The 440,056-nt window shown below is 64.5% G+C and carries 423 protein-coding genes, 2 tRNA genes, 34 pseudogenes and 1 riboswitch (2 of these 460 running past the window's edge); of the genes and pseudogenes, 213 read left to right on the top strand and 246 right to left on the bottom strand.

The window, feature by feature from the left end:
- From mutL to msrA (ACPFMJ_RS15730), 3 genes are all read left to right on the top strand, one after another.
- On the top strand, positions 1 to 165 hold the 3' end of the coding sequence (gene mutL / locus ACPFMJ_RS15740; protein WP_424360894.1) for a DNA mismatch repair endonuclease MutL. 1,623 nt of this gene lie to the left of the window's left edge; 165 of the gene's 1,788 nt are visible here — the last part of the coding sequence; its start codon lies beyond the left edge, outside the window; its stop codon occupies positions 163 to 165.
- Positions 166 to 390: 225 nt separating this feature from the next.
- Positions 391 to 915 (top strand): peptide-methionine (R)-S-oxide reductase MsrB, encoded by a 525-nt coding sequence (gene msrB / locus ACPFMJ_RS15735; RefSeq protein ID WP_424360893.1) that lies wholly within the window; start codon positions 391 to 393, stop codon positions 913 to 915.
- 11 nt (positions 916 to 926) lie between these two features.
- A complete protein-coding gene (msrA, locus tag ACPFMJ_RS15730; RefSeq protein ID WP_424360892.1) occupies positions 927 to 1,607 on the top strand; it encodes a peptide-methionine (S)-S-oxide reductase MsrA in 681 nt (226 codons plus the stop codon).
- Positions 1,608 to 1,624: 17 nt separating this feature from the next.
- Here the strand turns inward: msrA (ACPFMJ_RS15730) and ACPFMJ_RS15725 are convergent, their stop codons facing one another.
- On the bottom strand, positions 1,625 to 3,655 hold the full coding sequence (locus ACPFMJ_RS15725; RefSeq protein ID WP_424360891.1) for a hypothetical protein: 2,031 nt from the start codon (positions 3,653 to 3,655) through the stop codon (positions 1,625 to 1,627).
- Between the two features lie 158 nt (positions 3,656 to 3,813).
- Positions 3,814 to 3,901, top strand: a riboswitch (glycine riboswitch).
- A 169-nt stretch (positions 3,902 to 4,070) separates the two neighbouring features.
- Here ACPFMJ_RS15725 and gcvT point away from each other — a divergent pair.
- Genes gcvT through gcvPB form a run of 4 tightly spaced genes read left to right on the top strand, consistent with a single transcriptional unit; the run spans position 4,071 to position 8,464 of the window.
- On the top strand, positions 4,071 to 5,201 hold the full coding sequence (gene gcvT / locus ACPFMJ_RS15720; RefSeq protein WP_424360890.1) for a glycine cleavage system aminomethyltransferase GcvT: 1,131 nt from the start codon (positions 4,071 to 4,073) through the stop codon (positions 5,199 to 5,201).
- A 10-nt stretch (positions 5,202 to 5,211) separates the two neighbouring features.
- Complete coding sequence (gene gcvH / locus ACPFMJ_RS15715) at positions 5,212 to 5,586, top strand: glycine cleavage system protein GcvH (RefSeq protein WP_424360889.1); 375 nt, start codon at positions 5,212 to 5,214, stop codon at positions 5,584 to 5,586.
- Between the two features lie 20 nt (positions 5,587 to 5,606).
- On the top strand, positions 5,607 to 6,947 hold the full coding sequence (gene gcvPA, locus ACPFMJ_RS15710) for an aminomethyl-transferring glycine dehydrogenase subunit GcvPA (RefSeq protein ID WP_424360888.1): 1,341 nt from the start codon (positions 5,607 to 5,609) through the stop codon (positions 6,945 to 6,947).
- Positions 6,947 to 8,464 carry an aminomethyl-transferring glycine dehydrogenase subunit GcvPB gene (gene gcvPB, locus ACPFMJ_RS15705; protein ID WP_424360887.1) on the top strand — a complete coding sequence of 506 codons (1,518 nt, stop codon included), beginning with the start codon at positions 6,947 to 6,949 and terminating at the stop codon, positions 8,462 to 8,464. The genes gcvPA and gcvPB overlap by 1 nt, the downstream gene beginning before the upstream one ends.
- Before the next feature lie 163 nt (positions 8,465 to 8,627).
- On the opposite strand, the gene ACPFMJ_RS15700 is transcribed toward gcvPB, so the two are convergent.
- Together ACPFMJ_RS15700 and ACPFMJ_RS15695 are read right to left on the bottom strand one after the other, a co-directional pair.
- A complete protein-coding gene (locus tag ACPFMJ_RS15700) occupies positions 8,628 to 9,692 on the bottom strand; it encodes a cytochrome-c peroxidase (RefSeq protein WP_424360886.1) in 1,065 nt (354 codons plus the stop codon).
- A gap of 52 nt (positions 9,693 to 9,744) precedes the next feature.
- Positions 9,745 to 10,386 carry a S24 family peptidase gene (locus ACPFMJ_RS15695; protein ID WP_424360885.1) on the bottom strand — a complete coding sequence of 214 codons (642 nt, stop codon included), beginning with the start codon at positions 10,384 to 10,386 and terminating at the stop codon, positions 9,745 to 9,747.
- Between the two features lie 121 nt (positions 10,387 to 10,507).
- Between ACPFMJ_RS15695 and ACPFMJ_RS15690 the strand changes: the two genes are divergently transcribed.
- The gene (locus ACPFMJ_RS15690; protein ID WP_424360884.1) at positions 10,508 to 11,044 is read left to right on the top strand and encodes a hypothetical protein; all 537 of its coding nucleotides are present in this window, start codon (positions 10,508 to 10,510) and stop codon (positions 11,042 to 11,044) included.
- Between the two features lie 163 nt (positions 11,045 to 11,207).
- On the opposite strand, the gene ACPFMJ_RS15685 is transcribed toward ACPFMJ_RS15690, so the two are convergent.
- On the bottom strand, positions 11,208 to 11,402 hold the full coding sequence (locus ACPFMJ_RS15685; RefSeq protein WP_424360883.1) for a hypothetical protein: 195 nt from the start codon (positions 11,400 to 11,402) through the stop codon (positions 11,208 to 11,210).
- Between ACPFMJ_RS15685 and ACPFMJ_RS15680 the strand changes: the two genes are divergently transcribed.
- Positions 11,401 to 12,216 carry a DUF3800 domain-containing protein gene (locus ACPFMJ_RS15680; protein ID WP_424360882.1) on the top strand — a complete coding sequence of 272 codons (816 nt, stop codon included), beginning with the start codon at positions 11,401 to 11,403 and terminating at the stop codon, positions 12,214 to 12,216. The genes ACPFMJ_RS15685 and ACPFMJ_RS15680 overlap by 2 nt on opposite strands.
- Positions 12,217 to 12,354: 138 nt before the next feature.
- On the opposite strand, the gene ACPFMJ_RS15675 is transcribed toward ACPFMJ_RS15680, so the two are convergent.
- The 4 genes from ACPFMJ_RS15675 to ACPFMJ_RS15660 all read right to left on the bottom strand — a co-directional run bounded on the left by ACPFMJ_RS15675 (position 12,355) and on the right by ACPFMJ_RS15660 (position 17,242).
- Positions 12,355 to 13,287 (bottom strand): IS1595 family transposase, encoded by a 933-nt coding sequence (locus ACPFMJ_RS15675; RefSeq protein WP_424360881.1) that lies wholly within the window; start codon positions 13,285 to 13,287, stop codon positions 12,355 to 12,357.
- Positions 13,288 to 13,454: 167 nt separating this feature from the next.
- Positions 13,455 to 15,308 (bottom strand): cation:proton antiporter, encoded by a 1,854-nt coding sequence (locus ACPFMJ_RS15670; RefSeq protein ID WP_424360880.1) that lies wholly within the window; start codon positions 15,306 to 15,308, stop codon positions 13,455 to 13,457.
- Positions 15,309 to 15,472: 164 nt separating this feature from the next.
- Entirely contained in the window at positions 15,473 to 15,955 is a 483-nt protein-coding gene (locus ACPFMJ_RS15665) for a DUF2147 domain-containing protein (protein ID WP_424360879.1), read from the bottom strand.
- 84 nt (positions 15,956 to 16,039) lie between these two features.
- Positions 16,040 to 17,242: a glycosyltransferase family 4 protein gene (locus ACPFMJ_RS15660; RefSeq protein WP_424363884.1), complete on the bottom strand. Its 1,203-nt coding sequence runs from the start codon at positions 17,240 to 17,242 to the stop codon at positions 16,040 to 16,042.
- 135 nt (positions 17,243 to 17,377) lie between these two features.
- Between ACPFMJ_RS15660 and ACPFMJ_RS15655 the strand changes: the two genes are divergently transcribed.
- The 12 genes from ACPFMJ_RS15655 to ACPFMJ_RS15600 all read left to right on the top strand — a co-directional run bounded on the left by ACPFMJ_RS15655 (position 17,378) and on the right by ACPFMJ_RS15600 (position 32,934).
- A complete protein-coding gene (locus ACPFMJ_RS15655; protein ID WP_424360878.1) occupies positions 17,378 to 18,211 on the top strand; it encodes an alpha/beta hydrolase in 834 nt (277 codons plus the stop codon).
- 243 nt (positions 18,212 to 18,454) lie between these two features.
- The gene (bcsS, locus tag ACPFMJ_RS15650; protein ID WP_424360877.1) at positions 18,455 to 19,153 is read left to right on the top strand and encodes a cellulose biosynthesis protein BcsS; all 699 of its coding nucleotides are present in this window, start codon (positions 18,455 to 18,457) and stop codon (positions 19,151 to 19,153) included.
- A 102-nt stretch (positions 19,154 to 19,255) separates the two neighbouring features.
- Positions 19,256 to 21,541: a UDP-forming cellulose synthase catalytic subunit gene (gene bcsA, locus ACPFMJ_RS15645; protein WP_424360876.1), complete on the top strand. Its 2,286-nt coding sequence runs from the start codon at positions 19,256 to 19,258 to the stop codon at positions 21,539 to 21,541.
- Positions 21,538 to 24,267 carry a cellulose biosynthesis cyclic di-GMP-binding regulatory protein BcsB gene (locus ACPFMJ_RS15640; RefSeq protein WP_424360875.1) on the top strand — a complete coding sequence of 910 codons (2,730 nt, stop codon included), beginning with the start codon at positions 21,538 to 21,540 and terminating at the stop codon, positions 24,265 to 24,267. The genes bcsA and ACPFMJ_RS15640 overlap by 4 nt, the downstream gene beginning before the upstream one ends.
- The gene (locus ACPFMJ_RS15635) at positions 24,264 to 25,442 is read left to right on the top strand and encodes a glycosyl hydrolase family 8 (RefSeq protein WP_424360874.1); all 1,179 of its coding nucleotides are present in this window, start codon (positions 24,264 to 24,266) and stop codon (positions 25,440 to 25,442) included. The genes ACPFMJ_RS15640 and ACPFMJ_RS15635 overlap by 4 nt, the downstream gene beginning before the upstream one ends.
- Positions 25,430 to 27,748 carry a hypothetical protein gene (locus ACPFMJ_RS15630; protein WP_424360873.1) on the top strand — a complete coding sequence of 773 codons (2,319 nt, stop codon included), beginning with the start codon at positions 25,430 to 25,432 and terminating at the stop codon, positions 27,746 to 27,748. Before ACPFMJ_RS15635 ends, ACPFMJ_RS15630 begins: the two co-directional genes overlap by 13 nt.
- Position 27,749: 1 nt before the next feature.
- A complete protein-coding gene (gene bcsN / locus ACPFMJ_RS15625; RefSeq protein WP_424360872.1) occupies positions 27,750 to 28,976 on the top strand; it encodes a cellulose biosynthesis protein BcsN in 1,227 nt (408 codons plus the stop codon).
- An 86-nt stretch (positions 28,977 to 29,062) separates the two neighbouring features.
- Positions 29,063 to 30,268 (top strand): homoserine O-acetyltransferase MetX, encoded by a 1,206-nt coding sequence (gene metX / locus ACPFMJ_RS15620; RefSeq protein WP_424360871.1) that lies wholly within the window; start codon positions 29,063 to 29,065, stop codon positions 30,266 to 30,268.
- Positions 30,265 to 30,906: a methionine biosynthesis protein MetW gene (metW, locus tag ACPFMJ_RS15615; RefSeq protein WP_424360870.1), complete on the top strand. Its 642-nt coding sequence runs from the start codon at positions 30,265 to 30,267 to the stop codon at positions 30,904 to 30,906. Before metX ends, metW begins: the two co-directional genes overlap by 4 nt.
- Positions 30,907 to 31,123: 217 nt before the next feature.
- Complete coding sequence (locus ACPFMJ_RS15610) at positions 31,124 to 31,936, top strand: Crp/Fnr family transcriptional regulator (protein ID WP_424360869.1); 813 nt, start codon at positions 31,124 to 31,126, stop codon at positions 31,934 to 31,936.
- Between the two features lie 81 nt (positions 31,937 to 32,017).
- Positions 32,018 to 32,500, top strand: a complete 483-nt coding sequence (locus ACPFMJ_RS15605; protein ID WP_424360868.1) for a hypothetical protein — start codon at positions 32,018 to 32,020, stop codon at positions 32,498 to 32,500.
- 71 nt (positions 32,501 to 32,571) lie between these two features.
- Positions 32,572 to 32,934 (top strand): DUF1636 family protein, encoded by a 363-nt coding sequence (locus ACPFMJ_RS15600; protein ID WP_424360867.1) that lies wholly within the window; start codon positions 32,572 to 32,574, stop codon positions 32,932 to 32,934.
- Between the two features lie 92 nt (positions 32,935 to 33,026).
- Here ACPFMJ_RS15600 and ppa read toward each other — a convergent pair whose 3' ends face one another.
- The 3 genes from ppa to ACPFMJ_RS15585 all read right to left on the bottom strand — a co-directional run bounded on the left by ppa (position 33,027) and on the right by ACPFMJ_RS15585 (position 35,093).
- Entirely contained in the window at positions 33,027 to 33,563 is a 537-nt protein-coding gene (gene ppa, locus ACPFMJ_RS15595) for an inorganic diphosphatase (RefSeq protein ID WP_424360866.1), read from the bottom strand.
- Positions 33,564 to 33,697: 134 nt separating this feature from the next.
- Positions 33,698 to 34,585 carry an anti-sigma factor family protein gene (locus ACPFMJ_RS15590; protein ID WP_424360865.1) on the bottom strand — a complete coding sequence of 296 codons (888 nt, stop codon included), beginning with the start codon at positions 34,583 to 34,585 and terminating at the stop codon, positions 33,698 to 33,700.
- 7 nt (positions 34,586 to 34,592) lie between these two features.
- Entirely contained in the window at positions 34,593 to 35,093 is a 501-nt protein-coding gene (locus tag ACPFMJ_RS15585) for a sigma factor-like helix-turn-helix DNA-binding protein (protein ID WP_424360864.1), read from the bottom strand.
- Positions 35,094 to 35,299: 206 nt separating this feature from the next.
- Here ACPFMJ_RS15585 and fabI (ACPFMJ_RS15580) point away from each other — a divergent pair, with 206 nt between their 5' ends.
- Positions 35,300 to 36,160, top strand: coding sequence for an enoyl-ACP reductase FabI (gene fabI, locus ACPFMJ_RS15580; protein WP_424360863.1), 861 nt, complete (start codon positions 35,300 to 35,302; stop codon positions 36,158 to 36,160).
- On the opposite strand, the gene ACPFMJ_RS15575 is transcribed toward fabI (ACPFMJ_RS15580), so the two are convergent.
- The 7 genes from ACPFMJ_RS15575 to ACPFMJ_RS15545 all read right to left on the bottom strand — a co-directional run bounded on the left by ACPFMJ_RS15575 (position 36,161) and on the right by ACPFMJ_RS15545 (position 41,978).
- Positions 36,161 to 36,586: a type II toxin-antitoxin system VapC family toxin gene (locus ACPFMJ_RS15575; RefSeq protein WP_424360862.1), complete on the bottom strand. Its 426-nt coding sequence runs from the start codon at positions 36,584 to 36,586 to the stop codon at positions 36,161 to 36,163.
- Complete coding sequence (locus tag ACPFMJ_RS15570; RefSeq protein ID WP_424360861.1) at positions 36,583 to 36,879, bottom strand: type II toxin-antitoxin system prevent-host-death family antitoxin; 297 nt, start codon at positions 36,877 to 36,879, stop codon at positions 36,583 to 36,585. Before ACPFMJ_RS15570 ends, ACPFMJ_RS15575 begins: the two co-directional genes overlap by 4 nt.
- Positions 36,880 to 37,050: 171 nt before the next feature.
- Complete coding sequence (locus ACPFMJ_RS15565; protein ID WP_424360860.1) at positions 37,051 to 37,932, bottom strand: exonuclease domain-containing protein; 882 nt, start codon at positions 37,930 to 37,932, stop codon at positions 37,051 to 37,053.
- Positions 37,933 to 38,079: 147 nt separating this feature from the next.
- Positions 38,080 to 39,363: a M16 family metallopeptidase gene (locus tag ACPFMJ_RS15560; RefSeq protein WP_424360859.1), complete on the bottom strand. Its 1,284-nt coding sequence runs from the start codon at positions 39,361 to 39,363 to the stop codon at positions 38,080 to 38,082.
- Between the two features lie 55 nt (positions 39,364 to 39,418).
- Entirely contained in the window at positions 39,419 to 40,762 is a 1,344-nt protein-coding gene (locus ACPFMJ_RS15555) for a M16 family metallopeptidase (RefSeq protein WP_424360858.1), read from the bottom strand.
- A gap of 71 nt (positions 40,763 to 40,833) precedes the next feature.
- Positions 40,834 to 41,541, bottom strand: coding sequence for a hypothetical protein (locus ACPFMJ_RS15550; RefSeq protein WP_424360857.1), 708 nt, complete (start codon positions 41,539 to 41,541; stop codon positions 40,834 to 40,836).
- Positions 41,542 to 41,648: 107 nt separating this feature from the next.
- Positions 41,649 to 41,978 (bottom strand): signal peptidase II, encoded by a 330-nt coding sequence (locus ACPFMJ_RS15545; RefSeq protein WP_424360856.1) that lies wholly within the window; start codon positions 41,976 to 41,978, stop codon positions 41,649 to 41,651.
- Here ACPFMJ_RS15545 and ACPFMJ_RS15540 point away from each other — a divergent pair.
- From ACPFMJ_RS15540 to ACPFMJ_RS15530, 3 genes and pseudogenes are all read left to right on the top strand, one after another.
- Positions 41,941 to 42,255 (top strand): co-chaperone GroES, encoded by a 315-nt coding sequence (locus ACPFMJ_RS15540; RefSeq protein WP_424360855.1) that lies wholly within the window; start codon positions 41,941 to 41,943, stop codon positions 42,253 to 42,255. The two genes, ACPFMJ_RS15545 and ACPFMJ_RS15540, sit on opposite strands and share 38 nt — an antisense overlap.
- Before the next feature lie 40 nt (positions 42,256 to 42,295).
- Positions 42,296 to 43,945, top strand: a pseudogene (gene groL / locus ACPFMJ_RS15535) (chaperonin GroEL); the annotation flags it as partial.
- Entirely contained in the window at positions 43,912 to 45,321 is a 1,410-nt protein-coding gene (locus ACPFMJ_RS15530; protein WP_424360854.1) for an ATP-binding protein, read from the top strand. The pseudogene groL and the gene ACPFMJ_RS15530, both read left to right, overlap by 34 nt.
- A gap of 22 nt (positions 45,322 to 45,343) precedes the next feature.
- Here ACPFMJ_RS15530 and ACPFMJ_RS15525 read toward each other — a convergent pair whose 3' ends face one another.
- Positions 45,344 to 46,504, bottom strand: coding sequence for a JAB domain-containing protein (locus tag ACPFMJ_RS15525; RefSeq protein ID WP_424360853.1), 1,161 nt, complete (start codon positions 46,502 to 46,504; stop codon positions 45,344 to 45,346).
- Between the two features lie 411 nt (positions 46,505 to 46,915).
- On the opposite strand from ACPFMJ_RS15525, the gene ACPFMJ_RS15520 reads away from it, so the two are divergent.
- From ACPFMJ_RS15520 to ACPFMJ_RS15505, 4 genes and pseudogenes are all read left to right on the top strand, one after another.
- Positions 46,916 to 47,062 (top strand): aa3-type cytochrome c oxidase subunit IV, encoded by a 147-nt coding sequence (locus ACPFMJ_RS15520; RefSeq protein WP_424360852.1) that lies wholly within the window; start codon positions 46,916 to 46,918, stop codon positions 47,060 to 47,062.
- 83 nt (positions 47,063 to 47,145) lie between these two features.
- A pseudogene (locus tag ACPFMJ_RS15515) lies at positions 47,146 to 48,271 on the top strand (Re/Si-specific NAD(P)(+) transhydrogenase subunit alpha).
- 40 nt (positions 48,272 to 48,311) lie between these two features.
- A complete protein-coding gene (locus ACPFMJ_RS15510) occupies positions 48,312 to 48,761 on the top strand; it encodes an NAD(P) transhydrogenase subunit alpha (RefSeq protein ID WP_424360851.1) in 450 nt (149 codons plus the stop codon).
- A gap of 5 nt (positions 48,762 to 48,766) precedes the next feature.
- Positions 48,767 to 50,209, top strand: a pseudogene (locus ACPFMJ_RS15505) (NAD(P)(+) transhydrogenase (Re/Si-specific) subunit beta).
- A 170-nt stretch (positions 50,210 to 50,379) separates the two neighbouring features.
- On the opposite strand, the gene ACPFMJ_RS15500 reads toward ACPFMJ_RS15505, so the two are convergent.
- Both ACPFMJ_RS15500 and ACPFMJ_RS15495 read right to left on the bottom strand, forming a co-directional pair.
- Complete coding sequence (locus tag ACPFMJ_RS15500; RefSeq protein WP_424360850.1) at positions 50,380 to 52,986, bottom strand: TonB-dependent receptor; 2,607 nt, start codon at positions 52,984 to 52,986, stop codon at positions 50,380 to 50,382.
- 76 nt (positions 52,987 to 53,062) lie between these two features.
- Positions 53,063 to 53,440, bottom strand: coding sequence for a hypothetical protein (locus ACPFMJ_RS15495; protein WP_424360849.1), 378 nt, complete (start codon positions 53,438 to 53,440; stop codon positions 53,063 to 53,065).
- A gap of 186 nt (positions 53,441 to 53,626) precedes the next feature.
- On the opposite strand from ACPFMJ_RS15495, the gene ACPFMJ_RS15490 reads away from it, so the two are divergent.
- The 8 genes from ACPFMJ_RS15490 (at position 53,627) to ACPFMJ_RS15455 (ending at position 59,675) form a co-directional block, all read left to right on the top strand.
- The gene (locus tag ACPFMJ_RS15490; RefSeq protein ID WP_424360848.1) at positions 53,627 to 54,052 is read left to right on the top strand and encodes a DUF2946 family protein; all 426 of its coding nucleotides are present in this window, start codon (positions 53,627 to 53,629) and stop codon (positions 54,050 to 54,052) included.
- A 161-nt stretch (positions 54,053 to 54,213) separates the two neighbouring features.
- Positions 54,214 to 54,858, top strand: coding sequence for a MotA/TolQ/ExbB proton channel family protein (locus tag ACPFMJ_RS15485; RefSeq protein WP_424360847.1), 645 nt, complete (start codon positions 54,214 to 54,216; stop codon positions 54,856 to 54,858).
- 1 nt (position 54,859) lies between these two features.
- On the top strand, positions 54,860 to 55,339 hold the full coding sequence (locus tag ACPFMJ_RS15480) for an ExbD/TolR family protein (protein ID WP_424360846.1): 480 nt from the start codon (positions 54,860 to 54,862) through the stop codon (positions 55,337 to 55,339).
- On the top strand, positions 55,336 to 56,049 hold the full coding sequence (locus ACPFMJ_RS15475) for an energy transducer TonB (RefSeq protein WP_424360845.1): 714 nt from the start codon (positions 55,336 to 55,338) through the stop codon (positions 56,047 to 56,049). Before ACPFMJ_RS15480 ends, ACPFMJ_RS15475 begins: the two co-directional genes overlap by 4 nt.
- A 55-nt stretch (positions 56,050 to 56,104) precedes the next feature.
- Entirely contained in the window at positions 56,105 to 56,605 is a 501-nt protein-coding gene (locus tag ACPFMJ_RS15470) for an energy transducer TonB (RefSeq protein ID WP_424360844.1), read from the top strand.
- A 37-nt stretch (positions 56,606 to 56,642) separates the two neighbouring features.
- Positions 56,643 to 57,965: a sialidase family protein gene (locus ACPFMJ_RS15465; RefSeq protein WP_424360843.1), complete on the top strand. Its 1,323-nt coding sequence runs from the start codon at positions 56,643 to 56,645 to the stop codon at positions 57,963 to 57,965.
- On the top strand, positions 57,965 to 58,447 hold the full coding sequence (locus tag ACPFMJ_RS15460) for a TlpA family protein disulfide reductase (protein ID WP_424360842.1): 483 nt from the start codon (positions 57,965 to 57,967) through the stop codon (positions 58,445 to 58,447). Before ACPFMJ_RS15465 ends, ACPFMJ_RS15460 begins: the two co-directional genes overlap by 1 nt.
- A 169-nt stretch (positions 58,448 to 58,616) precedes the next feature.
- Positions 58,617 to 59,675 (top strand): hypothetical protein, encoded by a 1,059-nt coding sequence (locus ACPFMJ_RS15455; protein WP_424360841.1) that lies wholly within the window; start codon positions 58,617 to 58,619, stop codon positions 59,673 to 59,675.
- Between the two features lie 6 nt (positions 59,676 to 59,681).
- Here ACPFMJ_RS15455 and ACPFMJ_RS15450 read toward each other — a convergent pair whose 3' ends face one another.
- The 3 genes from ACPFMJ_RS15450 to ACPFMJ_RS15440 form a co-directional block, all read right to left on the bottom strand.
- Positions 59,682 to 60,266 (bottom strand): cob(I)yrinic acid a,c-diamide adenosyltransferase, encoded by a 585-nt coding sequence (locus ACPFMJ_RS15450; RefSeq protein WP_424360840.1) that lies wholly within the window; start codon positions 60,264 to 60,266, stop codon positions 59,682 to 59,684.
- 5 nt (positions 60,267 to 60,271) lie between these two features.
- A complete protein-coding gene (locus tag ACPFMJ_RS15445; RefSeq protein ID WP_424360839.1) occupies positions 60,272 to 60,460 on the bottom strand; it encodes a twin transmembrane helix small protein in 189 nt (62 codons plus the stop codon).
- 61 nt (positions 60,461 to 60,521) lie between these two features.
- Positions 60,522 to 62,978, bottom strand: a complete 2,457-nt coding sequence (locus tag ACPFMJ_RS15440) for a TIGR02302 family protein (RefSeq protein ID WP_424360838.1) — start codon at positions 62,976 to 62,978, stop codon at positions 60,522 to 60,524.
- 128 nt (positions 62,979 to 63,106) lie between these two features.
- Here ACPFMJ_RS15440 and ACPFMJ_RS15435 point away from each other — a divergent pair, with 128 nt between their 5' ends.
- On the top strand, positions 63,107 to 63,616 hold the full coding sequence (locus ACPFMJ_RS15435) for a hypothetical protein (protein ID WP_424360837.1): 510 nt from the start codon (positions 63,107 to 63,109) through the stop codon (positions 63,614 to 63,616).
- On the opposite strand, the gene ACPFMJ_RS15430 is transcribed toward ACPFMJ_RS15435, so the two are convergent.
- On the bottom strand, positions 63,613 to 63,840 hold the full coding sequence (locus tag ACPFMJ_RS15430) for a hypothetical protein (protein WP_424360836.1): 228 nt from the start codon (positions 63,838 to 63,840) through the stop codon (positions 63,613 to 63,615). The genes ACPFMJ_RS15435 and ACPFMJ_RS15430 overlap by 4 nt on opposite strands.
- A gap of 234 nt (positions 63,841 to 64,074) precedes the next feature.
- On the opposite strand from ACPFMJ_RS15430, the gene ACPFMJ_RS15425 reads away from it, so the two are divergent.
- Positions 64,075 to 64,479, top strand: coding sequence for a hypothetical protein (locus ACPFMJ_RS15425; protein ID WP_424360835.1), 405 nt, complete (start codon positions 64,075 to 64,077; stop codon positions 64,477 to 64,479).
- Positions 64,480 to 64,569: 90 nt separating this feature from the next.
- Positions 64,570 to 64,932 (top strand): hypothetical protein, encoded by a 363-nt coding sequence (locus ACPFMJ_RS15420; RefSeq protein WP_424360834.1) that lies wholly within the window; start codon positions 64,570 to 64,572, stop codon positions 64,930 to 64,932.
- Between the two features lie 5 nt (positions 64,933 to 64,937).
- Here ACPFMJ_RS15420 and ACPFMJ_RS15415 read toward each other — a convergent pair whose 3' ends face one another.
- Complete coding sequence (locus ACPFMJ_RS15415) at positions 64,938 to 66,263, bottom strand: dihydroorotase (protein WP_424360833.1); 1,326 nt, start codon at positions 66,261 to 66,263, stop codon at positions 64,938 to 64,940.
- Between the two features lie 89 nt (positions 66,264 to 66,352).
- On the opposite strand from ACPFMJ_RS15415, the gene ACPFMJ_RS15410 reads away from it, so the two are divergent.
- On the top strand, positions 66,353 to 67,177 hold the full coding sequence (locus tag ACPFMJ_RS15410) for a YgfZ/GcvT domain-containing protein (RefSeq protein WP_424360832.1): 825 nt from the start codon (positions 66,353 to 66,355) through the stop codon (positions 67,175 to 67,177).
- 167 nt (positions 67,178 to 67,344) lie between these two features.
- On the opposite strand, the gene ACPFMJ_RS15405 is transcribed toward ACPFMJ_RS15410, so the two are convergent.
- Positions 67,345 to 69,129 (bottom strand): hydrogenase maturation protein, encoded by a 1,785-nt coding sequence (locus ACPFMJ_RS15405; RefSeq protein WP_424360831.1) that lies wholly within the window; start codon positions 69,127 to 69,129, stop codon positions 67,345 to 67,347.
- 21 nt (positions 69,130 to 69,150) lie between these two features.
- Entirely contained in the window at positions 69,151 to 70,110 is a 960-nt protein-coding gene (locus ACPFMJ_RS15400) for a GlxA family transcriptional regulator (RefSeq protein WP_424360830.1), read from the bottom strand.
- A 542-nt stretch (positions 70,111 to 70,652) separates the two neighbouring features.
- On the opposite strand from ACPFMJ_RS15400, the gene ACPFMJ_RS15395 reads away from it, so the two are divergent.
- The gene (locus ACPFMJ_RS15395) at positions 70,653 to 71,144 is read left to right on the top strand and encodes a hypothetical protein (protein WP_424360829.1); all 492 of its coding nucleotides are present in this window, start codon (positions 70,653 to 70,655) and stop codon (positions 71,142 to 71,144) included.
- Between the two features lie 171 nt (positions 71,145 to 71,315).
- Here ACPFMJ_RS15395 and ACPFMJ_RS15390 read toward each other — a convergent pair whose 3' ends face one another.
- On the bottom strand, positions 71,316 to 71,474 hold the full coding sequence (locus tag ACPFMJ_RS15390; RefSeq protein WP_424360828.1) for a hypothetical protein: 159 nt from the start codon (positions 71,472 to 71,474) through the stop codon (positions 71,316 to 71,318).
- A 221-nt stretch (positions 71,475 to 71,695) separates the two neighbouring features.
- On the opposite strand from ACPFMJ_RS15390, the gene mch reads away from it, so the two are divergent.
- The 5 genes from mch to fae (ACPFMJ_RS15365) all read left to right on the top strand — a co-directional run bounded on the left by mch (position 71,696) and on the right by fae (ACPFMJ_RS15365) (position 76,121).
- Complete coding sequence (mch, locus tag ACPFMJ_RS15385; protein WP_424360827.1) at positions 71,696 to 72,673, top strand: methenyltetrahydromethanopterin cyclohydrolase; 978 nt, start codon at positions 71,696 to 71,698, stop codon at positions 72,671 to 72,673.
- Between the two features lie 58 nt (positions 72,674 to 72,731).
- On the top strand, positions 72,732 to 73,715 hold the full coding sequence (locus ACPFMJ_RS15380; protein ID WP_424360826.1) for a RimK family alpha-L-glutamate ligase: 984 nt from the start codon (positions 72,732 to 72,734) through the stop codon (positions 73,713 to 73,715).
- A 57-nt stretch (positions 73,716 to 73,772) separates the two neighbouring features.
- Positions 73,773 to 74,729, top strand: a complete 957-nt coding sequence (locus tag ACPFMJ_RS15375) for a triphosphoribosyl-dephospho-CoA synthase (RefSeq protein ID WP_424360825.1) — start codon at positions 73,773 to 73,775, stop codon at positions 74,727 to 74,729.
- 138 nt (positions 74,730 to 74,867) lie between these two features.
- Complete coding sequence (fae, locus tag ACPFMJ_RS15370) at positions 74,868 to 75,377, top strand: formaldehyde-activating enzyme (RefSeq protein WP_424360824.1); 510 nt, start codon at positions 74,868 to 74,870, stop codon at positions 75,375 to 75,377.
- Between the two features lie 168 nt (positions 75,378 to 75,545).
- On the top strand, positions 75,546 to 76,121 hold the full coding sequence (fae, locus tag ACPFMJ_RS15365) for a formaldehyde-activating enzyme (RefSeq protein ID WP_424360823.1): 576 nt from the start codon (positions 75,546 to 75,548) through the stop codon (positions 76,119 to 76,121).
- 48 nt (positions 76,122 to 76,169) lie between these two features.
- Here fae (ACPFMJ_RS15365) and ACPFMJ_RS15360 read toward each other — a convergent pair whose 3' ends face one another.
- Entirely contained in the window at positions 76,170 to 76,871 is a 702-nt protein-coding gene (locus ACPFMJ_RS15360; protein WP_424360822.1) for a HisA/HisF-related TIM barrel protein, read from the bottom strand.
- Here ACPFMJ_RS15360 and ACPFMJ_RS15355 point away from each other — a divergent pair.
- Complete coding sequence (locus ACPFMJ_RS15355; protein ID WP_424360821.1) at positions 76,870 to 77,511, top strand: hypothetical protein; 642 nt, start codon at positions 76,870 to 76,872, stop codon at positions 77,509 to 77,511. The genes ACPFMJ_RS15360 and ACPFMJ_RS15355 overlap by 2 nt on opposite strands.
- A gap of 98 nt (positions 77,512 to 77,609) precedes the next feature.
- On the opposite strand, the gene ACPFMJ_RS15350 is transcribed toward ACPFMJ_RS15355, so the two are convergent.
- The 3 genes and pseudogenes from ACPFMJ_RS15350 to ACPFMJ_RS15340 form a co-directional block, all read right to left on the bottom strand.
- Entirely contained in the window at positions 77,610 to 78,161 is a 552-nt protein-coding gene (locus ACPFMJ_RS15350; RefSeq protein ID WP_424360820.1) for a PQQ-dependent catabolism-associated CXXCW motif protein, read from the bottom strand.
- On the bottom strand, positions 78,158 to 78,964 hold the full coding sequence (locus ACPFMJ_RS15345) for a substrate-binding domain-containing protein (RefSeq protein ID WP_424363883.1): 807 nt from the start codon (positions 78,962 to 78,964) through the stop codon (positions 78,158 to 78,160). The genes ACPFMJ_RS15350 and ACPFMJ_RS15345 overlap by 4 nt, the downstream gene beginning before the upstream one ends.
- 86 nt (positions 78,965 to 79,050) lie before the next feature.
- Positions 79,051 to 80,692: pseudogene (locus ACPFMJ_RS15340) on the bottom strand (PQQ-dependent dehydrogenase, methanol/ethanol family); the annotation flags it as partial.
- A gap of 1 nt (position 80,693) precedes the next feature.
- On the opposite strand from ACPFMJ_RS15340, the pseudogene ACPFMJ_RS15335 reads away from it, so the two are divergent.
- Positions 80,694 to 81,500, top strand: a pseudogene (locus ACPFMJ_RS15335) (quinoprotein relay system zinc metallohydrolase 2); the annotation flags it as partial.
- A gap of 13 nt (positions 81,501 to 81,513) precedes the next feature.
- On the opposite strand, the gene ACPFMJ_RS15330 reads toward ACPFMJ_RS15335, so the two are convergent.
- The gene (locus tag ACPFMJ_RS15330; RefSeq protein ID WP_424360819.1) at positions 81,514 to 81,810 is read right to left on the bottom strand and encodes a cytochrome c; all 297 of its coding nucleotides are present in this window, start codon (positions 81,808 to 81,810) and stop codon (positions 81,514 to 81,516) included.
- An 11-nt stretch (positions 81,811 to 81,821) separates the two neighbouring features.
- On the bottom strand, positions 81,822 to 83,015 hold the full coding sequence (locus ACPFMJ_RS15325; RefSeq protein ID WP_424360818.1) for a molybdopterin-dependent oxidoreductase: 1,194 nt from the start codon (positions 83,013 to 83,015) through the stop codon (positions 81,822 to 81,824).
- Between the two features lie 157 nt (positions 83,016 to 83,172).
- Between ACPFMJ_RS15325 and ACPFMJ_RS15320 the strand changes: the two genes are divergently transcribed.
- A complete protein-coding gene (locus ACPFMJ_RS15320) occupies positions 83,173 to 83,958 on the top strand; it encodes a quinoprotein dehydrogenase-associated SoxYZ-like carrier (protein ID WP_424360817.1) in 786 nt (261 codons plus the stop codon).
- Positions 83,959 to 84,027: 69 nt separating this feature from the next.
- Here the strand turns inward: ACPFMJ_RS15320 and ACPFMJ_RS15315 are convergent, their stop codons facing one another.
- The 4 genes from ACPFMJ_RS15315 to ACPFMJ_RS15300 all read right to left on the bottom strand — a co-directional run bounded on the left by ACPFMJ_RS15315 (position 84,028) and on the right by ACPFMJ_RS15300 (position 86,970).
- A complete protein-coding gene (locus ACPFMJ_RS15315) occupies positions 84,028 to 84,192 on the bottom strand; it encodes a hypothetical protein (RefSeq protein WP_424360816.1) in 165 nt (54 codons plus the stop codon).
- 114 nt (positions 84,193 to 84,306) lie between these two features.
- Positions 84,307 to 86,232, bottom strand: coding sequence for a cobaltochelatase subunit CobT (gene cobT, locus ACPFMJ_RS15310; RefSeq protein ID WP_424360815.1), 1,926 nt, complete (start codon positions 86,230 to 86,232; stop codon positions 84,307 to 84,309).
- Positions 86,233 to 86,419: 187 nt separating this feature from the next.
- A complete protein-coding gene (locus ACPFMJ_RS15305; RefSeq protein ID WP_424360814.1) occupies positions 86,420 to 86,650 on the bottom strand; it encodes an FmdB family zinc ribbon protein in 231 nt (76 codons plus the stop codon).
- A 50-nt stretch (positions 86,651 to 86,700) separates the two neighbouring features.
- Positions 86,701 to 86,970 carry a hypothetical protein gene (locus ACPFMJ_RS15300; RefSeq protein ID WP_424360813.1) on the bottom strand — a complete coding sequence of 90 codons (270 nt, stop codon included), beginning with the start codon at positions 86,968 to 86,970 and terminating at the stop codon, positions 86,701 to 86,703.
- A 162-nt stretch (positions 86,971 to 87,132) separates the two neighbouring features.
- On the opposite strand from ACPFMJ_RS15300, the gene glpK reads away from it, so the two are divergent.
- Positions 87,133 to 88,626 carry a glycerol kinase GlpK gene (glpK, locus tag ACPFMJ_RS15295; RefSeq protein WP_424360812.1) on the top strand — a complete coding sequence of 498 codons (1,494 nt, stop codon included), beginning with the start codon at positions 87,133 to 87,135 and terminating at the stop codon, positions 88,624 to 88,626.
- Positions 88,627 to 88,700: 74 nt separating this feature from the next.
- On the opposite strand, the gene ACPFMJ_RS15290 is transcribed toward glpK, so the two are convergent.
- Together ACPFMJ_RS15290 and mutY are read right to left on the bottom strand one after the other, a co-directional pair.
- Entirely contained in the window at positions 88,701 to 88,961 is a 261-nt protein-coding gene (locus ACPFMJ_RS15290; RefSeq protein ID WP_424360811.1) for an Imm74 family immunity protein, read from the bottom strand.
- Between the two features lie 21 nt (positions 88,962 to 88,982).
- Complete coding sequence (gene mutY / locus ACPFMJ_RS15285) at positions 88,983 to 90,044, bottom strand: A/G-specific adenine glycosylase (protein ID WP_424360810.1); 1,062 nt, start codon at positions 90,042 to 90,044, stop codon at positions 88,983 to 88,985.
- A gap of 48 nt (positions 90,045 to 90,092) precedes the next feature.
- On the opposite strand from mutY, the gene ACPFMJ_RS15280 reads away from it, so the two are divergent.
- The 8 genes and pseudogenes from ACPFMJ_RS15280 (at position 90,093) to ACPFMJ_RS15245 (ending at position 94,524) form a co-directional block, all read left to right on the top strand.
- A complete protein-coding gene (locus tag ACPFMJ_RS15280; protein ID WP_424360809.1) occupies positions 90,093 to 90,611 on the top strand; it encodes a DUF721 domain-containing protein in 519 nt (172 codons plus the stop codon).
- Positions 90,612 to 90,710: 99 nt separating this feature from the next.
- A tRNA-His gene (locus ACPFMJ_RS15275) sits at positions 90,711 to 90,787 on the top strand.
- A 223-nt stretch (positions 90,788 to 91,010) separates the two neighbouring features.
- Positions 91,011 to 91,232: pseudogene (locus ACPFMJ_RS15270) on the top strand (integrase); the annotation flags it as partial.
- 65 nt (positions 91,233 to 91,297) lie between these two features.
- Positions 91,298 to 91,594 (top strand): hypothetical protein, encoded by a 297-nt coding sequence (locus ACPFMJ_RS15265; protein WP_424360808.1) that lies wholly within the window; start codon positions 91,298 to 91,300, stop codon positions 91,592 to 91,594.
- 514 nt (positions 91,595 to 92,108) lie between these two features.
- Positions 92,109 to 92,381 (top strand): general stress protein, encoded by a 273-nt coding sequence (locus ACPFMJ_RS15260; protein WP_424360807.1) that lies wholly within the window; start codon positions 92,109 to 92,111, stop codon positions 92,379 to 92,381.
- 216 nt (positions 92,382 to 92,597) lie between these two features.
- Positions 92,598 to 93,029 carry a four-helix bundle copper-binding protein gene (locus ACPFMJ_RS15255; protein ID WP_424360806.1) on the top strand — a complete coding sequence of 144 codons (432 nt, stop codon included), beginning with the start codon at positions 92,598 to 92,600 and terminating at the stop codon, positions 93,027 to 93,029.
- Positions 93,030 to 93,255: 226 nt separating this feature from the next.
- Positions 93,256 to 93,462: a TOBE domain-containing protein gene (locus ACPFMJ_RS15250; protein WP_424360805.1), complete on the top strand. Its 207-nt coding sequence runs from the start codon at positions 93,256 to 93,258 to the stop codon at positions 93,460 to 93,462.
- 870 nt (positions 93,463 to 94,332) lie between these two features.
- Positions 94,333 to 94,524, top strand: coding sequence for a hypothetical protein (locus tag ACPFMJ_RS15245; protein WP_424360804.1), 192 nt, complete (start codon positions 94,333 to 94,335; stop codon positions 94,522 to 94,524).
- Positions 94,525 to 96,124: 1,600 nt separating this feature from the next.
- Here the strand turns inward: ACPFMJ_RS15245 and ACPFMJ_RS15240 are convergent.
- Positions 96,125 to 96,313 carry a hypothetical protein gene (locus ACPFMJ_RS15240; protein ID WP_424360803.1) on the bottom strand — a complete coding sequence of 63 codons (189 nt, stop codon included), beginning with the start codon at positions 96,311 to 96,313 and terminating at the stop codon, positions 96,125 to 96,127.
- 251 nt (positions 96,314 to 96,564) lie between these two features.
- Between ACPFMJ_RS15240 and ACPFMJ_RS15235 the strand changes: the two are divergent.
- Positions 96,565 to 96,660: pseudogene (locus ACPFMJ_RS15235) on the top strand (transcriptional regulator); the annotation flags it as partial.
- 481 nt (positions 96,661 to 97,141) lie between these two features.
- On the opposite strand, the pseudogene ACPFMJ_RS15230 reads toward ACPFMJ_RS15235, so the two are convergent.
- The 3 genes and pseudogenes from ACPFMJ_RS15230 to ACPFMJ_RS15220 all read right to left on the bottom strand — a co-directional run bounded on the left by ACPFMJ_RS15230 (position 97,142) and on the right by ACPFMJ_RS15220 (position 99,118).
- Positions 97,142 to 97,839: pseudogene (locus ACPFMJ_RS15230) on the bottom strand (spermidine synthase).
- A gap of 70 nt (positions 97,840 to 97,909) precedes the next feature.
- Positions 97,910 to 98,119 (bottom strand): cold-shock protein, encoded by a 210-nt coding sequence (locus ACPFMJ_RS15225; RefSeq protein ID WP_424360802.1) that lies wholly within the window; start codon positions 98,117 to 98,119, stop codon positions 97,910 to 97,912.
- Positions 98,120 to 98,878: 759 nt separating this feature from the next.
- Positions 98,879 to 99,118 carry a helix-turn-helix domain-containing protein gene (locus ACPFMJ_RS15220; protein ID WP_424360801.1) on the bottom strand — a complete coding sequence of 80 codons (240 nt, stop codon included), beginning with the start codon at positions 99,116 to 99,118 and terminating at the stop codon, positions 98,879 to 98,881.
- A gap of 212 nt (positions 99,119 to 99,330) precedes the next feature.
- Between ACPFMJ_RS15220 and ACPFMJ_RS15215 the strand changes: the two genes are divergently transcribed.
- Together ACPFMJ_RS15215 and ACPFMJ_RS15210 are read left to right on the top strand one after the other, a co-directional pair.
- Positions 99,331 to 100,710, top strand: a complete 1,380-nt coding sequence (locus ACPFMJ_RS15215; RefSeq protein ID WP_424360777.1) for an IS1182 family transposase — start codon at positions 99,331 to 99,333, stop codon at positions 100,708 to 100,710.
- Positions 100,711 to 100,956: 246 nt separating this feature from the next.
- Positions 100,957 to 101,196 carry a helix-turn-helix domain-containing protein gene (locus ACPFMJ_RS15210; protein ID WP_424360800.1) on the top strand — a complete coding sequence of 80 codons (240 nt, stop codon included), beginning with the start codon at positions 100,957 to 100,959 and terminating at the stop codon, positions 101,194 to 101,196.
- A 322-nt stretch (positions 101,197 to 101,518) separates the two neighbouring features.
- Here the strand turns inward: ACPFMJ_RS15210 and ACPFMJ_RS15205 are convergent, their stop codons facing one another.
- The 6 genes from ACPFMJ_RS15205 to ACPFMJ_RS15180 all read right to left on the bottom strand — a co-directional run bounded on the left by ACPFMJ_RS15205 (position 101,519) and on the right by ACPFMJ_RS15180 (position 107,362).
- Positions 101,519 to 101,767: a hypothetical protein gene (locus ACPFMJ_RS15205; RefSeq protein WP_424360799.1), complete on the bottom strand. Its 249-nt coding sequence runs from the start codon at positions 101,765 to 101,767 to the stop codon at positions 101,519 to 101,521.
- Positions 101,768 to 102,194: 427 nt separating this feature from the next.
- Complete coding sequence (locus ACPFMJ_RS15200; RefSeq protein WP_424360798.1) at positions 102,195 to 102,446, bottom strand: hypothetical protein; 252 nt, start codon at positions 102,444 to 102,446, stop codon at positions 102,195 to 102,197.
- Between the two features lie 26 nt (positions 102,447 to 102,472).
- Positions 102,473 to 103,507, bottom strand: coding sequence for a sulfate ABC transporter substrate-binding protein (locus tag ACPFMJ_RS15195; RefSeq protein WP_424360797.1), 1,035 nt, complete (start codon positions 103,505 to 103,507; stop codon positions 102,473 to 102,475).
- A 51-nt stretch (positions 103,508 to 103,558) separates the two neighbouring features.
- A complete protein-coding gene (locus ACPFMJ_RS15190) occupies positions 103,559 to 104,011 on the bottom strand; it encodes an RrF2 family transcriptional regulator (RefSeq protein ID WP_424360796.1) in 453 nt (150 codons plus the stop codon).
- 86 nt (positions 104,012 to 104,097) lie between these two features.
- Positions 104,098 to 106,347: a family 2A encapsulin nanocompartment cargo protein cysteine desulfurase gene (locus ACPFMJ_RS15185; RefSeq protein ID WP_424360795.1), complete on the bottom strand. Its 2,250-nt coding sequence runs from the start codon at positions 106,345 to 106,347 to the stop codon at positions 104,098 to 104,100.
- Positions 106,348 to 106,414: 67 nt separating this feature from the next.
- Positions 106,415 to 107,362: a family 2A encapsulin nanocompartment shell protein gene (locus ACPFMJ_RS15180; RefSeq protein WP_424360794.1), complete on the bottom strand. Its 948-nt coding sequence runs from the start codon at positions 107,360 to 107,362 to the stop codon at positions 106,415 to 106,417.
- A gap of 346 nt (positions 107,363 to 107,708) precedes the next feature.
- Here ACPFMJ_RS15180 and epsC point away from each other — a divergent pair, with 346 nt between their 5' ends.
- From epsC to ACPFMJ_RS15165, 3 genes are all read left to right on the top strand, one after another.
- Entirely contained in the window at positions 107,709 to 108,647 is a 939-nt protein-coding gene (gene epsC, locus ACPFMJ_RS15175) for a serine O-acetyltransferase EpsC (RefSeq protein ID WP_424360793.1), read from the top strand.
- A gap of 39 nt (positions 108,648 to 108,686) precedes the next feature.
- Entirely contained in the window at positions 108,687 to 109,670 is a 984-nt protein-coding gene (cysK, locus tag ACPFMJ_RS15170) for a cysteine synthase A (protein ID WP_424360792.1), read from the top strand.
- 520 nt (positions 109,671 to 110,190) lie between these two features.
- The gene (locus ACPFMJ_RS15165; protein WP_424360791.1) at positions 110,191 to 110,526 is read left to right on the top strand and encodes a bifunctional DNA primase/polymerase; all 336 of its coding nucleotides are present in this window, start codon (positions 110,191 to 110,193) and stop codon (positions 110,524 to 110,526) included.
- Between the two features lie 336 nt (positions 110,527 to 110,862).
- Here ACPFMJ_RS15165 and ACPFMJ_RS15160 read toward each other — a convergent pair whose 3' ends face one another.
- The 4 genes from ACPFMJ_RS15160 to ACPFMJ_RS15145 form a co-directional block, all read right to left on the bottom strand.
- Positions 110,863 to 112,257 carry a DUF1254 domain-containing protein gene (locus ACPFMJ_RS15160; RefSeq protein WP_424360790.1) on the bottom strand — a complete coding sequence of 465 codons (1,395 nt, stop codon included), beginning with the start codon at positions 112,255 to 112,257 and terminating at the stop codon, positions 110,863 to 110,865.
- A 74-nt stretch (positions 112,258 to 112,331) separates the two neighbouring features.
- Complete coding sequence (locus tag ACPFMJ_RS15155) at positions 112,332 to 113,759, bottom strand: DUF1254 domain-containing protein (protein ID WP_424360789.1); 1,428 nt, start codon at positions 113,757 to 113,759, stop codon at positions 112,332 to 112,334.
- A gap of 66 nt (positions 113,760 to 113,825) precedes the next feature.
- Positions 113,826 to 114,464, bottom strand: coding sequence for a hydrolase (locus ACPFMJ_RS15150; RefSeq protein WP_424360788.1), 639 nt, complete (start codon positions 114,462 to 114,464; stop codon positions 113,826 to 113,828).
- Positions 114,465 to 114,555: 91 nt separating this feature from the next.
- Positions 114,556 to 115,422, bottom strand: coding sequence for a pirin family protein (locus tag ACPFMJ_RS15145; RefSeq protein ID WP_424360787.1), 867 nt, complete (start codon positions 115,420 to 115,422; stop codon positions 114,556 to 114,558).
- Positions 115,423 to 115,542: 120 nt separating this feature from the next.
- Here ACPFMJ_RS15145 and ACPFMJ_RS15140 point away from each other — a divergent pair, with 120 nt between their 5' ends.
- The 5 genes from ACPFMJ_RS15140 (at position 115,543) to ACPFMJ_RS15120 (ending at position 120,401) form a co-directional block, all read left to right on the top strand.
- Positions 115,543 to 116,496 carry a LysR substrate-binding domain-containing protein gene (locus ACPFMJ_RS15140; RefSeq protein WP_424363882.1) on the top strand — a complete coding sequence of 318 codons (954 nt, stop codon included), beginning with the start codon at positions 115,543 to 115,545 and terminating at the stop codon, positions 116,494 to 116,496.
- 372 nt (positions 116,497 to 116,868) lie between these two features.
- Entirely contained in the window at positions 116,869 to 117,060 is a 192-nt protein-coding gene (locus tag ACPFMJ_RS15135) for an excisionase family DNA-binding protein (RefSeq protein WP_424360786.1), read from the top strand.
- Positions 117,057 to 117,893 (top strand): DNA-primase RepB domain-containing protein, encoded by an 837-nt coding sequence (locus tag ACPFMJ_RS15130; protein WP_424360785.1) that lies wholly within the window; start codon positions 117,057 to 117,059, stop codon positions 117,891 to 117,893. Before ACPFMJ_RS15135 ends, ACPFMJ_RS15130 begins: the two co-directional genes overlap by 4 nt.
- 167 nt (positions 117,894 to 118,060) lie before the next feature.
- Positions 118,061 to 119,212, top strand: coding sequence for a VapE domain-containing protein (locus tag ACPFMJ_RS15125; RefSeq protein ID WP_424360784.1), 1,152 nt, complete (start codon positions 118,061 to 118,063; stop codon positions 119,210 to 119,212).
- 382 nt (positions 119,213 to 119,594) lie between these two features.
- Positions 119,595 to 120,401, top strand: a complete 807-nt coding sequence (locus ACPFMJ_RS15120; RefSeq protein WP_424360783.1) for a hypothetical protein — start codon at positions 119,595 to 119,597, stop codon at positions 120,399 to 120,401.
- On the opposite strand, the gene ACPFMJ_RS15115 is transcribed toward ACPFMJ_RS15120, so the two are convergent.
- The 3 genes from ACPFMJ_RS15115 to ACPFMJ_RS15105 form a co-directional block, all read right to left on the bottom strand.
- Positions 120,389 to 122,413 carry a TonB-dependent receptor gene (locus ACPFMJ_RS15115; RefSeq protein ID WP_424360782.1) on the bottom strand — a complete coding sequence of 675 codons (2,025 nt, stop codon included), beginning with the start codon at positions 122,411 to 122,413 and terminating at the stop codon, positions 120,389 to 120,391. The genes ACPFMJ_RS15120 and ACPFMJ_RS15115 overlap by 13 nt on opposite strands.
- Positions 122,414 to 122,761: 348 nt before the next feature.
- The gene (locus ACPFMJ_RS15110) at positions 122,762 to 124,012 is read right to left on the bottom strand and encodes a PepSY-associated TM helix domain-containing protein (RefSeq protein ID WP_424360781.1); all 1,251 of its coding nucleotides are present in this window, start codon (positions 124,010 to 124,012) and stop codon (positions 122,762 to 122,764) included.
- A gap of 2 nt (positions 124,013 to 124,014) precedes the next feature.
- Positions 124,015 to 126,498 (bottom strand): TonB-dependent siderophore receptor, encoded by a 2,484-nt coding sequence (locus ACPFMJ_RS15105; protein WP_424360780.1) that lies wholly within the window; start codon positions 126,496 to 126,498, stop codon positions 124,015 to 124,017.
- Between the two features lie 119 nt (positions 126,499 to 126,617).
- Here ACPFMJ_RS15105 and ACPFMJ_RS15100 point away from each other — a divergent pair, with 119 nt between their 5' ends.
- Together ACPFMJ_RS15100 and ACPFMJ_RS15095 are read left to right on the top strand one after the other, a co-directional pair.
- Positions 126,618 to 127,295, top strand: a complete 678-nt coding sequence (locus tag ACPFMJ_RS15100) for a response regulator transcription factor (protein WP_424360779.1) — start codon at positions 126,618 to 126,620, stop codon at positions 127,293 to 127,295.
- Positions 127,292 to 128,698, top strand: coding sequence for a sensor histidine kinase (locus ACPFMJ_RS15095; RefSeq protein ID WP_424360778.1), 1,407 nt, complete (start codon positions 127,292 to 127,294; stop codon positions 128,696 to 128,698). Before ACPFMJ_RS15100 ends, ACPFMJ_RS15095 begins: the two co-directional genes overlap by 4 nt.
- A gap of 212 nt (positions 128,699 to 128,910) precedes the next feature.
- On the opposite strand, the gene ACPFMJ_RS15090 is transcribed toward ACPFMJ_RS15095, so the two are convergent.
- The 6 genes from ACPFMJ_RS15090 to ACPFMJ_RS15065 all read right to left on the bottom strand — a co-directional run bounded on the left by ACPFMJ_RS15090 (position 128,911) and on the right by ACPFMJ_RS15065 (position 134,998).
- Entirely contained in the window at positions 128,911 to 130,290 is a 1,380-nt protein-coding gene (locus tag ACPFMJ_RS15090) for an IS1182 family transposase (protein ID WP_424360777.1), read from the bottom strand.
- 152 nt (positions 130,291 to 130,442) lie between these two features.
- Positions 130,443 to 131,594, bottom strand: coding sequence for an acyl-CoA dehydrogenase family protein (locus ACPFMJ_RS15085; protein WP_424360776.1), 1,152 nt, complete (start codon positions 131,592 to 131,594; stop codon positions 130,443 to 130,445).
- Complete coding sequence (locus ACPFMJ_RS15080; RefSeq protein WP_424360775.1) at positions 131,591 to 132,142, bottom strand: OsmC family protein; 552 nt, start codon at positions 132,140 to 132,142, stop codon at positions 131,591 to 131,593. Before ACPFMJ_RS15080 ends, ACPFMJ_RS15085 begins: the two co-directional genes overlap by 4 nt.
- A gap of 22 nt (positions 132,143 to 132,164) precedes the next feature.
- Positions 132,165 to 132,998 carry an ABC transporter permease gene (locus ACPFMJ_RS15075; protein ID WP_424360774.1) on the bottom strand — a complete coding sequence of 278 codons (834 nt, stop codon included), beginning with the start codon at positions 132,996 to 132,998 and terminating at the stop codon, positions 132,165 to 132,167.
- Positions 132,995 to 134,224, bottom strand: coding sequence for an ABC transporter substrate-binding protein (locus ACPFMJ_RS15070; RefSeq protein WP_424360773.1), 1,230 nt, complete (start codon positions 134,222 to 134,224; stop codon positions 132,995 to 132,997). Before ACPFMJ_RS15070 ends, ACPFMJ_RS15075 begins: the two co-directional genes overlap by 4 nt.
- A gap of 15 nt (positions 134,225 to 134,239) precedes the next feature.
- A complete protein-coding gene (locus tag ACPFMJ_RS15065; protein ID WP_424360772.1) occupies positions 134,240 to 134,998 on the bottom strand; it encodes an ABC transporter ATP-binding protein in 759 nt (252 codons plus the stop codon).
- Positions 134,999 to 135,147: 149 nt separating this feature from the next.
- Here ACPFMJ_RS15065 and ACPFMJ_RS15060 point away from each other — a divergent pair, with 149 nt between their 5' ends.
- A complete protein-coding gene (locus ACPFMJ_RS15060; protein WP_424360771.1) occupies positions 135,148 to 135,804 on the top strand; it encodes a TetR/AcrR family transcriptional regulator in 657 nt (218 codons plus the stop codon).
- A 550-nt stretch (positions 135,805 to 136,354) separates the two neighbouring features.
- On the top strand, positions 136,355 to 137,314 hold the full coding sequence (locus ACPFMJ_RS15055) for an alpha-amylase (protein WP_424360770.1): 960 nt from the start codon (positions 136,355 to 136,357) through the stop codon (positions 137,312 to 137,314).
- Positions 137,315 to 137,457: 143 nt separating this feature from the next.
- On the opposite strand, the gene ACPFMJ_RS15050 is transcribed toward ACPFMJ_RS15055, so the two are convergent.
- The 4 genes from ACPFMJ_RS15050 to ACPFMJ_RS15035 form a co-directional block, all read right to left on the bottom strand.
- Positions 137,458 to 137,649, bottom strand: coding sequence for a hypothetical protein (locus ACPFMJ_RS15050; protein WP_424360769.1), 192 nt, complete (start codon positions 137,647 to 137,649; stop codon positions 137,458 to 137,460).
- On the bottom strand, positions 137,646 to 138,059 hold the full coding sequence (locus ACPFMJ_RS15045; protein WP_424360768.1) for a hypothetical protein: 414 nt from the start codon (positions 138,057 to 138,059) through the stop codon (positions 137,646 to 137,648). Before ACPFMJ_RS15045 ends, ACPFMJ_RS15050 begins: the two co-directional genes overlap by 4 nt.
- 30 nt (positions 138,060 to 138,089) lie before the next feature.
- Positions 138,090 to 138,791: a DUF927 domain-containing protein gene (locus ACPFMJ_RS15040; protein ID WP_424363881.1), complete on the bottom strand. Its 702-nt coding sequence runs from the start codon at positions 138,789 to 138,791 to the stop codon at positions 138,090 to 138,092.
- Positions 138,792 to 139,506: 715 nt separating this feature from the next.
- Positions 139,507 to 140,124: a nucleoside deaminase gene (locus tag ACPFMJ_RS15035; RefSeq protein ID WP_424360767.1), complete on the bottom strand. Its 618-nt coding sequence runs from the start codon at positions 140,122 to 140,124 to the stop codon at positions 139,507 to 139,509.
- A 297-nt stretch (positions 140,125 to 140,421) separates the two neighbouring features.
- Between ACPFMJ_RS15035 and ACPFMJ_RS15030 the strand changes: the two are divergent.
- Positions 140,422 to 141,409: pseudogene (locus ACPFMJ_RS15030) on the top strand (heavy metal-binding domain-containing protein); the annotation flags it as partial.
- A 168-nt stretch (positions 141,410 to 141,577) separates the two neighbouring features.
- On the opposite strand, the gene ACPFMJ_RS15025 reads toward ACPFMJ_RS15030, so the two are convergent.
- Complete coding sequence (locus tag ACPFMJ_RS15025; protein WP_424363880.1) at positions 141,578 to 141,838, bottom strand: efflux RND transporter permease subunit; 261 nt, start codon at positions 141,836 to 141,838, stop codon at positions 141,578 to 141,580.
- On the opposite strand from ACPFMJ_RS15025, the gene ACPFMJ_RS15020 reads away from it, so the two are divergent.
- On the top strand, positions 141,807 to 141,941 hold the full coding sequence (locus ACPFMJ_RS15020; RefSeq protein ID WP_424363941.1) for a hypothetical protein: 135 nt from the start codon (positions 141,807 to 141,809) through the stop codon (positions 141,939 to 141,941). The two genes, ACPFMJ_RS15025 and ACPFMJ_RS15020, sit on opposite strands and share 32 nt — an antisense overlap.
- Positions 141,942 to 142,087: 146 nt before the next feature.
- Here ACPFMJ_RS15020 and ACPFMJ_RS15015 read toward each other — a convergent pair whose 3' ends face one another.
- From ACPFMJ_RS15015 to ACPFMJ_RS14915, 21 genes and pseudogenes are all read right to left on the bottom strand, one after another.
- A complete protein-coding gene (locus ACPFMJ_RS15015; protein ID WP_424363879.1) occupies positions 142,088 to 142,519 on the bottom strand; it encodes an efflux RND transporter permease subunit in 432 nt (143 codons plus the stop codon).
- Entirely contained in the window at positions 142,480 to 142,899 is a 420-nt protein-coding gene (locus tag ACPFMJ_RS15010) for a hypothetical protein (protein WP_424360766.1), read from the bottom strand. Before ACPFMJ_RS15010 ends, ACPFMJ_RS15015 begins: the two co-directional genes overlap by 40 nt.
- A gap of 24 nt (positions 142,900 to 142,923) precedes the next feature.
- Positions 142,924 to 144,428 (bottom strand): annotated as a pseudogene (locus ACPFMJ_RS15005) (efflux RND transporter permease subunit).
- Positions 144,362 to 144,790: an efflux RND transporter permease subunit gene (locus ACPFMJ_RS15000; RefSeq protein ID WP_424360765.1), complete on the bottom strand. Its 429-nt coding sequence runs from the start codon at positions 144,788 to 144,790 to the stop codon at positions 144,362 to 144,364. Before ACPFMJ_RS15000 ends, ACPFMJ_RS15005 begins: the two are co-directional and overlap by 67 nt.
- Positions 144,791 to 144,806: 16 nt before the next feature.
- Positions 144,807 to 146,201: an efflux RND transporter periplasmic adaptor subunit gene (locus ACPFMJ_RS14995; protein WP_424360764.1), complete on the bottom strand. Its 1,395-nt coding sequence runs from the start codon at positions 146,199 to 146,201 to the stop codon at positions 144,807 to 144,809.
- Positions 146,198 to 147,433, bottom strand: coding sequence for a TolC family protein (locus ACPFMJ_RS14990; protein WP_424360763.1), 1,236 nt, complete (start codon positions 147,431 to 147,433; stop codon positions 146,198 to 146,200). The genes ACPFMJ_RS14995 and ACPFMJ_RS14990 overlap by 4 nt, the downstream gene beginning before the upstream one ends.
- Entirely contained in the window at positions 147,430 to 147,822 is a 393-nt protein-coding gene (locus ACPFMJ_RS14985) for a FixH family protein (RefSeq protein ID WP_424360762.1), read from the bottom strand. The genes ACPFMJ_RS14990 and ACPFMJ_RS14985 overlap by 4 nt, the downstream gene beginning before the upstream one ends.
- 183 nt (positions 147,823 to 148,005) lie before the next feature.
- Entirely contained in the window at positions 148,006 to 148,329 is a 324-nt protein-coding gene (locus ACPFMJ_RS14980) for a hypothetical protein (RefSeq protein ID WP_424360761.1), read from the bottom strand.
- 572 nt (positions 148,330 to 148,901) lie between these two features.
- Entirely contained in the window at positions 148,902 to 149,042 is a 141-nt protein-coding gene (locus ACPFMJ_RS14975) for a hypothetical protein (RefSeq protein WP_424360760.1), read from the bottom strand.
- 333 nt (positions 149,043 to 149,375) lie between these two features.
- Positions 149,376 to 149,894: a L,D-transpeptidase gene (locus ACPFMJ_RS14970; protein WP_424360759.1), complete on the bottom strand. Its 519-nt coding sequence runs from the start codon at positions 149,892 to 149,894 to the stop codon at positions 149,376 to 149,378.
- A 485-nt stretch (positions 149,895 to 150,379) separates the two neighbouring features.
- Entirely contained in the window at positions 150,380 to 152,017 is a 1,638-nt protein-coding gene (locus ACPFMJ_RS14965; protein ID WP_424360758.1) for an efflux transporter outer membrane subunit, read from the bottom strand.
- Positions 152,017 to 153,141: an ABC transporter permease gene (locus tag ACPFMJ_RS14960; RefSeq protein WP_424360757.1), complete on the bottom strand. Its 1,125-nt coding sequence runs from the start codon at positions 153,139 to 153,141 to the stop codon at positions 152,017 to 152,019. Before ACPFMJ_RS14960 ends, ACPFMJ_RS14965 begins: the two co-directional genes overlap by 1 nt.
- 3 nt (positions 153,142 to 153,144) lie before the next feature.
- Positions 153,145 to 153,930: an ABC transporter permease gene (locus ACPFMJ_RS14955; protein ID WP_424360756.1), complete on the bottom strand. Its 786-nt coding sequence runs from the start codon at positions 153,928 to 153,930 to the stop codon at positions 153,145 to 153,147.
- Positions 153,931 to 153,986: 56 nt separating this feature from the next.
- Positions 153,987 to 154,679, bottom strand: a complete 693-nt coding sequence (locus ACPFMJ_RS14950) for an AAA family ATPase (RefSeq protein WP_424363878.1) — start codon at positions 154,677 to 154,679, stop codon at positions 153,987 to 153,989.
- 103 nt (positions 154,680 to 154,782) lie between these two features.
- Positions 154,783 to 155,202 (bottom strand): annotated as a pseudogene (locus tag ACPFMJ_RS14945) (ATP-binding cassette domain-containing protein); the annotation flags it as partial.
- Between the two features lie 104 nt (positions 155,203 to 155,306).
- Positions 155,307 to 155,785 (bottom strand): annotated as a pseudogene (locus ACPFMJ_RS14940) (ATP-binding cassette domain-containing protein).
- A gap of 169 nt (positions 155,786 to 155,954) precedes the next feature.
- Positions 155,955 to 156,968, bottom strand: a complete 1,014-nt coding sequence (locus ACPFMJ_RS14935; RefSeq protein ID WP_424360755.1) for an HlyD family secretion protein — start codon at positions 156,966 to 156,968, stop codon at positions 155,955 to 155,957.
- 126 nt (positions 156,969 to 157,094) lie between these two features.
- On the bottom strand, positions 157,095 to 158,267 hold the full coding sequence (locus ACPFMJ_RS14930) for an acetate/propionate family kinase (protein ID WP_424360754.1): 1,173 nt from the start codon (positions 158,265 to 158,267) through the stop codon (positions 157,095 to 157,097).
- An 11-nt stretch (positions 158,268 to 158,278) separates the two neighbouring features.
- A complete protein-coding gene (gene fabI / locus ACPFMJ_RS14925) occupies positions 158,279 to 159,058 on the bottom strand; it encodes an enoyl-ACP reductase FabI (protein WP_424360753.1) in 780 nt (259 codons plus the stop codon).
- 8 nt (positions 159,059 to 159,066) lie between these two features.
- Positions 159,067 to 160,020, bottom strand: coding sequence for a phosphate acetyltransferase (locus ACPFMJ_RS14920; protein WP_424363877.1), 954 nt, complete (start codon positions 160,018 to 160,020; stop codon positions 159,067 to 159,069).
- Positions 160,020 to 162,185, bottom strand: a complete 2,166-nt coding sequence (locus tag ACPFMJ_RS14915; RefSeq protein ID WP_424360752.1) for a DUF3141 domain-containing protein — start codon at positions 162,183 to 162,185, stop codon at positions 160,020 to 160,022. Before ACPFMJ_RS14915 ends, ACPFMJ_RS14920 begins: the two co-directional genes overlap by 1 nt.
- 242 nt (positions 162,186 to 162,427) lie before the next feature.
- On the opposite strand from ACPFMJ_RS14915, the gene ppk2 reads away from it, so the two are divergent.
- The 3 genes from ppk2 to ACPFMJ_RS14900 are packed head-to-tail and all read left to right on the top strand — an operon-like array spanning position 162,428 to position 163,848.
- Positions 162,428 to 163,282, top strand: a complete 855-nt coding sequence (gene ppk2 / locus ACPFMJ_RS14910; protein ID WP_424360751.1) for a polyphosphate kinase 2 — start codon at positions 162,428 to 162,430, stop codon at positions 163,280 to 163,282.
- Positions 163,283 to 163,300: 18 nt separating this feature from the next.
- Positions 163,301 to 163,429 carry a YetF domain-containing protein gene (locus ACPFMJ_RS14905; protein WP_424360750.1) on the top strand — a complete coding sequence of 43 codons (129 nt, stop codon included), beginning with the start codon at positions 163,301 to 163,303 and terminating at the stop codon, positions 163,427 to 163,429.
- Positions 163,426 to 163,848 carry a hypothetical protein gene (locus tag ACPFMJ_RS14900; RefSeq protein ID WP_424360749.1) on the top strand — a complete coding sequence of 141 codons (423 nt, stop codon included), beginning with the start codon at positions 163,426 to 163,428 and terminating at the stop codon, positions 163,846 to 163,848. The genes ACPFMJ_RS14905 and ACPFMJ_RS14900 overlap by 4 nt, the downstream gene beginning before the upstream one ends.
- A gap of 21 nt (positions 163,849 to 163,869) precedes the next feature.
- On the opposite strand, the gene ACPFMJ_RS14895 is transcribed toward ACPFMJ_RS14900, so the two are convergent.
- The 6 genes from ACPFMJ_RS14895 to ACPFMJ_RS14870 all read right to left on the bottom strand — a co-directional run bounded on the left by ACPFMJ_RS14895 (position 163,870) and on the right by ACPFMJ_RS14870 (position 170,291).
- The gene (locus ACPFMJ_RS14895) at positions 163,870 to 164,202 is read right to left on the bottom strand and encodes a hypothetical protein (RefSeq protein ID WP_424360748.1); all 333 of its coding nucleotides are present in this window, start codon (positions 164,200 to 164,202) and stop codon (positions 163,870 to 163,872) included.
- A gap of 16 nt (positions 164,203 to 164,218) precedes the next feature.
- Complete coding sequence (gene ctaD, locus ACPFMJ_RS14890; protein ID WP_424363876.1) at positions 164,219 to 166,732, bottom strand: cytochrome c oxidase subunit I; 2,514 nt, start codon at positions 166,730 to 166,732, stop codon at positions 164,219 to 164,221.
- Between the two features lie 94 nt (positions 166,733 to 166,826).
- Positions 166,827 to 167,819, bottom strand: a complete 993-nt coding sequence (gene coxB, locus ACPFMJ_RS14885; protein ID WP_424360747.1) for a cytochrome c oxidase subunit II — start codon at positions 167,817 to 167,819, stop codon at positions 166,827 to 166,829.
- 4 nt (positions 167,820 to 167,823) lie between these two features.
- Entirely contained in the window at positions 167,824 to 168,963 is a 1,140-nt protein-coding gene (locus ACPFMJ_RS14880; protein ID WP_424360746.1) for a c-type cytochrome, read from the bottom strand.
- A gap of 4 nt (positions 168,964 to 168,967) precedes the next feature.
- Positions 168,968 to 169,660, bottom strand: coding sequence for a cytochrome c oxidase assembly protein (locus tag ACPFMJ_RS14875; protein ID WP_424360745.1), 693 nt, complete (start codon positions 169,658 to 169,660; stop codon positions 168,968 to 168,970).
- Between the two features lie 475 nt (positions 169,661 to 170,135).
- Complete coding sequence (locus tag ACPFMJ_RS14870; protein ID WP_424360744.1) at positions 170,136 to 170,291, bottom strand: DNA methyltransferase; 156 nt, start codon at positions 170,289 to 170,291, stop codon at positions 170,136 to 170,138.
- Between the two features lie 412 nt (positions 170,292 to 170,703).
- Between ACPFMJ_RS14870 and ACPFMJ_RS14865 the strand changes: the two genes are divergently transcribed.
- Positions 170,704 to 171,531, top strand: coding sequence for an alpha/beta hydrolase (locus ACPFMJ_RS14865; protein WP_424360743.1), 828 nt, complete (start codon positions 170,704 to 170,706; stop codon positions 171,529 to 171,531).
- Position 171,532: 1 nt separating this feature from the next.
- Here ACPFMJ_RS14865 and ACPFMJ_RS14860 read toward each other — a convergent pair whose 3' ends face one another.
- On the bottom strand, positions 171,533 to 172,468 hold the full coding sequence (locus ACPFMJ_RS14860) for a class I SAM-dependent methyltransferase (RefSeq protein ID WP_424360742.1): 936 nt from the start codon (positions 172,466 to 172,468) through the stop codon (positions 171,533 to 171,535).
- A gap of 514 nt (positions 172,469 to 172,982) precedes the next feature.
- On the opposite strand from ACPFMJ_RS14860, the gene ACPFMJ_RS14855 reads away from it, so the two are divergent.
- A complete protein-coding gene (locus ACPFMJ_RS14855) occupies positions 172,983 to 173,387 on the top strand; it encodes a DUF2177 family protein (protein WP_424360741.1) in 405 nt (134 codons plus the stop codon).
- Positions 173,388 to 173,391: 4 nt separating this feature from the next.
- On the opposite strand, the gene ACPFMJ_RS14850 is transcribed toward ACPFMJ_RS14855, so the two are convergent.
- The 5 genes from ACPFMJ_RS14850 to ACPFMJ_RS14830 are packed head-to-tail and all read right to left on the bottom strand — an operon-like array spanning position 173,392 to position 177,137.
- Positions 173,392 to 173,964 carry a hypothetical protein gene (locus ACPFMJ_RS14850; protein ID WP_424360740.1) on the bottom strand — a complete coding sequence of 191 codons (573 nt, stop codon included), beginning with the start codon at positions 173,962 to 173,964 and terminating at the stop codon, positions 173,392 to 173,394.
- The gene (locus tag ACPFMJ_RS14845) at positions 173,957 to 174,988 is read right to left on the bottom strand and encodes an SAM-dependent methyltransferase (protein ID WP_424360739.1); all 1,032 of its coding nucleotides are present in this window, start codon (positions 174,986 to 174,988) and stop codon (positions 173,957 to 173,959) included. The genes ACPFMJ_RS14850 and ACPFMJ_RS14845 overlap by 8 nt, the downstream gene beginning before the upstream one ends.
- 24 nt (positions 174,989 to 175,012) lie before the next feature.
- Positions 175,013 to 175,816, bottom strand: a complete 804-nt coding sequence (locus ACPFMJ_RS14840; RefSeq protein WP_424360738.1) for a DUF1295 domain-containing protein — start codon at positions 175,814 to 175,816, stop codon at positions 175,013 to 175,015.
- Positions 175,813 to 176,478, bottom strand: coding sequence for a ChrR family anti-sigma-E factor (locus ACPFMJ_RS14835; protein WP_424360737.1), 666 nt, complete (start codon positions 176,476 to 176,478; stop codon positions 175,813 to 175,815). Before ACPFMJ_RS14835 ends, ACPFMJ_RS14840 begins: the two co-directional genes overlap by 4 nt.
- Positions 176,475 to 177,137 carry a sigma-70 family RNA polymerase sigma factor gene (locus tag ACPFMJ_RS14830; RefSeq protein WP_424360736.1) on the bottom strand — a complete coding sequence of 221 codons (663 nt, stop codon included), beginning with the start codon at positions 177,135 to 177,137 and terminating at the stop codon, positions 176,475 to 176,477. Before ACPFMJ_RS14830 ends, ACPFMJ_RS14835 begins: the two co-directional genes overlap by 4 nt.
- A 163-nt stretch (positions 177,138 to 177,300) precedes the next feature.
- Here ACPFMJ_RS14830 and ACPFMJ_RS14825 point away from each other — a divergent pair, with 163 nt between their 5' ends.
- Genes ACPFMJ_RS14825 through ACPFMJ_RS14805 form a run of 5 tightly spaced genes read left to right on the top strand, consistent with a single transcriptional unit; the run spans position 177,301 to position 181,618 of the window.
- Positions 177,301 to 178,623, top strand: coding sequence for an NAD(P)/FAD-dependent oxidoreductase (locus ACPFMJ_RS14825; protein ID WP_424360735.1), 1,323 nt, complete (start codon positions 177,301 to 177,303; stop codon positions 178,621 to 178,623).
- Between the two features lie 9 nt (positions 178,624 to 178,632).
- Positions 178,633 to 179,439 carry a DUF1365 domain-containing protein gene (locus tag ACPFMJ_RS14820; RefSeq protein ID WP_424360734.1) on the top strand — a complete coding sequence of 269 codons (807 nt, stop codon included), beginning with the start codon at positions 178,633 to 178,635 and terminating at the stop codon, positions 179,437 to 179,439.
- Positions 179,427 to 180,665, top strand: coding sequence for a class I SAM-dependent methyltransferase (locus ACPFMJ_RS14815; RefSeq protein WP_424360733.1), 1,239 nt, complete (start codon positions 179,427 to 179,429; stop codon positions 180,663 to 180,665). The genes ACPFMJ_RS14820 and ACPFMJ_RS14815 overlap by 13 nt, the downstream gene beginning before the upstream one ends.
- Positions 180,666 to 180,680: 15 nt before the next feature.
- Positions 180,681 to 181,070: a DUF2147 domain-containing protein gene (locus tag ACPFMJ_RS14810; protein WP_424360732.1), complete on the top strand. Its 390-nt coding sequence runs from the start codon at positions 180,681 to 180,683 to the stop codon at positions 181,068 to 181,070.
- A 23-nt stretch (positions 181,071 to 181,093) separates the two neighbouring features.
- The gene (locus ACPFMJ_RS14805) at positions 181,094 to 181,618 is read left to right on the top strand and encodes a lipocalin family protein (RefSeq protein ID WP_424360731.1); all 525 of its coding nucleotides are present in this window, start codon (positions 181,094 to 181,096) and stop codon (positions 181,616 to 181,618) included.
- A gap of 9 nt (positions 181,619 to 181,627) precedes the next feature.
- Here the strand turns inward: ACPFMJ_RS14805 and ACPFMJ_RS14800 are convergent, their stop codons facing one another.
- Entirely contained in the window at positions 181,628 to 181,756 is a 129-nt protein-coding gene (locus ACPFMJ_RS14800) for a hypothetical protein (RefSeq protein WP_424360730.1), read from the bottom strand.
- 658 nt (positions 181,757 to 182,414) lie between these two features.
- Between ACPFMJ_RS14800 and ACPFMJ_RS14795 the strand changes: the two genes are divergently transcribed.
- The gene (locus tag ACPFMJ_RS14795; RefSeq protein WP_424360729.1) at positions 182,415 to 182,891 is read left to right on the top strand and encodes a M15 family metallopeptidase; all 477 of its coding nucleotides are present in this window, start codon (positions 182,415 to 182,417) and stop codon (positions 182,889 to 182,891) included.
- Positions 182,892 to 183,037: 146 nt separating this feature from the next.
- Here the strand turns inward: ACPFMJ_RS14795 and ACPFMJ_RS14790 are convergent, their stop codons facing one another.
- Positions 183,038 to 183,562: an extensin family protein gene (locus ACPFMJ_RS14790; protein ID WP_424363875.1), complete on the bottom strand. Its 525-nt coding sequence runs from the start codon at positions 183,560 to 183,562 to the stop codon at positions 183,038 to 183,040.
- Between ACPFMJ_RS14790 and ACPFMJ_RS14785 the strand changes: the two genes are divergently transcribed.
- Entirely contained in the window at positions 183,452 to 183,688 is a 237-nt protein-coding gene (locus tag ACPFMJ_RS14785) for a hypothetical protein (protein WP_424363940.1), read from the top strand. The two genes, ACPFMJ_RS14790 and ACPFMJ_RS14785, sit on opposite strands and share 111 nt — an antisense overlap.
- Before the next feature lie 958 nt (positions 183,689 to 184,646).
- Here ACPFMJ_RS14785 and ACPFMJ_RS14780 read toward each other — a convergent pair.
- Positions 184,647 to 185,375 carry a DUF992 domain-containing protein gene (locus tag ACPFMJ_RS14780; protein WP_424360728.1) on the bottom strand — a complete coding sequence of 243 codons (729 nt, stop codon included), beginning with the start codon at positions 185,373 to 185,375 and terminating at the stop codon, positions 184,647 to 184,649.
- Positions 185,376 to 185,524: 149 nt separating this feature from the next.
- Between ACPFMJ_RS14780 and ACPFMJ_RS14775 the strand changes: the two genes are divergently transcribed.
- Positions 185,525 to 186,499 (top strand): DUF4118 domain-containing protein, encoded by a 975-nt coding sequence (locus ACPFMJ_RS14775; protein WP_424360727.1) that lies wholly within the window; start codon positions 185,525 to 185,527, stop codon positions 186,497 to 186,499.
- Between the two features lie 227 nt (positions 186,500 to 186,726).
- Here the strand turns inward: ACPFMJ_RS14775 and ACPFMJ_RS14770 are convergent, their stop codons facing one another.
- Positions 186,727 to 187,401: a hypothetical protein gene (locus ACPFMJ_RS14770; RefSeq protein WP_424360726.1), complete on the bottom strand. Its 675-nt coding sequence runs from the start codon at positions 187,399 to 187,401 to the stop codon at positions 186,727 to 186,729.
- 184 nt (positions 187,402 to 187,585) lie between these two features.
- Positions 187,586 to 188,266 carry a hypothetical protein gene (locus ACPFMJ_RS14765; protein ID WP_424360725.1) on the bottom strand — a complete coding sequence of 227 codons (681 nt, stop codon included), beginning with the start codon at positions 188,264 to 188,266 and terminating at the stop codon, positions 187,586 to 187,588.
- Between the two features lie 430 nt (positions 188,267 to 188,696).
- Between ACPFMJ_RS14765 and ACPFMJ_RS14760 the strand changes: the two genes are divergently transcribed.
- Positions 188,697 to 189,503 carry a hypothetical protein gene (locus ACPFMJ_RS14760; protein WP_424360724.1) on the top strand — a complete coding sequence of 269 codons (807 nt, stop codon included), beginning with the start codon at positions 188,697 to 188,699 and terminating at the stop codon, positions 189,501 to 189,503.
- Between the two features lie 89 nt (positions 189,504 to 189,592).
- Here ACPFMJ_RS14760 and ACPFMJ_RS14755 read toward each other — a convergent pair whose 3' ends face one another.
- The 11 genes from ACPFMJ_RS14755 to ACPFMJ_RS14705 form a co-directional block, all read right to left on the bottom strand.
- The gene (locus tag ACPFMJ_RS14755) at positions 189,593 to 191,656 is read right to left on the bottom strand and encodes an acetate--CoA ligase family protein (protein ID WP_424360723.1); all 2,064 of its coding nucleotides are present in this window, start codon (positions 191,654 to 191,656) and stop codon (positions 189,593 to 189,595) included.
- Positions 191,653 to 192,654 carry a 1-aminocyclopropane-1-carboxylate deaminase/D-cysteine desulfhydrase gene (locus ACPFMJ_RS14750; RefSeq protein ID WP_424360722.1) on the bottom strand — a complete coding sequence of 334 codons (1,002 nt, stop codon included), beginning with the start codon at positions 192,652 to 192,654 and terminating at the stop codon, positions 191,653 to 191,655. The genes ACPFMJ_RS14755 and ACPFMJ_RS14750 overlap by 4 nt, the downstream gene beginning before the upstream one ends.
- Positions 192,651 to 194,012 (bottom strand): class-II fumarase/aspartase family protein, encoded by a 1,362-nt coding sequence (locus ACPFMJ_RS14745; RefSeq protein WP_424360721.1) that lies wholly within the window; start codon positions 194,010 to 194,012, stop codon positions 192,651 to 192,653. Before ACPFMJ_RS14745 ends, ACPFMJ_RS14750 begins: the two co-directional genes overlap by 4 nt.
- Positions 194,009 to 195,520, bottom strand: coding sequence for an argininosuccinate lyase (locus ACPFMJ_RS14740; RefSeq protein WP_424360720.1), 1,512 nt, complete (start codon positions 195,518 to 195,520; stop codon positions 194,009 to 194,011). Before ACPFMJ_RS14740 ends, ACPFMJ_RS14745 begins: the two co-directional genes overlap by 4 nt.
- A complete protein-coding gene (locus tag ACPFMJ_RS14735) occupies positions 195,517 to 196,401 on the bottom strand; it encodes a phosphosulfolactate synthase (protein ID WP_424360719.1) in 885 nt (294 codons plus the stop codon). Before ACPFMJ_RS14735 ends, ACPFMJ_RS14740 begins: the two co-directional genes overlap by 4 nt.
- Positions 196,398 to 197,315 carry a DUF7714 family protein gene (locus ACPFMJ_RS14730; RefSeq protein WP_424360718.1) on the bottom strand — a complete coding sequence of 306 codons (918 nt, stop codon included), beginning with the start codon at positions 197,313 to 197,315 and terminating at the stop codon, positions 196,398 to 196,400. The genes ACPFMJ_RS14735 and ACPFMJ_RS14730 overlap by 4 nt, the downstream gene beginning before the upstream one ends.
- Entirely contained in the window at positions 197,312 to 198,148 is an 837-nt protein-coding gene (locus ACPFMJ_RS14725) for a CoA-transferase subunit beta (protein WP_424360717.1), read from the bottom strand. Before ACPFMJ_RS14725 ends, ACPFMJ_RS14730 begins: the two co-directional genes overlap by 4 nt.
- Before the next feature lie 23 nt (positions 198,149 to 198,171).
- Complete coding sequence (locus ACPFMJ_RS14720; RefSeq protein ID WP_424360716.1) at positions 198,172 to 199,131, bottom strand: CoA transferase subunit A; 960 nt, start codon at positions 199,129 to 199,131, stop codon at positions 198,172 to 198,174.
- The gene (locus ACPFMJ_RS14715; protein ID WP_424360715.1) at positions 199,131 to 200,726 is read right to left on the bottom strand and encodes a GMC family oxidoreductase; all 1,596 of its coding nucleotides are present in this window, start codon (positions 200,724 to 200,726) and stop codon (positions 199,131 to 199,133) included. The genes ACPFMJ_RS14720 and ACPFMJ_RS14715 overlap by 1 nt, the downstream gene beginning before the upstream one ends.
- A 299-nt stretch (positions 200,727 to 201,025) precedes the next feature.
- Entirely contained in the window at positions 201,026 to 202,156 is a 1,131-nt protein-coding gene (locus tag ACPFMJ_RS14710; RefSeq protein ID WP_424360714.1) for a cobalamin-independent methionine synthase II family protein, read from the bottom strand.
- Positions 202,157 to 202,402: 246 nt separating this feature from the next.
- A complete protein-coding gene (locus ACPFMJ_RS14705) occupies positions 202,403 to 203,221 on the bottom strand; it encodes a dienelactone hydrolase family protein (protein ID WP_424360713.1) in 819 nt (272 codons plus the stop codon).
- A gap of 37 nt (positions 203,222 to 203,258) precedes the next feature.
- Here ACPFMJ_RS14705 and ACPFMJ_RS14700 point away from each other — a divergent pair, with 37 nt between their 5' ends.
- Both ACPFMJ_RS14700 and ACPFMJ_RS14695 read left to right on the top strand, forming a co-directional pair.
- Complete coding sequence (locus ACPFMJ_RS14700) at positions 203,259 to 204,440, top strand: helix-turn-helix transcriptional regulator (protein WP_424360712.1); 1,182 nt, start codon at positions 203,259 to 203,261, stop codon at positions 204,438 to 204,440.
- A 142-nt stretch (positions 204,441 to 204,582) separates the two neighbouring features.
- A complete protein-coding gene (locus tag ACPFMJ_RS14695) occupies positions 204,583 to 205,959 on the top strand; it encodes a tryptophanase (protein WP_424360711.1) in 1,377 nt (458 codons plus the stop codon).
- An 828-nt stretch (positions 205,960 to 206,787) separates the two neighbouring features.
- Here the strand turns inward: ACPFMJ_RS14695 and ACPFMJ_RS14690 are convergent.
- From ACPFMJ_RS14690 to ACPFMJ_RS14680, 3 genes are read right to left on the bottom strand one after another with little or no spacing between them, the layout of a single operon-like run.
- On the bottom strand, positions 206,788 to 207,486 hold the full coding sequence (locus ACPFMJ_RS14690) for a spermidine synthase (protein WP_424360710.1): 699 nt from the start codon (positions 207,484 to 207,486) through the stop codon (positions 206,788 to 206,790).
- On the bottom strand, positions 207,483 to 208,142 hold the full coding sequence (locus ACPFMJ_RS14685) for a DUF938 domain-containing protein (protein WP_424360709.1): 660 nt from the start codon (positions 208,140 to 208,142) through the stop codon (positions 207,483 to 207,485). The genes ACPFMJ_RS14690 and ACPFMJ_RS14685 overlap by 4 nt, the downstream gene beginning before the upstream one ends.
- A gap of 4 nt (positions 208,143 to 208,146) precedes the next feature.
- Positions 208,147 to 208,620: a YaiI/YqxD family protein gene (locus tag ACPFMJ_RS14680; RefSeq protein ID WP_424363874.1), complete on the bottom strand. Its 474-nt coding sequence runs from the start codon at positions 208,618 to 208,620 to the stop codon at positions 208,147 to 208,149.
- Between the two features lie 413 nt (positions 208,621 to 209,033).
- Here ACPFMJ_RS14680 and ACPFMJ_RS14675 point away from each other — a divergent pair, with 413 nt between their 5' ends.
- Positions 209,034 to 210,434 (top strand): putative bifunctional diguanylate cyclase/phosphodiesterase, encoded by a 1,401-nt coding sequence (locus tag ACPFMJ_RS14675; protein WP_424360708.1) that lies wholly within the window; start codon positions 209,034 to 209,036, stop codon positions 210,432 to 210,434.
- Between the two features lie 236 nt (positions 210,435 to 210,670).
- On the opposite strand, the gene ACPFMJ_RS14670 is transcribed toward ACPFMJ_RS14675, so the two are convergent.
- Both ACPFMJ_RS14670 and ACPFMJ_RS14665 read right to left on the bottom strand, forming a co-directional pair.
- Complete coding sequence (locus ACPFMJ_RS14670; RefSeq protein WP_424360707.1) at positions 210,671 to 211,042, bottom strand: TIGR02281 family clan AA aspartic protease; 372 nt, start codon at positions 211,040 to 211,042, stop codon at positions 210,671 to 210,673.
- Positions 211,043 to 211,380: 338 nt separating this feature from the next.
- On the bottom strand, positions 211,381 to 211,572 hold the full coding sequence (locus tag ACPFMJ_RS14665; RefSeq protein WP_424360706.1) for a hypothetical protein: 192 nt from the start codon (positions 211,570 to 211,572) through the stop codon (positions 211,381 to 211,383).
- A 436-nt stretch (positions 211,573 to 212,008) separates the two neighbouring features.
- On the opposite strand from ACPFMJ_RS14665, the gene ACPFMJ_RS14660 reads away from it, so the two are divergent.
- Positions 212,009 to 212,431: a universal stress protein gene (locus ACPFMJ_RS14660; RefSeq protein ID WP_424360705.1), complete on the top strand. Its 423-nt coding sequence runs from the start codon at positions 212,009 to 212,011 to the stop codon at positions 212,429 to 212,431.
- 13 nt (positions 212,432 to 212,444) lie between these two features.
- Here ACPFMJ_RS14660 and ACPFMJ_RS14655 read toward each other — a convergent pair whose 3' ends face one another.
- The 6 genes and pseudogenes from ACPFMJ_RS14655 to ACPFMJ_RS14630 form a co-directional block, all read right to left on the bottom strand.
- On the bottom strand, positions 212,445 to 212,831 hold the full coding sequence (locus tag ACPFMJ_RS14655; RefSeq protein WP_424360704.1) for a cytochrome C oxidase subunit IV family protein: 387 nt from the start codon (positions 212,829 to 212,831) through the stop codon (positions 212,445 to 212,447).
- A 12-nt stretch (positions 212,832 to 212,843) separates the two neighbouring features.
- The gene (locus ACPFMJ_RS14650; protein ID WP_424360703.1) at positions 212,844 to 213,569 is read right to left on the bottom strand and encodes a heme-copper oxidase subunit III family protein; all 726 of its coding nucleotides are present in this window, start codon (positions 213,567 to 213,569) and stop codon (positions 212,844 to 212,846) included.
- Positions 213,570 to 213,584: 15 nt separating this feature from the next.
- On the bottom strand, positions 213,585 to 214,283 hold the full coding sequence (locus ACPFMJ_RS14645) for a cytochrome c oxidase subunit 3 (protein ID WP_424360702.1): 699 nt from the start codon (positions 214,281 to 214,283) through the stop codon (positions 213,585 to 213,587).
- Positions 214,280 to 216,042, bottom strand: a pseudogene (locus tag ACPFMJ_RS14640) (cytochrome c oxidase subunit I). The gene ACPFMJ_RS14645 and the pseudogene ACPFMJ_RS14640 overlap by 4 nt, the downstream one beginning before the upstream one ends.
- 18 nt (positions 216,043 to 216,060) lie before the next feature.
- Entirely contained in the window at positions 216,061 to 216,864 is an 804-nt protein-coding gene (locus ACPFMJ_RS14635) for a cytochrome c oxidase subunit II (RefSeq protein ID WP_424360701.1), read from the bottom strand.
- A gap of 93 nt (positions 216,865 to 216,957) precedes the next feature.
- On the bottom strand, positions 216,958 to 217,185 hold the full coding sequence (locus ACPFMJ_RS14630; RefSeq protein ID WP_424360700.1) for a hypothetical protein: 228 nt from the start codon (positions 217,183 to 217,185) through the stop codon (positions 216,958 to 216,960).
- 223 nt (positions 217,186 to 217,408) lie between these two features.
- Between ACPFMJ_RS14630 and ACPFMJ_RS14625 the strand changes: the two genes are divergently transcribed.
- Positions 217,409 to 218,899: a S10 family peptidase gene (locus ACPFMJ_RS14625; protein WP_424360699.1), complete on the top strand. Its 1,491-nt coding sequence runs from the start codon at positions 217,409 to 217,411 to the stop codon at positions 218,897 to 218,899.
- Positions 218,900 to 219,025: 126 nt separating this feature from the next.
- Positions 219,026 to 220,558 carry a helicase HerA domain-containing protein gene (locus tag ACPFMJ_RS14620; protein WP_424360698.1) on the top strand — a complete coding sequence of 511 codons (1,533 nt, stop codon included), beginning with the start codon at positions 219,026 to 219,028 and terminating at the stop codon, positions 220,556 to 220,558.
- Positions 220,559 to 220,567: 9 nt separating this feature from the next.
- On the opposite strand, the gene ACPFMJ_RS14615 is transcribed toward ACPFMJ_RS14620, so the two are convergent.
- Positions 220,568 to 221,809 (bottom strand): patatin-like phospholipase family protein, encoded by a 1,242-nt coding sequence (locus tag ACPFMJ_RS14615; RefSeq protein WP_424360697.1) that lies wholly within the window; start codon positions 221,807 to 221,809, stop codon positions 220,568 to 220,570.
- Between the two features lie 220 nt (positions 221,810 to 222,029).
- Here ACPFMJ_RS14615 and ACPFMJ_RS14610 point away from each other — a divergent pair, with 220 nt between their 5' ends.
- On the top strand, positions 222,030 to 222,236 hold the full coding sequence (locus ACPFMJ_RS14610) for a hypothetical protein (protein WP_424360696.1): 207 nt from the start codon (positions 222,030 to 222,032) through the stop codon (positions 222,234 to 222,236).
- Between the two features lie 28 nt (positions 222,237 to 222,264).
- On the opposite strand, the gene ACPFMJ_RS14605 is transcribed toward ACPFMJ_RS14610, so the two are convergent.
- The 4 genes from ACPFMJ_RS14605 to ACPFMJ_RS14590 form a co-directional block, all read right to left on the bottom strand.
- Entirely contained in the window at positions 222,265 to 223,074 is an 810-nt protein-coding gene (locus ACPFMJ_RS14605) for a DUF4339 domain-containing protein (protein WP_424360695.1), read from the bottom strand.
- A 118-nt stretch (positions 223,075 to 223,192) separates the two neighbouring features.
- Positions 223,193 to 223,891, bottom strand: a complete 699-nt coding sequence (locus ACPFMJ_RS14600) for a hypothetical protein (protein ID WP_424360694.1) — start codon at positions 223,889 to 223,891, stop codon at positions 223,193 to 223,195.
- Between the two features lie 59 nt (positions 223,892 to 223,950).
- Positions 223,951 to 224,082, bottom strand: a complete 132-nt coding sequence (locus ACPFMJ_RS14595) for a hypothetical protein (protein WP_424360693.1) — start codon at positions 224,080 to 224,082, stop codon at positions 223,951 to 223,953.
- Between the two features lie 165 nt (positions 224,083 to 224,247).
- Entirely contained in the window at positions 224,248 to 224,769 is a 522-nt protein-coding gene (locus ACPFMJ_RS14590; protein ID WP_424360692.1) for a hypothetical protein, read from the bottom strand.
- 106 nt (positions 224,770 to 224,875) lie between these two features.
- On the opposite strand from ACPFMJ_RS14590, the gene ACPFMJ_RS14585 reads away from it, so the two are divergent.
- The gene (locus tag ACPFMJ_RS14585) at positions 224,876 to 225,097 is read left to right on the top strand and encodes a hypothetical protein (protein ID WP_424360691.1); all 222 of its coding nucleotides are present in this window, start codon (positions 224,876 to 224,878) and stop codon (positions 225,095 to 225,097) included.
- 8 nt (positions 225,098 to 225,105) lie between these two features.
- Here the strand turns inward: ACPFMJ_RS14585 and ACPFMJ_RS14580 are convergent, their stop codons facing one another.
- The gene (locus ACPFMJ_RS14580; protein ID WP_424360690.1) at positions 225,106 to 225,276 is read right to left on the bottom strand and encodes a hypothetical protein; all 171 of its coding nucleotides are present in this window, start codon (positions 225,274 to 225,276) and stop codon (positions 225,106 to 225,108) included.
- Between the two features lie 84 nt (positions 225,277 to 225,360).
- Between ACPFMJ_RS14580 and ACPFMJ_RS14575 the strand changes: the two genes are divergently transcribed.
- Together ACPFMJ_RS14575 and ACPFMJ_RS14570 are read left to right on the top strand one after the other, a co-directional pair.
- A complete protein-coding gene (locus ACPFMJ_RS14575; RefSeq protein WP_424360689.1) occupies positions 225,361 to 225,516 on the top strand; it encodes a DUF3309 family protein in 156 nt (51 codons plus the stop codon).
- Between the two features lie 151 nt (positions 225,517 to 225,667).
- A complete protein-coding gene (locus tag ACPFMJ_RS14570; protein WP_424360688.1) occupies positions 225,668 to 225,877 on the top strand; it encodes a hypothetical protein in 210 nt (69 codons plus the stop codon).
- A gap of 66 nt (positions 225,878 to 225,943) precedes the next feature.
- Here the strand turns inward: ACPFMJ_RS14570 and ACPFMJ_RS14565 are convergent, their stop codons facing one another.
- The 5 genes from ACPFMJ_RS14565 to ACPFMJ_RS14545 form a co-directional block, all read right to left on the bottom strand.
- Positions 225,944 to 227,674 (bottom strand): adenylate/guanylate cyclase domain-containing protein, encoded by a 1,731-nt coding sequence (locus ACPFMJ_RS14565; protein ID WP_424360687.1) that lies wholly within the window; start codon positions 227,672 to 227,674, stop codon positions 225,944 to 225,946.
- 82 nt (positions 227,675 to 227,756) lie between these two features.
- Positions 227,757 to 227,963, bottom strand: coding sequence for a hypothetical protein (locus ACPFMJ_RS14560; RefSeq protein WP_424360686.1), 207 nt, complete (start codon positions 227,961 to 227,963; stop codon positions 227,757 to 227,759).
- Between the two features lie 135 nt (positions 227,964 to 228,098).
- Complete coding sequence (locus ACPFMJ_RS14555; protein WP_424360685.1) at positions 228,099 to 228,887, bottom strand: hypothetical protein; 789 nt, start codon at positions 228,885 to 228,887, stop codon at positions 228,099 to 228,101.
- A 123-nt stretch (positions 228,888 to 229,010) separates the two neighbouring features.
- Entirely contained in the window at positions 229,011 to 229,547 is a 537-nt protein-coding gene (locus tag ACPFMJ_RS14550) for a Dps family protein (protein WP_424360684.1), read from the bottom strand.
- A gap of 105 nt (positions 229,548 to 229,652) precedes the next feature.
- Entirely contained in the window at positions 229,653 to 230,447 is a 795-nt protein-coding gene (locus ACPFMJ_RS14545; RefSeq protein ID WP_424360683.1) for a response regulator, read from the bottom strand.
- Between the two features lie 217 nt (positions 230,448 to 230,664).
- Between ACPFMJ_RS14545 and ACPFMJ_RS14540 the strand changes: the two genes are divergently transcribed.
- The 3 genes from ACPFMJ_RS14540 (at position 230,665) to ACPFMJ_RS14530 (ending at position 232,949) form a co-directional block, all read left to right on the top strand.
- On the top strand, positions 230,665 to 230,871 hold the full coding sequence (locus ACPFMJ_RS14540; protein ID WP_424360682.1) for a NepR family anti-sigma factor: 207 nt from the start codon (positions 230,665 to 230,667) through the stop codon (positions 230,869 to 230,871).
- Positions 230,868 to 231,422, top strand: coding sequence for a sigma-70 family RNA polymerase sigma factor (locus ACPFMJ_RS14535; protein WP_424360681.1), 555 nt, complete (start codon positions 230,868 to 230,870; stop codon positions 231,420 to 231,422). Before ACPFMJ_RS14540 ends, ACPFMJ_RS14535 begins: the two co-directional genes overlap by 4 nt.
- 150 nt (positions 231,423 to 231,572) lie before the next feature.
- Complete coding sequence (locus ACPFMJ_RS14530) at positions 231,573 to 232,949, top strand: HWE histidine kinase domain-containing protein (RefSeq protein ID WP_424360680.1); 1,377 nt, start codon at positions 231,573 to 231,575, stop codon at positions 232,947 to 232,949.
- Here ACPFMJ_RS14530 and ACPFMJ_RS14525 read toward each other — a convergent pair.
- The 12 genes and pseudogenes from ACPFMJ_RS14525 to ACPFMJ_RS14470 all read right to left on the bottom strand — a co-directional run bounded on the left by ACPFMJ_RS14525 (position 232,946) and on the right by ACPFMJ_RS14470 (position 247,064).
- Positions 232,946 to 234,247 carry an HlyC/CorC family transporter gene (locus tag ACPFMJ_RS14525; RefSeq protein WP_424360679.1) on the bottom strand — a complete coding sequence of 434 codons (1,302 nt, stop codon included), beginning with the start codon at positions 234,245 to 234,247 and terminating at the stop codon, positions 232,946 to 232,948. The genes ACPFMJ_RS14530 and ACPFMJ_RS14525 overlap by 4 nt on opposite strands.
- Before the next feature lie 5 nt (positions 234,248 to 234,252).
- A complete protein-coding gene (aroB, locus tag ACPFMJ_RS14520) occupies positions 234,253 to 236,067 on the bottom strand; it encodes a 3-dehydroquinate synthase (protein WP_424360678.1) in 1,815 nt (604 codons plus the stop codon).
- A 31-nt stretch (positions 236,068 to 236,098) separates the two neighbouring features.
- On the bottom strand, positions 236,099 to 236,815 hold the full coding sequence (locus tag ACPFMJ_RS14515; RefSeq protein ID WP_424363873.1) for an NUDIX hydrolase: 717 nt from the start codon (positions 236,813 to 236,815) through the stop codon (positions 236,099 to 236,101).
- Between the two features lie 2 nt (positions 236,816 to 236,817).
- Positions 236,818 to 237,726 (bottom strand): PhzF family phenazine biosynthesis protein, encoded by a 909-nt coding sequence (locus ACPFMJ_RS14510; protein ID WP_424360677.1) that lies wholly within the window; start codon positions 237,724 to 237,726, stop codon positions 236,818 to 236,820.
- A gap of 9 nt (positions 237,727 to 237,735) precedes the next feature.
- Positions 237,736 to 238,557 (bottom strand): nuclear transport factor 2 family protein, encoded by an 822-nt coding sequence (locus ACPFMJ_RS14505; RefSeq protein ID WP_424360676.1) that lies wholly within the window; start codon positions 238,555 to 238,557, stop codon positions 237,736 to 237,738.
- A 268-nt stretch (positions 238,558 to 238,825) separates the two neighbouring features.
- Entirely contained in the window at positions 238,826 to 239,704 is an 879-nt protein-coding gene (locus ACPFMJ_RS14500; protein ID WP_424360675.1) for a nuclear transport factor 2 family protein, read from the bottom strand.
- A gap of 69 nt (positions 239,705 to 239,773) precedes the next feature.
- Positions 239,774 to 240,793, bottom strand: coding sequence for a ketol-acid reductoisomerase (gene ilvC / locus ACPFMJ_RS14495; RefSeq protein ID WP_424360674.1), 1,020 nt, complete (start codon positions 240,791 to 240,793; stop codon positions 239,774 to 239,776).
- Positions 240,794 to 240,949: 156 nt separating this feature from the next.
- Positions 240,950 to 242,452 carry an outer membrane protein gene (locus ACPFMJ_RS14490; protein WP_424360673.1) on the bottom strand — a complete coding sequence of 501 codons (1,503 nt, stop codon included), beginning with the start codon at positions 242,450 to 242,452 and terminating at the stop codon, positions 240,950 to 240,952.
- 297 nt (positions 242,453 to 242,749) lie between these two features.
- A pseudogene (locus tag ACPFMJ_RS14485) lies at positions 242,750 to 244,514 on the bottom strand (acetolactate synthase 3 large subunit).
- Positions 244,515 to 244,779: 265 nt separating this feature from the next.
- A complete protein-coding gene (locus ACPFMJ_RS14480) occupies positions 244,780 to 245,397 on the bottom strand; it encodes a glutathione S-transferase family protein (protein WP_424360672.1) in 618 nt (205 codons plus the stop codon).
- A 75-nt stretch (positions 245,398 to 245,472) separates the two neighbouring features.
- Positions 245,473 to 246,087 carry a TetR/AcrR family transcriptional regulator gene (locus ACPFMJ_RS14475; protein WP_424360671.1) on the bottom strand — a complete coding sequence of 205 codons (615 nt, stop codon included), beginning with the start codon at positions 246,085 to 246,087 and terminating at the stop codon, positions 245,473 to 245,475.
- Positions 246,088 to 246,317: 230 nt separating this feature from the next.
- Positions 246,318 to 247,064 (bottom strand): YebC/PmpR family DNA-binding transcriptional regulator, encoded by a 747-nt coding sequence (locus ACPFMJ_RS14470; protein ID WP_424360670.1) that lies wholly within the window; start codon positions 247,062 to 247,064, stop codon positions 246,318 to 246,320.
- Between the two features lie 103 nt (positions 247,065 to 247,167).
- On the opposite strand from ACPFMJ_RS14470, the gene ACPFMJ_RS14465 reads away from it, so the two are divergent.
- From ACPFMJ_RS14465 to ACPFMJ_RS14420, 10 genes are all read left to right on the top strand, one after another.
- Positions 247,168 to 248,115 carry a TIGR00730 family Rossman fold protein gene (locus ACPFMJ_RS14465; RefSeq protein ID WP_424360669.1) on the top strand — a complete coding sequence of 316 codons (948 nt, stop codon included), beginning with the start codon at positions 247,168 to 247,170 and terminating at the stop codon, positions 248,113 to 248,115.
- 133 nt (positions 248,116 to 248,248) lie between these two features.
- Positions 248,249 to 248,611, top strand: coding sequence for a YidB family protein (locus ACPFMJ_RS14460; protein WP_424360667.1), 363 nt, complete (start codon positions 248,249 to 248,251; stop codon positions 248,609 to 248,611).
- A gap of 138 nt (positions 248,612 to 248,749) precedes the next feature.
- Positions 248,750 to 249,730, top strand: a complete 981-nt coding sequence (gmd, locus tag ACPFMJ_RS14455; protein WP_424360666.1) for a GDP-mannose 4,6-dehydratase — start codon at positions 248,750 to 248,752, stop codon at positions 249,728 to 249,730.
- A 22-nt stretch (positions 249,731 to 249,752) separates the two neighbouring features.
- Complete coding sequence (locus ACPFMJ_RS14450) at positions 249,753 to 250,736, top strand: NAD-dependent epimerase/dehydratase family protein (RefSeq protein WP_424360665.1); 984 nt, start codon at positions 249,753 to 249,755, stop codon at positions 250,734 to 250,736.
- Positions 250,733 to 252,145 carry a glycosyltransferase family 4 protein gene (locus ACPFMJ_RS14445; protein WP_424360664.1) on the top strand — a complete coding sequence of 471 codons (1,413 nt, stop codon included), beginning with the start codon at positions 250,733 to 250,735 and terminating at the stop codon, positions 252,143 to 252,145. Before ACPFMJ_RS14450 ends, ACPFMJ_RS14445 begins: the two co-directional genes overlap by 4 nt.
- 169 nt (positions 252,146 to 252,314) lie before the next feature.
- A complete protein-coding gene (locus tag ACPFMJ_RS14440; RefSeq protein ID WP_424360663.1) occupies positions 252,315 to 252,845 on the top strand; it encodes a hypothetical protein in 531 nt (176 codons plus the stop codon).
- 183 nt (positions 252,846 to 253,028) lie between these two features.
- Positions 253,029 to 253,886, top strand: coding sequence for an outer membrane protein (locus tag ACPFMJ_RS14435; protein ID WP_424360662.1), 858 nt, complete (start codon positions 253,029 to 253,031; stop codon positions 253,884 to 253,886).
- A 102-nt stretch (positions 253,887 to 253,988) separates the two neighbouring features.
- Positions 253,989 to 254,987 carry an adenosine kinase gene (locus ACPFMJ_RS14430; RefSeq protein ID WP_424360661.1) on the top strand — a complete coding sequence of 333 codons (999 nt, stop codon included), beginning with the start codon at positions 253,989 to 253,991 and terminating at the stop codon, positions 254,985 to 254,987.
- A gap of 31 nt (positions 254,988 to 255,018) precedes the next feature.
- On the top strand, positions 255,019 to 255,462 hold the full coding sequence (locus tag ACPFMJ_RS14425) for an FKBP-type peptidyl-prolyl cis-trans isomerase (RefSeq protein WP_424360660.1): 444 nt from the start codon (positions 255,019 to 255,021) through the stop codon (positions 255,460 to 255,462).
- 168 nt (positions 255,463 to 255,630) lie between these two features.
- The gene (locus tag ACPFMJ_RS14420; protein WP_424360659.1) at positions 255,631 to 256,854 is read left to right on the top strand and encodes a cation:proton antiporter; all 1,224 of its coding nucleotides are present in this window, start codon (positions 255,631 to 255,633) and stop codon (positions 256,852 to 256,854) included.
- A gap of 155 nt (positions 256,855 to 257,009) precedes the next feature.
- Here the strand turns inward: ACPFMJ_RS14420 and ACPFMJ_RS14415 are convergent.
- A tRNA-Gly gene (locus ACPFMJ_RS14415) sits at positions 257,010 to 257,083 on the bottom strand.
- A 174-nt stretch (positions 257,084 to 257,257) separates the two neighbouring features.
- Between ACPFMJ_RS14415 and ACPFMJ_RS14410 the strand changes: the two genes are divergently transcribed.
- A complete protein-coding gene (locus ACPFMJ_RS14410) occupies positions 257,258 to 257,617 on the top strand; it encodes a TIGR02300 family protein (protein WP_424360658.1) in 360 nt (119 codons plus the stop codon).
- Positions 257,618 to 257,729: 112 nt separating this feature from the next.
- Here ACPFMJ_RS14410 and ACPFMJ_RS14405 read toward each other — a convergent pair whose 3' ends face one another.
- Complete coding sequence (locus ACPFMJ_RS14405) at positions 257,730 to 258,137, bottom strand: MucR family transcriptional regulator (RefSeq protein WP_424360657.1); 408 nt, start codon at positions 258,135 to 258,137, stop codon at positions 257,730 to 257,732.
- A 370-nt stretch (positions 258,138 to 258,507) separates the two neighbouring features.
- On the opposite strand from ACPFMJ_RS14405, the gene ACPFMJ_RS14400 reads away from it, so the two are divergent.
- Both ACPFMJ_RS14400 and ACPFMJ_RS14395 read left to right on the top strand, forming a co-directional pair.
- Positions 258,508 to 259,494, top strand: a complete 987-nt coding sequence (locus ACPFMJ_RS14400) for an MDR family oxidoreductase (RefSeq protein WP_424360656.1) — start codon at positions 258,508 to 258,510, stop codon at positions 259,492 to 259,494.
- A 140-nt stretch (positions 259,495 to 259,634) separates the two neighbouring features.
- Positions 259,635 to 260,102 carry a GreA/GreB family elongation factor gene (locus ACPFMJ_RS14395; protein ID WP_424360655.1) on the top strand — a complete coding sequence of 156 codons (468 nt, stop codon included), beginning with the start codon at positions 259,635 to 259,637 and terminating at the stop codon, positions 260,100 to 260,102.
- A 67-nt stretch (positions 260,103 to 260,169) separates the two neighbouring features.
- Here ACPFMJ_RS14395 and ACPFMJ_RS14390 read toward each other — a convergent pair whose 3' ends face one another.
- Positions 260,170 to 260,934 (bottom strand): division plane positioning ATPase MipZ, encoded by a 765-nt coding sequence (locus ACPFMJ_RS14390; RefSeq protein ID WP_424360654.1) that lies wholly within the window; start codon positions 260,932 to 260,934, stop codon positions 260,170 to 260,172.
- A 203-nt stretch (positions 260,935 to 261,137) separates the two neighbouring features.
- Here ACPFMJ_RS14390 and ACPFMJ_RS14385 point away from each other — a divergent pair, with 203 nt between their 5' ends.
- The 6 genes from ACPFMJ_RS14385 (at position 261,138) to ACPFMJ_RS14360 (ending at position 270,176) form a co-directional block, all read left to right on the top strand.
- Positions 261,138 to 262,448 carry a replication-associated recombination protein A gene (locus tag ACPFMJ_RS14385; RefSeq protein ID WP_424360653.1) on the top strand — a complete coding sequence of 437 codons (1,311 nt, stop codon included), beginning with the start codon at positions 261,138 to 261,140 and terminating at the stop codon, positions 262,446 to 262,448.
- 196 nt (positions 262,449 to 262,644) lie between these two features.
- Entirely contained in the window at positions 262,645 to 263,532 is an 888-nt protein-coding gene (locus ACPFMJ_RS14380; RefSeq protein WP_424360652.1) for an outer membrane protein, read from the top strand.
- 251 nt (positions 263,533 to 263,783) lie between these two features.
- Entirely contained in the window at positions 263,784 to 264,974 is a 1,191-nt protein-coding gene (locus tag ACPFMJ_RS14375; protein ID WP_424360651.1) for an efflux RND transporter periplasmic adaptor subunit, read from the top strand.
- Between the two features lie 12 nt (positions 264,975 to 264,986).
- The gene (locus tag ACPFMJ_RS14370) at positions 264,987 to 268,205 is read left to right on the top strand and encodes an efflux RND transporter permease subunit (RefSeq protein WP_424360650.1); all 3,219 of its coding nucleotides are present in this window, start codon (positions 264,987 to 264,989) and stop codon (positions 268,203 to 268,205) included.
- A complete protein-coding gene (locus ACPFMJ_RS14365) occupies positions 268,202 to 269,611 on the top strand; it encodes a TolC family outer membrane protein (protein ID WP_424360649.1) in 1,410 nt (469 codons plus the stop codon). The genes ACPFMJ_RS14370 and ACPFMJ_RS14365 overlap by 4 nt, the downstream gene beginning before the upstream one ends.
- An 82-nt stretch (positions 269,612 to 269,693) precedes the next feature.
- Positions 269,694 to 270,176 carry a hypothetical protein gene (locus ACPFMJ_RS14360; protein WP_424360648.1) on the top strand — a complete coding sequence of 161 codons (483 nt, stop codon included), beginning with the start codon at positions 269,694 to 269,696 and terminating at the stop codon, positions 270,174 to 270,176.
- Between the two features lie 73 nt (positions 270,177 to 270,249).
- Here ACPFMJ_RS14360 and ACPFMJ_RS14355 read toward each other — a convergent pair whose 3' ends face one another.
- The 5 genes and pseudogenes from ACPFMJ_RS14355 to ACPFMJ_RS14335 form a co-directional block, all read right to left on the bottom strand.
- Entirely contained in the window at positions 270,250 to 270,492 is a 243-nt protein-coding gene (locus ACPFMJ_RS14355; protein WP_424360647.1) for a hypothetical protein, read from the bottom strand.
- Positions 270,489 to 273,114: pseudogene (gene acnA, locus ACPFMJ_RS14350) on the bottom strand (aconitate hydratase AcnA). The gene ACPFMJ_RS14355 and the pseudogene acnA overlap by 4 nt, the downstream one beginning before the upstream one ends.
- 28 nt (positions 273,115 to 273,142) lie before the next feature.
- Positions 273,143 to 273,826, bottom strand: a pseudogene (locus ACPFMJ_RS14345) (MFS transporter); the annotation flags it as partial.
- Positions 273,827 to 273,893: 67 nt separating this feature from the next.
- Positions 273,894 to 275,486: a RecQ family ATP-dependent DNA helicase gene (locus ACPFMJ_RS14340; protein ID WP_424360646.1), complete on the bottom strand. Its 1,593-nt coding sequence runs from the start codon at positions 275,484 to 275,486 to the stop codon at positions 273,894 to 273,896.
- 55 nt (positions 275,487 to 275,541) lie between these two features.
- Entirely contained in the window at positions 275,542 to 275,841 is a 300-nt protein-coding gene (locus ACPFMJ_RS14335; RefSeq protein WP_424360645.1) for a hypothetical protein, read from the bottom strand.
- A 95-nt stretch (positions 275,842 to 275,936) separates the two neighbouring features.
- Here ACPFMJ_RS14335 and ACPFMJ_RS14330 point away from each other — a divergent pair, with 95 nt between their 5' ends.
- Positions 275,937 to 276,131, top strand: a complete 195-nt coding sequence (locus ACPFMJ_RS14330) for a DUF1289 domain-containing protein (protein ID WP_424360644.1) — start codon at positions 275,937 to 275,939, stop codon at positions 276,129 to 276,131.
- A 39-nt stretch (positions 276,132 to 276,170) separates the two neighbouring features.
- Here ACPFMJ_RS14330 and ACPFMJ_RS14325 read toward each other — a convergent pair whose 3' ends face one another.
- Entirely contained in the window at positions 276,171 to 276,656 is a 486-nt protein-coding gene (locus tag ACPFMJ_RS14325) for a peroxiredoxin (protein WP_424360643.1), read from the bottom strand.
- Between the two features lie 215 nt (positions 276,657 to 276,871).
- On the opposite strand from ACPFMJ_RS14325, the gene ACPFMJ_RS14320 reads away from it, so the two are divergent.
- Positions 276,872 to 277,318, top strand: a complete 447-nt coding sequence (locus tag ACPFMJ_RS14320) for a hypothetical protein (protein ID WP_424360642.1) — start codon at positions 276,872 to 276,874, stop codon at positions 277,316 to 277,318.
- A 70-nt stretch (positions 277,319 to 277,388) separates the two neighbouring features.
- Here the strand turns inward: ACPFMJ_RS14320 and ACPFMJ_RS14315 are convergent.
- From ACPFMJ_RS14315 to rfbF, 9 genes and pseudogenes are all read right to left on the bottom strand, one after another.
- A pseudogene (locus tag ACPFMJ_RS14315) lies at positions 277,389 to 279,715 on the bottom strand (Tex family protein).
- 96 nt (positions 279,716 to 279,811) lie between these two features.
- Positions 279,812 to 281,413, bottom strand: coding sequence for a hypothetical protein (locus ACPFMJ_RS14310; RefSeq protein WP_424360641.1), 1,602 nt, complete (start codon positions 281,411 to 281,413; stop codon positions 279,812 to 279,814).
- Between the two features lie 15 nt (positions 281,414 to 281,428).
- Positions 281,429 to 282,367: a glycosyltransferase family 2 protein gene (locus ACPFMJ_RS14305; protein ID WP_424360640.1), complete on the bottom strand. Its 939-nt coding sequence runs from the start codon at positions 282,365 to 282,367 to the stop codon at positions 281,429 to 281,431.
- Entirely contained in the window at positions 282,364 to 282,786 is a 423-nt protein-coding gene (locus tag ACPFMJ_RS14300) for a GtrA family protein (protein ID WP_424360639.1), read from the bottom strand. Before ACPFMJ_RS14300 ends, ACPFMJ_RS14305 begins: the two co-directional genes overlap by 4 nt.
- Positions 282,787 to 282,788: 2 nt before the next feature.
- Positions 282,789 to 283,757 carry an FkbM family methyltransferase gene (locus ACPFMJ_RS14295; RefSeq protein ID WP_424360638.1) on the bottom strand — a complete coding sequence of 323 codons (969 nt, stop codon included), beginning with the start codon at positions 283,755 to 283,757 and terminating at the stop codon, positions 282,789 to 282,791.
- Positions 283,754 to 284,872: an NAD-dependent epimerase/dehydratase family protein gene (locus ACPFMJ_RS14290; RefSeq protein WP_424360637.1), complete on the bottom strand. Its 1,119-nt coding sequence runs from the start codon at positions 284,870 to 284,872 to the stop codon at positions 283,754 to 283,756. The genes ACPFMJ_RS14295 and ACPFMJ_RS14290 overlap by 4 nt, the downstream gene beginning before the upstream one ends.
- Entirely contained in the window at positions 284,869 to 286,215 is a 1,347-nt protein-coding gene (gene rfbH, locus ACPFMJ_RS14285; protein ID WP_424360636.1) for a lipopolysaccharide biosynthesis protein RfbH, read from the bottom strand. Before rfbH ends, ACPFMJ_RS14290 begins: the two co-directional genes overlap by 4 nt.
- Positions 286,187 to 287,332, bottom strand: a complete 1,146-nt coding sequence (rfbG, locus tag ACPFMJ_RS14280; RefSeq protein WP_424360635.1) for a CDP-glucose 4,6-dehydratase — start codon at positions 287,330 to 287,332, stop codon at positions 286,187 to 286,189. Before rfbG ends, rfbH begins: the two co-directional genes overlap by 29 nt.
- Positions 287,329 to 288,099: a glucose-1-phosphate cytidylyltransferase gene (gene rfbF, locus ACPFMJ_RS14275; protein ID WP_424360634.1), complete on the bottom strand. Its 771-nt coding sequence runs from the start codon at positions 288,097 to 288,099 to the stop codon at positions 287,329 to 287,331. Before rfbF ends, rfbG begins: the two co-directional genes overlap by 4 nt.
- Before the next feature lie 168 nt (positions 288,100 to 288,267).
- Here rfbF and ACPFMJ_RS14270 point away from each other — a divergent pair, with 168 nt between their 5' ends.
- The 5 genes and pseudogenes from ACPFMJ_RS14270 to trpB all read left to right on the top strand — a co-directional run bounded on the left by ACPFMJ_RS14270 (position 288,268) and on the right by trpB (position 294,580).
- Positions 288,268 to 289,092, top strand: a complete 825-nt coding sequence (locus ACPFMJ_RS14270; RefSeq protein ID WP_424360633.1) for a helicase-related protein — start codon at positions 288,268 to 288,270, stop codon at positions 289,090 to 289,092.
- 97 nt (positions 289,093 to 289,189) lie between these two features.
- A complete protein-coding gene (locus ACPFMJ_RS14265; protein ID WP_424360632.1) occupies positions 289,190 to 291,376 on the top strand; it encodes a hypothetical protein in 2,187 nt (728 codons plus the stop codon).
- A 198-nt stretch (positions 291,377 to 291,574) separates the two neighbouring features.
- Positions 291,575 to 293,008, top strand: a pseudogene (locus ACPFMJ_RS14260) (mannose-1-phosphate guanylyltransferase/mannose-6-phosphate isomerase).
- 49 nt (positions 293,009 to 293,057) lie between these two features.
- Positions 293,058 to 293,147 carry a hypothetical protein gene (locus tag ACPFMJ_RS14255; RefSeq protein ID WP_424360631.1) on the top strand — a complete coding sequence of 30 codons (90 nt, stop codon included), beginning with the start codon at positions 293,058 to 293,060 and terminating at the stop codon, positions 293,145 to 293,147.
- A 195-nt stretch (positions 293,148 to 293,342) separates the two neighbouring features.
- A pseudogene (gene trpB / locus ACPFMJ_RS14250) lies at positions 293,343 to 294,580 on the top strand (tryptophan synthase subunit beta).
- A gap of 65 nt (positions 294,581 to 294,645) precedes the next feature.
- On the opposite strand, the gene ACPFMJ_RS14245 reads toward trpB, so the two are convergent.
- The 7 genes from ACPFMJ_RS14245 to ACPFMJ_RS14215 all read right to left on the bottom strand — a co-directional run bounded on the left by ACPFMJ_RS14245 (position 294,646) and on the right by ACPFMJ_RS14215 (position 303,082).
- Positions 294,646 to 296,430 carry a hypothetical protein gene (locus ACPFMJ_RS14245; RefSeq protein ID WP_424360630.1) on the bottom strand — a complete coding sequence of 595 codons (1,785 nt, stop codon included), beginning with the start codon at positions 296,428 to 296,430 and terminating at the stop codon, positions 294,646 to 294,648.
- 50 nt (positions 296,431 to 296,480) lie between these two features.
- Entirely contained in the window at positions 296,481 to 297,521 is a 1,041-nt protein-coding gene (locus ACPFMJ_RS14240; protein ID WP_424360629.1) for a heparan-alpha-glucosaminide N-acetyltransferase, read from the bottom strand.
- Positions 297,518 to 298,477, bottom strand: a complete 960-nt coding sequence (locus ACPFMJ_RS14235) for a hypothetical protein (RefSeq protein WP_424363872.1) — start codon at positions 298,475 to 298,477, stop codon at positions 297,518 to 297,520. The genes ACPFMJ_RS14240 and ACPFMJ_RS14235 overlap by 4 nt, the downstream gene beginning before the upstream one ends.
- Before the next feature lie 49 nt (positions 298,478 to 298,526).
- Positions 298,527 to 300,299, bottom strand: coding sequence for a hypothetical protein (locus ACPFMJ_RS14230; protein ID WP_424360628.1), 1,773 nt, complete (start codon positions 300,297 to 300,299; stop codon positions 298,527 to 298,529).
- 40 nt (positions 300,300 to 300,339) lie between these two features.
- On the bottom strand, positions 300,340 to 300,792 hold the full coding sequence (locus ACPFMJ_RS14225; RefSeq protein ID WP_424360627.1) for a GtrA family protein: 453 nt from the start codon (positions 300,790 to 300,792) through the stop codon (positions 300,340 to 300,342).
- Between the two features lie 2 nt (positions 300,793 to 300,794).
- Positions 300,795 to 302,285 carry an NAD(P)/FAD-dependent oxidoreductase gene (locus ACPFMJ_RS14220; protein ID WP_424363871.1) on the bottom strand — a complete coding sequence of 497 codons (1,491 nt, stop codon included), beginning with the start codon at positions 302,283 to 302,285 and terminating at the stop codon, positions 300,795 to 300,797.
- Positions 302,286 to 302,497: 212 nt separating this feature from the next.
- Positions 302,498 to 303,082: a L,D-transpeptidase gene (locus ACPFMJ_RS14215; protein WP_424360626.1), complete on the bottom strand. Its 585-nt coding sequence runs from the start codon at positions 303,080 to 303,082 to the stop codon at positions 302,498 to 302,500.
- Positions 303,083 to 303,234: 152 nt separating this feature from the next.
- On the opposite strand from ACPFMJ_RS14215, the gene mepA reads away from it, so the two are divergent.
- The gene (gene mepA / locus ACPFMJ_RS14210) at positions 303,235 to 304,140 is read left to right on the top strand and encodes a penicillin-insensitive murein endopeptidase (RefSeq protein ID WP_424360625.1); all 906 of its coding nucleotides are present in this window, start codon (positions 303,235 to 303,237) and stop codon (positions 304,138 to 304,140) included.
- Between the two features lie 6 nt (positions 304,141 to 304,146).
- On the opposite strand, the gene msrA (ACPFMJ_RS14205) is transcribed toward mepA, so the two are convergent.
- Together msrA (ACPFMJ_RS14205) and ACPFMJ_RS14200 are read right to left on the bottom strand one after the other, a co-directional pair.
- Entirely contained in the window at positions 304,147 to 304,797 is a 651-nt protein-coding gene (msrA, locus tag ACPFMJ_RS14205; RefSeq protein ID WP_424360624.1) for a peptide-methionine (S)-S-oxide reductase MsrA, read from the bottom strand.
- A 21-nt stretch (positions 304,798 to 304,818) separates the two neighbouring features.
- Positions 304,819 to 305,136, bottom strand: a complete 318-nt coding sequence (locus tag ACPFMJ_RS14200) for a hypothetical protein (RefSeq protein WP_424360623.1) — start codon at positions 305,134 to 305,136, stop codon at positions 304,819 to 304,821.
- A gap of 204 nt (positions 305,137 to 305,340) precedes the next feature.
- Here ACPFMJ_RS14200 and ACPFMJ_RS14195 point away from each other — a divergent pair, with 204 nt between their 5' ends.
- From ACPFMJ_RS14195 to ACPFMJ_RS14185, 3 genes are read left to right on the top strand one after another with little or no spacing between them, the layout of a single operon-like run.
- Positions 305,341 to 306,822 carry a peptidoglycan DD-metalloendopeptidase family protein gene (locus tag ACPFMJ_RS14195; protein ID WP_424360621.1) on the top strand — a complete coding sequence of 494 codons (1,482 nt, stop codon included), beginning with the start codon at positions 305,341 to 305,343 and terminating at the stop codon, positions 306,820 to 306,822.
- Between the two features lie 44 nt (positions 306,823 to 306,866).
- A complete protein-coding gene (locus ACPFMJ_RS14190) occupies positions 306,867 to 307,103 on the top strand; it encodes an antitoxin (protein WP_424360620.1) in 237 nt (78 codons plus the stop codon).
- Positions 307,103 to 307,495, top strand: coding sequence for a PIN domain-containing protein (locus tag ACPFMJ_RS14185; RefSeq protein WP_424360619.1), 393 nt, complete (start codon positions 307,103 to 307,105; stop codon positions 307,493 to 307,495). The genes ACPFMJ_RS14190 and ACPFMJ_RS14185 overlap by 1 nt, the downstream gene beginning before the upstream one ends.
- A 4-nt stretch (positions 307,496 to 307,499) precedes the next feature.
- On the opposite strand, the gene ACPFMJ_RS14180 is transcribed toward ACPFMJ_RS14185, so the two are convergent.
- From ACPFMJ_RS14180 to ACPFMJ_RS14160, 5 genes and pseudogenes are all read right to left on the bottom strand, one after another.
- Complete coding sequence (locus ACPFMJ_RS14180; RefSeq protein ID WP_424360618.1) at positions 307,500 to 309,053, bottom strand: hypothetical protein; 1,554 nt, start codon at positions 309,051 to 309,053, stop codon at positions 307,500 to 307,502.
- A gap of 219 nt (positions 309,054 to 309,272) precedes the next feature.
- Positions 309,273 to 310,404 (bottom strand): peptide chain release factor 2 gene (prfB, locus tag ACPFMJ_RS14175; RefSeq protein WP_424360617.1). Its coding sequence is split into 2 segments (ribosomal slippage): positions 309,273 to 310,334 and positions 310,336 to 310,404, totalling 1,131 coding nucleotides; the frame shifts between segments, so codons are not numbered across the junction.
- A 91-nt stretch (positions 310,405 to 310,495) separates the two neighbouring features.
- A complete protein-coding gene (locus tag ACPFMJ_RS14170) occupies positions 310,496 to 310,999 on the bottom strand; it encodes a CorA family divalent cation transporter (protein ID WP_424360616.1) in 504 nt (167 codons plus the stop codon).
- Between the two features lie 521 nt (positions 311,000 to 311,520).
- A pseudogene (locus ACPFMJ_RS14165) lies at positions 311,521 to 312,033 on the bottom strand (AAA family ATPase); the annotation flags it as partial.
- Between the two features lie 49 nt (positions 312,034 to 312,082).
- Complete coding sequence (locus tag ACPFMJ_RS14160; RefSeq protein ID WP_424360615.1) at positions 312,083 to 312,679, bottom strand: J domain-containing protein; 597 nt, start codon at positions 312,677 to 312,679, stop codon at positions 312,083 to 312,085.
- A 135-nt stretch (positions 312,680 to 312,814) separates the two neighbouring features.
- Between ACPFMJ_RS14160 and ACPFMJ_RS14155 the strand changes: the two genes are divergently transcribed.
- Positions 312,815 to 313,114 (top strand): BolA family protein, encoded by a 300-nt coding sequence (locus ACPFMJ_RS14155; RefSeq protein ID WP_424360614.1) that lies wholly within the window; start codon positions 312,815 to 312,817, stop codon positions 313,112 to 313,114.
- An 11-nt stretch (positions 313,115 to 313,125) separates the two neighbouring features.
- Here the strand turns inward: ACPFMJ_RS14155 and ACPFMJ_RS14150 are convergent, their stop codons facing one another.
- Genes ACPFMJ_RS14150 through ACPFMJ_RS14140 form a run of 3 tightly spaced genes read right to left on the bottom strand, consistent with a single transcriptional unit; the run spans position 313,126 to position 314,658 of the window.
- The gene (locus ACPFMJ_RS14150) at positions 313,126 to 314,094 is read right to left on the bottom strand and encodes a YheT family hydrolase (protein ID WP_424360613.1); all 969 of its coding nucleotides are present in this window, start codon (positions 314,092 to 314,094) and stop codon (positions 313,126 to 313,128) included.
- A gap of 5 nt (positions 314,095 to 314,099) precedes the next feature.
- Positions 314,100 to 314,339 carry a hypothetical protein gene (locus ACPFMJ_RS14145; RefSeq protein WP_424360612.1) on the bottom strand — a complete coding sequence of 80 codons (240 nt, stop codon included), beginning with the start codon at positions 314,337 to 314,339 and terminating at the stop codon, positions 314,100 to 314,102.
- A gap of 28 nt (positions 314,340 to 314,367) precedes the next feature.
- Positions 314,368 to 314,658 carry a DUF6156 family protein gene (locus tag ACPFMJ_RS14140; protein ID WP_424360611.1) on the bottom strand — a complete coding sequence of 97 codons (291 nt, stop codon included), beginning with the start codon at positions 314,656 to 314,658 and terminating at the stop codon, positions 314,368 to 314,370.
- 153 nt (positions 314,659 to 314,811) lie between these two features.
- On the opposite strand from ACPFMJ_RS14140, the gene ACPFMJ_RS14135 reads away from it, so the two are divergent.
- Together ACPFMJ_RS14135 and ACPFMJ_RS14130 are read left to right on the top strand one after the other, a co-directional pair.
- On the top strand, positions 314,812 to 315,276 hold the full coding sequence (locus tag ACPFMJ_RS14135; RefSeq protein ID WP_424360610.1) for a hypothetical protein: 465 nt from the start codon (positions 314,812 to 314,814) through the stop codon (positions 315,274 to 315,276).
- Positions 315,277 to 315,358: 82 nt separating this feature from the next.
- The gene (locus ACPFMJ_RS14130) at positions 315,359 to 316,522 is read left to right on the top strand and encodes a phosphoserine transaminase (protein WP_424360609.1); all 1,164 of its coding nucleotides are present in this window, start codon (positions 315,359 to 315,361) and stop codon (positions 316,520 to 316,522) included.
- Here the strand turns inward: ACPFMJ_RS14130 and ACPFMJ_RS14125 are convergent.
- Positions 316,519 to 316,926, bottom strand: coding sequence for a PIN domain-containing protein (locus tag ACPFMJ_RS14125; protein WP_424360608.1), 408 nt, complete (start codon positions 316,924 to 316,926; stop codon positions 316,519 to 316,521). The two genes, ACPFMJ_RS14130 and ACPFMJ_RS14125, sit on opposite strands and share 4 nt — an antisense overlap.
- Before the next feature lie 8 nt (positions 316,927 to 316,934).
- Positions 316,935 to 317,189, bottom strand: a complete 255-nt coding sequence (locus tag ACPFMJ_RS14120; RefSeq protein ID WP_424360607.1) for an antitoxin — start codon at positions 317,187 to 317,189, stop codon at positions 316,935 to 316,937.
- A gap of 365 nt (positions 317,190 to 317,554) precedes the next feature.
- Between ACPFMJ_RS14120 and ACPFMJ_RS14115 the strand changes: the two genes are divergently transcribed.
- The 5 genes and pseudogenes from ACPFMJ_RS14115 to ACPFMJ_RS14095 all read left to right on the top strand — a co-directional run bounded on the left by ACPFMJ_RS14115 (position 317,555) and on the right by ACPFMJ_RS14095 (position 319,265).
- On the top strand, positions 317,555 to 317,764 hold the full coding sequence (locus ACPFMJ_RS14115) for an NAD(P)-dependent oxidoreductase (protein ID WP_424363870.1): 210 nt from the start codon (positions 317,555 to 317,557) through the stop codon (positions 317,762 to 317,764).
- A gap of 2 nt (positions 317,765 to 317,766) precedes the next feature.
- Positions 317,767 to 317,943: pseudogene (locus ACPFMJ_RS14110) on the top strand (phosphoglycerate dehydrogenase); the annotation flags it as partial.
- Positions 317,880 to 318,116 carry an NAD(P)-dependent oxidoreductase gene (locus ACPFMJ_RS14105; RefSeq protein WP_424360606.1) on the top strand — a complete coding sequence of 79 codons (237 nt, stop codon included), beginning with the start codon at positions 317,880 to 317,882 and terminating at the stop codon, positions 318,114 to 318,116. The pseudogene ACPFMJ_RS14110 and the gene ACPFMJ_RS14105, both read left to right, overlap by 64 nt.
- Positions 318,101 to 318,757, top strand: coding sequence for a hypothetical protein (locus ACPFMJ_RS14100; RefSeq protein WP_424360605.1), 657 nt, complete (start codon positions 318,101 to 318,103; stop codon positions 318,755 to 318,757). Before ACPFMJ_RS14105 ends, ACPFMJ_RS14100 begins: the two co-directional genes overlap by 16 nt.
- Positions 318,750 to 319,265 carry a L,D-transpeptidase gene (locus ACPFMJ_RS14095; protein ID WP_424363869.1) on the top strand — a complete coding sequence of 172 codons (516 nt, stop codon included), beginning with the start codon at positions 318,750 to 318,752 and terminating at the stop codon, positions 319,263 to 319,265. Before ACPFMJ_RS14100 ends, ACPFMJ_RS14095 begins: the two co-directional genes overlap by 8 nt.
- A gap of 159 nt (positions 319,266 to 319,424) precedes the next feature.
- Here the strand turns inward: ACPFMJ_RS14095 and ACPFMJ_RS14090 are convergent, their stop codons facing one another.
- Positions 319,425 to 319,799 carry a gamma-butyrobetaine hydroxylase-like domain-containing protein gene (locus tag ACPFMJ_RS14090; protein WP_424360604.1) on the bottom strand — a complete coding sequence of 125 codons (375 nt, stop codon included), beginning with the start codon at positions 319,797 to 319,799 and terminating at the stop codon, positions 319,425 to 319,427.
- 194 nt (positions 319,800 to 319,993) lie between these two features.
- Here ACPFMJ_RS14090 and moaA point away from each other — a divergent pair, with 194 nt between their 5' ends.
- The 8 genes from moaA (at position 319,994) to ACPFMJ_RS14050 (ending at position 328,871) form a co-directional block, all read left to right on the top strand.
- Complete coding sequence (gene moaA / locus ACPFMJ_RS14085) at positions 319,994 to 321,031, top strand: GTP 3',8-cyclase MoaA (protein ID WP_424360603.1); 1,038 nt, start codon at positions 319,994 to 319,996, stop codon at positions 321,029 to 321,031.
- A 3-nt stretch (positions 321,032 to 321,034) separates the two neighbouring features.
- Positions 321,035 to 321,913, top strand: a complete 879-nt coding sequence (locus tag ACPFMJ_RS14080; protein ID WP_424360602.1) for an NAD(P)-dependent oxidoreductase — start codon at positions 321,035 to 321,037, stop codon at positions 321,911 to 321,913.
- A gap of 290 nt (positions 321,914 to 322,203) precedes the next feature.
- Positions 322,204 to 322,518, top strand: coding sequence for a hypothetical protein (locus tag ACPFMJ_RS14075; RefSeq protein ID WP_424360601.1), 315 nt, complete (start codon positions 322,204 to 322,206; stop codon positions 322,516 to 322,518).
- A gap of 188 nt (positions 322,519 to 322,706) precedes the next feature.
- The gene (locus tag ACPFMJ_RS14070; RefSeq protein WP_424360600.1) at positions 322,707 to 324,392 is read left to right on the top strand and encodes a lysine--tRNA ligase; all 1,686 of its coding nucleotides are present in this window, start codon (positions 322,707 to 322,709) and stop codon (positions 324,390 to 324,392) included.
- Complete coding sequence (locus tag ACPFMJ_RS14065) at positions 324,392 to 324,940, top strand: RBBP9/YdeN family alpha/beta hydrolase (RefSeq protein WP_424360599.1); 549 nt, start codon at positions 324,392 to 324,394, stop codon at positions 324,938 to 324,940. The genes ACPFMJ_RS14070 and ACPFMJ_RS14065 overlap by 1 nt, the downstream gene beginning before the upstream one ends.
- 158 nt (positions 324,941 to 325,098) lie before the next feature.
- Positions 325,099 to 326,331 (top strand): putative DNA modification/repair radical SAM protein, encoded by a 1,233-nt coding sequence (locus tag ACPFMJ_RS14060; protein WP_424360598.1) that lies wholly within the window; start codon positions 325,099 to 325,101, stop codon positions 326,329 to 326,331.
- Positions 326,297 to 327,781, top strand: a complete 1,485-nt coding sequence (locus ACPFMJ_RS14055; protein WP_424360597.1) for a UdgX family uracil-DNA binding protein — start codon at positions 326,297 to 326,299, stop codon at positions 327,779 to 327,781. Before ACPFMJ_RS14060 ends, ACPFMJ_RS14055 begins: the two co-directional genes overlap by 35 nt.
- A complete protein-coding gene (locus ACPFMJ_RS14050; protein WP_424360596.1) occupies positions 327,774 to 328,871 on the top strand; it encodes an alpha/beta hydrolase domain-containing protein in 1,098 nt (365 codons plus the stop codon). The genes ACPFMJ_RS14055 and ACPFMJ_RS14050 overlap by 8 nt, the downstream gene beginning before the upstream one ends.
- Before the next feature lie 175 nt (positions 328,872 to 329,046).
- On the opposite strand, the gene ACPFMJ_RS14045 is transcribed toward ACPFMJ_RS14050, so the two are convergent.
- The 6 genes and pseudogenes from ACPFMJ_RS14045 to ACPFMJ_RS14020 all read right to left on the bottom strand — a co-directional run bounded on the left by ACPFMJ_RS14045 (position 329,047) and on the right by ACPFMJ_RS14020 (position 334,275).
- Positions 329,047 to 329,559, bottom strand: coding sequence for a TspO/MBR family protein (locus ACPFMJ_RS14045; RefSeq protein WP_424360595.1), 513 nt, complete (start codon positions 329,557 to 329,559; stop codon positions 329,047 to 329,049).
- Entirely contained in the window at positions 329,556 to 330,590 is a 1,035-nt protein-coding gene (locus ACPFMJ_RS14040) for an AI-2E family transporter (RefSeq protein WP_424360594.1), read from the bottom strand. The genes ACPFMJ_RS14045 and ACPFMJ_RS14040 overlap by 4 nt, the downstream gene beginning before the upstream one ends.
- Before the next feature lie 62 nt (positions 330,591 to 330,652).
- On the bottom strand, positions 330,653 to 331,924 hold the full coding sequence (locus ACPFMJ_RS14035; protein ID WP_424360593.1) for an alpha/beta hydrolase: 1,272 nt from the start codon (positions 331,922 to 331,924) through the stop codon (positions 330,653 to 330,655).
- A gap of 254 nt (positions 331,925 to 332,178) precedes the next feature.
- Positions 332,179 to 333,348: pseudogene (gene fumC / locus ACPFMJ_RS14030) on the bottom strand (class II fumarate hydratase); the annotation flags it as partial.
- 13 nt (positions 333,349 to 333,361) lie between these two features.
- A pseudogene (locus ACPFMJ_RS14025) lies at positions 333,362 to 333,862 on the bottom strand (sigma-70 family RNA polymerase sigma factor); the annotation flags it as partial.
- On the bottom strand, positions 333,859 to 334,275 hold the full coding sequence (locus ACPFMJ_RS14020; RefSeq protein ID WP_424360592.1) for a NepR family anti-sigma factor: 417 nt from the start codon (positions 334,273 to 334,275) through the stop codon (positions 333,859 to 333,861). The gene ACPFMJ_RS14020 and the pseudogene ACPFMJ_RS14025, both read right to left, overlap by 4 nt.
- Positions 334,276 to 334,440: 165 nt before the next feature.
- Here ACPFMJ_RS14020 and ACPFMJ_RS14015 point away from each other — a divergent pair, with 165 nt between their 5' ends.
- Entirely contained in the window at positions 334,441 to 335,238 is a 798-nt protein-coding gene (locus tag ACPFMJ_RS14015) for a response regulator (protein WP_424360591.1), read from the top strand.
- Positions 335,239 to 335,394: 156 nt separating this feature from the next.
- A complete protein-coding gene (locus ACPFMJ_RS14010; RefSeq protein WP_424360590.1) occupies positions 335,395 to 335,670 on the top strand; it encodes a KGG domain-containing protein in 276 nt (91 codons plus the stop codon).
- Between the two features lie 43 nt (positions 335,671 to 335,713).
- Here ACPFMJ_RS14010 and ptsN read toward each other — a convergent pair whose 3' ends face one another.
- From ptsN to ACPFMJ_RS13970, 8 genes are all read right to left on the bottom strand, one after another.
- Positions 335,714 to 336,178 carry a PTS IIA-like nitrogen regulatory protein PtsN gene (gene ptsN, locus ACPFMJ_RS14005; protein ID WP_424360589.1) on the bottom strand — a complete coding sequence of 155 codons (465 nt, stop codon included), beginning with the start codon at positions 336,176 to 336,178 and terminating at the stop codon, positions 335,714 to 335,716.
- Positions 336,179 to 336,328: 150 nt separating this feature from the next.
- Positions 336,329 to 336,895, bottom strand: a complete 567-nt coding sequence (gene hpf / locus ACPFMJ_RS14000; RefSeq protein ID WP_424360588.1) for a ribosome hibernation-promoting factor, HPF/YfiA family — start codon at positions 336,893 to 336,895, stop codon at positions 336,329 to 336,331.
- A 243-nt stretch (positions 336,896 to 337,138) separates the two neighbouring features.
- Positions 337,139 to 338,740: an RNA polymerase factor sigma-54 gene (gene rpoN / locus ACPFMJ_RS13995; protein ID WP_424360587.1), complete on the bottom strand. Its 1,602-nt coding sequence runs from the start codon at positions 338,738 to 338,740 to the stop codon at positions 337,139 to 337,141.
- Positions 338,741 to 338,884: 144 nt separating this feature from the next.
- Entirely contained in the window at positions 338,885 to 339,535 is a 651-nt protein-coding gene (locus ACPFMJ_RS13990; RefSeq protein WP_424360586.1) for an ATP-binding protein, read from the bottom strand.
- Between the two features lie 77 nt (positions 339,536 to 339,612).
- Positions 339,613 to 340,608 (bottom strand): LPS export ABC transporter ATP-binding protein, encoded by a 996-nt coding sequence (lptB, locus tag ACPFMJ_RS13985; RefSeq protein ID WP_424360585.1) that lies wholly within the window; start codon positions 340,606 to 340,608, stop codon positions 339,613 to 339,615.
- 131 nt (positions 340,609 to 340,739) lie between these two features.
- Positions 340,740 to 341,345: a 3-isopropylmalate dehydratase small subunit gene (leuD, locus tag ACPFMJ_RS13980; protein ID WP_424360584.1), complete on the bottom strand. Its 606-nt coding sequence runs from the start codon at positions 341,343 to 341,345 to the stop codon at positions 340,740 to 340,742.
- A 237-nt stretch (positions 341,346 to 341,582) separates the two neighbouring features.
- Complete coding sequence (locus tag ACPFMJ_RS13975; protein ID WP_424360583.1) at positions 341,583 to 342,395, bottom strand: outer membrane protein; 813 nt, start codon at positions 342,393 to 342,395, stop codon at positions 341,583 to 341,585.
- A gap of 151 nt (positions 342,396 to 342,546) precedes the next feature.
- Complete coding sequence (locus ACPFMJ_RS13970) at positions 342,547 to 343,020, bottom strand: DUF2243 domain-containing protein (RefSeq protein ID WP_424360582.1); 474 nt, start codon at positions 343,018 to 343,020, stop codon at positions 342,547 to 342,549.
- Positions 343,021 to 343,139: 119 nt separating this feature from the next.
- On the opposite strand from ACPFMJ_RS13970, the gene ACPFMJ_RS13965 reads away from it, so the two are divergent.
- The 6 genes and pseudogenes from ACPFMJ_RS13965 (at position 343,140) to ACPFMJ_RS13940 (ending at position 348,296) form a co-directional block, all read left to right on the top strand.
- Positions 343,140 to 343,841, top strand: a complete 702-nt coding sequence (locus tag ACPFMJ_RS13965; protein ID WP_424360581.1) for a Crp/Fnr family transcriptional regulator — start codon at positions 343,140 to 343,142, stop codon at positions 343,839 to 343,841.
- Positions 343,838 to 345,714, top strand: a pseudogene (gene acs, locus ACPFMJ_RS13960) (acetate--CoA ligase). Before ACPFMJ_RS13965 ends, acs begins: the two are co-directional and overlap by 4 nt.
- Entirely contained in the window at positions 345,606 to 346,358 is a 753-nt protein-coding gene (locus ACPFMJ_RS13955; RefSeq protein WP_424363939.1) for a hypothetical protein, read from the top strand. Before acs ends, ACPFMJ_RS13955 begins: the two are co-directional and overlap by 109 nt.
- Entirely contained in the window at positions 346,358 to 346,639 is a 282-nt protein-coding gene (locus tag ACPFMJ_RS13950) for a hypothetical protein (RefSeq protein ID WP_424360580.1), read from the top strand. Before ACPFMJ_RS13955 ends, ACPFMJ_RS13950 begins: the two co-directional genes overlap by 1 nt.
- Before the next feature lie 52 nt (positions 346,640 to 346,691).
- A complete protein-coding gene (locus ACPFMJ_RS13945) occupies positions 346,692 to 347,438 on the top strand; it encodes a hypothetical protein (RefSeq protein WP_424360579.1) in 747 nt (248 codons plus the stop codon).
- 207 nt (positions 347,439 to 347,645) lie between these two features.
- A complete protein-coding gene (locus tag ACPFMJ_RS13940; protein WP_424360578.1) occupies positions 347,646 to 348,296 on the top strand; it encodes an SOUL family heme-binding protein in 651 nt (216 codons plus the stop codon).
- Between the two features lie 232 nt (positions 348,297 to 348,528).
- Here ACPFMJ_RS13940 and ACPFMJ_RS13935 read toward each other — a convergent pair whose 3' ends face one another.
- Positions 348,529 to 349,089, bottom strand: coding sequence for a nucleoside deaminase (locus ACPFMJ_RS13935; protein WP_424360577.1), 561 nt, complete (start codon positions 349,087 to 349,089; stop codon positions 348,529 to 348,531).
- A gap of 260 nt (positions 349,090 to 349,349) precedes the next feature.
- On the opposite strand from ACPFMJ_RS13935, the gene chrA reads away from it, so the two are divergent.
- From chrA to fabD, 3 genes are all read left to right on the top strand, one after another.
- Positions 349,350 to 350,717 carry a chromate efflux transporter gene (gene chrA, locus ACPFMJ_RS13930; RefSeq protein WP_424363868.1) on the top strand — a complete coding sequence of 456 codons (1,368 nt, stop codon included), beginning with the start codon at positions 349,350 to 349,352 and terminating at the stop codon, positions 350,715 to 350,717.
- Between the two features lie 17 nt (positions 350,718 to 350,734).
- Positions 350,735 to 351,622 carry a DUF1259 domain-containing protein gene (locus ACPFMJ_RS13925; RefSeq protein ID WP_424360576.1) on the top strand — a complete coding sequence of 296 codons (888 nt, stop codon included), beginning with the start codon at positions 350,735 to 350,737 and terminating at the stop codon, positions 351,620 to 351,622.
- Between the two features lie 121 nt (positions 351,623 to 351,743).
- A complete protein-coding gene (gene fabD / locus ACPFMJ_RS13920) occupies positions 351,744 to 352,688 on the top strand; it encodes an ACP S-malonyltransferase (RefSeq protein ID WP_424360575.1) in 945 nt (314 codons plus the stop codon).
- A gap of 121 nt (positions 352,689 to 352,809) precedes the next feature.
- Here the strand turns inward: fabD and ACPFMJ_RS13915 are convergent, their stop codons facing one another.
- Positions 352,810 to 353,556 (bottom strand): outer membrane protein, encoded by a 747-nt coding sequence (locus tag ACPFMJ_RS13915; protein WP_424360574.1) that lies wholly within the window; start codon positions 353,554 to 353,556, stop codon positions 352,810 to 352,812.
- A gap of 465 nt (positions 353,557 to 354,021) precedes the next feature.
- Here ACPFMJ_RS13915 and fabG point away from each other — a divergent pair, with 465 nt between their 5' ends.
- The 8 genes from fabG to ACPFMJ_RS13875 all read left to right on the top strand — a co-directional run bounded on the left by fabG (position 354,022) and on the right by ACPFMJ_RS13875 (position 362,099).
- Complete coding sequence (fabG, locus tag ACPFMJ_RS13910) at positions 354,022 to 354,759, top strand: 3-oxoacyl-[acyl-carrier-protein] reductase (protein ID WP_424360573.1); 738 nt, start codon at positions 354,022 to 354,024, stop codon at positions 354,757 to 354,759.
- 312 nt (positions 354,760 to 355,071) lie between these two features.
- Positions 355,072 to 355,311, top strand: coding sequence for an acyl carrier protein (locus ACPFMJ_RS13905; protein ID WP_281799750.1), 240 nt, complete (start codon positions 355,072 to 355,074; stop codon positions 355,309 to 355,311).
- A gap of 112 nt (positions 355,312 to 355,423) precedes the next feature.
- Positions 355,424 to 356,686 (top strand): beta-ketoacyl-ACP synthase II, encoded by a 1,263-nt coding sequence (fabF, locus tag ACPFMJ_RS13900; protein ID WP_424360572.1) that lies wholly within the window; start codon positions 355,424 to 355,426, stop codon positions 356,684 to 356,686.
- Positions 356,687 to 356,861: 175 nt separating this feature from the next.
- Positions 356,862 to 359,126 (top strand): endolytic transglycosylase MltG, encoded by a 2,265-nt coding sequence (gene mltG, locus ACPFMJ_RS13895; protein ID WP_424360571.1) that lies wholly within the window; start codon positions 356,862 to 356,864, stop codon positions 359,124 to 359,126.
- 77 nt (positions 359,127 to 359,203) lie between these two features.
- Entirely contained in the window at positions 359,204 to 360,097 is an 894-nt protein-coding gene (locus ACPFMJ_RS13890) for a YicC/YloC family endoribonuclease (RefSeq protein WP_424360570.1), read from the top strand.
- A 66-nt stretch (positions 360,098 to 360,163) separates the two neighbouring features.
- A complete protein-coding gene (gene gmk, locus ACPFMJ_RS13885; RefSeq protein ID WP_424360569.1) occupies positions 360,164 to 360,820 on the top strand; it encodes a guanylate kinase in 657 nt (218 codons plus the stop codon).
- A 31-nt stretch (positions 360,821 to 360,851) separates the two neighbouring features.
- Complete coding sequence (locus ACPFMJ_RS13880) at positions 360,852 to 361,220, top strand: DUF488 domain-containing protein (protein WP_424363867.1); 369 nt, start codon at positions 360,852 to 360,854, stop codon at positions 361,218 to 361,220.
- A gap of 33 nt (positions 361,221 to 361,253) precedes the next feature.
- Positions 361,254 to 362,099, top strand: a complete 846-nt coding sequence (locus ACPFMJ_RS13875; RefSeq protein ID WP_424360568.1) for a sialate O-acetylesterase — start codon at positions 361,254 to 361,256, stop codon at positions 362,097 to 362,099.
- On the opposite strand, the gene rsmA is transcribed toward ACPFMJ_RS13875, so the two are convergent.
- The 9 genes and pseudogenes from rsmA to ACPFMJ_RS13830 all read right to left on the bottom strand — a co-directional run bounded on the left by rsmA (position 362,074) and on the right by ACPFMJ_RS13830 (position 367,610).
- A complete protein-coding gene (rsmA, locus tag ACPFMJ_RS13870; protein WP_424360567.1) occupies positions 362,074 to 362,934 on the bottom strand; it encodes a 16S rRNA (adenine(1518)-N(6)/adenine(1519)-N(6))-dimethyltransferase RsmA in 861 nt (286 codons plus the stop codon). The two genes, ACPFMJ_RS13875 and rsmA, sit on opposite strands and share 26 nt — an antisense overlap.
- Entirely contained in the window at positions 362,931 to 363,926 is a 996-nt protein-coding gene (gene pdxA / locus ACPFMJ_RS13865) for a 4-hydroxythreonine-4-phosphate dehydrogenase PdxA (RefSeq protein ID WP_424360566.1), read from the bottom strand. The genes rsmA and pdxA overlap by 4 nt, the downstream gene beginning before the upstream one ends.
- Positions 363,927 to 364,239: 313 nt before the next feature.
- Positions 364,240 to 364,479 carry a hypothetical protein gene (locus tag ACPFMJ_RS13860; RefSeq protein WP_424360565.1) on the bottom strand — a complete coding sequence of 80 codons (240 nt, stop codon included), beginning with the start codon at positions 364,477 to 364,479 and terminating at the stop codon, positions 364,240 to 364,242.
- Between the two features lie 246 nt (positions 364,480 to 364,725).
- Complete coding sequence (gene grxD / locus ACPFMJ_RS13855; RefSeq protein ID WP_424360564.1) at positions 364,726 to 365,067, bottom strand: Grx4 family monothiol glutaredoxin; 342 nt, start codon at positions 365,065 to 365,067, stop codon at positions 364,726 to 364,728.
- 48 nt (positions 365,068 to 365,115) lie between these two features.
- Positions 365,116 to 365,346, bottom strand: coding sequence for a BolA/IbaG family iron-sulfur metabolism protein (locus ACPFMJ_RS13850; protein ID WP_424360563.1), 231 nt, complete (start codon positions 365,344 to 365,346; stop codon positions 365,116 to 365,118).
- A 19-nt stretch (positions 365,347 to 365,365) separates the two neighbouring features.
- Positions 365,366 to 365,938: an AIR synthase-related protein gene (locus ACPFMJ_RS13845; RefSeq protein WP_424360562.1), complete on the bottom strand. Its 573-nt coding sequence runs from the start codon at positions 365,936 to 365,938 to the stop codon at positions 365,366 to 365,368.
- The gene (locus ACPFMJ_RS13840) at positions 365,935 to 366,438 is read right to left on the bottom strand and encodes an AIR synthase related protein (RefSeq protein WP_424360561.1); all 504 of its coding nucleotides are present in this window, start codon (positions 366,436 to 366,438) and stop codon (positions 365,935 to 365,937) included. Before ACPFMJ_RS13840 ends, ACPFMJ_RS13845 begins: the two co-directional genes overlap by 4 nt.
- Positions 366,439 to 366,459: 21 nt before the next feature.
- Positions 366,460 to 366,693 (bottom strand): AIR synthase-related protein, encoded by a 234-nt coding sequence (locus ACPFMJ_RS13835; RefSeq protein WP_424360560.1) that lies wholly within the window; start codon positions 366,691 to 366,693, stop codon positions 366,460 to 366,462.
- Positions 366,680 to 367,610: pseudogene (locus ACPFMJ_RS13830) on the bottom strand (AIR synthase-related protein). Before ACPFMJ_RS13830 ends, ACPFMJ_RS13835 begins: the two are co-directional and overlap by 14 nt.
- A gap of 291 nt (positions 367,611 to 367,901) precedes the next feature.
- On the opposite strand from ACPFMJ_RS13830, the gene ACPFMJ_RS13825 reads away from it, so the two are divergent.
- The 3 genes from ACPFMJ_RS13825 to ACPFMJ_RS13815 are packed head-to-tail and all read left to right on the top strand — an operon-like array spanning position 367,902 to position 368,775.
- On the top strand, positions 367,902 to 368,291 hold the full coding sequence (locus ACPFMJ_RS13825) for a hypothetical protein (RefSeq protein ID WP_424360559.1): 390 nt from the start codon (positions 367,902 to 367,904) through the stop codon (positions 368,289 to 368,291).
- Positions 368,264 to 368,413 carry a hypothetical protein gene (locus tag ACPFMJ_RS13820; protein ID WP_424360558.1) on the top strand — a complete coding sequence of 50 codons (150 nt, stop codon included), beginning with the start codon at positions 368,264 to 368,266 and terminating at the stop codon, positions 368,411 to 368,413. The genes ACPFMJ_RS13825 and ACPFMJ_RS13820 overlap by 28 nt, the downstream gene beginning before the upstream one ends.
- Positions 368,410 to 368,775 (top strand): OmpW family outer membrane protein, encoded by a 366-nt coding sequence (locus ACPFMJ_RS13815; protein WP_424360557.1) that lies wholly within the window; start codon positions 368,410 to 368,412, stop codon positions 368,773 to 368,775. The genes ACPFMJ_RS13820 and ACPFMJ_RS13815 overlap by 4 nt, the downstream gene beginning before the upstream one ends.
- A gap of 101 nt (positions 368,776 to 368,876) precedes the next feature.
- Here ACPFMJ_RS13815 and ACPFMJ_RS13810 read toward each other — a convergent pair whose 3' ends face one another.
- The 9 genes and pseudogenes from ACPFMJ_RS13810 to hemE all read right to left on the bottom strand — a co-directional run bounded on the left by ACPFMJ_RS13810 (position 368,877) and on the right by hemE (position 378,436).
- Positions 368,877 to 369,767, bottom strand: coding sequence for a ParB/RepB/Spo0J family partition protein (locus ACPFMJ_RS13810; RefSeq protein ID WP_424360556.1), 891 nt, complete (start codon positions 369,765 to 369,767; stop codon positions 368,877 to 368,879).
- A gap of 59 nt (positions 369,768 to 369,826) precedes the next feature.
- Positions 369,827 to 370,648 (bottom strand): ParA family protein, encoded by an 822-nt coding sequence (locus ACPFMJ_RS13805; RefSeq protein ID WP_424360555.1) that lies wholly within the window; start codon positions 370,646 to 370,648, stop codon positions 369,827 to 369,829.
- Positions 370,632 to 371,282 carry a 16S rRNA (guanine(527)-N(7))-methyltransferase RsmG gene (gene rsmG, locus ACPFMJ_RS13800; protein ID WP_424360554.1) on the bottom strand — a complete coding sequence of 217 codons (651 nt, stop codon included), beginning with the start codon at positions 371,280 to 371,282 and terminating at the stop codon, positions 370,632 to 370,634. Before rsmG ends, ACPFMJ_RS13805 begins: the two co-directional genes overlap by 17 nt.
- Entirely contained in the window at positions 371,279 to 373,132 is a 1,854-nt protein-coding gene (gene mnmG, locus ACPFMJ_RS13795; protein WP_424360553.1) for a tRNA uridine-5-carboxymethylaminomethyl(34) synthesis enzyme MnmG, read from the bottom strand. Before mnmG ends, rsmG begins: the two co-directional genes overlap by 4 nt.
- A gap of 14 nt (positions 373,133 to 373,146) precedes the next feature.
- Positions 373,147 to 374,439 carry a tRNA uridine-5-carboxymethylaminomethyl(34) synthesis GTPase MnmE gene (gene mnmE, locus ACPFMJ_RS13790; protein WP_424360552.1) on the bottom strand — a complete coding sequence of 431 codons (1,293 nt, stop codon included), beginning with the start codon at positions 374,437 to 374,439 and terminating at the stop codon, positions 373,147 to 373,149.
- Between the two features lie 2 nt (positions 374,440 to 374,441).
- Positions 374,442 to 375,419, bottom strand: coding sequence for a Rieske 2Fe-2S domain-containing protein (locus ACPFMJ_RS13785; RefSeq protein WP_424360551.1), 978 nt, complete (start codon positions 375,417 to 375,419; stop codon positions 374,442 to 374,444).
- Between the two features lie 118 nt (positions 375,420 to 375,537).
- Positions 375,538 to 376,802 (bottom strand): annotated as a pseudogene (gene rho / locus ACPFMJ_RS13780) (transcription termination factor Rho).
- 156 nt (positions 376,803 to 376,958) lie between these two features.
- The gene (gene hemJ / locus ACPFMJ_RS13775; protein WP_424360550.1) at positions 376,959 to 377,378 is read right to left on the bottom strand and encodes a protoporphyrinogen oxidase HemJ; all 420 of its coding nucleotides are present in this window, start codon (positions 377,376 to 377,378) and stop codon (positions 376,959 to 376,961) included.
- 32 nt (positions 377,379 to 377,410) lie between these two features.
- Positions 377,411 to 378,436, bottom strand: coding sequence for a uroporphyrinogen decarboxylase (gene hemE / locus ACPFMJ_RS13770; protein ID WP_424360549.1), 1,026 nt, complete (start codon positions 378,434 to 378,436; stop codon positions 377,411 to 377,413).
- A gap of 428 nt (positions 378,437 to 378,864) precedes the next feature.
- Between hemE and ACPFMJ_RS13765 the strand changes: the two genes are divergently transcribed.
- The 4 genes from ACPFMJ_RS13765 to dnaQ are packed head-to-tail and all read left to right on the top strand — an operon-like array spanning position 378,865 to position 380,986.
- Positions 378,865 to 379,491, top strand: coding sequence for a Maf family protein (locus tag ACPFMJ_RS13765; RefSeq protein WP_424360548.1), 627 nt, complete (start codon positions 378,865 to 378,867; stop codon positions 379,489 to 379,491).
- Positions 379,492 to 379,496: 5 nt separating this feature from the next.
- The gene (coaE, locus tag ACPFMJ_RS13760; RefSeq protein ID WP_424363866.1) at positions 379,497 to 380,084 is read left to right on the top strand and encodes a dephospho-CoA kinase; all 588 of its coding nucleotides are present in this window, start codon (positions 379,497 to 379,499) and stop codon (positions 380,082 to 380,084) included.
- Complete coding sequence (locus ACPFMJ_RS13755) at positions 380,062 to 380,247, top strand: hypothetical protein (protein ID WP_424360547.1); 186 nt, start codon at positions 380,062 to 380,064, stop codon at positions 380,245 to 380,247. Before coaE ends, ACPFMJ_RS13755 begins: the two co-directional genes overlap by 23 nt.
- 13 nt (positions 380,248 to 380,260) lie before the next feature.
- Positions 380,261 to 380,986: a DNA polymerase III subunit epsilon gene (dnaQ, locus tag ACPFMJ_RS13750; protein WP_424360546.1), complete on the top strand. Its 726-nt coding sequence runs from the start codon at positions 380,261 to 380,263 to the stop codon at positions 380,984 to 380,986.
- A gap of 38 nt (positions 380,987 to 381,024) precedes the next feature.
- Here dnaQ and secB read toward each other — a convergent pair whose 3' ends face one another.
- Both secB and ACPFMJ_RS13740 read right to left on the bottom strand, forming a co-directional pair.
- Entirely contained in the window at positions 381,025 to 381,513 is a 489-nt protein-coding gene (gene secB / locus ACPFMJ_RS13745; RefSeq protein ID WP_424360545.1) for a protein-export chaperone SecB, read from the bottom strand.
- A 109-nt stretch (positions 381,514 to 381,622) separates the two neighbouring features.
- Positions 381,623 to 382,093, bottom strand: coding sequence for an FxsA family protein (locus ACPFMJ_RS13740; protein ID WP_424360544.1), 471 nt, complete (start codon positions 382,091 to 382,093; stop codon positions 381,623 to 381,625).
- Positions 382,094 to 382,220: 127 nt separating this feature from the next.
- Between ACPFMJ_RS13740 and ACPFMJ_RS13735 the strand changes: the two genes are divergently transcribed.
- The 3 genes from ACPFMJ_RS13735 to ACPFMJ_RS13725 are packed head-to-tail and all read left to right on the top strand — an operon-like array spanning position 382,221 to position 384,575.
- Positions 382,221 to 382,910, top strand: a complete 690-nt coding sequence (locus ACPFMJ_RS13735; protein WP_424360543.1) for a Tim44/TimA family putative adaptor protein — start codon at positions 382,221 to 382,223, stop codon at positions 382,908 to 382,910.
- A 22-nt stretch (positions 382,911 to 382,932) separates the two neighbouring features.
- Positions 382,933 to 384,006, top strand: coding sequence for a murein transglycosylase A (locus ACPFMJ_RS13730; RefSeq protein WP_424360542.1), 1,074 nt, complete (start codon positions 382,933 to 382,935; stop codon positions 384,004 to 384,006).
- On the top strand, positions 384,003 to 384,575 hold the full coding sequence (locus ACPFMJ_RS13725; protein ID WP_424360541.1) for a Smr/MutS family protein: 573 nt from the start codon (positions 384,003 to 384,005) through the stop codon (positions 384,573 to 384,575). The genes ACPFMJ_RS13730 and ACPFMJ_RS13725 overlap by 4 nt, the downstream gene beginning before the upstream one ends.
- 46 nt (positions 384,576 to 384,621) lie before the next feature.
- Here the strand turns inward: ACPFMJ_RS13725 and ACPFMJ_RS13720 are convergent, their stop codons facing one another.
- The 3 genes from ACPFMJ_RS13720 to ACPFMJ_RS13710 form a co-directional block, all read right to left on the bottom strand.
- On the bottom strand, positions 384,622 to 386,007 hold the full coding sequence (locus tag ACPFMJ_RS13720) for a heme biosynthesis protein HemY (RefSeq protein WP_424360540.1): 1,386 nt from the start codon (positions 386,005 to 386,007) through the stop codon (positions 384,622 to 384,624).
- 15 nt (positions 386,008 to 386,022) lie between these two features.
- Positions 386,023 to 387,369 (bottom strand): COG4223 family protein, encoded by a 1,347-nt coding sequence (locus ACPFMJ_RS13715; protein WP_424360539.1) that lies wholly within the window; start codon positions 387,367 to 387,369, stop codon positions 386,023 to 386,025.
- Between the two features lie 139 nt (positions 387,370 to 387,508).
- A complete protein-coding gene (locus ACPFMJ_RS13710; protein ID WP_424360538.1) occupies positions 387,509 to 388,378 on the bottom strand; it encodes an HpcH/HpaI aldolase/citrate lyase family protein in 870 nt (289 codons plus the stop codon).
- A gap of 137 nt (positions 388,379 to 388,515) precedes the next feature.
- Here ACPFMJ_RS13710 and ACPFMJ_RS13705 point away from each other — a divergent pair, with 137 nt between their 5' ends.
- The 3 genes from ACPFMJ_RS13705 to ACPFMJ_RS13695 are packed head-to-tail and all read left to right on the top strand — an operon-like array spanning position 388,516 to position 390,661.
- The gene (locus tag ACPFMJ_RS13705) at positions 388,516 to 389,232 is read left to right on the top strand and encodes a carbonic anhydrase (RefSeq protein WP_424360537.1); all 717 of its coding nucleotides are present in this window, start codon (positions 388,516 to 388,518) and stop codon (positions 389,230 to 389,232) included.
- Positions 389,229 to 390,134 carry a TIGR01459 family HAD-type hydrolase gene (locus ACPFMJ_RS13700; protein WP_424360536.1) on the top strand — a complete coding sequence of 302 codons (906 nt, stop codon included), beginning with the start codon at positions 389,229 to 389,231 and terminating at the stop codon, positions 390,132 to 390,134. Before ACPFMJ_RS13705 ends, ACPFMJ_RS13700 begins: the two co-directional genes overlap by 4 nt.
- A gap of 50 nt (positions 390,135 to 390,184) precedes the next feature.
- The gene (locus tag ACPFMJ_RS13695) at positions 390,185 to 390,661 is read left to right on the top strand and encodes a MaoC family dehydratase (RefSeq protein WP_424360535.1); all 477 of its coding nucleotides are present in this window, start codon (positions 390,185 to 390,187) and stop codon (positions 390,659 to 390,661) included.
- 67 nt (positions 390,662 to 390,728) lie between these two features.
- Here the strand turns inward: ACPFMJ_RS13695 and dps are convergent, their stop codons facing one another.
- Positions 390,729 to 391,211 (bottom strand): DNA starvation/stationary phase protection protein Dps, encoded by a 483-nt coding sequence (gene dps / locus ACPFMJ_RS13690; protein WP_424360534.1) that lies wholly within the window; start codon positions 391,209 to 391,211, stop codon positions 390,729 to 390,731.
- Between the two features lie 155 nt (positions 391,212 to 391,366).
- On the opposite strand from dps, the gene ACPFMJ_RS13685 reads away from it, so the two are divergent.
- The 11 genes and pseudogenes from ACPFMJ_RS13685 (at position 391,367) to ACPFMJ_RS13635 (ending at position 404,020) form a co-directional block, all read left to right on the top strand.
- Positions 391,367 to 392,317 carry a bifunctional riboflavin kinase/FAD synthetase gene (locus ACPFMJ_RS13685; protein WP_424360533.1) on the top strand — a complete coding sequence of 317 codons (951 nt, stop codon included), beginning with the start codon at positions 391,367 to 391,369 and terminating at the stop codon, positions 392,315 to 392,317.
- 89 nt (positions 392,318 to 392,406) lie between these two features.
- Positions 392,407 to 393,087, top strand: a complete 681-nt coding sequence (locus ACPFMJ_RS13680) for an arylesterase (RefSeq protein WP_424360532.1) — start codon at positions 392,407 to 392,409, stop codon at positions 393,085 to 393,087.
- Between the two features lie 67 nt (positions 393,088 to 393,154).
- Positions 393,155 to 393,460: a hypothetical protein gene (locus tag ACPFMJ_RS13675; protein ID WP_424360531.1), complete on the top strand. Its 306-nt coding sequence runs from the start codon at positions 393,155 to 393,157 to the stop codon at positions 393,458 to 393,460.
- A 611-nt stretch (positions 393,461 to 394,071) separates the two neighbouring features.
- A pseudogene (gene ileS, locus ACPFMJ_RS13670) lies at positions 394,072 to 397,100 on the top strand (isoleucine--tRNA ligase).
- Positions 397,101 to 397,266: 166 nt separating this feature from the next.
- On the top strand, positions 397,267 to 398,697 hold the full coding sequence (locus ACPFMJ_RS13665) for a lipopolysaccharide biosynthesis protein (protein WP_424360530.1): 1,431 nt from the start codon (positions 397,267 to 397,269) through the stop codon (positions 398,695 to 398,697).
- Positions 398,698 to 398,755: 58 nt separating this feature from the next.
- Positions 398,756 to 399,418 (top strand): rhomboid family intramembrane serine protease, encoded by a 663-nt coding sequence (locus ACPFMJ_RS13660; RefSeq protein ID WP_424360529.1) that lies wholly within the window; start codon positions 398,756 to 398,758, stop codon positions 399,416 to 399,418.
- A 58-nt stretch (positions 399,419 to 399,476) separates the two neighbouring features.
- A pseudogene (locus ACPFMJ_RS13655) lies at positions 399,477 to 400,192 on the top strand (electron transfer flavoprotein subunit beta/FixA family protein).
- Positions 400,193 to 400,228: 36 nt separating this feature from the next.
- Positions 400,229 to 401,122 (top strand): annotated as a pseudogene (locus tag ACPFMJ_RS13650) (electron transfer flavoprotein subunit alpha/FixB family protein); the annotation flags it as partial.
- Positions 401,123 to 401,237: 115 nt separating this feature from the next.
- Positions 401,238 to 402,172, top strand: a pseudogene (locus ACPFMJ_RS13645) (3-hydroxybutyryl-CoA dehydrogenase); the annotation flags it as partial.
- Positions 402,173 to 402,176: 4 nt separating this feature from the next.
- Positions 402,177 to 403,322, top strand: a pseudogene (locus ACPFMJ_RS13640) (M20/M25/M40 family metallo-hydrolase); the annotation flags it as partial.
- Entirely contained in the window at positions 403,319 to 404,020 is a 702-nt protein-coding gene (locus ACPFMJ_RS13635) for a hypothetical protein (protein WP_424360528.1), read from the top strand. The pseudogene ACPFMJ_RS13640 and the gene ACPFMJ_RS13635, both read left to right, overlap by 4 nt.
- A gap of 57 nt (positions 404,021 to 404,077) precedes the next feature.
- On the opposite strand, the gene ACPFMJ_RS13630 is transcribed toward ACPFMJ_RS13635, so the two are convergent.
- A complete protein-coding gene (locus ACPFMJ_RS13630; RefSeq protein ID WP_424360527.1) occupies positions 404,078 to 404,545 on the bottom strand; it encodes a pentapeptide repeat-containing protein in 468 nt (155 codons plus the stop codon).
- A 299-nt stretch (positions 404,546 to 404,844) separates the two neighbouring features.
- On the opposite strand from ACPFMJ_RS13630, the gene hemA reads away from it, so the two are divergent.
- Both hemA and ACPFMJ_RS13620 read left to right on the top strand, forming a co-directional pair.
- Positions 404,845 to 406,131 (top strand): 5-aminolevulinate synthase, encoded by a 1,287-nt coding sequence (gene hemA / locus ACPFMJ_RS13625; protein ID WP_424360526.1) that lies wholly within the window; start codon positions 404,845 to 404,847, stop codon positions 406,129 to 406,131.
- A 597-nt stretch (positions 406,132 to 406,728) separates the two neighbouring features.
- Positions 406,729 to 406,980: a hypothetical protein gene (locus tag ACPFMJ_RS13620; RefSeq protein ID WP_424360525.1), complete on the top strand. Its 252-nt coding sequence runs from the start codon at positions 406,729 to 406,731 to the stop codon at positions 406,978 to 406,980.
- Positions 406,981 to 407,003: 23 nt separating this feature from the next.
- Here the strand turns inward: ACPFMJ_RS13620 and ACPFMJ_RS13615 are convergent.
- Positions 407,004 to 409,276, bottom strand: a pseudogene (locus tag ACPFMJ_RS13615) (NADP-dependent malic enzyme).
- A gap of 327 nt (positions 409,277 to 409,603) precedes the next feature.
- On the opposite strand from ACPFMJ_RS13615, the gene ACPFMJ_RS13610 reads away from it, so the two are divergent.
- Positions 409,604 to 410,530, top strand: a complete 927-nt coding sequence (locus ACPFMJ_RS13610) for a hypothetical protein (RefSeq protein ID WP_424360524.1) — start codon at positions 409,604 to 409,606, stop codon at positions 410,528 to 410,530.
- 191 nt (positions 410,531 to 410,721) lie between these two features.
- Positions 410,722 to 413,367: a DNA mismatch repair protein MutS gene (mutS, locus tag ACPFMJ_RS13605; RefSeq protein WP_424360523.1), complete on the top strand. Its 2,646-nt coding sequence runs from the start codon at positions 410,722 to 410,724 to the stop codon at positions 413,365 to 413,367.
- Between the two features lie 51 nt (positions 413,368 to 413,418).
- Here the strand turns inward: mutS and ACPFMJ_RS13600 are convergent, their stop codons facing one another.
- The 3 genes from ACPFMJ_RS13600 to ACPFMJ_RS13590 form a co-directional block, all read right to left on the bottom strand.
- On the bottom strand, positions 413,419 to 413,727 hold the full coding sequence (locus ACPFMJ_RS13600) for a hypothetical protein (RefSeq protein WP_424360522.1): 309 nt from the start codon (positions 413,725 to 413,727) through the stop codon (positions 413,419 to 413,421).
- A gap of 197 nt (positions 413,728 to 413,924) precedes the next feature.
- Entirely contained in the window at positions 413,925 to 414,482 is a 558-nt protein-coding gene (gene rsmD, locus ACPFMJ_RS13595) for a 16S rRNA (guanine(966)-N(2))-methyltransferase RsmD (RefSeq protein WP_424360521.1), read from the bottom strand.
- Positions 414,483 to 414,485: 3 nt separating this feature from the next.
- Complete coding sequence (locus ACPFMJ_RS13590; RefSeq protein ID WP_424360520.1) at positions 414,486 to 416,402, bottom strand: pseudouridine synthase; 1,917 nt, start codon at positions 416,400 to 416,402, stop codon at positions 414,486 to 414,488.
- Between the two features lie 252 nt (positions 416,403 to 416,654).
- On the opposite strand from ACPFMJ_RS13590, the gene ACPFMJ_RS13585 reads away from it, so the two are divergent.
- Positions 416,655 to 417,101, top strand: a complete 447-nt coding sequence (locus ACPFMJ_RS13585; RefSeq protein WP_424360519.1) for a nucleoside deaminase — start codon at positions 416,655 to 416,657, stop codon at positions 417,099 to 417,101.
- Here the strand turns inward: ACPFMJ_RS13585 and ACPFMJ_RS13580 are convergent.
- Positions 417,086 to 417,955, bottom strand: a complete 870-nt coding sequence (locus tag ACPFMJ_RS13580; RefSeq protein ID WP_424360518.1) for a patatin-like phospholipase family protein — start codon at positions 417,953 to 417,955, stop codon at positions 417,086 to 417,088. The genes ACPFMJ_RS13585 and ACPFMJ_RS13580 overlap by 16 nt on opposite strands.
- Positions 417,955 to 418,839, bottom strand: a complete 885-nt coding sequence (locus ACPFMJ_RS13575; protein WP_424360517.1) for an alpha/beta fold hydrolase — start codon at positions 418,837 to 418,839, stop codon at positions 417,955 to 417,957. Before ACPFMJ_RS13575 ends, ACPFMJ_RS13580 begins: the two co-directional genes overlap by 1 nt.
- 222 nt (positions 418,840 to 419,061) lie before the next feature.
- Between ACPFMJ_RS13575 and ACPFMJ_RS13570 the strand changes: the two genes are divergently transcribed.
- A complete protein-coding gene (locus ACPFMJ_RS13570) occupies positions 419,062 to 419,649 on the top strand; it encodes a carbonic anhydrase (RefSeq protein WP_424360516.1) in 588 nt (195 codons plus the stop codon).
- A 267-nt stretch (positions 419,650 to 419,916) separates the two neighbouring features.
- Here the strand turns inward: ACPFMJ_RS13570 and ACPFMJ_RS13565 are convergent, their stop codons facing one another.
- The 6 genes and pseudogenes from ACPFMJ_RS13565 to ACPFMJ_RS13540 all read right to left on the bottom strand — a co-directional run bounded on the left by ACPFMJ_RS13565 (position 419,917) and on the right by ACPFMJ_RS13540 (position 426,331).
- Positions 419,917 to 420,828, bottom strand: coding sequence for an IS5 family transposase (locus ACPFMJ_RS13565; protein ID WP_424360515.1), 912 nt, complete (start codon positions 420,826 to 420,828; stop codon positions 419,917 to 419,919).
- Positions 420,829 to 420,988: 160 nt separating this feature from the next.
- The gene (locus ACPFMJ_RS13560; protein ID WP_424360514.1) at positions 420,989 to 421,333 is read right to left on the bottom strand and encodes a rhodanese-like domain-containing protein; all 345 of its coding nucleotides are present in this window, start codon (positions 421,331 to 421,333) and stop codon (positions 420,989 to 420,991) included.
- A 21-nt stretch (positions 421,334 to 421,354) separates the two neighbouring features.
- Complete coding sequence (locus tag ACPFMJ_RS13555; protein ID WP_424360513.1) at positions 421,355 to 421,723, bottom strand: carboxymuconolactone decarboxylase family protein; 369 nt, start codon at positions 421,721 to 421,723, stop codon at positions 421,355 to 421,357.
- Positions 421,720 to 424,982, bottom strand: a pseudogene (locus tag ACPFMJ_RS13550) (efflux RND transporter permease subunit). The gene ACPFMJ_RS13555 and the pseudogene ACPFMJ_RS13550 overlap by 4 nt, the downstream one beginning before the upstream one ends.
- On the bottom strand, positions 424,979 to 425,947 hold the full coding sequence (locus tag ACPFMJ_RS13545) for an efflux RND transporter periplasmic adaptor subunit (RefSeq protein WP_424360512.1): 969 nt from the start codon (positions 425,945 to 425,947) through the stop codon (positions 424,979 to 424,981). The pseudogene ACPFMJ_RS13550 and the gene ACPFMJ_RS13545 overlap by 4 nt, the downstream one beginning before the upstream one ends.
- 120 nt (positions 425,948 to 426,067) lie before the next feature.
- Positions 426,068 to 426,331, bottom strand: coding sequence for an iron oxidase (locus tag ACPFMJ_RS13540; protein ID WP_424360511.1), 264 nt, complete (start codon positions 426,329 to 426,331; stop codon positions 426,068 to 426,070).
- A gap of 159 nt (positions 426,332 to 426,490) precedes the next feature.
- Here ACPFMJ_RS13540 and ACPFMJ_RS13535 point away from each other — a divergent pair, with 159 nt between their 5' ends.
- The 13 genes and pseudogenes from ACPFMJ_RS13535 to ACPFMJ_RS13475 all read left to right on the top strand — a co-directional run bounded on the left by ACPFMJ_RS13535 (position 426,491) and on the right by ACPFMJ_RS13475 (position 436,279).
- Positions 426,491 to 426,880 carry an ArsR/SmtB family transcription factor gene (locus ACPFMJ_RS13535; protein ID WP_424360510.1) on the top strand — a complete coding sequence of 130 codons (390 nt, stop codon included), beginning with the start codon at positions 426,491 to 426,493 and terminating at the stop codon, positions 426,878 to 426,880.
- Complete coding sequence (locus tag ACPFMJ_RS13530; RefSeq protein WP_424360509.1) at positions 426,877 to 427,077, top strand: YgaP family membrane protein; 201 nt, start codon at positions 426,877 to 426,879, stop codon at positions 427,075 to 427,077. Before ACPFMJ_RS13535 ends, ACPFMJ_RS13530 begins: the two co-directional genes overlap by 4 nt.
- Before the next feature lie 14 nt (positions 427,078 to 427,091).
- Positions 427,092 to 427,760, top strand: a complete 669-nt coding sequence (locus ACPFMJ_RS13525; protein WP_424360508.1) for a Crp/Fnr family transcriptional regulator — start codon at positions 427,092 to 427,094, stop codon at positions 427,758 to 427,760.
- A gap of 85 nt (positions 427,761 to 427,845) precedes the next feature.
- A complete protein-coding gene (locus ACPFMJ_RS13520) occupies positions 427,846 to 429,129 on the top strand; it encodes an NAD(P)/FAD-dependent oxidoreductase (RefSeq protein ID WP_424360507.1) in 1,284 nt (427 codons plus the stop codon).
- A gap of 63 nt (positions 429,130 to 429,192) precedes the next feature.
- Positions 429,193 to 429,354, top strand: coding sequence for a cytochrome oxidase putative small subunit CydP (gene cydP / locus ACPFMJ_RS13515; RefSeq protein WP_424360506.1), 162 nt, complete (start codon positions 429,193 to 429,195; stop codon positions 429,352 to 429,354).
- Positions 429,355 to 429,430: 76 nt separating this feature from the next.
- Positions 429,431 to 431,008 carry a cytochrome ubiquinol oxidase subunit I gene (locus ACPFMJ_RS13510; protein ID WP_424360505.1) on the top strand — a complete coding sequence of 526 codons (1,578 nt, stop codon included), beginning with the start codon at positions 429,431 to 429,433 and terminating at the stop codon, positions 431,006 to 431,008.
- 10 nt (positions 431,009 to 431,018) lie between these two features.
- Positions 431,019 to 432,155 (top strand): cytochrome d ubiquinol oxidase subunit II, encoded by a 1,137-nt coding sequence (gene cydB, locus ACPFMJ_RS13505; RefSeq protein ID WP_424360504.1) that lies wholly within the window; start codon positions 431,019 to 431,021, stop codon positions 432,153 to 432,155.
- Between the two features lie 15 nt (positions 432,156 to 432,170).
- Positions 432,171 to 432,266: pseudogene (gene cydX, locus ACPFMJ_RS13500) on the top strand (cytochrome bd-I oxidase subunit CydX); the annotation flags it as partial.
- Positions 432,267 to 432,437: 171 nt separating this feature from the next.
- Positions 432,438 to 432,623 (top strand): YgaP family membrane protein, encoded by a 186-nt coding sequence (locus tag ACPFMJ_RS13495; RefSeq protein ID WP_424360503.1) that lies wholly within the window; start codon positions 432,438 to 432,440, stop codon positions 432,621 to 432,623.
- A gap of 31 nt (positions 432,624 to 432,654) precedes the next feature.
- Positions 432,655 to 434,235: a sulfite exporter TauE/SafE family protein gene (locus ACPFMJ_RS13490; protein WP_424360502.1), complete on the top strand. Its 1,581-nt coding sequence runs from the start codon at positions 432,655 to 432,657 to the stop codon at positions 434,233 to 434,235.
- A gap of 68 nt (positions 434,236 to 434,303) precedes the next feature.
- Positions 434,304 to 434,816 (top strand): hypothetical protein, encoded by a 513-nt coding sequence (locus ACPFMJ_RS13485; RefSeq protein WP_424360501.1) that lies wholly within the window; start codon positions 434,304 to 434,306, stop codon positions 434,814 to 434,816.
- Between the two features lie 188 nt (positions 434,817 to 435,004).
- Positions 435,005 to 435,787, top strand: a complete 783-nt coding sequence (xth, locus tag ACPFMJ_RS13480) for an exodeoxyribonuclease III (protein ID WP_424360500.1) — start codon at positions 435,005 to 435,007, stop codon at positions 435,785 to 435,787.
- Positions 435,788 to 435,976: 189 nt separating this feature from the next.
- On the top strand, positions 435,977 to 436,279 hold the full coding sequence (locus ACPFMJ_RS13475) for a hypothetical protein (RefSeq protein ID WP_424360499.1): 303 nt from the start codon (positions 435,977 to 435,979) through the stop codon (positions 436,277 to 436,279).
- A 13-nt stretch (positions 436,280 to 436,292) separates the two neighbouring features.
- Here the strand turns inward: ACPFMJ_RS13475 and ACPFMJ_RS13470 are convergent, their stop codons facing one another.
- The gene (locus tag ACPFMJ_RS13470; RefSeq protein ID WP_424360498.1) at positions 436,293 to 437,093 is read right to left on the bottom strand and encodes a sulfite exporter TauE/SafE family protein; all 801 of its coding nucleotides are present in this window, start codon (positions 437,091 to 437,093) and stop codon (positions 436,293 to 436,295) included.
- 124 nt (positions 437,094 to 437,217) lie between these two features.
- Between ACPFMJ_RS13470 and ACPFMJ_RS13465 the strand changes: the two genes are divergently transcribed.
- The gene (locus ACPFMJ_RS13465; RefSeq protein WP_424360497.1) at positions 437,218 to 438,102 is read left to right on the top strand and encodes an MBL fold metallo-hydrolase; all 885 of its coding nucleotides are present in this window, start codon (positions 437,218 to 437,220) and stop codon (positions 438,100 to 438,102) included.
- 6 nt (positions 438,103 to 438,108) lie between these two features.
- Here the strand turns inward: ACPFMJ_RS13465 and ACPFMJ_RS13460 are convergent, their stop codons facing one another.
- Positions 438,109 to 438,999, bottom strand: a complete 891-nt coding sequence (locus tag ACPFMJ_RS13460; RefSeq protein WP_424360496.1) for a tetratricopeptide repeat protein — start codon at positions 438,997 to 438,999, stop codon at positions 438,109 to 438,111.
- A 464-nt stretch (positions 439,000 to 439,463) separates the two neighbouring features.
- Between ACPFMJ_RS13460 and ACPFMJ_RS13455 the strand changes: the two genes are divergently transcribed.
- The gene (locus ACPFMJ_RS13455; RefSeq protein WP_424360495.1) at positions 439,464 to 439,832 is read left to right on the top strand and encodes a c-type cytochrome; all 369 of its coding nucleotides are present in this window, start codon (positions 439,464 to 439,466) and stop codon (positions 439,830 to 439,832) included.
- Between the two features lie 23 nt (positions 439,833 to 439,855).
- On the opposite strand, the gene ACPFMJ_RS13450 is transcribed toward ACPFMJ_RS13455, so the two are convergent.
- Positions 439,856 to 440,056, bottom strand: partial view of a Rieske 2Fe-2S domain-containing protein gene (locus ACPFMJ_RS13450; RefSeq protein ID WP_424360494.1) — the 3' portion only. The gene runs 132 nt beyond the window's last position; 201 of the gene's 333 nt are visible here — the last part of the coding sequence; its start codon lies beyond the right edge, outside the window — the gene reads right to left on this strand; it ends in the stop codon at positions 439,856 to 439,858.

Below are 440,056 nucleotides of genomic sequence, written 5' to 3'. Positions count from 1 at the left end.
TGCCATCATTCCGTGCGCGCGGGGCGTCGCCTCTCGCCGGCCGAGATGAACGCGCTGCTGCGGGAGATGGAGACGACGCCGGGCGCCGCGCAATGCAATCACGGGCGCCCGACCTATGTGGAGCTGAAGCTTTCCGACATCGAGAAGCTTTTTGGCCGGAAGTGAGCTTGAGCGGGGGATGGCGGAACTTATCTAAGCTGCATGCCCGCCGTCAGGACGAACGAAGCGCCCCCTCCCTGTCCCTCCCCCGCTAGCGGGAGAGGGACGTTCGCGATCAGCGACGTCGGGGAAGGCGGGAATCTGCTCCCTCTCGCGCTTGCGGGGGAGGGTTGGGGAGGGGGCTCCAGATCGCTTCACTCGGCTTGCAATGACGGATTGCAGGAGCGTTTCTTGAACAGACGACAAATCGTGGCGGCCTCCGCGCTCTCCCTCCTCCCCTGGCGCGCCCGCGCCGCGGAGAGCGTCGAGATCGAATCCTTCGACGCCTCGGGAAAAAGCCTCGGCGTCGCGCACGTCGACAAGGTCGTCAAGACCGACGCCGAATGGCGCAAACAGCTCTCGGCGCTGGCCTATGACGTGACGCGCCATGAGGGCACGGAGCGCGCCTTCACCGGGCCCTATTGGGACGCGCATGACGACGGCCTGTTCCGCTGTATCTGCTGCGACACGACGCTGTTCGACTCGAAGACGAAATATGATTCCGGCACCGGCTGGCCGAGCTTCTTCGCGCCGATCTCGAAGACCAATGTCGTCGAGAGCGTGGACAACTCCTATGGAATGCGCCGCGTCGCCGTCTCCTGCAGGCGCTGCGACGCGCATCTCGGCCATGTCTTCACCGACGGGCCGAAGCCGACGGGGCTGCGCTATTGCATGAATGGCGTCGCCTTGCGTTTCGTCCCGCGCGGCGCGGCGTGAGGGCGCCCGAAATGAAGCGCCCTTTTCTGACGCTCGCCGCCCTCGCCTTTCTCGCAGCCCCGCTCGCCGCCGCCGAGCGCGCCGTCAGCCTGCCGCCGCCCGCCTATGACCCGGCGCCGATGGCGAGCGGGCCGCAAAAGCTCGTCGTCGCCGGCGGCTGCTTCTGGGGCGTGCAGGGCGTCTTTCAGCATGTGAAGGGCGTGACGCGCGCCGTCTCCGGCTATGCGGGCGGATCCGAAAAGACCGCGCATTACGATCTCGTCTCGCAGGGCGACACGGGTCACGCAGAGTCGGTCGAGGTCACATACGATCCCAAGGCGGTGAGCCTCGGCAAATTGATGCAGGTCTATTTCTCGGTCGTCCACGATCCGACGCAACTGAACCGCCAGGGGCCGGACGAAGGGACGCAATATCGCTCGGCGATTTTCGTCGCGACGCCGGAGCAGGAAAAGGCCGCGCGCGACTATATCGCGCAGCTTTCATCCGCGAAGACTTTCGAAAAGCCGATCGTCACGAAGCTCGAACTGCTCGCCCGCTTCTATCCGGCGGAGGCCTATCATCAGGACTATCTGATCCAGCATCCGCGCGCGCCTTATATCGTCTATAACGATCTGCCGAAGATCGAGAATTTGAAGAAGCTGTTTCCCGAGATCTACAGAGAGGCGCCCGCATCGACTTCCCTCTCCCCGTAAAACGGGAAGAGGGAGGATCACCCCCGGAACAACCGCTTGAAAAATCCCTTCGGCTTTTCCGGCGGCGGCGGTTCCGTCGCAGGCGGGGGCGCGGCGGCGGCGGCGCTCATCCCGGCGGCGACGCGGGTCTGTTCTTCCTCGCGCTCAACCCCCGCGCGCGCGATGAGGGCCGCAAGCGCGGGGGCGGACGACGCCGCGACCCAGCGGCCCGCGCGGCGCGCGGCGAGATAGTCGGTGAGCGCCGACGCGCTTTCGAGATCGCGGTGACCCTCGAAATGCGCGATGGCGCGCTCGACGCCGGCCGCGTCGAGGAGATGGCGCGCGGCGAGCGCGGCGGCGCGGCGCAGGTTTAAATCGGGCGACAGGCCGATGCGCGCCTCGCGCATAATGCGCGCATCCTCCTCCTGCGACAGCGCGCCCAGCGCGGCGAGCTGGTCCGCGAGGTTGAGCCCCGGCGGCAGCATGCCCTCGGCGCCGCAGGCGGCCGCATAGCGCGCGGCGAGCGAGACGGCCCCGCGCGGCTCCCCGCCAATGCGAGGGTTCTCGACCAAAGGCCCGCCGCGCGAGAGAAGAACCGCGACCGCCGGATCGGCTCCATAGGCCGCATAGCCCCCGGCCTTTTGCAGCGCCTCTCGCGCAGGCGCGCTGGCTTCCGTGACCAGCGCCGCGAAATTCGCCTGCTGCAACGGCTCGAAAACATCCCAGAGGCCCGCCGCCGAAAAGCGTGCGGGGAAGCCGGCGCGGGCCAGCGCGTCATTGGCGCCGGCGACGAGCTTCTCGCGGCGCCCCTTTAGCCCCGCCGCACGCTCGGCGAAGGCTCGCGCGGCGGCGCCGGTGCTGACGCGCGCCGAGGCTGCGGAGGCTCGGCGCATCAATTCGTCGAGCAGCGGATCGTCGTCTGCGAGGCGGCGAGGGACGAGCCCATCCGCCTCGACGCGAAACAGCCGCGCGAAAGGCGGCCCGCCAGGGTCGATGGGCGCGGCGCCAAGATCGCCCGCGCGCGCCGCCGGCGAGACGAGGCCGACATCGTCCCCGAACGCCGCGCCGTAGAAATCGATCTCGATGGTCTCGCCGAGCCCCGCGCCGTTCTTCTCGGCGCTCCGGCGCACGGCGACGCCGTCGGCCTCGGGCGAATCGGGGTCGAGCAGCAGGTTGAGGAGATTCGCGACGACGAAGGCGTCGTTCGATTCGACCGCGTCGGGATATTCCTCGGGCTCCCCCGTGGCCTGGCGAATGTCGTCGAAGGTCAAGGGGTCGATGATCGGCTCGCCCGCCTGCTTCTGCTCCTGCATCCAGCCGCGCAGGCGGCGGCGCTGATTGAGGGCGAGGGCGACCGAGGTGCGGCCGAGGAGGGTCGCGCTTTCTTCGAGCGAATCGGGAATGCGCAGCCGCAGCGCCGCGCGCGGCGCGCCGTTCTCGCGCAGCCAATGCTGCATGACGGCGAAAGGCGCCTCCCGCGTGTCGGCGGCCGTTTCGGTCTCGAGCGCGCGCGCTTCGAGCAACAACCGGCTCTGATAGGCGGGAAAGATGCGGCGCGCCGGCGAGAGACGCGCGATCAGCTCGCCGCTCGGCGCCTGTTCGAAGGCGCGGCGCTGGCCGAAGGCCCAGACGAGCCGGGCCCCCGCGCCCGCCGTCTGCTCGCGGGCGAGGCGCTCCACATCGCCGCGCGGCGAAAGAGAGACGAGACGAAACACCGCTTCCGCGCCGCTGCTCTCTGGCAGAAGCGTCATCAGCAGACGGTAATCGCCCGAAGGCGGCTGGTCGCGCTCGGAACCGAGATGCAGCGTCAGTTCGCCCCCATCGGCGGCGACGAGGCGCACGAAACGATGATCGGCCGGCACGTCGAAGACCGCGGGGCCCGCGCGCCAGCGCGCGGCGTCGATGGCGTCGACGAGCGTCGGCTCCTTCTCAAAGTCGGCGTCGCGCGCCGAGACCACGGTGAGCGCCGGACGCGCCGCCGGAGAGGGCGCGGGCTCGGCGCCGTCGAAGCCGCCGATGACGAGCCGTCGCCGGCCGTCCCAAAAATAGTCGAACTGCTCCTGCCACATTCGCCGCAGCGCCCAGAGTGAAAGCCAAGATGAAGCATGGCGCCGCCAGCCATGCGGGGGAAAGGCGCCGAAAGAATAGCCGGGTGGGCCCCTTGCGCGCAAATTTCGCGAAGGCTCGGCTTGACGCAACGCAAAACGAGGCACATCTTTGAACGGCTAGCTCCTTCGCGGGAGAGACCGGCGCATGCCGGCGCCGAAGGCGAAACCGCCCCGGAAACGCTCAGGCAAAAGGACCGCGACGGAGAAGAGACTCTGGAAAGCGGCGCGGCGCGCAAGCGCTTCGTCCACCGAAGGGCGTAACCCGCAAGACCCGTCAGGGCTCGGGGAAATCTCTCAGGTCACCGGACAGAGGGGGCGCGCGGACAGGGGGGATCCCGCTTTCCGCGCCGATGGCCCCATGCCGGAGAGTTTCGTAATGTCCGCCGAGCCCAACCAAGAGAGCGCGCCGCTGGCGCAACTGCCGCTCGATGCGCTGCATCGCAGCCTTGGCGCGCGCATGGCCGCGTTCGCGGGCTATGACATGCCCCTGCAATATGCCGGCGGCATCGTCTCGGAGACGCTGCATACGCGCCAAAAGGCGGGGCTCTTCGACGTGTCGCATATGGGACAGGCGATTCTCGCCGGCGCCGGCGCAGCGCGGGCGCTGGAGAGCCTGACGCCCGGCGACATTTCCGGCCTCGCCCCCGGTCGCACCCGCTACACGCAGTTCCTGAACGAAAAAGGCGGCATCCTCGACGACCTTCTCGTCACGCGCCTCCCCGGCGTCGAGGAGCGGCTGCTTCTCGTCGTCAACGCCTCGCGCAAGGCGGACGATTTCGCGCTCATTCGCGAGCGCCTGCCGCAATTCGATTTTCTTCCATTGGGCCGCACGCTGATCGCCCTTCAGGGGCCGCGCGCGGCGTCAGTCCTCGGCGCCCTCCTCCCCGGCGCCGAGGACATCCGCTTCATGCATTGGCAGGCCTTCGAGGAGGGCGATTCGAGCTTCTTCGTCTCGCGCAGCGGCTATACGGGCGAGGATGGGTTCGAAATCTCCCTGCGCGCCGACCGCGCCGAAATGTTCGTCAAGGCGCTTCTCCAAAATCCCGACGTCGCGCCCGTCGGTCTCGGCGCGCGCGACGCGCTGCGGCTCGAAGCGGGGCTGCCGCTCTACGGCCATGAGCTCGACGAGACGACCGACCCCGTAGAGGCGGGCCTCGCCTGGTCGATCGGCAAGAGGCGACGCATGGAAGGCGGCTTTCCGGGCTTCGACCGCATCGACGCCGGGTTACGCAACGGACCGGCGCGTCTGCGAGTCGGCCTGCTGCCAAAATCGAAGGCGCCGGTGCGCGAGGGCGCCATGCTCATCTCCGACAGCGGCGAAGTCGTCGGGCACGTCACCTCGGGCGGCTTCTCGCCGACGCTGCAGCGGCCGATCGCCATGGGTTATGTCGCGCGCGCCTTCGCCGCGACGGGCGTCACCGTTTTCACCGAGCTGCGCGGCAATCGCATCGGCGTCGACGTCGCGCCGCTGCCATTCGTCGCGCATCGCTACTTCAAGCCGAACTAAGGAAGACGACATGAGCGGCCTGCGTTTCACCAAGGATCACGAATATCTGCGCCTCGACGGCGACGTCGCCACGATCGGCATTTCCGATTATGCGCAGGCGCAGCTCGGCGACATCGTCTTCGTCGATCTGCCCACGATCGGAAAGAAGGTGACGAAAGGATCGGAGCTCGCCGTCATCGAGAGCGTGAAGGCGGCGAGCGAAGTCTATGCGCCGATCTCGGGCGAAGTCGTCGAGGTCAATCCCGAACTCGGCGAGAGACCCGCCCTCGTCAATGACGATCCGCTCGCGGGCGGGTGGCTCGTGAAGCTGCGCGTCGAAAACGCCGGAGAGCCCGAAACGCTGATGGACGAAGCGGCCTATGCCGGCTTCGTGAAGACCTTGTAGCTGAAAGGGGCAGGAAAAAGATGCGCTATCATCCTCTGTCCGAGGCCGACAGAAAGGCGATGCTGACCAAGATCGGCGTCGCCAACGTAGAGGCGCTTTACGCGGACGCGCCGGCGTCGACGCTTCTGAAGGCGCCGCTCGATCTGCCGCCCCACAAATCCGAGCTCGAGGTCGAGCGCATCTTTTCGCGCCTCTCCGCGCTCAACACGCCGGCGGGCCGCGTCCCCTTTTTCGTCGGCGCCGGGGCCTACAGGCATCACGTGCCCGCGAGCGTCGATCATCTGATACAGCGCTCGGAATTTCTCACGAGCTACACGCCTTATCAGCCGGAGATTTCGCAGGGCACGCTGCAATATCTCTTCGAGTTTCAGACGCAGGTCGCGCTGTTGACCGGCATGGATGTGGCGAACGCCTCCATGTATGACGGCTCGACCGCGACCGCCGAAGCCGTGCTGATGGCGCACCGCTTGACGAAACGGCGCAAGGCGCTGCTCTCGGGCGGATTGCATCCCCATTACGCCGAGGTGGTGCGCACGATCTCGCGCCTCGCCGAGGACGAAGTCGCGGATCTGCCGCCGGACGTCTTCGGCGCGGAGGATCTGATCGCGCGCATCGACGACACGCTGTCCTGCGTCGTCGTGCAGACGCCTGATTTCTTCGGCAATCTGCGCGACCTGACGAAGATCGCGGAAGCCTGCCACAAGCATGGCGCGCTGCTCATCGCGGTTTTCACCGAAGCCGTGTCGCTCGGCCTGCTGACGCCGCCGGGCGCGTTTGGCGCGGATATCGTCGTGGGCGAAGGCCAGTCCATCGGCAATGCGCTGAATTTCGGTGGCCCCTATGTCGGCCTCTTCGCGACGCGGCACGATTATGTGCGGCAAATGCCGGGCCGCCTCGCGGGCGAGAGCGTCGACGCCGACGGGCGGCGCTCCTATGTGCTGACGCTCTCGACGCGCGAACAGCACATCCGCCGCGACAAGGCGACCTCCAACATCTGCACCAATTCGGGCCTCTGCGCGCTCGCCTTCACCATCCATCTGACGCTGCTCGGCGAAGCGGGGCTCATGAGGCTCGCAAAGCTCAATCACGCCAACGCCGTCGCGCTGGCGGAGATGCTGGAGAAGCTCCCGAATGTGGAAGTCCTCAACAAGAGCTTCTTCAACGAATTCACCATTCGCGTGAAGGGCGACGCCGCGTCGCTCGTCGAGAAGCTGGCGGCGAGAGGCGTGCTCGCGGGCGTTCCCGTATCGCGGCTCCTCCCGAAGGCGGGCCTCGACGATCTGCTTCTCGTCGCCAGCACCGAAACCAATACGCATGAAGACCGCGCGGCGCTCGTCGCCGCCCTCGAGGAAGCGCTCTGATGCTCGATCGCCCCGCTCACATTGACGAAACGCCTGAGACCTTCACGGGCAATCGCGCGCTCGATCAGGAAGAGCCCTTGCTCTTCGAGATCGGCCGTCTCGACGCCACGGGCGTCGACCTGGACGAGGCGCCGCAAGTCGCCTCGCGCCTTGGCGGCGTCGAACGCAAGGGCGGCATCGGCCTTCCCGGCCTCACCGAGCCGGAGACGATGCGCCATTATGTGCGCCTGTCGCGCAAGAACTATTCGATCGACGCGGGCCTCTATCCGCTCGGCTCCTGCACGATGAAGCACAATCCGCGCCTGAACGAGAAGATGGCGCGGCTCGAGGGCCTCGCGGACATTCATCCGCTGCAGCCGGTCTCGACCGCGCAAGGCGCGCTCTCTCTCATGGAGTCGCTCGCCCACTGGCTGATGACGCTCACCGGCATGCACGCCGTGGCGCTCTCGCCGAAGGCGGGCGCGCATGGCGAGCTCTGCGGCATGATGGCGATCAAATCGGCCATTGCGGCGAAGGGCGAAGGCGCGACGCGCAATGTCGTGCTCATTCCACAATCGGCGCATGGCACCAATCCGGCGACGGCGGCGCTGCTCGGCTTTTCCGTGCGCGTCGTGCCGGCGGCGGAAGACGGAACCGTGCGCGCCGAGGCCGTGCGCGCGGCGCTCGGTCCCGACGTCGCGGCGATCATGCTGACGAACCCCAACACATGCGGGCTCTTCGAGCGCGAAATCGTCGAGATCGCCGAGGCCGTGCATGCGGCGGGCGCTTTCTTTTATTGCGACGGCGCGAATTTCAACGCCATCGCCGGCGTCGCGCGCCCCGGCGATTTCGGCGTCGACGCCATGCATATCAATCTGCACAAGACCTTCTCGACGCCCCATGGCGGCGGCGGGCCGGGCGCCGGGCCTGTCGTTCTCTCCGAGCGCCTCGCGCCCTTCGCGCCCATTCCCTTCATCCGCCGCAACGGCGAGACGCTCGAAATGGTCGAACATGCGGAAGGGACGCAGAGCTTTGGCCGCATGACGGCCTTTCACGGCCAGATGGGCATGTTCGTGCGCGCTCTGGCTTACATGCTCGCGCATGGCGGCGACGGCGTGACGCAGGCGTCGAAAGACGCCGTGCTGTCGGCGAATTACGTGCGCGCCTCGCTGCGCGACGTGATGACCCAGCCTTTCGGCGACCGGCCCTGCATGCACGAAGTGCTGTTCGACGACGCCTGGCTGAAAGGCACTGGCGTCACGACGCTCGATTTCGCCAAGGCGATGATCGACGAGGGCTATCATCCGATGACGATGTATTTCCCGCTCGTCGTTCACGGCGCCATGCTGATCGAGCCGACGGAATCTGAGTCGAAAGACTCGCTCGATCTCTTCATCGCCACGCTGCGCGATCTCGCGAAAAGCGCGAAGGAGGGCGATGCGAAGCGCTTCACCCAGGCGCCGCGCTTCGCGCCGCGCCGCCGCGTGGACGAGACGCTCGCGGCGCGAAAGCCGGTTCTGAGGTGGGACCCCGCGTAAGCGAAAACGCAACAGACAGGCTGACGCCCCTCTCGCTTCGGGACGCCTGCTTCGCCGGCTCCCCAGCATGAGGGGCCCTCGGGATTTACCGAGCGCTGCAAAGCGCCCAACAAAAAAGGCGGGCCCTCGCGGCGCCCGCCTTTTTATTGGTTCACTCAGAGGCTCACCGATCGCGCGGCGGCAGGATCGGCAGCACGATCTCGGGCTGCTTGCCGGTCAGCGACTTGAGGAAGGCGACGAGTTTCGTCGTTTCGTCGTCGGAGAGCTTCACGCCGAGCTGCGACTCGGCCATCACATTCACGGCCTTGCGGAGATCGAAAGTCGAGCCCGTGTGGAAATAAGGGGCCGTCAGTTCGACGTTGCGCAGCGACGGGACCTTGAAGACGTAGCGGTCGGCGATGTTCTTCGTCACGGCGTAGCGGCCGGCGTCCTCCGCCGGAAGATGCTCGGGGCCGGGATTGGCGATGACGCCGAACTTGGCGTAGCTCTTGCCGCCGATGTTGACGCCGTTGTGGCAACCCGAGCAGCCCTTGTCCATGAAGAGCTTGAGGCCCGCCTTCTGGTCGTCCGAAAGCGCGGCGTCGTCGCCGGTCAGCCAGCGGTCGAAAGGCGCGTCGGGCGTGATCAGGGTCGCCTCGAACACCGCGATGGACTTGCCGATATTGTCGTAGTCGAGCGGTTCGGCGTCGCCGGGGAACGCCTTCCTGAAGGCTCCCTCATAGGCGGGGATGGCCTTGAGCTGCTCGATTTCGCGCCGCTTCGTCGCGGCGAGTTCGGCAGGGTTGATCGCCATCGGGCCGCCGCGCGTCTTCAGCATGGCCTTCGGATTCGCCATCACCGAATTCACGACCTGATCCTGCAGGTCGGCCGCTCGGCCGTCCCAATATTGGGTCTTGTTGAAGACCGCGTTGAACACGGTCTGCACCTCGCGGCCCGCGAGTTGCGCGGCGCCGCTGGAGAGCGCGCCGCCATCGACGCCGCCCATGCTCAGATTATGGCAGGTGGCGCAGGCGAAGGCGCGGCTTTCGGAGAGGCGGGGTTCGAAATAGAGCATCTTGCCGAGCGCGAGCTTCTCGGGCGTCGCGGGATTGTCGGCAAAGGCCGGCGCCGTCTTTGGAATCGGCTCGAAAAGCCCCTTCGCCTGATCGCGCAGGGCGTCCTCCGCGCGGGCGCCGCCCGCGGCAAGCGGCAGAAGAACGAAAAGCGAGGCGATGAGGGAGTGACGCATGTTCGGACCCATCTCCGGAAAGCACGGGAATCGTTCTATAGCACAGCTCTTCTTACTGGCTCGCCCATAAAATCCGCGCCATCCAGCTCACTTCCTCGCGCGGAATGACGCGGTCGGCGAAGGCCGGATTGATCGAACGCAGCTCGATCAGGCGGGCGGTCTGGCGCTTCAGCTCCTTGGCCATGATCTCGCCCGCAATGGTTTTCACCACGACGCGGTCGCCGCGGCGAATGGGCGCAGCCGGAGAGACGATGACGATGTCGCCGTCGCGATAAAGCGGGGCCATCGAGTCCCCGGATATTTCCAGCGCATAGGAGTGTTCGTCGGCGTCGGCGAGCACGTCGATCTCGTCCCAGCCGGCGCCCACGGCGAAGCCGGCGTCGTCGAAAAAGCCGCCCTCCCCCGCCTGGGCGAGGCCGATCAAGGGCCGCGTATGGCGCCGCGTCGCCGCGCTGTTGGCGGAGACCAGCGCCATGAACTCGTCGAGGCTCGCCCCGGTCGCCTGCAAGACCTTGGCGATGGACTCGGTCGAGGGCCAGCGCTGGCGCCCTTCCGGCGTCTCGCGCTTGGAGCGGTTGAAGGTGGTCGGGTCCAGCCCGGCCTTGCGCGCGAGCCCGGAAGGGGTCAGGCCGTAGCGCTCGCCGAGCGCGTCGAGCGCGGCCCAGATCTGCGCGTGAGAGAGAATGTCGGTCATCGGAAAGGCCGTGGCGGGAAGAATTCCTAGATAGGAATATATCCGCAATTATGTACTTTGTAAACCACCGCCCGAATCGGCTAAGCTGCTCATCTAATTGCGCAGCTACAGGATTCGGAAGATGGGACTTGCTTACGAGAACCTCGATGAAGAAACACGCCGCTTCATGGTCGAGGAGATCGAAATGGATATCGCGTCAGATAAAATTTACCGAAGCAGCTACCTGACACAGACCGGACAAGGCAATTGGCCGGAATATCTCCTCGATGCTGCGCGAACGGGCTCCGACGAAACGCTATCTAGAACTTTGCAGATGGCTGGGTCATTCAATGCAATGCCCACGAGACAACTCGCCAACGGCAAGGTGATCCAAGCGAAGGTTCCACACAATGCGGCGGACGTTTTGGCCGAAAGCGAATTCAACCGCTACTACTGCCGCGGCTTGAGTCGCAGGGCCTTAGAAGCCGGGCTGCCTAGGCTTGAGGTTTACCGCGCAAAACAAGTTGCGGTTCCTCGTCCTGAATCCGAAGAGAAGATCGGGTTGTTGTGCGAGCCAGAGGTTCTTCTAATCGACCTTCGCAAAAGCCAAGGCGTAGAGCCCGCTCTTGGCATCCCTCCGGGTCCGGGATCAGGAATTTCCGTTAGAATCCCTCGGTGATTCTCCGAGAACGATGGAACCGTGGCTGTCCGACGAATAATCGAACATGTAATCTTCCGGCTCCATCAGATAGGCACGGAACTCGCCCGTGAGGGCGATTCCGTGGAAGCGGCCTACTTTCGATAGGTCAGAAAGAAAGCTCTCCAGCCGCGCTTCTGCGCCATCAGCGCTCGTCATCTGTTTTTGCATCCTTCCCAGATGGGGTGGCGATCACTTCTTTTGTAGGCTTATGCCGCGCGACCTTCTTTAGCGCCTCGTCAAAGCGCTCTTCGGATTCGTCGCATTCAAGCGCTTTTGCCGCTTCAGCGAATCGCTCAGACTGCGATCCTGACGCTCCCGTTTTCTGTTTGGTGACCATGCCGAAGACCCTCTACCGAATTTACATGGATGACAGCGGGAACGTGGACGCGAGTGCCACAAACGATCACAACCAAAGATATGGTTCGATCTCCGCCGTTATCCTAGAAGCCCAATACCTTGACGAGGTCTTCAATAGCAGCTTCGCCATGCTGGTTGAGAGGCATTTCGGGACGAAGGCGGACGGTACGCCTCATAACCTGCACCGAAGAGTACTCAATTCTCCCCCAGATCACGGACCGTTTTCTGTGCTTAGAGACGACGCAAAGCGCGCTGCGTGGGATGCAGACGCCTTATCAATGTTTAAGAGGGCGAAATATGTCGTCATAACCGCATGTGTAGATAAGGTCGAATGGTATTGGCGCTACCCTGAATGGTCAGGCGATTTTTATGAGGTTCTTGTCCAAGCTGTGTTAGAAAGGGCCTATTACTTTTTACGCAGGGACATGATAGCGGAGGTCAATATTGAAACAAAGAACCAAGGCAGAGACCAAAAACTTAAAGAAAAATATAAGAACGCACTAGAGACTGGATACACTTACATTTCAGGAGAGAAGCTTTCTTCTGTATTTTGTTCGAAAGAATTGAACATAGTAACAAAATCTGATTGCAAGCCAGGTGCGCAGTTAGCCGACCTTATCGCCGGACCCGCGCTTCAGCATGTGAGATTTATGCACACACGACGGCACCCAATAACAGGGCCGTTCGTTCAAACTCTCTGCGGTATATTGGAGGAGGAAAAGTTTTATCGAGATTGGAAAGGCAGACCAGACGGCTATGGTCGCCTCTGGCGACCAACTAGAGCTAAACGCTAAACGGCCCCCGAAACGGGGGCCATCCAAGCGTAGCTTGTCCCTCCACCCGCGACAGAATCGCTGTGGATTGCTCTTGACAATAAGAAAATACCACGAATCGTCAAGAGCAAAAGTCGCTCGATCTGTACTATTTTCTTATCAAGTCAAGGAGTTTTCGTCAGGCCAGCGGTAGGTAAGGCGTTTTCCGCTGATGCCTTTCAGCGCACGAGACGCGCGCTCCTGATCCTCGCAACCAAGCTTCGAGCGGTGGTTGTAGCGGAAATCAAACTCAGCCAAATAGCGATGCAGATGCTTTTCACCGCAATGGTGATAGACGCCCCGCATACCGCGCTTGAAGATCGAGAAAACGCCCTCAACCGTGTTCGTGTGGACATCGCCGCGAACGTACTCTTCGTGGCTGTGCGTCACAGTGTCATGCTTGGCGAACGTCTCGCCAACCTCTGGATAAAGGCGGCTTTCGTCCGTGTAGAGTGTAGCCTCGCGGTCGATGTTGTCGGCCACGATCTTGGCGACGGTCTTCTTGTCCGCGCGCTCGACGTGGAACGAGCGAACCGAGCCGCCACGCTCAACTAGAGCCACAACCGCGCGCTTGGACGACAGGGCAGACTTGCCGCGCTTCGTGCGCTTCGTCACCACGTCCTTGTCGCCAAAATACGTCTCGTCGGCTTCCACAACGCCACCAGCGCCACCCATAGGCGCAAGCGTGCCGTCGCGCATGGCTTCGCGGATGCGGTGAGCCAGAAACCACGCCGTCTTGTACTGAACCTCAAGAATGCGGTGCAGCTGGTGAGCGCTCACGCCCTTCTTGGAGGCGGTCATCAGGTAAACGGCCTGAAGCATCTTGTTCAGCGGGATATGCGCCGACTCGAAAACCGTCCCAACCTTCACGGTGAACTGCTTGCGGCAATCCCGGCACTTGCGCAGGCCCATGCGGGTTTTGCGCAGATCGTAGTGCTTTTCGGAGACCGAGCCGCAATGCGGGCAAACCGGGCCGAGGGGCCATAGGATTTTTTCCACATGCTCGAAGGCTTTTGCCTCATCGTGGAAATACGGCTTCGAAAGAACGGACATGACTAGCTCCTTGACTCTTAAGCTACATCATCGTCCGTGGTTTGTAAACTACATAATAGCCAATATATCCTCCCGCCGCACGGGGCAAGTCGAATTTCTTTTATTCCAACCCGGTTTAGTCAATTGTCGGATTCGACGAGCTTTTCGACCCGACAATAAAGCAAAGCCTAAGCCTCCTCCTCCGCCTCCTTCGCGGGGCCGGAGATGCGGCGGCGGGCCTGTTCGCGCTTGATTTCATTGCGCCGCTCGGTCTGGCGCGCCCGCGCCTCCTCGCCCGTGGGCTGCAGAATCTTGCGGAACTCGTCGCGCTTCTCGTGGATCGAGGCGATGACGTAGCCCATGGGCACGCCGACATCGACGAGCACGGTCTCGGCGAGCTGGAGGCTCGCTTCGATCGTCTCGGGGATCGCGTCGCTGGCTCCAAGTCCATAGAGCGTCGTGGCGTGGCGGGCGTCGCGGGCGCGGGCGACGATGATGAGGTCGTCGCGGATTTCATGGGCGAGGCGCACGATCTCCTCGACGGCGGGCGCGTTCTCGATGGTGACGACCAGCGCGCGGGCCTGCTCCAGGCCGCATTTGAGCAGAAACTCCCGCCGCGCGGCGTTGCCCCAATAGATCTCGACGCCCTTCTCCCGGCCCTGGGAGACCAGCGAGACGACATTTTCGACCGCGACGAAGGGCACGTTGTGGCGGGAGAGCATCTCGCCCACCAGGCTGCCAATGCGCCCGAAGCCGACGATGACCACGCGCCCCTCGGCGATCCCGCTTTCCGGCGCGAGATGGGCGTATTTGGCTTCGTCGTCCTCGCGCTCCGCCGGCTGGCCGAGCCGCGCGCCGATCCGGCCCAGAAACGGGATGAAGAAGATCGACAGCGTCACCACGACCATGGCGTCCGCGCCGAAATGGCCAGGCAGCACCCCGGCCAGCATGGCGGAGGTGAGAAGCGCGAAGGCGAATTCGCCGCCGGGCGCCAGAAGCAGCGCCGCTTCCGCCGCCGCGCCCCATTCGATGCCGAAGAGCAGAGCGAGCGGGAAGATGATGGCCGCCTTCACCGCCGTCAGGCCGAGCGCGTTCAGCATGACCGGGGCCGGATCGGCGACGACGGCGCCGATGTCGAGGCCCGCGCCGACCGACACGAAGAACAGGCCGAGCAGCAGACCCTTGAAGGGCTCGATCGTCACCTCGATCTCGCGGCGGAACTCGGTCTCGGCCAGCAGCAGGCCGGCGACGAAGGCGCCGAGGCCCATGGAGAGCCCTGCCGCCGCCGTGACCAGCGCCTCGCCCACGACGACGAGCAGGCAGGCGGCCATGAACAGCTCCGTGAGCTGGGCCGACGCCACGAGCCTGAACAGCGGGCGCAGCAGCAGACGGCCGAAGATAATGAGGCCGGCGAGGGCGAGAAAGGCCGGCAGAAAGGCGGAGACCGCCTGCATCGCGCTGAAACCATCCTTGGCCTGCGCCATGAAGGAGACGAAGAACAGCGCGGGCGCGACCATGAGGTCCTGCAGCAGCAAAACCGAGAAGGCGACGCGGCCGGGCGTCTTGTTGATGCGCCTTCCCTCCGAGAGGACCGGCATGACGACGGCGGTCGAGGACATCGCCAGCGCCGCGCCCATCAGGATGGAGGGCGCCGCCCCGACGCCGAACCAGTGATGGCCGACAAGGGCGAGAACGGTCGCGCAGACCGCGACCTGCGCGAGGCCGAGACCGAAGACGAGGCGCCGCAGGCGCGCGAGGCGCTCCCAGGAGAGCTCCAGCCCGATCATGAAGAGCAGGAAAACGAGCCCGAACTCCGCGAGCTGCGAGACGCCCTGCACGTCGGCGATGGTGAAGAAGGAGGCGATATTGCCGGGCGCGGCGAAACGCCCCAGCCCATGCGGCCCCAGCGCCGCGCCGGCGAGCAGAAAGCCGAGGACGGGGCTGACGCGGAGGCGATGGAACAGCGGGACGACGACGCCCGCCGTGGCGAGAAAGACCAGCGCCTCGCGATAAGACTCCAGATGTAACGGATTTTCCCCCAATGAGCCCCCCGCCGCCGCGACATTGATTCGACTTAGCGAATGTAAAGGCGACGGCGCGTTTGGCGAGCGCGCTCAGGACAAAACTTTGTCTCTGGCGCGCACAAAAAAGCGCCGCCCCGAAAGGCGGCGCTAAAAGTTGGCTGGAGGGTCGGCCTGAACCGGGACTATTCGGCGCGCGCGGACTCCTTACCATTCACGGGCGCCGCGGCGGCGTTCTTGGCCGCGGCGACGCGCGTCCAGGTCTCGCCGCTGCACAGGAAGCCCCAGAGGCACCCTTTCAACCGCAGCTCGTTTGCGGATTTGATGGTGATGAAACCGTCATAGGTCTTGCCGTCCTGGGCGTTGTAGAGCTTGCCCTTCCATTCGTTGGGGCCGCTCTTCGTCGCGCCGCGCAGGATGACTGTGCCGATCGACTTCTCGTCCTCGGCCTTCTTCACCGAGATGAGCTTGGCGCAGAGCTGCGCCCCGCAATCGTAGAAGCTGAACTGCTCGCCGCCTTCCGGCCGCAGCCAGACGCCGTGCGGATCTTTGGGATCGGTGGCGCCCACCGCCGCAACCGGCGCGGCGAGAAGAGCGAGAGCCGCGGCCGGGGCCGCAAGACGCGCCAGACCAAGCGCGAAGGGATCGAATACAAAAATACGCTTCATTTCGATCGCTCCTTTTCGTGGCGATGAAGGAAGCATCCCGCCGCATAAGGGCGATTCTTCGGCGTTAATGGGGACTCGTCGCGGCTAAGGCTGAAGCAGACGTTTATAGGCCTCGAGCGTCGCGCGCTGCATCTGCTCGACGGAGAAGCGCGACTGCACGTTCAGCCGCGCCCGCAGCATCATCTCGTCGCGCGCCGACGCCTTCATCGCCAGCGCCTCGGCCACGGCCCGCGCCAGCGCCGCCGGATCGCCAGGGGCCACACGCCAGCCGGTCGCTTCGTGCAGCGGGCATTGCGGCGGGGCGCGCACGATCTCGGGCGAAGCGCCGATGTCCGAGACGATCACCGGCGCGCCCATGGCCTGCGCCTCGATGGCGACGCGGCCAAATGCCTCGGGCTCCGTGGAGGGCGCGACGATCACGGCGCTCGCGAGATAGGCCGCGGGCATGTCGTCGCAATGGCCGACATTGCGCACGAAACCCTCGAGGCCGGCGCGGGCGATCTGCGTCTCGATGTTGCGGCGGAAGCTGTCGCTATGCGGATCGCCGACGAAGAGGATACGGATGTCGTCCTGCCAGTCGGCGGCGAGGCGCTTCGCCGCGTCGATCATCACGCCATGGCCCTTTCGCGCGGCGAGGCGCGCGGGAAGCAGCACCACGCGCTCATGCGGGGCGACGCCCCACTCCGCGCGCAGCCTCTGCACGCGCCCGGGCGACACGGACGCCGGAGAGAAGGCGCGCAGATCCGCGCCGCGCGGAATGACGACGACGCGCCCGGCGGCTTCGGGATGCAGCTCGCGAATGCGCTTCGCGGCGAATTCGGAGATGGCGATGACGACGTCGCCCGACGCCATGATGGCGTTGTAGCGCAGTTTGATCGGCGAGGTTCCGTAATAGGCGCTGTGATAGGTGGTGACGAATTTCGCGCCGGTCTGCCGCGTCGCGTAATAGGCGACCCAGGCCGGCGCGCGCGAGCGGGCGTGAACGATGTCGACGCCCTCGTCGCGGATGATTCGCGCGAGCTGCACGGAATTGAGCGCCATGGAGATGGGATTCTTCGTCGCCGCCGGGAAAGGCAGCCATACGCCGCCTTTCGATTGGAGCTCGCTCACCATGCGCCCGCCGCGCGAGGCGACGAGACTGCGGCCGCCCGCCTGCGAAAGGGCTTCGGCCATATCGATGGCGGCGCGCTCCGCCCCGCCCGACTGAAGGTCGGGAACGATCTGCAGCACCGTGCGGCCCGTCAGAAGGCAGTCGGCGGCGGCGAGAGGGGCGAGGGACTGGGACATTTGATAAAGGACGAGCGGGCCGTTGGTCACGTTGCGAACGCTCGCATTCTCTTACGAGATTATTTACCAACTATGAGCGAAACGCGGGAATTCAAGCGCGCGGGACTTGCGCCTCCCTTAAACCGAGAGATCAGCTTGAGCGAGACCGCAATAGACTTCGTCGACGTCTCCAATCCTTGCGGCGGCGCGCCCTGGCGCATTGCGCGGCGCCTGCGCGAGGCGACGGGCAAGGGCGACGGCGGTCCCGGGCTCGTCTGGCTCGGCGGGTTCGCCTCTGACATGGAGTCGACCAAGGCGGGCTTTCTCGACGCATGGGCGCAGGAAAGAGGCCGCGCCTTTCTACGATTCGATTACTCCGGCCATGGCGCGTCTGAGGGGCGATTCGAGGACGGCTGCATCGGCGACTGGCTGGAGCAGACGGCGGCCCTCTTCGAGCGCTCGACCAAAGGCCCCCAGATCGTCGTCGGCAGCTCGATGGGCGGCTGGATCGCGCTGCTGGTGGCGCGCCGCCTCGCCGAGAAGAAAGAGAGCCATCGTCTCGCGGGCCTCGTGCTGCTCGCGCCGGCGGTCGACTTCACGCAAGAACTGATGTGGAGGAATCTCGACGAGGCGACGCGCCGCGAGATCATGGAGAAAGGCGCCTGGATGCGCGCCTCGCAATATTCCGATCACCCGACCCCCATCACCCGCCGGCTGATTGAGGACGGACGCAAGCATCTGCTGCTCGGTGGAATCATCCGCGCCCATGCGCGCGTCCATATCCTGCAGGGCATGGCGGACCCGGACGTGCCCTGGCGCCACGCGCTGACGCTTGTCGAGCATCTCTCGGCGGACCCCGTGACCCTGACCTTCGTGGCCGACGGCGACCACCGTCTGTCGCGCCCGGAAGACCTCGCGCAGCTCGGCGCCGCCGTGGCGCTGATGAGCGCGCCGCCCGCCGGCGTCCCGGCGCCGGACCTCTTTTCCTGAGGAGGGATTTCGCCAGAGCGCGGCTGTTTAATCAATCTTAGGCATAAGAAATCCTTCCTGAAAAACCGCATCAATTTGTTAAGTCCCGTAAAGCAACTCTGGTCGCGCAAAAGGCGCCATGACAGGCGCGGAATGCGGCGAAGGGCGGAAAACCGCCCCCCAGACAAATGAGTTGTCTCGACCATGCGCGCGTCTCGAATCTTGGCCCTCGTCGTCGCTTCAGCGATCTCGATGACATTCGGGATGAGCGCGCGCGCCGCCGATTGGTATACGGGCGTCCCGACCGATGGGCCGCCGATCCCCAAGGCCCCGCGCGCGACACTCGACATCGCTCTCGACGGCACCAGCCAGGCGGCCTATTCGGCCGCGATCATCGGCACGATCGCCCCCTTCACGCCGCTCGACCGCAGCGGCTTCCGCGTCCGCGGCAGCGGCATCGTCGGCACCTATACCTATGAGTCCACGGACGTCGGCAAGGTTAACGGCAATCTGACCGGCGGGGCCCTGCTCATGGGTTATGAGTGGGTCTTCAAGCGCGCCACCGTCTCGGTCTATCTCGGCGGCGAGATGGTCAACACCACGATTTCGCCCAACGACCCGAACAACCAGGCCAAGGGCACGAGCGTCGGCATCAAGGTCGCGACGGACTTCTACGTCACGCCGACCAAGGAGACGATGATCGCGGGCGTGTTCTCCTACTCCTCGAATTTCAGCTCCTACTACGGCCGCCTGAAATTCGGCATGGCCTTCGCCGACCGCATCTATGTGGGCCCCGAGGTCGGCATGCTGGGCGACAACTTCTTCCAGCAATGGCGCGTCGGCGGCCATGTGACCGGCATCAGGTTCGGCATGCTGCAATTCGGCGCCGCGATGGGCTTTCTTAACGATCGCGTGCGCGGCGGCGGCCTCTACGGGACGGTCGACACGCGAGTAACTTTCTAATCCGCCTAGGTAAACGGCTCGGCGGTCCCATCGTTAACGTGGCTTTTATCTCCCCCGTCTACATTTCGGGAAGGGAAGATCGCGAGGTCATGGATGTTAGGGTTGCGTGCGTTCGCGTGGATCGCGACTGGCGTACTCTCCGTTGCGTTGCTGACGCAGCCGGTGAGCGTGCAGGCGCAATTGTCCCTGAGCGTCACCATCATCGCCGTTCTTCTCGTCCTGTGGCGTTTCGGCCGCAGCCCTTTGGCGCGCCAGGCGTATCTCGCGCTCTCCAGCTTCATCGTCATCCGCTACGTCTACTGGCGCCTGACCTGCACGCTGCCGCCGACCTCGGACTGGGTGGGCCTCGGCTTCGGCCTCATCCTGCTCTCGGCGGAGCTCTATTGCGTCCTGATCCTCATCATCAGCCTGATCGTCAATGTCGATCCGGTGAAGCGCAAGCCGCTGACGCGACGCGACGACGAGGATCTGCCTGTCGTCGACGTCTTCATCCCGACCTACAACGAGGACGAATACATCCTCGCCACGACGGCGGCGGCGGCGCTGTCGATGGATTATCCGAAGGAAAAGCTCAATGTCTGGCTGCTCGACGACGGCGGCACGGACCAGAAGTGCAACGACAAGAACCCCGCCAAGGCCGAAGCCGCCAAGCTTCGGCGTTCGTCGCTGCAGGAGCTGTGCAAGCGTCTCGGCGCCCATTACCTGACCCGCGCCAAGAACGAACACGCCAAGGCCGGCAACATGAACAGCGCGCTCGCCCATGTGAAGGGCGACATCGTGCTGGTCTTCGACGCCGACCACGCGCCCTTCCGCGCCTTCCTTCAGGAGACGGTCGCCTATTTCATCGACTATCCGAAGCTCTTCCTCGTCCAGACGCCGCACGTCTTTCTCAATCCCGACCCGATCGAGAAGAACCTCAAGACCTTCGACCGCATGCCGTCCGAGAACGAAATGTTCTACTCGATGACGCAGCGCGGCCTCGATAAATGGGACGCCTCCTTCTTCTGCGGCTCCGCGGCGCTTCTGCGCCGTTCGGCGCTGATGGAGGCGGGCGGCTTTTCCGGCGTCACCATCACGGAAGACTGCGAAACGGCCTTCGAGCTCCACGCCAAGGGCTATAACAGCATCTTCGTCGACAAGCCGCTGATCGCCGGCCTGCAGCCCGAGACATTCGCGTCCTTCGTCGGACAGCGCGTGCGCTGGTGCCAGGGCATGCTGCAGATCATGGTGCTCAAGAATCCCGCGCTGAAGAAGGGCCTCAAGCCCATTCAGAAGCTCGGCTACCTCTCGAGCATGACCTTCTGGTTCTTCCCCTTCCCGCGCCTCATCTTCATGCTGGCGCCGCTCGCCTACATCCTCTTCGACGTGAAGATCTTCGTCTCGAACGTCGACGAGGCGGTGGCCTTCACCGCGACCTACATGATCTCCAACGTCATGCTGCAGAACTACATGTTCGGCACCGTGCGCTGGCCATGGGTCTCGGAGCTCTACGAATATTGCCAGGGCGTCTTCCTCAGCAAGGCGATCGTCTCCGTGCTGATGAATCCGAGAAAGCCGACTTTCAACGTCACGGCGAAGGGCCTCACGCTCGACAACGACCATCTCTCCGAGCTGGCCTGGCCCTTCTTCGCCATCTATCTGATGCTGCTCACCGGCACGCTGGTCGCCGCCTTCCGCTACGTGGTGGAGCCCGGCGTCAGCAATCTGATGATGATCGTCGGCATCTGGAACACCTTCAATCTCATCATGGCCGGCGTCGCGCTCGGCGCCGTCTCCGAGCGCAAGCAGCCCGACCGTCATCCGCGCCTCACCATCAAGCGCAAGGGCTGGCTCGATTTCAGCGACCAGCGCGTCGCGGTGGAGATCGTCAACGTCTCGGCCGGCGGTTGCGCCGTGCGTCTCATGGAAGAGATGCCGCCCATGCTGCTCGAGGCAGAGGACACGCGCGCCCGCCTGACGATCGAACCCGTCGGCGATCTCGTCGGCAAGCGCAGCCTGCCGCTCATCTTCCGCCGCGGCCCAAACACCGGCGACGATATTTTCGGCTGCGAGTTCGACACGATGCAGGCCGAGGAATATTTCGTGCTCGCCGACCTCATGTATGGCGACAGCGACGCGCTGCCGCGCTTCCTGGCGAGCCGCCGCAAGCACAAGAGCATCTGGGCCGGCACCGGCCAGTTCATCTGGTGGGGTCTCGTCGAGCCTTTCCGCGCCCTCGCCTATCTGTTCAAGCCCAAGCCGAAGACCGAAGAGGAAGCCGCCGCGGCCCCCGCGCCGCCGCCCGAAACCTCGACCGCGTGGCTCAAGCGTCTCGTGGCGCAGGCGAGCGACGGCGAGAAGAAACCGGCCGAGGGGGACCCGCAACAGGCGGCGCGAAAATCGGCATGACGAGACTCCCCTCCCATAGCGCGCGCCATTCGCGCGGTTTTCGCGCCTTCGCGGCCGCGGGCGCGCTGGCGCTCGTCGCGTCGCAGGCGCTGGCCCAGGCGATTTTCCTCACCGCGCCCCAGGAGGTTTCGCGAATCAACCGGCCGCCCGTCGTCATCGACCCGGCTCCCGTGAACACGACGCCGGCCCGGCCTCAACCGGCCGCCGCTCCCGCTCCGGCGCCGGCGCAGGCCCCCCAGTTTCCCGCCGCCGCGACGCCTGCGCCTGCGCCTCAATTCCCCGCGCCCGCCGTCGCGCCGGTGATGCCCGGCGCGGTCCTCCAGGGTCCGGCGGCGACCGGACCGCGGCCGATTCTCAAGCCCCGGCAGACAATGCTGAGGCATCTCGCCAACAACATTCAGGGCTACCGTCTCGCCGGCGAGATCGGTTCGTCCGAATGGCCGATGTACATCACGGACAGGCAGGCGCGGCGGCGCCTGCAGTTCCAGCTCGGCTATCTCTCCGCCGTCTCGGTGATGCCGGAATATTCCCGCCTCACCCTGTCGATCAACGACCAGCCCGTCGGCGCGACGCCGCTGACGGCCGTCCAGTCGGTGAAGACCGTCGTCTTCGACATTCCCGCGGGCCTGCTCCGCCCCGGCTTCAATTCCGTGCGCATCACCGCCGAGCAGCGCCATCGCGTGGATTGCTCGATCGAGGCGACGCAGGAGCTGTGGACGCAGATCGATCCGACGCAGACCGGCCTCATCCTCGACGAGTCCGACGCCGCGATCGACGCCATTTCCGATCTCGGCGCCCTGCCCGCCGACGAACAGGGCGCGTTGCCGCTGCGCGCCGTCATGCCCGCCAACCCGACCACGCGCGACATCGAGCGCATGCTGCGCGTCGTGCAGCTCATCTCGATCATCGGCCGCTTCGAGCAGCCGGTCGTCGATACGGGCGCGATCGCGGGCGGCCTCTACGGCGCAAATCTTCTCGTCGGCACGGCGGCCGAACTCGCGGCCATCGCCGGTCCGCAAATGGTGGGCCTCGTCACCAAGCCGCGCGCTTTCGTCCTGCCCCTGACCCCGGGCCGGCGCACGACCATCGTCGTCACCGGCGCCGACGCCCAGCAGGTGGACGAGGCGATCAAGCAGTTTCTCGTCGCGACGAAGCCGAAGGGCGCCGCCGCGGGCCTGCGCGCCGCCGCCGCCTTCCCGGGCTATCGCGTCGAGGGGGGCCAGCGCCTGCGCCTCGCCGATATCGGCGTGCGCAGCGCCGAATTCGACGGCCGCCTCTTCAGGACCGCCTTCAACATCATCATGCCGTCGGACTTCTACCCGGCGGACTATGGCCGCGCGACGGTGCGCGTCGCCGGCGGCTATTCGCCGGGCCTCACCTCAAAGGCGCAGCTCGTCATGTATGTGAACGAGCGCACCGCGGTCAGCCTGCCGCTGCTCAAATCGACGGGCGAAGTCTTCAAGGACAATCCGCTGCCGGTGCCGCTCGGCTTCCTGCGCCCCGGCCTCAACCGCATCGAGGTCGAGGCGCATGTTCCGACGCCCTCGGACGAGAGCTGCGACACGCTGGCGGCGAAGGACGCGCCCAATCGCTTCCTGTTCCTCGACTCCACCGAGATCGAGATTCCGCCGATCGCCCGCGTCGGACGCCTGCCCGACCTCGCCGTTACGGCGACGGGCGGCTTCCCCTTCGCCGGCTCGCAGCGGCGCTCCAAACTCTTCATGCCGCGCATCGATCCCAAGACGATCGGGGCCGCGGCCACCTTCGTCGCGCATCTCGCCGTCGTCGCCGGACGGCCGATCGACTTCGAGATCACCCAAACGCCGCCGCTCAAGGCGAAGAGCCCGACGCTCGCCGTCGCGCCGTTCGACGCGCTCGACCCCGACCTGATGAAGAAGCTCGACATGCCGGTCGACGATCTCATGCGCGTCTGGCGCGAAAAGATCGGCGTCGAGAGCCGCGGCGGCGCGGAGGTCGACGACAGCGCCGTCGCCGTCGACGCCGCGACGCGCAATCGTCTCGTGCTGCAGAACAATTTCCCGATGGCCTGCCATCCGCCGCACTCGCTCGGCGGCTTCCGCGCCATGCTGCAAAACATCGACCGCTTCGCCACCGGCGCGACAGAGGAAGAGGAAGTCGCCGAGGACGCGCCGGCCGCCCCCGCCGGCGAGGAAGAAGAAGCGTCATCCGACCTCTTCCAGGAATGGGACGCCCGCCTGCGCAACGAGAATCGCTTGAGCTGGCTGTTCGACTTCGCGCGCGGCGTCGGCCAGTGGGGCAAGGCCAAGTTCACCGACGCGGGCGATCTTTTCCGCGGTTTCGAGCGCGGCGGCTCGCCCGCCGAAATGTCCTCCGAGACGTCGCTGGCGCTCGGCCAGAACATTCTCGGCGGCGCGAATGAAAACGTCTGGACGATCCTCACCGCGCCCAACGCCGACGCGCTGGCCGACAGCGTCGCCTGCCTCGTCGACCCGCGCGTGTCGCGCCAGATCGCGGGCCGCCTGTCGCTCCTCGACATCTCCAAGGCGAAGATCGACGCGATCCCGGTCTCCAACACGCATTTTGTGATCACCCAGCCGCTTTCGGTCGGCAATGCGCGGCTCATCGCCGCCGGCTGGCTGTCGCTGCACTCGCTCTATTATGTCGGCGCGGCTCTCGTCTTCGGGCTCCTTCTCGCCGTGACGACGCGCCTCTTCGTCAAGAATGTCGGCAGGAGGACGCCGTGAGCCGCCTTCTGCGCCTCGTCCTTCTCGGCCTCGTCGCGACGATCGCCCCCCCGGCGGTCGCGCAGACTCAGCCGCAGCCGGAAGCGCCGCAAGCCGGCGATCCGGCCGCCGCGCCGGCGGAGACTCCCGCCCCCGAGGCCAAGAAGCCGCCGCGTCTCATCCTAGACGCGCGCGCCCTGCCGCTCGGCGGCGCGCTGAAGATCCCCGGCATGTGGCAGGCGTATAAATCGCGCTTCGTCACCGAAGCGGGCCGGGTCATCGACACCGGCAACAATATGATCAGCCACAGCGAGGGCCAGGGCTACGGCATGCTGCTCGCGGTGGCCGCCAACGACCGCCCGGCCTTCGACCGCATCTGGAGCTGGACGCGCGCCAATCTGATGGTGCGCGACGACGCGCTGCTCGCCTGGCGCTGGGAGCCCGGCAAGCGCCCCGCCATCGCCGACATGAACGACGCCTCGGACGGCGATCTCCTCGTCGCCTGGGCGCTCGCCGAGGCCGGCGATTTCTGGAACGACATGAGCTACCGCACCGCGGGCCGGCGCATCGCCGTCGAAGTCGCCCGCAAGACGGTGATGTTCAAGACGAAGATGGGCGCCATCCTGCTGCCGGCCGTCTCGGGCTTTCACGAGAGCGACCGCGGGGACGGCCCGATCGTCAATCTTTCCTATTACATCTTCCCGGCCTTCACGCGGCTGAAGCTCGTCGCGCCCGAAGTGGACTGGCCGGGTCTGATCCAGACGGGCCTCAATCTCCTCGACGTCACCCGGACGACGCCCGAGACGCTGCCGCCGGACTGGATGTCGCTGAAGGACTGGACCTACAAGCCGGCCGACGGCTTCCCGGCGCAATTCTCCTACAACGCCGTGCGCGTGCCGCTGTACATGGCCTGGGCAGGCATTGGCGAGCGCGAGCAGTACGAGCCCTTCATGGCGCTGGTGCGCAAGACGCGCGGCTCCATGTCGATCATCGACGTCACCAATGGGGTCGAAGTCGGAAAATTCGGCGACGCCGGCATCGGCGCCATCGGCGCCCTCACCGCCTGCGTGGTCGAAGGCTCCAAGGCGCCGCCGCAGCTCTTCATGCTGGCGCCCCAGGACAATTACTATCCCGCGACGCTGCAGCTCCTGTCGGTCCTCGCGATGCAGATGAGGTACGCCTCATGCCTGCGATGACCCGCCTCGTCCTCGTTGCGATCCTCGCCGCGCTGGCGGCGGGAGGCGCGCGCGCGGCCGCGCCGCTTCCCAGCCCCAGGCCGGCGAGCGCCAAAGCGCCCGATCCCAATCCCAAGCCCGCGAAAGCGCAACCCGGGAAGCTGCAGGATCCCAAGGCGCAGGAGGCGAAGCCGCAGGACATCGACGCCGCGGACCCGCAATCCGCCCTCGACGGCAAGCCCAAATCCAGGGCGACGCGCCAGCGGCAGTCGATTCCGATCGTCGGCGGTCCCGTTGCGCCCGACGATTTCGCTTTGCGCTATTATGCGTCCTTGAAGCAGACCGCGCGCGTCAACGCCGAGCTCGCGCGCCTGCACACGCTCTATCCCAGCTATGAGCCGCCGCAGGACCTCTATGAAGCGCCCGCCTCCAACGCCATCGACGAGGAGCCGTTCTGGGCGCTCTTCGCGGCGGACAAGATCGAGGAGCTGAAGGCCGCCATCGACGCGAAGGAGCGCGAGATTCCCGGCTGGAAGCCCTCGGCCGACCTCGCCAGCAAGCTGCGCCGCAAGGAGCTGCGGCTCAAGATTTCGGCGCTCTGGAAGGCCGACAAGATTCTCGATCTCGTCGACTATCTCAAGAAGGAGGACACGAGCGAGCTTCAGGACGACGTCGACGTTCTGTGGACGATCGCGGAGGCGTATGCCCGCGCGCGACAGAATGAAGACGCCGTTAACATGTTCAAGCGCATTCTAACGACGACGAAGGATCCGCAGATCCGCGTCGCAACGATTCAGAAAGCCCTTGGCTCGCTCCGCATGGCTGAAGTCGAAACATTGCTTGCCGCCGTCCCGGGCGCGTCCCAGGCGACGGGCGAGTTCGCGCCGCTGGCGATCGACATCACCCGTGCGCGCATCGCCGCCTATCTGCATGACGAGCGCACCGAGGAAGTGCCGCCGGCGGACATGGCGAAGTTCGAGGCCTACGCCCGGAACAGCAAGGACGCGAACCAGATCGGCCTCGTCGCCTGGTACGACTACAAGCGGCGCGATTTCAACGCCGCGCTCGAATGGTTCAAGCTCGCGATCCAATATGACGGCGACGCGATGATCGCCCACGGGCTCGCCCACTCGTTGCGCGCGCTCGGCATGAAGCGCGAGGCGGAGGAAGTCGCCTACGCCTGGCACGAGCCGCTGGCCAACAACGCGATCCTCTATCTCGACCTGCTCGAATCCGAGCTGACGCGCGAGATCCCGCCCTATATCGAGGCGGATCGCCTCGCTCGCTACGCCAAGGTGACGATGGAGGCGAGCGCAGGCGAAGGCGCGCAGGCGCTCGGCTGGTACGCCTATAACAGCTGCCAGTGGGACGTCGCCAAGTTCTGGTTCGAGCGCGCGGTCGCCTGGTTCCCCAAAGACTCGACCGTCTACGGCCTTGCGATGTCCTCGAAGCGCGTGAAGGACGAAAAGGGCCTCTACACCCTCGCCAACCGCTATGACGGACTCTTCGCCAAGGTCGTCGGCATTTTGTTCCCGGACGGCCTCGTCCGTCCGCCGTCGCCTTGCGATCAGAAGGGCGCCGAGAAGCTGCACGGCGCGGGCGTCAAGACCGCCGCCTTCATCGCGCCGGGACCCGCTTTGATCCCGAACGCGCCGCCCGTCTATGCGCCCGTGGCGCCGAGTTACGGCGACCAGAACAACGCGACCTACCCGGTCGACATGCAGCCGGGGCAGGAAGACAAGCGCGTCGCGGCGCTCCTTAAGGCGATCAAGGGCAAGTTCCCGGCGCAGGTCGACATGTCGAACCCGCTGCGCTTCCGCGCCATGCCCATTCCCTCGCTCCTCGCGCAGCGCGCGCCGGCCATGGGCTTCCCGGTCGCCGTGGACGGGGGCTATCGCAAGGATCCGGCGACCGAACCTGCGCCGCTCGTCGCCCGCCGCGTGCCGGGCGTCGGCCCCATGCCTTACGAGAAATACGGCTTCAGCCTGTTGCCGGGCTGGAACGGCCAGGAGACCGCGAGCTGGCCGCCTTATTCGCAGCAGATCGCGCCCGCCGGCACGATGTGGGCGGATCAGGAAGCCGACCCGACGAAGAGCGGCCTCGCCGTCTTCGATTCGCGCAGCCCGTCCAACGCCCGCGGCCTCGCCCCGGGCGGGCAGGGCGCCGCGACCTATGGCCAGCAGCCTGTCGCCGGCTATGGCCAGCAACCGCCGAGCCGCTCCTTCGGGGCGGGCTCAGCCGGAAATTATCTGGGCGGTTATTCGCCGCCCGCAACGCCGCCGCGGGCGCCCGCCTACGGCCAATATCCACCGCCAATGAGCCGATGAGATGACCCGCTCGAACGGCCTCCCCTCCCTCTCCCGCCGAATGGCCGCCGCGCTCTGCGCGGCTTTCTCGCTTGGCCTCGCCGCCTGCGGCCAGAGCCAGCCGGAGCGCACATTCGCGACCGACCCCAACGCCGCCGTCACCGGCCAGTTCGTCGCCGGCCAGACGCTGTCGGCCCCGATCACCTCAGCCGACCTCAAGGACGACACTGCGAACTTTTCCGTCCTTACTCTGCCGCCGGAGGCCGTGCGCAACGGCCGCGTGACCGAGAAGCAATTCATCAATGGCTGGCGCCAGAGCATGTCGCTCGACAAAGCCAAGGAGGGCGGCGACTGGAACGACCTCTCCGTGGAGGTCCAATCCGCGCCGCCGGGCGGCGCACGCGGCGAGCTCGTCATGGCCAAGCCGACACAGGACAGCATTCGCCGCGAAATTCTGGCGCGCTTCCAGGGCACGCCCATGCGCATCGTCAATCGTCCCCTGTTCAATGCGCTCGGCCCCTACGGCCTTGCGATCGGCGCGGGCGCCGGCGGGCTGCGCTGCGCCTTCGCCTGGCAATGGGTGGATAATTTCGGGGCCGGCGGCCGCGGCGAGAAATCGGGCTTCTTCAGCAATGGCGACATGCCCGCCTCGATCCGCATGCGCCTGTGCCGGCGCGGCGTGACGGCGGACGAGCTCGCCTCCTGGTACGAGCATCTCGGCGTCTCGGAGCAGAATCTCGCGCGCATCGCCGACTCCATGCGCCGCAACATGGCGATCCAGGGCATAGAGGGACAGACGGGCCTGATGGGCGGGAGTCTGATGGGCGGCCCGGCCAGCGCGCCCGGCGGCTCCCTCGGCCCGGTCGTTACGGCCGAGCCGGGCGGCGGTCGCGTGCGGGCCTCGGTCGACTCGCTCGAAGGGAGCCTCTTCGGGGGCGCCGCCGAGCGTGATGAAATCGCGCCCGCGCCCCGCCCCGCCAAGCGCGCCGTGCGCCGCGCCGCGCGCAAGGCGCCGCCCGCCGAGCCCGCCGCGGAGACGGAGGCCCCGGCCCCCGCGCCCGCGCAGGCGCCCACGCCTTCGGTCCCCTCCGACGGGCGTCGCTATCTCGGCCCGGTTTCCGACGCCGGCGGCGGCAGCGGGCAATATGCCGCGAGCGCGCCGGCCGGGCGCGGCGCCGGCTTCGGGACGGCGATCGACGGTCTGCCGGCCCAGGCCCTGCGAGGGCCGCGCGCCATCACGCCCTATTAGGCGCCCCTAATTCGGGCCTTGACAGCGCGGACCCGCTTCTCGATGTTGCCGAACAATTCGTTCGGCATATCGAACGCGAGGATCGGTTGAGCAATTCTGAGCAGGCGCCGGCGCCCGAGGCGGGGACGCCCCGCCCCAAGACCCTTTCAGCCAATGGAAAACCGCATGGCAAGACGGTCGTCTTCCCGGCCGGGCAGGCGCTCGGCACCGATGGCGGCGGCCGCATCGCGCCGCTGGCGATCGGCTACGAGACCTATGGCGAACTGAACGCCGACCGCTCCAACGCCATCCTGCTCTGCCACGCCTTGACCGGCGACCAATATGCGGCGGGCGTCAATCCTGTCACGGGCAAGCCCGGCTGGTGGGACGCCATGGTCGGTCCCGGCAAGCCCTTCGACACGGACAAATATTTCCTCATCTGCTCCAATGTCGTTGGCGGTTGCATGGGCACGACCGGCCCCTCCTCCCTCAATCCCGCGACCGGCAAGCCCTATGGTCTCGACTTCCCCGTCGTCACCATTCGCGACATGGTGCGGGCGCAGGCCATGCTCGTCGATCACCTCGGCATCGACACGCTGTTCTGCGTCGCGGGCGGCTCCATGGGCGGCATGCAGGTGCTGCAATGGGCCGCGAGCTATCCCGAGCGCGTCTTCGCCGCCATGCCCATCGCGACCGCCGCCAAGCACTCTGCGCAAAATATCGGTTTCAACGAAGTCGGCCGGCAGGCGGTGATGGCGGATCCCGACTGGCGCGCGGGGCGCTATCTCGAACAGGGCGTGCGTCCCGAAAAGGGCCTCGCCGTGGCGCGCATGTCGGCCCATATCACCTATCTCTCGGAGGCCGCGCTTCAGCGCAAATTCGGCCGCAAGCTGCAGGACCGTTCGGCGCCGACCTTCTCCTTCGACGCCGATTTCCAGATCGAGAACTATCTGCGCTATCAGGGCGTCGCCTTTGTCGAGCGTTTCGACGCGAACTCCTATCTCTTCGTGACGCGCGCCTGCGACTATTTCGATCTCGCGGCCGATTATGGCGGCTCGCTCGCCAAGGCTTTCAAGGACACGAAGACGCGCTTTTGCGTCGTCTCCTTCACTTCCGACTGGCTCTATCCGACCTCCGACTCGCGCGCGGTCGTCCATGCGCTCAATGCGGGCGGCGCTTCGGTTTCCTTCGTCGAGATCGAATCGGACAAGGGCCATGACGCCTTTCTCCTGCACGAACCCATGTTCATCGCGACGACGCGCGGCTTTCTCGAAGCAGCCGCCGCGGCGCGCGGATTGAGGGGCCGCGCATGACGAAAAGCGGAACGAACCGCCTCGATCACCTGCTGATCGCAGACATGGTGGAAACAGGCGCGCGCGTCCTCGACGTGGGCTGCGGCGACGGCGCCTTGCTGCAACTCCTCGCCGAAGCCAAAAGCGTCGACGGGCGCGGGGTCGAACTGTCGCAGCGGGGCGTGAACGAATGCGTCGCCAAGGGGCTTTCCGTCATTCAGGGCGACGCCGATACGGATCTCTCCGACTATCCCGACGACGGCTTCGATTATGTGATCCTCTCGCAGACCTTGCAGGCGACGCGCCAGCCGCGCGAAGCGCTGCAAAACATGCTGCGCATCGGCCGGCGCGCCATCGTCTCCTTTCCCAATTTCGGCTATTGGCGCGTGCGCGCGCAGCTCGCCTTTCGCGGCCGCATGCCGGTGACCGGCAATCTCGCCTATAGCTGGCACGACACGCCCAACATCCATCTCTGCACGATCCGCGACTTCGTCGAACTCGTCGACGCGCTCGACGCCCATATCGAACGCGGCGTCGCGCTCGATCACGCGGGCGCGCCGATCCGCGTCAACGCGCCCTGGTGGGTCTGGAATCTCCTTGGCGAGCAGGCGGTCTTCCTTCTCGCGCGCGACGGCGCCGCAAGCCCGCGTTCGAGTTGACGCGCGGGCGCCGCATCGGCGCCCGCGTTTCGGCCGTGAAGGATCATGCGACGGTTTGTCCCGCGCGCTCGCCTTTCGCGGCGCGCGCATTCGCGTTAGCCTCCAGTAATTCCATCGGATGAGCCCCATTGCATTTGAGCTGGCGGCGCCGGGAGAAAACAAGCTTCGAGACGAAACGAGGCCGCGCGAGGAATTCGCCGGAACGGGAGACGCAGGCGTGGCGACACAGACGGACATCGCACTGAGCCTCGCCGAGCCGCGTAAAGGTCGCGGCAATCGTCGCGGCGCGCGCGCCGCCGTCGTCGAGCCGCCGTCCCTGCGCGACCTCCGTCTCTTCGCCAATGTCGACAACGAGACGCTCACGCGGCTGACGCTTGAGGCGAAGGTCGAGACCTTCGACGACGGCGCGGTCATCTTCCGGCAAGGCGATCCCGTGAGCGCGGTGATCGTCATCCTGCGCGGCTTCGTGAAGATCCTGCGCATCGCCTCCTGCGGCGACGAGACTCTCGTCGGCATCAGCTCCGACGGCGAGACGGTGGGCGAGGCGCCCGCCAGCCCCAACGAGACCTGCCGCGTGTCGGCCGAGGCCATCGGCCCGACTTCCGTCCTGAAGATTCCGGCCGCGCGCTTCGCCCGGCTGATGAAGGAGTCTCCCTCGCTCTGCATGGCGGTGATGCAGGATGGAAAGGAAAAGGTCGCGGCGCTGATCTCGGAAATCGAGTCGCTCAAGGCGCAGAACGCGGATCAGCGCCTCGCGAATTTCATTCTGTCGCTATGCCCGCCGGGCGAGGAGCAATGCCGCTTCCGCCTACCCTATGACAAGCGCCTCATCGCGGCCCGGCTCGGCGTGAAGCAGGAGACGCTCTCGCGCGCCTTCGCGAAGCTGCGCGAGCATGGCGTGCGAACGGAGACGCGCGACGTTCTCGTCGAAAGCGTCTCGCGCCTCGCGGACCAGTGCGACCAGCTCGGCCGACAGGGGCGGCTCCCCTCGGAGCGGGCCAATCCGGCCAGCCGGGAAGACGCCGCGTAAGGCCAGGAACGTCCCTCATTGTCGCGACGGCGGCGCGCGGCTAGGCTGCGGGCGTTCTCTCGCCGATCGCAGGAGGCGCCCATGGCGTCACGCAAGCCTTTTCTCGCCCTCGCATTTTCTCTCTGCTGTCTCTCGCCGCAATCCGCCGTCGCCGGCAATGCGACCGGCTCAGCCGCGCTCGCGCTCGCCGCGATCGCCGGCGAATCCTCCCCCTTCGTCCCCCTTCAGGACAAGCGGCTGCTCGCCGCCTGGCTCAACGGCGCCGCCGACGCGCCCTATTCGAAGGGCAAGCGCATTGCGGTGAAGGCCGACGCCATCGACTGCCGCGCCAGCAATGTCGACATCACGTCCCATGCCTGCACGCTGACATTCGGCCCCCGCAAGATCGAGCTTTCCGGGCGCAAGGCGCATGAGCTTTACGCAACGCTGATCGAGAACGGGGTCGCCGCCGACGGCGCGGCGGGCTCGATCCACGAAGCGGTCACCGGGCTCGACTGCGAGATCGACGCCGCCGAGGTCGCCGCGAAGGCTGGCGGCGGGGCGCGCTGCGCCTACAAGCCCTAGCGGCGCGCAGGCCCTTGTCTTTCGCGCGAGGCTGATCGAAAAGAGCCCCGCGAAGACAGGAGAGAAAAAGCGTGTCGAAGGCGGCTGTGACGATTTTCGTTTGCGTGTCTTGTCGGGACTCGGCCAACCCGGAAGGGCGACCGGGCGCGGCCTTCATCGACGCGCTGCGCGCCCGTCTTGAAGAACGCAATCTCGCCTTGGCGGTCGAGCCCGTCGAGTGCATGGCCGTCTGCAAGCGGCCGGCCACCATCGCGCTGACGGGCGCCGACAAATGGACCTATGTGCTGGGCGATCTCGGGCTCGAAGCCCATCTCGACGAGGTCATCGACTCGGCGCAGCGCTTCGCGGAAAGCGAGAACGGAATCGTCGCCTGGAAGGACCGCCCGACCTGCTTCCGCAAGGGCGTCATTTCGCGTACGCCGCCGCTGCCGTAAGCCGGGACGTCATTGCTGGGAGCGGAGCGACGAAGCAATCCGGAGCCTCCGCCCCACTGGATCGCTTCGCTCGCAGTGACAGGCTTTCGGCCCTACTTCTTCTCGGCCTTGGCGCGCTCGATGCCGGCGGCGATGAGGGCGCGGGCGTCGGCGGCGTCGCCCCAGCCGGCGACCTTGGCCCATTTATTGGGCTCCAGATCCTTGTAGTGCACGAAGAAGTGCTCGATGCGCCGCCAGGTCATTTCCTGAAGGTCGGTGTAGTTCTGCACGTCCTTGTAGCGCTGGGTGAGGCGCGTCGACGGCACGGCGATGATCTTCTCGTCGCCGCCGGCCTCGTCCGTCATGCGCAGCACGCCGATCGGACGCACCGCGATCACGGCGCCGGGGGCCACGGGACGGGTGTTGGCGACGAGCACGTCGCAGGGATCGCCGTCATCCGACAGCGTGTGCGGGATGAAGCCGTAATTCCCGGGATAGCGCATCGCCGTGTAGAGGAAGCGGTCGACGAACAGCGTGCCCGAAGCCTTGTCGAGTTCGTATTTGATCGGCTCGCCGCCGAGCGGCACTTCGACGACGACATTGACTTCATGCGGCGGGTTCGCGCCGATCGGAATGGCGTCGAGACGCATTCGTTTAGCTCCGGTTTTTCGAGGAATTCTTGCGGCGCGCTCATCAAGCGCGCGCTGCGATCGCTCCATACGCGATTCGCCCGCTGACTATTCCACCAAACAATGGCGGACTCTAGGGCGTCGCCATTTGGCGGTTAACGCTTTTCGACTTCCGGGCTCGCGACCGCCGTCGCGGCCCGCTCGGCCGCCGCCTGCATGTCCTCCTGCGCGAGCGGCCCGACGAGCACGAAGGCGAAGCCGGCCGCCCGCCACTCGATCGCCGTGACGCCCTGCCCGGCGCGCGGCTCCTGCGGCGCGCCCGCGGCGTCCGCGCGCTCGAAATAGAGCCCGATCCGGGCGCCGTCGGCGCGCTCGTAGATCAGCAGCCCCGCCGGCGCCGCGACGCCCGGCGCGACGCGCCCGCCGATCAGCCGCAGGCCGAGATCGGCGAGGTCGGGGGGCCGCGAGAAGCCGACCCGCTCGGTGAGCCAGGCGACGAGCTCGCCCCGGCGGGAAATGTCGATCTCGACGGGACGGGCGTCGTAGGCGTAGGTGGCGTAGGTCAGCCCCGCCCGCCCGGCGTAGCTCTGGGTCAGCGACGCGGCGACCGGCGGATGCGGCGCCTCGCCCCTGCCCGCCAGAACCAGCGCGCCAAGCCCCGCGACGGCGGCGCCGGCGAGAAGCGTCAGCATGGTGGAGAGGAGCGCCTGCTTGCGGCGATTGGCGCGAAGCTGGTCGAGCCGCTGGGCGGGACGCGAGGCGCCCGGACGCCCCCAATGGATGGCCCCGGTCTCGATCGGTCCCTGGGCGGGCCCCGGCGCGCGGGTCGCGGCGTCCTTCAGCGAGAGCGGCAGCATTTCGAGGGCGACGGGCTCGAAAGCCGCGCGCAGGGCGGCGTTCTGCCGCCGCCAGCCCTCGACGAGCGCCGCGTCCTCGGGATGCGTGAGTAGATGGTCCTCGACCTGGCGGCGACGCTCCGCGTCCAGCTCGCCGTCGACGAGGGCGTGAAGATCGGCTTCCTCCATGACGCTCCCGGCCGTCACGGCGCGCCTATTTCACGACGCGAAGATGCGCCGCGACGCGGCGGACGCCCTCGGCGCCGGCGGCCGGCCGCAGGCTTTCGACCCGCAGCGCCGCGCGGGCCCGCATGAGCCGGGCGAGCAGCGTCTCGCGCGGCGCGCCCACGATGCGCGCGGCCGCCTCGTAGCCGAAGCCTTCCAGCGAGACGAGCAGCAGGGCCGCGCGATCCTCGAAAGGCAGCTCGGCGAGGCCATGCACGACGGGCGGATGACGGGGCGCGGGGCGGCCCGCGTCGACGAGGCGCTTGGCGGCCATGGCGGTCAGGGCGACATAGGCCTCGATGCGCGCCTCGGCGGGGTCGGCGGGCTTCAATTCCTTGGCGCGGATGCGGGCGGCGACGCTCTGCAAGGCGCTTTGCACGAGTTCGTCCGAGAGCGCATGACCGGCGCCGGCGCAAAGCGCCCGCGAATAGCGGCGCAACGCGGGAGCGATTCCGCCCAGCCCTTCCAGGATGTCGGCTTTCTTGCCCATACTTCGCCCATTCAGAAAGGCTTGGCCATTAGTGGCGTTTCCTATCGCATGATAGGTCAAACGGCCGCAAATGGCCATAAGGCGCATATTGGCATTTTTGCTTAGGCCATTGGTGGAGCGCAAGGCCGCGCCCAGGGTTTCCTTTGCACAAAAACCGCGCTAAAGGGCGCCTCACAAATCTTTACGCTTTAGAAATGGACGCCCCGATGACCGAGACCGCCTCGCCCGCCGCTCCTTTCGCCGGAATCCTCGCCGGGAAGAAGGGCCTCATCCTGGGCGTCGCCAATAACCGCTCGATCGCCTGGGGCATCGCCAAGGCCTGCGCGCAGGCCGGGGCGGAACTCGCGCTGACCTATCAGGTCGAGGCGCTGGAGAAGCGCGTGCGCCCGCTCGCCGCCGAGCTCGGCGCCACCGTCGTCGGCCGCTGCGACGTCGCCGAAACCGAGACGATCGACGCCGTCTTCGCGGAAGTCGAGAAGCTCTGGGGCAAGATCGATTTCGTGGTCCACTGCCTCGCTTATTCCGACAAGGACCAGCTCGACGGCCGCTATGTCGACACGACGCTCGACAACTTCCTGATGTCGATGAACATCTCCTGCTACAGCTTCACGGCCATCGCCCAGCGCGCCGAGAAGCTGATGCCGGAAGGGGGTTCGCTCTTGACCCTCTCCTATTACGGCGCCGAGAAGTGGATGCCGCATTACAACGTCATGGGCGTCGCCAAGGCCGGCCTCGAAGCCTCGGTGCGCTATCTCGCCGCCGATCTCGGCGTGAAGAACATCCGCGTCAACGCCATCTCCGCCGGCCCGATCAAGACCATGGCGGCCTCCGGCATCGGCGACTTCCGCTACATTCTGCGCTGGAACGAATACAACTCGCCTTTGCGCCGCGTCGTGACGATCGAGGAAGTGGGCGAGTCCGCCGTTTATCTCCTCTCCCCCATGTCGCGCGGCGTCTCCGGCGAAATCCTGCATGTCGACGCGGGCTATCATGTCGTCGGCATGATGAATCCGAGCGCCGCGCCGAAGATGGCGGATTTGTTGGCGCTGTTGCCGCAGGAGAAGTGATCACCCCTTCCAGGGGTTGAGCACGGGAACGCGCGCGCGCTCGAATTCAGAAGCGTCGCGCGTGACGACGGTCAAACCATGCTGTAACGCCGTCGCGGCGATGATCAGGTCCGGCTGCGAAAACGTATGCCGGGCCTTGCGGCCCTCCTCGACGAGGAGGCGCCATTTGAACATCACGTCTTCCGTCACCTCCAGTACCCGCTGCTCGAACATCGGGCGCACCTTGTGGGCGAGCCAGTCATTGAGTTCGGCGCGCCGGCCGGGGTCGTCCACGCATTCAATGCCGAAGCGGATTTCCGCGAGCGTGACTGCGCTGACGTAAAGAAGGCCCAGCGGCTTCTCCGCGACGAAAGCAACGACTTTCGGCTCGGGCCTCGGACGGCGCAGCTCGGAAAGCACATTGGTGTCGAGAAGCCAGCCCGTCACAGATCAATGCCACGCACCGGCATGGACGCGCGTTTCGGCTCGATCTCGACGTCCCGATAAGGCGACGCCTGCAGAGCGTCGATCAGCGCCGCGCCCGTGCGCTCGCCCTTGAGGCGGTTGAATTCCTCCACCGACACCACCACGACCTCGTCGCGCCCATGTACGGAGACGCGCTGCGGCCCTTCGCTGCGCACACGCCGCACCAGCTCGCTGAAGCGGGCCTTGGCGTCCTGGAGTTGCCAGCTTCCGAGAGCGGGAGAAGAAGGGGGAGAGGCTTTGGTTTTTTTGGTCATACTGACTAGAATAGCATCGTCGCCGCAGCGTTCAAAGGCGAAGCGGCGAGTTATCGCCGCGCAGCTCGCCACGGACATAAAGAGAAGCAGGGCGTCACCAAGCGCGCATGGCAGGGAAAATGGAAGCGAGCCGCGCCCATCGACCTAGTGCGAGCGGCAGGTTGTCGGCCGTCAATTGCGGCCTGAGTTAGTTTGATGCGCTTCGGCAATTTGCATCGCTCGCTTTCTTCGACGCGGTATTGCTCCCTCTGGACGTGCCGGGGGCTCTTTGAAATTCATGACACTGGCGTCGGGGCAAACTGAGAAAGGCAAACTCGCGTAATAAGAACAATCATGCAGCCAGAGGTAGACCTGCATAACGAGCCAAGCGTCCTCAAGTGCCCCGTGAGTGTTCCCTAGCCTAGAAAGCCCGAGCTTCCGGCAAACATTATCAAGAGAGGAGCTGCCACCGACGCCCAAGCCTCTGTAACGTTGCATGGTGCAATACGTCGGGGTTGCGACGTCAGGCATCCCACAGCGGCTGAATTCCCTATTTATGAATTGAAGATCGAACATCACGTTATGAGCAACCAATAGATCTGATGAGTCGATGAGAGACCGTAATTTATCGGCGTGCTCAACGAACCTATCTTGGTGCCTTAATATCCAGTCATCGTAACCATGCACTTCCTCTGCCTTCGGCGCCGACTTTTTTTCCGGGTCGAAAATCAGGTGCTGGATTGAAGCATCTAGGAGGTTTTCCTGAAGCGAGCGAGTTTGAAGATGTATTAGTCCAATACTGACAACCCGATCGGAGCTGGACAAGCCGGTTGTCTCCACATCCACAAATGCTATCCGCTCGGGAATATTTGATAACCAATCGTGGACGTGCGAGGAGGCGCATTGTCGAAACAAAGTGACAAGGCCGTCATCGCCACCAGCATCCAATGACGGCCTGTATTCATTCTTCTTGAATAAGTCCGTTAAGCCACCATTAGTCGCCTGTGTGGAGGGCAGCGAGCCTTCAGACGGGCGAGAGACCGAGCGAAATAGACGGCTTAGCCATCTGAACATTCAAATCTCCAATTTCTAGAATAAAAATTAGGACCGTTTCTTGCTCCAGGATCGAGATTGGATCCATCTCGAACGCGTGGCTAACTGCCAGCCGGAACCATTGATGAGAGGGCAATTCAAAACCTACAAATCGGACCAATTGCCCCCTCACACCCCCTCCGGCCGCCCCACCATCGTCACCAGCAGGCCGCCATCCCCCAGCAGCTTCTTCGCCGCGCGCTTGCAGTCTTCCAGACCCACGGCGGCGATCTTGCCGTTGCGCTCGTCGAGATAGCTGGGCTCGAAGCCGTCCTGCTGCAGATGGACGAGCTGGCTCGCAATCTTGGTCGAGGTGTCGAAGCGCAGCGCGTAGGAGCCGATGAGGAATTTCTTGGCCTTGTCGAGTTCGTCCTCGGTCGGGCCTTCGTCCGCGAAGCGGCGGACTTCCTCTTCGATGATGCGGAGCGCCTCGCCCGCGCGCTCGTTCTTGGTCGCGGCGGCGCCGAGCAGCATCGGGCACTGGTCATATTCGTTGAGCTGCGAATAGACGCTATAGGCCATGCCGCGCTTCTCGCGCACTTCCCTAAAGAGGCGCGCGGTGAAGGTGCCGCCGCCGAGAATGTGGTTCGCGACGACGACCGCGAAATAATCGGGATCGCGCTTCGTCACCCCCGGACGGCCGAAGCGGATCGTCGTCTGCGGAATGTCGAGCGTCACCATGTGGCGCGAGCCGACGCCGGCGAGCGTGATCGGCGCGACGGGCGCAAGGTCGTTCTGCGTGGCGAGCGCCCCGAAGGTCGCGTCGAGATGGTCGGAGAGCGTCTTGGCGTCGATGGCGCCGACGACGGCGATCTTGAGGTCCTTCCTGGCGAACAGCCGCTCGCGCATCGCGACGAGATCGGGCCACGAGATCGTCTCGATCGTCGCGAGCTCGCCGCGCACCGGTCGGCCATAGGGATGATCCGGAAAGGCCGCTTCGCGGAAGGCCTTGGAGGCCATGGCGTCCGGCTCGTTCTGATCGCGCTTCAGTTCCGCGACGAGCTGGCTGCGGACGCGGGCGACGTCGGCGTCCGAAAGATGCGCGTCGACAAGCGCGAGCTTCAACAGCTCGAAAGCCTTGGCGGTGTTCTTCGAGAGCGTCTGCAGATGGCCGGACACCGAGTCGCGGTCCGCGCCGAAGCCGATATGGATGGCGAGGTCCTCGACCGCCCGGTGGAAGCCGCGCGCGTCATAGGGACCGGCGCCTTCGTCGAGCAGGCCCGACAGCAGCGTCACGACGCCGGGCTTGTCGAAGGGGTCCTGAGCGGCGCCGCCGCGCATCGAGAACTCCAGCGCGACGAGCGGCACGGCGTAGCTCTCCACGAGCCAGGCGGTGACGCCGCCGGGCGTGACGATCTTCTGCACATGCTCGGCGCGTGAGGCGACGGTGACGGCGGGGGCGTGGGCGGTCATGCGGCAATCCAAAAAAGAGAAGGGCCGGCGCGCGAGAGCGCCGGCCGGAACAGGCTCAGGCGTCTTCCGTCTCGGCCGGCAGCAGGAAGCCGGTCACCGAACGGCGCTTGTCGAGCCATTTTTTCGCGGCGGCGGTCACGTCTGCGGCGGTCACCGCCTCCATGCGCGCCGGCCAGGCCTGCACGTCCTCGATGGTGAGGCCCGTCGCCAGCGCCTCGCCATACCAGCGGGCGAGCGAGGCTTGGCTGTCCTGCGCATAGACGGCGTCGGCGACGAGCCGCGTCTTGGCGCGGGAAAGATGGGCCTCGTCCACCGGATGCTCGATGAAGCGCTTGATCACCCGGTCGATCGCCTGATCCAGATCTTCGAGCGCCACGCCCGGCGCGGGGGTGGCGTAAACCCAGAGCCGCGTGTCGTCGACGGCGGAGCCGAGATAATAGGCGCCGGCGCCGACGGCGTATTTCTCCTCGACGACCAGCGTCTCGTAGAGCGCGCTGGTCGCGCCGCCGCCGAGCATGTAGGTCAGCGCCTCCAGCGCCTCGGCCTCGCCGGGCGCGGCCGTCCTGTAGGAGGGCACGAGGAAGACGCGCTCATGCGCCGGCTGCTCGACCTTCTCGTCCGAAAGCGAGACGAGGCGATGCGCGCGATGCGGCGGCTCCTTGGTGCGGTTGCGGCGCGGCGGCTCGGCGCGGGCCGGGACCTTGCCATAGGTTTCCTTGGCGAGCGCCACCACCTCGTCGGCCTCGACGTCGCCGGCGACGACGAGGATCGCGTTCTCGGGCGTGTAGAAGCGGCTGTAATAGTTGAGCGCGTCCTCGCGATCGAGGGTCTCGATCTCGTGGTTCCAGCCGATGATCGGCGTTCCATAGGGGTGATGCGCGAACAGCGCCGCCTGCACCGCCTCGTCGAGCTGGGACGACGGATCGTTGTCAGTGCGCATGCGGCGCTCTTCCAGCACCACGTCGCGCTCGGGCGTCACGACCTCGTCGGTGAGGACGAGATTGCTCATGCGGTCGGCCTCGAAGCCCATCAGCGTGCCGAGATGCTCCTTGCCGATGCGCTGGAAATAGGCCGTGTAGTCGTAGCTGGTGAAGGCGTTCTCCTGGCCGCCGAGCTCGGCGACGAGGTTGGAGAACTCGCCCTGCGGATGGTTCTTGGTGCCCTTGAACATCAGATGTTCGAGAAAATGGGCGATGCCGGACTTGCCGAGCGGATCGTCGGCCGAGCCGTTCTTGTACCAGATCATGTGCGTGACGACGGGCGTGCGGCTGTCGGGGATGACCACGACCTCGAGACCGTTGTCGAGCTTGCAATTGGAGATATTGGCGCTGGCGCGCGCCGAGTCGCCGGCCGCGCCCGGGGTGAGCGAGACGGTCGGCGACGCAGGCGAAGACGACATGAATGGGCCTTTCTGGCGGTCAAGGCCGCCCGAAGCGGGAAAACCTGTTCCCCAATATAGGCCCAAAAAGTCTAGTTGTCAGAGCCTCTGAGGAAAGTCGGCATCATGCCCGAGAAGAGCCCGCCGCCGCTGCTTGCCGTTCGCTGCTGCTGCGCGGGCGCCGTCCCGGCGGTCTGGGCCACGGGATCGCTATCATTGCCGCCGCCCACATAGCTCAGGGGGTTCCACCAGGAGGTCGACTTTTTCGCGTCGGCGTCGCGGACCTTGGAGAGGTCGGTGGTGGGGCGGCGATAGCCCGACGGCGGCTCGGTGAGCATGCGGCGGGTGGGTTCGTCCAGCACGGGCGCGTTGGAGCGCGCCCCCGCATTGAGCGCCCTCTGGAGGAAGCCCGGCTCGTCGTCCGTGCCGGGCGCATAATCCGGCTTGGGGCCACGGATACGCTCGAGCAGGCCCTTCTTCTCCTCCTCCGGCGCGTTCGCGACCTTGGCGTAACGGTCGGTGTTGCGCCGGCGGGCGGCCGCGATGTCGCTCGGCCAGCCGTCGGGCCGGCCAGCCTTCTCCTGCGGGGTCGGCAGATCGCCCGCCCGCGGCGGCAGCACCAGCTTGGGACGCTCGCTATAGTCGATCTTGTCGGCGCTCGGATCGGACGAATAGCCGAGAAGTTCGCCGACCGAGCTGATCGTCGACTTGTCGTCATAGGCCTGAGCCGACGCGCCCATAAGGGCCGCGAGGCCAACGACGGCGCCGAGCGCGCGGCGCCAAGACCGTGCAAGCTTCATATTCAAACTCCTTGCCCGAATGCCGCGCGCTGCGCGCGCGGGCCCTACCCTGCTCGTCAAGCGCGCACCATGTGCGCGACTTGTTGGCGATTTAGTGGCGCCGGCGCTTACGCGGCCTTCTCGGGCGGCGGGTCGGCCGCGAAAAAGCTCTCGTAGAGCAAAAGCGCCACACCCGCCGTTATGGCGACGTCGGCGACGTTGAAGACGTAATTGGCCAGCGGCCCCACCGGCAGCGTCGTGTGAAGATAAAAGAAATCCGCGACCGCGCCCCGGGTCAGCCGGTCCGCGGCGTTGCCGAGCGCGCCGCCGATCACGAGGCCCACGGCGAGGGTGGTCAGCCGATTCGGCGCCCGCCACATCCACCAGGAGAGCCCCGCGACGATGACCGCCTGCCCGGCGATGGCGTTCCGTCCCCTGCACGACCGCGTCGTGGTCAAGCGCATCGAAGGCGAAGAGAAGACCAAGGGCGGCATCATCATCCCGGACACCGCCAAGGAAAAGCCCCAGGGGGAAGTGGTCGCTGTCGGCCCCGGCGCGCGCGACGAAGAAAGCGGCAAGCTCGTTCCCCTCGACGTCAAGGCCGGCGACCGCGTGCTGTTCGGCAAGTGGTCGGGCACCGAGGTCAAGATCGACGGCGAAGACCTTCTGATCATGAAGGAGAGCGACATTCTGGGCGTTCTCTCGGCACCCGCCAAGTCCAAGGCCGCCGCTTAGTTCGTTCCCCCCCATTCGCAAAACTTAGGAGTTACTCAACATGGCAGCCAAAGACGTCCGTTTCTCCACCGACGCGCGCGACCGCATGCTGCGCGGCGTCGATATTCTCGCCAACGCCGTGAAGGTCACGCTCGGCCCCAAGGGCCGCAACGTCGTGATCGAGAAGTCGTTCGGCGCGCCGCGCATCACCAAGGACGGCGTGACCGTCGCCAAGGAAATCGAGCTCCGACAAGTTCGAGAACATGGGCGCGCAGATGGTCCGTGAAGTCGCCTCCAAGACAGAACGACCTCGCCGGCGACGGCACCACGACCGCGACCGTTCTCGCCCAGGCGATCGTTCGCGAAGGCGCGAAGTCGGTTGCCGCCGGCTCGAACCCGATGGACCTGAAGCGCGGCATCGACCTCGCGGTCGAGGCGATCGTCGGCGACCTCAAGAAGAACTCGAAGAAGGTCACCTCCGAACGACGAAATCGCCCAGGTCGGCACCATTTCGGCCAATGGCGACACCTTCATCGGCAAGAAATCGCCAAGGCGATGCAGAAGGTCGGCAATGAGGGCGTGATCACGGTCGAGGAGGCCAAGAGCCTCGACACCGAGACCGACATCGTCGAAGGCATGCAGTTCGATCGCGGCTATCTGTCGCCTTACTTCATCACCAACGCCGAGAAGATGATCGCCGAGCTCGACGACGCCTACATTCTCATCCACGAGAAGAAGCTGTCGACGCTGCAGGCGCTGCTGCCGATCCTCGAAGCCGTCGTCCAGACCGGCAAGCCGCTGCTCATCATCGCCGAAGACGTCGAGGGCGAGGCGCTGGCCACGCTCGTCGTCAACAAGCTGCGCGGCGGCCTGAAGATCGCGGCCGTCAAGGCTCCGGGCTTCGGCGATCGCCGCAAGGCCATGCTCGAAGACATCGCCATCCTCACGGGCGGCAGATGATCGCCGAAGACCTCGGCATCAAGCTCGAGAACGTCACGCTCAACATGCTCGGCCGCGCCAAGCGCGTGCGATCGACAAGGAGAACACCACGATCATCGATGGTACGCCGGTAAGAAGAAGGACATCGAGGCCGCGCAAGCAGATCAAGGCGCAGATCGAGGAGACGACCTCCGACTACGACCGTGAGAAGCTGCAGGAGCGTCTCGCCAAGCTCGCGGGCGGCGTCGCGGTGATCCGCGTCGGCGGCGCGACGGAAGTCGAAGTGAAGGAGAAGAAGGATCGCGTCGACGACGCGCTCAACGCCACCCGCGCGGCGGTCGAGGAAGGCATCGTCGCCGGGCGGCGGCGTCGCGCTGCTGCGCGCCATCAAGGCGCTGGACGGCGTGAAGACCGAGAATGGCGACCAGAAGACCGGCATCGAGATCGTGCGCAAGGCGATCCAGGCTCCGGCCCGTCAGATCGTCGACGAACGCCGGCGGCGACGGCGCGGTGGTCGTCGGCAAGCTGCTCGAAGCCACGGACTACGGCTACGGCTTCGACGCCCAGAAGGGCGAGTATGGCGATCTCGTGAAGCTCGGCATCATCGACCCGACCAAGGTCGTGCGCACCGCGCTGCAGGATGCGGCCTCGATCGCCGGCCTCGTGATCACGACGGAAGCCATGATCGCTGACGTGCCGAAGAAGGACGCTGGCCACTCGCTCCGCAAAAAACGCCGGATGCTCCAAGGGCGGCGGCGGCATGGGCGGCATGGGGATTCTTGCATCGTTGATGATGCTACCTATGAAGACTTGGACGAGTCTGCGATTGGAGCTTATAGACGCGCGCGAGCGGAATTTAACAGACTAGCAGAAGAGCTTACTTGGACAGATGAGGATATGCTCTACGCCCTAGGTGCTATAAAGCGATCAAATGATGCTCTAAAAATTACAGTGACTGGTCTGGTTATGTTTGGAAAGCAGCCCGCGTTGCGCCGATTATTCCCAAGCCATCGGGTGGATTACATAAGAATACCGGGCAATAATTGGGTCTCTGACCCCGACAGGGTTTTTGAGTCTGTTGATATGCGCGGCCCGATCCTTACACTCCTCCCGCGCGTGATTGCGGCAATAATAGACGATCTTCCTAAAGCGTTTGGCATAGACGAAAATGGCTCGGGTCAGCGAACCGAACTTCCAGTCATCCCCTACAGGGTAATACGCGAGGCGGTTGTAAATTCACTTATGCATCGCAGCTACCAAATAGCTCAACCAATTCAGATTGTTCGATACTCAAACAGGATCGAAATTAAAAACCCTGGATACTCTCTGAAGTCTCAGGAGCGGTTCGACGAACCGGGGTCCCTTATCCGCAATCCTCATATTGCGGAGATACTCCACGAAACTCGCTTCGCAGAAACAAAGGGAAGTGGGATCCGAGTGATGCGCAAATATATGGCGAACAGCGGATTGTCATCTCCAACTTTTGACTCGGATCGAGACAATGATGAATTTAGAGCTATATTTCTACTGCATCACTTCTTGAACGAAAACGATTGGGAGTGGCTGTCACATTTTAAGGCAATGGACTTAACGGAAGACCAAATGAGAGCGCTCATCTTCATGCGTGAGGTGGGCGCGATTGATAATTCGACCTACAGGAGCCTGACGCAGTCTGACACCCTTGGAGCGAGCAAAAGCCTAAGGCAACTTAGGTCGCTGAACCTCATCTCAGATAGAGGTAGCGGAGCGCGAACTTACTACGTCCCTGGCCCTGCTTTTCCCGCCCCGGGAACCTTAAACATAGATGTTAGCATGGATGCTAGCGCACATAAGATATATGGCAAAAGCGGCGATCGTCTAGCTTCAACATCCGAACTACCGCCAGAGCTTAGGCTTCGCTTACAGGCAATCGGGAAGAGGTTAGAGCCAGAAAAGGCTAGGGACCTTATTATTGACTTGTGTAAGTGGCGTCCTCTGTCAGCGGAAGAAATCGCCTCTTTTCTTAAAAAGACAACGTCCTATGTCTCACAGAAATACCTTTACGGGATGGTCCGCGAAGGGAAGCTGATTTATCTATACCCTGAAATGGTCAAGCATCCGGGACAAAAATACAGGGCCGCAGGCAGTGGGAACGAAAAGCAAGCCTGAGCCCCCCCCTTTACTTTGACCGCTATTCCCCCTCGGACCCGTCCATCATCTTCAACGCGCGCATGCTCGTATGGCCGTGCCGCGTCAGGATGATGTGGTCGTCGACCGTGATGCCCAGGGTCCGCGCGGCCTCGACGATCTGCTGCGTCTTGAGAATATCCTGGAAGGACGGCATGGCGTTTCCGGACGGATGATTATGGGCGAGGATGATGGAGGAGGCCGAAAGCTCCAGCGCGCGCTTCATGATCTCGCGCACATAGACCGGCGCATGATCGACCGTTCCCTCCTGCATCACCTCGTCGCAAATGATGTGGCGCGAGCGATCCAGAAAGATGACGCGCAGCTGCTCACGAGTCTTATAGGCCTGGGCGACTCGCAGATAGGAGACGATCGCGCTCTCCGACGTGAATTGGACCGGCTCGCGCGTCGGCCGCAGCGCACATTGGATCGACAGCCGCACCGTTTCGAAAAGCATCAGGTGCCGTTCGTCGACGCCCTCAACCGTCGCCGCGACCTGCGGCGACAGAAACATCGTCGACAACGAACCAAAGCGGGCCATCAGCGCGGCGGCGTCTCGCGCGGCGACGTCCGGCATGACGATCCGGCACAACAGAAACTGCAGGATGTCCTCTTCGACGGCCGCGCGCCTTATGTCGTCCGTTCCCGCCAGACAGGCGGCGACGTCCTCGCGCAGACGCGCGAGCCGCGCCAACGCCAGATCCCGGGTTACGAAACGGGGATCTTCCGCGAGGCGGGAGAAATCCTCGCGCGCGGCCCTTGCCGGCAGCGGCGAGATCGCGCCGACGAAGCAGCGCGCCACCCCGCCGCCGTCATAGTGCGGCTTGCCGAACGCGGCGAACCAGGAAGCGCCGCCATCGGCGCATGTGCGCCTGAATTCGAGATAGAGCGTTGACCCGGCCGCGAGCGCGCGGGTGAAGGCGGCCCGCCCCTTGTCGACGTCGCCCGGATGGACGAGGCGCAGAAAGCCCTCGATCGTGGGCTCTATGCTTTCGACGCCGAGCATCGCCGCCGCCTCAGGCGACCAGGCGAGCGCGTCACTGTCGAAGTCCCAGGCCCAGAGCCCGCATTTGGACGCCTGGACCGCGAATTCCAGCGCCTCCACCCGAGTGTCGGGGTCGTCGAGCGGGCTGGAAGCCGCCTCTATCCGTTTTGTCTTCGCCATATCGCGGATCGCCCCGGAGAGTCGCAACGCGCGCGCCGCGGGTTGCAAAAGGAAATGTCCCGAAAAAGCCCGGCGAAGCCAGAGCGCAAAAACGTATTTTTTCTCAACCCGTCAGAAGCAATGCCGGAAATCAACGGGACGCGGTCATCAGAAACGACAGACCACAATTGTCAAGCTGAAGAATTCGCCAAACAGAAGCGGAATTTTCTTTCGCCGATGCGAAATCCAAGGACGGATCGAGGTCGCGTTCACCTGAAAAACGCTTTGGCGCGCCGCGAGTCCGGCGCATTGTGCGGGAGCGACGAAAGCGCGCGGATGCAAGGCGTTGCGCCATTTACGGCCGTCGGTTAGCATCAAGCGCATGCGCGGCGGGTCTGTTCGCGCGTCAAACCAAGATCTGGGAGCATTCCGATGGCGAGCAATCGCGGGTCGGCGTCGACTGACGTTGACTGGTCCGAACACGTAAAGACCTATAACGGCTTCCTCTGGCTGTTGAAATTCTCGGCGGCGGCCTCGGCCATCACGCTGGCCGCTCTCTACTTCCTCTTCGCGCGGTAAGAAGAACCAAGCCCCTCACGCCAAGCCGTCAGGGGCCACCATGACGGCGACGGTTTTCGCTTTTCAAGCAACCGGAGTTCGTCATGCGCATTGCCGTATTGGCTGAAACGGACAAAGCCGAGCCGCGAGTCGCGGCGACGCCCGAAACCGTCAAGAAGTTAATCAGTCTCGGCGCCGAGGTCGCGGTTCAGTCCGGAGCCGGCGCCGGGTCTCAGATTTCCGACGCCGATTACGCCGCCGCCGGCGCGAAGATCGGCCCCGACGCCGCGACGACGCTCGCGGGAGCCGACATTGCGCTGCGCGTGCGCCGCCCCTCGGCGGCCGAGCTTGCCGGGGCCAAGCAAAACCTCGCCCTCATCTGCATCATGGACCCGTTCGGGAACGCGGCGGCGCTGGCCGATCTCGCCAGGACGGGCGCGACAGCCTTCGCCATGGAGTTCATGCCGCGCATCACCCGCGCGCAATCCATGGACGTCCTCTCCTCGCAGGCCAATCTCGCGGGTTATCGCGCGGTGATCGAGGCGGCGGCCGAATATGGCCGCTCCTTCCCGATGATGATGACCGCCGCCGGCACGGTGCCCGCCGCCAAGGTCTTCATCATGGGCGTCGGCGTCGCGGGCCTGCAGGCGATCGCACGGCGCGCCGCCTCGGCGCATCGTGACGGCGACCGACGTGCGTCCGGCGACGAAGGAGCAGGTGGAGTCGCTCGGCGCGAAATTTCTCGCGGTCGAGAACGAAGAGTTCAAGCAGGCGCAGACCGCCGGCGGCTACGCCAAGGAGATGTCGAAGGAATATCAGGCCGCGCAGGCGGAGCTCACCGCGAGCCACATCGCCAAGCAGGACGTGGTCATCACCACCGCGCTCATCCCCGGCCGGCCGGCGCCGAGACTGATCACCGCCGACATGGTGCGTTCGATGCGGGCCGGCTCGGTCATCGTCGACCTTGCGGCGGAGCGCGGCGGCAACTGCGAGCTGACGAAGCCCGGCGAAATCGCGGTCGAGAACGGCGTGAAGATTGTCGGGGCGCTCAATCTCGCCGGACGCATGGCGCCCACCGCCTCGAGCCTCTACGCCAAGAACCTGCTCGCCTTCGTCGAGACGCTGGTCTCGAAGGAGACGAAGCAGCTTGCGATCAATTGGGACGACGAGCTCGTGAAGGCCACCGCCCTCACGCGCGACGGCGCCGTCACCGACGAGCGTTTCAAATAAGCCTGAGCCAACGGCATTCTCCAACAAGGGGCGTCGAACCATGACCGACTCTACGCAGCAATTGCTCGAAAAGGCGCGGGCGGCGGCGGAGGCCGCCCGACATCTCGCGGATCAGGCGCAGCAATATTCCGAACAGATCGCACAGACCGCGGCGGCCGCCACCTCGCATGGACTCGGCGGCGGCGCGATCGACCCGATCGTCTTCCGTCTCGCCATCTTCGTGCTCGCCGTGTTCGTCGGCTATTACGTCGTCTGGTCGGTGACGCCGGCGCTGCACACGCCGCTGATGTCCGTGACCAACGCCATCTCCTCCGTCATCGTCGTCGGCGCGCTGCTGTCCGTCGGCGTCGAGGAGGCGAGCGTCACCGATACGGGCGCAGGCTGGGCGCGCTGGTTCGGCTTCATCGCGCTCATCCTCGCCTGCGTGAACATATTCGGCGGCTTCCTCGTCACCGAACGCATGCTTTCCATGTATAAAAAGAAGGGCTGACCGCCATGAGCGCGAATATCGCAGCCCTTCTCTATCTCGCCGCCGGCGTTCTGTTCATTCTCGCGCTGCGCGGCCTCTCCTCTCCGGCGACCTCGCGGAGGGCAATCGCTACGGCATGATCGGCATGGCCGTCGCCGTGGCGACGACGCTGCTTTTGCATCGCCTGAGCCCCTTGACGGCTTCGTCATGGATCATGATCGGCGCGGGCATCGGGCGGCGGCATCGGCGCAAAGACCGCGCGCGCATTCCGATGACGTCGATGCCGGAGCTCGTCGCCTTCTTCCATTCGCTCGTCGGCCTCGCCGCCGTGCTCGTCGCCGCCAGCGCCTTCTTCGCGCCGCAGGCGTTCGGCATCGGCGCGCCGGGACACATCCGGGCGGAAGCCTCTTCGAGATGTCGCTCGGCGCGGCGATCGGCGCGATCACCTTTACGGGCTCGATCATCGCCTTCTGAAGCTCTCCGAGCGAATGAGCGGCAAGCCGATCCTGCTGCCGGAGCGCCACACGATCAACATCATGCTCGGCGTCGCTGATCGGCGCTGATCTATGCGTTCGTCGCGGCGGCTCGGCATGGCTGTTCTGGCTGATCGTAGCGCTTTCGCTATTGCTCGGCGTGACTCTCATCATCCCGATCGGCGGCGCCGACATGCCGGTCGTGGTGTCGATGTTGAACTCCTATTCGGGCTGGGCGGCGGCGGGCATCGGCTTCACGCTCGGCAACGTGGCGCTCATCATCACCGGCGCGCTGGTCGGTTCCTCGGGCGCGATCCTGTCCTACATCATGTGCAAGGCGATGAACCGGCAGCTTCATCCGTCATCCGGGCGGCTTCGGCGGCGAGACGGCCGCGGCGGAGCTGCGGGCGGCGGAGACGCGCAACGTCAAGCAGGGCTCGGCCGAGGACGCCGCCTACATCATGCAAGAACGCCTCGAAGGTCATCATCGTGCCCGGCTACGGCATGGCGGTCGCGCAGGCGCAGCACGCGCTGCGCGAAATGGGGGACTGCTGAAGAAGGAGGGCGTCGAGGTCAAGTACGCGATCCATCCGGTCGCGGGCGCATGCCGGGGCATATGAACGTGTTGCTCGCCGAGGCGAATGTCCCTTATGACGAGGTCTTCGAGCTCGAGGACATCAACAGCGAGTTCGCGCAGGCCGATGTCGCCTTCGTGATCGGCGCCAATGACGTGTCAATCCGGCGGACCGGAAGATCCTCGACAAGACGGTGCTGTTCTTCGCCGATCTACGGCATGTCCCCGGTCCTCGAGTCGTCTGGAAAGCCGGAACGGTGTTTTTTAACAAGCGCTCGCTGGCGTCCGGCTATGCGGGTATCGACAACCCTGTGTTCTACCGCGACAACACGCATACCTATGATGCTGCTTCGGCAACGCCGCGGCGACGCCAAGAAGCGCCCCCGCCGTCGCGAAGGCCGAGCCGGACGACAAATTCCTGATGGACATTGCGCAGGAACTCGAAGCCCGTTTCGACATCCAGCACGCGACCATCCAGATCGAACGCGGCGAGGGCGAATGCCGCCTTGCGCCCGCGCATACCGTCTAGGCGCCGCAAACGAAAAACGCCCGGGATCTCTCCCAGGCGTTTCCATTTCGATCCCCGCGCCAATCAGTTGATCGCGAAGGCCACCGGCTGGAACCAGCTCGATACGTCCGGCAAGCCGCCTTCATGATCCACATAGAAGATGCCGCGCTCGGGATGCTTGCTCGCGCCGTAATCGTATTTGGCGGCGAAGAAGAAGGTCCGCTGCGGGAAGGGGTGGAACAGGAAGTATTTGTAGTTTCCGATGTTATCGATGCCGAAGTCGAAGGACAGGCGTTCGTTCCACTTGTAGTTGACCTTGGTGTCGACCACGAAGAAGGGGTCGAAGGCGAAATAGATCCCGTAGGCGCGATCGTTGTTCGCCATGGTGCGCCAGAGCTTGCTCTGGTAACGGCCGGCGAGCGTGAAGGCCCAGCGATCGTCGGGGCGATAGGTGAAGGCGAGCGTGCCGCGCCATTCGGGCACGTTCGGCACCGTCTTGCCCGCGACCGAGGTGGCCCATGGGAACTCGAAATTGGCGACGCTCGGCGCCCAGGTCGGGTTTGAGATGATGCGGGAGTTCAGCCAGGTGCCGCTGCCGAGCACCTCCAGCCCCTTGAAGCCGAAATTGTCCTTCTGGAAGGCGACTTCGACGCCGCTATTGCGTATGCGCTGCACGTTGGTCGGGGTCTGCACCAGCACCGCCGCGGTCCCCGGCACGAAGGTCTGCTGGTTGATGATCGCGTCGCGCACCTCCTCATCGAAGAAGGACACGCGCGCCGTTCCGTCGCGACCCAGCTTGCGCTCGACCGTCAGCTCCTTGCTGAGGGCCGACTCGGGCCGCAGATTGGGGTTGGGATTGGTGGCGACGCCGCCGACGGCCACGGTCGCGAGATTATAAAGCTCGCGCGTGGTCGGGAAGCGATTGGCCATGCCGACGGACCCCTTGACGGTCCAATTGTCGTCGACCGCATATTCCAGCGTGCCTTTTGGCGAAAAGCGCGTGCTGTAGCGGTTTGGCTGATAGATCGGCAGCCAGGAGGCGATGGATCCGGTCAGGCCCGTGCCGAAACTGTTGACGCCGGCCTGCTGATTGTAGCCGTCGGAGGCCTGCCAGTGCTCGCCGCGAAGGCCCGTCGTGAACTTCAGATTTGGCGCGATGTTGAAGGCGTCCTGGAACCAGAGCGCCTGGGTGCGCGTCGTGCCCTGGGCGATTGTGATGGCCGCGCCCGTGCTCGCCGCCGTGCCCGCCGTCCAGTTGGACGTCAGCCAGACGGGGTTGTTGAGGTGGAACTGGTCGCCGTGAACGCCAAAGCTGATGTCGTGACCCTGGAGCAGTCCCTCGGGCGGGCGGACGATGCCCTTGGCGTCGAAGAGCGTCCAATAGGTTCCGCCGAAGACCGAATTGCGACCCGTCTGCGTGTAGCCGGCGGGAAGCGCCGCCGACCAGGGCGAGACCTGATCCGACTGCAGATAGGTGAAGTTCGACGCCGAGACTTCGAAATCGAACAGGCCGCCGCTATTCGAGCGCACCGCGGCGGCGTTGACCATGATTTTTTCCTGCACGCGGTAATAACCCTGCTGCGCGAAATTCTGCAGGGTCGCGTTGGGAAGGCCGCGCCCGGCCGTCGTCACGCCCCAGACCGGCCCGTAGCCGGAATAGAGATAGTTCTCGGGAGTCGACGTGCCGTCATTCGACCAGAAGCCGAAAGTGTACGTGCCGCGAATGTCCTTGGTGAAGTCGTAGGCGAGCTTGAGTTTCGCGTTGACCTGATCGTTCGCCAGATTGCCCGTGGAGCCGATCACGTTGGCGAAGGTCGTGCCGTAGACGTTGGTCGCGAGATAGGCGTTCGGATAGAAATTCGGCGAGGTGACATAAGTCAGCGGCTGCTGCGAGCCACGCTGCCAATTGCCCGAAATCGTCCAGGAGAGATCGCCGGTCTTATCGCCGGCGAAGAAGCTCGTCACATTATTGACGAGACCCTTGTTCGTTCCCCACAGCGAGAAGTCCTGAACCGAGAGCGTGTCCTTGACCGACACTTCAAGCTTCTCCGGCATGCGGGTCGTGATTTTCAGCACGCCGCCCATGGAGTTGCCGGGATATTGCGCGGCGAAGGGGCCGTAGAGGAAGTCGACGCGCTCGATTTCTTCCGGCGCGACGAGGCCCCAGCGCGGGGCGCCGATCGTGTTGTCGTTGCCGATGAGCGCGGTCAGCAGCAGGTCGTCGGCGTAGACAAGGCTGCGCGCCGAGGAGCTGACGCCCCAGGTGCGGGTCTGCAGCACGGCCTGCGTGTCGCCATTGTTGCGTTTGCGCACGAAAAGGCTCGGCATGTATCGAACCGCGTCTTCCGTGTCGACGATGTTGATCTTCCGCTCGATCTGCTGGCGCGTGACGCTCGCGACCGTGTTCGGAAGCTGCCATTTCTCGACGAAGGCCGCGCGGCCGTCCGGCAGCGTGGGCGACCAGCGCGACACGACGGGCGACGGGGCCGCGGTAACAGGCGCCGTGGCGGGGGCACCCTGGGCCGCGGTCGGCTGGGCCGGACCGCGCGGCGGCGACGCGGGACCATGCGAGACGCTGCGGCGCTGGCCGCTGACGTCGATGGTCGGAAGCGTATGCATGGCGAGCGCCGGCAGAGCGGCGAAAATCATCGCGCCGGCGGAGACGCCGCGCAGGAGTGCGTAACGAGACATTCTTTTGAACCCTTCCCGGCGCCGGCGAAGCGGCGCGTCTGATCACTCGGGCGCGATGCGCCCTCACGCTGTCGGATCAGGCGAGGAAAGGAGGGGCTCGGGGCGGCGCGCTCTTATTGTAGGCGAAGCCCGGCGGATGCGCTTCGACCCAATCTGCCGGGACGCGCCATGCATGCGCCACCGCTCGCACCGGCAAAACCGGCGCTTCGCCGCCAATGACGGTCAGGCCGAGTTGGCAGAGCGAGCAGGAACCATGATCGTGGGAAACAGGCGCGCCGGTCGGAAGGCTCTGGCCGCCCGCGACGCCCGACGCGACGCCGTCCGCCAGGGCGACCGCCGACCGATGGCAGGGCGCATAGCCTTCGCGCGCCGCCGCCGCGCCCCATAAGGACGCGCCGATCTGTGTCAGCAAAGCGACACAGACAATCAGCGATGCGAGTAGCCTTTTACGCATGTGCCGCCCGGCAAGTTGAACCAACCCGCAAGCGCCCTTTCGGCCCGCTTGGCGGCGCTCCAGCAAAATCAGGCGGTTACAAGAATTAACCTTAGTTGCTGGACTATTGCCACTTTGCCGTCAAAGTCGAACCTTTCCAAGGTTGCTTGCGTTGTCAAAGATTAAAAAATCCATTAAGAGGTTTTTATGTCACAGTTGCGGCTCATCGGCGTCAGAATGCGCGTGGCGATTGCGATCGTCACCGTATGGGCGTTGATGTTCGGCGCCTCTCTGACGAGCGCCGCGAATGCGAACGCCACGGACGCCGGGCTGAAGAGCGCCGCCGCAGCGAATGGCGGCTTGTTCGCCTGCTTCAAGCGCCATATGACCCAGCGCGCCGACGCGACGAGCGACAAGGCGGCGCCCGAAGGCGATCACGCCAGCAAACATCGTTGCCCCTGCTGTCTTGCGGCGGCCGCTGTCGCCGCCGTCCTGCCGTCGCGCGTCGCCGCGGGAGTCGCGTCCGTTCCGGCGCCGAGGCCCGTTTTCTACCTCGTCGAAAACAGCGACGCGCCCGAAAATCTCTCATCTCGATCCGCTCACGGCGCAAGAGCGCCGCCGGCGCTAGCTTAGAAACTTTCCGATCGGCGGACCCTTCTGCTGGCCCATCGGGTGCATGTGGGTAGAATGGCCGATCAGGGACGCCTTTAGCGTCTGGATCACAACAAAAATCAAAGCAGACGCCGCCGCCGCGTGAGTTGTGCGCGCGTGTCATCGAAGATGAGTGAAGTTCCATGGATCATACGTCGCTTTCCCCGCTCGCCATGTTTTTGAACGCCGGCCCCGTCGGCAAGGTCGTCATGGCGATGCTGCTTCTCGCCTCGGTCTGGACCTGGGTTCTGATCATTGAAGCGACCGCCGCCGTCATTCGCATCGGCAAGGCGACGAAGGAAGCCCGCGCGGGCGGCCCGGTCGGCCTGCTCGAACCCATCGCCGCCGCCGGCCGCGAATCCTTCGCCCTCGACCTTCCCGACGAGACGACGGGCGACAAGCGCGAACGCATCGCCGAGAACATGAGCCGCGCCGCGCGCGAGTTCCTGACCAAGGCGGAAGGCGGCCTGCCGAACCTCGCGGTCATCTCCTCCGTCGCGCCCTTCGTTGGCCTGTTCGGCACGGTTTGGGGCATCATGACGAGCTTCGCCGGCATCGCGGCGTCGCAGGATACGAGCCTCGCCGTCGTCGCGCCGGGCATCGCGGAGGCGCTCGCCGCCACCGCCTACGGCCTCGCGGCCGCCATTCCGGCGTCGGTGGGCTATAACCGCATCGGCGCCGCCTTCTCGCGGCTCGGCCAGCAGGTCGCCCACTACATCGAGGACGAGGCGCTGCGCATGACGAGCCAGCCCAACCCCCGCCGCCAGTCCCAGAAGGAGGCCGCATAACATGGCGATGCCCTCCCGCTTCAAGAACAATAACGACCTCTATCAACCCCTCGCCGACATCAACGTCACGCCGCTCGTCGACGTGATGCTGGTGCTGCTCATCATCTTCATGGTGACGGCGCCGCTGCTCGCGAAAGGCGTGAAGGTCAATTTGCCCCAGGCGAGTTCCGCCGCGCCGATCAACCAGAAGGACCCGATCGTCGTGACCGTCGGCAAGGACGGCAAGGTCTCGCTCGGCGCCGACGAGACGACGCCCGAGGCGCTGATCGACGGCATCCGCGCCATGATGGGCGACGACCATACGCGCGTCGTGCATGTGCGCGGCGACTCGGAGGCCGTCTATGGCGAAGTCGTCGCCGTCATGGACAAGCTCGCGACCAACGGCATCACCCATATCGCGATCATGACCAATTCGCGCAGCAAGACGGGCGCGGCCGTGAAGGCGGCTCCCGCTGCGTCCGCGGCGGGAGGGGCCAAATGACGGATTTCGCCCTCAGCCCCGAATATGCGGGTCGGCGCGACGAACCGCCGCCCGGTCCGCCGCCGGTCAATCCGCCCTGGCTGCGCCCGGTCGCCATCGTCGCCATCGTGGCCCTCCATGCCTCGATCTTCGCCGCCTTCATCATGGCGCCGAAGCCGGAGCCTCTGGCCCTCTCGGAGAACTATGTCGACCTCGAAAGCGGCGACTTCGTCGAGCAGGAGGAAGTGAGCGCCGCGGAAGACACGCCGCCGCCCGTCGCGGTCGAGCAGCCCGAGCTCGCGCTGCCGCCGCCGGTCGTCATGTCGCCCGACGCCATCCCGCTCGCGATGAAGAAGGAAGACGTCGAGAAGGTCGAGAAGAAGCGAGAAGAGCAAAAGCAGGTCGAGCGCGCCGAGCAGGCCCGCGAAGCGCAGGCGCGCCGCCATGCCGGCTCGCCGGAAGGCAATGGCAAGCAGGGCGGCGCCGCTTCGGCGACCTGCCTCGCTCACGTCGCTGCGTCGCTGCGTTCGCACACGCCGGGCTCGACGAGCCTCGGCGCGGGCACCGCGCATGTGACCTTCCATGTGAGCCCGGGCGGCGGCATCTCCGTCGCATCGTCTTCCGGCTCGACGCCGGCGCATGCGGCGCTGGCGCGTCGCATCGTGTCCTCGTCGCGCGGCCCCGGCAATTGCGGCTCGGCTTTCGTTAGCCAGTCCTTCGCCTTCCACTGACGTCAGCCGGCGGGCGCGCTCAGGCGCCCGCCGCTTCTCTTTCGGAAGCCACGTCATGAACGTCTTGTCTTGCGGACGGGCCACGCTCGTCTGCGCGTTACTCATTGGCGGCGCGGCTCAGGCCGAAGCCCCCAAGCCGGCGACGCCGACGCCGGCCCCGGTCGCAAAGCCCGCCCCGACGCTGGCCCCTGCTGCTCCGGCTCCCGCTCCCGCAGCCGCAACCAAGCCCTCACCCGCGACAAAGCCCGCCGCGGCGACCGCCCCGGCGGCCAAACCCGCGGCGTCGCCGGCGGGCTCCGCCATGTCGGAAAGCAAATATCTGAGCCTGCTCTACGCCGAGATCGCCAAGCACACGCCGGAGGACAATCCGGCCGGCCCCGGCGAGGTGACAGCGAGCTTCATCGTTGGCGCCTCGGGCAAGGTCGAGAAGGTGACGATCGACAAGACGTCGAGCCCGGCCCATGCCGAGATCGTCAGGAAGATCCTCGCCGCCGTCGTGACGCCGCCGCCGCCCCACGGCGCAATGGATGTCGGCCAGACTTTCAAATTTCGCTGAAGCTCAAGATAAAAACACAGATTTGGGAGGATGCCCGATGTCCCTTTCCCGCCTGCTTCTCGCCTCGGCGACCGCTTTCGCCCTGGCCGGCGCCGCGCGCGCCGAACAGCCCGCGCCGGCCGACCCGAAGCCTGCCGAGGCCAAGGCCGCTGACGCCAAGGCGCCTGACGCCAAGCCTGCCGACTCGAAGCCTGCCGCCGCGTCGGGTAGCCATCACGCCGCGCCCGCCTGCGCCGAGGCGAAGCCCGCCTGCGCCATGACGGTCAATCCCGCCTTCGACGCCAAAGGCAAGCTCTGGGTCGCCTTTTCTGTCGGCAAGACCGTCTATGTCGCCTCGTCCACGGATAGCGGCAAAAGCTTCTCCGCGCCCGTGACCATCGCAACGGCCGCCGACGGCGTGATCGACGCGCATGGCGACGCGCGCCCCAAGATCGCCGCGCTCGCGGACGGAACGCTCCTCGCGAGCTATGCGACGCGCCCCGACAAGCAGATGATCGGCACGATCTTCACCGCGCGTTCGACCGACGGCGGCAAGACCTTCTCCGCGCCGCAGGCGATGCTCTCCGAAGGCGGCCAGCGTTTCGAGACCTTCGTCGTCACGCCCAAGGGCCGCATCTACGCCGGCTGGCTCGACAAGACGAACGCGCTGAAGGCGAAGGCCGAAGGCAAGGAATTCGAAGGCAGCGGCGTCGCCTTCGGCTGGTCTGACGACAAGGGCCAGACCTTCGCCGGCAAGAAGATCCTGATGGATCACGCCTGCGAATGCTGCCGCATGTCGTCGGCGCTCGACAAGGACGGCCAGCCCGTCTTCCTGTGGCGACAGGTCTTTGACGGCAATATTCGCGACCATTACGCCGCGAAGCTTTCGGCCGACGGTGCGACGCTCACGGGCGGCCGCGTCTCCGACGACAATTGGCAGATCAATTCCTGCCCGCATCACGGGCCGGGCATCGCCATCGACGCCAATGGCTGGCATGTCGTCTGGTTCACCAAGGGCAAGAACCGGCAGGGGCTCTTCTACGCGCGCAGCAATGACGGCGGGAAGACATTCTCGGCGCCTGAGAAATTCGGCGACGACGCCAAGGCGCCGGGGCATCCGATCGCGATCGCCGCAAAGGGGCGGCTCTACCGCGTCTGGAAGGAGTTCGACGGGACGACGACGACGATTCCGATGCAGATGTCGCGCGACGGCGGCAAGAGCTGGAGCGCGGCGCGCGTGATCGCACAGACCGACGACGCCTCGGATCATCCCGAACTCGTGGCCAACAAGAGCGCCGCCTATCTCTCCTGGGTCACGCATAAGGAAGGCTATCGCCTCATCCCGCTCCCGCGCGACGAGAAGAGCGCGGCGGCGCAGTGATGGCGATGAAGGGTCTTCTTGGATACGCCCTTGCCTTCGCGCTCGCTTCCAGCGGCGCGCAGGCCTTTGACTTCCAGCCTTATGGCCGGGGCGCTTTCGCGCAGATTGTGAAAGCCCACTCCGGCAAGCCGCTGATCGTCCATTTCTGGTCCGTGACCTGCCCGCCCTGCGTCGCCGAGCTGCCGCAATGGGCGAAGATGGTTTCGGAGCAGAAGGGCGTCGACATCGTCTTCGTCAACACGGACAGCGACGAGGATCGCGCCCGCGCCGAAATGCGCGCCGAAAGGGCCGGTCTCGGCAAGGCGACGCATTACGGCTTCTCCGACGATTTCGTCGAGAAGCTCTATTTCGAAGCCGACAAGATGTGGCGCGGGGAGCTTCCCTTCACCGCGCTCGTGGCGCCGGACGGCGGCGTGACCGCGGTGACGGGCGCGATCGACGATCCGCTCGTGGTGAAGTGGCTGGAGACCCGGGCGAGATAACGCACCTCTCAAGCTCTGAGCGCGCTCGCCGCGTCCTGCCGCCGCCCGCCTGGCGAAGACGAAGACGCAGGCGGGCGACGCGCGGACGGGGAGTGTTGCGAGCTCGCGACAGACAAGGCCGCCCGAATCGTCCTAGCTTCGCAGCATTTAAGGCTGTGCGGGACGAGAAATGCTTTCATCGAATTGTGTTGGCCGTCTGGCCCTTCTGTTTATTGGCATGCCCCTTGCAGGTTGCGGCCTCGCCGTCCCCCAATTGCAGGAGCCATGGGGAGATGAGCGCAGCGGACAACAGATGGTCCGCCGCATCGTCAAGGGCGTCTATTGCGAATTGGAGGATGCGGTCAGCTCCATTCTCAAAGAAGATAACGACGCCTTTGGCGAACAAGGCCATGGGAAGGATTTCAAAGCTGACTGGCTCAAAAAGTGGGGCGCGCAAATAACGCTCACATTGACTGTGGACGAGGCAAGCGAATTCAATCCCGGCATTACATTCAAACAACCGATTACGCCGGCCGCCGTCGGCTTCCCCGGCGTCGATCTCTCCAGCGTCGGCCAAAGTTTCGCATTCGGCGTTGGCGGCCGTGTCGGAGCAAGCGCCAAGCGCATGGATAAAATCAATCTGTATTTCACTGTGGTCGACATGCTGGACAACAGGAAGTCCGACAAATTTTGCAAGCATATGCGCCCATCCGAGGGCGGTCGCTACTATGTGATCCAGCACAACGAAACGGCTCCGGACTCTCCACACGGAAAGCCGCGCTCAGCCGATTTCCAGTCGCCGATCCTGATGCAAAGCAACCTCGGGATTCAAAATGCGCTTGGAAACGCCATTTTCGCAGAGCAGATCGCAGGCGACGATTTTTTGCTGAATATGAAAGGGGATCATGCTGAAAACGCCATCCAGCATGAAGTTAAATTCAAGGTCGCGACGGGAGGATCCATCACCCCGAGCTGGAGCCTCGTGCGCGTCTCGGCGACCGACGGCAAGCTCTTCGACGCCAGCCGCGAACGAATTCACGACCTTCTGATCACGTTCGGTCCCGACAAGCTTTTGGCGGCGCAAAAGGAAAAACCGCAAAAAGGGAAAGCCATCCGTGAATTGGCGCTTCTGCCGGATGGCTCGCGCCTGCGTCCGGCCGGCGGAGGCGGTCTGGATCAGAGCGCGGCTTTTCTGCATTTCTCATCACAGATCGGCCAATCGATCGACCAGAGTCTTCGATTCCGCTGACTTCGCCTACCGCGTCGCGCCCGGCTTCCACAGCACGTCGCCCTTCTCGCGATTGACGTAGCGCGAGGCGACGAAGAGGAAGTCGGACAGGCGGTTCACATAGGAGAGCGCGCTCGGCGACAACTCTTCGCCCTCCGTCTCCATGAGCGTCACCATTACGCGCTCGGCGCGGCGGCAGATGGTGCGGGCCATGTGGAGATGCGCGGCCGGCGCCGTGCCGCCGGGCAGCACGAAGGAGCGCAGCGGCTCCAACGACGCGTTGAGCTCGTCGATTTCCTTTTCGAGCCGCTCCACCTGCGAGGGCAGGATCACGAGCCGCATCGCGGGATCGAGGGGTTTGTCGGGATCGTGCGGCGTCGCGAGTTCTGCGCCGAGATCGAAGAGATCGTTCTGGATGCGCGCCAGCATCGCGTCGAGCGACGCGTCGCCCGCCTCGATGGCGAGACGCGCGACGCCGATCGCGGCGTTGGTCTCGTCGACTGCGCCATAAGCCTCGACGCGAATGTCGTCCTTGCGGCGCCGCGCGCCGGTCGCGAGCGAGGTCGCGCCCTTGTCGCCGCCCCGCGTATAAATCCTGTCCAGCTTGACCACGTGAATCAACGTCCTCGGAAGTAGAGCACCGTCAACGCGATGACGATCGCCAGGAATTGCAGCCCGACGCGCCAGCGCATCAGGGTCTGCGAGCGCTCCGGCGACCCGACGCCCCCGCGGATCATGTTGAAGAAACCCGCGAGCACGACGGCGAAGACCGCCGCCGCGGCAATAAAAACCACAAGATTGGACAAGGTTCGCTCCCCGCCGTTTCACTTGAGCAAGTAGAGAAAGGCCCGCCTGGGAGCAAGCCGTTTATCGGGTGAGCAGCCTTTGCAGATAATCGAGCTCCTCGGTGGGGCGCTCGGGCTGGCCGAGACGTCGGCGCAGCTCCTCCTGTACGCGATGGGCGCGCTGGGCCGGCGGCAGGCCGAGCGGATCGTATTTCTCATGGGACGCGCTCTTTCCGCCCTGCGAGCGGCCCAGCGGATCGCGGCCCTGGCCGAAGCGCCCGCGGCCGCGGCCCTTGCCCCTTCCCTGGCCCTCTTCGCCCTCCTCGCCTTCCTGCCCCTCCTGCCCGCGCATCTGCTCGGCGAGCTTGTCGGCGCCCTTGCGCAGCGACTCGACGGCGCGGCCCTGCGCGTCCACGGCCTTGCCGCGGCCGTCGCCGCCGGGCTTGAGCGCGTCCTCGGCCTCCTTCATCGCCTTGCGGGCGTCGTCGAGCGCCTCGCCGGCCTCGCCGGCCTCGCCCTTCATGGCGTCCTGCTGGCGCTCGAGCCTCTCGCGCAGGCCCTGCTGGCGCTGACGCTCGGGGCTGGCGTCGTCGCTCGCGGAAGGCTGGCCCTTCTTGCCGCGCTGCTGGGGGCGGCCTTCGTCGGCCGGGTTCTTCATCCCCTGAAACGTATCGTCGCGAAGCTGCTGCTCCTCGCGGGAGAGCTGGTCGAGATCGTTCAAGGCCTTCTGCATGGCCCGGCGGCGCTGCTGCTGCGCCGCGCTCTGCGCGCCGCTCTCGTCGCCCGTCTGGGCGTTCTCCATGATGTCCTGCAACTCGTCGAGGAGCTTTTGCGCCTGCGCCATGTCGCCCGACTTCATTGCCTTCTCGATGTCGTCGAGCATTCCCTGCAGGTCTTCCGCCGTGACGCTGTCGGGATCGTTCGACGCCTCGCGCGGCGGCTCGCCGGGCTTGGGCGGCCGGGCGCCGAGCTGTTCCAGAAATTTGTCGAGCGCGGCGCGCAGTTCCTGGCTACGCTTGGCGATCTCCTCGTCGGAGGCGCCGCGCTGCATGGCTTCGCGCAGCGCCTGCTCGGCCGCGCGAAGGTCGCGTTCGGCCTCGGAGGTGTTGCCGTCTTCGACGCTCAGGGCCATCGCCCAGAGCATATCGGCGACGCCGCGCAATTCGTCGTCGCTACGCGGCCCCTCCAGGCTGCGACGCGCGGCGCGCAGGCCGAGATGAATGGCGGAGGGCGTCTCGAAGGCTTCCGGCGCGAGCGACAGCGCCTCCAGCGCGGCGCGGACATTGGCGCGGGCGTCCGGTTCGAGCGCGAGGATGCGCCGCTGCTCGACGAGCGCCTTGGCGAGCGGCTTTGTGAAGCGGCGCTGCGGCAGCGTCACCTCCGTCGCATCGGATGAACCCTCATTGCCGGCGGCGTCCTTGGCGAGAAGGCGCATCGTGACTTTCGCCCCGGCATAGGGGCTGTCGGCGAGATCGAGCGTCGCGCGGCCTTCGCCGAGCCCGCCGGCGCCGGCGGGAAGTTCGAGCGGCAGGCGCGGCGGATCGTAGAGGGCGCGGCCCGCCTCCTTCTTGCTGAAGACGGCCTCCGCGCTCGTCACGCCGTAATCGTCCTCGGCGCGATAGGAGAGCGTCATGGTGCCGCGCGCATTGTTGCGCGGGCGGCCGGCCAGCGCGACCGACGGCGCCCGGTCGGGAATGGCGGCGACCTCGAAGGTGCGGCCGTCCGGCAGATATAGCCGTCCCGCGCCAGCGAGCGTGAAGCCGCGCTCTTTCTTGTCCGCGCTTTCCATGGGCGTCAGCGCGCCGTCGACCGAGACGGACGCATCGGCGGGCCGCAGGCGCAGGATGGAATTCACCGGCGCCTCCACGGCGCCGCCCTCTTGCGAGAGCACGATGGGCGGGCGGCCCGTATAAGCCGGCGGATCGAACCAGGCGTCGATGCGCTGCGACGGCCCGAGGATGTGAACGGCGCGCCAGTCGAAAGCGGCGGCGAGCCGCGCGCGCTTCTCGTCGCCCGCGACGAAGGCGGCGGCGGCGACGGCGACGAGGGCGAAAGCGCGCAAGGCGTAAGGATCGCGCTCGGGGAGGCGCGGGCGCGGCGGCGCGACGGGCGTCTTCGCCAGAGCCGTTTCGAGCCGCTTGCGGTGCAGCGCCCAGAGGGCGGCGGTTGCGGGATCGACGGCCTCGGCGTCAGCGAGCGTATCGTCGAGAGAGGCGGCGGGCTTCAACGAACCCGTGGCCGCCTCGTCGAGACGGGCGGCGGCGGCGCGGCGGCGCGGCAGGCCGCGGGCGATCTCCCGCGCCACGAGATAAAGAGCCGCGAAGCCGAAAAGCGCGACGCCCGCCATGCGCGCTTCGAGCGGCAAAGCGCGCCAAAGATCGAGCCAGGACAGCGCGACGAAAAAGAGCGCGAGCGTCGCGAGGCCCGCGCCAAGGCGCAGCAGGCGCTCGGCAAGGATCGCAAGCGCCGAACGGCGCAGCGCGTATTCCAGCGCGGCCTCGCCGGCGCGAGGCTCCTGCTTTTCGGGAATGTCGTTCATTCGCTCTCCGGCGAGAGGCATATGCGCCTAGATGGCGGCTCGACGGCGACTATACAATCTCGCGGCCCCGGCCGTAAGCAAATGACGAGAAATTCGCCTTTTGCGGGGCGACCCGGTTAACATGCGCCATGCCGCGCGCAAAAACGCAAAATCAGGCCGACATCGTCTCCGCGCCTTCCGCCGACCTCGCCGCGTTGCCCGCGCCGGTGCGGGCGATCCGCGACAAGATCCTCGCGGCGCTCGACAAGAACGACGTGGAAGCCCTCCGCATACCGATCGACTGGAACGAAGTCCGTCCGCTCTTCGCGAAAAGCGGCGCGTTCAAGGCGGGGACGGACCCGGTCGAAATTCTGAAGACGCTCTCTTTCGACGGCAAGGGGCGCGAGACGATCGAGATCATGCGCGCCGTGCTGGCGCAGCCTTATGTCAGGATCGCGCGCGGGCCCGTGACGCTTTACGAGTGGCCGGCCTTCGGGCGCCATCCAACCCCACCCGCAAATGAGGAGGAGGCGCAAGCGCGCTGGCGCTGCGTCCGCTTTTCCGATCTTGCCCGCGCCAACGCCGAAAGAAAGCTACGTCCGACACGGCTGGGCGTCGCGTCGGACGGCGTGTGGCATTACTTCTGGAGCGAGGACTAGATCTCGCGTTTCTGCTCGTGCGGCTTGGCGTGCTTGCGGCCTTCCGCCTCCGCGCGCTGCAACTCCTCCGCCTCATCGGTCTCCAGCGCGTGTTCGGCGTCTTTCGCCGCGCGCTCCACCTTGCCGCTTTCGACGAATTTGCGCTGCGCGTCGTTGTACGTCTTGGCCGCGCTGCGGTTGCCCTCGCCCTCGTTGCGCGGCGCCGTGTCGTTCGCGTTGCCCATGTGGCTCTCCTCTTTTCGAACCAATGAGCTAGCGCCTTCGCCGGGAGCGGAAATCCTCGGGCGTCGCAAAATTTCGCGCATCGTCCCAAGTCATTGTCCGCACAGGCGCATAAGCATGTCGGCCTCAGACGGGAGGCTGCCTGCCTGCAATAGAAAAGCCGGAACAACAAAAACCGGTTTGCGTTGCAGGGGTGGCTTGGGGCTGCGGCGGACAAGGACCCAGGAGATGTGGCGATGACCAATGTTCGGAAAGCGATGACGGCCGCCCTGGCCGCGACGATTCTCGCAGGCTCGCTGTCGGTGGCGACGCCGGCGGCGGCTTGGGGCCGCTATGGTTGGGGCGGCGGCGGTTTTGGCCGCGGCATCGGCTGGGGCCATGGCGGTTGGGGCCGTGGCGGTTGGGGCCATGGCGGTTGGGGACGTTACGGCTGGGGCGGCGGCTGGGGCCGCGGCTGGGGCGGCGGATGGGGTTATGGCGGCGCGGCGGCTGCCGGCCTGCTCGGCGGCCTGGCGCTCGGCGCGGCGGCCTCTTCGCCCTATTACGGGGCGTGGGGCTATGGCGGCTATCCCTATGGCGGCTACGGCGCTTACGGCGCCGCCTATCCTTATGGCGGTTATGGCGGCTGCACCTGCTGGTGACGCCATTTCGTCCGGTCTATGATGCGCCGGGCTTTAAACGATATTCTGCAACCGCGCGTCTGGCCCGCGCGGTTGCAGCCAGGATCGACGATGAAACCTCCAAAGAACGCGCAGCGTCGCATCGCGCTGCTCCTGCTGTCGGCGACCGCTCCAGCGAGCGCGCTGGCCGGCTCCGTGGCCTCCCCGAACTGGATGGTGCCCAACAAGGACGTGGCGATGCATTGCGCGCCGCTTCCCTACGAGATTCACTGCTCCATCTCGCGCATGGCGAATCCGCAATACAGCTCGTTCTGCTTTTACGTCGACGGGAACGGCTCTTCCTACCCCATGAAGCGCGACTACCGCTTCGGTTTCTACAACGACATCGTCAGCATAAAGGTGCATGACGGGCTGCGCATAACCGGGCAGTTGACGGAAGCGCGGACCGGGAAGAAGGCGAGCTGTTCGGAGTAGCGCCGCTACAGCGCCGCCTGAAACCTGATCGGCTGTCCGGTCGACGGCGTGACGAGTTCGCCCTCCCACATCACCTTCGTCCCGCGCACGAATGTCCCTACCGGCCAGCCGACGACTTCGGCGCCGTGGAAGGGCGTCCAGCCGACGCGGGAGGCCACCCATTCGTTGCGGATGGTCTCGCGGCGCTTCATATCGACCACGGTGATGTCAGCGTCGTAGCCCTTGGCGATGCGCCCCTTGCCGGCCATCCCGAAAATCCTGTTCGGCCCCGCGCTCGTCAGATCGACGAAGCGGGCGAGGGTGAGCTTGCCCTTGTTCACGCTGTCGAGCAGCAGAGGCACGAGCGTCTGCACGCCCGTCATGCCGGAGGGGCTTTTCGGATAAGGCTGCGCCTTCTCCTCCAGCGTATGCGGCGCGTGGTCCGAGCCGATCACGTCGACGACGCCCTGCCGCAGCCCTTCCCACAGCGCGTCGCGATGGCGCGCTTCGCGCACGGGCGGGTTCATCTGCGCCAGCGTGCCGATGCGCTGATAAGCCTCCGCGTCGAGCATGAGATGGTTGGGCGTAACTTCAACGGTCGCAACGTCCTTGTGCTGCGCGAGGAGGTCGATTTCCTCCGCGGTCGTCACATGCAGCACATGGATGAGCGCGCGCTTTTCGCGCGCGATGCGCAGAAGTCGCTGGGTCGAGCGTAGCGCCGTCTCCACGTCGCGCCAGACGGGATGCGAACTCGGATCGCCCTCGACGCGCAGGGGCTTGCGCTCTTCGAGGCGAAATTCGTCCTCGCTGTGGAAGGCGGCGCGGCGGCGCGTATGCGCGAGCACCTGCGCAATGCCTTCGTCGTCCGCGACGAGCAGCGAGCCGGTCGACGAGCCCATGAACACCTTGATCCCGACCGCGCCCGGCAGACGCTCGAGCTCGGCGAGGTCCCTGGCGTTCTCATGCGTGCCGCCGACCCAGAAGGCGAAGTCGCAATGCATCCGGTTTGTTCCGCGCGCGACCTTCTCGGCGAGCGCCGCCTCGGTCGTCGTGAGCGGGCTGGTGTTCGGCATCTCGAACACGGCGGTGACGCCGCCCATCACGGCGCTGCGCGACCCGGATTCGAGATCCTCCTTGTGCGAGAGGCCGGGTTCGCGAAAATGCACCTGCGAATCGACGACGCCGGGGAGAATGTGCAGGCCCCGGCAGTCGATCGTCTCGCCAGCCGAAGCGCGGGAGAGGTCGCCGATCTCGGCGATTTTGCCGTCGCGGACCCCGACGTCTCTCAACCCCTCGCCGTCCTGGTTGACGAGCGTGCCCCCGGAAAGGATGAGGTCGAAAGTCTGCGACATGAATGGCGCCTCGCTTGCAGTGACAACGCCCTAGATAAGCACAAGTTGATGACGCGCCAAGCGTTGCGCGCCAAATACGGGAAAGAACAATGACCACGGCGATCCTGCTCAAGGACCGCGGCGTTATCGACGTCACCGGCGAAGATGCGGCGAAGTTCCTGCATAATCTGGTGACAAACGACATCGCGTCGCTGAAAGCGGGCGAGGCGCGCTTTGCGGCGCTGCTCACCCCGCAAGGAAAGATCCTGTTCGATTTTGTCGTCTTCGCGCTGGGAGAGGGGCGTTTCCTACTCGATTGTCCGCTTTCCCTCGTTGGCGATCTCGAGAAGCGGCTCAACATGTACAAGCTTCGCTCGAAGATCGTCGTGACCAACCTTAGCGACGCGCTCGAGACCATCGCCTTCCCCGACGCCGCGTCGCGCCCCGAAATCGAGGCCGTCGCGCTCGCGGTCGACCCGCGCGCGGAGCTTCTCGGCTGGCGCGCGCTCGCCGAAAAGGGGAAGATCGACGCTTCCGGGCCGCTCGAAGATTACGAAACGCGCCGCATCCGCGCCGGCGTGCCGCTGGGCGGCGTCGACTTCGCCTATAGCGACGCTTTTCCGCACGAGGCGGATATGGACCTTCTGTCGGGCCTCGACTTCAAGAAGGGCTGCTATGTCGGCCAGGAAGTCGTCTCGCGCATGAAACACCGCAATCTCGTGCGCAAGCGCGTGACGCCCTATCGCGCCGCTGGCGGGGCGCCGGCGCCGGGGCAATCGATCCGCGCGGGCGAGATCGAGATCGGCGTCACCGGTTCGGCCGTGGGCGAAGAGGGCCTCGCCCTGATCCGCCTCGACCGCCTCGCCGACGCGAAGGAGAAAGGCGACGCCCCGGTCGCCGGCGGCGTCCCGCTGGAGTTCATCGACAAGAGCTGACGGAGGGGGCCGCCCTTCGACCAGTCGAAAGGCGGCCCGAGCTTCCGCCGCGCTTTTCGCCGCTACGCCGGCATGACCCCCGGCGCCTATCGCTCCTGGTCGCTGGCGCGACGGGGCGCGAAGGCGTGAGAACGGGCGACGCGGCCAGGCGTCGCCCATAAGCCTTTTTACATCGCCGCCGTCATGCCCTCCCGCGCGGCGGCATGGACGGCGGGCTTCGCCTGCGCGCGTCCCTTGTAGACGAAATTCTCACGGGCCCGGTGATAGGCGAGGTCCGGCCCGAAGAAATTCACCTTCATTTTCGCAAGCTCCTCGGCGCGATAAGCCGCGAGCGGCTTGACGCGCTCGTCCCGCACGCGCTTGTCGTGCTTGTCGCGCAAGAGGCTCCAGAAATCAGCGCGCCGCGCGATCGCCGCCGCCTGCACCGCGACATGCCGCTCGAACGTCTCGACGTCGCCGCCATAGACCTCGTCGACGAAGCCGATCGACTTTGCTTCCGTCGTTCCCATCGGCCGGCAGCCTTCCGTCAGATCGCGGGCGCGCTCCGCTCCGACGCGCCGGGGCAGCAGATAAGTCCAGTATTCGGACCCATAGAGACCGCCCATGCCCTTGTAATGCGGATTGAGCACGACGCCCTCGCGCGCGAAGACCTTGTCCGCGGCGAGAGCGAGAATGGCGCCGCCCGCGCCGGCGTTGCCGCGCATGCTGGCGACGACGACATGCGACATGGTGTTGAGGATTTCATGGACCACGTCGTCGATGGCGTTGATGTTGCGCCAGGATTCCAGCGCCGGATCCTCGGCGGCTTCGATCACGTTCAGATGGATGCCGTTGGAGAAGAAGTCCCTGCCGCCATGCAGGACGATGACGCGCGTCGGCCGGCTGCGCGCGAAGAGAAACGCGTCGCGCAGGCGATAACACTGCTCGGTGCTCATCGCGCCATTGTAGAAATCGGAATAAATATGCCCGACGCCATCGCGTTCCACATAGCGGATCTCGCGAAAGCTGCGATAGTCGACCTCGGCCACGACCGGCAGCACGCTTTCCGGAACGCCGCGCAGCAACGGCCCCAAAATCTGCGTCGCGGGCAGCTTGATTCCGGCGACGGGGCAAAAGTCGGCGTCGCAAAAAGCGCAAACGTTCTCGCCGAAGCGGCAATTTACGCCATGCGCATCGCCCTTGAGCTTGAGATGCGTGACCCACACCGCCCCATCCACCGTCGCGCGGCAGACGGCGCCGTCCCGCTTCGCGATGACGGCCCCGGCTGAGCCCTTCAGCCGGTCTTCGTGATGTGCGCCGTAAAGAAACACGGGCAGGCCGAAAAGCGTATCCAGCACGCCGGGCGCGCTGTCGGCCGCGCGGATCTTGCGCACGACATCGTCCGTGCGATCGCGAGCCCAGTCGATCGCGCGATCTTTCTGCGTCATGGTCGGCCGCAAGCGTCCGCGCACCTCGGGCCGCTTGTAGTCGAGCGGAATGGGACGGAAGCGCCCCGATTCGAATTTCTCCACCGCCTCCAGCACGCCCTTGACGGCGGCGTCGGTCGCTTCGTTGCGATAGAGGCTTCCCTTGGCGTCGGCGACGACGGGCAGCGGGAATTCATGACTCGCCCAGATCGCGCCGGCGTCCATCTCGGCCGCCGCCTGCAACACCGTCACGCCCCAGCGCTTCTCGCCGCCCATGATCGCCCAGTCGAGCGAGGACGGCCCGCGATCGCCCATGATTCCCGGATGCACGATGAGACAGACGCGCTTCGACCAGATCTCCTCCGGCACGACGGCTTTCAGCATGGGCGCGATGATGAGGTCGGGATCTTCGCGCGCGACGGCGCCGAGCATGGCCGCTTCGCTGTCCGCGATCGTCACCGAGATTCGATGCCCGCGTTCGGTGAGTTCGATCAGCAGACGTTGGCTCAGGCTGTTATGCGCGGTGGTGAGAAAAAGTATGTTCATTGGCTGCCCTCCTTATTGTTCTTAGAAAGTCGATTGAAAGCGCTCCCGATATTCATGCGGACCGACGCCGAGGCTGCGCCGGAAAGCCCGCCGCATCCGCTCCGACGTCGCAAATCCGCAATTTTCTGCAATGATTTGAAGGCACAGATCCGACTGTTCGAGCCGGCGCCGCGCCGCTTCGACTCTGGCGAATTCGACAAACCGCGCGGGGGTCACGCCGACCTCCGCATGAAAGCGGCGCGCGAAATTGCGCGGGCTCATGGCGACCTTGGCGGCGAGACGCTCGACGTTGAGGTTTTCCCCGGCGTTTCCCAGAATCCACGATTTTAGTTCGGCGATGTCTCGGCAACTGGAGGTCTCGCCCTGCAGGAAAGGGCTAAACTGCGCCTGGCCGCCAGGCCGACGAAGGAAGACGACCATCACGCCCGCGATGATGCGCGGCACTTCGCGGCCGAGGTCTTCTTCAATCAGCGCCAGAGCAAGGTCGATCCCGGCCGTGATGCCGCCCGAGGTATAGACGCCGCCGTCGCGCACGAAAATGAGGTTCGGCTCGACATTGATGCAAGGATAAGCCGCCGCGAGCTGCTCGCTATAGAGCCAGTGCGTCGTGACCTTGCGATTGTTGAGCAGCCCCGCGCGGGCAAGGAGAAAGGCGCCGTTGCAGATGGAGGCGACGCGTCGCGCGCGGCACGCCATCGCCTTGATCCAGTCGACGAGTTCGTCATCGGCGCAGGCCGCGATCACGCCTTCTCCGCCCGAGACGATCAGCGTGTCGATCCCGCCGACGATCTCCGAGAGATCATGACCGGCTTGAATTTCCAGTCCGCATTTGGATTTCACGAGACCTTTCGCCGGCGCGATCACAAGAAGCTGATAGCCGGGCTCCGTCGTCCGCCCAGTCATGCCGAGGGCGCGTTCGGCATAATAAAAGGCGTCGAGAGGACCGCAAAGGTCGAGAATCTCGAAATTCGGATAAATCAAAAAACCGATTCTGCGGACCCCCTGGACCGCCGAGCGATCCGCCTCGCGCTCGAAAACACTTAAATCAAAAGGTGGCTTACTGCTGACCATGTCATCAGTTTCTCGCCACATGCCGTGGGGCGCAACGACAAAAAGACAACGAATCCTGCCATCCGCTCTAGCGCACAGCTTCATCCATTTTGACGATGCGAAGCGGAAATCTCAAAAAGAGCAGGCAAAACAAAAACCTTCCCCTCCAACGAGCGGAAAGTTCGCTCCAGAGGCTCGCGCATCCTCGCTTGCAGGCGTCTCCAGCTGTTGCCTTACGCCAATGCGAAACGATTTATGAAGTGTTCTGCAAGGCATCAGCCAGTTCACAGAGGGGCCGATGTTCAACCAAAGCAAGCCGCTGCTCATCACCGCGGTCGCCGCTGCGCTCGTCGCGCTCGTCTTTCTCGCGAGCTGGGCGGTCGTCAATCGACTCGAATAGCCGCCTGGACAACGGAAAGCGCGGCGGCAGGTTTGATGGACGGGGTTTGAAGACAAGCGGATCGGAGGACAGAATGGTTACGAAGAATGATTTTGCTCCGGCGGAATGGAAGAAGTTGGTGCAAGCGCCGCTGCTCGCGGGCTTCGCCGTCAGCGCCGCGGATCCGTCGGGTTTCGTCGGCGCGCTGCAGGAGGCCTTCGCCAACGCAAAGCAACTGGCCGAAGCGAAAACAGGTAGCGGCGGCGATCTGGTCAAGGCCGTCGCCGACGAAATCCTCACCCCCGCCGGGCGGGCCGATGCGCGCGAAGGAATTCGCAGCATCGTGCAGGGCGCGCAGATGGACGAAATCAAAAGCAGGGCGCTCGAAGCGCTGAAAGAGACGGCGACGCTCGTCAATCAGAAGGCGCCGGGCGAGGCCAGGGCTTTCAACGGGTGGCTCGCGCAGATCGCGAGGACAGTGGCCGAAGCGGGGACCGAAGGCGGCTTCCTTGGATTCGGCGGCGTGAAAGTCAGCGACGCGGAGAAGGCGACGCTCGGGGAAATATCACAGATCCTCGGCGCATAAGCCCTGCTTTCAGCAGAGCCGGAGGACGCATGGCGCCGCATCGGAGGCGTCGTGAGAAGGCGCGCGAGAAGCTGGCGCGGCTGGACCTTGTTTTCGAGGGCCACCATCGCGCCAGCATCGCACGCGATTTCGATCGCCAGGAAGGCTGATCCGCGAACTTCAGAAAGGCCTTTAGCGGCGGATGGCGTCCAACGCGATGTCGAGGGCGCGCACGACGCCGCAATTGCCCAGCACGATCATGGCGATGGCGGCGATCACAATCGCGACGTCTCTGAAAGAGAAACGCGCCCCCTCGCAGGCCGGCGACCGGGCGGTCTTTTCCCCGCTCATATTCATTGTCCCCCAACGCCGTCCCAAATTTGTCTACCGGGGCCGGATGACGCTGAGATGAACTCGCGCGATCCGGTTCAAGCCTCGCCAACTTTGGACGCTTTCGTTTTGGCCGCAAAGCTCTATAAGTTGCGCCCGCGCCTCCCGCGGGCGGTCCTATCGATTATGACCGAACCGAGGCAAAGGGAAGAGCCACAGAATTTTCGAGGGAAGGACCAGAAGTGACCGCAAGCGACAATTCGGGCCGCGCGACGGCCAGCGTCAACACTCTCGCGGGCGAGATCGTCGACCGGCTCGTCGCCGGGGCGGATCGCTATCGCGTCGCCGTCTCGCGCGGCAGCCTCGGCGAATTGCTGATCGATGCGGGCGCGAAGGCCGCGGGCGGCGTCGACGCCGGCCTGCTGCTCACCGAAATCTGCATGGGCGGCCTCGGCAAGGTCACGCTTTCGCATGCGCCGGGCGCTCATAAATGGCCGTTCTGGCTCACCGTCGCGTCGAACGATCCCGTCGTCGCCTGCCTCGCCAGCCAATACGCCGGCTGGAGCCTTTCCCACGAGAAATTCTTCGCGCTCGGCTCCGGCCCCGGCCGCGCCCAGGCGCGCGTCGAGAAGCTTTTCGAGGAGCTTTCCTACAAGGATCAGGCGGGCCGCGTGACCATCGTCCTCGAAAGCGACAAGGCGCCGCCGCCGGAAGTCGTCGAGAAGGTGGCGTCGAAATCCGGCGTCTCGCCCGACAAGGTCGCCTTCGTCTATGCGCCGACGCAGTCGCTCGCCGGCAGCGTGCAGGTCGTGGGCCGCGTTCTCGAGGTCGCGCTGCACAAGGCGCACGAGCTGCACTTCCCGCTCGAGAACATCGTCGACGGCATCGCGACGGCGCCGCTCTCGCCGCCTCATCCGGACTTCGTGCAGGCCATGGGCCGCACCAATGACGCGATCATCTACGCCGGCCGCGCCCATCTCTTCGTGAAGGGTCCGGCGGCGGCGGCGAAGGAGCTCGCCGAGAAGCTGCCGAGCCATAATTCCAAGGATTACGGCCAGCCCTTCGCGGACATCTTCAAGGCCTATAAGGGCGACTTCTACAAGATCGACGGCAGCCTCTTCTCGCCGGCGGAAGCGCTGGTGACGGCGGTCGAGACCGGCGAAACCTTCCGCGCCGGCAAGATCAACGAAGAGCTGCTGGATAAGTCCTTCGGGGGTTAATGTCGTCCCCTCTCCCCGTGAAAGCGGGGAGAGGTTTAGGGTGAGGGGCGAGGCGTTCGTGGCGGCGTTGAAAGATTCCTGTCATCCCCTCGCCCCTCGCCCCGGCCCTCTGCCTGCACACAGGGAGAGGGCGAAAAAACCCCGCGTCGCGATCTTCACCGACAAGCTCGACTGGCATGTCGAGCATACGCTCGCGGCCTTTCGCGCGCTGGACGCGACGCCCGTCGCCGCGCGGCTCTTCGCCTGCCGCATCGACACGAGCCGGCCCCACGGCCTCGCCATTCCCGGCTTCCATGAGCTGCCCGACCTCGCCATCGTGCGCGCCATCGGCGACGGTTCGCTCGAAGCCATCACCATGCGGCTCGGCGTGCTGCATGCGCTGGAGGCGCTCGGCGTCCCGCTCGTCAACGGCGCCCGCGCCATCGAGCGCTGCACCGACAAGAGCATGGCGAGTTTCCTGCTGGCCCGCGCCGGCGTTCCCGCGCCCGAGACTTTCGCCACCCAAAGCCTCGCCCAGGCGCGGGCCATCGCAAGGCGCGAATTGCCGAACGGCCCGCTCGTCATGAAGCCGCTTTTCGGCGCGCAGGGCTGGGGCATCCGGCTCATCGAGACGGAGAGCGACATTCCCTCCGCCGAGGAGGCGCGCGGCGTCTTCTATCTGCAACGCTTCGTCGGCCCCAGCCGCCCGCCTTACGAGGACATGCGCATCCTCGTCTCACGGGGCGAGGTCGTCGCCGCCATGAAGCGCCGGTCGAGCCATTGGATCACGAATGTCCGCCAGGGCGCGAGGCCGGTCGCAGTTGCGCCGACGAAGGAAGAGCGCGACATGGCGCTCGCGGCGGCGCAAGCCATGGGAACGATCATGGCGGGGGTCGATCTCATCGCCGGCGCCGATGGCCGGCCCATGGTCCTGGAAGTGAACTCCATGCCGGGCTGGAGCGGACTGCAGCGCATCACGCCCTTCTCCATCGCCGAGCGGCTTGCGGCGGACGCGCTCGCGTTGATCCCCTCTCCCGGCGACGCGGCGAGAGGGCTAGGGTGAGGAACGAGGCGACGCCCTCTCCTTTTCCGGCTTTGCGCGGATGAACGGGTAACAGATTTGACGCATCCCCCTGCCCCTCACCCCAACCCTCTCCCCGCGAGCGGGGAGAGGGAGTTCGCCCCTGCCCCTCACTCGAACCCTCTCCCCGCAAGCGGGCAGAGGGAGACGTCCGTCGCCGCCGCCTTCGTCGCCGCCTGCGAAGCGGAGCTCGCGGCGCCCAAGCCCGGCAATGTCCATCACTTCGCGCCCGGCCACGGCATGGAGGCGAAGGACTTCGTCGACAGCGCCCGCGCCGCCGCGCCCTTCATCGCCGCGCAGGGGGCGAGCGTCGGCGAGCGCATTCTCGGCGCGGTCGAGGCGACATGGGCGGCCGTGGGCCAGAACACCAATCTCGGCATCGTGCTGCTCTGCGCCCCGCTCGCCCATGCGACGCTCACCGCCGAGAGCGACGATCTTCGCCGGGAGACGGGGCGCGTGCTCGGCGCGCTCGACATGAAAGACGCCGACGCCGCCTTTCGCGCCATTTCGCGCGCCAGTCCCGCCGGGCTCGGTTCGGCCGAAGCGCATGACGTCGCCGGCCCCGCCGACGTCACGCTGCTCGAGGCGATGCGCGCCTCGGCGGATCGCGACCGCATCGGCTATCAATACGCCAGCGGATTCGAGGACATCTTCGACACGGGCCTTGGCGCCCTGCAACGCGCCCGAACGCGCGGCCATAACGCGCCGCGCGCGACGCTCGAAGTCTATATGGCCTTCCTCGCCGCCTTTCCCGACAGCCACATCGCCCGCAAATATGGGCTCGAGACCGCGCACGCCGTGCGCGCGGAAGCTGCGGACGTCGCCCTGGAGATCGAAGGCGCGACGCGGGACGCGGCCTTCGCGCTGGCCCTCGCCTATGACCGGAAGCTTAAGGAAAACAGGCTGAATCCCGGCACGAGCGCGGACCTGACGGTGGCCGTTCTTTTCGCCGATTCCCTCCAGCCACTCTTGGCAAGCGCGCGCAAAAATGGTTGAGTCCGCGCCGCGCGGGGTGGTCTCGCGGCTATCTGGCCAACCGGTCGGGCCGTTTCGTCCGACGCCGAAAACGAAGATAGGAGCGGTCGCTGCGCAAGGCGCGCTTGCCGCTTAGGGGGAACTGGAAAGGAAACGCACATGGCTTTGATCAACAAGATGCTGGTCGGCGAGTCGCTCGTCGGCGAGGGCAACGAAGTCGCTCACATCGACCTCATCATGGGTCCGCGCGGTTCGGCCGCTGAGCTCGCCTTCGCGAACGCTCTCGTCAACAACAAGGACGGCTTCACGACCCTCCTCGCGGTCGTCGCCCCGAACCTGCTCTGCAAGCCCAACACGATCCTCTTCAACAAGGTCACCATCAAGGACGCCAAGCAGGCCGTCCAGATGTTCGGCCCGGCCCAGCACGGCGTCGCCAAGGCCGTCGCCGACTCGGTCGCCGAAGGCGTGATCCCGGTCGCGGAAGCCGACGACCTCTTCATCTCGGTCGGCGTGTTCATTCACTGGGACGCCAACGACGACAAGAAGATCCAGGACTACAACTACCAGGCCACGAAGGAAGCCATCGCCCGCGCCGTCAAGGGCGAGCCGAAGGCTTCGGAAGTCGTCGCCAAGCGCAATGAGGCCAAGCACCCCTTCGCTCCGAACTGATTTCGGACGCCTTAGCGCAAGATTTTCGGGGAGCCCTCGCCGGCTCCCCGTTCAGCCGTACAAAAGACGCGCCGCGCAGCCGGGCGTCGACATAAGAATCAGACTCCGCGCGCATGCGCGACCAATAGACGCCGCTCTACGCGAATGGCGCCGGGAGGGATGAAAAACATGGCTTCTTTCTTCGAAAAGATTCTGGGCGCGCTGTTTCCGAAGCCGTCGGCCGGCGGCTTCACGGGATCGGCGAACGCCAAGACCGGCGTCGGCGAGTCGCTCGTCGGCGATGGCAATGAGGTCGCCCATATCGACCTCATCATGGGTCCGCGCGGTTCGGCGGCCGAAAAGGCTTTCGCCAACGGCCTCGTGAACAACAAGGACGGCTTCACGACGCTGCTCGCGGTCATCGCGCCGAACCTGCTCGTCAAGCCCTACACCATGATGTTCAACAAGGTGACCATCAAGAACGCCAAGCAGGCCGTTCAGATGTTCGGCCCTGCGCAGCACGGCGTCGCCAAGGCCGTCGCCGACTCGGTCGCCGAGGGCGTGATCCCGCTCGAGAAGGCCGAAGACCTCTTCATCTGCGTCGGCGTCTTCATCCACTGGGACGCCAATGACGACCAGAAGATCCAGGACTTCAACTATACGGCCACGAAGGAAGCCATCGCCCGCGCGATGAAGGGCGACCCCAAGGCCCAGCGCGTCGTCCAGGAGCGCGTCACCGCGAAGCATCCCTTCGCCGCCAACTGATCGCAACGCCGCGCGCGTCTGCAAGGGGGAGCCCACGCGGCTCCCCTTTTATTTTTGCGCGAGGCGCAGGAGATCCTCGCGCGTCAGCCGTCCGTCGTGCAGCGCCGTCGCGACCAGCGCGCCTGCGGCGCCGGCGACTTTCAGCGCATGAAGATCCTCCATGCCGCGCACGCCGCCGGCCGCATAGACGCGACGCCCCTTTGCGCGCTTTGCGAAGGCGGCGACGCGCGCGACGTCCGGCCCTGCGCCCGCGCCGACGCGCGCCAGCGTCATGACGATGACCCGCTCCGGCCAGAACGCATCGCAATCCTGAAGAAGGGGATTGCCCAAAAATCGCTCTCCGAGATAGTCGAGCGAGAGAATGACGCGCGAATCGTTTCGCAGCGGTTCGAGCGACGCGACATCAGCACAATTCTCGCTTCCGATCACGGGATCGACGCACGGCGATTGCGCCCGATCGCGCGCCTCGTCCAAACTCCTGATTCCGGCGTCGACCCATAAACGAAGCTTCGGGAAGGCCTCGCAGATCCGGACGATTGCGCCGCTGTTTTCGCCGCGCGCTTCGATGGCGTCGAGATCCGCGATATAGAGCGTCTCGAAAGAATGAAGCGCCATCAGCCCGCATGCGACGTCGAGCGGCGCGCATGACGGCGCGAGCGGCGTTTCAATCGGCGCGTATTCATCGCGCCGGCCGGCGATCGCGCGCACGACCGCGCCGTGGCGAATATCGATGACGGGAATGACCTGCATGAGGCATTATAGGCGCATGCCGACGACAAGAACGATCCGCTTTTTCCGCGCCCCGCTTTTTGCGCTCGCCCTCTCCGCCGCGCCCGTATCCGCGCAGACCATGCAGGGCGATTGGCCCTGCAAGCAGGTGCGGGTTCCGGAAATCGCACTTGGCGGCGTCTGGACGGGGCCGTCCATCGAACAGGAAAGAAAGAGCTGGCGCGAGGACGCCGCGGTCGCCGACCTCGTCGCGCGCATCGCGCCCCGGCGCACGCCGCAGGAAGAGGCGGAAAAGCTTATCGACGATTTCGCCAAGAGCGCCGGGGCGAACCGCAAGTCGCGGCTCACCCTCCTTTTTGCGGGACTCTATGAGAAGCTGAACGGCGAGCGGCTCGACATCGTCAACGGTCTCGACCGTTTCGGACGGCGGCTCAAGGAAATGGCGGAAAAGACGCGTAATGAGACGCAGGCTTTCTACGACCTGCAGAACAAGAAGCCGCCGGAGCCGGAGGCGGTGAAGAAGGCCGCCGAAGCGCTGCAATGGCGCGTGCGCCTCTTCGACGAGCAGCGCAAGATGGTGAGCTATGTCTGCGAGAGCCCCGCGCTGATCGAACAACGCCTCGGCGCGCTGGCGCGTAAGATCATCGCGGAGATGGAGTAAGGCAGCGTGGCGCCGCGGTCATTGCGTGCGCAGCAAAAGCAATCCGGCTTTCGCGCGCGCTCTCGAATCTGTCGCGTGGGTCCGATCGAACCCGCCAGCTACTCTCTCGGCTCGGGCCTGCGCTCTTCCAGCTGATGTTTGGCGGCGGCCCAGCCATCCGTGCCTTCCGGATACCAGCTCACATTTGCATAGCCGAGAGTCTGGGCGCGCTTCGCGGCGTTCCACGACATCCAGCAATCCGTGAGGCAGTAGAAAACAAGCGGCTTCTTCTTATCGGCGCCGGTCGCTTTCTCCAGCCCCTTTTCAAAATAGCGCTGCGTCGCCTCGGAAAGGGCGCCGTAGCCCGTATCGGGCAGCCAGACGCTCCCCGGAATATCGAAGCGCGGCTGCTCGCGCCAGACGGCGTTCTTGGGTAAGCCTTCCGGCTTCGGCGCATGCGGCAGCGCGTCGACGAAGACCGCCGATTTCGCCTTCCACAGTTCGAAAGCCCTCGCAGTGTCGATCACCGTCGCGCCCTTCAGCGACGCGGGCACAGGCGCGCGGAATGCCTCCATGCGATAGCCCTCGGGCTCCGGCGGCCGGGCCTTCATCTGCGCCTGGGCGGGCGCGGCGAGGACGAGCGCGAGAAGGGCGGATGCCCAGCGCGTCATCGCGCGGCCTTCTGGACCGGCTGGCCGGCTTCGTCCAGCATGGGCACGCCGTAATTCGCAAGGATCTGGTCGATCTCGCCCTTGTTCTGCGACAGCAGCGTATTGAGTTCGCGCTTCCAGTTCTGATCCGAATGGCGGACGCCGAAGGCGATGCGGAAGGCCATGCGCGTGCCGGGCGTCTCGGGGATCGGCGCGACATTGAGTTTTGTGGTCGACGTTTTGGCGTAATAGCCGGCGATCGGACCCCAGAGCAGCGCGGCGTCGATCTGGCCGGTCTCGAGATCGTGGATCATCGTGGCGCTCGACGATTCGACGCGCGTGTCGATCATGAGCGGATAAGGCTTCACGAGGCCGATCATGCCGTTCTTGGCGAGAATATTTCCCGGCGGCGTGTTGGCGACGAGACCGATCTTGCCCTTCTTTTCCTTGAGGCGCGGATCGTCGAGATCCTTGACGCCGTCGAGATCAGAGCCCGCGCGGGTCACGATGGCGTAGGTCGTGCGGTAATAGGGATTGGTCGGCTGCACGAGGTCATTGCCTTGCGGCATGCCGAGAATAACGTCGCAAAGATGGGCATTCAGGGTATTGCGAACGAAACCGGTCGCGCCGGGATAGAAGGCGTAGGCGAGCTCCTTGTGGAGCTTCGCGGCGAGAAGCTCCGCGATCTTGTTTTCGAGACCTTCGCCCTTCTCGTTCGAGAAGGGAAGGTTGTTGGGATCCGCGCAGACGCGGAGCACTTTGGGATCGATCAATTCGATGCCGCTGGCGTTGTCCGAGCCCTTCGCGCCGGCGTCGGGTCCCATATGCTGCGCGGCGGCGGGAAGTGCGGCGAGGCCGAGCGCGAGAGCGAGGGCCTGCTTCCATGATTGTTTGAAGTGCTTCTGCCGCTTCACGCGATGACGCTCCCGATTTGACGCGCGCATATGCGCCGATGGACCAATGTTTTCCAACAAATAGTCCCGGCCCGCGGCGTTCGCCACGAGAAAACGAAAAAACCCGGAAGCCATGACAGCTTCCGGGCCCGAGCGCCCAGACCATCGGTCGGGTTCGTCAAGCCAGCGGCGAGACCGATACCGGCCCAACCACCAACGCCCGAGAACACGGCGACGTACTGCTTGCCACCATGCTCATGTAGGTCATGGCGTTGCCGATGATGCCCGACGGCGTCTTGAACTTGAACAGTTCCTTGCCGGTCTTCTGGTCGACGGCTTTGAAGTAGCCTTCGAGCGTGCCGTAGAAGGCAACGCCGCCGGCCGTCGTCAGAGCACCTGACCAAACCGAGAACTGCTCAGGCTTCGACCAGACGATCTTGCCGGTCGTAGCATCCCAAGCGATGAAGTTACCCATACGCTCCGGCTTATCCGGGCCGGGAACATCGACAGCGTGGCGCCGACGTAGGGCTGACCAGCCGTGTACGAGACCTTGAACGGTTCGTAGTCCATGCAGACGTGGTTCGTCGGAACGTAGAACAGCCTTGGTCAGCGGCGAGAACGACGCCGGCTGCTGGTCCTTCGAGCCGAGAGCCGCAGGGCAGATGCCCTTCGTGTTGAAGTCCGCGCCGTTTGCAAACGTCGAGTACTTCTTCACGCGGATCGGACGGCCATAGTTCGGGCTCGACTTGTCGAGATCGACCTTGGTCGCCCAGTTGACGACCGGATCATACTTCTCGGCGACGAGCGGCTCGCCCGTCACGCGATCCAGCGTGTAGGCGAAGCCGTTACGGTCGAAGTGAACCGCAACCTTGCGCTTCTCACCCTTGATATCGAGAGTGGCCAGGATCGGCTCGTTGATGCCGTCATAGTCCCACTCGTCGAACGGCGTCATCTGGTAGGCCCACTTGGCGATACCGGTGTCGACGTCGCGAGCGAACATCGTCATCGACCACTTCTGGTCGATCGGCTTGCCGTCCGGTCCCGGCACGCTGAGCCGGGTTCCAGGTCGAGGGGTTACCCGTGCCGTAATAGATCAGGTTGAGGTCCGGATCGTAGGCCATGTAGCCCCAGGTCGAACCGCCGCCGATCTTCCACTGATCGCCGTTCCAGGTCTTGAGCGAAGAATCCTTGCCGACCGGCTTGCCGAGCGAGATGGTCTTCTCCGGATCGACGAGGATGTCGGAATCCGGACCCATCGAGTAGGCGCGCCACACCTTTTTGCCGGTGTTGATGTCGTAGGCGGTGACGTGGCAGCGAACGCCGAACTCGGCGCCCGAGATACCGATGATCACCTTGTCCTTGACGACAAGCGGAGCACCCGTGCCCGTCTCACCCTTCTTTCGGATCGCCGTCGACGACCTTCCACAGTTCCTTGCCGGTCTTCGCGTCGAGAGCGACGAGAGCGGTATCGGCCTGGTGGAGGAAGATCTTGCCGTCGGCGTACTGCACACCACGGTTGACCGTGTCGCAGCACATCACCGGAATGACCGACGGATCCTGCTTCGGCGTGTACTTCCAGATGATCTTCTGCTCGTCGGCGAGGTTCAGAGCATAGACGACGTTCGGGAACGCCGAGTGAAGGTACATCACGTCGCCGATGGGCGAAACCTCCCTGATGACTCGGGAAAATTTCGGGGGCATCGCCAATCTCGGCGCCATTGTCGGCGACGACGCGGTCGCCGTGATCGACACGGGCGGGAGCCTCGCTCAAGGCAAGGCGTTTCTCGCCGCGTTGCGGGAAAAGACACAAAAGCCGATCCGTTACGTCATCAACACCCACGCCCATCCCGACCATGTCTTCGGCAACGGCGCCTTCGTCGCGGACGGCGTCACATTCGTCGGCCACAGGAACCTGCCACGCGCGCTCGCAACGCGGGGCGAGCATTATCTCGCCGCCTTCCGCCAGATCATGGGCGACGCGCTCGACGACACGACCATCGTCGCGCCGACGCTGACCGTCGCCGATTCGATGACGCTCGATCTCGGCGGGCGCGAGATCCAGTTGCAGGCCTGGCGCACCGCCCATAGCGAGGCAGACCTCACCATCCTGGACAAGAAGACAGGCACGCTCTTCGCCGGGGACCTGCTCTTTCTTCAGCATGTGCCGGTGGTGGACGGAAGCCTGCTCGGCTTTCTCGACGTCGCCGACAAGCTCGCGGAGATCAAAGCCGAGCGCGTCGTGCCGGGGCACGGTCCAAAGGTCGCGCCCTGGCCCAGGGCGCTCGACGACGAGCGCGCTTATCTGACCAAGCTCACCGCCGGCCTGCGCGCCGCGATCAAGAAGGGCGAAAGCGTGAAGGAGGCGGCGGCGACGGCGGCGGGCGACGAGCGGCCGAAATGGAAGCTCTTCGACGATTACAACGCCCGCAACGCAACGGCCGGGTTTGCGGACCTCGAGTGGGAGTAGGCGGTCGCGGCTTTCAATATGTCGCGGTGAGATAGTCGACGATCTTCTGCGCGTCGGCAGCGTCGATGGGCGCATGATAGGAGTGGATCATCTTGTCGACCTCGCCTTCCCAGAATTTCCGTCCCATTTTCGGCGGCTGGGTGAGGATGTAGTCGACCGAATGGCAGGCCGCGCAATTGTTCTGCGCCGTCTCGAGCCCCGGGCCGGGCCGCAGCTCAGCGGTCTCGCCGGGGAGGCTGTAGGACAAGGGCTTCGCCGCGCAGGGCGCTGCGATCAGCGCGAGGGCGGCGGCAAGAAGCGAAATCCGCATCGTCCTTCTCCTCAGCTCGCCTGGACGCGAATCGTCTCGACGACGTTCCGCATATAGCCGGGGGGATTCCATAAGGGCTCCAGAGGCTGCGACCGGCCGGCGCCGGCGATCGCGAGCGTCTTCAGCTCATGCGGGCCCGCGGGGAGAGAAAGCTCCGCCCGCCACTCGCGGAAGGAATATCGGCCGAGATTCTCGCCCAGCCGGGCCTGCGTCCAGTTCTTTCCGCCATCCGCCGAGACGAGCACGGCCCCGATCCCCTGCCCGCCATCGAAGGCGATTCCACGCAGGGCGGTTTTAGCCGCGGCGCGCACTTTCGCGCCGTCGGCCAGATTGGTGATGAAGGAGCGCGTGGCGAGGCGCTTGATCGGGGTCGTCGCGACGGCCGGCTCGCCCGGCGGCGTGCAGGCGCAGTCATTGTCCGGAATGCGGTAGGCCTTCGACATCCAATAGCCGTCGAAGGGCTGGTCGAGCACGATGATTTCGCTCAGATGCTTGACCCAATAGGTTCCGTAATAGCCCGGAACCACGAGGCGCAGCGGATAGCCGTTCAGCCAGGGAAGATCCTCGCCATTCATGGCGTAGGCGACCATGACCTCGCCGTCCCCGGCATGGAAGAGATCGAGCGCCTTGACGAAATCCGGCGTCTCGGGGAGCGGCGGGCCGTCGAGCCCGTTGAAGGCGACCTGCCGCGCGCCCGTCTGCACGCCGGCTTTGTCGAGGATCGCCGAGAGGGGGACGCCGCGCCAGCGGGCGTTTCCCATCGCGCCGTTTGCGAGCTGGCCGCCCGCGACGCGCGGGCTGACGAAGCCGCGGCTGTTGCCCGAACACTGGTTGACGGCGACGATCTCGACTGGCGCGAAACCGCTCTTGAGCTCGGCGAGAGAGAGCGAAAGCGGCCGGGCGACCTTGCCCTTCACGGCGAGCCGGAAGGTCTCGGGGTCGATCGAGAGCGGAATGCCGGAGAGGTGGTAGCGGACGAAAAACGCGTCATTGGGCGTGATGACGCCCTCGTCGAACACCGAAAAGCGCGTCTCCAGTTGCGGGGGCCGCGCCGTCAACAGGATCAGCTGGCGCTTTCCAGGATAACGAACCAGCGGACGCTCGCCATTGGCGAATGGGAGGACGACGGGCTCCATCGCGGCCGAGTCGCGGGCGCCGCCAAATGCGAGCGCGCCCGCGCCGATGAGAAGCCTTCTTCTATCCATGGGCCGTCCTCGCTCGCGCGGCTCGAGCCTGCGCCGTCCACATTACAGGACGAATGCGATCCGCAGTCTATGCGCGAGCGACGAGAGCGCCGTGACTTTGTCTCACCGTCCCGCCCCGACCTGCGCTAATCTCCGGCCAAAATCCGGGAGGAACCGAATGTCTGGAACCCGCACCGCGCTCGCCGCAGCCCTGCTCGCGGTCGCATTTTCCACTTACGCCGTCGCTGAACCCGCAGATCCCTGGCCGAGCCTCGTCACGGACATCTTCCACGGCCGCGAGATCGCGCCCGCCGACGGGACCATCTCGCTCGACGCGCCCAAGCGCGCCGAGGACGCAGCCATCGTGCCGATGACCATGCGCTTCTCCGACCCCGCGAAGGTGAAGGCCGCGACGCTCGTCATCGACCAGAACCCCATGCCCATGGCGGCGAGCTTCGCGCTTGGCGACAAGTCGGGCGTCGACTTCATCGAGACGCGCGTGCGGGTGAACAGCTACACCAATGTCCATGCCGTGGCCGAGACGCGCGACGGGAAGCTGCATTCGGAAATGAAGTTCGTGAAGGCGTCGGGCGGCTGCTCGGCGCCGGCCGGGAAGGACCCGGACGAGGCGCTCGCCAATATGGGCAAGATGAAATATCGCGAGTTCAGGAGCGCAGTCGCGGGCCAGCGTGAAGCGCAGATCATGATCAGGCATCCGAACAATTCCGGCATGCAGATGGACCAGATCACCCGCGCCTATACGCCCGCGCATTACATCGACGCGGTCGAGGTCTGGCAGGGCGACGAGCTGATCTTCAAGATGGAGGGCGGGATTTCGCTGTCGGAAGACCCGAACTTCCGCTTCTCTTACGCCCCGAATGGCGCAAAGACGATGCGCGTCGTGGCGCATGACAATAAGGGCGGCGTCTACAAGGGCGAATGGCCGATCGCCGAACCGTCCTGATCTTTACGAAACGGCAACTGAAAAAACAAAGGGAGCGCCAACGCTCCCTTCTTCATTCCTGCTTGACGTTCACGCGAAGATCGTGATCGCCGCGCAAAAGGCCAGCGGCAAGGTCGCCAGCGCACAAATCGCCGTCACGCACGCAACTTTCTGAAACTCAGGCGCCTCTTGGCGCATCTTTCTCACCAACGCCATCTCACTCACTCCCGGCCACGCTTCTTCCCGCGCGCTCATTGACGTTGGCGCGCTCCCGTTAACGCGCGGCCATGGGAAAAGGTTGCAATTGTAATCGTCGCCGCGACAATTTTTGTCGCGACGACGTCATACGACGTTACGGTGAAGCTTGCGTTAAGCGCGCGCGACGGCGAGCGGCGCCGGACGCGCCCTGGCGGGCGCCGGCGCCGGCGCATTGTTCTCGCTGAAGAGCTCGGCGAGCTTTTCGGTCATGGCGCCGCCCAGCTCCTCGGCGTCGACGATCGTCACCGCGCGGCGATAATAGCGCGTCACGTCATGGCCGATGCCGATGGCGATCAGCTCCACGGGCGATTTCGTCTCGATGTCGTGGATGATCTGGCGCAGATGACGCTCGAGATAATTCCCGGGATTCACCGAAAGCGTCGAATCGTCGACCGGCGCGCCGTCGGAGATCATCATCAGAATGCGCCGCTGCTCCTGCCGCGCGAGAAGCCGCCGATGCGCCCAGTCGAGCGCCTCGCCGTCGATATTCTCCTTGAGCAGGCCTTCGCGCATCATCAGGCCGAGATTGCGCCGCGCGCGCCGCCAGGGGGCGTCGGCCGCCTTGTAAATGATGTGACGGACGTCGTTGAGGCGGCCGGGATTCGCCTTCTTGCCCTCGTTGAGCCACAGCTCGCGCGATTGCCCGCCCTTCCAGGCGCGTGTGGTGAAGCCGAGAATCTCGACCTTCACGCCGCAGCGCTCCAGCGTGCGCGCCAGAATGTCGGCGCAGGTCGCTGCGACCGTGATCGGACGGCCGCGCATCGAGCCCGAATTGTCGAGAAGCAGCGTCACAACCGTGTCGCGGAACTCCATGTCCTTCTCGCGCTTGAAGGACAAAGGCTGCTGCGGGTCGATGATGACGCGCGGCAGTTTGGCGGGGTCGAGCATGCCCTCTTCGAGGTCGAACTCCCAGCTGCGGCTCTGCTGCGCCATCAGGCGGCGCTGCAGGCGGTTGGCGAGGCGGCCGACGACCGAGGAGAGATGCAGCAGCTGCTTGTCGAGATAGGCGCGCAGCCGGTCGAGCTCTTCCGTATCGCAAAGCTCCTCGGCGCGGACGATTTCGTCGAAGCGGGTGGTGTAGGCGCGGTAGTCGGAGCCGGAGCGGTCGGCGTTCGGCGTGGTCGGGCGGCGGGCCTCGGAGGCCTCCTCCATATCGCCGTCGTCGGACTCCTCCGGCGTCTCGCCATAGGGGGCCTCGGCGGATTCGCTCTCGCCTTCCTGCTCGGAATCCTCGGCGGCGAGCGCCGTCTCCATCTCGGCGGCGCTTTTGGCCTGGTTCTCTTCCTGCTCCTGCTCCTCGCCCTCGTCCGGATTTTGCGGGGCCTCGTCGGTTTCGTCCTCGGCCTCGGTCTCGTCGGGCGCCTCGGCGCCGGCCATGTCGAGATGCGAGAGCAGTTCGCGGACGATCTGGGCGAAATGCCGCTGGTCCTCGACCGCGCCGACGAGCCGGTCGAGATCGGGGCCGGCGCGCTCCTCGAGGAAGGGGCGCCAGAACTCCACGATCTTCGCGCCATGGGGCGGCGGCTCGAGGCCGGTGAGGCGTTCGCGCGCGATCAGCGCGAGCGCGTCCTCGAGCGGCGCGTCCTCGCGGCTCATGATCTTTTCGGTATGGCTGCGCGTATAGCGGTCTTCGAGCATCGCACCGATATTGGCGGCGACGCCCGTCATGCGCCGCGCGCCGATCGATTCGACGCGGGCCTGCTCCATGGCGTCGAAGGCCGCGCGGGCCTCCATCGTCTCGGGCGCATAGCGGCGATGCAGAGCGTCGTCATGGCAGGCGAGGCGCAGCGCCATGGAATCGGCCTGGCCGCGCACGACCGCGGCCTCCTTGGCGGAGAGCTTGCGCGGCGGCTCGGTGATGCGGGCCTTGGCGCCGTCCTCCGTCTGGATCAGCGAGGGCCGCTCGGGCGCGAAGGCGACGTCGAGCTTGGGGCTTTTCGCCATGGCGCGCATGGCGCCGGCGACGGCCCGCTTGAACGGTTCCTGCGGAGCTTCCTTGGGAGAGGCGGGGCGGCGGTTTGTCGGCGCGGGAGGCATGCGCCACTATATGCGCGGGCGCGCGGAAAGGAGCAAGTCGGAGGCGTCATCGCCTTGATTTAAGGCCCCCACCCCAGCCCTCCCCCGCTAGCGGGAGAGGGAGCAGGCCGGCGCCCAAATCCAGTATGCTGATCGCGAGCGTCCCCTCTCCCGCTTGCGGGGGAGGGACAGGGAGGGGGCAAACCCCTCAAATCTTTCCGCGCTCGGCCTTGCTGAAATTAGACAGATCCCCCTCCGCCGCCGCGCGGCGGCGCCAGGACCGGGCGATGGCCGGATATTTGATCTCCTTGCAGATGCGGGAGACCTGCTGGGTCAACTTCTGCGATTTGCAGGCGGGGCATTCCGGCGTGTCGGACGAGCGGACCAGAAGCTCGAACTCGGCCTCGCACTCGTTACACGAATAGGCGTAGAGGGGCATGGCTTCCTCGCGCGATGGGCGTCGCGCGAGGGATGCAAGGAGCGTTCCGCTTACCAGCCCCACCCTCCGCCCCAGCCGCCGCCGTAATAGGGGCGCGGTCCCCAGCCGCCGCCATAGTAGGGACGCGGGCGCCAGCCATAGCCATAGCCCCAGGGGCGCGGATGCGGGCGCCAGCCATAGCCGCCGCCGACATAGGGGGAACCGCCGGCGCCCCAACCGCAGCCATAGGGGGCCGCACCAGACCTTGTCCGCTTTCGGACCCGCCCCGGCGGCGACGCCCGGATCGATCCCCGGAAGCGCCCGGGCGGGAGCGGACGCAACCGCCGAGGCGCCGGCGGCGATCAGAGCGACGAGCGATATTTTGACGATGACGGATTTCATGGCGCATTCTCCACCGAATTCGACCGGCCAAGACTGACGCGCGCGCGGTGAACCGGGGCTGAAGCCCTCGTTCATAAGCCATTAAGCTAGCGGGGCTTTTCATGCAGCGCTTCATCGGCGCGATCGACCAGGGCACGACCAGCACGCGCTTCGTCGTCGTCGACGAGGCGGGCGGCATCCGCGCCATGGACCAGCGCGAGCACCGGCAGATCTATCCCCGCCCCGGCTGGGTGGAGCACGACGCATCGGAAATCCTCGCCAACACAAAGGCCGCCATCGCGGGCGCGCTGGAGAAGGCGCGGCTTTCCCCCGGCGACCTCGCCGCCGTCGGCGTCACGAATCAGCGCGAGACGAGCGTCCTTTGGGACCGGGAAACCGGCGCCCCCCTTCACAATGCGCTCGTGTGGATGGATACGCGCACCCAGCCGCTCGTCGACCGCCTGACGGCGCAGGGCGCGGGCGACCTCGTCCGCGCCAAAACGGGCCTGCCGCTCGCGACCTATTTCTCGGCGCTGAAACTCGCCTGGCTTCTCGACAACGTCCCCGGCGCGCGACACAAGGCCGAAAGCGGCGAGGCGCTTTTCGGGACGATCGACAGCTGGCTGATCTGGAGCCTGACAGGCGGCCCGAACGGCGGACGCCATGTCACGGATGCGACAAACGCGTCGCGAACCCATCTCATGGAGCTTGGGACGCTGGCCTGGGACGAGGAGTTGCTCGCCCTATTCGACATCCCCCGCGCCTGCCTGCCTCAGATCGTCTCCTCGAGCGAGGTCTATGGCGCCGGCGTCGGCCCTCTCGCGGGCGCTCCGCTCGCCGGCGCGCTCGGCGACCAGCACGCGGCGCTCCTCGGACAGGCCTGCATCAGGCCCGGCGACGCGAAGAACACCTACGGCACCGGCTGCTTCCTGCTGATGAACACCGGCGAGACGCCGCATGTCTCGAAGGCGGGACTTCTCACCACGCTCGGCTACAAGCTCGGCGACGCAAAGCCCGTCTATGCGCTGGAAGGCTCCATCGCCATCGCCGGCGCGCTGGTGCAATGGCTGCGCGACAATCTCGGGCTGATCGAGAACAGCCACGAGATCGAGGCGTTGGCGCGGAGCGTCCCCGACAATGGCGACGTCTATTTCGTGCCCGCCTTCTCCGGCCTCTACGCCCCGCGCTGGCGCGGCGACGCGCGCGGGATCGTCGCCGGGCTCACGCGCTTCGCCAACAAGGGCCACATCGCCCGCGCCGCTCTGGAGGCGGCCGCCTATCAGACGCGGGAAGTGCTCGCGGCGATGGTCGCCGATTCCGGCGCGACCATCGGCGAATTGAAGGTCGATGGCGGCATGGCGGCGAACGATCTCCTGATGCAGTTCCAGTCCGACATTCTGGACGCGCCCGTGGTGCGCCCAAGGCATCTCGAAACGACCTCGCTCGGCGCCGCCTACGCCGCGGGCCTCGCCGTGGGCTTCTTCAAAAGCGTCGAGGACGTCGCCGCCCATTGGCGCGCCTCGAAGCGCTTCGAGCCGGGGATGTCCGCCGACGAGCGCGGGCGGCTCGTCGCGGGTTGGGAGAAGGCGGTCGAGCGGTCGTTTGGGTGGGCGTAAGCCGCGGCGCGCCCCTCCCAGGCGCCGACATCGTCATCGCGAGGAGCAAAGCGACGAAGCGATCCAGAGCCGCCTCAATCGAAATCCACCGTCAGCCCGTGCTTGGCCAGCTCTTTCTCCACAGCGTCGAGAATGCGCTGCAGATCCTCGATCTCGATTTCCTTGTCCTGATCGGGCGCGTCCCAGGCGTCGATCTCGTCGAGCCGAACGACGAAATCCGTCTCCTCGCCCGACTCCGCGTCGGGGGCCTCGGCGTGGATCGTCAGCGTGCGTCCGTCCTGATGCACGCGGATCGCGCCTTCCGTCATCTCGACCTTGATCTTCGCCCGCGCCATGGTCGCCCCCTTCGCCGATCGTCAGATGAGCCCAGCCAGCAAGGCGGCCTTGCGCATGAGGGTGGGCAGCCCTTCTCTATCCAGATTGCGCCGCGCCGCCCAGCGGCAATTGGCGCCAAGCGGCGGCGCCTCCTTCGCCTGCCCGACAAAGACCGTGGCCGTGAGCGCGAAATGGGTGAAGACATGCGCCACGGGCTCCGGCAGCGCCCGCCATTCCGCCTTGCAGGGCGCATGATCCAGTTGCTCCTCCGGCGCGACGTCCTGCGTGAAGGGGGTCGCGGGAAAGGCGCTCATGCCGCCGAAGAGGCCCTTTTCCGGGCGCCGGCTCAAGAGCGTTTCTTCCCCGCGCCTCAAGATAAAGATCGCGCCGCGCCGCTTGGGCTTTTCGGCCTTTTTCTCCTTAACAGGATAGGCCTCCTGCGCGCGGGCCGCGAAGGCGGCGCAATCGGCGCCCCAGGGACAGGCGCCGCAATTGGGCGCGCGCGGCGTGCAGACCGTCGCGCCGAGATCCATCAGCCCCTGCGCGAAATCCCCCGCGCGGGCGGGCGGCAGGAGCGCCTCGACCTTCTCCCGAATGAGGGGCTTCGCCTGCCGCGCCGGCGTCTCGATGGCGTATAGCCGCGTAATGACGCGCTCGACATTGCCGTCGACGGCGGCGCAGGGCTTGTCAAAAGCGATGGAAGCGACCGCCGCCGCCGTGTAGGGGCCGACGCCCGGCAGGGCGAGCAGCGCCGCCTCGCTGTCCGGAAAAGCGCCGCCATGCTCGTTCGCCACCTTGCGCGCGCAGGCGTGGAGATTGCGGGCGCGGGCGTAATAGCCGAGCCCGGCCCAGGCGGCCAGAACCTCCTCGAGCGGCGCGGCGGCGAGCGCTTCGACCGTGGGCCAGCGCGACAGAAAATTCTCGAAATAGCCCTTCACCGTCACGACGGTGGTCTGTTGCAGCATGATCTCGGAGAGCCACACGGCGTAAGGGTCCGCCCGCTCGCCCGGCTGCGCGCGCCAGGGGAGGTCGCGCCGATTCGCGTCGTACCAGGCGAGAAGGGCGGGCCCGGGCTTTCGCCGCTTTGCGGGGGGCTTTATCATCGGCCCATCATTAGGGCGCGCGCCGGCGCCCGGGCAAGGGAGAGCCGCATGAGCGTCGCGCCGCGCGTCAAGGGCGTCTTCGCCCGCCCGCTCGCAGAATATGTTCTGCGGGAAATCGATCCGCTCGTCGCGAAGCAGGGCTTCGGCGAGGCGTCGCTGCTCATGCAGTGGCGCGAGATCGTCGGCGCCCGGGTCGCCGACATTTGCGCCCCCGAACGCCTGCAATGGCCCGCCCGCGCCCGCAAGCCCGCGCCCGACAAGCCGCAGGAGCCGGCGACGCTCATCCTGCGCGTGGAGCCGGGCTTCGGGCTCGACATCCAGCACATGGCCCCGGCCATCATCGACAGGGTCAACGCGCATCTGGGCTGGCGCTGCGTCGCCCGCGTGACGCTCCGCCAGCAGGCGCTCGCCCCGCGCGCCGAAAAAAAGCGCCCCCGCCCCGCTCCCCCCGACCCGGCGGCGCACGCGAAAGCCGAGGCCGCGACCGAGGGCGTGGACGAAGAAGCCCTGCGCGCGGCGCTGGTGCGGCTGGGGGAGAAAGCCTTGGCGGCGCGACGGAAAGCCTGATCCGCCGGGCGTTTCGCCGCCCCGCCCCGCGACTTTCGCGCGCGCGCACAGGAACGCTTGCAATCCAATGCGCTTGCGAATAGGTTCGCGCCGCTTCGGGCCGCCATAGCTCAGTTGGTTAGAGCACCAGATTGTGGATCTGGGGGTCCCCCGTTCGAGCCGGGGTGGCGGTACCATTCTCTCCTGCAATTTTCGGTAGACAGACGTGCACGGGCGCGCATCCGCGTGCAACCGGGAGACGTGGCCGCGAGCGTCGTCCGACTGATTCGAAGCGGGAGCGGAGCCGCGTGGTTACCGCTCGGTTACAAGTTCGCTCTGAGGAGTGTCCGACGAGCGCAGGCCAAGGGGCATAGCTCGGCCATTACTATTCTTCCAGCGATCTTATCGTAGGATTTGTTTTTGAGCCGCAAGGGAAGAACCGGCCACGGCTTCCGATCCGCGTTCCGCGACTGGGCCGCCGAGACGACGGACTTCCCGAACAACGTGGTTGAGATGGCGCTCGCCCATCTCGTGGGTAATGCCGTCGAAGCGGCCTATAGGCACGGCGATCTGTTCGAGAAGCGGCGCGAGCTCATGGGGGCGTGGGCGGTGTATTGCGTCGGGCAGGCAAAGCAGGACTGAGCGCCGATCTTGGCGTCGCGCGCCCTATCTCATCTATCAAGTTAGCCCCGTGACACATGGGGGACATGAAAAAATCCTACTCGCCATTTAGTCTATCGGAAGCCACCTTCCCCCAACCAACGAAAGGCCGAAAGTTGCCAGATTACAAAAACGTTTCTCTTTCCTGTAGCGAGGCCATGTCCGGCCGGCGTGGCCAATTGCTGACGACGTATTTGCTGAATCGCAAGCTCGGGGCTGCAAACGTGCGGCGCTTGATCCGGGACGATATCCGCCGATTGTCCGAGATGGGCGCAAAACAATACGCCTCGGACCTTGCTGACGTTCTGAAGTGTTTCGACTCGGCGTTCCCCAACGCCAGCTGACTTACCCAATGCGTGCGGCGGCATGTTCATCCGACACGAAATCTCTTACGCCATCATGCTCTCCGTTCTCGTCGGGGTGTTTATCATCGCGCTTTGGCTTGCCGCCGGCTAAACCCTGCGCTCGCCGGATGGGTCCGCCCCAACCCGCTACACTGGCCCGTCGATGGATCTCGAGAACATGCAGAGCATAGTCGCAACTTCACCCGACCGCGGCGGGACGGTGTAGGGCTGCGACATTGGGGCGCGGGACGAAAGCATTGTCCCGATCGGCACAGACTCAATGAACCCGGCGAGCTAACAGGACGGGCGCGCTGACGCCCCCCCAACCTTTTCCTCGTCAGCGTAGTAGGCCCGAGCGTCTGCGCCCCTCCTAGCGCTCGGGCCGCCCACCCATCGCGCGTCGACACGTTGGGCCTGCCGGTTTGGTCACACCGGCGATACACAAACGGTCACGCTTGCCCGAATCGCAACCACGAATTTAGCTGTGTCGATAAGGGGTTAATCGGGACGGCGGATGATGGAAGAACCCAAAAAAAGCACGCGCGGCTTCGCCTCCATGTCTCCTGAGAGGCGCCGGGAGATTGCAACCAAGGGCGGCAAAAGCGTGCCATCCGATAAACGCAGCTTTTCTCAGGATCCCGCATTGGCTTCAAAGGCTGGTAGGAAAGGCGGGAAATCGTTGAAACCGGGCAAGCGCTCGTTTTCAGTAGACCGCGCCCTCGCGTCCCAAGCTGGCGCGAAGGGCGGGAAAGCTCCGCGTGAGAATCGTCGAAAGGCGGAAGGGTAACCGGCGGGCCCCCTGCCCTTGCCGCACTATCACACCTGCTCGATCCCACGAGGAATGGGGCGGTAGGTCGCTGGCCAGTTCCAGCGAGAGCCATCCTGATCAAGTCGGCGCCGCCGTGCGCGCCCAGGTCCGAAAATTGTAAAGCGTCTTATGCATGTTAACTAACGTTCGCTTTCATGAAAATGCGCGTCGCATCTATCACTAGGAGACTTAACTATGGAACGTCGTGATTTTATTGCTACGCTTGGCGCAGTCGCCGCGGCCGCGTCCGTATCCTCGGCGTTCGCCGAAGAAAAGAAAGTCGCTCACCACCATCCGGCGCAGTACAAGGGGTTGTCCGACGCGGCGGCCAAGTGCGTCCTGGAAGGCAGCAACTGCCTCCGCCATTGCTTTGGCATGCTGTCGATGGGCGACTCCAGCATGGCTGAATGCACGAAGGCGACCTACGACACGATTGCCGCTTGCGCGGCGCTGGAGAGCCTGTCGGCGACAAATTCGACCTTTACGCCCGCGATGGCCAAGACCGTGGCGACCATTTGCGAGGCTTGTAAGAAAGAGTGCGACAAGTTCCCCGACGTTGCCGAGTGCAACGCCATGGGCGCGGCGTGCAAGGCCTGCGCCGACGAATGCCATAAGGTCGCGGTTTAATCCCGTCTGATCTCAAAACAAAACAAAAAATGCCCCGCCGGTACATCCACGTCGAGGCGTTTCAGGTAAAGGCAAGGCCGTTCGACGTTGGCCCGACTGGTCCCAGCATGTGGCGAGTGGGATAGCTGCGTCAAATCAACATATTGCTAGGTTCACCTCAAACCGATAGCACCACTCCGTTGGATTTTTGTCCAATCTAATGCATCCAGTGAGAGGCTAAGAAAAAATGAAAATTTCCGCGCGCAATGTTCTTGAGGGCGCCGTCAAGGAAATCAAAGAGGGAGCGACGACCGCGCACGTCTTGGTCGACGTCAATGGTCAGACCCTGACCGCGTCCATCACGAATGAGTCGGTCAAGGAGCTTGGCCTCCAGGTGGGCGGAAGAGTAAAAGTCGTGATCAAATCGTCTGACGTGATGGTAGCCGTCGACTAACGAAAAAGCCCTCTGAGCGTGTGCCGGTGAGACTGCACCATAAAGCAGGCCTATCGTCAGCAAAAACGCCCCGCCGATACATCCACGGTCGGGGCGTTCTGCTTTCAGGCGTCCGGCGCGACCCCGCGCCTGAGATTGGGGCAAGTCATCAACTTGTGGCAATCGTTGTCTAAGCGTTAGGTCGTTACGTACAGGCATTTCGAGGCGGGAGCGTGGGTGCGCCGGTTTATCGGCTAGAGCCCGCGCTCCCTCTTTTTGTTTTGAGCCATCATGCGGCGAATAGTCACTCCAATGCCACTAAGCGACTTGCTACGGTCCTTAGGTGAAGGAGGCGGTTGGTAATCATCCTTGAATTTTTTCGTCTTGACGACGAAAGCAGTGTCACGCTCGCAATCGAAAAGCGACAAATCAAGACAATCGATCACGCGCAGTTATATGCGCGAGGAGCCATCGATAACGTGCATTTCGGCGGACAAATGGCGGATGGATGCATCATCCGAAGTCAAGAGGGTGGCATGATTTGCGAGGTGGCGCGAGATCAGGTCTTACGTCTCGAAAGACGGCTAGATGTTCGAAACTGACCACAGGCTGCTTGCCGCCTGCTTCATCAGGCATGCGTGCGCAGGATCGCACGGGGAGAAACTTATTGAGTGTTTAAAACAAGAATATCCCGAGACAACTTGGGGGACTTTGAGACGCGCAGCATTCCTTGCAATAACTCGACCGAATGTCGACGCTAGCGCAATCCCCCACATCTATCAAGTCGGCCTCTTACTCCGAGGAGTGCCGATAAACATGGAATGCCGCCCTTTACAATCGGGCGTTACTGTCAGTCCTCCTTATCAGGAGCCACAGGACGGAGATCCTAATATGGCCAGTAAGCAACCCGATGAAACGCAGGACGTTATTCGCTTGCACGAGTGGTTCACCAAAGTCGGCGGAAATATTGACTTGGGGCAAAGCCTCCTGAAGTCCCTCGAAACATCCAAGGACGGCGATAAGATCACGATCGTCCTGAAGAAAAAGAAGCCGAAGAAAGACGCCAACGCTGACATAGATTGACGCTGCAACGTTCGATGCTGCGCTAGGAATGCCTACGCTCGCGCAGTTACACAACTAGCGCCTTGGGCGCCTCAATCAGACGCGAAATTTTGAAGCGCCCTGTTCCGTCGACGGAAGCAAAGCAAAAACGCCGCGCCGGTACATCCACGTCGGGGCGTTTCTGTGTCTGGACACAAACGGGCGGAACTGAATCTTGTTCCGAACGTTGCCCCAAGTCGCCCATCCAAGAAGCGAAAAGGGAGGCTGCAATGCAGACGCTGGAATTGCTCCCATACATTTTAGGCTTTGTGATCGTCGGCGCTCTGTCCACTCTACTTGCATAAGTGGGGCGGCCTGAGCGCGAGGCAGAGCGCCCAGGCCGTCTTATAGAGAGGCGACAAGCCCGCTTGGAGAAGAGCTGGTAGCCCGCCCTCCCGTCATCCTTCCCGGCCCCTTGAGCACAGGCGGGAAAACAACGCCCCGCCAGGCTAAATTGGGGCCATCGAAATAATCAAGTGGATTCGTGGACTTAGCAACATACGGCTCGCGCGCCGGAAAATGTGAAGTCATGTCGGTCGCGCCGGCGCCGTGGCCCTGGCGCTAGAAACAAAGACGCCCGCCTCTGTTAGGAGTGCGGGCGTCTGTCAGAGCAAAGACTGAGTTGTTCTCCCAATTCCGCCGTTACGCTCTTTTTGTCTTGGCGCATTCGGCTCTCTGACAACGCGCCCTTTAGCGCCAATTGAGTCCGGTTTCAATACCGGGCGCCATGCCGCCATGCCCCGACGCAGCTTCGCTGCGGCTCATTCGGTCGAGAGGCATGGGAGCCAGCACGCCGTGGCCGGGACGATAGCCCGCTAAGCAACTTCCACAATGGTTGACTAGTGTCCCGCTCCGTATACTGCCGGCGCGCAAAATGGCGCCCACAAGAACACCACGCGCGGTTTGCAGGCCCCTGCAGACGAGACTCACGGTCGGCCTGCCTTAAAGGGGAATGGGCTCGACCGTTTCTCCTGTTCGTTTTAGGCTTTCCGAGCGTCCGCGCTCTTTCCAATCTAATTGCTTAGGCGGGGCGGCCTTTTGCCCCCTTTCGGAGTCATTTCCCCCGCCGTCGCATCTACCGACCCCACCGCTCGGATATCCAGATCAAGCGCGTCTACGGTAGCCGTTAGGAGGCGGTCATACTGGGGCAAGACCAAAGGAAGCCGGCGGCATTCCGGATCGCGTCAGAGGCAGGGCATGCCTTGGCGCCGTCCCATTCCAAGAAAGTCGCACAGAAGCGCAAATGGACAAACGCACCCTCTCGCGTTCGAGGGTGCATTGCCAATATTTCGAGCGCCTTCGCACGAACGGTGGGCAAAGCCGCTTCAGCCCGATGGTGCGCAGACTCCAAACGGGTCCACTCGTCGAGCGCTTCGAAAATTGGAGTGTCCATAATCAATCTCTCTAATCTCGCGGGGCAGTCGCGGCATGTGATTTTGTCTCACAGCGTGCCGCGGCATTTTCGCCGTCGCCCACGCCGTCGACAAGCAACGGCCGAACGTCCAACCGAGCCCCAGCCGCTTGCCGTCCCTAAACCTCTTGTGCGCGTCGCGCATGACGGCCGCGCAGTCGTAGCTGCGCGTCATAGCTCCGCCCCATCTGCTTCTGCCGGCTCGATATGGGCGTCGATTGTTGCGAGCGCGACCTTGCGCGCGATCGAGTTTACCGTTCCCAGCGCCAGACAATGCGCGTCGTCGCCATCACTGACGAACAGAACGCGGAAGACGTCATCATCCAGGAGCAGCCGGCGCAAAGCGTCGTTGAGGATCATCCGCAGAACCGGGCGCTCGTTCTTGAAGACCTCGTCAGCGTCCAGAAGCGCTTCGATGGCGGCGCGTGCCTGACGGAAAGCGCCAGCCGCCGTTGCGGTCGATCGGCGGGGATTTGCCTTTTGTGCGCAGCCAATGTTCGCGCCATACCGCCCACTCCGGGGAACCGCTGGTGATCCAGACCTGCGCAGGCGGGGTTGCGGCCACCCGATCGCTGGCGAAGGCGCGCACGGCCTCGACCAGCCGCTCAGGATCCGCCCTCGAAGCCGCTGGCGTCATCTCTATCGACGAAAACGGGGAAGGTCCTGGCGTGCGGCTAAAGAAAAAGCCCGGCACGGAGCCGGGCTGAGTTCTTCCAGGGAGGATTGTCGTCGCCGCTTAAGTATCGGGCGCAGATCGATTTTCCTATGTGTCAAACTGCCCTGCGCTCGGTTGCCGCATTAGCGGGCGTCGAGTTCATCCCCGAGAACGGCGGCGGCGTAGGCGTGCGGCTGAAGAAGGCGCCGGCTTCGAGCAAACACGGTTGAGAAACGGCGGAGAGAACGAAACGAGATTTTTGGCGCCTATAATTCCACAGATGCAAAACTATTTGCCGATGATTGCTGTGTTATTCGCTCTTGCGGGCGTAACGGTGTTGCTCGTGTCGTTGCCCTAATCTCGGCGCCCCTGCGGGAGCTCTGAAGCCCCATTTCCATATCACTCGCCAGCACGCTGGGGGTCGGCCGTGAAGGCAAGGACCTTTCAAGCTGTCGAACTGACTGCCCGCAAAGCGTATTCGCTCGGCGGGATCCCGGGCAACAAAAGAAGCAGTGACGTTGAAGAGAGGCATATCAGGCCTGCGGACCCTTTCCGCTCTCCACACGCGTCGCGATCCAGACGACGTGCCGGGCTCCGCCTCCCTTGCCATTGGCGCGCACCTTGACCTCCTCGACGTCGAAGCCGGCCCTTTGCAGCGTTGCGTGAAGCGGTGATCCGGCCCAGACGACCAGACAGCCAAAACGCCGCCGGGACGCAATGCGTTACGAGCGGCCGTCAATCCTGCCATGTTATACAGGCTGTCATTGGCGTCGCGCGTTAGCCCTTCGGGGCCGTTATCGACGTCGAGCAAGATTGCGTCATAGGAGGCGCGCGCCGACCGGATGAGCCGGCCCACATCCGTTTCCTCGATCGAGACGCGCGGATCCGTTAAACTTGTCCCGTGCAATTCGGCCATTGGCCCGCGCGCCCACGCCACCACCGCGGGAACGAGCTCCGCGACGACGACGCGGGCCTTTGTATTCAGAACCGCGAGGACGGCGCGCAAAGTAAAACCCATCCCAAGCCCGCCGATAAGGATGCGCGGCTCCGGGCGGGTCTGAATTCTCTCGCATGAGAGCGTGGCGAGCGCCTGCTCGGATCCGCTGAGGCGGCTGTTCATCAGTTCATTCTGGCCCAGCATGATCGAGAACTCGGCTCCTCGTCGCATGAGCCGCCGCGCGCCCTCGCCGCCAGGTATCTGAGCCGTGTCGATTAGGGACCAGGGAACCACACGCGCCTCATCTACATAAAAAAAGCCGCCGAGAGGACCGGCGGCTTTGAACCGCACGGGCAAAGCGTCGTCAGATCGCTTTCAGGTGATCCGCGGAACTCTTGCCCGAGCGGCGGTCCTGCACGATTTCGTAGCTCAGTTTCTGTCCCTCGCGGAGGTCATTCATGCCCGCGCGTTCGACGGCGCTGATGTGCACGAAAACGTCAGCGCCGCCATCGTCTGGCTGAATGAAACCAAAGCCTTTTTGCGCGTTGAACCACTTCACCGTCCCGGTGGCCATGTCTCTGTCTCCAAGCATGGTAGGTCCGGATACGTCGGACCAATTCGATCGATATTGGGGAAAGAGGTCGTCAGCGGGCTTCACAAGTGAAGCCGGGCCAAGTCGTCAGGCCGACAATCGATTGGTCGTGTCTATGTTCCGAGCCGGTGAAATGCAACGTTTGGGCAGGCTGGCCCTCGCCGCGGCCTATCAACGCCTCGACGAGAGGCCAATCTCGGCCGCTTCGTGCCAAAAGCGCTTTCGGCGAGCCCTTGCCATTCAGAGTAGAACTAGCACGCGTCAGGCATCGCCTCGGCTAACGGATCGCCTTCGGGCAGATCCGTTATCGAAGAAGTCCATGCAATTGGCTGGGGCCGCATAGGGAACGATCGGACGGAACGGACACTGAAGAGATAGGGATAGAGGGGGGATATCTGCGCCGCAGGCCCCCCCCTCCCCTCTCCCCCACATGCTCTGCGTGCGTCCGTTCCGTCCGATCGTCCGGTCCTTTTTTCGCAGGTGTGGCGCGTCCAGTGCCGCACTCCTGGCCGCGAGGCATGGCGATTCGCGAACCTCAAGCGCTCTGGATGAAGCGCTCGGCCTTGCCGTTCGTTTTTGGCGTGTAAGCCGCGTGCGAATATGGCGTATGCCAAGCATCCGCTATCCTGGCCCCGCCCAGCAGCCAGAGGCCACTCCTCGCCCGTCTCCGCCCCACGACGACGCCGGCGAATGGCTAGTTACGCCCCGTCTCGGTGATGCGAAGACGCGTTCACCACCGTTTCACAGCGACGCAGCCTCCGCCTGCTTGAGAAATTCATACGGGTCGACACCGATTGCTCGAGCTATCGCAATGAACTCGCTCGGGTCGAGCAGTCGCTCTCCCTCTTCGTAGCTCGAGACGAACGCCTCGCTCTGCCCGAACCAGGCGGCGAGGGCTTCTTGCGTAAGGCCCGCCTTTTGTCGCGCCTCAACGAGCAAGGCGAGAGCGGTCTGATAAAGCTCCGGGTAGAATGAGGCCATCGAGTCGTTCCTTCCTGTTACAAAAACGGGAAGGAAAACACGGAGAGGCACGGCGCATAAGTCGCCGACCGCGTACGAAGGCTCCCAGGGACCGCCTAACCGAGGGAGCGCTTATCGTCTGCTATGCGCCGATTGTGTTGAAAAACTCTGTTGTTGCCGGGCGCCAGGGCGCGTGATTCACTTTTCCCCGCTGATTTGCAGGAGACGCGGCGATGATGGGGACACAGGCCACAGCCGCTCGGTTATTCTATGACTTCTGCCTCGACGATCATGTGCCGATGGACCATCAGTTGCGCGGGATCGACCGGCATCTCGATCTCGAAGGGCTTCGCGCCGCGCTAAAGCCCTTCTACAGCAGCACCGGCCGCCCTTCGGTGGATCCGGAACTGATGATCCGCATGCTTCTTGTCGGCTACTGCCTGGGCATTCGCTCGGAACGCCGCCTGTGCGAGGAAGTGCATCTCAATCTCGCCTATCGCTGGTTCTGCCGCCTGGGGCTGGACGGCAAGGTCCCAGATCATTCGACCTTTTCCAAGAACCGGCATGGTCGCTTTCGCGAGAGCGACATTTTGCGCCAGCTCTTCGAAAGCATCGTTGAGCGCTGCATGGCCGAAGGCCTTGTCGCAGCCGAAGGCTTTGCCGTCGATGCAAGCCTGATCGCTGCCGACGCCAACAAGCAGCGCTCGGCTCCGAGCCGCGACTGGCATCCAGGCGACATCAAAGATGGCGCGTGTCGCGCGGCGCGCGAATATCTTGCAACGCTCGATGACGCCGCGTTCGGTGCGGCTTCGCCGGTGACGCCGAAGTTCATCGCGCGCTCGGACCCCGCGGCGCAATGGACCGGCGCACACAAGGGCCATGCCTTCTTCGCCTACGCGACCAATTATCTGATCGACACGGATCATGGAGTGATCATTGACGTCGAAGCGACGCGCGCCATTCGGCAGGCCGAGGTGGGCGCTGCGAGAACGATGCTGGAGCGCACGGAAGAGCGCTTCGGCCTGAAGCCGGATTATCTCGTCGCCGACACCGCATATGGTTCGGCGGAGAATCTCGCTTGGCTCGTCAAACAGAAGCAGATCACGCCACACATCCCCGTGTTCGACAAGTCGGCGCGAACCGACGGCACGTTCTCGCGTTCGGACTTCACCTTCGAACCCGAGGCCGACCGCTATATCTGTCCGGCGGGTAAAGAGTTGGTCCAGTTCCGGCGCACCTACGCCGCGCCACGCACCGGCGTTGGGGCGGACGGCACGCGCCGTTACCGCGCCAGCAAGAAGGATTGCGACATCTGCGAGCTCAAAGCGAGGTGCTGCCCGAATGCAGTGGCGCGGAAGATTCCGCGCGATCTGGACGAAGATTCCCGCGACGTTGCGCGAGCGCTTGCTGGGACGCCCGAATTTGAAGCGGCCTGTCGGAGACGAAAGAAGGTCGAGATGTTGTTTGCCCATCTCAAACGCATATTGCGGCTTGGGCGCCTGCGACTGCGTGGCCCATGTGGAGCCAAGGACGAGTTTCTGCTCGCCGCGACCGCGCAAAACCTACGACGGCTCGCCCGACTGCGACCGGCGGGGCTCGTAATGGCGGCATAAGCCGCCCACGATGGCGCCCTAGGCGCCGCCGCCGCGAAGAGCTTACCGCTTGAAATCTCAAAAACGGCTGCGACGGAGACCAAAAACTCTCCGTCGCAGACTTTTTCAACGAAATCGGCGCATAGCGGAAGAGAAGCGCTCCCCCGGTGAGGCGGTCCCTGGGAGCCTTCGTACGCGGTCGGCAACTTATGCGCCGTGCCTCTCCGTGTTTTCCTTCCCGTTTTTGTAACAGGAAGGAACGACTCGATGGCCTCATTCTACCCGGAGCTTTATCAGACCGCTCTCGCCTTGCTCGTTGAGGCGCGACAAAAGGCGGGCCGTACGCAAGAAGCCCTTGCCGCCTGGTTCGGGCAGAGCGAGGCGTTCGTCTCGAGCTACGAAGAGGGAGAGCGACTGCTCGATCCAAGCGAGTACATCGCACTCGCTCGCGCGATCGGCGTGGATCCCTACGAATTGCTGAAGCAGGCGGAGGCGGTGTCCCTCTGAAACGGTGGTGAACGTGTCTTCGCATCACCGGGCGAGACGGGGCGTAACCTGCCATTCGCCGGCGTCGTCGTGGGGCGGAGACGGGCGATGAGTGGCCTCTGGCTGCTGGGCGGGCCAGGGATAGCGGGTTGGTTCATGTGTGAGCGGAAGGGCCCTGCGAGCGTGTGGGCAGCTTTCTGTAGATTGCTGCTTTTGCTCAAAGTGAATTTTGGTGGGGTCTGCCAACTGGCTGTGTAAGTTTGATCCAGCCGCCGGAGAATCGGGAGATTCTTCGGAGCGGTAGATGTTTAGTGGTCTTCTCGCGTTGGCCAGTCGAGCGGTATCAGCGCGCGCCCAGGAGCTCAAGGCCCGACGCGCACTTCCCATCGTCCTCTAGCGCGGCGCACGCCTCGCACATCTCCTCATGGCGATTGCCCGCTACCCAGCGCCCTCTTTGCTCGCGAGCCTTCCACTCCTCCCGGATCGCCCGTTTGATGTCGAACGGCTTGCCCTTCACGAGCTCGATTTGGCGGGCGAGCATTCCGTCGGGCTGGTAGTCATCTGGGGGCCCAACCTCCTCGAACTCGGGCACCGAGCGGTCGTTTTCCGAACTTGTAACCGAGCGGTAACCACGCGGCTCCGCTCCCGCTCGGACCTCGTCCGCCGACGCCCGCGCCTACGCCTCCCGGTTGCACGCGGATGCGAGCCCGTGCACGTCTGTCTACCGAAAATTGTAGGAAAGAATGGTGCCGCCACCCCGGCTCGAACGGGGGACCCCCAGATCCACAAGCGCGGGTGCAGGGTGTTGAGGGCATTCACAAGGCTGCAAAGGGGTGCAACGGGTGCGCGGGAAGGCAGGAAAATGCGGGGAGGGGCGGTCTTGAACGGACGTGGAGAGGCTTGAACAGACATGGACGAGCGTGGAGCTAACCTTGCCTGCGAGGCTGTGGGGGTGAGGCATGGTGATCGCACGTCTAGAGGCGGCGGCGTCTCCGACGACACCCTGCAGTGATCGTGGATCATGACGCGGCAAGCAGCGCCAAAAGGAACACGTTCAGAACAAAGGCGCCGGTCGCAAAGCCGGCGCCCATAGGTGTGCCTACGCCTATAGCGCTTAGAATCAGGGCTGGGAGGACCATCCATAGGAAGATGAGGTCTAACGGTAGAAGCCCAAAGCCCAGAAGGCCGACGGTGCAGAACCAATAAATCGCCTGTGCGAGAGCCGCTGCAAAGACGGTCTGCTGGGCTATTAGAAGCCGAACCTTTGTCATGCCCGCTCCCTCCCAGACGCTTCGGTTCACTTCTTTTGGATAGCGTCGAATATCCCGCCGTCCGCGAAGAACTTCTTCTGCGCCGCCGGCCAGCCGCCAAAGGTCTTGTCGATCGTGACGAGATCGGTCTTCGTGAATCGCTTCAGGTCTTCTTTCGCGGCGCGCTCGGGAAAGGCGGGGCGATAGCCGTATTTCGCCACAAGCGCCTGCGTTTCGGGTTCGAAGAGATAAGCGAGATAAGTCTCGGCGAGCTTGCGCGTCCCCTTTGCGTCGACATTTCCATCGACTAGCGCGACGGCCGGTTCGGCAAGGATGGAGACCGATGGCGTGACGATCTCGAATTTATCGGCGCCGAACTCCTGTAGAGCTAGGAAGGCCTCATTCTCCCAGGTGATGAGCGCGTCTCCGATGCCGCGCTGGGCGAAGGTGACTGTCGAGCCGCGCGCGCCCGTGTCCATCACCGGAACATTGGCGTAGATGGCCTTGACGAAATCCTGCGTCTTCACCTCGTCGCCCTTGAAGTTCTTCAGGCCCCAGGCCCATGCCGCTAGGAAATTCCAGCGCGCGCCGCCACCCGTCTTCGGATTGGGCGTCACAACGCCGACGTCGGGCCTGGCGAGGTCGCCCCAGTCCTTGACGCCCTTTGGGTTGCCTTTGCGGACCACGATCACGATCGTCGACGTATAGGGCGAGGAGTTGTTTGGCAGACGCTTCTGCCAGTCGGCCGGAATCTTTCCCGTCTTCGCCGCAATGGCGTCGATATCGTTGGCGAGCGCGAGGGTGACGATATCCGCCGGCAGACCTTCGATGACGGCGCGCGCCTGCGCGCCAGAGCCGCCATGCGAGGCCTGGAGATCTACATCCTCGCCAGTCTTCTTTTTCCATTCGGCGGCGAAAGATTTGTTCACCGCCTTGTAGAGTTCGCGGGTCGGGTCGTAGGAGACGTTCAAGAGAGATTGCCCGGCCGAAACGGGCCCCGACGCGAACGCCAGGGCCGAGAGGATGGCGGCGAGCGCCCCATGCTCGAGCGCCTTTTTAATCATGCGATTACCCCGCTTCATTTGCCGCGTTCCTTTCTGGAGCTGAAGAAGGCCTTCGGTTTTCGGTCCAGCCTAGATGTCGTAGAAGAGGACCTCTGCGGCTTGCTGCCTTGCGCGGTCGCGCATGTCCTGAAGCGAGCAGTTGTCCAGAACCTCGGAAAGCGCCTGTTGCGCCCGCTGCATGATGCGGCGGACGGCGCATGTATTCTCGTCGAAGCAGTCGTCGCAGCGGCGGTAGCGCGTCTTGCTTGCGCAATGAACGGGCGCGAGCGGGCCGTCGATGGCGCGAACAAGCTCGCCGACGGTGATCTCAGCGGCTGGCCGCGCCAGAATATAGCCGCCGCCCTTGCCCATCTTGGAATGGACGAAGCCTGAATTACGCAGCTCGCAAAGGATGGCGTCGAGAAACTTTTTGGGGATGCTCTGTTTCTCGGAAATCTCCCACACGGGAATCGGCCGACCTGGCGTCGCCTGAGCCAGATGCACCATGGCCTTGAGGCCGTATTTCCCTTTTTTGGTGAGCACGCGGACTGGTTCCCTCAAATGGAATGTCCACGCTTCTATACCGGGAGACGCCAAATAGTCAAGTGAGTCTATAGACTATGGTGATATTAGATGCCTCCTCTGCCGGCCTGGAGCTTCAGCAGCGCCGCCACCAGCGCGTCGACGTCGGCGCATGTGTTGTAGAAGGCGAGCGACGGACGCACCGTGGCTTCGAGGCCGAAGCGGCGGAGGATGGGTTGGGCGCAGTGATGGCCGGCGCGCACGGCGATGCCCTCGCGGTCGAGCGCCTTGCCGACATCCATCGGGCTGTGGCCGTCGAGGACGAAGGACAAGACCGACGCCTTTTCGGCCGCCGCGCCGATGAAGGTCAGGCCCGGCACCATCCGCATCTTCTCGGTGGCGTAGACGAGGAGGTCGTGCTCGTAGCGCGCGATGACCTCCATGCCGATGCTCTCGACATAATCGATCGCCGCGCCCAGCCCACGGCGTCGGCGATATTCCCGGTGCCGGCTTCGAAGCGCTCCGGCGGTCCCTGGATAGATCGTCTTCTCGAAGGTGACGTCGGCGATCATGTTGCCGCCGCCCTGCCAGGGCGGCATGTGCTCGAGCGCCTCGTCCTTGCCGTAGACGACGCCGATGCCCGTGGGGCCGAAAACCTTGTGGCCCGAGAAGATGAAGAAGTCGCAGTCGATCGACTGCACGTCGACCGGCATGTGCGAGACGGATTGCGCGCCGTCGATCAGCACGCGCGCGCCGTGGCGATGCGCCATCGCCGTTATCTCGCGCACCGGCGTCACCGTGCCGAGCGCGTTCGAGACCTGCGTCATCGCGACGATGCGGGTCTTCGGATTCAGGAGCTTCTCATATTCTTCGAGAATGAGCTGGCCGCGATCGTCCACCGGCGCGACGCGCAGACGCGCGCCTTTCGCGGCGCAGAGCATCTGCCAGGGCACGATATTGGCGTGGTGCTCCAGCCAGGAGACGACGATCTCGTCCCCTTCCCGGACATTGCGCCGGCCCCAGGCCTGCGCGACGAGATTGATCCCTTCCGTCGCGCCACGGACAAAGACGATGTCCTTGACGCTGGGCGCCTTCAGGAAGCGCCGCGCCTTTTCGCGCGCCGCTTCATAGGCGTCGGTCGAACGCGCGGCGAGGGCGTGGGCCGCGCGGTGGATGTTGGAGTTTTCATATTCGTAGAAATGGGTCAGCCGGTCGATGACCGATTGCGGTTTCTGAGTCGTCGCGGCGTTGTCGAGCCAGATGAGCGGCTTGCCATGGACCTGCTGCTGCAGGATTGGAAAGTCGCGCTTCACGCGATAGGGGTCGAAGGCCTGGCGCGTTTCGACCGTATTGGGCGCCAGTTCGGGCGCGTAGCCCTTCGGCGCCTCCGCCGGCGCGGGCGCCGCAACTCCAGGATGGCCGCCGGCATGGCTGACGAAATAGAGCGCGTCGCTCGCGGCGGGGCCGGACTGGCCGGGCGTTGGGAAGCTCTCGAAGCCGCTCGAAAACTGCTCGCCACCGACAGGCGGCGTCGCGAGTGACGCCGCGTCGGAGAGGCGGTGTGGATCGGCCTCGGACGGACCGCCGATCGCAAAGCTTTCCGGCGCTGCGGGCGCTGTCGCCTCGGCGAGCGCCGGAGCGCTCGGAGCCGATACGGTCATGTTGGCGGGGCCGAGTTCGGGCTGCGCTGGGACGGCGGGCGTATGGGTCGGGGCGTAGGAAGGCGCCGGTGCGCCGGGCGCGCTCGCGGGGACCGCGCGCTCATGGAGAAAATAGAGATTATCGGCCGGCGCGGCCGCGCCGCCGCCGGGCACGCCGGCTTCGCCGAAGCCGATGGTCGAGGGCGGCGCGACGTGGTTCGACGGCACGAGGGTCAGATCGGCCGCGAGCAGGCGCGGGATCAGGCTGTAATCGACATCCGACGGGACGCCGGAGGGGCCTGAACTGCCGCGCGACGCACCGGGTTGCGGGACGTGGTCGAGGCCGAGCGGGCGCGTCGGCGATTGCAGCCCCGTCGGCGCGGCGGGCGCGGGGATGTTCGGCGTCGGAACGACGGATGGAATGGTCGTCTGGGGAATATCGGGCGGGCCGTAAGGCGCGCGAGCGGGCGTGTGGTGCGCCACTGTGGTCGTGACCGAGGGCGCCGGGGCGTCGGGGGGGCTCGGCGTCAACACCGGCGGGCCAAAGGGCGACGCGGCGGCGGGGTGCACGGGCGGCTGCTGGAAAAAGGCGTTGGCGAGGCGCGCGATCATGTCCGGATCGATAACGGGCACGGCATGATGGTCCGCGTCCTGAACGGCAACAGCGTCGAGCGGGAGATCGGCGGAAGCTGGAATGGCGGGCTTCACTGGAGACATAAAAGCGGCTTCCTCGGCTTGATCGATTACGCCGGCGGCTTTCGGCCGCCGGCGGTCCATTGCTTAATCAGACGCGCTTGTCGCCATATTCGTGGAACTTGCTCACATCGACGTCCTCGAGCACGCCGAGCGCGTCATGCGTCAGCACGGCGGCCGAGCAGTAGAGCGAGATGAGATAGGACGCGATCGCCTTGCGGTTGATGCCCATGAAGCGCACCGACAGGCTCGGCGCCACTTCGCCCGGAACGCCCGGCTGGAAGAGGCCGATGACGCCCTGCTTCTTCTCGCCCGTGCGCAGCAGCAGGATGTTCGTCTTGCCGTTCTCGTCGATATAGAGCTTGTCGCTCGGGACGAGCGGCAGGCCGCGCCAGGTGATGAAAGGCGAGCCAAAGAGCGTGACGGTTGGCGGCGGCACGCCGCGGCGCGTGCATTCGCGGCCGAAGGCCGCAATGGCGCGCGGATGCGCAAGGAAGAAAGCCGGCTCCTTCCAGACTTTCGAGATCAGTTCGTCGAGATCGTCCGGCGTCGGGGGACCGAGGCGAGTCTTGATCCTCATCGACGGATGCGCATTGGCGAGGAAGCCATATTCCGCATTGTTGATGAGCTCGGCCTCCTGCCGCTCCTTCACCTTTTCGGTGAGGAGGCGAACCTGCTCCTGAATTTGATCGTAGGGGTGATTGTAGAGGTCCGAGACGCGCGTCTGCACGTCGAGGATCGTCGTCACCGCATTCATCGAATATTCGCGCGGCGCGTCTTCGTAGTCGACGAAGGTTTCGGGCAGGTCGGCGTCGCGGTCGCGCGCCGGGCTGCATTGCACGTCGGCGTCGCTAAGCGCCGTCGCTTCCTTGACGCGATTGAGGCGGTAGATGCCTGCCTCGACGGGCACCCACGGCAGGAAGGACACGAGCCAGCGCGGCGTGATTCCCGACCATTGCGGGCGCGTCTTCGTGGCGTTGGCGAGCTGACGCGCCGCCGCTTCGCTCAATGTTCGGCGAACTTCTGGTTCTGTAGTCATGCAAGCTTCCTGGAAAGGTCGACGGGAGCCGGATGTCCGTCAGCGCGAGACCGAGCTTCGGAGCCAAGCGCCAATACGCGGAGCCGCCAACGAATTGCTTTCGACAGAAAGGTCATTACACAAGTACTATTACTTATTCAAGTCGAATAAAAAGTATTCGCGGGGCCTAATATTTAATAGTCTAGCAAAAATGCATACGTCTCCAAATTCTAGTGAAAAGGTAAGTCGTCGCCGAGGCCTCGGCGCCCGCGTCGCTCGGCGCATTTTTGACATTGCCATTTAGTCTATAATCTTTATAGATAGATGGCGAGCGCTCATCGCACAACCGTCTTTTGGGCAAGGAAAAATGAATCAAACCAGCTTAGTCGGACCGAGCGCCGGTGCGATCGACATCGCACGCATCGTTTCGGATCTCGCCGATCTGCGAAAGAGATCACAGGCGATTCGCTATGGCGACGCGCGTCTGCCAAACCTTCCTTCGCGCGTCGCCATCGTCGAGTTCGTCGAATCGCTCGTCTCGGTTCTCTATCCGCGCCACTTCGGCCCGTTCGAGCTGACGCTCGAAGCGACGGACATCTTCATCGCACGCACGCTCGACCGCGCCCTGCGCATGCTGGCAGAGCAGATCCGACGCGAACTCAATTTATTCGGGGCCGAAGGGGGCAGACGCGATGTCGATCGCCGCGCCGAAGAGATTATCCGCGATTTCGCGCGCGCCATCCCCCACGTGCGCGCCTTGCTCGACACCGATATACGCGCGGCCTTCGACGGCGATCCCGCCGCGAAAAGCTTGGACGAGGTGGTGTTCTGCTATCCAGGCGTCGCGGCGGTCATCCGCCACCGCCTCGCGCACCAGCTCTATCTCCTCGGCGCGCCGATGATCGCGCGCATCGTCGCGGAGATCGCCCATTCCGAAACGGGGATCGACATCCATCCGGGCGCGACGATCGACGAAGGCTTTTTCATCGACCACGGCACCGGCGTCGTCATCGGCGAGACGACGATCATCGGCAAGCGCGTGCGTCTTTATCAGGCCGTGACGCTCGGCGCGAAGCGCTTCGAGGTCGATGAAAACGGCGCCCTCGAAAAGGGCAAGCCGCGCCATCCGATCATCGAGGACGAGGTCGTGATCTATGCGGGCGCCACCGTGCTCGGGCGCATCACGATCGGTCGGGGCTCTTCGATCGGCGGCAATGTCTGGCTCACCCATAGCGTGCCGCCCGGCAGCAACATCACGCAGGCCAAGGCGCGGATCGAGGTCTTCGACCATGGCGCGGGAATTTAACCCGGGGACTTGAGCAGCGGTCAAGCAGGGAGCAAGAGGATGACAATCCACAATCTGGATTTCACGCCGGCCGCCAGGCCGGGACGCGGGCGAATCTACGATTCGATTACACAGACAATCGGCGACACGCCTCTTGTGCGCCTTGACCGCATTGCACGCGCAAAAGGCGTGGAGGCGAACATTCTCGCGAAGCTGGAGTTTTTCAATCCGATATCGAGCGTGAAGGATCGCATTGGCGTCGCCATGATCGAGCGGTTGGAAAGAGACGGCCGCATCGCGCCGGGTCGCACCGTGCTGGTCGAACCGACATCCGGCAATACTGGTATCGCGCTCGCCTTCGTTGCCGCGGCGCGCGGCTACCGGCTGATTCTCGTCATGCCGGACTCAATGTCGCTCGAACGGCGAAAGATGCTCGCGCTGCTCGGGGCGGAACTCGTCCTCACACCCGCCTCGCAGGGCATGAAAGGCGCGCTCGCCAAAGCCGACGAAATTGTGAGGCAACATCCCGACGCCGTCATCCCCCAACAATTCGAAAATCCGGCCAACCCCGAGATCCATCGTTTGACGACGGCTGAGGAAATTTGGAACGACACAAACGGCGAGGTCGATTTCCTCGTCTCCGGCATCGGCACGGGCGGAACGATTACGGGCGTCGGCCAGGTCTTGAAGCCGCGCCGCCAAGCGCTACGCGTGATAGCAGTCGAGCCCGAGGATTCGGCGGTGTTGTCCGGCCGGCCACCGGGACCCCACAGAATCCAAGGCATAGGAGCTGGCTTTGTACCGCCGATACTCGATCGCGGCGTCATCGACGAGATTGTCACGATTGGAAGCCAGACGGCCTTCGACACGGCCCGCCTCACGGCGCGCCTTGAGGGCGTGCCCGTCGGCGTTTCCTCCGGCGCCGCTATCGCCGCTGCGCTGGAAGTCGGCGCGCGGCCCGAGGTGAAAGGGAAAAATGTGGTCGTCATCGTCCCGTCTTTTGCGGAACGCTACCTGTCGACGCCGCTTTTTGATGGCCTTTAGATGTTGCCTAACTGCTGCACGCTCGTTCGTGCCTTTAGTAAGATCATGCGTGAGGCTGGCTAATTTAGATGCTGGCCGGTCGCCCTCATGCTCACCGGCGACAAAGGGTAAGGTTCGCCGCCAAATCAGGCCGGCGGGGGCGATCCCAGACATCTCGCACTGTCGCAGCCGCAACCCCATCGAGCGGCGGGCCTTTTGCATTAAATTAGCGGGTCTGGGTGTACGGACCGGACCCCGCAAAAATCCTACCCAATCCGTGAGCATCCGATGTGACGCGCGTAGTGCTCTAAATGTGCTTTCCCGTATTCTGAAGGCTTGTGAGCTCTCATGCGCCCAAAGCAAGCTGGACAGCGCTTCTCGGCGCTCCCGTCGAGCTCTAGGGCCTCCTCTATAGAGATCGTTACCCACTCGCTGCCGATCTTGATCTCGCATACGTCGCTCTGAATCTTGCTGCTCATACGGCCATCACGCGCTCACGTCGTGGCTCTCGAGCCACGACGATCATGGCGTCGGCCTCCTCATGGGCAGTCCTTTCCCGGACGGGACGACGCTCGGCGCGCTCGACATCGACCATGACGACTATACGCGCCTCGGCCTGGCGCTCCTGGGCAATCCCGTCTGCCGCCGCATCGGCAGCAAGGGCGCCGTCGCCTTCGTCCGCATCCGCGGCGAACCGAAGAACGCGGTGTTTCGCGTGAATGGCGACCGCAAGAAGCAAGTTGCCGAGATGCTCGTCGTAAAAAAGCTCTGTGTCATTCCGCCGACGATCCACCCGACGACGGGTCAGCCTTATCGCTGGATCGGAAAGCCGCTGCTCGAGACGCCCTTCGAAGACTTGCCGATCGTGGAGATGTAAGAAATGCAGAATCAGACCGTCGCGCCTCTTGGTCGCGGAACTCGGCCTCGTGAACCGTTACGGCCTCTTTGTTCTGGAAGGGGTAAAGGCCTGGATCGATCCAGCGCAGGAACATCGGAAGACGATTCACCATAAGGGATTTGGCAAATTCGTTGTCGACGGGGAGACAATCGAATTGATGTCCAAAATGTCGTAAACCGTCTACAGCTCTTGGGGGGCTCGATACACCCCGGTCGCGCTCATGCGAATACTCCGGCGGTCGAGCAAAATGAGGCGACCGTGGAAGATGTCGTGGGCGCCGGACGAAAATACCTCCGACGCCCAGTAGGTGCGCAATCAGTTGACCTTTTTCACCGGCGGCGGCGCCCAGGAGCCGTTGAGAACCTCCGCCTTCGGCCAATAAAGGCGCAAGTTCATGGTGAAGGAGCCGCTCGCGGGCGCCGGGAGCCAGTTCGACTCCTTCTCCTTCCCCGGCGACTCGCGCTGAATATAGAGGTCAAGCGAACCGTCGGAATTGAAGGTAAGCCTGTCGCGATCACCAATTGCGTAGCGATCGATCGGATTGGCGGTGAAGAGCTGCCGCTCGTCATACATCGTCAGGGACCAGAAGGCCCGCGCCGGCGGAATCTGATCCTTATTGAAGTGCAGGACATAGCGCTTGCCGCTATCGAATGGCTGGCCATCCGCATCCGCGAAAGCCGTCGGATACACCGCATCGTCGGGGACATTGGCGCCGAGCCCGCCATAGGCCACGCCGGCCCGATGCAGATAATCCGTTCCATATGTGCCGATCGCGGTCAGATTGGTGCGCCAGCCATTCGCGAGCACGCCGGCCTTGCGCCAGGCTTCCTTGATGTCTTTCAGGGCAGAAGGCGGAGCGGCGCTCAGCGCGTCCTGAACGTCCTGCGGCTGCGACGCTACCGAGTAGGCTTTGCCGGGTGTGATGCCGATACGTTTCATGCGATCAAGAATCGGATAGTCGTTGGCGTGCGGCGGATTTTGCTTCATCAACTCGGCGAACATCGCAAAAAACGTCGCTGCGTCCATCTTGTCGACCTGATCCGGCGGCGGGCTCATGTCCTGATCCGGGCGCACTTTGCCCTTCGGCGGCGTGAAAGGCTTACCATAGGCGCTCAGCGGAACGATCTTTATGCCGTCCTGAAATTCGCGCACCGCCTCATAGTCCGCCTTGCCGTTGGTCTGCGTGCGGCCGATCAGGAGACCGGACGCCGTCGGGCTGTCATAGCGCTCGACGCCACGCGGCAACCTCCCGCGCCAGCCCGGCCCGACGATGGCGAAAGTCTGCGCAGCCGTGCCGGTGGTCCGCTTGCCCGGCACGGTGAACACGTCTGTCCAATAGTCCAGGAATGGCAGCAGGAAGTAGCGTCCGCCGGAATCTGGAACGCTGAACACCAGAGGCTCCTTCGATACGTCGAAGGTCAGCGCAGAGTAGAGCGTATCGGCGTTCGGCCGCACGACGATGGTGAAGGAGGCGTCCGGGAACTCGCGTGCGTGCGCGAGCTGATTGATGGGCGCTGTCAGCCCGGCAGGCTCGACGACGTTCGTGCTCGCGCGCCGCGTGACCTCCATCAGCACCATCGGGTAGGCGTAGATATAGGCTTCGCGGGCGATTTCCCGCGCTTCCTCGGCCGACACATCCGGCTGCGCATGAGCGGCCGGCGCCAACAGCGTCAGACCCGCGCATGCGGCTGCAATTAGTGAATTTCGCATGGTCTTCTCCTATGGAATTGGCATGAAACCACGTGAGCGCGGACCGAACGTTTTGTCCGGTCCACGCGTCATTGCTACTTGACCATCTTGAAAGGCGGCGGCGCCCAGGAACCGTCGAGCGCATCCGCGCGTGGCGAATAGAGGCGCATTGTCGGCTGGAACGCCGCCTTCGGCGCTGGGAGCCAGTTGGCTTCCTTATCCTTGCCGGGCGAGTTCGCCTGTACATGGATGTCGAGCGAACCATCGGCGTTGAACTTCAGATCGTCGTGGCTGCTGACGGCGTAGCGATCGATCGGATTGGGAACCTGGAAGCCGTCCTTGTCATACATGGTGATCGACCAGAAGGCGTCCGCCGGCGGCGTCTTGCCCTTATCGAAGTGCAGGACATATTTGTTCGCGCCCGTCAGCGGCTTCCCCTTCCCGTCGACGAAGGAGGTTGGATAGATGGCGTCTTCGGGAAGATTGGCGCCAAGTCCGCCAAGGGCGACGATCGCGCGCCGCAGATAGGACGTGCCGTAAGTGCCCATGTTCTCGCGGCCAATGTTCCAGCCGTTGACATGGTCGCCAGCCTTCAGCATCGCCGCCGGCAAATAGGCGAGCGCGTCCTTCGCCGCCTTGTTGATAATCGCAACCGTGTCCGGGGCGAGCTTCGTCGCGTCGAATGGCCTGCCGGGTTCTATCCCGAGCGCGCGCAGGCGGAACAGAATTGGATAATCATTGCCGTGCGGCGGGTGCTTCGCCAAAAGCTGCGCAAGCCGGGTGAGCATGGCGACGCCGTCGAGACTGTTGATCTGAACGAGCGGCGGAGTCTTGTTGTCGATCGACGGATCGGTCGGGAGCGACTTCGGCGGCGCATAGGCCTTGCCCCACTGCGAGAGAGGCGTCAGCCGGTAGCCGTCCTGAACCTTGTGAACGTTGTCGTAATCGGCCGGCCCATCCGTTTTGGTGCGTCCCAATATCCAGATGACGGGCGTCGGCGCGACGATCTTTTCGACGCCGGCCGGCAGCGCGCCGCGCCAATCGGGAGCAACAATCGCGTAGTTTGCGGCCTTCGCGCCCGTCGTGCGGCTGCCGACAACGGAGAAGACATCCGTCCACATGTCGAGCATCGGCAGGAGGTAGTAGCGGCCCTGCGTATCTGGGACGGACAGTATGATCGGCTCGGACGACACATCGAGCCAGGCCATCGAGTAGAGCGTATCGAAATTATACCGCACCACGTCTTTGTCGGCGGCCTTGGGATAGGCCCGCGCATGAGCAAACTGATTGACCGGCGCGCGGAGATTAATCGTGGTCGCGTCCGGCACGTTGGTCGCCTGACGCATCGTGACATCCATGCTCACAATCGGATAGGCGAAAAGATAGGCGTCGCGCGCGAGCGCGTAGGTCTCTTCGGGCGGCAAGGCGGGCGCCGTGGACTCGGCGGCGACGGTCCCTTCGACGCCGATGAATAGCAGAAAGGCGAATAACGCCCTCCTGAAGCCTCTTGATATGCAAGTCATGACGAAAATTCCTCCTTGTATTATTTCGTGAGCAGGAAGGGATTGCCGGCCGGTGATCGAAACAGCCTATTCTTTGTCATTGGCGAACTGCAATCCGGCCGTGCCGCCGGTTCCGATGAAGAGATCAATGAAGGCCGGCACGGTTTCTTTGCGCGCCCAGTCCCGCTGCAATTCGCAAAAGAGTTGAGCCACGCTGATGGGAACGCCGCCAGCCCGTTCGATGCGGCGCAGCGCCGCTTCGTGAGCCGCGACCGACGTTCCGCCGACGGCGTCGACGACGACAAAGACCTCATAGCCGGCCTTGAGCACGTCGAGCGCGGGGAAGGTCAAGCAGGCTTCCGTCCACAGCGCCGTCATGATCAGCTTTTTGCGTCCGGTCGCTTCAACAGCGCGACGGAACTCGACATCTTCCCAGGAATTGATCGAGGTGCGGTCAATGGTGGGGACATCGGCCAGAGCTTGCCGGACCTGCGGAATCGGCGGCCTGTTCAATCCCGTCTTGACGTTCACCGTCGAATGCACGATTGGCAGCCCATAGGCGACGGCCGCCTTGCACGCGCCGACGATGTTGTTGACGAGCAGTTGCCGATCCATCGAGGCGATGGAGTTCACCTGCACGGGCTGGTAGTCGATGATCACGAAGGCCGCGTTCTGCGAGGTCAAGAGGTGATCTGCGGCGGGGTCGCGTATGGCTTCGCTGGTCATTGAAGCGGTCTCCTCATGGGTTGTTTTCAGGGAAGGATTGGCGTCGGGTGAAGACGCCATGGGCATCCGCGCGCTCCTAGGCGCGGCGAGATCACGCCGGGATGACGCCAAAGCGGCCACTGCTGAAGTCGGCCATCGCTTGCCTGATTTCTTCGGTCGTGTTCATGACGAAGGGACCATAAGCGGCGACGGGCTCGTCAAGTGGCGCGCCAGAGAGAACGAGCAACTTCGCGTCGCCCGTCGCCTCCAGCGTGATTCCTCCGCCCTTGCGATCGAACAGGATGATCTCCGCTTCCCGAGCCTCTTGAATGCAGTTTGCCTTGATCTCTCCCGCGAGGACGACGACGGCGAGCGTTCGGCCTTCCGGCAATGTAAGCGCCGTGCGCTGTCCGTCTCGCAGGCGAACATCCCACACGTCGATTGGCGTGAACGTCCGGGCTGGTCCCCTGTGGCCGCGATAGTCGCCGGCGATCACGCGCACGGAGCCGGCGCCGCCCGGCAGAGGGACAGAAGGAATGTGTCTTCCGAGAATGGCCTGATATCCGGGCGCCACCATCTTGTCTTTGGCCGGCAAATTGACCCAGAGCTGAACCATTTCCAGCACGCCGCCCTTTTCGGTGAAGGCGCGCGAGTGAAACTCCTCATGCAGAATGCCGGAGGCGGCCGTCATCCATTGCACGTCGCCGGGACCGATGACGCCGCCGGCGCCTGTCGAGTCGCGATGCTCGACTTCGCCCTCATAGACGATCGTCACTGTCTCGAAACCGCGATGCGGATGCTGGCCGACGCCGCGCGACTGATCCGCCGGATCGAATATGTGGGGACCGGCATAGTCGAGCATCAGAAAGGGGCTGATGTGCTCGCCGAGCGTTTGTTGTGAGAAAAGCGAACGAACGGGGAAACCGTCGCCGACCCAATGGGGGCGAGGCGCAGAAAAGACGCCGAGGATGTTTCTCATAGATTTCATTCCTGAAGGGCGGCGCCTGCGGCCGCGTTGGCGCATACTTGCCCACAGAACGATCGGAGCGGTAGAAGGCAAAAATTGACCTCACCGTCCTATTTCGTGAACAATGATCTTATGCGCGACCTGAACGACCTCTTTTTCTTCGCTCAAGTCGTCGACCACGGCGGCTTCGCGCCCGCCGCCCGCGCGCTGGGCTTGCCGAAGTCACGGCTCAGCCGCCGTATCCTCACGCTGGAGCAGCGCCTCGGCATGCGCCTGATTCAACGCTCCACGCGAAGCTTTGCAGTGACGGAAATCGGCCAGGAATATTACCGCCACTGCGTCGCGATGCTGGTCGAGGCCGACGCCGCCCAGGACGTGATCGACCGCTCGCGCGCCGAACCGCAGGGCCGTGTGCGGTTGAGTTGCCCGCCGGGTCTCGTCTGCTTTCAGGTTGGCGAGATCATCGCTCGCTTCATGGAGAAGCATCCCCGCGTCCAAGTCTATCTGAAGAGCACGAGCCGACCGATCGACGTGATCGCTGAAGGTTTCGACATCGCCATTCGGGTCCGTTTTCCGCCGCTGGAGGAAAGCGATCTCGTGATGCGGGTCCTGGCGGAAAGCCCGCAACATCTCGTCGCCAGCCCCGCGCTCTTTGACGGAAACTCGAAGCCGCAGACGCCGGCCAATCTCGCGGACCTCCCAAGCATCGACTTTGGTCCGCCTCAACGCCCCCACCAATGGCGTCTGGAAGGCCCCGACGGGGAAACGGCGCTGGTGACGCAGCATCCACGGCTGATCACCGACGACTTCGTGCAAATGCGGCTTGCGGCGCTGCGCGGGATCGGGGTCGCGCAATTGCCAGACTTCGTCGTTGACGATGATCTTGCAGCGGGGACCCTTATTGACGTCCTTCCACAGTGGAAGCCGCACGCTGGGATCGTTCACGCGGTCTTTCCGTCACGCAGAGGTTTGTTGCCGGCAGTCCGCGGGCTTCTCGATTTTCTCGCAGAAGAGTTCGCCAGCGCCGCCAAGGCTCCTGCGCGGGGAGAAGCTACGATGAAGAAAGACCAGCGCAAGGAGAGTTAATGCTCGACCAGCCAACCGACCTGGAACCGTCCAGCAGAACGCTGCTGACAAAGGCCGAGTTTGGGATTCCTCGTGGGACATCCACTCTGACATTCTGCTCGTCGTCATTTATTTCGTGCGCGAGGGCCTTTACGGCGTAGCTTCTGGTGGTGACGGACGAGATTTCTCAGGGACCTCAAACGAAAAACTAGATATAGATGAAATTGCGTTTCGCTGCACTTTCTGCGCGACGAGAGGTCATATACGAAGCGGGCGGCAAGGCCGCTGTGACCGTGAGACGCATCCTGAACTCCTGGGGAACCCCCCAGGCTGGGGATGCGTCTGTCTGCATGAGTCAGATAGCCATCTCCAGTCCGCTGAACGGATGCACAGATGGCCAATACCGAACCGTTATTCACATTGAAAGAGGCCGCTAAGCGGCTTCAGCTTCCCTATTTTCAGATCCAGCGCGCCGCGAAAAAGGGGCTCATCCCGAGCTACCGGCCATTTGGTCGTCGGCCGCTCGTACGAATCTCCGAAATCATCGCATTCATCGAGGCCTCTCGTAAGGGAGGCGCCCAATGAACGAGATGATCATCGCCGATCCGCTGAAGTCGCTCGATTTTCTCGAGTGCATGTTCGGCCCCGAGGGCACGCTGCATCTCATTGCAATCTCCGAGGGCGAGCCGCCGGAAGCCAAGAGCTTTGTTCCCGAGCAGCGGCGCGCGCTGCTGTTATGGGTGCAACAGCGTGAGGGCCGCTCGAACATCTACTTCGCGGCCAACCGCCTCGCTGACGGATTCATGAACCGCAAGGCGAAGAAAGAAAATGTGGCCGCCGCCCTCATGCTGCACGTCGACGTGGACGATCCGGACGCGCTTGAGCGCGTCTCGGCCTTCACGCCAAAGCCGACGGCGGTCGTGTTCTCGGGCGGCGGCTACCAGGCTTTCTGGCTCTTGAAGGAGCCGATGCAAGACCTGGGTCGCGTGGAAGCGATCAATAAGGCGATCGCCGGCTCGCTCGGGGGCGACAATTGCCACAACATCGACCGCATCATGCGCCTGCCCGGCACCATCAACGTGCCGGACGCAAAGAAGCGCGCGAAAGGCCGTGTCGAGGCGCTCGCCTATCTCGTTTCGGAAGAAACGGATTGGTCACGTCGTTATGAGCTCTCGGACTTCGCTGCGCTCCTCACGGTCGTCGCGGTCACCGCGCGCGACCTCGCCCCCGTCGACCTGACCGATCTGCCGGAAAAAGTGTCCGAAGAAACGCGTGCGCTCATCAAGCAAGGAGATGACAAGGATCGCCCCATCGGCTCGTCCAAGCCGCGGTTCAAATCCCGCAGCGAAGCACTCTGGCGCGTGGCGCGCGACTTGGCCCAGGCGAATTGCTCCTGGCCCAGATCGCAGGCGTTTTAATCAACCAGTCTTACGGCATCTCGGCTTCAGTTCTGGAGAAGCGTCGCAACGCCCATGCTTACGCGTTACGTCAAGCTCAGCGCGCTATCGAGGCGGCGAGCAACGGGTGGCAGGACATGACGAAAGCCGGCCAGCCGCGGGCGACGTTTCGCAACGCGATCTTGGCAATGAGGCGCCTTGGCATTGCCTTCGCCTTCGACAAGTTTCGTTATCGCAAGACGGTCGAAGTCGTGGCGATCCAGGAATATCAGGGCGATTTGAGCGACGACGCCTGCGCGAAGCTGCGGCACGCGGCCCTGGAAAAATTAGGATTTGACCCGGGCAAAGAAAACATCCGTGACGCGGCCCACGCGCTCAGCTTGGAAAACCCCCATCATCCCGTCCGCGACTATCTGGGGGCGCTCAAATGGGACGGCGTCGCGCGGCTCGAGAGGTGGCTCACGACTTATCTTGGGGCCGAGGACACTGAGCTCAACGCCGCGATCGGCCGCATTATCCTTATCGCGGCCGTTCGCCGCATTCGCTTTCCCGGCGCCAAGTTCGACACGATCATGGTGCTGGAGGGGCCACAGGGCGGAGGCAAGGCGACCGCGATCAAAATCCTCGCGGGCGAGGAGAATTTCTCTGATCAGGACATCCTTACGCTCGACCACAAATCCCAAATGGAGGCGCTCGAGGGCGTCTGGATCTACGAGATCGCGGAGCTCGAAGGTCTATCTCGGGCCGACACAACGAAAGTGAAAGCCTTCATCTCGAGAACGGATGATCGGGCGCGTCCCGCTTATGGGCGCTTCATAGACGTGCGGCCGCGGCAAGCCGTCTTCATCGGCACGACGAACGACGACAGATATCTGCGAGGCATGAGCGGCAATCGCCGCTTCTGGCCGGTGAAGACTGGCGTCATTGACCTGGCCGCCCTCAGGAGAGATCGAGATCAGCTATGGGCCGAGGCTGCCCACTGCGAGGAGAGCGAAGCATCGATCATCCTTCCAGAGGAGCTTTGGCTCGTTGCGGCCGCGGAGCAGGAGGCGCGTCTGGAGGAGGATCCGTGGCAGGAGAAACTTGCCGATATTCCTTCCACTTATCTGCATGCGAGCGGCGAGTTCGTCCGCGTTTCAACATTCACGCTCATCAACGACATCCTCAAGATACCGACCGAAAAGCAACACCAGCAGCACGCCAAAAGGCTTGCGGGAATTATGCGCAAACTCGGTTGGAGAAGGACCGCTGCAGCTCAAAATGAGGGATTGCAATGCAAGGGGCTATCAGCGCGTGATCAAAGACGGCGAAGAGCTGCCGCCCGCTCCTTTCTGAAGTGATAACGGGCGTAGCGGGAGTAACATGTCACCTTATTAGGTCCGACGATCGGAAGGGAGAGGAGCCTCATCCCTCGCCCTCCGCCAGAGGCGTCGGCGCAGCATGTCTCGCATGTTATACCTGCTACCTTGGCTTAGTTGGCGCTTAGTGACCCCGAGCCAAACGAGCATGAAGTCGTTTTGGCCCGCGCTTCAACGGGCTGCGCCCCTTCCGCCTTTTAATCGCAACGGCTTGTGATGGACGCGCCCCGTCCAATGCTGCGCCAGGGCTCTGATTGCAACTGCGGTTACAGACGCGGCGCTATCGAGGGTTCGCCTTGACCCCCAGATAATTGTGCGCGGCATCGAGCCTGTGTTTTCCTTTGAATATCAACCTCTCTGGCCCATGACCCTCAACATCGCCCTGACCAAACGCATCCGTCGTCGCAAGCTCACTTCCGGCGAGACGATCGAACAGCAACGCTATGTTCTGGATTGGCGTGACCCGCGCACTGGTTCGCGCGAGCAGCGATTTTTCGAGCGCCAAAAGGATGCGCAGGAACAGCGCGCGGCGCTCATCGCCGCCTATGAGCGCGGCTCCTATTCCGCCGAGCGCAAGAAGGTGACCGTCGCCGAGGCCGTAGCCGCGTGGGTCGACGCGAAGCGCGCCGTCGTCCGCGCCAACACTTTCGCGAGCTACGAATTCCAGGCGCGCTACGTCGCCGGCCCGCTGCTCCCCGCCGAAGCCCGCCTTGCGGCCATTCAGTCCGGCACCGGCGCGAAGCCCAATGCGCGAGGCATGACGCTGCTCGGGCCGGTGAAAGTGCAGGAGCTGACGACGCGGCAAATCCGCGAATGGCATCGCCTCATCTCGGAGGAGGTATCGGTCTACTCCGCCAACAAGGCGATGATGATCCTGAAGGCCGCCTTGGCGCTCGCCGCCGAGGACCATGAATTCCGCCCGCCGGCCATGCCCACCAGGCTGCAGCGCCAGCGCGACAAGGCGCGCAAGGCCGTGCTCGCCCCTGAGCAGGTCGCGCGGCTCCTGGGCGCCGCCCAGGACGACGACAAGGGGGTCTACGTCGCCTTTCCCTTCCTCGCCGGCACGCGGCCTTCGGAGCAGCTGGGGCTGCTGTGGGAGGACGTCGACTTCGACGCCAACCTCCTCCGCATCCGCCGCATCCAGCTCAAGGAATCTCCTCAATATTTATAACTCACGCTCGCCGATATGGCCCTCGGCTCTCCGTGGAACATGGCGCCATTGGAGGTCCAGTTCGGTTGGTCGGTGAGATTGGTGAGGCTGACGTCGAACTTCAGATTGTCGTTGACGCTATAGCCGAGCGTCGCGCCGAGCATCTGCTGAGGCGGGAGGGTAAACCCGTAAGTGTTTGGCAGCGTCGCTTCGGTGCGGCTAGCGTAATAGTAGCTGAGGCCCAGCTCCAGCCCCTTCAGATCGCCACTGTCGAAGTTGTAATTTGTCGAGAAATTATAGACGCGGCGCGGCGCGCCGAGCAGGTCGCTGCCGGCCTGGGAAGGGACGTTGTCGTCTTTCGAGACGACGGCGTGCAGGAAAGTCGCCGTCGCATTGACCTTGAGATTGGGGAGCGGCTCGCCGGAAAGATTGACCTCGACGCCATGGCTGTGCTGCTGGCCGGTAACGAGCGAATAGAAGCCAGAGGGATTGGCGGGATTTGCGATCGCGACATTGTCGCGGGTGACGTCGAAGAGCCCGAGCTCGAAGGTCATCTTGTCGTCGAGGAAGCGCCGCCGCGCGCCAATCTCATATTGGGTGTCCTGCTGGGGCGGCGGCGCCTCACCGCCTTGCAGGCGCACTCCAGTATTGGGGATGAGCGACTGGCCATAGGCGAAGAAGAGCTCGTGGACGTCGTCCGGCCGAAAGAGAACTCCCGCGCGCGGATTGAAATAGCCCTGGATCCCCTTGCTCAGACTCGCCGTGGGTTCACCCGCTAGCGAACCAAAGGGATCGAAGACGCGCTCGCGCTGGGCCAGCACGTCGTAGCGCCCGCCGACGAGGAGACGCACATTCTCGCTGATGTCGACGAGGTCCTGGCCGTAGATAGAGCGTCCGATGGCGCGGGCGACGCCGTTCGACCAAAGTGCGCCTGTGTAATCGACGCCCGGCTGGTAGGAGTGAAAGAAGATGTTGAGCGGCGCGACTTCGAAACGAGAGATCGCGTTGGAATAGCCGAAAAAATAGTCCCAATGCTCCAGGCCGAGGAACACATTATGTGACAGGAAACCGGTGTTGAACTTGCCCTCGAGCCGCAATTGCGCATCGAAACTGCGGACGGCGCTGCGCGTGCGCGCCGGATTGCCGAAGACGACCGATTGAACGCCATTAAAACCCCAGCCGGTGAACCAGCCCCATCGGCTGGCAAGCAGATAATAATCCGCAACTGCGGATAGCTTCCAATTCTTGTTCAAGGCGTGTCTGTAGGTGAGGGTCACGTCGTCGGAGATCGGCGTCTCATGTTCGTTGGCGGGCAGACCAGCATAGAATTCGCGTGGAATATGAAAGAAGATAGGGTCGGCCGGAACGCCGTCGCGGTAAACGAGCCGGTCGCCGCTGTGCTCGGCGCGCAGCGTCCAACGATCGCCATTGTCCGCGTCGAAGGACACCATCGGCGCCACGTCGAAATTGCGCCCATGCACAAAGTTGACAAAGCTGCCAGTCGTCTGCGCAGCGCCCGTCAAGCGAAACAGCAGGTTTTTGTTCTGATTGAGCGGTCCATTGAGATCGATTGTCAGCCGGTTCACGCCGAACGCTCCACTCGTCGCGCTCGCCTCGCCAAAAATCTCCAGCTTCGGCTCTTTACGAAAGTAATTGGCCGCGCCGCCATAACCGCCGAGCGCCTTACCGAAGAGCATGGCGGACGGCCCCTTATAGAACTCGACGTGATCCACTGCGGAAAGATTGACGCCCTGAGAGGTGAAGCCGTGCGCGGCGCCGTCGAAAAGCGTCACGCCAGAAGGGAAACCACGCATGACGAAGCTGGGAGAATAGCCCGTATTGGCAGCCGGGGCGTTGATCACGACGCCGCTCTGGTCCCGCCCAAGAGTCTGCGCGCTGGGTCGATCGGCGCCTCGCTGCGAGGTCTCATCTTTTTCCTTCGCTTCCGCGACTTTCTTCTTCTCCGTTGCTTCCTTTGCGAAAGCGGAGGAGACGCAGCCGACTATGATGAGAGCGGCGAGCGACCACCTCATCCCTTCCGTCCGATGGCGGGCGACGAAGGGAGGGCGGAGAGGCAGCGCGTGATGGGATGGTTGCGGCCAAAGGTCAGATGCGAAAGCGGTGCCACGTAAGGTCCGCTTGCTGCGGCGCATTCGATCAGCAGGAATTGGCAAAGGACGTCTTTGCCATCTCCCCCACGAAAGATATTCGTCACTTTCAAACATGGGGCGGAGCCGTTCGACTTCCCATGCTCGCGCAGGAACCCCAGAAGTGGAGGCCGGGCGTGCGCCTTTAGCGGCAGCATGCGACGAAGTCGCCAGAAGAACATATCCTGGTCGCGGTCGGAAAGACTCATCGGAATACGCCCTCGTGCAAATCGATCAAGAATGAAGAGATTGACCCAAAACCACGCCGCGTCGTGTCACGCTGCGCGCGTGAAGCACCCGCGCTGCCCGCTTCTTCCACCAGATGTAAACGCCCGTGACGGAAAACATCGCGACGAGGACGCCCAGGAAGCTCACGAAAATGCGATATGGCAGACCAAACACATTAGCCGTGTGCAATGCGCGCAACCATCTCGAAAGTTTGTCGCCCACAAGGTCTTGTTCGGTCGACGGCAAAGAGGAGACTCGAAGAGAGCCGTCAATCGCATCGAAAGCGACCGTGGTCTGCGCCTGCTCGCCAATGTCATTCGAACTACGGACGACGTAATCATAAAGGCCCCGTTCCCGGTCGTGGATCAGCGCTTGTTCGCCGTTGATCTCGACCCGTTCGCGGATCGCCAGCTCCGCCATCAATGATCGCCCTCTGTCGCGCGCCTCGGGCCAGGATAGTCTCGGCTCGCCGAGGCGCGTTCCGGGCGAACCAATAGCCACGACGTCATTCGATGCTCCAAACAGCGTGCGCGTGACCGGCGTGTAGACCTCATCGAGATTGAACATCACCCCCGACCACGCGAAGACCAAGAGCATTCCCCAAGCCCAAAGGCCGGAAGCGCGATGGACATCGAAATTGAATCGATAGAACCCGCCGGTCGATTTAATCAGCCAGGCAGGCCCCCAGCGTCGCCACCATGATTTGCCGCTTCCGTTTGCGCGGCGCGCAGGAGGGAGCGTCAGGAAAAACGCGACGAAGCAGTCGACCGTCCAAATGAGCGCGATCACGCCGAGCGTATAGCGCCCCAATGCGCCGAAAGGCGCAGGGGCCGCCAGCGCGTAGTGCAGCCGGTAGATGAAAAACAGAACGCCTCGCGTTCCTAACACATCATGATCCCATGCCCTCTCGCCGATGCGCGCGCCCGTATAGGGATCGAGATAGAGAAACAGCAATCGATCCGTTGCACCGTCATCCTTTATCCAAACCCGAAGCTCGTATGATCGGCGACGATTCATATGAAGCGGAGCTTCGTCGATTTTCGCATCAGGATAGAAGCGCAACGCTTGATCTCTCAACGTCAGGGGATCGAGCATCGGCGCCTCGCGCGGCGCGACTGTCAGCAGATCGGGGTTGAGCCAGAGGTCCAAATCGTCCCGAAACGCCAGCACACTTCCGGTAAGACCAACGATGACGAGAAAACTCGCCATCGTCAGACCAGCCCATCGATGCGCGCTCACCCAGGAGGCGCGGCTCACGCTCAAAAATCCAATCGGAGTTGAGCCTTGATCGTGCGGGGAGCGCCGACGCTCACACCCAGTGGACCTCTGAAGCCGGACGGGTAGTATCGAGTGTCGGCGAGATTATCGACGTTCATCTGGGCCATCAGCTTGTAGCCATTGAAGTTCCAGGCATAGGAAGCCATGAGATTGAAGATGGCGTAGCTCGGAACATGGAAAGAGTTGAAGCTGTCGCCATATGCCTTGGTGCGGCCATTGACCCCGCCGCCGAATTTCAGTCCCGTCAAATCTCCATCCTGAATCTCATAGGTGCTAAAGACGCTGCCCATGTGGCGTGAAACGTCCGGCGGCGTGAAGCCTTGAAAACCGTTGACGCTGACAATGTTGCCGAATGGATCTCTGATGACGCCGGTGTCCTTCACGACTTCCGAGTCGATGTAGGAGTAACCGCCAATGACCCGCCAACCCGGCAATTCCCCGGCGACATCGAGCTCGACGCCCCTGTTGCGCACGGCGCCATTCGCGATCCGGTAGCCGAGCGCCGCTCGCGCGGGGTCGGGATCGGCCACGGCGATATTGGTCTTCGTCAAGTCGTAAAGCGCCAAAGTCGCGGTGAGCCGCTGATCGAAAAGTTCCGTCTTCGCACCAACCTCCCATTGTTGAGCGCTCTCTGATGGCAATATTTGCCGCTGGAGACCGGGGCCGGATAATCCTCCCGGCGCGCCGAAATTCTCCATATAGCTGCCATAGAGGCTGAGCTGTGGGATTGGCCGCCACAGCAGCCCCACCCGTGGCGTCACACGCTGGGAATTATTGCCGAGTTGCTCCGGATTGCCGTCGAAGGCATTCGAATGATTCAGCGCTCTGTCATATCTGGCGCCCGCCAGGAGAAAAAAATTGTAGGGAAGTTTCATCTGATCTTGAACGTAGAACCCAAACCATTGCTGCCGAAAGAGCGCAGTCAGTCCGGGGTTCAGGTTCGCGTAGAGCCAGTTATACGTTGGCGTAAACGTGTGGACGGGGAACACGTAGCTTATGTTCGACTGCGAGTATCTTGAGATCCCAAAGAAGCTGTTGAAGGACCTGTCGAGAAGATAGTCGCCGCCGATCAAAACAGTGTGACCGATGCCGAGCGTGTCGAACTTCCCTGTGAGGTCGAGATTGGTCGTAATAGCGTGCCGCGAATCATTATTGGCGATCGCCAACCGACTGAGCTGCGTCGGCGCGGTGGGGTCGAAGCCAATAGGGACGACAAGGAAGCTATGATCCTGAAATTGAACTCCCTCGAAGCGATTTGTAAGGACCCAGTCCTCCGTGAACTTATGAGACCAGTTGTAACCGAACTTCAGCGTATCTACGCGGCTGCTTGAATTCGCCTCGTTGAAGGTCCGGCCACGCGGCAGAAAGGCGACCGGTCCTTCGCCGAAAAGGGCCGACAGCGGATTGTATCTCGTAAAGGCGATCTGACCTGCGTCGAAGGGAACGGCCTGATGGCTGTACTGAAGATTGACGGTGATTTGGGTCGCCTTCGAAATATTCCATTGAACGACAGGCGAGATGAAATAGTTACGGTAATAGTCCGTCTCGCGGAACGTATGGTCTAGATCGGCCTCGGCCGTAACCCGATAAAGAATGGTATCGTCTTTGGTCAGCGGCCCCGTGGTGTCGAGCGTCGTGCGGTAGAAGCCATAGGACCCGAAAGCCTGACTGACCGACGTTTGCCGGTATGCAAGCGGTTTCTTGGTGACGATGTTGACGATGCCACCGGGATCGGCTCGCCCATAGAGAATCGCTGCTGGGCCTTTCAGCACCTCGACGCGATCGACATTGATGAGCGACGACGTTCCAGGCAGAGCGTTCTGAATTCGCAAGCCGTCGATATAGACGAAATTCGTGTCGAAGCCGCGGATCTGAAAACGATCATTGCCGCCGACATAGGACGCGTCGAAGGACCGAACGCCGCTGACATTGTCGACCGCACGCCCGATCGTCATCGCCTGTTGATCCTGAATGACCTGCTGCGGGACGACCTGGATGGATACTGGCGTATCCATGATCGGCGTATTCATCTTGGTCGCGGTTGTCGCGCTCTCCCGCCGATACGAAGTCTTCTCCTTTTCCTGCGTCGCAGCGTCGGATGCTGCTGACAGTGCGGACGGCTGTCCGGCTCCCTGTCCGAGGCGTGTGGCGCGGCCCGTCCCTTGGCCCGAAAATGCACTGCGTGCAGCGCGCGCGCCGCCGCCGCCGATGTCGATGGTCGGCAGGCTTTGCTGAGCGTAAGCCGCTTGAGAGAGAGTTAGCGCCGCCGCGCTCGCCGAAGCCAGAAAGATTTTATGCCGCATTGCAGTCTCGCCGCTTTTCCCTGGAGGTCTCGGAGCCCAATGGCCGGAGCTCGAGACCTCTCTTGTTGCGTCGGCAGAGATAGCACCGCCGAGCTTTCCGCCTTCTGTCGGAACCTTACGGGAGTCTGTCAGGCCATCATTTCTTGAAGTTGTTGCAATCACGCCACATGTGCGGGATTGTGACGTATACCCTTCGGGCTCTGAAGCGCATCGACAATCGTTCACGCTGAACGCCCGGATCGATACGGCAGATGCTCCGTGACGCGTTCGGCAGGTGGTTTATGCGAATATTGATCGTCGAGGACGAGCCTGAAATCGCGCAGCTTCTCACCGAACAGCTTCAGGACTCCGGGCTGGAATGCGACCGTGCGGCAACCATCGGGGACGCCCTCATGGCGCTCAAATCCTTCGCGTACGAACTCGTGCTGCTCGACCGACGACTGCCCGACGGAGATGGGCTCGCCGCGATCCCGCAAATCCGCGGCCTACGGCCAAACATGCGCATCATCGTCTTGACGGCGCGCGACGCCCCGCTCGACAAGGCCAATGGTCTCGACGCCGGCGCAGACGATTACGTCGCAAAGCCCTATGACCGCGCGGAGCTCGTCGCGAGGATAAGAGCGCGTCTGAGACAAACGAGCGCGACACCGCTGCCGCCGATCCAAATCGGTGCAATCGCGTTCGATCATGCGACTGGCCAATTGACCATTGCCGAAAGGCCATTCGTCGCGAATCGCCGCGAATTCTGCTTGCTCGAGGCGCTGGTGCGGCGCGTCAATCAGGTCGCGCCAAGGAACGTTCTTCTTCAGGAAGTCTATGGCTTCGAGGAAGCCGTTCTTCCCGGCGCCCTTGATACGCTGGTCTCTCGCCTGCGGAAGAGATTGCACGAACTCGACTCGAAGGTGGTGATCCACCTCGTACGAGGCCGCGGCTATCTCTTGACCGAGGATGTGCCGTGAACTGCTCGACTTCTTTGCGTCTGCGCCTGTCGCTTCATTTGATTATCGGGCAGTTTTTGTGTTTCGTCGCAATCCTGACGATCAACCATGCGAGAGGGCTGATCGAGGACAATGCACTATCGCTCACGACGTGGAACTCGTTGGCGGAGATTCGTGTTCGCGCGGCCGTAAACCAGTCATTGGCGCAAGCGCCCGACGGTTCGATTTTCATTGAACCAAACGAATCTCTTCGATCGCTAATGGCGAAGCATCCAACTATTCAATTCGCCGCCTTCGACCCAGAGACAAGCGCGCCTTTGCGCGGATCCTCACCCGAGCTGGCGAAAGCATTGAGGGGACATGGCGACATACTCACCACTGAAATGGCGCTATTCAAGATTCGAGGCCTTATGGAAGGCCAGCAAAGCGGTAGATATCACGCCGAAATGACTCCCTTCGGCCTTGTGCTGATGGCGACATATGGATACGTGTTCGAATGGCAGGATTTTGGCTACCATCTCTATAATGACATCCTTGGCATCCTTTCATATTATGGCTGGTCTTTTGTCGTGGCGGTCGCAATTGGCTGGCTTTCTCTCGGAAGCGGGCTCGCGCCAATCGACAATGTCATCAGAAGCGTGCGCAAGATCGACACTTGGTCGTTGGACCAAAGAATTCCGCGTGAAGGCATTCCGACCGAACTAGCGCCGCTGGTGGATACGATCAATGAAGCTCTGGCGCGCCTCGACGCGGGCGTTTCCCGGCAGCGTCGATTTATCGCGAACGCCGCGCATGAATTACGTACTCCGCTCACGATTCTCAATGCGCGCATCGAGAGCCCCGAGAAGCCGGGCTTCAAGGATCAGCTCTTACGTGACGTCAAGCGGCTGCGGAACATCGTGGAGCAATTGCTTGCATTCGGCCGCCATGGAAGAGACAACCCGGCGCCGAGGACAAAAGTCGATCTGGTCGATTTGACTCAGGGGGTCGTCGACGACCATGCACTGCTGGCAATAAAGTGCGGTAAAGAAATCGAATTCCAATCGAGCGCGCTGAACCAGTTCGTCTTGGCGGATCGCTCGGGGATCGAAGGCGTCTTGCGGAATTTGATCGATAACGCGCTACGCGCCGAACCCAACGGCGGAACGGTCATCGTTCGAGTCGGCCCCGGACCCGAGATCAATGTGGAGGATCATGGGGAAGGCGTGGCAAACGAACACCGTGACAAGGTTTTCGAACCCTTCTGGCGAAAGGATGCCGCCACGCCTGGCGCAGGGTTGGGACTTCCGATTGCTCTGGAGATCATGGATGCGCATGGGGGCAGGATCGTCGTCGCCGAGACCTTAGGCGGCGGCGCTACATTCAGATTATCCTTCGCGGAGGAACACGTGGAGCGGGGCGTTCTATCGGATTCACCTTTGTAGCTTGTGTCATTTGTAAATACTTCCCATATTTTCTTGTTAAGAATTACTTCGAGGGATTTTGCCTGTCTTTCATTCCCGAAATGACGGCTTCTGGCGGATTTCGTTGAAAAAGTCCGCGACGGAGAGTTTTTGGTCTCCGTCGCAGCCGTTTTTGAGATTTCAAGCGGTAAGCTCTTCGCGGCGGCGGCGCCTAGGGCGCCATCGTGGGCGGCTTATGCCGCCATTACGAGCCCCGCCGGTCGCAGTCGGGCGAGCCGTCGTAGGTTTTGCGCGGTCGCGGCGAGCAGAAACTCGTCCTTGGCTCCACATGGGCCACGCAGTCGCAGGCGCCCAAGCCGCAATATGCGTTTGAGATGGGCAAACAACATCTCGACCTTCTTTCGTCTCCGACAGGCCGCTTCAAATTCGGGCGTCCCAGCAAGCGCTCGCGCAACGTCGCGGGAATCTTCGTCCAGATCGCGCGGAATCTTCCGCGCCACTGCATTCGGGCAGCACCTCGCTTTGAGCTCGCAGATGTCGCAATCCTTCTTGCTGGCGCGGTAACGGCGCGTGCCGTCCGCCCCAACGCCGGTGCGTGGCGCGGCGTAGGTGCGCCGGAACTGGACCAACTCTTTACCCGCCGGACAGATATAGCGGTCGGCCTCGGGTTCGAAGGTGAAGTCCGAACGCGAGAACGTGCCGTCGGTTCGCGCCGACTTGTCGAACACGGGGATGTGTGGCGTGATCTGCTTCTGTTTGACGAGCCAAGCGAGATTCTCCGCCGAACCATATGCGGTGTCGGCGACGAGATAATCCGGCTTCAGGCCGAAGCGCTCTTCCGTGCGCTCCAGCATCGTTCTCGCAGCGCCCACCTCGGCCTGCCGAATGGCGCGCGTCGCTTCGACGTCAATGATCACTCCATGATCCGTGTCGATCAGATAATTGGTCGCGTAGGCGAAGAAGGCATGGCCCTTGTGTGCGCCGGTCCATTGCGCCGCGGGGTCCGAGCGCGCGATGAACTTCGGCGTCACCGGCGAAGCCGCACCGAACGCGGCGTCATCGAGCGTTGCAAGATATTCGCGCGCCGCGCGACACGCGCCATCTTTGATGTCGCCTGGATGCCAGTCGCGGCTCGGAGCCGAGCGCTGCTTGTTGGCGTCGGCAGCGATCAGGCTTGCATCGACGGCAAAGCCTTCGGCTGCGACAAGGCCTTCGGCCATGCAGCGCTCAACGATGCTTTCGAAGAGCTGGCGCAAAATGTCGCTCTCGCGAAAGCGACCATGCCGGTTCTTGGAAAAGGTCGAATGATCTGGGACCTTGCCGTCCAGCCCCAGGCGGCAGAACCAGCGATAGGCGAGATTGAGATGCACTTCCTCGCACAGGCGGCGTTCCGAGCGAATGCCCAGGCAGTAGCCGACAAGAAGCATGCGGATCATCAGTTCCGGATCCACCGAAGGGCGGCCGGTGCTGCTGTAGAAGGGCTTTAGCGCGGCGCGAAGCCCTTCGAGATCGAGATGCCGGTCGATCCCGCGCAACTGATGGTCCATCGGCACATGATCGTCGAGGCAGAAGTCATAGAATAACCGAGCGGCTGTGGCCTGTGTCCCCATCATCGCCGCGTCTCCTGCAAATCAGCGGGGAAAAGTGAATCACGCGCCCTGGCGCCCGGCAACAACAGAGTTTTTCAACACAATCCGCCAAAAGCGGACTCCGGTAAATCAATGCCCGGTAAATCAATGCCTGGTAAATCAATGCCTGGAGCAGGCTAGAGCGGTTTCTTGTCTGATTTCCTAGCGTCCTGAGGTTTTGCTGATAGCTCCTTCAACAGGTGCTTTGTCGCAGGCGTCACGATCGCCACGAAGTAGGATTCGCGAAGGCGGCGATTATACGCCGAGTTCCGTAAATAGCCGCTAGCGCCGGCGTGTAGCATGAGGGCTTGCGTCGCATCGAGCGACAGGCGCGATCCTTCAAGCCGCGCGAGGAGAACCGAGCGCAAATACGCGCGCTCACTCTCGAAAGGCGTAGCGGCGAGCGCCATGATTTCACTTTCCAGCGCCGTTAGACGTTCCTCCAGCGCCGCCGGACCAATCGGCAGATAGGCGTTGACCGCGCGCACACGCGGAGGCATCTCACGCATGAGCTGCGCGCAATTGCGCACAAGACCGGCGGCCATGCCCGTCTGCAGCAGCAGGAAGCCGGGCTTAATGCGACCCGCGAAGCGCGTAAACCGATCTGACAGAATCATCTCGTCTGGAACGATTGCTCCTTTGAAGCCGACAGCAACCGTCGCCGTGCCCTCAAGCGCAATGAATTCTGCGCCCTTGCGGCTTTCGACCCCATCGGAACCAAGGCGAGCGATGGCGGCGAGCGATTCTCCATCGGCCTCGAAACAAAAGGCGAAGTAATGGCCGTTCGCCAAGTTCGAGACCCAAGGCAAAACGCCGTCGACACGATAGCCGCCCGAGACCCTTACGCCTTTGAGCTTGATCGGCTCGATGCCGGAGAGCGCCTTCATGGGATTGGAGAGGCCCGTGCCGCCGAGAATGGCGCCATTCGCGACGTCGCCTTGAAAGCGCGCCCGCAACCCGGGATTCTCTGAGTTCTGCAGATACCAACCCAGGGCGTCCTGACACCAGGTGCAGAAAGCCGTTGAGAGACAGGCCTCGGCAACGGCGCTCATCGACTGAATAGCGAGACCGAGATCGATCACGTTTTCTTCGCCTTTTCCCTCGTGATGTTGTGCGAAGGCCCCCGCCGCGCCGAGCTGCTTCAGCACGTGGGACGGGTACAGCCCTTCGGCGTCGATGCGCGCGGCGAGCGGCCGCAGCTCGCTCGCAACGACGTCGCGCACTCTTTGAAGCACAGCGTCTTTCCGACGCACGAGCGGTAAGGGCGGAGCGGCTTCGGCGAGACTCATGCGCTAGCCTTATCGATGCGTGCTACCGTAAGCGCGACTGGCTTTGTTACTGTATTGGCGACGGGCGACCATTTCTGCGCATGCGCGATCAGCGCGTCGAGCGTGTCCTTGGCCGCGTCGGCGTCGATCTCCACGCTCACGCGGATCGCATCGAAGCCAACGGGCTTCGGCGACGTATCGCCTGTTCCCCAGACAGAAGTGATGTTGATGTCGGCCTCGAGATCGAGCGCGAGCGAGCGCACTGCAATTCCATTGGCGACGGCGTTGGCGTGAATGCCGACGGCCAGGCAGGAGCCAAGGGCGGCGAGCAGCGCCTCGGACGGATTTGGCGCAGTGTCGTCGCCGAGCAACGCCGGCGGCTCGTCGACGATATGCGGCGGCAGATTGCGAATGAGATTGAGATGGCGGAACCGGCCTTCCGCGACAGTGCGGCATTTGACGGTCTTGATCGCCGCGGGATTAGCTTTTCCTGCGGCGATGAGGGCGTCTAGGCCGTCCTTGCTGATCGGGGCGAGGCAAGAGGTCAGGACCGGGGCGTCGTTGCTCATATTGGGAGGTTCCTTTTTTGGGCTAGTCTTCATGTGTCCAGGAGACGCGCGTGATCGCTGCAAGGATGAGCGCGTCGAGGAAAGAGCCGATGAGGCCGATCAAAATGACCGTCGCTGCAAGGCGTGAGTAGTCGAGCGTGTCGCGGGCGTCGTTGATGGCGTAGCCAAGCCCGCTGGTGACCCCCAGATATTCAGCGGGGACCAGCACGATCCAGGCGACGCCGAGCGCGAGCCGCAGACCGGTCAGGACATCCTGCGCCGCTGCGGGCAAGACGACCGCGAGAAGAATGTGCAAGCGACTCGCCCCGAGATTATTGGCCAGTCGAAACCAGTCGGGATCGAGCTTGCGCAGCCCGTGCGCGGTCGAAAAAATGATGGGCCAGATCGACGCCGCAAAAATCAGGAAGATGATCGCGCCGTTCCATGTCGGAAAGGCGAGAATGGCGAGCGGCATCCAGGCGAGCGGACTCACCATGCGCAGGAGCTGGAAGGGCAAGTGCGTCGCCCGGCGGAACAGGGCGCTGCGCCCGACAAGGACGCCGATCGGCGCGCCCAGCATAAAGGCGATCGCGAGGCCGCCAGCGATGCGCCCAAGGCTGGGGCTTGCGGCGGCGAGCGCCGAGCCGTCGGCCACCATCTCGTAGAGGCGGCGCAGGGCGGGCTCGGGCGCAAAACCCGCGAAGGCGACGGTCGCCGGATTGCGGGCGATCAACCAGCCGCCTAACGCCCATAGGGCGAGCAGGACGGCAAGGCCAGTCAAATCGACGAGAGCCCTCGCCATGCGCCCGCCAATCGAAGGCAGGCGGGTTGCGGCGCGGCTGCGGCGAATGGGGAAGATCATCGCGACGCTACTCATAGAGCAACAATCTCCTGCCGGGTGAATGGGTCGCCGCTCGCGACGCTCTTGTCTCGCCGCCACTCCGGGTAGCGTCCCAAAGCCTTCTTCACGAGGGCATAATCGACGAGATCCTTGGTCACGAAGTCGGGATCGAGCTTGTCGAGGAAGACGCGGTCGCCCTCGATCTTCGTGTCCTTGAGTTGCTGCACGATCAGGCGCGTCGCCGACGGATAGGGCCAGGGTTGGAAATCAATGCGCCCATTCCCCCAATCGGGGTGGCGGATCACGTCCTTATAGGCCGGCTCTTGCGTGTAGGCCGTCATGGCGCGCGTCACGACTTTCGCCGGCGCGGGTAGATAGCCGGCGCCGTCTCGCGAGAGCAATTGAGAAACCTCTTCTTTGTTCTGCGAGGCGTAAATCTCGGCGCGCACGATGGCGTTGACGACCTTCTGCGCCCATTCTGGCCGCGTCTCGATGAGCGGTTGCAGCATGGAGACGACGCAGCAAGGATGATTCTTCCAGATGTCGCCGGTAAAGCGGAGCACGCGCGCAGACGCGTTCAGCTCGCCGAGCGCGTCGAACGGCTCCGCTACGATGTAGCCGTCAATCTTCTTGGCGGCGAGCGCCGGCGGCATGTCCGGCGGCTGAAGGATTTGCAGATTGACTTCCTTGGGGCCGAGCGTCGCGCCCTGCGGCTTGATGACGGGCGTAAGCCCGCTTTTGCGCAGCGCGTATTGCAGCACGATATTGTGCATGGAATACCAGAAGGGCACGGCGAGCTGCTTGCCAGCGAGATCCGCGAAACTTTTCACGCCGCCGTCCCCCTGGACGACGAGCGCCGAACCATTCGTGTGCGCCCAGGCGACAACTTTCACTGGCACATGGCCGCCATAGCGGAGCCAGAGCGCCGTTGGCTTCAAAAGGTGCACGAGATTGAAGCGGCCGGCGGTGAAGCCCTCGATCAGCGGCGCCCAACCACGAATAAGTTCCGGCTTGGCGACCTTTAACCCCTCTTCCTCGAAATAGCCCTTGGCGTGGGCAACGAGCAGCGGCGTTGCGTCGGTTATCGGAAGGTAGCCGATGCGCAGCGTTTCGTCGTCCGTCTCGATGGCGCGCGCCGCGGCGGGCAGCCCAGAAAGAAGCGCTGCGAGGCCGCCCATGGCGAGTTGGTCGAGAACATGGCGGCGTGACACCCCTGCGCCGGGCGCATAGTGAAGATCGTATTGATCGCAGTCCTTGCACATTGCTTTTGGCTTTCGTCAGGCGCCCATGGCGAGGGGATAGGGTTCGGATTCGAGAGCGTCGATGAGACATGCGCGCAATTTTGCGCGGGTCTCGCCGTCCATTTCCTCGGGGATCTCGTATTCGGCGATGATCCGCCCGGGTTCCGCGGCCATTACGACGACTCGCGACGCCAGATCGAGCGCGTCGTCGACATCGTGGGTAACGAGCGCCATCGAGAAGCCGAATATTCGCTGCGTTTCGCGCAATTCGCAACGCAACTCCGCACGCGTCAGCGGATCGAGGGCGGAGAAGGGCTCGTCCAGAAGAAGAAGGTCGGGATCGACCGCAAGCGATCGCGCGAGCGCCACCCGCTGCTGCTGCCCGCCGGAGAGTTCACGTACATTGGCGCGCGCGTATCCAGCGAGGCCGACCTGCTCGAGCAGCGCCTGCACGCGCACCGGCGTCCCTTCCCTGCGGCCGTCGAAGCGTAGCGCCAGGGCAACGTTGCCGGCGACGTCGAGCCAGGGAAAGAGTAAGGAGCGCTGAAACATCAGCGTGCGCCTGACGGGCTTCGCGGCGTCGCCGCGACTGGCGAAGCGCACGTCGCCACCCGTCGGCGGCACGAGGCCGGCCATGATCTGCAGCAGCGTCGACTTCCCACAACCGCTGCGGCCGATGATGGCGACACATTCATGCGGCGCGACGCGCAGGCTGACGTCCGAGAGAACCGGCGGGGTGTGGCGCGCATAGCGATGCGTGATGCGCCTCACTTCGATGATTGGAACAGATGACACGGCGGCAGCTCCTTTCATTGACAGACTACAAAATTAATAGATATTATCAAGTCTGTGGATTAGATGCATAAACCGCACCATACTTCATTGAAAATCAAAAGTTATCCCTGTGCCGAGCAAGAGCGCCTAGAACGAACGGTCTAGAAAAAATGGAAAAGAGCCTGGTAGGGTCGCAGAAGCGAAAAAGCCTGCTTTCGCCGACGGCCGCCAAACGCGCCGGCCGGGCCCGCATGGTCCAGAAGGACGCGCAGCCGACTGGCCCGAAAGCCAATGCGCGTCTCCTCGAAGCGGCGATCGGATTATGTTGCCGCAAGGGCGTCGCCGCGACGAGCGTCGATGAAATCATCGAGGAATCGGGCGTCGCGCGCATGACGCTTTACAATCGTTACGGCTCGAAGGACGCACTCATCCACGCGGCGCTCGCGCATGAGGCGAGCGTCTGGCGCGCCTGGTTCTTCACGCGACTTGCCGAAACGTCCGGAAGCCCGCGCGAAAGGCTGCTCGCCCTGTTCGACATCATGGACGAATGGTTTCGGCGTGATGATTATCTTGGGTGCGCGCTGATGAACGCTGCAATGGAAAGCCGCAACACGGACGAGAAACTTGCCGAGATCATCCGCGCCCACAAGAGCCATGTGCTTGAGCAACTGCGTGCGCTGGTCCATGCAGCGGGCGCTGACGACGTCGAATTGCTGACGCAACAACTCGATCTCCTGATGGACGGCGCGATCGTCAAGGCAGCCATCAAGAAAATCCCTGCGCCAGCGTTGGAGGCGCGAAAAATCGCCGAAAAGCTGTTGTCGTGAAGCGCGCAGGTCATGGGTCCGCAAAAGCGGAGCATTGAAAGGGATCCATCTCACGGAGCGGCGCTGTCGCACTGTTGCGCCGGCGCCGCACGACGGGCGGGTCGTGCAGGAAAATGCATTTATTATTATACTCTCGGGTATATTTTTTCATTCTCCGATTCACGCAACCAGTTGGAATAGCAGGCTTTCACGCCGCCTTACCGCTTCAGCTCCTTTAGTTGATTAATTCTATAAGGTAGAGCAGGTTTTTGTGCGTCGGCTTTCGACGCTTCGTCCGCGGCAGGACGAGACGAATGCAAAAAAGCCCTGTGCCTTACCCATCGATCCGAGGCTTTCGGAAATGAATCATCACGCAAGAGAGACGGCCATGCGTGGCCGGCTGTTGAGACAACTATTCGTCGCCGGCTCTGCCCTATCGTTGAGCGTTGGGTCGCTCCCGGCGTCGGCGGCTCCAAAGCGCGCGGTTGTCACGAAGGCCCCGCCGCAGATCGCGACGCAGGCGTCGCCACAAGCCGAAACGCCCCCGGCGCCGCCGCGGCCGCCGGCGCCGATGGGCGTGTTCGGCGCCGACATGCCGGCCAAGGGCAAACTCGTTTTAGCGATCACGCCGATGTGGGCAAATCTCTCGGGGCAGCGGATCGGCACACGGGGAGTCAGCCCAGAATTTATCGTCGCAAACGTCCCCTGGTGGGTCGATCCAACCAAGAAGCTGCGACTGGTGCCGCAGAACATCGCCGTCGCGGCGCAAACAGGGGCGATTTCCTACGGTCTGACGAATGATCTTTCTGTCATTGTGACCGCATCGATTGCCGAGAAGCGGCTCGAGGCGTTGACCTTCAGGGGGCAATCCGGGATCACCCCGCTGGGTAGGAGCTACCCCAACACTTTCGGGCTGTCGGATTTCACGACGAGCGCGATCTACCGAGTTTATCAGGATCCAGTACATAGAATTCAGGTCAATCTCGGCTTCGCCTATCCCTTCAGCTTCAACACCGCCCGATTCGATCTGTTGCAGCCGGATGGGAGCGTGCCAAATATCCGCGCCTTCTATGGAATGCAGCCAGGTAGCGGCACATTCGATATCATGCCGGGGATTGTCTATGCTGGTAACCTTGGTCAATGGTCCTGGGGCCTCTCTTATCGGGGACGTATTCCGCTCACGAATAATCCAGAGAACTGGCGCTTCGGCGATCTGCATGAGTTCAACGGCTGGGCCGGCTATACGCTGATCCCCGGCATAACGACGACTTTCCGTGTCAGCGGCGCGACGCAGGGGCAGATTTCCGGCTTCGATCGCGAAATCCTCGGCCGTGCGGTGCCGACTAACCCCGCCTTCTACGGCGGACAACGGGTGGAGCTCTTTGGTGGCGGCGTCGTCAGCGGCAAGCTCGTCAATTTCGACGCCGCGTCAATTGCCTTCGAGGCGGGCCTGCCTGTCTATCAAAATCTCAATGGGCCACAGATCGCCAAGAATTGGCAGGCGGGGTTCTCATTCCGGTTACGAATCTGACGTCGTCGATTTCGCAATCGCTTGCCGCGCACTGTTGCGGCAAGCGACGCTCTCAAAGTTGAGCGCGTTTGAGAATCCTATCAAGTGACCCAATGCTCGCTTGGAAACAGAATAGAGCCTTGCAGAGAATCCCGCCCGACCGGTCATGTGTTGACGTCCGAGACGGTGTTGTGGACTGTGTGGATCATGAGCTTATTCCGCTTGCCCTCGAAGCGTTCGGCGTAGGTATAACGATCCTTGGCGATCTTCAGCATGCCGTGACGCGCGAGCGCGTTGGAGACTTGGATCGGGTCGAAGCCGTGGCAGAGTTCTTCCCACATGGAGTCGTCGATCATCCAGATGCGATCAGCACCGGAGCCTTTGCGCCAGCCATAGCGCGTTGCGCTGAACGTACGCCGCTTGGCCGCCCCTCTGCATCGACGCTCAGAGCAACAGGGTAGCCATATTCGTTCAACTCGTCGAAACGGCTATCGCCGTATTGGACGATAAAGCGGCTTATATGGAGGATTGCGCGCCGATCTTCGGCCGGCTCCTTGCCGTCTCCGCCGCGCGTCTTCTTCCATCTTGCAAGACATTGCGCCGCAGCAGCTGTCGACTGACCGCGCTCCCAGCCTGTCACGCCGAATTCGGTCGCCAGTTCGCCGGCGGCCGCGATCAGCCCGAAGCGTTTTGCTGCGCGTCCGAGCTGACCGTCGCTGTCTACCGGGACATTCTTTTTGATGAAGCTTGCGATTGCGTCCCGCACGCGCTCGACAACATCGCCGTGCGCGAGGAGTCAGCGGACGAACGCCGGACCAGCAACGCCGTAATAACGGCTCGCCGCCGCGGCGATCTCCTTCACCATGTCGCCGGCGTCGCCCGTAGGGCCGGCGTGGTCGAAGGCGCCGAAGCCCCGCTCTCTGTCCCCTGCGACGTTCAGAAGGCGCAGCGTTGCGCCAGTGAAGGCGGTCGCGCCGCGCACCTGCTGGATTTTGCTCTCGATCGTCATCTCGCCCGACGAGAGGATCGACGCCCGCCAGGTCTTGATATCCTTGACCGTCGCATTGCGATTCATACGGATTTTGCCGACGCCCGTCGCCAACATATAGACGGCGCTGGCTGCTTCTTTCGAATCGACCTGGCCGAGTTCATCCAGAATGAGCGCCATGTCGTTGGTGCGGTTGGCGATGCCTTCGAGGCCGTTCGCCGTGGCGCGCCAGGAATGAACAAAGCCAGCGTCTCCCCACACGCTCGCCGCGCAGCGCAGCAGTGTCGTCTTGCCTGTCGAAGAGTTCCCGAAAAAGTGGATGCCGCCGCTCTCTTGCCCGGATAGGTGAAGCAGCGGCGCGGCGAGCGCGGCAGAGATCGCAAGAGCGCCAAGAGCATGCTCGCCGGCGGGGACGCTGACCGTCTGACGCCATTCTTCGAACGCCTCCTGCTGTCCATTATCGACGCCTACCCGACCGAGGGTGAGAAGCGATCCGGGCTTGCGGGCCAGCGTACCCGTGAGGATCGCCTCCAGACGGCTATGCAGGCGCTTTTCGGTGAAGCCAAGACTGGCCGACGAGCCGATTCAGATGACGCGGTCCTTCGTTGGATGGCGTCCCAGCATTACCGCGACCTTGCGATCAGGGGCCTACAGGCGCTTAAGTCCGCCCCCGAATCCGAAAAGACCTTGGTGACGCCCCCTGTGCGATCGGACCGCGCTCTGGCGGCCGATGCCGAAGGAAAGTTTTCGTTGGGTGCCGGCGCAAGAGAACGTCTACGCAAGAAATTTTCTGATAAAAAGGATTTCTGGCTTGCAATCGAACGCTTCCACGACGACGTTCCCGAACTGATGGAGACATGGCTCCTCGATGAAATTCGAGGGTTACTAGCGAAAGCTGATATCAAGACTGTGCCCCACTGGCCAGATGGGCGCCGAAGAGAACACGAACTTGAAAATAACGGCGAGGTAGTTGCCGCGCGGCGAAAATTAATCAACGCTCTCTACAACGCCTGCCGAAGGTTCATTGAGAAAACACGGGAAGATTCTTCCAAGTAGGTTTCCACAAAACAGTCTGGCCGCCCGTGAGCATGAAGGCGACCGGCCGGCATCGAGGCAATGCTGCGTTGCTGAGGGGAAGCCGGCCGAGTTACGACAAGTCACTCGTGAGAAAAGGGGCACGCGAGGCTTTCGGAAACTAGCCGTCCTGGCGCATTTTTCAGAGCGATTATTCGTTTTGCGTGAATGGGAGAAGTTTCACTTCGTGTTGCAAGGCGGTCATGTTTGATGTGAGGATCTCTATCGAGATTTCTCTCAATTTCAAGTGCGCTTGTGCCTGCGTAAAGCGGCAACGGTTCTCCATGTCTCGCCAATAGGTAGGCATTAAATGGCCTCGTCGCGCCATTCCTCCGGAATCGTCCTCTGCCACGTACATGACTTTCGAAATTCCTGAAATAAGAATGCGCGTGTAGCACATAGGGCAGGGTTCGAGCGAAGTATACAAAGCCAGCCTATCTTTTCGCCTATTGGGATAATTGCGCTCAAAGTCATCAAGCACGATCATTTCTGCGTGGGCGTCACTACGAAATGGCGGACCACAAATTTCATTATGCCCGTGAGCCACGATGTGAAACTCCTCATCGACGATCAGCGCGCCAATGCCGTACTGGTTGTCGCAGATAGAGGCGAACGCCAGAACGCAGGAAGCCCACGCAGTCTCATCCTCGGGCCCGAGAAATCCCTCGTTTGAGTAAGCAAGAAGTCGGGTCTTGAGATAAGACTGCTGCGCATCTTTCGGGCAAGCATCTAGAAGCCAATGGCGCGCGGCATCTGAAGGACTATGCAAGTGACATCCCCAGGCATCGAGACAACCCATTATCTCAGGTTAGAGGCGGAGAACCGAACCGGCAATTAGGCTTTCAGCGGGTGGTTTGGCATCCCGCCGCTTCCTCGGCGTGCTCCTGATGGCGTCGTGATCCAGCGTAAGAAAGCGCTCCAGTTTCTGCTTGTCCCTAAACCGCTCGCAGCGTTTCGTTGGTTTCTTGACCTCTGCTGCTGCGACGATCGGCATTCGAAAGAAATTTGGCCGGATCAAAGTTCATGTTCTAATTGATCGGCGCCGACAATTTGGAAGGAATGTTTCATGAGTCCCAAACACAGTCATGAGCATTCCGCGCACGAAAGTCATCACGAGGATCAAGGCCGTCGCCACGCGCCCGGCGAGGGTCTTTATCCTGCCGACCTAAATCCATCCGCTGTCCCAACCGCCGCGGAAGGCGTCATCTACACCTGCCCTATGCACCCACAGATCCGCCGGCTTGGCCCAGGCAATTGCCCGATCTGCGGGATGGCCCTGGAGCCTCTCGTCACGACGACGGAGGAGGCGCCGAGCGCCGAGCTCATCGACATGACTAGGCGCTTCTGAATCGGATTGGCGCTGGCGGTTCCGGTTGTCATCCTGGAAATGGGCGGCCCTTTCCTCGGTCTCCACCACTACATCCAGCCGCAACTCTCCAATTGGGCGCAGTTTCTCCTCGCCGCTCCGGTCGTGCTGTGGGCCGGCTGGCCGATCTTCGGCGATCCGCGCGCTCCTTGATCTGGCGCCCGTGACGGCGAAGCGCGTCAGGGAAGATGGGTCCGACGAAGAGGTGGCGCTCGAAGAGGTCCATGTCGGAGACCGGCTCCGCGTGCGTCCGGGCGAGAAAGTTCCCGTCGACGGCGCGCTTCTCGAAGGCCGCAGCTCGGTCGACGAGTCCCTGATCACCGGCGAATCCATGCCCGTGACGAAGAATGTCGGCGACAAGCTCATCGGCGGCACGCTCAACCAGACCGGCGGTTTCATCATGCGGGCGGAGCGCGTGGGCGCCGACACCATGCTCTCATGAGCTACGGCCTCGTCGCCGCCGTTTCGGTGCTCATCATCGCCTGCCCCTGCGCGCTCGGCCTCGCCACGCCCATGTCCGTCATGGTCGGCGTCCGGCGCGGCGCGCAGCATGACGTGCTCATCAAGAACGCCGAGGCGCTGGAGCGCTTCGAGAAGATCGACACGCTCGTCGTGGACAAGACCGGTACGCTGACGGAGGGAAAGCCCGAAAGTCACCGCCATTCGCCCCGTCGAGGGCTTAAGCGAAATCGCGATGGCTATGCCGCCAATGGCCGCCGAGGTGCTGCATGGCGCTGTGTTCTCTGTGCTCCTCGCTCTGCGCCATCGCTGAACCCGTTAAAGCGAGCCAGGATGCGATGAGGGGCAGCATGATCCTGCGCATGTCTTCCTCCATTGGAAAGAGCGTCTCGGGGCTCTACTCCGAGCGTTTAATCTGCTCGATCACATAGCCGCCCTGCGGGGATTTCGAGACGGTGAAGGCCACCTTGACGCCCTGCGCCAATCCTTCGAGACTCAGCCCGGGGGCCACCTTGAAGGCCATGCGCTTCAAGCCCAATGACGGTGCGTAGATCGCCGGGATGACGATGAGCGTCAGCAACGTGGACGAGACCATGCCGCCGATCATCGGCACGGCGATGCGCTGCATGACCTCCGATCCGGTACCGGTGCTCCACATGATCGGCACCAGCCCCGCCATGATGGCGACCACCGTCATCATCTTGGGCGGACACGCGCTCGACCGCGCCGAGCATGATGGCTTCGCGGAGATCCGCGCGTGAAGGGCCGTTTCCCTCGGCGGCGCATTCCGCCCGCGACTTCGCGCATCGCTGCGTCGAGATAGATCAGCATCACCACGCCGGTCTCCGCCGCGACGCCGGCGAGCGCGATGAAGCCGACGCCACCGCGACCGACAGGTTGAAGTTCATCACCACATCAGCCAGACGCCGCCGACCAGCGCGAATGGCAAAGACAGCATAACGATCAGGTCTCCGTGACCCTGGAAGTTGAGGTAGAGCAGCAGGAAAATGATGAAGAGCGTCACCGGAACGACGATCTGCAGGCGGGCTTCGGCGCGCTCCATGTATTCGTATTGCCCGCTCCAGACCGCGTAGGCCCCAGGGGGAAACACGATTGCTTCAGCCACGGCCTTCTGCGCTTCTTGGCGACGAGATAGCCGCCGAGATCGCGGTCGCGGATGTCGACGTAGACGTAGGTCGCGAGCTTGCCCATTCTCGGTGCGGATGGTGGTCGGGCCGCGAACCAGCTCCACTTTCGCGACCTCGCCGAGAGGAATCGTTCCGCCGCCGGGAAGCGGGATCAGCACGTCGCTGGCGATCGCCTGCGGGTCAGAGCGCAGATCGCGCGGATAGCGGATCGCGACCGTATATCGTTCGCGACCTTCGACCGTCGTGGTGATGGGTCTCTCCGCCGAGCGCCATCGCGATGGTCGCCTGGACGTCGTCCATCATCAGGCCGTATCGCGCGAGCGCTCGCGGTCGGGACGATGTCGAGATAGTAGCCGCCCATGACGCGCTCGGCATAGGCGGAGGATGCGCCGCGCACGGTTTTGAGGACTTCTCGACCTGACGCGCAACGCCATCCATCGCAGCGAGGTCGCGCCCCATCATCTTGACGCCGACAGGCGTCCGGATGCCAGTCGACGAGCATGTCGATGCGGTTGCGGATCGGCATGGTCCAGGCGTTGGAGACGCCGGGAAACTGCAGCGCCTTGTCCATCTCGGCGATCGAGGCTGTCGATGTTCACACCGGGCCGCCATTCTTCCTTGGGCTTGAGGTTGACGATGGTCTCGAACATCTCCGTCGGCGCCGGGTCTGTGGCCGTCGCGCGCGGCCCGCCTTGCCGTAAACCGAGGCCACTTCGGGGAACGATTTTATGATGCGGTCCTGCATCTGCAGCAGCTCGGCCGATTTTGTGATCGAGAGGCCCGGCAGCGTCGTGGGCATGAACAGCAGCGCGCCTTCGTTCAGCGCCGGCATGAACTCGCTGCCGAGCTGGCGCGCCGGCAGGATGGTGACGGCGAGCGCGGCGAGCGCCAGAAGGACGGTGAGAGTCTTTGCGCGCATCACGAGGCGGATGACCGGCCGATAGGCCCAGATCAAAGCGCGATTGATCGGGTTGCGCGCCTCGGAGACGATCCGGCCGCGCACGAAGATGATCATCAGCGCCGGCACCAGCGTCACCGACAGCAGCGCCGCCGCCGCCATCGAGAAGGTCTTGGTGAAGGCCAGCGGGCTGAACAGCCGTCCTTCCTGCGCCTCCAGCGTGAAGATCGGCAGGAACGACACCGTGATGACAAGCAGCGAGAAGAACAACGCTGGACCGACTTCCGATGCCGCGTCTACGAGGATCTGAATGCGCGGTTTTCCTTTGGGCGCGCGCTCCAGATGCTTGTGGGCGTTCTCGATCATCACGATCGCGGCGTCGATCATCGCGCCGATGGCGATCGCGATGCCGCCGAGACTCATGATGTTGGAGCCGATGCCCAGCGCCTTCATGGCGATGAACGCCATCAGCATGCCGACGGCAGCATGAGGATGGCGACCAGCGCGCTGCGGACGTGCAGCAGAAAAACGATGCAGACGAGCGCGACGATGATGCTTTCCTCGACCAGCGTTCCACGCAGCGTCTCGATCGCGGCGTGGATCAGCTCAGAACGGTCATAGACGGGGACGATCTCGAGGCCCTTTGGCATGCTCGGAGCGATCTGCGCGAGCCGCGCCTTGACGTTGTCGATGACCGTCAGCGCGTTGGCGCCGTAGCGTTGCAGCGCGATGCCGCTCGCGACCTCGCCTTCGCCATTGAGTTCGGCGATGCCGCGCCGTTCGTCTCCGACGATTTCCACGCGGGCGACGTCCTTGAGCAGCACCGGCGTGCCGCCGTCGGCCTTGAGCACGATGTTTTCGATGTCCTGCACACCCTTGAGATAGCCGCGGCCGCGCACGATGAACTCGAACTCGGAGAGTTCGAGCGTGCGCCCACCGACATCCATGTTGTTGTTGCGGATGGCGTCGCGGATCTTGTCGATCGGGATGTTGAAGCTTCGGAGGCGGCTCGGATCCACCGTCACGCTATACTGTTTGACGAAGCCGCCGACGCTGGCAACCTCCGCGACGCCCTCGGCCTTGGACAATCCGAAGCGCACCTCCAGTCCTGCAATCGAGCGCAAGTCGGCGAGCGTCATCTCCTTGGCGACGAGGGCATATTGATAGACCCAGCCGACGCCCGTGGCGTCTGGGCCGAGCACGGGCCGTGATGCCAGCCGGCAGGCGCTTGGCGGCGGCGTTGAGATATTCGAGGACGCGCGAGCGCGCCCAATAGATGTCGGCCCCATCCTCGAAGATGACGTAGACGAACGAGACGCCGAAGAACGAGAAGCCGCGCACCACCTTCGAGCGCGGCACCGTCAGCATCGGCGCTGGTCAGCGGATAGGTGACCTGGTCCTCGACCACCTGTGGCGCCTGGCCGGGATATTCGGTGTAGACGATGACCTGCGTGTCCGAGAGGTCTGGGATGGCATCGAGCGGCAAAGTCCGCAGCGCACACGCCCGCCGGCGACGGCGAAAGCCGTGGCGATGAAGATCAGCATCAGGTTGCGCGCCGACCACGCGATGAGTCGCGTAATCATTGACTGGCCTCCGTGTTGGATGGCGTCATGGCCGATGCGTCAAAGCCCTTCAGCGCGGATTGCAGATTGCTCTCGGCGTCGATCAGGAAGTTGGCCGAGGTCACGACCCTGTCGCCTTCCGTTAGCCCGCTCGCAATCTCCGCATAGCCATCGCCGCGCCGGCCCACCTTGATTTCGCGGGGCTCGAAGCGGCCTTCGCCCTTGTCGAGGATCACGACCTGCCGTTTGCCGGCGTCGATGATCGCCCCCTCCGGCGCGGCGAGAACCTTCTCCCTGCCGCCGGCTTCGATCTCGACGTCGGCGTACATGTCGCCTAGCAGTCGGCCTTCCGGGTTCGGCAGTTCGATGCGCACGCGCGCCGTGCGGGTTTCCATGTTAAGATGCGGATAAATGAGCGCGACGCGGCCCTTGAAGGGATGATCTGGATAGGAACGCGCGCGGATGACTGCCGTCTGCCCCGGCGCGACGGCCTCCACGTCGCGCTCGGGAATGTCCGCCAATATCCAGACGACGCTGTGGTCGACGATGCGGAACAGGGTCTCGCCGGGAGCGGCGCGCATCCCGGCCAGCGCCGTGCGCTCGATGACATGGCCTTCCTGCGGCGCGGGCCAATCGATCACGCGGGGGACGCGGCGGCTCTTCGCGATCGACGCGATCGTCGCGTCATCGAGGCCCAGATTGACGAGACGGCGGCGCGCGCCTTCGACCCGCGGCGCCGAATGCGCGTTGAGCACGGCCACATATTCCGCCGCCGCGCTCGAAAGGTCGGGCCCGTAGACGCGCATGAGCGGCTGGCCCTTGCGCACATAATCTCCCTCCGCGACCTTCTCGACGGATTCAATGAACCCCTCGAACCGCAGGGCGACCACCGAGGTTCGGCGTGGGTCAAAATCAACGCGCCCTGCCGCGCGAATAGGAGCCGTCACGATGCGCAGCCCGACAGGCTCGGAGCGCACGCCCGTCTTCTGCAATTTGCCGGGACTGATCGTCAGGGTCGACGCGTCCTGCGTCTCGTCTTCATAGACAGGAACATAATCCATCCCCATGGCGTCCTTCTTCGGGACCGGAGACGTGTCGGGGAGGCCCATCGGATTTCGGTAATATCGTATGCGCCGGCTGGACGATTGGGGTTGAGCGACCTCCGGCGGCTTGTCCTCGAAGGAGACGTCCTCGCTGGCCCGGACGGCGACGTAATCCTTGCCAGAGGCGTTCTTCTTCGGCCCGGCCGAATAGAAGGGGCCGTCCGGATCGCGATAATAGATGACCGGCCCGGTCCCGTGCGCATGGATCGCGGGCGTCGGCTCCGGCGCCTTGGCGCGCCACAGCAGGAGGCCGCCGCCAAGGGTCGTCACCACGACGACAGCGGCGCCAATAAGTTTCGCGCGGCTCATAGCGCGCCTCCTGCAAGGCGTTCGAGATCGGCGTATTTGCTCTGCTCCTCGACCTTCAGGGCGAGAAGCTCCAGTTCGACGGCGCGCAGGCGCCGTTCCGATTCGAGCAGCGTCGCGAGCGGCGTTGTACCGGCGTCAAAACCGCTGCGCGCCGTCTCGACCGAGAGCCTCGCCGGCGGAAGCTGGCGTTGCTCGAAGATCTTGATCGCCTTGCGGATGGCTTCCAGCCGATACCAGGCCTCGGCGACCTCTCCATCGAGGCGGATGCGCAGCGCGTCACTGCGCGCCTGGGCGGCCCCGAGACTGGCGCTCGCCGCGCGCTGCTCTGCGTCTTTGGCCTCGTATTGCAGGGGCACCTTGAAGCCCAGCAGGAACATGCCGTTCGTCTCGCCGTTCCTGCGCTCGACGAGATTCGCGCCGACGGTGATGTCCGGGTAGTAATTGAGGTCGGTCAGGGCTTTCGTTCCCGTAGCCGAACGCACCTGCGCATGCGTCGCGGCAAGCAGCGGGTTCGACGACCGTGCGAGCTCCTGCACGCCCGCGAGCGACAGTTTTGTCTTGAGAGGCGCAAAGCCTTTCGTGGGAGCGAACGGCGCGCGCGCGTCCCGGCCTATGAGCGCGTTCAATCGAGCGGCGGCGGATTTGGCGTCGCCCTCCCGACGGGCGACGTCGGCCGCAGCGTTCGCCGCTTCAAGCTCCGCCTTGATCACTTCCTGCTGATCGACCGAACTCGCGCCGTAACGCAGCCGCAGCAGCTCAAGGAGTTGGTCGACGCGCTGCTTCAGAGATTTCGACAGTTCCAGCGCGCGCTGCGCCGCGCTGTATTGAGCGTAGGCGGCCTTCACGCGGGCGACGAGATCCACCTCCGTCGCCTCGCTCTGGCGCCTCGCCGCGTCGGCGTCGGCATGGGCTATGCCTTTTTCGAGGTCGGTCTTCCCCCACAGCTTGAAAGTCTGCTCGGCGCCGATCCAGGTCTGGCCGACGCCCTTTCTGTCCACGTCCCAGGCTTGCAGCGTGACCGTAGGGTCCGGCTGCACCCCGGCGGCGCCGACCCGCTGCAACGCCGCGTCCGCCTCGAGAACGGACCCGCGCAATTCGGGGCTCAGCCGCCTGGCCAGGGATACGACGCTCTCCACCGTCGCGCCCGGCTGGCTTCGCTCCGCAGCCGGGGCGTTCACGGCGGAAAGGCTCGCAGCAGCGCCCAGCAAGAGGATCAGAGGGAGTCGTCTCATGGCGTCGCCTGCAATATCAGCCGGCTTTGGAGCGTTCCGGTCTCGCCCTGAATCTTCGCCGCAATTGAGATGCGCCAGCGCCCCGCATCGGTCAGGTCAACCTTGAACCGGTAAACCCCTGGCCCGGAACTTTGCGCAAGTCCAATCGCGCCCGTCATCGTTTCCATGTCGTCCGGGGCCATATCCAGTCGCGTTGCAAAAATGACGGCATCCTCGACCGGCTTGCCGTCGGGCTTGCGAACTAGGCGGACATCCACGGCCCTTTGTCCCTTCTTGATTTGGGTTTGGACCAGTTCGAACGCGTAGTCGCCGATGGCTGCGTGGGCATATCCGACGCCGAGCACCAAGAAGCTCAGCGAGCCAACGAGCCGCAGGAAATTTTTCTGCATCTGACTTCTCTGTCACGCCAACGCGCAAGCGTCGCCGCCCGCAAGGCCGCTCCGACGGAGCGTTGAGACTGTAAGGTTCGACGAACCGACAACGCGCACAGGCGCAATCGCCTTGGATGGACGCCGCCGGCCGTCGATCGCCACGGAAGGCGCACGCTTAGATGTGCGCGCGCCTGCTGAGTCTCAGATGATGGGAGGACGAAGGTCGGGCGGGGCCGAGAGGCCCAAATGGGCCGCATCGTCGAAGATAAGGCGGAGGGAGCTGACAGTCGTGAGCGTCGTCGGCGCCTGTGTTTCGGGCGGCGTAATCTGGAGGGCCCCGCAAACGAGCGAATCGCAGCGCTGGGGCGCGGTCGCATGGCCGTCCGCATGGTCCGGGCACTTGTCCATGACAGACATGAACGCGCAGTCATGGGCCGAGGGCGCAGCAAAACTCGCCGCCGACCCTGACAGGGCGACGAAGACGATCATCGCGGAGACGATAAGGCGCAGCCAGCTTAGCTTCATTGCGTTCTCCGGCGCTTTGATAGCATGGCGAGGAGCGGCGGGCAAAAAGTCGTGCGCGCTCGGCTTCTCAGCTCGGGGAGCGGCTTGTGCTCGCAATGACAACTCTGTCGGTTACTTCGCGGTTACAATCTCGCCGCTCCACGCGCGTGCATGTCTGTTCAAGCCTGTCCACGTCCGTTCAAGACCGCCCCTCCCCGCATTTTCCTGCCTTCCCGCGCACCCGTTTGCACCCCTTTGCAGCCTTGTGAATGCCCTCAACACCCTGCACCCGCGCTTGTGGATCTGGGGGTCCCCCGTTCGAGCCGGGGTGGCGGTACCATTAAATCCAAGTAGTTATGACAACAGAAGCTGCCCCGTAGTGGCGGGCCTTCACTCATGTCGCCACCGAGTCGCCGTGGTGGAAAGTTTCGCACGCAGCCGCCGACCGACACTGGGTCTTACGCGCTCGTCGATTTGCGGGGTCTTACCGCAGGCTTAGAGCAGGGCGGAGGTCGAGCGTATCCGGAGCATTGGAGCATCATGGGCAATTGCCGTGAGAGCATCTAACCCGGATCGGGAGAGGGACCATCGGCTCAAAGCGCACATACGTCCCTAAGTTTCTCCTTGACCTCCATCCATGCCGGCTCGCGCTTGTCCGGCTCGAACGGCCCGGTCGCCGCGAGCTTCTCCTCAAAGGCGATCTGGGTCTGCCGAGCGGGGTCGTCCGCTAGCATGAACTGGGGCCTGAAGTAGACAGGAGTTGCCTCGGGCGCGCGTCGGTCCATGGAGACCTTGAACCGGCCAAGGTCGACTAATGTACGCTCCACAATGAAGAGGATCGGCTTTTCGACGTCGTCACAAATATCATGACGATGCGCGGCGCGTCGAGGTTATCTGCGCGAAGTCGCTGGACTAGACGCCACGCCACCTTGGATTACCTCAGCCGACCTCGATTATCCTGACACATCTCATGCCGGTTCAAGAGGAAGGCGCTGGCATCCGGTGACGTCGGCGTCGCCCCGCGCTTCTCGCCGTGCCAGCAATCGCTTGAGTGTGCGTCGCCAAGATCAGCGGATCATCAGAACCGGCGTTCCGATGTCGATGCGATTGAACAGATCGATTACGTCTTCGTTCAGCATGCGAATGCACCCATAGGAGGCCGCAGTGCCGATGGAGCGGCGCATCTTGGCAGTCGTCCCGTGTATCGCCACCTCGAAGCGATCGAGCGTAATTGCGCGGGCGCCCATCGGATTGTTCGGCGCGCCGCCGGGGATGAAGTCCGGCAATTCAGGGTGGTCGGCCTTAACGCAAGGTGGCGGAGCCCAGTCTGGGTACACGAATTTCCCATTCACGGTCGCGTTGCCGGACCATTCCCGCCCGCTTTTAGGAACGGCGATCGGGTAACGAACAGCGCTCTCGTAAGTGAGGACAAAATACAGCTTGCGCTGGGGAGCGACGATGACGATTGCGCCCGGTGGCGCCGGCGATGAAAAAGCTACAACGTCCCCGGCTAATCCGGGTTGTGGCGCGGCGATCAAGGTGATCACACCGGCGACAACAGAACGACAGGCAAGAGACCTGAGCATCTCGCGACACATCCCCGCAGTAGATTAGCCAAGCAGCTTATTGGACGGCGACAATCGCCTCTGTTCGGGCACTTTAAGCTGCGCACGCCTCGAGCAGCGTAGCTAACCCGGAGGGGAACGGGAACCATCGTTACGGAGAAGACGTTTCCTATGCAGTGGAGACAGTAGCGTCATGCTCAGGCATTTTGTAATTTTGGCTTTCGTAGTGGAATTGTCGGCCCCAACTGCAGCGTGGGCGAAAAGTCCTTGTTGCTGTTCGATCCCGCAGCCGGTTAATGCGCGAGTCGTTTATCTCAATGGCGGCGCAAGGGCGGACGGTTTCCTGAGATGCCGCCTCACGCCGAGATATCGCTGGCTGTGCGACGGGTCGACAGGCCCTGAGTATGTATTCTACGACAACATCGTCACATGCTATTGAGCGCCGTTCTGATCCTTCAGAGAGCGCCCGCCGGCGCTTTTCAGACTCCCCCTAAATCTCCTATCGGCTAGTTCGCCGGTCTTCCCGGCGGCATAGGCGCGGCCTCGTAATCCGGCGGCATCAGGAGGGGCGTTTCTCCGACTGGCGTGGGCAAGGGCAAATCGGCGGCCGGCGGCGGCGTTTGCGCTGGCATGAGATTGCCCCAGTCCGTGCGGTTCATCATCTGCGCCTGCATGACCTCCGGCACGATGGGCTTGCCATTGCGGATCTCCCAACCGCCGCCAAGCGCCTTGTAGAGCGCGACGAGGTTCGTCGCGATGGACGAGCGCGTCTCTGCGAGACGGTTGCGTTCGTCGAGGAGCCGCGTCTGCGCGTCGAGCACGCGCTGAAAATTTTCGGCGCCTTCGCGATACTGGATGAAGGAAAGCTCGACCGCGCGCTGAGCGGCTTCGACCGACTTTTGCAGGGCCGCGGCGCGCTGTTGTCCCTTGAGGAAGGCGATGAGCGCATCCTCCGCCTCCCGAGCCGCCTTGATCACGATGTCCTGGTAATTGACCAGCGCCTGCTGGAAGCGGGCGTCCTGAGCGCGGATGTTGTTTGCGATGCGGCCGTAATTTAGAATCGACCAGCGGAAGCTCGGGCCGGCCGTGAGGAAGAGGCTGCCGGGCGCGAAGATCTTGCCGAGGTCGGAGGCCTGCACGCCGATGTCGCCGAAAAGGAAGAAGCGCGGGTAAAGATCGGATTCGGCAATGCCGATGCGGGCGCTTTCGGCAGCCGCGTTCATCTCAGCGGCGCGAATGTCGGGCCGGCGTCGAAGCAGTTCGGCAGGGACGCCGACGCTCACGCGCGGGGAGGCGGAGGGAATTTTCTGTGAGCCGTGCAGTAGTCTCTCGACGCCGCCGGGTGGTTGGCCAAGGAGAACGCTCAGAGCGTTTTTAGCCTGCTGCAAGCCCGTCTGCAGTTCCGGAATGGAGGCGATCGTATTCTGCAACAGCGCCTTTTGCTGCGCGACGTCGAGTTCGGACGTCGCGCCAGCGCGGAACCGCGCTTCGGCGATCTGCAGGCCCTCCTTCTGGAGTCGCACGTTTTCCTGCGCAATCGCAAGCAAGGATTCGAAAGTTCGGATCGTCACATAGGTGCGAGCGACTTCGGCCGTCAGCGAGACGAGCGCATTATCATAATCCGCGATCGTTCGCGTCATATTGGCGTCGGCGGCCTCTACATTACGGCGGAAGCGGCCCCAAAAGTCGATTTCCCAGGTCGCGTCGAAGCCTATCGAATAATCGGCGAATGCGTGTTTCGGCAAATTAGCTTTATTGGCGGCCTGTTCGCTGATCTTGTTCCAGGTCGCCGCGCCGGAGCCCGCTTGATCCTGCGGGAAGAGCTGTCCGATCGCGATTCCGAGCTGCGCACGCGCCTCGAGAATCCGCAGCCCCGCAATCTGCACGGGGAGGTTCTGTTCCGCGGCGAGATGGACGAGCCTGTCCAGCGTCGGATCGTGGAAGGTCCGCCACCAGTCACTTTTGATCTCTTTGCTGGCGACGCGCTTATCGCCCTTCTCGATCCAGTTGGCCTGGAGGGCGGCCTCGGGCGGGTTGAAATCCGGTCCCACCGCGCAACCGCCCAGGGCGAATACGAGACCAAGGGCCGGCAAGGCGCCCTTCTGTTTGTTGCTGGCGAAAGCCTTGAACGAGCGCTTGCGCATTATTTGGTCACCGCGATGGATTTACGGAACAGCGAAAGGCTGTAGCTGAAGAAAGCAAGGCCGATTGCCGCGACCATGGCGAATTGCGGCCAGACCGCCTCGATGCCGCCGCCGCGATAGATGATCTTCTGCGAGAAGCTCACGAAGTGCCGCGAGGGTAGGAAGAAGGTCATATATTGCAGCCAGACAGGCTGGCTTTCGACGGGCGTATTGCCGCCGGAGAGCAACTGCAGCACCACGACGACAAGAATAATCAGCAGCGCGAATTGCGCCATGGATTGCGAGATGGTGCCGAGGAAGATGCCAAGCGCCGTGGCGAAGAAGAGGTAGAGAAGGACGCCCGAGAACCAAAGAGCGATCGAGCCCGCAAAGGGGACCTCCAGCACCTTCATGACGATCAGATAGAGCGAGGCCGCCGTCGCCAGCAGGATCACGAGACTGTTCGCCCAGACTTTGGCCATGGCGATCTCGAAGGCCGAAAGCGGCATCACGAGCAAGTGCTCCAGCGTGCCGTGCTCGCGCTCGCGGATCACGGCCGCACCGGTCAGAATGATGGTGAGCATCGTCACCTGATTGATGATGCCGACGACGCTCGCGAACCATGACGTTATGCCATTAGGGTTGAAGAGCCGACGGATCACGAGATTGATTGGCTGCTGCGTCGCGCCGCTGGCGCGGCTGAAGAAGGACGTCACGCGCTGGTTGATGATGTTCTTGATGTAGCCGCTGCCGATCGCAGCCTGCTGCATGGCCGTCGCGTCGATGCTGAGCTGAATGTCGGGATGGCGGCCGGCGCGCAGATCGGACTCGAAGCGCGGCGGAATGGTCACGACGAACATGAAACGCCCTTCGTCCATCGTCGTCTCGACCTCGGAGGCGTCGATCAGCTCCGGCTCCTGAAAGCGCGGCGGGTAGAAGGCGTTGATCAGTTCTTTTGAAAGGGCGGAATGGTCCTCGTCGACAAAGGCGATCGAGGCGTTGTTCACCTCGCTCGACGTGCCGGTCGCCTGGATATAGATCGTTCCAGTGAAGGCGTAGGCGACGAAGAACATCATCACGAGGTCGCTGCTGAGGCTGCGCAGCTCCTTGATCCCGAGCCAGAAGATGTTGAGCAGGGATTTCATCGCCTATTTCTCCTGCTTTCGCAGCGCAAGCGTGCTCACGGCCCAGAGAACAGGGATGCAGCAGGCGAGGAAAATCACGTCCTGCATGAGGAGCTCGGCGCCGAGCCCCTTGGTGAAGGCGCCTTTGCTCGCATGCATGTAATAGGTCGTTGGCCAGATCGTGCCGACGAATTTCGCGCGGCCGGCGAGCGTTGAAACCGGCTGCAGAAGACCGGAAAACTGGATGGTCGGCACCAATGTGATGATCGCCGTGATGAAGACGGCGGCGACCTGGCTCGACACGAAGGTGGAGATGACGAGACCCAGCCCGGTCGTCGTCGTCACATAAAGCAGGGTGATGAGGGTGAGCATGAGGAAGCTCCCCTTGATCGGAATCCCGAACACCACGACCGCCATCACGACGAGGATGAAATAGTTCAGCATGCCGATGGTGATATAGGGGAGCTGCTTGCCGAGCAGATATTCCAGCCGCGCCGTCGGCGTCACATAGAAATTGATGATCGAGCCCAGCTCTTTCTCGCGCACGACGCTGATCGCCATTAGGATGGCGGGGATCAGAATGAGCAGGATCGGCGGAACGCTCGGGACCATCGCATAGACGCTCTCGAACGTCGGGTTATACATGTAGCGGTCCTGGAAATTCGCCCTGTATTTCGGCGGCTTCAGATCCAGTCCGTTCGAGGGATCCTGCAGGGCCTTGTCCTGCACGCCCTGCACATATTGCGAGACTGTCTCGCCGCGGAACGTGTTGGCGCCGTCCACCTGCGCCGAAACCTCGGGGCGGCGCAAGCTCCTTGCGCAAGTCGCGACCGAAATTGGGCGGCATCTCGATGACCAGCGAGATGTCATCCGCTTGCAGACGCCTCAATGCGCTGTCGGCTGAGCTGATCGGCTCCGTCTCCGTGAAATAGCGCGGCGTTCCCGCGAATTGCTGGAGATAGGCGCGGCTTTCGGCGGTCTGGTCGAGATCGAAGGTCGGCAAAGCGACATGCTCGACATCGGTCGTGATGCCGAAGCCGAAGACGAGCATAAGAAGTGCCGAGCCGACAAAGGCGAAGGCGAGCCGCACGGGTCGCGCAGGATCTGCATCGCCTCATTGGCGCTATAGGCAAGCATGCGCCCGATGCGCAACGCCATGCCGGAGAGATGCCTGGGCTCCGGCTTTTCGAGCGCCTTGTCGGCCGCCGCCTGGGCGGCTTCCTCGGTCTTGCCTTTTCGGCGATCGCGTCCTCCATGTAGCCGATAAAGGCTTCTTCGAGCGTCGCCGCGCCGCGCGCTTCGATGAGCTTCTGTGGGTCGTCGCAGGCAAGCACCTTGCCGGCGTTCATGAGCGAGATACGGTCGCAGCGCATCGCCTCGTTCATGAAGTGGGTCGTGACGAAGATCGTCACGCCCTGATTGCGCGAGAGATCGATCAGCAATTCCCAGAAGCCGTCGCGCGCGACCGGATCGACGCCCGAGGTCGGCTCGTCGAGAATGAGAAGTTCGGGTCGTGCAACAACCGCGACCGCGAGGGATAGCCGCTGGCGCAGGCCCATGGGCAGATCTTCCGCCAGCGCTTATTAGGGGCCTGACAGCCCAAAGCTTCTCGACGAGCTGGTCGATGCGCGTCCTCGATTGTCGGCGGGGAGTGATAAAGGCGCGCGTCGAGTAGACGAGGTTCTGACGAACGGTCAATTCGCCATAGAGCGAGAAGGCCTGCGTCATATAGCCGATATTGTTGCGCACCTCGATGCTGCCGGCTTCGACGGACTGGCCGAAGAGCGTCGCGCTGCCTTCGGTCGGCGGCAGCAGGCCCGTGAGCATTTTCATCGTCGTCGACTTGCCGCAGCCATTCGAGCCGAGGAAGCCGAAAATCTCTCCGCGTTCGATGGTCAGCGTCACGTGATCGACCGCGACGAAATCGCCGAAGCGGCGCGTAGGCCCTTGCGCGTCGATGGCGATCTCGGCCTTGCCCTTCGGGCGTGGCGGGATCGTCAGCTCGACATGGCCCGTGCGCTTCTCCTCCGGCAAAAGCTCGATGAAGCACTTCTCAAGGTCGCTCGTGCCCGTGCGCGCCATCAGCTCGGCCGGGGTGCCGGTCGCCAGCACTTTGCCGGCGTCCATGGCGACGATCCAATCCCATCGCTCGGCTTCGTCCATATAGGCGGTGGAGATCATGACGCTCATGCTCGGCGGTCCCGCGAATGTCGTCGATGACGTTCCCAGAATTGGCGCCGCGACAGCGGATCGACGCCGGTCGTCGGCTCGTCGAGAATGAGAAGATCGGGCTCGTGCACGAGCGCGCCGCAGAGCCCGACCTTCTGCTTCATGCCGCCCGAAAGCTTTCCGAGCGGGGCGCTCGGGAATGGTCCGAGCCCGTCGCGTCGAGCAGCTCCTTGATTTTGGCCGGACGCTCCTCGGCGGAGAGGCCGAAGAGCCGGGCCATGAAATCGATGTTCTCCTGAACGCTGAGCTCGAAATAGAGGTTCTTGCCGAGACCCTGCGGCATGTAGGCGATGCGCGGACAGGCGTCGCGGCGATGCCTCGCATCGGCCATGTCGCCGAGCGCGATCACCTTGCCCTGCTGGATTTTCTTCGAGCCGGCGATGAGCGCCATCAACGTCGATTTGCCGACGCCGTCGGGACCGATGACGCCGACCATGAGACCGGCCGGGATGTCGAGAGACAGGTCGTCGACCGCAATGGCGTCGCCGTAACGATGCGTGACGCCGGAAACCGAAACGACAGGCGCACGCCCGGAAGCGCCTTGCTCTGCCGGCTTCGTCGTCTGAAGCGCCGCCTCGCTCATGGTCTGCGGGCCTCCGGACGCGTCAACGCTGAGCGTCCTTGCCCGGCGTCTCCGAGGGAATGGCCGCGCTTTGGAGGAAGGCCGGCCATTCGACGGCGGGATCGAGCTTCACATAGCCGACGCCGCGCACGCCGGTCTTGATGTAGTCGATATAGGCGCTGACAATTTTCTCCGGCACTTTGATCTTCACGCGAAACATCAGCTTCTCGCGCTCGCTCTTCGTCTCGACCTGCTTTGGCGTGAATTGCGCCTCCGGCGAGACGAAGCTCACAAAGCCGGGCACCGCGCGGCCGGGCATGTGGTCGCCGACGATGCGCGCCTCGGCGCCGAGCTTCACGCGCGCGGCGTCGGCGGAAGGAAGGAAGATTTCCATGTAGACGTCTTCAAGATTGACGAGCGTCATGGCCTTTCCGCCTGCCGCCAGCACTTCGCCGACCTCAGCGAGCTTGTAGAGGACGCGGCCGAGGATAGGCGAGCGCAGCGTCGCATCGTCGATGCGCGTCTGGATCGTCGCGACTTTCGCTTTCGCAACGTTCACCTCCTGCTGGATTGTCCGCAGCTTGGCTTCTTCCTCCTGAAGCGCGGCGGAGGTTGTCTTCAGCGTCGTGTTGCGCACGTCGAGCTCGCGCTGTGAGCCGGCGCGCTGAGCGACGAGATTCTTGCTGCGATTGACTTCGACTTTGGCGAGGTCGATTTGAGCCTTGCTGCGGGCGATCGTCGCCTTGGCGACCGCCTCCTTCTCTTGTGTGGCGATGACGTTGAGCTTTGCCTCTTCGAGCTGAGCCTCTAGGGTGTTGGTGTCCATCTGCACCACCACCTCGCCCGGCTTTACGAGATCGCCCTCCTCAAAGAGGATCTGCTTGACGCGCAGCGATTCCTTTGGAGCAATGTCAACGAGCTTGGCTTCAAGGCGGCCATTGCTGGAGGCGATGCCGGCAGGAAGCGCGTTCTGCTTGTCGCGCCAGTATTGATAGCCGAAAAACGCTCCCGCTCCGATGACGGCCGCGGCGATCAACAGCGTAGTTCTTCCAGACATCGGAGCATTTTCCCTACGATCGTCCACCGAGAGCGCGACGATTCGGCACGTTAACGCGACGTTAACACTACAGACACGCCGCTACGCAACCAAAGGATGTTTTTCACAAGAGATTCGCAGGCGTTTTCATGGAAAAATCATGCGCCAAGCGCTTTGCGCGATCTCAAGTTCCTCGTTCGTTGGTATAACGTAGACTTCAACAGTCGAGTTCAAGGCGGATATCTTTGCGCTGGAGGCGCCATTTGCGGCATCGTCCAACGCGACTCCGAGCCAAGCGCAGCCGGAGGCGACTTCCGCGCGGGTATCTGCGTCGTTCTCGCCGATGCCCCCTGTGAAGACGATAGCGTCGAGGCCGCCAAGCGCCGCCGTAAGTGAACCGATTTCGCGGACGATGCGGTAAACGAAAAGTGCGATCGCCTCTTTAGCCTCCGGCTCGGATGAGGCGCGAAGCGTACGCATATCCGAGGAAATGTTGGAGACGCCGAGCAGCCCCGATTTGCGGTAGATCAAGTCTTCGAGATCGCGGGCGTCGAAGGCGTATCGGTCGATCATATGCACAAGAACGCCGGGGTCGATCGCGCCGCAACGCGTGCCCATCACAAGGCCGTCGACGGCAGTGAAACCCATGGTGCTCGCGACGCTCTTGCCGCCCTTCATTGCGCAGAGGCTGGCGCCGTTGCCGAGATGGGCGACGATGACGCGCCCCCTCGCGACGTCCGGCGCGATCTCCTCCAGCCTGTGTGCGACATATTCATAGGAGATGCCGTGGAAACCGTAGCGTCGCACGCCGGCTTGAGAATATTTCCGGGGGATCGCGAAGGCCTGGGCGATCGGCGGCTGGCTCGTGTGGAACGCCGTGTCGAAGCAGGCGACCTGCGGGAGCTGCGGATGCTCGGCTAGTATCGCCTTTATCACCGCAAGGTTATGCGGCTGGTGCAACGGCGCCAGAGGAATGAAGGCGGCGAGTTTTTCAAGTATCGCATCCGTAACCCGCAGCGGCGCGGAAAATTCGCCGCCGCCATGCACGACGCGATGGCCCACGACGGCGATGTTCCTGCCATTCAGCCAGGGGGCGGCGATGCGCATCATCGCACGCGTCGCTGCAGCGTGATCGAAGCCTTCACCGGCCAAGTCTTCCTCGAGAAGCGTCTCGCCGCTGGGGCCGGAGAGCCGGGCGCGAGGCGTGGCGCCGATCCCTTCTATCAGCCCTTTCAGCCGCAGCGCCGGCGCCTCCGCCGCGTCGAAAATCGCGAATTTGATGCTTGAGGAACCCGCATTGACGACGGCGATGGCGGACATTGTCTCTCCCGTCAGGCCACGATGTTGGCGCCGCTGTCGATATACACAGTGTCGCCCGTGAGCCGGTGGGCGAAGGGCGTCGCGAGATAGGCGCAGGTCCAGCCGACATCCATAATGTCGATCAACTCGCCCAGAGGCGCCCTGGAGGCGGCTTCGTTCAGCATCAGGTTGAAGTCCTTGAGGCCGGATGCGGCGCGCGTCTTCAACGGGCCCGGCGAGATGGGATGCACCCGAATGCCCTTCGGCCCGAGTTCATAGGCCAGATAGCGGCACGCTGATTCCAGCGCCGCCTTGACCGGTCCCATCACATTGTAATTGGGAACGACGCGCTCGGCGCCGAGATAGCTCATCGCGAACATCGCGCCTCCCTCCGCCATCAAGGGCGCCGCGAGGCGCGCCATTCGAATGAAAGAATGGCACGAAATATCCATCGCCTTGGCGAAGCCTTCAGCCGAGCAGTCGAGAAGGCCTCCCTGCAGATCTTCCTTCGGCGCAAAGGCGATGGAATGGACGAGAATGTCGAGCCGCCCCCATTGTTCTGAAACGAGATTGAAGACGGCCTCGAGCTCGCCGGGCTTGGTCACGTCGAGCGGCGCGACAATTTCGGCGCCGACCTCCGTCGCCAGTGGCTCGACATGCGGCCGCGCCTTGTCGTTCAGCCAGGTGACGGCGATGTCAGCGCCTGCGGCGCGGAAAGCCTTGGCACACCCATAAGCAATGGACTGGTCATTGGCGATCCCGATAACGAGCGCCTTTTTGCCGGCGAGAACCTGCGCTGTTTGCGTCTGCATGGCTGCGGTCAACTCCGCTTCGCCGCAGCGTCGCGCCGAGATTGCACGAGAAGCGCGGCCACCGCGCAGGAAGCGAGCCGGGCGACGAGCGAGTCTGCGCGGCTCGTGAGGATGATCGGAACGCGCGCGCCGAGCACGACGCCGGCGCAGTCGGCGCCCGCAAGGAATGTGAGACTCTTGGCGAGCATATTGCCGGCTTCAAGATCCGGGACGACGAGCACATTTGCTCGGCCGGCCACTGGCGAGACGATCTTCTTTGTCGCCGCGGCCTCTTCGTCGATGGCGTTGTCCAGCGCCAGCGGGCCGTCCACAAAGGCGCCGGTGATCTGGCCCCGGTCCGCCATCTTACTCAGCATCGCCGCGTCCATGGACGATTGAACCTTGGGGTTGACCGTTTCCATCGCGGACAGGACAGCGACCCGCACTTCCGGAAACCTCAGAGCATGCGCAAGATCGACAGCGTTCTGCACGATGTCGACCTTCTCTTCGAGCGTAGGCGCAATGTTCACGGCGGCGTCGGTGATGATGAGCGGATCGGGATGATCCGGCACATCCATGACGAAGCAATGGCTGATGCGGCGCGACGTGCGAATCCCTGTTTCCCGCGCGACGACGGCGGACATCACTTCGTCCGTGTGCAGGCTGCCCTTCATCAACGCTTCCGCCTCGCCGTTGCGGACAAGCTCGACAGCCTTTGCAGCCGCGTCATGGCTATGCGCTGCATCAACGAGCCGGGCGTCGGCGATCCCGACGCCGGACCGGTCGGCGACCTCCCGAATGCGCGCCGTGGGACCGACCAAAATCGGCTCGATCAATTTGAGCCGCGCCGCCTCCATCGCGCCTGCGAGCGATACCTCATCGCAAGGATGCGCCACCGCGACGGCGATCGGGCCGGCGCGCGACGCGCCCTCGATCAACCGGTCGTATTTTTCATGGGCGCCTCGTCCGGCCGCAGACTTCATCACGCCACCTTGCTTTTTCTGAGGTCGGAAAGAGCGTCGATGCGCGCGCCTGCGAGCCCAAACGCTTCCCTGACTCGATCGAATCGGATCATCTGGTCCGGCGGAAGGGCGCCGTCGGCCGTCGCGACGTCAAAGACCGTCACAAGCAACCTTGCCCGGCGCTCTGCGTCATTGGGCAGCATTTTCGATATTGCGTCGAGCGCGGCCGTGGAGTCGGCGCGCAGCAAAGCGGCTTGCGCGCGCATCATCTCCTTGAGCTTCCGCCTGCCTACCGTCGCGCCTTCGGGCGTGCTTTTCCGGAGCGCCTCTATGGCGTTGAAGTGACGCTCGTCGGCGCCTTCCCCAGCCTGGATGTAAAGCAACGCGCGCAGCCCGGCTTCTATCGGACCGCCCTGCAACATGGCCGCGTCCACAAGCGCCGAGGCCTTTGGAGCCTCGATAGCGATCGCCTCCGCTTCCGCCCGCGCTGGCGCAAGGCCGACACCCGTCTGCAGCCACGGCATGCCATAAACCGACAGGAAGATATTTTCCGTCGCGGCCTCGCGCCATTTGGCGAAGATGTCCAGATTTGTGACGATCCACGAGGAAGCGATCTTCTCCATGGCGAGGTAGGGATTGTTCGGCTCGACGGGGTGGCGGTTCGCCTTGACCTTTTCCGCCGCGACGGCGACAGCTCGCATCGAAGGGTTGCGGTCGCTGAAGGCGCGGAAAGCCACGCGGTTTGGGTGCGTTTCACGCAGGAATTCGGCTGTCGCCGGCGTCGAAAGCGCCTGTACCGTCGGCTGCAGGAAGCGCTCATAAAGCCCTTTATTGATCTCCGAAACTCGGGCGACCGTCTCGAAGCGGCGCTCGTCCGCGGCGTCGTTGCAGCCGAGCGCACGAATGTCGTCGAGCGTGCGCGGCGAAAGCTTTGCAATATATTTTCCGGAGATCAACTCTACATGGGCCGTCGCGGGGTCGGCTTCCGACAGGACGATTTCGTAAAGCCCCGGCGGCATCACATCGATCAGATCGATATTGAAGACGAACTCTTCATGCTCCTTCTTCGCGACTTTCCCGGAGACGAAAATACCGAGATGTCCGACGCTCGGATGCAGGCAGTATGCGATTGTCTGGCCGCTCGCGATGATGTCGTCCGCATCCCTGTAGAGATCGAGCAGCCAATCGAGCGCCTGCTGGGGCGGTGTAATGTCGTCGCCGAAGGAGCAGAAGACAATGATTGGAGATTTGATGTTGCGCAGGTCGACCGCTTGGCCGCCCATGACGATCTCGCCGGCCGCTAGACGATTGCCGACGAAGAGCTCGTCGACGATGAACTGAATTTCTCCGCCATTGAGGAGCACAGGGTTGCCCCACCATTTCTCGAATTCGAGATAGCGCGGTCCCTCCGTGTCGACCTTGGAATAGACGTTGTACTGCTTGGTCCAGAGCGTATTTGACGGGTTACTGGATTCGAAGTTCGAAATCAGCCATGCGCCGTCGAAAACGCCGTCTCCAAGATCGCTCGTGAGTTCGGTGAGCCATGTGCCGCCCAACATCCCGCCGAGATAACGCATGGGATTCTTGCCGCGCACGCCAGCCCAATAGGAAAGCGGCGATCCCGCGATAAGAATGGGGCCGGGCAGATCGGGCTCGAGCGCCGCCATCATCATGATCTGCCAGCCCGCCTGGCAGTTGCCGATGAGAACGGGTTTGCCTTCGGCCCTGGGGTGCAGCTCGATGACCTTGCGCACGAAGTGCGCTTCCGCGCGGCAGACGTCTTCAATCGTCTGGCCGGGAATCGGATGCGGCAGGAAGCCGACGAAATAGCAAGCATGGCCCGCCCTCAGCGCCACGCCAATCTCGCTATCATGCTTCATTCCGCCTATGCCTGGCCCATGGCCTGCGCGCGGGTCGAAAACGATGAAAGGCCGCTTGCTCGGATTTATCGCAACGTCCGCAGGTGGAACGATGCGCACGAGGGCGTAATTTACGGGCCTCTGCAGCGTGCGCCCATCGATCAAAACTTCTGGCTGGAAATTCAGAACATTGGGCGCCAGGCGCATGCTCTGCTCAAGATAGTCATTGCCTCGACGACGAAGGATGTCGAGAAAAAGGACCGAACGCTCACAAGCATCCCGCCAATAATCGAACCAATAGCTTATGGAAGGGGCGGTCTCAGCCATACGCCTTTCCTCGTTGCGCATCGTTGCGACAGCGCGGTTCTCGGTCAGCTGGGTCGATGCCGCAGCGCAAAAAGTCTACCGAGACTCCAATGACCCGTAAATGCGCCAGCAGCGCCCTGCGCCCATTCGCCGCGCGCTAAATGCCTAGTTCAAGCAAGTCGCTGCGCCCTTCTTTCCTTTGGCCTTGTAACGTCCATCGCTATTCTCCTTGGACATTTTGTTTGAAGCGTCAGGAACCGACGATGGGCAAGAAGCACAAGTCCAAGGTTAAGGCCGAGAAGTCCGGTAATGTTTCAAACGTCTCCGCTGTGCAATCGGCGACGCCGGATAAGCTGCCGCGAAAAACGTACGAGGCGGAACTCTCACGACTGCATGTCGAACTCGTTCAGCTTCAGGAATGGGTCAGACGCGAGCAGAAAAAGATCTGCATCCTGTTTGAAGGTCGCGACGGGGCTGGCAAGGGCGGGGTGATCAAGGCTTTGACCGAACGCGTAAGCCCTCGGACATTTCGGATCCTCGCGTTGCCAGCGCCGACTGAGCGCGAGAAGTCTCAAATGTATATCCAGCGCTATCTCCCGCACCTGCCCGCCGGAGGTGAAATCGTTATCTTCGATCGAAGCTGGTACAACCGCGCCGGCGTCGAACGTGTGATGGGGTTCTGCACTGAAAAGCAGGTAGAAGTTTTCTTGAGCGCGGCGCCGAAGGTCGAGCAGGCGATCGTGGAGTCGGGCGTCGTTCTCCTGAAATATTGGCTGGAGGTCAGCCCGGAGGAACAGACGAGGCGCCTCGAGGACCGCATTAATGACGGCCGCAAGCTTTGGAAGCTGACGGATATGGATTTGAAGTCATATTCGCGGTGGGACGACTACACGCGCGCCCGCGACGAAATGTTCGCTGCGACCCATACCCCTTGGGCGCCCTGGCGCGTCGCGAAATCGGACGATAAGAGGCGCGCGCGGCTGAATGTGATCACACACATCCTGACGGCGATCCCGTATGAAAAAGCGCCTCCGAGGAAGGTCGATTTTCCGAAGCGCAAAATTGATGAGCACCTTGGAAGGGACTATACGCCGATGCTCATTCCCGAGACGTTCTAAACTGATGCGCCCGAAGCCTTGCGGCGCGAGGGCTGCGCCTCGCTCTCAAGGGTCCGTTTTGCGATATTGGAAAACGACGGCACGATTTCGGTCGGGCTCAACACGAAACGAGCCGCGAGCGCGGCTCGAAAGGGACAGGAAGAATGAAACCCGCTTTCCTCGCGGCTCTCCTTTTGGCTCTCAATGCAACGCCCGCCTTTGCCGTCTCGCAGGGGCGCCATTACGGTCACTTGCCCATCCATGTGCGAGGGACGCTGCAGGGCTCGGAGACACATGAGGACGTTTTCCACGGCCGCGCGGGCCAGCGCGTCAAGATCGAAATCCACTCCGCGCGCATAAGATGGCTCGAGGTTTCGGTGAGCCCGCTTTCAGCAAAAGCGCCCGTCTTCAGCTTCCATGGAAAGCAGGGTCGCAGCGGCATGGTTACGCTTCCCCATGACGACGCATACAGGTTGCGGGTCGCGATCCGCCCCGAGGGCGCGCAAATCGGGCATCGGGTGGATTTTAGGGTCGACATTACCGCGGCTTCGCATCTCGCCTTCCATGCAACCGTGGCGCATCCCTGAGAGGGAAGGAGGGCCGCGAGCCTAACGCAGGGGCGCGCAGGCGTGGATAAACCCCGCGGCGGCGCCCGCCCAGACGACGCCGGCGGCGGAAAGAACCACCAGCAGCAGCGACGCCTCGTCCAGAAAGGCCTTCGCCGGCTGGAGGGAGGCGCTGCGCCAGCGCAGGACGAAGAACCATGCAAGGAGAGCCACTGCGCCGACTGTCAAAAACACGCTCGACGCCAGCATCACGCCGGCGGGATCGCCAATCCGAACGTCCATGACGCAAAAAGCAGTGTGAAGCAGGTAGAGCAGCGAGAAATGGACCGCCCACAGCAGCGGCCCGAAAAGCGTCCGAAACAGCGCGCGCGTCAAAACGCCTCTCCGCGTCTCAATTGCTGACCCTCGGAAAACCGTGGACCAGAAGCAGACTGAACAGGATCTGTCCGGCCGTGTAGTAAGCGAGCACCGCCATATTATCGAAGGAGACGCGACGACCAGCGTCGAGCTTGCGGACAATCAGCCGCGCGAGGGCATAGGCGCCCATGATCGCGATGGTGATCGCAAGCTGGCCATTGAGCAGCGTGGACATGTAGACCATCGCGCCATAAGCGCTGTCCGTGGCGCGCAGGCCCACGCGCCAAAACCCTGCAATGTCGGCGCCGATCGCTCCGACCAGACTGACAGTCCCGACGACGATCATCAGCATGGTCCACGCGCCGGCGCGGCCGGGACGCGGCAGCAGGCGCCCGCCGAGAGCAAAGGCCGCGGCGCCGCAGAGCGCGAGGGCCGAGGACCCGATCGGCCAGTGAAGACTCGGGAGCGCATTTCCGCCCGGCCAGTTCTTCGGGTCGACCGTCCACAGGTAGAGATAGGAAAAGGCATAGGAGAGATAGAGGGAGGCGGCGACCAGCAGCAGCACGACCATCGCCCACCAGGAATGCGATGACGGACCCGTCACATAGGTTGGCGCCTCGATCCCGTCGCCGATGGGTATCCTGCCCTTCGCCGGACCGGGATCGAGCTCCCACGCCCAGATGAAACATGCGGCGATGGCGGCGAGCCCGCAGATCAGCGCCGGAGCCACCGCCTTGACGGTGAGCAGAAGAAAAAATGCGGCGGTGAACACGGCTGCGAAGAAATGCGCCCAGCCCGGACCTGGCATCAAGACGACATATTCCGGCTCGGCGAAAATCGGCGATGTGACGATCGTCTCGCGCCGACCCGTCGGCGCGTTCGGCAGATAATAGGCGCCCGCCTCGACGTCACGCGCAAGGTCCGGCTGATCCCACAAAGGTTCGCGGCTAACGACATAGGGAATACTGCGCGTCGAATAAACATCCGTCGGCAGCCATTCCAGCGTGCCGGCGCCCCAGGGATTGCCAGTCGTCACAGCGCTGGGCCTGAACCGGATGGCGATATCGATGACGAAGAGCGCAACGCCGGCCGCAAGGATGAAGGCTCCCGCCGTGGAGACGAGGTTGAGATTGTCCCAGCCCATGGCGTGAGGATAGGTCCAGACTCGGCGCGGCATGCCCATGAGGCCGGTGAGGTGCATGGGAAAGAACGTCACATTGAAGCCGATGAACATGAGCCAGAAGACAAAGCTTCCGAGCCGCTCCGAGAGCATGTTGCGGCTGACCATGGGAGCCCAGTAGTAGAATGTCGCAAACAGCGGAAACACCATGCCGCCGACGAGCACATAATGGAGATGCGCGACGACGAAATAGGTGTCATGGACCTGCTGGTCGAACGGCACGAGCGCGACCATCACGCCGGTGAGCCCGCCGAGCACGAAGATGAAGAGAAATCCCAGGATGAACATCGAAGCGGTCGTCAACCGAAAGCGCTCGCTCGATGCGATCGTCGCAAGCCAGGCGAACACCTGAATGCCTGACGGGATCGCGACGGCCATACTTGCCGCGGAGAAGAAGCCCAGGCTCAACGCGGGCAGGCCGGTGCTGAACATATGATGCACCCACAGGCCGAAGCTGAAGAAGCCGGTCGCGATCAGCGCGACGACGATGAGGCGGTATCCGACGAGCGGCGTTTGAGCCATGGTTGGAATGATCATCGACACGAGGCCGGCGGCGGGCAGGAAGATGATGTAAACTTCGGGATGTCCGAAGAACCAGAACAGATGTTGCCACAGCAGCGCGTCGCCGCCTTTCGCCGCCGTGAAGAAGGGCCAGCCGAAAGACCGCTCGATCTCGAGCAGCATGGTGGCGAGGATCACTGCCGGAAACGCAAAGACGATCATCGCGGCGAAGATCAGCATGGACCACGCGAAGATTGGCATCTTGTCGAGCGACATTCCAGGCGGCCGCGTGCGTAACGTGCCAACGATGATTTCAATTGCGCCGGCGATGGCGGATATTTCGATGAAGCCGATGCCCAGAAGCCAGAAGTCGGCGTTGTCGCCGGGCGAGTACCGGGTCAATGTCAGTGGAGGATACATGAACCAGCCGCCATCCGGCGCGAGGTCGTAAAAGATCGTCGCAAAGAAGACGGCGCCGCCGATGACGTAGGCCCAAATGGCGAAGGCGCTCAGGCGCGGGAAGGGCAAATCGCGCGCGGCCAGCATTTGCGGAAGCAGGATGACGCCCAGCGCCTCTACGGCGGGGACCGCGAAAAGAAACATCATCGTGGTCCCGTGGACCGTGAAGATCTGATTGTATCTCTCCTGTGAGAGAAGGCGATTGTCGCCGACGGCGAGTTGCATGCGCATCAACAGCGCAAGCACGCCCGCCAGAAGAAAAAATGCGAAAGCGGCGCCGATGTAGAGCAGGCCGATCGAGGTGTTGTTGACGGCCGTGAGCCTGCGCAGTCCGCGCGGAAGCGCCCAGATGCGCTCCAGCTCCTCGCGTTCGCCAGCGGGACGCGGCGTCTCGTTGGGGAGCTTCACGCGGGAGGCGGCATCATCTTGCACGAGCGCTCCTTCACCGGGTGCGGCTGACGTTGCAGGTAGAGCGGCCGCAAGCGCGCTCAAGCGCAGCCTGCTAGTGGAGGCCCGCAAGGTAGGAAGCCAGCGCGTCGAGCTGGCCCGGCGTGAAGATGCCATAGGCCGGCATCAGATTGCCCGGCTTGATGTGTTGGTTGTCCCTGATCCAGCGCGCGAAATTCGCCTTGTCGACGCCGAGCGTGGCGGCCCCGATCGAGGTGCGGCCGCCGACATGGGTGAGATCGGGACCCAGCTCGCTCGCCGCCGCCGCGCCGCGGATGCTGTGGCAGGCGTTGCAGCCCGTGGCGAAGAACAGGGCTTTCCCTTGCTGCGCCAGCGCGTCGGCGGGCTCCAGCGCTGACGCGCGCTCCCGTCGGAGCCATGCCTCGAATGCCTCGGGGGCCATGACGACGACGTTGAACGCCATAAGGGCGTGAGCGCCTCCGCAATATTCAGCGCATTGGCCGCGCATGACGCCGACGCGCCGTGCGTTCAGCGTCAACAGGTTGACGCGGCCGGGAATCATGTCGAGCTTTCCGGCCAGCTTCGGGATCCAGAAGCTGTGAATGACATCCGGGCTCGTCAGTTTGATCGCGACAGGCCGGCCAGCGGGGATGCGCAATTCATTGGCGGAGACGACCGGGCGATTATCTTCGTCCCGATAAGTCACACTCCACCACCAACGCCGCCCGTCGACGGCGATCTCGATCGGTCGCGGCTCGCCGTCGCCTGAAACGGGCCTTCCTGTGACGATGAAGCCGTAGGTCAGCAAGACGGAGAGGGTGACGACCGGAAAAACGACTCCGGCGCCGATCAGAAGGGACTCCTGAGTCATCCACTGACGCGAGCGGCGCGGAGCAAGAAGCGCGAAGCCGGTCAGAACGATCAGGGCGGCAAAAATCAAGGTCCCGCCGATGGTCATCGCCCAGAACAGAAAGGCCGAGCGCTCGGCATGCACGCCTTCGGGCGCAAGCGCCGACTGTACGCCCTCGCAACCGGCTGCGAACAGCGCTAGGGCTACGAGAAGGAAGGTTCTTGCGTCGCGGCGCATCGCGTCACCGCCGTGCGGGTCGCTGCGTCGACGGCGCAGGCTTCGCAGCCGGCTGCACGCTTGCGAAGTAACGGGTTACGCTGTCGATCTGCTCGTCGCTCAGTCTTGCCGCAATCACGGCCATGATCCGGCTCTGAACCGACTCCCCGCGCTGGCCGCTTTTCAACAGACGCAATTGCGATTCGAGATAGCGCGCGCTCTGGCCATCGAGACGCGGAAATGTCGCGGCGCTCGCGGCGCCGTGGCAGGCGAGGCACGCAGGGACGCCGGTTTCCGGGTCTCCGCGCTCCGCAATCGTCCTGCCGCGCTTCATCCCTGCGTCCTCGGGCGCGGCCGCGCTGCGCATTGGCGGCAGTTCGGCGTAATAGCCAGCGAGAAGGCCAATGCTCTCCTTGTCCAGTTCGGCCACGACGGGACGCATGACGCCGCTCGCCCTCCGGCCTTCCGCATAATCGCGCAGCGCCAGTTCCAGATAGGCGCGAGACTGACCCGCGAGCCTCGGGACAAGCGCGCTCGCGGCGCCGGGAGCCGGTGGATCGTGACAGCGCGCACAGCGTGAAAGCGCGTCGACCCCGGCCCCGAATTCGGCGATCTCGCGCCCGCTTCGACTGGGAGATGCGAGCCCCCCGGCCGAAAGCCGCGCATAATGTTCCGGTGTCATCGTGGGCAGGGTGCGAAGGAATGCGACGAGGGCCCATACCTCATCCTCACGCGCGACATCGGGCCACGCGGGCATCCCGGTATATTTGAACCCGTTTCTGACAATCCAGTACAGCTGGGCCGACGTCCATGACGGCGCGACGCGAAGCAGATCGGCCGGCTGCGGCAACATGCTGGACGCGATCGGATTGCGAGGCTCTCCCGGGGCTCCGTGACATGGCGCACAGCCGCCACGATAATGTGCGGCGCCGAGCGTAACGAGATCCAGATCCTCGAGCGAGGCCGGCGCGCGGATCAAGATGCTCTGCGTCTCGATCGAGCGACGCTTCGCGAAATCCAGCAGCCAGTGAGTCACGGCAAGATGCGGCTTGCTGGCGCCGATGTCATACAGGCCGCTCGCCATAAACAGGAGGGCGCCGAGGACTGCGGCGCCCAGCGCGCCCGCCGCCGTCATCACGTAGCGCCAGGTCCTCGCTTTGGCCATTGAGTCAGCCCGATTTCGAGACTCGGCGGTCGGAAAGGCGCGCCGCGCCGGCTTCGACCTCCTTGAGCCATCTCACCGCCATGTGGACGGCGGTCGCAAGATAGAACACGGGACAAGCGGCGAGCATCATCAGCCCGGCAAAGCGCTGGTCATCGAGCTCTGCGTCCGGTGCGGCTCTGGTTCCGCCATCGAGGACGCCCGGCGCAAGAAGAAGTAGCGCGCCCAGGAGGCAGGCGAGCTTCCCGGTCAGAATAAGCGCCATGAAGCCGCGCCACAGCGCGGCTCCTTGCAGCGACAGGATCGCGACCCAGAAAAGGATCGCCGAGCCGAGAAGCGCGATATGCATCGCAGCGTGGAAGAACGGACGGCCTTCAGCCGTTGCGACGACGCCGGGCAGATGCCAGGCGTAAAGAACGCCGATCTGCAACAAGAGCCCAGCGACAAGCGTGCGATCCATAGAAGAAATGCGGCGCGCTGGTGGAAGTCGCAGCCAGCCGATCGCGGCGAGCGGCGCGATGGCGTTCATTGTGACAATGTGAAGCGTCATATGCGAGCTGCGAGGGGCAAAGGCCGCGTCGCTCCAGGTCGCAAACCCGGCGAAAATCAGAGCGACGGCAAAGGCGAGACTCGCAAGACGCCCATAACAGCGAGACCCTCCGCCGCGTACTAGAAGGAATTCGCTCTCGTGGGTTGGCATTCTCTCGAGCGCCTCCAGAGCCAGCAAAGGTGTCTGCGTCGTTATCTGGTTTAAGCGGGCGCGATTTCGAGGAATGGATTATTCCAGAATTCTCAGCGGCAGGGGCTCCCCGCCATAACTAGGCATTTTGTTCTTAACTTTGCGACGGGCTCTTTCACGGCGCCCGAAGGGAGCCCGGAATCGTTTTACTTCAATCGTTCCGGGTTCCCTGAGAGGCTCCTGAAGAATTCTCTCGATTTTGGTGATCTCTGCGAGAATGACGCCGCCAGCCTTCCCGACGTCATGGCTTTCTCCGTTTCCTCAGCTTTAGCGCCTATTGTCGCGGGGGTACGTCTCGCGTCTGTCGTAATTGTCGGGGTCACGATCCCGTCCGGGCCGATGGTAATCCGCTGCGCTTACGTCCGCTGCCATAGTACTCCCCACGATCGCGAGGACCGCGCGCGGACTCGAACTCCTTTCAGTCAGGCGAAAGTTCTTATCGAAGCTCATCGGCGTAAAGCGGGTCGAGCTCAAGACCGGGGCAGACGCGACCCGTCTTCGCGGCGGCCATCAACGTCGAGCCCGAACCCAGGAAAGGGTCGAGCACGAGATCGCCGATCTTCGCCAGATCGAGCAGTGCATCCTCGAGCATGGCCACGGGCTTAACGACCTCGTGATCGCGCTGGACTGGTTTGGAACGTCCCGGCTTTGTCTCGGCTACGCCATCGACCGGTTTTCTACCTTATGTCACCGGCGGCCTCGCCTATGGGCAAGTGAGCGGCGGCGGAATTAGGAACATCGTGGGCGCCGGTCCCGGCATTTTCACAAGCTCCGCTCGAGAACCGAGGTCGGCTGGGCGGCGGGCGGAGGCGTCGAAGGCCGCCTCGACCGAGCGGTTGTCGCAGAAACCGAATCTTAGCCAAGGCTCTTGTCTTTCCAGCCAAGCTCAATCGCAGAAACCCGTAGAACAATCGTCTAAGGAGAACTTAACCGATCGCCAGATATGCAGAGATCCAACAGCCCGAAAAGGACGCAGCGCCGGCAGGCCCGATGGGAGCCAAGCAATGCAGGGATCTGAGCATCCGAGACATCCGCGGCTGGAGGTCATTCGTCGGAACGGCGACCCCGGTAGGACAAATCCACCACTCTTGTTCGTTCATGGCGCCTGGCACGGGGCATGGTGCTGGGATTTTGGCTTCCTGGAGCGAGTCTCCAAGCACGGTTTTGACGTTTTCGCGATGAGCCTTCGGGGTCATGGGAACAGCGCGGGACATGAGCGGTTGCGCACAACGCGCGTGCGCGACTTCGTGGACGATATAGAGGAGGTCGCAGACAGCCTGTTCGCCTCCCCAGTCGTCGTTGGCCATTCGATGGGCGGTTTCCTAACGCAAAAGCTCATGGAGCGGCGCCGCCTGCCAGGGGCAGTTCTGTTGGCCTCAATGCCTCCGAGCGGCGTTGCGGGGTTTGTCGGAAAGCTGATCCGCACGGATCCGCTCCTCGTGCTCCAAGCCAATCTAACTCTACGACCTGAACTGGTTGTTTCAACGCCGGACCGCGTCAAGCGCTTGTTCTTTTCCGAATCCGTGCCGGACAAGGATGCAGAATTCTATGCCTCGAAGTTAGGGAACGAAGCGTTCTTTGCTTATCTGGACATGCTCCTTGGCGACCTTTGCACACCGGCGAAAGGAACCCCGGTTCTCGTACTGGGCGCCGAGAAGGACGCAATTTTTCCGGTCAAGACGCAAAACGAAATTGCGGCATCCTACGCCACGCAGCCGATCATCTTCCCCATGGCGCATGACATGATGCTTGAACCTGGTTGGGAAAGCGTCGCCGATGCGATCGCCCATTGGGTGAGCGAGGGCCTTCAGCGCATTCAACTTGTCGCTTAAGTTAGGCAGGCTTTATGGCCCAGGCGCCCACCATCAGGGGGCCGAGTAGAAGCGCGTTAGCGGCGTCTGCCTCTTCGCGGATGCGCTGATCCAGCGTGTCGATCTCGATCTCCGCCTCTGTGGCCACTCCCACTTTGATCATTGTGGGCGCCAGGCTTCTGATCGTAGTAGCAAGCCAGGTCGGACAAAAGCCGCCGCCGCCCTGCTCCATGCGCGTCGCGCCAACTAGGGATGGCGAGAGGCCTGCCTCGTTGAAGACCCGCCCGATGGACACGCCGATGCGGGGATTAAAGCCGCAGCGTTCGAAGACGAGATTCAGGCGCGCGACGCTTTCAGCGACGGACGGGATCGGCGGAACGGCGCCCATGCGGGAAAGGTCGGGCTCATGAAATGCAACGACGCCGCCAGGAACGACTAGGCGCAGCAATTCGCGCAGGGCCGCGGCTGCATCTGGGAAATAAATCAAAACCAGCCGTCCTACGATGGCGTCGAACTGCGTGGCCCCGTAGATATGGGGAAGCTCGGCCTGCCGAAACTCGACATTGGCGATCTGGGCGTCGTATGCGCGGGTACGGGCGCGGTTCAGGCCTTCAGGGTCGCGGTCTACGCCGACAACCGATCCCGTCGCACCGACGATTTTCGCGGCCAGCAACGACACGTCGCCCATGCCACAGCCGATATCGAGGACGCGCATGCCAGGGCGCAGACCCGCGCACATGAGGAGTTCCTCAGTCGTTTTATTCAGAAAAGCAGCCTGCTGCTCGAGCCGGGATGCCTCCTGCGATGAATAGCCAAGCGGGTACGAGGCTGAATCGTTCTTGCAGAGAGCGGACTGATTGGATTGTGGCGGGCCGCTTGTGTCGTGCCGAGGCGTTGCTTGTTCCTGTGAACACGCCCGAGCCGAGGGATCGCCTGTTTCACGGAGGTCCTTGAGCATCGGTTCTGAACTCCGCAATTGGATAACCGGCTTGCGCTTTGGTTTAGAAGAAGCTCAGTCTCTGTCATCGACGCTACATAGTAAAATCGTATTTTTCGAATAAACATATTGATTTTTTCGATTGTTGGGCGCAACTCAGCCGGTCCAAGCATCAGCTGGCCTCCGCGCGCCTCCGCGTGCTTTGCCCTGGCGTCCATTCGATCCAGGCTGAGCATCGTCGGGAGCGGGCTTTGTGCAGCAGGGAGAAAGATCGGCGATCAGCGGTGCGCAAACGTCGGCGCGACCGCCGCAGCAATCCCTGAAAATCCCGTCCGGCGTTTACCCGCCGCCTCGTCCGTAGGCCGTATCGAGCGCCGCCGCCGCGTCCTCGTCGCCGCGCATCCGATGGTCTGATGGAGCTCCGGGTAGAATGAGGCCGTCGGCGCGATTCCGGAAAGCGGCCCACTAAGCTGGTTTCGCTGATCCGCTTGCCGGTCCTGTTCGTAAATAGCAACGGGGTCTTTGGGGAGCTGCGATGTTTCGCCTTATCTCTGCCTATGCAGGGGCCGCTTTGAGCATGGTGGCGCTGGATGCGATCTGGGTGTCGTCGATGGCGGAGCGTCTCTATCGCCCGCAGCTCGGGCCGCTGCTTGCTGATGAGTTCAGGGACGGGCCGGCGATCGCCTTTTATGCGCTCTATCTCTTCGGCGTCGTCTATTTTGCGGCGGCGCCGGCGCTGAAGGATGACGACTGGCGCAAGGCGGCGCTGAACGGCGCCGTGCTGGGCCTTGTCGCCTATGGCACATATGATCTGACCAATCAGGCGACGCTAAAGCTCTGGCCGGTGCTGGTGACGCTCGTCGATCTGTGCTGGGGCGCGTTGCTCACGGCGGTCGCCGCCACAGCCGGTTATCTCGCGGCCAGACGCTGCAACCCGTAACGTCTCACCGCGTCATGCGCAGAGAGTGTCGCCGCGCGGGCAGGAACATCCACACAGCGATCGCGCTCAACGTCAGGGCGCTATAGAAATTGAGGGAGCCGAGAGCGTCCTGCTGGCGTGCATCCAGCGGGTAGAGTGGGGTGCCGTAATTCCCGTGCAGTAACAGGTATCCGCCGAGAAGCGCGGCCACGTAACCGGCAAGGGCGCGGATATGCGTCCGACGGCAGGAAAGGGCGGCGATGGTGAGACAGGGCGCGAGAAAGAATTCTACACCGGATCCCTGGCCGAACACGAAAGCGCAGAAGAAGGTGTTGATCGCGCCGACTGCCGGAAACCACAATCGCCCGACATCCGGCAGACGTCGCGCGACCCAAGGCGACGCCAGGAAGAACGGCGTCGACAAGAGCGTCATCGCGAGAAGCGGATTTGCTTCCCCTGTGACCCAGCGCACGTAAAATGGATAGAAAGGCTGGTTTGACGCGAGGATCAGCGCCAGCCTGTTTGAGGTCGCGGTCAGCGGATCGGGGGCGGCGGCGTAGTCGCGCACACGCCGCCACAGCGCCTCGAAATCAGCCACGTGACGGACGCAGACGATAATGGTTCACCGCCCATTCCTCGCCATTGCTGTCGCCGAAGAGGCCTTCGGTCGCGAGGAAGAACAGCCGCCAGCGCCGGCGCCACAATGCGGCGTCGGCGCCATAGGCTTCCCGCAGCACTGCGTCGATCTCGTCGCGCCGCGCATCGAAATTGCGCAGCCAGTCCAGCGCCGTGCGCTGGTAATGGACGCCGTTCCAGAGCCATTCCTGTTCGACCTCGAAGAGATCGCCAAAGCTGTGAATGAGCTGGCGGCTCGGCATGATTCCGCCTGTAAAGAAGTGCTGCGCAATCCAGTCCGCCTTCTCTTTGTGGTCGAAGCGGTAAGGCTGATTGCGATGGGTGAAGATGTGGATGAACAGCTTCCCGTCCGCTGCGAGCCATTCACGGACGCGCGAAAGAAGCGGGCGCCAGTTGGACATGTGCTCGAACATCTCGACCGACACGATGCGGTCGAACGGTCCCTCCGTCTTGAAGTCGTTCATGTCGGCGGTGATCACGCGCAAATTCGCCAATCCCTGCCGCGCGATCTCGGCTTCTATATGGGCGCGCTGGCTAGATGAGTTGGAGACGGCGGTGATGCGCGCATTCGGGAAGGTTTGCGCCATGAAGAGCGAGAGCGATCCCCAGCCGCAGCCGAGCTCCAGGATGCTCTGGCCATCTGCAAGGTCGGCATGCCGCACGGTTTCTTCCAGCGCGCGCACTTCCGCCTCGGCGAGCGTCGTCTCGGGCCTTTCGTAATAACAGCAGGAATATTTGCGGCGCGGACCGAGCGCCAGCTCGAAGAAGCGCGCCGGCACTTCGTAATGCTGGGCGTTGGCTTCGCGCGTATGGATGGCGATGGGATAATTGGCCATCTCCCGCGCAAAGGCGTCGACAGAGGTTGGCGGCGCCGCGCTGAGACGCTCGCGGGTGCGGCCGACGAGATAACCGACGCCCATGCGCAGGACGGCGTCGGGTAGCGGCGCGCGTTCGACGACGCTGACGGCGGAAGCGATCAGTGACATGCGTTATCCTCCAGAAAAGCGATTTCACGCGCGCTTTTGCGGCCCCGGAAAAAAGACGTTGACCTGCGCCTGGTAGGCGCGAAACGCGGCGCCGCGCGACGCCAACATATGTTTTTCGAGCGGCGGCACGACGGACACATATGTGAGCAGCCAATACATGAAGGCTGGCGCGAGGAGGGCGAACCAACCCTGCGGCCAGGCGCCCGTGACATCCATCGCGATGACCGCGAAACCCACCCAGCTCAGCCACTGGAAAAAGTAGTTTGGATGCCGCGACCACGCCCATGGCCCGTCCATGCAGACGCTCTTGCCCGGACCTCGTGTCGCGCGAAAGCGCGCGAGCGTCGCGTCGGACCAGGCTTCGCCGCCGATCGCCGCGACGAGAATGGCGACGCCGACAAAGTCGGTGAGCGCCGGGAAAGCGATCGGATTGCGCGCCGCGAGAAAGACCGCGAGAGACAGCAGAAACGCGCAGGCCGCCTGAATCTGAAGAAAGCCAAACAAGCGTCGCGGAAAATCCGCGCCCCATTCGAGGGCAAGTTCGTGATAGCGCGGGTCTTCGGCCGCATTGATACTGCGCGCGACGATGTGAAGACCGAGCCGCGCCGCGCCCGCCACAGCGAAGGCGGCCACGATATATTGCCGCGCCCCGGGCCCCTCTCCGTCGATCGGCGCAAGCGAGAGGAACGCGCCCGCGGCGCCGATAGCGAAGGACCAGGTCGCATCGATCCAACCCGACTGTCCGGTCTTGCGCTGCAGCAGCCACGCAAAGGCCATCAGCGTGGAAAGGCCACAGGCCGTCGCGACAAAGAGAAGGCTGACGCTCATATGTCCCTGAACTTCTGATAGAGGCGGCCGAACCAGCTGCTCGGCACCGTGCGTCCCTCCATGGCGATGAGACAGAGACATGGAACCCCGGGATCGACCACAATGTCGTGCTCGATCGTCTCATCCACCTGCGCGACGTCGCCCGGCCCGAACTGCGCGGCGCGATCGCGGAATCCGCCGCGCAGCACGCATGTCGCTTCATCGCCCTCATGGCCGTGGCGGGGAACAGTGACCCCGGCCGCAATCTCCAGCATAAAAGCCCGCGCAGCGGATGAGACCGGCAAAGCGATGCGCGCGGAGCGCACGCCTGGCGCAATCCAGCGCCATGGGCCGATGTCGACGGCGCGAAGGGGCGCTGGCAAGGAAAATCCCTCCGGCATGTCGGGATGCTTTCCGGCCCTCGGCGCATCTGCATCGCCAGAGATCGCCGGCTCCGCATCCTCAAGCGCATTGAGCGCGCGGTTCAGCGCGGCCGGATCGACATGAGCGGGCTCGATTTCGTCGAGCAGCGCGCCGCCCAGCGCCTCGAACCGCCCATGCAGCCGCCGCGACACGGGCGACATTGAAAGATGCGTCTCGATGAGCAGCGAAAATGCGGGGTCGAGGGCGCCTGCCGCATGACGCAGCAGAAGGTCTTCGGGCGCGCGGCAGAAATCCGTCATGATCCGAGATCCTCGAGCCCCGCGCGCAGGCGCTGGATCGCCAGCCGGACGCGCGATTTCACGGTGCCGAGCGGCAAATCGAGAATGCGCGCGATCTCCGAGTGCGAAAGCTCCTCGAAATAGAAGAGTTCGATGATGCGCGCCTGCTCCGCGGACAGCGCGGCAAGCGCGTCGCGCACGCGTGAGCGGCGTTCATTCAAAATGGCGAGCGCCTCGCCGGTCGGCGGCGAGTCGGGCTCGTCGCTTGGATCGGGATCGAAGGCGTCGGCGCTGCGCTCGCCGCGGAGGCGATCGATGCGCAGGTTGCGGGCGATGACGAATACCCAGGTCGAGGCCGCGGCGACGGCGGGATCGAAGCTCGCGGCTCTGCGCCAGACGCGCAGGAGCGTCTCCTGCGCCAACTCCTCCGCCGCGGCGGGCGACGCGCCGACGCGCAACATGTACGCCTTCACGCGCGGAAAATAATAAGCGAACAGGACCGCGAATGCCTGTCGATCATGCGCGTCGGCGATCTCGCGGATGAGGCCGCTCGCCTCTGCTGCCGACAATGTGGCGGGAGTCGTCCGCACAATCATCGGCGCCGTTCTGAGCGCGGGGAGGCCCGTCGCGCATCTCGGTTCAGCGGTCTCGATCGCTTGTGTAGCAACGATGCCAATCATGCTCCCTTCTACGGGCGGCCCGCGAGTTTGGATCACAGGCCCGCCATTTTCCGCAAAGTCGGCGCCAGTGATCCAACCGCCAAGTCCGAGCGTATAACAAGTCGGTTTGCAAAGGACACAACTGTGACAGCGTGCCAAAAAGATTTTTCGCAAGAGGCGGCGGATGGCGGCTAGTAGCTTGAATAAGCGACTGAAAGTCGCCGTGCTCGGCGCCGGCGTCGCGGGGCTTTCCGCGTCGTGGCTGCTATCCGGCGCCCATGACGTCACCGTCTTCGAGCAGGGCGATTATGCCGGCGGACACAGCAATACTGTCGACGTCATGGGGCCGGACGGCGCCATCGCCGTCGATACAGGCTTTATCGTCTATAATGAGCCCGCCTATCCGAACCTGACCGGTCTCTTCCGCCATCTCGACGTGGCCACCAATCCTACCGAGATGACTTTCGCGGTGTCGATCGCGAATGGCGCGCTGGAATATGCGGGCAATGACCTCTTCACGCTCTTTGCGCAGAAGAAGAACATTGTCAGTCGTCGCTTCTGGTCGATGCTGCTCGACATCCGCCGCTTTTACGCAGAAGCCCCCGGCCATATCGCGCGAATGGACGGCATGACGCTCGGCGAATATCTCGACGCGCATCGCTATGGCGCGCCGTTTCGTGAGGATCACCTCTATCCGATGGCGGCGGCGATCTGGTCGCTGCCGGCCCGCGACGTCGCCGCCTATCCAGCGAAGGCTTTTACGCGCTTTTGCGAAAATCACGGTCTGCTGAAGATCGCGGGGCGTCCCCTCTGGCGAACGGTCGCCGGCGGAAGCCGGGAATATGTCAGGAAGCTGATTGCCCCTGTCGGCGAACGTGTCCTACTCAATGCGCCGATCCAGCGCGTAACGCGCGACGCCGATGGCGTCACCGTTGAATGGCCCGGCGGCTCACGGCGCTTTGATCATGTCGTGATCGCCGCCCATGCCGATCAGGCGCTGGGCATGCTCGCCGATCCTTCGGCCGAGGAAACGCGCCTGCTGTCCTGTTTCAAATACAGCCGCAACGAAACAATCCTTCATGGCGACGCGCGGCTGATGCCGAAACTGCGTTCCATCTGGTCGAGCTGGAACTATCTTGCGTCGGGGCCAGACGCGCCGCTTTGCGTCACCTACTGGATGAATCGCCTGCAAGGGCTAGAGCCGTCGACTCCCCTCTTCGTCACGCTGAACGCGATGACGCCGCCGCGAGAAGATCTCATCTACCGGCGCTTCGTTTACGAACATCCGATTTTCGATCTCGCCGCCATCGACGCGCAGCGCGAACTCTGGTCGCTGCAGGGCGTGCGGCGCACCTGGTTCTGCGGCGCCTATTTCGGCGCCGGATTTCACGAGGACGGGTTGCAGGCGGGCCTTGCCGTCGCCGAGCAACTCGGCGGCGTGCGCCGGCCATGGACCGTCGAAAATGAATCCAGCCGCATTCATGTCGGCCCGGCGCCAATGGCATAGGAGCGGATCATGGGGATGACTTCCGCGCTCTATGTCGGCTCGGTCGCGCACCGGCGGCTTCGGCCAAAATCGCATCGGCTGCGCTATCGCATTTTTGCGCTGCTGCTGGATCTCGACGAATTGCCGACGCTCGATCGCAAACTTCGGGTGTTTTCGCTCGGGCGGTTCAATCTTTTCGGTTTCAACCCGCAGGACCATCTCTTCGCGCGCAGCGGCGATCTTCGCGGCGAGGTCGAGGCGGTGCTTCTTGACGCCGGTCTTGAGGCCAAAGGCGGCGCGATCCGCCTGCTGACGATGCCGCGCATTCTCGGCTACGGCTTCAATCCACTCAGCATCTTCTTCTGCTACCGCGTCGATGGCGCGCTGCAGGCGATCCTCTACGAGGTCCACAACACATTCGGCCAGCGTCACTGCTATCTTTTTCCGGTCGGGACAGAGGGGCGCGTGCTACGCCACGCCTGCGCGAAGCAGTTTTATGTTTCGCCCTTCATGGCGATGGACATGGCTTACAGCTTCCGGATCAAGCCGCCGGATGAGGACTACGCCATCTCGATCTCGGTGGCCGACGAAGACGGCGACATGCTGTTCGCCACGCAGCGTCTTTCGCGCGAGGCGCTCGACGATCGCGCGCTGATACGAGTCTTCCTCTCGCATCCGCTGCTCACGCTGAAAGTGATCGCGGGCATTCATTACGAAGCGTTGCTGATCTGGCTCAAGGGCGTCGGGCTGCATGTGCGGCCACCGCCGCCTGGCCGCGCTATCACCGTCGTCGCCAACAAGAACAGGGAAAAGGAAAGCCTTTCATGTCAGATCTGATTTCCCCCGGCACGCCATCCTTTTCGCTCTCCAGCCGTATCGGCGGGAGCGGCATGGGACTCGCAACGCTCGTTCTGCGCAAAGTGATGGCGGCCATGGAAAAGGGTCGGCTGACTTTCGTCCTGCCCGATGGAACGCGCGTCGACTGCCGCGGCGCGCGAAGTGGACCGGAAGCCACCATCGTCATTCACAAGATGTCCGCTCTGCGCGGCCTGTTGCTTTCGGGCGACGTCGCCTTTGCCGAGGCCTTTATTCGCGGCGAGTGGAGCAGCCCCAATCTCGCGGCGGCGATCGAAGTCGCGGCGGTGAATGGCGACGCCTTCATGCGCGCGGTAGAGGGCTCCTCGCCAGCGCGCTTCGCCAACTGGCTGATGCATAGGTTGCGCGCCAATTCGCGCTCAGGCAGCCGGCGCAACATCGCCGCGCATTACGATCTCGGCAATCCGTTCTACCGCCTGTGGCTCGACCCGCAGATGTTCTATTCCTCCGGCATCTACCGATCGGATGATGACACGCTCGAACAGGCGCAGCGCAACAAGATCGACCGTGTGATCGAGCTGCTCGACGCCCATAAGGGTGAAACAGTTCTCGAAATCGGCTGTGGCTGGGGCGGTCTCGCGCCCGAAATGGCGAAAGCCGGCGCCGGCGCGATCACCGGCCTGACACTCTCGAAGGAGCAACTCGCCAATGCGCAGGATGTCGTTTCGAGGCGCGGACTGCAGGCGCAAGTCGATCTGCGGCTTCAGGACTATCGCGACGTCGGCGGCGTCTTCGACCGGATCGTGTCCATCGAAATGATCGAAGCGGTCGGCCGCGATTACTGGCCGGTCTATTTCGCTGCATTGCGCGATCGGCTCGCGAAAGGCGGCCATATCGTGCTGCAGGCGATCACGATCGAGGACTGCCGCTTCGACAAGTATATGAGCACGCCGGACTTCATTCAGCGCTACATCTTCCCGGGCGGCGCGCTGCCTTGTCCGCGCGCGCTCCACGAAGAAGCGGCGCGCGCCGGCCTGCGCCTCGAAACGGTCGAGACATTCGGCGAGGGCTATGCGCGAACGCTGGTCGACTGGCGGCATCGCTTCCATGCGAACTGGCACGAGATCGAAGCGCTGGGTTTCGATCCGTCCTTCAGGCGGCTGTGGGATTACTACCTCTGCTATTGCGAGGGCGGGTTCCGCGCCGGGGCGATTGATGTCGGCCTGTATCGACTTACGCATGCGTGACGACAGGAGGAAGCGATGCGCAAATATCTTAAAGTTCAAAGCTTCGCCATGCTTGTCGCATCGGCGCTCATCCTCCCGCCTGCTCAGGCGAGGAGCGAAGGGATAGTCGGCAATTGGGCGCGCGGCGACGGCAATGCGCGCGTGCGCATCGCGCCCTGCGGCGGCGCGCTCTGCGCGATCAATACCTGGATCCGCGACCCGTCGAGCGGCGAACATGTCGGCGATCGCCTGGTGATGAAGGTCTCGGGCGCGGGCTCGTCCATGTCCGGCACGGCCTATGATCCGCAGCGCAAGCTCAATTACAGCCTGGAGATCAATTACGGGCCGGAGGCGATGCAGACGCGCGGCTGCGTGCTTGCCGGCATTGTCTGCAAATCGATCAGCTGGACGCGGGTGTCGCGCTGAGCTGTCGCGTTGGAGGAGCAAAAATGAGAGGCCAGACCATCCGTCCGCTTTCCGCGCTTCTCGCGCTTTTCGCTTTTGGCGCTGGCGTCGACGCGCTGGCGCAGGACCACGCCGCACGGCCGATCGATCCGGCCCGCTTCTACAGGGGAACATGGCTGGAAGTTGCGCGTCGTCCGATGTGGATCACCGATGGCTGCATCAAGGGCACGACGGGGTATGCGCGCGGGGCCGCGCCGGACCGCTTTCTCGTGCGCGACGCCTGCCGCAAGGGCGCCGAGGAGACCGTGCTGAACGGCGAGGCGGAAATTCTCGATCCGGGCGTCAATTCGAAGCTGATGGTGCGATACAATCCGCTGCTCTCTGTCGAATATAACATCGTCGACCACGCGGCGGACTATAGCTGGTTCATCGAGACCAGTCCGACGCTCGACAATGTCTTCATCTTCACGCGCAAACCGCCATCGCGAAAGCAGCTGACGGAACTGGTCAACCGCACGCGGCGCCTCGGCTACGATACGTCGAAGCTCGAATTTCCCTGGAGCGAATAGACGCCCGCGCTACAGGCGCGGCGCGGTCGCCGACTTTCGGGTCTTGTGCGCGCCGGCGGCCGTCTTGGTGAACTCCGAAAGCGTTCCGTAACTGAGCTGAATGCGGCGAATGTGGATGAGGTTGGCGTCGAAGTCCACGTCATCCCCAAGCAGGCGCAGCTGCTACGAGGGCCGAGCGCCGGCGAGGAAGGGGAAGGCGACGTAGACGCATTCCTCGTCGTGCCGGGCCGCCTCGAGGAAGCTGGGCGACCTGTTCCGGGGCGAGCACGGCCTTGCGCGCCTTGCCCCGCTGGGCTTGCGGGCACAGCGGGCATCGCCGGCGGGCGAAACTCTTGGTCCTCGGCGGCGAGCGCCAACGCCGCCTTCAGTTTCTGTCCTGACAGAAGCTACGCCGCAAAGCCCCTCCAGCGGAGCCATCCCCAACCCGGCCGCCTCTGAGCGCCAAGCCGACCGGCCGGCATTGGATGTCTGTCAGCGCTTGGTCCCAGGCGCGCGCGGCACAGGGTGAGCGACGCGAGACGCTCGGCAAAAGAAGCTCCGTTTGAAGCCCCGCCCCCTAAGGAGTAAAAAATCTGCTTCGCGAAGAGACGCCACGAGGACTTGAATGCTCCGAAGCAACCGCTTCAAAACCGCGTTAGCGACTGCGCTTCTGCTGTCATTGCAGGCAGGGACCGACGCACGCGCAGAACGCGCCAGAGCTTCGGTTAGCCCGATTCCGGATGAGATATGGAGTCACATGCAGGGGAGGTCCTGGCGTGCCGAGCTACCATGCCCCGCAAGAACCGAACTCGCTCTGTTGCGGATACCCTACCTAGATTTCGACGGCGCCACACAGGTCGGCTTGATGATTGTAGCGAAAAGCGTTGCAACAAAAGTCGCGGCCGCTTTTCAGGAAATCTATAATTCCAGAAAGTTTCGGATCTATCGAATGTCCTTGATCGACGAATTTGACGGCGATGACGACCGGTCGATGGCGGCCAACAATACCAGCGCGTTCAACTGTCGAACCACAGATCGCGGCGCGATGTCGCGGCACGCTTTGGGCCTGGCCGTAGATATCAACCCCGTGCAGAACCCTTACCGGGAAGGAGACATTACCGCGCCGGAAGCAGGAAGAGACTATGACCAGCCCGCCAAGCGAAGTCGCGATGTCGTGGGCCTAATCGTCGACGGCGACGTTGTGACCAGAGCCTTTGCGCGACAGGGTTGGCGTTGGGGAGGGCATTGGAGAAGAAGCGTCGATTATCAGCATTTCTCGAACGATGGTCATTGAGCGCCTTGGGAAAAAGGCCTCACCGTCCTATGCGCGAACTTTTCTCGCACGCGAAAAGCAGCCTGCGGGAACAGTTGCGCACGCGCCTCGAGAATTGATCTAAGCCGAATGGGCTATGGCGCGCCCGATCCAACCGGCAAGCAGGGCTATTCACAGATCCGGTAGCGCCCGTTGGCGCCATGCGGCTGGATGTCGACGTGGAGATGGTCTTCGTGAGCGGCGTCCGAGCCGGGGCCCAACACCGTCGTGAACCAGCCGCATGCGGCGGTGCGCACGGTCTGGAGCGCCTCCTGCACGACAGGTTCGCCAGTTGATCCGATGGACAGCGCTTTCCCGTTCGCCAGCTCGAATCCAGAAATGTCGAGGGCGAACCCGATCGCATGCGCGCTCATCTTCCCGGCGGTTTCATTGTTGCGGTTGCGGCATTCAAAGCCCGGCCCTGTCCTCACCGTCCTTAGGGAGGAGGAGAAACTTTCTGCAAGCACGGGGGCGACCACCCTGCCGATCCACAAGGCCAAGGGTTCGGCCAAGCGACAATCGACCAGCGGCCGAGCGGGAAAATGGATGAGGCCGCCGAAGCCGTGGCGGACGACAAGACTCTGAAGGCGGACCGGTATGGCGACGGCGCAAGCCTCGGCGACAGACGGCGCCGCCTCCTTGTGGAACTCTATCTCCAGCTCGGCCAGTCGAGCGAGGCAGGTCTCGGCGTCGAGCGCGTCGACCTCTTGGGCTTCGCGGGGGTGAGCGAGCCTCGCAGATCCAGGCTCTGGCGGCCTTCTCGGCGGCAGGGGCTGTGAATGTAGCTCGCTGGCTCCTAACGCCAAAAGCAGGCTAACGGCCGCGCTCCACCCACGAGATCCGTGAGCCAGAAACCGCGCGGGAAGCGCTTGCAAGATCAAAACACATAAATTTGAGACATTCACGATGCCGCTTTGATCGGAGGGTTTCGTTAGTAGCAACGACATTCCCAAAGAACGCATATTCGACCCAAGACGGTCCATTGCATAAGCGGCGCCGCCTGTCCCGATTCGCTGGACGCGCACGCGTCCAGCAGCGGGCGAAATCCTTGCGGAAGCCGCTTCTCGGTTAGTAATGGTAAGGGCGGCGGTAATAGTAGTGACGGCGATAAACCCGTCGCGTAACGCGCCGATAATGACGACGGTTCACTCGGCGCCAATGGCCGTGCCAAACTTTTTCAACCCGTACCGCTTCCATATCTTTTGGCGTCGCGACGCTTTTCTCTGGCGTTTCAGCCGACCTGGCGTCGTCGGGAGCTAAAGGCGCAAACATACCCAGAGCGTTCACGGGTTCTGCAATCGACAGTGCGCCTATTCCCGCGCATAACAACCGCAAAAACGACCGTCGTTCCATCGTACCCTCCAAATTTCGAGCGCGTATCACGGAAACGCTGCGAGCTTTTGATGGTTCCGATCCGATTTGCCCCGCTCCAGGGGTAAAGCCTGCACTGGCGAAGCATCGACGTTTGCAAATGCGAGGCGCGCTCGGCGGCGACGCGGAGGATTGCACTTGTGCTCACGCGTCAAGATGGCGCGGAGATCGCCGCCGTTCTGGCGCGTGAGCATGCGGCGTATCGTCGACGCCGCGCTCAACCTGATTACGGCGGGTAGCAGAATATCCTGGGGGCCGGTCCCGGCATTTGCGCAAGCTCCGCCTCGGCGGAGCGCGCTGAGGCGAAGCTCTTGCAGAGCCCCGCTTCTGATCTCTGATGGAACCGCACTCGCAGCTGAAAGACAGTCACCAGGCTGTTCGCGGGAGGCGAGGGAACGGTGGCGGTGGCGTAACCGGCATGTATTGCAGGTTTAGACTGCCGATTCCCGCGGACAAATTCAGGCCGGTGCCGACAGAGACAGAGATTGGCTGCAGGGAAATTGACTGATTCGAGCCGCCGACGAGCACAGCCCCGCCGGCGCCTGCCCCGACCGCGACGGAGCCTTGCGCTCCTACAAAATCGCCTGCCAGCGCGCCGGGCGCGAGGTTGTTCGTCGCGGCCAAAACGCCCCAGACCATCCTCCCCGGGCCGCTGATGCCGATGTTTGCGCCAACATTGGTCAGGCGGCCGATGTAGTGGGAGGTTGGGCCTCCGGATTGGCTCCGGAAAACGCAGTCGAGCGCCTGATTCTGCATCAGAATCATTCCAACGCCACCCGAAAGGTGACACTGCAGGACGCCAACCTTGAGTGATTGAGCCAACCCAACGCCCGGCGCGAGCGCAGCAAGAAACGCAAAGACGCGAAGCCGTTGCTGAAATCCAAGCGGAAACATGCGTATCCTCCTAAAAAGCAGCCCCGTCTTGAAGGGGACGGCAGAGGCTACAACAATTGCTTCGGTTGAGGAAATACGCGGGTTTGGAGCGAGTTCGAGCGGCAACCACTGTGGATTCATCGCCTGTCTTTTCAAAAGCAGCGGCTCGCAAGGCGAGGCCGTCCCCGAGAACACTGTTTTCAAACGAAGACCAAACAGCATTGCTGCAACGAAATTTCATGAATGCGTTTCGCACGACCTTGTAGACAAAGGCTTTCCTGTTATCGGCATGGCGCTGTGAAAAGCCTCTCCACGGAACAGACGGGGTGACGCCTAGTTAATAACAAGCCACGCAGCGACGGGGGTGAACGATGCCGTGGGTCCACAAAATCCATACTTTCTCGATCAAGCGCAAAGGTCCCTTGTCATGGACGGTAGCGCTTGGCTTGTTCACCACAAGCGTCGCATTGCGGGTCCTGTTCGATCCGGTATTAGACGGGATGAAGTTTCTCACTTTCTGGCCCGCAATAGCGGTTGCCACTCTGATATGTGGCTGGCGACAGGGAGTCTTCGTACTGGTCCTGTCCGCTTTGACAGCGTGGTATTTCTTCATCGAGCCTTTCCACTCGTTCGCCGTAAAGGACCAAACGACGGTTGGGACGGTCGGCGGATTTCTGCTTGTTGGCGCGTTTTTCATCCTTCTGGTCGCAGCTCTGCGAGAGACGATCAGGCGTGTCGAACTAGCGAACGCCGCAAAGGACGTCTTGTTCAGCGAACTGCAGCATCGCGTAGCCAATAATCTGCAACTTGTTGTGTCTTTGCTCCGGCACGCTCAGCGCAACCTGCGCAACCCCGTGGTGGCGGCGGAAACGCTAGTCGACGCCGAGGAGCGCATCATGGCGATGTCGCAGTTGCATCGTCGCCTTAACGACGGGACAGCGTTCACCTATGGGCTTAACACACTGCTTCGAGAGATGCTGTCCAACGCATTCCGCGAGCTACCGGTGACGTTCCAGGTTGACATTGGCGATATGCCCGACCTTTCCATAGATCGGATGACGGCGATAACGCTCCTGGTGAACGAAGCGGCTCTCAACGCTGCAAAGCATGTTTTCTCGAAGGGACTAGGCACACGCTTTGATGTCGCGCTGTCGAAGGATGAGAGCGGTCATCTCCATCTTCTGATCAAGGATGATGGGCCCGGTATGTCTGCCGAGGTGATAGATGCGCAAGCACGCTCCCTCGGCATGGGCATTATGGAGTCTTTTGCAAAGCAACTTGGTGGCCCGTTGGAGATAGCACAGGAGGCTGGAACGTCGTTACGCGTCGAGTTCTCCGGCCCCTGAACTGCGCTTACGATACGAGCGTTAGGCGGCAACTTGGCGAGGACGTCGACGTCGTGCTCAACCTAATAACCCGAGGGCGGCGCCATCGCTCTTAAAATCCAGGTTTTGCCCCGCGCCTAAGATCCTGCAACCGCCAAGCATGCGTTCGCGTTCAATGCTGTTGCAAGCGCGCCTCCGACAACTGCAGCCGGAGCGGAGCAGCATGCGCCACGGCCATCTCGACTGGACTATTGTTTCACTGACGATGAGAGGCCCTCGTAGATAGTGTCGAGGCCGCGCTTCGCCAGCGATCGAAACTCGACGGCCTTCTCGACCGGAACCTCATAAATCGCTGCGCCAAAACCAATTGTCGCCGCGGTTAGAGCCGTGATCATGAAGGAGGTTAGGCCGCCGGCCTTTTTATGGCTCGGCTCTACATGCGGCGCCTGCGGCGGGCGAAAGTCAATCGAATCTCTCGCCATAGAGCCTCGCGCATCGGCCTTTAAAGGCTCGGGCTCACTTCGCTTCAGCCTTTGCTCGCTGGCGAAGGCAGGGGCTTCCACTCGCAGGTCTTCCATCCTGGCTGCGGCGACCCGAGCCGTTTGCGCTACTAAAACAGGCTCGACGGGAGTGGGTTCGCTTCGCGGCGTCTCTGCTCTTGGGGCGACGGCAGGCGCCTCAGCCGGCTCTTTCCGGCGCCGCTCCCCTACCATTTGTTCCAGAGTTTCGATTCGTTGCTCCAGGGCGACGAATCTCTTTTGCAAAGCCGCAATCGTCAAGTCGCTGCGAAGAGGTTCTGCGCTGCGCTGCGTTTGCTTCTGAAGGGGAGCAACAGGCGCCTCGGTTTGCTCCTTCCTACGTCGCTCTTCTTCTCTTTGCATGAATGCTGCGAGGGTCCAGTCGCTGAGAAGAACCTCTTTCATACAGTGCTCCTGTTCCTCGCTTCTTGTTATTGACCAGCTTGCGGCTCTGGAACCCGGGCTTTAACCGGCGACAATTGCACGCGAAAACGAATCAGACTTGGCTATTTGCGCGGGCACAGTTCCTCTGCTTGCCCGTCCCTCGCCGTCAGACCGCTGTTTGCCCGCCGCTCGTCAGGAGATCCGATCAGAACGGCAGGTAAAAGAACGACGACGGATAGGGAGCAGGCGCAAAATGCCGGCGTGGCGGTTCCGCGCGCGCCTGCCGGCGCATGTCCCCCGCGATCTCGCCGCTTTCCGTCGCCACGATCCAACGGCCCGCCCGTTTTTGAATCGCCGTCACTTGGCCGGCGCCCGGCAACACATCCCCAACGGCGACACTCGTCACGCCGCGGCCCGTCTCGATCAGGGCCGAACCGCGATAGACGTCGCGGACCTTGTAGCCAAGCAGCGTTCTGGGCGCCCGCCCCACCGTCGTGACGGCAGGCTTTTCCGACGCGCCCTCGGCCGGCGGCTCCGTTGGTTGCGAAATCTCGCGCGGCTCTGCTGGCTGCGCGATCTCGCGCGGCTCCCGCCGGAGCTGAGTCTGATTACGGATGTTTGCGGGTTCGGCTTGCGCGGCCGCGTCCCGCTCCGACTGACGCTTTTCCAACTCATCGAGCTTGGCGCGAAGCGCCTGCACTTCGGTCTGCAAGGCGAGGATCTGGCGCCCGGCGACGTCATTCGATGCGGTCTGAGGCGCCTCTTGTGGCTTCGCTGCTTCGGACTGTTGCGCGGGCTTCGGTCTGTCGGGCGTTGGCGCCATCGCGGACCACGCGAACGCAAGTAAACCGCCGGCAAAGGCGCCAGCTAAACCGAGACGGGCCATGGCGGAGCGGCGGGGCCGCGCATCGATCACATATTCGACTGGAAGGCTTGCCGGTTCGCATTTCTTTTGCGGGTCAGGCGGAGCAATGAGATCGTTCACGGCAGGACCCCCTCACCTTGGATTGCAGCCTATCGCAAAGACATGCGCGAGAATCGCGGCGAAATGGCGCCGTCTTCAGTTTTGCCCGCCGCGCGCACCAATGAGCAAAGAAAGCCGCGGGGGCGCAGACGATGAAAGGCTTGTAAAACGGGTAAATATTCCCAATGAAGCGATGCGTGAACTAAGTTCTTGATTCGTTTGCTTTTGCGCCCGTCCTTTCCGGGGTAGATTCTTTGAATCTTGATTCGCAAGCATCAGATCGTCGTCGCCTCGCGCTCGTTTTTCGCGGACGCGAAAATGATAGCGCGTTCCGGCCTTCCAAAGGTGCAATATGGGCAAAATCGTCCGGCTTATCTCCTTAAGCTTTTGCTGCTTTCTAGCCGCGTCTTCCTTCGCCTCCGCTCAAGGAGCGGATCAATTCATTGCGTCCCATGTAAAGCCGCATCTTGCCGCATATGCGGAATGCGCCAAGCAGTTCCTGGGACAGGCCGCCAAAAAAGAGCCGGCGAATACCTTTGAACGCATCGAGAGTTCGCTCCGCCCGGCTTGCGGCTTTCAAATCGATCAAGCGCGCGACGCGCTTTTTCGCGGCAATTTTAGCCGGAGCGAGGCAAATGCCGTGATTCGGGCCGCCTATTCGTCAATTCAGCCGGAGCTCCGCTCTTCATTCGAACAAGCCGCCTACGCCGAAAAGATACGACGTGAGAACGAAAAAAGGCGGCCTGCGCAACCGCCGGCCGGAGAAGAAACAGGGAGCCTTCCTCAGGATCATACGAAGGAAGTCGAATTCGAGAGGACGAAATTTCTGAAGGAAGCGTCGAGCGCTTTCGATAATTGCCTGGCCGCGGAGATGAAAAGCCTTGTGCCGTCTTCCAGCGAGTCCGCCGAAACGCTCACTAAGGTCATCGAAATAAAATGCAGCGATCTGGAAAAAAGACTCACAGGCCTCGGCGTGGCATTCTATGGCGCGTCCAGGGATGATTTCCAAAGGATCGTGAAGGAGCCGATCGACGAACGAAAGAGGAGGCTTGTCGCCGATATCGTGACGCTCCGCGCAGATCTCGCGAAGGAGGCGGCGAAGCAACCAAATAACTCGTCAGATGCCACCGGAAGCTCCAAGCCATCCGGGAGCAATTAGCTGTCCGGCGACTGCTGCGCGCGCCGCCTGGCGTGCTGGGAACGATCGAGAGCGAAGGCTTCTTGCGTGGGCTTCATCAGTTCGTCCCATCATGCCAGCCGCATCCTTACATCCACGATGGTGTAGCGGTCGCCGTCGGCGATCACTGGATTGAGGTCGAGTTCCGCGATTGAACTCGCGGCCTGAAACCATTGCGACACATCCGCAAGAAGATGCGCGAATTTTTCAACGCCAAGCGGCGGCGCGCCTCGATGCCCCTGAAAAAGCCTGCGGCACTTTAGTCCTTCGAGCATGTCGCGCGCTTCACGCGCGTCGATTGGCGCGAGACGAAGCGCAACGTCGTTGAATATTTCGATTAGAACGCCGCCAAGCCCAACAAGGATGATTGGACCGAAGGAAGGATCGCGCCGGCCGCCGATCACGAGTTCGAGTCCCGGCGGCGCTTGCGGCTGCATGAGCGCCGGTCCCGGCCCGAGCCGCCGTTCGAAATCGATGAAGGCTTGCGCGGCCGCATCGCCGTCGCGCAGTCCCACGCGCACGGCGCCCTTGTCGCTCTTGTGCGTCAGGCCGGCCCGTTCGGCCTTGAGCACGATGGGAAAGCCCATCTCTTTGGCCATGGCGGCCGCTGCCGAGGCGCTGGAGACGATGGCGAAAGGCGCGACCGGGAACCCGGCCTGGGCAAGCATTGCAAAGGCCTCCGGCGCCGACGCCCAGCCATCCGCGTCGCGCCTCTTCGGAGCGGCGGTCCCTACAATGGCCGGCTTCGGCGGCGCGATCGCAGGCCGCGCGGCGACGCCAGCGAGCGCCGTGGCGGTTCCGGCCGGCCAGAGATGGCAAGGTATTCCGGCCGCGAGCAAGCGCGCGCGATTGCCGTCCGCCGCTTTCGGGGCCACCCAGCAGACGTGAAGCGGCTTTGTCGATCCTGCGTCGCGCGACCTAGCGTAAGCGGCGATGATCGCCTCTGCGACTTCCGGCATCAGCGCAGAGCGCTGCAGCAGCACAGGGACGACGGCGTCGACGTCGTCGCTCGTCATCAGCGCTTCGACCGAGGCTCCATACATTGCGGGAAAACGCGCCCAGTCGGTGGTGACGTCGACCGGATTGACGGGAGAGCCATAGGACGGAAGCGTCGAGGCGATTTTCTCTTGAAGCGCGGCTGAAAGGACCGGAACCGCCAGCCCCTGCGCTTCCAGGAGATCGGTGAGTTCAACCCCCGCGCCGCCGGAATTGGTGACGATTCCCACCTTCTTCCCGCGCAGCGGCGGCTGCCGGTCGAGCGACGCCGATACTTCGAGCAGCGAGAAACCATCTTCGACCAAATGCGCGCCCGCTTGGCGCAAGGCGGCGTCGACGATCGCGGCGTCGCTGGACAAAGCCGCCGTGTGACTCGCTGCTGCGCGTTGCGCGCCCGGATGCCGGCCGGTCTTCAACGCCACGACCGGCTTCGTCGGCGTAATCGAGGCGATCGTCTCGAAAAGACGACGCCCGTCATGGAGCGATTCGAGCAGCAGCGCGATGACTCGCGTCTCTGGATCGGCCCCGAGATAAGCGAGGATATCCGCTTCGTCCACGTCAGCCTTGTTGCCCAGCGCCGCAATCTTTGAAAAGCCCATCCCTTCATCCATCGATCTCGAATAAGCGGCCATGCCATAGGCGCCGCTTTGCGTGACGAGCGAGACGCCGCCCTTTTTCGGAAGGCCGATGGAAAGCGAGGCGTTGAGACCGCTCTGCGTGCTGATGACGCCGAAGCAATTGGGCCCCACGAGCCTGACGCCCTGCGCGCGCGCCGTTTCAATTGTCTTGCGCTGCAACGCCGCGCCTTCCGCGCCGGTCTCCGCAAATCCCCCCGTGACGACGACGGCGACCGGCGCTTTCGCCCGGCCACAATCTTCGATGACCGATGGCAGCGTCGCGGGCGGCGTGACGACGACTGCGAGATCGACAGGCGCCGGCGCCGCATCGAGACGCGGGAAGGCCGGAACCCCCATCAACTCGGTCGCGGTGGGGTGCACGCCAATGACTTCTCCCGTAAAGCCAGCTTCGGGCGAAATGAGGTTGCGGAGAAAAAGCGCCCCGGCTTTCCCGGGCGTTTCCGAGGCGCCGACGATCGCCACGCGACGGGGGCTGAACAACGCTTCGCGCCAGTCGCTCATGCCTCTTCCCCGCAGGAAGTGAACAGCGCGGGCGCGCCGCCAGTGTGGAGAAAAAGAACGTCCTGGACGTCCGCATATTCGCCGCGCGCGCACAGCGCGCAATATCCGGCCATGGCCTTGCCGGTGTAGATGGGATCGAGAAAGATCGCCTCGGCGCGCGCCGTCGCCTCGATGGCCTGGCGCCCCTCTCGCGAGGGAACGCCATAGCCCCTGCCAATGAAGCCGTCATGGACGCGAAAGGCGCCCTCGCCCAGCGCAAACGGCGCGCCGATCAACGCCGCCGCGTCCGTCGCAAGCCGGCGCGCCCGCGCCGCCGCCTCTGACGCGGGCCTGCTCACGGTGAAGGCTTCGATCCGCCATGGCGCCGAGAAAAGCGCGCCGCCAAGCAGCCATCCTGCGAGCGTCGCGGAGCCGCCGACGGCCATGACGACGCATGTCGGCGACACGCCGAGAGCCGCGCACTGCGCCAGTGTTTCGCGCACGGCGCGCGCGTGCGCCAGGACTGCGAGGGGACAGGCGCCGCCGCGCGGGATCACATAGGGATTTCCTCCGCTGGCGCGGATGTCTGATGCGACCCGCTCGATCCCCGCGTCGACGGAGGCGCGGTCATCGTCGTGCGTGAAGCGGATCGCGGCGCCGAGTAGACGCGCAAGGCGGTGATTGCCTTCGGCGCGCGGCGGCGGCGCGCCCCAATAGACGCCGACGCAGGACAGTCCTTGGCGCGTCGCAAGCGCCGATGTGGCGCGCACGTGATTGGACAGAATCCCGGCGCCCGTCACGAGCGTATCCGCGCCTTGTCGAACCGCGTCCGCAACGATCAAATCGAGCGCTCGAACCTTGTTGCCGCCGAACGCGGCCGGGATCAGATCGTCGCGCTTGAACCAGATTCCTGGCCCCCCGAGCGCGGCGGACAAGTTTGGCGCCGCGTGCAACGGCGTCGGCTGGTCGATGAGCGACAACCGCGGCAAGGCGTCGAGTCGTTCGCCCCAGCCCGTCATGGCGGCGCCCTCCGAGCGAGAACGCTATCGACGAGCGCGGCGCATTGCCCGATTTGCGCGGCGGGGTCGAGCAGTCGCGCGATCTCTTCGCGGGAGAGATGCGCGCGTATCGTCTCATTGTCTCCCACCGCGTCGATGAAGGAGCGCCCCTCCCTGCGCGCGGCGGCGGCGAGAGACATGACGAACCGATGCCCAGCCTGTTTTCCGATATGACCGGCGAGCGCCACCATGACCCCTTCCGACAGCGCAAAACCGCCATTCGCCATGAGATTGGCGCGCATGCGCGTCGTATCGACTTCGAGATTTTCCAGCAATCCGGCGAGCGCGAAGAGCGCTTTTCCGGCGGCCATCGTCGCTTCTGGAACAGCGTGCCATTCCACCTTCCAGGACCGGCCGTCGCGCTCGTGATCGTGCACGAGGCTCTCCAGCAGCAGGCTCGCATTTGCACGCACGATGCGCGCGAGCGCGCCGAGATGTTCCGAAGTCTCCGGATTGCGTTTGTGCGGCATGGTGATGCTGCCGACGCCCTCGGCGAGCGACGCCTCGCGCAATTCGCCGATTTCGTCGCGTTGAAGATTATAGACTTCATGCCCGATGCGATCCGCCGTGGCGGAGATGAGCGCGAGGAGTTGGGCCCACTCCGCATAAAGATCGCGGCTCGCCGTCCAGGACATATCCGGGGCGCGCAGGCCGAGCCGCTCGAAGAAGCGCTGTTGCAGGATGAGCGCCTCCGGCCCGAACGCCGAAAGACTGCCGACGCCACCGCAAAGCTGGCCGACATCCATGCGCGCCGCAATTTCGTCGATGCGAACTCGATGACGCCGCAGCTCCGCGAGCCAGCCGGCGACCTTGAAGCCGAAGGTGATCGGCAGGCCCTGCTGACCGTGCGTTCGGCCGGCCATGATCGCGTTGCGATGGCGCCGGCACAAGGTTTCGCAGGCTGCAATGGCCCTTTCCACGTCCGTAATGAGCAGGCGGCGAGCGGAACGCAAGGCGAGCATGAGCCAGGTGTCGGCGATGTCCTGCACGGTCGCGCCGAAATAAAACCATTCGGCGCCGGAGGAAGCGCAGCGACGCTCCACGGCGGCGATGAGGCCCGCCGTCGAATGCGCGGTCGCTTCGTAAGCCTCGCGGCATTCCGCGAGAAATTCTGAGTCGACGCAAATCGCGTCGCAACTCGCCTTGATGTCGAGAGCCGCATCACGAGGGATAACGCCATATTCGGCTTGCAGCTCGGCCAGGACGGCGAGAATCTCGATCCAGCGCTGCGTGCGAGGGATATCGTCGAAAAGCGCGCGCATCTCCGGAGTCGCCCAGGCGCCGCCGTAAATATCGGAGCCGAAGGACCATCCCGTCATGTGGAAACTCCGGCAAAGGCGCGCGCTTCGGCGAGAAGCGCATCGATCGCCGCCCTCTGGCGCCTGCGCATCTGCATGACCTGACCGCGGCGCTCACGAGCGGAACGGCGCAACTCTTCCGCCATTGCGGCGACTTCGTCCGGCGCCGCGCATCCAATGTCCGTCCGCGCGGCGACGCATTTCTTCAGATCAAGGGCGGAGGCAAGCACTATCCTGGCTTTTGCGGGGTCAAGAGCGACGCCGGCGCTCTCCAGCGCGGCGAGCAGATCTTGCGGAGTCGCATCCGCGAGGCGACGCCCCGACGCCTCCATTTCCGTGACGAGACGACCGACCGCGCCATGGGCGGACCGGAAATCGATGTTGGCTTCGGCTGTCAGGCGCTCCGCGAGATCGCCGGCGCAAACGGAGCGATCTGCAAGCGCCTGCGCAGCGCGCGCTTCATCGAATTCGAGCCCGTCGACGCATTCCGCGACCAGCAGGGCCGCGTCGCTCGCGGCGCGCAATGCGTCAGGGGCCGAGCCGTAGACATATAGGCGATTATCCATCTGCCCCGAAGGCGTGCGACCGGCCGTCGCGACGCCAGCTTGAGCGCCGATGAGGCGATTAGCTGTCGCGCGCACAAAGGCGAGCGCAAATGGGTTGCGTTTCTGCGGCATGATCTTGCTCGCCCGCGAATGTCGGTCCGCAAGCCGGACGAAGCCAAACTCGGCGCTCGCGAAGATCATCAGGTCTTCAGCCAGCCGGCTGAGATTGACGGCCGCCGCAACGGCGATCGCGCAAGCCTCGATCGACAGATCGTGCATCCACATCGCGTCGCGCGCATGCGGCGCCGGCGCGGCGAAACCGAGACGCCTCGCCAGCGCAGAACGATCCTGCCGGATCGTGGACCCATTTGAGCTGCCGACGCCCGCGGGGCATTGGTTCGCGCGCCCATGAAGCGCCATGGATCGCTCCATGTCGCGCAGCATGGCCCAAGCGAAGCTCTGCAGATAGTGCCCGAAGGTCGTTGGTTGTGCGGCCTGCAAGTAGGTGTAATCAGGCATCAGGCTCGTTTTGTGACGCAGAGAAAGGGCCGCTACTGCATCTACTGTGGCTTGCAAAGCGTCGCAGAGATCGCAAAGCGTGTCGCAGACTTTCAGGTGGTAGGCTGTCGTCACGGCCTCCCGCCGCGCGCGCGCGACGCCGAGCCAGCCGACCGCCGGGGTCTTGTGTGCGAGCCAGGCTTCGCGGTTCGTGTAGAGATCGCCGAATTCGGCTGAAGGCTTGAAATCAGCCGTTTCCCGCAATTCGAGCAATGCGGCGATCAGGTCGCGCGAAGCCCGGTCCGGAATGACGCCCGTCTCAGCGAGACAGAGCGTGTGGGCGAGATCGGCCCAGCCCACCATCTCTGAAAGGTCGAGCTGCGCGTCGAGCTCCGCGCCAAAGGCCTGCGCGACGAGACGCGCCGAGGGCGGTTGCGAGAGGCGTTCGCCAATCTCCAGCACTGCGGCGCGCGTATTCTCCGTCATTTGTCGCTCACAAGTCCGCCAAAGGACGCCCCGCTTTCGATGCGCGTCGGGTCCCAGACGCCGGCTTCCTTGGAATGTTGCGCGACCGATGCAAATGTTTCGAACCGCAAGCCGCAGCGTAACGCCTCCAGCGCGAGACACTCCTGCGGGGGAATGTTGCCGAGGCTGACATTGGCGCCAAAGCGGCACACGAGATATGCCTGCTGCGCGCGCAGGGGGGCCTCCCAAATCATACGCGACGCAGCGTCTCCGACGAGACGGGTCACTTCATCGAGAAAGGCGGAGCGGATGTCGCCTGCGCAATCGTATATTCCAACGCTGCGCCCGCTTTCCCTTCCCTCCACGATCACCCAGGAAGCGCCCCAATCGAGATCGCGCAACACCTGCGTCGCCAGTTCTTCCGCATTGGGTTGCCGAGCGGGATCCTTCTTTCCCACTTCCGTAATTGGCTGCAATCCCGCATTTCTCGCGCAGTCGATCATTCTGCGGCGGCGCTCGCCGGGAAGATCGATCGTGCCTTCCGATATTTCTGCTGCGCCGAAGCCAAGCGCGGCGGCGCGCGTCATGAAGACGCGGCAATGTTCCTGCACGATCGCGGCCTCGAGCAGCGTCCCGCCCGGATAGGTCAGGATATCGCGCTGGCGCAGCAGAGAGAGTTTTTCTTCGAGCGCCGAACGCGGCATGAGCGCGGTCGTGCCGAAACCGAATTTCCAATGGTCGATATGCTCGTCGGCGAGATCGAGAATGTCGCGCATGGCCGAGAGGCCGAGGCCCGTGTCGATGACCATCGTCACGCCGGTCGTTCGTGGCCTGCGCAGGCGGCGGTTCACGATCGCATCGAGCGACCAAACGCCTTTCCAGGCAGAGTCGAGTCCGTTCATGGCCGTGGCTCCTTCGGCGTAGAGAGCGCCCGTAGCGCGCGTTCGACCATCGGCAGATCGGCTCCCCACGGCACGATCATCATCTCGCCATCACGCTCGATGTCGAATTCGAGGAGACAGCATTTCAGGATCGTCGGCTCGATGCGTCGGCCCGCAATGGCGCGCGGACACATCTCCACACGCGGCGGTTCGTCGCCGTAATAATGCCGGTGAAACTGGAGGCTGCGCTCACAGCCGATGAGCGTCCAGTCCTCGCGCACAGGCGGCCGCTCGTCGAGGTAATGGACCGGCGCGCCGAGATTCTCGAGTCCGCCAGAGCGGCAAGGCACAAGAAAGGCTGGGGGCGGAGCGCCGTGAACCAGCTCTCTCAAGTCGATCCGTTCGAGAACCGGAAGGATGGGGGGCAGATCGGCGTAGCTTAGCACATGCGTCACGAGGTCGTAGAGCTTCGGCGGCTCCGGCGGCGCGACCTCGACAATCGTGACAATCAACGGCTGAGGGCAATGGATGAAATTGACGTGGTCGAATTTGCCTTCGCAGATCAGCGTACGGTTCCGCTCCAGCCCTTGTTTCATGGCGAGCGCCGCCAGGGCCGAGCGGTTGCCGCAATCTGTCTCCGGGCTCCGGACGTATACGCACAGTTCGGGCGGCGCGAGCAACTCGACCGCCGTGATCGGCGAAAAGAGCGGCGCCCGATCCTTCGCCTGCACGGCGGCGACCGCGTGCCGGCCATCCGGCGCCTTGAGAACGATGAATTCCGTCCGTCGGTATGTTTCACGACCGAGCAGATGAGCGACGATCGCCAGCTCGGTCATGGCGCCGCCATAGGGCTGCACGCTGACGCCCCGATAGGGCAACGGGACCAGATTAGGCCTTCCGCGAAGCGCGTAAGCCGGCTTGGCCGCCTCCATCATCTGGGCAGCTCCTCTTGCGCGTCCGCTAATCCAAAGCGTCGTTCGAGATCGCCGCGTCTCAACTCCCTTTCGTGGATCCGCAGCGGATCGAGCTTGCGGATCAGGCCGACGACAGCCTGTGTCGGCGGCGCCATGGTCTCCACACGATCAGCGAGAGCGAGTTCGAAGCCGGTGTTTTCCCTCACCTCATCCACCGTGATATCTGGATAGAGAGCAAGAAATCGCATATGGCCGTCGGCGTCGAAGTCGAACAGGCCGAGTTCGGTTACGAGAAACTGCGGCCCGCCGCCGCGATGTCCATAATCTTCTCGTCGCTTTCCGGCGCCGTCGCGATGACCGAGACTGGTGATGAAGTCGCAGGCTTCGACCAGCCGAAAGCGCCGCCCTCCTTTCGCGTCGATTTCGGCGCGATGCGCGGGGGTCCAGAGCGTGACGCGCCGCGCGTCGCAGGAAAGATTGCCGCCCCCGCCGCCGCCCGGCAGCTTCATCGCGATGCGCGGCCAGCCGAGCGCCGTGACATTGCAATTACCCCAGCGGTCGATCTGCAGGCCGGAAAGAAACATTCGTCCAAGGCGCCCCGACGCCGCGAGATCGAACAAATCTTCGATATCGAGCGAAGTCACCGCGCCCCGGTCCATCACCCAGTCATTGGTTGTCGGGCTGAGAAAGCTCGGCGCGGGGTCTACGCCATATGTGGCGCCGGCGATGAGGGCCATTCGCGGCGCATGGGTGCGTTTGGCGACGTGCATGGCGAGCTGCGCCAATGGCGAACCAAATCCGTGGAAGACAAGCTCGCCGTCGCAGATCGTGCGCGCCATAGCGGCTATCATCATCTCTCCGAGGGTGCAGCTCGTGATCATGCCGTCGCCTCGTCGAGATAGAGACTCATCCATTGGTCGTCGCTCTCCGCCCAGGAGGCGAGACGCGCGCGAGCGTCGTCGCCGCCGACGCGCGCGAGATAAGCGTCGTGATTTCGCACTCCATAAACGAAGACGTCTAGATATTTGGTCTTGAAGGCGTCGGAGCCTTCACGCGCGGCTGCGTGGTAGAACGCGGTGTGCCGACGGTCATATGCGTAGAAGGGATAGCAGGCCGTTGGGTGCGCGCCGAACGGCGTCTCGCTGAGGGCGGTCACCAGGAAATGCGGGACGACGGCGCCGCGAACGCCTTGTAGCGTCTCCGTCGAAACGATTTTCTCCACGGTCGCCAGCACGACCTTCGAGGCTTTTGCGAAAAGCAGGTCCGCGACCGGCGGCCCCTCGACGACGAGGTTGCCTCTCTTGTCTCCATATTGAGCGTGGAGCAGCGCAACATCAGGCGCGAGAGCTGGAACGAGCAGCAGCTCCTCGCCAGTGAATGGACAGATCATCCGCTTGTATTCCGGATGCAAATCGAGGAGGTCCGTTCCACGCATGGAACGTATCGGCATGAACGGCAGCCCCTGAATAGCCGCGCGCAACTGCTGCACCAGCGTGTAGCAGCAGGAGTCGTTCGCCACGACAGTCCCCGATTCGATGGCGCGGCGGTAATTGGGCGCCAGGCCAAAATCCTGTTCGAAGCCTACATAGCTCTCGGCGGAGCGCGCCAATGCGCCGCCTGCGCAGAGAAGGTCGATGTCGATTCCATGCGCAGACCCGACAGCCGTGAGGCCCTTCACCCCTTTTCGCAGCAGTGCGCGCAGCAGCGCCATGGGTTCGCGCGACGACAGGCCGCCGCCAACCGCGACGACGGCCCCGTCGGGAACCATTGACGCGAGTTCGTCGAGGCTTCGTCGCTTGTCCGGCTCCGTGTAGATATGGCGCTGCGGGGACAACATCAGGTCATCTCCGCGTGACGGCCGCGGATCATGTCCGCGGCTTTTTCGGAGATCATGATGACCGGCGCATTGGTGTTTCCGCCAACGATCGTCGGCATCACGGATGCATCGACCACCCGCAGGCTGGCGGCCTCTCGCAGACGAAGTTCGTGGTCGACGACCGCCATGTCGTCGTCGCCCATCCTGCATGTCCCCACGGGATGCCATGTGGTGGAGGCCGTCCGACGGACAAAGGCCTCGATCTCTTCGTCGCTCCGCGTCGTGATCCCCGGGGCGATCTCGCTACCGCGAATGTCGTCGAAGGCCCTGGCGTAGAGGAGGCGTAGATTGCATCTCACGCCTGCGACGGCCAACCGCATGTCACCGGGATGAGCCAGATAATTAAAATCGATCAGTGGCCGGTCCAGCGGATCCGACGATGCGAGTGACACTGCGCCACGGCTTTGGGGCCGGTTGATATAGGCGGTGAATGTGAGTCCGTGACGATTGACCGGCCCCGCTTCGGGGTAATCGGGGGCGAGCTGCGCTAGAAGAAACAGCTGCAGTTCGGGGCGTGTTTCCTGGAGTCTCACGAAGGCGCCGGCCTCGAGCATATTCGACGCCAGGGGACCGCTTCGATCGACCTCGTACTGCCGGCGCGCCGCATCCTTCTGAGCGTCAGCGAGACCCCCAAAGGTAAGCGGTTGCGTGATTTCGCATCTCACTCGTGTATGCAGATGATCCTGCAGGTTCTTGCCTACGCCAGGCAGCTCGATGCGGACGTCGATCCCCATTTTTTCAAGCTCGGCCCGTGGACCAACGCCCGACAGCATCAGCAACTGCGGAGAGCGTAGCGCGCCCGCGGAGAGGATCACTTCCCGTTCCGCGCGCACGGCTTCAGCCGAACCGAGTCGTATGTAATCCACGCCCACGGCGCGTCTCGCCTCGAAACGCAGCCGCGTCGCGCGTGCATGCGTGAGAATCGTCAGGTTTTTGCGTGAGCGCGCCGGCGTCAGAAACGCCTCTGCGGCGCTGCAGCGTTCGCCCCGCGCCAGCGTCGCCTGCAAGGGCCCGCAGCCTTCCTGCGTTTCGCCGTTGAAGTCCGGATTGAAGGGAAGTCCGATTTCCTGCCCTGCCGCGATATAGCGTTCGACAAGCGGATTTGGATGGTGGCTGACAACGGCGAGCGGCCCCTCCGTATTGTGGAAACGATCTGAAAAATTGCGGTTGCCTTCCGATTTGCGAAAATAGGGCGACACATCCTCGTAGGACCAGCCCCTTGCGCCCTCTTCGGCCCATTGATCGTAATCGGCCCGATTCCCACGGATATAGATCATGTAATTGATTGCGCTGGATCCGCCGAGCGCGCGGCCCTGAGGCACGAAAATCCGTCGCCCGTTCAAGGCCGCTTGCGGCGGCGTGCGATCGCCCCAATCGAAGACGCTGTCCTGCAGGCTTCCGTAAGCCGCCGGGGTCCGGACCAAAGGCGAGTCGCTTTCCCCGCCCGCCTCGAGCAGCAGGACTCTGCAATCGGGATCCTCGCTCAGCCTGCTCGCGAGCACGCATCCGGCCGATCCGCCGCCGACGATGATGTAATCGAAGACTGTCGCGTCCATTCCGTTACGCTTATTCATCGATCGCTGAACATTCTGGCCCCGCCTCGGCCACAGGCGCGCAGCAGAGACAGCCCGATCCGTGAGACGCCTCCCATGGATGCTTTTCGCTGCCGCGCAAGTCGGGCTGGCCGCGCCTGCCACTGCAGAGACCGCAAACCCATTCTTGAGGCATGCGGCAACCGTCGAGGACGAGCGTCCTCGCGACATTGCCACAGTCGGGACACGAGACGACGAAGACGGGCATGCCGGCGGCTCCCGCGAGACCAATGGCGCGGCGGGGCTCCGCGCCAGCGATGGCGTTATTCGGCCGCGATCGGTTGTCTGACCTGTTCGCGCACGAGCTTCGCGCCTTCCACCAGCGCGTGGAGCTTGTCCTGCGCAATGTAGCGTTGAAGCAGGATCAGGCCGCAGTCGGTCGTGACGCCGAGCCTGTCCGCAGGAATAACCTTCAGAAGGTTATTGATCCGGTCTGCGACTTGCGTGGCGGTCTCCGTAATCGTGCTTTTCACATCGATGACGCCAGCCCAGAAATCGACGTTGTCCGGTAGGGGAAATTCCTTGAAGGCGTCGAGGCCCGACATGTCGTCGAAGCGCCGACCGCAATTTTCGAGATTGAGCACGTTGATCTTTGCTTCATACGCCTTGGGCACGATGGCGCGCGTCGCGGCCGGCGTCTTGGCGTTGTCCTTGCGCTTGGTGAGATCGTAAATTTCGCCGGGCTTTCCCGTTTCGTCGCGATAATAAGCCGGCGTGCCGCCCCAATTGCCCCAGCAGACATGAACGACAATGCGCGCGTTCTTCACGCCCTCGACTGCCGTATTGAAGGCTTCGATGGCCCAGTCTTCGAAGAAATATGGCCAGGTGAACTCGTCGAGCTGGATGAAGTCGACGCCGAGCGCGTCGACCTCGCGGATATCCTCATTCATCGCCTTGGCGATGGCCAGCGCCCGGTCGCGTGAACTCTTGTAGAAAAGATCGTTCGTGCATTGCGCCAGGACCTGGACGCCGGTGTACTGGACCTTCGTCGGCTTGCTCGTCGCGCGCTTCAAGGCGCGTGCTTGCTCGACCATGATGGAGCCGCGGCGCTTGATTTCGTGCTCGACCGTGCCCGTGTGAAGGCGGCTGTATATCGGGAAACCAAGATGGCCGCCGCGCAGATTGTAACCGAGCCGGCGGAAATAATGATAGACGGCCGTATCCGCATAGTTGTCGCCATGAACGCGGCCGTCGGAAATGATGTCGAGCCCCGCCTGCTCCTGGTCCCGCGCAATCGCGCCGATCGCGTCTTCCAACGCTTCCCGGCTGAGAGAATCCGGCGGATCCCGATCTCCCTCGAAATATCTGGCGAAGGATGCGTCCCACCAGCGTGGATTGGGATAGTTGCCGACCATGCTTGTCGGAATGAGAACGTCTCGACCAGCTATCTTCACGGGTCCCCTCCCTCGGCTTTAATTTTTTGAGCGCTTTGAGCTTTGGCTGGACGGCCTTTCATCCAAAGGGTGAAAACGGAGCAACGTTTGGGCGTCACATTAGGTTCCGCGCAGTCATCCGGCCGCTTGCATAGTGGCGCAGCGGCGACCCGCTTCCATGCTTTGCCGCGACACATGCCTCGGCGCTTCATTTGCGTATTGTGTCAGGCCCGAGCGACATTCATTCATCCAAACGGATGAAGCGCATCATGTCTTTCCGTGTATGTCCGATGGACAGGAAAGCGCTTCTCGAAAAAATGCGATGACCTGTCTTTCAGCCAAGCGGGTTTCGCCCATGGGGTCATCGTCGCGAAGATGCACGGTGAGAACGGAATGCGCAGGCTTAGGCGCGCTTGGTTCGGCGCTTTCCGGATTCAGTTCGATCGCTTTGAAGCGCTTGCCGAATTCCTTGCGAAGCGTTTCGAAACGTTCCGGCGGCGCATATGGATCGCCTTTGAAGCGTAGCCCGAGCATTTGGAGATCTTCCTCGCGCAGTCGACGCTTTGCGCAGGCGAGTTCCTCTGGCGAGACGCCCAACGCCGCGCGTCTCGCGCCGCCGACTGGAAGCGGAAGCGACGGCTCCGCAAGCGCCGGCGCGATTACCGCAGGCTCAGTCATCATGGCCAGGGCGAAGTTTCCGGTCAGGCACATGCCGATCGCGCCGACCCCCTTCCCGCCGCATTCCTGATGCGCGCGCCGCGAGAGAGCGCGCAGCCAATCGACGATGGGGCTCGATCGATTAGCGCTCCAGACATCGAATTCCCGACGGATGCAGATCACACCCACAAACGAGCGCAATGCGTAAGCGAGGGAAACAGCGCGACCGGGCTCGCCGAACAGGCTCGGCAAATAGACAGTGAAGCCTGCGTCAGCGAGGCGATTTGCAAATCGAAAGACAAGCGGATGCAGGCCAGGGATCTCGTGGATCACGATGACCGCCGGGCCTGCGCCTCGATAAAAGACATCGCGCGCCCAAGCGCCATGGCGAAAGGCGAATTTCGCGTAACCTTGCATCGAATCGCGCATCGCGGCGTCCTTTCGAGAACCTGCTGCTGAAAGCGCCGTGCAGGGTCAGCGAAAAGTCCGGATCGGGCAACGGTTGCCGAGAGCGTTTTTTCGGGGTGTAATCCTCGTGCGGCTCGGAAACAGAAGCATTGCCATGAGCGAATCTCTGATCGAGCTGATTTATGAGTGCGCTTTTCTTCCGGAGCTTTGGGACAAGGTTTTGGATCAACTCGCCGGCATAGCCGACGCGCGAGGCGGCGCGCTTTATTTCCCCGGTCCCGACGGACTGCGCTGGAAGGCCTCGGATGGCTTGCGCGGGCTCGTAGCAGATTACGTGGACGGCGGTTGGGCTGGACGCACCAAGAGGCGGGAGCGGATATCCACATTGAAGCCGAAGGGATTTGTCAGCGACAAGCAGCTATTTTCCCAAGAAGATCTGGAGCAGGACCCGATCTACAGAGACTTCCTTTGGCCTCGTGGTTTCGGCTGGGCTGCCGCCGCCCGATTGCCGCTTGGCCGGGAAGGGAGCGCCGTCCTCAGCCTCGAGCGCGATTACGCGCGGGGACCGTTGGAGCGAACGACGCTTGATCAGCTGGATGAGCTGCACCCGCATCTTATGCGAAGCGCTCAGATCGCTGCTCGCCTGCGCTTCGAACGCGCACGCCTTACAACCGAAACCCTGGCCTTGCTCGGCCATCCGGCGCTCGTCGTCGACTTCCAGGGTCGCGCGCTGGCGGCGAACGATCTCATCCAGGAAAAGCAGAATTTCGTTCGCTGGCTCGCAACCGACCGGATAGCGCTGCGAGACAAATCCGCGGACAAGTTGCTGAAAGAGGCGTTGAAGCGGCTTTCGGGCAACGCGGTTGTCGGAAAGCATTGCTTTCCGGCGGGCGGTCGCGATGGCGAGGATCGGTCGCTCGTGCATGTGATCCCGATCGCCGGCAAGGCTCGGGATATTTTCGGCGGCAGCGCGTTGATAATGCTTTCGCCGGTAAACCCTCCGACAGCGCCGTCGCTCAGTCTTATCCAGGCGATGTTCGGCCTGAGCCCCCGAGAGGCGCGCGTCGCCCAAGGCCTCGCGGAAGGCGCCACGCTCGACGAGATCGCAGCAGAGGCGAAAGTATCTCGCAACACCGTACGTTCCCAGCTGCGAGGCGTACTCGAGAAAACCGGATGCAATCGCCAGGCTGAAGTCGTCGCGCTGCTGAGCCGCCTCACCCTCTCGGCGGACGTCGCCTGATTTCGCGTTTTCGATCGGCGGAAACCGACCTCGGCGCGCCGGCGCGAAACCGGCGCAGCGAGCGGCGCCAAACAACTGAACCGACGCCACCTCTCCTTGGCGCTCCTTGCGGCCCTATTTGCAGGCGGAGAGGGCACCTCACATGCGCACGATTATCGAGCCGTTTCGGATCAAGATGACCGAGGCGCTGCCTATTACCGATCGAGGAGATCGGGAGGCGCTTCTCGCCGAGGCGAAATATAACGTGTTTTTACTGGACGCCCAGCACGTGACAATCGACTTGTTGACGGACAGCGGCACCGGCGCCATGTCCGATCGGCAATGGGCGGCGATGATGGTCGCCGATGAAAGCTATGCCGGCAGCGCGTCGTGGCGGCACTTCGAACAAACGATCCGCAACATCACGGGCTTCAAGCACATCTTCCCCACCCATCAAGGGCGAGCCGCGGAGCGGCTGCTCGCCGCGACGCGGCTGAAGCCGGGAAACGTCGTTCCAAACAACAGTCATTTCGACACGACGCGCGCCAACATCGAGTTTGTCGGCGCAACTGCGGTCGATCTCCTGACGCCAGAAGCGCGGGATCTGCAGTCGCAGGATCGCTTCAAGGGAAACCTGGATCTCGCCGGACTGGAAAAGGTGATCCGAGACGAAGGCCCGGCAAACATACCCTTCTGCATGATCACCGTAACGAACAACGCAGCCGGCGGCCAACCTGTTTCGATGGAAAACATCAGGCGGGTGAAAGAGATACTCGTGCGGCACGATATTCCGCTGATTATCGACGCTTGCCGTTTTGCGGAAAACGCATTTTTCATCAACCGATACGAGCCAGGGCATTCGAAGAGCAGCCTTCTCGAGATCGCCCGGGAAATGTTCGCGCTATCCGACGGCGCGACGATGAGCGCGAAGAAGGACGGCCTTGCGAATATTGGAGGATTTTTCGCCTGCAACAACGATGATTGGGCGGACGATTTTCGGAACCTGCTCATCCTGACGGAGGGCTTCCCTACTTATGGCGGCCTTGCGGGGCGAGATCTCGAAGCGGTCGCCGTGGGCTTGATGGAGGCTCTGGAAATCAACTACCAGCGCTATCGCCACGCGACCGTGGAGTATATCGCGGAAAAACTCCTGGCTCGGGACGTCCCGATTGTCCGCCCGCCAGGAGGACACGCCATCTTTATCGACGCCGCAGCGTTCTGCCCGCATCTCGCCGCGAGCGACTATCCAGGGATCGGGCTCGTAAACGCTCTCTACCTTGAAGGAGGGATACGCGCGGTCGAGCTCGGCAGCGTCATGTTCGGAAAGCCGGCCTCAGATGGAGGCGCGGAAACCCCGGCGCCTCACGAATTGGTTCGCCTGGCTTTTCCGAGACGCGTCTACACGCAGAGCCATTTTGATTACGTCGTCGAGGTTCTTGATTTCGTCCATCGACATCGCGACGCGATCAAACCGTTCCGAATAATCAGGCAGCCGCCCTTCCTGCGCCATTTCACAGCGCACTTTGCGCTCGCGGGATAGCGGCGAGAGAGCGCTCAGCCCGGATGGCCCGACAGGCCATATAGGCGGCGCTCATCATGGCGCCGACTAGCGAGCCGCCTTGCACAAGCGGCGTTTCCATTTCTCGCCGGGCTTCAATGCGGATTTGCGCACCCAACGGCTTTGAAGGGAGCTGCGCTCGCGCCGCGTCGCGCCAACATTCTCGCTATCAGTCGTCACAACGACCGGCGGGGGTTCGACCGTCTTCTGCGCCGGAGCGCGTTTGATCGGAGCCGCAACGCCCTCAGCTTTATCCGCGTTTCGCTGAGCCGGCTTCGCCGCTCTTGGCGTGCGGGGCGCCTTCTTGGCCTTTTCCACCGAAGGCGCCGGCTGCTCATCGGGCTGAAGGAGGCACGGAAGAATACGGCTGACAGGAACGTTTGGCGGCTCCTGAAACGCCGCTGTTTCGACCGCCTTCCCGCCAAACACCGCATCAGCAGCCGCCATCGCCGCCAAATATTCCGCGTCCGGTCCAGACGCGGCGGGCGTTGCGCCGAGGTCGACGGTCAAAGGCTTCGCAGCGGTCTTCTCCGGATCGTCGATATCCCAGGGACGAGCCGTGCGAGATTTGGACGAGCGGTTTTTATATGCCGTTATGAACGGCCTCACAGGCTGGCGCATAGTTGGTTAGGCGCTTTCTTTTGAGAAATACCGAGACGCTCGCGTCGCAACGGAGAACTGGCTGCCTTGGCCTCTACGAGGGGGCGCGAATGGCTATTCGACACCCGTCTACTCCTGTTCTTTAATAGTGATTCAAGAACAAAAAGGCAATCTCGGGCGATCATTACAGTGACGCAAAAGAGAAGCGTCTCAGGCTTGAGAACGCTTTGCGCGTTCGACGCGCGTCGCGATCCAGACCACGTGCCGCGCTCCCCCTCCTTTGCCGTTGGCGCGCACCTTTATCTCTTCGACGCCGAATCCGGCCTTTTGGAGTCGCTGCGTGAAGCTGCGATCTGGGGCGCACGACCAGACGGCCAGGACGCCTCCGGGACGTAAAGCTTCACGGGCGGCCGCCAGTCCCGATGCGTGATAAAGGCCGTCATTGGCTTCGCGCGTCAGTCCTTCGGGGCCATTGTCGACGTCGAGCAGGATCGCGTCATAGGACGAGCGCGCCGAGCGTATGATCTGGCCCACATCGCCTTCCCGGATCGAAACGCGCGGATCTGTAAGGCTCGCCCCGTGCAGTTCAGCCATCGGACCGCGCGCCCAAGCAACCACCGCCGGAACGAGTTCAGCGACGACGACGCGCGCCCTTGAATCCAGAACCGCAAGCACGGCGCGCAATGTGAATCCCATCCCAAGCCCGCCGATCAGGATGCGAGGCTCCGGGCGGGAATGAATCCTCTCGCATGAGAGCGTGGCGAGCGCCTCCTCCGATCCACTGAGCCGGCTGTTCATCAATTCATTCTGACCCAGCATGATCGAGAATTCGGCTCCACGGCGCATCAGCCGCAGCGCGCCCTCGCCGCCGGGAATCTGCGCCGTGTCGATCAGGGACCAGGGAATCACGCGCGCCTCTCTAGTTCATCGGCCGGGGTCGACAACTTCGTGGACCTGGCGTCCCGCCCACGGCGAAACGTGAGACTTAGGTTATTTGCGGGCATTTCGACAATCTCGGGGCCTTCGAAACCCGCCCGATGCGCAAGATCGGCCACCGCCTCGAAATCACGCACGCCCCAGGATGAATCCTGCGCGCGCAGACCCGCGTCAAATTCGGCGTTGCTCGGGGCTGTATGGAACCCTCCTCGTTTATAGGGGCCATAAAGATAGAGCGGCGCGCCGGCGGGAAGGATTGCGCTCGCATTATAGAATAATCCCTCCGTCGCCCGCCAAGGCGAAATATGGACCATGTTGATGCAGATGACGGCGTCGGCCCGCGCAATCGGCCAGGGCGGGCTGGCCGCGTCCAGAGCGAGCGGCGCCATGACGTTTCTGACGCCAGCGGACGCTACCCACGCCGCGATGCTCTCGCGGGCCTTTGCGCTAGGATCGGATGGCGCGAATGTCAGCTCCGTCAGTTCCGTCGCGAAATGCACGGCGTGCTCGCCGGAACCGCTGGCGACCTCCAGCACAAGACCTTGCCTGGGCAGAACCGTGCGGAGGACGTCCAGAATGGGGTCCCGGTTGCGGGCCGCCGCGGCGGAGAAAAGGCGATTGTCGCCCACGCGCTTATCCCCCTTCCGGCAATGAGCGCTTTCTTCTTTCGCGCGCGATCGCTTGATCGAGCGCTTGAAGGAAACGGGACCGGTTCGTCTGGGAAAATGGCGGCGGGCCGCCGGTCCTCTCCCCGGTCGATCGAATATGCTCCATGAGAGAGCGCTGCGCGAGGGCCAGGCCGATCGACTCCTCCGTAAAAGGGCGCCCATAGGGAGCAATCGCATGCGCCTCTTTGGCGAGGACGCGCGCGGCCAGAGGAATGTCGCTCGTCACGACGACATCGCCCGCGACGACACGCTCCGCGATCCAGTCATCGGCGGCGTCCGCGCCGGCGGCGACGATGACCCTCGTAATCAGCGGCGACGCTGGAATTTGCATAAAGCTGTTGGAAATCACGAAGGTCTGGAGCCCATAGCGGATCGCGACTTTGTAGGTCTCCTCCTTCACCGGACAGGCGTCGGCGTCGATGTAGATATGGATGGTCATCGGAACAGGATAGCACCGGACGACGACCTCCGCCTCCACTGGCCGCCTCCGTTGACCCCGGACGCGATAAGCTCCACAGCAAACCCCTCCTTGAATGCCGGCTTAAAACATCCCGTCAAATAAATGGCGAGACATTGTTTTCTCCTTAAGTATTACCGACATCATCCATTTCACTTTAGAGATCGTTAAGCGAGGCGACCTCAAGTTTCGAGCTTGAAAACCCAAATTGAGCGGTGGCCGCGATGGTTATTTCGAGCGTATCATGGGAAAAAGGCGAACTCTACGAGCTGCTTTGTCTCATGTTAATAGGCTCTTGCATCTGGTTTGGCGGCCAAGAGCTAGGTTTTTTCGACTGGGCCCTGGCTTATTCAGTCCAGCATAATCTGTTGGACCTCGTAATTCTGAGCGGTTGCATGGGGCTCGGCGTATCCGTCGCGGCAATTCGCAAGTCAATTCTGCTCAGAAGGGCGATGATTGCGCGCCTCGAGGCGGAACGACAGAACGCGGCAATGGCGCGTCACGACGCGCTGACTGGCCTGCCCAACCGTCGTTTCTTTCTCGACAGCTTCAAGGAGCGCCTGAGGACGCTTCAACCCGACACGCGGCTCGCGATTTTGATGATCGATCTCGATCGCTTCAAGCCCGTGAACGACCTTCATGGCCATGCCGCCGGAAATGCGGTGTTATGTGCGGTCGCCGACCGTTTGCTTCAGGCGGTCCCCGCAAAAAGCATCGTCGCGCGTTTGGGAGGCGATGAATTTGTCCTTCTCGCGCCTTTCGGCGGCGATCAGGAAGAGCTGACGGCGCTCGCGCAGGAGATCATTTGGGTAATAAGAAGTCCGATCTCCTGGAATGAGGGACAGGTCAATATCGACGCGACAATCGGCATTGTGGTCGTCGACCTCGCGAACTGTGACGCGGATGAGGCCCTGCATGCGGCGGACCTCGCCATGTACGAAGGAAAGAGAGAAGGACGGGGCAGGTTCTGCTTCTTCCACGAAGAATTGGATACGGGCCGCAAGAAGCGCGCCCAATTCGAAGCTGAACTGCACGCAGCGATTGCGGCCAATCAAATCACGCCCTTTTTCCAGCCGATCGTCAGGCTTCCGTCCAAGGAGTTGATTGGCTTCGAGGTGCTGGCGCGATGGGCGCATCCCACCAGGGGACTCATTGCGCCGGATGTCTTCATTCCGGTCGCCGAAGAGACAGGATTGATCAACAAGCTGTTTTACCGCCTCCTTGATCAGGCGTGCAAGAGCGCTCAACAATGGCCCAGCAATTTGACTCTGGCCGTGAACGTCGCGCCCCAACAGCTCCAGGATCCCTTGATGCCGTCGCAGGTTCTCGCCGTTTTGACGAAAACCGGCTTTTCTCCCGGTCGGCTGGAAATCGAGGTCACTGAAACCGCGCTGATAAACGACCTGGAAGCCGCACGCGCGACTCTGACGTCCTTGCAGAACCTTGGCGTGCGGATCGCCCTCGATGATTTTGGAACCGGCTATTCGAGCTTGTATCACCTCAGGGAGCTCCGCTTCGACAAGCTCAAAATCGACAAGAGCTACGTCACCGCCTTGGCGCGCGACGCCGAGCGCGCAAAGTTGGTCGACGCCATCATCCAACTGGGCGCAAGTCTGAGCTTGCAGACCACGGCGGAGGGGATCGAGAGCGCTTCCGACCTCGACTGGCTGTCAGAGCAAGGATGCAACTACGGGCAAGGCTATCTGTTCGGGCGCCCGATGCCCAAAGAGGAAGCCGATCGCTATCTGAGTGGGGAGCAACCCGCTAAAGCGAAAATCCCGTTGGCCGCCGCTTAGTTTCGGAGCTCTTTCAACTCGAGATTGTTCAGGGTTCCAGTCGAGGTTTCGCAATGGACGGCCCAAAATCTTACCATGGATCTCTGCAAGGGCGGCCTGAACTCCAGCCTCGACCTGATCTACGCCCAGGTAGCGACGCTGACAGCGCGGATCGACTCGGCGCAGGTGAAGACGCATCTTCTCAAATCTTCAGTCGACCTGATCCGGTCATCCGCGATTTTTCATCGCAAACGCCATTACTTTCGCAAGGTGAGCGTGCCGGACTCCACCGTGAAACGCGACAGCTTCGATAGGAAGGACATGCCAAGCAGGCTGTTTCCCATCGCTCCCTTTTGAGCGACGAGGGCGTCGACGTCGCGAATGGTGAGATCTCCAACCCGCACATAACCGAGCTTCATCCGCGCGACGCGCGCCATGCCATTCGCCGTGCTGATCGTATGCGTGAATTCGGAGGGCTCGGGAGTCACGCCGGCGGCCGCGGCGTCCCGGGAGGACAAGACGACAAAGGTCGCGCCCGTGTCGATCAAGACCCTGGAAATGTGCGCGCCGTCAATATCCGCGTCCGTCCAGAAATGCCCGGCGGCGTCGGCTGTGATCCGAAGCGGCAATCGGATCACCGAAGGCGAAGCTGTGGTTCGATCCAGGCTCGGGCGAGGCGCCGGCTGGTCATATGTTTCGGTTTGCCGCTGCGCCGGAGGGACCGGCGATGGAGCGGACGGGCGGGTTGCGCCTCCCGAAGACACGCCAAGGCCAGGGATTTCGCATTGGGTCGAATCGGGCGGGCAACTTGTTTGCCGCACGCGATTCTGGCCGGCAGAAGCGCTCGCTCCGCCGAAGGCGAACGCCAAAGCTAAAGTTATGACAGCCGCGCGAAGCATCTTGCCTTCCCTTGCAACGCAATAGGGCCAGCGAACCACGCGCGACGCAAGCTTGAGCGCGGCAGGCGTCAGAGCCGCGGTGGAAATTTCTGCTTTTGCATGGGTTGAGCGAACCAGTGAAGCAGGGCGAACCCGGCGGAGAGGAGTCCCGAGCCATAAACGACGAGGCCGAGGCGCTCGTCCTTGATGGCGTAACTCAGAATGGCCAGCAACAGCCCCATGATGGCGACGGCCAACGGGGTCGGATTCCGCTCGTTCATTTCGCTTTCGCTTGATTCAGCGCGATCGCCGGCCCATCGCTTGCTACTGATGTCGCGCCTCGCCGGACTTGAGGTTGGCGTCAATAGTATCGAACCAGCAAGCAGGCGCAAGTTGGGCGCCGGCGCCCCTGCCTTAGTCCACGCGCTTTTTGCCGCGAGCCAAGCCGGAGCGGCGTTCATGGACATTTCAGCGGGTCTCGAAGGGTCGTTTCCATCACGAGGCAGAAGATCTCGCAATGGGACCTGGGAGCGTGACAGCGTCGTCAGCCCACGCGCAAAGCGACCAGAACGCCGCCAATACCGCAAGCAAGAATCCATTCATCTGAAAGCTCTGCGATCAGCGATGAAGGCGTGAGTTCGCGTCGGGCGAGCGCCTCGAGCGGCGTGAGCGCTATATATGAAAGGCGAAACGCTCGACCGCATGGGAGTCAAGGCAATGCTCACAAGGATCCTCGTCCCCATCGATCTCGCAGAGCCTCAGATGACCAAGCTCGCCATCGACTATGCCGAGACGCTGGCCAAGGCCTTTCACTCGGAAATCAGGCTCGTGAATGTGCAGTCTCTGACGCCCATCAAATTTCTGGATTACCTTCCGCAGGACTTCGACGAAAACATCAAGCGCGGACTGGAAGGCGAGCTTGCGTCGGTCGCCGCGCATTTATCGCTTCCCCCGACGCACGTCACGACAGCGCTTCTGTTTGGCCCGATTTATCAGACGATCATCGAGGAAGCCGAACGCTGGAAGAGCGATCTCATCGTCCTGTGCTCCCACCGCCCCGGCATGGACAGATTCCTCATCGGCTCAAACGCCAACGCCGTTACGCGGCACGCGACCTGCCCCGTCCTCATCGTGCGCTGACGCATTTACCGCCTCAATGCGCCTCGACCCGTGGCGGCGGGGGCGCTGCGAAAAAGGCGGCGCGCGTGGTCTCGGTGTAGCCGCCCTCGAGCGCCATGGTCGCCACGAACACGAGCACCGCGAGCGGCGGAACGAGAATGGCGGCCACGAGCGCAAGCCGCTCCCAGGCCATATGCATGAAGACGGCGACGATCAGCCCGGCCTTGAGCAGCATAAAAAGGATGATGAGCCCCCAGCGCAAATATCCCTGGAAATTGAAATAATCGACGAGGTAGGAGCAGGCGCTCAAAACGAAGAGCAGAACCCAGACGAGGAGGTACAGCCTGATCGGGTGCTGCTGGCCATGCGCGTCGGCCGACGCGGCGGTCGCGACCACGGTCTTGGTTTCAGCGGCTTGCATCTCTTACTCCTGTCACCACAGATAGAAGAATGCGAAGATGAAGACCCAGACGAGATCGACGAAGTGCCAATAGAGGCCCATGATTTCGACGATCTCGTAGCGTCCCTTCCGGCTCGTGAAGAAGCCGGGCTTTCCCCGGTCATAGTCGCCGCGCCAAACGAAGCGCGCGATGATGAGCAGGAAGATCACGCCCACCGTGACGTGGAAGCCGTGAAAGCCAGTGATCATGAAGAAACATGATCCGAACTGCGCGGCCCCGAAGGGATTTCCCCAGGGGCGCACGCCTTCGCGAATGAGCGTCGTCCATTCGAAGGCCTGCATCCCGACAAAGGTCGCGCCGAAGAAAGCCGTCGCCAGCATGAGCAACGCCGCCTTCTTGCGCTCTCGCGCGTAAGCGGCATTGACCGCCATCGCCATCGTGCCGGAGCTGGTGATGAGGTCGAAGGTCATGATGGCGATCAAAATGAGCGGTATCTTTCGGCCGCCAATGTCGAGCGCGAAGATTTCGCTCGGATTCGGCCAAGGGACGGTCGTCGACATGCGCACCGTCATGTAGGAGATGAGAAAGCAGCTGAAGATGAACGTGTCGCTGACGAGGAAGATCCACATCATCGCCTTGCCCCAGGACGCGCTCTTGAACGAACGCTGATCCGAAGCCCAGTCCGCGACGACGCCGCGCAGTCCTGAAGGCCGCTTCGCTTCGACTTTGCTCATGCGCCCAAGCGTGTCGATGGCCATGCGACGATCCTTTCCTCACACAAGGAGACGTCGGCAGATCGCGCCGACATTATCGGCCCACCCCACGAGCAGCGCGAGGAGAAGCAGCCAGACGAACAGGAGGAAATGCCAATATGTCGCGCAGAGCGCCACCGTCGAGCTCAGCGCTTCGTCCGGCTCTCTCAGTGACGCCCGAACCATCGTCCTGACCAGCGCCACAAGCCCGCCAAGCACATGGAGCGCATGGGCGCCGGTGAGGAGGAAGAAGAACGCGTTGGCTGGATTTTGCGAGGCGTAGAATCCATTGGCGAGCATCTCGCGCCAAGCCCAGATCTGCCCGCCAATGAAAACGACGCTCGCGACGACGCCGGCCCAAAGCGCATTCTTCATCTGCTCGCTGGATGCGTCTCTCGCAGCGACGCTCGCAATATGCAAGGCGGCGCTCGATGCAACGAGCGCGGCCGTATTGAACCACAGTATTCTCGGCAGCGGCGGAGCTTGCCAATCATACGCCCCCATTCGCATCAGGAAGGCAGCGGACAGCAAGGAGAAGAGACACAAGGCTACGCCGAGGAAGACGACAAGGCCGGTTTTCGCGGCGCCGGGCGGGCGCCCGCTGCGATAGGCCGCGACTTCGCCTTCTTTCAACCAGGGCGCATCCAGCACCCCTTCGCGCCAGAGGTAAGCGAGCGCGACTGAAAAGACAAAGATGAAGAACAGGCCCATCACACTCATGTCGCATGTTCTCCACTGAGCGGCGGCGCGTTTTGCGGCACGAAATCCTCCGGCGCGCCGGGGATGCTGTAGCCATAGGGCCAGCGATAGACGATCGGGAGTTCGTCGCCCCAATTGCCGTGGCCCGGCGGCGTCTGAGGCGTCTGCCATTCGAGCGAGGCGGCGCGCCAGGGATTGCCGCCGGCAAGGGCGCCGTGCTTCAGGCTTCTGAAGACGTTGTAGAAGAAGATGATCTGCGAAAAGCCCACGACGAGCGCCATCGCCGTCATGAAGATATTCAGGCCGTCGACCGAATGTGGAACGAAGGACGTCTCGCCCATCTCGTAGAAGCGGCGCGGCACGCCGAGAAGCCCGAGATAATGCATGGGGAAGAAAATGGCGTAGGCGCCCAGAAAGGTGATCCAGAAATGGATCTTTCCAAGGCGCTCGTCCATCATGCGGCCGGTGATTTTCGGGAACCAGTGATAGATGGCGCCGAAGATGACAAGGACGGGCGCAATGCCCATGACCATGTGGAAATGCGCCACGACGAAGAGCGTCGCCGACAACGGCACGTCGACGATGACATTGCCGAGGTAAAGGCCGGTGATGCCGCCATTGACGAAGGTGACGAGAAAGCCAAGCGCAAACAGCATCGGCGTCGTGAAGTGAATGTCGGCGCGCCAGAGCGTCACGACCCAGTTATAGACCTTCATCGCCGTCGGCACGGCGATGGCCAGCGTCGTGACCGCGAAGAAGAACCCGAAGAGCGGTTCATGCCGCTGACATACATATGATGGCCCCAGACGACCATGCTCAGCACGCCGATGGCGAGGATCGCCCAGACCATCATGCGATAGCCGAAGATGTTCTTGCGCGCATGGACGCTGATGAGATCGGACACCATCCCGAAAGCCGGCAAGGCGACGATATAGACCTCGGGATGGCCGAAGAACCAGAAGAGATGCTGGAAGAGAATGGGGCTCCCGCCGCTATAGTCGCGGCGCTCTCCCATCTCCACGATCGCGGGAACGAAGAAGCTCGTGCCGAGCGTGCGGTCGAGCAGCAGCATGACGCAGGCGACGAAGAGGCCGGGAAAGGCGAGAAGCGCCATAACCGCCGCGGTGAAGATTCCCCAGACGGTGAGCGGCATGCGCATCAACGTCATGCCGCGCGTGCGCGCCTGAAGCACGGTGACGACATAATTGAGGCCGCCCATCGTGAAGCCGATGATGAAGAGAATGAGCGATGAGAGCATCAATATGATGCCCCACTCATGGCCCGGCGTTCCGGTGAGGATCGCCTGCGGCGGATAGAGCGTCCAGCCCGCGCCGGTCGGGCCGCCGGGGACAAAATAACTCGCCACGAGAACGAGCGTCGCCAGAAGATAGACCCAGTAGCTCAGCATGTTCACGAACGGAAACACCATGTCCCGCGCGCCGACCATGAGCGGAATGAGATAATTGCCGAAGCCGCCGAGAAAGATCGCGGTGAGCATGTAGACGACCATGATCATGCCATGCATGGTCACGGCCTGATAATAGACATTGGCGTCTATAAAGGGGATGGCCCCCGGAAAGGCGAGCTGCAGCCTGATCAACCAGGAAAGAACGAGGGCAAGCACGCCGATGGCGATGGCTGTGCAGGCGTATTGAATGGCGATGACCTTGGCGTCCTGCGAAAAAACATATTTCGTCAACCAGGATGTCGCGTGATAGAGTTCGACGTCCTCGACCTCCTGGGGCGGAACGCCATCCTCCTCGATCGAGATATCGGACATCGGCCGCACTCCCCTATTTCAAAAAGCCTCGGCCTTGCGCATTTTCGCAAAGGTCTGTTGCGCCGCCAGCCAGTTTTGGTAATCGCTCTCACTGTCCACGATGAGCATGCCGCGCATTTGCGGATGTCCCACGCCGCAATAGGCGACGCAGAGAATTTCGAACTGGCCCGTCTTTGTCGGCGTAAACCAGAAATAGGTTTCCATGCCCGGCACGAGATCCATCTTGGCGCGAATTTGCGGCACGTAGAAATCATGCAGCACGTCGATGGAGCGCAGCAGCACCTTGACGGGCTTGCCCTCCGGCACGTGCAACTCGCCATTGCCGACGATCACGTCGTCGCGCCCGCGCGGATCGGCGGGGCTCACGCCCAGGGCGTTGTTCGCGTCGATGAAGCGAACGTCGGTCGCGCCGAATTTATTGTCGGCCCCCGGCAGGCGAAAGCTCCAGCTCCATTGCGCGCCGACCGCCTCGACCTCCATCGCGCCCTCGGGCGGCGTGATGAATTTTCCCCAAACGGCAAGCCCCGGCGCGAGCAGGAGAATGACCGCGACGGTCGTTATCCCGCCCAGAACCAGCTCGAGCCTTCTGTTCTCGGGTTCATATGTGGAAAGCCGCCCGGCCTGGTGACGGAACCTGTACAGGCAATAGGCCATGAACAGGATGACAGCGACAAATCCGATCGTCGTGACGATGAAAGTCAGCGCGAGCGTGTCGTCGATGAATCCCCAATTTGACGCGATCGGCGTCAGTCGCCAAGGACTGAGAAAGTGGAAGAGCAGCGAGGCCAGAACGACAAGGGCCATAACGAGCGCGACCAACATTCGCCGTCACCTCACAGGAGTCCATGCACCAGAACTAGGACGCGCAGGCGCTCGGGCAACAAGCCCGCGCGCCTCCTGCCTGTCTTTCAGCTTTCAAATTTGCACCGAGGCCGCGAGCGGCGAACCGTAAACCGAGCGGGCGACGGCGTGCGGGCTCAACGCGTATAGCAAGAGCGAGCCAAGGGAGATGATCGCAGCGGCGACGATCACGCCGACCAGAAATTTTCTTCCTTCGGAACGCCCCGCGAGGACGAACAACGCTATCAATCCAATGAACGCGCTGAGAAGCGCTGCGAGATAGAGACTTTCCACCGCGACCATGGCTCCGACTCCGTTTTTCCGACTGTGCGCCCGCAGGAGTAACTCGGCGGCAGGCGCGAATGTTCTTGCGGCGTCGGTTGTCTCGGAACCGTGTTGGCGCGGCCGCGTCTGTGCTTGGAGGCTTTCGCTCGTGCAACTGCAACTGCAACTGCGTCGCAAGTGAGCGAGCGCTATATGCGTTCAAGGCGGCGCTTGGCGCGAAACTCGAAGGCGAGGATGCAGAATGGCGCGTTTCATCTCGATCGTTCTTGCGGCGCTGGCGCTCGGCGCCTGCGATCCAGCTCATGCCGATGCGCCCGCGCCCAATCCCAAAAGCGTAGAGGAGCAGGCGCGCGGCCTGCCGGCCGAAGCCGTCACCTCGCACACCATCTCGTTGCAAGGCGAGAAGATCGCCTTCACTGCAAGGGCGGGCGCGATAAGGCTGCGGGATGCGAAGAGCGACGCGCCGCAGGCGGACGTCGCCTATATTTCCTATGAGCGCACGGGCGTCGACGCGTCGACGCGGCCAGTGGTCTTCGTTTTCAACGGCGGGCCGGGCGCGGCCTCCGCCTGGCTGGGGCTTGGCGCGCTGTCGCCGTGGCGGCTGCGTCTTCCGCAAACGGCCCCCTTCCCTTCGGCGCCGCCGATTCTCGTGGACAATGCTGAGACTTGGCTCGGCTTCGCCGATCTCGCGCTGATCGATCCGCCCGGCGCGGGCTACAGCAAGATCATCTCCGACAGCACCGACGTGGAGAAGCATTTCTTTTCCGCGGACGGCGACGCCGAAGCGCTCGCCGTCGTCATGCGCAAATGGTTAGTGGCGCGCGGGCGCCTCGCTTCGCCCAAATATATCGTCGGCGAAAGCTATGGCGGCTTTCGCGCGGTCAAGCTGCTTGCGCCCCTGAGGGATCGCGAGAATATCGGGGTCGACGGTCTCTTTCTCGTCTCGCCCGCGCTGGATTTCTCCTGGCTTGGCGGCGGCCGCAATCTCCTGTCTTACGCGGCGCTGCTGCCCTCGATGACGGCTGCCGCGCGCGGCGTGAGCGCTCGCAAGGATCTGGCGGATGTCGAGAGCTATGCTTCGGGCGACTATGTCGTCGATCTGCTCAAAGGCGCCAAGGATGCGCAGACTCTGGCGCGCATGAGCGAAAGCGTCGCGCGCTTCACCGCGCTCGACCGGCAGATCGTCGCGCGGCTCGGCGCGCGCATCGACGGGAGAAGCTTCAGCCGCGAGCGGGGCCGTTCGCAGCAGCGCGTCGCGAGCGCCTATGACGCGAATGTCGAGGGCTACGATCCCGACCCTTTCGCGCGGGCGAGCGAATGGGCGGACCCGGTGCTGGAAACGTGGCGCGTCCCGCTCGGCGCGGCGATGACGCGCCTCGTTCAGGAGAAGCTCGCCTGGCCCATCGGCGACGCCCGCTATTTCATCCTAAACGACCGCATCGCGCATCGCTGGGATTACGGCTCGGGCGGCCGCGCCAATGCGGAAGTCATGTCCGATCTGCGGGACTCTCTTGCACTCGACGCCAGGCTAAGAGTGGTGGTTGTCCACGGCGCAGCCGACCTGGTGACGCCCTACTTCGCCACGAAACTGATGCTCGACCAATTGCCGGCCTATGGCGACCCCGAGCGCGTTCGTCTCGTTGTCACGGGGGGCGGCCATATGCCTTACCTTTATGACGCGGGGCGAGAAAGCCTGCGCGACGCGGCCCGAAAACTGATCGAGGGGCGCTAGGTCCGCCTGCAAGACCTGTGCATTGCGGCGAAGCCGCATTGAACGCGCGGCGGGAATGGATATGACTTTCCCGATGATCTTTCGCCCGACGATCTCTTGCGCCCTCCCGGCATGGCGGGCGCCGCGATGACGCCGTCCGCCAAGGTTTCCATCGATCTCGGCGCCCGCGCTGGCGGTGGCGGCGCGGCCATGATGGACCTCGAAGAGTTGCTGACCACGCGCCTGCTGGTGCAGGGCAATTCCGGCTCCGGCAAGTCGCATTTGCTGCGCCGCCTGCTGGAGCAGAGCGCGCCCTGGGTGCAGCAGGCGGTGATCGACCCGGAGGGCGATTTCGTCTCCCTCGCGGAGCGCTACGGCCATGTCGTCGTCGACGCCGAGCGGGGGGAAGCGGACCTCCAGCGTATCGCCGCGCGGGTCCGCAAGCACCGGGTCTCCGTCGTGCTCAATCTCGAAGGGCTGGAAGCCGAGCAGCAGATGCGCGCGGCGGCCGCCTTTCTCGGCGGGCTTTTCGAGGCCGAGCGGGATCTATGGTATCCGCTTCTCGTCGTCGTCGACGAGGCGCAGCTCTTCGCGCCCGCCGCCGCCGGTGAAGTCTCGGACGAAGCCCGGAAAGCGTCGCTCGGCGCCATGACCAACCTCATGTGCCGCGGCCGCAAGCGCGGCCTCGCCGGGGTCATCGCCACCCAGCGCCTCGCGAAACTCGCGAAGAACGTCGCGGCCGAAGCATCCAACTTCCTCATGGGCCGCACATTTCTCGACATCGACATGGCCCGCGCCGCCGATCTTCTCGGCATGGAGCGCCGGCAGGCGGAGATGTTCCGCGATCTTGAAAGCGGGAATTTCGTCGCCCTCGGCCCGGCTCTGTCCCGCCGCCCCCTGCCTGTGCGGATCGGTCCCGTCGAGACCGTGGCGCGCTCGGCCAATCCGAAACTAGCGCCGATGCCGATGCCGCTCGCGGCCGAGGACGCGCTCGATCTGCTGTTCACGCCGGGCGCCGACGAAGCGAGCGTCTTCGTCCCCCGGCGACCGCCGCCCATCGCGCCGACGGCGGAGGTGCTCGATCAGCTCGCCCGCAGCGCGCCGCCCGGACCGGCCCCGACCGCCGAGCCGCCGCCCGGCCTCACGCCCGAGCAGCGGCAGGCGGCGATCGACGCGACGCTGCGGGACATGCTCGGCGAGCGCGGCGCCGAGGTCCGCACCGCCGCCGTTCTCTATCAGGACTTCCTGCTTCGCTGCCGCATTCGCCGGATCGGCGAGCCGCTGAGCCTCGCCGCTTTCCGCCGCCGGCTCGCCGTGGCCCATGCGGGGATCGACCTCGCCGAGGCGGAGGCCGAGGGCTCGCCCTGGGGCGAAGTGCTGACGATGGCCGATGCGCTGCCCGAGGACGCGCAGGGCGTGTTCCTGTCGCTCGCCCGCGCCGCCTTCGACGGCCGCCCGTGCCCTTCCGACGCGGAGGTCGCCCGCGCCTATGGCACCCAGTCGCCGCGCCGCGCGCGCCGTCTGCTCGCCTATATGGAGGAGCGCCAGGTCATCGTATGCCGCGAGGACGGCCAGGGCCGCCGAATCGTGGCGATTCCCGGCGTCGCCTGGGAGACCGCGCCCGGCGATCCCAACGCCGCCGCCGAGGCGGAAACGGCCGAGGCGACGCCTGCAGCCTGAGTTGCCCTGTCAGGCGAGACCGCCCGGCTCGCTCGCATCGGCGACAAGGGCCGGCGCCGCGACGAGGTCGCGCCACGCCTTCAGCGCCTCGCTGAAGAGCGGCTGGCCGAGCTCCGGATGCATCGGATCGAACTTCGCGCCATTAGGGCGAATCGGCTGGTTCGGCGCCTGATCGTCCAGCCAGGCGAGGCAATAATCCTGCACGTAAGTCACCTGCAGCGCGTCGACGGCGTCCATGTCGATGCTGCAGAGAAATTTGAACTGGTCGATGCTCCATTGCGCCGGCGGCTTCAGTCCGTTGGCGCTTGGCAAGGGGCTGATGAGGGGGCTCATGCGCACGACGCGGCTCTTGACGCTGTCCTCTGGCCTCAGATCGGCGCCGGTGATCGCATGGGCGATGAAGGTCGCAGCGTCCGGCGGATCGTCGAGGATCGCGGTGGCGAGCTTGAGCAGATCGTTCCTCAGGTTGGAATTCTCGCGCGGCGCCTCCAGCGGCCCCGGCGGGGCGCCGGCCGGGGCGAGCGGCAGGGAAACGCTGCCGGTGCCGAGGGACAGCACGCAAATCTCCGCCGGGTTCGCGCCGAGCACGATCGCCTCGACGACGGCCGCCGACGATGGGTTGTTGCAACCGGTAATGCCGCCGTCCCAGAAACGCCGCCCCGTCGCTTCCGGGAAGGTCGCGGGCGCGTCGAAATAATTCACTGGCGCATTGGTCGAGGCGTGCACGGCGCCGGCGAGGCTCGCCTTCGAGGGCTGGCCGTCGCCCCAGCCGGGGCGGCGCGCCGGCGCCGAACGAAAGAAGACGGCGCGGTTGCGATCGTAATCGAAGCCCACGATCATCAGATGCACGGGCTTTCGACTGGGGCCCGGAATGTCCTTGGCGATGCCCTCGATGTGCTGGTTTCCGGTTCGCGGAAGCAGGCTGCGAATGGCGGGCAGCTTTGCCGCGGCGCTGTATTTGGGGCCGATTTTCAGAAGGCTGCTGAGGATCCGGTCGATGATGCTGCTCGTCGGCGAGAACAGCGCACGCCTTTTCTGCTCGTCGAGAAAATAGTCGAGGATCTGCTTGAGCGAGAGATTCTCGACGAGCCCCGCCAGAACGAGGCTTCCGCCCGAATTGGCGGCGACCATGTCGAAGTCCTTCAGGACGTCGTGACCCTTCGCGTTTTCGCCGTAGATCTTGATAAGGGCGTGGACCTCGATCAAGGCCCAGCTTCCGCCGCCGTCGAGCGTCAAAATTTTAAACGCCATTGGAAACCTCTCGAGAAAATCAAAAAAATTGAACTGCCTCAAGAGAATAAGACGAGAAGCGATGGAGTGTCCATAGGCGCAGGGCCTGCAACCGCTCACGCTCTGCCGCGAATTTGTGCGCGTAGCCGCGTCTATTCGATAATCGCGATAATAAAGCGGCAATTGTCGCCGCGCATCATCGCAGCCGTTACATCAATTTGCGTGCGCGTCGGAGGCATCCATGCAGACACAGGCTGCCAGACTGAAAAAGCATCTCTTTCTAAAGCTCGACAACGACGGCGCCGTCGTGGCGACGGCGCTTTTGTTCCTTTTCGCCTTTTTCCTCGTTTGCGCGGGCATGTGGGTCGTCGCGGCGCATACGGGTTTCGTCGGCGCGGTCGGCCATCCGCGCAAGACTGCGGCGCGCTCGCCGCGCCTGGCCGTCTGATCGACGGCCGCGCGGATCGTCGCCTGCGCTACGTTTTCCGGGTGAAGCTGCGGCGCGCGAAGAGCAACTCGGGCAGGTCTCCTGTTTCCTGCGCGACGCGCCGGAAAGCCAGATAGGGCAGCAGCACCAGAAACATGAGGACGCCGAGCGCGACGATCTGGGACAGCGAGCCGCCGCCGATTTCGCCCAGGACGTCCCGCGCCGCCTTTCCGTGGAAATGGCCGACGACAAGCTCTTCGACGACGGAGAGAAAGATGAGCGCGACGGTGAAGAGCAGCGCCTTCTTCACAATCTGGACGATGAGGATGTCCCCCCTTTCCTTGCGCTCGCCGAGCCTGAGAGCTTCGAGAACAAGGATGAACTTGCCCAGGATCAGCGCCTTTACGACCGCGAGGCCGAAGGGCGCGAATTCGATCCCCACGCTGCGCAGGATCGTCGCCTTGTAGAACATCACGGCGCTGAACCACACCATGAGATAGCCGGACACGGCGATATAGGCGATCAGCTCATGGCGCGCCTTTGCGACGAGCGCGCCGCCGCGCTTGGCCTCAGCCGGCCGCTTTTTCTCCGGCTCGCGCGCAGGCGCGGGCGCGGCCTGGCGCGGGGCGAATTGCGGCAGCGAACGGGCGTCGACCCATTCCGGCATGCCGGGCGACCAGACGAGATAAGGCTTTCCGCCCATCCTGCTCAGGCGAGTCGCAATGTCCTGCGTCGACAGGGGGCCGACGCTCTTGCCGTCTTCCGCACAATACCACTGGTCCGTCATGAGTCCGCCTCTCGCGACCGCCGCTCGCGCGGCGAGAACGACAGAGTGCGCGTCGAAACGGCCGACTTTCAACGGGGCGCGCGCTCTGACTTTGTATCGATAAGCCGTAAGGGGGCGATTCCGCCCGAGCCTCAGCGTGTTCTACCACAGCGTCACGATCAGGGCTTTTTTTGGCAAGACTCCGAGATTTTCACTCTTTTCCCCTGGCCCCGGCGCCCGTCTCGAAATCCAGCGCTTCGCTCATATAGGTCTCGTGGACCTCGGAAAACGGTTTCTGGTCGGTCCCATAGAGCACGGCCGTATGTTCGAAGAGTTCGTGCGGAAGCGCCAGGGCGCCGCCGTTGTCCTTCCCGGATTGCAGATTGGCGTCGAACTCCCAGCCCTGGGGGAGCGGCGACCAGCGCATCTTCATCTCGATGGTGCGGCGAAAAGGATGGAGCGGCGCGACGACTTTGCCGAAGGGCGTCTCGGTAGTTTCGAGCGCGCGATTCATGTCGGGGGTGAGACGGCCCGGCACATACCAGTTATCCGCCTCGGAAAGGACGCGCCCCCCGCAGCTCAGCTCGACATGCCGATAGGCCACCGTCTCACCCGGAGCGACGCCAAGGCGCTCCTTCGTCTCTGCGCTTGGCGCCTTGTCGACGCCAGCCGCGCGACGCGCGACGACCTTCGGATCGGCGGACATGCGATGGTCGGCGCACCATTTTTCGAGCGTCGCCGTCGCGCTGCGGCTTGCAAGCAGGGAGGCGTTCAACGTCTGAATCAAGGCCAGGACTTCGACGCGGGACAAAAATCCGTCCCGCCAATGCGTCGCCCCAATGGCCGCGCCCGAAGCGGAAAGCGCCGCCCCTGCGCCAATGACGATCGAGAAAACAAGCTTCTTGCGCATCTCCGGCTCCCTCCGCCCCGCTCGACGGCTTGGGCGGCGCCGGACCATAACGCAAAAAACTACATCGCCATCCATGAATTGTAGGAGGCGACGTGCTGCATCGCGCTGGCCGTGACCGCGACGTTCATCACCTCCGTGAACAGCGCGATGACGATGGCTGTGAGAACTGAAGTCGCTAGGATCGCTCGCATGGCCCTCTCCTCTGGCGTTAACCAATTGTTAAGGAGTCGGCCTTGCGCCGGCTGTGCGTCGCCGCACATGTCGCTTGTTCATCGCTCGGCGCAGGGCTCCCGGCGTCAGATGCGGCCGCTGTCATAGAGAGCAAGCGACGCCGCGGGGCGCGGCGCCGATTTTCATCAGGCGGAAGCGGGGGGCGGCGCTTCCGCTCCAAGATGAAGCATCTGCGATATTTCGCGCAGCGTCGCCTTTTCTTTCTCGCTCATTCTTATGCCGCCAAAGCCGAGAAAGGTGTCTTCGAGACCGGCTTCGGCGACGACCCGGGAAATGTGCAGAAGCCATTCCTTGAACGGACGCGCATGTTCGGCCTCCTTCGCGTCGACGAGCAAGCCGACTTCCTTCAGGGCGTCGAGGGCGCGGCGCTTGATCTCCTCGAGCTCCGCGCCCTGCACGATGGTGCGGACGCCCTCGCGCGCTTCGGCGCGCCCCGTAGAACTCGACAATTCCTCGGCGACGGCGCGCACCAGAGCGTCTCCAGATTGCGCGCGCGCGTCCGAAAGCGAACGTGCGGCGGCGAATGCCTCCTGCAACAGGCCGATGAATCCGCTCGGATCGGCCGCGCTCACCGCGAAGCCCGCAAGCAGGGGCGCCTGCACCAGCTTCTTCCATTCGACGGGCGCAAAATCTGACTTGCTCGCCATCGCACTTGCTCCTCTCTCGACCCCCTCCAGATAGATGGGCAGATTGGGGCGAAAAGCGCATCCGCATCAGCTCCGCGCAGCGCTCGCGCCTCAAATGGAGGCAAGCATGCGCAGGCTCACGACGATCCTATCCGCGGCGTTCATTGTCGCGTCGTCGCTTCCCGTCGCCGCTCAAGGCGAAAGGGAGCTCGGCTCTATCCAACGCTATGGCGGACACTGGCGTTACCAGCATCGAGACTGGAGCGATTTCTACGGCCGGCCGAATCCGGGCGTTTGCTGGGAACTGAACGAGCGGATCGGCGTGTGGGTCTGGACCTGCTCGGGATAGCGGGAAGGTCAGTCCTGTCCGTGAAAGGCGATCCCGGGCGTCGGGAGATCGCACCTCTGAACCGCCGCGGCCGCGCGATGCAGGGCGGGCCCGCCGACAATGAGCAGCATCGCGCCGCCCGCCAAGGCCGCGAAGAGAACGGACATCACCACGGGGTTGGAAATCTGGGGGCGGATCATGCCCCAAATTGAGCGACCGCCCCGAGAGTTGCAACGGACCACATTGACGCACCCGTATGACGGAACGTCGCGCAGGAGGCCAATATGATCTCGACCATTCTGATCGTGCTGTTGATTCTACTCCTGATCGGCTCCCTGCCGAACTGGGGCTACAGCGCCGATTGGGGCTATGGCCCCGGCGGCGCAGTCGGCGCCGTTCTCGCCGTCATCATCGTGCTCGCGCTGCTCGGCAGGATTTAAAAAGCGCAAGCCTTGTTATGATGGCGCCAGGAAAAGGGCCATGGCGTGGTTCTTTCCTTCACGTCGCTCCGCCCTGTAAATGCGCGCAACGATCTGGCACGAGATAAGCAAGGTCGATGGTGCGCATAACAGCGCCAGGGAAGGGAATCTCATGCTGCTCAAGTCTGAAGCAGATGGCCGCAAGCCGGCCGGCGCGACCACGCCCGTACGTACCGGGACCGATCAGACCTTCAACGCGCAAGATGTCGTGACATCCGCATTCGCGCTCGAGCGGCGCGCGGGATGGCATGTGCCCCGCCGCTCAAATCGTCCGATCAATCTCGAACGCCGCGCGCGCTTCGCGCGCATCGAGACCGCCTGAGGACGCGCCATGCGCTGCGAATCCTGCGCGCATACTGCATGACGGCGCGCCACGCCGCCATCATGTTTACTTTTCGCCAAGGCGCCAGGAGCCGTCCCAGTCGTCGCCGGGCGGGGTCGACGCCATGCGGTCCAGCCGTTTCATGAACGCCAAGGACGGCCCGTCGCCGGGGACGGCGTCGAGCCCGCAAGAGAAAGCGCGGCGCGCTTCGTCCCAGTCGCGGCGACGATAAGCGGCGAGTCCAGCCGCATAGTTTTCACGCAGGAAGCTCTCTGGATCGGCAAGCGCGCCCTTGCGGCCCATGATCTCGTAGATGCGCTCCGGCTTCCCTTGGCCCGCCATGGCGACGCAGTCGATCTCGCGCGTCTCGACGACATCCGCCGCGCCTTTCGCCGTCGCTTCCGACACGAGTGCGCGCGCGCCGTAATGCTTGCAGGCGCCCTCGAGGCGCGATGCGAGATTCACCGTGTCGCCGATGACGGTGTAATTCATCATCTGCTCGGAGCCGATGCTGCCGACGAGCGCTTCGCCCGTCGCGACTCCGATGCGCATGTCGAAGGAGATCGGCGCGCTGCGCATGCCGAGGAGCTCTGGCAGGGAGTCGCGCAAGCGTGCGACGCGCTCGGCCATATCGACCGCGGCGAGACAGGCGAGCCGCGCCTGATCGGCGTCCGCGTTGAAGGGCGGGCCCCAATAGGCCATGATCGCGTCGCCGATATACTTGTCGATGATGCCGTCATTTTGTCGGATGGGTTCCGACATGGTCGAAAAATAGTGATTGAGAACCCTGACCAGCCCTTGCGGCGTCATGGCCTCGCTCGTTCCGGTGAAGCCGGCGATATCGCAAAAGAGAATCGTCATCACGCGGCGCTGGCCGTCAGCCGCGAGCGTCGGCTTGTCGATCAGGCCCTGCACGACGCGCGGATCGACATAGTGCCCGAATGTGTCGAGGATTCGTTCCTTCAAACGCAACTGCTCGACCATGCGGTTGAAGGCGGCGGTGAGATGGCCGATCTCGTCGCGCGTCGTCACGTCGATCACCTGATCGAGCCTGCCCGACTCCACTGCGCGCGCGCCTTCCAGCAGGCGACGCACGGGGCCGGTCACGCCGTCGCTCACCAGCGTCGAGAAGATGACGCCGAGGGCTGCGGCGATGAGGGTCAATGCGATCGCGAACCACATGACTTTCTGCAGCGCGTCGATCGTGACGGCGCCGTCTACGCGCAGCATCGAGAGCATGTCGCTCCGGATCGTCTCAAACCCTTTATTGACCTCGTCGCGAAACTGATCGACGCGCACGAGCCCTTCCGAGACGGTGCGCGCGTCCTTGGCCTCCATGGCGCGCAGCAGCCGCTCGATCTCGTCGTTCAGGAAGCGGCGCGTTCCGTTCATCAACAAGTCGAGATGGCTGTCGAGCCGCACCAGCGTCTTCTGGTCTTCGAAGGTGCCGCCGTCGTGGATGAGCGCGCCGATCGCCGCGCGCGCGGCGCCGACTTCGCGCTCGACATCCTGACCCTTGGCGATGAGGATCTTCCGGAGCGCCTCGACCTTTTCCTTGTCGGGCGTCGGCTGCTGGGTCTCGACGACGACGCGCCGCAAGGCGAGCGCGCGTTCGAGAGAGCGGATATGCGCCCGCGCGAGACTCCCATAGGCCGGCATGTAGCTTGCGGCCAGCTCCTCGAAATGGTCGGCCACGCGGCGGACCATCACGAGAGACAGAACGGAAGTAATCGCCATCAGCACGATCAAGGCCAGGGCGATGCCCATGATCTTGCGTCTGATCGAAACAGAAAACATGCGTGCCCCTCCGGCGCAAAGCCGAAGGGACCTTAACCCAGGCTGGCTGGCGGCGGAATCCGCCGCCCTCGCTTTTGCGGCGTTACATTCCGTGACGCGGGCGGACCAACCAGTAAAGCAGACCCATGAAGGTGAAAGCCGCCCCAACGAGGGCGACGACGTCGCCAATCATCTCATCCGCCATACTGCGGCTCGCCATCACGATGAGCAGTCCCGCAATGGCGAACCAGAGCGGGGTCTGGCTGCGTTCCTCGGTCTCGGGCATCTTTCTGTTGGTGATATTGGTCATTTGGCGCATTCCTGATCTGGGCCGCGGCTCGTTCCGCCGCGCAAAATCGGAACGTCAGTCTAGTTGGCGCGACCGCGCCGACACGGCGTCATTTACGCCTTTCGCCGGCGGATTTCCGCCAAAGCTCGCGCCGGGTCAGATGTCGAGGTCGCGATAGACGGCGATCTCGCGCTCCCGCGCGACGCGGGCGTCTTCGCCCGCCCGCACGCCGCGCCAGATATCGAAGATCATGACCAGCGTGGTGAAGAGGCCAGTCACCTTCGCCATGATGAATCCGAAGGGAAAGATGATCTTTTCCGGCGCGAGGATGAACTGGGCGCCGAGAAAAATGGTCGCCGCGTCGATGAAATAGGCGGGGCGGTAGAGCGATTTTTCCTTCCAGGCGCTGCGGGCGTAGTGCTTGGAATGCTTCTTCACCGCCCGGTTATAGTCGGGATTGGGGAAGAGGCCGAAGAAGCGGCGCTTGGGCGGGAGGGCGTTGGGGCCCGCGATCATGGCGTTGAAAAGCCCCCGCATCTCGGCATGCGCGACGAGCGCCAGCGCCAGATTGGCCGCGAAGAGGGCCAGCTTGAGCTGAGGCAATGACACGTAGAGCTGCGCCGCCACATCCACGAAGAGAAGCTGCGTCACGGCGTTGAGGGCGAAGGCCGAACGGTGGAAGGCGGCGCGATTGATGCTCTGGATCTTCTCGTCGAAAAAGGCGACGCCCGGCTTGGTCTGGATGAGGATGTGGAGCGTCAGCCGCTCCTCTTCCGTGAGCGCCCATCTCTTGCCGAGTTCGTTGATCGTCTCCCCGGGCGTCGCGCCTTTCGGGATCTTGAAGGTCACCCTGGCGATGAAGGCCGAGGCGCGCGAGAGGAACCCGCGCGCCGCCGCGTAATGCGACGTCACGGCGCCGATCAGTTTCTCCGGTTCGGACGCCATCTTGCCCCTTCCGCCGCCGCGCGCGAAACAATCGGGAGCCGGTTATCCATGCCCGACCGGACCCAAATCGCTCTCCCGAAACTTATGCGGCTTTGCGACGCCGGGGCAAGAGGCCCGCCACTGTCAGTGACCGCCCGAATCCGCGGCGCGCGCGGCCTCGAACAGGAACCAGGTGCGCTTCTCGGTCGCGTCGATATATTGCTCGAGCAGGCTCGCCGTGGCGACGTCGTCCCAATCGTCGCACACGCCATGCGCCTCGCGCATCGATTTTGCGATGGCGATGTTGTCGTTCATCAACTCGACGAGCATTTCGTAAGGCGAGACGAAGTCCTTCTCGTTCTCCGTGAGCGCCGTCAATTCCAGGATCTGCCCAAGGGAGCGCAGCGTCGGCTGGCCCAGCTTGCGCGCGCGCTCGGCGAGCGGGTCGATGGATTCCAGAATTTCCGAGCTCTGGTCGTCGAGCATTTCGTGGAAATCGCGGAAATTCGGCCCGCTGACATGCCAGTGGAAATTCTTGGTCTTGAGATAAAGCACATAGGCGTCCGCGACGAGACGGTTGATCCGCTCGGCCAGGGTCGCCGTCGCTTCCGGGGAAAGATCGCTCGGCGTGTTGAGCGACGCGCGCTCCGTGTCGCGGGACTCGGCGACGTTCATGCTCATATTCGTCTCCTTGGGACAGGCCTCCAGCGTTACGCGAGAACGCGCGCGCGCTTTCCTTGTTCCAGCCCCCGGAGGGGGGGCGGCGCCGACGCCGCCCCCGAATTTTCAAGCGACGCGCGAGGCCTTGCGCTCGAAGAACAGGGCCTGGCTGATCGTCGCCTTCACGGTGTCGACCTTGTAAGGCTTGCTGATGAGAAAAGCCGGTTCCGGCCGCTCGCCCGTGAGCAGGCGCTCGGGAAAGGCGGTGATGAAGATCACCGGACAGTCGAAGGTCTGCAGCATCTCGTTGACGGCGTTGAGCCCCGAACTGCCGTCGGCAAGCTGGATGTCGGCCAGGATGAGCCCCGGCCGCTTCGCCTGCGCGAGCTCGACCGCCTCCTTGTGGGTTCGGGCGATGCCGATCACCTGATGCCCGAGATCGCGCGCGATGAATTCGATGTCCTGCGCGATGAGCGCCTCGTCTTCGATGATGAGGACATCGGTCGCAACCCGCTCGGCGATCTCGCGGCCAGCCTGCGCGATCAGCGCCTCGACCTCCTGCGGCTTGATGGAGAGAATATCCGCCACGTCCTCGATCGAGAAGCCTTCGACCGTGCGCAGCAGGAAGGCCTGGCGCGAGCGCGGCGTCAGCAGGCTGACATTGCGCTGTGCGGCGGGGGCCTCGTCATCGTCCTCCGGCCTGTCCTCCACATTGAGCGGTATGGACGACCAGGAGGCCATGAACAGATGGTAAAGCCCGACCTTGGCCGACATATTGGCCGGAAAGGCGTCGATATCGGCCACCAGAGCCTCGAGCGTCGCGACGACATAGGCGTCGCCGCTCTTCTGCGACCCGCACAGGGCGCGCGCGAAGCGGCGCAGATAGGGAAGATGCGGAGCGATCTCGCGTGAGATGTTCATGGCGACACCCTGCGGTCTTGTTGGAAAGCTGCTGCCGTTGAGCATTACGTTGTGCCCGGATAGAAATCCACAACTGGAGTCTGGAACGTTTGCGTCTCCACCGGGTTGCCTATTTCGAGGCGCCTGGAGCGAGGGCGCTTTTTACGGGACATCGTCGTTTTCGACGGGCGTCTAGAGGCCATAAATGTCGCAGGGCAACGAAAGAGAGGAAAGAAAAATGCCGACGGCGGAGCTCGCCGAGACGCGTCCAATGGAGGACGAGGCGGTCGACGGCGCGGAAGTCGCCTTTCTGGAGCCGCATATTCAGGAACAATTGGGGCGTGTCCTGCGCTCGTTCTGCGATGACCTGGTTCACCAGCCGATCCCGGACAAATTCGTGGTGCTGCTCGCCCAGCTCGAAGCCAAACAACGCGAGAAGAAATGACAGACGCGTCGTTCGGAGAGCAGATGGTGGCGCAGATTCCCTATTTGCGGGCCTTCGCCATCTCGCTCTCAGGCTCATATAGCGTCGCCGACGATCTCGTCCAAGATACGCTTGTGAAGGCGTGGTCCCACGCCGACAGCTTCGAGCCCGGGACGAATTTCCGCGCCTGGCTCGTGACCATTCTGCGCAACACCTATTTCTCCCAATACCGCAAGCGCTCCCGCGAGGTGCAGGACAGCGACAACGTGCTGGCCGAGCAGATCCCGGTGAAGGGCGGGCAGGAATCGAACGTCACCATGCAGGACGTGCAGAAGGCGCTGAACAAGCTGGCGCCGGAGCACCGTGAAATCCTGCTCATGATCGGCATCACCGAACTTTCCTATGAGGAGGCGGCGCAGGTCTGCAACATCGCGGTCGGCACGGTGAAGAGCCGTTTGAACCGGGCGCGCGCCAAGCTCGCCGAGCATCTCGGGCTCAGCGGCGTCCACGAGATCGACTACGATCCGACCGTGACCGGCCTCGCCGCCCGGAAGAGCACGAAGGCCCTTTAGGCCCAAATCGAGAAATTCGCTCTCAGACGCCTGGAACTCGGCGAAGGTATCGCTGGTTTGGGGTTAGGCGCACAGGGTCGCGGCCCCTGCGGCGCCCAACTTGAATGCCGACGGTCCCGAGCCGTCGGCTCATTGAAGCGCGGAGCGGAATTGGCAGTCGAACAGGCACTCTGGCGGCTCTTTTTTTCGGCGTTGGCGGTCGCCGGAGAAGCGGGCGGCGCATTGGCGGCGGCCCCGGCCGACTCCCCGCCGTCATCGGCTGATTTTTGGGGCGCGGCGACGGCGGCGCTCGCCCTTGCGCTCGCGGGGACGCTCGTCGCCCTATGGAATGCAAACGCCGCCCGCCGCAGAACCGCCAAGGCGACGCATGGCCTCGCCGTAATGGCCCAGCGGCTGAAGGCCGGCGAACTGTCGAATTGGACCGTTACCGGCGTCCCGGACGTCGACGACATCGCCCACACGCTGGAGGAGTTCGAGCAGAGGCTGCGGCGCAAACGCGCTTTGCTCACGCGCCTCAACGCCGAACTGATCCGCGGTTCGGGCGGCGCCTCCACCAACAGCGTCAACAACCAGCTGCGCGCCATCATCGACGCCCTTCCGGTCGGCGTGTTGTTGGCGGAGGCGCCGAGCGGCCGGATTCTCGAAGGCAATTCGGCGCTGGAGGCGATCCGCCGCGGCCCGGTGATCTATTCCGATGCGGTCGAGAACTACGAGTACTGGAGCGCCGTCCACGAAAATGGCGAGCCCGTGCTCAAGGAGGAATATCCGCTCGCCCGGGCGCTCGCCGGCGAGGAGAAGCCGGCGCTGGAATGCCGCATGCAACGCGGCGACGGGAGCTGGGGATGGATCAGCGTCACTGGCGCGCCGATCCGCAATGAACGGGGCGAAGTCATCGCCGCGATCGTCGCCGTGACGGACATAGACGAAATCAAGCGCGCCGAGGAGCATCGGCGCCTGATGAATCTCGAGCTGCATCACCGGGTGAACAATTCGCTGGCGATGATCCAGGGCATCGCAAACATCACCGCCCGGACGGCGACGGACTTCGCCTGCTTTCGCAACAGTTTCTCGGACCGCATCCAGTGCCTGAGCCGCATCTCCACGCTTCTCGTCAAGAAATCATGGGCGCAGACGCCGATGAGGGAGCTGGTGACGGCGGCGCTCGCCTGCGACACGGCCGGGCTTCGTGATCGCGTCCAGATCTCCGGCGATGATGTGGAGCTGCGCTCGGAAGTCGCGCTGGCGCTCGGCATGGCGCTGCACGAACTCCTCGCCAATGCGGAACAGCACGGCGCCTTGTCGACGGAGGAGGGGAAAGTCGTCCTTGACTGGCAGGTCGCCGACAGCGAAGGGCGCAAGCTCCGCATCGAGTGGCGCGAGCAGGGCGGGCCGCCGGTCACGGCCCCTCAGCGGGCGGGCGTCGGGCAATATCTGATGAAGACGGTCCTCACGCGGCAGTTTTGCGGCGACATCGACATCGCCTTCGAGCCTGAAGGCGTGCGCGCCACGCTCACGGCCGAAATCTAGTCTTCGACCGCCTCCTGCGGCGTCACGCGCAGCGCCGTGACGCGATTCCTGATTTTGCGCATCACCTCGAAGCGGAAGCCATGATAGGTGAAAACCTGGCCCGCCTCGGGAATGGCGCCCGCCTCGTGAATGACGAGGCCCGCGATCGTCGTGGCTTCCTCGTCCGGCAGGCTCCAGGCCATGACGCGGTTAAGGTCGCGCACGGGCACGGCGCCGTCTACGAGCACCGAGCCGTCCGGCTGCGGCCGAACGCCCTGCACGGCGAGATCGTGCTCGTCGCGAATGTCCCCGACGATCTCCTCCAGAATGTCCTCGAGCGTGACGAGGCCCATCACCTCGCCATATTCGTCGACGACCAGCGCGAAATGCGTCTTGCGCTTGAGAAAAGCCTCGAGCTGATCCTCGAGCGTCGTCGCCTCGGGCACGAACCAGGGCGCATACATGACGTCGTCTATGTCGATCTTCGAGGCGTCGCCGCCGGCGGCGTCGAGCGCGCGCAGCAGATCCTTCGAATGCAGGACGCCCACGAAATTATCGGGGCGCTCGCGCCAGAGCGGCATGCGGGTGAAGGGCGAGGAAAGCACTTCCCGCACGATCTGGACCGGCGGAAGATCGGCGTCGATGGTCCGCATCTTGGTGCGATGGATCATCACGTCGGCGACATGCAGCACCTGCAGATCGAGCACGCCGCCGAACATGTCGCGCGCCGAACGCTCGACCTCGCCCTCTTCGTGCAGAATGTCCACCGCGCCTTTCAGCTCCTCATAGGGCGAGAGCATGGTGCGGCCATGGCCGATCTCGACGCCCGCGAGTTTCAGCACGGAGCGCACGATCCATTCGACGGTTGCGAGCACCGGACCGAAGATCGAGACGAAAGGCGTGATGAAACGCGCGACGCGCAGCGACATGGCGTCGGGATGATTGATGGCGAGCGTCTTGGGCAGCACCTCCGCGAAGACCAGCAGCAGCACGGTCATGAGGATCGTGGCGTAGACCGCGCCGTTCTCGCCGGCGACGACGGTGAGCACGCTGGTTGTAAAAGCCGAGCCGCCAATATTGACCAGCGTGCTGCCGAGCAGCAGAGCGGCGATCATGCGGTTGCGTTGGCGCAGCAGGCGATTGACGGCGCCGGCGCGCTTGTCGCCTTCCTTCTCCAGCGTATGCATCCGCGCATGGGACGCCGCAGTCAGCGCCGTCTCGGAACCCGAGAAGAAGGCCGAGAGAAAGACGCAGGCGATGACGACGAGGACGTCCGTCCAGTCGAAACCCGACCCGCCGCCGGAGGGGAGCCCATGCATGTTGGTTACGCCCGCGCCAGTTCGTCGTTGAGGAAGCTCAGGACTTCCGCGGGCTCCACCGATTTGGCGATGAAAGCCTCGCCGATCCCGCGCATGAGGATGAAGGTCAGCGCGCCGCCCTCGACCTTCTTGTCCTGATACATGGCGGCGAGAATGGCCTGCGCGTCGCCGCTCCAGCCGGGGATCTGCCGGATTTCCGTCGGCAGACCGACGCCGTGCAGGTGGCGCGCGACGCGGTCCGCGTCGTCCGTGGAGCACAAACCGAGCCGCGCGGAGAAGCGCGCGGCGCAGGCCATGCCGATGGCGACGCCCTCGCCATGGACGAGACGCTCGCTGTCGTAATTCGTGAGTAGCTCGAAGGCGTGGCCGAACGTATGGCCGAGATTGAGGAGCGCGCGATCGCCCTGCTCGGTCTCGTCGCGCGCGACGATCGTCGCCTTGGTCTCGCAACTCACCGCCACGGCGCAAATCTGCTCGGCGCGGCTGTGGAACACGGCCTCGGCGTCGGCCTCCAGCCATTCGAAGAAACGCTTGTCGCCGATGAGCCCGTATTTGACGACCTCGGCGTAGCCCGCGCGGAACTCGCGCAGCGAAAGCGTGCGCAGCACGTCGACGTCGGCGAGCACCAGCAAGGGCTGGTGGAAGGCGCCGATGAGATTTTTTCCGTAGGCGGAATTGATGCCCGTCTTGCCGCCGACGGATGAGTCGACTTGCGAGAGCAGCGTCGTGGGGATCTGCACGAAGCGCGACCCGCGCCGCACGCTCGCCGCGACATAGCCCGCAAGATCGCCCACGACGCCGCCGCCAAAGGCGACGATGAGGTCGCGCCGCTCGATCTTGGCGGCCAGAACCTCGTCGCAGACGCGCCCGAAGGTCGCGAGCGATTTCGATTGCTCGCCCGGCTTCACCACGATGGTGGCGTAGCGGACGCCCGCCTTTTTGAGGCTCTCCTCCAGCGTCGGCAGATGCAGCCGCGCGACATTCTCGTCGGTGACGATGGCGCAGGCGGCGCCCGGCGCGACGCGCTTGATATGCTCGCCCGCCTCCTCAAGAAGATGAGAGCCGATGAGAATGTCGTAGGAGCGCCCGCCCAGCGCGACATGCACGGTTTCCCGATGCGTCGCGCCCTGCTCGGTCTGCGCGCGCTCCAGATGCAAATGAGTCATGGCCTTGGTGAAATCCTTCTTCTGCGCGGCGCGGCGCGTGGCGTCGATGCGCGGCAGCTCGGCGGCGAGCGCGGCGAGCGTCTCCTCCACCATCACGTCCTGCGGTTCGTCGCGCGATTCCACGCGAATGTCGGCGAGTTCATAGAGCGGCCTGCGCTTCTCCAGAAGCTGGCGCAGCGTTTCTTCAGGGTCTTCGGTATGGAGCAGCGGGCGGTCGTTCTTGCGGCGCACGCGCTTCATTAGCGTCTTGAGATCGGCGTCGAGCCAGATGGAGACGGCGCGCTCGGAAATGCGCTCGCGCGTGCGCGGGTCCATGAAGGCGCCGCCGCCGGTCGCGAGCACGATCTGGCCGGCGTTGAGGAGCCGCATGATGACGCGGCGCTCGCCGTCGCGAAAATAGCTCTCGCCGTATTTGGCGAAGATCTCGGGAATCGTCATGCCGGCCGCCGCCTCGACGATCGCCGCGTCGGCGTCGACGAAGGGCAGCCCGACGCGCGCGGCGAGACGCTGGCCGATGGCGCTTTTCCCCGAGCCCATCATGCCGACGAAGACGAGCGCCCGCCCGCGCAATCCGTCCCGGATCGCGGCAATGCGGTCATCCCCGCCGCCGGGCGCAGGCGCCGGCGTCGCGCCAAGGGTTTGCGTTCGAGTCATGGCGGCAATCTATACCGAGGTTTTGCCGAATTCAGCCCCTCTCGGCGGCGCGGGCGAGAAAGGCGGTCATGAAGGCCGGCAGGCGCGGATCGTCATGGACGCCGGGCGCCAGCATGTGAACGTCCGAAAGCTCGGGCTCCGCCTCCTGGCCGAGATAGCCCAGCACCCGCTCGCGCAAGGCGCTCGCCGGCTGCGGCCAGTCGATCTGCTTGATGCAGGCGACGCGCTGGCGATCGAAGATCACGGTCCAGCCCTGCGCCGCGGCGCCCTCCCCGGCCGGAAGGCCCGCCTCCTCATGGAGTTCCCGCGCGAGGCTCCCCGGCAGATCGACGACGCCGCCCGCGATGACATCGTGCGGGTCCGGCGTGCCGCCGGGAAAATAGCGCTGGCCGGCCGCCGAATGGCCGGGCCCCATTTCGCCCACGAGATAGGCCCCATCGCTGGAGCGCACCGCCGGCATGGCGAAGCAGTTGAAAACGCTTCGGTCCGGCCAGCCGAAATCGCGCCAGCCCAGAAAACGCGAGAAGCGGGTCTCGAAGGCGTCGAGCCTCAGCACGCGCGCGCCCGCCTCCACGCCGATTTCGGCGCGGCAGGCGAGGAGGACGGGACCGTCGTAAAGTGTCGGATTGCGCTCGACCCGCTCGGCCCAATGCCGGTCGATCGCCGCCGCTTCCGCCTCGGCGAAAGCCCAGCGATGCGGAACGAGGCGACAGTCGAGACGGTCGACCTCGACGATGCTCGGCTCCATGCTCACAGAAACAGCCTCCCCTCGCCGACGCGAACGGCCTGCCCGCCAATCGCGACGCGCGTCAGCGCCCCGCGCTCGACGGTCATGCGCAAGGTAATGCGCGACGGACGGCCCATCGCGTAGCCCTGTTCGATGAACAATTCATGTTCGCCGTCGTCGGGGCGCTCGAACTCCAACGCCACCGCTGCGAAGGCCGCCGCGGCCGAGCCCGTCGCCGGATCCTCGTCGATGCCGAGTCCATTGGCGAACATCCTTGCATGGACCGCGCTGGCCGGGTCGACGGTCTCCCGCGTGTAGAGGAAAGCGCCGGCGGCGGCGCCGATCACGTCGGAAAACGGAGCCGCGCGCCGCGCCCGATCGAGGGCCGCCCGCGACGCGATGGGGACATAGACGAAAGCCGGGCCGGCGGCGCGGATGGTCGGCGCATGGCCGTCGAACCCGATGTCTTCGGGCGCGAGCGACAGGGCGTCAGCAAGCGCGGCCCCGTCCGGCGCGCCCGCGAGCGTCGCCGGAACGACCGGCAGGGCGAGTTCGGCGTAAGTCACGCCACTGCGCCCGCGCAGCGCCTCGCAGCGCAGGAGTCCCAGCTTGCATTCCAGCACGACGGCGACGCCGTGGCGCGAGAGAAGATCGCCCGCCCGCGTCTCTGCAAGATAAGCGGCGGCGCCGATCGTCGGATGGCCCGCGAAGGGCAGCTCCGTCGCGGGCGTGAAGATGCGGACCCGCGCCGTGTGGACGGGGTCGCGCGGCTCGAGCAGGAAAACCGTCTCGCTCAGATTGAATTCGCGCGCGATCGCCTGCATTTCGTCGCCGCCCAGAGCATGCGCGCCCTCGACGACCGCCAGCGGATTTCCCGCGAAACGCCGGTCGGTGAAGACGTCGAGAAGGGCGTAGGACAGGCTGCGGGTCACGTCGCCGCGTCAGTCCTGCATCTGCAGCAGCGCGACGCTGTCGCGGAACTCGACGAGTTCGACGATCTTCCCCTCCTCGAAGCGCACGAAATCCGCGACCTCGACAATGCCCCGGCGCCCGGTGCCGTGATGGCGCCATTCCACAGTGCGGCGGGTGGCGACCGATCCGCCGTCGATCACCATGTCGGGCGTTGCGCAGCTCACCTGCTCGAAATCGACCGCCACCGAGCGCACGACGCTCAAAAGCGCCTCGATTCCGCGATGGCGTCCCGCATAGGCGATCGAGCGCCGGTCGCCGACGAATTCGCAGACGACGTCGGGCGCGTAATAGCTGCGAAACAGCTTGATGTCCGGGCCCTGGCGGGAGAAGCTGCCAAGCGCCTTCATCCGCCGCGCCATCTCCTCCCGGCTGAGGCCAGGATGAGGCGGGTTCAACATGTCCTCGAAGCTCTTCTGCGGCTCATCCGCCATGCGGGACGGAGCGTGATGGTCGAGAAATTCGTGCATCTCCGCGATGCGGTCGTTACGCCAGCGGAGAAAATGGGCCATGTCCATGCAATAGACTTCGCCCGTGGCGCGGCGCCGCCAGTGGCTCGTCCAGCGCACCGCCGTACGGTCGCCCTCGACGACGACGTCCCTCACCTCGAAGTCGAGCGGCTCATATTCGATGTCGGTCCGGCGCAGATGTTCGCCCAGCGCCTGGCTGCCCTGCCAGTGACCTGCGGGGAACATGCCGACCCTGCCATTGTAGCTGAGCTCGGCGTCGTCCGTGAAAAGCTTGACAGTCGCCGCTATGTTTCCCGACATGCGGACACTGATGAGCTCGTGCACGCGCCGGCGCGTTTCGTTCTCGGCGGCCTGTCTTGGCCCTCCGCCCATCCCATGCATAAGATGTCGCCCTGACCCGTAGCTCCCGGACGCCGCAATTGCGTCGGGCGGTCTCCGGCTTCCAAACGGAGACTTTCCTGGAATAACGCCGTGCAATATGCCCGGTCGGAGCGCCGGTTGTCGACCGGCTTCTAGAGAGGAAACGCCGCCCGATGAACGGGACAACACTAAAAAAGCCCCGATTTTAGAGAAAAATTTCGCCAGAAAAGATTTAGTCGCTCATCAGCGCCAGCGACACCGTGTCGCGAAACTCGATCAGTTCGACCACCAAGCCGTTCTCGAATCGAACAAAATCGGCGAGCTCGGAAACGCCGACGCGGCCCGTGCCGCGGTGACGCCAATGGACGCGGCGGCGCCCGCAGACCCGTCCCTCCTCGATCATCATTTCCGAGACGGCGAAATTGCGCTGCTCGAAATCGACGTTGACGGCGCGGATGATGCCGACCATCGCTTCGACGCCGACATGCCGGCCGGCATAGGGAAGCCGGGCGCGGTCGCCCACGAACTCGCAGACGATGTCGGGCGAGCAGAGTTCACGGACCAGATCGAGATCGGGCGCTTGGTCGTAGGCGACGAGCCGGCGCGCGCGCTGCTCCATCTCCTCCCGGGTCAGCTCTGGCGCACGGGGCGCGATGAGGCTCTCGAGGCTGGGGAGCGCGGCGAAGGGCGACGAAGCCTTGCTCTGCGCGTCGAAAAACTCGTGCATCTCGACGACGAGGCCATTCTCCCAACGCAGGAAATGGGCGGCGTCGATCGGATAGACCTTGCTCGTCGCATGGCGGCGCCAATATCCGCGCCAGCGCACCGCTGCGCGGTCTTCGTCGACGACGATGTCGAGAATCTCGTGATCTTGCGGAAAATAGTTCTCATCCGTGCGCCGGAAGAGATCGCGCACCGCAGGCGCGCCGGCCCATATGTCGGGCCCGATGATCCCCTCCCGCCATGCGTTGCAATAGACGACGACGAGAGGGTCTACATAGGTTTGAAAGCGCTCATATTGCCGGCGCATTCGGCATTCGAGCATTTCGGCGATGAGGCGGCGTTGGTCGGCGGCGGTCAGCCGAATCGTGCGGTTGCCCCCACCCTCCATGCCCCTGACCCTCCTTGCGCCTCGGGCCGGCGCGCAGCCCCTCCGACCGCGCGCCCGCCCATCATTTGCTTAATTGCGCTCCTTGTCGACGAGCTTGTTCTTGCCGATCCAGGGCATCATGGCGCGAAGCCGGGCGCCGACCTCCTCGATCGGATGCGCGGCGTTGCGCGCGCGCGTCGCCTTGAACGAGGTCTGGTTGACCTTGTTCTCCAGCATCCAGTCGCGCGTGAACTTGCCGGACTGAATGTCCTCGAGGCAGCGCTTCATCTCGGCCTTGGTCTCCGGCGTGATGATGCGCGGGCCGGTGACGTATTCGCCATATTCGGCGGTGTTCGACACCGAGTAGTTCATGTTGGCGATGCCGCCCTCATAGATGAGGTCGACGATGAGCTTCACCTCGTGGAGGCACTCGAAATAGGCCATTTCCGGCGCGTAGCCGGCCTCGACCAGCGTCTCGAAACCGTTGCGGATCAGCTCGACGAGGCCGCCGCAGAGCACGACCTGCTCGCCGAAGAGATCGGTCTCGCATTCCTCGCGGAAGGTCGTCTCGATGATGCCGGCCTTGCCGCCGCCGATCGCCGACGCATAGGAGAGCGCGATGTCCTTGGCGTTGCCGGACGCGTCCTGATGCACCGCGACGAGGCAGGGCACGCCGCCGCCCTTGAGATATTCGCCGCGCACCGTGTGGCCGGGGCCCTTCGGCGCGACCATCATCACGTCGAGATCCTTGCGCGGCTCGATGAGGTTGAAGTGGATGTTGAGGCCGTGCGCGAAGAGCAGCGCGGCGCCCTGCTTCAGGTTGGGGGCCAGCTCATTGGCGTAGATCTCGCCCTGCAGCTCGTCGGGCGTCAGCATCATGACGACGTCGGCCCATTTGGCGGCTTCCGGAACGGTCATGACCTTGAGGCCGGCGCCTTCCGCCTTGGCGGCGGAGGCGGAGCCGGGACGCAACGCGACCGCGACGTCCGGAACGCCCGATTCCTTGAGGTTGAGGGCATGCGCGAAGCCCTGGCTGCCATAGCCGACAATGGCGACCTTCTTGCCCTTGATCAAATTGATGTCGGCGTCCCGATCGTAGTAAACGCGCATTTCCTGTCGTTCCTTGATTGTCTGGTGTTTTGGCGGATGACGGGACCGCCCGGCCTGACGTCATGAATTTCGCGCGCCCTTTTACGCGGCGCGGCCGTCTAGGTCAAAGGCCGCCTCGAAAGGCGGCCCGGCGCGAAGGCTTTTTCTGGAAGAGTCTCAGTATTTCGCGACGACCGGCGCCGGCTCCTGCCCGCCAAAGCGCCAGTTCAGCCCGATGCGGGTGACGTTCGTCGTGAACCGCCCGGTCGAGAAGGAGCCGAGAAAGGGCGCGGGTCCAGCTCCGAAGGCGGGGCCATTCACGCCGCTCAGGCTCACATAGAGATATTCCGCCTTGAGCGACAGATTGCGCGTGAGCGCATATTCCGTGCCCGACCCTACCGTCCAGCCGAACTGCGTCCGCGCGCCGGACCCCGTAAAGAGCGCGCCCGCGACCTGCGCGCCCGAGGTCGCGATTTCGCCGTAGGCCGCGCCGCCCGTGGCGTACAGGACCGACGAACCCCGCGCATAGCCGATCCGCGCGCGCGTCGTTCCGAACCAGTTCATGGCGTTCGGCGTGTCGGTGAAGACGAAGCCGTTGGGACCGCCGATCGTGGTCGCCTGATGCCAGGCTCTCACGCCGCTCCATTGCGCGTCGGTTTCCACGCCGAGGACGATCTGATTGGCGAATTGATGGTTGTAGCCGACCTGCCCGCCCGCTACCGCGCCGCCAGTGCGATTGGAGACATAGGTCGAGAAGGCGAGGCCCGGATTGGCGAAGGCGGTGACCCCGTCGACCACCCCGCCGCCATAGCCGGCGTTCACGCCCGCGTAGAAGCCGGTCCAGTCGAGCGAGGGTTTCTGGAACAGCAGCGCCATGATCCCCCCTTCGGTCGAGGGCATGAGATCGGAAAGGCCGCCAAACCGATAATTGAGTCCGCCGCGGACCATATGGGCCTGCATCAGCCCCGTGGAGAAGGAGCCGGCGAGCGGCGGCAAGGGAGGCGGCGTCAGGCCGATCGCCGGGGCGGAAACGCCCGGCAGCTGGAGATAGAGATATTCCGCCCGCGCCGAGAGCCGACCCGAAAGCGCGATGTCGAGGCCCGCGCCGGCGGCCCAGCCGACATTCGTCTGGCGCGCATAGCCCGACGAGATCAGACCCGCGGCGAGCGCCTGCACGCCGCTGGCCGAGGTCTCGCCATAGGCGACGCCGCCGGTCACATAGGGAAGCAGCCGGCCGAAGGAATAGCCCGCCCGCGCGCGCGTCGTGCCGAACCATTCGAGGCTCTGGCTTGTATTGGCGTATGTCGCGACCAGCGGATTGGAGGCGGCCGTCGTCGCCTGATGGGAGGACTTGATGTCGCTCCATTGCATGTCGCTCTCAACGCCGAGAACGACGCCGTTGGCGAGTTGATAATCATAGCCGACCTGGCCGCCGACGAACCAGCCGCTCCCCTGGTCGAAGGTGCGCGTCGCCGTCCCTCCAAGGAGAGGGTTGGCCAGCCCGACGCTCGCGTCAAGCACGGCGCCGCCATAGCCGCGGTTGTAGCCGATGTGAAACCCCGTCCAGACGAAGACCGGCGCCGGCGCGGGCGGCGGCTCCTTGCGGGCGGGAAGGTCGGCTGCGAAAGCAGGAAAGCCCGCCATGGCGACGGCGATGGAAAGCAGGGACTTCTTGGACATCTGGACGATCCTCGCCGCCGGGGCGCGGCGGCTGCGACGATTATTGGGTCCAGAATGATGAAGGAGTATGAAGCGTCAACGCGAAGTCAGCCAGAAAGCAGGCGCGGCGGCCTTTCGCCCGCGCCTGTGTCATTTGCGCAACGAATTCCCCTTGCCTGGCCGACGCTAGATCGGATCCGGCCCGCGCGAAATCCTTGCAAGGCCTTCCCATGGTTGGGAGATCATCGGGGCCAGATCGACTGCGGAGCGGCTTCGGCTCTCACCCCAACCCTCTCCCGTTAACGGCGAGAGGGGACTTTAAACCAGCATCTTGCCCTTTTCGTCGATGATGGCGCCGATGTCGACGCCCGCGTCGTCCGAACGATCGGCGAGCAGCATGTCGTTACGAGGGGATCATCGGGAAGCAGTTCTCGGCCTTGTCGACGACGCAGTCGAAAATCACCGGGCCGTCATAGTCGAGCATTTCTTGAATCGCCGCGTCGAGATCCTTGGGGTCCGAGCAGCGAATGCCCTTGCCGCCGAAGGCTTCGGCGAGCTTCACGAAATCCGGCAGCGCCTCGGAATAGCTGTGCGAATAGCGCCCGCCATGCAGCAGCTCCTGCCACTGGCGCACCATGCCCATATATTCGTTGTTCAGGATGAAGATCTTCACCGGCAGACGGTACTGGATCGCCGTCGACATCTCCTGAATGTTCATCAGGATCGAGGCATCGCCCGCACATGTCGATGACGAGCGATTTCGGATGCGCGAGCTGTACGCCGATCGCCGCCGGCAATCCATAGCCCATCGTGCCGAGGCCGCCCGAGGTCATCCAGCGATTCGGCTCCTCGAAGTGGAGGAATGCTGCGCGGCCCACATCTGATGCTGGCCGACTTCGGTCGTGAAATAGCGTACACGTCCTTGTCCCGGGTGAGCGCATAGAGGCGCTGCACGGCGTATTGCGGCTTGATGGTCGTGTCGGAGTTGCGGAAGGCGAGCGACTTCTTCGCGCGCCATTCGTCGATCTGCGCCCACCAATGGTCGAGCGGCTGCTTGTCGGCGTGCATCGCCTCGGCGCGCCACACGCGCACCATGGCTTCGAGCACGTGCGCGCAGTCGCCGACGATGGCGATATCGACCTTGACGTTCTTGTTGATCGAGGAGCGGATCGATGTCGACGTGGATTTTCTTCGAGTTCGGCGAGAAGGCGTCGAGACGGCCGGTGATGCGGTCGTCGAAGCGCGCGCCGACGGCGATCATCACGATCGCAATCGTGCATCGCGTGTTCGCCTCATAGGTGCCGTGCATGCCGAGCATGCCGAGCCAGTTGCTTGCCCGATGCCGGATAGGCGCCGAGGCCCATCAAGGTCGAGGTGATCGGGAAGCCCGTGAGGCCGACGAACTCGCGCAGCAGCGTCGAGGCTCGCTTCGGGCCGGAGTTGATGACGCCGCCGCCCGTATAGAAGACCGGGCGCTTGGCGGCGGCCATCATCTCGACGGCCTCGCGGATCGCCTCCATGTCGGCGTCGAGCTTGGGTTGATAGGTCTTGTGCGCCGCGCCGCGCGGGGGCGTGTAGACGCCGCGCGCGAACTGCACGTCCTTGGGAATGTCGACCACCACCGGGCCAGGACGGCCCGGGACGTGCGATGTAGAAGGCCTCGTGCAGCACGCGCGCGCAAGATCGCGACGCTCTTCACCAGTAATTGTGCTTCGTGCACGGGCGCGTGATGCCGACCGTGTCGCATTCCTGGAACGCGTCGTTGCCGATGAGATGCGTCGGCACCTGGCCGGTGATGCAGACGAGCGGAATGGAATCCATCAGCGCGTCGGCAAGGCCCGTCACGGTGTTGGTCGCGCCGGGGCCCGAGGTCACGAGCAGCACGCCGACCTTGCCGGTTGAGCGAGCATAGCCCTCAGCCGCATGCAACGCGCCGCCTTCGTGGCGCACCAGAATGTGGCTGCACCTTCTCCTGCTGGAAAAGGACGTCGTAGATCGGAAGAACCGCGCCGCCGGGATAGCCGAAGATCGTCTCGACGCCTTGGTCCTTCAGGGCCTCGACCACCATTTCCGCGCCGGTCATCAAGCGCCATCGGCGGAGTGCGGGCTATCCCCGCTCCGTCTCCGGCGCCACATCTACTACGAGAAGACCGCGCATCGCGCCCCGCTTGTTCCTTGACGCGGCAGAGGTTACGGGACGCGCGGGAGAGAATCAAGGGAGGATGCGGTCCTTTAAGTCCGCATCGAGGAGACGGTCGGCAGGAGGGGCGCCGTCCGCCGTTGCGAGCGTAGCGAAGCAATCCGGAGCCGCGCCCCCGCCCCTGGATTGCGTCGCCTGCTGCCGAGCTTTACGCCCCTTCAGCCGCCAACACCGCCTGCACCGCGGGGTCCGCCGCCATCATGTCGTGATGCGCCCGCACCGCCGGAAACTGCGACAGCCCATCGTCGAGCAGCTTCTGGGCCCAGCGCTCCATGGGGAAGACATAGGCGTCGAGATAGCTGCGCTTTTCGCCCAGAAAGAAGCGCCGGCCGGAAAGATGCGCCTCGATCAATGCGAATTTCTTATGCGCCAGCGCCTTGGCGGCTTCGCGAATGTCGTCGAAGGCCTCCTTCTCCCGCGCGCGGGTGTAGCGGTTGGGGACGAACAGCGGGAAGAAGGCCGGATGCAGGTCGCCGGTGATGAAGAAGCTCCAGCGGTCGGCCTCCGCCTCTTCGCGCGCGGAGCCCTGGATCTCCAGCCCCGCCTGCGGAAAGCGCCGGGCGAGATAACGCAGGATCGCGGCGTCCTGCGTAAGGATCCACCCCTCGCCCGTATCGAGCGCGGGCACGGCCCCGGCGGGGTTGATCTTGAGATATTCCTTGTCGCCGAACTGGACTTCCCTGGCGCCGTAAGGCTCGCCGATCCATTCGAGCGCGATATGGGCGGCGAGCGAGCAGGCGCCGGGGTGATAGTAAAGCGTAACCATGGCGAGGCTCCCGGGTGGCGGATGCCTCGCGATAATTAGGGAGCGCAACGACGCCTTTCCGCCGGAAGCGTCGCCTTAAATCCCCTTGGACTTCCCCACCGCCGCCGCCATCACTCCCTGCACCGCGCCCTCCAGCACCAATGCCGGATCGGCGGTCTTCGCCGGATCGAAATGGCCGGAAATCGTCAGCATCGCCACGCCATGCGCCAGCGCCCAGATCTGCAAAGCCACATGCCGCGCACCCTGCGCCGGGGCGCCGGCCTGCTGCAGCCACGCCACCACCGCGCGCCATAAAATTTCCAGCGCATGGTCGGCCGCGCCGCCGGCCCCCGGATCGGCGAGCGTCGCCGCCTGGCCGAACATGGCGGCGTAGAGGCCCGGCTCCTCGCGGGCGAATTTGAGATAGGCGGCGCACATGGCGGCCATGGCGGCCTTGGCGTCGGGCCGGCCTTCATCCCACGCCGCCTCGATGCGCGCGCCGAACGTCTCGAAGCCCTGCCGGGCGATCTCGGCGAGCAGCGCGTCGCGGCCGGAGAAATGACGATAGGGAGCGGCGGGGGTGACGCCCGCGCGGCGGGCGGCTTCGGTCAGGGTGAGGGCGGAGGGGCCGCCCTCGGCCAATATGTCGATCGCGGCGTCGACCAGCGCCTGTTTGAGCGAACCGTGATGATAGCGGCGTTTCACATGCATCGGTTCGCTCGGGACGCTCGCTCCACCCCCAGAACACCGCCACACCGTTGGGCGTCGAGCCCGTCCCTCCCCTTTACGGGGAGGGTGGCGCGCGAAGCGCGACGGGTGGGGTAAAGCCCCGGCCTTTGTCGTCCTTGCCTGAACCCCACCCGGCGGCTTTCAGCCGCCGACCTCCCCGTAAAGGGGAGGTATGGGGATCGCCGCGCAGGGCCGCTAGCGACCCGGCAAACTCACCCCGCGAGCTTCGCCATCAGCGCGTCGGAGATTTCGAAGTTGGCGTAGACGTTCTGCACGTCGTCATTGTCTTCGAGCGCGCCGACGAGCTTGACGATCTTCTCGCCCGCCTCGTCGTCGACCTTGATCGTGTTCTGCGGCCGCCAGACGAGCGCGGCCTTCTTCGAATCGCCGAACTTCTCTTCGAGCGCCTTGGCGACGTCGCGCAGGCTCTCCACGGAGGTGATGATCTCGTGGCTCTCGTCGGTCGAGGACACGTCGTCGGCGCCCGCCTCGATGGCGGCCTCCATCATCGCGTCCTCGGAGGCGACCTTCTTGTCGAACTCGATCAGCCCCACGCGGTCGAACATGAAGGAGACGGCGCCGGTTTCAGCGAGCGAACCGCCCGCCTTGGTGAAATAGGAGCGCACCTCGCCGGCCGTGCGGTTGCGGTTGTCGGTCAGCGCCTCGATGATGACGGCGACGCCGCCCGGGGCGTAGCCCTCGTAGCGCACTTCATCATAGTTCTCCGAATCAGCGCCCGAGGCCTTCTTGATCGCGCGGTCGATATTGTCCTTGGGCATGTTCTCGGCCTTGGCGGCGAGAACGGCGGCGCGCAGGCGGGCGTTCATGTTCGGGTCGGGCAGGCCCGCCTTGGCGGCGACGGTGATTTCGCGGGCGAGCTTGGAGAAGAGCTTGGAGCGGATCGCGTCCTGCTTGCCCTTCTTGTGCATAATATTCTTGAACTGACTATGCCCGGCCATCGTCCTTCGCCCTTTGGTCCTTCAAACTTTCTTGAATGCGCGCTCGCGCCGTCCGGGCCGTCTATACTCTTGGGCGAAGCGGAAATAAAGGAAGGCGCATCGCATGAAGAGAAGGGACGAAGGCCGGGAGCCCAACCCGCCGCATCTGCTGCGCCGATGCGAGCCGCTGCCCGAGGAGCAGCCCAAGCCCGTCCATGACGATCCTGAAGCGGCGAAGCGCGTCGCCGCCCTGTTGGCGAGCCCCGCCTATCGCGAGGCGAATTCCGACGTCGACTTCCTCAATTCGGACGCCGCCCGCGGGCCGAGGCTCGAACTCGACTATCTGAAGCCCGAATTGCTGCTGCGCCGCTACGGGATCACCGAGGCCATCGTCGTTTTCGGCTCGACCCGCATCGTCGAGCCGAAAGCCGCCGCGGCCAGGCTCGCGGAGGCGCAAGCCAAGGCGGCGGCGCGGCCGAACGACGCCGAAGCGGCGACGCGGCTGCGGATCGCGGAGCGCGTCGCCGCCAAAGCCCATTACTACGACATCGCCCGCGAGTTCGGGCGGATCGTGGGCGAAGCGGAGCATTTGACCGAGGGCCGCCGCCTCGCCATCGTCACCGGCGGCGGGCCGGGGATCATGGAGGCGGCCAATCGCGGCGCTTTCGACGTCGGGGCCGCGACCGTGGGGCTGAACATCCACCTGCCGCGCGAGCAGTTTCCCAACCCCTACATCACGCCGGACCTCTGCTTCCGCTTCCATTATTTCGCGATGCGCAAGCTGCACTTCATGCTGCGCGCGCAGGCGCTGGTCGCCTTTCCCGGCGGCTTCGGGACGCTGGACGAGCTGTTCGAGACCCTGACCCTCGCACAGACCCGCGTCATGAAACCGGTTCCGATCGTCCTCGTCGGCGAGGATTATTGGCGGCGCGTCTTCGATCCCGACTTCCTCGTGGAGGAAGGGGTCATCGCGCCCGAGGATCGCGCCTTGTTCTGGTACGCCGAGACGGCGCAGCAGATCTGGGAGGGAATTTTGCGGTGGCGGGAAAAGTGCGGCGATCCGCTTATTTAGCGCGAATCCGGCCCAGTTCCGCCCTGCCGCGGCCCCGCAAAATGCCGGAGGCGTCATTGTAACGGCGCAGGTCGATCACTATTTGACACCTCGCGCGCGGCGGAGCGCGCCCGAGTTTCACAGGAGGTTCTGCATGAGCTGGCTCAAGGCAATCGTTGGCGGCGCCATCGGCGCGGAAGCGCTCACCCTCATCAAGGGTTACGTCGAGAAGGAAGGCGGGCTCGACGCGGTCGTGAAGAAGTTCCAGGACGGCGGCTACAAGAAGCAGGTCGATTCCTGGATTTCCACGGGCCAGAATCAGGCGATCAGCGCCATCGAGGTCGGCCAGGCGATCGGCATCGAGAAGGTCAAGAAGCTGGCCGAGGCGGCCGGCGTCGACGTCAGCAAGGCCCGCGACCTCCTCGCCGAATATCTTCCCATGGCGATCGACAAGGCGACTCCGGAAGGCAAGCTGCCGGCCCCGGAAAAGGACGAGACCAAAAAGTCCCTTTACTGAAACCGCCGCTTGTTAACTGTTTTCAGCCGCCGGAGCCCTTCCGGCGGCTTTCGTTTTACCTGTTTTCCCGCGCCGACTTGCCTCGCGGGCCCCGATTCTTTAAGCCGTTCGGCCAGAAAACTTCGATAAGGACGATTGATGACCAAGCGCGCGCTGGTGACGGGCGTCACGGGGCAGGACGGCGCCTACCTTTCGCAATTGCTGCTGGAGAAGGGCTATGAGGTCCACGGCGTCATTCGCCGTTCCTCGCATCGCGGGGTCGAGGACCATCGCCTGCGCTGGCTCGGCATTGGCGGCAAGGTCCATCTGCACGACGCGGACCTCGCCGACCTCTCCAGCCTCCTGCGCACGGTTCAGGAAGTGCAGCCGGCCGAGATCTACAATCTCGCGGCGCAGTCCTTCGTCGCGTCGTCCTGGCGCCAGCCCATTCTCACCGCCAACGTCACCGCCGTCGGCGTGACGAATATGCTGGAGGCCATGCGCATCGGCGCGCCGGGCGCGCGTTTCTATCAGGCCTCCTCCTCCGAAATGTACGGGCTCATTCAGGAGCCGATGCAGAGCGAGAAGACGCCCTTCTATCCGCGCTCGCCTTACGCCGTCGCCAAGCTCTACGGCCACTGGATCACAGTGAATTACCGCGAGAGCTTCGGCCTGCACGCGTCGTCCGGCATACTCTTCAACCACGAGAGCCCGCTGCGCGGCGTCGAATTCGTCACCCGCAAGGTCACCCACGGCGTCGCCGCGATCAAACTCGGCAAGGCGAACGAACTGCGCCTCGGCAATATCGACGCCAAGCGCGACTGGGGCCACGCCAAGGACTATGTCCGCGCCATGTGGTTGATGCTGCAGCAGGAGAAGGCGGACGACTATGTCGTCGCGACCGGCGTCACAACCACGGTCCGCGACATGTGCCGCATCGCCTTCGACCATGCCGGTCTCGACATGGACAAATATCTCGTCATCGACCCGGCCTTCTACCGCCCGGCGGAAGTCGACGTGCTGCTCGGTGACGCCAGCAAGGCCCGCAAGGCGCTCGGCTGGAAGCCCGAAATCAATCTCGATCAGATGATCCGGGAAATGCTGGACGCGGATCTCGAGCGGCTGCGGCTCGAACCCTGATTCCAAGCCGAGAGGGTCGGCGATGGCGTCCTATGAGCGCATTCTACTGACGGGCGGGGCCGGCTTTGTCGGCGCGCATATGGCGGCCGCGCTGGCGGGCGCCTATCCGCAGGCCAAGCGCGTCGTGCTGCTGCGGCCCGGAGAGACCGGGGCCAATCGCGCCTTCGCGCCCGTCGAAGCCAACCTTCTCGACGAAGCGGCGATCGACCGGATTGTCCGCGACCTTTCCCCCGATCTCGTCGTGCATCTCGCCGGCCAGGCCTCGATCGGCCGGGCGGCGGGCGCGGCCGAGGAAACCTGGCGGGTGAATTTCCACGGCGCCTTCGGGCTCGGAGCGGCCGTCGCCCGTCATGCGCCGCGCGCGGCCATGCTCTTCACCTCGACCGCCGCCGCCTATGGCGCGAGCTTTCGCGACGGCGTGCTGACCGAAGACGTGCCGCTGAAGCCCATGGACGTCTACAGCCGCTCCAAGGCCGCAGCCGAAAGCGCGCTTTCCGACGTCGTCGGCGAGGACGCGCGGCTGATCGTCGCCCGTCCGGTCAATCATTCAGGCCCGGGCCAGCGCAGCCGCAATTTCGTGCTCGCTTCCTTCGCCGCGCAGATCGCCGCGATCGAGGCCGGCAAGGCGGAACCGCGCATGAAGGTCGGCGACCTCTCAAAGGCGCGCGACTTCCTCGATGTGCGCGACGTGGTCGACGCCTATATGCGCCTCATCGGCAAGGCGCGCGATTTCCCCGAGCGCGTCTCGATCTTCAACATCGGCTCCGGCGAGGCGCGCACGATCAGCTCGCTGCTCGACGATCTGCGCGCCATGGCGCGCGCGCCCTTCGAGGTCGAAATCGACCCGCAATTGCTGCGCCCCTCCGCGACCGACATCGCCAGCGTGGCCTGCAACGCCTCGAAGCTGCGCGCCGCCACGGGCTGGGCCCCGCGCCATTCGCTCGAGGACATGCTCGGCGCGCTGCTCGACGAATGGCGCGCGGAAGTCGCGAGCGGCCGCGCATGAGCGACGAGTCGCCGTCGAAGGACGCCGAGCGGATCAGGCTCCTGGAATTTCAGCTCGACCATCTGCGCGCCGAACTGCTGCACCTCACCCATGAGCGCTACCGGCTGATCTATTCGGCCTCGGGCCATCTCTACCGCTTCCTGCGCCCCATCGAGCAGCGCCTTGCTGACGCCGGCGGCGCGCTCCTTGCGCGACTGAGGCCGAAAGCCGAGGAAACGCCGGCGCCTGTCGCCGCGAGCGCTCCCGTCGCAGCGACGCAGGCCCTGCCCGCGAAGCGGCTGCTGATCGACGTCACCGGCACGGTGAAGCGCGACGCCGGCACGGGCATCCAGCGCGTCGTCAAGGAAGTCGCGCGCGCCTGCCCTTCGGGCGCCGTCTTCGACATCCCGGCCTTCGCCGTGCGCTGCGACGCGGGCAGGCTCTACACCGCCAACGCCTTCACCGCCGCGCTCGGCGGGTCCGAGACCGGCCCCGACACGGAAGTGGCGATCGAACCGGGCGACCGTTTCCTGACGCTCTCAGACAGCTGGAACGCCTTCGAGGAGCTGGCGCCGGTCTTCGAGCGCATCCGTGCGCAGGGCGGCGAGATCGTGACCTGCATCTTCGATCTCATCCCGGAGCTTTATCCCCACGCCTGCCACGAAGTGACGGTGCCGCGCTATCGCGCCTGGCTGCGCAAGGCGCTCCTCGAGAGCGACGCCTTCCTGGCGATCTCGCGCACGGTGGCGGAGGAGCTTGCGGATTATGTCGTGGCCAGCGGCCTGCCGCATCGGCCAGAGCTCAAGATCGGCTGGTTCCAGTGCGGCGCCGATCTGGCGGCGCCCGCGACCCGAAAGCCGCGCGAAAAGATCGCGGTCGCCGTTGCGGGCGACGCGCCGGCCTTTCTCATGGTCGGCACGATCGAGCCCCGCAAGGGCCATCGCGTCGCGCTCGACGCTTTCGACGCGCTGTGGAAGCAGGGCGTCGACGCGCGCTTCGTCATCGTCGGGCGACGCGGCTGGTTCGAGGAGGCGATCGTAACCGCGATCCGGAGCCACGCCGAATTCGGCCGGCGGCTCTTCTGGTTCGACGACGTGGACGATGGCGAATTGTCCTATCTCTACGACAATTCCCGCGCGCTGATCCTGCCCTCCTACGCCGAGGGCTTCGGCCTCCCCATCGTGGAGGCCGCCATGCGCGGGCGCCCCGTCATCTGCAGCGACATTCCGGTCTTTCGCGAGGTGGGGCGCGACGGCGCGCTTTATTTCCGCGTCAACGACCCCGCGGCGCTGACGGCCGCGATTCGCGCTTTCCTCGCCGGCGAGAAAATCCCCGATCCGGCGAAGGCGCTCGACATTTCCTGGGCGCTGGCGGCGCGGCGCATCGTGGAGGTCGTCGCGCGCGAGGACTGGCTCTCCCGCCTGCCGTGAGCGGCGATGCTGCAATGCAGCAAACCCGCCTCGCGGGGCCTTGTTTCGCTAAAGCGGCAAAGCATGTTAGAGAGGCGACAATCGGTCGCGCGGTCCGCATGTCTCGGAAAGCGCGGCTTTTCGCTTGTTTCGCGGCCAAAAGAGCCGCCGCCCAAGGGATGCAACGTTCATGGCCCTCAATATTCCGTTCGTCAACGACCCGACGCCCCGCACCTTCTTCAAGATGCTGAATCTCGAGGCGTCGCAGCTTTCGCTCCCCGAGTCGGATACGCTCATGAAGGGCGCGCTCGCGGCCTATGTCGTGCTGCAGGCCGCCGCGCAATTCTTCTCGAAGTCGCTCGTGGTCAGCATTTTCTACGGCGTCGGCAGCGCGGCCGTTCTGTACGGGGCGACCTTCTTCCTCCTGCGCTTCCTCAAGCAGGAGGAGAAATTCGTGAAGACGCTCACCGCCATGGCGGTCATGGGCGCCGTCGCGGCGCTCGCTTACATCATCCTTCATCTCATCGTCGGCGTCGCGCTGCCGCCGCCCCTGCCGACCGAGCGCCTCGCGCGCTTCCTGCTGTTCCCGATCATCGTGTGGACCGCCTTCATGTACGCCTTCCTGCTGCGTCACGTCGCGCTGCGGCCGATTCCGGCCTTCGTGACGGCGGCGCTCTATGTGCTGGCGATCGAAGTGGTTCTCTCGGCGGTCAATTTCTAAAGCCCCGCACAGGGATGAATATTCGGGCGCCCGCGCCTCGCGGGCGCCTTTTTTGCGCGCTATCGCAAGAAAGTGGAAACCATCTCCGCACATTAAGCGCGCATTAAGTATAATCCCTCATTCTTCCTTCATTCCCGCGCCGCGCCTTCGCGCCCGGCCGGCGCTTGAGCAAGGAAGAATGCAATGGTCCGCTCCACTTTGCGCGCCCGCGCGACGATCGTCACAGCGCTGCTCGGCGCCCTCTTCGCGCCCGCGACCAAGGCCGCGGATATGCCCTTCCCCGTAGAGGCGCCGCCGCCGGTCGAGGAAGGCCCCGTCGAATGGGGCTCCAACTGGTATCTGCGCGGCGATCTCGGACTGGCGCGGACCTATCCGACGGAACTCAACGGCGTCGCGCTGAACAACAGCATGCCGAACAACTGGACCATCGGTCTCGGCGGCGGCTACAAGTTCAACAATTGGTTCCGCACCGACGTCACCGTCGATTACGAAAGCCTCTACAACAAGAACACGGTCCGTAGCGACGTGATGCTGCCCTGCATCACGGGCCTCTATCAGCCGGATCCCAACTTCAATCCCGGCGTCGTGAACGCGACCTATGCGGCCTGCTCCCCCTTTGTGCGCAATCGCACCGAGTCGATGCTCGTTCTCGGCAACGCCTATATTGATCTTGGCACGTGGTACGGCTTCACGCCCTATGTCGGCGCCGGCGTCGGCCTGAACGTCCTCTATCAGCGCGCTTCCACGCAATGGTACATGCTGAACGGCGTGCCCTATGCGGGCACAACCTTCACCGACCCCCGCAACGGCGCCGTCTATATGCAGAATTGGGACACGAAGTATGAAGGCACCTACCTTCGCTTCGCCTACGCCTTCATGGGCGGCGTCGCCTACGACATCGACAATCACTGGAAGATCGATGTTGGCTACCGCTTCGCCAATATGGGCAGGATCACCGGCGTGGACCGCTATAACCTGCCAGTCTCGCGCGATCTCATCAGCCATCAGGTCCGCGTGGGCGTCCGCTATATGATCGACTGATCTAGGCGCGCCCGCCGCGCAATGTTAAACAGCCAACCGGCCGATCCTTCAGGGGTCGGCCGGTTTTGCTTTTCGCGCCTCGCGCAAGACTCGGATCGCTTCATGACTTCTCTCGATGTTCTCGGCATCGGCAACGCCATCGTCGACACCATTTCCCGCGCCGAGGACGACGCTCTTGTCTCCGCCGGCCTCATCAAGGGATCCATGGCGCTCGTCGATGAAGAGCGCGCCGACGAACTCTACGAATTGATGGGTCCGACGACCGTCATCTCCGGCGGCTCCGCCGCCAACACCATGGCGGGCCTTGCGAGCCTCGGCGCCGCCGCCGGCTTCGTCGGCAAGGTGAAGGACGACGACGCCGGCCGCGAATTCACGCATGACATCCGCAAGGCCGGCGTCGTTTTCGATACGCCCGCCGCCGACGACGGCGCCGCAACGGCGCGCTGCCTGATCTTCGTCACGCCGGACGGCCAGCGCACGATGAATACCTTTCTGGGCGCCTGCCAGGCCCTGGAGCCCAACGACATCGACGAAGAACAGGTCGCTTCCGCGAAGGTCCTCTACATGGAAGGCTATCTGTGGGACCCGCCGGGGGCCAAGCAGGCCTTTCTTCGCGCCGCCAAGGTCGCGCACGCCAATGGCCGCAAGGTCGCGCTGACGCTCTCGGACAGCTTCTGCGTCGGCCGCTATCGCGCCGAGTTCCTGTCGCTCATCCGCGACGGCGTCGTGGACATTCTCTTCGCCAATGAGAGCGAGCTGCACGCGCTCTACGAAACCGCCGACTGGGAAACGGCCGTCGCGGCGCTGCGCGCGGAAAAGAATCTCCTCGGCGTCGTGACGCGCTCGGAGAAGGGCTGCATCGTCGCCACGAGCGAGTCGCTGATCTCGGCGCCCGCCTTCCCGGTGAACGAAGTCGTCGATACGACCGGCGCCGGCGATCTCTTCGCCGCCGGCTTCCTCGCCGGCTACACGAAGGGCCTGCCGCACGAGAAGAGCGCGGCGCTCGGCGCGCTGGCCGCGGCCGAAATCATCTCTCATGTCGGCGCGCGCCCGCTGAAGGATTTGCTGCAGCTCGCCCGCGACAACGGCATTCTGGCCTAAGACCAAGAGAATCTCATCGGGAGGAAACGGAATGCGCAACATCACGAAGACGCTCGTCGCCGCCATGCTCGCCGCTGCGTCCAGCGTCGCGCTCGCGCCCACGGTCGTGCGCGCCGAATCGGGCGAGACGACGCTGACGGCGAGCGGCCTGAAATATACGGACGTGAAGACCGGCACGGGCGAATCGCCGAAAGTCGGCCAGACGGTCAAGGTCCATTACACGGGCTGGCTCTATGTGAACGGCGCCAAGGGCAAGAAGTTCGACAGTTCCAAGGATCGCGGCGAACCCTTCGAGTTTCCGCTCGGCATGGGCCAGGTGATCAAGGGCTGGGACGAGGGCGTCGAGACCATGAAGGTCGGCGGCAAGCGCACGCTCATCATTCCGCCGGATCTCGGCTACGGCGCGCGCAATATGGGCCCGATCCCCGCCAATTCCACGCTGATCTTCGATGTCGAGCTGCTCGGCGTGAAGTAGCAACAAAGGCTGGTCGTGAGCCGCCTCCCTCCCCCTTGCGGGGAGGGTCAGGGTGGGGGGTGAGCCCCAACAACCATGAAGATTGTCGACCCCCACCCCTAACCCCTCCCCGCAAGGGGGAGGGGAACCACGCTGCAATCGCGCTGAATAAATTGCGAGGGATAGGTGATGACCCCCATCTGGGCGCAAGCGGCCCTCGTCTTCGGCCTTGCGCTGATCGCGAGCTTCCTCGCCAATCGCTACCGCCTCTCCACGGCGCTCGTCGAAATCCTCGTGGGCCTCAGCGCGCAAGCCGCGCTCGGCCTTGTAGGCTACGCCTGGATTTTCGACGTCCAGGCGCCCTGGGTGAAAACGCTCGCTGGAATCGGCGCCATCCTTCTCACCTTCCTCGCCGGCGCCGAGCTCGATCCGGACGTCTTCAAGCGCCAGTGGAAGGAAGCGGCGGCGATCGGCGGCGCGAGCTTCCTCATCCCCGCCATCGCCTGCTGGGCGGCGGCGCATTATCTCCTCGGCTGGGAATCCTCGCCCGCTTTGCTCGCCGGCATCGCGCTCGCCGCCACCTCGGTCGCCGTCGTCTATACGGTGATGATGGAATATGGCTTCAACCGCACGGAATACGGCAAGACCATCCTCGCGGCCTGCTTCATCACCGATCTCGGCACTGTGGTGACGCTCGGCCTCGTCTTCGCGCCCTTCACCTGGAAGACGCTGCTTTTCGCCGCCGCGCTCGGCGCCGCCTTTTTCCACCTGCCGAAAATCACGCCGCTCGCCTTTGCGCGATTCGGCGGACGCCCTTCCGAATTCGAAGCGAAATTCCTGCTCTTCACGCTGACGGGGCTTGGCGCGCTGGCGACCTGGGCGGGGAGCGAAGCCGTGCTGCCGGCCTATCTCATCGGCATGGCGCTCGCGGGCAGCGTCGGACGCGACGCGGCGCTCATCCGCCGCCTGCGCACCATCACGATCGGACTGCTGACGCCTTTCTACTTCATCCGCGCCGGCTATTTCGTCTCCCTGCCCGCCGTTCTCGCGGCGCCGCTCGGCGTCGTCGTGTTTCTCACGGTCGAGATCGCGAGCAAGGTCGCGAGCGTCTATCCGGTCGCGCGCGGCTTCAACGCGCCGCATAAGGACGCCATGTACACGACGCTGCTGATGGCGTCGGGCCTGACCTTCGGCACGATCTCGGCGCTGTTCGGCCTCTCCAACGGCGTCATCGACCAGTCGCAATATTCGACGCTCGTCGCGGCGATCATCGGCACGGCGGTGATCCCGACGCTCATCGCCAACACCTATTACCTGCCGCGCCATCTCCTGCCGAAGGACGAGGCCGAAACGCCGCAGGCCCATGCGGCGCAGGTGGAAAAGGCGCTGGAGACGAGCGACGTGCGCTCCTGAGCGCTGCGCTTCGCGGCGCGGGGTCTCCTCCGCCAGCTAATGGCGGCTGCGGAGCCGTGCGCTTTCCGGGGGCTTAGGGTCCTGAGCGATTCGAGCCCTTCGCGCGCTGAACGGTTTCAGGCGCAACGCTTGAAAGAGCCTAAATTTTTATTGGTTGGAGCGGGTGAAGGGAATCGAACCCTCGTATTCAGCTTGGAAGGCTGCTGCTCTACCATTGAGCTACACCCGCGCGTCTTTTCTATGCCAATCCGCGCGGCGGTTTGCAATGCCGGAATCTACGCAGCGCCCCCCATGCATTTATCCATTTGACAGCGCCGCCGGAGCCCACTAACCCCAGCGCCCGACGGTCAATCATCAAAGGCGGGCGTTCCCACGCTGCTTCATTCGCAAGGATTAACGAACCGTGGCTAAACCCGAACTCGGCGCCAAGCGCCAATGTCAGTCCTGCGCGACGAAATTTTACGATCTGAACAAGGACCCGATCGTCTGCCCGAAATGCGGCTCGATCTTTCAGGTCGCCGCGCTGAGCCGCGTCGTCGCGCGCGCCCAGGAAGAGGAAGCGGAAACCGAAAGTGAGAGCGTCGACACGGTTTCGCTCGACGAGGTCGAGGCTGAAGAGGCTGCGGCCGAGACGATCGACGTCGAGGACGATGTCGAGATCGACGACGACGGCGATGACGACACCTTCCTCGAGGAAGAAGAAGGCGAGGACGACGTGTCCGGCCTCATCGACGGCGATATCGAAACCGACGACGAAGGCTGATCCGCCTTTCGCGCGACAGCCCACTGCCCCGAAATAAAAAACCCGCGGCGCGCCGCGGGTTTTTTGCTGGCCGGAGTTTTTCGCAAAAGCTCCGAAATTGAAAGAGAGCTTTTTACTTGCCGCGGCGACGGCGCTGCTGGCCGAGGCCCATCTGCTTGGCGAGATTGGAGCGCGCCTTCGCGTAATTGGGAGCGACCATCGGATAGTCCGCGGGCAGGCCCCATTTCTCGCGATATTCTTCCGGCGACAGACCGTATTGCGTGCGCAGGTGCCGCTTCAACGACTTGAACTTCTTACCGTCTTCCAGGCAGATGATGTAGTCGTTCGTGACCGAGCGCTTGACCGCGACGGCGGGCTTCGGCGGCTCCGTCGGCGCCACGACGACGTTCGAGCCGACGCGCAGCAAAGCGTTGTAGACTTCGCTGATCAGCGACGGCAGATCGCCCGCGGGGACCGAATTGTTGCTGACATAGGCGGAAACGATGTCGGCGGCGAGTTCGATATTGTTCGTGAGGTTCATAGGGCGCCTATTGCCTGTGATGTGACCCGGTAGACTGCGCGGTCTGGTGCGAAAGCGTCGCCGCTTCAAAAAAGCTCGATCAAAACCGACGATGAGAGGGGCTTCGTCGAACGGGCGAAGATTATTGTGTAATATAACTCACTGTTGCCTCCGCAGCAAGAATTATTACCTGCTTATTATGCATGATCAGAATTTGACGCAAATGTTGCCGGCGGGGCGACTAAGCGAGGACATGGGGCGCGCCAGCAACCGCAAGTTTAAGCGCACATGCCGCCACCCTTGTCGTAAAACCGGTCTAGATGAGGCTTTTTTGACCCTTTATTGGGGAGTAACGCGCCTGATTTAAGGGGCCGGATCACTTGGAGCGCTCATGTCCTCTTTCAAAGCCGTGCTGATCGACAAGAATTCCGAGCGCTACGGCGCCGCATATGTCGACTTGGACGACGCCTCGCTCATGCCGGGGGACGTCGATCTCGACGTTCTCTACTCCGCGATCAACTACAAGGACGGCCTGGCCGTGACGGGCAAAGGCCCGGTCGTTCGGCGCTTTCCGATGATTCCGGGCGTCGATCTCGTCGGGCGGGTCACGCGCTCGACGCATAAGGGTTTCGCGTCAGGCGACATCGTCGTCGCGACCGGCTGCGGCGTGGGCGAAGCGCATTATGGCGGGTTTGCGCAAAAGGCCCGCCTGTCGGGCGACTGGCTCGTCAAGCTTCCCGATTCGCTCACGCCCGCGCGCGCCATGACCGTCGGCACGGCCGGCCTTACCGCGATGTTCTGCATGCTGGCGCTGGAGCGTCACGGGGCGAGGCCGCAGGATGGGCTGGCGGTCGTCTCCGGCGCTTCCGGCGGCGTCGGATCGTTCGCGGTGGCCTTGCTCGCCAAAGCGGGCTGGCGCGTCGCCGCGATCACCGGCCACGCCGCCGAGGCCGAGTATTTGCGGTCCATCGGCGCGAGCGAAATATTCGCGCGAGAGGATTTCTCGCAAGCCGGCAAGGCGTTGCAGTCGCAGCGATTCGCGGCGGGGATAGACACGGTGGGCGGCGTCACGCTGGCCAATCTGCTCTCTCAAACGCAGTTTGACGGCGCGATCGCGGCATGCGGCAATGTCGGCGGCATGGATCTGCCGGCGAGCGTCGCCCCTTTCATCCTGCGCGGCGTGTCGCTCATCGGCGTCGAAAGCGTGCGGCCGAGAATCGCGCTGCGCCGCGAAGCCTGGGCGCGAATCGCCACGGATCTGGACGCGGCCATGATCGACGCCATGTGTGAAATCATACCCTTCGATCAGGCGCTCGAGCGGGCGCGCACGATCGTGGCGGGAAAGATCCGCGGGCGGGTCGTGATCGAGATGCCTTGAGGTCTGGGGCGCCAATTGTCGCAGCGTCTTCGCGCATTCTCGACTTTCCCGCTCCTGTCGGTTGTAATGACCCGCACGGCCCTGGCATAGCCTGGGGCCGCTTCTTTTTCGAGGCCTTCGCGGCGCTAAAGGGAGGACGCATGAGTTCGGCTTTCACCAAGGAACAGGAAGACGACAATCCACGCGAGGATTTGCCGGATCGTCCGGTCAGCCCGCATCGCAATCTGGTGACGCCGGAAGGTTTGCAGCAAATCGACGACGCCCTGACGCGGCTTCACGGCGAGATCGAAAAGGCGACGGCGGCCGACGACAATCACGCGCTCGCGCTCGCGCAGCGGGATCTGCGCTACTGGACCGCGCGCCGCGCCAACGCGGAAGTCGTGCGCCCCATCGCCGATCACGCCGTCGTGCGCTTCGGCCACACGGTGGTCGTGGAGTTGGAGGGCGGCGAACGCCGCGTCTTTCGTCTCGTGGGCGAGGATGAAGCGGACCCGTCAAAGGGTCTTATCCCCTATGTCGCGCCGCTTGCCCAGGCGCTGATGGGGAAGAGCGTCGGCGACAAGGCGGAGGTCATCCACCACAGCGCCAGGATCGTCGAGATCGGGTGAGCGCGACTAAAGACAAAGAAAAGGCCGCGCTGATTGCGCGGCCTTTTCTTTTTGACCAGCGTGCAGCCTACGCCGCTTTTTTCGCAGGCTTTTTGAGCGCAGCCTTGGGCTCCGGCGCGATTGCGGCCTTCGCAGCCGGCGCTTTCGGCGCCGGCGCGGGCTTCTCGGCCACGGCCTTTTCGGGTTTGGCGGGCGCGGCCTTCGCCGGCACGCGCTTCAGGCGGCGCTTGATCGAGCCCCAAAGCTCCTTCATCTCCTGCGCCGCGACGCCTTCGGGATTATATTCGCTCACTCCGAGGCCGAGGCGGGCGGCCTCCTGATAGTCGACGCGAGAGGAGACGAGCGGCGCGAGCAACCCGCCCATGGCCTGCAGCGCCTTGGCGCCGAGCTCCACGCGCGCGCTCTGCTGCGCGGGCGGGCACTGATTGAGCAGGAAGGCGTAGTCGCAGCCTTCTTCCTTCACCTGCGCGCGCGTCTTCTCGCTCGCCCAGAGATCGAAGGCGTTGGGGCGCGCGGGGATGACGCAGAGATCCGCGACGCGCATCGCGGCGGCCGCAGGCTCGCCGTCCTGGCCCGGCGCGTCGATGACGACGAGGGTCACGCCCTTCTTCTCGAGCGCCGCGACGGCTTTCGAGAGCTTCGACGGCGGCACATGCTCGACGCCGATGTCGGACGCCTCGCGCGCGCCCGCCCATTTCACGAGCGTTTGCAGCGGATCGAGATCGATGATGAAGACGCGTTCCCCCGCCGCGCGCGCGGCGACAGCGACGCTGCTCGCAAGAGTGCTCTTGCCGGCGCCGCCCTTTTGCGTGACGAAAGCGATTGTCCGCATGTGTTTATTTCCGATTTTGCGCAGCGCTGCGCTGCAGGCTCGACGTGAAAGAACGCAGTCTTGGACAATACGCAGGCCACCCCGGCCGAATCATTTACTTGGCGGCAGGGTAATCGTTGGTTACGGCCGCGTCGAGGTGGTAATGAATGATCAACCTCCCCAAGTAACCCCTCACAGTAAAAGTTTACGATCGACCGGCCCCGATGTCCGACCTCTTTCAATCCGCTAGACTGGACGAAAGCGCGCCGCGGCCGCTCGCGGACCGGCTGCGCCCCACGCGCCTGGACGAGGTCGTCGGACAGGATCACCTGCTCGGGCCTTCGGGCGCGCTCACGCGGCTCGTCCAAGGCGGATCGCTTGGTTCGCTTATTCTTTGGGGCCCGCCCGGCTCCGGCAAGACCACGGTCGCGCGCCTTCTCGCACATGAGACGAAGCTCGCCTTCGTGCAGATCTCGGCGATCTTTTCGGGCGTCGCCGATCTCAAGAAGACATTCGACGCCGCCCGCGCGCGGCGCGCGACCGGACAGGGCACGCTGCTCTTCGTCGATGAGATTCACCGTTTCAACCGCGCCCAGCAGGACAGTTTCCTCCCCGTGATGGAGGACGGCACGATCACGCTGATCGGGGCGACGACCGAGAACCCCTCCTTCGAGCTGAACGCGGCTTTACTTTCCCGCGCGCGCGTCATGACCTTCCGGTCGCTGGACGCGCAGGCGATCGAAAAGCTGCTCGCGCGGGCGGAGGAAACGGAAGGCCGGAAGCTGCCGCTCGACGCCGACGCGCGCGCGGCGCTGGTCGCCATGGCGGACGGCGACGGCCGCGCGGCGCTCACGCTTTCGGAAGAGATCTGGCGCGCGGCGCGCGAAGGCGAAATCTTCGACCGCGCGGCGCTCGCCGAGGTCGTTCAGCGGCGCGCGCCCATCTACGACAAGGCGCAGGAAGGCCACTACAATCTCATCAGCGCCCTGCACAAATGCGTGCGCGGCTCCGATCCCGACGCGGCCCTCTATTACTTCGCGCGCATGCTCGACGCCGGCGAGGACCCGCTGTTTCTGGCGCGGCGAATCGTGCGCATGGCTGTCGAGGACATCGGCCTCGCCGATCCGCAGGCGCTCGTCGTCGCCAACGCCGCGAAGGACGCCTACGACTTCCTCGGCTCGCCGGAAGGAGAGCTCGCTCTGGCGCAGGCGGTGATCTATGTGGCGACGGCGCCCAAATCCAACGCCGGCTACGTCGCCTACAAGAAGGCGCGCCGCCTGGCGCAGGAAAAGGGCTCGCTCATGCCGCCCAGGATCATCCTCAACGCGCCGACGAAAATGATGCGCGAGGAGGGCTATGGCGAAGGCTATGAATATGACCACGACGCGCCCGACGCCTTTTCGGGCCAGAACTACTGGCCCGAATCGCTCGGGCGGCAGACGCTTTACCAACCGGTAGAGCGCGGATTCGAGCGCGAACTGGGAAAGAGGCTCGACTATTGGGAGCGGCTGCGACGCGAACGCAGCGGCAAATAGCCGGCAAATGGGCTTCAGCGGGTCTATTCTGTTGCGCAATTGTCACGCGCGCCGGCAAACGCACTGCACAAGCCTTGTTCACCCCGCCTTTTCATTGACCGTGTTCGAGGTTCAGCCGTAAGTCTTTTCAGGACGGCGGGTGTCGCTGAACGCGACGACAGCCGCAAAAGATCGAATATTTACGAGGGGGTCACAGATGACCAAGTTTTCCATCTCCGCCGGCATTGCGCTGGCTCTCGTCGCCGGCTCGGCGCTCGCCGCTGACCTCCCGTCCCGCAAGGGCCCGCCGCCGGTCTACGTCCCGCCGGCGCCGGTCTTCACCTGGAACGGCCTCTATGGCGGTGTGAACATCGGCTACGGCTTCAGCGGCGGCGGCAACTGGCAGGGCGTTCAGACGGCCGGCACCTTCGCTCTTCCGACCGTTCTGCCCGGCAGCGCCGCCTGGAGCGTGCCGACGAACATGAACGGCGTCCTCGGCGGCGGTCAGATCGGCTACAACTATCAGTTCTCGCCCTGGCTGGTCGTCGGCGTCGAAGCCGACATTCAGGCCGCTGACCTGAACAACGCCCAGTCGGTCGTGGCTCCGCTCGGCGCGCCCTTCGCGGTCGGCACCTTCGGCGCCGCCACCAACGCCATGCATGTCGACTGGTTCGGCACCGTGCGCGGCCGCCTCGGCCTCGTCATGCCTTCCTATCCGAACCTGATGGTCTACGGCACGGGCGGCTTCGCTTACGGCGGCGTCAACAACCTGACCAGCTATTCGATGGCCACCCCGTTCTTCGCGCCGGCCGGCGCTTTCGTCCAGGGCGCGAGCATCTATGGCGACACCAAGACCGGCTGGACCGCCGGCGGCGGCGTCGAGTGGAGCCCGATGTCCTTCCCGGCCTGGTCGGTCAAGATCGAGTATCTCTACACGGATCTCGGCACGGTCACGCAGAACACGCTCGCCGTCTCGAACTTCAACATGAACGGCGCGTCTTTCGTGACGAGCAGCACGCCCTACAACTGGCACACGGTCCGCGCCGGTCTGAACTGGCACTTCAACCCGTTCGCCGCTTCGGCGCCGGTGCTGGCCAAGTACTAATTCGCGTCTCGCGCGAAAAGAGAAGCCCGGCCCTTGTGGCCGGGCTTTTTTGTTACAAATCAGCGATTGTGTCGCAGCGCAACGCTCCGCGGCGGCGTAGACGCGACGTGCGGCGGTCGTTAAGAATCCGCCCCGGCGACTCATGGGGAAAAGCCAGCCGCCGCCTCCGCCGGCAATAGCGCCGGCGTCCCGCCAGTGTTAACTCCTCTCATGGCTTGCGCCGCGGCGCCCGGAGCCCCTAAGCCAAGAAGATGCCTCGCAACGCGCCCCTCCTTCTCGCGATCCTGGCGAGCCTCGCCGTCGGGGCCGCTTTGCCGGGCCTCTATGCGAAGATTCGCGGCCCGGCCGCGCCTGTCGACGCGCCGGCAGAGCAAGGCGCCGCGCCCGCCGCAGAAGGCGCGATCAAGATTTCGGCGGAGCAGATCGAAGCCTCCAAGATCGGCCTCGCCAAAGCCGGGCCCGGCGTCATCAAGCGCCAGATCACGGTTCCTGCGACCGTCAAGCCCGATCCCGACCATCTCGCCCGCGTCGCCGCCAAAGTCTCCGGCGTGGTCGCCGAGATGCGCAAGAAGCTCGGCGCCGAGGTCGAGAAAAACGAGACGGTCGCCATCATCGATTCGCGCGAAGTCGCGGACGCCAAGAGCGAATATCTGGCGGCGCTCGCCAATTTCGATCTTCAGTCGAAGCTCTTCGCCCGCGAAAAGGGGCTTTTCGAGAAGAAGATCACGGCCGAGCAGCTTTTCCTGAAGGCCAAGGCGACCTTCACCGAGGCCAAGCTGCGCCTCGACCTCACGCGCGGCAAGCTCGCGGCGCTCGATTTGTCGGAAGGCGAGATCGCCGCCCTTTCCTCCCAGCCCATCGCCCGGCTGCGGGAAAAGGAGCTGCGCGCGCCGATCAAGGGCCGCGTCATCGAGCGTCTCGCCAATATCGGCCTGCCGGTGACGCCGGAGAGCCAGATCTACGTGCTCGCCGATCTCTCGGAAGTCGAAGCGGAGCTCGCCGTGCCGATCGCCAATCTCTCGAGCGTGCGCGTCGGCCAGCCGGTGATCCTCAAAGGGACGGACGGCCGCAGCTTCGAAGGCAAGGTGACCGTGGTGAACGCGATGATCACCCCCGAGACCCGCACGGGCCACGTGATCGCCTCCTTCAAAAACTCGGATTTCGCGCTTCATCCTGGCGTCCTGCTCAACGCCGAAATCGCGCTGGAGCAGAGCCCGGCGAAAGTGCTGGTCCCGCGCGCCGCCGTGCAGCTCGTCCACAACGAGCCGACCGTTTTCGTGCGCGTGAAGGACGGCTTCGAGAAGCGGACGGTCGAACTGGGAGACGGCGACGAGAACGCCGTCGAGGTAATCAAGGGCCTCGCGCCCGGCGAGACGATCGCCGTCGCGAACAGCTTCGTGCTCAAGGCCGAAGCCGGCAAGGGCGAAATTCCGGAGGAGTGAGCGGCAAGGACCATGATGCAGCGGATCATCGCCTTTTCGGTTCATAGCCGCTGGCTGGTCGTTTTGCTGGTCGGTCTCGTCGGCGCGTTCGGCCTGTGGGCGCTCGCGCATCTGCCGATCGACGCCGTGCCCGACATCACCAATAATCAGGTCCAGATCAACGCCCGCGCGCCCGCCCTCTCCACCTTCGAAATGGAGAAGCAGGTCACATATCCGATCGAGAACGCGCTCGCGGGCATTCCGGGCCTCGAATATACGCGCTCCCTCTCGCGTAACGGCTTCGCGCAGGTGACGGCCGTCTTCGCAGACGGCGTCGACATCTATTTCGCGCGCCAGCAGGTCAATGAACGAATCGGCCAGGCGCGCGAGGATTTCCCGCCCTCGATCGAGTTGCGCATGGGCCCGATCGCGACGGGCCTCTCCGAAATCTATATGTGGACGGTTCGCTACGCGGAGCCGCGCAAGCTCGCGAAAGCGGGCGAGCCGGGCTGGCAAAAGGACGGCGCCTATCTGACTCCCGAGGGCGCGATGCTGCGCGCCCCCGTCGAGCTGGAATCCTATCTGCGCACCGTGCAGGACTGGATCATCCGCCCGCAGCTTCGCACCGTTCCCGGCGTCGCCGGCGTCGATTCGCTCGGTGGCTTCATGCGCCAGTATCATGTGCAGCCCGACCCGGCGAAGCTGATGTCGCTCGGCCTGTCCTTTGGCGACCTCGCGGCGACGATCCAGAAGAACAATGTCAGCCGCGGCGCGGGCTATGTCGAGCGCAATGGCGAGGGCCTCGTCGTGCGCAGCGGCGGGCGTCTCGAGAATGTCGAGGACATCGGCAATGTCGTGGCGACGACGCGCAACGGCGTGCCTGTCCGGGTCAAGGAGATCGCCAGCATCTCCATCGGCAAGGAGCTGCGCACCGGCAGCGCCAGCATGAATGGCGAGGAGGTCGTCATCGGCACTGCGCTGATGCTGATTGGCGGCAATAGCCGCACCGTCTCGGCGGCGGTCGACGCGAAGATGAAGACGATCGCCAAATCGCTGCCGCCGGGCGTCGAGGTGAAGACGATCCTCAACCGCACGCTGCTCGTCGACGCGACGATCAAGACGGTCGCCAAGAACCTGACCGAAGGCGCGGCCCTCGTCATCCTCGTCCTCTTCGTCATGCTCGGCAATTTCCGCGCGGCGGTCGTAACGGCGACAGTCATTCCGGTGACGATGCTGTTCCTCGCCATCGGCATGTATGTCTTCAAGATCAGCGCCAATCTGATGAGTCTTGGCGCGCTGGATTTCGGCCTCATCGCGGACGGCGCCATCATCGTCGCGGAAAACAGCCTGCGTCGTCTCTCCGAGCGCCAGCACGCCGCCGGCCGCGCCCTCACGACCGACGAACGGCTCGACACGGTGATCGACGCCGCCGTCGAGATGCGGCGACCGACCGTCTACGGCCAGTCGATCATCATCCTCGTCTATCTCCCCATCCTGAGCTTCACCGGGGTCGAAGGGAAGATGTTCCATCCGATGGCGATGACCGTCATCATCGCGTTGCTGTCGGAATTCTTCCTCTCCCTCACCTTCTTCCCGGCGATGATCGCGCTCTTCGTTTCCGGCCATGGCGAGGAGGAGGAAAACGCGATCGTGAGGCGCCTGAAGCAGATCTATGAGCCGGTGCTGCGCTGGGCGATGGACGCGCCCCTGAAGGTCATGGGCATCGGCGTGGCGTCCTTCATCGTCGCCGCGCTTCTTTATATGAGCCTCGGCCAGGAGTTCATTCCAAAGCTCGACGAAAAGAACCTCGCCATGCAGGCGAACCGTATCCCAAGCGCCTCGCTCACGCAGTCGCAGGCGATGCAGCTCGACATCGAGAACGCCATCCGCTCGCTGCCGCAGGTCGATTACGTCTTCTCGAAGACGGGCACGGCGGAGGTTGCGACCGATCCGATGCCGCCCAATCTCACCGACACCTTCATCATGCTGAAGCCGGAATCCGAGTGGCCGGATCCCCACCTTCCCAAAGACAAGCTGATCGACGACATCAATGCGAAGATCGAGCAGCTTCCCGGCAACGCCTATGAATTTTCGCAGCCGATCCAGCTGCGCTTCAACGAGCTGCTCGCAGGCGTGCGCGGCGACATCGCCGTGAAGGTGTTCGGCGAAGACTTCGACGCCATGCTGAAAGCCGCGAACCACATCGCCGCCATCCTGCGCGCGACGCCGGGCGCGACCGACGTGAAGGTGGAGCAGGTGACGGGCCTCCCCGTGCTCGACATCAAGGTCGACAAGGCCGCCATCGCCCGCTACGGCCTCTCTCTCGGCGCCGTGCAGGACACGATCGGGGCCGCGATCGGCGGCGAGCCGGCCGGCATGATCTTCGAAGGCGACCGGCGCTTTCCGATCATCATCCGCCTGCGCGACAATCTGCGCGAGGATGCGGGGGCGCTCGAGACGATTCCCGTTTCCCTCCCGCCCGACGCGCAGGGTCGCATTTCGACCGTGCAGCTCAAGCAGGTCGCGAGATTCTCGACGATCGACGGCCAGAACCAGATCTCGCGCGAAAACGGCAAGCGCCGCGTCGTCGTCAGCGCCAATGTGCGCGGCCGCGACATCGCCTCCGTCGTCAACGAAGCGCGCGCCAAGGTCGACGCGAAGGTGCAGATCCCGGCCGGCTACTGGATCGAATGGGGCGGGCAGTTCGAAAACCTCGCGGCGGCGCGCGCGCGGTTGATGATCGTCGTGCCGGTCTGCTTCTTCATGATCTTCCTGCTGCTCTATTCGGCGCTCGGCTCGGCCAAGGACGCGCTGCTCGTCTTCACGGCCGTGCCGCTCGCCCTCGTTGGCGGCGTGCTCGCCCTTTGGCTGCGCGGCATGCCCATGTCGGTCTCGGCGGCCGTCGGCTTCATCGCGCTTTCCGGCGTCGCCGTGCTCAACGGCCTCGTCATGCGCACATACATCCACCAGCTCATGGTGAGCGGCGCGCCCGAGCGCGAGGCGATCTTCCGCGGCGCCATGACGCGTCTGCGGCCGGTCGTGATGACCGCGCTCGTCGCCTCTCTCGGCTTCGTGCCCATGGCGCTCGCCACATCGACGGGCGCCGAAGTGCAAAGGCCTATCGCGACCGTCGTCATCGGCGGCCTCATCAGCGCGACGCTGCTCACCCTCATCGTGCTGCCGGCGCTCTACGCCTTTTTCGGCGAGGACCAGACGGCGCTGAAGGCCGCGCGCGCGAGGGAGGCCGCGTGAAAAACGCGCAACGCGCCCTTCTTCTCGCGTTCGGCCTCGCGGCGTCCCCGGCGCAGGCCGAAACGCTGAACGGCGCATTGCTGCGCGCCTACAACAACAGCCCCGTCATCAATTCGAGCCGCGCCGGCGTGCGCGCTCTGGACGAAAAGGTGCCGCAGGCGCTTTCGGGCATGCGGCCCCGCGCGAGCGCCGGGGCCTTTCTCGGCGCGCAGCAGAATCGGAACGTGCAGCGGCAGGTCGACACGGACCTCAACGATCCCGCTTATCGGGCCGATACGAAAAGCGTCCAGAGCGGAACGAGCGCGCCGCGTTCCGCCAATTTCACGGTGGAGCAGCCGGTCTTCGACGGCTTCAAGACGCAGAACGCGACGCGCATGGCGGAGACCAATGTCTTCGCCGGGCGCGAAAGGTTGCGGCTGACCGAGCAGCGCGTGCTGTTCAACGCGGCTTCCGCCTATATGAACGTGCTGCGCGACACGGCGGCGCTCAAATTGCAGGAAAACAACGTCGCGGTGCTGACCGAACAATTGCGGCAGACGCGCGAGCGCTACAATTACGGCCAGATCACCTTGACCGACATCGCCCAGGCGGAGGCGCGGCTCGCGGCGGGGCAGTCGCTCGTCGGCCAGGCGCGCGCGGCGCTGGAAGCGAGCGTCGGCGTGTATCGGCAGACGATCGGCGTCGATCCGAAGAAACTGGCCCCAGGCGCCGCCGTCGATCGCCTGTTGCCAAAGACGCGCGAAGAGGTCGAGCGCATCGCGGAGAGCGAACATCCGGTCATTCTCGCCGCGCTGCACGACGCCGACGCCGCCGATCTCGACATCAAGGTGCTCGAGTCGGATTTCATGCCGAGATTCTCGATCGTCGGAAACGTCTTCACACAGACCGATATTTCCGGAATCTACAACCGGAATATCGGCGCCTATGTCGGCGGACGTCTCAACGTGCCGCTTTACGAAGGCGGCATGACTTCCTCGCAGGTGCGCGAGGCGAAGGAGGTCGCGGGGCAACGCAAGCTGGACGTCGATGTCGCGCGCGCGGACGTCATTGCGCTGGTGCGCGCCAATTGGGGCGCGCTGCAGGCGGCGAAAACGCAGATGGCCGCCGCGCAGACGCAGATCGCCGCCGCCGAGCGCGCGCTCTATGGCGTGCGCGAAGAAGCGAAGGCCGGCCAGCGCACCACGCTCGACATTCTGAATGCGCAGCAGGAGCTATTGAATGCGCGCATCGGCCTCATCTACGCGCAGCGCGAACGCGTCGTCGCTTCCTACGCCGTCCTCGCAGCCATGGGGCGGCTCTCGGGGGAAACTCTGCGTCTCGGCGAGACCGAATATGATCCCGCGATCCATTTCGACCAAGTGAAGGATCTGTGGGGCGGGACGACCACGCCCGGCGCCGGGCGTTGAAGACATTTTCCGCAAAGCGCTTTACTCTGCGCGCCAATCGCCTGGACGCCGAACCGGGCGGCGCAACAAAAGAGGAAATGCAATGCGAGGCGCTTATCTGAAACTCATTGCCCTGGCTTTCGCGGCGACGCCGCTCGCCGCCGGCCCGGCGGCGGCGATCTGCTGGCTCGGCTGCGGCGATCCGACCGAGGCGCACGCCAGGAAGATCCTTGAAAATCTCCTGCCCCAGCGCTTCGACAAGCCCGGCAAGATCCTCGAATTCAAGCAGACCATGGCCGAGGCGCTCGAAATGCACGCGACCGGCGAGAAGGGCTATGAGATCTTCTTCACCGCGAAAGTGCAGTTCCCCGAAGGCGCCAATCTCGAATGCAAGCCGGACGACGCCGGCAAGTTCAAGGAAGGCTGCTCGCCGAGCAAGCATTTCGTGACGGCGCCGCGCCAGTCCGATCCCAAGGGCAAGCAATATGTCGCCCCTGGCGAGACGGTGACCTTCGACGAGGAATATCGCTTCTACGAGGACCCGAACGGCTGGAAGGGGCCGGACGGCAACGTCTATCGACAATAAGAAAAATTTTAGGGCGCGCATGACATGCGCGCCCTTTGAGATCGGACCGCCTCTTAGAGGCTATCGAACGATCTTACTTCAGCAGGGTGTTGTTCTGCGGGCAGCCGGCCTTCTCGTTGCAGGCGTTGAAGTTGGCGCGGAGCGCGTCCTTGTCGGCGCCGTAGTTCTGCGAGCGGGACAGATATTCGTCGTAGCACTTCGACGCAGCAGCAGCCTGCTTGTCGTCGTCAGCCTTGCGGGTGTCGCAGTCGGCGAAAGCCGGGGTCATCATGCCGGCAAACAGGGCCGCCGCCGCAACAAAGGCGAATTTGTTCATCTTAGCGCTTCCTCTTTCTTACATGTAGGCTGTTTTGCTTGGCGCTGGCGTAGAAGGTTGCGCAGCACGTAGTGCAGGATGCCGCCGTTCTTGAAGTACTCGATCTCGTCGAGGGTATCGATCCGGCAGAGCACCGGCACGGGCAGCGTCGAGCCGTCGGCGCGGGTGATGGTGATCGTCACGACCTCGCGCGGCTTGACGCTCGCGAGACCGGGAATGGTCACGCGCTCGTCGCCCTTGAGGCCGAGCGATTCCCACGACGCGCCTTCGGTGAAGACGAACGGCGCGACGCCCATGCCGACGAGATTGGAACGATGGATGCGCTCGAACGATTGCGCGATGACGGCGCGAACGCCGAGCAGCGCCGTGCCTTTCGCCGCCCAGTCGCGCGAGGAGCCGTTGCCGTATTCGACACCGGCGAAGACGACGAGCGGCGCGCCTTCGGCTTCATACTGCATGGCGGCATCGTAGATCGGCATTTCCTTGCCCGACGGATAGTGGATCGTCAGGCCGCCTTCCTTCACGTTGCCGTTGGCGTCTTTCACCATGTGGTTCTTGATGCGGATGTTGGCGAAGGTGCCGCGCATCATCACTTCATGGTTGCCGCGGCGCGTGCCGTATTGGTTGAAGTCCCGGTTGCGACGCCATTGGTCGAGCAGCCATTTGCCGGCGGGCGACGCGGTCTTGATCGAACCTGCCGGCGAGATATGGTCGGTCGTGATCTTGTCGCCGAAGAGACCAAGGATGCGAGCGTTGACGATATCGCTGACAGGCTTGGCTTCGCGGGCGATCGACTGGAAGTAGGGCGGGTTCTGAACGTAGGTCGAAGATCCGTTCCAGCCGTAGGTCAGGCCGCCGCTGGTCGCGATGCCCTGCCAGTTGTCGTCACCCTTGAAGACATCGGCGTAGCGCGACATGAACATGGCGCGCGTGATGTTTTCAGCGATGAACTGCTGGATTTCGTGTGCGGTCGGCCAGATGTCTTTCAGGAAGACGGGCTTCCCGTCCTTGCCGAGCCCGAGCGGCTCTTTGGTCAGATCCTTCTGGACCGTGCCTGCGAGCGCGAAGGCGACGACCAGCGGCGGCGACGCAAGATAGTTCGCCTGCACGTCGGGATTGACGCGGCCCTCGAAATTGCGATTGCCGGAGAGAACCGACGCCGCGACGATGCCATTGCTATTGATCGCTTTGGAAATCTCAGGCGCGAGAGGACCGGAGTTTCCGATGCAGGTCGTGCAGCCGAAGCCGACGAGGTTGAAGCCGATCTGGTCGAGATAAGGCTGCAGGCCAGCGTCCGCCAGATACGCGGCAACAACCTGCGACCCAGGCGCGAGGGATGTCTTCACCCAGGGCTTCACCTTCAGGCCGGCGTTGGCGACGGCGTTGCGCGCGAGAAGTCCCGCGCCGATCAGCACGCTCGGATTGGAGGTGTTGGTGCAGGAGGTGATCGCGGCGATGACCACGTCGCCATGGCCGATATCGAAGTCTTTGCCTTCGACCGGCACGCGCTTCGAGAGTTCGCCGGGCTTCTTGTATTCGCCGGCGAGTGCGGTTTCGAAACCGCTCTTGATGTCGGTCAGCGCGATGCGACCCTCGGGACGCTTGGGACCGGCCATCGACGGCACGACGTCGCCCAACTCAAGCGACAGCGTGTCGGTGAAGACGGGGTCGGCTGAACCCGACTCGCGATAGAGGCCCTGCGCCTTGGCGTAGGCTTCGACGAGAGCGATGCGGTGGGCGTCGCGTCCGGACATCGTAAGGTAGTTGATCGTTTCCTTGTCGACCGGGAAGAAGCCGCAGGTCGCGCCGTATTCCGGTGCCATGTTGGCGATGGTCGCGCGGTCGGCGAGCGAGAGATGGTCGAGGCCCATCGCCGTAGAATTCGACGAACTTGCCGACGACGCCCTTCTTGCGCAGCATCTGCGTGACGGTGAGCACAACGTCGGTCGCGGTGACGCCTTCCTTCGGCGCGCCGGTGAGCTTGAAGCCGATGACCTCCGGCGCGAGCATCGATTGCGGCTGGCCGAGCATGGCGGCCTCCGCCTCGATGCCGCCGACGCCCCAGCCGAGCACGGCCAAGCCGTTGACCATGGTCGTGTGGCTGTCGGTGCCGACGAGCGTGTCGGGATAGGCGACCGTCGCGCCGTCGGCCATCTCGTTGGTCCAGACCGTCTGGGCAAGATATTCGAGATTGACCTGATGGCAGATGCCCGTGCCGGGCGGCACGACGCGGAAATTGTCGAAGGCGCCCTGGCCCCACTTCAGGAAGTTGTAGCGCTCGCCATTGCGCTCGTATTCGAGCGCGACGTTATCGGCGAGGGCTTTGGGTGTGCCGAACTCATCGACGATGACAGAGTGGTCGATGACGAGATCGACAGGAACGAGCGGATTGATCTTGGTCGGATCGCCGCCGAGTTTCGTCATACCGTCACGCATGGCGGCGAGATCGACAACGGCCGGCACGCCGGTGAAGTCCTGCATCAGCACGCGGGCGGGGCGAAAGCCGATTTCTTTTTCGGTTTTGCCCTTGTTGTCGAGCCATTCGGCCATGGCCACGATATCGGCCTTGGTGACCGAGCGGTTGTCCTCGTGGCGTAGGAGGTTCTCAAGGAGAACTTTCATCGCATAGGGAAGGTGCGAGATGCGCGCAGGGGAAGCGCGTGCCGCCCCAGCCCAGCGCCAGCACCATGGCGCCGGAGGCCGTGACCAGAAAAGCGGCGCCCGGATAGTCGACGCTGTGCGGATGGCGCCGCTCCGGGAGGCGCTTGAGCCGCGCATTGACGATGACGAGCGCGGCGAGGCCGAGCGGCAGGTTGATCCAGAAGATCAGCGACCAGTGCAGATATTGCGCAAAAAACCCGCCCAGAGCCGGCCCGGCGACGCTTGAGGTCACGAAGACGGCGGCGAAATAGGTCTGGTAGCGCCCGCGCTCGCGCGGCGAGACGAGATCGGCGACAACCGTCTGCGAGAGGGCGATGAGCCCGCCCCCGCCCATGCCCTGCAGGAAGCGCGCGACCGCGAGCGCGGCGATGCTCGGCGCCAGCGCGCAGGCGACCGAGCCCATGACGAAGGTCGCGATCCCGATCAGGATGACGATGCGGCGCCCGTAAATATCGGCGAATTTGCCATAGAGCGGCGTCACCACCGTCGCCGCCACGAGATAGGCGGTGACGATCCAGGGCAGGTTCTCGGGCTCGCCGAGATCAGCGCCGATCGTCGGCATGGCGGTGACGACGATGGTCTGGTCGAGCGCCGAGAGCAGCATGGCGAGGCCGAGCCCGACCATGACCTGCCGCATCTCGTCGGGCGCGGGCTGATATGCGTCGTCTTTCATCTTGTTTCCGAGTGTAATAGCCAAGCCCCCTCATATCTTTTTGCAGCGCAACATGGAATGGAGTCTGTCATGGGTCCCTGCGGCTGATCACGGCCAGAAATGCGGCGGGCTCCCGAACATCCGCGAAAACCGCGTCCTCCAAACGCTCAGGTCTCGCCAGCGCGATTGCGCGCAGCTTCTCCTCGGAGGCGACGGCGCGCGGGGGGGCGCCCAGCCGCCTGGCGATCCGCAAACGCTCGGTCTGCAAGGCCTTCAGCAGCCGCATTTCCTCGACGGTCAACGCGCGTTCCCGCGCCGCAGCCGGCTCGAAAAGCGGCGCTTCCGCCGGAGCGAGCGCCTCCTCCGCCTCAGCCACGCCGTCGCCCATCGCATGCGCGAGCCGGCTTTCCGCCGCGACGCGCCAGCGAAGCGCGACCGCCTTCGCGCGGCGCGGCCAGGCGAGCGGGCCGCCTCGGCAATGGTCGCATTTGCCGCAGGGCGCGGCGGCCTCGCCAAATTCCGCGAGCAGCGCCTGCGTCCGGCAGGCGGGCGTGACGCAGAGCCGCGCCATGGCCTTGCGCCGCGAGTAATCGCCGGCGGCGGCTTCGTTATCTTCCGGAATGTCGGGCGTTCGCCAGCGCAGAGCCAATTCACGGGGATCGAACAGAGCAAGGGTGCGCGCCGGCGCCCCGTCGCGGCCGGCGCGGCCGATTTCCTGATAATAGCCCTCGATCGAGCTCGGCAGGCCGGCATGGATCACGAAGCGCAGGTCGGGCTTGTCCACCCCCATGCCGAAGGCGATCGTCGCGACCATGACCACCCCTTTCCGCTCAAAAAACGCGTCCTGATGGGCGCTGCGCGTATAGGCGTCGAGGCCCGCGTGATAGGGCAGCGCGTCGAGCCCCAGACGCGCGAGGTCTGCGGCGAGGACGTCGGCCATGCGGCGTGAGTTGCAATAGACGATCCCGCTTTCCCCGCCCCTGCCGATGAAATCGAGGATCTGCCGCAGCCCCGCGCGGCGACGGCGGAAGGAGAGGGAGAGGTTCGGCCGCGCGAAAGAGCGAATGAAAACATCCGGCTCCCGCGCAAAAAGACTGCGGCTTATGTCGTCCCGCGTGCGCGGCCCGGCGGTGGCGGTGACGGCCAGCACGGGCGCCCCGAGCTTCTTCGCGATCTCGCCCAGACCCCGATAATCGGGCCGGAATTCATGGCCCCAGTGCGAGACGCAATGCGCCTCGTCGACCGCGAAGAGCGACACGCGGTTTTTGCGCAGCAAATTCTGCGTCCCCTCCGTCGCGAGCCGCTCCGGCGCCGCATAAAGCAGCCGCGCCCGGCCCGAGGACACCGCCTCGTATGCGGCGAGCGCCTCCGCGTCGTCCTGCCCGGAATGGAGCGCGACGGCGGGCAGGCCCTTGTCCTCGAGCGCCCGCAACTGGTCGCGCATCAGGGCGATGAGCGGCGAGGCGACGACGACGAGCCCCGGCGCCGCCGCCGCAGGCAACTGATAAAGCAGGGATTTTCCGGAGCCCGTGGGCATGACGGCCAGCGCGTCGCGTCCGGCGAGCACCGCCTCGATCACCTCGCGCTGCCCGGGAAGAAAGTCGGAAAAGCCAAAAATGTTGCGCAGCAATTCCTGCGGGTTCCCCTGCTGCGCGAAAACCACCCGATCCACCGATCCCACCCAAAGCGCCTGCCGTGAAATTTAATACGTATTGCCGGTCATGGCCCAGTCTCCGTCAGGCCTCGGCGGCCAACAGCGCCGCCGCAATTTCCCGCCACTCCTCTTCCAGCGGGCCCTCGCAAGGCGGGCGTCCGGCGCGCGCATACCAGTAGCGCGCATTCCAAAGATCGCCTTCCTTGCGATGAAGATAGGCGTGCGCCCAGCAGCTCTGCTTGTCCTCCCGCGCGTCGACGCATTTATGCGCGCCATCCCAGTCGCCTCTCGCGTCGAGCCAGAGCGCCCGCAGCGGCGCGGAGAGCGGCGGCGGGTCGCCAGCCTCGATGGAGGCGAGGAAGGAGGGAAGCGAAATGAACATCGTTCGCCTTTCATCTCGGAACCGTTTCAGCGCCCGCCCGCGATTGACAGACGGCCGCGCTCCCGGCCAATTGCGCGCAGAATCCGAGAGGCCAGATGATCCAGAGTCCCTGCAACAAGATCTGCACGCTCAATTCGAACAATATCTGCATCGGCTGCGGCCGCTCGCGCGCGGAGATCGGCGGCTGGTCGCAGTTCCCGGACCAGGAAAAGGCCCAGGTCGTCAAACGCGCCAAGGCGCGCCTCGAAACGATGGGCGCGGCGAAGGCGCCCGCGAAAGCCAGATCCTGAAAAGGTTAGAGGCCGGCCGCAATGGGCCGGCCTGGGAGGTCAGAGCTTCTCCAGCGTCGATTCCGCGCTCGATACCGTCGCGACGCTCGAATTCTCCTCGATATTGATCCACTCTACGACGCCGTCCTTGACGATCGCCGAATAGCGCTTGCCGCGAACGCCGAGGCCGAAATCGGCGAGGTCCAGTTCGACGCCCATGGCCTTGGCGAGGACGCCCGAGCCGTCGGCGAGGCCGTCGATCTTGCCCGCCGCGCCGCGATCCTTGAGCCAGGCGTCGAGCGTGAAGACGTCGTTGACGGCTGTCACCGCCACGGCGTCGACGCCCTTCGCTTTCAGCGCGTCATAATGCTCGACGAAGCCCGGCAGGTGCTTCGCGTGGCAGGTCGGCGTGAAGGCGCCGGGCACGGAGAAAAGCGCGACCTTGCGACCCTTGAAATAATCCGAGGTTTTGACCGGCTCGGGGCCGTTCTTGCCCATGGTGGTGACGGTGACGTCGGGAATTTTGTCGCCTGCTTTGATTGTCATGCCTGTCTCGCTTGTGTGTGCGGGTGAAGCCCCCCTTAATTAGCGCGTTTTTGTCGCCTGTCTTCCGCAAAGGCGCCGCTTTCCAGCTTGGCCGTCGCCTTGACAGGCTTCACCGCTCCATAGAACGGCGCTTGTGGGCGCGCGCGATGCGATGCAACAATCCGTCATCCCTGCGACTCGCAGGCGCGAAGCGCGCTTCTCGGGAGGTAATCAATATGGCCAATAATGAAGGACCGGGCGGACTGCCCCCATCCGCCTGGGTCTGGACCCAATATCGCGGCGTGCTGCCCGCCGATCCGCCGGCCGCCACAGCGCCGGTCGAGACGCCTGCCGCGGCGGCGTCCTCGATACAAGCGGCCCCGCCGGCCGCGGCGAAGCATACCAGCATGATCGGGCTTGGCCTCGCGGCCGCCGTGGTCGTGATCGCCGGCCTGACCTGGCTCTTCGCCACGAAACCGGCCTCCGAACCGGCTGCGCCACAAACGTCGCCGGCCGCGACCGAGGCGCCCGCCGAACCGCAAAAAAAAGAAGCCGCGCCTGCCCCTGCTCCCGCCGCCGAACCGGCCGCGACGCCGGCGCCGCCCGCCGCTCAGGAAGCGGCCAAGCCCGCCGAACAGGCCCCCGCGCCCCAGCACGGCGCGAAGAAGAAGAAGCACAAGTAAATCCGCGACGAGGGAGGGCGCCCGCGCTCTCCCCCTCCCGCGTTAGGCCCCCGATTCGCTCGGGGCCGTCTTACCGGCCGCCCTTCTGCTTCATGGCGGCGAGCAGCGCCTCGCCGAGCCCGCCGGGGGAATTGCCGGCCGGCTTCGCCCCGCGTGGGGCGCCGAATTGCTGCGGGCCGCGCGGACGATTCTGGTCGCGCCCCTGACCGCCCTGCCCGCCCTTCGCCTGCTGGCCGGGAACGTCGTCGAGGCGCATGGTGAGCGAGATGCGCTTTCGCGGCGCGTCGACCTCCATGACCTTCACTTTCACAATGTCGCCCGGCTTCACGACGCTGCGCGGGTCTTTGACGAATTCCTTCGACAAAGCCGAGATGTGCACCAGGCCGTCCTGATGCACGCCGATGTCGACGAAGGCGCCGAAGGCCGCGACATTGGTCACGACGCCTTCCAGCACCATGCCGGGCTTCAGATCGTTCAGGGTCTCGACGCCCTCCTGGAAGGTCGCCGTCTTGAAGGCCGGGCGCGGATCCCGGCCGGGCTTCTCCAGTTCCGCCAGCACGTCGGTGACGGTGGGAACGCCGAAAGTCTCGTCTGCGAATTGCGCGGGCTTCAGCTTGCGCAGCTCGTTCGTATTGCCGATGAGCGATTTGATGTCGGTCTTCGCCGCGTCGAGTATGCGCCGCACCAGCGGATAGGCTTCCGGGTGCACGCCCGAGCGGTCGAGCGGATCGTCGCCGTCGATGATGCGCAGAAAGCCCGCGCTCTGCTCGAAGGCCTTTGGACCGAGACGCGGCACTTCCTTCAACTGCGCGCGCGTGCGGAAGCGGCCATTGGCGTCGCGATGCGCCACGATGTTCGCGGCGAGCGTTTCGCCGAGTCCCGACACGCGCGCGAGCAGCGGCGCGGAAGCCGTGTTCACGTCGACGCCGACCGCGTTCACGCAGTCTTCCACCACGGCGTCGAGCGCACGCGACAGCTTCATCTCGGAGACGTCGTGCTGGTACTGGCCGACGCCGATGGATTTCGGCGTGACTTTCACCAACTCCGCCAGCGGATCTTGCAGCCGGCGCGCAATCGAGGCCGCGCCGCGCAGCGACACGTCGAGATCCGGCAGCTCCTTCGAGGCGTATTCCGACGCCGAATAGACGGAAGCGCCCGCTTCCGACACGACGATCTTGGTGAGCTTGAGTTCGGGATGCTTCGACATCAGCTCGCCCGCGAGCTTGTCGGTCTCGCGCGAGGCCGTGCCGTTGCCGATGGCGATGAGTTCGATCTTGTGCTGGCGCGCGAGGCTCGCAAGCGTCGCGATGGATTCGTCCCAACGTCGCTGCGGCTCATGCGGATATATCGCCGTCGTCGCGACGATCTTGCCGGTGGCGTCGATCACCGCGACCTTCACCCGGTGCGGAAGCCCGGATCGAGGCCGATCGTCGCGCGCGCGCCGGCGGGGGCGGCGAGCAGAAGGTCGCGCAGATTTTCGGCGAAGACGCGGATCGCTTCTTCTTCCGCGAATTTCCACAGACGCGAACGGGCGTCGACGGAAAGATGCAGTTCGATCTTGGTGCGCCAGGCCCAGCGCGCCGTGTCGAGCAGCCATTTGTCGCCGGGCCGGCCGCGATCCTCGATATTGTAGCGACGCGCGATGCGGGTCTCGTAGCCGCCAATGCCAGGCTCGGCCTCCGGCGCCATTTCGAGCTCCAGCATTTCCTCCTTCTCGCCCCGGAACAGCGCGAGAATGCGATGCGACGGGAGCTTGGAAATGGGCTGCGAGAATTCGAAATAGTCGGAATATTTCACCGCCGCCGCTTCCTTGCCCTCGCGCGGCTTGGACTTGATCAGCGCCTGCTGCCAATGCACCTCGCGCAGCGCGCCGATGAGATCGGCGTCTTCGGCGAAGCGCTCGACGAGAATGGCGCGCGCGCCCTCAAGCGCCGCTTCGACCGTCGCGACGTTCTTCTCGGCGTCGACATAGCTCTCCGCCTGCGCCTTGGGGTCCTTGTCGGGCGACGACAAGAGCGCCTCGGCGAGCGGGGCGAGGCCGGCTTCGATCGCGATCTGCGCCTTGGTGCGGCGCTTGGGCTTGAAGGGCAGATAAATGTCTTCGAGGCGCGCCTTGTTGTCGGCCTCCATGATGACGCGCTTCAAGGCGTCGTCGAGCTTGCCCTGCGATTCGATCGATTCGAGAATCGCCTTGCGGCGCTCCTCCAGCTCGCGCAGATAGCGTAGCCGCTCATCGAGCTTGCGAAGCTGGATGTCATCCAGTTCACCGGTCGCTTCCTTACGGTAGCGCGCGATGAAGGGGACCGTGGAGCCGCCGTCGAGAAGGCCGATTGCGGCCTCCACCTGCCACGGTTTCGCCGCAAGTTCCTCGCTGAGCCGCTCGACAATCGACGCCATCTGCTCGCCTCTCCGGTGAAGGGAAGCGAGGCTTGTAGCCAAGCCCGGCGGGGTAAGTCAAAGACCCGCGCCCGCCGGAGCGAAGTCACGCACAGATCATTTGCGGTCGCCGTCGAAATAGGGATGATCCGGCCAGCACATCCGCTCTTCCAGCGTGAACGGCGCCGGCGCCGATCCGGTGGACATCAGCCAGCCGGGCGTCTTTTCAACGCGCGCCCAGTAATTCGTCGGCAGCGCTGAAATGTCGCCCTTGTGCCAGCTCGTCAGCATGTTGCAGTCGCTGATCGCGTAGCGCTCCTTGAAGGCCTGCTTGATTTCGAGCAAAGGCGTCGCCGCCGAGATGATGACGATCACTGAAATGATCGTCGCGAAAGTTCCGTTGTCGCGGGGCGTGAGGACCGCGATGCGCGCGAAATTGAAAGCCAGCAGAAACATCGCCGGGATCGAGACGCGCATCACGAAGTCGTTGGACACGCCGACGCTGTAGACGGGTATGACGAGCAGCAAGGCGAGCGCGAGAATGAGGATCTTGCGGTCCGACGGCTCGACCTTGTTCCAGGCATAGAGGACCACCGCCGCCTGCGGGATCTCGATGAGGATGAAGAGCACGTAACGGAAGGCGAAACTGTCGCGCAGGACCAGCCATTCATGCGGCACCGCGCCGGCGTCCATGGTGAGATAAAGCGCAATCGGCAGGAAGCAGAGCCCAACCGCGGCCGCGAGGATCGTCTCGCGTGCGAAGAGGCCGCGCGGGAGAAGCTGCAGGGCGAAAAAGGCGACGAAGGGCGCCGCGCCCATCATGGCGAGGGGCGACCACATCAGCATCGCCGCGCAGGAGACGAGCATCGCCGGCATCTGCATCTCGCCGCGCGCATAAAGCAGCGCGAGCAGCGCGAACCACCAGCCCGGCGCCATATGGTTCGGCACCCAGAAGAGCTGGGTCACATGGCTGGAATATTGCAGTCGGATAGACGAGTAATACTCGCCCCACCATTCGATATGCGCGAAGGGCATGAAGTCGCCGCCCTTCGACATCTCGATCGCTTCGGCGACGAGGATCGGCACAATGTCCAAGCCGCTGAAGCCCATGAAAAGCAGCAGCATCGGCGCCGTGCGCACATTGGCGAGCAATGACGTAAAGTAAGCGATCGTTCCGAGGATCAGGGAATTCTGCGCGAGCAGCGCCAGATGGCCGGCATAGAGGCCGTGAAAGCGGCCGATCATCGCCGGGATCATATACATGCCGAGCGGCGCGCGCAGGAGATAGTCCTGACCTTCATAGCGATAGAGAACCGTGAGCCCATTGGTCACGAGATCGTGCAGCACGGCGTCGCGAATGAGCCAGTCGCGCGTCGCGTAGAAGAAATGGCCCTCGCCGCCGAGGAGGCACAGGGCGACGCCGAAGCCGAGACACAGCGTCAGCCGACCAAGTTCGACCGGCGCCGACAGCAGCCGGCTCGCCTGACGCGCGCGAAACAGAATGACGGCGGCGCCGGCGCATCCGACGAGGACGAGCGCGGCCGGAAGCGGGCGCAGCGCCGTCGCGAAGATGGCGTTGGGCAGGATGAAGGCGAGCGACGCCAGAAAGAAGAGGTGGAAATTGGAGAGGATGCGCACGCCCGTTTGCGACGCGCTTCTTTCCTGCGGCAGCGGCTCAGCGACATCCATTGCGCCCGCCCCCATCATCTCCGACTTCATACGCCAGCTCCGAACTCAAAAATTGATGCGCTCGCGCTCGAACACGACCGGCTTGCGCCGAACCTGCGAATAGATCGCCAGCACATATTCGGCGAGCACGCCGATGGAAAAGAGCTGCACGCCGCCAAAGAAGAAGACGGCCACGATGATCGTCATGATGCCGGGCTGCGCGAAGCTCTGATAGAACAGGATTCCCAGCACAAGGTTGATGAAGGCGTAAAGAATCGACAGCGCGGCGATGAAGAAGCCGCCGAAGAGCACCAGACGCAGCGGCGCGAGAGTGTTGGTTACCAGACCGTTCATGCCCTGGTCGACGAGGCTCTTCAGGGAATTCGTCGAAACGCCCCGGCGCCGCTCCACCCATTTGTAAGGCACGCCCACCGACTTGAAGCCGCATTCGAAGGTCATCATGCGCATGAAGGGATAGGAATCCTCGATTGTGCGCATCGCCTCGATGACCTTGCGGTCGCAAAGCTGGAAGTCGCCGACGCCGCGCGGCAGCGAGAGCTCCGAGAGCGAGGTCAGCATGCGGTAATAGAGCTGACGCAGCGTGCGCATGGTCGCGTTTTCTTCGCGGATCTTGCGAATGCCGTAGACGACCTCGTTGCCCTGCGCCCAAAGCTCGACGAATTGCGGGATGAGCTCCGGCGGGTCCTGCATGTCGGCGGGAAAGAAAAGCAGGACGGCGTCGCCGGTCGCCGCCATCACGCCGTTATAATTCGAGCGCATCGCGCCGAAATTGCGCGCGTTGAGGATGACCTTGACGTCCTTGTCCTCAGCTGCGATCTCGCGAAGGATCTCGACCGTGCGATCCCTGGAGGCGTTGTCGCAGAAGACGTGCTCGCGCTTGTAGCCCTTCAGCTCGTTCTCGAAGAGCGCCTTGATCGCCGCATGACATTCGCGGACGTTCATCTCCTCATTGTAGCAGGGCGTAACGATGGAGATGGTTTTCATGTCTCTTTGATGTCCCCCGCGTCGAAGACGAGCGCGCGATTGAGAAAATAGGAGAGCGCAACGCAAGGCGCGAGTAGAAGCGCCTGCGCCCCGGCAGGCCCCGCGCCAAGACGCAGGGCGAATTCAAGCAGAGCGGCGTTGGCGACGAAGACGATCGCGTAGACACAGGCGAAACGCCACAGCCGGGCAGGATCGGAATTGGCGAAAACGACGCGGCCGGTCGTGAAGAAATTGAACACGACGCCGACCACCGTCGCCAGCGCAAGCGCCGGCGTCGCGGAAAAGCCCGCCCGCAACAGCAGATAGAAGACTCCGTAGCCAAAGGCCGTATTGAAAACGCCAACAACGAGAAAGCGCCCGAAACGCAGCCCCCACAGGCGCGCGCGCAGCCTCTCGATCGGCGCCAGCGCGTCACGCATTCCTAGCAATCCGCGAGAATGGCGTTGACGGGCGGATGACGGGACGGATCGAGAAACACGTAATTCGTCTCCGGCGTCTCGTCCGTCACGCGCTCGATCTTTGTCAGCGCGCGGTCGCCGACGCCGTAGCACACATAGCCGAGCCCCGCGAAGAGATCGAGCACGTCGTTCGGATGATAGCCGAAGGCGGCCGACCATTTGCGCAGGAGTTCGATGACGACCGCCGGGCGAAAGCGTTCGATGGACGTCATGCCGCCCTTCAGCACGCGCAGCTCCGCGCCTTCGACGTCGCATTTGAGGAAGTCGAGCCGGTCGACGCCATTGTCCTCGACGAACTGGTCGAGCGTGGTGAAGCGGCAGGAGACGCGGCGCGAACCTTCGCCCGGATGCAGCTCGTTGAGCGAGGCGGCGGGCGAGCCCGAGGTCGCGGGCACGAACATGTCGAAGGAACCGGGCTTGTCGGTCAGGCCGTCCTTCACCGGCGTCACGCGATTGCCGGCGACGTTGCGCGCGAGATTGGCGAGAAGCCGCTCATGCGTCGTCGGTACCGGCTCGAAGGCGTAGACGCGCGCCTGCGGCTCCTGCTGCGCGATGTGCAGGCTGTACCAGCCAATATTGGCGCCGATATCGAAGACGACTTCGGCGCCGCGCGCGAGACGCGAAATCAGCGCCAGCTCGAAGGTCTCGTAGCCGCCCTGCGCGAGAATGATGTTCGGCGCCTCGCGCAACGCGTCCGCGTCCATCGCGAAGGAGAGGCCGTTTTTCAGGGTCGCGGAGAGGCCCGACGGCTCGATGACGAGCGCGGCGATTTCCGTGCCCTCGATCGCTTCGGCATGTTCCGCCATCAGGCGATGACGCTCGGCGAAGAGCTTCCACAGCGCGAGACGGTCGAGCGCGCCCTGATCGAAAGCGCGGCGTTGATCGAGCGGCGTCTGCGGCGCCTCGACGCGAATTTTGGCGAGAGAGGTCATGCGCTTGCTCCGAGAGTCCTTGACGCGAAGATGTCGCGATAGATGTCGATGGTGCGGCGAAAGCCTTCTTCGACGCTCGTCTGCGGCCGCCAGCCGAGTTTTTCGAGCCGCGCGGTGTCGGGCGCCGAGCGCGCGACGCTCGACGGGATGTAACCTTCGCGCGGCGGCGCGAAGCGGGCGGAAAGGCCGCGCTCGGGCGAAAGGCTCGTCAGCATCGTCGCGAGTTCGCGGATGGAAACCACCGCGCGCGAATTGCCGACATTGTAGGCGCGGCTCTTTTCGCCCTTCAGCAGCAGCGTGAAGAAGGCCTGCGTCGCGTCGGCGAGATAGCAGAAGGCGCGCTCGGCCGAGCCGTCGCTGTTCAGCACGATGTCGCGACCTTCGACCACGTCGCGCACGAAATCGGCGAACACGCGCCCATCGTCGAGCCGCATGCCGGGGCCGTAGGTATGGAAGGGCCGCGCAATGACGCAGTCGATTCCATATTGCGCGCCATAGGAGACGCAGAGCGTTTCGCCCATGCGCTTCGATTCGGCGTAGCAGGCGCGCAGCGTCGCGGGATCGAGCGCGCCGAAATCGCTTTCGCAGATCGGCTCGCGGCGGCTGTCGAAGCCTCCATAGACTTCCGAGCTCGAGAAATAGAGGAATCGCGAGACGCCCTTGCGGCGGGCGAGTTCGAGAAGATTATGCGTCCCAACGACATTGGGCAACGCCGTGCCGACAGGATCGACGCCGTAAAAGCGCGGGCTCGCCTGGCTCGCGGCGTGCACGATCATGTCGACGGGTTCGTCGATCTCGATCGGCTGCGAGACGTCGGCGATCTTGATCGACAGCGAGGGGTGGCCGAGATGGGCGGCGAAGCGGCGCAGGGCGTTTTCGCGCGAGCGCGCCAGCGCGATCACCTTGAGCCGCGGCGCCTTGCCGCGAAGGGCGAGCGTCAGCAGCGTCTCGACCATCGCGGCGGGCAGGAAGCCATTGGCGCCCGCGACGAGAATGGTTCGGCCGTCGAATTGCTCCCACGGCAGATCGGCGGAAAGAACCTGCGCGATATCCTCGCGCCACAGCGGGTGGCGGGAGAGGGCCGCGCCGTCGGGAATGGCGTCCGACATGGTCATACAGCCGCGCGCATGGTCGTCGGACGGCAAAAATCGTCGATCACGTCGAGCATGTAGTCGATGTGATCCTGCGTGAGTTCCGGATAGACGCCGATCCAGAAGGTGCGATCCACCACGATGTCGGCGTTTTTCAGCGAACCCGAGACGCGGAAGTTGCGGCCCTTCATGTAAGGCTGGCGCACGAGATTGCCGCCGAAGAGGAGGCGCGTGCCGATCTTCTTGGCGTTGAGATGGATGACCAGCTCATCGCGCGTGAAGGGCGCGCCCTCGCGCAGAGTCACGGGGAAGCCGAACCAGGAAGGCTCGGTTGCGGCTGTCGCTTCCGGCAGGATGAAGAACTCTTCGAGGCGCTTGAGCCCCGCTTTCAGCGCGTCGAAATTGCGATTGCGCGCGGCCACAAAACCGTAGAGATGATCCATCTGCGCAAGGCCCACCGCCGCCTGCATGTCGGTGATCTTCAGATTGAAGCCGAGATGCGAATAGACATATTTGTGGTCGTAGCCCTTCGGCAGATCGCCGAGGCGCCAACCGAAGCGCTTGTTGCAGCTATTGTCCTTGCCGGGCTCGCAATAGCAGTCGCGGCCCCAGTCGCGGAACGACTCCATCGCCTTGGCGATGTGGTTGTTGCTGGTGAAAACCGCTCCGCCCTCGCCCATGGTGATGTGATGCGCGGGATAGAATGACAGCGTGCCGATGTCCCCGAAGGTTCCGACATGCTTGCCGTCGACCTTGGCGCCGAGCGCGTCGCAGCAATCCTCGATCAGCCAGAGATTGTGGCGGTCGCACAGCTCCTTGATGGCGCGCACGTCAAAGGGATTGCCGAGCGTATGCGCGACCATCACCGCCTTGGTCTTCGGCGTGATCGCCGCTTCGACCGCCGCGACGTCGATATTGTACGTCGGAATGTCGACGTCGACGAAGACGGGAACCATGTTCCACAAGAGGACCGGATTGACCGTCGTCGGAAAACCCGTGGCGCAGGTGATGACTTCGTCGCCGGGCTGAAGCGCGCGATGGCGCAGCGTGTGCGAAGTCAGCGCGGAGAAGGCGACGAGATTCGCCGACGAGCCGGAATTGACGGTGAGCGCCTTCTTCACGCCGATATAGGAAGCGAGGCGCTCCTCGAATTGCGCGTTGAATCGGCCCGTCGTCAGCCAGAAGTCGAGCGCGGAATCGACAAGCATCTGCATGTCGCGCGCGTCGAACACGCGGCCAGAGACCGGCACGGACGACTGGCCGGGCGTGAAGCTCTTCGGCGGATTGGCGACGCGGTGATATTGACCCACGAGATCGAGGATCTGCGCGCGCAATTCGTCAGCCTGCGACGTTGCGTCTTTCGTCATGTTCCATGTCCTTCGTGGCGTCGGTAAAGGGCGAGGTGAGGCGCACGCGCTGGCCGAGATAGCGGTCGACCTGCCTCAAGGTCGTCTCCAGAACGTCCGCGTTCTCGACGAAAGCGCGATACCAATGCGCCGTCCATTGCGTCGTCTGCTCGAAATCGAGAAGCGGCGTCCAGCCCAGCGTCTCGCGCGCCTTGGCGGTGTCGAGACGCAGGAGATGCGCCTCGTGCGGATGGTCGTCGCCATCCTTCTCCCACTCTGCGTCGAGCCCCCATGCGGCGATGAAATGCGTCAGCAGGGATTCGACGCTCTGTTCGGAAGCGGGGCCGGGGCCGAAATTGAAGCCGCCGTCGAAATCGGCCGTGCGCTCGGGCGGAGCCGTCATGGCCTTTTCGACGAGTTGCAGATAACCGGCGAGCGGCTCCAGCACATGCTGCCAGGGCCGCACGGCCTTCGGGTTGCGCACTTTGAGCGCGCGTCCGGCGACGAAGGCGCGCAGCGCGTCGGGCAGGATGCGGTCCGCCGCGAAATCGCCGCCGCCGATGACATTGCCGGCGCGCGCCGAGATGATGCGCACATTCTTCTTCGCGCGGAAGAAGCTGTCGCGATAGGCGCTCGTGACGAGCTCCGCGCAGGCCTTGCTGTTGGAATAGGGATCATGGCCGCCGAGCGCGTCTGTCTCGCGATAGCCCCACACCCAGTCGCGATTCTCGTAGCATTTGTCCGTCGTGATGACGAGGACGAGGCGCACGCTTTCCGTCTGACGCGCGGCTTCCAGCACATTCACCGTACCCATCACATTGGTGGCGTAGGTGCCGACGGGATCGGCGTAGGATTCGCGCACCAGCGGCTGCGCCGCCATGTGAATGACGATCTCCGGGCCGACCGACTGCATGGAGGCAGTGAGCGTTTCGAGATCCCGCACGTCGCCGCGCACGTCGTCGATATGGTCCGCGACGTCCGCGAGCGAGAAGAGATTGGGCCGCGTCGGCGGCTCCAGCGCATAGCCGGTCGCGCGGGCGTTGAGGCGCGAGAGCATGAGCGAGAGCCATGCGCCCTTGAAGCCGGTATGGCCGGTGACGAAGACGCGCTTGCCGAGCCAGAAAGCAGATGAGATCACCAGATTTTCCACTTCGCTTGGCCGGAGTTCCACTGCTCTTCGAGGTAGAGCTTGTCGCGCAGCGTATCCATCGGCCGCCAGAAGCCGTTGTGCTGGAAGGCGCGCAGCTCGTCATGTTCGGCGAGCCAGTTCACCGGCCCGTGCTCCCAGACCGTCGCGTCGTCCTCGATGAGATCGCCGACCTTGGGAGAGAGAAAGAAGAAGCCGCCATTGACGAAGGCGCTCTCGGCGACGGGCTTTTCCGCGAAGGTCGTCACGCGGTCGCCGTCCAGCGTCATGGCGCCAAAGCGCATCTCGGGACGCACGGCGGCGACGGTCGCCATCCTGCCGTGCGAACGATGGAAGGCGAGCTCCGCGGTGAGGTCGATATCCGCGACGCCGTCGCCATAGGTCAGCGCGAAGACGTCGTCGTCCTTCACATAGTCGATGACGCGTTTCACGCGGCCGCCGGTCATCGTCTGGTCGCCCGTGTCGACGAGCGTGACGCGCCAGGGCTCGGCGTTGCCGCGATGTACCTCCATCTCGCGCGTGCGCATGTCGAAGGTGACGTCCGACATATGAAGGAAGTAGTTGGAGAAGAACTCCTTGATGAAATAGCCCTTGTATCCGAGGCACAGCACGAATTCGTTGAAGCCGTGCGCCGAATAGATCTTCATGATGTGCCAGAGGATCGGACGGCCGCCGATCTCGACCATCGGCTTCGGCCGCACGGAGGTTTCTTCCGCGAGACGCGTGCCCAGGCCGCCGGTCAGCACCACTACTTTCATGGGTCGTCGTCGATCCGCTGTCCGCCGGACAAGCCTCCGGCCGCTCGCAGGCGACGCGGCTCGCTGTTCAAAAGGTAAAGTCGCGCGCCGCCGAAAGTTCCTTTATGAGACGGCGGCGCCCCCAATTCTGGCGTCCAGGGTCAAGAACGAGAAGAAGCGACAAGTCATATGCCGCGCCTGCTCGGGCCGACCAATACCGGCAAGACGCATCACGCCATCGAGCGGATGCTTTCGTTCCCGACCGGCGTCATCGGCCTGCCGCTGCGGCTGCTCGCGCGCGAGGTCTATAACCGCGTCGTCGCAAAGATCGGGAGCGAGGCTGTCGCGCTGATCACGGGCGAGGAGAAGATCAAGCCCCGCAACCCCGCCTACTGGATATCGACCGTCGAAGCCATGCCGCGCGAAGTTCACGCGGATTTCCTGGCCATCGACGAAATCCAGCTCGCCGCCGATCTCGACCGCGGCCACATCTTCACCGACCGGCTGCTGCGCTGGCGCGGCCGGCAGGAGACGCTGCTCATCGGCGCGGGCACGATGGAGCCGCTGATTCGCGAGCTCTTCCCCGGCGCGCCCATCTTCAACCGCCCGCGCCTCTCGCGACTCACTTTCGCGGGCGACAAGAAGATTTCGCGCCTGCCGCCAAAGAGCGCCATCGTCGCCTTCTCCGCCGAGGAGGTCTACGCCATCGCCGAATGGATCAAGCGCCAGCGCGGCGGCGCCGCGGTGGTGCTGGGCGCGCTTTCGCCGCGCACCCGCAACGCCCAGGTGGAGCTCTTCCAGTCCGGGGATGTCGATTACATCGTCGCGACCGACGCGATCGGCATGGGGCTCAATCTCGACGTGGACTACGTCGCCTTCGCCTCCGACCGGAAATTCGACGGCTGGCGCTACCGCCGCCTCACCCCGGCGGAATTCGGCCAGATCGCCGGGCGCGCGGGCCGCCACATGAGCGACGGCGCCTTCGGCGACCGGCCGCTGTCCGCCCTTCGATGAGGATCTGATCGAGCAGCTCGAAGACCATCGCTTCGATCCGGTTCAGCTCCTGCAATGGCGCAACAGCGAGCTCGACTTTTCCTCCATCGCGGGCCTTGTGAACGCGCTGGAGAAGACCCCGGACCATCCCCGCTTCACCCGCGCACCCATCGCGGTCGACCAATTGACGCTCGAAGCGGTGAGCCGCGACGAAATCGCGCAGAAGAACGCCAAGGCGCCCGCCGACGTCGCCCGCCTCTGGGAAGCCTGCCAGATTCCGGATTATCGGAAGACTTCGCCCGCCGCCCATGCCGACCTCGCTTTGTCGGTTTTTTCCTTCATCGCCCGGCGCGGCAGAATTCCGGGCGACTGGATGGCGAGGCACATCGCCGCCGTCGACCGGATCGACGGGGACATCGACACGCTGTCCAACCGCCTCGCGCAAGTGCGCACGGTCAGCTTCATCGCCAACCGATCCGGCTGGCTCGACGACGCCGAGCATTGGCAGAGCGTCGCGCGTCGGGTAGAGGACAGCCTGTCCGACGCGCTGCACACCCGATTGACGCAGCGTTTCGTCGATCGCCGCACCAGCGTGCTGATGCGCCGCTTAAGAGAGAATGCGATGCTCGAAGCCGAAATTAACGCCGCCGGAGACGTCCTGGTCGAGGGTCAGCATGTCGGAAGCCTGCAGGGCTTTCGCTTCACGCCCGATCCCGGCGCGGCGGGGGAAGCCGCCAGGGCCCTGAACGCCGCCGCCCAGAAGGCGCTGGCCGGAGAGTTCGAGGCGCGCGCCACCCGCGTCTTCGACGCCGTGGACGACGCCTTCGTGCTCGGCAATGACGGCGTGATCCGCTGGCTCGGCGAACCCGTCGCGAAGATCGCCGAAGGTCCGGGCGTGCTGACGCCGACGACCCGCATTCTCGCCGACGAGCAATTGACCGGCGCGGCGCTGGAAAAGGTTCAGAACCGCCTCAATCTCTGGCTCGCCCAGCATGTGAAGAAGCTGCTCGGCCCGCTCGAGACGCTCGAAAAGGGCGAGGGGTTGGAGGGCGTGACGCGCGGCGTCGCCTTCCAGATCGCCGAGGAGCTCGGCGTTCTCGACCGCGCGCGCGTCGCCAAGGAGATCAAGGCCTTCTCGCAGGAGGACCGCGGCGCGCTGCGCAAGCTCGGCGTGCGCTTCGGCGCCTATCACATCTATCTGCCGCTGCTGCTGAAACCCGCGCCCCGCACGCTCGCCTCGCTGCTCTGGGCCCTGCACCATGGCGGGCTCGACAATGTGAAGGGGCTCGAGGAAGTCCCGCATCTCGCCGCCTCGGGCCGCACCTCCTTCGCGGCCGACCCGTCGATCCACAAGGGCTTCTACCGCGCCGCCGGCTTCCGCGTCTGCGGCGAGCGCGTGGTGCGCGTCGACATTCTGGAGCGCCTCGCGGACCTCATCCGCCCGGCCATCGCCTACAAGCCCGGCGTCACGGCCGGCGACCCGCCGCCGGGAACCGCCGACGGCGACGGCTTCGTCGTGACGGTCGCGATGACCTCGCTCACCGGCTGCTCGGGCGAGGCCTTCGCCTCGATCCTGAAATCGCTCGGCTACGCCTCGCGCACAACGGCCCGGACCCGCGATCACGGCGACGATGATCCCGGCGGCCTCGATGGAGCCGATTTCTCCCAAGCCCGCAGGCGAGGAGGCAGCCCCGGAAGCGGCGGCGGCCGAGTCGTCGCAGGAGCCGGCGGCCGAAGCGGCCCCGGCCGAGGAGACGGCCCCTGCTGCGGAAGCCCCGGCCGAGGCCAAGCCGACGCGACCGTCGCAGAAGTCGAAGTCCCGGCCCCAGCAGAAGGAGAGCCGGCGGACGCCCCCGCCGAGACAGACGAAGGCGCCTGCGGCGGGCGAGCCACGATCGACAGATCGAGCGTCGCCGCAGCGCCGCGCCCACGCCGCATTGCCGGAGGCCGCGGCGCCGGTCGCGATGATCGAAGTCTGGGTCCGCCGGCAGCGCGGCCCCGTCGTCATCACGGCCAGCCTGCCGGCCAGGGCGAAGGCGAGCGCCGCAACGGACCGCGTCGGGACCGCCCGCGCGCGGCGGAAGGCGGCGCCGACGGAGGCGGCCGCCCTGGGGGCCGACCGCAGGACAAGCCGCGCTTCGACAAGCCGCGCTTCGAGCGGGGCGGGCCGCGCGACGATCGGCGCGGACGTCCGGGAGGGGGCTTCAACGCCCCCGAAAAGCGCGAGCGCCAGCCCGATCCCGATTCGCCCTTCGCCAAACTCGCCGCCCTGAAGGCCGAACTGGAAAAGAAGGGCAAGAGCTAAGGGCGCCGCGCGGGGCGCAGGCGTGAAAGTGTCAAATTCTTGCCAAGAAACGGGCGCATCGAGTTTTTCGATCGCGCCCGTTTACTTGTGCGCCGGTAAACAGAGGAAAGCAGGCGGTTTCTCTGCTAATGAGAGCCGGCGCGCTTGGCTTTCCGCGCCCCGGATCAATTTGCAGCGCTCTCTCTTGAAAGGCGGATCGTGACGAAAATTCTGCCCGTCATCATGTGCGGCGGGTCTCGGCACGCGCGTGTGGCCCGAGTCGCGCGAGACGCTTCCCAAGCAATTCATTCCGCTTGTTGGCGAACGCTCGACCTTCCAGACGACCATGGCGATGCTGGCGGACCCGGCCTTCGAAAAGCCGATCGTCATCTCCAACAGCGACTATCGCTTCCTCCTCGCCGACCAGCTTCGCGAGATTGGCATGCAGGCCGACATCGTGCTGGAGCCGATCGCGCCGCGATTCGGGCCCCGGCCGTCGCCGTCGCCGCCGGCCTCGCCGCGCGCCGCGCGCCGGACACGGTCGTCGTCGTGCTCGCCGCCGACCATGTCGTGCGCGACCGCGCCGGCCTCGTGGAATTGTGCAAGAAGGCCGGCGAAGCCGCCGCCGAGGGCTATATCGTGACGCTCGGCGTGAAGCCCGACAGCCCGGCGACGGGCTATGGCTATCTGCGTCCCGGCGCGCCCATCCATCCCGGCGACGAAGTGCTCAAGCTCGAAGCCTTCGTCGAAAAGCCCGACCGCGCGCACGGCCAGCGCTATATCGACGCCGGCTATTTCTGGAACAGCGGCAATCTTCATCTTCCGCGCCGACGTGATGCAGGCGGAGATCGCGAATTTCGAGCCCTTCATCGCGAGCGCGCCGACGCCGCGATCGACGCAGCAAAGATGGATCTCGGCTTCCTCGTGCTGGACGAGGCCTTCGCCCTCGCGCCCAAGAAATCCATCGACTACGCGGTGATGGAGAAGACGACAAGGCGGCGCTGATCCCGCCGACATCGGCTGGTCGGACGTCGGCACCTGGCGCGCGGTCTGGGAACTTTCCGAGCGCGACGCGCAGGGCAATTCCGTGCGCGGCCACGGCGTCGTGATGGACGCAAAGAACGTCCATGTGCGCTCGGAGGAGACGCTCACCACCGTCGTCGGCGTCGACGACGTCATCGTCGTCCACGCAGGACGCGGTGCTGGTGCTCAATCACGAGCATGGCGACAAGGTGAAGCACCTCGTCGACCAGCTCAAGCGCGAGAACCGCCGCGAGGCGGGCGAGCACAAGCGCATCTTCCGTCCCTGGGGCTATTACCAGTCGATCGACGAGGGCCGCGCTATCAGGTGAAGCGCATCGTCGTGAAGCCCGGCGAACGTCTGTCGCTGCAAATGCACTTCCATCGCGCCGAGCATTGGATCGTGGTGCGCGGCACGGCGGAAGTCGGCCGCGACGACGAGATCCATCTCGTCCACGAGAACGAGTCGATCTATCTGCCGATCGGCTGCAAGCACCGCCTGATCCCGGCAAGAATCCTGATCGGCAAGATCGACATCGTCCCGGTCGCGTATAATCGGGGATCGGGATCGAGGTGCAGACCGGCTCCTACCTCGGCGAGGACGACATCGCCTCTCCAGCCCCGACACGCTGATGGCGACCATCGGACGCCCGAGGCCCTGCGCCGCACCGGCGCGCCGGCGGTGGACGTTTCCTCCGGCGTCGAGCGCGAGAGGGGCGTGAAGGACGCCGGCAGGATCAAGGCCTTTGTCGAGGCCGTTCGATCGCTTTGATTTGCGGCCGGAAGGTTCTAAAGGTTTTGGCAGACGAATAGCTGCTTTCACCCCCTCCCTGTCCCTCCCCCGCTTCGCGAGAGAGGGGACGCTCGCGATCAGCGACGTCGATGAAGGCCGCAGCCTGCTCCCTCTCCCGCTTGCGGGGGAGGGTCGGGGAGGGGGCGTAGCCGCCACGCACCCGAGGAACGCCCCGTGACCAAGCCGCTTCCCAATTCCTTCCGCGCCGGCCCCGACGAAAATGGCCGCTTCGGCATTTTCGGCGGCCGCTTTGTCGCCGAGACGCTGATGCCGCTCGTGCTCGATCTCGAGCAGGCCTATGCCGACGCCCGCAACGACCCGGCCTTCCACGAAGAGCTGACGAGCCTGCACAAGCATTATGTCGGCCGCCCGTCGCCGCTCTATTTCGCCGAGCGCATCACCGAGCATGTGCGCGAAAAGGCTGAGCCCGGCAAAGGCGCCAAGGTCTATTTCAAGCGCGACGAGCTCAATCACACCGGCGCGCACAAGATCAACAATGTGCTCGGCCAGATCCTGCTCGCGCGGCGCATGGGCAAGAAGCGCATCATCGCCGAGACGGGCGCGGCCAGCACGGCGTCGCGACCGCCACGGCCTGCGCGCGCTTCGGCCTGCAATGCGTTGTTTACATGGGCGCCGTGGACGTCGAGCGGCAGAAGCCCAACGTCTTCCGCATGAAGATGCTCGGCGCCGAAGTCGTGCCGGTGCAGTCCGGCGCCCGCACGCTGAAGGACGCGATGAACGAGGCGCTGCGCGACTGGGTGACCAATGTCGCCGACACCTTCTACTGCATCGGCACCGCCGCCGGCCCGCATCCCTATCCGGCCATGGTGCGCGACTTCCAGTCGATCATCGGCAACGAGACCAAGGTCCAGATGCAGGAGATGGAAGGGCGCCTGCCGGATTCGCTCGTCGCCTGCATCGGCGGCGGCTCCAACGCCATCGGCCTCTTCCACCCCTTCCTCGACGATCCCACGGTGGAGATCTACGGCGTCGAAGCCGCGGGCCACGGCATCAACGTGCCGAACGGCCATGCGGCCTCGCTCACCGGCGGCAAGCCCGGTGTGCTGCACGGCAACCGCACCTATCTGCTGATGGACGATGACGGCCAGATCCTCGAAGGCCACTCGATCTCGGCGGGCCTCGACTATCCCGGCATCGGCCCGGAGCATTCATGGCTGCACGAGACCGGCCGCGTGAAATATATCAGCGCGACCGACAAGGAGGCGCTGAACGCCTTCCAGCTCTGCTCCAAACTCGAAGGCATCATCCCGGCGCTGGAGCCGTCCCACGCCCTCGCCAAGGTCTTCGAACTGGCGCCGCAGAAGCCCTCAGATCACATCATGGTGATGAATATGTGCGGCCGCGGCGACAAGGACATCTTTACGGTTGCGGAGCATCTCGGAGGGATGTGAGTGACAGCACCCCTCTCCCGCTGCGGGAGAGGGGTGCCTTGTGTTAGCTACGGTCGCTCGCGGGCTCAGCCATCACGGCGCTTTACAAGCCCCGCCGCAATAGCGCCAAGCGTCAGCGCCGCAACCCAACCAAAAATCTCTTCGAACCAAACAAGACGCTGCGTCCAGCCGCTGAGCGAGAACCACGCGCCATCCGAAATTGGTGTCCACATATTCGATTGCCCGAGCCGCGCCACGGGCAGGATCAAATCAAGGGAATACGCGTAGGGGCTGAAACGCGGATAGGCCGTAAGCAGCACATCGCATTGGGTCCATTGGATTCTTCCGGGTGTGAATTGCTTATCGCACTTTGACTTCATCTCGCGCACTGTGGCTGCGTTAAGTGGCGCGAAAAGAGCATCAGACGCGGCCAAGCGATAGACGAATGCAAGCGCGATCCAAATTGTGAAAGCCGCGTAGACTATGCGCATCGGTCGATGGCCGTAGCCCGAAAACCAGCCATAGAACCAGTGCAGGGCCCAAGTAACGAAGTCGCCGAGACGGCCGATGAGCGAAAAAAACGAGATATAACGACCCTGTCCATCAAGCCGACCCCACCGATCGCGCCACGCCCTCACCGTTGACCGATCGGCAACTTTGCCGGCGGCACGCAAGCGGTCTTCTCTTGCGATATCGACTTCGGCGGCGTCACGAAAATGCCCCTGCTCGCGCAGCACCTTAGCTAGCTGCATCCAGGGCTGGAGAGCGAACCAATCTCCGTCGCGCACTTGGGGAATTTGCTTATCTAGCCACGCGATGCGCCGTTTGGCATCGAGCGCTGCGCTGGCATCGATGCGATCATACCTAAAGCCATCGAGATCAAGTGAATCCTCAGGCCAGCAGTCGACATCATCAGCTAGCGTTGCGGCCTTGGCATGGGTGAGGGAGATTACGCCCTCAGCTTGCGCGCCCCCGCGAAATAACAGAGCCCCGCCAATGTTGGAGCCGTCGCAAAAGAGCGCGAACCCATCTGGGCTTTCGAAACGCCCGCCGATGCACGTAAGATCGTTACCGATGCTAGCGCAGAGCAGACGCACCGCGCCGGTCGCGTGAAAGTTACGGTTGAGAAAAACGCTGCCAGCGACCTCAACGCCATCGCACGATAGCGCTGCGCCACCGCTGTTCTTGAAACGGCCGCCTAGGCATGAGAGGTCGCCACCAATGCTGGCGCCGAGTAGGCGCACGCCACCGGTTGCGCGAAAGCCATTGCCCAGAAAAACGCCGCCACCGATTATGGCGCGGTCGCAAGCTAGCGCGGGACCCTCCTTGTCTTCAAACTGCCCCCCTTCGCAAGAGAGATCGCCGCCGATGCCGGCACCAAGCAAACGTACTTTTCCAGACGAGCGAACGGCACCGAGGAATAAATCCCCGTCGAGATGCAATCCATCGCCTTGGATCCCGGGAAAAATGGAGTTGTTTAGCGAGATACTGCGGCCTTTCGCACCCTCCAAGTAGAGCGGCGCTGCAAAGCGGCAATTCCAGAGCCCAAGGCGCGCAGATAGCTCGCAGCCGTCGAGATCAAGCGCGCGCGGCCCGTCTCCTTGCTTGGTGCCACCGATATATGCCCCCGCGAGTTGCACTCCCTTCTCATGCACGGCTGCGTAATCATCACCGCCAAGTGCGAGAAAGCGGATGAGCTCAGGCCTCACGGCGTTAGCGCGCGTTGGCGCATCAGGCGTCTTCGAGCCAAGCAGACAGACCTTACCGCGCGAGGTCGAAGCAATTAGTTTCTTTTCTGCCCAAGTGAGGCTCTTGAAATCCCGAAGGGAGCGACCGTAGGCGCGTTTCTTTAGCGTTATAGGATGGCTCACAGTTTAGCCTCGCAATGAGCCTTTAACGTAGCATGACCTTTGCCGGGTGGTTACTGTCTTTCTTGAGCGTCGTTCCTGCCAGTTGCCACGCACTTCCCCGCAATCTCCCGTAAAATCTTCCCGCGCGCCTCGTCGTCCTTCACGCCTGCGAGCGCCTTTGTGCGTTCGGCCTCCTGCTGCGTGCAGACACAGGCGTCGTGGCAAAAGGCCTGCGACGCCCCCTCCTCGACGCAGCCCTTCTCGCAGGCCGCGACGAAGGCCTTCGGGTCTTCCGGCGGCGGCGCCAGCATGACGAGGCCGGTGAAGATCGCAAAGAGCAGCGGCTGGTGCGCGAGATAGATCAGCAGGCTGTGGCGGCCGAGGAAAGGCAGCCATCCCCGCTTTTCGTCATGAGGAAGAGGGTTGGGGTGCGGGGCTTGCGGCGTCAGCCATGCGGGGGGCTGATCGGGCGCGGCGGCGGCTTCGGCTGAAACAAGCTCGCTTTTGGCTTCGACCTTTTCCGCGACCCTCGCAGTGCCGAGCGGCAGCGCGCGCGACGCGCCCACCCCCAGAATCATCGCCCCCGCCCAAGGGAAGAACGGCCGCCAGTCCTGGGTCAGCGGCTCGGTCGTCCCGAGACCCAGCCATTGCAGCCAATTGGAATTGAACGCGGGCGAGGCGAGGAAATGCGGCGCGGCGAAGAACGCGGCGCCGACGAGGATCGACACCGGCCACGGCGCGAAAAGGAAGGCGAGCGAGACGAGGCTCGCCGCCGCGATGACGTGCAGGATGCCGAAGAAGACGAAGGCCGAGGGAAAAGCGAGCCAGGTGCCCAGACTCACAAGCCCCGCCGCGCCGGCGAGGATCGCGAAGCGCCGCCCGAAGGCCCGCCAGTGAATCTTTTCCCGATGCGCCAAGACGAGCGACACGCCCGCGATGAAGAGGAAGGAAAAGGCGATCGCGTGGCCAAAGGCCTTGAAGGGCGCCGACCACGGTATAGACGCGTCGATATAGCCAAAGTGACCGAGATCCCAGATCAGGTGGAAGGCCACCATCGCGAGGACGGCGAGCCCGCGCGCGGCGTCGAGCGCATAGGAGCGCCGCCCGCTCATTTCTCGCCGTGGAATTTGCCGAAGACCATATCCGGCGCGGAGAGATTGTGACGCGAGGGCAGATGGCGGCCGACCCAGACTTCCGTGGCGCTGGCGCCGGGGAAGTCGATGACGGGCGCCTCCTCCCAGCTCTTGCCGCGCTTGGAGCGCCAGGCGACGATGGCCGCGTCGCTCATCGTCTCCATCGCGTACATGGAGCGCAGGGCCGCGAAGGGGCGGCTGCCCGCGACGGCTTCGTCGAATTCGACATCGAGCGTCAGGCGCTCCTGATCAATGCTCTTGATCGTCACCCGCGCCTGCCCGCCGCGGCGGAACTTCAGGACGAGCGTCCGGGTCGCCGGCTCGAAGGCGACCTCCTCGATATCGACGATCGGCCGCTCCTGCGTCTCCACCGGCCCGACGAGGAAGGAGGAGCCATAGGCGGTCCAGCGCATATCCTCGAAAGGCAGAGGGCGCGCGCGCCAATAGCCGTCCGGCGGATAGAAGACCATGAACTCTTCGGCGCGCTCGCGATACCAGATCCAGAACTGGATGAGATGGAAACCCCGCTCGACCGTGTCGCCGACGCGGATGGCGACGTCGTTCGGCCGCCAGAAGGAGGGGAAGGTATAGCCCGTGATCCAGAATTCGGGCGTCTCGTAGAAGGTGCGCCGCCGCGCCTTCGCGAAGAATTTCGGATCGTGGGAGAGATCGCAGCTCGACCAGTCGGGCGCCCAGCGATCCGAGACGATGGTGTTGATGTAGGAGGGATGCACCGCCTGGATCTGCAGGCCGCGAATGCGCTGCGAGACGAAATCGAGCTCGATATTGTCCTTCTCGGCGCAGAGTTCGGGAACGGATTTGTTCTCGACGCGCACTTGCAGTTCTTCGGAAAGCTCCTGCGCCGTCGGCTGCGCGAAAGCCGGCGCGGCGGCGAGCGCGCCCGCGCCCAAAATCAGTCGGCGGCGATCGAACATCGTCGTCACGGTGCGAATCCCAAGCGTCGGAGTGGCCTCTGTGACGCCTTTATTTCACCGGTCTCAAGGCGAAAACAAGGAGAGTCGCGCTTGGGCCCGACTTTCGATCCAGCCAGGAGGGAGCTTCGCCGCGCGTAAGCAGGGCGGCGAGGCCATTGGGAGAGGCGGTGACAAGAGCCGATGGCTGTTTCGCGCGCGCGCACCAGACCACGAGCTCGGCCCCGGCCTTGCGAAGGATCGCCTCCGCGTCTCCCGGCGCAGCGGTGAAGGCGTCTGCGGCGATTCGGTTTCCGTGATTGTCGCGGTGGTAAGGCGCGGCGAAAACGCTGTGCGGCGTATGCGCGAGGAGATGGCTGCCAATGTCGAAGGAGCCGACGATGCGCGAAGCCGGCATGGCGGCGAGGGGCGCGAAAACCTCCGGCGCGAGACAGGCGCGCTCGGCCCCTGCGTCGGGATCGTCCCTGGACGGCAAAGCGAGCGCGAGGCCCATGGGCGAGAGGGCGATCGCGATGACGGCGGCGAGCGCGACACGCAAGGCGGCGCTCACATCGAAACGCTCGACCAGCGCGACGATCGCGGCCGCGAGAGGAACCATCGCGAGCGGCGTCACCGAGGTGAAGACGCGCATCTGCCACATGCCCGCCGCGAAGCCGATGACGATGACGGCGGCGGCGACGAGCCAGCGCCGGCGCGCGACGCTCTCGGATTTCCAGGCGAAGCCGAGCGCGGCGACAAGGCCGAACAGCACGGGGACCGCGGTGGCGACGACCATGCCCGGCGCCGTCGCGTAAAGCGAGAGAAGCGGCTTCGCCTCGACGACCTGCGAGAGCCACAGATCGCGCAGCAGCGGATCGAGGCCGCCCAGCGGATCGCCGATGCATTTCGGGGCGATCAGCAGCGCGCTCGTGGCGCTCGCGCCGCCCGCCGCGCCGACGGCGAAAAGGCGCGTGCGGATCGTGGAGAGACGCGGCGACAGGAGCGCGATGATCGCGAGCCCGACGGCGCCGACGCATAGCGCGGCGAGATGCACGAAGGAGAAGGCGTCGCAGGCCGACGCGAACCACGCCCCCCGCGGATTGATCGCCCCGTAGAGCGCGGGAAAGGCGACGAGCGCGCCGGCCGCGAACCACAGCAGCGGCGCGCGTCTGCCGTCGACGATGAAGAGCAGCGGCAGCGCCGCGATCATGACGACGAAGAAGGGCAGGTTTTCGAGGCTGATCGCGAAGGAGAGCGCCATCAGCGCGGCGGCGATGGCGAGCCGCCAGCCGCGCGCGGGGTCCAGACCTTGCAGGAAGAAGCCGAAGGCGAGCGAGAGCGTCACGATCTGCGGCGCATGATGGTCGATGCGGCCCGGCGCGAATTGCAGGAACATCGGACCCGAGAGCATTGTCAGCCAGATCGCCGCGCGCCGCGCGCCGGCGCCCGCGAGGACCCCGCCGAGCCATCCCGTCGCCGCAAAGAGCGCGGCGAGCAGCGCGAAGGGAAAGACCAGCCGGGTCGCGCGCTCGGCATAGTCGGGCGAGAGAAATGTCGAGAAGAAGAGATCGAGTCCCGCGAGCGGCAGGTCGACGATGCGCGACCAGTGCATCACAAGGCCGCTCGGCGGATCGAGACGATGCGCCGTCAGATCGAACCAGTTTTGGCCGGCGAGAAAATCCCGGACCTGCACGGCCCGCATGGCGTCGTCGGAATCGAAGAAGGCGCCCGTGCGCCAGACGATCTCGGCGCGGCCGAATGTGAGCGCCGCGGCGCAGAGCAGCGAGACGAGGATCACGACGCCGACGGGCAGCGACATCTCGCCCGCGTCCCGGCCGGCGATCATTGCGCGCTCATTTTCGGGCGTGGCGACGTCCGTCATCGGATCAGGCCGGCGCCGTCTTGAAGAGAAGGCCCCGGCGCGTGACGAAATTGAACATGAAGACGAAGCCCGCCGTCGCAATCTTGGCGAGCGTCAGCGACAGGCCGAGTTCGCCGACGAAGACATGCATCAGCACTTCGGTGAGGCCGAGCCCCACGACGCCCGTGACGAGAAAGCCGAACATTTCGACGCGCGGGGCCCGGGCCCGGCGGCCCTCGAAGACGAAGCGGACGCTCAGGAGATAGATGAGCGCAAGGCCGGAAAGGAAGCCCGCCGCCGCCGCCTGCAGATAGCCGACGCCGAAACCCTTGGTCAGCGTCATGAGCACGCCATAGTCGAGGGCGAGCGCGAAGACGCTCGCCGCCGCGTAGCGGACCATGTCGCGCAGGAAGCGCAGCAACCGCGCTGGCGTCAGGCGCCCGGCGAGCGCGCTTTGTCCTTCCGTCAGCAGGGCCATCTTCACGCCACCTTGCGCGGCACGAGCCGCTCGCTGGTCAGCGCCTCGACGGCGCCCTCGACGCCGGCTTCCGAATATTCGGCGTCCTCGTTCACCTGCCAGATGTCGAAGACCTCTTCGCCGCGGACGATGTTGAGCGCGGCGAGCATGCCGGTCATCATCGCATGGTCCTGATTGTTGTATTTGTGCATGCCGTTGCGGCCGATGCAGTGCAGCGTCGGGAAGCGCGAGGCGATTTCGAGACGGATCGTCTCGACATTCTGCGCATAAGTCTCGTCATAGACGGGATAGGCCTTGGCCTGGCGCACGACGCAGGCGTCGAAGACGTCGGCGGGATCCATCAGACCGATCTGGCCGATTTCGCGCTTGGCGAGTTCGATGAGGTCCTCGTCGCGCGCCGACCACAGGCCGTCGCCCTCGAAGCAGAAATATTCGAGGCCGAGGCAGGTCGAGACGCCGTCGGCGATCATCTCGGGCGACCAGCTGCGGAAGTTCTGGACGCGGCCGACCTTCACCGACGGATCGTGAATATAGACCCAGTTGTCCGGCAGCTCCTTTTGCGGGCGGCCGATCAGCACCACGGTGAGGAAGTCGCGATATTTGAGGTCGCGGGCATGGAAGAGGCTCATCGGCCTCGGCTCGATGGCGTTGACGAGGTCGCGCATCGGCGCCGAGGACATGACGTTGCGCGAGAAGAAGGTCTCGACCTCGCCATTCGCGTTTGTCGCGCGCACCGTCCAGAGCTTCGAGACCTCGTCATAATGCAGACTGTCGACGGTGCGGCCCATGAGCAGGCGGCCGCCCATCTCCTGCATCTTGCGCGCGCAGGCTTCCCACATCATGCCGGGGCCCTTGCGCGGATAGCGGAAGGATTCGATCAGCGTCTTGGCGCCGGCCCCGCTTTTGCGCAGGCCGAGCGAGCGGCGCAGACCGTCGATGATCGCGGCGCCGAGCGAGAGGCCCTTGATGCGCTGCGCCGCCCAGTCGGCGGAGATCTCGTCGCAGCTCATGCCCCACACCTTCTCGGTGTAGGTCTTGAAGAAGATGCCGAAGAGGCGCTCGCCGAACTGGTTGCGCACCCATTGATGGAAGGTCTTCGGCTCCTTGACCGGAAAGGCCTTGGCGTAGGCGAAGGACGCCATGCACACCGCGCTTTCGAAGACGCCCAGATTTTTCAGCGCCTCGAAGGCCTTCAGCGGATAGGCGTAGAACTTGCCGCGATAATAGATGCGAGACAGGCGCGGACGCTCGAGAAAATCATCCGGCAGGATTTCGTTCCAAAGATCGACGATTTCCTTCGACTTCGAGAAGAAGCGATGGCCGCCAATGTCGAACAGAAAACCCTTATAGCTCGCGGTGCGCGAGATGCCGCCGACATAGACGGGGTCCTGCTCGAGAATGAGCGCGTCGCGCCCATGTTTCGCAAGCGTGTAACCCGCCGTGAGACCGGCAGGACCGGCCCCGATGATAATGGTTTCGATAATGTCGCCCATGCCGGCCCTGAAATCGGATCCCACGGGGGACCCTTGTCGCGAGCGGCCCCACAATGGCTCCGCTTTGCAAGCATTGTGGGCAAGAGCCGTTAATGGGCAGTTACATTAAGGATAAGCTCGGGCTTCCGCGTTCACCAAGGTTTCGCCTGTCTTCAGCGCGCGTTCCTTTGAAACTTCAAGGAACAACGCGCGTCCGGCCGCAGGCGCGCCCTTTAGTAATAGGGCGCAGCGAAGGGCTCGGCCTGCCAGCTGCGGACCGTGCCGCGATGCGAATGGCGGACCGGCGCGTAGGCCATGGCGTGGGCGTGATGGCCGTGGCGCAGGCTGGCGTAGTGAGCCGTGTTGCGATGATGCGCCTTGGCGTAGCGGGCGCCGCCGGCCGGAGAGGCGCCGGTGATCGAAATGCTGCCGCCTTCCGCCTGCACGATCTCGTAAAGGCGCTTGGCGTTGCCGGGCGCGAGGCGGACGCAGCCGTGAGAGGCGGGGCTGCCGAGCGCGCCCGTGGCATAGGTGCCGTGGATCGCGTAGCCGCCGCGGAAGAAGATCGAATAGGGCATCGGCGACATGTGGTATTTCTTCGAGTAGTGCATCCGCTCCATGCCGGTCGGCGCATAGGAGCCGCGCGGCGTCGAATAGCCGGCGCGGGCGGTCGAGACCGGCCAGGTGTAGCTGCCCTCGCTCGAATCGACATGCATGGTCTGGGTCGACAAATCGATATGAATATTGGCGGTGGCGTAGGCGATGCCGAAGGACGCGAAAAAGGCGGCCAACGCCATAAGGACGAGCTTCAAACGCATGATCAACTCCGACGCGACAAACTGTAACTGCCTAGATTGTGCCGCAGAAGAGTTTGATCAGCAACGTAAATAAAACAGTAAGGTTGACCCGCAACGATTGACTAACGAGCCTTACCAGGCGTGAAGAATTCAGGGTTTCGGCAGGGAAAACAATGCGCGCATCGACACTTGCTGCAATGCTTCTGACGCTTATCGCGGGCCAGGCGGGCGCCCAGGACAAGGGGACGCTCGACCCCAAGCCGCTTCCCCCGCTCGCCAATCCGTCCGACCCTTCGACGCCGGCCAAGGAGCTCTTCGGCCGCGCCCGCGAGGGCGCGCAGCTCGATCCCGATCCGATCGGCTTTTACTCCAAGGGCTGCCTCGCCGGGGGCGAGCAATTGCCCGTGAACGGCCCGCACTGGCAGGTCATGCGCCTCTCGCGCAACCGCAATTGGGGACATCCGGCGCTGGTCAAATTTCTCGAAAATTTCTCCGCCAAGGCCGCCGCGGCCTCGGGCTGGCCGGGCCTTCTCGTCGGCGACATGTCCCAGCCGCGCGGCGGTCCGATGCTCACCGGCCACGCCTCGCACCAGATCGGCCTCGATGCGGATATTTGGTTAACGCCGATGCCCCGCCGGGAGCTGACGCGCGCCGAGCGCGAAGAGATGTCGGCGACGGACGTCGTGCGCGAGGATCTGCTCGACGTGAAGTCCGACGTCTGGACCGAAAGTCATCTCGCCGTGATCCGGGCCGCCGCGCAGGACCCGAAGGTGCAGCGCATCTTCGTCAACGCCGCAATCAAGCGCGCCATGTGCCGCGACGCCGAGGGCGAAAGCTGGATGCGCAAGGTGCGCCCCATGTGGGGGCACAACTACCACTTCCACATCCGGCTGTTCTGCCCCGACGGCTCGAGCTGCCGCGATCAGGACCCGACGCCGGCGGGGGACGGCTGCGACCAGTCGCTCGCCTGGTGGTTCACCGACGAGGCGCTGCATCCCAAGAAGTCGACCAAGAGCTGGCCGCCCATGACGATGGCGGCGCTGCCGGGGGCTTGCAAAGAGGTGCTGAAGGCGGAGTAGCGTCGATCAGGCCGCCCCGGTTCCCACCGGACAGGACACCCCCGTGCCGCCCAGCCCGCAATAGCCGCCGGGATTCCTGGCGAGATATTGCTGGTGGTAGCCTTCCGCGTAATAGAAGGGCGGCGCGGCCTTGATTTCGGTGGTGATGGGGCCGTAGCCGGCCTTGGTCAATACTTGTTGATACGCCATGCGCGAGGCCTCCGCGGCCGCGAGCTGCTCCGGCGTCGTCGCATAGATCGCCGAGCGATATTGCGTGCCGACGTCATTGCCCTGGCGCATGCCCTGCGTCGGGTCGTGGCTCTCCCAGAAGAGGCGCAGCAGCGCCTCGAATGGCAGCACGGAAGGATAGAGAACGACCCGCACCACCTCGGCATGGCCGGTGCGGCCGGTGCAGACGTCTTCATATGTGGCGTTCCTGGTCGTCCCGCCGGCATAGCCGACGGCGGTGACATAGACGCCCTCTCCCGCCTGCCAGAACTTGCGCTCGGCGCCCCAGAAGCAGCCCATGCCGAAGAAAACCTCCTCGGTACCGAGCGGATAGGGCGGGTCGAGCGGATGGCCGTTGACGAAATGGCTGGCGCCGTGGGGGACGGGCTCCGCGCGATCGGGAATGGGGCCGAGGCGGCGGGCGAGATCGATCTTGTCGAAGATGGACATGGCCCAAAGATAAGGCGCGGCTCAGCGGCGCCAATAGCGATTCGTCGCCTCCTGCTTGTGGCTGAAAATAATGAGCAGCGCGCCGAGCCCGCCGAGCGCGAGGCTGACCGGCAGCAGCATCAGGGTCGTCAGCACCGGATCCCAGAGAAAGGCGGATTTGGCGGCGACGCCCGCCTCCAGCCCATTATACAAGCCGGGGAAAGATTCGGACGCGCCGCGGCGCAGCGTCGTCACCATCAGCCCGCCGCCGGCGATGGAGCGCGTGCCGTCGACGATCAGCGCCATGAAGCCGACCGCCAGCAGCAGAAATCCCAGGAATCGGGTGAGAAGGCGCAACATTTACGCAACCATAAGTGCGCCGCGCCCGCCTGTCCACGCGGCGGCCGCGACATTGTCGCGCATTGGGGCGCCTCGAAATTATGCGCTTTGGCGAAGCGTTAACCTTAATGGGTTCTGATCGCCTTCCAAGACCGGAAAGCGCGACAGGGCCACGCAATTTTACGGTCGGGTTCAACGGGGCTTCGCGCCCCGCCGGAAACGACAATGCGCCATCGTAACCAGTCCTATCATTTCGTCGACGCGTCGGGCGACTACATCGTCCAGCTGTCGCGCGGCCATAAAAGCCGCAAGTTCCGCATCTCGCCCGGCGCGCTCGCCGCCGCCGGCGCCGTGGTCGGCCTCGCCGCGACCGCCATCATCGGCGCGGCTGGCTATCTGATGTTTCGCGACGAGCTGCTCGCGAACCTGCTCGACCGCCAGACCCAGATGCAATACGCCTATGAGGACAGGATCGCCGCCTTGCGCCTGCGCCTCGACCAGCTGGCGAGCCGCCAGTTCATCGACCAGGACGGCGTCGAAGGGAAAGTACAGAGCCTCGTCATGCGGCAGGCGCAACTCGAGACGCGCGCCGCCGTCGTCGCCCAGCTCGTCGAGCGCACCATGTCGCGCGACGCGGGGGTGACGCTGATTTCCCCCGCGCCCCGCGCCGCCGACGCGAGCCCGGCCTCGGCGCTCGGCGCCCTCAAGGCGGGCCTCCCGCTCGCCAAGGCGCCCGTCGCCGCCCGCGCCATGCCGAGCGCGCCGAAGGGCGCCCTCGAACAGGCGCCGCTGAGCTATACCGGCAAGCCGGAGCCGGAGGGGCTCGATCTGCGTCTCGACGGCGACCCGAAGCCGCTGCCCCTCTCGCCGCCCAACGCCGCGCCCAAGCGCGAAGGGCTCACGCCCATCGACACCTCGCAGGCGGAGCCCGCCGCGCCGACGGCGACCCTCGCCCACGCCGCCGACCCCGGCGCCCCCATGCCGGCGCGGCTCGAAAGCCTCGCAATGTCGCTCGACCGGATCGAGCGCGACCAGTCGCGGCGCCTTTCCGGCCTCGTCCGCCCGGCGATCGAGGCGGCGACCCGGCTGCGCCACGCCTTCGACATCGCCGGCCTGCCCGTGGAGCGCTTCATTCCCAAGGGCCGCGGCAAGGATGCGGGCCTCGCCGTCGGCGGCCCCTTCGTCGCCGCGCCGCCCAAGCCGACGGACGGGCTTTTCGAGCGCGACCTCGCCGCCGCGCAGACCGCCGTCGCGACGCTGGATGGCCTGCGCCGCGCGCTTCCGATGACGCCGCTGCGCAAGCCGCTCGCCGGCGAATTGCAGATGACCTCGACCTTCGGCTATCGCACCGACCCCTTCTTCGGCCGGCCCGCCCTTCATAGCGGCGTTGACCTGCGCGAAGAATATGGGGCGCCGGTCAAGGCGACGGCCGCAGGCACGATCAGCGTCGCCGGTCCGCAGGGCGGCTACGGCAATCTCGTCGAGATCGACCATGGCGGCGGGCTTTCGACGCGCTACGGCCATCTCTCGGCGATCAATGTCGTTCCCGGTCAGCAGGTCGCGCCCGGCGCGGTCGTCGGCCGCGTCGGCTCGACGGGCCGCTCGACGGGTCCGCATCTCCACTATGAAGTGCGCATGGACGGCGAGGCGGTGGACCCCTCCCGCTTCCTGAAGGCGGCATCGGCGCTGGGCGGCATCAACCAGTAGATACGGATATTGACAAGCGCGGCGGCGGGTGTGACTCTCGACGCATGGCGACGACCAAGGTCTTCAAATCCGGCAACAGCCTCGCGGTGCGCCTGCCCCGCGAGATCGCCTTTCCCGAGGGCTCCGAGGTCGTGGTGAGCCGGCAGGGCGAGAGCCTCGTCGTCACGCCCGCGCGGCTCGACATGAAGACGCTCGTCTCCCGACTCGCCCTGGCGCCAACGCCGCTCGTCGAGCGCGCCGAATTCAAGCCGCCGAAACGCGACTGGGCGTCGGGCGACTGATGGCCCGCTACCTCCTCGACGCCACGACCGTCTTCGCCGCCGCCAGCGGCGAGATGGCGACGCTCGCGAAACTCTCGCGTCTCGGCGTCGGCGACGTGGCGATGTCGGCCATCGTCTATAGCGAGCTCATGAGCGCCATGGCGGGCGGCAAGAGCGCGCGGCTGATCGAGAATGTCGCGCTGCTCGGGCAGAATATCGACATCCTGCCCTTCGACCGCAAAGCCGCCGAGACCTTCGGCGAAATGCTGCGCCGGATCGAGCCCAAGCGCCGGCGCATGCTCGACCGCATGGTCGCGGCGCAGGCCATCGCCGAAGGCATGACGCTCGTCACCCTCGCCCCGGACGATTTCGCGGATCTCCCCGGTCTCAAGATCGAGAGCTGGACGGCCTGAGCGCTCACCGCCCTGTCATCAAGGCGAAGCCCGGCCAGCAGACGCGCTTCTCGATTTCGAGCCGCGCCCCCGTGTCCTTGGCGAACCAGTCGGGGACCTTATCGACATGGGCGAGATAGTTGGAGATCGGGAAGCCCGGCGTGACCTTGTCGGTCACGGTGAGCAGGTTGCAATCATTGATGGCGTAGGTCGCGTCCATCACGCCGCGGCGGATTTCAAAGAAGCCGGTGAAGGCCGAGAGCAGGATCACGGCCGTCGCCACGGCGCCGAGCGCGGCGCCGCGATCGAGGCGCGCCTGCGCCATGCCGGAAAAGCCGAAGGCGAGAATGAACCACGGCGTCAGCGCGCAGCGCATGGTCATGTCGTTGTCGTAGATCGTGACGCCGATCCGGTAGAAGGGCATGACGACGAGAAGCCCGATGGCGAGGCCGACCGCGCCTCTTTGCCATTCGGCCACTTCGGACCAGCGGGCAATCAATATCCAGGCCTGCGGCAGGCCGAAGACGAGGAGCAGGCCATACCAGAGCCAGAAATCCTCGCGCAGGAACAGCCATTCGCGCGTGACGCGCCCGGCGTCGAGGCTCAGGAAAAAGGCGAGCGGGATCAGAAGCAGAGCCGCCGCGAAGGCGAGCGCGTTGCGCCTGCTGATCAGATCCCATGAGAGATTGCGCGCGATGCGCCAGAGGAGGAACGGCGCCGCGCCGATCATGGCGAGCGGCGACCAGAACAAGAGGACGAGGAAGGCGAGACCGAGATAAGCGATGTCGATCTCGCGCCGGATTTCCAAAAACAGCAGGACCGCGAAAATCCAGGCGGCGAGCGCGTGGTTCGGCGCCCAGAAAAGGGAAGGGATCTGGCCCCAATAGAAGACCAGCTTGTTCCAGAACATCAGATGCGGCTGGATGACGAACTCGCCGCTCTCGAAGGACTCGATATAGTTCTGGACGATGCGCGGCAGGATATCGACCGAGCTGAAGAGCATCAGCAGGGCGAGGAAGCGCAGGGCCGAGCCGCCGGCGAGCCGCGCCGAGAAATAGAGGATCGTTCCGAGCAGGAAGGCGTTCTGCCCGAGAAGAGCGTAATGTGCCGCATGCAGCCCCCGGCTCCAGCCGATCAGCGCCGGCAGCATATACATGCCGAGCGGCGCGCGCATGAGGAAGTCGCCGCCCTGATAATGGTAGAAGACCGGATATTTGTTCAGCGTGACGTCGGCGAGCACCGCGTCGCGGATGAACCAGTCATAGGGGCTGAAGAAGAAATGCGCCTCGCCGCTGGCGAGACAGAGCGCCAGCGCCCCGAGAAGGCAGAAGCCATAGAGCCGCCAGTCGACCCGCGCCGACAGCAGCGCGCCGGGGGCGTAGCCGGTCGAAAAGAGAAAGGCGAGAAGCCCGCAGGCGCCGAACAGCGCGATGGCGGGCGCGGGCTCGATGCGCGACGCGAAGATCGCGAGCGGCAGAAGAATAGCGAGAAGCAACGCGGCGAGCAGCCTTGCGTTGGAGACCTCCAGCGCCGCCGAGGCGGCGGCGTGACGCGGGAGGGAAAGCTGCTCGTGAGACATGCGCCACCGTGAGAGAGCGGCGCAAAACGCGCCCGTGAAAGCGAGCGCGGATCGTAGGGGTGATTGATTTCGATTGTCTTGAAAGCGGCGCGCGCGGCCCCCTCCCTGTCCCTACCCCGCAAGCGGGAGAGGGGACGCTCACGAGCAGCGCTCTATATGAAGGCCACGACCCGCTCCCTCTCCCGCGAAAGCGGGGGAGGGTTGGGGAGGGGACCTGACCTACTCCACGTCCTCGACCTTCTCGGGCCCGCCGCCATAGATGCGCTGGGCCAGCGACGCCTGCATGAAGTCGTCGAGATCGCCGTCGAGCACTTCGCCCGGCGTGCCGGAGGTGACGCCGGTGCGCAGATCCTTCACGAGCTGGTAGGGCTGCAGAACGTAGGAACGGATCTGGTGGCCCCAGCCAATGTCGGTCTTGCTGGCCGCCGCCTTGTTGGCCTCCGCTTCGCGCATCTCCAGCTCGCGCTCATAGAGACGGGCGCGCAGCATGTTCCACGCCGTGGCGCGGTTCTTGTGCTGGGAGCGCTCGGCCTGACAGGCGACGACGATGCCGGTCGGGATATGGGTGATGCGGATGGCCGAGTCCGTCGTATTGACGTGCTGGCCGCCGGCGCCCGACGATCTATACGTGTCGATACGGCAGTCCGACTCGTTGATGTTCACCTCGATCCGATCGTCGACCACCGGATAGACCCACACGGATGCGAAGCTCGTATGGCGGCGGGCGTTCGAATCGAAGGGCGAGATGCGCACGAGGCGGTGCACGCCCGACTCGGTTTTCGCCCAGCCATGGGCGTTGTGGCCCTTGACGAGGATGGTGCCCGACTTGATGCCCGCTTCTTCGCCGGCCGTCTCTTCGATCACCTCGACCTTGAACTTCTTGCGCTCGGCCCAGCGGGCGTACATGCGGAACAGCATGCGCGCCCAGTCCTGGCTTTCCGTGCCGCCGGCGCCGGAATGAATCTCGATGAAGGTGTCGTTGCCGTCGGCCTCGCCCGAGAACAGCGCCTCGATCTGGCGTGTCTGGGCCTCCTTGAGGACGGCCTTGAGGGCGTCGATTCCCTCTTTCTCCGTGTCCGCGTCGCCGGCTTCCTCGCCGAGTTCGACGAGCGTCAGCGCATCCTCGAGATCGCGCTTGAGCTTGTCGATCGCGCCCATCTGCTCCTCGAGCTGGGTGCGTTCGCGCATGAGCTTCTGCGCTTCGTCGGGGTCGTTCCAGAAATTGGGGTCTTCGGCCTTGACGTTCAGTTCGGCGAGACGGCGGGTCGCAGTCTCGACGTCAAAGATGCCTCCTCAGCAGTCCCACGGACTGCTCGATCTGTTCTTTGAGCGCAAGCGGCTCGGCGCGCATGGACGTTGGTCTTTCGCTAAGGGGAGCGGCGCTCCCCTGAATTCGCGCGGAACCTATTCGGCGCTGCGCGACATGTAAAGGATTTGTCGCGTCAGTACCCGCTATCCGCGGGCGGCGGGGGCGAGGGGTCGCGCGAGCGGCTTTCCTCCGCGCCCGGGTCCGTCAGGCCCCAACGGCGCATCAGAAGCAGAACGGCCCCCGCCGCCACGACGCAGACGAGCGTGGCGTAAATGACGCCCTCCTCGTTCTCCGCGAAGGGCAGGTTCTTGAGGTTCATGCCGAAAAAGCCGGTGACGAAGGTCGCCGGCAGCAGCAGGGTCGTCACGACCGTCAGCACATAGAGACGGTCGTTGGTTTCGAGATTGAGGATCGCGTTCAGCTCATCCTGCAGGAGGCGGGCGCGATCCTGCAGGGCCTGCATGTCGCGTCCGAGCGATTCGGTGTGCTGCACCAGCCGCGCCGCCATCTCCCGCAGCTCGTTGTCGCGCGCGTCGTCGGGGTCGTCGACGAGGTCCTCGAGGCGCGCGAGCGTCGAGACGAGGCCGCCGACCTGACGGGAGAGTCGGACGGCGTCGCGCCGCCCCGCGCCCAGCACCGGCCGCGCCTTGCGGCCGCGTCCGTCGATGATGAGGTGTCATCACAACGTTCACCGCGCTCTCCGGCAGCTCCTTGCCGAAGCAGCGCTGGTAGAACTCGGCGACCAGCGGGCGCTCCAGCTCGTCGCATTTGTTCAGGAAGGTGACGCGGAAGGCGAAGCCGACATCGTTGAAGATCTCGGCGTTCTCGGCCCAGGTGATGACCGTGCGCGGGCTCATCACGGTCGACAGGTCGCCGGCCATGAAGGCGTTGCGCGTCAGATCGGCGACGCGCACCATCTTGTCGGCGATGGCGCGGCCCTCTTTGTCGGTCTTGGCGAACGACTTGACCTTGGCGAGCACGATGTTGGTCTCCGCGTCGTGCGGCAGATAATTCAGCGTCGTCGACGATGGACCAGCGGTCCATCTGGCCCTGGTTGATCTGCTGCACGCCGTGATAGAGGCCCGACGTGTCGCCGAGGCCGACCGTATTGGCGGTCGCGAACAGGCGGAAGGCGGATGCGGGCGGATGACGCGGTTCTGGTCGAGCAGCGTCAGGCGGCCGGAGACTTCGAGCACGCGCTGGATGACGAACATCACGTCGGGCGGCCGGCGTCATATTCGTCGAACAGAGCGCGATGTTGTGCTGAACCGCCCAGGGCAGGATGCCGTCGCGGAACTCCGTGACCTGCTTGCCGTCCTTGAGCACGATCGCGTCTTTGCCGACGAGATCGATGCGCGAGATGTGGCTGTCGAGATTGACGCGCACGCAGGGCCAGTTCAGGCGCGCGGCGACCTGCTCGATATGGGTCGACTTGCCGGTGCCGTGATAGCCCGTGACCATCACGCGGCGGTTTCTGGCGAAGCCGGCGAGAATGGCGAGCGTCGTCTGGCGGTCGAAGAGATAGTCCGGGTCGAGGTCCGGCACATGCTCGCTGCGCTCGGAGAAGGCCGGAACCACGAGGTCCGTGTCGATGCCGAAAACCTCGCGCGCCGAAACCTTGATGTCCGGAACGCTTTCGAGGCCCGAGCCGGATTTAACTTCTTCGACCAAAATCGTCCTCCGTCTGGCGGGCGGGAAAGCAGCGTCGACGATGCAAGTGTCAGACGAGCCGCGCGGCCCTCAGCGTCTTATAGGCATGGATGATTTCCCGCAATTTCTCCTCGCGGGAACGATCGCCGCCATTTGCGTCGGGGTGGTGACGCTTGACGAGTTCCTTATAGCGCGTCCGGATGGCCTCCGGTCCAGCGGTTTCGTCGAGCCCGAGCGCCTCGAAGGCGCGCATCGTCACCGGCGAATAGCGCGGCTGCTTCTTTTCGGCCGCGCGGCGGTGATGGCGCGCGCGATACATGCCGAGCGGATCGCCGGTCGGCCCGCCTTCTTCGCGAAAGCCCGTCTGGCCGCGTTTCGTGCCCATGGCCCAGGTCGGGCGATGGCCGACGGTCGCGTCCTTCATGTAGCGGGCGACGTCGGCGTCGTTCATCCCGTTGAAATAATTGTAGGTCGCGTTGTATTCGCGGACGTGGTCGAGGCAGAAGCAGAAATACTGCCCCTCGCGCAGCCGCCCCATCGGGGCGCGATAGGCGCCTTCGGCCTCGCAGCCGGGCGAATCGCATTTGATCCCCGAATCGCGCTTCTTCTCCTCGCGCGGCTGACGCTGCGCTCTGATCTTGTCGAAGAGGGGCGAATTGAGATCCATTTCATTCCATTATGATGGTCGCGGGTTCCCCCGCAAGCGCGGACCGCGCCAATTTTCGCGAGCCGCCGTCCCTGCGCCCGATCTTGCAAGAGACGCGCCCGGACCTTAGCTGGCGGGGACATGTAAGGAGCGACTATGGCGGATCAGGGTAAAGGGCCGGTAGCGGCGAGCATCGAGAAGAAACTGACCGAGGGGCTGTCGCCCATCTCGCTGCAAGTGATCGACGAATCGCATCATCACGCCGGCCATGGCCACCCCGGCGACAAGCGCCACGGCAATGAGAGCCACTTCCGGGTGGAGGTGGTGAGCGCCGCTTTCGAAGGCAAGAGCCGGGTGGAGCGGCACCGTATGGTGAACGCCCTGCTGGCGCAGGAGATCGCAGAAGGGGTGCATGCGCTGGCGATCGGGGCCAAGGCGCCGGGGGAGGCTGGCTAAGGGCGCTGCGATCAGGCGACGGAGAATTTCCGCGCCAGCCACGCCGCCGTCACCCTGTCATGCCACCCGACGCGGCTGGCCCGGTCATGAAACCCCAGATGCCCGCCGCCGGGGGCGAAGGCCGTTTCGACGGCGGCGAGGCTCGGCCAGTCGACGGCCTCATAGTCGGCGGCGGGAATCCAGGGGTCGTCCATCGCGTGGATGAGGAGAGTCGGGCGGTCAATGCTGCGCAAAAAACGGCCCGCCGAATTGCGCTCATAATAGTCGGCGGCGCCCTGAAAGCCGAAGCAGGGCGCGACGAAGCGGTCGTCGAATTCCCGGATCGTCCGCGCCGCCGTGATCGCCGCGCGCTGTTCCAACGTGATGCCGGCGCCGGGCGCGAGGGCCTCGCTTTTCAGGCCATTCAGCAAATAGAGGTGATAGACGGCGTTGCGCCGCGACTGAATGCGCTCGCTCGCCGCCGCAAGGTCGAGCGGGGTCGAGACGGCGACCGCGCCGAGGACGGGCGCCTCGCCGGGGCCTTCGCCCATGAATTTCAGGACGAGATTGCCGCCGAGCGAATGGCCGACCAGCACGACGCCGTGACGGACGAGGTCGGCGGGCAATTGGCGCAGCGCTTCTGCGAGGTCTTCCGTCCGCCCGGCATGGTAGCGGCCCCTCGATGTCGGGCGGGAAAGAGCCGAGCCGCGCAAATTGAGCCGCAGCACCGGCCAGCCCTCGCGAACCAGATGATGCGCCGTGCGCATCACATTGACGCTCGCCTCGGTGCCGGTGAGCCCGTGGACGAGGACGACGAGGGGCCTTTGCAAAGATTGAGCCGGGCGGTCGAGCCGGGCCGCCAGCCGGTCGCCGTCCGGCATGGTCAGCAGGAGGCGTTCTCCGCCGGGGAGTTCTCTTGGCCTGGGCAGCAGGATGTTGCGAACCGTCTGCAGGTCTGCGCCCCACCAGGGCGCGCGCGGCTCGAAAGGGGGCGCCGTCACGCGCGCTAGCCCAGAATATCCACCCCTTCGCCCTTTTCGAGCCGGTCGATGATGGCGCGGCAGGCGGCGGTCAGCTTTTTCTTGTTGCGCGAGAGACAGGCCTGCATGGGCGCGCCATAGCCGACGCCCTCGCAATAGGCTTTCCCGTCCGAGCCGCAATCGCTGATCACCTGACGAAGCGGGACGGCCGAGGCCGGCGCGGCGGCCAGCAGCGACGCGAGCGAGATAACGACCACGACTTTCATTCCAGTCTCCCGAAGCGTTGCCCCGAGCCTAGCTACGTATGGGCGCGCCGGTCTCGTCGCAATCCACCTCCGTCACTTCGTCGCCAAGCTCGATGCGGGCATGCGCCAGCGTGCCGTTGTCCCGATAGGCGTATTGGTGGGAAAGCTCCACCTCGCCATAGACCACCTTCTCGACGGTCGCGAGGCGGCCCGCCGGGTCGTGCGTGACTCGGAAATAGGTGTTGCGGTTGCCGAGTTCTCCCGCCTCGAGCGGCTCGACGAGCTTCAGCGGCATGCGCACCCCGCTATAGGTAAGGAAATATTTGTAGGCCCCAGTCATCGCGCGTCTCCCTGCTCTCTTCTTTCCAGCCCCCTAGAAAAAATCGCGCCAGCCGCGATCCGGCACGGCGCTTGCGGAAAGCGCGCGGAACGGCCCGTCGGCGGGCCGGCTTTGTCGCAGATGCGACAGAATCATCGAAAAGGAGCGCGACAAATGAGACTAGCCGAAGCCTACGCCAGCGCGAGCGTCGAAGAGATCGAGGCGGCCCTCGCGGGCGGCAGACTGATCCTCTATTCCGTCGGCCGCCCGCCATCGGCGGACCACAAGGTCACCCGCAGCTCGGCCCTGGCCGAATATGTCTTCGCGACCCCGGCCTTCGACGACGCGAAAGCCCCCGTCTTCGCGGAGAACGGCGTCGTCGCGCAGCATGTCGGAACGCCGGGCTGGGCGCGCGCGTTCTCGGCCGACGGCGCGGTGGTCGCCGATTTCTCGGTGGGCGCCGGCCCGGCGGAGATCAAATGCGACAGCATTTCCGCGACGCCGGGCTATCCGCTCAAGGTCGTCTCGCTGAAGATCGCCCTGCCGGCGGAGACCGTAACCTATGAGAAGACCGAGTTCGGCCACGTCTATGTCACCGGGCAGGACAATCCCTATCGCAAGCTCTCCGTACGCGGCTGAGCCCCGGCGGATCTTGACGATTACATGACGACAGCGTAGCGCGGGGCGAGTTTTCATTTCCCGCGCTATCGGCAGGATATCCATGACCGCGACCAAGCCCGGCGCCAAGCCGGCCAATCCCCGCTTTTCCTCCGGCCCCTGCGCCAAGCGTCCCGGCTGGTCGTTCGACAATCTCAAAGGCGCGGCGCTGGGCCGCTCGCACCGCTCGCCCGCCGGAAAGGCGAAACTCAAGCAGGCCATCGACCTCACCCGCGAGGTGCTGCGGGTTCCCGCCGATTACCGCATCGGCATCGTCCCGGCCTCCGACACGGGCGCGGTGGAGATGGCCCTGTGGTCGCTCCTCGGCCCGCGCCCGGTGGACGTCGCCGCCTGGGAAAGCTTCTCGGCCGATTGGGTGACGGACGTGCTGGAGCAGTTGAAGCTCCCGGCCGCCCGCAAATTCACCGCGCCCTTCGGCGAGATGCCGGACCTCTCGCAGATCAATTTCGACCATGACGTCGTCTTCGCCTGGAACGGGACGACGGCGGGCGTGCGCGTGCCCAATGGCGATTTCATCCCGGCCGATCGCAAGGGCCTGACGATCTGCGACGCGACCTCGGCGGCCTTCGCGCAGAATCTCGATTTCTCGAAGCTCGACGTGACCACCTATAGCTGGCAGAAGGTGATGGGCGGCGAGGCGGCGCATGGCATGTTGATCCTCTCGCCGCGCGCCGTGGAGCGCCTCGAAAGCCATACGCCCGCCTGGCCGATGCCGAAGATTTTCCGGCTCACCCATAACGGCAAGCTCAATCAGGGGATTTTCGAGGGCGAGACGATCAACACGCCTTCGCTCCTCGCCACCGAGGACTATATCGACACGCTCACTTGGGCGAAGTCGATCGGCGGTCTCAGCACGCTGCGCGCCCGCTGCGACGCCTCGGCCAAGGCCGTGGCCGACTGGGTCGAGAAAACCCCCTGGATCGAGCATCTCGCCAGGAACCCCGCGACACGCTCCAACACCGGCGTCTGCCTGATCTTCTCGGACAAGGCCGCGGCCCGGACCGACGCGGAAAAGGCGGCGCTCGCCAAGAAGATGGTCGCCATGATCGAGGCGGAGGACGCGGGCTACGATTTCGGCGCCTATCGCGACGCGCCCCCCGGCTTCCGCATCTGGTGCGGCGCGACGGTCGAAGCGTCCGACGTCGCGATCCTCACGCAGTGGCTCGACTGGGCCTATGCGCAGGCGACGGCGGCAGTGGCGGCCTAATCCGCCCAGTCCGTCGCCATCAACCCCGGCACGCGGTCGAATTCGCGGCGATTGTTAGTGACGAGCGCGGCGCCGCGACGCCGCGCCTGCGCCGCGATCAGAAGGTCGAATGGGCCGATCGGCGCGCCGCGCGCTTCCAGATAGGCGCGGATGTCGCCGGCTTCGCGCGCGTCGTCCGCGTCGAAGGCGGGCTGCTCAAAGCCGGCTGAAAGAAACTCTTCGAGGAGCGCGCGCGCCTTCTCCGGCTGCCGGCTCTTGGCGATCCCATAGTTCAGCTCGAACAACACGGTGGACGGGATGATCAGCGTCGTCCCGACGCGCAGCTCCGCCGCCAGTCGCTCCGCATAGCCGGCCCGGCGCCCGTTGAGCGCGAAAATGACGGCGTTCGTATCAAGGCAGAACATGGAAAGCGTCAGTCGAATGAAATAGACTCGTCGGGCCGAAGCGGCGGATCGTCGGGAAGGCCCTCCGGCAGGAAGTCCTTGGCGCCGAGCGCTTCCAGCCGCTCGCGCCATGCGTCGACATCGAAGGGCTCGGCTTCGAGCGGCTCCAGAATGACCTTGTCGCCCACCTTGCTGACGCGAACCTCGGTTCCGGGGAGCCGGAATTCCTTCGGGAGGCGAACAGCCTGGCTGCGGCCGTGCCGGAACAGTTTCGCCGTCGCCATCGCCTTCTCCGCCCCTTCGAGTATCTATCAAAGATAGATATCTATTTGCGTCCCCACCGACAAGCGCCTTCGGAGCCCGTCAAGCTGGCGACATCTTCCGCGCGGCCATCGAGCCCGCGCTCGGCAAGGACGGCTCGCCGCCGCGACGACGGCCTGGCGATCCGTTCGGCGACGAAGGTGACCGCCGAACATCCTGGCGCGCGCCAAACGGCTGAAGGTGATCGGCCGCGCCGGCATCGGCGTCGACAACGTCGACATCCCGGCGGCCACGGCGCGCGGCGTCATCGTGATGAACACGCCCTTCGGCAATTCGGTCACGACCGCCGAGCACGCCATCTCCATGATGCTTCGCGCTCGCGCGCGAGATCCCCGCCGCCGACGCCTCGACCCAGGCCGGCAAATGGGAGAAGAACCGCTTCATGGGCGTCGAGATCGCCGGCAAGACGCTGGGCGTGATCGGCTGCGGCAATATATTGGCGCGATCGTCGCCGACGCGCGCGCTCGGCCTCAAGATGCGCGTCGTCGCCTACGATCCGTTCCTCTCGAGAGCGCGCCGAGGCGCTTGGCGTCGATAAAGGTGGAGCTCGATGCGCTGCTGGCGCGCGCCGACTTCATCACGCTGCACACGCCGCTGACCGCGCAGACGAGAACATTCTCTCGCGGGAAAATCTCGCCAAAACCAAGAAGGGCGTGCGCATCATCAATTGCGCGCGCGGCGGGCTCGTCGACGAGGAGGCGTTGCGCCGCGGCGCTCGACGACGGCCATGTCGCCGGCGCGGCGCTCGACGTGTTCGCGGCGGAGCCCGCGACGAGAACCCGCTGTTCGGGCGCCCGAACGTCATCTGCACCCCGCATCTCGGCGCCTCGACGACCGAGCGCAGGAAAAGGTCGCGCTGCAGGTCGCCGAGCAGATGTCGGATTACCTGACGCGCGGCGCTGTAACCAACGCGGTGAACTTCCCGTCGATCACCGCCGAGGAGGCCCCGCGCCTCAAGCCCTTCGTCACGCTCGCCGAGAAGCTCGGACTCTTCGTCGGGCAGATCGCGCGCGCGGGCGTCGACAAGATCTCGATCGTCTTCGAGGCGGCGTGGCGGAGCAAGACAAAGGCGATCACCGCCTCCGCGCTCAGCGGCCTGCTGAAGCCGATCCTCGAAGACGTGAACCCCGTCTCCGCGCCGATCGATCGCCAAGGATCGCGGAATGGTCGTGGAGAGATCACGCGCGACGCGCATGGCGACTACGAGTCCCTCATGAGGCTACGCGCGGTCACGAGCCAAGGAGAGATCGGGGTCGCCGGAACCGTCTTTCACGACGGCAAGCCGCGCATCGTGCGCGTGGGCGACATCGCGGTCGAAGCCGAATTCACGCCGTCGATGATCGTCGTGTCCAATGAGGACAGGCCCGGCTTCATCGGGCGCTTCGCCGGACTTCTCGGCGACGCCAAGATCAACATCGCGACCTTCGCGCTCGGGCGCGACTGCAACTACCGCGCCGTGCGGGGTCGGCGAGGCGGCGCGCTCGTCGTCCGTCGACGGCGACGCGCGGTCGCCCCGCTTTTCCATCAATAAAGGATCATCATGCGACGGCTTGTCCTTGCATCGCTTTGCATCATCGCCCTGGCGGCAATCGGCCGTCGCCATTCCGCGCGAGATCGTGGCGTTCACCGAAAATTACGCGCCCGGCACGGTCATCATCAACACCAGCGAGCGTCGTCTTTACTACGTGCTCGGCAATGGCCAGGCGGTTCGCTATGGCGTCGGCGTCGGCCGTCCGGGCTTCGAATGGTCTGGGACGCGCTATATTTCGAGCAAGCGCGAATGGCCCGACTGGACGCCGCCCGCGCAGATGCTGAAGCGCCGCCCCGATTTGCCGCGCCACATGGAAGGCGGCGTCAACAACCCGCTCGGCGCGCGCGCCATGTATCTCTCGGGCACGCTCTACCGCATCCACGGCTCCAACGAGCCGGAGACGATCGGCCAGGCCGTGTCCTCGGGCTGCATCCGCATGACCAATGACGACGTGACCGACCTCTACGACCGCGTGAAGGTCGGCACGAAGGTCGTCGTGACGCGGTAAGCGCTCCCGTCAGAAAATTTTTACGCGGCCGGCCTTGCGCCGGCCGTTTTAATTTTCGCGGCGCAAACCCGGTCTTGCCCGCCTTGGCCGCGGGCGCGCCTGCGACCCCGCGAGGCGCGGCCGGCCGGGACAAGCCCGGCCGGGGCGCAAGCATCGCCGTCACGCCTCCCCGGGCCGGTCGCGATCCAGCCCCTTGGCCTTCAGCTCCTCGAGATAGGAAGCGAAGCTCCCCTCGGCCGTTTCGCCGAGATGGCGAAGGTATCGCCACGTATATATGCCGGTGCGGTGCATGTCGTCGAAGTCCAGCCGGACGGCGTAATTTCCCACTGGCGTGACGGCGATGATCGCGACATTGCGCTTGCCGCCCACGGTCTTCTGGTCGGCGGGGGAATGGCCCTGCACCTCGGCGCTTGGGCTGCGCACGCGGAGCAGCTCCGCCGTCAGGGCGAAGCTTTGCCCATCGTCGAAGGCGAGGCGAAGATTTTTGCCATTGTCGAGCAGGCGGATTTCGGTCGGCCAGGGATCAGCGGTCAAGGAAAGCTCCAGCTTGGTCGCGCCACGGGGCGCTTCGGCGCCAAGTTACGACAGGTCCGCCGGGGCTGTCAGCGGCCGCCAACATCGAGAATTCAAATGACCGCATAGAGATTGCCGGGCTTCACGCGCCCCGCTCACGGCAATATATGGGAGGCTCAAGACGGCGGGACGGCCGTCGCGAGGAAACGCCGGGAATGAACGCTCATACGCCTGCGCCCGAAGCCGCCATGGCCGCGCCCCTTGTCGATCCATTTGGCCGCGCCGTGTCCTATGTCCGGGTCTCCGTGACGGATCGCTGCGATTTCCGCTGCGTCTATTGCATGGCGGAGCACATGACCTTCCTGCCGAGGAAGGACCTCCTGACCCTCGAGGAGCTCGACCGCCTCTGCTCGGCTTTCGTTGCGCGCGGCACGAAAAAGCTGCGCATCACCGGCGGCGAGCCGCTGGTGCGCCACGACGTGATGAAACTTTTCCGCGCTCTGTCGCGCCATCTCGCCTCGGGCAAGCTCGAGGAGCTGACGCTGACCACCAACGGATCGCAGCTCGCCCGCTTCGCGTCGCAGCTTGCCGACTGCGGCGTGAAACGCATCAATGTCTCGCTCGACACGCTCGACGCGGACCGCTTCAAGGCCCTCACCCGCACGGGCGACCATGCCCGCGTCCTCGCCGGCGTCGACGCCGCGCTGAAGGCGGGGCTGAAGGTGAAGCTCAACGCCGTGGCGCTGAAAGGCGTCAACGAGGACGAATTCGTCCCGCTCGTCCGCTTCGCCCATGAGCGCGGCATGGACATGACCTTCATCGAGGTCATGCCGCTCGGCGAACTCGACGGGCCGGCGCGCGTCGATCAATACATCCCCATGACCGCCGTGCGCGAGAAGCTCGCGCAAGCCTTCACGCTCGACGAAATCGACTACCGCACCGGCGGCCCGGCCCGCTACATGCGCGCCAAGGAAACCGGCGGGCGCGTCGGCTTCATCACGCCGATGACGCATAATTTCTGCGAGAGCTGCAACCGCGTCCGCGTCACCTGCACCGGCACGCTTTACATGTGCCTCGGTCAGGAGGACGCCGCCGATCTGCGCGCCCCCTTGCGCGAAAGCGCCGACGACCAGCTCCTGCACGCCGCGATCGAGGAAGCGATCCGCCGCAAGCCCAAGGGCCACGACTTCATCATCGACCGCGCGACCCAGGCCCCGGCGGTTTCGCGCCATATGAGCATGACGGGCGGCTGATCCATGTCCGAATCCAAAACAGTCGCCTTTCTCGGTCTCGGCGTCATGGGCTATCCCATGGCCGGCCACCTCGCCCGCGCCGGCCATAAGGTGACGGTCTATAACCGCACCGTCGCGAGGGCCGAGAAATTCGCCGCCGAACATGGCGGCGCTTTCGCGCCGACCCCCCGGCAGGCGGCCGAGGGCGCGGACTTCGTCTTCTCCTGCGTCGGCAATGACGACGACCTGCGGTCAGTGACGCTTTCGCGAGACGGCGCTTTCGCCGGCATGAAGGCCGGCGCGATCTTTGTCGACCACACCACCGCCTCCGCGGAAGTCGCCCGCGAGCTTTACGCCGAGGCGACGAAGCTCGGCCTCGGCGCCATCGACGCGCCGATCTCCGGCGGGCAGGCGGGGGCCGAGACCGGCAAGCTCACCGTCATGTGCGGCGCGGAGCCCGAGATCTACGCGAAGGCCGAGCCGGTCATGGCCGCCTATTCCCGCGCCTGCCGTCTGATGGGCCCGCCCGGCTCCGGTCAGCTCACCAAGATGGTCAATCAGATCGCCATCGCCGGTCTGATCCAGAGCCTCTCGGAGGCGCTGCATTTCGCGACGAGCGCCGGGCTCGACGCCGAGGCCGTGATCGACCTCATCAAGAACGGCGCGGCGCAGAGCTGGCAGATGGAGAACCGCACCAAGACCATGCTCGCGGGCGAGTTCGACCACGGCTTCGCAGTGGAGTGGATGCGCAAGGACCTGGCGATTTGTCTCGCCGAGGCCCGCCGCAACGGCGCGAAGCTCCCTGTCGCCGCGCTGGTCGACCAGTTCTACGCCGAAGTGGAGTCGATGGGCGGCAAGCGCTGGGACACGTCGAGCCTGATCGCGCGGCTCGAGCGCAATTAATTTATTTGGCGCGTGTGCCTTTTCCGCACGCCCCTGCCGGGCGCGGGCGCCAGGCGATAGAATGTTGATTCGTTTCGCGATACGCCCCTCGCCGCGCCTTTTCGGGCGAAAGTTATAAGGCGGAATTGTGACAGCGCCAGCGTGCGGAAAAATTTTTTTGTGGCGCCGATGCAACCATTTCTCGGGCTCGGCGTTTCTCTCCCAACAAGAAGAGGAACGCCCAAGGCCGCGAGCGTCTGTGTACGCGGGGAGGGAAAAGTCCTGTCGTAACCCTATTGGGAGGGGCCCTTATGGCCGTTACGCGCGAAAGCCCGTTTGCAAGCCGCCTGTCGCGGATTGTTCTTGGAGCCACCATCGCCTGTGGACTAGTCGCCGCTGTTGCCGCGGCGCCCACGGCGCCGGCGACCAAGGTTCAGTCCGTCGCCGCCGTCAAGGCGGCGGTCAGCCTCAATGACGACGGCCTGCGCCCGCTCGCGCGTGGACCGGCGATCCGGGTGGGACGCGCCTATGGCGCCGAGGACGAAGACTGCACGCTCGTTCTGAAACCAAGCACAGACGAGCGTGGTCGCGTCCGGTATATGCGCAGCGTGACCTGCGCCAACTGACGCAGCGTTCCCCGACCGCAAGGTCAATGGCCACACTGGAAGGCGAAGGCGGCTCGAAGGAGCGCCTCCGCCTTCTGTTTATTTGAGCCTATTTCCCGCCTCGACGCGGTCTCATGGCGTTGACGCCCTTGGCGCCGCTACCTACTGTGCCGCGCTTCCCCACACCGTCTGATGGTCGCGCCTCGCACATGTCCGCTCCGATCGCCCTTTCGCCCGAACTTCTCGACGCCGCCCGCGTCTCTCCCGCCTGGCCCTTCGAGGAGGCGAAGAAGCTCGTCAAACGGGTCGAGGCGAGCGGCCAGACTTCCGTGCTGTTCGAGACCGGCTATGGCCCCTCGGGCCTGCCGCATATCGGCACTTTCGGCGAGGTGGCGCGCACCAGCATGGTGCGCCGCGCCTTCGAGGTGCTGACCGAGGGCAAAATCGCCACGCGCCTCATCGCCTTTTCGGACGATATGGACGGGCTGCGCAAAGTGCCCGACAACATCCCCAACAAGGAGCTGGTCGCCGCCCATCTCGGCAAGCCGCTCACGCAAGTGCCGGACCCCTTCGGCACGCATGATTCGTTTGGCGCCCACAACAACGCCCGCCTGCGCGCCTTTCTCGACGCCTTCGGCTTCACTTACGAATTCGCGTCCTCGACCGAATATTACAAAAGCGGCCGCTTCGACGCGGCCTTGAAGCACATGCTCGCCCGCTACGACGCGGTGATGAAGATCATGCTGCCGAGCTTTCGCGAGGAGCGCGCCGCGACCTATTCGCCCTTCCTGCCGATCCACCCGAAGACCGGGATCGTCATGCAGGTGCCGCTCACCGGCATGGACGCGGAAGCCGGAACGATCGACTGGGCCGATCCCGAGACCGGCGAGAAGTTCACGACCCCTGTCACGGGCGGCCATTGCAAGCTGCAATGGAAGCCCGACTGGGCGATGCGCTGGTATGCGCTCAATGTCGATTACGAGATGGCCGGCAAGGATCTGATCGACTCGGTGAAGCTCTCGGGCCAGATCGTCCGCGCGCTTGGCGGCAAGCCGCCGGAGGGCTTCAATTACGAGCTCTTTCTCGACGAGAAGGGCCAGAAGATTTCGAAGTCGAAGGGCAACGGCCTGACGATCGAGGAATGGCTGACCTACGCCAGCCCGGAATCGCTCGCGCAGTTCATGTTCCAGAAGCCGACGGCGGCGAAGCGGCTGCATTTCGACGTCATCCCGCGCAATGTCGACGACTATCTGAACTTCCTCGACGCCTATCAGCGGCAGGACTGGAAAAACCGGCTCGGCAATCCGGTGTGGCATATCCATGACGGAAATCCGCCCGCGCCGGAGACGCTGGAACATGGCGGCGAGGCGAAGGGGACGAGCGTCTCCTTCTCCATGCTGCTCAATCTCGCAGCCGTCGCAAACGCCGAAGATCCGGCGGTGCTCTGGGGCTTCCTCAAGCGCTACGCGCCGACGGCGAGCCCGGAAAATCATCCGCATCTCGACAAGCTCGTCGGTTACGCCGTCGCCTACTTCCGCGACTTCGTGAAGCCCGCGAAGCAGTACCGCGCGGCCGACGAGGTGGAGCGCGAGGTGCTGGAAAAGATCGACGCGACGCTGGGCGCGCTGGGCGAAAACACGACGGCGGAAGACATTCAGACCGCGCTCTACGACGTCGCCCGCGCCGTGCCGCGCTATCAGGATTTCAACGCCAAGGGCGCGACGCCGGAGCGGCCGGGCGTCTCCAACGATTTCTTCAACATGCTCTACGAGGTGCTGCTCGGCGAGAAGAAGGGCCCGCGCTTCGGATCCTTCGTTGCGCTCTATGGCGTCGCGAATTCCCGCAAGCTCATCCAGGACGCGCTCTCCGGCGCCTTCGTGAAACCAGCCGCCTGATGCGCGCCGCAGAGGCCGATATTCTCGTCATTCCGGGCTATCTCAGCTCCGGCCCCGACCATTGGCAGAGCCGCTGGGAGAAGAAGCTCTCGACGGCCCGCCGCGTCGCGCAGCGCGACTGGGAGAATCCGAAACGCGACGAATGGGTCGAGGCCATTGCCCACGAGGTCGGCGCCGCGACGAAGCCCGTCGTGCTCGTTGCGCATTCGCTGGGGGTTATCGCCGCGCTCCATGCTGCGCAGCAATCCGGCGAAAAAATCGCCGGCGCCTTCCTCGTCGCACCGCCTTCGGAAGAAGTGATCCGGGAAATGCCGGCGGTCGACTCGGCCTTTCTGCCGGTCCCGCGCGCGCGCCTGCCCTTCCCCGCCATCATCGTCGGCAGCAGCGACGACCCCTATGCCGATCTCCTTTTCCCGCGCCGCCTCGCGGAAGACGTCGGCGCGCATTTCATCGACGCGGGGGCGGCCGGCCATATCAATGTCGATAGCGGCCACGGGCCGTGGCCCGAGGGCTCGCTCGCCTTCGCGCATTTCGTCGCGAAGCTGTAGGGGCGCGCCTCTCATTGCGGGAGCGCAGCGACGAAGCAAGCAGCGCCGCGGTGACGCTTCTTTGCTTCGCGTCGCTCGCAATGCCGGGGCGGCTGGCCATTGAAAATCGAGCCGCCCTGCGCTAGAACAAACAAGGAACAATCACAAAGCCGACGTCCATGCCGACGCTGACCGAAAAACTCGCGATTCTCGCAGACGCCGCAAAATATGACGCCTCCTGCGCCTCGAGCGGCGGCGTGAAGCGCAACTCGCTGGGCGGCAAGGGCGTCGGCTCCACGACGGGCGCAGGGATCTGCCACGCTTATGCGCCGGACGGGCGGTGCATTTCGCTGCTCAAGATCCTGATGACGAATTTCTGCATTTTCGACTGCGCCTATTGCGTCAATCGAGCGTCGTCGAATGTGAAGCGCGCGCGCTTTTCGGTCGAGGAAGTGGTGGCGCTGACGCTCGACTTCTACAAGCGCAATTACATCGAGGGCCTTTTTCTGTCGTCCGGCATCATCCGCTCGCCGAACGACACGATGGAGGCGATGGCGCGCATCGCGAAGACGCTGCGCGTCGAGCACGATTTTCGCGGCTACATCCATCTGAAGTCCATCCCCGAGGCGGACCAGCGTCTCATCGAGGAGGCGGGGCGCTACGCCGATCGCCTGTCGATCAATGTCGAACTGCCGAGCGCCGAAAGCCTCTCAAAGCTCGCGCCGCAGAAGCGGCAGGACCAGATCAGGAAGTCCATGGGCCGGTTGCGGCTCGCCATCGACGAACATCGCGAGGAACGAAAGAAAAGCCGCAAGGCGCCCGTCTTCGCGCCCGCGGGCCAGTCGACGCAGGTGATCGTCGGCGCCGACAGCGCGCGCGACATGGACATTCTATCGATGAGCGAAACGCTCTATGCGAGCTTCGGCCTGCGGCGCGTCTATTATTCCGCCTTCTCGCCGATCCCCGACGCCTCGAAAGCGCTGCCGCCGGTCGCGCCGCCGCTGGCGCGCGAGCACCGGCTCTATCAGGCCGACTGGCTCATCCGAAATTACGGCTTCGCGCTGGACGAAATCAAAACAGGAGCGGCGGACGTGCTCGATCTGAAGATCGATCCCAAACTCGCCTGGGCGCTCGCCAATCGCGATCGCTTTCCGGTCGACGTCAATCTCGCGCCGAGGGAAGCGCTGCTGCGGGTGCCGGGGCTCGGCGCGCGCGTCGTCGATCGCATCATCCGCACGCGCCGCAGCCAGGCGCTGCGCCTCGTCGATCTGGGCCGCCTCGTGCAGTCGCTCGACAAGGTGCGGCCCTTTATCGTCGCCGCCGACTGGCGGCCGGGCGCGCTGCTCGATTCCGACCGCCTGCGCGACAAGCTCGTCCATGCGCCGCAGCAGCTCGACCTCTTCGCCGCGTGACGCGATTCACGTCGCGCTGGAAAAGGAAGACGATGTCGACGCCTTCCTCGCGCAGGCGCGCATGCTCGCGGGCGAAGTTCCGCCCGAAGGCGTGACGTGGTCGATCGGCGAAAGCCGCGATCTCTTCGCCGCAACCGCCAGCGCGCCGCCCGCCTCGGCGCCGCCCGCGCTTGTCCCGGAAGCCTTCGTCGATCTCGCGCTACTCGTGGGGCTGCATCGCGATCCCGAACGCTTCCCCCTCCTCTATTCGCTGCTGTGGCGGCTGCAAGCGGCGCCCGCGCTGCTCTCCAACGAAGCCGACGCGCAAGTCATCCGCTGTCGCGATCTCGCGAAATCCGTGCGGCGCGATCTGCACAAGATGAAAGCCTTCGTCCGTTTCCGCCGCGTCGCCGCGCCCGACGGCGGCGAAGCCTTCGTCGCCTGGTTCGAGCCGGAGCATCACATTGTCGCGGCCGTCGCGCCATTTTTTGTGAAGCGCTTCGCCAATATGCGCTGGTCGATTCTCACGCCCCGCGCCAGCGCGCATTGGGACGGCGAGGCGCTGACCCTCGGCGCGGGCGCGACGCGGCGAGCGGCTGCGCGTGACGACGAACTGGAGCAGGCATGGCGCGTTTACTACGCGTCGATCTTCAATCCGGCGCGGTTGAAGGTCAAAGCCATGACCGCGCAAATGCCCAAGAAATACTGGCGCAACCTGCCCGAGGCGACGCTGATCGATCCCCTCATCCGAGAGGCGCAGGCGCGGGCGGCCGCAATGGTCGAAGCCGCGCCGACGGAGCCCTCCCGTTACGCGGCGGCGGCGACAGCAAGACCCGCAGATACGGAGGGGCAAGAAGTTGCGCCGCTCTCCGAACTGGCGCGGGAAGAAGCGGCCTGCACGCGCTGTCCGCTCTATCGGAACGCGACGCAGGTCGTGCCGGGCGAGGGGCCGCCCGGCGCGCGGATCATGCTGGTCGGCGAGCAGCCTGGCGACGTCGAAGACCTTTCGGGGCGCCCCTTTGTCGGCCCGGCGGGCCGCGTGCTCGACAAGGCCCTGGAGAAAGTCGGCATCCCCCGCGAGCGATGCTTCGTCACCAACGCGGTCAAGCATTTCAAATTCGAGCCGCGCGGCAAGCGCCGCCTGCACAAAAAACCCGACGCCGGGGAGATCGACGCCTGCCGCTGGTGGCTCGCGCGGGAGCGCGCGATCCTCGCGCCCGGCCTCATCGTCGCGCTGGGCGCCACCGCCATCCGCGGGGTGCTGGGACGGTCCGAGCCGGTCACGCGTCTGCGCGGCCAGTTGATCGACCTCGACGCGGACACGAAATTTCTCGCGACCATCCACCCCTCTTTTCTGCTGCGCCTCCAGGAGGAAGAGGATAAGCGGAGGGAGTGGGCGCGTTTCCTGAGCGATCTTGGGGTCGCGGCGGAATGGACGCGGGCCGGGGACGGAATGCGGATGGATGCGTAGATCGTTATTTGTTCTGGGTCTCCTGTTTTCCTTTCCCGCGCGGGCCGAGCTCCTCAAATTGGAGGAGACGGGCCCGGACCTTCGCGCGTCGCTGAAAATCGGCGGCAAGGACTATGCGCTTCCAATCAGATTGCTGCGCAGCAAAGCGGCTGCCGGCGAGGGAGCCTTGCTTGTCGACGCCGGGCGGGAAAACGATCTGACAAACGCGGCGCTCGCGCGCGCGATGACCGTGGCGAATGTCGATCTGACCACCCTTCCGCCGCCCGCCCGCGCCGAGGCCCTTCGCGATCTCTTGCCCCGGTTGCGCGAGAAAGTCGGCGCGAAGCGCGTTCTCGGGCGGGGCGCCGAGGAAACCGCCGACGCCCTTGCAGCGACTGGCGAACTTTTGGACGGCCTTCTCCTGCAGGACGCCAACGCCGCTGCCGCCGGAAAAGCGCCGCGCAGCATAGAGGTCTGGGGGAGCGACGCCTATTGGCGCAGGGCGCCCCGCGCGCGCGCAGCCGGGCCGGAGCCCGCCAATCGGCGCAGCTACTTTCTCGCGGGAACAGCCTCCGGCGGCGGCGCCAATTGCGTAGCGCCGTCCGACGCCCGCGCTCGGGACCCCGCCCTGCGGGCGCTGCTCGTCGTGCTGGATGACTGGACCCGGGGCGTGAAGCCGCCCGCCTCGCGCGTCCCCGCCGCAACGGATCTCGTCAAGGCGGGCGCGCTCGTCTGGCCGAAAATCCCCGGCCTCCCGGCCCCGCCTCCGGGCGAAGGCATGGCTCCGAAGATCGACGCCGACGGCAATGAGACGAGCGGCCTGCGCCTGCCCGACCGCCTTTTGCCGATCGCGACCTTCACCGGCTTTGCTGCGCAAAAAGACCCGAAAGGCCCGCCTTGCGCGGCGGGCGGCGTGCTGCCCTTCCCGGCGACAAAGGCGGATCGCGAAAAGACGGGCGATCCTAGACCCTCGCTGGTCGAGCGGTACGGCTCGCGCGCCTATTTCGTCGCGACGATGCGCGTCGTGGCGGACAAGCTCGTCAAGGAGCGGCTGCTTCTGAAGGAAGACGCCGACGCCTATGTCGCGACGGCGAAGCAGGCGCCGTTTTGAATCGCGCGGTGAGACAGATGCAGCGTTCCGAGGATTTCATCCCCTATTCCCTGCGACCGCCGCCGGAGCGGCCGAAGATCGCCATTTTAGGCAACACTCTGACGCTGCACTGCCCGAACCAGGCATGCGCGAGATTGCGACACGAATCCATCGTTCGCTGGCGTAAGGCGCCAGATCAGTTCAGCGCCCATACCCCCGCGTTGAGATAGGTCGCGAAGGCGACCCACATTGCGTAAGGGATCAGGCAATAGGCGGCGGCGCGATCGATGCGCCAAAAGGCCCAGATCGTCGCGAAGATCAACGCCTCGAACGGCAGGATCACCGCAAGCCCCAGCAACGGGCTTTGCGCCCCGAAGAAAGCGAATGACCAACCGGCGTTGAGCGCGAGTTGCACGGCGAAAAGCGCAATGGCCCGAACGCGGATCGTCGGCGCCGCGTCGCTGCGCAACACACGGTAGAAGGCGATCCCCATCAGGAGGAAGAGAACGGTCCAGGCAGGGCCGAAGACCCAATTGGGCGGAGTCAGGGGCGGCTTGGCGAGGTTGTCGTACCAGGGCGCGATATTGGGAATCGTCGCCGCGTTGCCGAGCATGGCCGCAAGCAGGATCGGTCCCCCCGACAGCGCGGCCGCGGCGAGGGGACCCGGCCGGCCATTCGAGACCGCTTCGTCCAGAGCCGAAATCTTCATCCCGTTTCCCCTTCTTTCGCTGTCCGGGTGGACACCAGCGCGGCGACCCATCGCAAGCCCGGGATGCGGCGGCACGCCACGACGAGGGCAGATGTAAGCGGAACGGCGATCAGCGCCCCGGCGACGCCCCAGACCCAGCTCCAGATAGAGAGCGCGAGCAGCACCGCAAGAGGCGAGAGGGCGAGACTGCGCCCCTGCAGCGTCGGCGCGATGAAATTGCTGACGGCGATCTGAAGAATGGCGAAGCCCGCCAGGACGACGAGCGGCATGGTCAGATCGCCGTATTGGAGGACCGCGTATAGCGCGGGCGGAACGACGCCGACAAAATTGCCGATGACCGGGATGTAGTTGAGGAGGAAATTCAGAAGGCCCCAAATGAGGGCGAGATCGAGTCCGACAAGCCACGACCAGAGCAGACTCCCCCCGCCGGTGATCGCGGACGTCAGCGTCGTCACCCACAAATAGGAGCGGATCTCACGGGCTGTCTCGGAGACCGCCTCGACAATCTCGCGCGCACGGGCCTCGCCGAAGGCGTCCCGCGTCTTGTCACGCAGGGCCGAAGTCTCCGGCAGCCCGAAAATAACCAGGAGACCGACAAGACCGAGATAGGCGGTCAGCGTATAGGCGTTGGAGAGCGCTTGCGCGCCGACATCCATCATTCTGGAATAGACGCCCCCGCCGCCGATCGATCCGCCCCAGCTTTCCACCCATGCGGCCGCCCGCGCGTAAAGCTGCTCCAGCCTGTCCGACTGCCGCGCGAAAGCCTGGACGACTTGCGCCAATGCGAATGAAACCGCCGCGGCAAAGGAGAGAAGCAGAAGAAGAAAGAGCAGGGCCGCGCCGATATCCCCGGCGACGCCGGGCAGGAAACGACGAAGCCAGCGCTTCGCCGGCCAGACCGCCGCGATGACGACGGCGGCCGCCGCGAGCGGCATTGTCACCGCATAGGTTTCGCGCAGCGCGAAAAGCGCGGCCAGCGCTACGAGAACCGCGAGGAGTCGCGTATGCGTCGCATGTACCGGCTGCTCCAACCGAGCCTCCGCGCTTCCGATCATCAACCGGATTTGGGAAGATCGGACGCATCCGGGAGACGTCAAGGCGTCGGGCGCAGGACGCTCGCGCCATGGTCGAGCGTGTTTCCAGCGTTGCGCCCGACATTCTCGAAATGCTCGCTCAGATTTTCGCGCGTGCGCGGATCGACGATGGCGAAGGGCGTCGCGACGGCGACGCCGGCCGCGGCGCCGACCGTCGAGGCGGCGCCCGCGGCGACGAGGCCGAGCTTCTCGCCGACGCCCGCCTGTCCGTCGCTCAGGGTCTGGCCCGTCGCGAGGCGCGCGCCGATGGAGCGCACCACCGCCGGCGCCTCGGCGAATTTGGTGTGGCCGAGCGAATCGCCGCCGCCCGACGAGATTTCCGTAAGGTCCACGACCTGAATGTCGTCACGCGCGAGAACGTCGTGATAGGGCTCGGCGTTGGGATCGACGGCGCCCAGGCGCGGCTTGTCGCCCCAGACGCGCTTCGACACGGCGAGCGCCTCGTCGTCGCGCGAGACGAAGACGGTGAAGAGCGAAGGCCGCACGCCCATCGCCCGGATCTGGCGCCGGAACACGTCGAAATCGACGTCCGGCGCCGCCAGCATGATGTTCTTGATCTTCGGCGGCAGGCCCTTGTTGCGGATCGACATCTGGCGCAGCGCTTCGAGCGTCACCCAATTGCCCATCGAATGCGCGAGGATCGACACCTCGCCGACATTCGGATCGCGCGAGAGCGCCTGCAGCACCGCCTCGAGCGAGTCGCGCGAATAGTTCGCGCTCTCATGGTCGTAGCCATATTGCAGCAGCTTGCCGCGCGACGGCCAGGTGAAGAGCACCGGCACGACGGGCGCGTCGGAATCGTGCACGATCTGCGCGAAACGATAGACGGCCTCGGCGAAGCGCGTGTTGTAGCCGTGGACGAAGACCAGCACCTGCCGCTTGGGCGTTTTGGCGATGCGCTTGTTGAACTCCGCAAGCGCCGCGGATTCGCTCAGGATGCGCGCATCCACCGTGGTGAAGCTCCGCATCGGGTTGGGCGGCTCGCTCTCCGGCCACTGCACCTCGCCGACCTTGCGATAGGCGTCGGGCGGGATCGAGACGGTGATGTCGGCGAAAGAGAGCGTCGCGCCGCGCTCGCCCGAAAACATCTCGCCGGGCTCCGTTTCATCCGGCGCGCGCGTCGTCGCGACGAGCATGTCGACGCGGCTCACGCCGGCGACGTCCTGATGCGTGGGGATCAGCACGCCATGCGGCCGACCGGAACAGGCTGCCGCTCCGAAGAGAAGAACGGCGGCGATGGAGCCGCGAACGAGCCGCTTGGAAGAATGCATGCAACAAGGCCGGATGAGAGAAAGGGGCGCAAAGCGCGTTGAGCGAAGTCGCTATCAGATTTGTGGCGTCAATGTGGCTCGTGCGCCGCCGCACATACGCTTCGCGCCGATGCGCTTAATAATTCCTGCGTTCGCTGGATAAGGCGAATGTCGGAAGCGGGGGCTGCAATGGGGGCAAGCTTCCGGCCCGGGCGGGAGGAGGGACATCCCCAGCGTCCAACCTCCCGCCTTTCTCTTTTCAAGAGGCCAAGGCGTCAATCGTTCGGCGCGAGCATCTCCTCGGGGCGCACGATCTCGTCGAATTCGACTTCCGTCACCTTGCCGGAGGCGAGCGCCTCCTCCTTGAGGCTCGTGCCGTTCTTGTGCGCGGCGCGCGCGATCTTAGCGGCGTTGTCGTAGCCGATCTTCGGCGCCAGCGCCGTCACAAGCATCAGCGAGCGCTCGAGTCCGAAGCCTTGATGTTGGCTTCTCTCGGTTCGATGCCGAGGACGCAGTTGTCCGTGAAGGAAACCGCCGCATCGCTCATCAGGCGGACGGATTGCAGGAAGTTGTACGCCATGACCGGATTGTAGACGTTGAGTTCGAAATGCCCTTGGCTGCCCGCAAAAGAGATCGCGGCGTTATTGCCGAAAATCTGAATGCAGACCTGCGTCAGCGCCTCGCACTGGGTCGGGTTAACCTTGCCCGGCATGATCGACGAGCCAGGCTCGTTCTCCGGTAGCGAAAGTTCGCCAAGACCGGAGCGCGGTCCCGAGCCGAGAAGACGAATGTCGTTTGCAATTTTGAACAGCGACGCTGCAACCGTGTTGATGGCGCCGTGGCTGAACACCATAGCGTCGTGCGCGGCGAGCGCCTCGAACTTGTTCGGCGCCGATTTGAACGGCATGCCGGTGATGGTTGCGATGCGCTCGGCAACCATTTCGGCGAAACCTTTCGGGGCGTTGAGGCCGGTGCCGACCGCCGTGCCGCCCTGAGCGAGTTCCATCAGTTTGGGCAGCGTTTGCTCGATCCGCTCGATACCGTTCTCAACCTGCGCGGCGTAGCCGGAAAATTCCTGGCCGAGCGTCAACGGCGTCGCGTCCTGCAGTATGTGTGCGGCCGATCTTGACGATCTTCGCCCACGCCTTGGCTTTATCGTCCAGCGCATCGCGCAGCTTCTTGAGCGCCGGTATCAAGCGGTTAACGACCTCTTCCGAGCACGCGATATGCATCGCCGTCGGATAGGTATCGTTCGACGACTGGCTCATGTTGACGTGGTCGTTCGGATGAACGGGCTTCTTCGAGCCCTTCTCGCCGCCGAGCATCTCGATCGCCCGGTTTGCGATCACCTCGTTGGCGTTCATATTGGACTGCGTGCCCGAGCCGGTCTGCCAGACGACCAGCGGGAAGTGGTCGTCGAGCTTGCCGTCGATGACCTCCTGCGCGATCTAGCGGGTGGGACATGAGTTCCGCGAGGCGGTTTCTGGCGCGATTGACGCGGCTCTTCATCGTGCCGGGCGCGCAGCCGCAGATCTCCGCGGCCTCCTCATAGGACATGCCTGAGGCCGCAACGAGGATCAGAGCTTCGCGCTGATCGAGGGGGAGCTTTTGCAGCGCCTCGCGGAAATCCAGGAAATCCATGTGCGCGTGCTGCGACTCCGGCGCGATCAGCTTCGCGGCGGCCGCCCCGTCGGGGTCGGGCGCCTCGCGCCGCCGCTTGCGGAATTCGCTGTAATAGATGTTGCGCAGGATGGTGAAGAGCCAGGCGGTGAGATTGGTGCCTTCCGAGAAGGATCCGAGGCTCCCCCACGCCTTGACCAGCGTCTCCTGAACGAGGTCGTCGGCGCGGTCGGAATTGCCGCAGATCGAGACCGCGAAGGCGCGCAGGCTCGGAATGGCCGCAATGAGATCGGCCTTCAGACTTTGTCCGTCGCTGGAACTCGGTCCGTCTGCGCTCACTCTCTCTCCCCGGGCGCCCCGCTCGACAGGCCCGAGGATACCATATTCTTTTCCAACTGGTTCAAAAGATTCAGGAAGCGGTCGGGCACCGGCTGCGCCACGAGATCGTCATAGAGATTTTGAAGCTCCTTGCCGATCGCGTCGCCAAAATCCACGTTCCGCATCCTGTTGTTGTTCCTCTCGGAAACGCAAAGGCCAACGCCGTTCGCGCTCAAATCTTCCAAACCATTCGCATCGCGCCCGTTGGCGCGGGCGCCGACGCTCGACCCCAGACCGGCGGCGATGGCCGCCACGCTGCGAGGGAGCGGTCCGGAGAAATGACGCTTTTCGGCGCGTTCGTCGTCCGACGACGCGCGCGCGGCGGCGTTCTCCGGAATGTTTTTCACCATGGAGCCCCCGATTTGCAATGCCATGATTTTCTGTGGCGGACCGTTTTCGTCGCGCGATATAGTGCGCTGCACGGAAAGCAAAACGCCGCGCTCAGGGATTGGTTCCTTAAATTGTGCGTGTTGTTTTGACGCAGTTGTCACGGTTGAGCTCCCTTTCCGTTTTCGCGGCCGCCCCCGGAGTGGCGTAACATGTCGGTTTCACGAGAGATTTCGGGTCACCTGCCTTATCTTCGCCGTTTCGCGAGGGCCCTTGTCGGGACCCGCGAGGGCGGAGACGCCTTCGTCCTGGCGACGCTGGAGGCCATCGTGGGCGACCCACGAAAACTCCAGGAAAATGAGGATCTTCGGATCTCCCTCTACAAATGTTTCCTGCGCGTTTGGGCTTCCGCCCCGATCGATCTTCGTCCCCAGCCCGCCTGCGGCCTCGAGGATGACGGCGCCCGCCGCAATCTCGACGGCATTTCGCTCAGGCCGCGCGTCGCTTTTCTTCTGCACGCGCTGGAAGGGTTCGATCTCGAGCAGGTCGGCGACACGCTCGACGTGTCGGAACAGGACGCCGCTCATCTCATCGATGCAGCCAACGCCGAAATCGCCGACCAAATCGCGACGGAGGTCCTCATCATCGAGGACGAACCCCTGATCGCCCATGATCTGCGCAGCATTGTGGAGGAACTGGGGCATAACGTCGTCGGCATGGCGCGCACCCATCGCGAGGCCGTCGCCGCCATCGAAACGGCCCAGCCGGGTCTGATCCTCGCGGACATCCAGCTCGCCGACGGCAGCTCGGGTCTCGACGCCGTGAACGAAATTTTGGGCGCGCTCTCGACGCCCGTGATCTTCGTAACCGCCTATCCCGAGCGCTTCCTGACTGGCGCGCCGCCGGAGCCCGCCTTCCTCGTGACCAAGCCCTTCAGCGTCGAAAGCCTGAAGGCCGTCATCAGCCAGGCCCTGTTCTTCAACCGCAGGTCGCAGAAACGCGAGGCATGAGGCAGGGTCGCGAAAGGTCTTTCCAGCTCAAGTAAGTACTAATCCTGATAGGTTTTTCGTCCTCCGCAAGCTTAGCTACGTATATTCCACGATTGCAGAAACCTTGGCCAATTAGGCAAGTTATACGCGTGGACGCTGGGGGCAGGAGACGCGACCATGCAGGAAGTAGTGAAGAAATCCAATCGAGGCTTTGCGTCGATGGATCCGGAGAAGCAACGCGCCATCGCGCGCAAGGGCGGCCAGAGCGTCCCCGACGAAAAGCGCAGCTTCTCTCAAAATCCCGAACTCGCGGCGCGCGCCGGGCGTAAAGGCGGCCAGAGCGTGAATCCGGCGAAGCGCAGCTTCTCCCGCGATCATACGCTCGCGTCGGAAGCCGGTCGCAAGGGCGGTCACGCCTCTCACGGCGGCGGTCAGAAGCGGGTATCGGTCTAAGAAGCGGGTGTCGGCTCGAGAGGCGACGCCCACCGATAAAGCGTTACGCAGCGTGAGGCTTGGAGCGCTGCGCAATGAGTGAGTAAAGTGCGTCATGGTCTCGCGTGGCGCGGATGGTAGCGACAAGGCCAGGGTCGCGAAGCATCCGCGCCGCGCAGGCAAGCGCCTTCAGATGATCGGCGCCGGACGATTCGGGCGCGATCAGCAGAAAAACGAGATCGACCGGCGCGCCGTCCAGCGCCTCGAAATCCACCGGCCGTTCGAGCCGGGCGAAAATCCCGAAAATCGACTTCACCTTCGCGAGCTTGCCGTGCGGAATGGCGATTCCTTCGCCGATTCCCGTCGAGCCCAGACGTTCGCGATGCAGCAGCGCGTCGAAGATTTCGCGCGCCGACAGTCCGGAAAGCTTCGCAGCCCGGTCGCTCAGGTCCTGAAGCAGTTGTTTCTTGTTCGTCGCCTTCATATTGGCGACCACCGCTTCCGGCGTGACAAGATCCGTGAGCCGCATGCGACGCCCTATCCGTTCAAGCGTTGGAGATTCCGCCCTTCACCTGGGCGGCGGGGCCCGTGAAGGAAATCGCAAGATACATGCCGAGGAAGCCGCGATTATGTCGCGGCGGCGTTTCTCTTCTCCCGCGGGAAAGCGCCTTCTGCAGCGTTATTCGCCGGCGGGGGCGTCGATCCAACCGATATTGTTGTCGCTGCGCCGATAGACAATATTGACGCGGCCGGTATTTGCGTGACGGAAGACCAGAACCGGCGCGCCCGACAGGTCAAGGTCGAGCACGGCGGCCGAAACCGAGAGGCGGCGCAGCCTTGTGGTCGTCTCGGCGACGACCGCCGGGCTGAACTCGGCCGGAGCTTCGCTTTCCTGATCGGGGGCCTGAAGCACCTGATAGGGCGCCTCTTCCGCCTCATGGGCGTGGCCGTTGTGATGGCCCTTCAGGCGCTCCTTGTAGCGGCGCAGGCGCTTTTCGAGGCGGTCGGCGGCCTGATCGAAGGTGGCGTAGGGCTCCTGCCCGCGGCCGTCCGACTGAAGGACGATGCCCGAGGTCAGATGCAGGCTGCAGTCGGCGCGATAGCCGGAACCTTCGGGCGCGATCGTGACATGGCCGCTGACGCCGCCGTCGAAATATTTCGACGTGGACTGCTCCAGGCGCTGCGTGACATGCAGCCGCAGCGCCTCGCCAATGTTCATGTTCTTGCCTGAAACTCTCAGCGACATCTCGTCCCGCCCTTTCCGACAGCGGCGGGCCGTCGCGCCAGAGACGGTCGTCGCCTCCGCGCGCCCACGCGCCGATCCCGGATGTTTAGATCCCCAATTGCCCGAGCGCCCGTCTCGAGCAGATTGACCCGGCGCCTGCGGACCCCGCCTGGCGCCGCAAAATTCGGCGCAGCGTTAGAAGCCTATGCGCGCGAAGTCAATGGGCGCCGCAACATGAGGCGGGGAGCCCGCCTTTCCACCCTGCTAATGCGCGTGATGCGCCTGCTCGCGGGCCAGCGCCATCTTGGCGCGGCGACGGTCGACCGAAGAGGGAATTCGCAGGCTGTCCCGATATTTGGCGACAGTGCGCCGGGCAATGTCGATATTCGCGGCCTTGAGCTTCGCCACGATCGCATCGTCGGAGAGCACCTCTTCCGCCGTTTCCTTGTCGATCATCTGCTTGATGCGGAAACGGACCGATTCGGCCGAATGCGCCTCGCCGCCGGTCGTCGTCGCGATGGAGGCCGAGAAGAAGTATTTCAGCTCGAAGATGCCGCGCGGCGTCATCATGTATTTGTTCGAGGTGACGCGCGAGACGGTCGATTCGTGCATGCCGATGGCGTCCGCGATGGTGCGCAGATTGAGCGGCCGCAAATGCTCGACGCCCTTTGTGAGAAAGGGGTCCTGAAGGCGCACGATCTCGGAGGCGACCTTCAGGATCGTCTTCTGCCGCTGCTCGAGACTCTTCGTCAGCCAGTTGGCGTTCTGAAGGCAGGTGGAGATGAAGGTCTTGTCCGCGTCGCGGGCGTTGGCCGAGACCTTCGCCGCGTAGCTGTGATTGACGAGAACCCTCGGCAGCGCGTCGGAATTCAGCTCTACATGCCAGGAGCCGTCCGCGGCGGCGCGCACGATGACGTCGGCGACGAGAGGCTGGATCGGCGCGTCGCCAAAGGCGCGGCCGGGCTTCGGGTCGAGGCGGCGCAGCTCGGCGGCCATGTCGGCGATGTCGTCCATATCCACGCCGCAGAGCCGGGCGAGCTGGGCGAAATCGCGTCTGGCGACGAGAGGAAGGTTGGCGACGAAGGCCTGCATGGCCGGATCGTAGCGGTCGCGCTCCTTGAGCTGGATCGCGAGACACTCCGCGAGATCTCGCGCGCCGACGCCGGAGGGATCGAAGCTCTGCACGGTGGCGAGGACCGCCTCCGTCTCCGCGAAATCGGCGTCGAGCCGGCCGGCGATGTCTTCGAGGCTCTCGCGCAGATAGCCGGTCTCGTCGATCCCGTCGATGATCGCCTGACCGATAAGACGGCGGCGCGGATCGGGGCAGGCGAGCGAGAGTTGCTCGGCGAGATGGTCGTGCAGGCTCGCCCGCGACGCGACATAGGCTTCGAGATTGGGCGCCTCGCCATCGTCCCCGCCGCCGCCGCCGGCGGAGCCGGTCCAGGACGTGGCGGAGAGCCCGGCGCCCTCGAGCGCCTCGCGCGGCGCCTCGGCGGTCACGGCCGGGCCTTCGGGCTCGAACGTATTGCTCAGATCGCCGCCGAGATCGGCGGAAAGCGTCGCGGCGTCGACCGTCAGCGAGTCGCGCGCCCAGTCGCCCTCATGCGGTTCGCCGTCAAAGGTCTCGCTTGCGCCCGAAGCGGCGAAATCCTCGCCGGCGTCGGCGCCCTTGGCGTCGCTCCCCGGCCCCTCGCCGGCATAATCGCCCTCCTGCGCCTCGAGCAGCGGATTGCGCTCCAATTCGTCATGCAGAAAGGCCGAAAGCTCCAGATTCGAGAACTGCAGCAGCTTGATCGCCTGCAGGAGCTGCGGCGTCATCACCAGCGCCTGGCCCTGCCGCATCATCAGCTTTGTCGAAATCGCCATCGTAGCCACTCGCACGCTGCCGACCGCGCTCACGCGGCCTGTTTTTTGCTTATAGCATGGAGCGTGGGCCTGATCAGGATCAAATAGACGGCGCCGCGCGAGGCGAAACGCCCAACGGTTAATCAATAACCAAGCAAATAGCCCTCAGGCGAGGCAGGTTAGCAAAACCATCGTGCCCGATGGCGACGTCTTGACGCAAAGCTCGCCCTCGATCTGGCGGGCGAGGTCGGACATGAAGCGCAACCCGTCGCCGCCCTGCCGCGCGACGAGCGAGGGATCGAATCCGATCCCGCAATCGCTGACGGTCAGCTCCAGCCGCGGCCCCGTCCCTCGCAGCGTGGCGTAAATCGACCCCGAAGCGGGGCCCGGAAAGGCGTGCTTCAAGGCGTTCGTCGCCGCTTCGGCGAAGATGAGGCCGATGGCGTTGGCGCGGCCGAAATCGACGCAAATATCGGGATCGACGGACGTCGCCAGCCGGATCCGCGCGTCAAGTCCGGTGACGAGGGCCTTTGCGAGGGCCGGCAGATAGCGCGTCATCGAAACAGGTTCTTCGCCAATGTCCCGAGGATCGCAAACGCCGATCAGGGACGTTATGCAGCTTCGACAAAGATCCGGCTGCACCGTCCTGCGCGACTGGGCCGCGAACAGGCTCGACATTGCGATGACATTACTTCGGAAGCGACGGCGGAGCTGGTCGTATCGCGCATTCAGCGCCTGTATTTCCTGTTCTTTTTCACGAAGCTTGGCGCCTAGAACAGCGACGGTCTCGTCCAGGTCTGGGTGCAATCTACCCATTGTCGCCTCGAAAAAAGGATTACAACCAGGGGCAGTAAAGCAATTCTTTGGCGATCGGGAAAGCGCTGCAATTTAAATTACATACGAAAATCCTCGCCGAGGTAGATTCGGCGCACGTCCGGATTGGCGACGATCTCGTCGGGCGGGCCTTCGGTCAAGACGTGACCATTGTAGATAATATAGGCCCGGTCCGTGAGACCGAGCGTTTCGCGCACGCTGTGATCGGTGATGAGCACGCCGATTCCCCGCGACTTCAGATGCCGCACGAGATCCTGAATGCCGCCGACCGCAATCGGGTCGATGCCGGCGAAGGGCTCGTCCAGCAGCATGAAGGAGGGGTGCCCGGCGAGGGCGCGGGCGATTTCGCAGCGTCGCCTTTCGCCGCCGGACAGCGCGATGGCCGGGCTCTTGCGCAGCCGGGTGAGCCGCATTTCATCGAGCAGCCCGTCGAGCTCCGCCTCGCGCTTTTTTGGGTCCGGCTGGGTGATCTCCAGCACGGCGCGGATATTATCCTCGACCGAAAGCCCCCTGAAAACAGAGGCTTCCTGCGGCAGATAGCCGATGCCGAGCCGCGCGCGGCGATACATCGGCAAAGGCGTGACGTCGTAGCCGTCGAGCGAGATGACGCCCTTGTCGGGCTTCACCAGCCCGGTGATCATATAGAAGACGGTCGTCTTGCCGGCGCCGTTCGGGCCGAGCAGGCCCACGGCCTCGCCGCGCTTCACATGGAGGCTGACATCCTCCACAACCCGGCGCGCCTTGTAGGACTTGGCGAGATTATGGACGGAGAGCATGCCCTCGCCGTCATAGCCCGGCCCCTCGAGATAGGAACCGGCCGAGATCGTCTGGGGGCCGTTTTCGTCGCCGGCCCTGGCCTGCGCCCAAACGGGGGCGTCCTCTGGAGGGGCGCCTGAATTTTCAGCAGACGGGTCTCCGCGCCAATCGGCCTCCGCCAGATCGTCTTTCTTGTGCGACCGGACCTTCTCGAGACGCGCCCGCGCCGCGCCGAGCGCCCCGGCGAGGGACTGCGCGGCGTCGCGAAGGCGCGTGGCGAGAGCGGCGAATTGACTCAATGGGGTCCCGCAACAGGAAGAGAAATTACCCGCGTTCGCGGCGTCGCCCACCCTTCCCGTCAGGCGCCGTTGCGCTTCCTATCGCAAGCGCGGGCGCGCCGCCAGAGGACGCGCCGCCGCGCTTGCGACTGTCACGCCCAGGGGCGCGACTGCGCGGAAGACTTCTCGAAAGCGTCGATCTTCTCCGCTTTCTGCAGGGTGAGGCCGATATCGTCCAGGCCGTTGAGCAGGCAGTGCTTGCGGAAGGGATCGATGTCGAATTTGATCACGCCGCCATCCGGCCCGCGGATTTCCTGCGCTTCGAGATCGACCGTCAGCGTCGCGTTGGCGCCGCGCCTGGCGTCGTCGAAAAGCTTGTCGAGCTCCGCCTGCGTCACCTTGATCGGCAGAATGCCGTTCTTGAAGCAGTTGTTGTAGAAGATGTCCGCGAAGCTCGTCGAGATGACGCAGCGCAGGCCGAAGTCGAGAAGCGCCCAGGGGGCGTGCTCGCGCGAGGAGCCGCAGCCGAAATTGTCGCCGGCGATCAGGATCGTCGCCTTGCGATAGGCCGGCTGGTTGAGAACGAAATCGGAATTCTCCGAGCCGTCCTCGCGATAGCGCATCTCCGAGAAGAGGCCCTTGCCGAGGCCGGTGCGCGCGATCGTCTTGAGATATTGCTTGGGGATGATCATGTCCGTGTCGACATTCATGATCGGCAGCGGCGCGGCGACACCCGTCAGCGTGGTGAACTTGTCCATATTCCTCGGCCTGGCGCGTTGAATTGATTGACGCGCCCTTTAGCAAATTGCCCGGCCCAGGCAAAGGGCCGCGCTGAGGGGGGCCCGGAGCGTCCCAATGGGACGCCGCGGCGCCGCTCATGCTTGGACACGACTTCCGTGCAGGCTCCTCAGCTTGCAAGCCTCAATCCGAGGAGCGAGCGAAGCTCGCCTCTCGAAGGACGCCGCCGCCTTGGAGATTTGTCTGCTGACGTTTTCTCAGTAGGCCGCCATGATCGGCTCGCCGCCGCCGCCGGTGTTGAAGCGGTAATTCACGCCCAGCCGGAAGATGTTGATCTGCGGATGGCGGTGATAGCCCCAGTTCCAGCCGAAGGATCCGGTGGTTCCGCCGCTGTCGAGATCCATGAAGAGATACTCGCCCTTGACCGACCAGCCGGGACGGACGAGCCATTCGACGCCGCCGCCCGCCGTCCAGCCGACGCGGACATTGCTGTAGCCCGTATATTGGCCCTGCACCTGGCCATAGGCGAAGCCGGCCGTGCCATAGACAAGGAAAGTCGGGGCGACGAGGAAGCCGGCGCGGCCGCGCACCGTGCCGAACCAGTTGAGCGCAATCCCGATATTTCCGGAAGGGGCGAGCGGGGCGAGGATGCCGCCCGGCGTCACGGGGCTCGGATAGACGGCCCAGGAGGCGTTGCCGCCCGACTGCATGGTCGAGCCCTGAATATCGGCCTCGGCGCCGACGACGATCGAGTCGCGGAACTGCCAGTCGTAACCAATCTGGCCGCCGCCGACGACGCCGCCGGCGTTGCCGCCGCCATTGCTGGAGCCGGGCAGGAGCCAGAGGCCGCCCGCGACGGGGTCGGTATAGGGCGCGATGTTCGCGTAATTGAGCGTATTGGCCGTCCAGCCGCCGCCAATGTTCACGCCAGCGAAGAAGCCGGTCCAGAGGGCGGGGGGCGGAGGCGGAGGCGGAAGATAGGCTCCCTGGCGCAGGGGCAGGTCGGCTGCGAGCGCCGGGCCGGCGAAAAGGGCGGCGCCGGCCGCGCCGGCGAGCAGGCTTTTTCTCATGTCGAATCTCCTCGGCGGGGAGCGAATCCGTGCGCCATTCCGAGGAGAGATTGCGGGGGATTATGGTTAACGGCGTCTTAAGCGTCGCGGAAACTAGCGCCCCGCCGCGCTTTTTGAGCGCCGCTTGTGGCGGCGGCGCCACGCCGGCGGATCACGCCGCCGCGTAACGGCGTCGCCAGCTCACATGGAGCGCCCAGCCGGCGACGAGCATCGCCGCGCCCCAAAGCATGAAACCCCAGTCCCAGAAGGCCCATTGCGACCGCGGCGCCGTCTCGTTGACGTGATGAATTCCGAGAATGAGATGGTTCACGGCGCCCTCGACGAGATTGAACCCGCCCCAGCCCATGAGCAGCGCCCCGACCAGCTCGCGCCCCGAGAGGACGCCGCGCCGCGCCGCGCGCCACAGAAGAAGGAGCCCGACGGCGACGCAGACCCAGGTGAAGGCGTGGAAGAGCCCGTCCCAAAGCGTGTTGAGCTCCAGATTCGCAACGGTGTCCGGCGTTCGGACAGTGCTCAGCATGTGATGCCACTGGAGAAGCTGGTGGAACACGATCCCGTCGAAAAAACCGCCGAGCCCGACGCCCAGAACGATCCCCGCCAAGGTCGCGCCGTTTCGTTCCGCCATCTCCGCCTCCCTTGCGAATGGGTCAGAACGCCCGCGGCGCTGCGGGGTTCCGCACCCCGATTCCATGTGGGGTGAAAGCGCGCTAAGGTGCGGCGAAGGGCAGATTTTTCAGGCTGCGAATGATCCCGCAAAACTGGCTCGTCGAAGCAATCGGCTATCTCGCCGCGGCGGCGAACGTGTTCGTCTTCGTGTCGAACACGATGATCCCGCTGCGCATCGCGGCCATCGCCGCGAACGCGCTGTTCGCGGCTTACTTTTTCCTCAAGGGCTATTACCCGCTCTTCGCGCTCAACGCCCTCATGGCGCCGATCAACATGTTCCGCCTGCGCCAGATGCGCCGGCTGATTCTCGACGTGCGCCACGCGACGCAGCAGGCCGGCGAGGGCGAGTTCGATTACGAATGGCTGCGGCCTTACATGAAGCCGATCAAGCTTCCCGCCGGCTTCACGCTTCACCGCAAGGGCGACCTCTCGGAGGAGGCCTATATCATCGTGAAAGGCGCGATCCTGCTGCTCGAACCAAATGTCACGCTCAAAGCGGGCGCCTTTTTCGGGGAGATGGGCTTGTTCACGGAGGAGAACCGCCGTACCGCCACCGTGATCGCGGCGACCGAGGTGGAGCTCCTCTGCGTGCGCTACGACGAATTGCTCGAGCTCGCGGCGCAGAACCCGCAATTCGGCTTTTATCTGATGAAGCTGATGATGCAGCGCATGCAGCACAATGTTGAGCTGGCGCGGGAGACGACGGCGGCGAAGGAGAAGGCGCCGCCGCCCGCCATTGCGAGGAGCGTCAGCGACGAAGCAATCCAGGGGCCGTCATAGCGGCGCCCATACCCATCGACGACGAGGCCTATCGCGCGCTTTACGACGAATCGCAGAAAGACCCCCACGCCTTCTGGGCGCGCGAGGCGCAGCGCATCGCGATCATCGAAAGGTGGGACGAGCTTCGTCGACAACCTCGATCGAAAGTGAACAGCGATGAACTGCATCACTTACCGCCAGCTTCACGAATCTGGGAAGGTGACGATCCTTCGGTACAGCGTTTCGCTAACGTCCTGAAAAAGCATGGCGTGAAAAAGGGCGACCGCGTACGATTTATCTGCCGATGATCCCGAGGCCGCCTACGCCATGCTGGCCTGCGCGCGCATCGGCGCGATCCACTCGGTCGTTTTCGGCGGCTTCTCGCCGGACAGCGCTGGCGGGGCGCATCGAGGATGCGCAGTCGGACGTCATCATCACCGCCGACGAAGGCGTTCGCGGCGGCAAGCCCGTCGCGCTCAAGAAGAATTGCGACGCCGCACTGACGAAAGGCAAAGGCGACGAGAAAGTTCTCGTCGTGCGCCGCACCGGTAATCCTGTTCCTTGGACACCCGGCCGCGATTTCTGGCTGCAGGATGAGGCGAAGCATGTCTCCGCCGATTGCCCCTATGCGGAAATGGGCGCCGAGGATCCGCTGTTCATTCTCTATACGTCGGGCTCGACCGGTAAGCCCAAGGGCGTCGTTCACACAACGGGCGGCTATCTCGTCCACGCCTCGATGACGCATCAGTACGTCTTCGACTATCGCGACGATGATGTCTACTGGTGCACGGCCGACGTCGGCTGGGTGACTGGCCACAGCTACATCGTCTATGGCCCGCTCGCCAATGGCGCGACGACGCTGATGTTCGAAGGCGTGCCGACCTATCCGTCCGCGTCTCCCGCTTCTGGGACGTCGTCGACAAGCATGGAAGGTGGACGATCTTCTACACCGCGCCGACCGCGATCCGCGCGCTTATGGGTGCGGGCGACGCGCTTGTGAAGAAATCGAGCCGCGCCTCGTTGCGGCTGCTCGGCTCGGTCGGCGAGCCGATCAATCCGGAAGCCTGGGAGTGGTATCACAACGTCGTCGGCGAAGGCCGCTGCCCGATCGTCGACACCTGGTGGCAGACCGAAACCGGCGGCATCCTGATCGCGCCGCTGCCCGGCGCGACCGCCCTGAAGCCAGGGTCCGCAACAAAGCCCTTCTTTGGGGTGCAGCCGGCGCTCGTTGACGACAAGGGCAAGCTCTTGGAAGGCGATGCGCAAGGAAACCTCGTCATCCTCGACAGTTGGCCAGGCCAGTCGCGCACCATCTACGGCGATCACGACCGCTTCGTGCAGACCTATTTTTCTGCCTATCCCGGAACGTATTTCACGGGCGACGGCGCGCGCCGCGATGCCGACGGATACTATTGGATCACTGGGCCGCGTCGACGACGTCATCAACGTCTCCGGCCATCGCATGGGCACGGCCGAAATCGAAAGCGCCCTCGTCGCGCATGAAAGTCGCCGAAGCCGCGGTCGTCGGCTATCCGCACGACCTCAAGGGCCAGGGCATCTACGCCTATGTCACGCTGATGGAAGGCGCGCATCCGACCGAGCATCTGCGCAAGGAGCTGGTCAAATGGGTGCGCGAGGAAATCGGCCCGATCGCGTCCCCCGACTGATCCAGTTCGCGCCGGGATTGCCCATGCGGCGGATTTTGCGCAAGATCGCGGAAGGGGAATTTGGGGCGCTGGGCGCTCGCTGGCAAGATCATGCGACGCTGATTTCGAGGGCGGAAAATTGCCGAAGCGGGTCGACCTTGGGCGATTCCAAATCGCAGGCTCATTTGAGGCCGCCTACGACTATGCCTTCCGGCCAAGTGTTCTCGACGGGTTCGGCGTGGAGATGATCCTGGACCTGAATACTTTCATGCTTGGGACCCCCCGGGCTGGTGGACAGGGAGGAGATGGCGGCGAGACGCATGAGTTCATGACCGCCGACGGCAAGTGCCAGACTGTGGTTGACGCAATGCGGGCACGTGCGAAGCTCGAATTGTCCGACTACCGGGACGACCTCACGACACGCGAATTAGCGCTGCTGGCGAACATGAGCGAAGGTGCAGTTCGCAATGCCCTTTCTGACAAGAACGAAAACGGGCTTCGCGCCATCCCAGGGTCGAAGCCTGTAAAAGTTGCACATGAAGATGCCCTGCGTTGGCTATCGGGCCGTCGAGGCTTCGTCCCCTCACCGGAGAGGCTGATCGAAGACCACCCTCTGCATGAGCATATTGAAGCGCTCAAAACGGCTGACGGCCTAGGAAAAACTGTGCGCAGACTGCTTTGGTCCGCCTTCGGTAATCCCGATCAAGCCCCCAAGCAACTTGGCTGGTCGGTAGAGCAGGTGCAGGCATGGTGCGATGGAACATATCGCTTTGACGGCGAAACGGCCGCGACTCTCGCGACAGCACTCAACATCGACGTTCCGATGTTTGTGGGAAAGGCCCTTGAAGTCGCTCTTCGCCGCGATCTCCCTAAGCGCAAAGGCGGCGAGTGATGACAACGAAGCTCAGCGTGCACGCGGCAGCGCGCCGGCAGCAGCGTGCGATCCCCACCTTCATAATCGAACTGCTGGAGGCTTGCGGAAGTGAACGCCGTTGCGGGGGCGCTGAAAAGCTCCTTTTCGATAAGGCCGCAAGGAAGCGTCTCAAACACTACCTCGGCGGAGAGCGCGGCCTTCGTATAGTTGAGCCTTGGCTCAAGGTATACGCGATTCTCGGGGACAACGGCAGCGTTGTGACAATGGCTCACACGTCAAAACGTCATCGCCATCACTGATGGCCGCAGTCCTCGCATCATCGTTACTGCTCAAATAGAAGTGCTAATCCGCATGAAATTAATCGACCAAACCTGTGCAAACCTTGTTCCGCACGGCCGCATGGCTTGCGACAGATGCTGGAAGAACGTCACAACTAACGTTCAAGAAGCCGGTCCGTTTCGCCTGGTGCGCGATCCGGGCCACTGGGGCAGCTCGACCCCCTCAACCCTTGTGCTCGGCGTCAGTAAGGGCAACACGCAATCTAATGCCTTCGCGACCAGCCATTTCGATGCTGTTGCGTTCATGGGGATTCGCGGCAGATTGCTTCAAGTCTTGCAGACCGTTGGGCTGCTGCAGGGTGAAACTGTCACCGCCTTCGAGCAGCGTTTTTGCAGAGACGAGCAGGAATACGCTTTTGCCAGCGTCGTCCGGTGCTCATTGACGGGCATGGACCGGAAGAAACGCATCCACACGGCAGATAGCCCGAATGTTATTCCTGCTTTCAAGGAGGGTTCTGCGGGCTATGGATTCACATCCGAGTGCGTTGATCAACATCTTGGGAAATTACCTGATGCAACGCAACGCGTCGTTCTGCTCGGAAACACGGATGCCTACATTGAGCACTTACGCGCTGTCGTTGGACGCTCGCGGGGGAGCCTTCGAAAGATCAATGATGTCGCTTACAGCGCCGGCGGCGTGATGTTCGTGCATGTCTCCCATCCATCCAAGGGGAATAGGCACTTTGGCGCCTTCCTTCGAGGCGAGGGCATTCCGGGGGAAAAAATGCGGATGGCGAGAGAGGCAATTAAATCCGCATAGATCCTAAGGCGTCACCAGCGGGACACTCGGACTGCACAATGACTATAGTATAACCCGCAATCGACGAAGCGCGCGGCACGGACAGATGCTCGTTAGCATCTGCCGCGCAGTGCTGGCCAAAATCCACCCCTCATTGGCGCCCTTTAACCTGTTCCGCCGCACCGCCCCGCCTCACTTTCTCGCGCAAGAGAAGAGAAGGAGTGGGCAATGCGGCGCTTTCTCGCCATCCTCGCCGGTCTTTCCGTCGCTGGTCCTGCGCTGGCGGATTCCGACGTGGAGCATGCGCGATATCGGGTCGTCTCTTCGGCCGGAGACGTCGAGATTCGCGACTACGCGCCGCAGATCGTCGCGGAGACGACGGTCGCCGGCGAGCGCGACGCGGCCATCAATGAAGGCTTCCGCCGCCTCGCCGGTTACATCTTCGGCGACAATGCGCCCAAACAGAAAATCGCGATGACCGCGCCCGTGGCGCAGGAGCCCGCGGGCGAGAAGGTCGCCGGGGAAAAGATCGCCATGACGGCTCCTGTCGGCCAGACGCGCGAGGGCGGGCAATGGAAAGTGCGCTTCACCATGCCAGCCGAACACAGCATGGCGAGCCTGCCGCGCCCCAATAATGCGAGCGTGACGCTGGCGAAAACGCCAGCAAAGCGCATGGCGGCGATTCGCTTTTCCGGCGTCGCCGACGACGCGGACCTCGCCGCGAATGAAGTGAAGCTGCGCGCGCATCTGAAAGCGCAGGGACTCGCGGCAAAGGGCGCCGCGCAATACGCCTTCTACGACCCGCCCTGGACGCTGCCCTGGAACCGGCGCAACGAGGTCATGGTCGAGGTCTCCTCGGAAACGACCCATCGGCCCTGACGCGCGCTCGCCCTCGCCAAAGGCCGCCAAGAGCTGAGGGCGGGGGCGAGCGGCTCACTCGTCACGCACACATCAGGCGCACTCGACTTTTTGCGCCGACGCCCCTCGTGCTTCGAGACGCCTGCTGCGCAGGCTTCTCACCGGAAGGGCGTTCTTTGTGGGTGAACCACTTGGGCCTCATCCAGGGGAGCTCGCGTCTCGAAGGGCGAGGCCGCCTTGGTGGTTCGATGCATTATTTGAACAGCGCCAGCGCCTCCGCCGCCAGCACGCCGCCCGTAATGTCGATCGTCTCGAAGGGCGCGGCCTCGGCGAGCGTGCGGCTCGGCGTCATGATCTGCCCGATCTTCGTCGAGAGCTGCTCGATGGACGCGGCGTAAACCATGCGCGCGAAACCGCTCCAGAGAATCGCGCCCATGCACATCGGACAGGGCTCGCCCGTCGTATAGAGCGTCGCGCCCTTGAGTTCGCCCGCCGGATGGGACGCGCAAAAATTGCGGATCGCGACCACCTCGCCATGCGCCGTCGGGTCGTTAGTCCTGATCCCCATATTGCGGCCGGTCGCCGCGACCTTCCCATCGCGGACGATCACGGCACCGAAGGGGAAGTCGCCCTTCGCCGCCTCCGCCAGCGCCAGCCGCATGAAGCCTTCATCCTCCGCGCGCGAAGGCGAAAGGACCGCTTTCGCCGAGGCGGGCCCGAACGCGGCGTCGACGGCGACGCAAGCAAGGCCGGCGAGAGTCCGTCGCCGGCTGAAACCGGTCCCGCAATGGCAGACCACAGTTTTGTCCTGCATCGAAAGCCCCCGAAATTGCTTCTTTGAGAAACAGCCAGATCCGAACGGGAACTATAACGCCTGCCCGGCCGCATCCCTATGGCCGGAAGGGGCGCTTCCGCCCCGCTTGACTTTCATGCCCCCAACGGCAATTTCCTCGCCGATGGGGAAGCGATCTCCCCGCTAGGCGACATGCCCAAGCATCGCGTCACCCTTTTTCCTGGGGCGCTAGAGGCATGGCTGAAATTCCCGACATAACCGACGACGATCCGCACGCACGCATGGCGCCGAGCCCTTCGCCGGACGCGCATGGCGTGTCGCTGGCCGACGCGACGCGCGTCTGGGCGCGGGTGGCGATGCTGAGCTTTGGCGGGCCAGCCGGACAGATCGCGGCGATGCACCGGATCATCGTCGACGAGAAGAAGTGGGTTCCCGAAAGCCGCTTCCTGCACGCCCTCAATTACTGCATGCTCTTGCCCGGACCCGAGGCCCAGCAGCTCGCGACCTATATCGGCTGGCTGATGCATCGGGACATTGGCGGGCTCATCGCCGGGGGTCTGTTCATTCTTCCCGGCGTAGTTTCGATCATGGCGCTGAGCGTGATTTATGCGCTCTGGGGCAATGTCGGGATTGTCGGCGCGCTGTTCTTCGGGCTGAAAGCCGCCGTCCTCGCCATCGTCGTCGAAGCCGTTTTCCGCATCGGCAGGCGCAGTCTGAAATCGCTGGAGATGCGGGCTCTCGCCGCCGCTTCCTTCGTCGCGATTTTCTTCTTCGCCGCGCCGTTCCCCGCCATCGTCCTTGCGGCGGCCATGATCGGCTATGTGGGCGCCGTGCGCGGGAACGCCGCCTTCGCGGCGTTCGGACACGGAGCTGACCATGCCGACGGCGAAAGCCTTCTCGGCAATGAAACGCCCGCTCACGCGCAGCCTTCCGCGAAGCGGGCCTTGCGGGTCAGCCTGATCTGGCTGGCGCTCTGGCTCGTTCCCGTCGCCGCCATCCTGATGGCCGCCGGCCCGGATGACGTCTTTTCCCAGATCGCGGTTTTCTTCAGCAAAATGGCCGTCGTCACCTTTGGCGGCGCCTATGCGGCGCTCGCCTATGTCGCCCAACGGGCCGTCGAAACCTATCACTGGCTCGCGCCCGCCGAGATGCTCGACGGTCTCGGCATGGCGGAGACGACGCCCGGCCCGCTGATCATGGTGCTGCAATTCGTGGGCTTCATGGCGGCCTTCCGCGCGCCCGGAGACTTGCCCCCGCTGCTCGCGGGCGCGCTTGGCGGTCTCCTTGCGACCTGGGTGACTTTCGCGCCGTGCTTTTTCTGGATCTTCCTCGGCGGCCCCTACATCGAGAAGGTCCGCGCGAACAGGGCGCTGTCCGGCGCACTGGCGGCGATCACCGCCGCGGTGGTCGGCGTCATTCTCAACCTCGCCATCTGGTTCGCCATCCACGCCGTCTTCCGCGAGACCGTCGCCGTCCGCGGCTACGGGCTCGCCTTCGACAGGCCGGTTCTCGAAAGCGTCAATTTCTGGAGCCTCGCGCTCTCGGCCGCCGCCGCCGTCGCGATCTTCCGATTCCGGATCGGGATGCTTCAAACACTGGGGGGAACCTGCCTCGCGGGGATGGGTCTCTTCCTCGCGGGGGCGCTTTGAACCGAAAGGAAATGCACATGAAGACGGCCCTCAGCATTTTCGCCGCGACCGCCCTGCTTCTTTCCCCGCCGCTCGCCATGGCGGAAACCGACTGGTCGCAGGTCGACGCCGCCATCGGCAAGAAGCCCGCCGTCGCCGGGACCGTGCACAAATACGGCCTTCCGCGCAGCGACCTGCGCGTGACCCTGGACGGCGTCGACATCAAGCCGGGTCTGGCGCTCGGCGGCTGGATCGCCTTCGAGCCTTCGGGACAGGGCGCCATGATGATGGGCGATCTCGTCCTGACCGAGAACGAAGTGACCCCGGTCATGCGGGCGCTGCTGGCGAACGGCGTCTCGGTCACGGGCGTCCATAATCACCTTCTGCGCGCCAGCCCTGCGACCTTCTACATGCATGTCGGCGGGCATGGCGATCCGGCGAAGCTGGCCAAGGCGGTGCGGGACGCGCTCTCGCAGACGAAGACGCCCTTCGAAACCGCCGCCGTCCCCGCCGGCGAGCCGCCGAAGATCGACTTCGACACGGCGCAAGTGGACGAAGCGCTCGGCTTCCAGGGCAAGAACAATGGCGGGATCTATCAGTTCGGCATCCCCAAGGCCGAGCAGGTGAGGATGGGCGGTGCGACCGTCGCGCCCGCCATGGGCGTCGCGAACGCCGTCAACTTCCAGCCGACCGGAGACGGAAAGGCCGCGATCACCGGCGACTTCGTGGCGACGGCGCGGGAAGTCGAGCCGCTGCTCAAGGCTCTCGAGACGAGCGGGATCGAAGTCACGGCGCTGCACAACCACACGCTCGACGATGAGCCGCGGCTGTTCTTCGTTCATTTCTGGGCGCATGACGACGCGGTGAAACTGGCGAAGGCGCTGCGCGCCAGCCTCGATGCGGTTCACGCCGCGGCCCGCATGTGATCTCGCCCGGGCGCCGCAGACCCCTTCGCGACGCGGCCCGCGACCCTGCGCAAACTTGACACGCAGCGCCCGCCAATGCCACTCGCGGCGCGAAACGGCATAAAGGAAAGGGCGGTTGCGCATGGCGAAGGCATTTATTTTCCCCGGTCAGGGCTCGCAGGCGGTGGGCATGGGCAAGGCGCTGGCCGAAAGCTTCGCGCCCGCGCGCGCGGTCTTCGAGGAGATTGATTCGGCGCTCTCGCAGCCGCTCTCGAAGCTCATGTTCGAAGGGCCGGAGAATGAGCTGACGCTGACGGCCAACGCCCAGCCGGCGCTGATGGCCGTCTCGCTCGCGACGATCCGCGTGCTCGAGACCGAATGCGGGCTCGATCTCGCAAAGGACGCGGCCTTCGTCGCGGGCCACTCTCTCGGCGAATATTCGGCCCTCGCCGCCGCCGGGGCGCTCTCGATCGCCGACACGGCGAAGCTGCTGCGAATTCGCGGCGACGCGATGCAGAAGGCCGTGCCGGTCGGCGAAGGCGCCATGGCGGCGCTGCTCGGCGCCGAGGTCGACCAGGCGAAGGAGATCGCCGGCGAGGCGGCTTCCGCGCTTTCCGCCTGCTGTCAGGTGGCGAACGACAATGGCGGCGGGCAGGTGGTGATCTCCGGCGCAAAGGCCGCCGTCGAAAAGGCGATGGACATCGCGAAGGAGAAGGGAATCAAGCGCGCCGTGCTGCTGCCCGTCTCCGCGCCTTTCCATTGCGCGCTGATGCAGCCCGCCGCCGACGCCATGGCCGCGGCGCTTGCGACCGCCTCCATCTCGGCGCCGCAAGTCCCGGTCGTCGCCAATGTCACCGCCCAGCCCGTCACGGATCCGGAAACGATCCGCAAGCTCCTCGTCGAGCAGGTGACGGGCGCGGTGCGCTGGCGCGAATGCGTGGCCTATATCGCGTCGCAGGGCGTCGATAAATTCGTGGAATGCGGCTCGGGCAAGGTGCTTGCCGGCCTCCTGAAGCGCATCGCCCCCGGCGCGACCGCGGTCTCCGTCGGCGCCCCGGCCGATCTCGACGCCTACCGGGCGTTCTAACTCCAGCTTTTTGTCGCGACGCGCTGTCTCGCCCCTAACCGCTTTCCGCTTCTGCGGAAAGCGCTCCAAAACAAAAAGCCCGGCCGCAAGGCCGGGCTTTCCGTCCTCGATCGACGATCGATTAGTAGTTGGCGAGGACCGGAGCGGCCGAGCCGAAGTTGAAGTGATAGTTCACGCCCGCGCGCACCGTGTGGAAGCGGGTGTGATTGTTCACGTTGTTCAGGCCGATGCCCGGGTTGAACGCCCAGTTCTGGTTGCCGCCCGAGACGTCGGTGTAGAGGTACTCGGCCTTGACCGACCAGTTCGGCATGAACATCCACTCGGCGCCGCCGCCGGCGGTCCAGCCCGTCTGAACGGCGCTGTTGTTGTTCCACCACAGGTTACGCTGCACGTCCGCATAGGCGAAGCCGCCCGTGCCGTAGATCAGCAGGGTGGGCATGCCCGGGAAGGTCACGCCGAGGCGGCCGCGAACCGTGCCGAACCAGTTGATCGAGGCCGTCGAGCCGCCGAAGCCGCCCCAGGCGATCGCCCAGTTGTTGTTGGCGCCGCCGCCACCGATGCTGGTGCCCTGGAAGTCGGTCTCGACGCCGACCACGAGCCACGGCGAGAACTGATAGTTGTAGCCGAGCTGGCCGCCGCCGACGACGCCGCCGGAGTTGGAGTTGTTGCCCCACCACACGTTCGAGGAGGTCTGGTCCTGCCAGCCGCCGCCGATGTTCAGACCGGCGTAGAAACCGGTCCAGGTCATGACCGGCGGCGGGGGAATGTAAGCCGGCGGGGGGGCCTTGCGGGAGGGAAGGTCCGCGGCCTGCGCCGCGCCAGCCGCAAGCGCGGCCGCCATAGCGATAGCGGAAAGAGTGGTCTTCATGTCGTAACCCTTTGCTCAAGTCAGAATTCGATGACCCGCATCTGCCCCGACTTGGCGGGCGTAATGACGCGATGCGGACCCCAAGCGGTCGGACTGTGTTCAATGTCGCGGCGCGAAGCAACCAACAGAAGGTAAATTCCGGCTCCCCGCGGCCGAAACTCCGACGGTGTTGCACAGGCGCCACTACTGGAACGTCACGTCTTAACAGTATCTTAGCCATAATTTTTTCATATTTGTTAGGAACTTGCAAACGTGGCGCCATGGCCTGCCGCCAGATGCTCGCCGCGTGGTCGCACCAGCTTCGCAGGGAGCGCCAGCGCGGTCCTGGTGGCCTCGCGAGATGATTCCCGGCCATTACTTTGGCGCCGCCAAGGGCGCAGGGCCTCGCAATTTTCGCATTTCCGGGTAAAGGAGGCGCGGAAACGGGCAGCCGCATGCAGCGGCATGCGGAGACGGAGGAAAAGAATGTTCGATTTGTCTGGCAAGACGGCGCTCGTTACCGGCGCGAGCGGCGGCATCGGCAAGGATATCGCCCGCGCGCTCGTCAATTCGGGCGCGACGGTGGCGCTCTCCGGCACCCGCCGGGAGGCGCTCGAGGCGCTTGCGGCCGAACTCGGCGGCGCGACCCATGTCCTGCCCTGCAATCTCGCCGACAAGGAAGACACCGAGAAGCTGGTCCCGGCGGCGGAGGCCGCGATGGGCGGCGTCGACATTCTCGTGAACAACGCCGGCGTCACCCGCGACATGTTGTTCATGCGCCTCAAGGACGAGGACTGGGACACCGTCCTCAACATCAATCTGACCTCGGCCTTCCGCCTCTCCCGCGCGGTCCTGCGCGGCATGATGAAGAAGCGCTTCGGCCGCATCATCGGCATCACGTCGATCGTCGGCGTCACCGGCAATCCGGGCCAGGGCAATTACGCCGCCGCCAAGGCGGGCATGATCGGCATGTCGAAGTCGCTCGCGGCCGAAGTCGCCTCGCGCGGCGTGACGGTGAACTGCATCGCGCCCGGCTTCATCGAGACCCCGATGACCGACGCGCTGACTGACGCGCAGAAGGAGAAGATCCTCTCCGTCGTGCCGGCCGGGCGCCTCGGCGCGGGCGCCGACGTCGCCGCCGCGGTCGTTTATCTGGCGAGCGCGGAAGCGGGCTACGTCACCGGCCAGACGCTGCATGTGAACGGCGGCATGGCCATGATCTGACGGCGTTTCCCAGGCGCGCGCGAATTGCGGCTTTTCGCCGTCGTTCCGCGCCGCCGGGCGCTTCGGTTTTTCGCGGCGCGGGGCGCCTCCCGCCCTCTCGCCAAGGAAAACGAAGTGTGTTACCAGACCGACGCCGCGAGAGGGGCGGCGCCGCCGTATTTCCGTATGACAAGGGCTCGAGCGCTGCTTCGTCGCGCGCCGCCTTCGGAAGCCGGCCGGCGCACAAGAAATCTTTTGGAGGATACGGCGAGCGGGCGTCGCCCCGCATCGCCGAATCGGTGCGAGCGCACCATAGCAACAGGGACTAAATCAATGAGCGATGTCGCCGAGCGCGTGAAGAAGATCGTTGTCGAACATCTCGGCGTCGAGCCCGAAAAGGTCGTCGACAAGGCCAATTTCATCGACGATCTGGGCGCCGACTCGCTCGACACGGTCGAGCTGGTCATGGCTTTCGAGGAAGAATTCGGCGTCGAGATTCCGGACGACGCGGCCGAGACCATCGTGACGGTCGGCGACGCCGTGAAGTTCCTCGAGAAGGCCAAGGCCGCCTAAGCAACGCTCGGGAGAAGCGCGCCGCGGGACGGCGCGTTCTTTGAGTCACGCCGCCCGGCGAAGCGTCGACGGGCGGCTCGTATCCGTTACACAGAAAATTCGAGAGCAAGTCATGCGCAGGGTGGTCGTCACCGGCCTTGGCGTCGTGTCCCCTTTGGGCTGCGGCGTTGAAACGAATTGGCGGCGTCTCGTCGCCGGCGAACACGGCTTCCGCCGCATCGACACTTTCGAGACGGCGGACCTCGCCTGCCAGATCGCGGCGATGATTCCGCGCGGCGACGGCTCGAACGGCTCCTTCAATGCGGACGACTGGTTCGATCCCAAGGAGCAGCGCAAGGTCGACGACTTCATCGTTTACGGCGTCGCCGCGGCGACGCAGGCGCTCGCGGACGCCGGCTGGAAGGCCGACACGCCCGAGAAGCAGGAAACCACCGGCGTTCTCATCGGCTCCGGCATTGGCGGCCTCGGCGGCATTTACGAGACCTCGATCACGCTGAAGGAAAAGGGCCCGCGCCGCGTGTCGCCCTTCTTCGTCTCCGGCCGCATCATCAATCTCGTCGCCGGCTACGTCTCCATTCTGCACGGCCTCAAGGGGCCGAACCACGCCGTGGTGACGGCCTGCGCCACCGGCACCCACGCCGTCGGCGACGCCGCGCGCATCATCGCGATGGGCGACGCCGACGTCATGGTCGCGGGCGGCGCCGAATCGCCGGTCAACCGCATCGGCGTCGCGGGCTTCGCCGCCTGCCGCGCGCTCTCGACCGGCTTCAACGACCGCCCGGCCGAGGCCTCGCGTCCCTATGACAAGGACCGCGACGGATTCGTGCTCGGCGAAGGCGCCGGCTGCGTCGTGCTCGAGGAATATGAGCACGCCAAGGCCCGCGGCGCGAAGATTTACGCCGAGCTGATCGGCTACGGCATGTCGGGCGACGCCTATCACATCACGGCGCCGACCCCGGACGGCGACGGCGCCTATCGCTGCATGAAGGCGGCGCTGAAGCGCTCGGGCCTGCCGGTCAGCGAGATCGATTACGTCAACGCCCATGGCACCTCGACGCCGCTCGGCGACGAGATCGAACTGAAGGCGGTGGAGCGGCTGATCGGCAATAACGAGCCGCGCCTCTCCATGTCGTCGACAAAATCGGCGATCGGGCATCTGCTCGGCGGCGCCGGCGCGGTCGAAGCCGTCTTCACGATTCTCGCCATGACGCACAACGCCGCGCCGCCGACGCGCAATCTCGACAATCCGTCCGTCGAGACGGCCATCGACCTCGTGCCGAAGGTCGCCCGTCAGCGCGAGATCAACATCGCTCTGTCGAACTCCTTCGGATTCGGCGGCACCAACGCGTCGCTGGCCTTCCGAAAGCTGAGCTAAGCTCAAGCTCGGCCTGGATTTTTCAGGGGATGAGCCGGGCGAGGCGTATCGCCCGGCGCGCGCGGCTGTTAACCATGTTCGCCCGTTCCTGAATTCGCCACAATGTCCAATAGTGTAAGCAGTTGGCGACAAGCCCCTTCGGGCGCTTGGATCGGGGTCGATTCGGATTGGCGTGATGACGATTATGAGCGACGAGACGGGCGATAACGGCGTGACGCCGAGCGAAGAGGCGAAAGCGCCGGAAGCGGAAAAGAAACCCGAATCGCCAGCGGAAACAGCCAGGAGCGCGCCAGCGGAATCGCCGGCCGAGCCCGTGAAGGCGGAAAGCGCCGCAGAGGCGCCGACGCCTGAGCCCGCAAAGGCCGACGCCGCCGAGCCCGTCGAGACGCCCGCGGCAAGCGAGGCGCCCAAGATGGAAGCGCCGAAAGCCGAGCCGCCAAAACCCCTCGAAGCCAAGCTGGAATCCAAGCCGCCGGAACCCAAGCCGGCCGAATCCCAGTCCCTCGAATCAAAGCCCGTGGAACTGAAGGCCGCCGAGCCTGCGAAAGCGTCCGCGCCGGAGATTTCCCCCGAATCGAGACCGACGGAGCCGGCGCCAGAGCCGGCGGCCGGCTCGTCCTTCTTCCGCCGGCGCGCCGCGACCGGCCAACAGACCTTGCAGCCCGAGGCGCCGCCCGCCCCTCCGCCGAAAAAGAAGAAGCGCCGCGACGGCACGCTTTCGGCCATGAGCGGCTTTCTGAGCTTCCTGCTCGTCGCCCTCGTCGCCAGCGCCTTCGGCGTCATCGCCACGCTGCACAAGCTGAAGGAGCCCGGTCCGCTCGGCGCCGACAAGATCGTCTATCTGCCGCCGCGCAGCGACGTGCCGGAAATGCTCTCGCAGCTCGAGCGCGAAGGCGTGATCGACAGTCCCGGCCTGATGAATTTCGCGCTGCTCGTCGAGGGCGCGCGCAGCAAGCTCAAGCCTGGCGAATATCTCTTCAAGCAGAAAGCGAGCCTGCGCGAAGTCATCGACGAACTCGTCGCCGGCAAGCAGCTCATGCACAGCCTCACCATTCCCGAGGGGCTCACCAGCGAGCAGATCTCCCAGCGGCTGCGCGAATCGGACCTTCTCGCCGGCGACATTCTGGAGACGCCGAAGGAAGGCGCGCTGCTGCCGGAGACCTATAAATTCCCGCGCGGCTTCCCACGCGCCAAGCTCGTCTCCAAGATGCAGGACGACCAGCGCAAGATTCTCCAGCAGATCTGGGACAAGCGCGCCAAGGACCTGCCGCTGCGCTCGCCTTACGAGCTCGTGACTCTCGCCTCCATCGTCGAGAAGGAGACGGGGAAGCCCGAGGAGCGCCCGCGCGTCGCCGCCGTCTTCATGAACCGCCTGCGCAAGGGCATGCGCCTCCAGTCCGACCCGACGATCGTCTACGGCCTCGTCGGCGGCAAGGCGACGCTCGGCCACGGCATCCTGCGCTCCGAGATCGAGAAGTGGACGCCCTACAACACCTACGCGATTGACGGCCTGCCGCCGGGCCCCATCGCCAATCCGGGCCGCGCGGCGCTGGAAGCCACCGCCAATCCGGCCAATACGCGCGATCTCTATTTCGTCGCGGACGGCACGGGCGGTCATGTCTTCGCGGAATCGCTCGACCAGCATTCCCGCAACGTCCAGAGCTGGCGCAAGATCGAGCAGGACCGCAAGGCGGCGCCGCCCGCCGGGATCGATCAGTCCATTCCCGCCGCCGTTCCGCCGGCCGCGCCCAAGAGCGACAAGCGCACCGAGGCCCCCATTGGCCGCCTCGTGGCGCTGAATGCGCAGGGCGAGGATTATCCGGCGGGCCGCGCCATGGCGCCGGATCACGGGGCGACGCACCGTCTCGGCAAGTTCTCGCCCGCCGGCGCCGCCTTCTTCCTTGGCGGCCATGAGGACCCGACCGCCGACGCCGCGCGCCATCTCGCCAAGCTGCGCGTCGCGCGGCCCTATTTCACGCAGGACGCCGCCCAGCCGAAATCCCGCGCCGGCTTCGACGCCGAGCTGCTGGCTTCAGCCGCCCCGACCGCGGGCGCCGAGGGCGAGGACGGCGCGATCGGCCCGGACATGATGGCCCGCGAAAGCGCCGACGGCAAAGCCCTGCCGGACGAGATGGCGGACATCGCCGCCTATCCCGTTTCGCCCGCACGCCGCGCCGAACAGAAGGCCCGCGCCGCCCGCCTCGGCCTCACCGCGGGCTCGGACGAGCTGCCGACCGACGCGCTCGGCGCCCGCGTCTCGCCCGAGGAAGCCTCGGCGCCCGCCGCCGAGACGCCCATCGCCATGGCGCCCACCACGCAGCCCCGCGCCCGTCCGCGCGCCTTCGACGCCTCGGAAGGCACCGCCCTCGATCCGCTGCGCGACAAGAGCTGGGACCTCACCTCCGCCAAGACCGTTCCGTCCGCCGCGAATCTGCGCTGAGGGCGCCCGCCGCGCCCGGTTTCCCTGTGAACGGAAAACGCGCTACATCCCGGCCGACCTCTCGCCCGGAGCCGCCCATGACCCATTCCGTCGCCAGCATGACCGGCTTCGCCCGCGCGCGCGGCAGCCTGGGGCCGTGGAGCTACGCCTGGGAGCTGAAGAGCGTCAACGCCAAGGGGCTGGACCTGCGGCTGCGCGTGCCGACGGGTTTCGACGCCGTCGAAATAAAAGCCCGCGCCGCCGTCACCGCCCAAGTGGCGCGCGGCTCGGTCTTCGGCAATCTCACGGCGAAGCGGGCGGAGGCCGAAGGCTCGGCCCGCGTCAACCGCGCCGCGCTGGACCGGCTGCTCGCCGCGCTCGACGACGTGCCGCTCCACGCCAGCCTGCGCCCCGCCTCGCTCGACGGCCTGCTGGCGATCCGCGGCGTGGTCGAAGTGGTGGAGCCGGAGGATGACGAGGCCCAGCGCGCGGCGCTTGAGCAGAGCATGCTCGCCGCGCTCGATCAGGCGCTGGAAGAGCTGCTGGTCTCCCGCCACGCCGAGGGCGCCGCGCTGGCCGCCGTGCTGCAGGAGCGGCTGACGAAAATCGGGTCCCTCGCAGCGCGGGCCGACGCCGCCCCCGGGCGCCAACCGGAAGCCGTGCGCCAGCGCTTGGCGCAGCAGGTGACGCGGCTTCTGGAGACCGCCGAGACGCTCGATCCGGCGCGGCTGCATCAGGAGGCGGTGCTGCTCGCGGTCAAGGCCGACATTCGCGAGGAGCTCGACCGGCTCAAGGCCCATGTCGCAAGCGCGCAGAAGCTTCTCGCCGATGGCGGCCCGATCGGCCGGCGGCTCGATTTCCTGGCGCAGGAATTCTCGCGCGAGACCAATACGCTCTGCGCCAAGTCCAACGACGCCGAACTGACCGCGATCGGGCTGGAGCTCAAGATCGAGGTCGAGCAGCTGCGCGAACAGGTGCAAAACATCGAGTAGGGCAGGCGGCGCGCCCCAAGGGTTGAAAGCGGCGGCCCGATTGCCTATTGCCGATTGCCCCTACTCATGACATTCGTCGATATGGACCTCTCCCTACCGCTGCGCCGCGGCGTCGTTCTCATCCTTTCCTCGCCCTCCGGCGCCGGCAAGACCACGCTGACGCGGATGCTGCTGCAGGACCGCGACCTCGACCTCACGCTGTCGATCTCGGTGACGACCCGCGCGCGCCGGTCGAGCGAAGTCGACGGCATCCATTACCGCTTCATCAACGAGCGCCAGTTCGTCGCCATGCGCGACGCGGGCGAATTGCTCGAATGGGCCGAGGTGCACGGCAATTTCTACGGCACGCCGCGCGGGCCCGTCGAAGCGATCCTCGCGCAGGGCCGCGACTGCCTCTTCGACATCGACTATCAGGGCACGCGCCAGGTGCGCGAGAAGATGGGCGCCGACACGGTGACGGTCTTCATTCTGCCGCCCTCCATGAAGGAGCTGCGCGCGCGGCTTGAGCGCCGCGCCGAGGACGCCAAGGAGGTGATCGAGCGCCGGCTGGAAAACGCCCGCAAGGAAATCGCGCGCTGGAAGGATTACGACTACGTCATCGTCAATGACGACCTTCAGCGCTCCTTCGACGACCTCATCGCGATCCTGCGCGCCGAGCGCCAGCGCCGCCCGCGCCGCGAGCGGGAGATCGACGGCTTCGTGGGCAAGCTCCTGAGCGAATAGAATTCGCGCCGGCGCGCGCTAATTCGTGCTCATGCACGCGATTCATCTCAAGCGCGCCTATGATCCCCCCGAGGAAGACGACGGACTGCGCGTTCTCGTCGACCGGCTCTGGCCGCGCGGCCTGAGCAAGGACAAGGCGGCGATCGACCATTGGGCGAAGGCTTCCGCGCCGAGCAACGAGTTGCGGCGCTGGTTCGGCCACGATCCGGCGCGATGGGATGAATTCCAGTCGCGCTATCGCGAGGAACTGCAATCGCCCGAAGCGGAGGAGGAGATTGCTACCTTGCGCGCCTTGGCCCGAAAGAGCCGCATGACGCTGCTTTACGCGGCGAAGGACGAAGAGAGGAACAACGCCGTCGTCCTGCGGGATTATTTGCGCACGGCCAAGGCGCGTGCATGATCCCGTCCCATGGGGACAGGGAAAACAGTCGTCGTGAAACCGAATTCAATCTCGCCGCGCGCCATCGCGCTTACAGCGCTGCTTGGCGCCGCGCTTTACGCTGTCTCGGGCGAAAGCGGCGGCCCGTCTTACGACCGTTACGGACGCCTTGCGGCCTATCCCGGCAAGGAGGCCGCCGCCTGCCCGGCGCAGGACGCGCGCACCGCCGTGATCCTCGCGTCGGGCCAGTCCAACATCGCCAATCACGCGGAGGCGCCAGCCCGCACGGCCTTTCCCGGAAGGGTTTTCGGCTTCTATGACGGCGAATGCGCCCCCGCCGCCTCGCCGCTCCTCGGCGGGACCAATCTCGGCGGCGAATGGCTTACGCTGCTCGGCGACGCGTTGATCCGCTCCGGGCGTTACGACAGGGTGGTGCTCGTCCCCGCTTCCGTCGGCGGCCAGCCCATCTTCCGTTTCGCCGAGGGCGATCTGGGCGAGATGCTCGACGAGACGGCGAAGCGCGTCTCCGCGCGCTACCGCGTCACCCATGTGATCTGGCATCAGGGCGAGTCGGACTATGCCGACGAGACAGAACCGGACGCCTATCGCGCGATGTTCCTGAAGATCGTCGGGCGGCTGCGGGCGAAAGGAATCGACGCGCCCGTCTTCGTTTCGGTCGCGACCTATTGCGCGCCGATGCGGGATTGGAAAAACGGAAACGCGATACAGGCGGCGCAGCGGGCGCTGCCGGACGAGAAGCTGGGCCTGTGGCCCGGAGTCGACTCGGACGCCTTCGACCCCAAAACCAGCCGCTCCGACAATTGCCATTTCTCCGCCGCAGGACAGGCGCGGATGGCCGAGGCGCAGGCGAAGGTCATTCTCGACCACGCGCCGCGCTGAGCGCATTGGCGAGCGCGACGAAGCCCGCCACGTCGATTTCCTCGGCGCGGCGCGTTTCCTCGATTCCCGCTTTCGCCAGCAAGGCGGCTGCGTCGAGGCCCAGACTCTTGAGGCTCTGGCGAAGCATCTTGCGGCGCTGACCGAAGGCGGCCTGCGTGATCTGCGAGAGGGCGCGCGGATTGCAAGCAAGCGGCGAGGGGTTCGGAACGAGCTCCACGACCGACGATGTGATTTTCGGCGGCGGCGTGAAAGCCGCCGGCGACACGTCGAACAGAATGCGCGCTTTCGTGCGCCAGCCGCAGAGCACGCCGAGCCGGCCATAATCCGCGCGCTGCGCCGGCGTCGCGACGATGCGCAACGCGACCTCCTTCTGGAACATCAGCACGTAGCGGTCGAAGACGCTGGGCCAGGGCTCGGCCTCGATCCAGCGGGTCAGCAGCGCCGTCGCGACATTGTAGGGGAGATTGGCGCAGATGCGCGCGGGCCCTTTCGCACCGGTTGCGCGCACAAGCTCCGCCACATCGATCTCCAGCGCGTCGCCTTCGATGACGGTGAGGCGGCCGGGATAACGCTCCCCGATCTCGGCGAGCGCCGGCAGGCAACGTTGGTCGCGCTCGATGGCGACGACATGCGCGCCCTGTGCCAGCAGCGCGCGCGTGAGGCCGCCGGGGCCGGGGCCGATTTCGACGACCACGGCGTCCTCGAAAGGCCCCGCCGCGCGCGCGATGCGGCTCGTGAGATTGAGGTCGAAGAGGAAGTTCTGGCCGAGCGTCTTCTTCGCGTCGAGGCCATGGCGCGCGACGACTTCGCGCAGGGGCGGAAGATCGTCGATCACGCGGTCATCCGCCCGGCGAGCCTGATCGCCTCGATGAGGCTCGTGGCGTCCGCGACGCCCTTGCCCGCAATGTCGAAAGCCGTGCCGTGATCGGGCGAGGTTCGCACGAAGGGCAGGCCCAGCGTGACGTTGACGCCGCGATCGAAAGCGAGCGTCTTGATGGGGATGAGCGCCTGGTCATGCGTCGGGCAGAGCGCGACGTCGTAATTCCTGCGCGCGGCGGCGTGGAACATCGTGTCGGCGGGGAAGGGCCCGCGGGCGTCGATTCCCCTGGCGCGCAATTCTTCGATCGCGGGCGCGATGGTCTCGATTTCCTCGCGCCCCAACGCGCCGTCCTCGCCCGCATGCGGATTGAGGCCCGAAAAGGCGAGACGCGGCGTCGCGATTCCGAAGCGCTCGCGCATGTCTTTCGCGACGATCGCGCCCGTCTCGACAATCAGCGCTCTCGTCAGGCGCTGCGGCGCTTCGGCGAGCGGAATGTGAATGGTGATCGGCACGACCGCGAGTTCCTGCGACCAGAGCATCATCACGGCGCGGAACTCGGCCTGAAAATGACGACGCGCCAGTTCGCCCAGAAACTCGGTATGGCCCGGATGGGCGAAGCCCGCCGCGTAGAGCACCGACTTTGCGATCGGGTTTGTGACGACGGCGCGCGCTTCGCCCGCCACCACATGGGCAACGGCTTGTTCGATCGAGGCGATGGTGGATTTTGCGTCCTCGGGATCGGGGCGACCGAACGGACCGCGCGCCTCATGCCCGTGAGACACGACCGGCAAGGCGCGCGCGAAAACCCTGGCGGCGTGGAGCGGCGTCGTTTCCTCCAGGGGCACGTCGATCGCGAGCGCCCGAGCGACGCGGGCGAGATGGGTCGGATCAGCGAGGATAAAGAAGGGCGGCAGCCCCGCCGCGTCACGCGCGGCATAGGCCTTGAGCGCCAGCTCCGGCCCGATGCCGGAAGGGTCGCCCTGGGTCAGGACCAGAGGGCGACTCACGAGGAGACCGCCCCGGCGCGCAGAGGTCGTTGCGGATCGAAACCGAAAATCATGCCGCGAAAGTTGCTCATGACGGCGCCGAAATCAATGCGGGAGCGAATGCGAATGGAAAGATAGGCGAAATCTATGTATATCCGGATATCGACGTCTTGTCGGCGTTGAACCACAGAGGCGGCTTTCGCCTCCGAGCGGAGAGAAATGCTGCATTGCACAAGAAAATATTTTTGGCCAGAGGCAGTCGCGGGCCGTCAGATTGAAAAAACAAAGCCCCGGCGGTTGGCCGGGGCTTGTTTCGAAAGCTTATCGGATCGAATCAGCGGGCGCCCTCCAGAATGATGTTCCCTGAAGGGTCATGCGGCCGGCCCTGAAAGACGTAAGGCGACTGATGGCGCGTCGCGTCGCGCGGCGAGGCGCTCAGCGCTTCGTCGCGCTGGTGCCTCTGGGTCGATTGGCCCCACACCTCGGCGAAATCGAAAGACCGGTCATAGGCGAGCGCCGGGGTCGAGAGCACGACGCCAAGCGCCGCGGCGGCGAAGACCAATTTATGGGACATGGGTTCCTCCATCTCCAGAGCGCTACGCGGGCGAACGACTCCGCTGGTCCCCCTCGGCGCCTGTAACTGGAAGTCTCCTTCATCTGGCTGTCATAAAAAAGCGTAAGATGCGTTCCCCCGCTGTGGCGCCAAGAGCAGTTGCAGCATGGGGCCCGGGACGCCGACGCAACCCATCGAAAAAAACAAATGCGCGCCGCTCCGAAGAGAGCGGCGCGCAGTGAATTCAGCGACAAGAATGGCGGCGCTTTACGCCTTGCCCGCCTGCGCGTGGGGCACGCCTTCCTTGTCGAAGAGCGCGGTGAGTTCGCCCGACTGGAACATTTCGCGCGTGATGTCGCAGCCGCCGATGAATTCGTTCTTCACGTAGAGCTGCGGGATGGTCGGCCAGTTGGAATAGGCCTTGATGCCTTCGCGGATATCGCCGTCCGCAAGAACGTTGATCGCCTTGTAGGGCACGCCGAGATGGTTGAGGATCTGCACCACCTGCATGGAGAAACCGCATTGCGGGGCCGCCGGCGTGCCCTTCATGAAGAGGACGACGTCGGAGGATTCGATCTCGCTCTTGATGCGGCTGTTGATGTCGGACATTTGCTTTCCTTTCTCGCGGCGTTCAAGGCGCCGCGCTGCGTGATCTCTTTAAGGCGCGCGCGTCGTCAGCGCCAGCGCGTGAAGCTCGGTCCCCAGCCGCGGGCCGAAGGCGGCGTTGACGAGCTGGTGCTGCTTCACGCGGGTGAGGCCGCGAAACTGCTCGGAAACGACGGTCGCCGCCCAATGGTCGTCATCGGCGGCGAGCGCCGTCAGCTCCACCGTGGCGTCGGGAATGGCCGTTTTGATGATCCGCTCGATTTCGGCGGCGGGCATGGGCATTTCGATGGTCCTCTTTGCGTCATGAATTGTCGGAAAAGACACGGTCGTCGCCAGCCATATAGGCCGGAAGCGGCGTTTCATGCGCTTTGCGCAGCTCGGTCAGCAATATCGGCGCCTCGCCCGGGAGGATCAAGGAATCGCCGCCGGTGACGCCGAGCGAATAGATGGGAACGCCTGCTTTCGTCGCCGAGTCGGCAATAGCCTCAGCGTCCTTGCGCGTGGCGGCCGTGACGAGATAGCGGGACTGGTCCTCGCCGAAGAGGAAGGCGTGCGCCGGCCCCTCGGGCGCATGGGGCGCGGCGGCGCCGATCCCGCCCGCGAGCGCCATTTCGGCCAGCGCCACGGCGAGGCCGCCATCCGAAAGGTCATGCGCGGCGGTGACGCGGCCTGAAAGCACCAGCTCGCGGACGAATTCGCCATTGCGGCGCTCGGCGGCAAGATCGACCGGCGGCGGCGCGCCTTCCTTGCGGCCGCAAATGTCGGCGAGATAGGCCGACTGGCCGAGCCAGCCTCTCGTTTCGCCGATCAGGAGAATGACCTGGCCCTCCGCTACAAATCCGGTCGGCGCGGATTTCGCGACATCCGCGATCACGCCGACGCCGCCGATGGCGGGGGTGGGCAGAATGCCCGCGCCCTTGCGTCTCGTTGTAGAGCGAGACGTTGCCGGAGACGATCGGGAAATCCGAGCGCGCGCGCCGCCTCGCCGATGCCGCGCAGGCAACCGACGAACTGGCCCATGATCTCGGGCCGCTCCGGATTGCCGAAGTTGAGGTTGTCGGTGAGCGCGAGCGGCGTCGCGCCGCGCACCGTGATGTTGCGCCAGGCCTCGGCCACGGCCTGCTTGCCGCCCTCGATCGGGTCGGCGGCGCAGTAACGGGCGGTCACGTCCGTCGTGACGGCAAGCCCCTTGGGGCCTTCCTTCACGCGGATCACGGCCGCGTCGCCGCCCGGCTGGCCGACGGTGTTGCCGAGGATGAGATGGTCGTATTGCTCCCAGATCCAGCGCTTGGAGCAGAGATTAGGGGCGGATAGCAGCTTGAGCAGCGCGTCTCGGTTCGACATGGGCGGCGTGACGGCGGCCGCGTCGATCACGGGCTGTTTGGGCGTCGGGACCTAGGGCCGGTCGTAGAGCGGCGCCTCGTCGCCGAGCTCCTTGATCGGCAGATCGGCCTTGACCTCGCCCTTGTGCTTCACGACGAAGCGCAGCGTGTCGGTGGTCTGGCCGACGATGGCGAAGTCGAGGCCCCATTTGCGGAAGATGGCCTTCGGCCCGCTCCTCCGCTCGGGCTTCAGCACCATCAGCATGCGCTCCTGGCTTTCGGAGAGCATCATCTCATAGGCCGTCATGCCCCTCTTCGCGGCAGGGCACGGCGTCGAGGTCGAGCTCGATGCCGAGATTGCCCTTCGCGCCCATCTCGACCGCGGAAGAGGTGAGGCCCGCCGCGCCCATGTCCTGAATGGCGATGACGCGTCGACGCCATCAATTCGAGGCAGGCCTCGAGGAGGAGCTTTTCGGAGAAGGGGTCGCCGACCTGCACGGTCGGGCGTTTCTCCTCGGCGTCGGCCTCGAAGGCGGCGGAGGCCATCGTCGCGCCGTGAATGCCGTCGCGGCCCGTCTTCGAGCCGAGGTAGACGATCGGATTGCCCGACGCCGGCCGCGGCCGAATAGAAGATCGAATCGGCGCGCGCGAGGCCGACGGCCATGGCGTTGACGAGGATGTTGCCGTCGTAGGACGGATCGAATTCCGTGGAGCCGCCGACCGTCGGCACGCCGAAGAATTGCCATAGCCGCCGACGCCCGCGACGACGCCGGACACGAGATGGCGCGTCTTTGGATGCGCCGGCGCGCCGAAGCGCAGCAGGTTCAGGCAGGCGATGGGACGCGCGCCCATGGTGAAGACGTCGCGCAAAATGCCGCCCACGCCCGTCGTCGCGCCCTGATAGGGTTCGATAAGGAGGGGTGGTTGTGGCTCTCCATCTTGAAGACGCACGGCGTCGCCGTCGCCGATGTCGATGACGCCCGCGTTCTCGCCGGGCCCGCGAATCACCCACGGCGCGCTGGTCGGCAGCTTGCGCAAGTGGATGCGCGACGACTTGTAGGAGCAGTGCTCGTTCCACATCGCCGAGAAGACCCCGAGCTCCGTGAAGCTCGGCGCGCGCCCGAGCAGCTTCAGGATGCGGTCATATTCGTCGGGCTTGAGGCCGTGGGCGGCGACGAGTTCGGCGTCGACCTTGGGTTCGGCGTGGGACGTGGTTGCGGTCAAGTGAGCGGACCTTGCGCAGGGGGCGGCGGTTTTTTGGGCGCCGCAGCGACGCGGAATGCGCCGGAATTCTTGAGAGTCTCAAGCGTTTCGCAGCGTCTCGATTAGCGCTCGCCGTGCGGCAAGGCAACAGCGCCGATCTGTTGCGCAAGTGACACAATGGGAAAGAATGAACAGTCCACAAGCTTTTTATTGACATTAGTCAAATACGCCCGATCAAAAACGAGGCAGTTTGACTGCGACTCGGCGCGTCGGCGTCGACCGTCGATAGAGAGATTTCCCGAGGGGGTTCCGATGAGGACTTTTGTTCGCGGCGCTTTCGCCGCCTTCGCGATGGGGACGGCCGCCGTCTCCGCGCACGCCGCCGATCTTCCCAGCATCAAGGCCCCGCCGCCGCCGCCGCCGGTTATCGAGCCCTTCCATCCCTTCCAGGTTCGCCTGAAGGTTGGCGGCGTCGTCCCGACCGACGGTTCTGCGACGATCTATGACCGCGGCACGGGCACCTGGCTCGGCAACCAGACCGTTCTGCAGGCCGTCGGCTACAGCCTGGGCGCCGGCAGCGTCTTCCCCGTCGCCAGCACGAACATTTCCTCCTCGGTCATCCCGATGATCGACGTCGATTACTACATCACGAAGAACTGGGCGATCGAAGCGATATGCTGCGTCAGCCCGGCCATCACGTGACGGGCGTCGGGTCGATCAAATCGACCTTCGTCATCAAGACCTGGGTGTTCCCGCCGTCGATGCTGCTGCAGTATCACTTCACGCAGTTCGGCGCCTTCCAGCCTATATCGGCGTCGGCGTGAACTTCACCGCCTATTGGGGCACCCGCGCGGGCAACCAGATGTTCCCGTTCGCCCTTCCGAACTTCCCGGGCGTTGCGAGCTTCACGACCGCCACCGCCGCCACCATCACCCCGTCCTGGGGCGTCGTCGGCCAGGCTGGCGCCGACTACATGTTCAACGACCATTGGGGCGTGAACGTCGACGTGAAATACATCATGATGGAGCCGAACGCTCACGTTTGGGCCGTCAACACGGGCACGCCGTTCGGCGCCCTCGCGGTTCCGCTGAACCTCGCCGTGAAGGTCAATCCGATCGTCGTGTCGGCCGGTCTGACCTACCGCTTCGGCGCGGACTGGGGCGTTCCGAAGATCCTGCCGTTCTGATCCACACGGATCGGCGCAAAAAAGAACCGGCCCTCGCGGGCCGGTTTTTTTTGTGTCTCTCGCGATACCGAATGTCCGGCCGCGTCTTGCGCCCGCTTAATTTATTCGCTCAGCAGGCGGCAAATAGCGTCGAGCTGGTCGAGTGATTGATAGCGGATGCGCAGCTCCCCGCGCTCTCCCTGATTCTTGATGTCGACCGCCATGCCAAGCGCGTCGCTCAGCGTCTTCTCCAGCGCGCGGGTGTTGGCGTCCTTGTCCGCACGAGAGGGCTTCTTGCCGGGAGCGGCGTCGCCTTCGGACGCAGCGGCGGCGTTGGCCGCCTGCGACTGCGCCATGGCCTCGACGTCGCGCACCGTCAGGCCCTGTTCGACGATCTGCCGCGCCACCGCTTCCGGGTTCTCGACCGCGAGCAAGGCGCGGGCATGACCCGCGGAAATCGCCCCATCCCGCACCAGCGCCTTGGCGCCCTCCGGCAGATTAAGCAGGCGCATCGTATTGGCGACGTGCGAACGGCTCTTCCCGATGATCTTGGCGATCTCGCTCTGGGAATAATTGAACTCCGCGCCGAGCCGCTCATAGCCCTTCGCTTCTTCGATGGCGTTGAGATCGGCGCGCTGGACGTTCTCGATAATGGCGAGCTCGAGCGCCTCCTTGTCGTCGGCCTCGTGAATGACGACGGGCACGTCCGCGATTCCGGCGGCCTGCGCCGCCCGCCAGCGACGCTCGCCGGCGATGATCTCATAGGCGTCTGCGACCCCGGGAATGGCCCGGACCACGATGGGCTGGATGATGCCCTTCTCGCGAATCGAATTGGTCAGATCGGCGAGATCCTCCTCACGGAACTGCGTGCGGGGATTGCGAGGATTGGGGCGCAGAAACTCGATCGGAACCTTGCGCTGCCCGCGCGGGCGCTCCGCCGGCGCGTCGTCGCTGGCGTCGCCCAACAAAGCCGCCAAGCCGCGGCCCAGCCGTCGGCGCGGTTCTTCCACCATGATGAAAACGCTCCTTACTGGAAACGGGCGCGCTCATCGTGGCGCGGCCCGGAAGAGGATCAAGCCGCGCGCAGCCTTTTTTCCCGTTGAATCACTTCGGAGGCGAGCTTGAGATAGGCCTGGCTGCCGGAGCACTTCAGATCGTAGAGCAACACCGGCTTGCCATGCGAGGGCGCCTCGGAGACGCGCACATTGCGCGGGATCATCGTCTCATAGACCTTATCGCCCATGAAGCGGCGCACGTCCGCGGCGACCTGGGTCGCGAGATTGTTGCGCGGGTCGAACATGGTCAGCACGACGCCATGGATCGATAGCTTGGGGTTCAAGGTCCGCGTGACCTGATCCACGGTGGAGAGCAACTGAGAGAGGCCCTCCAGCGCGAAAAACTCGCATTGCAACGGCACGACGACGGCGTCGGCGCTGGCGAGCGCATTGATCGTGAGCAGGTTGAGCGAAGGCGGGCAATCGATCAGAATATAATCGTAGCGCCGGCCCCCCTCGTGATGCTCGGCGGCCGCCAGCTCTGCCAAGGCCCGCTTCAGGCGGAAGGCTCGGTCCTTGTCGCCGGCGATCTCCAACTCGACGCCAAGGAGATCGAGCGTCGAGGGCGCGATGGAGAGGCGAGGCACGACCGTCTGCACGATGGCGTCGGCGAGGCTGGATTCGCCGAGGAGCACGTCATAGGTCGAGATCTTGCGGCTCTTGCGTTCGACGCCGAGCCCGGTCGAGGCGTTGCCCTGCGGATCAAGGTCGATGACCAGAACTTCCTCTCCCACGGCCGCAAGCGCCGTGCCGAGATTGATCGCGGTCGTCGTCTTGCCGACGCCGCCCTTCTGATTGGCAAGGACGAGAACGCGCTGGCCGTTAGTCTGTCCGGTCAAAATTGGCCTCTGAAGGTGAATGGACAAGGATCAATCTGGCGCGCGGATGCGTGCGGCTTTGAATTGTCTCATAGGTAAAATTACCGACGCGCTCGGCGGCGGTCAATTCGTCGCGCCATTCTTCTCCCTTCAAAAACACGCCTTTTGCGCCGTTTTTTAAGGGGCCCGCGGCCATTTCGACGAGCCGGGCGAGCGGCGCGAGCGCGCGAGCGCTGACGGCCTGAATTTTCCCGGCGAGCGGGGGCAGCGCCCTTTCGATCCGCTCGGCATGGACCTCCACGGGCGCGCCTGTTTCACGTGAAACAGCGCGCAGGAAAGCCGCCTTGCGCTGGTCGCTCTCGATCAGATGCACCGCAGCGCCGTCGCGCCCCTTTAGAAGAAGCGCGGTCACGAGACCGGGAAAACCGGCGCCGGATCCAATATCAGCCCAGACCGTCGCCACGGGCGCAGCCTCGAAAACCTGCGCCGAATCGGCGAAATGACGGATCCAGGTCGCCTCTAAACTATTCGGCGCAACGAGATTGATCTTCGCCTGCCAGCGCCGCAGGAGGTCCTCATAGATGACGAGCTCCCGCTCGATAGCTTCCAGGGATGGCGCAAGCGCCAGGGCCTCGGCCCTGTTGTCTTTGCTCACGCCCGCCGCGCCCGCGCCGCGAGGAGGGTCAGGGCCGATGGCGTCATACCGTCGATGCGCTGCGCTTGGCCGATCGTGCGAGGCTTCAGGAAGGCGAGCTTGCCGCGCAACTCGGCCGAGAGGCCGGCAATCGAGCCATAATCAAGGGATTCCGGCAGAGCGAGCTGCTCATCCCGCCGGAAGGCGTCGATATCCGCCTGCTGCCGGTCGAGATAGACGGCGTAGCGTGCGTCCGTTTCGAGGCGCTCAGCGGTCGCGGAGTCGACTTGCGACAGCTCCGGCCAGATCTCCGTCAGCTTTCCAAATGAGACGAAAGGCAGAGCGAGCAGGGCGAAGCCATTGCGGCGCTGCCCGTCCTGATTGACCGGCAGGCCCTGCTTCAGCGCCGCCGCCGATGTCAGCGAGACGCCCTCGAGCAAGGCGCGGGCGCGGGCAATCTTCTCCGCGCGGGCGCCATAGACCTTCCTCCGCTCTACACCCACACAGCCGAGCTCGGCGCCCCTCGGCGTCAGCCTGTCGTCGGCATTATCCGCCCGCAGCGACAGCCGGTATTCGGCGCGCGAGGTGAACATGCGATAGGGCTCGCTGACGCCGCGCGTGACGAGGTCGTCGATCATCACCCCAAGATAGGCCTCTGCCCGATCGAAGACGACCGAGGGCAGACCCGCGGCGCGCCGCACGGCGTTCAACCCCGCGACCAGCCCCTGCGCGGCCGCCTCCTCATAGCCCGTCGTGCCGTTGATCTGGCCGGCAAAGAACAGGCCTTTCAGACGCTTGGTTTCGAGGCTTGGAGAGAGCTCGCGAGGATCCACATAGTCATATTCGATCGCATAGCCGGGCCGCAAAATGCGGGCCTGCTCCAGGCCGGGGATCGAGCGGATGAAGCCTTCCTGCGTCGCGAGGGGCAGAGAGGTCGAAATGCCGTTGGGATAGACGGTGTCGTCGTCGAGCCCCTCGGGCTCAAGGAAAATCTGGTGCCCGTCCCGGTCGCCAAAACGGGTGACCTTGTCCTCGATCGAGGGGCAGTAGCGCGGGCCGGGGCCCGATATGGCGCCGGTCTTGAGGGGCGAGCGATGCAGGTCCGCCCGGATGATTTCATGCGAGGCCGTCGTGGTGCGCGTGATCGCGCAGGCGACCTGCGGGTTGTCGATGCGCGTCGTGAGCAGCGAAAAAGGCTCGGGCGTCTCGTCTCCAAGCTGCTTTTCGAGACCTTCCCAATCAATGCTCTTGCCATCAAGGCGCGGCGGCGTGCCGGTCTTCAGCCGGCCGACGGCGAATCCGGCCGCGCGCAGCCTACGGGAGAGACCCAATGCCGGGGGATCGCCCATGCGCCCCGCGGGCGTGCGTTCGTCGCCAATATGGATAACGCCACCCAGGAATGTGCCGGTCGTGATAACGACGGCGTCTGCGCGAATGTCGTCGCCCGCGCTCGTGACGACGCCGCGGACCCTCTCACCCTCGACGAGCAGATCTTCGACAGATGCTTCGATCACGGAAAGATTCTCGGTCTGCTCAATCGCCGCCTGCATCGCGGCCCGATAGAGCTTGCGGTCAGCCTGGGCGCGCGGCCCGCGCACGGCCGGTCCCTTTGAGCGGTTGAGCATACGAAACTGGATGCCGCTCTGGTCGGCGACGCGCCCCATCAGCCCATCCAGCGCATCGATCTCCCGAACGAGTTGACCCTTCCCCAAGCCGCCAATGGCCGGATTGCAGGACATGACGCCGATGCTTTCCCGCGAGTGCGTGACGAGCGCGGTTCTCGCGCCAAGCCGGGCCGCGGCAGCCGCGGCTTCACAGCCGGCATGTCCGCCGCCCACGACAATCACATCAAATTCTTTACCCTGTTTCACGTGAAACAGCCCACCTATTTGCCGATGCAGAAATGCGAGAACACCGCGTCGAGGACGTCCTCGACATCCACCGTCCCGACGATACGGCCCAAGGCCCGCGCGGCGGAACGTAAATCCTCCGCGATAAATTCCAAGTCCTTTTCGAGCGCAAGAGCCGAATCGAGCGCTATTGCGGCCAGGGACACAGCCTCCCTATGCCGTTCACGAATCAAAAGCGCCGAGGCCCCGTCCCCGATTCGAGCCTTGGCCCTTTCGGCCACCTCCGCCAACAAGAGATCGAGACCCTCTCCGCTCCGCGCGCAGAGCCCGAGCCAGCCCGCCGGAGAAGGCGCCAGATCGATCTTCGTCGCCACCTTCAGCAACTCTACGCCGGTGGCGGCCGGATCTTCCTGCCCCCCGGCGGAAAGCCAAAGCGCGAGATCGGCCGTCTCCATCCGCTCCAGAACGCGGTCGACCCCGAGGCGCTCGATCTCGTCCGCAGCCTCGCGCAAGCCGGCTGTGTCCACGAAGGTGACGGGCAGGCCTTCAATATCCAGATGAGCCTCGATCATGTCGCGCGTGGTGCCGGGGGTAGGGGAGACAATCGCCATGTCCCGACGCGCGAGCGCGTTGAGCAAAGTCGATTTGCCCGCGTTTGGCCGACCCAGGATCATGACGAGAAAGCCATTTCGCATCCGTTCGGAAGCCGGCGCATCTCGCAGGGCCGCGCGCATCTCGTCGCGTGGCCCGTCGAGCAAGGCCCGCAGGCGCAAAGCGTCGAAACTCCCCACATCGCCTTCATCGCTGAAATCGAGTTCGGCCTCGACCAACGCCAGCGCCTCGATCAGGGCCAGTCGCCAGCCTTCCACCTTTCGACGCAATGCGCCCCCGGCGATCCGGAGCGCCTGACGGCGTTGCGCCTCGGTCTGGGCGTCGACCAGATCCGCCAGCGCTTCGGCCTGAGAAAGATCGAGCTTGCCATTGGCGAAGCCGCGCCGGGCGAATTCGCCGGGCTCGGCCATGCGCAGGCCGGATTGGCGGGAGAGGGCCGACAGGACGCCGTCAACCACGGCCCGTCCGCCATGTATTTGCAGCTCGGCGTAATCCTCGCCCGTCGCGGAATGCGGCGCCGGGAAGAAAAGCGCAAGGCCCTGATCCAGCACCTCGCCGCTCAAAGGCTCTCTGACCGTCACGAAGGCTGCCTGCCGAGGCTCTGGAAGAACGCCAGCGAAAGCGGTCAGCGTCTCCCGAACCCGCGGGCCGGAAAGGCGGATCACGGCGATGGCGGCGCGGCCGGCTCCAGTGCCGAGTGCGAAGATCGTGTCCATGTTCAATCCGTGGGGGCGTCCAGCAGGGGCGCGCGCGGCCGCTCCGCCACGCTCCCCAGGAGCCGCTTTCGATAGATGCGACGGAAGGCGAGGGTCGGCGCGTCGGTCCGCACCGAAGCTTCCTCGCCCGAAGGGGGGACTTCGCCCGGAAGCGAGGATTCGACGATGGCCTGATCCTCCCTGGCGATGCGGCGGTTCAACAGGCGGAAGACCGGGTCGAGCAGGGGCGAACGGGCGAAGCTGCGCATGGTGAGAAGCAGGAGCCGCGACGTCCTGTCGTCCTCCGGAATGCAGGCGACCATCAGGCGCAGGAGTTTGCCAGGCGGGTCGATGAAGAGCTCCATGACGTTGGGGAATCGATATTCGAGCGCGCCGGGGCGCGCCACGCCGTCGATCGCTGCGCTGATTCGCCCGCCATAGGGCCGGTCTTCCCAAGCGACGTCCATCCGCCCGCCGATAAGGCGCCGCGCGTCCTTGCCGATTGTTTTGCGGTGCACAAACGGGAGGTGGGGCATGTCGAGCATGTTTTCCATCGCCCGCGTCCAGTGGACGTTCCAGACGACGGACTGGGCGCAGACCGCAAGGCCGGGGAGGGTGAAGGTTTCGCTCGGCTGCGGCTCCCTATCGGGCGAGAAGCCCGTATAGAGCCAAAGGAGCCCTTCCATCTCGCGAACGGGCAGGGCGACGGCGCCCAGATTCTCGCGCTTGGCGTCCGGGTTCCACGGCACATGACGATTGCAGCCGTCGCCGTCGAAGCGCCAGCCATGGAAGGGACATTCGATTTCGCCCTTGTCGACGCGCCCCAGCGACAGCGCCACGCCGCGATGGGGGCAGCGGTCGATGAGCGCTGCGGCCTTGCCCGACGCGTCGCGAAAGAAGACGACGCGCTCCCCGGCAATGCGCAGGCTGAGCGGCTTGCCAGGCTTCAGATCGCGCGCGAGCGCGACGATGGTCCAGACATTGGCGAAGTTGGAGAACATTGCCGCGCCTCAACTGCCATCCGCCCGATTAGAACGATAGAGGGCGGAGCGGGAAAAGAAAAAGCCCGACGCAAAACGTTGCGCCGGGCATTGTTTAATTCAACTCTGGGAACGTCGACTAGGTGTTCATCGAATCGAAGAAAGCCTGGTTGCCCTTCGTCTCGCGCAGCTTGCCGAGCAGGAACTCGATCGCGTCGACCGTGCCCATCGGATTGAGGATGCGGCGCAGGACATACATCTTCTTGAGGATGTCGGGCGCGACCAGCAGGTCTTCCTTGCGGGTGCCCGAGCGCGTGATGTCGATCGCCGGGAAGACGCGCTTGTCGGAGACCTTGCGGTCGAGATGATCTCGCTGTTGCCGGTGCCCTTGAACTCTTCGAAGATGACTTCGTCCATGCGCGAGCCGGTGTCGATCAGCGCCGTGGCGATGATGGTCAGCGAGCCGCCTTCCTCGATGTTGCGCGCCGCGCCGAAGAAGCGCTTCGGGCGCTGCAGGGCGTTGGCGTCGACGCCGCCCGTCAGCACCTTGCCGGATGACGGGACGACCGTGTTGTAGGCGCGGCCCAGGCGCGTGATCGAGTCGAGCAGGATGACGACGTCGCGGCGATGCTCGACGAGGCGCTTGGCCTTCTCGATCACCATCTCGGCCACCTGCACGTGACGCACCGCCGGCTCGTCGAAGGTCGAGGAGACGACCTCGCCGCGCACGGAGCGCTGCATGTCGGTCACTTCCTCCGGGCGCTCGTCGATGAGCAGCACGATGAGATAGCACTCGGGGTGATTGGTCGTGATCGACTGGGCGATGTTCTGCAGCAGAACCGTCTTACCCGTGCGGGGCGGGCGACGACAAGGGCGCGCTGGCCCTTGCCGATCGGCGCGACGAGATCGATGACGCGGGAAGAAAGGTCCTTCTTCGTCGGATCGTCGATTTCGAGCTTCAGCCGCTCATCGGGATAGAGCGGGCGTGAGGTTGTCGAAGGGCACCTTGTGGCGCACCTTCTCCGGGTCCTCGAAATTGATCGTGTTGACCTTCAGAAGGGCGAAGTAACGTTCGCCTTCCTTCGGACTGCGGATCATGCCCTCGACCGTGTCGCCGGTGCGCAGGCCGAATTTTCGGATCTGCGAGGGCGACACATAGATGTCGTCGGGACCGGCCAGATAGTTGGCGTCGGGCGAGCGGAGGAAGCCGAAGCCGTCCTGCAGCACCTCGACGACGCCCTCGCCGACGATCTCGACGTCGCGGCTCGCGAATTGCTTCAGGATCGCGAAGAGCAACTCCTGCTTGCGCAGCAGGGAAGCGTTTTCAACCTCGTGCTCCTCGGCGAATGCGAGAAGCTCGGCGGCGGACTTTGCTTTCAAGTCCGAAAGTTTGATTTCCCGCATGTGGGCCTTCGAAGAGACGGGCGGATGGAGAGAGGGCAGGGGTCGGGAAGAACTTCCCGGGCGCCGGATTTGGAAATCGGCGAGCGTCGATTCGACTGTCTGCCAGAGGTAAGGGCTACGTCCTTATACGTTTTTTCAATGACATGCAAGCGGGCGTCAAAAAGGCTTCACGATCACGATGACGACGACGCCGATCATGAGCAGGGTCGGAATCTCGTTGATCACGCGGAAGTAGCGGGAAGAATGGACATTTGCGTCCTGCGCGAAGCCGCGGAGAAGGGCGCCGTCGTGGAAATGGGACCCCGTCAGCAGCAGCACGAGAAGCGCTTTCACGTGAAACCATGGCTGCTGGAAAGCGCCGGCGTCCGCCGCCATGAAGAGCCCGCTCGCCCAGGCGACGACCATCGCCGGGGTCATGATGTAGCGATAGAGCCGCCGCTCCATGACCTTGAAGGTTTCCGACTGCGGCCCCGGCCCCACATCCGCGTGATAGACGAAGAGCCGCGGCAGATAGAGCAGCCCCGCCATCCAGGAGATGATGGCGACGACGTGCAGGGCCTTGATCCAGAGATACATTTGGGCGGCTCTTCCTCTTGGCGCAGGGCCTGTTACGCGCGAACCCGGGCGATCAGCCTTTCGACATTCTCGATCGGCGTCTGAGGCAAAATGCCGTGCCCGAGGTTGAAAATATGCGGCCGGCCCGAGAACGCCTCCAGGATCGCATCCACTTCGCGGTCGAGCGCCTCTCCGCCGGCGATGAGCGCCAGCGGGTCCAGATTGCCCTGGAGGCAGACATTTGCGGCCGTCTCGGCCACAGCCCATTTCGCGTCGAGCGCCGTGTCGAGCCCGTAGCCGTCGGCCCCGAGCCGGCGCGTCAGGCCCGGCAGATGGGCGTCGGCGCCGCGCACGAAGGCGATCACCGGAACGCCGGGGCGCTTTTCCTTCAGAGCCGCCACCATCCGCTCGATCGGCCGCGCGCACCAGGCCTCGAACTCATTGGCCGGCAGGACGCCCGCCCAGCTGTCGAAAATCTGCACGACCTCGACGCCCGCGTCGATCTGGCGGATGAGATATTCCACAGAGGCCTCGACCAGCCGGTCGATGAGCTTCTGGAAAGCCGCATGATGCCGGAAGGCGAAGAGTCGCGCCGGCGCCTGGTCGGGCGTGCCCTTGCCCGCGATCATATAGCTGGCGACGGTCCAGGGGGCGCCGCAAAAGCCGATGAAGGCCACGTCCGGGGGAAGCTCGGTCTTCACGCGGTCGATTGTCTCGAAGACCGCAGAAAGCTTCTCGATCTCGAATGCCCCGAGACGGTCGATCGCCTCCGGCGTCTCGATCGGATCGAGGCGCGGGCCTTCCCCCGTCTCGAAGGAAACCGTCTGCCCCATGGCGTCGGGGATGACGAGAATGTCGGAGAAGAGGATCGCCGCATCGAAGTGAAAGCGCCGGATCGGCTGCAGGGTCACCTCGGCCGCCATGGCCGGCGTGTAGCAGAAATCGAGAAAGCTCTTCGCGGTGGCGCGGAGCTCCCGATATTCCGGCAGATAGCGCCCCGCCTGGCGCATGAGCCACATGGGCGGGACGTGGTGGGCCGCGCCCCGCAGGGCCGAAATCAGACGTTTCTCGTTCGACAAACTGAAAATCCCCGCATCGCTCAGCCAGCGTCGATAGGAGGTAGCGCGAAAGCGCGAAAAATAAAAATCCCTTTAAAAAGAGTTGATTTAGATTTTGTTAACCATTGGACCTGCGCAGTTAACTTTTCGTTAACGTTTTGCCCACAGGCGAAGCGAATCGGGACGGATTCCAAGCCGTTGCGAGGGATAATGGGGAAAAGGAAGAAAACTATTTATTTTCAAAGCGTTGTTGAGTCGTTAGATTGTGGAGAACCAGGCCGCTCGCTGTGTATGAGTCTTGTACGGACGATTCACGGCTCCGCTTCGGACAGAGGCATGCCTGTTGATAGATTCGCCGGCTTATGCCCAGCTGTCGACAGGGTCGCCCTCCGGACGCCATAACTGTCCCCGCTTTTCCTCAAATTCCAGCCGGGGCTGTGGATAGAAGCGTGAGCGAAATCGTGAATTCCCCCTTCTGGCGCGCGGATGCGCCTCTGATTCTCGCCTCGAAGAGCGCGGGGCGGCGGCAGGTGCTCGCCCAGGCGGGCCTTCCCTTCGAATCGCGGCCGGCGGATGTCGACGAGCGCGCCATCGAAGCCGCGCTCGGTCCGGTCGGGGCGGACGCCGTCGCGCGCGCTCTGGCGCGTGCGAAAGCCTCCATCGTGTCGGAGAACGCGCCGGGCCGTCTCATCCTCGGCGCCGATCAGGTCGCGAGCTGCGGCGACCGCATTTTCGGAAAGCCGGAGACGATGGAGAAAGCCGCCGAGCTGCTGCGCTTTCTTTCCGGCCGCGCGCATCGCCTGCATTCGGCGATCGCGCTCATGCGGGACGGCGCGGTTCTTTTCGAGACCGTCGCCCATGCGGATCTGACCATGAGGCCGCTGAGCGACGACTTCATCACCGCTTACCTTCGCGAAATGGGCGAGGCGGCGCTCGCCAGCGCCGGCGCCTATCAGGTCGAGGGTCTCGGGGCGCAGCTCTTTTCAAAAGTCGATGGCGACCATTGGACGATCATGGGCCTTCCCATTTTGCCCTTGCTGGACGCGTTGCGCCGCGAGGGAGCGCTGATTTCGTGAGCAGGATGATCCGCGTCGGCCTCACTGGCTCCATCGGCATGGGCAAGTCCACGACCGCCGAGATGTTTCGCGAGGCGGGCGTCCCGGTGCTCGATTCGGACCGGATCGTCCATGATCTCTATCGCGGGGCTGCTGTCGCGCCGATCGAGGCGGCTTTTCCGGGCGTGACGGTCGACGGCGCGATCGATCGAGGCCGGCTCGCCGAGCGCGTCTTGAGAGATCCGGCGTCGCTGAAAAAGCTCGAGGACATTGTGCATCCGCTCGTCTGGGCGGCGCGCGACCAGTTTTTGAAAGACGAGGAAGAGAAGGGAACGCGCATCGTCGTCTATGACGTCCCGCTGCTCTTCGAGACGGGCGCGGAAAAGACGGTCGACGCCATCGTCGTCGTCTCGGCGCCGGAAGATGTGCAAAAGGCCCGCGTACTCGCGCGTCCGGGCATGACGGAAGAGAAATTCGCGGCCATTCTGGCGAAGCAGGTTCCCGACGCCGAAAAACGCGCCCGCGCCGATTTCGTCGTGCATACGGAGAAGGGGCTCGACGCGGCCCGCGCGGAGGTTCAGGCGATACTTGATGCCCTCGGCAAGAGAGCCTGACGCGGACAAAGCGGGTGGCGCGTCGCCCGAGAGCGGATGGCGACGCTTCGTCGGCGCCGTCGCCGACTTTCTGGACGGCCTGGAATTTCTGGTCTGGTCCGCACGTCTCGTCTGGGGCCTGATCCGTTGGCTTTTTGGCCTGTTGCGTCACGTGATCGATTGAGAGACTTATCTTCATGCGCGAAATCGTCTTCGACACGGAAACCACCGGCCTCGATCCCTTCAAGGGCGACCGCGTCGTGGAAATCGGCGCCGTCGAGATTTTGAATCTCATCCCCACGGGCCGCGTCTTTCACGTCTATATCGATCCCGAACGCGACATGCCGGAGGAGGCGTTTCGCGTTCACGGCCTCTCGCGCGAGTTTCTTTCGCAGCACAAGAAATTTCGCGAGATCGCGCAGGAATTCGTCGATTTCATCGAGGATTCGCCGATGGTCGCGCATAATGCCGAATTCGACGTGCGTTTCATCAACGCGGAATTCGGGATGCTGAACTTCGCGCCGCTGGCGCCGGCGCGCATCATCGACACGCTCGCCATGGCCCGGCGGCTCCATCCCGGCAGCCCCGCTTCGCTCGACGCGCTCTGCCAGCGCTACGGCGTCGATCTTTCCCGCCGCGACAAGCACGGGGCGCTTCTTGACGCGGGCCTTTTGGCGGAAGTCTATGCAGAGCTGCGCGGCGGCCGTCAGGCCGCTTTGTCGCTGGCGACGGTCAGCGTCGCGCGCCGCGCGCAAACGGGCGATCTTCTGCGCGCCCGGCCAGAGCCGCTGCCGAACCGTCTCACCGCGGAAGAGGTCGAGGCGCATCGCGCTTTCGTCGCCGCGCTCTCAAAGACGGTCATCTGGGACAAATATCTGCCCCAAAATGAAGAAGGCGGAGAGCAATCGCCCTCCGCCGCCTGAATTTCATCATTAGAGCGCGGTGAAACGCGCTCTGTGATTTAAGCGTTCGCCGTTCCCGGCTGGCCGGCGGCCTCGGCGGCCTTCTGCTGATAGAGCGCAACGAAGTCGATCGGGTCGATGTAGAGGGGCGGGAAGCCGCCGTCGCGCGTCGCGTCCGCCACGATCTGGCGCACGAAGGGGAACAGGAGGCGCGGGCATTCGATCATGACGATCGGATGGATCTGTTCCTGCGGAATGTTGAGCAGGCGGAAGACGCCGCCATATTCGAGCTCGAGCTTGAAGAGCAGGCCCGCGCCCTCGCCGGCGGAGGCCTCGAGCGTCAGCGAGACTTCGAAGTCGGTCTGCGCAAGCTGCTTGGCGTTGACATTGACCTGGATGGAGATGTTCGGCGCTCTTTCCTGCGGGCCGAGCGAATTGGGGGCGTTGGGGTTCTCGAAGGAGAAATCCTTCAGATACTGAACCAGCGCGTTCAGGGCCGGAGCGCCGCCCTGCCCGGCATTGGCGCCGTTTCCATTTGCGTCAGACATATCGGGATCTCCAGCCGTGCCGCTTTGCGGTGAGAAGTCGCGCCCGCCTAACACGTCTCCCGACCCGGAACAAGGTTTCAGCGCGCGGGGAACCTGCGCTCCTGCGAATCTAGCGCGCCGCCGGCGAAGCCCCATCAGGCTTCTTGCGCTTGCGCTTTGGCCGCCCGCTCGGGGTCAGGTGCTTCCATTCGCGGGGATCGAGATCAATGGTCTGCGGACCCTCCGGTTTCGTCGGGCTTTTGCCGCGATTGCGGATGCGGTTCATCACGGCCGCGCGCACGGAAGGCGACTTCAGCGCAAGGCCCGCGACGTCGGAGGCGAAGCCCGGCAGGATCAGCAGGAAAGAAGCGAAAGCCTGAAGCGCGCCGTCGAGCATCGCGCCCTCGGCGCGCACTCTCCCTCGGTCGCGCCAGACGGACATGAGGCGCTTCACGTCGGAAAGACCCAGCGCCGTGGCGCCGAGTCCGAGCAGGATCGCCATCAGCAGGCCCACCGATCGCAGCACGAAGGCGAAGGCGACGATCTCCAGCGCCAGCCACAGGCCGAGCGCAATCGCGATGAGCTTCGTCCTATCGTTCACGCCTTAACTCTCCCGCGCCCGCAAACGCCTGCACGGCGCAACGCCTGCGGCGATCCGCGCGGGCCTTGATTCGTGACATGTGAGCCGCGACATGGTAGCCGACAAGACAGAATTCCGGGAGAGATCAATGTCGCCTACCGGCGAACCTTTCGACCCGTCGCTCGTCGTTTTCGCGGCGCTGGCGGTGTTTGTCCTGTGGAAACTTCGTTCGGTGCTTGGCGTGCGCGTCGATCGCGAGACGCCGCCGCCCGCCGCGTTCCAGCCGCGCCGCGCCCCGCTCGGGCCGTCGGCCCTTCCCGGCGCGCCGCCGGCTGAGGACCTGCCGCCCGTGCGCCACGAGGATCGCTGGAACGGCGTCGCCGACAAGAACCCGGCCGCCGCGGAAGGCCTCGACGCCATCGCCGCCGCCGATTCCCGCTTCGACGGGCACGCTTTTCTCGACGGCGCGCGCCGCGCCTATGAGATGATCGTCGCCGCTTTCGCCAGGGGCGACCGCGACACGCTGCGCCCGCTCCTCTCCAAGGAGGTCTTCGACGGTTTCGCCGGCGAGATCGCGCGCCGCGAGGCGGCGGGCGAGACGGTGGAGACGGCCATCGTCGCGATCGACTCCGCTCTGGTCGATTCCGCCAGCGCCGCGCCGCGCCTCAACGAGATCACCGTGCGTTTCGCCGTTCGGCTGATGAATGTCCGCAAGGACAAGGCCGGCGAAGTGATCGAGGGCGGGAACACAATGCCCGTCGAGGAGCTTTGGACCTTCGCGCGCGATCCCCGCGCCGGGGACCCGAACTGGAAGCTCACCGCCACCCGCGCCGCGTGATCCGGTGCGACGGCCGGCGGATATGGAGGCGATCGCCTTCGAGGCGATCGCCGAATTCGATTCCGACGATCTAAACGCCGCTTTTTCAGCCTTCAGGCGCTCCGCCGCGCATCTCGTTTCCGGCGGCGCCGAACAGCGCGCCGCCTGCCCCCCGCCTCCCGGCCTGATCGCGGCGGCCCGCGCGGCGCTTTCTGAAAATCAGGACGGGCGGGCTTTTTTCCGCCGCTGGTTTCAGCCCTTCCGCCTGCGCAAGCCGGGATTCGTCACCGCCTATTACGAGCCGGAGGTCGAGGCGCGGCTTGCCCCCGAGCCGGGCTTCGAGACGCCGGCGCTTTCGCGCCCGCCCGATCTCGTCACGCTCAACGATTCGCCCCTGTCGCTCCCCACGGGCGAGACGCTGACCAGCGCCCGGCGCCTCGCTGACGGGACGCTCGTCCCCTATCCGACGCGGCGCGAAATCGACTGGGACGGCGCGGCGACGGGCGCGGCGCCCATCGCTTATCTTTCTGACTCCGTGGAGCTTTTCCTCGTCCAGGTGCAGGGCTCCGCGCGCCTGAAGCTGCCGGGCGGCGCGACCATCGCCCTCACCTATGACGGTCGCAATGGCTGGCCCTACGCCTCCATCGGGCGGCTGATGATCGAGCGGGGCCTCGTGCCCGAAAGCGAGATGTCGCTCGAAAATTTGAAGGCGACGCTGCGGAAAATGGGCGTTGGACCCCATCAGCCCGGCCGAAGGCTGATGCAGGAAAACCAATCTTATGTATTCTTCAGCTTGGACGACTCAGAAGACCGAAGGCTGGGGCCGATCGGCGGCGAGGGCGTGACTCTCACGCCGCTGCGCTCCATCGCCGTCGACCGGTCGATCTGGAGTTACGGCCTGCCCTTCTGGATCGCGACGCGCGTTCCGTGGGAGAGCGAGGCGGAGACGGGATTCGAGCGGCTGATGATCGCGCAGGATACGGGATCGGCGATTTTGGGAGAGGCGCGCGCGGACCTCTTTTTCGGCGCGGGAGCGCGCGCCGGCTCGCGCGCCGGGCGCGTGCGGCATCCGGCGGATTTCGTCGTCCTTCTGCCGAAAGAGGACGCCGCGCCGTGACGGAGGACAAGCGCCGTTATTCGCTGCGCCGGCTGACTCACGCCGAAGTCGAGCTTTGGACCAAGGTCACCGCCACCGTGAGCCCGTTCCGCGCCCGGCCCGCGCCGCCCGTCGAGCCGCCGCCCCCGCCGGCGACGAAGGCCGTCGTCGCCGAGCCGCTGAACGATCGACGCCCGGCGCCCGTCCCCCATCGCGACCGCCCGGCGCCGCCAAAGCCGCCGACGCCGCTCGTCGAGATCGATCATCGCACCCGCGTGAAGATCAAACGCGGGCGCCTCGAGGTCAGCGCGAAGCTCGATCTCCATGGCATGCGCCAGGACGAGGCGCAGCGCGCCCTCAACGGCTTCCTGCGCCGTGCGCAGGCGGACGGCGCCAAGGTCGCCATTGTCGTGACGGGCAAGGGCCTGTCGCGCGAGGAAGGCGGCGTGCTGCGCCGCGTCGTCCCCATGTGGCTGCAGGCGCTCAATCTGCGCGACGTCGTCGTGGGTTTTGGAGAAGCGGCCCGCCATCATGGCGGCGAAGGCGCGCTTTATGTGCAGATCCGCCGGTCCGACCGGCATCGGGCGTAAGGGGCGAGACCGGCCCTCGCGTGAGAGCGAGGGCCGGATGAGAACCTTACGACTCCACCGCCTGCGCCTCGATCTGCGGCGCCCCTTCCGGCTTGGCGAGGAACGCCGCCGGGATGTTCGGGCGTCCCTCTTCCGTCAGATGCTGCGCCGAATGCGGCGGGGTCTTCCATTCGAAGGCGTCGAGGCGGCCGGTGACGGGCGAGAGCGGCAGCCAGTGCCGCGAGACCATGCCGTCGGCGATCCAGGCCGGGTCGCGCGGCGCGCGCGAGCCGCGGGCGAGCCATTCGCGCACCGGCCCGCTCGGACCGAATTCCGCGTCCTCGATCTCGGCCATCAGCAGGCAGCTATGCGCGGTCGGGTGCTGGCCGTCCGCGATCAGCGGGGCGAGCGCCTCGCGCGCTTTCTTGAAGTCGCGCGCGGCGAGGGCCGCCTGCGCGACGATGTGGCGGCTCTCCGGGGCCTGCGGGGACATTTTGGCGAGCCGCTCCATCCGGGAGACCCGCTGGGCGTTCGTCTCCTCGGGGAGCGCCTGCAAATAGACTTCCGCGAGATCCGGATGCGGCGCGCTCGCCCAGACGCCCTCGATCAGCTTGAGCGCCGCCTTCTGGTCGCCATGGCGGATGAGGACGCGCGCGGCGGTCACGGCGGCCGGGGTGAAGCCCGGACGGCGCTTCAAGGCCTGGCGCGCGAGATGCAGCGCGTCATGCGGATGCTCGCGCTCCTTCTGAATGGCCATGGCGGTCTCGATCACGGCGCGCAGCTTTTGCGCGCTCGGCAGGTCGATGGCCTTGGAGGCGACGCTCTTTTCGAGCGCCTCGCGCGCCTTCTCCCACTCCCCGCTCGCGGCGAGATGCTCCAGCACGGCGGAGCCGGCCCAAGGCAGCGGCGCGATTTCATGCGCGGCGGAGGCGAAATGATGCGCGGCCTCGGCGTCCTCGCGGCGCTTGGCCTCGATATGGAGGCCGCGCAGACCGAGGAGCTTCGTCTCCGGATTGAGCGTCATCTTTTGGAAGGCCTTGGACGCGCTCGTCTTGTCTCCGGCGAGCTGCGCCGCTTGCGCGATGAGCATCTGCGTCAGCGGCTCGTCGGGAATGAGCTTTTCGGCGAGTCCCGCCGCCTTGCGCGCCCTGGCGACGTCGCCCGCGCCGACCGCGACGAGGCCCTGCGAGATCACGTCGAGGCCCTTGGCCTTGCGCCGCTCGCGCGAGCCGCCGGCGACGCGTCCAGGCAGCCGGACGAGCGCCACGATGATCGCCCAGATCATGATGCTCGCGGCGATCAGCAACAACAGGCCGGCGACCGCGACGGGGATCGACATCTCGATGTGACGCCCCGCGAATTCGAGCGTCAGCGAGCCCGGCTCCTCGATCAGCAGTTCGATCCCGTAGGCTGCGGCGGCGAGCGCGACGATGAAGAAGAACATGAAAAGCATGGAGGTCGCTCCCGCTTATTTCTTGCCGAGGGCGGCGATGGCGCCGTGCAACAACGCGTCGGCCGCCTTGGCCGCCTCGGCGCGTTGACGAAGGGTTTCGCCGAATTCTTTCGCCTCGTTCTTCGCTTCGTCCGGCAGGCTGTCGAAGATCTGCTCGGCGCCGGCGAAGTCGTTGCGGACGAGCGCCGCCTCGATGCGCTCCAACTTGCCGCCGAGGCTGTCGGGAGCGGCCTGGCCGACGGGCCTCACCTTCACGAGCTTGCTCGCGCCTTCGAGAAGATGGCCGGCGATGTCGCCGCCCTCATGCGGCGCGTCGGCGTGCGTCTCGTGCGATTTGAGCTTCCTGGCGATGGGCAGGAAGGCGTCGTGGAGCTGCGCGCCGGTGGCCGCGCCCTTTTCCGAAAGTTCGATCAGCACCGGCGCGGGGGCGGGCTCGGCGTTGAGGCGCGACAGCGCGGCGATTTCTTCCGTGAAGGGACGGCCGGATTCGAGATCGCGCTGGAGCGCGAAGGCGACGACGACCGCGGCGCTGGTCGTATCGGGCGCCGCCGCCGGCGCAGGCGCCGGCTTTTCGGCTTCCGCCTTGGAGACCTCGGTCTCCGGCGCGGCGCGCGCCTCGCTCTTGGGCGCGTCGACCTTGCCGCGCAGCGTCTGCACCTCGTCGCTCAGCGCGTCGAGGCGCCCTTCAAGGGCGGAGATGAGGTCGCGGTCAGTGAAGCCGTCGGCGTCGGCGGCGGGCGGGCTTGCTTTCGCCGCCGGAGCGGGGGTCGGCTCGACCGGGGCCGGGACGGGGGCAGGAATCGGCGCAGGGATCGGCGCCGGCTCCTGCGCGAGCTCGACGGGCTTGCGGGGCGGTTCCGGAACGTCTGCTTGTTTGGTTTCGGGCGACGGCGCGACAGGCTTTTCCGCGGGCGGCGTTTCCGGCTCTTTCGCGGTCTCGACAGGCGCGGCGGCCTGCGGCGGCGCGGCGGGCGTTTCCTCGGGCGCGGGGGCGAGCGGCGCCTTGTCGATGAGGTCGTGGGGATTGCCCGCCTTCTGCGCGGGCTTGGGCGACCCGGTCACATCGGCGAGGAGTCCCTGCGCCTTGTCGAGCGCGCCCTGCGCTTCCGCCAGGCCCTGATCGACATAATCGGCGGCGAGGCCGATGCGCGGATCCTTGTCGCGGAACGTCAGCGCGGCGTAGCCGGCCGCGCCCGCGAGGATGGCGAGCGCCGCGACGGAGAGGAAGAGCTTCCCGATGAGACCGCCCTTGCGCTTCTTCGGCGGACCGGCCGGCCTCGGCGGCGGCGCGGCCGCGCCTGCCGGCGCCGGGCTCTCAGCTTTCGAAGCTTCGACCGTCTTCTCTGTTTCAGGCGCCGCCATGCTCACCGTCCTCGCTCATCGGCGCGCTCCTTCGCGAAAAAACCGGCTTCCGGCGTCGCGCAGCGCGTCTCCTCGGCGCAGAAGGTATAAAGGAGGCGGGCTGCCCGCGAAACAGGCTTTCCGCGCCCTAACTTCGCGATCAGCCGGCGGCTTCCATCAAGGCGAGCGTGCGGCGGGCGATATCGAGATGCAGGCGCTCGACCATCTTGCCGTCGATCTGGACGACGCCCTTCTCGGCGTTTTCCGGATCGTCGAAGATGGCGATGATTCGCCGCGCGAAATCGACCTCCTCGGCGCTCGGCGCGAAGATCTCGTTCACGGGGCCGATCTGGCTCGGATGGATGAGCATCTTGCCGTCGAAGCCCATATCGCGGCCTTGCTCGGCCTCGCGTCGCAGGCCGGCTTCGTCATTGAAGTCGTTATGGATGCCGTCGATGATCTCGATATTGTGCACGCGCGCGGCGAGAACGCCCGCCGACAGCCAGGAGACGAGCGCCGGGCGGCCGGGCGTGAGGCGCGCGCGGGTCGATTTGGCGATGTCGTTGGGACCGAGAACCAGAACTTCGAGGCGCGAGGCCGGATCGTCGGCGGCGCTGGCGATCTTCTCGATGTCGAAGATCGCGCGCGGCGTCTCGATCATCGCCCAGAGGCGGGTCTTCAGCGGCGCGCCGGCGGCGACGATGTCGGCGGCGGCCTTGAGAATGTCGTCGCGCGAATTGACCTTCGGGATCACGATGGCGTCGGGGCCCGTCGGCGCGATGGCGGCGATGTCGGGCTTGTACCACTCCGAGCCGCGCGCGTTCACGCGCACCACGATCTGCCGCGCGCCATAGCCGCCATTCACGACGGCGGCGGCGACCTGCTCGCGCGCCGTCGCCTTGGCCGCCTCGGCGACGCCGTCCTCGAGCTCGAACATCAAAACGTCGGCGGGGAGGCTCTTGCCCTTTTCGAGGGCGCGGGCGTTGGAGCCCGGCATGGCCAGAACGCTGCGCTTGAGTTTCGAAATCATTCTTTTGGCTCGCTTGAGGTCTTGTGAGGTCGATCTGCTCTTGCCGCGAGGGCTGGTCTACACAATAAGAAGCGTTTCCGCCATCTGGCTTCGGCCCCAAAATGGCGGCCCCGCCTCGAAGACGACGGACCCGAAACATGGCAGCCGATATGAGCCCCGCAGCCTCAGGCGGCTTCCCGCCGCATCTAGTCGAGGGCTACAAAGTCTTTCTCGACGGTCGTTTCCGCTCCGAGCAGGCGCGCTTCCGCAACCTCGCCATCAAGGGCCAGAAGCCGACGACCATGGTCATTGGCTGCTGCGATTCGCGCGTCGCGCCGGAGGCGATCTTCGACGCCGGGCCGGGCGAGCTCTTCGTCCTGCGCAACGTCGCCGCGCTGGTCCCGCCCTATGAGCCGGACGATCATTTCCACGGCGCCTCGGCGGCGCTCGAATACGCCATCATGGCGCTCGAAGTGCAGCATGTCGTCGTGCTCGGCCACGGCAAATGCGGGGGTGTGAAAGCCTTCGCGCAGATCACCGTCGATCCCGAGACGCCCCGTCTCAGCCACAGCGACTTCATCGGCGACTGGATCAAGATGCTCGGCCCGGCCATCGAGCGCGTCGGCGGCCGGCCCGATCCCGAGGACCCCGCCTATCTGCAAAAGCTCGAATTCGAGTCGATCAAGCTGACGCTCGACCATTTGCGCAGTTTCCCCATGGTGCAGATTCTGGAGCGGCGCGGCTTCCTTCATCTTCACGCAGCCTATTTCAGCGTGATGGACGGCAAGCTCCTCGCGCTCGACGAGGCCTCCGGAGATTTCCGGCCCGTCGCCGACGACGCCCACGCCGCTGCGCTCAAGGAGTCGCGTAGTTGACGGGGCAGACGGAAGCCTTCGCGCCCTTGAGCGAAATTTCGGGACTTCATGAACTCGCCGGCCGCTACGACGCGATCCTCTGCGACGTCTGGGGCGTTCTCATCGACGGCAAGAAGCATTTCCCCCGCGCCGCCGACGCCATGAAGCGTTTTCGCGCGCAGGGCGGCCGGGTGGTTCTGATCACCAACGCTTCGCGCCCCGACGCCGAGGTCCGCCGCCAGCTCCTGGGCCTCGGCCTCCCCGAATACGCCTTCGACGATCTTGTCTCGGCCGGGGAGCTCACCTGCCGGGAGATCGTCGCGCGCAAGGGGCAGGCCTGCTATCACCTCGGCCCGCCGCGCGACGACGGGCTTTTCGAGGAGGCCGGGCGCCGCCTCGGCGCGCCTGTTCGGAAAGTTTCGCCGCAGGAAGCCGATTACGTCGTCTGCACGGGCCTCTTCGCCGAGCGCGAGGAGACCCCCGCCGATTATGACGACCGCCTCGCCGCCCTGAAGGCGCGCGGCCTCGCAATGCTCTGCGCCAATCCCGACATCGTCGTCGCCATTGGCGACGACATCGTTTATTGCGCCGGCGCGCTCGCGGAGCGCTACGCGGCGATGGGCGGCGAAGTCTTGATGTATGGCAAGCCCTACGCGCCGATTTACGACGCGGCGCGCGCGCGGCTTGCGGCTTTGCCCGGCGGGCCTGTAGAAGATGCGCGCATCGTCGCCATTGGCGACGGCGTCTTCACGGATCTCGCCGGCGCCGCGCGCGCCGGGCTCGATTGCGTCTTCGTCACCGACGGCGTGCATGTGGACGAACTGCGGCCGAATGGCGCAGGGGTCGACCCTGCGGCGCTCGAGCGGCTCGTCGCGAAGTCCGGCGCGCGTCCCATGGCTTTGGCCCGCGAAGTTTTCTGGTAAAAGGGGAAAACGGGCGCTCCGCCCGTCCCGAGCAAAGATCCGGTGAATCCATGTCGACGCCGTTCAAAATCTATTATTTCGAAGACCTGAGCGTCGGCATGCGCGAGACGCTGATGAAAGCCGTCATGGACGACGACGTCATCGCCTTCGCCGATCTCTCGGGCGACCGCAATCCGATCCACCTCTCGGATCACTTCGCGTCGAAGACGCGCTTCGGCGAGCGCATCGTCCACGGTCTCTACACAGCCTCGCTGATCTCGACCGTCATCGGCATGTATCTGCCGGGTCCGGGCGCGGTCTATCTCTCGCAGACGCTCAACTTCAAGGCCCCGGTCAAGATCGGCGACGTCATCACCGTGGTGGTGGAAGTCATCGAGCTCGTCGAAAAGGGCCGCCGCGCCAAGCTGCATTGCGAATGCCTCGTGGACGGCAAGGTCGTGCTCGACGGCGAAGCCACGGTGATGGTGCCTTCGCGCGAGCAGGCGATCCGCTCGGCCCCGCCCGCGGAGAAGCCCGCGACGGCGTGACGCGAAGGCGCCTCATCGCAGTCCTGAACGCCGCGCTGCTTGCGCCGTGGAAACGGCGCCTGCGCCTCTATTGCGTGATATGCGCCTCGATCATCCAGAGATATTTGTCGAGGTCGCGCGAATAGGCTGTGAGAATGTCGGCGCTGCCGGCGTCGTCCGCCTCGTCGGCCGACTCTATGCCGTTGCGGACCGAACGCGCCGCCTTGCCGTATCGATCGGCGAGCGCGGTGAGATGGTCCTCGATCTTCACGAGGTCGCGGGGATAGGCGTCGAGGCTCGTCGAGTCCGCCACCGCCTGCGTCGTGCCGTCCGCGACGCCGCCGAGCTGGACAACGCGCTCCGCCATCGTGTCGACATGGGTGTCGAGTTCCGTGCGGAAATCGTCGAGCATCTCGTGCACGGCGATGAATTGCGGGCCGCGCAGGTTCCAGTGGGCCTGCTTGGTCGCAAGCGCCAGATCGATGGCGTCGGCGAGACGCGCATTCAGCATGGCGACGACGGCGGTCCTGGAATTGGAAGGCATATCGTTGCGAGTCTTGCGCAGCTTCATGTTCACGCTCCGGGCTTTGGTCGGGCTCCTCTGAAATCTAGCTATTGCGGCGTCTGTCGCGGCCGAGTCCGGCGGCGGAGTTTTTTTGCTCCCCTTGCGCTTCGCGCCGCCGCGCGGCAGTTTGGCCCGCCCAGAGTCGCCCACGGGACCAACGCTTGAGCCAGAATTTCCTCGTCGTCCGCGATCCCGTCTCTCCCCCCGCCGGGCTCGAAGGCGCCGTCGCCGCCATCGGCAATTTCGACGGGCTGCATCGCGGCCATCGCGGGGTCGTGGCGCGCGCCCAGGCGCTGGCGAAGAAGCTCGGAAGGCCCTGCGTCCTGCTCACTTTCGAGCCTCACCCGGCCGACGTCTTCGCGGGCAAGCCGGTGATCTTCCGCCTCACGCCGCCCGACGCCAAGGCGGCGCAGGCGGCGCGGCTCGGCCTCGACGGCATGGTCGTCTTCACCTTCAATCGCGACCTGGCCAATTGCCCGGCCGAGGCTTTCGTCAGCGAAATTCTCGTCAGGCGGCTGGGCCTCTCGGCGGTCGTCGCCGGTTACGATTTCCGCTTCGGCGCCGGCCGCAAGGGCGACGCGGCCTTTCTCGCGGCGGAAGGCGCGCGGCTCGGTTTCGCCGTCGAGATCGTCGACCGCATCACGCAGGATGAAGAAGGGAGCCTCGAAGCGGTCTCCTCCACCGCGACGCGCGAGGCGCTGGAGGATGGCGACGTGGCGCTCGCCCGCCGTCTGCTCGGCCATCCCTATTTCGTGCGCGGCGTCGTGCGCCATGGCGACAAGCGCGGGCGCCTGCTCGGCTTCCCGACCGCCAATATCGCCCTCGATCCGTCGAACCGCCTGCGCCACGGCATCTACGCCGTGACGATCGAGATCGACGGCGTCGTGCGCGACGGCGCGGCGAATTTCGGCCGGCGGCCGACCTTCGACAACGGGCCTCCGCTGCTCGAAGTCTTCGTCTTCGACTTCTCTGGCGATCTTTACGGCAAGGAGGTCGAGGTGGCCTTTTACGGGTTCATCCGCGGCGAGGCGAAATTCGACAGCGTCGACGCCCTCATCGCCCAGATGGAGGATGATTGCGCGAAGGCGCGCGACATCCTCGAGCGGCGCTGAATCCACGAAAATAAACATACGCTGCGCCGCTTGGCGACCAGACAGGGAGCCCTAGCCTTCTAGACCTGTCCAATCGCCCGGAGGACGCCATGAGCGGCGCGATGCGTCTCCTTGCAGCCTGTCTGTCTGCTTTATTGTTTTACTCGGCTTCCGCTGAGGCGCGGCCAAAGCGCGTCCTGATCTTCGGGGATAGCCTGACCTCTGGCTTCAACCTGCCCGAAGGAACGGATTACGCCTGGGCGCTGCGCAAGCATCTCTACCGGCATGGACGCGGGGACGCGCTGATCATGAACACCTCGCGGGCGGGCGACACCACGCAGGAGGGCGTCGATCGCATCCCCCTCGCCTTCAGTCGCGGCGCCGATCTCGTGATCGTGGAGCTCGGCGGCAACGACATGACGGGCGACGAAGATCCAAGGAAGGTCTATCGCAACCTCGATACGATCGTGCGCGTCAGCAAGGCGCATGGCGCCCGCGTCATCATCGCGGGCATGGTCTCGCTGCCCAAGCGCGACCCGACCTACAAGCCCCGCTTCGACGCCGTCTATCCGACGCTCGCGGCGCGGCAGGGCGTGGCGCTCTATCCGTTCTTCCTCGACGGCGCCTTCGGCGATCCTCGCTACATGCAGAGCGACGGCGCGCATCCGAACGCGGCCGGGTCCGACCTCATCGCAGGGAAAATGGCGCCCATGGTCGAAAGGGAACTGAGAGCGCTCGATCGTCGGGACGGATACGCCAGAGGCTATTACGCGCGCGCGCCGCGATGGTGAAACGGGGCGCCTCGCATTGCGGGGCGTGCGGCGAGTCCCTATCTTCGCTTCTCGAAAGGGACGCGAGATGAGCGACGAACCCAAAGGCGAGATCGAGATCATTCCGCCGGGCGAAGAGCCCAAAGGGAGCCGCGGCGACGATTTCGCCACGTCCCGGATCTGGATTTCCTCCGGCTCCGGCGAGGTGAAGTTCGTCAAGCTCGGGCCGCTGCAAAGCATGATGCTCGGCGTCGGCCTGATGCTTTTCATCGGCCTCTGCCTTTTCTTCCTGTCGGGCCTGCTCCTGATCCTCGTCCCGGCCGTCGCCCTGCTCGGCGCCGCCGCCTGGGTCGCGAACGCGCTGGGGTTCGGGCCGTTCAGGCGTCTGAAATAGCGGCGCATCTTCAGGCGAGATCGTGCAGCGATGCGTGCGCAACGCGTCCTTTTGCGATTTTGCGTGCGAACTCGAGCGTTAGCTTGAGGCTTGAGCTTGTCAAAGTCAAATAGACGCATTGTTTTATTTTGCAGGAATCTGATTATTTTACGCAAAGAGTAAGAAAAATTGGAGTTACGGTTGTGCGTATTCGTATCGTAAGCGCGGCAGTTCTTTCCATCATCTGGCCCTCGGTCGCCGCCAACGCCCAATGCGCCATCTGCGCGAATGGCGGAAACGCCACGGCCACCAACTTTTCGCCCGTCAATCAGGCGCTGTTTCTCGCCGGCCAATATACGGGAACGGGCTCGGGCCCCTACGCCGAGATTTCGGTCAACGACAAGGCGGCCGCAAACAACGTCTTCGCGCTCTCCGCTCTGCGCATCGATCACAGCGTCAACGCCGGGGCGGGCCAGGGCAACCGAACGACCTTGATGCCCATTCTGAATTTCAACGCAGGGCCACCGGGACTGGACGACAGCAAGAAGTTCTACTCGGCCGCGTACCCTCAAACCTATATCTACGCGCCCGATGGCGGGGACACTCAGGCGAGGCACGGTAATTTCTACGGCGTGAACGCGCTGACGCAAGCGCTCCTGAAGCGCTGGGACGAGATTGGCCTTTACGAGAAGCTGCGCTCGCAGTCGAAAGGCCGCGTGAAGTTCACGCTGCACGACGGCCCGCCCTATGCGAACGGCAACATCCATATCGGCCACGCGCTGAACAAGATCCTCAAGGACTGGTCGTCACGCGCAGCCAGCGCATGCTCGGCAAGGACTGCGAACTATGTGCCGGGCTGGGACTGCCACGGCCTGCCGATCGAATGGAAGATCGAGGAGAGAATTACCGCGCCAAGGGCAAGGAAGAAGCCCGACTTTTCCGCAGCCCGACGCCATGATCGCCTTCCGCCGCGAATGCCGCGCCTACGCCGAGCACTGGCTCTCCATCCAGCGCGAGGAGTTCAAGCGCCTCGGCGTCGCCGGCGATTGGGAACGCCCTTATCGACGATGGCCTATCGCGGCCGAGGCGATCATCGCGCGCGAGATGATGAAGTTTGCCGGACGGCCTGCTCTATCGCGGCTCGAAGCCCGTCATGTGGTCGGTCGTCGAGAAGACCGCGCTGGCGGAGGCGGAGAGTCGAATATCAGGAGGACCACACGATCTGGGCGATACGGTGTGGGTCGGCGGCCGATTCCCCCGAACTCCATCCCGAATGGACGCCTGATAATCTGCTCGACGCGCGCGTCGTCATCTGGACGACGACGCCCTGGACGCTGCCGGGCAATCGCGCGATCAGCTTCTCCTCGAAGATCGCCTACGGCCTCTACGAAGTGACGGCCGCGCCAGAGGGCAACTGGGCGAAGACCGGCGATCGTTACATCCTCGCCGACAAGCTCGCCGCCGACGTCTTCAAAGCGGCGAAGGTCGAAGCCTACGAGAAGCGCGCGACGGTCAGCGCCTTCGAGCTGCGCCATCTCCTTTGCGATCATCCGCTTGCGCATCTGCGCTATGTCTTCGACGTGCCGCTGCTCGACGGCGATCACGTCACCGACGACACCGGCACGGGCTTCGTGCATACCGCGCCGGGCCACGGCCGCGACGACTTCGACATCTGGATGGCCAACCAGAAAAAGCTGCGCGACCGTGGGATCGACACGCGCATTCCCTATACGGTGGACGAAGACGGCTTCTACACCAAGGAAGCGCCGGGCTTCGACGGCAAGCGCGTGCTGACCGAAAAGGGCGAGAAGGGCGACGCCAACGAGGCGGTCATCGCCGAGCTGATCAAGGCGAACAATCTCATCGCGCGCGGTCGCCTGAAGCACCAATATCCGCACTCAGCTGGCGTTCGAAGAAGCCGGTGATCTTCCGCAATACGCCGCAGTGGTTCATCGCGATGGACAAGCCGTTCTCGCAGTCGAACCCTCATCCGGGCGGCGTAGGGGCTCGAAGCCTCATCCGAGGAGGGGAAGGGACCCGAAGGACGAGGGTAAAAGAGCCCATAAGACGCGCTTCGCACGCTCCCGGTGAGGTTCGCGGAAACCAACCCACCCTGCGCGCCATCGCGCTTGAAGAAATCGCTCGCACGCAATGGACGCCGGCGGCGGGCGAGAACCGCATCACCGGCATGATCGAGAATCGGCCCGACTGGGTCGTCTCGCGCCAGCGCGCCTGGGGCGTGCCGATCGCCGTCTTCGTCAAGAAGGGGACGCATGAGATCCTTGTCGACGCGCGCGTGAATGAACGCATCGAAAAGGCCTTCAACGAGAAGGGCGCCGATGTCTGGTTCGAGGAAGGCGCGCGCGAACGGTTCTCTCAAGGGATTATCTCCCGAACGACTACGAGAAGGTCGCGGACGTGCTCGACGTCTGGTTCGATTCAGGCTCGACGCACGCCTTCGTGCTCGACGATCCCGAAAACTTCCCCGCCCTCGCCGGCATCCATCGCAAGCGCGACGGCGGCGAAGACGAGGTCATGTATCTCGAGGGCTCCGACCAGCATCGCGGCTGGTTCCATTCGTCTCTGCTCGAGAGCTGCGGCACGCGCGGCGCGCGCCCTATGACGCCGTGCTGACGCATGGCTTCGTGCTCGACGAGAAGGGCCGCAAGATGTCGAAGTCGCTCGGCAACGTCGTCGCCCCGCAAAAGGTGATCGCGGAGTCCGGCGCCGACATTCTGCGCCTCTGGGTCGCGGCTCGGATTACGCCGACGATCTGCGCATCGGGCCGGAAATCCTGAAGACGTTCGTCGATCTCTATCGCAAGCTGCGCAACACGCTGCGCTGGATGCTCGGCGCTCTCGCGCATTACGGCTCTGACGACGACGCGGCGCTCGAACATGCCGTTCGAGCTGGAGCGGCTCATGCTGCATCGCCTCGTGGAAATGGACGCGCAAATCCGCTCGGCCTACCAGGCCTATGACTACAAGCGCGTCGTCGCCTTGCTGACGCCCTTCATGACGAGCGATCTTTCGGCTTTCTATTTCGACATCCGGAAAGACGCGCTTTATTGCGAGCGCCGTCGAGCCAAAGCGCAAGGCGGCGCTCGCCGTCATCGAGCGCATCTTCCGCTGCGTGACGCTGGCTCGCGCCGATCCTCGTTTTCACGGCGGAGGAGGCGTGGCTCGCGCGCTATCCCGACGCCGTGTCCGTGCATGTCGAGAGCTTCCCCGACATTCCGTCGCATTGGCGCGACGAGGCGCTGGCGAAGAAATGGGAAGGCGTCCGCGACATCCGCGCCGTCGTCACCGGCGCGCTGGAGATCGAACGCGCGCAAAAGCGCATCGGCTCGTCGCTCGAAGCGGCGCCGATCGTCTATGTCGCCGACGGCCATTTGCGCGCGGCGCTGGACGGGGTGGATTTCGCGGAAATCTGCATCGTTTCGGATATCGCCATCGAGACGGGCGAAGGCCCGGCGGACGCTTTCAGGCTTCCGGAGGTCAAGGGCGTCGCGGTGGTCCCGAGCCGCGCCAGCGGCGTCAAATGCGCGCGCTCCTGGAAATATTTCGACCCCGCGACGGCGGACCCGGACTATCCCGACGTGACGCCCCGAGACGCGCAGGCGCTCAAAGAGCTGAAGGCGCTCGGGCGCTGGAGCGCGTAAGCGAAGAGATGGACAGGTCGGGAATTTTCCACGCCCCCTCCCTGTCCCTCCCCCGCTCCGCGGGAGAGGGGACGCTCACGATCGGCGTGAGTAACCCTTTGTATGGAGGCGACAATGTGACTCCCTCTCCCGCAAAGCGGGGGAGGGTTGGGGAGGGGGCCTCCCCGTGAAAGTCCTCCTCGCCTTCCTCGCCAATACGGCCACGAATTTCATCATCGGCCTGATGGTCGCGAAATTCCTCGGCCCCGAGGAATATGGCCGCTTCGCCCTCGCCTTCTCCATCGCCGTCGTGGTGCAGACGGCGCTCTATGACTGGTTGCGGCTCTCCGCGACGCGATTCTATTCGCAGCGCACGCGCGAGAGCGATCCCATCATCCGCTCAACGCTCGGCTCATCCTTCGTCGCCGTCACGGCGCTGCTCGTCCTCAGCACATTCGCCTATTCGCTCATCGGTCCCGAGCTCGACTTCGACAGCGAGCTCATCCTGCTGGCGCTGGCCACGGCGACCGCGAACGGGCTCTTCGATTATTCGACGGCGCTCGCTCGCGCGCGTTTCGAGGACGGCGCCTATGGGCGGCTCGTCTTCGTGAAGAACGCGCTGTCCTTCCTCCTCATCGGGGGCGGCGCCTTTCTGTTTCGTTCCGCGGGCGTCGCGCTTGCGGGCGGCGTCGCGAGCCTGCTCGGGACGGTCTTCCTCTCCCGCGCCGCGCTGAGCGATCCCGGCGTGCGCTGCCTCGACGCCAAGACCCGGACGGTGGAGGCGCTCATCGCCTACAGCGCCCCCATCGTCGCCGCCCATCTCATTTACACGGCGATGCCGCTCGCCTCGCGCTCGATCGTCGCCAGCGTTTACGACTTCGCGGAAACCGGCCAGTTCGCGCTGGCCTTTGATCTCGGCATGCGCGCGGTGATGGCCTTCGGCTCGGCGCTCGACGTGCTGCTGTTTCAGATCGCCGTCGCGGCGCACGAGCAGCATGGCGAGGACCGCGCCCGCGAGCAGGTGGCGCATAATATGGGCGTCATCTTCGCTTTTCTGCTCCCGGCCTGCGCCGGGCTATGGCTCATCATGCCCTCGGTCGAGTCCCTGATCGTGCCGGGGCAGTTTCGCGGCCCCTTCGGCCATTATCTCGGCCTGCTGCTGCCGGGCCTCTTCGCCATGGGGTTCCTGAATTTTGGCGTGAACCCTGTTTTCCAGATCAGCAAGCGCACGGCCCCGCTCGTCGCCGCCGCCGTCGCCGCCGCGGTCGTCTCCCTGCTGCTGCTCTTCACGCTGCCCTGGGGGCGCGACGCCTCCAATCTCGCCATCGCACAGGCAGGCGGCTATATCGCCGCGCTTCTGGCGACGATCTATTTCGCCGTTCGGGCGCAGCCGGTCTGGCCATCCTTCCGGGATATTTTCGCGGCGATCGCCGGAACCGCGATCATGTTCCTGGCCCTCACGCCGATGCGGGAGTCGATGGCGCCGGGCTTCCTCACTCTGATCGCGCAAATCGCCGCCGGCGCGGCGATTTACGGGGCGATGGTCGCGGCCTTTGACATCGCCGGGCTCCGCAAGGTGGCGCTCGCCTGGCTGCGGCCGAGGCTCGCGCGGGCGTGACAGACAGGCGCGGGCGCTTATCTTAAGGGCACAGGCTCCAACAAATGAGGTTTGCGCGATGGTGATGCCGCTTTACGACGACGCGCCCCTGCGCCATCTCAAGCGCCCCGTCGCCAATCACGCGCTCATCGCCGTCAATATCCTCGTCTATCTGCTCGTCTACAGCGAGCTTCTGGGCGATCCCTTAACCATCATGCGCGGTTTCGCCATCATTCCGCGCGTTCTGTTCGGCGAGGCCACTCTCGCCGACTGGATTGTCGGGCCGCCGCCGGCGGCGACGCTGGTGACTTCGCTCTTCTTCCATTCCTCGCTGCTGCACATCGCAAGCAACATGCTTTTCCTCTATGTCTTCGGCGACAATGTCGAAGACGCGATGGGCTCGCTCCATTACCTGCTGTTTTACCTCTCCTGCGGCGTGATGGCCGGCGTCTTCTACATTTACGCCACGCCGAACTCGATCACGCCCCTTGTCGGAGCCTCGGGGGCGATCTCCGGCGTCTGCGCGGCGTTCCTGCTGCTCTATCCCAACGCAACGGTCACGGGCTTTTTCCCGCCTTTGACCTTCGTCATGCTGCCCTACTGGTTCATCACGCTCGCGGACAGATCGGGGTCGCCGACGCGCAAGCTCTTCGGCCTCAAACCGCCCTTCTTCTCCTTCCACGCTTCGGGCTTCCTCTTCATCGGCGCCTGGATCCTGCTGCAGCTCGTCAATGCGAGCTGACCTCCCCGTTTGACATGAAGAGTTTCGTCGCTGTGCCCGTCAAAGGTCGCGCGATGTCGTGCCCGATTACAACGTGAAAATCCGGGTCAAGCCCGACGGTTCGGCGTCGATCTCGCCAATGTCAAGATGTCGATGAATCCCTTCGACGAAATCGCCGTCGAAGAGGCTCTGCGCCTGAAGGAAGCCGGCAAGGCGACGGAGTCGTCGTCGTCTCCATCGGCCCGGCAAAGCGACGAGACGCTGCGCACCGCGCTCGCCATGGGCGCCGATCGCGGCATCTGGTGAAGACCGACGACACGGTCGAGCCGCTCGCGGTCGCCAAGATCCTCGCCAAGATCGCTTGTCGAAGCCGAAGAAGCCGGGCCTCGTCATCCTCGGCAAGCAGGCGATCGACGACGACAGCAATCAGACCGGCCAGATGCTCGCCGCCCTGCTCGGCTGGGGCAGGCACCTTCGCCTCGAAGGTCGTGCCGGAGCGGATCGGTCGACGTGACGCGCGAGATCGACGGCGGCCTCCAGACGGTCAAGCTCAAGCTGCCGGCGGTCGTCACGACGGATCTGCGCCTCAACGAGCCGCGCTACGCCTCTCTGCCAAACATCATCAAGGCGAAGAAGAAGGAGGTCGCCGTCAAGGCGCCGTCCGACTATGGCGTCGACATCGCGCCCCGCCTCGAGGTGCTGAGCACCGCCGCCCCCGCGACGCGCAAAGCCGGCGTCAAGGTCGGCTCCGTCGCAGAGCTGGTCGAGAAGCTCAAGGAAGCGGGAGTTCTCTAATCATGACGACACTTCTCCTCGCCGAACTCACCGGCCAATGGCGCCCTCGCGCCCTCGACCGCCAAGGCGCTGACCGCCGCGTCGCAGATCGGCGGAGACGTTCACATCCTGGTCGCGGCCCCGGACGTTGGTAGCGCCGCCGCGACCGCCGCCAAGCTCGCGGGCGTGGAGAAGGTGCTCTACGCCGCGGACGCCTCGCTCGACCATGTGCTGGCCGAGCCGGTCGCGGCGCTGATCCTGTCGCTCGCGGGCGCGTATGACGTGATCATCGCGCCCTCGACCAGCGCCACCAAAAACGTGCTGCCGCGCGTCGCCGCCTGCTCGACGTGATGCAGGTCTCCGACATCATCAAGGTCGTCTCGGCCGACACCTTCGAGCGGCCGATCTATGCCGGCAACGCCATCCAGACCGTCCGCGCCAAGGACGCCAAGAAGGTCATCACGGTTCGCACGACGGCCTTCGCCGCCGCCCCCGAAGGCGGCTCGGCCGCGGTCGAGTCGATCCCTGCCCCGGCGGCCGTCGGCATCTCGACCTTCGAAAAGGCCGAACTGTCGAAATCGGATCGCCCTGAGTTGACGTCCGCCAAGATCATCATTTCTGGCGGCCGCGGCATGGGCAACGGTGAGAACTTCACGAAGTACATCGAGCCGATAGCCGACAAACTCGGCGCTGCAATGGGTGCTTCGCGCGCGCCGCGGTCGACGCGGGCTATGCGCCGAACGACCTGCAGGTCGGCCAAACCGGCAAGGTCGTCGCCCCCGAGCTCTATACATCGCCGTCGGCATTTCCGGCGCGATCCAGCATCTCGCCGGCATGAAGGACTCGAAGATCATCGTCGCGATCAACAAGGACGGCGAAGCGCCGATCTTCCAGGTCGCCGATTACGGCCTCGTCGCAGATCTCTTCAAGGCGATGCCCGAGCTTCGACGAACTGCCAAGCTGCATCCCAAAAACCAAGTCCGCCGCAAGGATAACGCGCGGAAGCCAACATCAACTTTTTGCAAGGGACACGACTTCATTTCGACCAATCGCGCGTATATTGCTGATGGAAAAAGGCAAGCATCGCAGCCGTCCCGCCATCTGCCGGCGGACGATCAGCTTCGAAATTCGCAAAGTCGGCGTTATCGGCGCGGGCCAGATGGGCAAGGGCATCGCGCATGTCTGCGCGCTCGCCGGCTACGACGTCGCGATCAACGACGTGACGCCCGAGCGGATCGAGGCGGGCGTCACGGACATCGCCGTGCAGATGCGGAAATCGGTCGAGCGCGGCATTCCTCGAGGAAAAACGCGATCAGGCACTCGAGCGCATTTCGTTTGCCCCGACCCTTGAAGACTTCGGCGATTGCGACATCGTCATCGAGGCCGCCACCGAAAACGAGAGGTCAAGCGCCGCATCCTCACCGACGTGGCGCTGGTCGTGAAGCCCGACGGCATCATCGCCTCCAACACCTCGTCGATCTCGATCACGCGCCTCGCCTCGGGCATCACCGACCGCCCCGAAGCGCTTCATCGGCATTCACTTCATGAACCCCGTGCCGCTGATGGAGCTGGTCGAGCTGATCCGCGGCATCGCCACGGACGACGCGACCTTCGAGGAGGCAAGAGCCTTCGTCGAAAGCTCGGCAAGACGTCACGGTCGCCGAGGATTTCCCGGCCTTCATCGTCAATCGCATCCTGCTGCCGATGATCAACGAGGCGATCTACACGCTTTACGAAGGCGTGGGCTCGGTCGAAGCGATCGACACGGCGATGAAACTCGGCGCTCACCATCCGATGGGCCCGCTTGAGCTCGCCGACTTCATCGGTCTCGACACCTGCCTCTCTCGACTACCGCAGCGCGATGCAGGTGCTTTACGATTGCGGGCTCATGTCGATCGCGAGCGATCTCCCGCGAAATACCGGCCTTGTCCGCTGCTCGTGAAATACGTTGAGGCCGGTTGGCTCGGCCGCAAGACGAAGCGCGGTTTTTACGACTATCGCGCGCGCGCCGCATGTGCTGTTCTACGGCCATTACGACGTGCAGCCGCCGGACCCGCTGGAGCTGTGGGAGGCCGATCCCTTCGCCCCGCGCCTTGCCGACGGGAAAGAGGGCAAGGAAATCGTCGCGCGCGGCGCGTCCGACGACAAGGGCCAACTCATGACCTTCCTCGAGGCCTGCCGCGCCTTCGAAGCCAATGGCGGCCTGCCCTGCAACGTCACTTTCTTGTTGGAAGGCGAGGAGGAGACGGGGTCGCCCTCGCTTCCCGGTTTCCTCGAAAAGCACAAGGACGAGCTCTCGCAGCCCGACATCGCGCTCGTCTGCGACACCAGCATGTGGAACCCGAAGACGCCGGCGATCACCGTCATGCTGCGCGGCCTCGCGCAGGAGGAAGTCGTCATCAGGATCGCCAGCCACGACCTGCATTCCGGCATGTTCGGCGGCCCGGTGAACAATCCGGTGCATGTTCTGGCGAAAATCATCGGCGATCTGCATGACGACGAGGGCAAGGTCACGCTGCCGGGCTTCTACGCCGGCGTGCCGGATATCCCGGAAGACATCGCCGAGCAGTGGCGCAATCTCGAATTCGACGAGGGCCAGTGGCTCGCCGATGTCGGCCTCACCGCGGTTGGCGGCGAGAAGGGCAAGGGCGTCATGGAGCAGATCTGGGCGCGGCCCACCTGTGACGTGAACGGCATTGTGGGCGGCTATACGGGCAAGGGCTCAAAGACCGTGCTGCCGGCGCAGGCTTCCGCCAAATTCTCCTTCCGTCTCGTCGGTCAGCAGAACGCGACGGCGATCCTCGAGTCTTTCCGCGCCTTCGTGCGCGAGCGGCTCCCCGCCGACGCCAAGGTCGAATTCATCAACCATGGCGCCTCGAACGCGTTGCAGCTTCCCTTCAGCTCCGAGGCGCTCTCCCGCGCCCGCCGCGCCTTGACGACGGAGTGGGAGAAGGACGCGGCGCTCACCGGTTGCGGCGGCTCCATCCCGATTGTCGGCGCCTTCAAGCGCGACCTGAACATGGACACGCTGATGATCGGCTTCGCGCTGGACGACGACCGCATTCATTCGCCCAACGAGAAATACAGCTATACGAGCTTCCACAAGGGGGCCCGGAGCTGGGCCCGGGTGCTGGACGCGCTGGCTGGATGAGCGAACATGATGCGATGAGCAAGAAACTTCCCGATCTCGGTCCAAAAACGTCAGATCACGCCGCCGCAACGCTTCGTGCTGCAGCAAATCTGGTCCCGATCTTCGGAGCGGGCCTTGCTGAGATTGTTACAAACATCATACCAAATCAGCGTCTCGATAGGATTGAAAGATATTTAAGCCTACTTCGTGATGAGTTGCTCGCAAAAGGACTATTAGAAGATAGTCCAAAATTAGCGCACCACGTTAACGTCGCGATCATCGAAGATGGAGCGTTCCAAGCTGCACGCTCACTCTCTGATCAGAGAACTAAGTTTATCGCTAGGTGTGTCGCTGAAGGAATATCTGCGGAGGAAGCTGAAAAAATTAGAGAGCGTAAACTGCTTCGTATCCTTGGTGAGCTGGACGATGAAGAAATAATGGTGCTTAGATCAATTTCTTCCAACGATTGGTCGCTGATGAATGATGCAAGGCCTGAGCCGCCTTATATTGGTTGTTCTGAAAAAGTCGCCAGAGACAACGTATTATGGGATCAATCATTTGAGCGGCTTGAGCAGTTAGGATTGATCCATTTTAGACAAATAGTTAAGAAAGTGGATTCATTTTCTTCACTTCCAGAATATGATGCTTTCGGAAAGAGGAAAGGATACTACCTAATAACAGCATTAGGGGCATACCTACTTCAACATCTTAGGCAGTAGCCAGCTTACGCCTCGCGCGTTTGCGTCACGAACTCCAATTTGCTTCCTGACATTGACTCAAATTGGGATTAATTCCCCCCGCGTCCCGCGCTGCTTGCATCCATAAAAGCGGTTCTTCTCGAAGATCGGCTCGGCGCCGGGCCGTTCGTCCTTTAAGAATTCGCAGTTTTCGAAGACGCACTCGACCAGGCGGCAGTCGCTGAAGAGGCAGGCGCCGCCGAGATTGTCGAGTTCGAAACGGCAGCGCTTGAACGTGCAGTTCAGGAAGTCGACGCTCCGGAAGGAGCAGCCCTGGAACACGCAATCCTCGAAAGTCGTGTCCGAGATCAGCGCGGTGTTGAACAGCTCCCAATACCAGGTCATCCGGGTGAAGCAGCAGCCGAGAATGACGCCCTCGACGCTGGGCGAACTGATCTCGAAATCCTCGAAGCTGCAATAGGCGAAGATCGTCTCCGCCGGCAGCGCGGCGAAGCGGCCGCAGCTTTCCGTGAATTCTTCCCCCTGCGCCAGCGTCATCCCGTCCATCGGTCCCTCCGTAGGCTTTCGCCGGACCATGCGCCGAGAAAGCCGGACGCGCATTGCGCTCGCGCACAGGAGTCCGGCAGGGTCGAGCCCGGGGCCCATGACCCCGCCGGGCCCGTGGCGCCATGACTTTACCGGCCAGCGGGGATCGCGCGGCGTGGAAACCCCTGCTAATACGCGGCAATCCGTCGCTCGCAATCCTGCTCAGGATCGGCTATGTAAGAAAACGTCCAAACAAGGCGGCAGGCAGGACGGGGCTCGCCGCCGGGTTTGATGGGCGTCAAGGATCGAAGGGTTCGTAGATGGTGTATCGGCGATATTTCGAGGCAGCCGTCTCCCGTCTGAAGGACGAGCGTCGCTATCGCGTTTTCGTGCATCTCGAGCGCGATGTGGAAACCTTCCCCCTCGCCAAATGGCATCGCGACGACGGAAGCGTTCACGACGTAACCGTCTGGTGCTCCAATGACTATCTCGGCATGGGCCAGCACCCTGAGGTGATCGAGTCCATGGTCGACACCGCATCGCGGGTCGGCGCGGGCGCGGGCGGCACCCGCAATATTTCCGGCACCAGCCACGCCATCGTCGAGCTCGAGCGCGAGCTCGCCGACCTTCACGGCAAGGAGGCGGCCCTCGTCTTCACCTCGGGCTGGATCTCCAATCTCGCGGCGATCTCGACCATCGCCGACCTGCTGCCGAACTGCGTCATTCTCTCCGACGCGTCGAACCACAATTCCATGATCGAGGGCGTGAAGCGCTCGCGCGCCGAGCGCAAGATCTTCCGCCACAACGATCTCGCTCATCTTGAAGAACTTTTGATCGAAGCCGGCGACCGGCCGAAGCTCGTCGTCTTCGAGAGCCTTTATTCGATGAACGGCAATATCGCGCCCGTCGCCGAAATTGCGGCGCTGGCCGAGCGCTACGGCGCCATGACCTATGTGGACGAGGTCCATGCGGTCGGCATGTACGGCGCGCGCGGCGGCGGCATTTGCGAGCGCGAAGGCGTGATGGACCGCATCGACGTCATCGAGGGCACGCTGGCCAAGGGCTTTGGCGTCATCGGCGGCTATGTCGCGGGCGACGCGGTCGTCATCGACGCCATCCGCTCCTATGCCGGCGCCTTCATCTTCTCGACGGCCCTGCCGCCGGCGGTCGCCGCCGCGGCCTGCGCCTCGGTCCGCCTCCTCAAGCGCCGCTCCGATCTGCGCGCCGCGCATCAGCGCGCCGGCCATATCACCAAGCACGCCCTGTCGGCCGCAGGCCTGCCGGTTCTCGAAAACGGCTCGCATATCGTGCCGGTGATGGTGCGCGACGCCGAGCTGTGCAAGGCGGCGAGCGACCTGCTGCTCACGCGGCACAACATCTACATCCAGCCCATCAACTATCCGACCGTCGCCAAGGGCTCCGAGCGCCTGCGCATCACGCCGACGCCGCGTCACACGCACGACCATATCGCGCATCTCGTCGAAGCGATGGTCGATGTCTGGCATACGCTCGGCATCGCCTTCGTCGAGCCGCCGTCGCATCTCCATGTCGACGAGAAGAGCGACGAGCGCTGCACCTATCCCGAGATCAAGCTCGCCGCGCAGTAAGCGCGAAGGCTGCGAATTGAAGGCCCCGGCTGCGCGGCAGTCCGGGGCCTTTCGCTTTTTCATGGCCGGCTTCGCCATCGCGAGTCTCGAGCGCATTTTGCTGAAGCGGAAACCGGTTCGGCGCGGGAAAGCGCGTCTCAATAGAAAGACGGAGCCCCGATGCGATCGGATCGGAAAAGGCTCTAAGGCGAAGCGGCAAAGACAAGCGACGACGCGCTGCATTGCTTCGCGCGAGACGACGCGTCCCATTTCGACGCCTTCGCCCGAAACTATCCAGCGGCGTGGACGTCGCTTCGCCTCCCTGTCTTTCCAGTGTGTTTTAAGGGAACGTTCAATTGTCGCGCTTCGCGGTCCCCGGCATTTTTGCCGGATAGTTAAATCTCGCGGCGGCCCGCGCCTAACCTCGCACGGGTGCTGATTTATCTCGCCGATTCGACCCGGCTGCGCCAAAGCCGATGGCGACTGATCGATAAAATGCGCCGCAACCGTTCGGTTGATTAAAATTGTCCCGAGCGGATTCGGTCCGCCTTAAGCGGCTTCATGTCCTCTGCTTTCGCTACGAACTGGCAACCACATTCGCAAATAGGGTCCATCGCCATGAGCCGTGTTCACTATTCTTTCGACAGCGCCGTCGCAGCCGTCGCCGCGGCGCCGGAAACCAGGGAATCCCCGATCGTGCGCGCCGTACGCCGCGCAAAGCGGCCCAGCCGGCCCTATCTCCGGCGCGCGATGGAGAATCTCGGTCTTTTCGCCTTCGGCTTCGGCGCGACGAACCTGCTCATTCACTTCGCGGTCGGCTTCTTCTACGCGCTGCGCATGTCGAGCATGGTCCCGCACCTCAATCTCTGAGCCGCCGATAGTCGGCGGCTCCCTTACCCGCCGAGACCAAAGGCCGCGAGCGCCGCCATGTTCACGATCTCGCTGTCCGTCGAGCCGAGCTGCGTGATCTGAACGGGCTTGTCGAGACCGACGATCAGCGGACCGAGCACGGTGGCGTCGCCGAGCTCCTGGAGCATCTTGGTCGAGATGGCCGCCGAGTGGAACGCCGGCATGATGAGGACATTGGCCGTGTCCTTCAGCCGGCTGAAGGGGTAGGCGCTCATCAATTCCTTGTTGAGCGCGATGTCCGCGCCCATCTCGCCTTCATACTCGAAATCGACGCGCCGCGAATCCAGCACGCGCACGGCGTCGTGCACGCGCTCGGTGCGCTCGCCCGGCGGATAGCCGAAGGTCGAGAAGGCGAGCATCGCTACGCGGGGCGTGAGGCCAATGCGGCGCGCGACGCCCGCCGCTTCGATGGCGATTTCCGCCAGCTCCTCGGCTTCCGGCAGTTCTGTGATCGCGGTGTCGGCGACGACGACGACCCGCCCCTTGGCGAGAATGAGCGAAACGCCGATGACGCGATGTCCCGGCTTCTGGTCGACGACGCGTCGAACTTCCTCGAGCGCGTTCGAGAAGTTTCGCGTGACGCCCGTCACCATCGCGTCGGCGTCGCCCCGCGCGACCATGGCGGCGGCGAAGTGGTTGCGGTCCTGGTTGATCAGGCGCTGGCAGTCGCGCAGCAGAAAGCCCTTGCGCTGCAGCCGTTCGAAGAGGAACTGCGCATACATCGCGTTGCGGTGGGAGAGCTTGGCGTTGTGGATCTCGATGCCGGGGATCAGCTCGACGCCGGCGTTCGCGGCGTTCGCCTTCACGCGGTCCTCGCGCCCGACGAGCACCGCCGTTCCCAATCCCTGATTGACGAAAGTGACCGCCGCGCGAATGACCTGCTGCTCCTCGCCCTCGGCGAAGACGACGCGCTTGGGCTCGCGCCGCACGCGTTCGAAGACGGTCTGCATCAAACCCGCGATCGGGTCGCGGCGCGCGGAGAGCTCGGCGCGATAGGCCTTCATGTCGATGATCGGCCGGCGCGCCACGCCCGACTCCATCGCCGCGCGCGCCACCGCCGGCGGCACGACCGAGATGAGGCGCGGATCGAAGGGCGCGGGGATCAGGTAGTCGCGTCCGAAGCGCGGACGCGCGCCGCGATAGGCGTTGGCGACTTCGTCCGGCACGTCTTCGCGCGCAAGATCGGCCAGCGCCTGCACGGCGGCGATCTTCATCTCCATGTTGATGGTCTTCGCGCGCACGTCGAGCGCGCCGCGGAAGATGTAGGGAAATCCCAGCACGTTATTGACCTGGTTGGGATAGTCCGAGCGCCCCGTCGCGATGATGCAGTCCGGCCGCGCCGCGCGCGCTTCCTCCGGCGTGATTTCCGGATCGGGATTCGCCATGGCGAAGACGATGGGGTCTTTGGCCATGCTCTTCAGCATGTCCGGCGTCAACGCGCCGGCGACCGAAAGCCCGTAGAAAATATCCGCGCCTTCCAGCGCCTCGGCCAGCGTGCGCGCCTTGGTTTCCACGGCGTGCGCGCTCTTCCACTGGTTCATGCCCTCGGCGCGGCCGCGATAGACGACTCCCTTCGTGTCGCAGAGCGTGATGTTGCGCGGATCGAAGCCGAGCGCTCTCGCGAGATCGAGACAGGCGATGCCCGCGGCGCCCGCGCCGTTGCAGACGAGTTTCGTGTCCTTGATGTCGCGGCCCGTCAGCAGCAGCGCATTGACGAGGCCGGCCGCCGAGATGATCGCCGTGCCGTGCTGGTCGTCGTGAAAGACCGGAATGTCCATCAATTCGCGCAGCCGCTCTTCGATCACGAAGCATTCGGAGCCTTGATGTCCTCGAGATTGATGCCGCCGAAGGACGGGCCGAGATAGCGCACCGCGTTGATGAAGTCCTCGACTTCCTTCGCGTCGATCTCGAGGTCGATCGAGTCGATATCGGCGAAGCGCTTGAAGAGGGCGGCCTTGCCCTCCATCACCGGCTTCGCGGCGAGCGCGCCGAGATCGCCGAGGCCCAAAATCGCCGTGCCGTTGGTGATGACGGCGACCATGTTGCCGCGCGTCGTATAGTCGTAGGCGAGCGAGGGGTCTTTCGCGATGGCCAAGACGGGAACCGCGACGCCCGGGGAATAGGCGAGAGAGAGATCGCGCTGCGTCGCCATGGGCTTGGTGGACACCACGGCGAGCTTTCCGGGGCGCCCGCGCGAGTGAAAGAGCAGCGCCTCCTTCTCCGTGAAGATGGGACGGCCGTCGATGCTCTCTTTCATTGGGGCAAGCCTTTCCGATTGCTGCGCCTGTTGCGGCGCAGCATAGACGGGAGCGGGCGGGATTCACAAGCGGCTCAGCTGGGGACGGCGGGGCCTAACCTCCAACGGGAGCCCCGCTCCCCCTTCGGTTCCATCATCGAGCCCCTGCCAGCATCCGCGCTCGCCCCGGAACAATCCGCGCCTACCCCGCGTTGTCGCAACTCTTTACGCCCGGCGCCCGCGCGCGCCGCAATGGAGGCGGTGATGAACAGCATCATTTACATCGTCGGCTTGATCGTGATCGTGATGGCGATCCTCTCTCTGCTCGGCCTGCGATAGGAGGCTCTGATGACCGACGTCATCCGGCCCGGCTATGAGCCGGCGCGGCCGTCCGTCTCCGGCACGGAGCGCGCGGCCTTTCTCACCGCCGTCGACTGGGGCGCCATTCTCGCGGGCGTCGCGGTCGCCACGGCGATTTCCTTCGTCATGGCGGCTTTCGGCTCCGGCATCGGACTGTCGCTCGCCTCACCCTATGAAGGCGCGTCGCCCATGACGCACGCCATCGCGCTCGCGCTGTGGGTGTTGTGGGTGACGGTGTCGAGTTATGCGGCCGGCGGCTATGTCTGCGGGCGCCTGCGCCGCCGCGTCGTCGACGCCCCGAAGGACGAAGTGGAGGTGCGCGACGGCGCGCATGGGCTCACGGTCTGGGCGACCTCCATGCTCATAATCGCCTTCGCCGCGGGTTCATCGCTCTACACGCTCGGCAAGGCCGGCACGGAGGCCATTACGGAGCAGGCGCAGAAAAGCGGCGTCGCGACCAATCCGGTGGATTATCGCGTCGACACGTTGATGCGCGGCGAGGGCGCAATGGGCGGCGGCGCGCAAATGGGCCGTATGGGGACGCCGGCGGCCGGGACGGCGACGACGACGGCGGACACGCGCCAGATCGTCTCGCGCATTGTCGCGCGCGGCCAGGCCACGGGCGAGATCAGCGACCAGGACAAGACCTATCTGCAGAACGTGCTCTCCTCGAGCGCGGGCCTTGCGCCGAATGACGCCCGCGCGCGGGTCGACGCGCTCTCGCAGCAGGTGCGGGACGATCACGCCCGGGCCAAGGAACTCGCCGACAAGGCGCGCAAGGCCGGGATCATCGCAAGCTTCATCGCCGCGGCGGCGATGCTGCTCGCGGCCGCCTCCGCCTGGGGCGGCGCGGTTCTGGGCGGGCGCCACCGCGACGAGAATCTCGGAATGTCAGCGGCGATGCGCTTCTGGTAGGAGGAGGCGAAAATGGGACGTTCAGTGCTCTTGTGGCTGCTCGGGGTGCCGATCCCGATCATCATCCTTCTCGCCATGTGGCGGTAGCGCAAAAGCCCCGGACAAAATCCGGGGCTTTTTTCTTGGGCCCTCCACAGCGCAGAAGGCCCCGCGAATGGCGCCTCCGCCGGGCGGCGGCTAAACTGCCCGGCATGAGCGAGAGAGCCCCGGATCAGGCCGCCAGCGCGGCGCGCGCAACGCCGATGATCGCCCAATATATCGAAATCAAGGCGGCGAACACGGATTGCCTGCTCTTCTACCGCATGGGCGATTTCTACGAATTGTTCTTCGACGACGCGGAGGTCGCCTCGCGCGCGCTCGGCATCATGCTCACGAAGCGCGGCAAGCATCTGGGCGACGACATTCCAATGTGCGGCGTGCCGGTCGAGCGCGCCAACGACTATCTGCAAAAGCTCATCGCGCTCGGCCATCGCGTCGCGGTCTGCGAGCAGATCGAGGACCCGGCCGAAGCGAAGAAGCGCGGCGCGAAGTCTGTCGTGAAGCGCGACGTTGTGCGGCTTGTCACGCCCGGCACGATCACCGAGGACGCGCTGCTCGACCCCGCCCGCGCCAACGCTTTCGCCGCTGTCGCGCGCGTCAGGAGCGGCGACGGGTGGCGCTATGGCGTTGCGAGCGTCGATATTTCGACGGGCGCCTTCACTGTCGTCGAATGCGCAGAGAGCGAGTTGTCCTCGACGCTCGCGCGCCTCGAACCGCGCGAGATCGTCGCCGCTGAGGCGCTGTGCCGCGAAGAGGCGGTCGCGACTGTCTTCGCCAATGTCGCCGCGCCTGTCGCCCCGCTCGGGCGCGAGGCCGGCGACGCGTCGCGGCGGCTGATGGATTTCTACGGCGTCTCGACGCTCGATGGTTTCGGTGCGCTGAGCGACGCGGAGCTTGCCGCCGCCGCGACGGCGATCCTATACGTTGAGCGCACGCAGAAAGGCGTGCGCCCGGCGCTATCGCGGCCGATGAGCCTGCGCGAAAGCGCGACGCTCGACATAGACGCGGCGACGCGCGCCAATCTGGAGCTGATGCGCACGCTGTCGGGCGCGCGGGAGGGTTCGCTCCTTTCCGTCGTCGATCTCACCGTGACGTCGGCGGGCGCAAGGTTGCTTGCGGAGCGTCTCGCGGCGCCCTCGACCGATCCCGCGCTCATCGCCGCGCGTCTCGACGCGGTGGCCTTCTTTCTTGAACGCCCGGAGATTCGCAGCGCCCTGCGCTCAAAGCTGTCGCGCGCCCCCGATCTCGCCCGCGCCGTGTCGCGACTGTCATTGCAACGCGGCGGCCCGCGCGATGTTGCGAGCGTCGGCGCCGCGCTTTCCGCCGCGCGCGACATTGCGGATCTCTTCGTACGCGCCGAGACGCCTGCGGAAGTCGCGAGCGACGTGGCGACGCTTGCAAGCGCCGACGCCGCGCTGGCGCATGAAATTGCGCGCAGCCTCAAGGACAGCGTTCCGCTCGACAAGCGGGGCGGCGATTTCGTGCGCGAAGGACGCGACACGGAGCTTGATGAATCGCGCGCCCTGCGCGACGAAAGCCGCGTCGTCATCGCCTCGCTGCAGGCCCGTTACGCCGAGGCGACGGGAACCAAGCTCAGGATCAAGCACAACAACTTTCTCGGCTATTTCCTCGAAGTGCCCGCCGCGCAGGGCGAGAAGCTTCTGCGCGACGAGACCTTCACACATCGCCAGACCATGGCCGACGCCATGCGTTTCTCGACGCGCGAGCTTGCCGATCTGCAAAGCAGGATCGCTTCCGCCGCCGACCGCGCCCTGGCGCGGGAGCTGGCGATCTTCGACGCCTTGTCAGGCGAAATCCTGGCGCGCATGGAAGAGCTGCAGGCGCTCGCGCAAGGCTTCGCGCGGCTCGACGTATTGAGCGCGCTGGCCGAGGTCGCGGAGAAGCGCAACTGGACGCGCCCCTCCGTCGATCTTTCGCTCGACTTCGACATTGTTGGCGGGCGTCACCCGGTCGTCGAAGCGTCGCTAGAGGCGCAAGGCAAGGCGTTCGCGGCGAATGACTGCGATCTCTCCGGCGACAAGGCCGGGCGCATCGCCGTTGTCACGGGCCCGAACATGGCGGGCAAATCGACCTTCCTGCGTCAGAACGCGCTCATCGCGCTGCTCGCGCAGGCCGGATCCTATGTGCCGGCGAGCGAAGCGCGCATCGGCGTCGTGGACCGCCTCTTCTCGCGCGTCGGCGCCTCGGACGATCTTGCGCGGGGACGCTCGACCTTCATGGTCGAGATGGTGGAGACGGCGGCGATCCTCAATGGCGCGACGCCGCGCTCGCTGGTCATTCTCGATGAAATCGGCCGCGGCACCGCGACGTTCGACGGCCTCTCCATCGCCTGGGCGACGATCGAGCATCTGCACGAAGTGAACCGCGCGCGGGCGATTTTCGCGACGCATTTCCACGAGCTCACGCAGCTCACCAAGCGCATGGCGCGGCTCGTGAACCTCACCATGAAAGTCACCGATCACGCGGGCGAAGTGGTGTTTCTGCATGAAGTGATCAAAGGCGCCGCCGACCGGTCCTACGGCGTGCATGTCGCGCAGCTCGCGGGCCTTCCTGCAAGCGTCGTTTCGCGCGCGCACGCCATTCTCGCGGAGCTCGAAGCCGCCGACCGCCGCGCGCCGGTCGAGGCGCTGATCGACGATCTTCCGCTGTTCAAGCATGTCGTCGAGGCCGCGCAGCCGAAAGACGCGCTGCGCGAGGCGCTGGCGAAGATCGATCCCGACCAGCTGAGCCCGCGCGAAGCGCTCGCGGCGTTGTACGAGTTGAAAGGGAAATCCTAGGGCGACGGCTTCGGATTGTGGGCGGCGTTGAGGCGCCGCCCGTTGCATGCGTCAGGCTTTGGCGGACGCTGTTTTCGGCGGCGATTTTGTCTCGGAAGCTTCGGCGTCTTCTTCCGCTGCCGCAGAGTCTGTCGTTACATCCGCGGCCCCCGCTTCTTCCGGCGCGGCGTCGATCGCTTCGGCGTCGGCGGATGCTTCGTCCGATGCGGGTTCAGCCGCGGGCGCAAAGACGTTCCGCTTCGCGTCGGCTAAAACAAGATGGCGCAGGTAAGACGAGTCCTGATCCGGGGCCTCTTCGAGCTTGAGGAGAATCCTGAGAGCCTGCATGGCGTCAAAGTTCGCGACAACTGCACTCGACATCCTTGTCCTCCCATCGCAGCGCTTCGACAAAATCGTTTGAGCGCGCGCACTCAGGACAGGATTCAAATTTGTCGAAACTTCGCTGTCGCGCCCGCCGAAACGTGTCGCGACGCACGAACGAGGATCATCCACATATTAGTTTTTTCGCGCGCATATGAGCTGGATCGGACACGCGCGCGAGAGAAGGCGCCGCGCATTCAGCGCGCGTAACGCGCGAAGATGAACTGCGTGTCGCCGTAGCGCCGCGCGTCTTCCTGCTTCAATTGCGCCGGCAGCTCGATCGCGGCGTCGGCTGCTTCCTCGATCACGACGAGCGCGTCTTGCGCAAGCCAGCCGCCATCGGCGAGCGATGAAAGCACGCGGTCGCCGAGGCCCTTCCCATAGGGCGGATCGAGAAAGGCGAGCGAGAAGATTTCGCCCGGCGGCGCGTCGCCGAGCTTCGTCGCGTCGCGGCGGAAGATGCGCGTGACGCCGCCGAGTCCGAGCGCCTCGATATTGGCGCGCAGCAGCGCGCGCGCCTCCGTTCCGTCATCGACGAAGAGCGCGCGCTTCGCGCCGCGCGAAATCGCCTCCAACCCCAGAGCGCCCGTGCCAGCGAAAACGTCGATGACCGCCGCGCCTTCGACCGGGTTGTCGAAACGATGCGCCAGAATGTCGAAGACGGATTCGCGTAGGCGATCCGATGTCGGGCGGATCGACTGCGAGCGCGGCGCGTTGAGGGCGCGCCCGCGCAGCGCGCCGCCGACGATCCGCATTGACTATTCGCCGCGCGGTTTGCGGGGACCCCTCGGCGCGCCCTTGGACGGTCCCTTGCCGGGGCCGCGTCCTTTCGGCGGACCTTTGGGCGGTCCCTTGCGCGGCGGGCCGCTGCGAGGCCCGCGTGCGGCGCCTTCCCGCGGCGGCCTGCCTTCGCCGGAGCGCGGCGCGCGCGGTTTGCGCTCCTCGCCGCCGCTGTGCGAAAAACTGCGCTCACCTTGCGGCCGGTCGAATTTGCGCGGGCGCTCGTCGCGGCCCTGGCGCCCCTGTTCGCCATGGCGCTCGCGGCGTTCCCCCCGCTCGCCTTCGAAAGCGCGATTGCGGGGCGGACGCTCGCCGCCCCCGTGCGCCTGGCGCGGCGCTTCGTCGCCGTCGCGGCGTGGCGGCCGCCGCTCATATCGGCCTTGCTCTCCGTCCTGCGGACGCGTGCGGCCGTAACTGCGGGTCGCCCCGCCCTCGCCCCGGGCGCGATGCGGTTGCGCCTCCGAACGCTCGCGCGGCGCCCGCGCGGGCCGCTCGCCGCGCTCCCCTTCAAAGCGTCCGCGCCGCCCTTCGGCCCCGCGATGCTCATCGCGCGCAAGCCCCTCGTCGCGGGGGCGCCGGGCCCCGGCGCGCGCCGGCCGCTCTGTCTCCGATTCCTCGCGGCGCGGGCGTCGGCCCGTGCGCATGGCGTCGAAACGCTTTGCGTTGCGCGAGGACATTTCTTCCTCCGCCGACGCCTTGCTCCGCGTCAGCCTCACCCGCTCCACCGCGACGGCGCGGCCCTTGCGGTCGGCGGTGGCGCTACGCTCGATCTTGGCGCGCGGGCCCTTCTCGCTTCTCTCGTCGCGCTCCTTGCGCAGCACGGAGACATGCTTGCGGGAACGCTTGTCGATCTTGACGCGCTTCTCCTGTTCCTCGGCGGGCGTCGCCTCGCGCAAGGGCGAGGCGAAATCGACGCCCGCGAGCTCGGCGAGGCTCTTGCCCAACTGCTCGCGCAGGATCTTGAGCTTCACCTCCTCGACGGCGCCTTCGGCGAGATCGCCGAGCTGGAACGGCCCGTAGGAGACGCGGATGAGGCGCGTCACGTCGAGGCCGAGATGCTCCATCACGCGTTTGACTTCGCGATTCTTGCCCTCGGTCAGGCTCATCGCGATCCAGGCGTTGGCGCCTTGCACGCGTTCGAGCCGCGCCTCGATCGGCGCGTAATCGACGTCCTCGACGGTGACGCCTTTTTTCAGCTCGTCGAGTTTCGCCTGATCCGTCTCGCCATGAACGCGCACGCGATAGCGGCGCGTCCAGCCGGTGGCGGGCAATTCGAGCGTGCGCGCGAGGCCGCCGTCATTAGTGAGCAGCAGCAGCCCTTCGGTGTTGATGTCGAGACGCCCGACGCTGACGAGGCGCGGCAAATCCGGACGGCGCTCGTCGAGAAAAGCGAAGACGGTCGCGCGTCCTTCGGGGTCGCTCGCCGTCGTCACGAGTCCGGCCGGCTTGTGGAACAGGAAAAGCCGCGTGCGCTCGCGCGCCTGCATGGGTTCGCCGTCGATGGTGATCTTGTCGGTCTCGGTCACATTGACGGCGGGGGTGGTCAGGACCTTGCCATTGACGGCGACGCGGCCTTCCGCGATCCAGTCCTCGGCGTCGCGGCGCGAGCAGACGCCGGCGCGCGCCATGGCCTTGGCGATGCGTTCGCCCTCGAAGGCGCTCGTCTTCTCGACCGGCGCGGGGAGGGATTTGGGTTTGGCGCGCTTGGCGTCGGCGCGCGGCTTTGCGGGCTTCGCGGATTTGGCGCCGCGCGGCTTGTCGTCGAATTTGCGCGCATCGCTGCGGGCGGTCTTGTCGCGCGGCGTCTTGCCGGGCGCGGCATTCGTGTCGCGGCGGCGCATCGGGCGGTCGCCGCCGGGCGCGCCGGAGCGCTTGGTTGGTTTCTTGTCGGCCATGGTCTTTGATAGCAGGCGGAGTGATTGCTTTGAAGCGGCTTCGCAGGGAATGACCGAAATGGCGTCTGTCACGAAGACGATTAACCCACTTCCTCATGCTGAGGAGGCCCCGAAGGGGCCGTCTCGAAGCAGGAGGAAGCGGCTCGCGACACGGGTTTCCTCGTCCTTCGAGACGGCGGCTGCGCCGCCTCCTCAGGATGAGGAAACCCTACCGGGTCCATTGTCGGCAAGGAGAACCGCGGAGCTCGCAGGGTGAGTTCATCCGACCCCTTCGCCGCCGCCTTTGAAGCCGCCCGCGCCGCCGCAGCGGCCGAGGAAGTCCCCGTCGGCGCCGCGATCGTGCGCGCGGGCGAGATCATCGCGACCGCCGGCAATCGCACGCTGCGCGACAAGGATCCCACCGCCCACGCCGAGATGCTGGCGATTCGCGCCGCCTGCGAAAAGATCGGCAGCGAGCGGCTCATCGACTGCGATCTCTATGTGACGCTGGAGCCCTGCGCCATGTGCGCCGGCGCGATCTCCTTCGCGCGCATCCGGCGCCTTTATTTCGCGTCGGACGATCCCAAGGGCGGCGCCGTCGAGCATGGGCCGCGCTTCTTCTCGCAGCCGACCTGCCATCACGCGCCCGAAGTCTATGGCGGCATTCGCGAGAGCGAGGCGGCGCAGTTGCTGCGCGACTTCTTTCAGTCGAGACGCTGATTCTCCAGCCGCTCGGCGGCTTGCAGAAGCTGCTCGCGCAAGGCGTCCCGGCAGGCGTCGCCAGCCTCGAAAATGCGCGAGGTCTTGAAGAGGTCGAGCGCCAGATATTGATGCACCGCGGGCGCGATCAGCACGTCCGGGGGATTTTCCTCGATCATGCGCGAGCTGATCGAGTTCATGAGAATCTGGCTCGCCACGATGATCGTCTGGAAGGGCGAGGGCGCGCGCAGATCGCTCTCCGGGCCCGAATTGCCGGAGACGTTCACGGCGACGATGATGTCGGCCTTGCCGGCGAGATGGTCGTAAGGCAGCGGATTGACGAGGCCGCCGTCGACGAGATAGCCGACCTCGCTTTTCGGCGGGCGCACGACGCCGGGAATCGCCATGGAGCCGGCGACGGCGGTGCGCAGCGAACCGCCCGAAAACACCGCCTCCGTGCGGCGGCGGAAGTCCGTCGCCACGACCGTCAACGGAATGCGCAGCTCTTCGAAGGTCTCGGGCATGCCCGCCGGCCAGAAGGCGTCGAGAAAGCGCACGCCGTCGAAGAGCAGCGGATGGGCGAGGCGCTGGAGCAGCGGCTGGCGGCGACGCGCCCGCGCATAAAGGAGCTTGCGCGCGAGATTGATCCGGTTGGCGAGGATCGCATCCGTATGGGCGCGCAGCTCGGCGCCCGAAAAGCCGGCGGCGTAGGCGGCGCCGATGATGGCGCCGATCGAGGTTCCGGCCATGGCGACGGGCTGCACGCCGATCTCGTCGAGCGCCTGAAGCACGCTGATATGGGCGAGGCCGCGCGCGCCCCCGCCCCCAAGCGCCAGGGCGACCGTCCGGCCGCCGAGAACGCCGCCGCGACTCATCAGAGGAACTTGCCGAGCGCTTGGAGCGTCGCCTCGGGCGCTTCCTCCATGGCGTAGAGACCGCTGTCGACGGCGGCGCCCGTCACGTCGTCGCCCCATTCCTTCCAGGCGTCGAGCAGCGCGCCGCCGAGACCGGGGAAGGTCGCTTCGCCATAGATAATAAGAGTTGGCGTGAGCAGCTTCTTGCCCGCCGCCTTGTCGGCGGCCAGCGCTTCCTTGTCCAGCGTCGCGCCGGCGCGGTAATCCTCGCAAAAGGCGTGGATGCGCGTCGGTTCGTTGAAGGCCGCGTGATAATGGGCGACGGCCTGCGCGCTGAAGGCGTCGAGCGACTTGTCTTTCGACGAATCCTTGAGCGCGTCGTTCAGGAAGTCGGCGGGATCGAGCGCAACGAGCTCCTCGGGCTGGGGCGGGTCCATGCTCAGGAAGCGCGACCGGCCGACGCGCCACAGATCGCTCGCGCCGAAATTGTCGTCGATCGGCGCAATATTGATGAGGACGAGCTTCGTCAGTCGGCCGGGATGGTCGAGCGCGAGGCGGAAGCCTACGCGCGCGCCGCGGTCATGGCCGACGAGCGAGAATTGCACATGGCCGAGCGCCTCCATGACCTTGACCACGTCGTCGGCCATTTCGCGCTTCGCATAGGCTTCGCCCTTCTCGCTGTCCGGCGCCGCGGACCAGCCATAGCCGCGCAGATCCAAGGCGACGACGGTGAAGCGCTCGGCGAGCTTGGGCGCGATCTTCGCCCAGGCGACATGCGTCTCGCCGAAGCCGTGCAGCAGGAGGAGCGCGGGGCCGGCGCCATGAGAGCGGGCGAATATTTTTCCAGCCTGCGTGTCGATCCAGTGCGAGGCGAAACCGGGGAAGAGATCGGCGAGTTCGGACATGACTCCAACCATGCTCAGGACAGCCTTGCGGCCACTATTTTCAGCGACGTTATATAGTAACGCTTGTCGAAGCGGTCACGGTTTTTCTTTTCTCGCGGCCGCAAGCGACTTTGTCACGGAAAACACGACTTTCCTTCGCTTGAAAAGCCTGTCGAAGCGTTACAAAGTTGGTTTAGGTCAAAAAAAGCGAAGCACGAATTCCAAACGCTTCGGGGAGGAAAAATGAGCAAAATTCTCGATGAAGTCATGTCGGCCAATGCGGCCTATGTTTCGGGCTTCGGCTCCAAGGGCGAACTCGCTCTGCCGCCGGCGCGCGGCTTCGCGATTCTGACCTGCATGGACGCGCGTCTCGATCCGGCGAAATACGCCGGCCTCTCGGAAGGCGACGCACATGTCATTCGCAACGCCGGCGGCCGCGCGTCGGACGACGCGATCCGTTCGCTCGTCATTTCGCACAAGCTGCTCGGCACGAAAGAATGGTTCGTGATCCATCACACCAATTGCGGCATGGAGCTCTTCTGCGACGAGGTGATGGGCGATCTGCTCGAAGACAATCTCTCGACCGCCGCGCTCGACATGTCGACGCTGAAATGGTCGAACCCGCAGCATGGCGGCGGCTGCTCCGCCGGCCACTTCATCAAGTGGCACACGATCAAGAATCAGGAAGACAGCGTCGCGCAGGACGTCGCCCGCATCCGCTCGCATCCGCTGGTGCCGAAAAACATCCCGATCTACGGCTATATCTACGACGTGAAGACCGGCAAGCTCATCGAAGTGCCGAAGGCGACGGCGGTCGGCAAGGCGGCGTGATCGGGCAGCGCGCCGCTCGATCGAAGGTCGTTGACGCCCCTCGTGCTTCGAGACGCCTGCTTCGCAGGCTCCTCAGCATGAGGGGCTTTTTCTATCGCGGTTACAAAGGCCTCATGCTGGAGACCTTTGCACGGAAGCGGGTGTCTGCGCGAGACGGGTTTAACGTGCCCGTGGGCCGCTGTTGGATCTGTCGGTTTGGGCGGCGGGGATGCTTCGCCTGGACAGGCCAGCGCTGGGCGGACGCTCCCCGGGGCGTCCGCCTTGCCTTCACTGCGCCGCGAGGACGCGCCAGCGACGTAGATTGAAGGCGAGGCAGAAGAGCGTGAGATCGGCGGCGTTGCTTAATTGCGAAAAGGCGCGCATGCGGCCGAGCCGATAAGTTCGCTTCATCGTGCCGAATAGGCTTTCGACCGCGCGGCGAACCAGCGACAGCTCATGATTGCGCGCGACGTCCGCTTCCGTCAGGGGCCGGCCGCGCTTGCGGCGCATGAGGCCGTCGCCCAGTTCCCGCCGCGCAAGCTCCGACCGCAGTCCGTCGCTGTCATAGCCGCGATCCGCATAGACGGTCCCCGCCGCCTGATCGAGAAGTTGCGGCGCGACCGAGACGTCCTGCACATTGGCCGGCGTCAGCCTCATGTCGCGCACGAGGCCGGAGCCGGCGTCGACCGCCACATGCATCTTGTAGCCAAAGGCGAAACGGCCGCGTTCATTGGTCGTGCCGAACCGCGCCTCCTTGTCGGTCGAACTTGTCTTTCCTTCATCCATGCGCGGGCGTCTGGCGGCGCTCGTCACCAGCGTCGCGTCGATCAGCGTGCCTTGCTTGACCATGAGCCCCGCCGCCTCGATCTGGCGATTGGCCTCCGCCAGCAAAGGGTCGAGCAGATCATGGCTCCCAAGCTTCTCGCGGAAACGCCAGATGGTCGAATGATCCGCCAGCGCCGTCTCCATTTCCGGATCGGAAAGGCCATGCCATCGCTGAAGGAGCAGCGCCTTGAACATGACGAGCGCCGGATAGGAGGGCTCGCCCCTCGCCGCGACCGGAATCGCCCCGAGCAGCTTCTCGAAGGGCGCCCAATCGACGAGGCGCGCGATCTCCATCAGAGCCGAAGGCCGGGATTGAGGGCGCTGGGCAACCAACCCATCGACAAAATCAAGCTGGCCCACTCGGCGCTTCGGCATGATCATCCTCCCGCTCTGCCGGGAGTGAATCACGCCGAAACGTTTCGTGCAAAGGTCTCCATGCTGAGGAGCGTCCGAAGGACGCGTCTCGAAGCACGAGGCCGTCGCTGCGGGCTTATCGACTAAAAAGCCGCGAGCTTTCGGGCTCGCGGCTTTTTCATTATCCCTGAACGGTCCCGCCGCGCGCGCGCCAGCCGCCGGTGCCCGGCGCGTAATGGCGGACGTCCTTGCGGCCAGCCGCAATCGCCTGGCCCAGCGCCTTGGCCGAGCGGCCGCCCGCCTGGCAGATGATCACGCATTCGCCCTTCGGGAGCTTTGCCGGGTCGAACTGCGAGAGGGGCAGGTTCTTCGCGCCCGGCACATGGCCGGCGGCGAATTCATGCGGCTCGCGCACATCGATGATGGCGCAGCCGCGCTCTTTCACGACGCGCGCGAAATCCTCATGCTCGATCGTCGGCAATTCGCCGCCGCCGCCCGTGAGTTTCGACATCAGACCTGACAGCATGTCTTCTTCCTTCTTTTTGGTTCAGGCGGTCTGCGCCTGAGGGTTTTTCTCGGCGTCGAACTGCGTGAAGGCCGCGAGCGCGTGGCTCGCATACATCACGGACGGTCCGGCGCCCATGTAGATCGCCATCCCCAGCGTCTCCAGAATCTCTTCGCGCGTCGCGCCGCGTTGCGCGGCGGCCTTGGTGTGGAAGGCGACGCAATCGTCGCAGCGCACGGCGACGCTGACGGCGACGGCGATCAACTCCTTCGTCTTGGCGTCGAGCGCGCCGCCGGCGCCGGCCGAGGTCGCCATGGACGAGAAAGCCTTCATCACATCGGGCGCGCCGACGCGGAGATTGCGCAGATCGGCGGAGAGGGCCCTGGCGAGTTCGGGCCAGTCGTTTGTCATGGCGTCGTCCTTTCTGCCGCGCTTGGCGCCGGCGGTCGTTCGTCGTCGCGCAGGACGACGTAGATGGCTGGGATCACCAGCAGCGTCAGCGCCGTCGAGGAGGCGAGGCCGAAGACGAGAGAGATGGCGAATCCCTGGAAGATGGGGTCGGTGAGGATGAAGCCGCGCCGATGATCGCCGCCGCGGCCGTGAGGAAGATCGGCTTGAAGCGCACCGCGCCGGCTTCCACCAGCGCCGCGCGCAGGGGCATTGCCTTTTCGCGCAGATGCCGGATGAAATCGACGAGCAGGATCGAGTTGCGCACGACGATGCCAGCCAGCGCGATGAAGCCGATCATCGACGTCGCCGTGAAGGCGGCGTTGAAGAGGAGATGTCCGATCACGATGCCGACGAGCGTCAGCGGCACGGGCGCGAGAATGACGAGCGGCAGCTTGAAGGAGCCGAACTGCGCGACGACGAGGAGATAGATGCCGAGCAGAGCGACCATGAACGCCGCGCCCATGTCGCGGAAGGTGACGTAGGTGACCTCCCACTCGCCGTCCCACAGGAAGGTCGGCTGCGCGTCGTCCACGGGCTGGCCGTGATATTTGATCGTCGGCGGGCCATCCTTGCCCCAGTCGAGCTTCTTGATCTCGTCCTCGACGGCGAACATGCCGTAGATCGGCGCCTCGAAGCGGCCCGCGACCTCGGCGCTCACCATTTCGGCGAAACGGCCATTGTGTCGGAAGATCGGATAGGAGCCGAGTTCGCGCGTCGCCTTCACCACATCGCCGAGTTCGACATTCGCGCCCTGCCGTACCGTGCCGCCGGCGGGGAGCGGCGTCGAGAGAATGCGCTCGCTGGGCGTCATCTCCGAGCGCGGCAATGCGACGGTTATGTCGATGGGCTTGGCGCCGCCGCCCCGTTGCGAGAAGCCGATCTTCACGCCGCCGACCAGCGCGCCGATCGTGTCATAGACCGCGCGCTCCTCGACGCCGTGATATTCGAGCGCCTCCTGATCGATGGCGAAGCGCAGCCGCTCCGCGCGCTGGCCGAATGAATCGTCGCTGTCGACGACGAAATCGACATTGTCGAAAGCCTTGCGGAGCTTTGTCGCGAGATCGCGCCGCGTCTGCGCATCGGGCCCGTAAACTTCGGCGAGCAGCGTCGAGAGGACGGGCGGCCCGGGCGGCACTTCGACGACCTTGATCGCCGTATGCTCGGGCATGGGAAGGCCCTTCAGCTTCTCGCGAACTTCGAGCGCGATGGCATGCGAGGCGCGCTTGCGTTCGTCCTTGGGCAGAAGGTTGATCGCGAGATCGCCCATCTCCGGATTGGCGCGCACATAATAATGGCGCACGAGGCCGTTGAAGTTGAAGGGCGCCGCCGTGCCCGAATAGGCCTGGATGGAGGTGAGCTCGGGAATGTCCTTCAAGCGCTCGGCGGCGGCCGTCAGCACGCGGTCCGTTTCTTCGAGCGAGGCGCCCCGCGGCAAATCGACGACAACCGCGATCTCCGACTTGTTGTCGAAGGGCAGCAGCTTCACGCGCACGCTCTTCGTATAAAAGAGACCCATGGAGAGAAGCGTCGCGACGCCCACGGCGGTGAGGAACTTCTTCGAGCGGTCGCGCCCCTGCAGCAGGGGCGTCGCGATGCGCGCGTAGAATTCCCCCATGGCGCCGCGCTCATGCGAATGGTCATGGCCCGCGCCGCCCTCCTTTTCAAAACGCCCGCCTGCGATCTTCAGCAGAAGCCAGGGCGTGATCGTCATGGCGACGAAGAAGGAGAACACCATGGCGAGCGAGGCGTTCGCCGGAATGGGGCTCATATAGGGCCCCATCAGGCCGGAAACGAACATCATCGGCAGAAGCGCGGCGACGATGGTGAGCGTCGCGACGATGGTCGGATTGCCGACCTCGGCCACGGCTTCGACGGCCGTGTCGATCAGGCTGCGGTCGCCGCGCATCTGCCAGTGGCGGACGATGTTCTCGACGACGACGATGGCGTCGTCGACCAGAATGCCGATGGAGAAGATGAGCGCGAAAAGACTGACGCGATTGATCGTGTAGCCCATCAGCCAGGAGGCGGCGAGCGTCAGCAGAATGGTCGTCGGGATGATGACGAAGACGACGACCCCTTCGCGCCACCCCACCATGAAGACGATGAGCGCCACGATGGAGACGGTGGCGAGCGCGAGATGGAAGAGAAGTTCGTTCGCCTTCTCTGTGGCCGTCTCGCCATAGTTGCGGGTGACGTCGATCTCGAGGCCTTCCGGAACGATGCGGCCCTTGACCGATTCGAGGCGCTTGAGCACGTCCTCGGCGACGATCACGGCGTTGGCGCCCTTGCGCTTGGCGATGGCGATGCTGACGGCCGGGCGCTTGAGCAGCTCCCCGTCCTTCTCCTTCGTCATCGTCCAGCTGCGCTTGTCGGGCTCGGCCGCGCCGACGATCACGTCCGCCACGTCCTTCACATAGACGGGGCGTCCGTCGCGCGTCGTGAGCAGCAGCAGGCCGATGTCGGGCACGCCCTGCAGCGTCTGGCCCGCGACAACGGGAATGGACTTGTTGCCTTCGCGAAAGGCTCCGACCATGAAGGAGCGGTTGGCGTTGGTCAGCTTGTCGATGAGCTGGTTCAGCGTCACGCCATATTGCGACAGTCGCTCCGGGTCGGGCTCGACGCGAATCTGGTTGGGGCTGCCGCCGACAATGTAGCTGAGGCCCACATTCTCGACCTTGGTCAGGTCGTGCTGAAGTTCCTCGGCGACCTGGAAGAGGCCGTTGTCGGTCCAGTCCTTCGCGCGTTCGGGCTTGGCGGAGAGCGTCAGCACCACGATGGCGACGTCGTCAATGCCGCGGCCGATGATGACCGGCTCGGGGATGCCCTTGGGCAGGCCGCCAATATTTGCGCGGATCTTGTCATGCACGCGCAGCACGGCGTTGTCCTGCGGCGTGCCCACGAAGAAGCGCGCGGTCACCATCACCTGATCGTCGCGCGTCTGCGAATAGACATGCTCGACGCCGTTCACGCCCTTGATGATGTCCTCGAGCGGCCGTGTGATCAGCTCGATCGCGTCCTCCGCCTTGTAGCCGTTCGCCTGCACCATGATGTCGACCATGGGCACGGAGATTTGCGGCTCCTCTTCGCGCGGCAGCGCCTGCAGCGCGATGAGGCCGATGAGGATGGAGGCGATGAGCAGAAGCGGCGTCAGCGGCGAATTGATGAATGTCCGCGTGAGCGTGCCGGAAATGCCCGGGTGGAACTCTTTGTCTTCGCTCATGGCGTCTGCACCACGTCGCCGTCATGCAGCCCGGAGAGGATCTCAATGGCGTCGCCATGCGCGTCGCCGGTCTGCACGACGACTTCGGCGCCGTTCGCCAGACGCACGAAGTCGACGCCGGCGCGGCGATAGATCGCGGCCTTGGGCGCGAGAATGGCGTCGCGCTTGCCGGTCGTGACATAGACGCGCGCTTTTTCGCCGACGAAATAATTGTCGAGTCCCTTCACGTCGACATCGGCGATGACGCGGCCGCCCTGGATTTCAGGATAGACGATGCGTACGCGTCCTTCCTGTCGCGCGCCGGCGCTCGTATTGACGCCGCGCGCGCCGATCTCGACGCGATCGCCCGCGCGCATGAAGCGGGCGTGGCGCTCGGGCAGCTGCAGGCGGAGTATGTAATTGTCCTCGGCGAGCGTCGCGATCGTTTCGCCAGGCATGACGACGCGGCCGATCGAGACGGGGATCGTCAGAATTCGACCCGGTCCCGGAGCCTTCACCGAACCTTCCGCGGCCTGCTGCTCGATGACGCCGCGATCCGATTGCAGCGCGGAAAGATTGCGTTCGGCCACGTCCAGCGCCGTCTTGGCCTGATCGAACATCACTTTCGTCGAAACGCCGCGGCGCAGAAGCTCCTGCGCGCGGTCGAAATCGGCCTTCGCCTTGTCGCGCTGGGATTGCAGGGCGCGAATGCGCTGGTCGATCGACTGCATCTGCAGGAAGAGTTTCTGATCGGCGACGGCGGCGATCTCCGCGCCGGCGGCGACGGTGTCGCCTTCCTTGATCTTCAAGGTCGTCACCGTGCCGCCGATGCGGGCGCGGGCGACGAGCTGATGGGCGGGCTCCACCGAAGCGACGACGGCCTTCATGTCGTCGATGGGCGCGACATGGACGGTCGTCTCTCCGCCAAAGGCGGCGGACGGCGCCGCGATGGCGGCCAAGAGAAGAAGCAGACGGAAGCGGCCCATGAAATCTCCCATATGGCGGCGCCTCTTGTTATATTCAAATAACGTAAATTAGCAAGAGCGAATTAAAGGCCCGGCGCGCGACCCATTTTAAGGAGAATGCGCCGGGCGGGAACGTTGATTTCACCCCCAGAGATTGCACCAGCCATTGGCGCTCACGGGGCCCTTCACGACGCCGCAACCCGACGGCGCCTCGAACCAGGAGCAATTGGCGCAGCGCTGGCGGCCATTGGGCGAGCCGCGATAGGCAGCCCCCGCCTTGCTTGTTTTCGCATGAGCCGGCGAGGCGCCAAAGAGCGCGCCGAGGCTCGAGAGCAGCGCCGCCGCGCCAAAAACCTTCAGCGCGCGGCGACGCGCGCAGCGATTGTCGCGATTATTCGCATCCATCGATTTCCCTCCAATGAAGGCCCGCCTTCAGGCGGGCGCATTTAAATTCGTAATCTCTAATATAAAGCTCGCGCTTGGCTGCGGAATGCGACAAAACGAGCCAAGCGGCGCGCGGCGCCGCGCTTGACTTCTATATTCGTAAAACGTAATTTAGCGCGTATGAATATAAATCCGGTCGAACTTGCGCCAAAGGCGGAAGAGGCGGAGAGCTTCCTGAAGGCGCTCGCCAATCGGCACAGGCTGATGGTGCTGTGCGAACTGCACAAGGACGAACTGTCGGTCACGAAGCTGCAGGAGACGATCGGGCTGAGCCAGTCGTCCCTCTCGCAGCATCTTGCTCGACTGCGGGAGGACAAGCTCGTCAAGACGCGGCGCGAGTCGCAGACGATCTACTACTCGCTCGCCAATGAGAACGTCTCGCGGGTCATCGGCCTGCTTTACGAATTGTTCTGCGCCGAGGAGTGTGGAGCGCCCGCATCCGCCGACAAGAAGGCGGCCAAAAGCGCCAAGCCCGCGGGCGGGAGCCTGAGAAGGAAAAAAGCGTCATGAGCATCGATCGCATCGTCATGGCTTTCGCGGGAGCGATGATTCTGGTCAGCCTCACGCTGGCCCATTTCGTTTCGCCCTGGTGGATGCTGCTCGCCGGCTTCGTCGGCCTGAATCTGTTTCAGGCAGCCTTTACACGCATTTGCCCCTTGGCCATGATCCTGAAGCGCATGGGCGTGAAACCCGGCGCGGCCTTCTGACGGACTAAGCGCGCATGTCGTCGGACTGGATGGTTGACGTTCCCGTTCTTCATGGGCTCGATGAGCCCACGAAGGCGCTGTTGCGCGAAGCGGCGATCCGCAAACAGATCCCGCGCGGCGCCGTTTTGTTTCGGCCCGGCGATCGATGCGTGCATTTTCCGCTCATCGTGGCGGGCACCGTCCGCGTACAGCGCGTGACGGAATCGGGGCGCGAGATCGTGCTCTATCGCGTCTCGACCAACGAGACCTGCATTCTGACCACGGCCTCGCTTCTGTCGGACGACGCCTATTCGGCGGAGGGCATCGCCGAGACGGACGTCACCGCCTATATCGTTCCGGCCGAGCGTTTCGCCAATCTGATGAGCGTTTCGGCGGGCTTCCGCGCGCTCGTCTTCGACGGCTACAGCCGCCGCATCGCGACCTTGATGTCGCGCATCGAGGAGATCGTCTGCACGCGCATCAATGTGCGCCTCGCCGAGCGCCTCCTCGCCTTGCGCGGCGACGACAATCGCATTTCCGTCACGCAGCAGGCGCTCGCCGCCGATCTTGGCACGGCGCGCGAAGTCGTCGGCCGCACGCTCAAATCCTTCGAGCGTTCGGGCTGGGTGAAATTGTCGCGGGGCGGCGCGGAAATCACTGACGCCACCGCCTTGCGCGCGCTTTGCGACGCGGAGCGTGACTAAGTCGCTTTTGCGCTCTTTCTAATTTAGATATTACGAATATAACGAAGCGTCGCGGCGAGGGCCGCACCTCCGGGAGGGTACCCAAATGGCTCACGTAGTGATTCTCGGCGCCGGCATTGGCGGCGTCGCCGCGGCGATCGAAGTGCGAGACGAACTCAGCAAGAAACAGCATCAGGTGACGGTGATTTCGGACATCCCGAACTTCCAGTTCACGCCGTCCAATCCCTGGCTCGCGGTCAACTGGCGCAAGCCCGAGGAGCTGAAGGTTCCGCTCGCGCCGGTCTTCAAGAAGAAGGGCATCGGCTTCACGGACGCCGGCGCGAAGCGCGTGCATCCCGCCGAGAACCGCGTCGAGCTGAACAATGGCGAGAGCATTTCCTACGACTATCTCGTCATCGCCACCGGCCCCAAGCTCGCCTTCCAGGAAATTCCCGGCCTCGGCCCGCATGGCGGCCACACCCATTCGATCTGCACGCTTCAGCACGCCGAGATCGCCTCGAAGGCGTGGGATGATTTCTGCAAGGATCCCGGCCCGATCGTCATCGGCGCGGCGCCGGCGGTCTCCTGCTTCGGCCCGGCTTATGAATTCGCCATGATCGTCGCGACGGATCTGCGCCGCCGCGGCATCCGCCACAAGGTGCCGATGACCTTCGTGACCTCCGAGCCCTATATTGGCCATCTCGGCCTCGGCGGCGTCGGCGACACCAAGGGCTTGCTCGAATCCGCCTTCCGCGACCGCGACATCAAGTGGATCACCAACGCCAAGACGACCGCGATCGAACCCGGCGTCGTCAAATGCGACGAGCTCAACGAGGACGGCTCGGTGAAGAAGTCGCATGAGGTCCCGTTCAAATACGCGATGATGATGCCGGCCTTTACGGGCATCGACGCGCTGATGGGGATCGAGGGCCTCGTCAATCCGCGCGGCTTCGTCATCATCGACAAGAACCAGCGCAATCCGACCTACAAGAACATTTTCAGCGTCGGCGTCTGCGTCGCCATCCCGCCGGCCGAGCCGACCCCCGTCGCAACCGGCATGCCGAAGACCGGCTACATGATCGAATCCATGGTGACGGCTGCGGCGCACAACATCGCCGCTGTGATCGCGGGGAAGGAGCCCAAGGAGGAGGGCACCTGGAACGCGGTCTGCCTCGCCGATTTTGGCGACAAGGGCGTCGCCTTCGTGGCCCAGCCGCAAATCCCGCCGCGCAACGTCAACTGGTCGAGCCAGGGCCGCTGGGTGCACTGGGCGAAGGTCGCCTATGAGAAATACTTCCTGCGCAAGGTCCGCCTGGGGCAGAGCGAGCCGGTCTATGAGCGATACATCATGAAGCTTCTCGGCGTCGAGCGCTTGCGTCGCGTTCTCTGATCGTGGAAGCTCGGCGCGGCGTCGGTCGCGCCGGGCGGCGACCGGAAGAAGGATTTTTGAAAAATGACGCGCGGCGGACTTCGCCGGGAACTGACCTTGGCCATCGTCTTCAAGATCGTGGCGATCTTCTTGCTGTACCTCTTCTTCTTCAGTCCGTCACACCGTTCCCATGTAACGCCGGCAGACATGGCCGCGGCGCTCACGCAGGGCGCACCGCCCCGTTAGAATGAAGAGGCTGGAGCAAATCCTCGAAAAGTTTCGACGACTTTTCGAGGATTTGCTCGAAAGCAGGAAAGCCGCAATGTTCGATCTCGACGTCGTCACGCTCTCGCGCCTGCAATTCGCGCTGACGGCCCTCTACCACTTCCTCTTCGTGCCGCTCACCCTCGGCCTCGCGCTCCTCCTCGCCATCATGGAGAGCGTCTATGTGATGACGGGCCGGGAGGTCTGGCGCGACGCGGTTAAATTCTGGGGAACGCTGTTCGGCATCAATTTCGTGATGGGCGTCGCGACCGGCGTCACCATGGAGTTCCAGTTCGGCACCAACTGGGCCTATTATTCCCATTATGTCGGCGACGTCTTCGGCGCGCCGCTCGCCATTGAAGGGTTGATGGCCTTCTTCCTGGAGGCGACGTTCGTCGGTCTCTTCTTCTTCGGATGGAAGCGGCTTACCAAGGTCCAGCACCTCATCGTCACCTGGCTCGTCGCGCTCGGCTCCAATTTCTCGGCCCTCTGGATTCTCATCGCCAACGCCTGGATGTCCAATCCGGTCGGCGCCGCCTTCAATCCGCAGACCATGCGCATGGAGCTGACCTCCTTCATGGAGGTGATGTTCAATCCCGTGGCGCAGTCGAAATTCGTTCATACGGTCAGCGCCGGCTATGTGACGGGCGCCATGTTCGTCATGTCCATCGGCGCCTATTACATGCTGCGCCAGAAACATACTGAAATCGCGCGCCGCTCGCTCACCGTCGCCGCGAGCTTCGGCCTCGCCTCGGCGCTCTCGGTCGTGGTGCTCGGCGACGAGAGCGGCTATACGACCGGCGAAAGCCAGAAGATGAAGATCGCCGCGATCGAGGCGATGTGGGAGACCGAGCCGGCGCCCGCTTCCTTCACCCTGTTCGGCCTGCCCGACCTCGAAAGCGAGAAGACGAGATACGCGGTCGAAATCCCTTACGTCCTCGGCCTCATCGCGACGCGCTCGCTCGACAAGGAAGTGGAAGGCATCAAGCCGCTCGTGGAGCGCAATGAGGGCCGCATCCGCAACGGCCTGCCGGCCTATAAATGGATCGCGGAACAGGGCGGGCGTCCCAACGCCTCGGTGCCGCCGCAGCTCGAAAATTCGATGCGCGACGTCGGCTATGCTTTGCTCCTCAAGCGCATCCGGCCGGACATCGAGAACGCCACGCCGGAAGAGATCCGGCAGGCGGCGCATTCGACCATTCCGGACGTGCCGGTTCTCTTCTGGTCGTTCCGCATCATGGTGGCGCTGGGCTTCTATTTCATCGCGCTCTTCGGCGCCGCCTTCTATCTCTCCAGCCGCCGCCGATGCGGGAAGCCCTGGTTCCTGAAACTCGTCATGTTCAGCCTGCCGCTGCCCTGGATCGCGGCGGAGCTCGGCTGGATCGTCGCCGAATATGGCCGCCAGCCCTGGATCATCGACGGCGTCATGCCGACCTTCCTCGGCGTCTCGAGCGTCCCGGCGTCGAATGTCGCGGCGAGCCTCGCGGCCTTCGTCCTCTTCTATACGGCGCTCGCCGTCGTCGATGTGACGCTGCTCGCGAAATATATCCGCAAGGGGCCGCATGGCGAACATGAGCCGGGCCCTCAGGCCGGCGCGCTGCCCGAGGCGCAGCCCGCTTACGACGCCGCGAAATAGGGGGCCGCGCATGTTCGACTATATGACCCTGCGCTTCATCTGGTGGGCGATCCTCGGGCTGCTGCTCGTCGGCTTCGCGGTCTTCGACGGCTTCGATCTCGGCGTCGCCATGCTGCATCCATTCGTCGCGAAAAAGGACGTCGAGCGACGCGTGCTGATCAACGCCATCGGGCCGGTCTGGGAAGGCAATCAGGTTTGGTTCATCCTCGGCGGCGGCGCGGCCTTCGCCGCCTGGCCGCCGCTCTACGCCGCCTCGTTCTCCGGCTTCTATCTGGCCATGCTGCTGGTGCTGCTCGGCCTCATCTTGCGGCCGGTCGCCATCACCTTTCGCGGCAAGCGCGAGGAGCCGCGCTGGCGCGAGACCTGGGACTGGCTGTTCTTCATCTCGGGGGCCGCGCCGTCGCTCCTCTTCGGCGTCGCCTTCGGCAATCTCTTTCTCGGCGTGCCCTACCATTTCGATTCCACGCTGCGGCTCGAATATGAAGGCGGCCTTCTCGGCCTGCTGCGGCCTTTCGCGCTGCTTTGCGGCCTTGTCAGCGTGACCATGCTGGTCATGCAGGGAGCGGCGTGGCTTTCGGGGAAAGCCGCTGGCGAGATCGCCGCGCGCGCGCGCCGCATCGGCGCCGTCGCCGCGCTCCTGCTCGTCATGTTGTTCCTTGGCGCGGGCCTCTGGATCGCGACGGGCATCGACGGCTATCGCATCGCGTCGCAGATCGACGCCTCCGGCCCGTCCAATCCCTTCGGCAAGGACGTCGTGGTCGGCGCCGGGGACTGGCTTCTCAATTATGCGCGGCAACCCCTCGTCGCACTGGCGCCGCTCGCCGCGCTGCTCGGCGCCCTCGGGGCCGCGATTCTGCTCGCCATCGGCTCGCGCTTCGCCATCCTGGCGTCGAGCGTCTCGGTCGCGGGCGTGGTGACGACGGGCGGCTTCAGCCTCTTCCCCTTCCTGATGCCCTCGTCATCGCATCCGAGCCAGAGCCTGACGGTCTGGGACGCCTCGTCGAGCCAGTCGACTCTCGGCCTCATGCTCGTCGCCGTCGTCTTCTTTCTCCCGATCATCCTCGCCTACACCTCATGGGTCTATTGGGTGCTGCGCGGACCCGTGACGGAGACGGCGATCGAGAAGGGCGAGGATCACTATTACTGACCGGAGAATGACCGCATGTGGTATTTTTCCTGGATCCTGGGCCTCGGCCTCGCCTGCGCCTTCGGCATTCTCAACGCCATGTGGCTCGAGCTCGACGTCGAAGACGAAAAGGACGCCGAGCGGGCCAAAAGCGCCATTCGCAAGAAGAGCGCGCTCAGCGCGCTCTTCGGGGCGCCCGAGCCCGCGCGCGACGAAGCGCCGCGGGAGGAGTGAGACTTGGTCGCTGATGCGCGGCCCGCCGGCGGCTAGGGTTGGTCGACTCTTTCGTTGGGGAGATCGAAGATGGAAGCGAATATCGGCAAGACCGACAAAATGATCCGCATCGCCGCGGGGCTTATTCTCATCAGCCTCGCCTTTGTCGGGCCCAAGACGCCCTGGGGCTTCATCGGCCTCGTGCCGTTGGCGACGGCCTTCATCAACTTCTGTCCGGCCTACAAGCTGCTCGGCTTCAACACGCTCGGCAAGTAAGCGTGGATCGACGCCGCGGCGGGCGTAGGTCATGAGCAAGACGATAGCCTTTCGCGCCCTTGGCATGCATTGCCATGGGTGCGAGCATGTCATCGAGGCGAGCCTTCGAAAGCTCGCGGGCGTGGGGATCGTCCACGCCGACTATCCGACCGAAACCGTCACGGTCGAATATGATCCGGCGCGGCTACGCTTCGACGCTATCCGCGAGAGCGTCGAAGGGAATGGCTACAAAGTCGAAGAGGGCGAGCGACCTTCGCCCTCCTTCGCCCGGCGCCTCGCGCTGATCGCTGCGGCGCTCGCCGGCCTTGCGGCGCTCATTCTCATCGACACGCGCTGGATCAGCGCCGCCGGCGCGCCCGACATCGCCCAGCATATGAGCCTCTGGCTCATCTTCGTGCTGGGCCTCGTCACGGGCTTTCATTGCATCGGCATGTGTGGCGGCTTCGTCGTGAGCTATGTGGCGGCGGACGCCGAGGCGGGCCGCTCCGCTCTGCCCTCTCACCTCGCCTTCGGCGCCGGCAAGACGCTTTCCTATACGGTTATCGGCGCCCTCTTCGGCGCGGTCGGGGCCGTCATCGCCTTCACGCCCTTGCTGCGCGGCGCGGCCGGCATGGCGGCGGGGCTCTTCCTCATCGTCTTCGGGCTCAACATGCTGGGGCTGTTCGCGCCCCTGCGGCGGTTTCGACTGGGCCTGCCCGCGCCGCTGGAGCGCTGGGTCTATAAAGAGGCAAGCGGCCGCCATCGGCCTTTCGTCATTGGGCTGCTCAACGGGCTGATGATCGCCTGCGGTCCCTTGCAGGCGATGTATGTCATGGCGGCGGGGACGGGCAGCGCGGTCGAGGGCGCGAAAATGCTGATGGCCTTCGGTCTCGGGACGCTCCCCGTGATGCTCGCCTTCGGCGCCATCGCCTCCATGCTCTCCAGCGCGTTGACGCATCGTCTGCTGAAGGCGTCGGGCGTGATCGTCGTGGCGCTCGGCGCGGTGATGATCAATCGCGGGCTCATTCTCACGGGCTCGGGCTACGATCTCGGCTCGGCCGTCGCGCGGCTCCGGCAGGACGCCGCGCCCGCGCCCGCGACGCAGATCGCACAAGAGACGCAGACCATCGAGATGCAGGCGAACGCGCTCGGCTACGAGCCGTCGCGCTTCACGCTGATCAGGGGCGTTCCGGTCAGATGGGTGATCGACGCCACCGAAGTGACGGAGTGCAACAAGCGCATCGTCGTCCCTTCACTGCATCTCGAATTCGATCTGAAGCCGGGACTGCAGACGATCGAATTCACGCCGCAGCAGGCGGGCGTCATTCCCTGGAGCTGCTGGATGGGCATGATGCGCGGGCAGTTCGATGTGGTCGAGGCGGGCGTCGCGCCAAAGGAAGCGGTTCCGCCCGCGCCCGCGAAACAGGAGGCGGCGCCCGCATCGCCGCCGCCTGTCGCGGCGCAACCCGCAAAGCCTTCCACCTACACGGTGAGACGCGGCGACACGCTTCAGGGCATTGCAAGGAAGCTCTATGGCGACGCAAAGCGCATGCGTGACATCGAAGCCGCCAATCCGGGCCTGCGCAAGAGAAGGCTGAAGGCGGGACAAGTTCTCGACCTGCCGAAGCCGTGACGATTCGCCTTGGCGAAATGCATGCGCGCCTGCGCTAGGCTCGGCGCGTTCAATGGGGAGATCATCAGATGCGGAAGATTTTCGTGGCCATCGGCGCTTTCTCGCTCATCGGCGCCGCGGCGCTCGCGGAGGACCATCACGACCACATGCAGATGATGTCCAAGATGGCGAAGGATACGCGCATCGAGGTCGACCTGCCGGGGCCGATGAAGAACATGATGCTGACCAATATGCGCGGTCATCAGCAGGCCGTCGCCGAAATACTCGCCGCGCTCTCCAAGGGCGACGGGGCGGAAGCCGCCAAGATCGCCGAGACGCGGCTCGGCATGGGTTCGCCCGGCTCCGCCGCCTGCAAGCCCAACGCCAAATCGGGCGAACTCGGGGACATGCCGAAGATGATGGCGAGCCACATGCCCGACGAGATGCGCGCGCTCGGCATGGCCATGCATGCGCAGGCCACGAAATTCGCGGAGGAAGCGAGCAAGGTGAAGCAGGGCGGCGATCTGCGCCCCGCGCTTGCCGAACTCGGCCAGGTCGTGCAAGCCTGCAACGCCTGTCACGCGGCCTATCGGCTGGATTGAGTTCAAGGGGGCGTGCGTTTCCCTTATGGTGACGGAGCCGCTCGCGCTTCGAGACGCCTGCTTTGCAGGCTCCTCAGCATGAGGGGCTTTTTGCATCGCTCAGGCGCCAAGGCCTCATCCTGAGGAGCGAGCGCAGCTCGCGTCTCGAAGGACGAGGCCGCCTCGGGCGTTTTTCTCGGGGGTCACTTTTGCGCATCGCCACCTGGAACGTGAATTCGGTGCGGCAGCGGCTTTCGCCGCTGCTGTCGTTTTTGAAGGAAGCGAGCCCGGACGTTCTCTGCCTTCAGGAGCTCAAATGCGAGGAAGGGTCCTTCCCCCGCATGGAGGTGGAGGATGCGGGCTACAATGTCGTCCTGCATGGGCAGAAGACCTTCAACGGCGTCGCGATCCTCTCAAAATCGCCGATCGAGGAGTCGACCGTGGGCCTGCCCGGCTTCGACCATGAGGGCCAGTCCCGCTATATCGAGGCGGTGATCTCCGACGGGACGAACGGCGTTCTGCGCGTCGCCTCGATCTACTGCCCCAACGGCAATCCGCCCGACACGCCGAAATACGGCTACAAGCTTCGCTTCATGGAAGCGCTCACGCAGCACGCCAGGGCGCTTCTGAAGCTCGAGGAGGCGACCGTGCTCGCGGGCGACTACAACATCATCCCCGAGCCGCGCGACGTGCACGACCCCGCCGCCTGGGCGTCCGACGCGCTCTTTTTGCCCGAAAGCCGCGCCGCTTATCAGCGCCTCTTGAATCTCGGCTACACGGACGCGCTGCGCGCCGTCACGGACGACGCCGGGCTCTATACGTTCTGGGATTATCAGGCGGGGGCCTGGCAGAAGAACAAGGGCATCCGCATCGACCATCTGCTGCTCTCGCCACAGGCGGCGGACCGCCTCTCGCGCGTCGAGATCGTCAAGGACATGCGCGCGGGCGAGAAGCCCTCTGACCATGTGCCGGTCGCGGTGGAGTTGGCATAGAAGCGCGCGGCGAGTGCATTCAATTTTTGAAAGCGTCTTACGATGTCTCGTGCCGACGAGTTCCGAACGTTCATTTCGAACTTCAAAAAAATCTCAAGAGAGGTAACCCTGGACAATCTGGAATTGGTTGAGAGCTTCTTGGGATTCCGAGCCAGGAAACGCGTGGTTTTTATCCGTAATGGCTAAGGATTGCGCGCCGTCATCCATATAAATTATTTTTCGGATGTTGACTGGATCAACGGAGCGAGCTGCTTCCTCAGTGATAAAGAAGAGAAAATAACTTTATCCATGACCGTTTATTTCAACGAAGCTTCTGCTGACTGGCTGACATGCGCGGCTGATTGGGTTGAACAGGCGGAGAAACAGGATAAGATACTGAAAGACGCATCGTGGCCAGACGGTGAAATACGCGTTCATGCCGGGATGGTTTTTTACTGTGCCTTCAAACGATCTTTCGTCCCTCCGCGCATCCCTTTTCCTGTCGAATTGTAGCGCGCGTGCGGGATCAAGCCGCGCCTAGGGCCAACGAAGCTACAGCCCGCCAGATCACATACAACCCCGTGACCGCCACGATCCCCGCAAAAACCACCGCCAGCGCCCCGCGCTCCGCCGAGAGGCGCCGGCTGGTCGCGGCGCCGATAAGCCCGCCAATGACGCCGCCGCCGAGAATGGTCGCGGCGAGCGGCCAATCCACGAGGCCCGAGAAGGCGTAATTCGCCGCCGTCGTCACGCCGAAGGCGGAGACCGAGACGAGCGACGAGCCGATGGCGTTGACGATCGGCAGGTCGGCAGCGAGCATCAGCCCCGGCACGATGAGAAAGCCGCCGCCGATTCCAAAGAAGCCCGACAGCGCGCCGGTCGTCAGGCCCGTCGCGGCGAGGCGCGGGAAGTTTTCGCGGTTGAGCCGGACCTGGGGATAGCCCTCGCCGCTGCGGCTCCTGAACATCAGCGCGCCGATGACGAGCATCAGCAGGCCGAAAAGCGCGAGGAGCTTCTCGCCGTTCATCGCCTTGCCGAGCGTGGAGCCGCCATAGGCGCCGAGCACGCCGAACAGGGCGAAGACAGAGGCGCAGCGCCATTTGATCGTGCGCGCGCGGGCGTGATTGGCGAGGTTGAAAAGCGCATTGGCTGCGACAGCGACGGCGCTCGTCCCAATGGCGACATGCGGCTCAGGCACGCCGACGAAATAGACGAGAAGCGGCACCGCCAGCACCGAGCCGCCGCCGCCGATCAGCCCGAGCGAAAATCCGACCATGACGCCGGAGAGCGTTCCGGCGGCGAGTTTCATCACGAGAGGCGTGAACATCGGCTCTCCGCGCCAGATAATTGGGAGGCGCCCGGATTTTCGGGCGGCACTACATTAGATATTGCTTATTTAGTCATATCTCATATATGTCGCTTCGGACAAGAGCGCGGCGAGGAGAAAAGCGATGTCTCAACCGAACATCCGGGGCTTTTTCGACGAAGCCACCTTCACCATCACCTATCTCGTCTCCGACCCGGCGACGAAGAAGGCGGCGATCATCGATCCCGTTCTCGATTACGATCCGGGCGGCGGCGTCGCCGACTCGCGGTCCATCGACGAGGTGCTCACGGTGGCGCGCGACGAAGGGCTGACGGTCGAATGGGTGCTGGAGACGCACGCTCACGCCGACCATCTCTCCGCCGCCCCTCGCGTGAAGGCGGCGACCGGCGCCAGGATCGGCATTGGCGAACATATCACGAAGGTGCAAGAGATCTTCCGGCCCGTCTTCCTCGCGGACGATCTTGCGCCGGAGGGCCGCGACTTCGACCGGCTGTTCAAAGACGGGGAGCGCTTTCCGCTCGGCGAATTGGAGGTTGAAGTCCTCTATACGCCCGGCCACACGCCCGCCTGCGTCTCCTACAGGATCGGCGACAATGTCTTTGTCGGCGACACCCTCTTCATGCCGGATTACGGCACGGCTCGAACCGATTTTCCCGGCGGCGACGCCCGCGCGCTCTACCGTTCGATTCGCCGGCTGCTCGCCTTGCCGCCGCAGACGCGGCTCTTCATGTGCCACGACTACAAGGCGCCCGGTCGCGACTTCTATCTCTGGGAGACGACTGTCGCCGAGGAGCGGGAGAAGAACGTCCAGATTAGCGACGGCGTATCGGAAGACGAATTCGTCGCCTCGCGAGAAGGCCGCGACAAGGCGCTCGCCGCGCCGCGCCTGCTCCTGCCCTCGATACAGGTGAATATCCGCGCGGGCCGCTTTCCGCCGCCGGGGCCGGACGGCGTGCGCCGTCTCCTCTCGCCCGTGAAATTCAAGGGCGCCGCCGAACCTGCGGATTAAGCGGCGTCAGTTGCGTTCGCGCAGATAGTCTTCAAGCAGCGCCACCGCGGCCTTGCGGTCGCCCTCGCTCGCGGAGGCGAGCGCCTTGGCGTGGCTGTCGATGATCCATTGCTCATTGGCGCCACCACCGGCGACGGCGTCGCGGGCGAGCGTGAGATACATCAGGCCGCGCGGCTTCTGGGTCGCGCCGCCGGCCTGGCCGTCGAACATCAAGCGGCCGAGCACGGCCTGCGCCTGCGGATGGCCCTTGCGCGCGGCGAGCTCCAGCCAGTTGACGCCCTGTCGCATGTCCTTCTTCACGCCCTGGCCGTCGAGATACATGCGCGCAAGGTAATATTGCGCGTCGGCGTTGCGGAAATAGGTGGCCGCATAGCGAAAGAGGTCGAAGGCGCGGTCGAGATCCGGATCGATCTTCGCCGAGGCGAGGCCGTCGCGCATGTAAAGTCCGACCGCGACGAAAGCGTTCGCCGCCATGGACCGCTCGCGCGGATCGGGCTCCTCCTCCGCGAAATGGTCGACGATCTTCGAGAAATAGTCATAGGCTTTGGCGTCGTCGCGGACGACGCCGTCGCCGTCGGCGTACATGCGGCCGAGTTTCCATTGCGCCAGCGGCTCGCCGCCGTCGGCGGCGTAGCGCAGGGCGGCCACGGAGGTCGCGGCGTCGCCGGCGTGATAGCTTTCAAGCCCGGCGCGCAGGGCCGCGCGCGGATTCTTGAACATGGGAAGCGGCGTCGTCTCCGGCGCGCGGGCCGTCGGCGCGTCGAGGGCCGGGGCGGGCTCGACGAAGGCGGTCACGAACATGACGCAGCTCGCCAGAAGCAGGCCAGCCGGCAGCCCCGCTCGCCCGGCTTTTTGCGATGCGGCGGAGAACACGTCGTTTTGCGCAGTTCCGACCATAATCGATCCGACTTCCTCGACCCGATGCGCCGTGACCGCCGGCGCATTACGCGACTAGAGAACGGGCCTTGCCGACACCCCTGCAGGAGGAAGAAATAGGAGAGCGCGCCCTCGGGACTAGCCGCCGCCTCGGGTGTCTTCCCGCATCCAGGATGAGCAAGTGACAAGAGGACCTTATCCCAGCTTTCGTGGCTGAAAAGAGGCTTCTGAGCGCCGTTCGGGCGCCTTAACCCTAATCTTCGGGACTGTTGCAACAAGGGCACAACCACTGTTGCAAAATTACACCATCGCTTCCCGGTCAGGATGCGCTCGACGCGTCGCGAAGCGTTTGTAGCGGCGCCGTTAACCGCATAAATGCCGCAGCGCGATCACCCCTCCCGCGAATTCTCATCCGGGATGAGTTGTGCTTACATCGCTTTCGGCGCGAGGGGACGAATCGCAGCTGAAAACCTAAGGAAAAACGCATGGCCTCAACTTCACGCCTTTTCGCGCTCGCCGGCCTCGCCGCTGCGCTCTTTGCGGCGCCCGCGAACGCCGGGGACGCGAAAAAGGGCGCCGTCATCGCCAAGCGCTGGTGCGCGAGTTGCCACGTCGTCGCCAAGGACCAGACGACGGCCGTCGCAGACGCCCCTTCCTTCTTCGACATCGCCCAGCGCCGCACCGACAAGAAGCAGATCTCCAACTTCCTCGTCGATCCGCATCCGCCCATGCCGGACATGCATCTTTCCCGCAGGGAGATCGACGACATCACCACTTATATCCGCAGCCTCGATCCGCGCCCGCAGCAATCGGAGCCCGACGGCAAGGACGAGGAACAGCCCAAGAAGGGATAGGCCGGCGACGGGGCGGGCGCGTCTCAGGCGGGGCGCGTCCGGGCCGGCCCGAGATCGACCTGGATCTCATCGCCCTCGATGCGCAGCGGGTAGGGGTGGAGCGCGTTGCGGACCGCGTGCGTCACGCATTTTCCGCTCCCGCAGTCGAAGCCCCACTGGTGGTGCGGGCAGGTGACCGTCTTCCCGTTGAAGGTCGCCTCTGTCAGTGGCATATCCGCATGCGG

Source organism: Methylocystis parvus, from assembly GCF_049675845.1.
GTDB classification, from domain to species: Bacteria; Pseudomonadota; Alphaproteobacteria; order Rhizobiales; family Beijerinckiaceae; genus Methylocystis; species Methylocystis parvus_A.
The sequence above is the reverse complement of the archived record's forward strand: the minus strand, read 5'-3'. Positions and strand labels throughout refer to the sequence as shown.

What these genes read in the sequence shown, in the direction of transcription:
- ACPFMJ_RS15195 (WP_424360797.1), bottom strand. Translation starts at nt 103,507, where the DNA reads ATGAAGCGGGGTAATCGCATGATTAAAAAGGCGCTCGAGCATGGGGCG.
- ACPFMJ_RS13970 (WP_424360582.1), bottom strand. Translation starts at nt 343,020, where the DNA reads ATGGCGGAACGAAACGGCGCGACCTTGGCGGGGATCGTTCTGGGCGTC.
- ACPFMJ_RS15630 (WP_424360873.1), top strand. Translation starts at nt 25,430, where the DNA reads ATGCCTGCGATGACCCGCCTCGTCCTCGTTGCGATCCTCGCCGCGCTG.
- ACPFMJ_RS14125 (WP_424360608.1), bottom strand. Translation starts at nt 316,926, where the DNA reads ATGTTCTGCCTTGATACGAACGCCGTCATTTTCGCGCTCAACGGGCGC.
- ACPFMJ_RS13755 (WP_424360547.1), top strand. Translation starts at nt 380,062, where the DNA reads ATGCCCTCGGCAAGAGAGCCTGACGCGGACAAAGCGGGTGGCGCGTCG.
- ACPFMJ_RS13465 (WP_424360497.1), top strand. Translation starts at nt 437,218, where the DNA reads ATGTCTCAACCGAACATCCGGGGCTTTTTCGACGAAGCCACCTTCACC.
- ACPFMJ_RS15495 (WP_424360849.1), bottom strand. Translation starts at nt 53,440, where the DNA reads ATGCGTAAAAGGCTACTCGCATCGCTGATTGTCTGTGTCGCTTTGCTG.
- ACPFMJ_RS15485 (WP_424360847.1), top strand. Translation starts at nt 54,214, where the DNA reads ATGGATCATACGTCGCTTTCCCCGCTCGCCATGTTTTTGAACGCCGGC.
- ACPFMJ_RS13715 (WP_424360539.1), bottom strand. Translation starts at nt 387,369, where the DNA reads ATGGCGGCGCCTGAAACAGAGAAGACGGTCGAAGCTTCGAAAGCTGAG.
- ACPFMJ_RS14550 (WP_424360684.1), bottom strand. Translation starts at nt 229,547, where the DNA reads ATGAGCATGAACGTCGCCGAGTCCCGCGACACGGAGCGCGCGTCGCTC.
- ACPFMJ_RS13530 (WP_424360509.1), top strand. Translation starts at nt 426,877, where the DNA reads ATGAGCATCGATCGCATCGTCATGGCTTTCGCGGGAGCGATGATTCTG.
- coaE (WP_424363866.1), top strand. Translation starts at nt 379,497, where the DNA reads ATGATCCGCGTCGGCCTCACTGGCTCCATCGGCATGGGCAAGTCCACG.
- ACPFMJ_RS15010 (WP_424360766.1), bottom strand. Translation starts at nt 142,899, where the DNA reads ATGGACAAGGCGCTGCAGTTTCCCGGCGTCTCCAACGCCTGGACCATG.
- ACPFMJ_RS14445 (WP_424360664.1), top strand. Translation starts at nt 250,733, where the DNA reads ATGAGCGACGAGTCGCCGTCGAAGGACGCCGAGCGGATCAGGCTCCTG.
- ACPFMJ_RS14325 (WP_424360643.1), bottom strand. Translation starts at nt 276,656, where the DNA reads ATGACAATCAAAGCAGGCGACAAAATTCCCGACGTCACCGTCACCACC.
- ACPFMJ_RS14570 (WP_424360688.1), top strand. Translation starts at nt 225,668, where the DNA reads ATGCTGCTCAAGTCTGAAGCAGATGGCCGCAAGCCGGCCGGCGCGACC.
- ACPFMJ_RS15125 (WP_424360784.1), top strand. Translation starts at nt 118,061, where the DNA reads ATGAGGCGCCTTGGCATTGCCTTCGCCTTCGACAAGTTTCGTTATCGC.
- ACPFMJ_RS14720 (WP_424360716.1), bottom strand. Translation starts at nt 199,131, where the DNA reads ATGTTGTCCCCGCAGCGCCATATCTACACGGAGCCGGACAAGCGACGA.
- ACPFMJ_RS15075 (WP_424360774.1), bottom strand. Translation starts at nt 132,998, where the DNA reads ATGAGTAGCGTCGCGATGATCTTCCCCATTCGCCGCAGCCGCGCCGCA.
- bcsS (WP_424360877.1), top strand. Translation starts at nt 18,455, where the DNA reads ATGAGCGCGCGCGCCGCCGATTGGTATACGGGCGTCCCGACCGATGGG.
- ACPFMJ_RS14300 (WP_424360639.1), bottom strand. Translation starts at nt 282,786, where the DNA reads ATGCGTGACGCGCTGGCGCCGATCGAGAGGCTGCGCGCGCGCCTGTGG.
- ACPFMJ_RS15145 (WP_424360787.1), bottom strand. Translation starts at nt 115,422, where the DNA reads ATGAGAAACATCCTCGGCGTCTTTTCTGCGCCTCGCCCCCATTGGGTC.
- ACPFMJ_RS13485 (WP_424360501.1), top strand. Translation starts at nt 434,304, where the DNA reads ATGCGGAAGATTTTCGTGGCCATCGGCGCTTTCTCGCTCATCGGCGCC.
- ACPFMJ_RS13905 (WP_281799750.1), top strand. Translation starts at nt 355,072, where the DNA reads ATGAGCGATGTCGCCGAGCGCGTGAAGAAGATCGTTGTCGAACATCTC.
- ACPFMJ_RS14555 (WP_424360685.1), bottom strand. Translation starts at nt 228,887, where the DNA reads ATGGCGTCCGAACCGGAGAAACTGATCGGCGCCGTGACGTCGCATTAC.
- ACPFMJ_RS14470 (WP_424360670.1), bottom strand. Translation starts at nt 247,064, where the DNA reads ATGGCCGGGCATAGTCAGTTCAAGAATATTATGCACAAGAAGGGCAAG.
- ACPFMJ_RS14380 (WP_424360652.1), top strand. Translation starts at nt 262,645, where the DNA reads ATGACCAAGTTTTCCATCTCCGCCGGCATTGCGCTGGCTCTCGTCGCC.
- ACPFMJ_RS15480 (WP_424360846.1), top strand. Translation starts at nt 54,860, where the DNA reads ATGGCGATGCCCTCCCGCTTCAAGAACAATAACGACCTCTATCAACCC.
- ACPFMJ_RS15155 (WP_424360789.1), bottom strand. Translation starts at nt 113,759, where the DNA reads ATGACTTGCATATCAAGAGGCTTCAGGAGGGCGTTATTCGCCTTTCTG.
- ACPFMJ_RS14715 (WP_424360715.1), bottom strand. Translation starts at nt 200,726, where the DNA reads ATGGACGCGACAGTCTTCGATTACATCATCGTCGGCGGCGGATCGGCC.
- ACPFMJ_RS14860 (WP_424360742.1), bottom strand. Translation starts at nt 172,468, where the DNA reads ATGCTCAAGGACCTCCGTGAAACAGGCGATCCCTCGGCTCGGGCGTGT.
- ACPFMJ_RS15530 (WP_424360854.1), top strand. Translation starts at nt 43,912, where the DNA reads ATGCTCCAAGGGCGGCGGCGGCATGGGCGGCATGGGGATTCTTGCATC.
- fabD (WP_424360575.1), top strand. Translation starts at nt 351,744, where the DNA reads ATGGCGAAGGCATTTATTTTCCCCGGTCAGGGCTCGCAGGCGGTGGGC.
- ACPFMJ_RS15455 (WP_424360841.1), top strand. Translation starts at nt 58,617, where the DNA reads ATGCTTTCATCGAATTGTGTTGGCCGTCTGGCCCTTCTGTTTATTGGC.
- ACPFMJ_RS14730 (WP_424360718.1), bottom strand. Translation starts at nt 197,315, where the DNA reads ATGATGGAGGCGGCCAAGCCGGCTTACGCGCTTCGCGGAAGGCCTAAT.
- ACPFMJ_RS14565 (WP_424360687.1), bottom strand. Translation starts at nt 227,674, where the DNA reads ATGTTTTCTGTTTCGATCAGACGCAAGATCATGGGCATCGCCCTGGCC.
- cobT (WP_424360815.1), bottom strand. Translation starts at nt 86,232, where the DNA reads ATGCCTCCCGCGCCGACAAACCGCCGCCCCGCCTCTCCCAAGGAAGCT.
- aroB (WP_424360678.1), bottom strand. Translation starts at nt 236,067, where the DNA reads ATGACTCGAACGCAAACCCTTGGCGCGACGCCGGCGCCTGCGCCCGGC.
- ACPFMJ_RS15700 (WP_424360886.1), bottom strand. Translation starts at nt 9,692, where the DNA reads ATGCGTCACTCCCTCATCGCCTCGCTTTTCGTTCTTCTGCCGCTTGCC.
- ACPFMJ_RS13620 (WP_424360525.1), top strand. Translation starts at nt 406,729, where the DNA reads ATGAGCCGTGTTCACTATTCTTTCGACAGCGCCGTCGCAGCCGTCGCC.
- ACPFMJ_RS13810 (WP_424360556.1), bottom strand. Translation starts at nt 369,767, where the DNA reads ATGGTGGAAGAACCGCGCCGACGGCTGGGCCGCGGCTTGGCGGCTTTG.
- ACPFMJ_RS14995 (WP_424360764.1), bottom strand. Translation starts at nt 146,201, where the DNA reads ATGAGCCGCGCGAAACTTATTGGCGCCGCTGTCGTCGTGGTGACGACC.
- ACPFMJ_RS15605 (WP_424360868.1), top strand. Translation starts at nt 32,018, where the DNA reads ATGGCGTCACGCAAGCCTTTTCTCGCCCTCGCATTTTCTCTCTGCTGT.
- ACPFMJ_RS14915 (WP_424360752.1), bottom strand. Translation starts at nt 162,185, where the DNA reads ATGGCTGAGACCGCCCCTTCCATAAGCTATTGGTTCGATTATTGGCGG.
- ACPFMJ_RS14225 (WP_424360627.1), bottom strand. Translation starts at nt 300,792, where the DNA reads ATGGCCCTGCTGACGGAAGGACAAAGCGCGCTCGCCGGGCGCCTGACG.
- ACPFMJ_RS13545 (WP_424360512.1), bottom strand. Translation starts at nt 425,947, where the DNA reads ATGGGCCGCTTCCGTCTGCTTCTTCTCTTGGCCGCCATCGCGGCGCCG.
- ACPFMJ_RS14425 (WP_424360660.1), top strand. Translation starts at nt 255,019, where the DNA reads ATGCGCAACATCACGAAGACGCTCGTCGCCGCCATGCTCGCCGCTGCG.
- ACPFMJ_RS15435 (WP_424360837.1), top strand. Translation starts at nt 63,107, where the DNA reads ATGCCGCGCGCAAAAACGCAAAATCAGGCCGACATCGTCTCCGCGCCT.
- ACPFMJ_RS14420 (WP_424360659.1), top strand. Translation starts at nt 255,631, where the DNA reads ATGACCCCCATCTGGGCGCAAGCGGCCCTCGTCTTCGGCCTTGCGCTG.
- ACPFMJ_RS14540 (WP_424360682.1), top strand. Translation starts at nt 230,665, where the DNA reads ATGCCGACGGCGGAGCTCGCCGAGACGCGTCCAATGGAGGACGAGGCG.
- ACPFMJ_RS14435 (WP_424360662.1), top strand. Translation starts at nt 253,029, where the DNA reads ATGGTCCGCTCCACTTTGCGCGCCCGCGCGACGATCGTCACAGCGCTG.
- chrA (WP_424363868.1), top strand. Translation starts at nt 349,350, where the DNA reads ATGGCGCCGAGCCCTTCGCCGGACGCGCATGGCGTGTCGCTGGCCGAC.
- ACPFMJ_RS15570 (WP_424360861.1), bottom strand. Translation starts at nt 36,879, where the DNA reads ATGACCAAAAAAACCAAAGCCTCTCCCCCTTCTTCTCCCGCTCTCGGA.
- ACPFMJ_RS14400 (WP_424360656.1), top strand. Translation starts at nt 258,508, where the DNA reads ATGTCCTCTTTCAAAGCCGTGCTGATCGACAAGAATTCCGAGCGCTAC.
- ACPFMJ_RS14020 (WP_424360592.1), bottom strand. Translation starts at nt 334,275, where the DNA reads ATGGCATTGCAAATCGGGGGCTCCATGGTGAAAAACATTCCGGAGAAC.
- ACPFMJ_RS15415 (WP_424360833.1), bottom strand. Translation starts at nt 66,263, where the DNA reads ATGTCGCAGACTTTCGACCTCATCCTTTCCGGGGGCACGCTCGTCAAC.
- ACPFMJ_RS14130 (WP_424360609.1), top strand. Translation starts at nt 315,359, where the DNA reads ATGACCGCGACCAAGCCCGGCGCCAAGCCGGCCAATCCCCGCTTTTCC.
- ACPFMJ_RS14480 (WP_424360672.1), bottom strand. Translation starts at nt 245,397, where the DNA reads ATGGTTACGCTTTACTATCACCCCGGCGCCTGCTCGCTCGCCGCCCAT.
- ACPFMJ_RS15395 (WP_424360829.1), top strand. Translation starts at nt 70,653, where the DNA reads ATGGTTACGAAGAATGATTTTGCTCCGGCGGAATGGAAGAAGTTGGTG.
- ACPFMJ_RS13580 (WP_424360518.1), bottom strand. Translation starts at nt 417,955, where the DNA reads ATGAGTCGCGGCGGCGTTCTCGGCGGCCGGACGGTCGCCCTGGCGCTT.
- rfbF (WP_424360634.1), bottom strand. Translation starts at nt 288,099, where the DNA reads ATGAAAGTAGTGGTGCTGACCGGCGGCCTGGGCACGCGTCTCGCGGAA.
- ACPFMJ_RS15725 (WP_424360891.1), bottom strand. Translation starts at nt 3,655, where the DNA reads ATGTGGCAGGAGCAGTTCGACTATTTTTGGGACGGCCGGCGACGGCTC.
- ACPFMJ_RS15210 (WP_424360800.1), top strand. Translation starts at nt 100,957, where the DNA reads ATGGCCTCATTCTACCCGGAGCTTTATCAGACCGCTCTCGCCTTGCTC.
- ACPFMJ_RS15675 (WP_424360881.1), bottom strand. Translation starts at nt 13,287, where the DNA reads ATGTCCGTTCTTTCGAAGCCGTATTTCCACGATGAGGCAAAAGCCTTC.
- ACPFMJ_RS15360 (WP_424360822.1), bottom strand. Translation starts at nt 76,871, where the DNA reads ATGCAGGTCATTCCCGTCATCGATATTCGCCACGGCGCGGTCGTGCGC.
- ACPFMJ_RS14525 (WP_424360679.1), bottom strand. Translation starts at nt 234,247, where the DNA reads ATGCATGGGCTCCCCTCCGGCGGCGGGTCGGGTTTCGACTGGACGGAC.
- ACPFMJ_RS15330 (WP_424360819.1), bottom strand. Translation starts at nt 81,810, where the DNA reads ATGCGGATTTCGCTTCTTGCCGCCGCCCTCGCGCTGATCGCAGCGCCC.
- cysK (WP_424360792.1), top strand. Translation starts at nt 108,687, where the DNA reads ATGACAATCCACAATCTGGATTTCACGCCGGCCGCCAGGCCGGGACGC.
- ACPFMJ_RS14050 (WP_424360596.1), top strand. Translation starts at nt 327,774, where the DNA reads ATGCGTAGATCGTTATTTGTTCTGGGTCTCCTGTTTTCCTTTCCCGCG.
- mnmE (WP_424360552.1), bottom strand. Translation starts at nt 374,439, where the DNA reads ATGGACACGATCTTCGCACTCGGCACTGGAGCCGGCCGCGCCGCCATC.
- ACPFMJ_RS14100 (WP_424360605.1), top strand. Translation starts at nt 318,101, where the DNA reads ATGTCGGATTACCTGACGCGCGGCGCTGTAACCAACGCGGTGAACTTC.
- ACPFMJ_RS15225 (WP_424360802.1), bottom strand. Translation starts at nt 98,119, where the DNA reads ATGGCCACCGGGACGGTGAAGTGGTTCAACGCGCAAAAAGGCTTTGGT.
- ACPFMJ_RS13735 (WP_424360543.1), top strand. Translation starts at nt 382,221, where the DNA reads ATGTCGCCTACCGGCGAACCTTTCGACCCGTCGCTCGTCGTTTTCGCG.
- ACPFMJ_RS13990 (WP_424360586.1), bottom strand. Translation starts at nt 339,535, where the DNA reads ATGGGTAGATTGCACCCAGACCTGGACGAGACCGTCGCTGTTCTAGGC.
- ACPFMJ_RS13680 (WP_424360532.1), top strand. Translation starts at nt 392,407, where the DNA reads ATGAGCGGCGCGATGCGTCTCCTTGCAGCCTGTCTGTCTGCTTTATTG.
- ACPFMJ_RS15250 (WP_424360805.1), top strand. Translation starts at nt 93,256, where the DNA reads ATGAAAATTTCCGCGCGCAATGTTCTTGAGGGCGCCGTCAAGGAAATC.
- ACPFMJ_RS15240 (WP_424360803.1), bottom strand. Translation starts at nt 96,313, where the DNA reads ATGATCCTCAACGACGCTTTGCGCCGGCTGCTCCTGGATGATGACGTC.
- ACPFMJ_RS14515 (WP_424363873.1), bottom strand. Translation starts at nt 236,815, where the DNA reads ATGGAGCCGAGCATCGTCGAGGTCGACCGTCTCGACTGTCGCCTCGTT.
- ACPFMJ_RS13975 (WP_424360583.1), bottom strand. Translation starts at nt 342,395, where the DNA reads ATGAGAAAAAGCCTGCTCGCCGGCGCGGCCGGCGCCGCCCTTTTCGCC.
- ACPFMJ_RS13730 (WP_424360542.1), top strand. Translation starts at nt 382,933, where the DNA reads ATGGAGGCGATCGCCTTCGAGGCGATCGCCGAATTCGATTCCGACGAT.
- leuD (WP_424360584.1), bottom strand. Translation starts at nt 341,345, where the DNA reads ATGGACAAGTTCACCACGCTGACGGGTGTCGCCGCGCCGCTGCCGATC.
- ACPFMJ_RS15640 (WP_424360875.1), top strand. Translation starts at nt 21,538, where the DNA reads ATGACGAGACTCCCCTCCCATAGCGCGCGCCATTCGCGCGGTTTTCGC.
- ACPFMJ_RS14330 (WP_424360644.1), top strand. Translation starts at nt 275,937, where the DNA reads ATGATCCAGAGTCCCTGCAACAAGATCTGCACGCTCAATTCGAACAAT.
- dps (WP_424360534.1), bottom strand. Translation starts at nt 391,211, where the DNA reads ATGAAGCTGCGCAAGACTCGCAACGATATGCCTTCCAATTCCAGGACC.
- ACPFMJ_RS14725 (WP_424360717.1), bottom strand. Translation starts at nt 198,148, where the DNA reads ATGATGATAGCCGCTATGGCGCGCACGATCTGCGACGGCGAGCTTGTC.
- ACPFMJ_RS13455 (WP_424360495.1), top strand. Translation starts at nt 439,464, where the DNA reads ATGGCCTCAACTTCACGCCTTTTCGCGCTCGCCGGCCTCGCCGCTGCG.
- ACPFMJ_RS14820 (WP_424360734.1), top strand. Translation starts at nt 178,633, where the DNA reads ATGGGGATGACTTCCGCGCTCTATGTCGGCTCGGTCGCGCACCGGCGG.
- ACPFMJ_RS14900 (WP_424360749.1), top strand. Translation starts at nt 163,426, where the DNA reads ATGAAACCCGCTTTCCTCGCGGCTCTCCTTTTGGCTCTCAATGCAACG.
- ACPFMJ_RS14320 (WP_424360642.1), top strand. Translation starts at nt 276,872, where the DNA reads ATGGCCAATAATGAAGGACCGGGCGGACTGCCCCCATCCGCCTGGGTC.
- ACPFMJ_RS14370 (WP_424360650.1), top strand. Translation starts at nt 264,987, where the DNA reads ATGATGCAGCGGATCATCGCCTTTTCGGTTCATAGCCGCTGGCTGGTC.
- ACPFMJ_RS14070 (WP_424360600.1), top strand. Translation starts at nt 322,707, where the DNA reads ATGTCCGCTCCGATCGCCCTTTCGCCCGAACTTCTCGACGCCGCCCGC.
- ppk2 (WP_424360751.1), top strand. Translation starts at nt 162,428, where the DNA reads ATGGGCAAGAAGCACAAGTCCAAGGTTAAGGCCGAGAAGTCCGGTAAT.
- ACPFMJ_RS14010 (WP_424360590.1), top strand. Translation starts at nt 335,395, where the DNA reads ATGCAGGAAGTAGTGAAGAAATCCAATCGAGGCTTTGCGTCGATGGAT.
- ACPFMJ_RS14780 (WP_424360728.1), bottom strand. Translation starts at nt 185,375, where the DNA reads ATGCTGTTTGGTCTTCGTTTGAAAACAGTGTTCTCGGGGACGGCCTCG.
- ACPFMJ_RS15260 (WP_424360807.1), top strand. Translation starts at nt 92,109, where the DNA reads ATGATGGAAGAACCCAAAAAAAGCACGCGCGGCTTCGCCTCCATGTCT.
- ACPFMJ_RS15115 (WP_424360782.1), bottom strand. Translation starts at nt 122,413, where the DNA reads ATGAGGTGGTCGCTCGCCGCTCTCATCATAGTCGGCTGCGTCTCCTCC.
- ACPFMJ_RS14055 (WP_424360597.1), top strand. Translation starts at nt 326,297, where the DNA reads ATGCGCCGCAGCAGCTCGACCTCTTCGCCGCGTGACGCGATTCACGTC.
- ACPFMJ_RS15555 (WP_424360858.1), bottom strand. Translation starts at nt 40,762, where the DNA reads ATGTCGTCTTCGCCTGCGTCGCCGACCGTCTCGCTCACCCCGGGCGCG.
- fabI (WP_424360753.1), bottom strand. Translation starts at nt 159,058, where the DNA reads ATGCAGACGCAAACAGCGCAGGTTCTCGCCGGCAAAAAGGCGCTCGTT.
- fabF (WP_424360572.1), top strand. Translation starts at nt 355,424, where the DNA reads ATGCGCAGGGTGGTCGTCACCGGCCTTGGCGTCGTGTCCCCTTTGGGC.
- ACPFMJ_RS15685 (WP_424360883.1), bottom strand. Translation starts at nt 11,402, where the DNA reads ATGGTCACCAAACAGAAAACGGGAGCGTCAGGATCGCAGTCTGAGCGA.
- ACPFMJ_RS14965 (WP_424360758.1), bottom strand. Translation starts at nt 152,017, where the DNA reads ATGCGCAAGCGCTCGTTCAAGGCTTTCGCCAGCAACAAACAGAAGGGC.
- ACPFMJ_RS15520 (WP_424360852.1), top strand. Translation starts at nt 46,916, where the DNA reads ATGGCGAGCAATCGCGGGTCGGCGTCGACTGACGTTGACTGGTCCGAA.
- ACPFMJ_RS15080 (WP_424360775.1), bottom strand. Translation starts at nt 132,142, where the DNA reads ATGAGCAACGACGCCCCGGTCCTGACCTCTTGCCTCGCCCCGATCAGC.
- ACPFMJ_RS14615 (WP_424360697.1), bottom strand. Translation starts at nt 221,809, where the DNA reads ATGGCGTTTAAAATTTTGACGCTCGACGGCGGCGGAAGCTGGGCCTTG.
- mltG (WP_424360571.1), top strand. Translation starts at nt 356,862, where the DNA reads ATGACGATTATGAGCGACGAGACGGGCGATAACGGCGTGACGCCGAGC.
- gmk (WP_424360569.1), top strand. Translation starts at nt 360,164, where the DNA reads ATGACATTCGTCGATATGGACCTCTCCCTACCGCTGCGCCGCGGCGTC.
- ACPFMJ_RS15135 (WP_424360786.1), top strand. Translation starts at nt 116,869, where the DNA reads ATGGCCAATACCGAACCGTTATTCACATTGAAAGAGGCCGCTAAGCGG.
- ACPFMJ_RS13820 (WP_424360558.1), top strand. Translation starts at nt 368,264, where the DNA reads ATGCTGCGTCAGCCCGGCCATCACGTGACGGGCGTCGGGTCGATCAAA.
- ACPFMJ_RS13860 (WP_424360565.1), bottom strand. Translation starts at nt 364,479, where the DNA reads ATGTCCCATAAATTGGTCTTCGCCGCCGCGGCGCTTGGCGTCGTGCTC.
- ACPFMJ_RS13890 (WP_424360570.1), top strand. Translation starts at nt 359,204, where the DNA reads ATGACCCATTCCGTCGCCAGCATGACCGGCTTCGCCCGCGCGCGCGGC.
- ACPFMJ_RS15490 (WP_424360848.1), top strand. Translation starts at nt 53,627, where the DNA reads ATGTCACAGTTGCGGCTCATCGGCGTCAGAATGCGCGTGGCGATTGCG.
- fae (WP_424360824.1), top strand. Translation starts at nt 74,868, where the DNA reads ATGGCTTTGATCAACAAGATGCTGGTCGGCGAGTCGCTCGTCGGCGAG.
- ACPFMJ_RS15165 (WP_424360791.1), top strand. Translation starts at nt 110,191, where the DNA reads ATGGGCAGTCCTTTCCCGGACGGGACGACGCTCGGCGCGCTCGACATC.
- hemJ (WP_424360550.1), bottom strand. Translation starts at nt 377,378, where the DNA reads ATGTATCTCTGGATCAAGGCCCTGCACGTCGTCGCCATCATCTCCTGG.
- ACPFMJ_RS14880 (WP_424360746.1), bottom strand. Translation starts at nt 168,963, where the DNA reads ATGGCCAAAGCGAGGACCTGGCGCTACGTGATGACGGCGGCGGGCGCG.
- ACPFMJ_RS14240 (WP_424360629.1), bottom strand. Translation starts at nt 297,521, where the DNA reads ATGAGCGGGCGGCGCTCCTATGCGCTCGACGCCGCGCGCGGGCTCGCC.
- ACPFMJ_RS15510 (WP_424360851.1), top strand. Translation starts at nt 48,312, where the DNA reads ATGACCGACTCTACGCAGCAATTGCTCGAAAAGGCGCGGGCGGCGGCG.
- ACPFMJ_RS13510 (WP_424360505.1), top strand. Translation starts at nt 429,431, where the DNA reads ATGTTCGATCTCGACGTCGTCACGCTCTCGCGCCTGCAATTCGCGCTG.
- mutY (WP_424360810.1), bottom strand. Translation starts at nt 90,044, where the DNA reads ATGATAAAGCCCCCCGCAAAGCGGCGAAAGCCCGGGCCCGCCCTTCTC.
- ACPFMJ_RS15390 (WP_424360828.1), bottom strand. Translation starts at nt 71,474, where the DNA reads ATGAGCGGGGAAAAGACCGCCCGGTCGCCGGCCTGCGAGGGGGCGCGT.
- ACPFMJ_RS14765 (WP_424360725.1), bottom strand. Translation starts at nt 188,266, where the DNA reads ATGGCCCGTCTCGGTTTAGCTGGCGCCTTTGCCGGCGGTTTACTTGCG.
- ACPFMJ_RS14200 (WP_424360623.1), bottom strand. Translation starts at nt 305,136, where the DNA reads ATGTTGCGCCTTCTCACCCGATTCCTGGGATTTCTGCTGCTGGCGGTC.
- ACPFMJ_RS15680 (WP_424360882.1), top strand. Translation starts at nt 11,401, where the DNA reads ATGCCGAAGACCCTCTACCGAATTTACATGGATGACAGCGGGAACGTG.
- ACPFMJ_RS14375 (WP_424360651.1), top strand. Translation starts at nt 263,784, where the DNA reads ATGCCTCGCAACGCGCCCCTCCTTCTCGCGATCCTGGCGAGCCTCGCC.
- ACPFMJ_RS13785 (WP_424360551.1), bottom strand. Translation starts at nt 375,419, where the DNA reads ATGTTCTCCAACTTCGCCAATGTCTGGACCATCGTCGCGCTCGCGCGC.
- ACPFMJ_RS15540 (WP_424360855.1), top strand. Translation starts at nt 41,941, where the DNA reads ATGGCGTTCCGTCCCCTGCACGACCGCGTCGTGGTCAAGCGCATCGAA.
- ACPFMJ_RS13630 (WP_424360527.1), bottom strand. Translation starts at nt 404,545, where the DNA reads ATGGACGGGATGACGCTGGCGCAGGGGGAAGAATTCACGGAAAGCTGC.
- ACPFMJ_RS14395 (WP_424360655.1), top strand. Translation starts at nt 259,635, where the DNA reads ATGAGTTCGGCTTTCACCAAGGAACAGGAAGACGACAATCCACGCGAG.
- ACPFMJ_RS15465 (WP_424360843.1), top strand. Translation starts at nt 56,643, where the DNA reads ATGTCCCTTTCCCGCCTGCTTCTCGCCTCGGCGACCGCTTTCGCCCTG.
- ACPFMJ_RS15345 (WP_424363883.1), bottom strand. Translation starts at nt 78,964, where the DNA reads ATGGGACCCGACGCCGGCGCGAAGGGCTCGGACAACGCCAGCGGCATC.
- ACPFMJ_RS15090 (WP_424360777.1), bottom strand. Translation starts at nt 130,290, where the DNA reads ATGATGGGGACACAGGCCACAGCCGCTCGGTTATTCTATGACTTCTGC.
- ACPFMJ_RS14775 (WP_424360727.1), top strand. Translation starts at nt 185,525, where the DNA reads ATGCCGTGGGTCCACAAAATCCATACTTTCTCGATCAAGCGCAAAGGT.
- ACPFMJ_RS15290 (WP_424360811.1), bottom strand. Translation starts at nt 88,961, where the DNA reads ATGGCGCGGGCGAAGATCAAGGTCGAGATGACGGAAGGCGCGATCCGC.
- ACPFMJ_RS15020 (WP_424363941.1), top strand. Translation starts at nt 141,807, where the DNA reads ATGACCTCCGATCCGGTACCGGTGCTCCACATGATCGGCACCAGCCCC.
- ACPFMJ_RS15560 (WP_424360859.1), bottom strand. Translation starts at nt 39,363, where the DNA reads ATGACCGCCCACGCCCCCGCCGTCACCGTCGCCTCACGCGCCGAGCAT.
- ACPFMJ_RS13610 (WP_424360524.1), top strand. Translation starts at nt 409,604, where the DNA reads ATGACCGACGTCATCCGGCCCGGCTATGAGCCGGCGCGGCCGTCCGTC.
- ACPFMJ_RS15425 (WP_424360835.1), top strand. Translation starts at nt 64,075, where the DNA reads ATGACCAATGTTCGGAAAGCGATGACGGCCGCCCTGGCCGCGACGATT.
- ACPFMJ_RS14785 (WP_424363940.1), top strand. Translation starts at nt 183,452, where the DNA reads ATGGATGAGGCCGCCGAAGCCGTGGCGGACGACAAGACTCTGAAGGCG.
- ACPFMJ_RS13720 (WP_424360540.1), bottom strand. Translation starts at nt 386,007, where the DNA reads ATGCTTTTCATGTTCTTCTTCATCGTCGCGCTCGCCGCCGCAGCCTAC.
- ACPFMJ_RS15690 (WP_424360884.1), top strand. Translation starts at nt 10,508, where the DNA reads ATGGGACTTGCTTACGAGAACCTCGATGAAGAAACACGCCGCTTCATG.
- ACPFMJ_RS13560 (WP_424360514.1), bottom strand. Translation starts at nt 421,333, where the DNA reads ATGCTGTCAGGTCTGATGTCGAAACTCACGGGCGGCGGCGGCGAATTG.
- ACPFMJ_RS14595 (WP_424360693.1), bottom strand. Translation starts at nt 224,082, where the DNA reads ATGCGAGCGATCCTAGCGACTTCAGTTCTCACAGCCATCGTCATCGCG.
- ACPFMJ_RS14075 (WP_424360601.1), top strand. Translation starts at nt 322,204, where the DNA reads ATGGCCGTTACGCGCGAAAGCCCGTTTGCAAGCCGCCTGTCGCGGATT.
- ACPFMJ_RS14920 (WP_424363877.1), bottom strand. Translation starts at nt 160,020, where the DNA reads ATGAAGTCTGCGGCCGGACGAGGCGCCCATGAAAAATACGACCGGTTG.
- ACPFMJ_RS14590 (WP_424360692.1), bottom strand. Translation starts at nt 224,769, where the DNA reads ATGGCGAGCAAGTCAGATTTTGCGCCCGTCGAATGGAAGAAGCTGGTG.
- ACPFMJ_RS13705 (WP_424360537.1), top strand. Translation starts at nt 388,516, where the DNA reads ATGGCAGCCGATATGAGCCCCGCAGCCTCAGGCGGCTTCCCGCCGCAT.
- rpoN (WP_424360587.1), bottom strand. Translation starts at nt 338,740, where the DNA reads ATGGCGATTTCGACAAAGCTGATGATGCGGCAGGGCCAGGCGCTGGTG.
- ACPFMJ_RS14705 (WP_424360713.1), bottom strand. Translation starts at nt 203,221, where the DNA reads ATGCGCGATTCGATGCAAGGTTACGCGAAATTCGCCTTTCGCCATGGC.
- ACPFMJ_RS13945 (WP_424360579.1), top strand. Translation starts at nt 346,692, where the DNA reads ATGAAATTAATCGACCAAACCTGTGCAAACCTTGTTCCGCACGGCCGC.
- ACPFMJ_RS14645 (WP_424360702.1), bottom strand. Translation starts at nt 214,283, where the DNA reads ATGAGTGTGATGGGCCTGTTCTTCATCTTTGTCTTTTCAGTCGCGCTC.
- ACPFMJ_RS14120 (WP_424360607.1), bottom strand. Translation starts at nt 317,189, where the DNA reads ATGGCGACGGCGAAACTGTTCCGGCACGGCCGCAGCCAGGCTGTTCGC.
- ACPFMJ_RS13675 (WP_424360531.1), top strand. Translation starts at nt 393,155, where the DNA reads ATGAGCGACGAACCCAAAGGCGAGATCGAGATCATTCCGCCGGGCGAA.
- ACPFMJ_RS14500 (WP_424360675.1), bottom strand. Translation starts at nt 239,704, where the DNA reads ATGGAGGGTGGGGGCAACCGCACGATTCGGCTGACCGCCGCCGACCAA.
- ACPFMJ_RS14580 (WP_424360690.1), bottom strand. Translation starts at nt 225,276, where the DNA reads ATGATCCGCCCCCAGATTTCCAACCCCGTGGTGATGTCCGTTCTCTTC.
- mutS (WP_424360523.1), top strand. Translation starts at nt 410,722, where the DNA reads ATGAGCGAGAGAGCCCCGGATCAGGCCGCCAGCGCGGCGCGCGCAACG.
- ACPFMJ_RS14295 (WP_424360638.1), bottom strand. Translation starts at nt 283,757, where the DNA reads ATGACCTCTCTCGCCAAAATTCGCGTCGAGGCGCCGCAGACGCCGCTC.
- ACPFMJ_RS14015 (WP_424360591.1), top strand. Translation starts at nt 334,441, where the DNA reads ATGTCGGTTTCACGAGAGATTTCGGGTCACCTGCCTTATCTTCGCCGT.
- ACPFMJ_RS13915 (WP_424360574.1), bottom strand. Translation starts at nt 353,556, where the DNA reads ATGAAGACCACTCTTTCCGCTATCGCTATGGCGGCCGCGCTTGCGGCT.
- ACPFMJ_RS15550 (WP_424360857.1), bottom strand. Translation starts at nt 41,541, where the DNA reads ATGAAGCTTGCACGGTCTTGGCGCCGCGCGCTCGGCGCCGTCGTTGGC.
- grxD (WP_424360564.1), bottom strand. Translation starts at nt 365,067, where the DNA reads ATGTCCGACATCAACAGCCGCATCAAGAGCGAGATCGAATCCTCCGAC.
- ACPFMJ_RS15200 (WP_424360798.1), bottom strand. Translation starts at nt 102,446, where the DNA reads ATGACAAAGGTTCGGCTTCTAATAGCCCAGCAGACCGTCTTTGCAGCG.
- ACPFMJ_RS13590 (WP_424360520.1), bottom strand. Translation starts at nt 416,402, where the DNA reads ATGGCCGACAAGAAACCAACCAAGCGCTCCGGCGCGCCCGGCGGCGAC.
- metW (WP_424360870.1), top strand. Translation starts at nt 30,265, where the DNA reads ATGACGAAAAGCGGAACGAACCGCCTCGATCACCTGCTGATCGCAGAC.
- ACPFMJ_RS13525 (WP_424360508.1), top strand. Translation starts at nt 427,092, where the DNA reads ATGTCGTCGGACTGGATGGTTGACGTTCCCGTTCTTCATGGGCTCGAT.
- ACPFMJ_RS13470 (WP_424360498.1), bottom strand. Translation starts at nt 437,093, where the DNA reads ATGTTCACGCCTCTCGTGATGAAACTCGCCGCCGGAACGCTCTCCGGC.
- ACPFMJ_RS13965 (WP_424360581.1), top strand. Translation starts at nt 343,140, where the DNA reads ATGATCCCGCAAAACTGGCTCGTCGAAGCAATCGGCTATCTCGCCGCG.
- ACPFMJ_RS14450 (WP_424360665.1), top strand. Translation starts at nt 249,753, where the DNA reads ATGGCGTCCTATGAGCGCATTCTACTGACGGGCGGGGCCGGCTTTGTC.
- ACPFMJ_RS13635 (WP_424360528.1), top strand. Translation starts at nt 403,319, where the DNA reads ATGAGCGAACATGATGCGATGAGCAAGAAACTTCCCGATCTCGGTCCA.
- ACPFMJ_RS14160 (WP_424360615.1), bottom strand. Translation starts at nt 312,679, where the DNA reads ATGGATCTCAATTCGCCCCTCTTCGACAAGATCAGAGCGCAGCGTCAG.
- ACPFMJ_RS14650 (WP_424360703.1), bottom strand. Translation starts at nt 213,569, where the DNA reads ATGGCCATCGACACGCTTGGGCGCATGAGCAAAGTCGAAGCGAAGCGG.
- ACPFMJ_RS15420 (WP_424360834.1), top strand. Translation starts at nt 64,570, where the DNA reads ATGAAACCTCCAAAGAACGCGCAGCGTCGCATCGCGCTGCTCCTGCTG.
- ACPFMJ_RS14620 (WP_424360698.1), top strand. Translation starts at nt 219,026, where the DNA reads ATGACGCCGTCCGCCAAGGTTTCCATCGATCTCGGCGCCCGCGCTGGC.
- ACPFMJ_RS14440 (WP_424360663.1), top strand. Translation starts at nt 252,315, where the DNA reads ATGGCCCTCAATATTCCGTTCGTCAACGACCCGACGCCCCGCACCTTC.
- ACPFMJ_RS14080 (WP_424360602.1), top strand. Translation starts at nt 321,035, where the DNA reads ATGTCCGAATCCAAAACAGTCGCCTTTCTCGGTCTCGGCGTCATGGGC.
- ACPFMJ_RS15265 (WP_424360808.1), top strand. Translation starts at nt 91,298, where the DNA reads ATGAAAAAATCCTACTCGCCATTTAGTCTATCGGAAGCCACCTTCCCC.
- ACPFMJ_RS13935 (WP_424360577.1), bottom strand. Translation starts at nt 349,089, where the DNA reads ATGCAGGACAAAACTGTGGTCTGCCATTGCGGGACCGGTTTCAGCCGG.
- ptsN (WP_424360589.1), bottom strand. Translation starts at nt 336,178, where the DNA reads ATGCGGCTCACGGATCTTGTCACGCCGGAAGCGGTGGTCGCCAATATG.
- ACPFMJ_RS15660 (WP_424363884.1), bottom strand. Translation starts at nt 17,242, where the DNA reads ATGTCCCAGTCCCTCGCCCCTCTCGCCGCCGCCGACTGCCTTCTGACG.
- ACPFMJ_RS13540 (WP_424360511.1), bottom strand. Translation starts at nt 426,331, where the DNA reads ATGGATGCGAATAATCGCGACAATCGCTGCGCGCGTCGCCGCGCGCTG.
- rsmD (WP_424360521.1), bottom strand. Translation starts at nt 414,482, where the DNA reads ATGCGGATCGTCGGCGGCGCGCTGCGCGGGCGCGCCCTCAACGCGCCG.
- ACPFMJ_RS15255 (WP_424360806.1), top strand. Translation starts at nt 92,598, where the DNA reads ATGGAACGTCGTGATTTTATTGCTACGCTTGGCGCAGTCGCCGCGGCC.
- ACPFMJ_RS15130 (WP_424360785.1), top strand. Translation starts at nt 117,057, where the DNA reads ATGAACGAGATGATCATCGCCGATCCGCTGAAGTCGCTCGATTTTCTC.
- ACPFMJ_RS14815 (WP_424360733.1), top strand. Translation starts at nt 179,427, where the DNA reads ATGTCAGATCTGATTTCCCCCGGCACGCCATCCTTTTCGCTCTCCAGC.
- ACPFMJ_RS14750 (WP_424360722.1), bottom strand. Translation starts at nt 192,654, where the DNA reads ATGACGGGCTGGGGCGAACGACTCGACGCCTTGCCGCGGTTGTCGCTC.
- ACPFMJ_RS14830 (WP_424360736.1), bottom strand. Translation starts at nt 177,137, where the DNA reads ATGATTGGCATCGTTGCTACACAAGCGATCGAGACCGCTGAACCGAGA.
- ACPFMJ_RS14975 (WP_424360760.1), bottom strand. Translation starts at nt 149,042, where the DNA reads ATGCTAGCGGACGACCCCGCTCGGCAGACCCAGATCGCCTTTGAGGAG.
- ACPFMJ_RS15525 (WP_424360853.1), bottom strand. Translation starts at nt 46,504, where the DNA reads ATGGCGAAGACAAAACGGATAGAGGCGGCTTCCAGCCCGCTCGACGAC.
- ACPFMJ_RS14290 (WP_424360637.1), bottom strand. Translation starts at nt 284,872, where the DNA reads ATGACCATGTCGGACGCCATTCCCGACGGCGCGGCCCTCTCCCGCCAC.
- ACPFMJ_RS15460 (WP_424360842.1), top strand. Translation starts at nt 57,965, where the DNA reads ATGGCGATGAAGGGTCTTCTTGGATACGCCCTTGCCTTCGCGCTCGCT.
- ACPFMJ_RS13850 (WP_424360563.1), bottom strand. Translation starts at nt 365,346, where the DNA reads ATGCCCATGCCCGCCGCCGAAATCGAGCGGATCATCAAAACGGCCATT.
- ACPFMJ_RS15245 (WP_424360804.1), top strand. Translation starts at nt 94,333, where the DNA reads ATGGCCAGTAAGCAACCCGATGAAACGCAGGACGTTATTCGCTTGCAC.
- ACPFMJ_RS15565 (WP_424360860.1), bottom strand. Translation starts at nt 37,932, where the DNA reads ATGTTCAGATGGCTAAGCCGTCTATTTCGCTCGGTCTCTCGCCCGTCT.
- ACPFMJ_RS15160 (WP_424360790.1), bottom strand. Translation starts at nt 112,257, where the DNA reads ATGCGAAATTCACTAATTGCAGCCGCATGCGCGGGTCTGACGCTGTTG.
- ACPFMJ_RS14970 (WP_424360759.1), bottom strand. Translation starts at nt 149,894, where the DNA reads ATGCTCAGGTCTCTTGCCTGTCGTTCTGTTGTCGCCGGTGTGATCACC.
- ACPFMJ_RS13495 (WP_424360503.1), top strand. Translation starts at nt 432,438, where the DNA reads ATGGAAGCGAATATCGGCAAGACCGACAAAATGATCCGCATCGCCGCG.
- ACPFMJ_RS14045 (WP_424360595.1), bottom strand. Translation starts at nt 329,559, where the DNA reads ATGAAGATTTCGGCTCTGGACGAAGCGGTCTCGAATGGCCGGCCGGGT.
- ACPFMJ_RS13880 (WP_424363867.1), top strand. Translation starts at nt 360,852, where the DNA reads ATGCACGCGATTCATCTCAAGCGCGCCTATGATCCCCCCGAGGAAGAC.
- hemA (WP_424360526.1), top strand. Translation starts at nt 404,845, where the DNA reads ATGGTGTATCGGCGATATTTCGAGGCAGCCGTCTCCCGTCTGAAGGAC.
- rfbH (WP_424360636.1), bottom strand. Translation starts at nt 286,215, where the DNA reads ATGACGAAAGACGCAACGTCGCAGGCTGACGAATTGCGCGCGCAGATC.
- ACPFMJ_RS14490 (WP_424360673.1), bottom strand. Translation starts at nt 242,452, where the DNA reads ATGTCCAAGAAGTCCCTGCTTTCCATCGCCGTCGCCATGGCGGGCTTT.
- ACPFMJ_RS14665 (WP_424360706.1), bottom strand. Translation starts at nt 211,572, where the DNA reads ATGAACGAGCGGAATCCGACCCCGTTGGCCGTCGCCATCATGGGGCTG.
- ACPFMJ_RS14760 (WP_424360724.1), top strand. Translation starts at nt 188,697, where the DNA reads ATGGGCAAAATCGTCCGGCTTATCTCCTTAAGCTTTTGCTGCTTTCTA.
- ACPFMJ_RS14305 (WP_424360640.1), bottom strand. Translation starts at nt 282,367, where the DNA reads ATGAAAACCATCTCCATCGTTACGCCCTGCTACAATGAGGAGATGAAC.
- ACPFMJ_RS14430 (WP_424360661.1), top strand. Translation starts at nt 253,989, where the DNA reads ATGACTTCTCTCGATGTTCTCGGCATCGGCAACGCCATCGTCGACACC.
- dnaQ (WP_424360546.1), top strand. Translation starts at nt 380,261, where the DNA reads ATGCGCGAAATCGTCTTCGACACGGAAACCACCGGCCTCGATCCCTTC.
- ACPFMJ_RS14220 (WP_424363871.1), bottom strand. Translation starts at nt 302,285, where the DNA reads ATGGGCGACATTATCGAAACCATTATCATCGGGGCCGGTCCTGCCGGT.
- moaA (WP_424360603.1), top strand. Translation starts at nt 319,994, where the DNA reads ATGAACGCTCATACGCCTGCGCCCGAAGCCGCCATGGCCGCGCCCCTT.
- ACPFMJ_RS14875 (WP_424360745.1), bottom strand. Translation starts at nt 169,660, where the DNA reads ATGCCAACCCACGAGAGCGAATTCCTTCTAGTACGCGGCGGAGGGTCT.
- ACPFMJ_RS15355 (WP_424360821.1), top strand. Translation starts at nt 76,870, where the DNA reads ATGAGGCATTATAGGCGCATGCCGACGACAAGAACGATCCGCTTTTTC.
- ACPFMJ_RS14465 (WP_424360669.1), top strand. Translation starts at nt 247,168, where the DNA reads ATGAAGAGAAGGGACGAAGGCCGGGAGCCCAACCCGCCGCATCTGCTG.
- ACPFMJ_RS14405 (WP_424360657.1), bottom strand. Translation starts at nt 258,137, where the DNA reads ATGAACCTCACGAACAATATCGAACTCGCCGCCGACATCGTTTCCGCC.
- ACPFMJ_RS15665 (WP_424360879.1), bottom strand. Translation starts at nt 15,955, where the DNA reads ATGAAGCGTATTTTTGTATTCGATCCCTTCGCGCTTGGTCTGGCGCGT.
- ACPFMJ_RS15025 (WP_424363880.1), bottom strand. Translation starts at nt 141,838, where the DNA reads ATGTGGAGCACCGGTACCGGATCGGAGGTCATGCAGCGCATCGCCGTG.
- ACPFMJ_RS14960 (WP_424360757.1), bottom strand. Translation starts at nt 153,141, where the DNA reads ATGAAATCCCTGCTCAACATCTTCTGGCTCGGGATCAAGGAGCTGCGC.
- ACPFMJ_RS14840 (WP_424360738.1), bottom strand. Translation starts at nt 175,816, where the DNA reads ATGAGCGTCAGCCTTCTCTTTGTCGCGACGGCCTGTGGCCTTTCCACG.
- ACPFMJ_RS13460 (WP_424360496.1), bottom strand. Translation starts at nt 438,999, where the DNA reads ATGGTCGGAACTGCGCAAAACGACGTGTTCTCCGCCGCATCGCAAAAA.
- ACPFMJ_RS14215 (WP_424360626.1), bottom strand. Translation starts at nt 303,082, where the DNA reads ATGCGTTTGAAGCTCGTCCTTATGGCGTTGGCCGCCTTTTTCGCGTCC.
- ACPFMJ_RS14680 (WP_424363874.1), bottom strand. Translation starts at nt 208,620, where the DNA reads ATGACCATCCATATCTACATCGACGCCGACGCCTGTCCGGTGAAGGAG.
- fabI (WP_424360863.1), top strand. Translation starts at nt 35,300, where the DNA reads ATGACCGAGACCGCCTCGCCCGCCGCTCCTTTCGCCGGAATCCTCGCC.
- ACPFMJ_RS13520 (WP_424360507.1), top strand. Translation starts at nt 427,846, where the DNA reads ATGGCTCACGTAGTGATTCTCGGCGCCGGCATTGGCGGCGTCGCCGCG.
- ACPFMJ_RS13535 (WP_424360510.1), top strand. Translation starts at nt 426,491, where the DNA reads ATGAATATAAATCCGGTCGAACTTGCGCCAAAGGCGGAAGAGGCGGAG.
- ACPFMJ_RS14660 (WP_424360705.1), top strand. Translation starts at nt 212,009, where the DNA reads ATGCTCACAAGGATCCTCGTCCCCATCGATCTCGCAGAGCCTCAGATG.
- ACPFMJ_RS14180 (WP_424360618.1), bottom strand. Translation starts at nt 309,053, where the DNA reads ATGTCTCACGAGCAGCTTTCCCTCCCGCGTCACGCCGCCGCCTCGGCG.
- secB (WP_424360545.1), bottom strand. Translation starts at nt 381,513, where the DNA reads ATGTCTGACGCAAATGGAAACGGCGCCAATGCCGGGCAGGGCGGCGCT.
- ACPFMJ_RS14985 (WP_424360762.1), bottom strand. Translation starts at nt 147,822, where the DNA reads ATGCAGAAAAATTTCCTGCGGCTCGTTGGCTCGCTGAGCTTCTTGGTG.
- ACPFMJ_RS15220 (WP_424360801.1), bottom strand. Translation starts at nt 99,118, where the DNA reads ATGGCCTCATTCTACCCGGAGCTTTATCAGACCGCTCTCGCCTTGCTC.
- ACPFMJ_RS14930 (WP_424360754.1), bottom strand. Translation starts at nt 158,267, where the DNA reads ATGTCCGCCATCGCCGTCGTCAATGCGGGTTCCTCAAGCATCAAATTC.
- ACPFMJ_RS13490 (WP_424360502.1), top strand. Translation starts at nt 432,655, where the DNA reads ATGAGCAAGACGATAGCCTTTCGCGCCCTTGGCATGCATTGCCATGGG.
- msrA (WP_424360624.1), bottom strand. Translation starts at nt 304,797, where the DNA reads ATGTCCATCTTCGACAAGATCGATCTCGCCCGCCGCCTCGGCCCCATT.
- ACPFMJ_RS13825 (WP_424360559.1), top strand. Translation starts at nt 367,902, where the DNA reads ATGAGGACTTTTGTTCGCGGCGCTTTCGCCGCCTTCGCGATGGGGACG.
- ACPFMJ_RS14855 (WP_424360741.1), top strand. Translation starts at nt 172,983, where the DNA reads ATGTTTCGCCTTATCTCTGCCTATGCAGGGGCCGCTTTGAGCATGGTG.
- ACPFMJ_RS15305 (WP_424360814.1), bottom strand. Translation starts at nt 86,650, where the DNA reads ATGCCCCTCTACGCCTATTCGTGTAACGAGTGCGAGGCCGAGTTCGAG.
- ACPFMJ_RS15280 (WP_424360809.1), top strand. Translation starts at nt 90,093, where the DNA reads ATGAGCGTCGCGCCGCGCGTCAAGGGCGTCTTCGCCCGCCCGCTCGCA.
- ACPFMJ_RS14695 (WP_424360711.1), top strand. Translation starts at nt 204,583, where the DNA reads ATGCGCACGATTATCGAGCCGTTTCGGATCAAGATGACCGAGGCGCTG.
- bcsN (WP_424360872.1), top strand. Translation starts at nt 27,750, where the DNA reads ATGACCCGCTCGAACGGCCTCCCCTCCCTCTCCCGCCGAATGGCCGCC.
- ACPFMJ_RS15470 (WP_424360844.1), top strand. Translation starts at nt 56,105, where the DNA reads ATGAACGTCTTGTCTTGCGGACGGGCCACGCTCGTCTGCGCGTTACTC.
- ACPFMJ_RS14460 (WP_424360667.1), top strand. Translation starts at nt 248,249, where the DNA reads ATGAGCTGGCTCAAGGCAATCGTTGGCGGCGCCATCGGCGCGGAAGCG.
- gmd (WP_424360666.1), top strand. Translation starts at nt 248,750, where the DNA reads ATGACCAAGCGCGCGCTGGTGACGGGCGTCACGGGGCAGGACGGCGCC.
- ACPFMJ_RS14155 (WP_424360614.1), top strand. Translation starts at nt 312,815, where the DNA reads ATGGCGGATCAGGGTAAAGGGCCGGTAGCGGCGAGCATCGAGAAGAAA.
- ACPFMJ_RS14825 (WP_424360735.1), top strand. Translation starts at nt 177,301, where the DNA reads ATGGCGGCTAGTAGCTTGAATAAGCGACTGAAAGTCGCCGTGCTCGGC.
- ACPFMJ_RS15150 (WP_424360788.1), bottom strand. Translation starts at nt 114,464, where the DNA reads ATGACCAGCGAAGCCATACGCGACCCCGCCGCAGATCACCTCTTGACC.
- ACPFMJ_RS14195 (WP_424360621.1), top strand. Translation starts at nt 305,341, where the DNA reads ATGCGCCATCGTAACCAGTCCTATCATTTCGTCGACGCGTCGGGCGAC.
- ACPFMJ_RS13695 (WP_424360535.1), top strand. Translation starts at nt 390,185, where the DNA reads ATGTCGACGCCGTTCAAAATCTATTATTTCGAAGACCTGAGCGTCGGC.
- ACPFMJ_RS15325 (WP_424360818.1), bottom strand. Translation starts at nt 83,015, where the DNA reads ATGGATAGAAGAAGGCTTCTCATCGGCGCGGGCGCGCTCGCATTTGGC.
- ACPFMJ_RS13660 (WP_424360529.1), top strand. Translation starts at nt 398,756, where the DNA reads ATGGTGATGCCGCTTTACGACGACGCGCCCCTGCGCCATCTCAAGCGC.
- ACPFMJ_RS15085 (WP_424360776.1), bottom strand. Translation starts at nt 131,594, where the DNA reads ATGAGTCTCGCCGAAGCCGCTCCGCCCTTACCGCTCGTGCGTCGGAAA.
- ACPFMJ_RS14190 (WP_424360620.1), top strand. Translation starts at nt 306,867, where the DNA reads ATGGCGACGACCAAGGTCTTCAAATCCGGCAACAGCCTCGCGGTGCGC.
- ACPFMJ_RS14135 (WP_424360610.1), top strand. Translation starts at nt 314,812, where the DNA reads ATGAGACTAGCCGAAGCCTACGCCAGCGCGAGCGTCGAAGAGATCGAG.
- ACPFMJ_RS14475 (WP_424360671.1), bottom strand. Translation starts at nt 246,087, where the DNA reads ATGCATGTGAAACGCCGCTATCATCACGGTTCGCTCAAACAGGCGCTG.
- ACPFMJ_RS14935 (WP_424360755.1), bottom strand. Translation starts at nt 156,968, where the DNA reads ATGTCTGGAAGAACTACGCTGTTGATCGCCGCGGCCGTCATCGGAGCG.
- ACPFMJ_RS14735 (WP_424360719.1), bottom strand. Translation starts at nt 196,401, where the DNA reads ATGAACGGACTCGACTCTGCCTGGAAAGGCGTTTGGTCGCTCGATGCG.
- ACPFMJ_RS14755 (WP_424360723.1), bottom strand. Translation starts at nt 191,656, where the DNA reads ATGAGCGACTGGCGCGAAGCGTTGTTCAGCCCCCGTCGCGTGGCGATC.
- gcvT (WP_424360890.1), top strand. Translation starts at nt 4,071, where the DNA reads ATGTCCGCCGAGCCCAACCAAGAGAGCGCGCCGCTGGCGCAACTGCCG.
- ACPFMJ_RS14745 (WP_424360721.1), bottom strand. Translation starts at nt 194,012, where the DNA reads ATGACGGGATGGTCCTTCGGCTCCGATATTTACGGCGGCGCCTGGGCG.
- ACPFMJ_RS14335 (WP_424360645.1), bottom strand. Translation starts at nt 275,841, where the DNA reads ATGTTCATTTCGCTTCCCTCCTTCCTCGCCTCCATCGAGGCTGGCGAC.
- ACPFMJ_RS14865 (WP_424360743.1), top strand. Translation starts at nt 170,704, where the DNA reads ATGCAGGGATCTGAGCATCCGAGACATCCGCGGCTGGAGGTCATTCGT.
- ACPFMJ_RS15100 (WP_424360779.1), top strand. Translation starts at nt 126,618, where the DNA reads ATGCGAATATTGATCGTCGAGGACGAGCCTGAAATCGCGCAGCTTCTC.
- ACPFMJ_RS15050 (WP_424360769.1), bottom strand. Translation starts at nt 137,649, where the DNA reads ATGATCGACGACTCCATGTGGGAAGAACTCTGCCACGGCTTCGACCCG.
- ACPFMJ_RS14560 (WP_424360686.1), bottom strand. Translation starts at nt 227,963, where the DNA reads ATGACCAATATCACCAACAGAAAGATGCCCGAGACCGAGGAACGCAGC.
- ACPFMJ_RS14575 (WP_424360689.1), top strand. Translation starts at nt 225,361, where the DNA reads ATGATCTCGACCATTCTGATCGTGCTGTTGATTCTACTCCTGATCGGC.
- ACPFMJ_RS14035 (WP_424360593.1), bottom strand. Translation starts at nt 331,924, where the DNA reads ATGCATTCTTCCAAGCGGCTCGTTCGCGGCTCCATCGCCGCCGTTCTT.
- ACPFMJ_RS15185 (WP_424360795.1), bottom strand. Translation starts at nt 106,347, where the DNA reads ATGTCTCCAGTGAAGCCCGCCATTCCAGCTTCCGCCGATCTCCCGCTC.
- ACPFMJ_RS14310 (WP_424360641.1), bottom strand. Translation starts at nt 281,413, where the DNA reads ATGAAGTCGGAGATGATGGGGGCGGGCGCAATGGATGTCGCTGAGCCG.
- ACPFMJ_RS14185 (WP_424360619.1), top strand. Translation starts at nt 307,103, where the DNA reads ATGGCCCGCTACCTCCTCGACGCCACGACCGTCTTCGCCGCCGCCAGC.
- gcvPA (WP_424360888.1), top strand. Translation starts at nt 5,607, where the DNA reads ATGCGCTATCATCCTCTGTCCGAGGCCGACAGAAAGGCGATGCTGACC.
- ACPFMJ_RS13835 (WP_424360560.1), bottom strand. Translation starts at nt 366,693, where the DNA reads ATGACGGCCTATGAGATGATGCTCTCCGAAAGCCAGGAGCGCATGCTG.
- ACPFMJ_RS14360 (WP_424360648.1), top strand. Translation starts at nt 269,694, where the DNA reads ATGCGAGGCGCTTATCTGAAACTCATTGCCCTGGCTTTCGCGGCGACG.
- ACPFMJ_RS13570 (WP_424360516.1), top strand. Translation starts at nt 419,062, where the DNA reads ATGAGCAAAATTCTCGATGAAGTCATGTCGGCCAATGCGGCCTATGTT.
- cydP (WP_424360506.1), top strand. Translation starts at nt 429,193, where the DNA reads ATGACGCGCGGCGGACTTCGCCGGGAACTGACCTTGGCCATCGTCTTC.
- ppa (WP_424360866.1), bottom strand. Translation starts at nt 33,563, where the DNA reads ATGCGTCTCGACGCCATTCCGATCGGCGCGAACCCGCCGCATGAAGTC.
- ACPFMJ_RS15140 (WP_424363882.1), top strand. Translation starts at nt 115,543, where the DNA reads ATGCGCGACCTGAACGACCTCTTTTTCTTCGCTCAAGTCGTCGACCAC.
- ACPFMJ_RS14140 (WP_424360611.1), bottom strand. Translation starts at nt 314,658, where the DNA reads ATGACTGGGGCCTACAAATATTTCCTTACCTATAGCGGGGTGCGCATG.
- ACPFMJ_RS14870 (WP_424360744.1), bottom strand. Translation starts at nt 170,291, where the DNA reads ATGCTCGAGGATGCACTGCTCGATCTGGCGAAGATCGGCGATCTCGTG.
- ACPFMJ_RS15350 (WP_424360820.1), bottom strand. Translation starts at nt 78,161, where the DNA reads ATGACGCGCTGGGCATCCGCCCTTCTCGCGCTCGTCCTCGCCGCGCCC.
- ACPFMJ_RS14600 (WP_424360694.1), bottom strand. Translation starts at nt 223,891, where the DNA reads ATGCGCAAGAAGCTTGTTTTCTCGATCGTCATTGGCGCAGGGGCGGCG.
- ACPFMJ_RS15695 (WP_424360885.1), bottom strand. Translation starts at nt 10,386, where the DNA reads ATGACCGACATTCTCTCTCACGCGCAGATCTGGGCCGCGCTCGACGCG.
- ACPFMJ_RS14390 (WP_424360654.1), bottom strand. Translation starts at nt 260,934, where the DNA reads ATGCGGACAATCGCTTTCGTCACGCAAAAGGGCGGCGCCGGCAAGAGC.
- ACPFMJ_RS14635 (WP_424360701.1), bottom strand. Translation starts at nt 216,864, where the DNA reads ATGTTGGTCGCGCTCGTTATGGCCCTTGTCGTTCTGGCCTCGCTGCTC.
- ACPFMJ_RS13565 (WP_424360515.1), bottom strand. Translation starts at nt 420,828, where the DNA reads ATGCCGAAGCGCCGAGTGGGCCAGCTTGATTTTGTCGATGGGTTGGTT.
- ACPFMJ_RS15440 (WP_424360838.1), bottom strand. Translation starts at nt 62,978, where the DNA reads ATGAACGACATTCCCGAAAAGCAGGAGCCTCGCGCCGGCGAGGCCGCG.
- gcvH (WP_424360889.1), top strand. Translation starts at nt 5,212, where the DNA reads ATGAGCGGCCTGCGTTTCACCAAGGATCACGAATATCTGCGCCTCGAC.
- ACPFMJ_RS15060 (WP_424360771.1), top strand. Translation starts at nt 135,148, where the DNA reads ATGGAAAAGAGCCTGGTAGGGTCGCAGAAGCGAAAAAGCCTGCTTTCG.
- ACPFMJ_RS14810 (WP_424360732.1), top strand. Translation starts at nt 180,681, where the DNA reads ATGCGCAAATATCTTAAAGTTCAAAGCTTCGCCATGCTTGTCGCATCG.
- ACPFMJ_RS13600 (WP_424360522.1), bottom strand. Translation starts at nt 413,727, where the DNA reads ATGTCGAGTGCAGTTGTCGCGAACTTTGACGCCATGCAGGCTCTCAGG.
- ACPFMJ_RS15410 (WP_424360832.1), top strand. Translation starts at nt 66,353, where the DNA reads ATGACCACGGCGATCCTGCTCAAGGACCGCGGCGTTATCGACGTCACC.
- epsC (WP_424360793.1), top strand. Translation starts at nt 107,709, where the DNA reads ATGAATCAAACCAGCTTAGTCGGACCGAGCGCCGGTGCGATCGACATC.
- ACPFMJ_RS14065 (WP_424360599.1), top strand. Translation starts at nt 324,392, where the DNA reads ATGCGCGCCGCAGAGGCCGATATTCTCGTCATTCCGGGCTATCTCAGC.
- ACPFMJ_RS13555 (WP_424360513.1), bottom strand. Translation starts at nt 421,723, where the DNA reads ATGACAAACGACTGGCCCGAACTCGCCAGGGCCCTCTCCGCCGATCTG.
- ACPFMJ_RS14770 (WP_424360726.1), bottom strand. Translation starts at nt 187,401, where the DNA reads ATGAAAGAGGTTCTTCTCAGCGACTGGACCCTCGCAGCATTCATGCAA.
- ACPFMJ_RS15320 (WP_424360817.1), top strand. Translation starts at nt 83,173, where the DNA reads ATGTCTGGAACCCGCACCGCGCTCGCCGCAGCCCTGCTCGCGGTCGCA.
- ACPFMJ_RS14270 (WP_424360633.1), top strand. Translation starts at nt 288,268, where the DNA reads ATGCCGCGCCTGCTCGGGCCGACCAATACCGGCAAGACGCATCACGCC.
- cydB (WP_424360504.1), top strand. Translation starts at nt 431,019, where the DNA reads ATGTTCGACTATATGACCCTGCGCTTCATCTGGTGGGCGATCCTCGGG.
- ACPFMJ_RS14625 (WP_424360699.1), top strand. Translation starts at nt 217,409, where the DNA reads ATGGCGCGTTTCATCTCGATCGTTCTTGCGGCGCTGGCGCTCGGCGCC.
- ACPFMJ_RS14230 (WP_424360628.1), bottom strand. Translation starts at nt 300,299, where the DNA reads ATGATCGCCGGCCGGGACGCGGGCGAGATGTCGCTGCCCGTCGGCGTC.
- ACPFMJ_RS13925 (WP_424360576.1), top strand. Translation starts at nt 350,735, where the DNA reads ATGAAGACGGCCCTCAGCATTTTCGCCGCGACCGCCCTGCTTCTTTCC.
- coxB (WP_424360747.1), bottom strand. Translation starts at nt 167,819, where the DNA reads ATGCGCCGCGACGCAAGAACCTTCCTTCTCGTAGCCCTAGCGCTGTTC.
- ACPFMJ_RS15070 (WP_424360773.1), bottom strand. Translation starts at nt 134,224, where the DNA reads ATGTGCAAGGACTGCGATCAATACGATCTTCACTATGCGCCCGGCGCA.
- ACPFMJ_RS15315 (WP_424360816.1), bottom strand. Translation starts at nt 84,192, where the DNA reads ATGAGCGCGCGGGAAGAAGCGTGGCCGGGAGTGAGTGAGATGGCGTTG.
- ACPFMJ_RS14740 (WP_424360720.1), bottom strand. Translation starts at nt 195,520, where the DNA reads ATGACGGAGAATACGCGCGCCGCAGTGCTGGAGATTGGCGAACGCCTC.
- ACPFMJ_RS14655 (WP_424360704.1), bottom strand. Translation starts at nt 212,831, where the DNA reads ATGCAAGCCGCTGAAACCAAGACCGTGGTCGCGACCGCCGCGTCGGCC.
- ACPFMJ_RS14545 (WP_424360683.1), bottom strand. Translation starts at nt 230,447, where the DNA reads ATGAACATCTCACGCGAGATCGCTCCGCATCTTCCCTATCTGCGCCGC.
- ACPFMJ_RS15405 (WP_424360831.1), bottom strand. Translation starts at nt 69,129, where the DNA reads ATGAACATACTTTTTCTCACCACCGCGCATAACAGCCTGAGCCAACGT.
- ACPFMJ_RS15055 (WP_424360770.1), top strand. Translation starts at nt 136,355, where the DNA reads ATGGGCGTGTTCGGCGCCGACATGCCGGCCAAGGGCAAACTCGTTTTA.
- ACPFMJ_RS13575 (WP_424360517.1), bottom strand. Translation starts at nt 418,839, where the DNA reads ATGTCCGAACTCGCCGATCTCTTCCCCGGTTTCGCCTCGCACTGGATC.
- ACPFMJ_RS14950 (WP_424363878.1), bottom strand. Translation starts at nt 154,679, where the DNA reads ATGGGCCTGCGCCAGCGGCTATCCCTCGCGGTCGCGGTTGTTGCACGA.
- ACPFMJ_RS14845 (WP_424360739.1), bottom strand. Translation starts at nt 174,988, where the DNA reads ATGTCACTGATCGCTTCCGCCGTCAGCGTCGTCGAACGCGCGCCGCTA.
- ACPFMJ_RS15120 (WP_424360783.1), top strand. Translation starts at nt 119,595, where the DNA reads ATGACCCTCAACATCGCCCTGACCAAACGCATCCGTCGTCGCAAGCTC.
- mepA (WP_424360625.1), top strand. Translation starts at nt 303,235, where the DNA reads ATGCGCGCATCGACACTTGCTGCAATGCTTCTGACGCTTATCGCGGGC.
- ACPFMJ_RS15475 (WP_424360845.1), top strand. Translation starts at nt 55,336, where the DNA reads ATGACGGATTTCGCCCTCAGCCCCGAATATGCGGGTCGGCGCGACGAA.
- fabG (WP_424360573.1), top strand. Translation starts at nt 354,022, where the DNA reads ATGTTCGATTTGTCTGGCAAGACGGCGCTCGTTACCGGCGCGAGCGGC.
- ACPFMJ_RS14805 (WP_424360731.1), top strand. Translation starts at nt 181,094, where the DNA reads ATGAGAGGCCAGACCATCCGTCCGCTTTCCGCGCTTCTCGCGCTTTTC.
- ACPFMJ_RS14585 (WP_424360691.1), top strand. Translation starts at nt 224,876, where the DNA reads ATGCGCAGGCTCACGACGATCCTATCCGCGGCGTTCATTGTCGCGTCG.
- ACPFMJ_RS14235 (WP_424363872.1), bottom strand. Translation starts at nt 298,477, where the DNA reads ATGTTCGATCGCCGCCGACTGATTTTGGGCGCGGGCGCGCTCGCCGCC.
- ACPFMJ_RS14060 (WP_424360598.1), top strand. Translation starts at nt 325,099, where the DNA reads ATGCCGACGCTGACCGAAAAACTCGCGATTCTCGCAGACGCCGCAAAA.
- ACPFMJ_RS15215 (WP_424360777.1), top strand. Translation starts at nt 99,331, where the DNA reads ATGATGGGGACACAGGCCACAGCCGCTCGGTTATTCTATGACTTCTGC.
- ACPFMJ_RS14675 (WP_424360708.1), top strand. Translation starts at nt 209,034, where the DNA reads ATGGGGCTCGGCGTATCCGTCGCGGCAATTCGCAAGTCAATTCTGCTC.
- gcvPB (WP_424360887.1), top strand. Translation starts at nt 6,947, where the DNA reads ATGCTCGATCGCCCCGCTCACATTGACGAAACGCCTGAGACCTTCACG.
- ACPFMJ_RS15430 (WP_424360836.1), bottom strand. Translation starts at nt 63,840, where the DNA reads ATGGGCAACGCGAACGACACGGCGCCGCGCAACGAGGGCGAGGGCAAC.
- ilvC (WP_424360674.1), bottom strand. Translation starts at nt 240,793, where the DNA reads ATGCGCGTTTACTACGATCGGGACGCCGACATCAATTTGATCAAGGGC.
- ACPFMJ_RS13710 (WP_424360538.1), bottom strand. Translation starts at nt 388,378, where the DNA reads ATGATTTCGAAACTCAAGCGCAGCGTTCTGGCCATGCCGGGCTCCAAC.
- ACPFMJ_RS14610 (WP_424360696.1), top strand. Translation starts at nt 222,030, where the DNA reads ATGCAGACACAGGCTGCCAGACTGAAAAAGCATCTCTTTCTAAAGCTC.
- ACPFMJ_RS14980 (WP_424360761.1), bottom strand. Translation starts at nt 148,329, where the DNA reads ATGAAGCTAAGCTGGCTGCGCCTTATCGTCTCCGCGATGATCGTCTTC.
- hpf (WP_424360588.1), bottom strand. Translation starts at nt 336,895, where the DNA reads ATGTCGCTGAGAGTTTCAGGCAAGAACATGAACATTGGCGAGGCGCTG.
- ACPFMJ_RS14385 (WP_424360653.1), top strand. Translation starts at nt 261,138, where the DNA reads ATGTCCGACCTCTTTCAATCCGCTAGACTGGACGAAAGCGCGCCGCGG.
- ACPFMJ_RS14835 (WP_424360737.1), bottom strand. Translation starts at nt 176,478, where the DNA reads ATGACGGATTTCTGCCGCGCGCCCGAAGACCTTCTGCTGCGTCATGCG.
- ACPFMJ_RS13950 (WP_424360580.1), top strand. Translation starts at nt 346,358, where the DNA reads ATGACAACGAAGCTCAGCGTGCACGCGGCAGCGCGCCGGCAGCAGCGT.
- ACPFMJ_RS15585 (WP_424360864.1), bottom strand. Translation starts at nt 35,093, where the DNA reads ATGGGCAAGAAAGCCGACATCCTGGAAGGGCTGGGCGGAATCGCTCCC.
- ACPFMJ_RS14535 (WP_424360681.1), top strand. Translation starts at nt 230,868, where the DNA reads ATGACAGACGCGTCGTTCGGAGAGCAGATGGTGGCGCAGATTCCCTAT.
- ACPFMJ_RS14145 (WP_424360612.1), bottom strand. Translation starts at nt 314,339, where the DNA reads ATGAAAGTCGTGGTCGTTATCTCGCTCGCGTCGCTGCTGGCCGCCGCG.
- ACPFMJ_RS14990 (WP_424360763.1), bottom strand. Translation starts at nt 147,433, where the DNA reads ATGAGACGACTCCCTCTGATCCTCTTGCTGGGCGCTGCTGCGAGCCTT.
- ACPFMJ_RS14630 (WP_424360700.1), bottom strand. Translation starts at nt 217,185, where the DNA reads ATGGTCGCGGTGGAAAGTCTCTATCTCGCAGCGCTTCTCAGCGCGTTC.
- ACPFMJ_RS13940 (WP_424360578.1), top strand. Translation starts at nt 347,646, where the DNA reads ATGCGGCGCTTTCTCGCCATCCTCGCCGGTCTTTCCGTCGCTGGTCCT.
- glpK (WP_424360812.1), top strand. Translation starts at nt 87,133, where the DNA reads ATGCAGCGCTTCATCGGCGCGATCGACCAGGGCACGACCAGCACGCGC.
- ACPFMJ_RS15500 (WP_424360850.1), bottom strand. Translation starts at nt 52,986, where the DNA reads ATGTCTCGTTACGCACTCCTGCGCGGCGTCTCCGCCGGCGCGATGATT.
- fae (WP_424360823.1), top strand. Translation starts at nt 75,546, where the DNA reads ATGGCTTCTTTCTTCGAAAAGATTCTGGGCGCGCTGTTTCCGAAGCCG.
- msrA (WP_424360892.1), top strand. Translation starts at nt 927, where the DNA reads ATGAAGCGCCCTTTTCTGACGCTCGCCGCCCTCGCCTTTCTCGCAGCC.
- ACPFMJ_RS14355 (WP_424360647.1), bottom strand. Translation starts at nt 270,492, where the DNA reads ATGAACAAATTCGCCTTTGTTGCGGCGGCGGCCCTGTTTGCCGGCATG.
- ACPFMJ_RS15180 (WP_424360794.1), bottom strand. Translation starts at nt 107,362, where the DNA reads ATGACTACAGAACCAGAAGTTCGCCGAACATTGAGCGAAGCGGCGGCG.